This window comes from Sporosarcina pasteurii (assembly GCF_041295575.1).
Classification (GTDB): Bacteria; Bacillota; Bacilli; order Bacillales_A; family Planococcaceae; genus Sporosarcina; species Sporosarcina pasteurii.
The window spans coordinates 1,557,130-2,018,502 of record NZ_CP160452.1 but is presented as its reverse complement, the minus strand read 5'-3'; the positions used below and the strand labels follow the sequence as shown (position 1 = coordinate 2,018,502).

Annotated in this window: 463 protein-coding genes, 1 other RNA gene, 6 pseudogenes and 2 riboswitches (2 of these 472 cut by a window edge); of the genes and pseudogenes, 385 read left to right on the top strand and 85 right to left on the bottom strand. The window is 38.2% G+C overall.

Annotation, left to right across the window (positions count from 1 at the left end; genetic code table 11):
* The 7 genes from cotE to hfq form a co-directional block, all read left to right on the top strand.
* Positions 1–76 carry the final stretch of an outer spore coat protein CotE gene (gene cotE, locus AB1H92_RS09500; RefSeq protein ID WP_243835597.1) on the top strand. 503 nt of this gene lie to the left of the window's left edge, so the window shows 76 of its 579 coding nt (coding positions 504–579); its start codon lies off the left edge, out of view; the stop codon is at positions 74–76.
* Positions 77–233: 157 nt separating this feature from the next.
* Positions 234–2,795, top strand: coding sequence for a DNA mismatch repair protein MutS (mutS, locus tag AB1H92_RS09495; protein ID WP_115360527.1), 2,562 nt, complete (start codon positions 234–236; stop codon positions 2,793–2,795).
* Between the two features lie 6 nt (positions 2,796–2,801).
* A complete protein-coding gene (gene mutL / locus AB1H92_RS09490) occupies positions 2,802–4,697 on the top strand; it encodes a DNA mismatch repair endonuclease MutL (protein ID WP_115360528.1) in 1,896 nt (631 codons plus the stop codon).
* A 24-nt stretch (positions 4,698–4,721) separates the two neighbouring features.
* On the top strand, positions 4,722–6,380 hold the full coding sequence (locus AB1H92_RS09485) for a glycerol-3-phosphate dehydrogenase/oxidase (RefSeq protein ID WP_115360529.1): 1,659 nt from the start codon (positions 4,722–4,724) through the stop codon (positions 6,378–6,380).
* Complete coding sequence (locus tag AB1H92_RS09480; protein ID WP_166739523.1) at positions 6,361–7,275, top strand: alpha/beta fold hydrolase; 915 nt, start codon at positions 6,361–6,363, stop codon at positions 7,273–7,275. Before AB1H92_RS09485 ends, AB1H92_RS09480 begins: the two co-directional genes overlap by 20 nt.
* Positions 7,272–8,219 carry a tRNA (adenosine(37)-N6)-dimethylallyltransferase MiaA gene (gene miaA / locus AB1H92_RS09475; RefSeq protein ID WP_115360531.1) on the top strand — a complete coding sequence of 316 codons (948 nt, stop codon included), beginning with the start codon at positions 7,272–7,274 and terminating at the stop codon, positions 8,217–8,219. Before AB1H92_RS09480 ends, miaA begins: the two co-directional genes overlap by 4 nt.
* A gap of 42 nt (positions 8,220–8,261) precedes the next feature.
* Positions 8,262–8,486 carry an RNA chaperone Hfq gene (gene hfq, locus AB1H92_RS09470; RefSeq protein WP_115360532.1) on the top strand — a complete coding sequence of 75 codons (225 nt, stop codon included), beginning with the start codon at positions 8,262–8,264 and terminating at the stop codon, positions 8,484–8,486.
* A 41-nt stretch (positions 8,487–8,527) separates the two neighbouring features.
* Here the strand turns inward: hfq and AB1H92_RS09465 are convergent, their stop codons facing one another.
* Positions 8,528–9,133, bottom strand: a complete 606-nt coding sequence (locus tag AB1H92_RS09465) for a trimeric intracellular cation channel family protein (protein ID WP_115360533.1) — start codon at positions 9,131–9,133, stop codon at positions 8,528–8,530.
* Positions 9,134–9,335: 202 nt separating this feature from the next.
* Here AB1H92_RS09465 and AB1H92_RS09460 point away from each other — a divergent pair, with 202 nt between their 5' ends.
* Positions 9,336–10,601, top strand: a complete 1,266-nt coding sequence (locus AB1H92_RS09460) for a methionine gamma-lyase family protein (RefSeq protein WP_115360534.1) — start codon at positions 9,336–9,338, stop codon at positions 10,599–10,601.
* Positions 10,602–10,974: 373 nt separating this feature from the next.
* Here AB1H92_RS09460 and lexA read toward each other — a convergent pair whose 3' ends face one another.
* Positions 10,975–11,595: a transcriptional repressor LexA gene (lexA, locus tag AB1H92_RS09455; RefSeq protein WP_115360535.1), complete on the bottom strand. Its 621-nt coding sequence runs from the start codon at positions 11,593–11,595 to the stop codon at positions 10,975–10,977.
* Positions 11,596–11,807: 212 nt separating this feature from the next.
* On the opposite strand from lexA, the gene AB1H92_RS09450 reads away from it, so the two are divergent.
* The 6 genes from AB1H92_RS09450 to AB1H92_RS09425 all read left to right on the top strand — a co-directional run bounded on the left by AB1H92_RS09450 (position 11,808) and on the right by AB1H92_RS09425 (position 16,254).
* On the top strand, positions 11,808–12,125 hold the full coding sequence (locus tag AB1H92_RS09450) for a LysM peptidoglycan-binding domain-containing protein (protein ID WP_115360536.1): 318 nt from the start codon (positions 11,808–11,810) through the stop codon (positions 12,123–12,125).
* The gene (locus AB1H92_RS09445; RefSeq protein WP_115360537.1) at positions 12,122–12,778 is read left to right on the top strand and encodes a recombinase family protein; all 657 of its coding nucleotides are present in this window, start codon (positions 12,122–12,124) and stop codon (positions 12,776–12,778) included. The genes AB1H92_RS09450 and AB1H92_RS09445 overlap by 4 nt, the downstream gene beginning before the upstream one ends.
* A gap of 145 nt (positions 12,779–12,923) precedes the next feature.
* Positions 12,924–13,157, top strand: coding sequence for a DUF896 domain-containing protein (locus AB1H92_RS09440; RefSeq protein WP_115360538.1), 234 nt, complete (start codon positions 12,924–12,926; stop codon positions 13,155–13,157).
* 102 nt (positions 13,158–13,259) lie between these two features.
* Positions 13,260–15,266 carry a transketolase gene (gene tkt, locus AB1H92_RS09435; RefSeq protein WP_115360539.1) on the top strand — a complete coding sequence of 669 codons (2,007 nt, stop codon included), beginning with the start codon at positions 13,260–13,262 and terminating at the stop codon, positions 15,264–15,266.
* 208 nt (positions 15,267–15,474) lie between these two features.
* On the top strand, positions 15,475–15,924 hold the full coding sequence (gene sirA / locus AB1H92_RS09430) for a sporulation inhibitor of replication protein SirA (protein ID WP_115360540.1): 450 nt from the start codon (positions 15,475–15,477) through the stop codon (positions 15,922–15,924).
* A gap of 84 nt (positions 15,925–16,008) precedes the next feature.
* Positions 16,009–16,254, top strand: coding sequence for a YneF family protein (locus AB1H92_RS09425; protein ID WP_115360541.1), 246 nt, complete (start codon positions 16,009–16,011; stop codon positions 16,252–16,254).
* 120 nt (positions 16,255–16,374) lie between these two features.
* Here the strand turns inward: AB1H92_RS09425 and AB1H92_RS09420 are convergent, their stop codons facing one another.
* Both AB1H92_RS09420 and AB1H92_RS09415 read right to left on the bottom strand, forming a co-directional pair.
* Complete coding sequence (locus tag AB1H92_RS09420) at positions 16,375–17,295, bottom strand: alpha/beta hydrolase (protein WP_115360542.1); 921 nt, start codon at positions 17,293–17,295, stop codon at positions 16,375–16,377.
* Between the two features lie 17 nt (positions 17,296–17,312).
* Positions 17,313–18,221, bottom strand: coding sequence for a hydroxymethylglutaryl-CoA lyase (locus AB1H92_RS09415; protein WP_115360543.1), 909 nt, complete (start codon positions 18,219–18,221; stop codon positions 17,313–17,315).
* A gap of 95 nt (positions 18,222–18,316) precedes the next feature.
* Here AB1H92_RS09415 and AB1H92_RS09410 point away from each other — a divergent pair, with 95 nt between their 5' ends.
* The 11 genes from AB1H92_RS09410 to AB1H92_RS09360 all read left to right on the top strand — a co-directional run bounded on the left by AB1H92_RS09410 (position 18,317) and on the right by AB1H92_RS09360 (position 28,614).
* Entirely contained in the window at positions 18,317–19,501 is a 1,185-nt protein-coding gene (locus tag AB1H92_RS09410) for an acetyl-CoA C-acetyltransferase (protein WP_115360544.1), read from the top strand.
* A 17-nt stretch (positions 19,502–19,518) separates the two neighbouring features.
* Entirely contained in the window at positions 19,519–19,761 is a 243-nt protein-coding gene (locus AB1H92_RS09405) for a YqkE family protein (protein WP_115360545.1), read from the top strand.
* A 138-nt stretch (positions 19,762–19,899) separates the two neighbouring features.
* On the top strand, positions 19,900–20,892 hold the full coding sequence (locus tag AB1H92_RS09400; RefSeq protein WP_243835596.1) for a M23 family metallopeptidase: 993 nt from the start codon (positions 19,900–19,902) through the stop codon (positions 20,890–20,892).
* A 255-nt stretch (positions 20,893–21,147) separates the two neighbouring features.
* Complete coding sequence (locus AB1H92_RS09395) at positions 21,148–22,137, top strand: ABC transporter ATP-binding protein (RefSeq protein WP_115360546.1); 990 nt, start codon at positions 21,148–21,150, stop codon at positions 22,135–22,137.
* On the top strand, positions 22,134–23,174 hold the full coding sequence (locus tag AB1H92_RS09390; RefSeq protein WP_115360547.1) for an ABC transporter ATP-binding protein: 1,041 nt from the start codon (positions 22,134–22,136) through the stop codon (positions 23,172–23,174). Before AB1H92_RS09395 ends, AB1H92_RS09390 begins: the two co-directional genes overlap by 4 nt.
* Before the next feature lie 91 nt (positions 23,175–23,265).
* A complete protein-coding gene (locus AB1H92_RS09385) occupies positions 23,266–25,068 on the top strand; it encodes a peptide-binding protein (protein WP_311157222.1) in 1,803 nt (600 codons plus the stop codon).
* Positions 25,069–25,134: 66 nt separating this feature from the next.
* A complete protein-coding gene (locus AB1H92_RS09380) occupies positions 25,135–26,100 on the top strand; it encodes an ABC transporter permease (RefSeq protein WP_115360548.1) in 966 nt (321 codons plus the stop codon).
* An 11-nt stretch (positions 26,101–26,111) separates the two neighbouring features.
* Positions 26,112–27,044 carry an oligopeptide ABC transporter permease gene (gene opp4C, locus AB1H92_RS09375; RefSeq protein ID WP_115360549.1) on the top strand — a complete coding sequence of 311 codons (933 nt, stop codon included), beginning with the start codon at positions 26,112–26,114 and terminating at the stop codon, positions 27,042–27,044.
* 108 nt (positions 27,045–27,152) lie between these two features.
* Positions 27,153–27,593 (top strand): branched-chain amino acid transport system II carrier protein, encoded by a 441-nt coding sequence (locus tag AB1H92_RS09370; RefSeq protein ID WP_243835595.1) that lies wholly within the window; start codon positions 27,153–27,155, stop codon positions 27,591–27,593.
* Positions 27,577–27,813 carry a cysteine-rich CWC family protein gene (locus AB1H92_RS09365; RefSeq protein ID WP_115360551.1) on the top strand — a complete coding sequence of 79 codons (237 nt, stop codon included), beginning with the start codon at positions 27,577–27,579 and terminating at the stop codon, positions 27,811–27,813. The genes AB1H92_RS09370 and AB1H92_RS09365 overlap by 17 nt, the downstream gene beginning before the upstream one ends.
* A gap of 183 nt (positions 27,814–27,996) precedes the next feature.
* Positions 27,997–28,614, top strand: a complete 618-nt coding sequence (locus tag AB1H92_RS09360) for a cupin domain-containing protein (RefSeq protein ID WP_115360552.1) — start codon at positions 27,997–27,999, stop codon at positions 28,612–28,614.
* Positions 28,615–28,649: 35 nt separating this feature from the next.
* Here AB1H92_RS09360 and AB1H92_RS09355 read toward each other — a convergent pair whose 3' ends face one another.
* From AB1H92_RS09355 to AB1H92_RS09335, 5 genes are all read right to left on the bottom strand, one after another.
* Positions 28,650–29,285: an ATP-binding cassette domain-containing protein gene (locus AB1H92_RS09355; RefSeq protein ID WP_115360553.1), complete on the bottom strand. Its 636-nt coding sequence runs from the start codon at positions 29,283–29,285 to the stop codon at positions 28,650–28,652.
* A gap of 16 nt (positions 29,286–29,301) precedes the next feature.
* A complete protein-coding gene (gene modB / locus AB1H92_RS09350) occupies positions 29,302–29,988 on the bottom strand; it encodes a molybdate ABC transporter permease subunit (RefSeq protein WP_115360554.1) in 687 nt (228 codons plus the stop codon).
* 16 nt (positions 29,989–30,004) lie between these two features.
* On the bottom strand, positions 30,005–30,787 hold the full coding sequence (gene modA, locus AB1H92_RS09345; protein ID WP_243835594.1) for a molybdate ABC transporter substrate-binding protein: 783 nt from the start codon (positions 30,785–30,787) through the stop codon (positions 30,005–30,007).
* 133 nt (positions 30,788–30,920) lie between these two features.
* On the bottom strand, positions 30,921–31,217 hold the full coding sequence (locus AB1H92_RS09340; RefSeq protein WP_115360555.1) for a DUF2653 family protein: 297 nt from the start codon (positions 31,215–31,217) through the stop codon (positions 30,921–30,923).
* The gene (locus AB1H92_RS09335; protein ID WP_115360556.1) at positions 31,205–31,645 is read right to left on the bottom strand and encodes a hypothetical protein; all 441 of its coding nucleotides are present in this window, start codon (positions 31,643–31,645) and stop codon (positions 31,205–31,207) included. Before AB1H92_RS09335 ends, AB1H92_RS09340 begins: the two co-directional genes overlap by 13 nt.
* Before the next feature lie 445 nt (positions 31,646–32,090).
* On the opposite strand from AB1H92_RS09335, the gene AB1H92_RS09330 reads away from it, so the two are divergent.
* The gene (locus AB1H92_RS09330; protein ID WP_115360557.1) at positions 32,091–33,857 is read left to right on the top strand and encodes a choline/carnitine O-acyltransferase; all 1,767 of its coding nucleotides are present in this window, start codon (positions 32,091–32,093) and stop codon (positions 33,855–33,857) included.
* Between the two features lie 308 nt (positions 33,858–34,165).
* On the opposite strand, the gene AB1H92_RS09325 is transcribed toward AB1H92_RS09330, so the two are convergent.
* Positions 34,166–34,834 carry a TetR/AcrR family transcriptional regulator gene (locus tag AB1H92_RS09325; RefSeq protein WP_115360559.1) on the bottom strand — a complete coding sequence of 223 codons (669 nt, stop codon included), beginning with the start codon at positions 34,832–34,834 and terminating at the stop codon, positions 34,166–34,168.
* A gap of 279 nt (positions 34,835–35,113) precedes the next feature.
* Between AB1H92_RS09325 and AB1H92_RS09320 the strand changes: the two genes are divergently transcribed.
* Both AB1H92_RS09320 and AB1H92_RS09315 read left to right on the top strand, forming a co-directional pair.
* Positions 35,114–36,619: a BCCT family transporter gene (locus AB1H92_RS09320; RefSeq protein ID WP_115360560.1), complete on the top strand. Its 1,506-nt coding sequence runs from the start codon at positions 35,114–35,116 to the stop codon at positions 36,617–36,619.
* A 67-nt stretch (positions 36,620–36,686) separates the two neighbouring features.
* Complete coding sequence (locus AB1H92_RS09315) at positions 36,687–38,735, top strand: CocE/NonD family hydrolase (RefSeq protein WP_115360561.1); 2,049 nt, start codon at positions 36,687–36,689, stop codon at positions 38,733–38,735.
* A gap of 117 nt (positions 38,736–38,852) precedes the next feature.
* On the opposite strand, the gene AB1H92_RS09310 is transcribed toward AB1H92_RS09315, so the two are convergent.
* A complete protein-coding gene (locus AB1H92_RS09310) occupies positions 38,853–39,719 on the bottom strand; it encodes an MBL fold metallo-hydrolase (protein ID WP_115360562.1) in 867 nt (288 codons plus the stop codon).
* Positions 39,716–41,137, bottom strand: a complete 1,422-nt coding sequence (nhaC, locus tag AB1H92_RS09305; RefSeq protein ID WP_243835593.1) for a Na+/H+ antiporter NhaC — start codon at positions 41,135–41,137, stop codon at positions 39,716–39,718. Before nhaC ends, AB1H92_RS09310 begins: the two co-directional genes overlap by 4 nt.
* Positions 41,138–41,716: 579 nt before the next feature.
* On the opposite strand from nhaC, the gene AB1H92_RS09300 reads away from it, so the two are divergent.
* From AB1H92_RS09300 to AB1H92_RS09280, 5 genes are all read left to right on the top strand, one after another.
* Positions 41,717–42,967, top strand: a complete 1,251-nt coding sequence (locus tag AB1H92_RS09300) for a hypothetical protein (RefSeq protein WP_115360563.1) — start codon at positions 41,717–41,719, stop codon at positions 42,965–42,967.
* A 727-nt stretch (positions 42,968–43,694) separates the two neighbouring features.
* A complete protein-coding gene (locus tag AB1H92_RS09295; protein WP_166739521.1) occupies positions 43,695–44,645 on the top strand; it encodes a reverse transcriptase family protein in 951 nt (316 codons plus the stop codon).
* 135 nt (positions 44,646–44,780) lie between these two features.
* Positions 44,781–45,725, top strand: coding sequence for an alpha/beta hydrolase (locus AB1H92_RS09290; RefSeq protein WP_115360565.1), 945 nt, complete (start codon positions 44,781–44,783; stop codon positions 45,723–45,725).
* Positions 45,726–46,371: 646 nt separating this feature from the next.
* The gene (locus AB1H92_RS09285; RefSeq protein WP_115360566.1) at positions 46,372–47,562 is read left to right on the top strand and encodes a M14 family zinc carboxypeptidase; all 1,191 of its coding nucleotides are present in this window, start codon (positions 46,372–46,374) and stop codon (positions 47,560–47,562) included.
* 45 nt (positions 47,563–47,607) lie between these two features.
* Positions 47,608–48,636, top strand: coding sequence for a M14 family zinc carboxypeptidase (locus AB1H92_RS09280; protein WP_115360567.1), 1,029 nt, complete (start codon positions 47,608–47,610; stop codon positions 48,634–48,636).
* Positions 48,637–48,714: 78 nt separating this feature from the next.
* Here the strand turns inward: AB1H92_RS09280 and AB1H92_RS09275 are convergent, their stop codons facing one another.
* The gene (locus AB1H92_RS09275) at positions 48,715–48,852 is read right to left on the bottom strand and encodes a YfhE family protein (RefSeq protein ID WP_082295062.1); all 138 of its coding nucleotides are present in this window, start codon (positions 48,850–48,852) and stop codon (positions 48,715–48,717) included.
* A gap of 459 nt (positions 48,853–49,311) precedes the next feature.
* Entirely contained in the window at positions 49,312–50,760 is a 1,449-nt protein-coding gene (gene nagE / locus AB1H92_RS09270) for an N-acetylglucosamine-specific PTS transporter subunit IIBC (protein WP_115360568.1), read from the bottom strand.
* 507 nt (positions 50,761–51,267) lie between these two features.
* Here nagE and AB1H92_RS09265 point away from each other — a divergent pair.
* The 8 genes and pseudogenes from AB1H92_RS09265 to AB1H92_RS09230 all read left to right on the top strand — a co-directional run bounded on the left by AB1H92_RS09265 (position 51,268) and on the right by AB1H92_RS09230 (position 58,544).
* Positions 51,268–52,239 (top strand): LacI family DNA-binding transcriptional regulator, encoded by a 972-nt coding sequence (locus AB1H92_RS09265; protein WP_115360569.1) that lies wholly within the window; start codon positions 51,268–51,270, stop codon positions 52,237–52,239.
* 17 nt (positions 52,240–52,256) lie between these two features.
* A complete protein-coding gene (gene rbsK, locus AB1H92_RS09260) occupies positions 52,257–53,147 on the top strand; it encodes a ribokinase (RefSeq protein ID WP_115360570.1) in 891 nt (296 codons plus the stop codon).
* 50 nt (positions 53,148–53,197) lie between these two features.
* Complete coding sequence (locus AB1H92_RS09255) at positions 53,198–54,433, top strand: NupC/NupG family nucleoside CNT transporter (RefSeq protein ID WP_115360571.1); 1,236 nt, start codon at positions 53,198–53,200, stop codon at positions 54,431–54,433.
* Between the two features lie 61 nt (positions 54,434–54,494).
* On the top strand, positions 54,495–55,427 hold the full coding sequence (locus tag AB1H92_RS09250) for a nucleoside hydrolase (protein WP_115360572.1): 933 nt from the start codon (positions 54,495–54,497) through the stop codon (positions 55,425–55,427).
* 136 nt (positions 55,428–55,563) lie between these two features.
* A complete protein-coding gene (locus tag AB1H92_RS09245) occupies positions 55,564–56,154 on the top strand; it encodes a YdeI family protein (RefSeq protein ID WP_115360573.1) in 591 nt (196 codons plus the stop codon).
* 97 nt (positions 56,155–56,251) lie between these two features.
* A pseudogene (locus AB1H92_RS09240) lies at positions 56,252–56,723 on the top strand (EamA family transporter); the annotation flags it as partial.
* Positions 56,724–56,975: 252 nt separating this feature from the next.
* Complete coding sequence (gene tnpB / locus AB1H92_RS09235; RefSeq protein WP_115360574.1) at positions 56,976–58,121, top strand: IS200/IS605 family element RNA-guided endonuclease TnpB; 1,146 nt, start codon at positions 56,976–56,978, stop codon at positions 58,119–58,121.
* Positions 58,122–58,250: 129 nt separating this feature from the next.
* On the top strand, positions 58,251–58,544 hold the full coding sequence (locus AB1H92_RS09230; RefSeq protein ID WP_243835592.1) for an EamA family transporter: 294 nt from the start codon (positions 58,251–58,253) through the stop codon (positions 58,542–58,544).
* Between the two features lie 291 nt (positions 58,545–58,835).
* Here the strand turns inward: AB1H92_RS09230 and AB1H92_RS09225 are convergent, their stop codons facing one another.
* Both AB1H92_RS09225 and rihC read right to left on the bottom strand, forming a co-directional pair.
* On the bottom strand, positions 58,836–60,032 hold the full coding sequence (locus AB1H92_RS09225) for a NupC/NupG family nucleoside CNT transporter (RefSeq protein ID WP_115360576.1): 1,197 nt from the start codon (positions 60,030–60,032) through the stop codon (positions 58,836–58,838).
* Between the two features lie 96 nt (positions 60,033–60,128).
* Positions 60,129–61,025, bottom strand: coding sequence for a ribonucleoside hydrolase RihC (gene rihC, locus AB1H92_RS09220; protein WP_115360577.1), 897 nt, complete (start codon positions 61,023–61,025; stop codon positions 60,129–60,131).
* Between the two features lie 667 nt (positions 61,026–61,692).
* Here rihC and nagA point away from each other — a divergent pair.
* The 4 genes from nagA to AB1H92_RS09200 all read left to right on the top strand — a co-directional run bounded on the left by nagA (position 61,693) and on the right by AB1H92_RS09200 (position 63,948).
* Complete coding sequence (gene nagA, locus AB1H92_RS09215; protein WP_115360578.1) at positions 61,693–62,850, top strand: N-acetylglucosamine-6-phosphate deacetylase; 1,158 nt, start codon at positions 61,693–61,695, stop codon at positions 62,848–62,850.
* A gap of 103 nt (positions 62,851–62,953) precedes the next feature.
* Entirely contained in the window at positions 62,954–63,043 is a 90-nt protein-coding gene (locus tag AB1H92_RS09210; RefSeq protein WP_243835768.1) for a putative holin-like toxin, read from the top strand.
* A 315-nt stretch (positions 63,044–63,358) separates the two neighbouring features.
* A complete protein-coding gene (locus AB1H92_RS09205; protein ID WP_166739520.1) occupies positions 63,359–63,529 on the top strand; it encodes a zinc ribbon domain-containing protein in 171 nt (56 codons plus the stop codon).
* 11 nt (positions 63,530–63,540) lie between these two features.
* On the top strand, positions 63,541–63,948 hold the full coding sequence (locus AB1H92_RS09200) for a hypothetical protein (RefSeq protein ID WP_115360579.1): 408 nt from the start codon (positions 63,541–63,543) through the stop codon (positions 63,946–63,948).
* 42 nt (positions 63,949–63,990) lie between these two features.
* On the opposite strand, the gene AB1H92_RS09195 is transcribed toward AB1H92_RS09200, so the two are convergent.
* Entirely contained in the window at positions 63,991–64,782 is a 792-nt protein-coding gene (locus AB1H92_RS09195; protein ID WP_115360580.1) for a VLRF1 family aeRF1-type release factor, read from the bottom strand.
* 271 nt (positions 64,783–65,053) lie between these two features.
* On the opposite strand from AB1H92_RS09195, the gene AB1H92_RS09190 reads away from it, so the two are divergent.
* From AB1H92_RS09190 to AB1H92_RS09095, 20 genes are all read left to right on the top strand, one after another.
* A complete protein-coding gene (locus tag AB1H92_RS09190; protein ID WP_115360581.1) occupies positions 65,054–66,421 on the top strand; it encodes a sigma-54-dependent Fis family transcriptional regulator in 1,368 nt (455 codons plus the stop codon).
* A gap of 275 nt (positions 66,422–66,696) precedes the next feature.
* Positions 66,697–68,274 carry a class I adenylate-forming enzyme family protein gene (locus tag AB1H92_RS09185; RefSeq protein WP_115360582.1) on the top strand — a complete coding sequence of 526 codons (1,578 nt, stop codon included), beginning with the start codon at positions 66,697–66,699 and terminating at the stop codon, positions 68,272–68,274.
* A gap of 16 nt (positions 68,275–68,290) precedes the next feature.
* A complete protein-coding gene (locus tag AB1H92_RS09180) occupies positions 68,291–69,082 on the top strand; it encodes an enoyl-CoA hydratase (protein WP_115364059.1) in 792 nt (263 codons plus the stop codon).
* 68 nt (positions 69,083–69,150) lie between these two features.
* Positions 69,151–69,363, top strand: a complete 213-nt coding sequence (locus tag AB1H92_RS09175; RefSeq protein WP_115360583.1) for an acetyl-CoA carboxylase biotin carboxyl carrier protein subunit — start codon at positions 69,151–69,153, stop codon at positions 69,361–69,363.
* Between the two features lie 43 nt (positions 69,364–69,406).
* A complete protein-coding gene (locus tag AB1H92_RS09170; RefSeq protein WP_115360584.1) occupies positions 69,407–70,852 on the top strand; it encodes a GntP family permease in 1,446 nt (481 codons plus the stop codon).
* 220 nt (positions 70,853–71,072) lie between these two features.
* Positions 71,073–72,890 (top strand): LysM peptidoglycan-binding domain-containing protein, encoded by a 1,818-nt coding sequence (locus AB1H92_RS09165; RefSeq protein ID WP_115360585.1) that lies wholly within the window; start codon positions 71,073–71,075, stop codon positions 72,888–72,890.
* A gap of 337 nt (positions 72,891–73,227) precedes the next feature.
* Positions 73,228–73,869 carry an HD domain-containing protein gene (locus AB1H92_RS09160; RefSeq protein WP_115360586.1) on the top strand — a complete coding sequence of 214 codons (642 nt, stop codon included), beginning with the start codon at positions 73,228–73,230 and terminating at the stop codon, positions 73,867–73,869.
* Between the two features lie 205 nt (positions 73,870–74,074).
* Complete coding sequence (locus tag AB1H92_RS09155; protein ID WP_115360587.1) at positions 74,075–74,431, top strand: hypothetical protein; 357 nt, start codon at positions 74,075–74,077, stop codon at positions 74,429–74,431.
* Between the two features lie 315 nt (positions 74,432–74,746).
* Positions 74,747–74,914, top strand: coding sequence for a hypothetical protein (locus AB1H92_RS09150; protein ID WP_166739519.1), 168 nt, complete (start codon positions 74,747–74,749; stop codon positions 74,912–74,914).
* A gap of 86 nt (positions 74,915–75,000) precedes the next feature.
* Entirely contained in the window at positions 75,001–75,225 is a 225-nt protein-coding gene (locus AB1H92_RS09145; protein WP_243835766.1) for a hypothetical protein, read from the top strand.
* A gap of 770 nt (positions 75,226–75,995) precedes the next feature.
* Positions 75,996–76,235 (top strand): ATP-dependent Lon protease, encoded by a 240-nt coding sequence (locus AB1H92_RS09140; RefSeq protein ID WP_115360589.1) that lies wholly within the window; start codon positions 75,996–75,998, stop codon positions 76,233–76,235.
* Positions 76,236–76,434: 199 nt separating this feature from the next.
* Positions 76,435–76,593 (top strand): hypothetical protein, encoded by a 159-nt coding sequence (locus tag AB1H92_RS09135; RefSeq protein ID WP_166739518.1) that lies wholly within the window; start codon positions 76,435–76,437, stop codon positions 76,591–76,593.
* A 155-nt stretch (positions 76,594–76,748) separates the two neighbouring features.
* Positions 76,749–77,282 (top strand): tetratricopeptide repeat protein, encoded by a 534-nt coding sequence (locus AB1H92_RS09130; RefSeq protein ID WP_115360590.1) that lies wholly within the window; start codon positions 76,749–76,751, stop codon positions 77,280–77,282.
* Between the two features lie 99 nt (positions 77,283–77,381).
* Positions 77,382–77,981 carry an HAAS domain-containing protein gene (locus AB1H92_RS09125; protein ID WP_115360591.1) on the top strand — a complete coding sequence of 200 codons (600 nt, stop codon included), beginning with the start codon at positions 77,382–77,384 and terminating at the stop codon, positions 77,979–77,981.
* 216 nt (positions 77,982–78,197) lie between these two features.
* Positions 78,198–78,398, top strand: a complete 201-nt coding sequence (locus AB1H92_RS09120; protein ID WP_075528296.1) for a cold-shock protein — start codon at positions 78,198–78,200, stop codon at positions 78,396–78,398.
* A gap of 171 nt (positions 78,399–78,569) precedes the next feature.
* Positions 78,570–79,019, top strand: a complete 450-nt coding sequence (locus AB1H92_RS09115; protein WP_115360592.1) for a GNAT family N-acetyltransferase — start codon at positions 78,570–78,572, stop codon at positions 79,017–79,019.
* A 56-nt stretch (positions 79,020–79,075) separates the two neighbouring features.
* A complete protein-coding gene (locus AB1H92_RS09110; protein WP_115360593.1) occupies positions 79,076–79,831 on the top strand; it encodes an exodeoxyribonuclease III in 756 nt (251 codons plus the stop codon).
* Positions 79,832–80,083: 252 nt separating this feature from the next.
* On the top strand, positions 80,084–81,184 hold the full coding sequence (locus AB1H92_RS09105; protein ID WP_115360594.1) for a tetraprenyl-beta-curcumene synthase family protein: 1,101 nt from the start codon (positions 80,084–80,086) through the stop codon (positions 81,182–81,184).
* 235 nt (positions 81,185–81,419) lie between these two features.
* Positions 81,420–81,650, top strand: coding sequence for a hypothetical protein (locus AB1H92_RS09100; RefSeq protein ID WP_115360595.1), 231 nt, complete (start codon positions 81,420–81,422; stop codon positions 81,648–81,650).
* Between the two features lie 264 nt (positions 81,651–81,914).
* Entirely contained in the window at positions 81,915–82,361 is a 447-nt protein-coding gene (locus AB1H92_RS09095; protein WP_166739517.1) for a YusW family protein, read from the top strand.
* A 48-nt stretch (positions 82,362–82,409) separates the two neighbouring features.
* On the opposite strand, the gene AB1H92_RS09090 is transcribed toward AB1H92_RS09095, so the two are convergent.
* Positions 82,410–83,375, bottom strand: coding sequence for a polysaccharide deacetylase family protein (locus tag AB1H92_RS09090; RefSeq protein ID WP_115360597.1), 966 nt, complete (start codon positions 83,373–83,375; stop codon positions 82,410–82,412).
* A 37-nt stretch (positions 83,376–83,412) separates the two neighbouring features.
* Positions 83,413–83,583 (bottom strand): hypothetical protein, encoded by a 171-nt coding sequence (locus AB1H92_RS09085; RefSeq protein WP_155767526.1) that lies wholly within the window; start codon positions 83,581–83,583, stop codon positions 83,413–83,415.
* A 343-nt stretch (positions 83,584–83,926) separates the two neighbouring features.
* Here AB1H92_RS09085 and AB1H92_RS09080 point away from each other — a divergent pair, with 343 nt between their 5' ends.
* From AB1H92_RS09080 to AB1H92_RS09065, 4 genes are all read left to right on the top strand, one after another.
* On the top strand, positions 83,927–84,484 hold the full coding sequence (locus AB1H92_RS09080) for a DUF420 domain-containing protein (protein ID WP_115360598.1): 558 nt from the start codon (positions 83,927–83,929) through the stop codon (positions 84,482–84,484).
* Between the two features lie 137 nt (positions 84,485–84,621).
* Positions 84,622–85,101 carry a metal-dependent hydrolase gene (locus AB1H92_RS09075; RefSeq protein WP_115360599.1) on the top strand — a complete coding sequence of 160 codons (480 nt, stop codon included), beginning with the start codon at positions 84,622–84,624 and terminating at the stop codon, positions 85,099–85,101.
* A 118-nt stretch (positions 85,102–85,219) separates the two neighbouring features.
* Complete coding sequence (locus tag AB1H92_RS09070; RefSeq protein WP_115360600.1) at positions 85,220–85,732, top strand: GNAT family N-acetyltransferase; 513 nt, start codon at positions 85,220–85,222, stop codon at positions 85,730–85,732.
* A 56-nt stretch (positions 85,733–85,788) separates the two neighbouring features.
* The gene (locus AB1H92_RS09065) at positions 85,789–86,448 is read left to right on the top strand and encodes an SIMPL domain-containing protein (RefSeq protein ID WP_115360601.1); all 660 of its coding nucleotides are present in this window, start codon (positions 85,789–85,791) and stop codon (positions 86,446–86,448) included.
* Between the two features lie 61 nt (positions 86,449–86,509).
* On the opposite strand, the gene AB1H92_RS09060 is transcribed toward AB1H92_RS09065, so the two are convergent.
* Positions 86,510–87,226: a 3-ketoacyl-ACP reductase gene (locus AB1H92_RS09060; protein WP_115360602.1), complete on the bottom strand. Its 717-nt coding sequence runs from the start codon at positions 87,224–87,226 to the stop codon at positions 86,510–86,512.
* Positions 87,227–87,417: 191 nt separating this feature from the next.
* On the opposite strand from AB1H92_RS09060, the gene AB1H92_RS09055 reads away from it, so the two are divergent.
* The 4 genes from AB1H92_RS09055 (at position 87,418) to AB1H92_RS09040 (ending at position 89,138) form a co-directional block, all read left to right on the top strand.
* Complete coding sequence (locus AB1H92_RS09055) at positions 87,418–87,894, top strand: DUF2975 domain-containing protein (protein ID WP_115360603.1); 477 nt, start codon at positions 87,418–87,420, stop codon at positions 87,892–87,894.
* Between the two features lie 12 nt (positions 87,895–87,906).
* Positions 87,907–88,122 (top strand): helix-turn-helix transcriptional regulator, encoded by a 216-nt coding sequence (locus tag AB1H92_RS09050; RefSeq protein WP_075528284.1) that lies wholly within the window; start codon positions 87,907–87,909, stop codon positions 88,120–88,122.
* 170 nt (positions 88,123–88,292) lie between these two features.
* On the top strand, positions 88,293–88,433 hold the full coding sequence (locus AB1H92_RS09045) for a hypothetical protein (protein WP_166739516.1): 141 nt from the start codon (positions 88,293–88,295) through the stop codon (positions 88,431–88,433).
* 294 nt (positions 88,434–88,727) lie between these two features.
* Complete coding sequence (locus AB1H92_RS09040; RefSeq protein ID WP_115360604.1) at positions 88,728–89,138, top strand: GNAT family N-acetyltransferase; 411 nt, start codon at positions 88,728–88,730, stop codon at positions 89,136–89,138.
* Between the two features lie 349 nt (positions 89,139–89,487).
* Here AB1H92_RS09040 and AB1H92_RS09035 read toward each other — a convergent pair whose 3' ends face one another.
* A complete protein-coding gene (locus tag AB1H92_RS09035; protein ID WP_115360605.1) occupies positions 89,488–90,870 on the bottom strand; it encodes a PLP-dependent aminotransferase family protein in 1,383 nt (460 codons plus the stop codon).
* Between the two features lie 121 nt (positions 90,871–90,991).
* Between AB1H92_RS09035 and AB1H92_RS09030 the strand changes: the two genes are divergently transcribed.
* Positions 90,992–91,606 (top strand): FMN-binding negative transcriptional regulator, encoded by a 615-nt coding sequence (locus tag AB1H92_RS09030; RefSeq protein ID WP_115360606.1) that lies wholly within the window; start codon positions 90,992–90,994, stop codon positions 91,604–91,606.
* Positions 91,607–91,654: 48 nt separating this feature from the next.
* On the opposite strand, the gene AB1H92_RS09025 is transcribed toward AB1H92_RS09030, so the two are convergent.
* A complete protein-coding gene (locus AB1H92_RS09025) occupies positions 91,655–91,828 on the bottom strand; it encodes a hypothetical protein (RefSeq protein WP_166739515.1) in 174 nt (57 codons plus the stop codon).
* Positions 91,829–92,057: 229 nt separating this feature from the next.
* Here AB1H92_RS09025 and AB1H92_RS09020 point away from each other — a divergent pair, with 229 nt between their 5' ends.
* The gene (locus AB1H92_RS09020) at positions 92,058–93,275 is read left to right on the top strand and encodes a CynX/NimT family MFS transporter (protein WP_115360607.1); all 1,218 of its coding nucleotides are present in this window, start codon (positions 92,058–92,060) and stop codon (positions 93,273–93,275) included.
* A gap of 351 nt (positions 93,276–93,626) precedes the next feature.
* On the opposite strand, the gene AB1H92_RS09015 is transcribed toward AB1H92_RS09020, so the two are convergent.
* Both AB1H92_RS09015 and AB1H92_RS09010 read right to left on the bottom strand, forming a co-directional pair.
* Positions 93,627–94,616, bottom strand: a complete 990-nt coding sequence (locus AB1H92_RS09015; RefSeq protein ID WP_115360608.1) for an ornithine cyclodeaminase family protein — start codon at positions 94,614–94,616, stop codon at positions 93,627–93,629.
* A 19-nt stretch (positions 94,617–94,635) separates the two neighbouring features.
* Positions 94,636–95,913, bottom strand: a complete 1,278-nt coding sequence (locus tag AB1H92_RS09010) for an MFS transporter (RefSeq protein ID WP_115360609.1) — start codon at positions 95,911–95,913, stop codon at positions 94,636–94,638.
* 117 nt (positions 95,914–96,030) lie between these two features.
* Here AB1H92_RS09010 and AB1H92_RS09005 point away from each other — a divergent pair, with 117 nt between their 5' ends.
* The 4 genes from AB1H92_RS09005 to AB1H92_RS08990 all read left to right on the top strand — a co-directional run bounded on the left by AB1H92_RS09005 (position 96,031) and on the right by AB1H92_RS08990 (position 99,516).
* A complete protein-coding gene (locus AB1H92_RS09005) occupies positions 96,031–96,573 on the top strand; it encodes a helix-turn-helix domain-containing protein (RefSeq protein ID WP_115360610.1) in 543 nt (180 codons plus the stop codon).
* Between the two features lie 264 nt (positions 96,574–96,837).
* On the top strand, positions 96,838–97,974 hold the full coding sequence (locus AB1H92_RS09000) for a betaine/proline/choline family ABC transporter ATP-binding protein (protein WP_115360611.1): 1,137 nt from the start codon (positions 96,838–96,840) through the stop codon (positions 97,972–97,974).
* Between the two features lies 1 nt (position 97,975).
* On the top strand, positions 97,976–98,620 hold the full coding sequence (locus tag AB1H92_RS08995; protein WP_311157233.1) for an ABC transporter permease: 645 nt from the start codon (positions 97,976–97,978) through the stop codon (positions 98,618–98,620).
* 2 nt (positions 98,621–98,622) lie between these two features.
* Complete coding sequence (locus AB1H92_RS08990; RefSeq protein ID WP_115360613.1) at positions 98,623–99,516, top strand: glycine betaine ABC transporter substrate-binding protein; 894 nt, start codon at positions 98,623–98,625, stop codon at positions 99,514–99,516.
* Positions 99,517–99,663: 147 nt separating this feature from the next.
* On the opposite strand, the gene AB1H92_RS08985 is transcribed toward AB1H92_RS08990, so the two are convergent.
* On the bottom strand, positions 99,664–100,329 hold the full coding sequence (locus AB1H92_RS08985) for a helical backbone metal receptor (protein WP_243835763.1): 666 nt from the start codon (positions 100,327–100,329) through the stop codon (positions 99,664–99,666).
* A 26-nt stretch (positions 100,330–100,355) separates the two neighbouring features.
* Positions 100,356–101,261, bottom strand: a complete 906-nt coding sequence (locus AB1H92_RS08980; protein WP_115360614.1) for an AEC family transporter — start codon at positions 101,259–101,261, stop codon at positions 100,356–100,358.
* A 1,018-nt stretch (positions 101,262–102,279) separates the two neighbouring features.
* On the opposite strand from AB1H92_RS08980, the gene AB1H92_RS08975 reads away from it, so the two are divergent.
* Together AB1H92_RS08975 and AB1H92_RS08970 are read left to right on the top strand one after the other, a co-directional pair.
* Positions 102,280–102,720, top strand: coding sequence for a DinB family protein (locus tag AB1H92_RS08975; RefSeq protein ID WP_256594301.1), 441 nt, complete (start codon positions 102,280–102,282; stop codon positions 102,718–102,720).
* A gap of 24 nt (positions 102,721–102,744) precedes the next feature.
* A complete protein-coding gene (locus AB1H92_RS08970; protein WP_115360616.1) occupies positions 102,745–103,062 on the top strand; it encodes a thioredoxin family protein in 318 nt (105 codons plus the stop codon).
* A gap of 113 nt (positions 103,063–103,175) precedes the next feature.
* Here AB1H92_RS08970 and AB1H92_RS08965 read toward each other — a convergent pair whose 3' ends face one another.
* Together AB1H92_RS08965 and AB1H92_RS08960 are read right to left on the bottom strand one after the other, a co-directional pair.
* Positions 103,176–103,799: a DUF2935 domain-containing protein gene (locus AB1H92_RS08965; RefSeq protein ID WP_311157223.1), complete on the bottom strand. Its 624-nt coding sequence runs from the start codon at positions 103,797–103,799 to the stop codon at positions 103,176–103,178.
* A complete protein-coding gene (locus tag AB1H92_RS08960; RefSeq protein WP_311157224.1) occupies positions 103,771–103,980 on the bottom strand; it encodes a DUF2935 domain-containing protein in 210 nt (69 codons plus the stop codon). The genes AB1H92_RS08965 and AB1H92_RS08960 overlap by 29 nt, the downstream gene beginning before the upstream one ends.
* Positions 103,981–104,187: 207 nt before the next feature.
* Between AB1H92_RS08960 and thiD the strand changes: the two genes are divergently transcribed.
* Both thiD and AB1H92_RS08950 read left to right on the top strand, forming a co-directional pair.
* Positions 104,188–105,015 carry a bifunctional hydroxymethylpyrimidine kinase/phosphomethylpyrimidine kinase gene (thiD, locus tag AB1H92_RS08955; RefSeq protein ID WP_115360617.1) on the top strand — a complete coding sequence of 276 codons (828 nt, stop codon included), beginning with the start codon at positions 104,188–104,190 and terminating at the stop codon, positions 105,013–105,015.
* A gap of 21 nt (positions 105,016–105,036) precedes the next feature.
* Positions 105,037–106,173 carry an FAD-binding oxidoreductase gene (locus AB1H92_RS08950; protein WP_115360618.1) on the top strand — a complete coding sequence of 379 codons (1,137 nt, stop codon included), beginning with the start codon at positions 105,037–105,039 and terminating at the stop codon, positions 106,171–106,173.
* A gap of 29 nt (positions 106,174–106,202) precedes the next feature.
* On the opposite strand, the gene AB1H92_RS08945 is transcribed toward AB1H92_RS08950, so the two are convergent.
* The gene (locus AB1H92_RS08945; RefSeq protein WP_115360619.1) at positions 106,203–106,757 is read right to left on the bottom strand and encodes a thioredoxin family protein; all 555 of its coding nucleotides are present in this window, start codon (positions 106,755–106,757) and stop codon (positions 106,203–106,205) included.
* Between the two features lie 125 nt (positions 106,758–106,882).
* Here AB1H92_RS08945 and AB1H92_RS08940 point away from each other — a divergent pair, with 125 nt between their 5' ends.
* The 5 genes from AB1H92_RS08940 to AB1H92_RS08920 all read left to right on the top strand — a co-directional run bounded on the left by AB1H92_RS08940 (position 106,883) and on the right by AB1H92_RS08920 (position 111,170).
* Complete coding sequence (locus tag AB1H92_RS08940) at positions 106,883–107,005, top strand: hypothetical protein (RefSeq protein ID WP_256594302.1); 123 nt, start codon at positions 106,883–106,885, stop codon at positions 107,003–107,005.
* A 391-nt stretch (positions 107,006–107,396) separates the two neighbouring features.
* Entirely contained in the window at positions 107,397–107,831 is a 435-nt protein-coding gene (locus AB1H92_RS08935; protein WP_115360620.1) for a hypothetical protein, read from the top strand.
* Between the two features lie 339 nt (positions 107,832–108,170).
* Positions 108,171–109,244 (top strand): branched-chain amino acid aminotransferase, encoded by a 1,074-nt coding sequence (locus AB1H92_RS08930; RefSeq protein ID WP_115360621.1) that lies wholly within the window; start codon positions 108,171–108,173, stop codon positions 109,242–109,244.
* A 118-nt stretch (positions 109,245–109,362) separates the two neighbouring features.
* Positions 109,363–110,514, top strand: coding sequence for a YeiH family protein (locus AB1H92_RS08925; RefSeq protein ID WP_243835761.1), 1,152 nt, complete (start codon positions 109,363–109,365; stop codon positions 110,512–110,514).
* Between the two features lie 95 nt (positions 110,515–110,609).
* Positions 110,610–111,170 carry a YhcN/YlaJ family sporulation lipoprotein gene (locus AB1H92_RS08920; protein WP_115360622.1) on the top strand — a complete coding sequence of 187 codons (561 nt, stop codon included), beginning with the start codon at positions 110,610–110,612 and terminating at the stop codon, positions 111,168–111,170.
* Between the two features lie 29 nt (positions 111,171–111,199).
* On the opposite strand, the gene AB1H92_RS08915 is transcribed toward AB1H92_RS08920, so the two are convergent.
* Entirely contained in the window at positions 111,200–112,111 is a 912-nt protein-coding gene (locus AB1H92_RS08915; protein ID WP_115360623.1) for an aldo/keto reductase, read from the bottom strand.
* Between the two features lie 82 nt (positions 112,112–112,193).
* Here AB1H92_RS08915 and AB1H92_RS08910 point away from each other — a divergent pair, with 82 nt between their 5' ends.
* The 12 genes from AB1H92_RS08910 (at position 112,194) to AB1H92_RS08855 (ending at position 123,160) form a co-directional block, all read left to right on the top strand.
* Entirely contained in the window at positions 112,194–112,739 is a 546-nt protein-coding gene (locus tag AB1H92_RS08910) for an NUDIX hydrolase (RefSeq protein ID WP_115360624.1), read from the top strand.
* Between the two features lie 53 nt (positions 112,740–112,792).
* Complete coding sequence (locus tag AB1H92_RS08905; RefSeq protein ID WP_115360625.1) at positions 112,793–113,308, top strand: hypothetical protein; 516 nt, start codon at positions 112,793–112,795, stop codon at positions 113,306–113,308.
* Positions 113,309–113,399: 91 nt separating this feature from the next.
* Positions 113,400–113,852 carry a Fur family transcriptional regulator gene (locus AB1H92_RS08900; protein ID WP_115360626.1) on the top strand — a complete coding sequence of 151 codons (453 nt, stop codon included), beginning with the start codon at positions 113,400–113,402 and terminating at the stop codon, positions 113,850–113,852.
* 96 nt (positions 113,853–113,948) lie between these two features.
* Positions 113,949–114,851 (top strand): site-specific tyrosine recombinase XerD, encoded by a 903-nt coding sequence (xerD, locus tag AB1H92_RS08895; protein ID WP_115360627.1) that lies wholly within the window; start codon positions 113,949–113,951, stop codon positions 114,849–114,851.
* Positions 114,852–114,869: 18 nt separating this feature from the next.
* A complete protein-coding gene (gene deoB, locus AB1H92_RS08890) occupies positions 114,870–116,066 on the top strand; it encodes a phosphopentomutase (protein ID WP_115360628.1) in 1,197 nt (398 codons plus the stop codon).
* Between the two features lie 5 nt (positions 116,067–116,071).
* Positions 116,072–117,376: a pyrimidine-nucleoside phosphorylase gene (locus tag AB1H92_RS08885; RefSeq protein ID WP_115364063.1), complete on the top strand. Its 1,305-nt coding sequence runs from the start codon at positions 116,072–116,074 to the stop codon at positions 117,374–117,376.
* Positions 117,377–118,054: 678 nt separating this feature from the next.
* The gene (locus AB1H92_RS08880) at positions 118,055–118,408 is read left to right on the top strand and encodes an anti-sigma factor antagonist (RefSeq protein WP_115360629.1); all 354 of its coding nucleotides are present in this window, start codon (positions 118,055–118,057) and stop codon (positions 118,406–118,408) included.
* A complete protein-coding gene (gene spoIIAB / locus AB1H92_RS08875; protein WP_115360630.1) occupies positions 118,398–118,844 on the top strand; it encodes an anti-sigma F factor in 447 nt (148 codons plus the stop codon). Before AB1H92_RS08880 ends, spoIIAB begins: the two co-directional genes overlap by 11 nt.
* Positions 118,845–118,847: 3 nt before the next feature.
* Positions 118,848–119,636 carry a SigF/SigG family RNA polymerase sporulation sigma factor gene (locus tag AB1H92_RS08870; protein ID WP_115360631.1) on the top strand — a complete coding sequence of 263 codons (789 nt, stop codon included), beginning with the start codon at positions 118,848–118,850 and terminating at the stop codon, positions 119,634–119,636.
* Between the two features lie 4 nt (positions 119,637–119,640).
* Positions 119,641–121,089: a spore germination protein gene (locus tag AB1H92_RS08865; RefSeq protein ID WP_115360632.1), complete on the top strand. Its 1,449-nt coding sequence runs from the start codon at positions 119,641–119,643 to the stop codon at positions 121,087–121,089.
* A gap of 73 nt (positions 121,090–121,162) precedes the next feature.
* The gene (lysA, locus tag AB1H92_RS08860) at positions 121,163–122,491 is read left to right on the top strand and encodes a diaminopimelate decarboxylase (protein ID WP_115360633.1); all 1,329 of its coding nucleotides are present in this window, start codon (positions 121,163–121,165) and stop codon (positions 122,489–122,491) included.
* A gap of 300 nt (positions 122,492–122,791) precedes the next feature.
* On the top strand, positions 122,792–123,160 hold the full coding sequence (locus AB1H92_RS08855) for a GNAT family N-acetyltransferase (protein ID WP_115360634.1): 369 nt from the start codon (positions 122,792–122,794) through the stop codon (positions 123,158–123,160).
* Here the strand turns inward: AB1H92_RS08855 and AB1H92_RS08850 are convergent.
* The gene (locus tag AB1H92_RS08850) at positions 123,157–123,669 is read right to left on the bottom strand and encodes a DUF309 domain-containing protein (RefSeq protein WP_115360635.1); all 513 of its coding nucleotides are present in this window, start codon (positions 123,667–123,669) and stop codon (positions 123,157–123,159) included. The genes AB1H92_RS08855 and AB1H92_RS08850 overlap by 4 nt on opposite strands.
* Before the next feature lie 42 nt (positions 123,670–123,711).
* On the opposite strand from AB1H92_RS08850, the gene AB1H92_RS08845 reads away from it, so the two are divergent.
* The 12 genes from AB1H92_RS08845 to AB1H92_RS08790 all read left to right on the top strand — a co-directional run bounded on the left by AB1H92_RS08845 (position 123,712) and on the right by AB1H92_RS08790 (position 136,048).
* Positions 123,712–124,476: a segregation/condensation protein A gene (locus AB1H92_RS08845; protein WP_115360636.1), complete on the top strand. Its 765-nt coding sequence runs from the start codon at positions 123,712–123,714 to the stop codon at positions 124,474–124,476.
* Positions 124,469–125,074: an SMC-Scp complex subunit ScpB gene (gene scpB, locus AB1H92_RS08840; protein WP_115360637.1), complete on the top strand. Its 606-nt coding sequence runs from the start codon at positions 124,469–124,471 to the stop codon at positions 125,072–125,074. Before AB1H92_RS08845 ends, scpB begins: the two co-directional genes overlap by 8 nt.
* Positions 125,071–126,069 (top strand): D-alanyl-D-alanine carboxypeptidase family protein, encoded by a 999-nt coding sequence (locus AB1H92_RS08835; protein ID WP_115360638.1) that lies wholly within the window; start codon positions 125,071–125,073, stop codon positions 126,067–126,069. The genes scpB and AB1H92_RS08835 overlap by 4 nt, the downstream gene beginning before the upstream one ends.
* 163 nt (positions 126,070–126,232) lie before the next feature.
* Entirely contained in the window at positions 126,233–126,964 is a 732-nt protein-coding gene (locus AB1H92_RS08830; protein WP_115360639.1) for a pseudouridine synthase, read from the top strand.
* 216 nt (positions 126,965–127,180) lie between these two features.
* Positions 127,181–127,726 (top strand): thiol-disulfide oxidoreductase ResA, encoded by a 546-nt coding sequence (gene resA / locus AB1H92_RS08825; RefSeq protein WP_115360640.1) that lies wholly within the window; start codon positions 127,181–127,183, stop codon positions 127,724–127,726.
* 13 nt (positions 127,727–127,739) lie between these two features.
* Positions 127,740–129,389 (top strand): cytochrome c biogenesis protein ResB, encoded by a 1,650-nt coding sequence (locus tag AB1H92_RS08820; protein ID WP_115360641.1) that lies wholly within the window; start codon positions 127,740–127,742, stop codon positions 129,387–129,389.
* Positions 129,389–130,573, top strand: coding sequence for a c-type cytochrome biogenesis protein CcsB (ccsB, locus tag AB1H92_RS08815; RefSeq protein WP_115360642.1), 1,185 nt, complete (start codon positions 129,389–129,391; stop codon positions 130,571–130,573). Before AB1H92_RS08820 ends, ccsB (AB1H92_RS08815) begins: the two co-directional genes overlap by 1 nt.
* A gap of 110 nt (positions 130,574–130,683) precedes the next feature.
* Positions 130,684–131,397 carry a response regulator transcription factor gene (locus AB1H92_RS08810; protein ID WP_075528237.1) on the top strand — a complete coding sequence of 238 codons (714 nt, stop codon included), beginning with the start codon at positions 130,684–130,686 and terminating at the stop codon, positions 131,395–131,397.
* Entirely contained in the window at positions 131,394–133,175 is a 1,782-nt protein-coding gene (locus AB1H92_RS08805; RefSeq protein WP_115360643.1) for an ATP-binding protein, read from the top strand. Before AB1H92_RS08810 ends, AB1H92_RS08805 begins: the two co-directional genes overlap by 4 nt.
* A 38-nt stretch (positions 133,176–133,213) precedes the next feature.
* Positions 133,214–133,750, top strand: a complete 537-nt coding sequence (sigX, locus tag AB1H92_RS08800) for an RNA polymerase sigma factor SigX (protein WP_115360644.1) — start codon at positions 133,214–133,216, stop codon at positions 133,748–133,750.
* The gene (locus tag AB1H92_RS08795) at positions 133,743–134,924 is read left to right on the top strand and encodes a hypothetical protein (protein WP_115360645.1); all 1,182 of its coding nucleotides are present in this window, start codon (positions 133,743–133,745) and stop codon (positions 134,922–134,924) included. The genes sigX and AB1H92_RS08795 overlap by 8 nt, the downstream gene beginning before the upstream one ends.
* Before the next feature lie 77 nt (positions 134,925–135,001).
* Positions 135,002–135,141: riboswitch (FMN riboswitch) on the top strand.
* A gap of 322 nt (positions 135,142–135,463) precedes the next feature.
* Positions 135,464–136,048: an ECF transporter S component gene (locus AB1H92_RS08790; protein ID WP_115360646.1), complete on the top strand. Its 585-nt coding sequence runs from the start codon at positions 135,464–135,466 to the stop codon at positions 136,046–136,048.
* Positions 136,049–136,095: 47 nt separating this feature from the next.
* Here the strand turns inward: AB1H92_RS08790 and AB1H92_RS08785 are convergent, their stop codons facing one another.
* On the bottom strand, positions 136,096–136,347 hold the full coding sequence (locus AB1H92_RS08785) for a ferredoxin (RefSeq protein ID WP_075529354.1): 252 nt from the start codon (positions 136,345–136,347) through the stop codon (positions 136,096–136,098).
* A gap of 113 nt (positions 136,348–136,460) precedes the next feature.
* On the opposite strand from AB1H92_RS08785, the gene AB1H92_RS08780 reads away from it, so the two are divergent.
* The 54 genes from AB1H92_RS08780 (at position 136,461) to AB1H92_RS08515 (ending at position 188,150) form a co-directional block, all read left to right on the top strand.
* Positions 136,461–137,522: a helix-turn-helix domain-containing protein gene (locus AB1H92_RS08780; RefSeq protein WP_166739514.1), complete on the top strand. Its 1,062-nt coding sequence runs from the start codon at positions 136,461–136,463 to the stop codon at positions 137,520–137,522.
* The gene (locus tag AB1H92_RS08775) at positions 137,501–138,937 is read left to right on the top strand and encodes an ATP-dependent DNA helicase RecQ (protein WP_115360648.1); all 1,437 of its coding nucleotides are present in this window, start codon (positions 137,501–137,503) and stop codon (positions 138,935–138,937) included. Before AB1H92_RS08780 ends, AB1H92_RS08775 begins: the two co-directional genes overlap by 22 nt.
* Positions 138,938–139,017: 80 nt before the next feature.
* Positions 139,018–139,707 carry a LysM peptidoglycan-binding domain-containing protein gene (locus AB1H92_RS08770; protein WP_166739513.1) on the top strand — a complete coding sequence of 230 codons (690 nt, stop codon included), beginning with the start codon at positions 139,018–139,020 and terminating at the stop codon, positions 139,705–139,707.
* 161 nt (positions 139,708–139,868) lie between these two features.
* A complete protein-coding gene (locus AB1H92_RS08765; protein ID WP_166739512.1) occupies positions 139,869–140,549 on the top strand; it encodes a metallophosphoesterase in 681 nt (226 codons plus the stop codon).
* 23 nt (positions 140,550–140,572) lie between these two features.
* Complete coding sequence (locus AB1H92_RS08760) at positions 140,573–141,547, top strand: YpdA family putative bacillithiol disulfide reductase (RefSeq protein ID WP_115360651.1); 975 nt, start codon at positions 140,573–140,575, stop codon at positions 141,545–141,547.
* A gap of 142 nt (positions 141,548–141,689) precedes the next feature.
* Positions 141,690–142,364: a glutamic-type intramembrane protease PrsW gene (prsW, locus tag AB1H92_RS08755; RefSeq protein ID WP_115360652.1), complete on the top strand. Its 675-nt coding sequence runs from the start codon at positions 141,690–141,692 to the stop codon at positions 142,362–142,364.
* A gap of 276 nt (positions 142,365–142,640) precedes the next feature.
* On the top strand, positions 142,641–143,426 hold the full coding sequence (gene sleB / locus AB1H92_RS08750; RefSeq protein ID WP_370474900.1) for a spore cortex-lytic enzyme: 786 nt from the start codon (positions 142,641–142,643) through the stop codon (positions 143,424–143,426).
* An 85-nt stretch (positions 143,427–143,511) separates the two neighbouring features.
* Positions 143,512–144,798 carry a PepSY1/2 domain-containing protein gene (locus tag AB1H92_RS08745; protein ID WP_115360654.1) on the top strand — a complete coding sequence of 429 codons (1,287 nt, stop codon included), beginning with the start codon at positions 143,512–143,514 and terminating at the stop codon, positions 144,796–144,798.
* 121 nt (positions 144,799–144,919) lie between these two features.
* Positions 144,920–145,558, top strand: coding sequence for a flagellar brake protein (locus tag AB1H92_RS08740; protein WP_166739511.1), 639 nt, complete (start codon positions 144,920–144,922; stop codon positions 145,556–145,558).
* A gap of 80 nt (positions 145,559–145,638) precedes the next feature.
* On the top strand, positions 145,639–146,316 hold the full coding sequence (gene cmk, locus AB1H92_RS08735) for a (d)CMP kinase (RefSeq protein WP_115360656.1): 678 nt from the start codon (positions 145,639–145,641) through the stop codon (positions 146,314–146,316).
* Positions 146,313–146,894, top strand: coding sequence for a 1-acyl-sn-glycerol-3-phosphate acyltransferase (locus tag AB1H92_RS08730; protein ID WP_115360657.1), 582 nt, complete (start codon positions 146,313–146,315; stop codon positions 146,892–146,894). Before cmk ends, AB1H92_RS08730 begins: the two co-directional genes overlap by 4 nt.
* An 80-nt stretch (positions 146,895–146,974) precedes the next feature.
* Positions 146,975–148,117, top strand: coding sequence for a 30S ribosomal protein S1 (rpsA, locus tag AB1H92_RS08725; protein WP_115360658.1), 1,143 nt, complete (start codon positions 146,975–146,977; stop codon positions 148,115–148,117).
* 111 nt (positions 148,118–148,228) lie between these two features.
* On the top strand, positions 148,229–149,539 hold the full coding sequence (der, locus tag AB1H92_RS08720; protein WP_115360659.1) for a ribosome biogenesis GTPase Der: 1,311 nt from the start codon (positions 148,229–148,231) through the stop codon (positions 149,537–149,539).
* A 29-nt stretch (positions 149,540–149,568) separates the two neighbouring features.
* Positions 149,569–150,603, top strand: coding sequence for an NAD(P)H-dependent glycerol-3-phosphate dehydrogenase (locus AB1H92_RS08715; RefSeq protein WP_115360660.1), 1,035 nt, complete (start codon positions 149,569–149,571; stop codon positions 150,601–150,603).
* Positions 150,604–150,618: 15 nt separating this feature from the next.
* Positions 150,619–150,822, top strand: coding sequence for a DUF2768 domain-containing protein (locus tag AB1H92_RS08710; RefSeq protein ID WP_115360661.1), 204 nt, complete (start codon positions 150,619–150,621; stop codon positions 150,820–150,822).
* Positions 150,822–151,538 (top strand): hypothetical protein, encoded by a 717-nt coding sequence (locus tag AB1H92_RS08705; protein WP_115360662.1) that lies wholly within the window; start codon positions 150,822–150,824, stop codon positions 151,536–151,538. The genes AB1H92_RS08710 and AB1H92_RS08705 overlap by 1 nt, the downstream gene beginning before the upstream one ends.
* Positions 151,539–151,613: 75 nt before the next feature.
* The gene (spoIVA, locus tag AB1H92_RS08700) at positions 151,614–153,092 is read left to right on the top strand and encodes a stage IV sporulation protein A (RefSeq protein ID WP_115360663.1); all 1,479 of its coding nucleotides are present in this window, start codon (positions 151,614–151,616) and stop codon (positions 153,090–153,092) included.
* A 333-nt stretch (positions 153,093–153,425) separates the two neighbouring features.
* Positions 153,426–153,698 carry an HU family DNA-binding protein gene (locus tag AB1H92_RS08695; protein WP_075528215.1) on the top strand — a complete coding sequence of 91 codons (273 nt, stop codon included), beginning with the start codon at positions 153,426–153,428 and terminating at the stop codon, positions 153,696–153,698.
* 167 nt (positions 153,699–153,865) lie between these two features.
* A complete protein-coding gene (folE, locus tag AB1H92_RS08690; protein ID WP_115360664.1) occupies positions 153,866–154,432 on the top strand; it encodes a GTP cyclohydrolase I FolE in 567 nt (188 codons plus the stop codon).
* 94 nt (positions 154,433–154,526) lie between these two features.
* Positions 154,527–154,748 (top strand): trp RNA-binding attenuation protein MtrB, encoded by a 222-nt coding sequence (gene mtrB / locus AB1H92_RS08685; RefSeq protein ID WP_115360665.1) that lies wholly within the window; start codon positions 154,527–154,529, stop codon positions 154,746–154,748.
* Between the two features lie 52 nt (positions 154,749–154,800).
* Positions 154,801–155,523, top strand: coding sequence for a heptaprenyl diphosphate synthase component 1 (locus AB1H92_RS08680; protein WP_115360666.1), 723 nt, complete (start codon positions 154,801–154,803; stop codon positions 155,521–155,523).
* 18 nt (positions 155,524–155,541) lie between these two features.
* Positions 155,542–156,237 carry a demethylmenaquinone methyltransferase gene (locus AB1H92_RS08675; RefSeq protein WP_115360667.1) on the top strand — a complete coding sequence of 232 codons (696 nt, stop codon included), beginning with the start codon at positions 155,542–155,544 and terminating at the stop codon, positions 156,235–156,237.
* A gap of 26 nt (positions 156,238–156,263) precedes the next feature.
* Positions 156,264–157,238: a polyprenyl synthetase family protein gene (locus AB1H92_RS08670; protein WP_115360668.1), complete on the top strand. Its 975-nt coding sequence runs from the start codon at positions 156,264–156,266 to the stop codon at positions 157,236–157,238.
* Positions 157,239–157,333: 95 nt separating this feature from the next.
* On the top strand, positions 157,334–157,780 hold the full coding sequence (ndk, locus tag AB1H92_RS08665; protein WP_115360669.1) for a nucleoside-diphosphate kinase: 447 nt from the start codon (positions 157,334–157,336) through the stop codon (positions 157,778–157,780).
* Between the two features lie 293 nt (positions 157,781–158,073).
* On the top strand, positions 158,074–158,844 hold the full coding sequence (locus AB1H92_RS08660; protein ID WP_115364064.1) for a protein-glutamate O-methyltransferase CheR: 771 nt from the start codon (positions 158,074–158,076) through the stop codon (positions 158,842–158,844).
* A 172-nt stretch (positions 158,845–159,016) separates the two neighbouring features.
* A complete protein-coding gene (gene aroC / locus AB1H92_RS08655; protein ID WP_115364065.1) occupies positions 159,017–160,198 on the top strand; it encodes a chorismate synthase in 1,182 nt (393 codons plus the stop codon).
* 1 nt (position 160,199) lies between these two features.
* A complete protein-coding gene (gene aroB, locus AB1H92_RS08650) occupies positions 160,200–161,300 on the top strand; it encodes a 3-dehydroquinate synthase (protein WP_115360670.1) in 1,101 nt (366 codons plus the stop codon).
* Positions 161,297–161,662 (top strand): chorismate mutase, encoded by a 366-nt coding sequence (aroH, locus tag AB1H92_RS08645; protein WP_243835759.1) that lies wholly within the window; start codon positions 161,297–161,299, stop codon positions 161,660–161,662. Before aroB ends, aroH begins: the two co-directional genes overlap by 4 nt.
* 23 nt (positions 161,663–161,685) lie before the next feature.
* Complete coding sequence (hisC, locus tag AB1H92_RS08640; protein WP_115360672.1) at positions 161,686–162,786, top strand: histidinol-phosphate transaminase; 1,101 nt, start codon at positions 161,686–161,688, stop codon at positions 162,784–162,786.
* Positions 162,783–163,880 carry a prephenate dehydrogenase gene (locus AB1H92_RS08635; protein WP_115360673.1) on the top strand — a complete coding sequence of 366 codons (1,098 nt, stop codon included), beginning with the start codon at positions 162,783–162,785 and terminating at the stop codon, positions 163,878–163,880. The genes hisC and AB1H92_RS08635 overlap by 4 nt, the downstream gene beginning before the upstream one ends.
* Before the next feature lie 50 nt (positions 163,881–163,930).
* Positions 163,931–165,229, top strand: a complete 1,299-nt coding sequence (aroA, locus tag AB1H92_RS08630; RefSeq protein WP_115360674.1) for a 3-phosphoshikimate 1-carboxyvinyltransferase — start codon at positions 163,931–163,933, stop codon at positions 165,227–165,229.
* A gap of 53 nt (positions 165,230–165,282) precedes the next feature.
* A complete protein-coding gene (locus AB1H92_RS08625; protein WP_115360675.1) occupies positions 165,283–166,539 on the top strand; it encodes a lipopolysaccharide assembly protein LapB in 1,257 nt (418 codons plus the stop codon).
* 10 nt (positions 166,540–166,549) lie between these two features.
* Positions 166,550–167,104, top strand: a complete 555-nt coding sequence (locus AB1H92_RS08620) for a ReoY family proteolytic degradation factor (RefSeq protein WP_115360676.1) — start codon at positions 166,550–166,552, stop codon at positions 167,102–167,104.
* Between the two features lie 1,271 nt (positions 167,105–168,375).
* Positions 168,376–168,822 (top strand): DUF2487 family protein, encoded by a 447-nt coding sequence (locus AB1H92_RS08615; protein ID WP_115360678.1) that lies wholly within the window; start codon positions 168,376–168,378, stop codon positions 168,820–168,822.
* Positions 168,823–169,007: 185 nt separating this feature from the next.
* Positions 169,008–169,514 (top strand): ubiquinol-cytochrome c reductase iron-sulfur subunit, encoded by a 507-nt coding sequence (locus AB1H92_RS08610; RefSeq protein ID WP_115360679.1) that lies wholly within the window; start codon positions 169,008–169,010, stop codon positions 169,512–169,514.
* A 23-nt stretch (positions 169,515–169,537) separates the two neighbouring features.
* Positions 169,538–170,212 (top strand): menaquinol-cytochrome c reductase cytochrome b subunit, encoded by a 675-nt coding sequence (gene qcrB / locus AB1H92_RS08605; RefSeq protein WP_075528198.1) that lies wholly within the window; start codon positions 169,538–169,540, stop codon positions 170,210–170,212.
* Between the two features lie 44 nt (positions 170,213–170,256).
* Positions 170,257–171,024, top strand: coding sequence for a menaquinol-cytochrome c reductase cytochrome b/c subunit (locus AB1H92_RS08600; protein WP_115360680.1), 768 nt, complete (start codon positions 170,257–170,259; stop codon positions 171,022–171,024).
* A 145-nt stretch (positions 171,025–171,169) separates the two neighbouring features.
* On the top strand, positions 171,170–171,766 hold the full coding sequence (locus AB1H92_RS08595) for a DUF1405 domain-containing protein (RefSeq protein ID WP_115360681.1): 597 nt from the start codon (positions 171,170–171,172) through the stop codon (positions 171,764–171,766).
* 69 nt (positions 171,767–171,835) lie between these two features.
* Positions 171,836–172,501: a zinc metallopeptidase gene (locus AB1H92_RS08590; protein ID WP_115360682.1), complete on the top strand. Its 666-nt coding sequence runs from the start codon at positions 171,836–171,838 to the stop codon at positions 172,499–172,501.
* 225 nt (positions 172,502–172,726) lie between these two features.
* Positions 172,727–173,065 carry a nucleotide pyrophosphohydrolase gene (locus AB1H92_RS08585; protein WP_115360683.1) on the top strand — a complete coding sequence of 113 codons (339 nt, stop codon included), beginning with the start codon at positions 172,727–172,729 and terminating at the stop codon, positions 173,063–173,065.
* The gene (dapB, locus tag AB1H92_RS08580; RefSeq protein ID WP_115360684.1) at positions 173,062–173,862 is read left to right on the top strand and encodes a 4-hydroxy-tetrahydrodipicolinate reductase; all 801 of its coding nucleotides are present in this window, start codon (positions 173,062–173,064) and stop codon (positions 173,860–173,862) included. Before AB1H92_RS08585 ends, dapB begins: the two co-directional genes overlap by 4 nt.
* A gap of 32 nt (positions 173,863–173,894) precedes the next feature.
* Entirely contained in the window at positions 173,895–175,031 is a 1,137-nt protein-coding gene (gene bshA / locus AB1H92_RS08575) for an N-acetyl-alpha-D-glucosaminyl L-malate synthase BshA (RefSeq protein ID WP_115360685.1), read from the top strand.
* On the top strand, positions 175,028–176,218 hold the full coding sequence (locus AB1H92_RS08570) for a CCA tRNA nucleotidyltransferase (RefSeq protein WP_115360686.1): 1,191 nt from the start codon (positions 175,028–175,030) through the stop codon (positions 176,216–176,218). Before bshA ends, AB1H92_RS08570 begins: the two co-directional genes overlap by 4 nt.
* The gene (locus tag AB1H92_RS08565; protein WP_115360687.1) at positions 176,196–177,179 is read left to right on the top strand and encodes a biotin--[acetyl-CoA-carboxylase] ligase; all 984 of its coding nucleotides are present in this window, start codon (positions 176,196–176,198) and stop codon (positions 177,177–177,179) included. The genes AB1H92_RS08570 and AB1H92_RS08565 overlap by 23 nt, the downstream gene beginning before the upstream one ends.
* 262 nt (positions 177,180–177,441) lie before the next feature.
* Positions 177,442–178,284: a 3-methyl-2-oxobutanoate hydroxymethyltransferase gene (gene panB / locus AB1H92_RS08560; protein ID WP_115360688.1), complete on the top strand. Its 843-nt coding sequence runs from the start codon at positions 177,442–177,444 to the stop codon at positions 178,282–178,284.
* 6 nt (positions 178,285–178,290) lie between these two features.
* Positions 178,291–179,157: a pantoate--beta-alanine ligase gene (gene panC, locus AB1H92_RS08555; RefSeq protein WP_115360689.1), complete on the top strand. Its 867-nt coding sequence runs from the start codon at positions 178,291–178,293 to the stop codon at positions 179,155–179,157.
* On the top strand, positions 179,145–179,525 hold the full coding sequence (panD, locus tag AB1H92_RS08550; RefSeq protein ID WP_115360690.1) for an aspartate 1-decarboxylase: 381 nt from the start codon (positions 179,145–179,147) through the stop codon (positions 179,523–179,525). The genes panC and panD overlap by 13 nt, the downstream gene beginning before the upstream one ends.
* 1,003 nt (positions 179,526–180,528) lie before the next feature.
* Positions 180,529–183,309, top strand: a complete 2,781-nt coding sequence (gene dinG, locus AB1H92_RS08545; RefSeq protein WP_115360691.1) for an ATP-dependent DNA helicase DinG — start codon at positions 180,529–180,531, stop codon at positions 183,307–183,309.
* A gap of 35 nt (positions 183,310–183,344) precedes the next feature.
* Positions 183,345–183,824, top strand: a complete 480-nt coding sequence (locus AB1H92_RS08540; protein ID WP_115360692.1) for a DUF5590 domain-containing protein — start codon at positions 183,345–183,347, stop codon at positions 183,822–183,824.
* A 14-nt stretch (positions 183,825–183,838) separates the two neighbouring features.
* Complete coding sequence (locus AB1H92_RS08535; protein ID WP_279587536.1) at positions 183,839–185,032, top strand: pyridoxal phosphate-dependent aminotransferase; 1,194 nt, start codon at positions 183,839–183,841, stop codon at positions 185,030–185,032.
* Between the two features lie 33 nt (positions 185,033–185,065).
* Positions 185,066–186,361, top strand: coding sequence for an asparagine--tRNA ligase (gene asnS / locus AB1H92_RS08530; RefSeq protein WP_115360694.1), 1,296 nt, complete (start codon positions 185,066–185,068; stop codon positions 186,359–186,361).
* 81 nt (positions 186,362–186,442) lie between these two features.
* The gene (locus AB1H92_RS08525) at positions 186,443–187,153 is read left to right on the top strand and encodes a DnaD domain-containing protein (protein ID WP_115360695.1); all 711 of its coding nucleotides are present in this window, start codon (positions 186,443–186,445) and stop codon (positions 187,151–187,153) included.
* Between the two features lie 9 nt (positions 187,154–187,162).
* Entirely contained in the window at positions 187,163–187,813 is a 651-nt protein-coding gene (gene nth, locus AB1H92_RS08520) for an endonuclease III (RefSeq protein WP_115360696.1), read from the top strand.
* A 4-nt stretch (positions 187,814–187,817) separates the two neighbouring features.
* Positions 187,818–188,150, top strand: coding sequence for a YpoC family protein (locus AB1H92_RS08515; protein ID WP_115360697.1), 333 nt, complete (start codon positions 187,818–187,820; stop codon positions 188,148–188,150).
* Between the two features lie 81 nt (positions 188,151–188,231).
* Here AB1H92_RS08515 and AB1H92_RS08510 read toward each other — a convergent pair whose 3' ends face one another.
* Positions 188,232–190,835 carry a PBP1A family penicillin-binding protein gene (locus AB1H92_RS08510; RefSeq protein WP_115360698.1) on the bottom strand — a complete coding sequence of 868 codons (2,604 nt, stop codon included), beginning with the start codon at positions 190,833–190,835 and terminating at the stop codon, positions 188,232–188,234.
* Positions 190,836–190,858: 23 nt separating this feature from the next.
* A complete protein-coding gene (recU, locus tag AB1H92_RS08505) occupies positions 190,859–191,470 on the bottom strand; it encodes a Holliday junction resolvase RecU (protein WP_115360699.1) in 612 nt (203 codons plus the stop codon).
* Between the two features lie 174 nt (positions 191,471–191,644).
* Between recU and AB1H92_RS08500 the strand changes: the two genes are divergently transcribed.
* The 9 genes from AB1H92_RS08500 to rlmD all read left to right on the top strand — a co-directional run bounded on the left by AB1H92_RS08500 (position 191,645) and on the right by rlmD (position 202,255).
* Complete coding sequence (locus tag AB1H92_RS08500) at positions 191,645–192,010, top strand: YppE family protein (protein ID WP_115360700.1); 366 nt, start codon at positions 191,645–191,647, stop codon at positions 192,008–192,010.
* Positions 192,007–194,280 carry a DEAD/DEAH box helicase gene (locus tag AB1H92_RS08495; RefSeq protein ID WP_115360701.1) on the top strand — a complete coding sequence of 758 codons (2,274 nt, stop codon included), beginning with the start codon at positions 192,007–192,009 and terminating at the stop codon, positions 194,278–194,280. The genes AB1H92_RS08500 and AB1H92_RS08495 overlap by 4 nt, the downstream gene beginning before the upstream one ends.
* A complete protein-coding gene (locus tag AB1H92_RS08490) occupies positions 194,270–195,547 on the top strand; it encodes a ribonuclease H-like domain-containing protein (protein ID WP_115360702.1) in 1,278 nt (425 codons plus the stop codon). Before AB1H92_RS08495 ends, AB1H92_RS08490 begins: the two co-directional genes overlap by 11 nt.
* Before the next feature lie 204 nt (positions 195,548–195,751).
* Positions 195,752–196,042: a cell division regulator GpsB gene (gene gpsB / locus AB1H92_RS08485; RefSeq protein WP_115360703.1), complete on the top strand. Its 291-nt coding sequence runs from the start codon at positions 195,752–195,754 to the stop codon at positions 196,040–196,042.
* A 64-nt stretch (positions 196,043–196,106) separates the two neighbouring features.
* An RNA gene (rnpB, locus tag AB1H92_RS08480) (RNase P RNA component class B) lies at positions 196,107–196,496 on the top strand.
* A gap of 192 nt (positions 196,497–196,688) precedes the next feature.
* Positions 196,689–197,816: a class I SAM-dependent RNA methyltransferase gene (locus AB1H92_RS08475; RefSeq protein WP_115360704.1), complete on the top strand. Its 1,128-nt coding sequence runs from the start codon at positions 196,689–196,691 to the stop codon at positions 197,814–197,816.
* 97 nt (positions 197,817–197,913) lie between these two features.
* On the top strand, positions 197,914–199,815 hold the full coding sequence (locus AB1H92_RS08470) for an ATP-dependent DNA helicase (RefSeq protein ID WP_115360705.1): 1,902 nt from the start codon (positions 197,914–197,916) through the stop codon (positions 199,813–199,815).
* A gap of 163 nt (positions 199,816–199,978) precedes the next feature.
* Positions 199,979–200,698 (top strand): DUF2161 family putative PD-(D/E)XK-type phosphodiesterase, encoded by a 720-nt coding sequence (locus tag AB1H92_RS08465; RefSeq protein WP_115360706.1) that lies wholly within the window; start codon positions 199,979–199,981, stop codon positions 200,696–200,698.
* Positions 200,699–200,881: 183 nt separating this feature from the next.
* Positions 200,882–202,255 carry a 23S rRNA (uracil(1939)-C(5))-methyltransferase RlmD gene (gene rlmD / locus AB1H92_RS08460; RefSeq protein ID WP_115360707.1) on the top strand — a complete coding sequence of 458 codons (1,374 nt, stop codon included), beginning with the start codon at positions 200,882–200,884 and terminating at the stop codon, positions 202,253–202,255.
* Positions 202,256–202,311: 56 nt separating this feature from the next.
* Here rlmD and AB1H92_RS08455 read toward each other — a convergent pair whose 3' ends face one another.
* Together AB1H92_RS08455 and AB1H92_RS08450 are read right to left on the bottom strand one after the other, a co-directional pair.
* A complete protein-coding gene (locus AB1H92_RS08455) occupies positions 202,312–203,868 on the bottom strand; it encodes a recombinase family protein (protein ID WP_115360708.1) in 1,557 nt (518 codons plus the stop codon).
* A complete protein-coding gene (locus AB1H92_RS08450; RefSeq protein ID WP_166739510.1) occupies positions 203,865–204,014 on the bottom strand; it encodes a hypothetical protein in 150 nt (49 codons plus the stop codon). The genes AB1H92_RS08455 and AB1H92_RS08450 overlap by 4 nt, the downstream gene beginning before the upstream one ends.
* A gap of 408 nt (positions 204,015–204,422) precedes the next feature.
* On the opposite strand from AB1H92_RS08450, the gene AB1H92_RS08445 reads away from it, so the two are divergent.
* Both AB1H92_RS08445 and AB1H92_RS08440 read left to right on the top strand, forming a co-directional pair.
* The gene (locus AB1H92_RS08445) at positions 204,423–204,638 is read left to right on the top strand and encodes a hypothetical protein (protein WP_115360709.1); all 216 of its coding nucleotides are present in this window, start codon (positions 204,423–204,425) and stop codon (positions 204,636–204,638) included.
* Between the two features lie 82 nt (positions 204,639–204,720).
* Positions 204,721–207,255: an AAA family ATPase gene (locus AB1H92_RS08440; protein WP_115360710.1), complete on the top strand. Its 2,535-nt coding sequence runs from the start codon at positions 204,721–204,723 to the stop codon at positions 207,253–207,255.
* Between the two features lie 324 nt (positions 207,256–207,579).
* On the opposite strand, the pseudogene AB1H92_RS08435 reads toward AB1H92_RS08440, so the two are convergent.
* Positions 207,580–208,032 (bottom strand): annotated as a pseudogene (locus AB1H92_RS08435) (DUF1541 domain-containing protein); the annotation flags it as partial.
* A 554-nt stretch (positions 208,033–208,586) separates the two neighbouring features.
* Here AB1H92_RS08435 and AB1H92_RS08430 point away from each other — a divergent pair.
* The 4 genes from AB1H92_RS08430 to AB1H92_RS08415 all read left to right on the top strand — a co-directional run bounded on the left by AB1H92_RS08430 (position 208,587) and on the right by AB1H92_RS08415 (position 211,499).
* On the top strand, positions 208,587–208,970 hold the full coding sequence (locus AB1H92_RS08430; RefSeq protein WP_115360712.1) for a hypothetical protein: 384 nt from the start codon (positions 208,587–208,589) through the stop codon (positions 208,968–208,970).
* A gap of 187 nt (positions 208,971–209,157) precedes the next feature.
* Positions 209,158–210,060, top strand: coding sequence for a helix-turn-helix transcriptional regulator (locus tag AB1H92_RS08425; protein WP_115360713.1), 903 nt, complete (start codon positions 209,158–209,160; stop codon positions 210,058–210,060).
* A 329-nt stretch (positions 210,061–210,389) separates the two neighbouring features.
* The gene (locus tag AB1H92_RS08420) at positions 210,390–210,785 is read left to right on the top strand and encodes a topoisomerase (protein WP_243835755.1); all 396 of its coding nucleotides are present in this window, start codon (positions 210,390–210,392) and stop codon (positions 210,783–210,785) included.
* A 132-nt stretch (positions 210,786–210,917) separates the two neighbouring features.
* On the top strand, positions 210,918–211,499 hold the full coding sequence (locus AB1H92_RS08415) for a hypothetical protein (protein ID WP_115360714.1): 582 nt from the start codon (positions 210,918–210,920) through the stop codon (positions 211,497–211,499).
* Positions 211,500–211,845: 346 nt separating this feature from the next.
* On the opposite strand, the gene resA (AB1H92_RS08410) is transcribed toward AB1H92_RS08415, so the two are convergent.
* On the bottom strand, positions 211,846–212,382 hold the full coding sequence (resA, locus tag AB1H92_RS08410; protein ID WP_166739509.1) for a thiol-disulfide oxidoreductase ResA: 537 nt from the start codon (positions 212,380–212,382) through the stop codon (positions 211,846–211,848).
* 220 nt (positions 212,383–212,602) lie between these two features.
* Between resA (AB1H92_RS08410) and AB1H92_RS08405 the strand changes: the two genes are divergently transcribed.
* The 8 genes from AB1H92_RS08405 (at position 212,603) to lgt (ending at position 221,057) form a co-directional block, all read left to right on the top strand.
* Positions 212,603–213,964, top strand: a complete 1,362-nt coding sequence (locus tag AB1H92_RS08405; RefSeq protein ID WP_166739508.1) for a sensor histidine kinase — start codon at positions 212,603–212,605, stop codon at positions 213,962–213,964.
* A 19-nt stretch (positions 213,965–213,983) separates the two neighbouring features.
* Entirely contained in the window at positions 213,984–214,661 is a 678-nt protein-coding gene (locus AB1H92_RS08400; protein WP_115360716.1) for a response regulator transcription factor, read from the top strand.
* Positions 214,662–214,672: 11 nt separating this feature from the next.
* Positions 214,673–215,593 carry a F510_1955 family glycosylhydrolase gene (locus AB1H92_RS08395; RefSeq protein WP_115360717.1) on the top strand — a complete coding sequence of 307 codons (921 nt, stop codon included), beginning with the start codon at positions 214,673–214,675 and terminating at the stop codon, positions 215,591–215,593.
* 15 nt (positions 215,594–215,608) lie between these two features.
* Complete coding sequence (locus AB1H92_RS08390) at positions 215,609–216,343, top strand: sulfite exporter TauE/SafE family protein (protein ID WP_115360718.1); 735 nt, start codon at positions 215,609–215,611, stop codon at positions 216,341–216,343.
* 54 nt (positions 216,344–216,397) lie between these two features.
* Positions 216,398–217,108: a cytochrome c biogenesis CcdA family protein gene (locus AB1H92_RS08385; protein WP_115360719.1), complete on the top strand. Its 711-nt coding sequence runs from the start codon at positions 216,398–216,400 to the stop codon at positions 217,106–217,108.
* Positions 217,109–217,361: 253 nt separating this feature from the next.
* A complete protein-coding gene (locus AB1H92_RS08380; protein ID WP_115360720.1) occupies positions 217,362–219,008 on the top strand; it encodes a cytochrome c biogenesis protein ResB in 1,647 nt (548 codons plus the stop codon).
* Complete coding sequence (gene ccsB, locus AB1H92_RS08375) at positions 219,008–220,198, top strand: c-type cytochrome biogenesis protein CcsB (protein ID WP_115360721.1); 1,191 nt, start codon at positions 219,008–219,010, stop codon at positions 220,196–220,198. Before AB1H92_RS08380 ends, ccsB (AB1H92_RS08375) begins: the two co-directional genes overlap by 1 nt.
* A 49-nt stretch (positions 220,199–220,247) precedes the next feature.
* Complete coding sequence (lgt, locus tag AB1H92_RS08370) at positions 220,248–221,057, top strand: prolipoprotein diacylglyceryl transferase (protein ID WP_115360722.1); 810 nt, start codon at positions 220,248–220,250, stop codon at positions 221,055–221,057.
* A gap of 434 nt (positions 221,058–221,491) precedes the next feature.
* On the opposite strand, the gene AB1H92_RS08365 is transcribed toward lgt, so the two are convergent.
* Both AB1H92_RS08365 and AB1H92_RS08360 read right to left on the bottom strand, forming a co-directional pair.
* The gene (locus AB1H92_RS08365; protein WP_115360723.1) at positions 221,492–222,442 is read right to left on the bottom strand and encodes an endonuclease I family protein; all 951 of its coding nucleotides are present in this window, start codon (positions 222,440–222,442) and stop codon (positions 221,492–221,494) included.
* Between the two features lie 241 nt (positions 222,443–222,683).
* Positions 222,684–224,723, bottom strand: a complete 2,040-nt coding sequence (locus tag AB1H92_RS08360; protein ID WP_115360724.1) for a copper-translocating P-type ATPase — start codon at positions 224,721–224,723, stop codon at positions 222,684–222,686.
* 230 nt (positions 224,724–224,953) lie between these two features.
* On the opposite strand from AB1H92_RS08360, the gene AB1H92_RS08355 reads away from it, so the two are divergent.
* The 4 genes from AB1H92_RS08355 to AB1H92_RS08340 all read left to right on the top strand — a co-directional run bounded on the left by AB1H92_RS08355 (position 224,954) and on the right by AB1H92_RS08340 (position 228,753).
* Positions 224,954–225,472 carry a hypothetical protein gene (locus AB1H92_RS08355; RefSeq protein ID WP_174904611.1) on the top strand — a complete coding sequence of 173 codons (519 nt, stop codon included), beginning with the start codon at positions 224,954–224,956 and terminating at the stop codon, positions 225,470–225,472.
* Positions 225,473–225,602: 130 nt separating this feature from the next.
* A complete protein-coding gene (locus AB1H92_RS08350) occupies positions 225,603–225,890 on the top strand; it encodes a metal-sensitive transcriptional regulator (protein WP_115360725.1) in 288 nt (95 codons plus the stop codon).
* An 89-nt stretch (positions 225,891–225,979) separates the two neighbouring features.
* On the top strand, positions 225,980–226,183 hold the full coding sequence (copZ, locus tag AB1H92_RS08345) for a copper chaperone CopZ (protein ID WP_115360726.1): 204 nt from the start codon (positions 225,980–225,982) through the stop codon (positions 226,181–226,183).
* Between the two features lie 152 nt (positions 226,184–226,335).
* On the top strand, positions 226,336–228,753 hold the full coding sequence (locus tag AB1H92_RS08340) for a heavy metal translocating P-type ATPase (protein ID WP_115360727.1): 2,418 nt from the start codon (positions 226,336–226,338) through the stop codon (positions 228,751–228,753).
* A gap of 113 nt (positions 228,754–228,866) precedes the next feature.
* Here the strand turns inward: AB1H92_RS08340 and AB1H92_RS08335 are convergent, their stop codons facing one another.
* On the bottom strand, positions 228,867–229,256 hold the full coding sequence (locus tag AB1H92_RS08335) for a hypothetical protein (RefSeq protein ID WP_115360728.1): 390 nt from the start codon (positions 229,254–229,256) through the stop codon (positions 228,867–228,869).
* Between the two features lie 214 nt (positions 229,257–229,470).
* Between AB1H92_RS08335 and AB1H92_RS08330 the strand changes: the two genes are divergently transcribed.
* The 3 genes and pseudogenes from AB1H92_RS08330 (at position 229,471) to AB1H92_RS08320 (ending at position 232,157) form a co-directional block, all read left to right on the top strand.
* Positions 229,471–230,961 (top strand): multicopper oxidase domain-containing protein, encoded by a 1,491-nt coding sequence (locus tag AB1H92_RS08330; protein ID WP_115360729.1) that lies wholly within the window; start codon positions 229,471–229,473, stop codon positions 230,959–230,961.
* 218 nt (positions 230,962–231,179) lie between these two features.
* Positions 231,180–231,506 (top strand): four-helix bundle copper-binding protein, encoded by a 327-nt coding sequence (locus AB1H92_RS08325; protein WP_115360730.1) that lies wholly within the window; start codon positions 231,180–231,182, stop codon positions 231,504–231,506.
* A 94-nt stretch (positions 231,507–231,600) separates the two neighbouring features.
* A pseudogene (locus tag AB1H92_RS08320) lies at positions 231,601–232,157 on the top strand (YdhK family protein).
* Between the two features lie 89 nt (positions 232,158–232,246).
* On the opposite strand, the gene AB1H92_RS08315 reads toward AB1H92_RS08320, so the two are convergent.
* The gene (locus tag AB1H92_RS08315) at positions 232,247–232,372 is read right to left on the bottom strand and encodes a hypothetical protein (protein ID WP_256594303.1); all 126 of its coding nucleotides are present in this window, start codon (positions 232,370–232,372) and stop codon (positions 232,247–232,249) included.
* Between the two features lie 23 nt (positions 232,373–232,395).
* Positions 232,396–232,629, bottom strand: coding sequence for a hypothetical protein (locus tag AB1H92_RS08310; protein WP_134268497.1), 234 nt, complete (start codon positions 232,627–232,629; stop codon positions 232,396–232,398).
* 138 nt (positions 232,630–232,767) lie between these two features.
* Here AB1H92_RS08310 and AB1H92_RS08305 point away from each other — a divergent pair, with 138 nt between their 5' ends.
* Complete coding sequence (locus AB1H92_RS08305; RefSeq protein WP_115360732.1) at positions 232,768–233,481, top strand: response regulator transcription factor; 714 nt, start codon at positions 232,768–232,770, stop codon at positions 233,479–233,481.
* Complete coding sequence (locus tag AB1H92_RS08300) at positions 233,459–234,829, top strand: cell wall metabolism sensor histidine kinase WalK (RefSeq protein ID WP_115360733.1); 1,371 nt, start codon at positions 233,459–233,461, stop codon at positions 234,827–234,829. The genes AB1H92_RS08305 and AB1H92_RS08300 overlap by 23 nt, the downstream gene beginning before the upstream one ends.
* A gap of 894 nt (positions 234,830–235,723) precedes the next feature.
* Here AB1H92_RS08300 and AB1H92_RS08295 read toward each other — a convergent pair.
* Positions 235,724–236,086 (bottom strand): helix-turn-helix domain-containing protein, encoded by a 363-nt coding sequence (locus tag AB1H92_RS08295; RefSeq protein ID WP_115360734.1) that lies wholly within the window; start codon positions 236,084–236,086, stop codon positions 235,724–235,726.
* A 120-nt stretch (positions 236,087–236,206) separates the two neighbouring features.
* Between AB1H92_RS08295 and AB1H92_RS08290 the strand changes: the two genes are divergently transcribed.
* From AB1H92_RS08290 to AB1H92_RS08265, 6 genes are all read left to right on the top strand, one after another.
* Positions 236,207–236,494, top strand: coding sequence for a hypothetical protein (locus AB1H92_RS08290; RefSeq protein WP_115360735.1), 288 nt, complete (start codon positions 236,207–236,209; stop codon positions 236,492–236,494).
* Positions 236,495–236,589: 95 nt separating this feature from the next.
* Complete coding sequence (locus AB1H92_RS08285) at positions 236,590–236,910, top strand: hypothetical protein (protein ID WP_115360736.1); 321 nt, start codon at positions 236,590–236,592, stop codon at positions 236,908–236,910.
* A gap of 1,982 nt (positions 236,911–238,892) precedes the next feature.
* On the top strand, positions 238,893–239,339 hold the full coding sequence (locus tag AB1H92_RS08280) for a ribbon-helix-helix domain-containing protein (protein ID WP_115360739.1): 447 nt from the start codon (positions 238,893–238,895) through the stop codon (positions 239,337–239,339).
* A gap of 747 nt (positions 239,340–240,086) precedes the next feature.
* On the top strand, positions 240,087–241,028 hold the full coding sequence (locus AB1H92_RS08275; RefSeq protein ID WP_115360741.1) for a winged helix-turn-helix domain-containing protein: 942 nt from the start codon (positions 240,087–240,089) through the stop codon (positions 241,026–241,028).
* A complete protein-coding gene (locus AB1H92_RS08270) occupies positions 240,961–241,812 on the top strand; it encodes an ATP-binding protein (protein WP_115360742.1) in 852 nt (283 codons plus the stop codon). The genes AB1H92_RS08275 and AB1H92_RS08270 overlap by 68 nt, the downstream gene beginning before the upstream one ends.
* 207 nt (positions 241,813–242,019) lie before the next feature.
* On the top strand, positions 242,020–242,235 hold the full coding sequence (locus AB1H92_RS08265; RefSeq protein WP_166739507.1) for a helix-turn-helix transcriptional regulator: 216 nt from the start codon (positions 242,020–242,022) through the stop codon (positions 242,233–242,235).
* 234 nt (positions 242,236–242,469) lie between these two features.
* Here the strand turns inward: AB1H92_RS08265 and AB1H92_RS08260 are convergent, their stop codons facing one another.
* A complete protein-coding gene (locus tag AB1H92_RS08260) occupies positions 242,470–242,718 on the bottom strand; it encodes a hypothetical protein (RefSeq protein ID WP_115360744.1) in 249 nt (82 codons plus the stop codon).
* A 102-nt stretch (positions 242,719–242,820) separates the two neighbouring features.
* Positions 242,821–243,396 (bottom strand): hypothetical protein, encoded by a 576-nt coding sequence (locus tag AB1H92_RS08255; protein WP_115360745.1) that lies wholly within the window; start codon positions 243,394–243,396, stop codon positions 242,821–242,823.
* Between the two features lie 606 nt (positions 243,397–244,002).
* On the opposite strand from AB1H92_RS08255, the gene AB1H92_RS08250 reads away from it, so the two are divergent.
* The 4 genes from AB1H92_RS08250 to AB1H92_RS08235 all read left to right on the top strand — a co-directional run bounded on the left by AB1H92_RS08250 (position 244,003) and on the right by AB1H92_RS08235 (position 251,977).
* Positions 244,003–246,564 carry a type I restriction-modification system subunit M gene (locus AB1H92_RS08250; RefSeq protein ID WP_115360746.1) on the top strand — a complete coding sequence of 854 codons (2,562 nt, stop codon included), beginning with the start codon at positions 244,003–244,005 and terminating at the stop codon, positions 246,562–246,564.
* Positions 246,564–247,667, top strand: a complete 1,104-nt coding sequence (locus AB1H92_RS08245; protein WP_115360747.1) for a restriction endonuclease subunit S — start codon at positions 246,564–246,566, stop codon at positions 247,665–247,667. The genes AB1H92_RS08250 and AB1H92_RS08245 overlap by 1 nt, the downstream gene beginning before the upstream one ends.
* 15 nt (positions 247,668–247,682) lie before the next feature.
* Positions 247,683–250,769 carry a type I restriction endonuclease subunit R gene (locus tag AB1H92_RS08240; protein WP_115360748.1) on the top strand — a complete coding sequence of 1,029 codons (3,087 nt, stop codon included), beginning with the start codon at positions 247,683–247,685 and terminating at the stop codon, positions 250,767–250,769.
* Between the two features lie 338 nt (positions 250,770–251,107).
* Positions 251,108–251,977, top strand: coding sequence for a hypothetical protein (locus tag AB1H92_RS08235; RefSeq protein ID WP_115360749.1), 870 nt, complete (start codon positions 251,108–251,110; stop codon positions 251,975–251,977).
* Between the two features lie 407 nt (positions 251,978–252,384).
* Here the strand turns inward: AB1H92_RS08235 and AB1H92_RS08230 are convergent, their stop codons facing one another.
* Positions 252,385–252,558 carry a hypothetical protein gene (locus AB1H92_RS08230; protein WP_166739506.1) on the bottom strand — a complete coding sequence of 58 codons (174 nt, stop codon included), beginning with the start codon at positions 252,556–252,558 and terminating at the stop codon, positions 252,385–252,387.
* A gap of 65 nt (positions 252,559–252,623) precedes the next feature.
* A complete protein-coding gene (locus AB1H92_RS08225) occupies positions 252,624–253,232 on the bottom strand; it encodes a hypothetical protein (RefSeq protein ID WP_115360751.1) in 609 nt (202 codons plus the stop codon).
* Positions 253,233–253,530: 298 nt separating this feature from the next.
* Between AB1H92_RS08225 and AB1H92_RS08220 the strand changes: the two genes are divergently transcribed.
* The 3 genes from AB1H92_RS08220 to AB1H92_RS08210 all read left to right on the top strand — a co-directional run bounded on the left by AB1H92_RS08220 (position 253,531) and on the right by AB1H92_RS08210 (position 256,547).
* On the top strand, positions 253,531–253,767 hold the full coding sequence (locus AB1H92_RS08220; protein WP_115360752.1) for a hypothetical protein: 237 nt from the start codon (positions 253,531–253,533) through the stop codon (positions 253,765–253,767).
* Positions 253,768–253,954: 187 nt separating this feature from the next.
* Positions 253,955–254,674, top strand: coding sequence for a Cthe_2314 family HEPN domain-containing protein (locus AB1H92_RS08215; RefSeq protein WP_134268495.1), 720 nt, complete (start codon positions 253,955–253,957; stop codon positions 254,672–254,674).
* Between the two features lie 100 nt (positions 254,675–254,774).
* The gene (locus AB1H92_RS08210) at positions 254,775–256,547 is read left to right on the top strand and encodes an ATP-dependent endonuclease (RefSeq protein WP_115360754.1); all 1,773 of its coding nucleotides are present in this window, start codon (positions 254,775–254,777) and stop codon (positions 256,545–256,547) included.
* A gap of 437 nt (positions 256,548–256,984) precedes the next feature.
* On the opposite strand, the gene AB1H92_RS08205 is transcribed toward AB1H92_RS08210, so the two are convergent.
* The gene (locus AB1H92_RS08205; RefSeq protein WP_115360755.1) at positions 256,985–257,350 is read right to left on the bottom strand and encodes a recombinase family protein; all 366 of its coding nucleotides are present in this window, start codon (positions 257,348–257,350) and stop codon (positions 256,985–256,987) included.
* Positions 257,351–258,157: 807 nt separating this feature from the next.
* Positions 258,158–258,856 (bottom strand): pseudouridine synthase, encoded by a 699-nt coding sequence (locus AB1H92_RS08200; protein ID WP_115360756.1) that lies wholly within the window; start codon positions 258,854–258,856, stop codon positions 258,158–258,160.
* A gap of 288 nt (positions 258,857–259,144) precedes the next feature.
* Between AB1H92_RS08200 and AB1H92_RS08195 the strand changes: the two genes are divergently transcribed.
* From AB1H92_RS08195 to AB1H92_RS08175, 5 genes are all read left to right on the top strand, one after another.
* Positions 259,145–260,131, top strand: coding sequence for an ABC transporter substrate-binding protein (locus AB1H92_RS08195; protein WP_115360757.1), 987 nt, complete (start codon positions 259,145–259,147; stop codon positions 260,129–260,131).
* A 100-nt stretch (positions 260,132–260,231) separates the two neighbouring features.
* On the top strand, positions 260,232–261,224 hold the full coding sequence (locus AB1H92_RS08190) for an ABC transporter permease (RefSeq protein WP_115364069.1): 993 nt from the start codon (positions 260,232–260,234) through the stop codon (positions 261,222–261,224).
* Positions 261,211–262,005, top strand: a complete 795-nt coding sequence (locus AB1H92_RS08185) for an ABC transporter ATP-binding protein (RefSeq protein ID WP_115364070.1) — start codon at positions 261,211–261,213, stop codon at positions 262,003–262,005. Before AB1H92_RS08190 ends, AB1H92_RS08185 begins: the two co-directional genes overlap by 14 nt.
* Before the next feature lie 512 nt (positions 262,006–262,517).
* Positions 262,518–263,471 (top strand): 2-hydroxyacid dehydrogenase, encoded by a 954-nt coding sequence (locus AB1H92_RS08180; RefSeq protein WP_115360758.1) that lies wholly within the window; start codon positions 262,518–262,520, stop codon positions 263,469–263,471.
* Between the two features lie 1,155 nt (positions 263,472–264,626).
* Positions 264,627–265,187, top strand: a complete 561-nt coding sequence (locus AB1H92_RS08175; RefSeq protein WP_134268494.1) for a PIN domain-containing protein — start codon at positions 264,627–264,629, stop codon at positions 265,185–265,187.
* Positions 265,188–265,516: 329 nt separating this feature from the next.
* Here the strand turns inward: AB1H92_RS08175 and AB1H92_RS08170 are convergent, their stop codons facing one another.
* On the bottom strand, positions 265,517–266,734 hold the full coding sequence (locus tag AB1H92_RS08170) for a CaiB/BaiF CoA-transferase family protein (RefSeq protein WP_115360761.1): 1,218 nt from the start codon (positions 266,732–266,734) through the stop codon (positions 265,517–265,519).
* Positions 266,735–266,796: 62 nt separating this feature from the next.
* Positions 266,797–267,594: an enoyl-CoA hydratase-related protein gene (locus tag AB1H92_RS08165; RefSeq protein WP_166739505.1), complete on the bottom strand. Its 798-nt coding sequence runs from the start codon at positions 267,592–267,594 to the stop codon at positions 266,797–266,799.
* Positions 267,595–267,896: 302 nt separating this feature from the next.
* Between AB1H92_RS08165 and AB1H92_RS08160 the strand changes: the two genes are divergently transcribed.
* The 11 genes from AB1H92_RS08160 to AB1H92_RS08110 all read left to right on the top strand — a co-directional run bounded on the left by AB1H92_RS08160 (position 267,897) and on the right by AB1H92_RS08110 (position 277,405).
* Positions 267,897–269,771 carry a sigma 54-interacting transcriptional regulator gene (locus AB1H92_RS08160; RefSeq protein WP_115360763.1) on the top strand — a complete coding sequence of 625 codons (1,875 nt, stop codon included), beginning with the start codon at positions 267,897–267,899 and terminating at the stop codon, positions 269,769–269,771.
* A 428-nt stretch (positions 269,772–270,199) separates the two neighbouring features.
* Positions 270,200–271,201 (top strand): tripartite tricarboxylate transporter substrate binding protein, encoded by a 1,002-nt coding sequence (locus AB1H92_RS08155; RefSeq protein ID WP_166739504.1) that lies wholly within the window; start codon positions 270,200–270,202, stop codon positions 271,199–271,201.
* A gap of 81 nt (positions 271,202–271,282) precedes the next feature.
* Positions 271,283–271,741: a tripartite tricarboxylate transporter TctB family protein gene (locus AB1H92_RS08150; RefSeq protein WP_115360765.1), complete on the top strand. Its 459-nt coding sequence runs from the start codon at positions 271,283–271,285 to the stop codon at positions 271,739–271,741.
* Positions 271,742–271,793: 52 nt separating this feature from the next.
* Positions 271,794–273,296, top strand: coding sequence for a tripartite tricarboxylate transporter permease (locus tag AB1H92_RS08145; protein ID WP_166739503.1), 1,503 nt, complete (start codon positions 271,794–271,796; stop codon positions 273,294–273,296).
* Positions 273,297–274,258: 962 nt separating this feature from the next.
* Positions 274,259–274,942 (top strand): hypothetical protein, encoded by a 684-nt coding sequence (locus AB1H92_RS08140; RefSeq protein ID WP_166739502.1) that lies wholly within the window; start codon positions 274,259–274,261, stop codon positions 274,940–274,942.
* 184 nt (positions 274,943–275,126) lie between these two features.
* Positions 275,127–275,408: a hypothetical protein gene (locus AB1H92_RS08135; protein WP_115360767.1), complete on the top strand. Its 282-nt coding sequence runs from the start codon at positions 275,127–275,129 to the stop codon at positions 275,406–275,408.
* Positions 275,409–275,605: 197 nt separating this feature from the next.
* Complete coding sequence (locus AB1H92_RS08130) at positions 275,606–276,172, top strand: 2-phosphoglycerate kinase (protein WP_115360768.1); 567 nt, start codon at positions 275,606–275,608, stop codon at positions 276,170–276,172.
* Positions 276,173–276,281: 109 nt separating this feature from the next.
* On the top strand, positions 276,282–276,569 hold the full coding sequence (locus AB1H92_RS08125) for a hypothetical protein (protein WP_115360769.1): 288 nt from the start codon (positions 276,282–276,284) through the stop codon (positions 276,567–276,569).
* Positions 276,570–276,648: 79 nt separating this feature from the next.
* Positions 276,649–276,888, top strand: coding sequence for an ATP-dependent Lon protease (locus tag AB1H92_RS08120; RefSeq protein WP_115360770.1), 240 nt, complete (start codon positions 276,649–276,651; stop codon positions 276,886–276,888).
* A gap of 158 nt (positions 276,889–277,046) precedes the next feature.
* Positions 277,047–277,229: a hypothetical protein gene (locus AB1H92_RS08115; RefSeq protein WP_115360771.1), complete on the top strand. Its 183-nt coding sequence runs from the start codon at positions 277,047–277,049 to the stop codon at positions 277,227–277,229.
* A 44-nt stretch (positions 277,230–277,273) separates the two neighbouring features.
* Positions 277,274–277,405 (top strand): hypothetical protein, encoded by a 132-nt coding sequence (locus tag AB1H92_RS08110; RefSeq protein WP_256594304.1) that lies wholly within the window; start codon positions 277,274–277,276, stop codon positions 277,403–277,405.
* A gap of 334 nt (positions 277,406–277,739) precedes the next feature.
* On the opposite strand, the pseudogene AB1H92_RS08105 reads toward AB1H92_RS08110, so the two are convergent.
* Positions 277,740–278,439 (bottom strand): annotated as a pseudogene (locus AB1H92_RS08105) (pseudouridine synthase).
* A 162-nt stretch (positions 278,440–278,601) separates the two neighbouring features.
* Between AB1H92_RS08105 and AB1H92_RS08100 the strand changes: the two are divergent.
* A complete protein-coding gene (locus tag AB1H92_RS08100; protein WP_115360772.1) occupies positions 278,602–280,206 on the top strand; it encodes a hypothetical protein in 1,605 nt (534 codons plus the stop codon).
* Between the two features lie 4 nt (positions 280,207–280,210).
* Positions 280,211–281,497 carry a hypothetical protein gene (locus AB1H92_RS08095; RefSeq protein WP_115360773.1) on the top strand — a complete coding sequence of 429 codons (1,287 nt, stop codon included), beginning with the start codon at positions 280,211–280,213 and terminating at the stop codon, positions 281,495–281,497.
* Positions 281,498–282,216: 719 nt separating this feature from the next.
* Here the strand turns inward: AB1H92_RS08095 and AB1H92_RS08090 are convergent.
* The 3 genes from AB1H92_RS08090 to AB1H92_RS08080 form a co-directional block, all read right to left on the bottom strand.
* The gene (locus AB1H92_RS08090; protein WP_166739501.1) at positions 282,217–282,423 is read right to left on the bottom strand and encodes a 4-oxalocrotonate tautomerase family protein; all 207 of its coding nucleotides are present in this window, start codon (positions 282,421–282,423) and stop codon (positions 282,217–282,219) included.
* A 204-nt stretch (positions 282,424–282,627) separates the two neighbouring features.
* Positions 282,628–283,929: a hypothetical protein gene (locus AB1H92_RS08085; RefSeq protein ID WP_115360775.1), complete on the bottom strand. Its 1,302-nt coding sequence runs from the start codon at positions 283,927–283,929 to the stop codon at positions 282,628–282,630.
* A gap of 2 nt (positions 283,930–283,931) precedes the next feature.
* Entirely contained in the window at positions 283,932–285,257 is a 1,326-nt protein-coding gene (locus tag AB1H92_RS08080; RefSeq protein ID WP_115360776.1) for an amidohydrolase, read from the bottom strand.
* 697 nt (positions 285,258–285,954) lie between these two features.
* On the opposite strand from AB1H92_RS08080, the gene AB1H92_RS08075 reads away from it, so the two are divergent.
* The 9 genes from AB1H92_RS08075 (at position 285,955) to AB1H92_RS08035 (ending at position 295,282) form a co-directional block, all read left to right on the top strand.
* Positions 285,955–287,130, top strand: coding sequence for a flavin reductase (locus AB1H92_RS08075; RefSeq protein WP_115360777.1), 1,176 nt, complete (start codon positions 285,955–285,957; stop codon positions 287,128–287,130).
* A 37-nt stretch (positions 287,131–287,167) separates the two neighbouring features.
* Positions 287,168–288,628, top strand: coding sequence for a 4-hydroxyphenylacetate 3-hydroxylase family protein (locus AB1H92_RS08070; protein WP_115360778.1), 1,461 nt, complete (start codon positions 287,168–287,170; stop codon positions 288,626–288,628).
* A gap of 71 nt (positions 288,629–288,699) precedes the next feature.
* Positions 288,700–289,275, top strand: a complete 576-nt coding sequence (locus AB1H92_RS08065; RefSeq protein WP_115360779.1) for an FAD synthetase — start codon at positions 288,700–288,702, stop codon at positions 289,273–289,275.
* A gap of 24 nt (positions 289,276–289,299) precedes the next feature.
* Positions 289,300–289,752 carry a RidA family protein gene (locus tag AB1H92_RS08060; protein ID WP_115360780.1) on the top strand — a complete coding sequence of 151 codons (453 nt, stop codon included), beginning with the start codon at positions 289,300–289,302 and terminating at the stop codon, positions 289,750–289,752.
* A gap of 45 nt (positions 289,753–289,797) precedes the next feature.
* The gene (locus AB1H92_RS08055; RefSeq protein ID WP_115360781.1) at positions 289,798–290,481 is read left to right on the top strand and encodes a DUF1028 domain-containing protein; all 684 of its coding nucleotides are present in this window, start codon (positions 289,798–289,800) and stop codon (positions 290,479–290,481) included.
* 195 nt (positions 290,482–290,676) lie between these two features.
* The gene (locus AB1H92_RS08050; protein ID WP_115360782.1) at positions 290,677–290,889 is read left to right on the top strand and encodes a hypothetical protein; all 213 of its coding nucleotides are present in this window, start codon (positions 290,677–290,679) and stop codon (positions 290,887–290,889) included.
* Positions 290,890–290,893: 4 nt separating this feature from the next.
* The gene (locus tag AB1H92_RS08045; RefSeq protein WP_243835753.1) at positions 290,894–292,426 is read left to right on the top strand and encodes a sodium:solute symporter; all 1,533 of its coding nucleotides are present in this window, start codon (positions 290,894–290,896) and stop codon (positions 292,424–292,426) included.
* A 12-nt stretch (positions 292,427–292,438) separates the two neighbouring features.
* On the top strand, positions 292,439–293,683 hold the full coding sequence (locus AB1H92_RS08040; protein ID WP_243835752.1) for a Zn-dependent hydrolase: 1,245 nt from the start codon (positions 292,439–292,441) through the stop codon (positions 293,681–293,683).
* A 180-nt stretch (positions 293,684–293,863) separates the two neighbouring features.
* On the top strand, positions 293,864–295,282 hold the full coding sequence (locus tag AB1H92_RS08035) for an aspartate ammonia-lyase (RefSeq protein ID WP_115360784.1): 1,419 nt from the start codon (positions 293,864–293,866) through the stop codon (positions 295,280–295,282).
* Between the two features lie 598 nt (positions 295,283–295,880).
* On the opposite strand, the gene AB1H92_RS08030 is transcribed toward AB1H92_RS08035, so the two are convergent.
* From AB1H92_RS08030 to AB1H92_RS08020, 3 genes are all read right to left on the bottom strand, one after another.
* On the bottom strand, positions 295,881–297,077 hold the full coding sequence (locus AB1H92_RS08030; RefSeq protein ID WP_243835751.1) for a thermonuclease family protein: 1,197 nt from the start codon (positions 297,075–297,077) through the stop codon (positions 295,881–295,883).
* Positions 297,078–297,237: 160 nt separating this feature from the next.
* Entirely contained in the window at positions 297,238–297,978 is a 741-nt protein-coding gene (locus tag AB1H92_RS08025) for a helix-turn-helix domain-containing protein (RefSeq protein WP_115360785.1), read from the bottom strand.
* Positions 297,979–298,402: 424 nt separating this feature from the next.
* Positions 298,403–298,624: a hypothetical protein gene (locus AB1H92_RS08020; protein ID WP_115360786.1), complete on the bottom strand. Its 222-nt coding sequence runs from the start codon at positions 298,622–298,624 to the stop codon at positions 298,403–298,405.
* 276 nt (positions 298,625–298,900) lie between these two features.
* On the opposite strand from AB1H92_RS08020, the gene sspO reads away from it, so the two are divergent.
* Complete coding sequence (gene sspO / locus AB1H92_RS08015; protein ID WP_370475575.1) at positions 298,901–299,059, top strand: small acid-soluble spore protein O; 159 nt, start codon at positions 298,901–298,903, stop codon at positions 299,057–299,059.
* Positions 299,060–299,268: 209 nt separating this feature from the next.
* Here sspO and AB1H92_RS08010 read toward each other — a convergent pair whose 3' ends face one another.
* Positions 299,269–299,649, bottom strand: a complete 381-nt coding sequence (locus tag AB1H92_RS08010) for a tyrosine-type recombinase/integrase (protein WP_115360788.1) — start codon at positions 299,647–299,649, stop codon at positions 299,269–299,271.
* Between the two features lie 628 nt (positions 299,650–300,277).
* Here AB1H92_RS08010 and AB1H92_RS08005 point away from each other — a divergent pair.
* The 16 genes from AB1H92_RS08005 to AB1H92_RS07930 all read left to right on the top strand — a co-directional run bounded on the left by AB1H92_RS08005 (position 300,278) and on the right by AB1H92_RS07930 (position 314,599).
* Entirely contained in the window at positions 300,278–301,222 is a 945-nt protein-coding gene (locus AB1H92_RS08005) for a DMT family transporter (RefSeq protein ID WP_115360789.1), read from the top strand.
* 142 nt (positions 301,223–301,364) lie between these two features.
* Complete coding sequence (locus AB1H92_RS08000) at positions 301,365–301,409, top strand: erythromycin resistance leader peptide (protein ID WP_115364072.1); 45 nt, start codon at positions 301,365–301,367, stop codon at positions 301,407–301,409.
* 428 nt (positions 301,410–301,837) lie between these two features.
* Positions 301,838–303,295 carry an Msr family ABC-F type ribosomal protection protein gene (locus tag AB1H92_RS07995; RefSeq protein WP_115360790.1) on the top strand — a complete coding sequence of 486 codons (1,458 nt, stop codon included), beginning with the start codon at positions 301,838–301,840 and terminating at the stop codon, positions 303,293–303,295.
* Between the two features lie 164 nt (positions 303,296–303,459).
* A complete protein-coding gene (locus AB1H92_RS07990; protein ID WP_115360792.1) occupies positions 303,460–304,332 on the top strand; it encodes an AraC family transcriptional regulator in 873 nt (290 codons plus the stop codon).
* A gap of 151 nt (positions 304,333–304,483) precedes the next feature.
* Positions 304,484–305,140 carry a hypothetical protein gene (locus tag AB1H92_RS07985; RefSeq protein ID WP_115360794.1) on the top strand — a complete coding sequence of 219 codons (657 nt, stop codon included), beginning with the start codon at positions 304,484–304,486 and terminating at the stop codon, positions 305,138–305,140.
* Positions 305,141–305,377: 237 nt separating this feature from the next.
* Positions 305,378–305,683 (top strand): iron-sulfur cluster repair di-iron protein, ric, encoded by a 306-nt coding sequence (locus AB1H92_RS07980; RefSeq protein WP_115360796.1) that lies wholly within the window; start codon positions 305,378–305,380, stop codon positions 305,681–305,683.
* A gap of 165 nt (positions 305,684–305,848) precedes the next feature.
* Entirely contained in the window at positions 305,849–306,208 is a 360-nt protein-coding gene (locus tag AB1H92_RS07975) for a hydrogenase maturation nickel metallochaperone HypA (protein ID WP_115360798.1), read from the top strand.
* A complete protein-coding gene (gene hypB / locus AB1H92_RS07970) occupies positions 306,205–306,876 on the top strand; it encodes a hydrogenase nickel incorporation protein HypB (RefSeq protein ID WP_115360800.1) in 672 nt (223 codons plus the stop codon). Before AB1H92_RS07975 ends, hypB begins: the two co-directional genes overlap by 4 nt.
* The gene (hypF, locus tag AB1H92_RS07965) at positions 306,849–308,912 is read left to right on the top strand and encodes a carbamoyltransferase HypF (protein ID WP_243835750.1); all 2,064 of its coding nucleotides are present in this window, start codon (positions 306,849–306,851) and stop codon (positions 308,910–308,912) included. Before hypB ends, hypF begins: the two co-directional genes overlap by 28 nt.
* 15 nt (positions 308,913–308,927) lie before the next feature.
* Positions 308,928–309,161 (top strand): HypC/HybG/HupF family hydrogenase formation chaperone, encoded by a 234-nt coding sequence (locus tag AB1H92_RS07960; protein ID WP_115360803.1) that lies wholly within the window; start codon positions 308,928–308,930, stop codon positions 309,159–309,161.
* The gene (hypD, locus tag AB1H92_RS07955) at positions 309,136–310,248 is read left to right on the top strand and encodes a hydrogenase formation protein HypD (protein ID WP_115360805.1); all 1,113 of its coding nucleotides are present in this window, start codon (positions 309,136–309,138) and stop codon (positions 310,246–310,248) included. The genes AB1H92_RS07960 and hypD overlap by 26 nt, the downstream gene beginning before the upstream one ends.
* Complete coding sequence (hypE, locus tag AB1H92_RS07950) at positions 310,248–311,255, top strand: hydrogenase expression/formation protein HypE (protein WP_115360807.1); 1,008 nt, start codon at positions 310,248–310,250, stop codon at positions 311,253–311,255. Before hypD ends, hypE begins: the two co-directional genes overlap by 1 nt.
* Before the next feature lie 54 nt (positions 311,256–311,309).
* Complete coding sequence (locus tag AB1H92_RS07945; protein ID WP_208407984.1) at positions 311,310–311,825, top strand: cytochrome b5 domain-containing protein; 516 nt, start codon at positions 311,310–311,312, stop codon at positions 311,823–311,825.
* A complete protein-coding gene (locus AB1H92_RS07940; protein WP_115360809.1) occupies positions 311,825–312,730 on the top strand; it encodes a hydrogenase small subunit in 906 nt (301 codons plus the stop codon). The genes AB1H92_RS07945 and AB1H92_RS07940 overlap by 1 nt, the downstream gene beginning before the upstream one ends.
* Positions 312,723–314,129 carry a nickel-dependent hydrogenase large subunit gene (locus AB1H92_RS07935; RefSeq protein ID WP_134268493.1) on the top strand — a complete coding sequence of 469 codons (1,407 nt, stop codon included), beginning with the start codon at positions 312,723–312,725 and terminating at the stop codon, positions 314,127–314,129. The genes AB1H92_RS07940 and AB1H92_RS07935 overlap by 8 nt, the downstream gene beginning before the upstream one ends.
* On the top strand, positions 314,129–314,599 hold the full coding sequence (locus tag AB1H92_RS07930; RefSeq protein ID WP_115360811.1) for a hydrogenase maturation protease: 471 nt from the start codon (positions 314,129–314,131) through the stop codon (positions 314,597–314,599). Before AB1H92_RS07935 ends, AB1H92_RS07930 begins: the two co-directional genes overlap by 1 nt.
* Before the next feature lie 454 nt (positions 314,600–315,053).
* Here AB1H92_RS07930 and AB1H92_RS07925 read toward each other — a convergent pair whose 3' ends face one another.
* Positions 315,054–315,359, bottom strand: coding sequence for a UPF0236 family transposase-like protein (locus AB1H92_RS07925; RefSeq protein ID WP_115360813.1), 306 nt, complete (start codon positions 315,357–315,359; stop codon positions 315,054–315,056).
* A 42-nt stretch (positions 315,360–315,401) separates the two neighbouring features.
* Here AB1H92_RS07925 and AB1H92_RS07920 point away from each other — a divergent pair, with 42 nt between their 5' ends.
* From AB1H92_RS07920 to AB1H92_RS07895, 6 genes are all read left to right on the top strand, one after another.
* On the top strand, positions 315,402–315,659 hold the full coding sequence (locus AB1H92_RS07920; protein ID WP_115360815.1) for a hypothetical protein: 258 nt from the start codon (positions 315,402–315,404) through the stop codon (positions 315,657–315,659).
* Between the two features lie 151 nt (positions 315,660–315,810).
* Positions 315,811–316,209: a VOC family protein gene (locus AB1H92_RS07915; protein ID WP_115360817.1), complete on the top strand. Its 399-nt coding sequence runs from the start codon at positions 315,811–315,813 to the stop codon at positions 316,207–316,209.
* Positions 316,210–316,283: 74 nt separating this feature from the next.
* The gene (locus AB1H92_RS07910) at positions 316,284–317,813 is read left to right on the top strand and encodes a carboxypeptidase M32 (protein WP_115364074.1); all 1,530 of its coding nucleotides are present in this window, start codon (positions 316,284–316,286) and stop codon (positions 317,811–317,813) included.
* A gap of 164 nt (positions 317,814–317,977) precedes the next feature.
* Positions 317,978–321,589: a dynamin family protein gene (locus AB1H92_RS07905; protein ID WP_115360819.1), complete on the top strand. Its 3,612-nt coding sequence runs from the start codon at positions 317,978–317,980 to the stop codon at positions 321,587–321,589.
* A gap of 1 nt (position 321,590) precedes the next feature.
* Positions 321,591–322,421 carry a sulfurtransferase gene (locus AB1H92_RS07900; protein ID WP_115360822.1) on the top strand — a complete coding sequence of 277 codons (831 nt, stop codon included), beginning with the start codon at positions 321,591–321,593 and terminating at the stop codon, positions 322,419–322,421.
* Positions 322,422–322,441: 20 nt separating this feature from the next.
* Complete coding sequence (locus AB1H92_RS07895) at positions 322,442–323,032, top strand: metallophosphoesterase (protein ID WP_166739500.1); 591 nt, start codon at positions 322,442–322,444, stop codon at positions 323,030–323,032.
* Between the two features lie 74 nt (positions 323,033–323,106).
* On the opposite strand, the gene AB1H92_RS07890 is transcribed toward AB1H92_RS07895, so the two are convergent.
* Positions 323,107–323,493 (bottom strand): reverse transcriptase-like protein, encoded by a 387-nt coding sequence (locus tag AB1H92_RS07890; protein WP_115360826.1) that lies wholly within the window; start codon positions 323,491–323,493, stop codon positions 323,107–323,109.
* A gap of 107 nt (positions 323,494–323,600) precedes the next feature.
* Here AB1H92_RS07890 and AB1H92_RS07885 point away from each other — a divergent pair, with 107 nt between their 5' ends.
* Complete coding sequence (locus AB1H92_RS07885; protein ID WP_115360828.1) at positions 323,601–323,789, top strand: zinc-finger domain-containing protein; 189 nt, start codon at positions 323,601–323,603, stop codon at positions 323,787–323,789.
* Between the two features lie 38 nt (positions 323,790–323,827).
* Here the strand turns inward: AB1H92_RS07885 and AB1H92_RS07880 are convergent, their stop codons facing one another.
* Positions 323,828–324,040, bottom strand: coding sequence for a cold-shock protein (locus AB1H92_RS07880; protein WP_115360830.1), 213 nt, complete (start codon positions 324,038–324,040; stop codon positions 323,828–323,830).
* A 184-nt stretch (positions 324,041–324,224) separates the two neighbouring features.
* On the opposite strand from AB1H92_RS07880, the gene AB1H92_RS07875 reads away from it, so the two are divergent.
* Complete coding sequence (locus tag AB1H92_RS07875) at positions 324,225–324,851, top strand: HD domain-containing protein (protein WP_115360831.1); 627 nt, start codon at positions 324,225–324,227, stop codon at positions 324,849–324,851.
* Positions 324,852–324,905: 54 nt separating this feature from the next.
* Here AB1H92_RS07875 and AB1H92_RS07870 read toward each other — a convergent pair whose 3' ends face one another.
* Positions 324,906–326,294 (bottom strand): amidase, encoded by a 1,389-nt coding sequence (locus AB1H92_RS07870; RefSeq protein WP_115360834.1) that lies wholly within the window; start codon positions 326,292–326,294, stop codon positions 324,906–324,908.
* A gap of 92 nt (positions 326,295–326,386) precedes the next feature.
* Between AB1H92_RS07870 and AB1H92_RS07865 the strand changes: the two genes are divergently transcribed.
* A complete protein-coding gene (locus AB1H92_RS07865; RefSeq protein ID WP_115364075.1) occupies positions 326,387–326,938 on the top strand; it encodes a GNAT family N-acetyltransferase in 552 nt (183 codons plus the stop codon).
* A gap of 41 nt (positions 326,939–326,979) precedes the next feature.
* Here the strand turns inward: AB1H92_RS07865 and AB1H92_RS07860 are convergent, their stop codons facing one another.
* Together AB1H92_RS07860 and AB1H92_RS07855 are read right to left on the bottom strand one after the other, a co-directional pair.
* Positions 326,980–327,516 carry a transcription repressor NadR gene (locus AB1H92_RS07860; protein WP_115360836.1) on the bottom strand — a complete coding sequence of 179 codons (537 nt, stop codon included), beginning with the start codon at positions 327,514–327,516 and terminating at the stop codon, positions 326,980–326,982.
* A gap of 924 nt (positions 327,517–328,440) precedes the next feature.
* Positions 328,441–329,730, bottom strand: a complete 1,290-nt coding sequence (locus AB1H92_RS07855) for a replication-associated recombination protein A (protein WP_115360840.1) — start codon at positions 329,728–329,730, stop codon at positions 328,441–328,443.
* A 128-nt stretch (positions 329,731–329,858) separates the two neighbouring features.
* Between AB1H92_RS07855 and cymR the strand changes: the two genes are divergently transcribed.
* The 15 genes from cymR (at position 329,859) to mtnN (ending at position 344,471) form a co-directional block, all read left to right on the top strand.
* The gene (gene cymR, locus AB1H92_RS07850) at positions 329,859–330,278 is read left to right on the top strand and encodes a cysteine metabolism transcriptional regulator CymR (protein WP_115360842.1); all 420 of its coding nucleotides are present in this window, start codon (positions 329,859–329,861) and stop codon (positions 330,276–330,278) included.
* 13 nt (positions 330,279–330,291) lie between these two features.
* Positions 330,292–331,434, top strand: a complete 1,143-nt coding sequence (locus tag AB1H92_RS07845; protein WP_115360844.1) for a cysteine desulfurase family protein — start codon at positions 330,292–330,294, stop codon at positions 331,432–331,434.
* A 28-nt stretch (positions 331,435–331,462) separates the two neighbouring features.
* Positions 331,463–332,578 (top strand): tRNA 2-thiouridine(34) synthase MnmA, encoded by a 1,116-nt coding sequence (gene mnmA, locus AB1H92_RS07840; protein ID WP_134268521.1) that lies wholly within the window; start codon positions 331,463–331,465, stop codon positions 332,576–332,578.
* A 12-nt stretch (positions 332,579–332,590) separates the two neighbouring features.
* Positions 332,591–333,250 carry a lipopolysaccharide assembly protein LapB gene (locus AB1H92_RS07835; protein ID WP_115360848.1) on the top strand — a complete coding sequence of 220 codons (660 nt, stop codon included), beginning with the start codon at positions 332,591–332,593 and terminating at the stop codon, positions 333,248–333,250.
* A 13-nt stretch (positions 333,251–333,263) separates the two neighbouring features.
* On the top strand, positions 333,264–335,678 hold the full coding sequence (locus tag AB1H92_RS07830) for an ATP-dependent RecD-like DNA helicase (protein WP_115360850.1): 2,415 nt from the start codon (positions 333,264–333,266) through the stop codon (positions 335,676–335,678).
* A gap of 344 nt (positions 335,679–336,022) precedes the next feature.
* The gene (alaS, locus tag AB1H92_RS07825) at positions 336,023–338,656 is read left to right on the top strand and encodes an alanine--tRNA ligase (protein ID WP_115360852.1); all 2,634 of its coding nucleotides are present in this window, start codon (positions 336,023–336,025) and stop codon (positions 338,654–338,656) included.
* Positions 338,657–338,719: 63 nt separating this feature from the next.
* Positions 338,720–338,992, top strand: a complete 273-nt coding sequence (locus tag AB1H92_RS07820) for an IreB family regulatory phosphoprotein (protein WP_115360854.1) — start codon at positions 338,720–338,722, stop codon at positions 338,990–338,992.
* The gene (gene ruvX, locus AB1H92_RS07815; RefSeq protein ID WP_115360856.1) at positions 338,989–339,408 is read left to right on the top strand and encodes a Holliday junction resolvase RuvX; all 420 of its coding nucleotides are present in this window, start codon (positions 338,989–338,991) and stop codon (positions 339,406–339,408) included. The genes AB1H92_RS07820 and ruvX overlap by 4 nt, the downstream gene beginning before the upstream one ends.
* A 12-nt stretch (positions 339,409–339,420) precedes the next feature.
* Positions 339,421–339,714, top strand: coding sequence for a DUF1292 domain-containing protein (locus tag AB1H92_RS07810; RefSeq protein WP_115360858.1), 294 nt, complete (start codon positions 339,421–339,423; stop codon positions 339,712–339,714).
* A gap of 168 nt (positions 339,715–339,882) precedes the next feature.
* Positions 339,883–341,013, top strand: coding sequence for an endolytic transglycosylase MltG (gene mltG, locus AB1H92_RS07805; RefSeq protein WP_115360860.1), 1,131 nt, complete (start codon positions 339,883–339,885; stop codon positions 341,011–341,013).
* Positions 341,010–341,672 (top strand): O-methyltransferase, encoded by a 663-nt coding sequence (locus tag AB1H92_RS07800; RefSeq protein ID WP_115360862.1) that lies wholly within the window; start codon positions 341,010–341,012, stop codon positions 341,670–341,672. Before mltG ends, AB1H92_RS07800 begins: the two co-directional genes overlap by 4 nt.
* A gap of 55 nt (positions 341,673–341,727) precedes the next feature.
* On the top strand, positions 341,728–342,390 hold the full coding sequence (udk, locus tag AB1H92_RS07795) for a uridine kinase (protein WP_115360864.1): 663 nt from the start codon (positions 341,728–341,730) through the stop codon (positions 342,388–342,390).
* Between the two features lie 78 nt (positions 342,391–342,468).
* Positions 342,469–342,945, top strand: a complete 477-nt coding sequence (greA, locus tag AB1H92_RS07790; RefSeq protein WP_115360865.1) for a transcription elongation factor GreA — start codon at positions 342,469–342,471, stop codon at positions 342,943–342,945.
* Between the two features lie 139 nt (positions 342,946–343,084).
* Entirely contained in the window at positions 343,085–343,753 is a 669-nt protein-coding gene (locus AB1H92_RS07785) for a YrrS family protein (RefSeq protein ID WP_115360867.1), read from the top strand.
* A 25-nt stretch (positions 343,754–343,778) separates the two neighbouring features.
* A complete protein-coding gene (gene mtnN, locus AB1H92_RS07780) occupies positions 343,779–344,471 on the top strand; it encodes a 5'-methylthioadenosine/S-adenosylhomocysteine nucleosidase (RefSeq protein WP_115360869.1) in 693 nt (230 codons plus the stop codon).
* 302 nt (positions 344,472–344,773) lie between these two features.
* Here mtnN and sigK read toward each other — a convergent pair whose 3' ends face one another.
* Positions 344,774–345,475, bottom strand: coding sequence for an RNA polymerase sporulation sigma factor SigK (gene sigK, locus AB1H92_RS07775; protein ID WP_115360871.1), 702 nt, complete (start codon positions 345,473–345,475; stop codon positions 344,774–344,776).
* Between the two features lie 178 nt (positions 345,476–345,653).
* Between sigK and AB1H92_RS07770 the strand changes: the two genes are divergently transcribed.
* The 11 genes from AB1H92_RS07770 (at position 345,654) to AB1H92_RS07720 (ending at position 354,291) form a co-directional block, all read left to right on the top strand.
* Positions 345,654–346,178 (top strand): YqeG family HAD IIIA-type phosphatase, encoded by a 525-nt coding sequence (locus AB1H92_RS07770; RefSeq protein WP_341850042.1) that lies wholly within the window; start codon positions 345,654–345,656, stop codon positions 346,176–346,178.
* Positions 346,178–347,278: a ribosome biogenesis GTPase YqeH gene (gene yqeH, locus AB1H92_RS07765; protein ID WP_115364076.1), complete on the top strand. Its 1,101-nt coding sequence runs from the start codon at positions 346,178–346,180 to the stop codon at positions 347,276–347,278. The genes AB1H92_RS07770 and yqeH overlap by 1 nt, the downstream gene beginning before the upstream one ends.
* A 31-nt stretch (positions 347,279–347,309) precedes the next feature.
* On the top strand, positions 347,310–348,152 hold the full coding sequence (gene aroE / locus AB1H92_RS07760) for a shikimate dehydrogenase (protein WP_115360875.1): 843 nt from the start codon (positions 347,310–347,312) through the stop codon (positions 348,150–348,152).
* The gene (yhbY, locus tag AB1H92_RS07755) at positions 348,139–348,429 is read left to right on the top strand and encodes a ribosome assembly RNA-binding protein YhbY (RefSeq protein ID WP_115360877.1); all 291 of its coding nucleotides are present in this window, start codon (positions 348,139–348,141) and stop codon (positions 348,427–348,429) included. The genes aroE and yhbY overlap by 14 nt, the downstream gene beginning before the upstream one ends.
* 12 nt (positions 348,430–348,441) lie before the next feature.
* The gene (locus tag AB1H92_RS07750) at positions 348,442–349,026 is read left to right on the top strand and encodes a nicotinate-nucleotide adenylyltransferase (RefSeq protein ID WP_115360879.1); all 585 of its coding nucleotides are present in this window, start codon (positions 348,442–348,444) and stop codon (positions 349,024–349,026) included.
* Positions 349,001–349,570: a bis(5'-nucleosyl)-tetraphosphatase (symmetrical) YqeK gene (yqeK, locus tag AB1H92_RS07745; RefSeq protein WP_115360881.1), complete on the top strand. Its 570-nt coding sequence runs from the start codon at positions 349,001–349,003 to the stop codon at positions 349,568–349,570. Before AB1H92_RS07750 ends, yqeK begins: the two co-directional genes overlap by 26 nt.
* A complete protein-coding gene (gene rsfS / locus AB1H92_RS07740; protein WP_115360883.1) occupies positions 349,571–349,921 on the top strand; it encodes a ribosome silencing factor in 351 nt (116 codons plus the stop codon).
* Positions 349,918–350,658 (top strand): class I SAM-dependent methyltransferase, encoded by a 741-nt coding sequence (locus AB1H92_RS07735; protein WP_115360885.1) that lies wholly within the window; start codon positions 349,918–349,920, stop codon positions 350,656–350,658. The genes rsfS and AB1H92_RS07735 overlap by 4 nt, the downstream gene beginning before the upstream one ends.
* A gap of 55 nt (positions 350,659–350,713) precedes the next feature.
* Positions 350,714–351,373 carry a helix-hairpin-helix domain-containing protein gene (locus AB1H92_RS07730; protein WP_115360887.1) on the top strand — a complete coding sequence of 220 codons (660 nt, stop codon included), beginning with the start codon at positions 350,714–350,716 and terminating at the stop codon, positions 351,371–351,373.
* Between the two features lie 39 nt (positions 351,374–351,412).
* On the top strand, positions 351,413–351,976 hold the full coding sequence (locus AB1H92_RS07725; RefSeq protein ID WP_115360889.1) for a ComE operon protein 2: 564 nt from the start codon (positions 351,413–351,415) through the stop codon (positions 351,974–351,976).
* Positions 351,977–352,125: 149 nt separating this feature from the next.
* Positions 352,126–354,291: a DNA internalization-related competence protein ComEC/Rec2 gene (locus AB1H92_RS07720; protein WP_115360891.1), complete on the top strand. Its 2,166-nt coding sequence runs from the start codon at positions 352,126–352,128 to the stop codon at positions 354,289–354,291.
* Between the two features lie 78 nt (positions 354,292–354,369).
* On the opposite strand, the gene AB1H92_RS07715 is transcribed toward AB1H92_RS07720, so the two are convergent.
* A complete protein-coding gene (locus AB1H92_RS07715) occupies positions 354,370–354,504 on the bottom strand; it encodes a YqzM family protein (protein WP_075528066.1) in 135 nt (44 codons plus the stop codon).
* Between the two features lie 173 nt (positions 354,505–354,677).
* Here AB1H92_RS07715 and holA point away from each other — a divergent pair, with 173 nt between their 5' ends.
* Positions 354,678–355,700, top strand: a complete 1,023-nt coding sequence (gene holA / locus AB1H92_RS07710; RefSeq protein ID WP_115360893.1) for a DNA polymerase III subunit delta — start codon at positions 354,678–354,680, stop codon at positions 355,698–355,700.
* Positions 355,701–355,953: 253 nt separating this feature from the next.
* On the opposite strand, the gene rpsT is transcribed toward holA, so the two are convergent.
* Entirely contained in the window at positions 355,954–356,205 is a 252-nt protein-coding gene (gene rpsT, locus AB1H92_RS07705; RefSeq protein ID WP_115360895.1) for a 30S ribosomal protein S20, read from the bottom strand.
* Between the two features lie 197 nt (positions 356,206–356,402).
* Here rpsT and gpr point away from each other — a divergent pair, with 197 nt between their 5' ends.
* The 27 genes from gpr (at position 356,403) to recO (ending at position 386,086) form a co-directional block, all read left to right on the top strand.
* The gene (gene gpr, locus AB1H92_RS07700) at positions 356,403–357,440 is read left to right on the top strand and encodes a GPR endopeptidase (RefSeq protein ID WP_115360897.1); all 1,038 of its coding nucleotides are present in this window, start codon (positions 356,403–356,405) and stop codon (positions 357,438–357,440) included.
* A 50-nt stretch (positions 357,441–357,490) separates the two neighbouring features.
* Positions 357,491–358,303 carry a stage II sporulation protein P gene (gene spoIIP, locus AB1H92_RS07695; protein WP_115360899.1) on the top strand — a complete coding sequence of 271 codons (813 nt, stop codon included), beginning with the start codon at positions 357,491–357,493 and terminating at the stop codon, positions 358,301–358,303.
* Positions 358,304–358,356: 53 nt separating this feature from the next.
* Positions 358,357–360,180 (top strand): translation elongation factor 4, encoded by a 1,824-nt coding sequence (gene lepA / locus AB1H92_RS07690; RefSeq protein ID WP_115360901.1) that lies wholly within the window; start codon positions 358,357–358,359, stop codon positions 360,178–360,180.
* A gap of 67 nt (positions 360,181–360,247) precedes the next feature.
* Entirely contained in the window at positions 360,248–361,381 is a 1,134-nt protein-coding gene (gene hemW / locus AB1H92_RS07685) for a radical SAM family heme chaperone HemW (protein ID WP_115360903.1), read from the top strand.
* Between the two features lie 95 nt (positions 361,382–361,476).
* Entirely contained in the window at positions 361,477–362,541 is a 1,065-nt protein-coding gene (gene hrcA / locus AB1H92_RS07680) for a heat-inducible transcriptional repressor HrcA (protein ID WP_115360905.1), read from the top strand.
* The gene (gene grpE, locus AB1H92_RS07675; RefSeq protein WP_115360907.1) at positions 362,531–363,112 is read left to right on the top strand and encodes a nucleotide exchange factor GrpE; all 582 of its coding nucleotides are present in this window, start codon (positions 362,531–362,533) and stop codon (positions 363,110–363,112) included. The genes hrcA and grpE overlap by 11 nt, the downstream gene beginning before the upstream one ends.
* Positions 363,113–363,224: 112 nt before the next feature.
* The gene (gene dnaK, locus AB1H92_RS07670) at positions 363,225–365,066 is read left to right on the top strand and encodes a molecular chaperone DnaK (protein ID WP_115360909.1); all 1,842 of its coding nucleotides are present in this window, start codon (positions 363,225–363,227) and stop codon (positions 365,064–365,066) included.
* Between the two features lie 158 nt (positions 365,067–365,224).
* Positions 365,225–366,343 (top strand): molecular chaperone DnaJ, encoded by a 1,119-nt coding sequence (dnaJ, locus tag AB1H92_RS07665; protein ID WP_115360911.1) that lies wholly within the window; start codon positions 365,225–365,227, stop codon positions 366,341–366,343.
* 15 nt (positions 366,344–366,358) lie between these two features.
* Entirely contained in the window at positions 366,359–367,303 is a 945-nt protein-coding gene (gene prmA / locus AB1H92_RS07660; RefSeq protein WP_115360913.1) for a 50S ribosomal protein L11 methyltransferase, read from the top strand.
* 5 nt (positions 367,304–367,308) lie between these two features.
* On the top strand, positions 367,309–368,049 hold the full coding sequence (locus AB1H92_RS07655; RefSeq protein ID WP_115360915.1) for a 16S rRNA (uracil(1498)-N(3))-methyltransferase: 741 nt from the start codon (positions 367,309–367,311) through the stop codon (positions 368,047–368,049).
* Between the two features lie 1,306 nt (positions 368,050–369,355).
* Positions 369,356–370,798 carry a glycosyltransferase gene (locus AB1H92_RS07650; protein WP_115360919.1) on the top strand — a complete coding sequence of 481 codons (1,443 nt, stop codon included), beginning with the start codon at positions 369,356–369,358 and terminating at the stop codon, positions 370,796–370,798.
* A gap of 152 nt (positions 370,799–370,950) precedes the next feature.
* Positions 370,951–371,928, top strand: a complete 978-nt coding sequence (locus AB1H92_RS07645; RefSeq protein WP_115360921.1) for a phosphotransferase — start codon at positions 370,951–370,953, stop codon at positions 371,926–371,928.
* Positions 371,929–372,952: 1,024 nt separating this feature from the next.
* A complete protein-coding gene (gene mtaB / locus AB1H92_RS07640) occupies positions 372,953–374,311 on the top strand; it encodes a tRNA (N(6)-L-threonylcarbamoyladenosine(37)-C(2))-methylthiotransferase MtaB (RefSeq protein ID WP_115360926.1) in 1,359 nt (452 codons plus the stop codon).
* 73 nt (positions 374,312–374,384) lie between these two features.
* Complete coding sequence (gene deoC / locus AB1H92_RS07635; protein ID WP_115360928.1) at positions 374,385–375,056, top strand: deoxyribose-phosphate aldolase; 672 nt, start codon at positions 374,385–374,387, stop codon at positions 375,054–375,056.
* Between the two features lie 104 nt (positions 375,057–375,160).
* Positions 375,161–375,331 (top strand): 30S ribosomal protein S21, encoded by a 171-nt coding sequence (gene rpsU / locus AB1H92_RS07630; RefSeq protein ID WP_075528040.1) that lies wholly within the window; start codon positions 375,161–375,163, stop codon positions 375,329–375,331.
* Positions 375,332–375,593: 262 nt separating this feature from the next.
* A complete protein-coding gene (locus AB1H92_RS07625; protein WP_243835747.1) occupies positions 375,594–376,931 on the top strand; it encodes a nodulation protein NfeD in 1,338 nt (445 codons plus the stop codon).
* The gene (floA, locus tag AB1H92_RS07620) at positions 376,928–377,926 is read left to right on the top strand and encodes a flotillin-like protein FloA (RefSeq protein ID WP_115360930.1); all 999 of its coding nucleotides are present in this window, start codon (positions 376,928–376,930) and stop codon (positions 377,924–377,926) included. Before AB1H92_RS07625 ends, floA begins: the two co-directional genes overlap by 4 nt.
* A 45-nt stretch (positions 377,927–377,971) precedes the next feature.
* Positions 377,972–378,433, top strand: coding sequence for a hypothetical protein (locus AB1H92_RS07615; protein ID WP_115360932.1), 462 nt, complete (start codon positions 377,972–377,974; stop codon positions 378,431–378,433).
* Between the two features lie 49 nt (positions 378,434–378,482).
* Positions 378,483–378,740 (top strand): hypothetical protein, encoded by a 258-nt coding sequence (locus tag AB1H92_RS07610; RefSeq protein WP_115360935.1) that lies wholly within the window; start codon positions 378,483–378,485, stop codon positions 378,738–378,740.
* Entirely contained in the window at positions 378,730–379,818 is a 1,089-nt protein-coding gene (locus AB1H92_RS07605; RefSeq protein ID WP_166739499.1) for a sporulation protein YqfD, read from the top strand. Before AB1H92_RS07610 ends, AB1H92_RS07605 begins: the two co-directional genes overlap by 11 nt.
* 5 nt (positions 379,819–379,823) lie before the next feature.
* The gene (locus AB1H92_RS07600) at positions 379,824–380,783 is read left to right on the top strand and encodes a PhoH family protein (RefSeq protein ID WP_172481041.1); all 960 of its coding nucleotides are present in this window, start codon (positions 379,824–379,826) and stop codon (positions 380,781–380,783) included.
* A 251-nt stretch (positions 380,784–381,034) separates the two neighbouring features.
* Complete coding sequence (locus AB1H92_RS07595) at positions 381,035–383,092, top strand: HD family phosphohydrolase (RefSeq protein WP_115360939.1); 2,058 nt, start codon at positions 381,035–381,037, stop codon at positions 383,090–383,092.
* Between the two features lie 17 nt (positions 383,093–383,109).
* Positions 383,110–383,580, top strand: coding sequence for an rRNA maturation RNase YbeY (gene ybeY, locus AB1H92_RS07590; RefSeq protein WP_115360942.1), 471 nt, complete (start codon positions 383,110–383,112; stop codon positions 383,578–383,580).
* Between the two features lie 5 nt (positions 383,581–383,585).
* Positions 383,586–383,945, top strand: coding sequence for a diacylglycerol kinase family protein (locus AB1H92_RS07585; RefSeq protein ID WP_115360944.1), 360 nt, complete (start codon positions 383,586–383,588; stop codon positions 383,943–383,945).
* 15 nt (positions 383,946–383,960) lie between these two features.
* Positions 383,961–384,365 carry a cytidine deaminase gene (locus tag AB1H92_RS07580; protein WP_115360946.1) on the top strand — a complete coding sequence of 135 codons (405 nt, stop codon included), beginning with the start codon at positions 383,961–383,963 and terminating at the stop codon, positions 384,363–384,365.
* Complete coding sequence (gene era / locus AB1H92_RS07575) at positions 384,352–385,266, top strand: GTPase Era (protein WP_115360948.1); 915 nt, start codon at positions 384,352–384,354, stop codon at positions 385,264–385,266. The genes AB1H92_RS07580 and era overlap by 14 nt, the downstream gene beginning before the upstream one ends.
* Positions 385,267–385,303: 37 nt before the next feature.
* Positions 385,304–386,086, top strand: a complete 783-nt coding sequence (gene recO, locus AB1H92_RS07570) for a DNA repair protein RecO (protein WP_115360950.1) — start codon at positions 385,304–385,306, stop codon at positions 386,084–386,086.
* A gap of 221 nt (positions 386,087–386,307) precedes the next feature.
* On the opposite strand, the gene AB1H92_RS07565 is transcribed toward recO, so the two are convergent.
* Positions 386,308–387,678: a glycine--tRNA ligase gene (locus tag AB1H92_RS07565; protein WP_115360952.1), complete on the bottom strand. Its 1,371-nt coding sequence runs from the start codon at positions 387,676–387,678 to the stop codon at positions 386,308–386,310.
* 434 nt (positions 387,679–388,112) lie between these two features.
* On the opposite strand from AB1H92_RS07565, the gene AB1H92_RS07560 reads away from it, so the two are divergent.
* From AB1H92_RS07560 to AB1H92_RS07520, 9 genes are all read left to right on the top strand, one after another.
* The gene (locus AB1H92_RS07560) at positions 388,113–388,742 is read left to right on the top strand and encodes a helix-turn-helix transcriptional regulator (RefSeq protein ID WP_115360954.1); all 630 of its coding nucleotides are present in this window, start codon (positions 388,113–388,115) and stop codon (positions 388,740–388,742) included.
* Positions 388,743–388,751: 9 nt separating this feature from the next.
* Positions 388,752–389,567 carry a pyruvate, water dikinase regulatory protein gene (locus tag AB1H92_RS07555; RefSeq protein ID WP_115360956.1) on the top strand — a complete coding sequence of 272 codons (816 nt, stop codon included), beginning with the start codon at positions 388,752–388,754 and terminating at the stop codon, positions 389,565–389,567.
* A gap of 520 nt (positions 389,568–390,087) precedes the next feature.
* Positions 390,088–391,911 (top strand): DNA primase, encoded by a 1,824-nt coding sequence (gene dnaG / locus AB1H92_RS07550; protein ID WP_115360958.1) that lies wholly within the window; start codon positions 390,088–390,090, stop codon positions 391,909–391,911.
* A gap of 34 nt (positions 391,912–391,945) precedes the next feature.
* Entirely contained in the window at positions 391,946–393,076 is a 1,131-nt protein-coding gene (gene rpoD / locus AB1H92_RS07545; protein ID WP_115360960.1) for an RNA polymerase sigma factor RpoD, read from the top strand.
* 154 nt (positions 393,077–393,230) lie between these two features.
* A complete protein-coding gene (locus AB1H92_RS07540; RefSeq protein ID WP_115360962.1) occupies positions 393,231–393,776 on the top strand; it encodes a hypothetical protein in 546 nt (181 codons plus the stop codon).
* A 98-nt stretch (positions 393,777–393,874) separates the two neighbouring features.
* Positions 393,875–395,014: an acyl-CoA dehydrogenase family protein gene (locus AB1H92_RS07535; RefSeq protein ID WP_115360964.1), complete on the top strand. Its 1,140-nt coding sequence runs from the start codon at positions 393,875–393,877 to the stop codon at positions 395,012–395,014.
* A gap of 139 nt (positions 395,015–395,153) precedes the next feature.
* On the top strand, positions 395,154–395,507 hold the full coding sequence (cccA, locus tag AB1H92_RS07530; RefSeq protein ID WP_115360966.1) for a cytochrome c550: 354 nt from the start codon (positions 395,154–395,156) through the stop codon (positions 395,505–395,507).
* Positions 395,508–395,594: 87 nt separating this feature from the next.
* Positions 395,595–396,287, top strand: a complete 693-nt coding sequence (locus AB1H92_RS07525) for a tRNA (adenine(22)-N(1))-methyltransferase TrmK (protein ID WP_115360968.1) — start codon at positions 395,595–395,597, stop codon at positions 396,285–396,287.
* Entirely contained in the window at positions 396,284–397,402 is a 1,119-nt protein-coding gene (locus AB1H92_RS07520; RefSeq protein ID WP_115360970.1) for a Nif3-like dinuclear metal center hexameric protein, read from the top strand. The genes AB1H92_RS07525 and AB1H92_RS07520 overlap by 4 nt, the downstream gene beginning before the upstream one ends.
* 95 nt (positions 397,403–397,497) lie before the next feature.
* On the opposite strand, the gene AB1H92_RS07515 is transcribed toward AB1H92_RS07520, so the two are convergent.
* Both AB1H92_RS07515 and vrrA read right to left on the bottom strand, forming a co-directional pair.
* On the bottom strand, positions 397,498–398,469 hold the full coding sequence (locus AB1H92_RS07515) for a 4-hydroxy-3-methylbut-2-enyl diphosphate reductase (RefSeq protein ID WP_115360972.1): 972 nt from the start codon (positions 398,467–398,469) through the stop codon (positions 397,498–397,500).
* Positions 398,470–398,534: 65 nt separating this feature from the next.
* A complete protein-coding gene (gene vrrA, locus AB1H92_RS07510) occupies positions 398,535–398,990 on the bottom strand; it encodes a VrrA/YqfQ family protein (RefSeq protein WP_166739498.1) in 456 nt (151 codons plus the stop codon).
* 114 nt (positions 398,991–399,104) lie between these two features.
* Between vrrA and AB1H92_RS07505 the strand changes: the two genes are divergently transcribed.
* Both AB1H92_RS07505 and AB1H92_RS07500 read left to right on the top strand, forming a co-directional pair.
* Positions 399,105–400,400 carry a DEAD/DEAH box helicase gene (locus AB1H92_RS07505; protein ID WP_115360976.1) on the top strand — a complete coding sequence of 432 codons (1,296 nt, stop codon included), beginning with the start codon at positions 399,105–399,107 and terminating at the stop codon, positions 400,398–400,400.
* Between the two features lie 14 nt (positions 400,401–400,414).
* Positions 400,415–401,305 carry a deoxyribonuclease IV gene (locus AB1H92_RS07500; RefSeq protein ID WP_115364079.1) on the top strand — a complete coding sequence of 297 codons (891 nt, stop codon included), beginning with the start codon at positions 400,415–400,417 and terminating at the stop codon, positions 401,303–401,305.
* Between the two features lie 92 nt (positions 401,306–401,397).
* On the opposite strand, the gene AB1H92_RS07495 is transcribed toward AB1H92_RS07500, so the two are convergent.
* Positions 401,398–401,649, bottom strand: a complete 252-nt coding sequence (locus AB1H92_RS07495; RefSeq protein WP_174904613.1) for a hypothetical protein — start codon at positions 401,647–401,649, stop codon at positions 401,398–401,400.
* A gap of 102 nt (positions 401,650–401,751) precedes the next feature.
* Here AB1H92_RS07495 and AB1H92_RS07490 point away from each other — a divergent pair, with 102 nt between their 5' ends.
* Genes AB1H92_RS07490 through AB1H92_RS07480 form a run of 3 tightly spaced genes read left to right on the top strand, consistent with a single transcriptional unit; the run spans position 401,752 to position 403,794 of the window.
* A complete protein-coding gene (locus tag AB1H92_RS07490) occupies positions 401,752–402,522 on the top strand; it encodes a metal ABC transporter ATP-binding protein (RefSeq protein ID WP_115360978.1) in 771 nt (256 codons plus the stop codon).
* On the top strand, positions 402,515–403,381 hold the full coding sequence (locus AB1H92_RS07485) for a metal ABC transporter permease (protein WP_115360980.1): 867 nt from the start codon (positions 402,515–402,517) through the stop codon (positions 403,379–403,381). The genes AB1H92_RS07490 and AB1H92_RS07485 overlap by 8 nt, the downstream gene beginning before the upstream one ends.
* Complete coding sequence (locus AB1H92_RS07480; protein WP_115360982.1) at positions 403,378–403,794, top strand: Fur family transcriptional regulator; 417 nt, start codon at positions 403,378–403,380, stop codon at positions 403,792–403,794. The genes AB1H92_RS07485 and AB1H92_RS07480 overlap by 4 nt, the downstream gene beginning before the upstream one ends.
* A 61-nt stretch (positions 403,795–403,855) precedes the next feature.
* Here the strand turns inward: AB1H92_RS07480 and AB1H92_RS07475 are convergent, their stop codons facing one another.
* From AB1H92_RS07475 to AB1H92_RS07460, 4 genes are all read right to left on the bottom strand, one after another.
* The gene (locus tag AB1H92_RS07475; protein WP_115360984.1) at positions 403,856–404,440 is read right to left on the bottom strand and encodes a 5' nucleotidase, NT5C type; all 585 of its coding nucleotides are present in this window, start codon (positions 404,438–404,440) and stop codon (positions 403,856–403,858) included.
* Positions 404,437–405,561, bottom strand: coding sequence for a flavodoxin-dependent (E)-4-hydroxy-3-methylbut-2-enyl-diphosphate synthase (gene ispG / locus AB1H92_RS07470; RefSeq protein WP_115360985.1), 1,125 nt, complete (start codon positions 405,559–405,561; stop codon positions 404,437–404,439). The genes AB1H92_RS07475 and ispG overlap by 4 nt, the downstream gene beginning before the upstream one ends.
* 220 nt (positions 405,562–405,781) lie before the next feature.
* A complete protein-coding gene (locus tag AB1H92_RS07465) occupies positions 405,782–406,105 on the bottom strand; it encodes a hypothetical protein (RefSeq protein ID WP_115360987.1) in 324 nt (107 codons plus the stop codon).
* 82 nt (positions 406,106–406,187) lie between these two features.
* Positions 406,188–406,706 (bottom strand): DUF1189 family protein, encoded by a 519-nt coding sequence (locus AB1H92_RS07460; RefSeq protein ID WP_166739497.1) that lies wholly within the window; start codon positions 406,704–406,706, stop codon positions 406,188–406,190.
* A gap of 204 nt (positions 406,707–406,910) precedes the next feature.
* Here AB1H92_RS07460 and AB1H92_RS07455 point away from each other — a divergent pair, with 204 nt between their 5' ends.
* Both AB1H92_RS07455 and AB1H92_RS07450 read left to right on the top strand, forming a co-directional pair.
* Positions 406,911–408,542 carry a Na/Pi cotransporter family protein gene (locus AB1H92_RS07455; RefSeq protein ID WP_115360991.1) on the top strand — a complete coding sequence of 544 codons (1,632 nt, stop codon included), beginning with the start codon at positions 406,911–406,913 and terminating at the stop codon, positions 408,540–408,542.
* 25 nt (positions 408,543–408,567) lie between these two features.
* Positions 408,568–409,050, top strand: a complete 483-nt coding sequence (locus AB1H92_RS07450) for a DUF456 domain-containing protein (protein ID WP_115360993.1) — start codon at positions 408,568–408,570, stop codon at positions 409,048–409,050.
* A 78-nt stretch (positions 409,051–409,128) separates the two neighbouring features.
* Here AB1H92_RS07450 and AB1H92_RS07445 read toward each other — a convergent pair whose 3' ends face one another.
* Entirely contained in the window at positions 409,129–409,467 is a 339-nt protein-coding gene (locus tag AB1H92_RS07445) for a DUF1360 domain-containing protein (RefSeq protein WP_115360994.1), read from the bottom strand.
* 382 nt (positions 409,468–409,849) lie between these two features.
* On the opposite strand from AB1H92_RS07445, the gene AB1H92_RS07440 reads away from it, so the two are divergent.
* The 3 genes from AB1H92_RS07440 to AB1H92_RS07430 all read left to right on the top strand — a co-directional run bounded on the left by AB1H92_RS07440 (position 409,850) and on the right by AB1H92_RS07430 (position 413,241).
* Entirely contained in the window at positions 409,850–410,029 is a 180-nt protein-coding gene (locus AB1H92_RS07440) for a hypothetical protein (protein WP_115360998.1), read from the top strand.
* Positions 410,030–410,353: 324 nt separating this feature from the next.
* Positions 410,354–410,956 carry a superoxide dismutase gene (locus tag AB1H92_RS07435; RefSeq protein WP_115361000.1) on the top strand — a complete coding sequence of 201 codons (603 nt, stop codon included), beginning with the start codon at positions 410,354–410,356 and terminating at the stop codon, positions 410,954–410,956.
* A 182-nt stretch (positions 410,957–411,138) separates the two neighbouring features.
* On the top strand, positions 411,139–413,241 hold the full coding sequence (locus AB1H92_RS07430) for a penicillin-binding protein 2 (protein WP_115364080.1): 2,103 nt from the start codon (positions 411,139–411,141) through the stop codon (positions 413,239–413,241).
* Positions 413,242–413,283: 42 nt separating this feature from the next.
* On the opposite strand, the gene AB1H92_RS07425 is transcribed toward AB1H92_RS07430, so the two are convergent.
* The gene (locus AB1H92_RS07425) at positions 413,284–413,754 is read right to left on the bottom strand and encodes an endolytic transglycosylase MltG (RefSeq protein WP_166739496.1); all 471 of its coding nucleotides are present in this window, start codon (positions 413,752–413,754) and stop codon (positions 413,284–413,286) included.
* A 7-nt stretch (positions 413,755–413,761) separates the two neighbouring features.
* Positions 413,762–414,118 (bottom strand): hypothetical protein, encoded by a 357-nt coding sequence (locus tag AB1H92_RS07420; RefSeq protein ID WP_115361004.1) that lies wholly within the window; start codon positions 414,116–414,118, stop codon positions 413,762–413,764.
* A 350-nt stretch (positions 414,119–414,468) separates the two neighbouring features.
* Between AB1H92_RS07420 and rpmG the strand changes: the two genes are divergently transcribed.
* The 5 genes from rpmG to AB1H92_RS07395 all read left to right on the top strand — a co-directional run bounded on the left by rpmG (position 414,469) and on the right by AB1H92_RS07395 (position 418,738).
* Positions 414,469–414,618: a 50S ribosomal protein L33 gene (gene rpmG, locus AB1H92_RS07415; protein WP_075528000.1), complete on the top strand. Its 150-nt coding sequence runs from the start codon at positions 414,469–414,471 to the stop codon at positions 414,616–414,618.
* Between the two features lie 118 nt (positions 414,619–414,736).
* A complete protein-coding gene (locus AB1H92_RS07410; protein ID WP_115361006.1) occupies positions 414,737–415,318 on the top strand; it encodes a 5-formyltetrahydrofolate cyclo-ligase in 582 nt (193 codons plus the stop codon).
* Positions 415,315–415,503: a YqgQ family protein gene (locus AB1H92_RS07405; RefSeq protein ID WP_115361008.1), complete on the top strand. Its 189-nt coding sequence runs from the start codon at positions 415,315–415,317 to the stop codon at positions 415,501–415,503. The genes AB1H92_RS07410 and AB1H92_RS07405 overlap by 4 nt, the downstream gene beginning before the upstream one ends.
* A gap of 125 nt (positions 415,504–415,628) precedes the next feature.
* Positions 415,629–417,518 (top strand): LTA synthase family protein, encoded by a 1,890-nt coding sequence (locus AB1H92_RS07400; protein WP_115361010.1) that lies wholly within the window; start codon positions 415,629–415,631, stop codon positions 417,516–417,518.
* Positions 417,519–417,640: 122 nt separating this feature from the next.
* Positions 417,641–418,738 (top strand): hypothetical protein, encoded by a 1,098-nt coding sequence (locus AB1H92_RS07395; protein ID WP_115361012.1) that lies wholly within the window; start codon positions 417,641–417,643, stop codon positions 418,736–418,738.
* A gap of 97 nt (positions 418,739–418,835) precedes the next feature.
* Here AB1H92_RS07395 and AB1H92_RS07390 read toward each other — a convergent pair whose 3' ends face one another.
* Positions 418,836–419,012, bottom strand: a complete 177-nt coding sequence (locus tag AB1H92_RS07390; protein WP_115361014.1) for a DUF2759 domain-containing protein — start codon at positions 419,010–419,012, stop codon at positions 418,836–418,838.
* Positions 419,013–419,171: 159 nt separating this feature from the next.
* On the opposite strand from AB1H92_RS07390, the gene AB1H92_RS07385 reads away from it, so the two are divergent.
* Complete coding sequence (locus AB1H92_RS07385; protein ID WP_115361016.1) at positions 419,172–419,810, top strand: MBL fold metallo-hydrolase; 639 nt, start codon at positions 419,172–419,174, stop codon at positions 419,808–419,810.
* 111 nt (positions 419,811–419,921) lie between these two features.
* On the opposite strand, the gene AB1H92_RS07380 is transcribed toward AB1H92_RS07385, so the two are convergent.
* Positions 419,922–420,164, bottom strand: coding sequence for a DUF2626 domain-containing protein (locus AB1H92_RS07380; protein WP_115361018.1), 243 nt, complete (start codon positions 420,162–420,164; stop codon positions 419,922–419,924).
* A 335-nt stretch (positions 420,165–420,499) separates the two neighbouring features.
* Here AB1H92_RS07380 and comGA point away from each other — a divergent pair, with 335 nt between their 5' ends.
* The 15 genes from comGA (at position 420,500) to fabI (ending at position 435,111) form a co-directional block, all read left to right on the top strand.
* A complete protein-coding gene (gene comGA, locus AB1H92_RS07375) occupies positions 420,500–421,507 on the top strand; it encodes a competence type IV pilus ATPase ComGA (RefSeq protein ID WP_115361019.1) in 1,008 nt (335 codons plus the stop codon).
* Positions 421,497–422,546 (top strand): competence type IV pilus assembly protein ComGB, encoded by a 1,050-nt coding sequence (comGB, locus tag AB1H92_RS07370; RefSeq protein ID WP_115361021.1) that lies wholly within the window; start codon positions 421,497–421,499, stop codon positions 422,544–422,546. The genes comGA and comGB overlap by 11 nt, the downstream gene beginning before the upstream one ends.
* A 13-nt stretch (positions 422,547–422,559) precedes the next feature.
* Positions 422,560–422,874: a competence type IV pilus major pilin ComGC gene (comGC, locus tag AB1H92_RS07365; protein ID WP_115361023.1), complete on the top strand. Its 315-nt coding sequence runs from the start codon at positions 422,560–422,562 to the stop codon at positions 422,872–422,874.
* Positions 422,861–423,472, top strand: a complete 612-nt coding sequence (locus tag AB1H92_RS07360; RefSeq protein ID WP_115361025.1) for a type II secretion system protein — start codon at positions 422,861–422,863, stop codon at positions 423,470–423,472. The genes comGC and AB1H92_RS07360 overlap by 14 nt, the downstream gene beginning before the upstream one ends.
* Positions 423,473–423,616: 144 nt before the next feature.
* Positions 423,617–424,066 carry a competence type IV pilus minor pilin ComGF gene (gene comGF / locus AB1H92_RS07355; protein ID WP_115361027.1) on the top strand — a complete coding sequence of 150 codons (450 nt, stop codon included), beginning with the start codon at positions 423,617–423,619 and terminating at the stop codon, positions 424,064–424,066.
* A gap of 193 nt (positions 424,067–424,259) precedes the next feature.
* The gene (locus tag AB1H92_RS07350) at positions 424,260–424,775 is read left to right on the top strand and encodes a shikimate kinase (protein ID WP_115361029.1); all 516 of its coding nucleotides are present in this window, start codon (positions 424,260–424,262) and stop codon (positions 424,773–424,775) included.
* A 254-nt stretch (positions 424,776–425,029) separates the two neighbouring features.
* A riboswitch (glycine riboswitch) is annotated at positions 425,030–425,120 on the top strand.
* Positions 425,121–425,411: 291 nt separating this feature from the next.
* Complete coding sequence (gcvT, locus tag AB1H92_RS07345) at positions 425,412–426,509, top strand: glycine cleavage system aminomethyltransferase GcvT (RefSeq protein WP_172481042.1); 1,098 nt, start codon at positions 425,412–425,414, stop codon at positions 426,507–426,509.
* Between the two features lie 57 nt (positions 426,510–426,566).
* The gene (gene gcvPA, locus AB1H92_RS07340) at positions 426,567–427,934 is read left to right on the top strand and encodes an aminomethyl-transferring glycine dehydrogenase subunit GcvPA (RefSeq protein ID WP_115361032.1); all 1,368 of its coding nucleotides are present in this window, start codon (positions 426,567–426,569) and stop codon (positions 427,932–427,934) included.
* Complete coding sequence (gcvPB, locus tag AB1H92_RS07335; RefSeq protein WP_115361034.1) at positions 427,927–429,387, top strand: aminomethyl-transferring glycine dehydrogenase subunit GcvPB; 1,461 nt, start codon at positions 427,927–427,929, stop codon at positions 429,385–429,387. The genes gcvPA and gcvPB overlap by 8 nt, the downstream gene beginning before the upstream one ends.
* Positions 429,388–429,738: 351 nt before the next feature.
* A complete protein-coding gene (locus tag AB1H92_RS07330; RefSeq protein ID WP_115361035.1) occupies positions 429,739–430,911 on the top strand; it encodes an acyl-CoA dehydrogenase family protein in 1,173 nt (390 codons plus the stop codon).
* Positions 430,912–431,030: 119 nt separating this feature from the next.
* Complete coding sequence (locus AB1H92_RS07325; protein ID WP_115361037.1) at positions 431,031–431,894, top strand: transporter substrate-binding domain-containing protein; 864 nt, start codon at positions 431,031–431,033, stop codon at positions 431,892–431,894.
* A gap of 96 nt (positions 431,895–431,990) precedes the next feature.
* Positions 431,991–432,698, top strand: coding sequence for an amino acid ABC transporter permease (locus AB1H92_RS07320; protein ID WP_115361039.1), 708 nt, complete (start codon positions 431,991–431,993; stop codon positions 432,696–432,698).
* A gap of 11 nt (positions 432,699–432,709) precedes the next feature.
* Positions 432,710–433,423 carry an amino acid ABC transporter permease gene (locus tag AB1H92_RS07315; RefSeq protein WP_115361041.1) on the top strand — a complete coding sequence of 238 codons (714 nt, stop codon included), beginning with the start codon at positions 432,710–432,712 and terminating at the stop codon, positions 433,421–433,423.
* Between the two features lie 14 nt (positions 433,424–433,437).
* On the top strand, positions 433,438–434,193 hold the full coding sequence (locus AB1H92_RS07310; protein WP_115361043.1) for an amino acid ABC transporter ATP-binding protein: 756 nt from the start codon (positions 433,438–433,440) through the stop codon (positions 434,191–434,193).
* A gap of 138 nt (positions 434,194–434,331) precedes the next feature.
* Positions 434,332–435,111 carry an enoyl-ACP reductase FabI gene (gene fabI / locus AB1H92_RS07305; protein ID WP_115361045.1) on the top strand — a complete coding sequence of 260 codons (780 nt, stop codon included), beginning with the start codon at positions 434,332–434,334 and terminating at the stop codon, positions 435,109–435,111.
* A gap of 53 nt (positions 435,112–435,164) precedes the next feature.
* On the opposite strand, the gene AB1H92_RS07300 is transcribed toward fabI, so the two are convergent.
* The gene (locus AB1H92_RS07300; protein WP_115361047.1) at positions 435,165–435,545 is read right to left on the bottom strand and encodes a rhodanese-like domain-containing protein; all 381 of its coding nucleotides are present in this window, start codon (positions 435,543–435,545) and stop codon (positions 435,165–435,167) included.
* 101 nt (positions 435,546–435,646) lie between these two features.
* Here AB1H92_RS07300 and AB1H92_RS07295 point away from each other — a divergent pair, with 101 nt between their 5' ends.
* The 3 genes and pseudogenes from AB1H92_RS07295 to AB1H92_RS07285 all read left to right on the top strand — a co-directional run.
* On the top strand, positions 435,647–436,483 hold the full coding sequence (locus AB1H92_RS07295) for a biotin/lipoate A/B protein ligase family protein (protein ID WP_115361049.1): 837 nt from the start codon (positions 435,647–435,649) through the stop codon (positions 436,481–436,483).
* A 173-nt stretch (positions 436,484–436,656) separates the two neighbouring features.
* A pseudogene (locus AB1H92_RS07290) lies at positions 436,657–437,448 on the top strand (ribonucleotide reductase N-terminal alpha domain-containing protein); the annotation flags it as partial.
* Positions 437,449–437,826: 378 nt separating this feature from the next.
* A pseudogene (locus tag AB1H92_RS07285) lies at positions 437,827–439,605 on the top strand (vitamin B12-dependent ribonucleotide reductase); the annotation flags it as partial.
* Between the two features lie 61 nt (positions 439,606–439,666).
* Here the strand turns inward: AB1H92_RS07285 and AB1H92_RS07280 are convergent.
* On the bottom strand, positions 439,667–440,644 hold the full coding sequence (locus AB1H92_RS07280) for a DUF1385 domain-containing protein (protein ID WP_115361053.1): 978 nt from the start codon (positions 440,642–440,644) through the stop codon (positions 439,667–439,669).
* Between the two features lie 183 nt (positions 440,645–440,827).
* On the opposite strand from AB1H92_RS07280, the gene AB1H92_RS07275 reads away from it, so the two are divergent.
* The 23 genes from AB1H92_RS07275 to spo0A all read left to right on the top strand — a co-directional run bounded on the left by AB1H92_RS07275 (position 440,828) and on the right by spo0A (position 460,065).
* Complete coding sequence (locus AB1H92_RS07275) at positions 440,828–441,250, top strand: hypothetical protein (RefSeq protein WP_115361055.1); 423 nt, start codon at positions 440,828–440,830, stop codon at positions 441,248–441,250.
* Positions 441,251–441,319: 69 nt separating this feature from the next.
* Positions 441,320–441,760 carry a type II 3-dehydroquinate dehydratase gene (aroQ, locus tag AB1H92_RS07270; RefSeq protein ID WP_256594306.1) on the top strand — a complete coding sequence of 147 codons (441 nt, stop codon included), beginning with the start codon at positions 441,320–441,322 and terminating at the stop codon, positions 441,758–441,760.
* On the top strand, positions 441,757–442,824 hold the full coding sequence (locus AB1H92_RS07265) for a Xaa-Pro peptidase family protein (RefSeq protein ID WP_134268491.1): 1,068 nt from the start codon (positions 441,757–441,759) through the stop codon (positions 442,822–442,824). Before aroQ ends, AB1H92_RS07265 begins: the two co-directional genes overlap by 4 nt.
* A 25-nt stretch (positions 442,825–442,849) precedes the next feature.
* Positions 442,850–443,407 (top strand): elongation factor P, encoded by a 558-nt coding sequence (gene efp / locus AB1H92_RS07260; protein ID WP_115361059.1) that lies wholly within the window; start codon positions 442,850–442,852, stop codon positions 443,405–443,407.
* Between the two features lie 163 nt (positions 443,408–443,570).
* Positions 443,571–443,780 carry a SpoIIIAC/SpoIIIAD family protein gene (locus AB1H92_RS07255; RefSeq protein ID WP_115361061.1) on the top strand — a complete coding sequence of 70 codons (210 nt, stop codon included), beginning with the start codon at positions 443,571–443,573 and terminating at the stop codon, positions 443,778–443,780.
* Positions 443,780–444,157 carry a hypothetical protein gene (locus AB1H92_RS07250; RefSeq protein WP_115361062.1) on the top strand — a complete coding sequence of 126 codons (378 nt, stop codon included), beginning with the start codon at positions 443,780–443,782 and terminating at the stop codon, positions 444,155–444,157. Before AB1H92_RS07255 ends, AB1H92_RS07250 begins: the two co-directional genes overlap by 1 nt.
* A gap of 16 nt (positions 444,158–444,173) precedes the next feature.
* Positions 444,174–445,073, top strand: coding sequence for a stage III sporulation protein AE (locus AB1H92_RS07245; protein ID WP_115361065.1), 900 nt, complete (start codon positions 444,174–444,176; stop codon positions 445,071–445,073).
* Positions 445,074–445,271: 198 nt separating this feature from the next.
* On the top strand, positions 445,272–445,736 hold the full coding sequence (locus AB1H92_RS07240) for a hypothetical protein (RefSeq protein ID WP_115361068.1): 465 nt from the start codon (positions 445,272–445,274) through the stop codon (positions 445,734–445,736).
* Positions 445,733–446,272: a SpoIIIAH-like family protein gene (locus AB1H92_RS07235; protein ID WP_115361070.1), complete on the top strand. Its 540-nt coding sequence runs from the start codon at positions 445,733–445,735 to the stop codon at positions 446,270–446,272. The genes AB1H92_RS07240 and AB1H92_RS07235 overlap by 4 nt, the downstream gene beginning before the upstream one ends.
* Before the next feature lie 231 nt (positions 446,273–446,503).
* Positions 446,504–447,007 (top strand): acetyl-CoA carboxylase biotin carboxyl carrier protein, encoded by a 504-nt coding sequence (gene accB, locus AB1H92_RS07230; protein WP_115361073.1) that lies wholly within the window; start codon positions 446,504–446,506, stop codon positions 447,005–447,007.
* Positions 447,008–447,017: 10 nt separating this feature from the next.
* Positions 447,018–448,367, top strand: a complete 1,350-nt coding sequence (gene accC / locus AB1H92_RS07225) for an acetyl-CoA carboxylase biotin carboxylase subunit (RefSeq protein ID WP_115361074.1) — start codon at positions 447,018–447,020, stop codon at positions 448,365–448,367.
* Positions 448,368–448,384: 17 nt separating this feature from the next.
* Positions 448,385–448,774, top strand: a complete 390-nt coding sequence (locus tag AB1H92_RS07220) for an Asp23/Gls24 family envelope stress response protein (RefSeq protein WP_115361077.1) — start codon at positions 448,385–448,387, stop codon at positions 448,772–448,774.
* 184 nt (positions 448,775–448,958) lie between these two features.
* Positions 448,959–449,342, top strand: coding sequence for a transcription antitermination factor NusB (gene nusB / locus AB1H92_RS07215; protein ID WP_115361079.1), 384 nt, complete (start codon positions 448,959–448,961; stop codon positions 449,340–449,342).
* A gap of 20 nt (positions 449,343–449,362) precedes the next feature.
* Positions 449,363–450,235 (top strand): bifunctional methylenetetrahydrofolate dehydrogenase/methenyltetrahydrofolate cyclohydrolase FolD, encoded by an 873-nt coding sequence (folD, locus tag AB1H92_RS07210; protein WP_115361081.1) that lies wholly within the window; start codon positions 449,363–449,365, stop codon positions 450,233–450,235.
* Between the two features lie 74 nt (positions 450,236–450,309).
* Positions 450,310–451,665, top strand: coding sequence for an exodeoxyribonuclease VII large subunit (xseA, locus tag AB1H92_RS07205; protein WP_115361083.1), 1,356 nt, complete (start codon positions 450,310–450,312; stop codon positions 451,663–451,665).
* Positions 451,666–451,911, top strand: coding sequence for an exodeoxyribonuclease VII small subunit (locus AB1H92_RS07200; RefSeq protein ID WP_115361085.1), 246 nt, complete (start codon positions 451,666–451,668; stop codon positions 451,909–451,911).
* Complete coding sequence (locus AB1H92_RS07195) at positions 451,901–452,785, top strand: polyprenyl synthetase family protein (protein WP_115361087.1); 885 nt, start codon at positions 451,901–451,903, stop codon at positions 452,783–452,785. Before AB1H92_RS07200 ends, AB1H92_RS07195 begins: the two co-directional genes overlap by 11 nt.
* A 93-nt stretch (positions 452,786–452,878) precedes the next feature.
* The gene (gene dxs, locus AB1H92_RS07190; RefSeq protein WP_115364082.1) at positions 452,879–454,780 is read left to right on the top strand and encodes a 1-deoxy-D-xylulose-5-phosphate synthase; all 1,902 of its coding nucleotides are present in this window, start codon (positions 452,879–452,881) and stop codon (positions 454,778–454,780) included.
* On the top strand, positions 454,777–455,598 hold the full coding sequence (locus AB1H92_RS07185) for a TlyA family RNA methyltransferase (RefSeq protein ID WP_115361089.1): 822 nt from the start codon (positions 454,777–454,779) through the stop codon (positions 455,596–455,598). Before dxs ends, AB1H92_RS07185 begins: the two co-directional genes overlap by 4 nt.
* A gap of 105 nt (positions 455,599–455,703) precedes the next feature.
* A complete protein-coding gene (gene ahrC, locus AB1H92_RS07180; protein WP_115361092.1) occupies positions 455,704–456,153 on the top strand; it encodes a transcriptional regulator AhrC/ArgR in 450 nt (149 codons plus the stop codon).
* A gap of 15 nt (positions 456,154–456,168) precedes the next feature.
* On the top strand, positions 456,169–457,872 hold the full coding sequence (recN, locus tag AB1H92_RS07175) for a DNA repair protein RecN (protein ID WP_115361094.1): 1,704 nt from the start codon (positions 456,169–456,171) through the stop codon (positions 457,870–457,872).
* A gap of 190 nt (positions 457,873–458,062) precedes the next feature.
* On the top strand, positions 458,063–459,031 hold the full coding sequence (locus AB1H92_RS07170; RefSeq protein WP_115361096.1) for a SpoIVB peptidase S55 domain-containing protein: 969 nt from the start codon (positions 458,063–458,065) through the stop codon (positions 459,029–459,031).
* A 245-nt stretch (positions 459,032–459,276) separates the two neighbouring features.
* Entirely contained in the window at positions 459,277–460,065 is a 789-nt protein-coding gene (gene spo0A / locus AB1H92_RS07165; RefSeq protein WP_115361098.1) for a sporulation transcription factor Spo0A, read from the top strand.
* Between the two features lie 113 nt (positions 460,066–460,178).
* Here spo0A and AB1H92_RS07160 read toward each other — a convergent pair whose 3' ends face one another.
* On the bottom strand, positions 460,179–460,424 hold the full coding sequence (locus tag AB1H92_RS07160; RefSeq protein WP_115361100.1) for a DUF2627 domain-containing protein: 246 nt from the start codon (positions 460,422–460,424) through the stop codon (positions 460,179–460,181).
* A gap of 126 nt (positions 460,425–460,550) precedes the next feature.
* Here AB1H92_RS07160 and AB1H92_RS07155 point away from each other — a divergent pair, with 126 nt between their 5' ends.
* Positions 460,551–461,373, top strand: partial view of a sigma-54-dependent Fis family transcriptional regulator gene (locus AB1H92_RS07155; RefSeq protein WP_115361102.1) — the beginning only. Its footprint extends 1,217 nt past the window's final position; only the first 823 of its 2,040 coding nucleotides appear in the window; its start codon is at positions 460,551–460,553; its stop codon lies beyond the right edge, outside the window.

The following is a 461,373-nucleotide window of genomic DNA, read 5'->3' as shown; positions in this document are numbered from 1 at the left end:
ACATCAAGAGCATGGTAAAGGACACGGCCATGGACATAAAGAAGATCATCACCATGGACACGGTCGAAAAGATTAAGAGGGATTGCACTTTTCATACCATCATTGAGCCGGACTTTCCGGCTTTTTTCTATTTCAACGATAAATTGGATTATCTAGCCAATCCCCGGGTTTTCTTTAAATCCATTGGAATTTTGATATAATGAATAAAACATGACTTTATAGTGAGGTACATAATGACAACAGCTTATACACCAATGATTCAACAATATTTAAATATAAAAGAAAATCATAAGGACTCTTTTTTGTTTTTTAGACTGGGCGATTTTTATGAATTATTTTTTGATGATGCGATTCAGGCATCTCAAATTTTGGAAATCACATTAACAAGCCGGGATGCTAGAGAAGGTGACAGAATACCGATGTGTGGTGTGCCTTATCATTCTGCTGCCGGTTATATTGAAACATTAGTTCAAAAAGGTTATAAAGTAGCCATTTGTGAACAAACGGAAGATCCTCGTGCGACAAAAGGGATTGTTAGAAGAGAAGTGATGCGTATAGTCACACCAGGAACAATCACAGAAGGAAAAAGTATTGATACGAATACGAACCATTTTATTGGTGCGGCCAATATTGTTGATGATACGTACTATGGCCTTGCTTATCTTGATTTATCGACAGGAGAAGGGAAAGTTCAATATGTTGAGGGCGATGAACGTACGTTAATATCTGAAATTGAAGCGCTCGGTATGAAAGAAATAGTCGTTGATGAAAGTCTCCATATTGCACTTAGCGACAGTATGGCAAATCGAAATATTGCACTTTCCATTGAACATAATGAAGAAACAGTAGAACTATCAGAAAATATACCAGGGAATGTAGTGGAAGCGTGTAGCAGACTCATTTCTTATGTGAAGCGAACACAAAAAACATCCCTTGATCATATCAGGCCGTTTGAATTTATTCGAAAAAATGCGAAACTATCAATTGATGCGAACTCAATGCGAAATTTAGAACTTGTGCAATCCATCCGAACAGGCACAAAAGAAGGAACACTTTATTGGCTATTAGACGAAACCGTGACTGCGATGGGCGCAAGAAAATTAAAAATGTGGATTCATCAGCCTTTAGCAGACCGAAAAGAAATTGAAAAGCGTCTGGATATCGTTACGGAATTACTTGAAGAATTCTTTTTAAGTGATGATCTAAAAACGTCTTTAAAAGAAGTATATGATTTAGAACGATTAGCGGGTCGTATTTCGATGGGTTCTGTAAACGGTCGAGATTTAGCGCAACTTCGTAATTCACTTAGAAGAGTCCCTGAAATAAAAAACGCATTAGAACATTCGGGGAAACCTCTTCTTGAAGAGTTTGCAACAAGAATTAACCTTTGTGAAGACGCAACCGCATTACTAGAAAAATCAATTGCTGAAAATCCGCCGATAACAGTAAAAGAAGGCGGCGTAATTAAAGATGGATATGATAAAAAGCTAGATGAATATCGTGACGCCTCAAGAAATGGAAAACAATGGCTGGCGGAATTAGAGCAAGTTGAACGTGAGAAAACGGGCATTAAAAACTTGAAAATCGGGTATAATCGAGTATTCGGGTATTTTATTGAAATTACAAAGTCTAATATTCATTTAGTGGATCTCGAACGTTATGAACGTAAACAAACGCTTGCGAATGCGGAGCGTTATATCACTTCGGAATTGAAAGAGAAGGAAGATTTGATTTTAAATGCGGAAGCAGATGGCCTTGAGCTTGAGTATGACTTGTTTAGTCATGTACGTGAACAACTAAAACCATATATTCCGGAAGTTCAACAACTTGCCTCTGTATTAAGTGAATTAGATGTACTACTTTCATTTGCTGAGGTTGCTGAAAAAAGAAACTATGTGAAACCAGTATTCCACGATAGTAAGGCATTAGAAATAAAGAATGGGCGCCATCCAGTAGTAGAGAAAATGATGGACCATTCTCTATACGTCCCGAATAGTTGTGTATTAGCAGAAGATGCGAATATGCTGTTGATTACTGGACCGAATATGTCGGGTAAAAGTACGTATATGAGGCAAGTGGCTTTAACGGTTGTCATGGCACAAATTGGCTGTTATGTACCTTGCGACAGTGCTACCTTACCTGTGACAGACCAAATCTTCACGAGAATCGGTGCTGCAGATGACTTAGCTTCTGGTCAAAGTACTTTTATGATGGAAATGATGGAATCCCAACATGCAATTGTAAATGCGACTGAAAATAGTCTGCTGTTATTTGACGAAATCGGTAGGGGGACTTCTACATATGACGGCATGTCACTTGCACAAGCGATGATGGAATATATTCATAATGAAATTGGTGCGAATACATTATTTTCTACGCATTACCATGAATTAACAACACTCGATGAACAACTATCTCGTCTGGAAAATGTGCATGTCGCGGCGATGGAGCAGGACGGAAAAGTTGTTTTCCTTCATAAAGTGATGAAAGGCGCGGCAGATAAGAGTTATGGAATTTATGTAGCCGACTTAGCGGGCTTGCCGGCTTCACTATTAGACCGGGCAAAAGAATTGTTGGAGACATTTGAAAGTGCTGATGCAACCGTGATTCAAACTGTAGAGCCTGAACAACTTGCCTTCTTTGAGGAAGTTAGTGAAGAAAAACAGACGATTACAAATGAAGAAAAAGCAATTCTTGAGGATTTAAATACTAAAGATGTGATTAATATGACGCCCCTTCAAGCGATGCAATATATTGTGGAGTTACAGGAAAAGCTTCGAACCGAGAAAAGGTGATGGAACTTGAATATTATTAAAGTAATGGATGATATGTTATCCAATAAAATTGCGGCGGGTGAAGTGGTAGAACGCCCCGCCTCAATTGTAAAAGAACTAGTAGAAAATGCGATAGATGCGGATAGTACGGTGATTGAAATCGCGCTAGAAGAAGCGGGGCTTCAAAAAATTCGCGTGACCGATAATGGAAAAGGGATGTCAGAGCAAGATGCAGTTCGAGCATTTGAACGTCATGCAACGAGTAAAATATCAAATGAGCATGATTTATTTCGCATTCGAACGCTTGGATTCCGTGGGGAAGCACTTGCGAGTATTGCGTCCGTATCTAAAATCGACTTGTGGACATCTGACGGAGAAAGTACTGGAACAGAAGTACATATTGACGGCGGTCAACTCATTAAACATGAAAAAGCCGCTTTCCGAAAAGGGACTGACATGACGGTTTCACAATTGTTTTTCAACACACCTGCGCGATTAAAATATATGAAAACAATTCAAACAGAGTTGGGCCATACAATTGGGCTTGTAAACCGATTGGCTTTAAGTCACCCGAATATCGCTTTTAAATTGACCCATCATAGCCAAACGTTATTACAAACGACTGGAAGCGGCGATCAGCTACGCGTCATTTCTGATATTTATGGAATGGCAGTTGCGCGAAAGATGGTTCCATTTAAAGGAGAAAACGCAGATTATGCAATCCACGGATTCGTAACATTACCAGAGATGACGCGTGCTTCAAGAAATTATATGACAACGGTTGTCAATGGAAGATGGATACAAAGCCATGCCATTAATCGAGTGATTCTAGATGCCTTCCACACATTTTTACCAATCGGCAGATTTCCGATTGCCGTGATCAATATCGATGGCGATCCGTTTTTAACTGATGTAAACGTTCATCCGTCTAAGCAGCAAATCAGGATGAGTAAAGAAAGTGAATTACTGACGTTAATTCAGGAGACCATTCAACAGGCCGTTCGAGGAAAAGTCACAATTCCTGGAGCCGTTAAAAAAGAAGTACCTAAACAAAACTCAGAACAGACAAGTTTATGGGCCCAAAATGAAAAACAAGAGATAGAAAAGAATACAGAGCCCGTACCAACTAGTACAATAGAGCGTAAAGCCTATCAACCACCTAGTGTACCTTCTATTCCATCTTCTACAGCTACAACGCCTCTACCAAAGCAAGAGCCGATTTATAACAAGACAGAAAAGGTCGAGCATGCAGAAGATGAGTGGGTTGTGCAGGAGTCTGAAGAACCAGTAGTCTCTGAAAACGAACAATATGAAGAACCCGTTATTTCATCTACTAAACAGTTTCCGATGCTATTCCCGGTCGGTCAAGTGCATGGCACGTATATTATTGCCCAAAACGAAGATGGGTTTTATATGATTGATCAACATGCAGCCCAAGAACGTATTAAGTATGAGTTTTTTAGAGATAAATTAAAGCAAGCTGAAAATGAAGAACGCCAACTATTATTGCTACCCTTACAATTCCATTATTCAACAGATGAAAAAGTGAAGATTGAAGAAAACAAACAAGTTCTAGAAGACGTAGGTATATATTTGGAAGAATTTGGACCTACTTCTTATATCGTTCGTGAATTTCCAACATGGTTTCCTACAGGAGAGGAAACAGCGATTATTGAAGAAATCATCGAACAAGTTTTACACACACGAAAAGTTGATATTGGTAAATTAAGAGAAGAAGCAGCGATTATGATGAGCTGTAAACGTTCCATCAAAGCGAACCATCATTTAACGTTACGAGATATGGAAATCTTATTAAAAGATTTAGGAGAAGCAGAAAATCCTTTCACTTGTCCGCACGGTAGACCTGTCTTAATTCATTTTACGACGTATGAAATTGAAAAAATGTTTAAAAGAGTTATGTAAGAGATTTTGGAAAGGGTGAATGACATGTTCTCATCACTACAACGTCCGAAAATTAAACAAATACTCAATAAATATACATTCGATTTACTCGTGATTGGTGGAGGTATTACAGGAGCCGGCATTGCACTTGACGCAGTGACACGAGGATTATCTGTAGCGCTGATTGACATGCAAGATTTTGCAGCCGGGACTTCCAGCCGCTCTACCAAGCTCGTGCATGGTGGGTTACGTTACTTAAAGCAATTAGACGTGAAAGTGGTCGCTGAAACTGGTCGAGAACGAGAGATTGTTTATCAAAATGCTCGCCATATTACAGAACCTATGCAGATGCTGTTGCCGATTTATAAAGATGGTACATTTGGCAAACGCTCCACTTCTATAGGACTCTATGTTTATGATTTATTGGCAAAAGTGCATAAGAATGAGCGTAGAGAAATGTTGACCGCTGAAGAGGCGCTTGAGAAGGAACCTTTCTTAAAAAGTGAAGGCCTTCAAGGTGCAGGTTGTTACGTAGAATACCAAACAGATGATGCTAGGTTGACGATTGAAACATTAAAAAAGGCTGCTGAACGTGGTGTCATTTGTTTAAATTACGTGAAAGCTGAACAGTTTCAGTATGAACAAGGGAAAATTACAGGTGTGTATGCAACAGATATCCTTACAGGAGATAGACTTAACATTCAAGCGGCCAAAATTGTGAATGCAACAGGCCCTTGGGTAGATGAATTACGAGAACAAGACGACCTATTAGACAATAAAAAAATTATTCATACAAAAGGCATTCATATCGTCATTGACCAAGTACATTTTCCTTTAAGGCAGGGGCTCTATTTTGATGCGCCTGATGGCCGTATGATATTTGCCATCCCACGGGGAGAAAAGGTGTACGTAGGGACGACAGATACTTTTTACGATGGGGATAAGCTAGAGCCGAAAGCAAACGAGGAAGAAATTGCCTACCTGATTGACTGTGTACAATGTGCTTTTTCGACAATCCAATTAAAACGTTGGCATATTGAATCGACGTGGGCCGGCATTCGTCCGTTAATTAGCGCGGAAGGGAAAGAGCCATCGGAAATCTCTAGGAAGGATGAGATTTGGGTCTCAGATACCGGTCTGATTACCATAGCGGGTGGTAAATTAACGGGCTATCGTAAAATGGCTGAAACAGTTGTCGATAAAGTTGTTCATTACTTAGATAAAAAGCCATTCATTCCTGCTGTTACTGAACAATTGCGATTGTCGGGTGGAGAATTTAATGATGCCGAACATTTCCATTCATTCCTACGCAGTAAAATGCATGAAGCAACTTTATATGGCTTAACCTTAGCGGAAGGTAACTATCTTGCAAGTTTTTATGGAACTAATGTAGATCAGCTATTGGTTTTTGCGAACGTATTAAAAAATGTAGAAAATCCCCTTCCACTCCTTATGCGGGTTGAAGTGTTATATGCAATCCATTATGAGATGGCAATAACACCGTCCGATTATTTGATTCGCAGGAAAGGGAGTCTCTACTTTGAGATTGATAAAGTTGAACAATATAAATTGGCACTTGTGAACTATATGGCAGAATTGTTGTCATATACGGAACTTGAAAAAAGTACTTTTTTAGATGAACTTGAAGGACAGATTCAATTTGCGAAAGGGGGGCATTCTCCTTATGAAAGAATGGTCACTTGAAATGTCGGATGGCGTAGTGGTGTATGCCTATAGCCGGCAACCAGAAGGAACGCCAGTCGGCCATATCCATATCCTTCACGGAATGGAAGAGCATAGTGGGCGTTATGAGTCATCAGCTGATTTTTTTGTCAAACAAGGTTATATCGTAACTGGGCATGACCACCGAGGACATGGAAGAACAGCTGAAATGAACGGTAAACGGGGCCATTTTGCTGATAAAAACGGTTTTAATCGAGTTGTCGAAGATGCCTATGAAGTAATCAGTTTTATGAAAGATGAGTACCCGACAAGAAAGTTTATACTGTTAGGACATAGTATGGGGTCTTTTATTGCTAGACGTTTTATTCAATTATATGGCTATCTTGTCGATTTAGTTGTCCTTTCGGCTACTGGCGATGATGGTGGAGTCGCTCGTTATGCCGGCCAAGCAATTGGTCATATTATGGGTAGAAAAGCCGGTTATGCACAGCAGAATAAATTACTAGACGCGCTCGTGTTTGGCAGTTTCAACCGTGGGATTAAAAAACCGTCAACTAAATTTGATTGGATATCAAAAAATAATACGCTTGTATTTACTTATATAAATGATGAGTTTTGTGGATTCATTCCGACGACGCAATTTTTCCTTGATTTATTTTCAGGACTAGGCCTTATCCATAATACAAAGGAAATTGCACGCACACCGAAAAGGCTACCTATTTTATTATTTGGTGGGACAGAAGATCCAGTGGGCAATAACGGAAAAGCATTATGGAAAGTTGCAAAGCAATATGAGAAAGCGAAAATTGAAGATGTCACTGTATTATTATTCGAGGGCGGAAGACATGAACTCCTTGGGGACTCAACTCGGAAAGAAGTCATTCAGGCTGTGTTGGAGTGGATAGAAAAAAGATGAAAAATAAATTAGATGTACTGGCAATTGTAGGACCAACTGCCTCAGGTAAAACTGCGCTGAGTGTTGAATTAGCTAAATTGCTTGACGGGGAAATTATTAATGGCGATTCAACACAAGTGTATAAAGGGTTTGATATTGGTACCGCAAAAATTACGAAAGACGAAATGGACGGCGTGCCGCATCACTTGTTTGATACGAAAGAACCGACAGAAAGTTTTTCGGTAGCAGAATACCAAGCAGAAGTAAGAGGTTGGATTAAAGATATTCAAGCCCGGGGAAAATTGCCAATTATTGTTGGAGGAACAGGATTATATATTCAATCTGTCCTCTATGATTTTCGATTTACAGAAGAAGCATCCGATCCTGAAGTTCGAAGTCGATTAGAAAACGAGTTAGAAGAACTAGGGCCAGACTATTTATATGAAAAATTGGTCAGAATAGATCCGGTAGGTGCAGAGAAAATTCATCCGAATAATCATCGACGCATCATTCGAGCGCTTGAAATTATCGAAGTCACTGGAAGAACGAAAAATGAACATGAACAAAATGCTGGCAATCAAGCGCTCTTTAATCATTTAATCGTTGGCTTAGACATGAATCGTGAAGTTCTTTACGACCGAATTAATATGCGTTCAGAAATGATGATGGAACAAGGTTTTCTAGATGAAGTGGACAACCTTTTACAAAAAGGCATTCAAGATACCCAATCAATGCGGGCGATCGGGTATCGTGAACTTCAAGGGTATTTGGAAGGAAAAATGTCATATGAAGATGCAGTAGAAGCCATTAAAAAAAGTACGCGTAACTATGCAAAACGTCAAATGACTTACTTTAGAAATAAACTTGATATTATTTGGTTTGATGCTGAACGAGGGACAGAGGAAATTTTGAAAGAAATTTCAATTATTTTGAAGGATTTTCAAATTTTGCAGCGAAATAGATAGAGGAGAACTCAAGTAGTACATTGGAATGGGAGGAATATATCAATGACACAAGGGAATATGCAAGATGTCTTTTTAAACACATTACGCAAAAACAATGTTTTTGTGACCGTATTTTTGATGAATGGTTTTCAGTTAAAAGGATTGATAAAATCTTATGATAATTACACGATCCTGCTAGAAACGGAAGGCAAACAGCAACTCATTTATAAGCATGCTATTTCGACTTATGTACCGACAAAAACAATTACGATGGACTTAGAAGAATAACTAAAAGTGGAACTAGGCTTAAAAAACCAAGTTCCGCTTTTTTATTTATTAACAATTGATTTGACAGGAAGTGTCCAGTGATAAATTAAAGACAAAATTCGAAGAGAAGTGATCACTACGAGTAAAAGATATAAGGCAATATCATTGTTAAATAAGCCGAGACCGACGAATAATCCCCCAACAGCCGCCCAGACAGCATAAATTTCTCTTTTAAAGACTAATGGCCGTCTGCCTGCAAGTAAATCTCGAATGATGCCCCCACCCGAACCAGTTAAAATGGCGGCAACAATGACCGCGCTAATTGGAAGTTCCAATTCTACAGCGAACATAGCACCTTGTATAGCAAATGCTGAAAGGCCAACTGCATCAAAATAGGTGCCCCATCGTTCCCAATGGGTGATTAAATGATTTGGAAATAAAAAGATAATTGTAATGGAAATTATGGCAACTTGAAATAAAAATCCTTGACTCCATAAGGCTGTAGGTGGGAGGCCTATCAGCAGATTTCTAAGGGCCCCTCCACCAAATGCGGTGACCGTCCCTAATATATAAACACCTAACAAATCATATTCTTCTTCCATCGCAATAATCGCACCAGAAATTGCAAATGCAACTGTACCGATAAAACTGAAGACATCCCAAGCCAACACATATCCCCCATTTCGAACGGATTTCCATTGTTGTTTGATTAATCATAACATACGCTAATTGACTATAAAGAATATCGTATTTAGAAAATCGAAAGAATTACGCGATTGAAAAGTGAATGAAAAGCAGGAAACGTTGACCTACTGCTACAAACTGATAAAATGATTAGATGAATATACAACAGAGAGAGGCAAAATCATTATGGATCTAAATGAAGAATTAAATTTAACTAATAAAGTAGAGGGAATTGAAGAAAAACTCACGCCTTATTTCAAACAGATTGAACGAATTTCATATGCAAATCAAAAAAAGGTCCTGGCAGCATTTCGCAATAACCGTGTTAGTGATTTCCATTTAACTGGATCAACAGGGTATGGCTATGATGATGAAGGACGTGACGTATTAGAGCGAGTGTATGCGGAAACTTTTGGTGCAGAAAGCTGTCTCGTACGTAACCAAATCATCTCTGGAACGCATGCCATTTCCATCAGTTTATTTGGCGTATTACGCCCAGGTGATGAGTTATTATATATTACTGGAAAACCTTACGATACGCTTGACTCTATTGTGAGTGGTAATGGCAAAGATACTGGGTCACTTGCTGACTACGGCATTACATACAAACATATCGACTTATTAGAAGATGGTTCTGTGGATTTTGAAGAAGTTGAAAAAAACATTCACGACAAAACGAAAGTAATTGGGATTCAACGTTCTAAAGGTTATTCGGATCGGCCATCTTTTATGGTCCGCGAAATTAAGGAAATGGTCGAGAAAGTAAAAGCGATAGCGCCTGACGTGATTGTATTCGTCGACAATTGCTACGGAGAATTTGTTGAAGAACTAGAACCTACTGAAGTTGGCGTTGATTTAATGGCGGGCTCTTTAATTAAAAATCCGGGCGGCGGACTTGTAAGAACAGGCGGATATATTGCAGGGAAAGAAGCGCTTGTTGAGTTATGTGCGAATCGAATGACTTCTCCTGGATTAGGAGCAGAGGCGGGTGCTTCATTAGATACATTGCTTGAAATGTACCAAGGCTTTTTCCTAGCACCACATATCGTCAGTCAAGCAGTCAAAGGTGCAATTTTCACGGCTGCGCTATTAGATAGCTATGGACTTGTGACAACACCACATTATACGACCGAACGAACAGATTTGATTCAATCGGTGTCCTTTGCGAATGCTGAACAAATGATTGCTTTTTGCCAGACGATTCAAGAAAACTCCCCAATCAATGCTCATTTTGCACCGGTTCCATCGGAAATGCCGGGCTACACAGATGATGTCATTATGGCAGCAGGAACATTCATCCAAGGTTCAAGCATTGAACTAACAGCAGACGGCCCAATTAGACCGCCATACACTGCATACGTACAAGGTGGCCTAACATACGAACACGTAAAAGCAGCCGTTCTTTCCTCAACAGAAAAACTAATCAAAGAAGGATTGATCATGAAAAGCTGAAGGTGCCGGTTAGCCCTGACAAGCGCTGGAGACCCGCCAGCCAAAGTCGCTTTTTGACTTTGACTGGCGGGTTGAAGCGACTCGAAGGGCTGGCACCTGAAGCTGGATCACAAGAAAAGCTGAAGGCGTCGATTAGATGCGACAGGCATAAGCTAAACTGACGACGTGGCGATCTTTGCCACATAGTCAGTTTACTTATGACCCGAGCATCTGACGCCTGAAGCTGGATCACAAGAAAAGCTGAAACCGCCGGGTAGATGCGACACGAGATCATGAAAAAGTTAGCGATTAAAAAAAGAGTTTAGGGTGAATATCCTAAACTCTTTTTTGTGGTGCTATTTAATTGAGACGGCACATACACTATTTTAGGTGATTAATGAATCGTTCTGTAAACGCCGACTACTTTACCTAAAATGGACACGTTGTCGACGATAATTGGGTCCATCGAAGCGTTTTCTGGTTGAAGTCTGAAGTAATTTTTCTCTTTGAAAAATCTTTTAACAGTTGCTTCTTCTTCTTCGGTCATGGCAACAACGATTTCACCGTTATCCGCCGTACTCTTTTGTTTTACAACAACGTAATCGCCATTTAAAATACCCGCTTCAATCATACTATCGCCAACAATTTCTAACATGAACAGATTATCTTCGTTTGTTCCGAATGACTCAGGTAAAGGAAAGTATTCTTCAATATTTTCAATTGCTGTAATCGGTTGTCCAGCTGTAACTTTTCCGATAAGTGGAACATGCAAAACGCCCGGCTTAATCGCTTCTAGACCTTCAGGATCTAAAACTTCAATTGCACGTGGTTTTGTTGGATCACGTCTAATATAGCCTTTGCTTTCTAAGCGTGCTAAATGCCCGTGAACAGTTGAGCTAGAAGCTAATCCAACTGCAGCGCCAATTTCTCTTACAGAAGGTGGATACCCTTTTTGATTTACTTCGGATTTAATGAAATCCATGATGGCTTCTTGTCTTTTTGAAATCTTTGTCATCTCATTCACCTCTTTAAATTATTTCATCTATTCAGAGCATTAATCTACTCGAACATGAATTCTATCGTTGAATTTAGTATAACAGCGTTCGTATAAAAAAACAAACGCTAGTTCGAACGAAAGTATTGACAAATGAAAAAAACTATCCTAATATGAGAACAGGTATTCCGAACAAGTATTCTGAGTAAGTATTCTTAGTAGGGGGAGTTACATTGAATTTCATAAAGAAATATAATTATATACTATTTGTTATGGTGCTATTTATAATATTTACGATGGCGGGTATCAAGAAGTTAGAACAAGATGTAACTTATGAATATTTAACAGTTGCAGAGGGTGATACGTTATGGGGGTATTCTGAAAAGTATGCGGAAAATATCCCTACAGATAAATGGATAAATGAAATTGTGAAGATAAACAATCTGTCATCCACAACGATAAAGGTAGGGGAAAAAATACGTGTTCCTGCGACGCCACAAGAATTTAAATTGAATGATATTGCAACAAACACATTGGAGGACGGAAAGTGAAGAGTAAAAGCTGTGTAATCTATTGTCGAGTGAGTACTGAAAAAGAAACACAAGAACAATCACTAGACAGACAACAGGAAGAATTACAAAATATGGCAGAGCAATTTAATTTTGATGTACAAGCATCGTTTTCAGATCAGCATAGTGGTTTTGATATTGAACGTGAAGGTTTGTTAGATTTACTAGATTATGTACAAAAAAATGAGGTTGATGCAGTCCTTATTCAAGATGAAACGCGTATAGGACGTGGAAATGCTAGAATGGCGGTGTACCATTTATTAGCTAAAACGAATACTGACATTTTTACGTATCATAATAGTGGTCCCATTTCATTAAATGAGATGGATACAATGCTGTTAGAAATCCTTGCGCTTGTTGAAGAATATCAAAGGAAAATACATAATGCCAAAATAAAACGCGGGATGCGCCGCGCAGTAAGAGAAGGGTATCGTCCCGAGAAGAACCTCAAAAATAGAGGGAATCTCGAGGGCCGTGAACGGATTGAGGTTCCAGTGAGTGAAATTGTTTCACTACGCAATAAAGGTCTTACATTTGAAGAAATTACGAGTGTATTGAACGGATTAGGGCATGATTTAAGTAAAGCAACTGTTCATAGACGTTATAGAGAATATATAGAGGAGCAGGAAGGCTGAAACATTGCACTTCTTGCTTTTTTTGTATATCTTTTAACTATGTTATTCATTTTATTTTCCTGAATGAATAAACTGCTGAAATGTGAGATAATTAAGTGAGATTTATGAAATTAACTCGTTATGTTAAATTTATGGAGGAACGTATATGTTATCAAAAGAAAAAATAAACCGTATTAATGAACTATCGAAGAAATCCAAAACGTCGGGGCTTTCGATGGAAGAAGCGAAAGAGCAGAGCAAACTGCGACAAGAATATCTTGCATCTTTCCGTTCTAACATGCGGGAAACGATTGAAAATGTTCAAGTCATCGATCCCGAAGGTAATGATGTAACACCGGAGAAAGTGAAGCAAGCAAAAAATCGACAATCCAAACAGTAATAAAATCTATGATTTACTTCATTAAAATTGTTTTTACACAGAAATTTGTCTAAACTGTAAGAGTAAGTAAATGATTGAAAAGCGAAAGGAAGTACATTCATTATGACTCAACAAATTGATCAACTTGCAATTAATACAATCCGAACACTCTCAATTGATGCAATAGAAAAGGCGAAATCCGGTCATCCAGGACTGCCGATGGGGGCTGCGCCAATGGCCTATACACTTTGGGCAAAGCACATGCATCACAATCCTTCTAACCCACAGTGGTTTAACCGCGACCGTTTTATTTTATCAGCTGGACATGGCTCTATGTTGTTATACAGCCTACTTCACCTATCTGGCTACGATTTGCCTATGGAAGAAATTAAGAATTTCAGACAATGGGACTCCAAAACACCTGGTCACCCTGAATACAGATACACAGATGGCGTAGAAGCAACAACTGGACCGCTTGGCCAAGGGATTGGTATGGCTGTTGGTATGGCAATGGCAGAAAAACATTTAGCGGCCAAATATAACAAACCTGGTTTCGATGTCGTTGACCACTATACATATGCACTATGTGGAGATGGGGACTTAATGGAAGGTGTCGCTGCAGAGGCAATTTCACTTGCAGGACACCTACAACTAAATAAACTTATCGTTCTTTACGATAGTAATGACATTTCATTAGATGGCGACTTGGATATGTCATTCACTGAAAATATTCAAAAACGTTTTGAGTCATATGGTTGGAATTACATCCGTGTTGAAGATGGAAATAACGTTGGACTTATTTCAAATGCAATTGAAGAAGCGAAAGAGAATGTTGGCGGCCCGACAATGATTGAAATTAAAACAGTGATTGGTTACGGTTCTCCAAATAAATCCGGCAGTTCTGCTTCACACGGTGCGCCGCTCGGTGAAGATGAAATGAAGTTAACAAAAGACTATTACAAGTGGACATTTGAAGAAGATTTCCATGTTCCAGAAGAGGTTTATGAAAGTTTCCGAGAAGCGACAACTAAGTTAGGCCTAGAGAAAGAACAACAATGGAACGAGTTATTCGAAAGTTATCAAGCTGAACATGCTGAGCTTGCGACGGAATTGCAAGATGCGATCGCAGGTAAACTTCCAGAAAACTTTGATGACATTTTACCAAAGTATGAGGAAGGCACATCCCTCGCAACGCGTGCAGCTTCTGGAGATGCAATAAACGCAATTGCAGAAGTTGTCCCGGCATTATTTGGAGGAAGTGCAGACCTTGCAGGTTCAAATAATACAATGATTAAAGGTTCAGATGCATTCCTACCAGCAAACTACGCGGGACGTAATATTTGGTTCGGTGTTAGAGAGTTTGCAATGGGTACTGCATTAAACGGTATGGCACTGCATGGCGGTCTACACGTATACGGCGGGACGTTCTTCGTATTCAGTGACTACGTACGTCCAGCAGTTCGACTTTCAGCATTAATGGAAGTTCCTGTAACTTACGTATTTACGCATGACAGCGTAGCAGTAGGGGAAGACGGTCCAACTCATGAGCCTGTCGAGCACTTAGCAGCACTTCGCGCAATGCCAGGATTATCTGTTATCCGTCCAGCTGATGCGAATGAAACAGCTGCTGCATGGAAAATGGCAGTAAGTTCGGAAAGAACGCCAACTGCACTTGTGTTATCACGTCAAAACCTTGATGTTTTACCAAAATCAGCTGAGCTTGCAATGGAAGGCGTTTCTAAGGGTGCTTACGTTGTATCTCCTGCATCAAAAGATCAAGCGGATGCGATTTTATTAGCAACTGGTTCAGAAGTAAACTTAGCAGTTTCAGCACAAAAAGCGCTTAAGGAAGAAGGTATTGATGCATCAGTCGTATCTATGCCGTCTTGGGATCTGTTTGAGAAACAAGATCAAGCATATAAAGACAGCGTCCTACCGAAAAACGTTAAAAAGCGTCTAGGTATCGAAATGGGTGCGTCACTAGGCTGGCATAAATATACAGGTGACGAAGGTGATGTTCTTGCAATCGATACATTCGGAGCAAGCGCACCAGGAAATATTGTCATTGAAAAATATGGCTTCACAGTAGAAAATGTTGTCTCTAAAGTAAAGGCTTTACTAGAAGCGTAAAATAAAAGGTTTCAATGTCGTTCAGGCGGCATTGAAACTTTTTTTGTATGAAATGAATTAGATTATACCTTTTTCAGTACCTGAATTCAGATAAGACTGATTATTGTAATTACCGACAAAATTCGACGATAATAGTGAAGGAATCCATCACAGTGTGACAGCCTTTTTAAAGAAGAGTATGTATCATCTGTAGTAGGGGGTGGGGGATATGCGATCATACGGTATTTATAAAATTAAGGAAATGTATGAACAATTTATTCTTGGACGTGAGCAACTCTTATATGACTTATTGAAAGAAAATGTAAATCGTAGTGATGATTTACAGGAAGTCCGTTATCTATGTGATATTGTAGATCAGGAATCAGTTGATCATGCGATTGTTGCAAGGCTCGGTGAGATATACACGACAGTAAGACTAGAAAATGGACAATATAAATTAACACATCCAGTGAAAGGAACGATTCTAATCACATTTTCTCCCTACTCATTAACGGTGAAATGTGATGGTTCTAGGATGCTAGATCTTGATTTATTCGTCGCGTTATCTGAAGCGGATAGACGTTTTTTCGCAATCATGAATGGTCAAGGTGAGTGGGGATGGTTGAAACCTGTTAAGCATACACAAGAAAAATATAAAAGTGCAGTAGTTTTTCGATGAAATGGTAGTATATCCGCGCGTAGTGTTGTATAATCCTTCATGGAACCGTATTTTTGAACAACAGAAGTGAAGGAGGTATAGCGAATGGCAACGATTTGGTGGATAATAATCATCATCGTCGCGCTATTAGCTGGTGTGGCCCTTGGATTTTTCATTGCACGTCAATATATGATGAAATACTTGGAAGAGAACCCGCCGATTAATGAGGATATGCTACGAATGATGATGATGCAAATGGGGCAAAAACCTTCACAAAAGCGCATCAATCAGATGATGAATCAGATGAATAAAATGAGCGATAAGAAGGACAAAAAGTCAAAAAAGAAATAAGCAATAAATGGACCCGTTGAGAAAATCAACGGGTTGTTTATTTTTCTAGTATAATTTGTTCAAGCATCTTTGTCTGCGGGCATTCCAGTGCTTCCCATGGCATGATGCTCTTGAATTTCATTAGAGCACAAACTTTTGAAGGAATTCTTGTACCGTTTTTTCATATTCTTCAGGGTTGTCATTAAACGATTTTGCATGTGCACCTTTATCAAAAAGCTTTAACATTTTAGAACCGATTTTCTTTTCGTACAATTCCTCTGTCATGTAGGGAAGAATAAAATCATCTTCTAGACTATGGATAAAAAGCATAGGTTTTTGGACATTTGCAATGACTTCTTTTGGCGAAATAAGCTTTAATGTATAACCATCACGCATTTTCAAAAACAAGTTAGCAATTCGCAACACCATTGTCGTACGAAAAGGTGTTTCTCTTCGCAATACATGCAAGGCTTGCTCCGTAAAATCAGAGAATGGACAATCAACAACGTGAAAGTCTGCTTCATCTTCATATGTACCCGCATATAAAATAGTTGTAGCCGCGCCCATCGACTCACCGTGAATGCCAAGTAATGCATGTTCGCCAATTCTATTCCGGATATATTGAACGATTGCTTTTAAATCAGACTTTTCATAAAAGCCAAAGCTCGTCGTTTTCCCACCAGACTCCCCATGTCTTCGATGGTCATAAATAACTGAATTGAATCCAAGCCTTTCGAATAAACGTGCATATTTAAATGAATTAATTTTACTTTCAGTGACACCATGACAAATAATAACCGTACGATTTGTCTCTAAAGGTTTTAAGAAAATCGCATGCAATAAGTAATCGTTTGGAGATTGTATCCAAAGTTCTTCTTTATTAACGGCTTCATACCATTTTTCATCAAAGCGTTTTGCCAATACTTCTCGTTGTACAATCATGTCATGGTCTTTCAATTTTAAATACATTAGGCGGTTTGTCGAGAAGATGCCGAATATCGTTACGATCGCTGCGATTGCACTCGAGAAAATACTTGTCATATAAAGCGTTCGCCGTTTCAAAACAAATGTCCTCCTAATTATTGTGTTTTTGACCTTGACTTGTACAGTCTATACATACCAGTTTCAATGGGCCTTGAAACATGCGGTTCAATAAGAGAAATAGCTTCACATACCTTTTCGATATCAATCCCCGTCTGGATGCCAAGTGAATCGAGTAGATGTACGACGTCTTCAGTCGCAACATTTCCCGTTGCACCAGGCGCAAACGGACATCCACCAAGCCCACCAGCCGACGTATCAAATCGTTGGATACCAGCTTGCAGGGAAGCAAAAATATTTGCAAGCGCCATTTTACGCGTATCATGAAAGTGTGCTGTTATTAGTATATTCGGAAGCTCATTTAGTAGTGCGGAGAATAAATTGTAACTTTCAACTGGATTTGCTTGCCCAATCGTGTCTGCGACGCTTAGCTCATCTACCCCTAATTCGACGAACTGTTTACACAATTGAATAACGTCCTCTAGTTGGATTTTTCCTTCGTATGGACAATAAAAAGCGGTCGAAATACATGCGCGAACAAAAATGTCTTTACTTTTTAAATCTTGAATAAGAGGTGTAATCGCTCTCATGCTATCCGCAGTTGTACGATTAATATTCTTTTGATTAAAAGAATTACTGACCCCTACAAAAAATGCAACACTTTTTGCGCCGGCATCAATTGCAAGCTCTACTCCTTTAGCATTTGGTGTTAATACAATTTGTCTTCCAATGTGCTCACTTTGTTCAACAATTTCTTTTGCATCAGCCATTTGCGGCACCCATTTTGGTGAAACGAATGAAGTAAGCTCCATTTCCTCAATACCAGCATGTTGAAGTGCTTGAATAAACGCAAGCTTATCTTGAGTTTGAACAAGATTTCGTTCGTTTTGTAATCCATCGCGTGGACCTACCTCGATTATTGTCACGTTTTTTGGTAAAATAAACATATCATCCCCTCCTCCTTATTCTCTATTATAAGGAATGGGTGTATGTACAAGCAACTGAATATTTTAAATAGAGAATTTCTTAGGAGGAACAAAAAGTGTCAAATGAAGTTGTCATCGTAAGTGCCGTGCGAACTGCAATCGGCTCATTTTTAGGTTCATTAAAAGATATATCCGCAGTTGAGTTAGGTGCTACGGTAATTCAAGAAGCCTTAAATAGGGCAGGTGTTGAAGCAGACAAAGTGGACGAGGTTATTATGGGAAATGTTTTACAGGCGGGCATTGGACAAAATCCATCTAGACAAGCATCTATTCAAGCAGGGCTCCCTGAAACGGTCCCAGCTATGACTATAAATAAAGTTTGCGGTTCTGGTTTGAAAGCCGTTCATTTAGCACGTCAAGCAATTGTAGCCGGCGATGCGGATATCATTGTTGCAGGTGGTATGGAAAATATGAGTCAAGCGCCATATTTAATCCAAAATGGGCGTGAAGGCTTTAAAATGGGCAATCAAAAAATGATTGATAGTATGATTTCTGATGGTTTATGGTGTGCATTCAATGATTATCATATGGGAACAACTGCAGAAAATCTATGCGACCGTTATGCAATTTCCCGAGAAGAACAGGATGAATTTGCTGCACGTTCACAAGAAAAAGCAGCGAAAGCAATTGAAGCGGGAAAATTTAAAGATGAAATTGTAGAAGTTGAAATTCCGCAACGTAAAGGAGAACCTAAAATATTCAATACGGACGAGCATGTTCGTCAAGGAGCAACAGCCGAACAATTAGGCAAGTTGCGTCCAGCGTTTAAACGAGACGGCAGCGTCACTGCAGGGAATGCATCTGGGATTAATGACGGTGCAGCGGCATTTGTTATTATGTCAAAAAAGAAAGCAGATGAGCTAGGGATCACACCACTCGCAACCATTGCCGCAAATGCTGGAGCCGGCGTTGATCCATCTGTCATGGGGATTGGTCCTGTCCAAGCGGTGAAAAATGTATTGGAACGTTCGAACATGACACTCGGTGAGATTGACTTAGTCGAAGCAAATGAAGCATTTGCTGCACAGTCGATAGCTGTTGATAAAGAACTTGGATTTGATCAAGAAAAATTAAATGTAAACGGCGGCGCAATTGCACTTGGTCATCCAATCGGTGCTAGTGGTGCAAGAATACTTGTCACTTTACTTCATGAAATGAAGCGTCGTGATGTGAAATCAGGTCTTGCGACACTTTGTATTGGTGGAGGTCAAGGGGTCGCAACAATTGTCACTAGACCATAGATGAAAGAGGGATAAAGATGAGGAAAAACAAGCATCATCAGCGCAAATCGAATCAAGATTCGTCATTAAGTATATCCGATGCGCTAAATGAAGACGTCTTGTCCAAATTAAAAGAAGCGAAAAAAGAATTGGCACAGGTTGAAAAGAAAAAAGAAGAACAAAGACAAGAGCAAATTCGACTTGAGCGAAAAGAAAGAGAAAAAAATAAAACGTTTGAAGAATTGCTCAATGAATACGGCGATATCGGTTCAAAATTTTAACTGATTTTTCCATTTCAACACTTCGTCCTAAAAAAAGGATGAAGTGTTTTTTTATTTGAACAAGTTCTTTTACAAACAGGATTATAAAAAAAGTCGAACAGGGGAAACTATTTGACGTATCGAGAAGGAGGTATTGTTTTGCGTACATGGATACGCTCATTTATAGTTGCTTTTTGCTTCAGTTTTGTTTTCTTGATCACGGTTCATGCTGAAAACGAAAAGACAAGAGAAGAAATCTTGGCAGATCGAATGGATTATTACATGAAATATTCAAGCATTGAGGTCCCTTGGTTTTATTTAGCAGCAATTGATCAGTTCGAGCGAAATATTCAGGAAGTGAGATCTGATCTTGAACAAAGGGAAGAACCTATCGCTATGAATTTTTCTCCGCATATTTGGGCCGGGTTGCATAATCCTTCTTATGAAGACCAATCTCCATTTTCAATTGCTTATTTTGATGGTCTTGGAAAAGATGGAGATGGGGACGGCTTTGCAAGTACTAATAGCCCTGATGATATTATGTACACTTTGTCCGAGTATTTACATGCTTATTCGCATACAGAAAAAGGATTTAAAAAAGCGCTAATGGATTACTACGACAAAAAAGAAACTGTACAGCAAATTATAACGATTGCGAAAATATACGAACATTTTCAGACGAATGCGCTTGATAAGAGAGCCTTTCCACTACCAGTTAGGTCTCATTATAGTTATCGAGGGACATGGGGGGCTAGTCGCGGATGGGGAGGACGAAGGATTCATGAGGGTACCGATTTATTTGCAAGTTACGGAGTTCCCGTTCGTTCGGTCTCTTATGGAATGATTGAAATCATGGGATGGAATGATTACGGTGGATGGCGTGTTGGGATTCGAGATATGCATAATACCTACCATTATTATGCTCACTTATCATCGTTTAATAAAGAGTTTAAAGAAGGAAGCATTGTCGAACCGGGTGATGTTATAGGGTATGTTGGCAGTTCGGGATATGGGAAAGAAGGTACATCGGGACGTTTCCCACCTCATCTGCATTACGGAATGTATAAATACAATGGCAGAGTAGAGTGGGCGTTCGACCCGTATCCTTACTTAAGAATATGGGAACGTCAGGATAGAGAAAGTACTCAATAGGAGTAAGGACCGAATTCGAGAGGTGCTCGAATTCGGTATTTTTTTAGGGTTTTTGTCGGTTGAAAAGATAATTTGCAATGTTCAGTCGAATCACTGAAATAGTATTGACAACTAGGGAGGGACCACATACAATGTACCTAATTATCGGAATTATTTAACATTGTTTGTTGTAATATTCTATCCTACAAGAACGCAAACATAATTGACTGAAAATTCTCTAGGGATGAGCTGGGATATTGTCGATTGGGGGGCATTATGAGCAAATTACCAGTATTAGATGTTGAACAGTTAAAAACCTATTTTTATTTATCAGAAAAGCAAGTGGCTAAAGCTGTGGATGACGTTTCTTTTTCGGTCTATCCTGGCGAAACGGTTGCTTTAGTGGGTGAATCTGGAAGCGGTAAAAGTATGACTGCACTTTCAATTATGCAACTTATCAATAAGCCAGGACGTATTGTTGATGGGAAGATTACAGTGAGTGATAAAGATTTAACTCGTTTAAAACAAAAACAAATGACAAGTATTCGGGGCAATGAGATAGCGATGATATTTCAAGAACCGATGACCGCATTAAATCCTGTTTATACAATCGGTAATCAGATTATCGAAGTCATTCGGAAACATAAAAAGGTCAGTAAAAAGGAAGCGGAATCTCGTGCAATTGAACTATTAAAAATTGTAGGGATACCGAGGGCTGAAGAGTTGATTAAAGAATATCCCCATCAGCTTTCTGGTGGAATGAGACAGCGGGTCATGATTGCGATTGCAATCTCATGTGAACCAAAACTTCTAATTGCAGATGAACCGACAACGGCATTAGATGTAACAATACAAGCGCAAATATTAGATTTACTAGCAGATATGCAAAAAACTTTTGGAATGTCTATTTTGCTAATTACGCATGACCTCGGCGTTGTATCAGAATATGCAGATCGCGTCATGGTGATGTATGGGGGACAAATTGTTGAACAGGCCGCTACAAAAATTCTATTAAAATCAACAAAACATCCTTATACAAAAGGGTTATTGGCAAGTTTACCCAATATAGACCAAGATGTTGATCGGCTTGGAACGATAAAGGGAACTGTGCCGCCTGCATTTAATTTTCCAAAAGGATGTCGTTTCTCTACGCGATGTCCTTACGTCATGGAAAAGTGTATACAATCCCATCCAGAATTAACCGAAGTTTTGCCGGGATATTTTGTTCGTTGTTATCTTCAAGAGGAAGTAGGGGAATCCAGATGACGATTATCCAACAAAATATCGAGAGTTCCAATGAACAACATACTTTGGAAAAAGACTCACTTGTAGAAGTTCGAAATATAAAAAAGTACTTCCCGATAAAAGGGGGTATTTTTAAGCGAACGATTGGTCATTTAAAAGCAGTAGATGGGATATCTTTTACGATAAAACAAGGTGAAACGCTTGGCGTCGTTGGCGAATCTGGTTCTGGGAAATCAACCTTAGGACGTGTTTTACTTCGGCTTTTAGATCCTACCGAAGGAAAGGTTATTTTCAATGGTGTCGATATTTCCAATTTAAGTCAGCGTCAAATTAGGCCTCTTCGTGAAGATATGCAAATTATATTTCAAGATCCCTTTGCATCGTTAAATTCTAAAATGAGTGTTGGCCAATTAATTGAAGAACCGTTAATTGTTCAAGGGAAATTATCGGCAGAAGATAGAAAAAAACGCGTCCTGGACATTATTCAAAGAGTAGGGCTACGTCCCGATGATAGACAAAAGTATCCGCATGAGTTTTCGGGTGGGCAACGTCAACGTATTAGCATTGCTCGTGCCCTTGTCGTGCGTCCGAAGTTCGTCATTTGTGATGAGCCTGTTTCCGCACTCGATGTGTCTATTCAAGCCCAAGTGTTAAATTTAATGAAAGATTTACAAGAAGAGTTAGGGCTTACTTACTTGTTTATTGCGCATGACTTAAGTGTTGTCAAACATATTAGTGATCGAGTGGCCGTAATGTATTTAGGTAGAATCGTAGAGTTGACTTCCAAGAAAAAACTTTATAAAAATGCATTGCATCCTTATACAGAAGCCTTACTTTCATCAATTCCAATCATAGATTTGGATCAAGCCGCACCTAACGTAAGAAGAGAGAAAATTAAACTTGAGGGTGATTTACCGAGTCCAGCAAATCCACCTTCGGGCTGTGCATTTAGGACGCGGTGTCCAAAGGTTCATGACCGTTGTGTATCAGTATCGCCTGAGTTAATAGAATTAGAAGACAATCATTATGTGGCTTGCCACTTATATACAGATTCATAGTTTCTGAGTCTTTTAGGGGGTGATGTGATCGATAAACATTGTAAGGGGATGGCTGATTTATCTAATGAACATTTAAAAAGGGGGTATTTTCTTGTTAAAACGTAATCATTTGTTGCTCATGATTATATTATTTATGTTTGGACTTGTGCTTGCAGCATGTAGTGCGGATGAGCCAGACGGTGAGAAAGGCGACGGAAAAGCTACCGAAACAACTGAAGAGGAAAAAGCGGCATCAGATGGTCCAAAAGATGGGGGGACGATCACTGGTGCGATGCATACAGCGCCGGCAGGTATGTTTAACCCGATTTTTTATGAAGAAGCATACGAGGCGAACATTCTTGACTTTACGCATGAGGGGCTTACATCTCAAAATGAATCTTTAGAGTTTATCCCTAAACTAGCGAAAAGTTGGGAGACGAACGAAGACCAGACAGAAATCACTTTCCAATTAGAGGAAGGGGTCAAATGGCATGACGGTGAAGAATTTACAGCGGATGATGTTGTATTCACGTATAAAGCGATTTCTGACCCTGACTATGTATCAGCAGGCGGTGTACGTACAAACTATGTGGAGCCATTGCTAGGTTATGAGGAATATGCAAGTGGTGAGACGGATGAATTTGTTGGGGTTGTGGCGGATAGCGACTATCAAGTGACATTTAAATTTGAAGAGCCAAATATTATGCCGCTTTATTATACTAGTTTCCCGATTATTCCTGAACATGTTTTTAAAGACATTCCAGTAGCTGAAATTCCAGAGGCAGCGGAATCGTTGGATGCTGGAAAAGTAATTGGTACAGGTCCATTCAAGTTTACTGAAATGATTGAACGTGAACAATACATTCTTGAACGTCATGAAGATTACTGGCAAGGTAAGCCACATTTAGATAAACTAGTGTGGAAGATTGTTCAACAATCTGTCATGACAGGATTACTAGAAAAAGGCGAAATTGACTTTATCGCACTTCCAGGTGGAATTGACCCTGCTGACTTCGATATGGTCAACGAATATGAGAATGTAACGATGATTGAACAACCTGATTTTGGATACCAAATTCTAGGCTTTAAACATAATCATCGTACAGCTGAAGATGTTGAAAATGGCGTCATCAATCCTGATAATTGGGTGCCAAACGAAAAGATTGCCGATCCAAAAGTTCGACAAGCAATTGCTTGGGCGATTGATCGACAAGGTTTAATCGGTGAAGGTCATGGTCAAGGGCTACTACACGGTCATGGTGAGTTAATTAATTCACCAATTGCTGTACAGTTCTGGGCTTATGATGAAAATGCAGGAATGAACTATTCATATGATCCTGAAAAAGCGATGGAAATGTTAGATGAATTAGGCTATGTGGATGTGGATGGGGATGGATACCGTGAAGACCCAGATGGAAACGAATGGGTCCTGAACATGGAATATCCTACAGGAAACCAATTACGTGAGAAATCTGCACCGATTATTGCAGATAATTTGGATAAAGTAGGCATTAAAGTTGATTTACGTCAACCGAAAGAAATGTCTGTTTACGTAGAAGGATTAACGAATGATAACTCGGATTGGGATTTATATTTAATCGGTTGGAATCTAGGCAGTGGAGACCCAGATCCATTAGGTCTTTGGGGCATTAAAGATGCTTATAACTTCTCCCGTTGGAACAATCCAGAGTCTGATGAATTACTTTACGATGCAGTAAAGGCACCAAATGCATTTGAACAAGATTACCGGGTTGAAAAGTATCGAGAGTGGCAAGATCTTTATTCAGAAGACTTACCAGCGCTCATTCTGTATGCGCAAAATAGTATTTGGGCATACAATGATCGACTACAAGGTGTAGAAGTGTTGCCATACACGATGTACAAAGATGCTCATACTTGGTGGGTGAATGATTAACGATTAACGAGAAGAGAGTATATGAGCTTATCATATACTCTCCTCCTTTCTAGGGGGCGTTTACTAATGATTCAATACATTATCAGAAGAATTTTAGTGTTTATCCCAATGTTAATTGCACTGTCAATGATCGTATTTGGATTAGCGAAGGCAGCACCAGGAGATCCTTTTACAGGTAAAATTCTAGATCCAAATATTAACCCGGAAGTTTATGAACAACAACGTGAAGCGCTTGGTTTAAATAAGTCAATACCAGAACAATATTTGATGTGGGCAAGTCGGGTTTCGCGAGGAGATTTTGGCGAATCCATTACATATAATGGTCGTTCCGTCCAAAGTCTAATTAAGGAACGTATAGTTAATACGGTTTATTTAGGTTTATTTGCGCTTATTATAACGCTGGTTGTAGCCATTCCCATTGGTATTTATTCTGCTAAAAAACCTTATTCATTATTGGATTATGCGGGCACTACATTTGGCTTTGCGGGACTAGCCATTCCGAACTTTTTTTTCGGACTCGTTGTGATTTATTTTTTATCGATTAAATTAGGATGGTTTCCTGCACAAGGTACGTTATCTTCAACAGATCTGTCTGGATTTGCAGAATTTAAAGATCGAATTCATCATATGTTTCTTCCAGGAATTACATTAGGACTCGCGAGTACGGCGGCATATATGCGTTATATGCGTTCTGAAGTGTTAGATGTGCTCAGCAGTGATTATATTCGAACGGCCAAGGCAAAAGGGATGAGTGAACGTAATGTCCTTTATAAACACACATTACGTAACGCATTAATTCCAATCATCACATTAATGGGATTTGAATTTGGCGCGATTTTAAGTGGCGCGATTATTACAGAACAAGTATTTAATTTTCCGGGGTTAGGCACATTATTTATTGGTTCAATCACAAATCGTGATTACCCAATTGTGATGGCGATCGCACTGCTGTTAGGTGTAGCCATTCTGGTCGGAAACCTACTCGCAGATATTTTCTATAGCATTGTCGATCCGAGAATTCGTTATGATTGAGGTGATAAAGAATGACGCAATCTAACCAGGAAAATACATTTCCAATTGAACCACAATTTACCTCCGAGGACTTGGAGGCCAATCGTAAGTATAGAAGCCCATTACAACTATCAATCCGACGCTTTTTAAAAAATAAACTAGCAATCTTTGGGATTTTTGTTTTATTAATTGTCATTAGTATGGCTGTTTTTGCACCGTTTTTAACAGAGTATGATCCGCGGCAAGCTGATTTATTGAAAGTAGAGCAAAGTCCATCAAGCGAACATATTTTGGGGACTGATGGTTCTGGTCGAGATAACTTTGCTAGGTTATTGTACGGGGCTAGAATATCGTTAATTGTTGGATTTAGCGCAATGATATTCACACTTCTGATTGGACTGATTACGGGTGCTGTTGCAGGCTATTATGGTGGTGTGATTGATAACTTAATTATGAGACTTGCAGACTTAGTATTGGCATTGCCTTTCCTTGTCCTGGCGTTAACGATCATTGCTTTATTGGAGAAAGTGACCATTGGTATATTTGTGACAGTTATCGCCATCACCTCATGGCCAACGTTAACGAGAATTGTCAGGGGGACCTTTCTGTCATTAAGAGAGCAAGAGTTTGTGCTGGGGGCTCGGGCAATCGGTGCAAGCGATTCAAGGATTATTTTTAGGCACTTTATTCCGAATGCGATAGGGCCTATTATTGTGAACGCTACGTTAATGATGGCGACGATGATTATTATTGAATCTGCATTAAGTTTTATTGGGTTTGGGATTCCTCAACCGACACCAACATGGGGGAATATGATTTCGGAAGCACAAAGTATTCGGATCCTGCGTTATCACCCTGAAGCATGGATACCTCCGGGACTATGTATATTAATTACAGTTCTGGCGATTAACTTTATTGGAGATGGTCTTCGAGATGCGTTTGATCCGAAGAGTGATGGCCGATAAACTTCAAAAGACAGCCCTCTAACTTGTAGAAGGCTGTCTTTATTATTTTTATTTTAGTAAGCTGCTTGGAAAATTTTAATGATATCTTCTTCTTTTCCTTGAATTGGATTGCTTTTCGAGCGTATTGTTCCATCTGTTTCCTACAAGGGTTGGTTAATTGTATTTGCTTTGTTAAGTTTAATCATTACCAATTTTGGATTAAACGCCATTTTGACGATGGCATCCCCTATTTTATTACTTTTATATCCAATTGCCATCGCGTTAATCGCATTGGTATTGTTTAACAACTTATTCAATGGTTATCAATCTGTTTATGTTAGTACAATCATTGGTGTAGGGCTGATTGCGATTTTAGATGCATTGAAAGAAGCGAATATTTTTCCAGATACAATCGATGCAGTTTTTGGTTTCATTCCGCTTTTTGAAAATGGGGCAGGGTGGATTGTTACTGGAATAGTAGGCGCAGTGATTGGTTTTATTATAAGTAAGATGAAAAATGAACGTGTAGCTTTAATTCAAGAATCAGTGACAAATGTGCGTGTTGAGTGAATTGAATCGAGTAGAGAAGGAACTAGAAAACTGTCCGCTTTGTCATCGTCATAATAATTGCTGCAATGGCAAAGGAAAGTCATTAGGAGATTGTTGGTGTACGAAAGCGTTCTTTCCAAGTGAACTCTTTGACCTTCTACCGCCGGAAGCAGTAAGAAAGACTTGTATTTGCGAAAGTTGTTTAAATCGATTTAAGTCAACGTTTTATGATGAAAATTAAATGAGGAGTAGCTGTTTGATAGATTTATTATCAAACAGCTTTTTTCGTTCGAAAATAACTATAAACGTCATGGCCTGTTAAATCTATATTCATTAGTACCAACAAAACTGTTTGTGACCAGAATCCGATGATATACATACGTTAAGAATGGGTTCCGATTAAGGGTAAGGGGGGATTTGAAGGGTGAAAAAATTTGATGTTAGTTCACCAAGTGCAGAATATACATTCGATGTTAATCAAAACACTCTTTTTAAAAGGGATAATAAAAACTTCATTAATGAACTGAGTATTGATCAATTAAATACATTAGACAACACATCGGTGCTCGATATTTATTTAAGTGAAGGCAAGATTGTTGAACCGCATTACCATCAAAATGCGTCGGAATTGGTTTATTGTATTAGCGGGCGAGTTACAGTCTCACTCGTCAATCCGCGCACAAAAAAGCTTCTTAGTTATCCCATCACTTCAGGTCAAGTCGTCAATGTTCCACAAGGGTGGTGGCATTATATTGTTTCAAATGCCGACGACACACATTTTTTAGGGATTTTCAATGCACCGAAACCTGAAGTGATTTTAGGTTCGGATCTTTTAAATGTAACGCCAGCCAATATTGTAGCGGATACGTATTGTGTTGATGAAGAAAAATGGAAGAAAGTAACGAAGCCGATACCGCCATCAGTATTTATCGGACCTCCAAAAAATTGTCATCGTGATCAACACGAGCATGTCGATATTAACTCGACATTCACGGATCCTATTTATCAATGGAGTCCCTATACCTTTTGTAAACCGTTATAGGAAACTAAAAAGCTGCTATCCTGGTAGCAGCTTTTTCACATGGAAGGTGTTGGTTCTATCAGTTGACCTTCATTTACATATAAGATGCGATTACTAAGTTTTTCGGCTTCTGCTTTACTATGTGTGACGAGGAGAATGGGGATTTCCCACTGTTCATGTAGCCGTAATAGTTCACGATGGCCTTTTTCTTTTGTCTCATCGTCTAAAGCGGAAAAGGGTTCGTCTAATAATAACAATTCAGGTTCTGTCGCAAGGGCGCGCGCAATTGCGACACGTTGCTTTTCGCCGCCTGAAATTTCATGAGGATACTGTTCTTTCAGATGAACGATGCCCAGTTCCTCCATTAAATGTTCAGCGAATGGTTGTGATTTCATGCCGTATGCGATATTTTCCCATGCGGTTAAATGTGGGAAAAGGGCATAAGCTTGAAAGAGATACCCAATATTACGTTGCTGAATCGGTACATTGACTCGTTTATGATCAAATAACACTCGATTATGTAATGTAATTTGACCGGCAGTTGGTTTTGAAAGGCCTGCAATACAATTTAATATAGTCGTTTTACCAGAACCTGATGGACCAAAAAGCACAACAATTTCATCTTTCGCGACGGTAAATGAAGTTGTTAATTCAAAATGGGACAGTTGTTTTTGAATGTCTACGGTAAGCATCACTATTCTCCTATCTTTATTGTTTCACTTGAAAACGCATCATATGCCGTTTGCTCCACCAATTGAGCCAAAGGATTGCACTAAAACCAAATGCGATAATGATGAATACCCAAAATTTAGCCATATCCATATTTCCAGATTCAACGGCAAAGTAAATGGCTAACGGAATGGTATCTGTCACGTTTGGAATATAGCCCGCAAGCATGAGGGTCGCGCCAAATTCACCTAGTGCACGTGCAAAAGATAAGACTAATCCTGACAGCAAACCGGGCCATGCGAGTGGAAATGAAATGGTCCAAAATACTTTCCACTTCGAGGCGCCCATCGTATAGGCAGCATGTTCAATATTTCTATCGTATTGTTGGAAAGCAGCACTTGCGCTTTGATACATAAGCGGAAAAGAAACAACAACAGCTGCAATAATGACTGCATACCAAGTGAAAACAATTTGTATGTCAAAATAATGACTGAGCCACTGACCAATAAAACCATTTTTCCCAAAAAGATATAATAACCCAAAGCCGACGACGGTTGGGGGTAAGACAAGAGGCAATAAGATAATTGCCTCTAGTATACTTTTTCCGGGAAAATGATTTCTTGCAATCATACGGGCGAGTATCACGCCCAAAATAAAAACAATAACAGTTGCAAACGAGGCTGTCTTAATCGACAGCCATAACGGAGAAAGATTTAGTTCATTCACAATAAATCACCTAGTCTTAATGACGAAAGCCGTATTTTTCAAACACTTGTTGCGATTGTTCTGAAGTAAGGAATGTTAAGAAATCCTTCGCTTCATGTGCATGTTTAGAAGACGCTAAAATTGCACCTGGATATGTAATTTTGTCATGTGAATTTTCTGGAACAGTTGCTAAGATGGAGATTTGCTCTGCAGAAAGTGCATCACTTTCATAAACAAAGCCGATATCGACATTCCCAGTTTCAACATAAGTCACTACTTGACGCACGTCTTTCCCTAAAATGAGTTTTTCTTCTAAGTCATTCCATAGGTTTGCTGTTTGCAAAGCCTCCTGTGTATATTTTCCAGCCGGAACACTCTCAGGATTGCCAATTGCGATTTGATTCACTTTTTCAGGAATGATTTGATCGACTGATGGAAAGTGTAGCTTTGAGCCCTTTTGAGCGATCAGAACTAATCTATTTCCTGTAATCGTCACAAGTGATTGTTCATCAATGAGGTCATTATGTACCAATGTGTCCATCCAATTTTCATTAGCCGAAATAAAAATATCAACGGGCGCGCCTTGTTGAATTTGTTGGGCGAGACTGCCAGAGCCACCTAAGTTAAAAGTAAGTCGAACTGAATGATCTCTCTCGTATATTGTTTTAATTTCTTCGAGTGCATCTGATAAGCTTACTGCTGAGGAAATTGTAAGAACAACCTTTTCTTCAGAGTCACCTGTTTTTTCAGCGGTAGTTGAACAAGCAGTGAGCGAAAATAACAGTAGCGCCGTAAAGAATATATAAAATGATTTTTTCAATTGTCCAATTCTCCTTTATGTCTGAATTATACATCAGAATTAAATTGAATTCGAACTTTTATCATAATAAAATCATATAAAAAGAGGCTTTCAACAGCCTAAGCGTAGACTGATTGAAAAGCCTTTAAAAAGATTACCATACGGATGCATAAATTCCGTCGTTTTCATTAAAATGAAGTTTAATCCCTGCCGAGATTCCTTCTGATTCTGTGTAAAGATCAATCCATAAACGAAGAGCGGCAATTATTTTAGCAGTTGGAATTAATTCAGTTTTGTTATGGATACTCGTTTCTGCTGTAAAGGCCATTTCCTCTTCATCATCATAAATGAGTTCGACTTCTACTTCGTCAGGCTCGATATCTTTTTCATGAGACATGAAAAGACAAATCGCATTGATAATATCTTGTTCGGAAATAATTAATTGTCCCATCGTCTAGCTTCCTCTTTTTTCTTCTTTTTAAATAAGTCGAATACTTTTTTAATAAGTACAACTAATGCAACAATCGCAAGTGCATTTATTAAAAATCCTAGAACCGAACCTAACATGCCCATATTAGCAAATAATCCGCCAAATAATAAACCTGCTAAACCACCCATAAGTAAGCCTTTCATTAAGCCGCTTCCCATGGATGGTTTTTTATTGTTTTGAGCAGTACTGTTTTTGTTTACATTCTCATTTTCTTTTTTCTTTTGAATATTGGACTGACTCGGTTGCTGTTTTTGCTTATCGATATTAAAGTTTTTCTTACCAGATTTATAACGCTTTGCTTCAGCAACTGGGGAGTCGTTAAAAACGAAATTTCCAATAGGCGAGAACAGTAGCGTAATCGCGAGTAAAGATGCGAATAATTTTTTCATTGTTTCTACCTCCAAGTGTGTACGAAAATTTTTTAGACTTTACTAGTATACTTGATTTTTATAAAAGTAGAAAGTGTTTTCCCTTTCAGTCAGGTAGGTTCATTATAGGACTGTCTATCTGTCTATATTCGTGCGTAATAGAAGGCGATGGAGCGGACTTGCGAAGACAAAAATGGATAATTAGGCGTTAATCCATTATAATAGAGAGTAAGATGGACATAATTAAGCTCGGAAACCCAACTGCGCAATGCTTCGTATCGTGAAGCATGCGTTTGTTTTTTTGAATTGATACGCATCCTACATAGGAAAAAGTAATTAAAAGGCGATGCATTCTCTTCAATTTCTGCATATTTTTAAATGATCACGAGTAAAAGATAATTGGATTTAGAGCAAATAAATGTTCGAATTACCATCATAATAATATTTAGGTTCATAGAAAGGAGTAATTATTATAAAAAAGACATTTGATAATCAACAAAAATTACCATCATTCCCAATCCCACCATTAACGAGTACACATACGAAACTCCTCGAATGGATTAAACCCCTCGTAGATGAAAAACAATTTAATAATACGGCCAACGCTCTACAACATTTTTTTGAGAGAAATGGAGACGCAGAAAAGCTCCAAGAAAAACTTTATCAGTTAAAAAATAATACAGAAGGTAGTTGGCTTACGCCTTTTTGGGAAGACAAATATTTAAAGTACCGTGGTTCATTACCAACAGGTATGCATTTCAACATTTTAGTTGACCGACCGAGACTAAAAAAAGCGCCTACTACTGCAGAACTTGCAGGGAAAGTGAGTTTCTCGGTTGCGGAATATTACCATAAGATTATTGATGGTGAAGTAAAACCAGTTACGATCAAAGGTGTTCCATTAGATATGGGGCAATATAAAAAATTCTTTCGCTCTGTTCGAATTCCAAAAGTAAACCGAGACCAGTTCAGGGTTGCTAGTTTTGATAAAAGAAATAATTTCGTCATCATTATCTACAAAAATCATATGTACCAAGTTAACGTGACGAATGAAAATGGCGAAATTTACCAAAGTAAAATGATAACTGAAGCGATTGAAAACATCTTTCAAACAGAACAGCAAGAAGGAATGAATGTCGGTCTTTTTACAACAGCTGAAAGAGATGAAGCTGCACAAATCTATAATGATTTGAAGATATCTAAAGTAAATGCCGATAATCTTCAAGCGATTGCGGATTCCCTTATCGTAATTTCGATAGATGAAGATAGCGATAATTCTCAAGAAGCAATTGAAAATTTAATGTTAAATAGTCAAAGTAAATATTACGATAAAACTATTCAACTCGTCATAACGAAAAAAGGGCGAATTGGTTATAGCATCGAACATACCGCAGTTGATGGCACAACAATATTTGCCGTGATTAGTTATGTAAATGAAGGGTTTGCTGAGGAAACAGAGGAAATCATTTATACGGATGAAAAACCAACAAGTACAAAGTTGGATTGGGAAGTATCCGAAGAAATCGAGCAATCGTTACGAAAACTAGCAGAGAAAAGTAAGCAACGGAAAAATGAGTATCATGTAAAAACTGCGACATTTGAAGAATTTGGCGCAGATAAGATAAAGAGAATGCGTCTAAGTCCGGATGCTTTCTTCCATATGGCATTGCAAATTGCCCAGTACCGTACATTCGGTACGTTAAAGAGTGTTTACGAACCCGTATCTATTCGCCATTTTAAAGAAGGCAGGACGGAATGTGCGAGGGCGACTAGCATGGAGAAGTGGGCGTTAGTACAAGCATTAGAAAACAAGGATCATCATGATAACGAATTGTATGCGTTAATGAGGACTGCAAGTGATGCCCATTCAAATAGAATTCATGATTGTCGAACGGGTTTTGGTGTTGAAAGGCATATGTTTGGTTTGGAACAAGTTTATTTACAATACGGGGAAAACCTCGGAGTGAAAGAACTGCCTGCAATTTTTAAAGATGAAGGATATAAAACTTTACGTGAAGATTTCCTTTCTACAAGTGGGATGGCTTACGACAATGTAAAATCTCGAATTTTTGGACCTGTCGTGCAAGGCGGATTTGGAATTGCTTATATTTTACTGGATCATTCTATCTCGATTAATATTTCTTGTCGTACCGCTGAGAAAGAACAAGCCGCAAAGTTAAAACAACATATCATAGATGCATTAAAGGAATTAAAACAAATTGCAGGGAAGTAAGCGTTAAATAACAAAGTAAAACACCTTTTGATGGGAAATGGGGGAGAACGATTTGACCTCGTTTTACATTCAAGAGGTGTTTTTTATTCATTGAACAAAATAGATTACTACTTGAGGAATATAGAGGTGACAGTGTTCATATGGGGGACGATTCCCCCAGTGTATCGCAAAGAGGAAGCCAAGATTAAAGGGAAAGCAGTTTATGTGGGGGCTTCTTTAGAAAAATGAGGTAAATCCGATAGCATAAAGAATGGAAAAGTAGAGGGAGAATGTGAAGATTCTATCTCTACTTTTTTTATTGGAAATTTTTAGCTGGGGAGCTTATTTTTAAGTGCACTGTGAACGGTTTTTTCAATATAATGCATTGTCCTACTTGCGGCAACTTGACTGTCGTATTCTGTTCGGTTGTTTAACATATTTGATAACATCCCTTGCCAAATCAGAATTGTCATTTCATTAATTTCTTCTACATCTTCTCGTTTGATGTGACCTTCTTCTGCGGCGTTGTCCAGCAAGGATAAGCCTCGCTTTGTTATATTGCGTTCAAATAAAATAGATTTTAATTCTGTCGGAACATTAATTAATTCAGCAGGATAGATAGAATAATATTCTTCAATCAGTTTATGTGGTTGATTGCCCAAGTCTTGAATAAAGACCGCGTGAAACAATTCTGGTTTTTCGAATGAATGTTTGCACATGCATTCCCAAGCAAGCATGTATTTTTCATAGGAGTTTTGGCCACGAGCCATATATGTAGTCACATCGTCCACGTAGGATTTTAACATTTTCAGTGACGCGAAAAAAACTAAATGAGAAAGTTCTTTAAAGTAATTGTAGATGGTGGCACTATTGTATCCTGCGCGGTCTGCAACTTTACGGATTGTGACATGATGAATGCCTTCTTGTTCAATGATTTCCTTAGTCGCTTCGATAAAATACTTCCACATACGACTTTTCTGGATAGCTCTATTTGTCATTTTATTCCTCCTAGCATCATTTGCCTTGATTTGAATGGAAAATGTCCTCTGTATCAGTTTAACAAATCCAAATGGCCATAGTATGTTTGGTTTTTTAAATTCAATAATCTCTCATTCTTATAATTAATTTAGAAAATTGAAGGTTGTTCCTATATTTATTATATGGTAAAGTAACCGTATACAAAAATGTAATCATGATTACATGCTTGACTCTATCACATACAACTAGATTGGTAAAGTCTGGAATTATGGCGTTTTTGTGGAACTAGGGGGGATACAATGAGAAATGGACGAATTGATCCGTTTGTGTTTTGGGCATCACTAGTCGTGATTTTGGTCGCAACGGTCCTACTCGTTATGAACCGTAAAGTGGCTGAACCTTTTTTGGATGATTTGATGAGCTCAATTACTTATCAAATGGATTGGGCATTCCAGTTTTTAACAGTCGGTTTGTTTATTATCCTATTGTGGCTAGCTTTTAGCCGATATGGAAAAATAAAACTTGGAGAAGGTACACCAGAATTCTCTTCATTTAGCTGGGGAGCGATGCTTTTCACAGCGGGTATGGGTACGAGTATTATGTTTTGGTCGATGATGGAACCAATCTACTACTATATGGGTCCACCATTTGGCATAAAAGAGAAATCAGTAGAAGCAGCTGAATGGGCGGTAACATACGGATTATTCCACTGGGGACTATCAGCGTGGGCATTGTATGCATTTCCGACCGTTGTCATTGCTTACTCGTATTATGTACGAAAAAGGCCATCATTAAAAATGAGTGTTGCGCTGAGTGGGGCACTCGGTAAATATGCAGATGGATGGCTTGCAAAAGTGATTGATGTTTTAGTCATTTGGAGTTTAGTAGGGGGCCTTGGGACTTCTTTAGGATTAGGCGTTCCAATGATGTCCGCTGTTATTGGTGATATTTTAAATATCCCTGAATCGCTTGGCTTAAATGTTGTCATTATCATTATGATTACAATTATTTACTCAGCGAGTGCATTTTTAGGTTTACAAAAAGGAATTGCAAAACTCGCAGATCTTAACATTTATCTTGCATTGGCGCTTGCCGCATTTGTTTTCTTAGTAGGACCAACACTCTTCTTACTTTCTTATTTTTCAAACAGCTTCGGTTTAATGCTGCAAAACTTTTTGTTTATGAGTTTTTATACAGACCCAATTCAAGGTGGCGGCTTTCCGCAAGGTTGGACAGTGTTTTACTGGGCTTGGTTTGCTGCAACTGCTCCGTTTATGGGACTGTTCGTTGCACGAATTTCTAAAGGGAGAACCATTCGTGAGCTAATTACGCATATTTTATTATGGGGTTCTGTTGGCGGTTGGCTGTACTTTGCGGTGTTCGGTGGGTATTCTATGAACTTAGAGTTGAATAATATTGTCCCTGTTGCAGATATTTTGAATGAACATGGTGGACCGGCTGCAGTTGTAGCAATTTTAAAATCACTACCGATTAGCTTTATTGTGTTACCTTTCTTTGTAGTTCTTGGCATCATCTTCTTGTCAACGTCAATGGACTCTGCTACATATATATTGGCCGCGATTGCGACGAAAGAATTAAGAGAAGGGGAAGATCCAGCTAGATGGCATCGAATGATATGGGGAGCAATGTTAGCGGTTATTTCCATTTCATTGTTGTTAATTGGCGGGCTTCGTGTGATTCAAACATCAGCTGTGATTGTGTCTGTACCGATTTTTATTATTTACTTGTTGCTCATCGTTTCTTTATTTAGATGGTTGAAGCAAGACTTTCCATCTGGAAGGTGACAGTCACCGAAACATTCATGGATTTCATGTTAGTGACTGGCACCAATTATTTTTTGGAGGGATTTACATGGTTTTCAACGTTAGAGAATCAAACAGGTCGATCAAAACAAAATTTCCGAGAGAAGTTCGGGAAATTGAACATGTTTGGATTCCGATGTCAGATGGAACAAAATTAGCGGCAAAAATTTGGCTGCCAGTTGATGCGGAGGAAAATCCAGTTCCAGCGATTTTGGAATATTTACCGTATCGGAAAAATGATTTTACAGCACTACGAGATTCAATTCGGCATCCGTACTTTGCCGGGCACGGCTATGCAAGTATCCGTGTAGATATGCGTGGATGTGGTGATTCAGACGGGATTTTATATGATGAATATTTAAAGCAAGAACAAGATGATGGACTAGAAGTGCTCACTTGGATAGCTAAACAGCCTTGGTTTACAGGCGGCATTGGTATGATTGGTAAGTCATGGGGCGGTTTTAATGGCCTTCAAATTGCAGCGAGACGTCATCCTGATTTAAAAGCGGTCATTACACTTTGTTCGACAGATGATCGTTATGCCGATGACGTTCATTACAAAGGCGGGGCAATGCTTGCATCGGATATGTTATGGTGGGCATCAACAATGCTTGCGTATAATGCTCGTCCAGCTGATCCGGAAGTGGTAGGCGATTCATGGCGTTCGAATTGGTTAGAGAGGTTGGAAAAAACGCCGCCATTTGTTGAAGAGTGGATGCGTCATCAAAGACGAGACGAATACTGGAAACATGGGTCTGTATGTGAAAACTATTCGGATATTGATATTCCTGTGTATGCAGTTGGCGGTTGGGCTGACGGTTATACGAATGCAATTCCAAGACTTTTAGAAGGATTAAAAGGACCGAAGAAAGGTTTAATTGGCCCTTGGGCACACGAATATCCTGAAGTGGCTGTACCTGGTCCGCAAATTGGATTTTTACAAGAGTGTTTACGTTGGTGGGATCAGTGGTTAAAAGGTGAAGAAACAGGCATTATGGACGAGCCGATGTTACGTGCTTGGGTTCAAGATAGCGTTACGCCTGAAACAGATTATGCAATGCGTCCAGGACATTGGGTGGCCGAAAATGAATGGCCGCCGAAAAATGCCCAAGAGAAAATGTATTATTTAAGCGGAGAACAGCTAAGTGATGTCGTTACTTCTGAAAAAGAAGTCATCGTATCAAGTGTACAAGAACACGGCTTATACGCAGGCGTGTTTTGCCCGTTTGGACAACCAGGAGATTTATCCTCCGATCAGCGTATTGAAAACGGTCTTTCCACTGTTTTCACTTCCGAACCCCTTGAAGAACCGATGGAAATTTTAGGGTTTCCTGAATTTGACGTGGAATTAACATCCGACCAGATGAATGCCTTATTAACAGCGCGACTTTGCGATGTGGCGCCAGATGGTTCATCGACGCGTGTAACATGGGGCATGCTCAATTTAACGCATCGAAACAGTCATGAACATCCGGAGCACCTTGTACCAGGTGAAAAATATACAGTGACACTTCGTTTAAATGCAGTCGGTCATACGTTACCGAAAGGCCACCGCTGGCAACTGGCAATTTCACCAACTTATTGGCCACACGCATGGCCATCGCCAAAACCAGTAACATTGACTGTTTTGGCGAATGAAAATACAAGACTTCGCTTACCAATTCGATCTGCAAAACCTGTGGATAATGAATTAAAACCATTCGAACATCCTGAAACTGCGGAAGTGATGGAGCGAGAAATATTGCGTGAGGCGAATCGAACACGCGAAGTTCGACATAACACAATTACCGATGAATGGGTGTTAGACGATTTTTCAGATGAAGGTGCACGTCGACTTATTCAAAATGGCATAGAATATGGCAGTACTAACCGCAATATTTATACGATTAAATCAGGAGATCCTTTATCTGCAAAAGTACAATGTGACTGGACATTAACAGTTGGTCGTGGGGAATGGCAAACTAGCTTAGCAACGACAAGTACGATGACAGCGGATGAAGATACATTTTACTTGATGAATCATATTACAGCCTTCGAAGGCGATAAAGAAGTATTTACGAAAACGTGGAAAACTGAAGTACCGAGAGATTTTATTTAAAATCATATAAGCCTGTGCGATAGGAAATGGATGCGATCATCCGTTTTTCGCACAGGCTTTTTTATTGTTCCTTTAGCATACTTTTATTGAATGATTGAATCTATTTTAGGATTTCTGTTACAAAATAAATTCTATCATCTCATCAGCAATATGAAATCCAACTTCTTCTATTTGTTTCCGTACTTGACGGTCCGAATCGAGCGCTGGATTCGAGTGGTTGAAATGGGTGAAATAGATTTCAGTTTGTGAAACTAAATCTTGTAATCTATCCATCGTTTCTGTCATGAGTGGATGTGGAATTTCACCGTAACTACGACCAATTTTTTCTAAGTCTGCTACGGAATAAAATGTGCTGTCGAGTAAGCAAATATCTGCTTCTTTACAAGCGTCATAAATATCTTGGTCCCACTCATGCCACTGGTCGATATCTGGAATGTACAAAACTTTTTTATTCGGGCCTTTAATCCAAAAGCCAAAAGTTTCTGTGAATTCATTGCGGTGTGGTACCTCAACCGGCTTGATAGAAACATTTGGCGAAATTGACACATCTCGTCCATCCTCAATTTGTTCCAACTTAATATTTTCAAGCTTTGTCAACAAGCTCCATGGTGCATGTTCTTCCAGTAGCTTTTTCATTTTATTCCCAGCGAATACAGGCACACCTTTTGCGCCGATTGCTTCACGCCCTAAAAATAAGAGCCCCGGATAATGCCCTAGATGGGCGTGCGTAAGGAAAATGCTCTCCATCAGTTGACCTTGCAAATTGTATTGAATTTGTACGTTTGCCATTTGTTCTTTTAGGTCGGGTGTCGCATCGATTAAATGCCAAGCGTTCTCTTCTGGTAACACAATAGCTAGTGAGGCTGCATGTCTCTGATACTTAGGATTTTGCATCGCTTCTGAACAATTTTTACAGAAACAATTCGGATGGGGGAGCCCCGCGTCTTGCGCAGTTCCTATAACCGTTAAAATCACCTTACTCACTGTGAAATGGCTCCTTTCTGCATCGCAGTACTAGGTTGATACTTTTTCTTTGTAATTGTCCACCCTGTGTAACCAAATAGAATATTGATGAGTGGGACTAGGAATGCAAAAAATGTATATGGAATAAATTCGTTAAAACTGACGCCGAGGATCCCTGCCGCAAAAACGACCGGTACACTCCATGGTACGAGGTTAATCCCAACCGTCCCAGCAGCTTCCACGCAGCGTGAAAGGTTTTTCGTATCGATATTCATCGATTTATATTTATTAACAAAAGTTCTTGCAGGTAAAATGATTGCTAAAAACTGTGCGCCACTTGCAAAAGCAATCACAAATGTTGCAAGAATAGTCGAGCTAATGAGTCTACCAGTTGTATGTACTTTTGCCATCATACGTCTCGTCAACACCGCGAAAGAACCGGTTTCCTCTAAAATCCCACCGAGTGCTGTCGCAATGACAAGTAAGCCAATTGTCCCAAGCATTGAAACGAGGCCGCCGTGATTTAATAATGAATCAAGTGCGGCTATGCCAGATTCAACAGAAAATCCGCTTTGCATCATTTGAACGACTGATGAAACCGATGCGCCTTGCACAAAAACAGCGAGTACAGCGCCTAACAAGCCAACGCCCATTAATGCTGGAATGGCAGGTATTCGACGGAGCATGAGAAAAATTGTTAATAACGGCATAAGCAAAAGGAGTGGGTGGATGGTAAATAAATCATTTAACCCTGCTCGAATCATATGGATGCCTTCAGTATCAATGAGATGAGTCGTTAAAAAGCGCGTCCCGATAATCCAATATAAAATAATTGATAGAAGAAATGCGGGAAGCGTGTCCCAAAGCATATGTTTAATATGACTGAATAAATCTGTTTCGGCCATAACAGGCGCAATATTTGTTGTATCAGATAATGGAGATAGTTTATCCCCAAAAAATGCCCCGGAAATAATCGCACCGGCAACGAGTCCTGGAGGGAAACCAAGACCTTCTCCAATGACCATAAAAGCAATCCCAATTGTCGCAATCGAAGTAAAAGAACTTCCGAGCGTGATAGATACAATACCCGTTACGAGTGCCACAATCGGCACAAATAAAGCTGGTGAAATAATCGAGAGTCCGAAGTAAATCATTGTTGGGATTACACCGCTACCAATCCAAGTGCCAACGATAATCCCAATCACGAGTAAGATGAAAATGGCAGGTAGCGCACGCGCGACACCATTCACCATCATTTTTTGGATCTCTTCCCAAGTCCATCCGCAAATCGCGGCCACGACAGCGGCAGCAATGACACCGATGAGAAGTGGAATGTGCATACCCGCCTTCCAATAAAAAATGGAAAGTGCTGCCGCTCCAATTAATGTAATGATTGGAATCACTGATAACGTAAATGACATTTCTTTATTCAATTGCATTGCGTACGAGAACCTTTTTGAACTCAGCTAAAAAAACTCGTACTTCCCCCTTTCGAAATGTTTTGTATTTATGTATTAGGTTAGATTATCACGCAATTAGGATAAGTGCAACAACATTTTATTGGTAAAGGATATAATCTTTACTATCATACTAGAGTATTGTTGGAACAAGGTTGATCTCCGTTCCGGGCGGACGCTTTCCGTGGGGCGGGCGGTAAGCCTCCTCTGTCGCTTGCGCTCCTTCGGGGGTCTTACCTGTCCCGCTAATTCCACAGGAGTCGCCGCCCTACACTACAATCAACGAAGTTGACTACATCTAAGTGATTACTATAATAATAAAACCTATTTTAAAATCCCCTACTTCTATGCCAGTCAACATGCATCTATACCCAAAGTTAAGGGTGTTTTTAATTGGTTATACTCACCATTTATCAGACAAATGACCTATGAATATGGTAGAATTGAAGTAAGAACTGTCGTTATTTCTACTGGGGGGTTACATATATAGCAGGTTATATCAAAGCGGTTAATAGTTATTAATATAAACGCGAATTATATATGGAAAGGTTGGTCTTGTTTGTGAAATTACATTTTGAAGAATGGATTAAAAATGAACCAGGAGTTTCGGAAAACACAAAAGAATTAATTGATGAAGCCATTATTTGCTACAGAGCACAGGCCTATAGAGCAGCCTATTTATTTTCATTTTTATCTTTTCAAAATCTCCTTAAAGAAAGAATGCTTGTTGCTAGTTGTCCTCCGGGATATGATGAGGAATACTGGAAGGGTATACAGAGTGAATTGAGAAATGACGACAAATGGGAAGCAAAAATTATAGAATGTGTTGAAAGAGAAAGACCAGCCCAAATATTTAATTTATCTGTTGACACAAAACGGCAATACTTGTATTGGAAGGACAGAAGAAACGATTGTGCCCATGCTAAAAGTAATAAAATTGGTGTTAGTCACGTTGAATCTTTTTGGCTCTTTTTTGAATCAAATCTGTCAAAGTTTGGGGTTGGCGGGGGGAAAGAAGCATTACTAGAAAAATTAAAAGTGTTTTTAAATCCGGCCTTTACGCCAGTTGATTCCGATCCAACAAGTATAATTAAAGAAATACCTTTAACTGTTGATTCAGCCGATTATTTAGAAGTCATTGAAAATGTTTATGAACTAACTACAGTAGACATTTTCGGCCCTATGAAAACGCGGGTCTGGGATGAAATGTTTAAATTGAGAGGTGAGTTTTTAGATCAATTGGTTGAATTTATTAAAACTAATCAATCACTGTACACTCAGTTACTTAAAGAAGACCCTTCAAAAGTGCGGTTCTTTGCAAATGACCCAGCATTTATTCGCTCCTTATGGTACGAAATGAAAATGGATTTCAGAACATATAAAGTTATTATAGGTCTATTAAGACACAATCTCATTCCACGAGAAGAACTAAATGAAATGATTAGTACAGTTTCAAGTAATAACAATGATACATTTTTTTTTCAGGTAGAAGAGCCTGATTTATTGGTATTAGAAGAATCAGGTTTCTTCTCGGAGTTTAAAACACTCGCTTTTGTTGATATGAAAATAAATGATTTTAATTGGGCTAGGGAAAACAGAAATATTATCTGGCATTTGATTATTAGAAATGGATTTGATGAAACTATAGTTGAGGCATTGAATAATACAATGAGTAACTCATTTATACCTTGGAGGTTGAGAGATTCAATACTAGAGTTGTTTGAGGAATTTCCAAAATTAAAAGAGGAATACATTGACGTCAATAGCAGGATAAATGGTTGTTTGCCAGACAAACTCTTTAACTCGAACTAAATATTAATTCAGGGTAAGATATCTAATGGTATATTGAAATGCATAATCATTCAAAACTTAATTATGACGACCAAACTATGAATGTATGTTTTTTGAATAGTTGTAAAACAAGAGGGCTAGTGGTATGCTAGTCATGAAGCTTTTAAACTGTATCTCCTGCACACCAAGTTAATTTGCTATTATTAGCGGTAATTGTTGGACCCGTTCGGGGAATCCCCTCATGCGTCGTGCCGATGGGACACGTGTGATGTGAATTCCTATGAGAAGGTATGCATCAGATTATTATGAAGTATATTTATTCACTAAATGTGCGGGGGGGCTTCTAACTATTAAGTTTAATAGTTAGGTTAAGAAGGATAGAATAGGTTTTTAGAAATGCTTTGATTCCTTTTACTTTTTATATACTCCTAATAATATAGTGCGGGGGGAGACAGTAGTCTCTAATAATATTAGGAGGTAGGTATATTATGGATAATAATGACAATAAAGAGGTAGCTTCATCAAAGCAGGAAGAGAAAAAAGGGTCTATTATACCGACATTTTTAATGGCAAAGGAGTTATATAGCGAAATCGTTGAGATGCTAGATTTTTTTAAGTTTATCATCTTAATATGTCTAAAACTTTGTCGATTTGGATTAGCTATTTTAATTCAGATCCTTCCCTCACTGAAGCAATATGTTGAGTTTCTAATTTCTATCCTTTCTTGTATATACAAGGAGGGATTTTTTTGTTTCGAGAAAGCTTTCTATATGAACTATCAAATAAGAAGTTTCTATCTGAAATTATACAAGTCGATTTATCAGTACTTAAAAACTTGGAAGATTTATTGGAAACAGAAAAATGGAAGCCTTATAAACTGGAAAACAAAAAAAGGGATTTGTACAATCCAACTGTTCAACATAAAAGAGCTTTGAAAAGATTAGTGAGGTCTCTATACTCAATTACATATCCTACTTATCTTTATGGTGGAATAAAAAATAAAAGTTACATAGATAATGCTGCTATTCACAAGAACAATAAATACTTTCTCATTGCAGACATTGAGAAATTCTTTCCTAGTACACACGAATCTTACGTATACGATTTTTTTAGGAATAAAATGCAGATGTCAATTGATATATCCAGAATATTAACGTTACTAGTAACTTATCAACATGAAGAAGATTCTTACCGATATTTACCCCAAGGATTTCCGACGAGCCCATTACTTAGTTTTTTGGCATATAGTGATATGTTCAAGGAATTAGAACAGTTTGCTGAAACAAATAACCTAGTTTTCAGTGCTTATTATGATGACCTTACTTTCTCTTCTGCTAGTTTTATATCTAAACATTTGAAAAGAGAATTAGCTTTAATTTTAAGGCGGTATGGTTTTAATCTAAGCACTGAAAAAACTAGGTTCCAAAAAAGAAAAGCTAATAATATAACGGGGGTTATAGTTACTAAGGACGGGCTCAAATCACCCTATAAGCTTACTAAAAAACTAATGAGGCTAAGTAGTGATCTAGATAACAATTTAAAGAACTCCTCTTTGACCAAAGAAGAAATAATAGTTCAGCTTAGGCGAATCAGAGGATGTATAATAGCCATACAATCTGTAGACCCATCACGAAATCTTCAGGTATATGAAAAACAGATTAATGAAGTAAAAAGAGTGCATGACGTTACCTTCAGTTGACTTTTCATTATATATTGAATCAAATCCGTCTAGCTTAATGCTTAGTTTTCGCGTTTCAGATAGATTATTTGTTTTGCATAAACAATAAGTTTTAGATGACCCATTTTGTAAGCGTAGACAAAAGGAGGAATACGAATGACGTTACATCCACAGGCTAAAATGTTTTTAGATCAATTAGCTGCGGTAAGCAAAGGGGCTCCTGCAATCGATCAGTTAACTGCTGAACAATATCGCATGATTTCTGCTCAAATGTTTTCGCAAACAGGCGGTCCGCCAGAGGAAGTTGCACATGTAGAAAATGTTATGATTCTGGTAGATGACGGTGAAATTAACGTTCGTATTTATACTCCAGAAGGTGAGGGACCATTTCCAGTTTTTGTTTATCTTCACGGAGGAGGATGGGTAATTGGTGACCTGGATGTAGTGGACAGTACTGTGAGAGCTTTGACAAATGCATCTGAGTCTATTGTTGTTTCTATTGGATACAGACGTGCACCAGAATTTAAGTTTCCAACTGCTCCAGAGGATTGTTATGCTGCACTGAAGTGGGTAGCTGAAAATATTTCTAGGTACAATGGCGATCCAAGCTTTATTGCCATAGGCGGAGATAGCGCAGGAGGGAATCTTTCTGCAGCTGTTACACTAATGGCAAAAGATCGGGGCGGTCCATCTATTGCTTATCAAGTATTGATTTATCCAGCTACCAACTTTGCGTGGAATACGCCATCTATGGAAGAAAATGGCGAAGGTTATCTGCTGGATAAAGCTACAATTGATTGGTTTACCAAACATTATCTAAGTGAAAAAGATAAAACTTCACCTTATGCATCACCTATATTAGCAAAAGATTTAAGTGGATTGCCGCCTGCATTAATCATCACAGCACAATATGATCCTCTTAGAGATGATGGCGTCTTATATGCTGACCGATTAAGGGAGGCTGGGGTTAATGTTGAACTATCAAACTACGAAGGAATGATCCACGCTTTCTTTTGGATGGCAGGCGTAATGGATGCGGGAAGAGAGGCAATCGAACAAATAGGGAAAGCCATTCAGAAGAATTACACATCTGAAAAATGATGGATACCTACGTGACGTTAACTTCTGATAATTCAATGCAGTGCTATAAGCGTAATAACTTTTCATGCATTAAATTAAACGGTCATCGATTTCATTCTGTCAAATAGAAGCAAAAAATAACCCATCCTTGATTTGACAGGCTCAGATGGGTTATTTCTCGTCTAGAAGCCGCCCCCTTGCAGGGACCTCCAATTGGAATTACCGTCGATTTCGCACATCGACGTTTTTTTAGTATATATATATCTATTAGATAATTATTTTGTATAATAGAAGCAAAAAATCACCTAAATTTACTTCACGTTCACGCTACATAGAATACTTAATAGGTACTTCTGAGAAGCCATTGAGGGGGAATTCGTCATAGTTATTGGGGGTTTATGGGAAATGTTTGTGAGATTCTATATTGTTGATTACGCAGACGGTATACGTTGAGCACGGGAAGAATAAACGCTTCATTACAAAAGATGTATTCGTTAGTGATAATTTAATATTAAAAAATTCCATATCCTACCTAGGGGCTGAATATTCGAAATCAATTAACTATTCGTTTTTTATTTGCTATGCTAGTAACAAATTGAGTGCTTGTCTACAAATATTCTAGACAAGTAGTCAACGGATAAAAGGCAAATAGAGAGGATGAATGATTATGAAGAAACTTGGAAGTATGATTGGTATTTTAGCGCTTAGCGCGAGTCTTGCTTTGCCCGTATATGCGGCGGAAAGTCCAGCTCAGGAAACCCATCACCATGAGTATTCGATTTCAGGGTTTACGAATTACAGTGAACTACAACATCAACTTCAACAGATTGAGCAGTCTAGCAAAGGGATTGTTGAAGTGGAAGTGGTCGGCCAGTCCAATCAAGGTCGAGATATTTATAAAGCGACGGTCGGGACTGGTGATAAAGTGATTCTTATTCAAAGTGAGATCCACGGGAATGAAAAGACCGGAACTGTTGCAATCCTTAACATGTTGGAAAACCTTTCTAGTAACTCAAAGCAAGCGAGAGAAATTCGCGAGGAAGTAACGTTGGTATTCATGCCGATGATGAATCCGGATGCTTCTGAAGGAGATAAAAGAAGAAATAGTATGACGTGGAATGAAGTGCTTGTGAACTTCCCGCAACTTGAAGGTGCATCACCAGCTTGGAACTACTTAGATCGCGGCATCAGTCAAAGTTTTGATTATGGTAAGAATCCAGGATTTGATGTAAACCGTGACTTTAATCCAGATCTCAATTATGTACCAGAGGCGAAAGACTTTCCAGGTCGCTCAAATGAGCCAGGGTGGTTCATCACGCCTGAAGCACAAACAGCAAGGGATGTATATAAATCATTGCAAGATGAACATGGCAAAGTAGATGCGTTCATCGATATTCACCATCAAGGAATGTACTATGTTGCGGGTACAGCTGACGAAGTGACACTTTCCTTATCTGCGCAGTTTGTACCGGACCCGAATACACCGGCAGGCGAGAAGTACGCCCAATATAAAGACAATTACAATTACGATTTTTCGAGGCAGTTAAACGTTGCCGCTTATAATGAGTTGCAGTCTTATGGAAACTCACCATTTACGAACGTCTCGCTTTATTCACAAGGGCTAGATCTTCCTGGGACGGCTCTTGGAACCTATGCATTGAATGGTAGTGGAACTGTCCTTTTCGAGGTGAGAGGTCAAACGCAAATGATGGGACAAAAAGAAAGCGGGCGACTTATTAAAGCTGTTGAACGTGGACTTACGGGGATCATCAGCGCGGTTGCCGACGGTTCTGTAGAAGAATTGAATCCGGAAGATTACGAGAAAATTCCTCGCACATCATCTAGAGCGACAAACTGATTAAGAAAGAACGACCAGATTATATAAAATCAAGGAGGAATTTAGATGAAGAAATCGTTACTCGCATTGTCAATGGCAGGAGCCATGATGCTAAGTGTCACTCCAGTAGTAGATGCTGTTGGAAATGGACCAAATTACGGCGGCAATGAAACAGTAAACACGTCGATTTTGCACACATATGATGAACTTTCGGACTTCCTGCAAAAGGAACATGCGAAACAACAGGATATGGAACTAGAAGTCATTGGTCAAACTGTGAAGGGAAGAGACTTGTACCTCGTCAAATATATGAAAAACCGTGACAATCCGACCATCCTTTTCTTAACACAACAGCACGGTAATGAGCAATTGACAACTGAAGGGGCACTTGAATTCGTCAAACATCTTGGTACTGGTAAAATGAAAGGCGTTACAGATGATGTTAATATTCTTATAGTACCGATGCTAAATGCGGACGGTGCGATGGGAGACGTTGATTTTTCTCTTGATGATTACGTAGCAAGCGGGGATCGGAACCTTACCCGTTATAATGCGCTTGGCATCGACTTAAACAGAGACCATATTACGAAGATTCAACCTGAAACAAAAGCTTTGCACGACAATGTGATGCGGAAGTATGACATTGACTATATGATTGATTTGCACCACCAAGGTACACAAAGTGCGATCGACAATGAATACGTTTCAGGTTCAATTCTTTACCCAACGACGCCAAATGTAGATGAAGACGTTGTACTGAAATCGAAACAGCTTGGTGCAGTCGTCTATGATGCGATTGAAGCAAAAGGTTGGGGACATTTAGGTAAATATAACGGCGGTTCTGCTGAAACAATTAGTCGAAACGGGATTGCGGTCGAATACGGAATCTCTACACTGCTTTTTGAGATGCGGGGTATGTCTGACCATTTCTACGAATCTTATGTATTAGGACAAAAGAGTAATGGCTATTTAATTAAACAAACAATTACAACACTTGACGCAACGGTACGTGCAATTGCAGATCGTTCCATCGAAACAAAAGACGTTTCTTTCTGGGATACGCTTCCGTTCCAAACAAATCGTACAACGGAATAGATTCATCAATTAAAATGCCTGTAGGGGAGAAAATTCCCCTACAGGCATTTTATATTTAGGGTTTAGTTAATCGACCCTTTATTTATTTTTATTCTCTCGATTTGCAGTGCGATTAGCTTTTTTAAATTCGTCTTGGTAGGTTACTTCTTGTGTGGAACTTAATCCGTTATCTTTATCGGTCATTGGATTTTTTGGTGCTTTCTTTTCATTCGTCAACAGATTCACCTCTTTGTATTACATCTTATAGAATTTAGCTTTACCATTTCCATAAAAGTTATTACAGTTTTTGTTCAGATTTTAATGTATATAAAAATAGAGGAATGTCATCTGCTTTCCACAAAGAAGTGATTTCTAACAGACGAATTAACAGAGCATCATCTGCTCATACAGATTGGTAACATTGGGTTTTCTCAAGGTGAAGTCGCTTGAGCAACAGACAAAGTAACAGACGCCTAACAAACGATCAACAGACGCTTAACAACTAACAAGAATGTAAAGAAGTAAAGAATGAAAGAAATTAATCATCGCAAATGTATCCTTTTTCTTTTGAATGGTCTATATAGAGGATGACAGGGGAGATTTGGTGCACCTTATCTAATTGCTCGATGATGTTAATTTGTATAAAAGAGGTTTTCTAGAAAGTATGATTGCTACTTCCCAGAAAACCTTATCTACTCATTTTTTTCGAATTTTGTTCATTTCATCGGCTACAAATTGTACGTTTGTTCCGACGATGACTTGGATGCTATTTGATCCAACAACATGAATGCCTGGTACACCTGAACTTTTAATTTTGTTTTGATTAACGACGCTCATATCTTTTACTTCAACACGTAATCGTGTCGCACAGTGGTCAACTGCAGTGACGTTTGCATCTCCGCCTAAGCCGTCGTAAATGATTGTCGCCATACTTGTAAATTTATTACCTGTAAAATTTTTATCTTCCGCTTCCTCCACGATGTCTTCATCATCTTCTCGACCGGGTGTTTTCAAGTCGAATTTCACAATGAGGAATCGGAATAAGAAATAGTAAACAACTGCAAATCCTAAACCTTGAACAACTAGCATGAGCGGTTGGTTCGCGATTGGAATTTTTAAACTTAAGAAATAGTCAACAAAACCAGCGCTAAACCCAAATCCTGCTGTCCATTGGAAAGATGCGGCGATAAATAAAGAGAGACCTGTTAAAGCTGCGTGTACAACATAAAGAGCCGGCGCCAAAAACATAAATGCGAACTCAAGCGGTTCTGTCACACCTGTAAAGAATGCCGCAAAACCCGCTGCTAACATTAAAGAAGCCGCTTGTTTTTTACGTTTTGTTTTCGCGGTATGATACATAGCCAGACCTGCAGCTGGTAATCCAAACATCATAATTGGAAAGAAACCAGCTTGGTACATGCCTGTAATCCCTTTTGTCCCCTGACTACCCCAGAAGTTTCCGATGTCATTGATGCCTGCAACATCAAACCAGAATACAGAGTTTAACGCATGATGTAATCCAGTAGGAATCAGAAGGCGGTTAAAGAATCCGTATAATCCTGCACCAGTCGCACCTAGTCCACTAATCACTTCACCAAAATTGACCAGTCCAGTATAAATCATAGGCCATATGAAAAATAATGCCGCTGAAGCAACAAGCATAGTAGCAGCTGTCACAATCGGAACTAAACGTTTTCCACTAAAGAAGGCGAGGGCATCAGGTAATTGTACATGACTAAATCGGTTATACATTGTTGCAGCAACAAGCCCTGAAACAATCCCAATAAATTGGTTTGCAATTTTCTCGAATGCAGGATTTACAGCTTCTGCATCAATCGACAATAGCATCGCGACTGTATCTGTTGACAATAAAGTTGTCACAACTAAAAAGGCAACAAGTCCACTTAATGCAGCTGATCCATCCTTATCCTTAGACATTCCAAGCGCTACCCCGACTGCAAAAAGAATCGACATATGGTCAATGATTGAACCTCCGGCTTTAATTAAGAAAGCGGCGAGTACGTTGCCTGATCCCCAACCAGAAGGGTCAATCCAATACCCAATTCCCATTAAAATCGCGGCCGCAGGTAATACTGCCACGGGTAACATTAACGAGCGACCTAGATTTTGGAGATACTTCATCATATAACTTCCACCTTTCCTTTGTACTGCAAAAAATATAATGGCAATTCATGACAACCTACTATTTTATAAATCTCTCACTAGTTAACGCTCAAATTAACAAGTGATGTTAGTGCTTACACTTGTTTGGAATTATGTTTTTATGATAATAATAAAAGACACTGCAATGGAGAATTTTAATTGTCACCTCCTTCTCGTTCCTAATAGAATGAAATGTTTATTTGGTAATAGTGACAACCACACTGTTTCACTCAGATTAATTCTTGGGCATCGCAAGTTCTCTAGTATATGCCTAGACCGCTTCAATTAGGGGTTGTCCAACAAAAACATAGGCGAATCTCACAATTAAATAGTTTCATTGTTTCTTTTTCAGTTTTACAAGGATATTTAGGTGCATGAGTGTATGAATAATTTAATAATATTTATTTTATAAAACGAATTGACATGGAGGTATTTATAAATTATATTTAAGTATGTAATCGGTTCCACATTTTGTAGAGGTGATTGTAATTGGCAACAATGAGAGACGTAGCAAATGAGGCGGGAGTTTCCGTTGCGACAGTTTCAAGGGTACTGAATAAAAATGGCTATGTAAGTCAAGAATCAGAACTAAAGGTAATCAAGGCAATTGAAAAATTGAATTATAAACCGAACGCTGTAGCAAGGGCTCTGTTCCATAAAACGTCAAAGATGATTGGTTTAATTGTGCCAGATATTACAAACCCGTTTTTTCCAGAGCTAGCAAGAGCTGTTGAAGACGTTTCCATGATTTATGGCTACAAAGTATTGCTCGGTAATTCAGATGGAAATGCAGAAAAGGAACAGACTTATCTAGATTTATTTAATCAAAAATATGTTGATGGTGTAATTATGACAGGGCATTCATCGGAAAAGCATATTTCTTTACATGCTAATACACCAGTTGTTGTATTGGACCGCGCAAGTTATTCAGAATTGCCAACGGTTACATCCGATAACTATGAAGGTGCGCGTCAGGCTACAAAATTGTTAATCGAAAAAGGAGCAAAAAACATTGCTCACATTCGAGGGCCACGCGAAATTACATCTGCAAATGATCGTTATCGAGGATTTATTGATGAAATAGAAGAAAATAATATGAGCTATATCATTGAGGAATCAGCTTTTAACCTTGCGGCTGCAGAAGAAGTTGCCCATGCATTTTTTGATAAATTTACACAGATAGATGGTATTTTTTGTAGCAATGATACGATTGCAGTTGGATTTCTCAAAGTAGCTTTAAAAAGAGGCATTCAAATTCCCGAAGAATTACAAATTGTCGGGTTTGATGGCGTTGCGTTTGGTAAAATGGTTTATCCCGAGTTAACAACCATTGCCCAACCAATTTATGATTTAGGGGCGGTGGCATCTCGATTATTAATAAAACTGATTGAAAATGAAGAACCAGAACAGACGATATATGAATTAAAAACAAGAGTAATTCAAAGAGGTACGACGAGATAGAAATAGGAGTGAATTTCTTGGGAAAGCCTGTTATTACGGTAGTTGGAAGTATTAATATGGACCTGGTCGTGGCGGCAGCAAAGCGACCAGAAGCGGGAGAAACAATTCTTGGTGAAGATTTTTATACAAGTCCCGGCGGAAAAGGATCAAATCAGGCCGTTGCAGCTGCTCGTTTAGGAGCGGAAGTCCATATGATTGGTAGGGTAGGAGATGATGAATTCGGATCTGAACTACTGAAGTTTATGGAAAAGGAAAACATCTTTTTAAATGGTGTGGAACCGGTTCCACATTCTGCATCAGGTGTTGCAATGATTACTTTAGCGGATGGCGACAATAGCATCATTGTTTATCAAGGAGCAAATAAAGAAGCGACTCCTGATTATATAAGGAAATATGAAAGCCTTATCGCGAAAAGCGATGTGGTCATTACACAATTAGAAATTCCGATTGAATCTGTAGAAGAGACTGCGCGACTGTGTCAAAAACATCAGACGAAATTCATCTTAAATCCAGCACCTGCTGCGGATTTATCAGTTGATGTGTTGATGAAGGCAGACTTTATTACGCCTAATCAGTCTGAACGTGAGACTTTATCTAAACAAGTAGATTTCAATCAGTTATTGGATAAGCTAATTGTCACAGAAGGAAAAGACGGCGTTGTTTATTTTGAAAATGAAGCGCCACGTAGAATTTCAAGTCATTCTGTTTCAACTGTTGATACGACAGGGGCAGGGGATACATTTAATGGAGCGTTTGCCTATGCAATTGGCATGAAAAAGGATGTTGAAACTGCATGTCATTTTGCGAATGCAGCCGCAGCCCTTTCTGTTCAAAAATTAGGTGCGCAAGCTGGAATGCCAACACAAGACGAAGTGAACGAATTTCTTCGCAATCATGGCAAAAAATAAAACTTAAAACAATCTAATCTGCTTCAATATATGAGGAGGAAAGCAAGCGCATGGTAAGTATACTATGGGGATTAATGGGCTGTACGGTTATCGTTTTAGCAGCTCTTCTATTATCTGAAAACAAGAAAGCAATTAATATATGGACAGTAAGTATGGGCTTTATCGCTCAAGTTATATTAGGGTTTATCGTATTAAAATGGGATATTGGTATGTCCATTATCCAGTGGCTATCTGATGGTGTATCGAAAGTTATGGCCTATGGAGTTGAAGGGTTAAAATTTGTATTTGGTTCTTTAGCAGATAAAGAAGGAGCAGCTGGTCCAATATTTGCGATTAATGCATTGGCCATTATGATTTATTTAACTGCGCTAATTGGTTTATTATATCGTTTTGGAATTATGCAAATGTTCGTTCGTATCGTCGGTGGAGGACTTTCTAAGATTATGAAAACCGGTCATATTGAATCGACGAATGCCGCGGCAAATATTTTCTTAGGGATGACACAATCTTTCCTATCGGTCAAGCCATATATAAGAACGATGTCACGTTCTCAACTCTTTGCCGTAATGGTTGGTGGTCTTGCTTCTGTATCTGGAGCTGTTTTACTCGGATTAGCGGCAATGGGAATTCCGATTAATTATCTATTATCAGCGGCAATAATGTCTGCACCCGCAGGCTTAATGTTAGCGAAATTGATTATACCTGAAACTGAAAAACTTGATCCAAATGAGTGGAAAGTAACAGACGATAATGTGAATGAATCTGGTGAAAAACCAAGTGTTATGGAAGTTATTGTAACCGAATCCAAAGATGGCTTGCATTTTGCCGTAAATGCTGTCGTGATTCTAGTTTCGATTATCGGATTAATTGCACTTCTGAACGGTATTTTAGGGGGAGTTGGTTCCCTCGTAGGTTTACCAGGCTTATCTTTTGAAACAATTTTAGGATATGTATTTGCGCCAGTTGCGTTTGTTTTAGGAATTCCTTGGTCTGAAGCAATCATGGCCGGAAACTTACTTGGACAAAAAATCATCATTAACGAATTTGTAGCATTTGCAGCGTTTCAAGATATAATTGGTTCATTTTCTGAGAAGTCCGTAGCAATTTTAACATTTGCATTATCTGGATTTGCAAATCTTGGTTCTATTGGAATCATTCTAGGTGTTATGCTAGGAATCGCACCTAATCGTAAAAAAGAAATTCAAGATATGGCATTCAAAGGGTTAATCGCTGCGACATTGGCCAACCTATTAAATGGTGCAATTGTAGGTATTTTCTTCTTTTAAGATTAACGATCGTGAAGTGTTATTAAAGTAATATTTTTTTGAAATTAAGGAGAGATTTAGAATGAAAAAAGTTATTTTAGACGTTGATACTGGGATAGATGACGCGTATGCAATCATTTACGCAATTGAGAGTAAGCAACTTGATCTTCTAGGGATTACAGGCGTAAATGGGAATGTCCCAATTGATTATGTTATGAAAAACACGAAGAAAATCCTGAAGTTAATCGGAAATGAAGAAGTTAAGGCTTATAGAGGGGCAAGTCTTCCGCTTTTAACAGAACCTAATCACGAATTTCGTGTTCATGGTAAAGATGGAATTGGCGATGCACTTGATCATATAACTGTAGATGATGAAGAATCGGATATTTTCGCACCAGATTTCATGATTGAACAAGCGAAAAAACATAAAGGTGATATCACATTCATCATGGTTGGTCCACTTACAAACTTGGCGTTAGCACTACGTAAAGAGCCAAGATTAGCGGAGTGGGTAAGTGAAGTGGTCATCATGGGTGGACTTGTTACAAAAGCGGGAATGGGTAATAAACTTCCAAATGCTGAATTCAATATTTTTGCCGATGCGGAAGCTGCTAAAATTGTATTCCATTCAGGTCTTTCATTGAAGCTTGTTGGCCTAGATGTTACGCATAAAACATTCTTAACACGCGAGCGCATGGAAGAATTAAAAGGAACGAAATACTATGACTTCATTGTAGAAAGTTCTGAAGTATTCAGAGGGTTTAGTAAACAAAAATACGGGATTGACGGTTGTGCACTTCATGATCCATTAACAATCGGAGTTGCGATTGATTCTTCTATCGTGCAAACGGAGAAGCATTTTGTTGAAGTTGAAACACAAAGTGAATTAAACTACGGACAAACAATCTGTGACTTCCGTAATATTTGGAAGCAAGAACCGAACATGGAAGTTTGTTTAGATGTTGAGAATGAGAAATTTGTAACGATGTTTATTGATACTTTAAAACAGGCATAAAATCTTCTAAACACCAACGAAAATCAATTCGTTGGTGTTTTTTTACATGAATCCATTATTCTGTGCTATGTTTAAATATAATAAAATATAACCCGCCTTAACGGGTAATTATATATAATTGAAGAAGGTGTGACGAATGACAAATCGTAAAATAAATCCTAAAGTTGACGAATATTTAAGGAAGGCAACCAACTGGAAAGAGGAGTTTGTGGCAATGAGGGATATCGCTCTTGACTGCGGACTGACTGAGGATTTTAAATGGAATCATCCATGTTATACATTAGATAACAAAAACATTGTGTTAATCCATGGCTTTAAGGAATATTGCGCATTCTTGTTTCATAAAGGTGCTTTGCTAGAAGATCCCCAAGGAATTCTTATTCAACAAACGAAAAATGTACAGGCCGCACGCCAAATTCGTTTTACCAAAGTTCAAGAAATCATTGAAAATGAATCTATATTGAAAGATTATATTTTTAATGCAATTGAAGTTGAGAAAGCCGGTTTGAAAGTTGAAAAGAAAACAGAAATTCAAATACCCGAAGAACTGCAACAGAAATTCGATGAAACCCCTGCTTTGAAAAAAGCTTTTGAAGCATTAACGCTTGGGAGACAAAGGGCGTATAGCCTATATTTTTCTCAAGCGAAACAGTCTAAAACACGAACGTCGAGAGTTGAGAAATATATACAACATATTCTTGACGGAAAAGGATTATATGATAAATGAGTTCTATATAAGGATCGTAAAGCCGTAATTTAAAGTTCGAGGAACAGTATGAAAAAGCACGAAGATAAATGGGATATTTGCGAAGGGGAATGCAATGATGAACAAATGGCTTACTGGATTCTTAGTTGTATTGACCACATCCTTAATGGGATCTGCATTTGCGATTGGAAAGATTGGGCTGATCTACGCCACACCGATTATGTTGGTTGCAATACGATTCCTCTTAGCAGGGGGCTTCATGGCAATTATCGTAAAAGTTTTAAGACTTGCTCATCCCAAAAAGGTTTCAGATTGGCTTAAAATAGCACTGATTGGTCTTTTTCAAACAAGCGGGTGTCATGGGATGTATCTTTGTCAGTTTACGTACCATCACATCGGGACAATCGTCTATCCTAACCTTTATGAATCCCCTTTTGGTTGTTATATTTGGAACACTTTTGGGGGGGCTTTCAGCCATTTCGTGGGCTATCGGAACACTACTAATCAAAATGTGGGGCCCTCCTATTAATACATGGGTTTTAACGGCCTATCAAATGTTGTTTGGTGGACTCATTCTGTTGGTGGGCAGTTTTTTATGGATAAGCCGAGAACACCCGTGACTTCAGTCGTGGGATGAATCGGCTTCGGTTGAGGCATAGCTTTAGCTATGTTAATCGACCGGCATGTATTAATTTGTATAAGTGTTTAAAGTCTACTACTAAAGGGTATTCAGCAATACAGATACAAATCAAATATTGAGGTGTTTTCTAAGCCTAAAATTACCGAAGAACAAATACGAAAGTATATACTGAATCAGAAAAAGGTTTAGGAGGTAAGTGTGAATGCTTCGACATAAAGCTTATCAGTTTCGTCTCTATCCGAATAAAGAACAAGAAATCCTAATTGCCAAAACAATAGGCTGTTCAAGATTTGTTTTCAATCATTTTCTGGATCTATGGAACAGATCCTACACCGAAACTGGTAAGGGATTATCGTATCACGCATGTTCCGCCATGCTTCCTCAAATGAAAATAGCAGAAGCTACTTGTTGGCTAAAAGAAGTCGATAGCATCGCACTTCAATCCTCACTCAAAAATCTTGCCGATGCTTTTTCTCGGTTTTTCAAAAAGCAAAATAACAAACCTCAATTCAAAAGTAAAATGAATCCCGTCCAAAGCTACATAACGAAAAATGTAAACAACAATATTGAGTTAAAAGGAAAAAGTATTCAGCTTCCAAAACTAGGATTGGTTAAGTTCGCCAAAAGCCAGGAACCGAAAGGCCGTATTCTCAATGCGACGATTCGCAAATATGCTAGCGGGAAATATTTTGTTTCCATTTTGTGTGAAGAGGAAATTTACGAACTGTCAAAAACGAATACCGCTATTGGCATTGATTTGGGAATCACTGACTTTGCGATCCTTTCTGATGGACGCAAAATAGACAACAATCGGTTCACGGCGAAAATGGAAAAGAAATTGAAGCGTGAACAACGCAAACTGTCAAGACGAGCATTCGTTGCCAAGCAAAATGGCGTCAAACTTTCGGATGCGAAGAACTATCAAAAACAAAAGCGTAAAACGGCAAAACTACATGAAAAAGTAACGAATCAGCGTGCCGATTTTCTAAATAAGCTCAGTACAGAAATCATCAAAAACCACGATGTCATCTGTATTGAAGACTTAAATATAAAAGGGATGCTGCGCAATAAAAAACTAGGCAAAAGTATTTCGGATGTATCCTGGTCCAGTTTTGTCACTAAATTAGTATATAAAGCAGACTGGTACGGCAGAAAAATTATCAAAGTTGATAGATGGTTTCCATCCAGTCAAATTTGTTCGGAGTGCGGCGTGCAAGATGGCAAGAAACCGCTGAATATTCGACAATGGATATGTTCAACATGCGGAACTGAACACGACCGGGATATCAATGCAAGTCGAAATATTTTGAACGAAGGGCTTAAAACGCTGATACAAGTGTGGGGTTAAAACCTACTAACCGTAGGAACTACGGAGATAGCTTGGTAAATAAGAGAAACCTCTGGTGATAGCATCACGGCTATCCATCAAGTATGCTCTCTTCCCAAGAATCTCGTGACTTTAGTCATGAGAGGTTCAATGGAAACTCCTTCGTTTCAAATTACTGCCTTATCGATTACCATATTGTCATGGCTAGTATTCATGGCTTCCATTGTACAGTTTTCCGTTTGGTTTTATCTTTTACAAGCAGGCGACCCCGGTAAGACAAGTGCATTCTTATTTTTAGCTCCATTTTTCGGTGTTCTTGCGGGTTGGTTATTATTGGATGAAATGATTGATTGGCATGTAATGTTCGGTGGCGTTTGCATATTTATTAGTATTTTTATGGTGAATTGGACGCCTAATTCCTCGTCAAAAATAGGCAAGAATTAGGTTTTTCCTACGCTATTTTAAATCTTCAATTGGTAAATTAAATACCGCTGGTGAAAAAGATGACAGAAGCTCTATATTTCCTTAGCTGTACTCAATAATACCCGCGAACCAAGTAACTTGGGGGAGCTTATGTGCGGGCAGTACCCTGCATTACGAGAGGACTTTAGAAGTTAACAAAGAAAATCACCCATCATCGATATATGTGGGTGATTTCATTCTAAGCTGATTCCTTTCAAGGCTTCTTTTTCTTGGTCAATTAATGTGACTTAGTCTCCTAGATATATCCTAAGCTTATAATACTAAACCAACAACTGCAGCTGATAAGAAACTTACTAAAGTTGCTCCGTATAATAGACGCATACTAAATCCAGCAACTACTTTACTTTGATCAGGGCATAAGCCTTTTAATGCGCCGATGATCATCCCTACTGATCCAAAGTTTGCAAACGATACTAGGAATACTGAGATAATACCAATAGATCTTTCCGAAAAACCTTCCATATCAATAAAGCTCATCATTGCAACAAACTCATTTGAAAGAAGCTTTGTGGCAATTAAGCCGCCGAATTGGACTGCTTCGTCCCATTGCACACCAAGAAGAAATGCAAGAGGAGCAAAGAGATAGCCGAGAATCGTTTGGAAATCCACGCCAAAAATAGCACCAAATATCCCATTTAGGAAAGCAATTAATGCTACAAAACCTAATAACATCGCTATGATTGCAAGGATAATATTAAACCCATCCATCATGTAGTCGGCTAACACTTCAAAAAATCCACGTTCATCTTTTTCCGCCGGATTATTTTGAATGGATAACGCACCGTTATCTTCATCCGGATTATATGGATTAATGATGGAAAGAATAACAAACACACTAAACAAATTTAATACGATTGCGATAATGACATATTTAGGGTCAATCATGTTCATATAAGCCCCAACGATACTTAAATCTACTGTTGAAATTGAACAGGCTGCAATTGAATACATCTGTCTATTATTTAGTTTTGGAAGCGTATCTTTAATTGATACAAACACTGCTGTCATACCAATTACGATTGCACTTACCGCACTATATGATTCTAATCTTCCAAGCCTACTAATTTTGTTAAGTAGATAGCCCATCACTTTAACAAACAAAGGGAGAATTTTTATATACTGTAAAATCCCAAGTAGTGCACAAATAAATACAATAGGGAGTAAGGCGAGTATTACGAAAGAAGCTAATCCGCTTTCAATCACGCCGCCGAATACGAATTCAATTCCAACATTCGCATAACCTAGCAGTTTCTCGAACATTTTCGATATTGCGCCAATGATTGTTACACCAAGGGTGGTATGAAGGAATATGTATGCTAGTATGATTTGAATACCAATAATTTTTGCAATTGTTATCAGTTTCTTTTTAACCATTTTTCGATCGAAACTCACCACATATGCTAATAAAAAGATTGCAATTAAACACAGGATGAAAATAATATATTTCAACTTAAACACCTTATTCTTGTTAGAGTATTTGCTGTAAAAAGTGGAGTAAAAGTATTATGTAAAAAGAACATAATTACTTTCACCCTTTATCCAAAATTAGATCATTTTATTTAATGTACCAAGAAACCAATCTTGAAAGGCTTCAGAATCAATTCCGACCGCGACACTTACGTTTGTCTCTTCTTTTCCAAACAATTCCATTGTCATCCCACCGGCAGGGCCATCTGTGACGACCTCGACAAGCCGACGCTCAATCGTGAACAGCTCAGGATTTGTTAAGTAAGCGATTGCACATGAATCATGCATGACTACACCGCTATCCATATCGCCGTCTATGTAATGGCGGAAAATCGCGTTAAACATGTCAGCTGATTTATTTGAGGATTTTGATAATATCTCTTCTCCAATACGCGCTTTCAATGTAACGTCTAAACCAATCATTACAATATCCAAGCCGGAGTCGAAAACCATTTTTGCAGCATGGGGATCCGCCCACATATTAAACTCAGCAGCTCCGTTCACGTTTCCACCAGATAAAGAACCACCCATTAATACAATACTTTCAATTTTACTTTTCAACTGGGGATACATTAAGAGCAATACTGCGATATTTGTTAATGGTCCAATAGGTACAATTGTAATTTTTTCTTCTGATTCCTCTAATAAAGAACGCATTGCCTCAACGGCATGTTTATTTGTAATTCTCCGTGTAGGTTGAGGGAAGTCATAGCCATCCATTCCTGTTACGCCGTGTACTTTATTTCCAAGTGCCGGTTTCAATAAGGGAGTATCCATCCCTCTAGCAACAGGAATGTCCTTATCGAAAAATGTGACAAGCTTTAAGGCGTTCGTTGTAATATTATCAATATCAACATTACCTGCTACTGTCGTAATTAATTTCACCTCTAAATCATCCCTGTACAAAGCTAAACCTATCGCGGCCGCATCATCAATGCCGGGATCTGTGTCGATAATAATTGGAATTCTCTTCATAATGTTGTTCCTCCTAATCATTTTTCATAAAAATAAGCGGTTATTTATTCAAAAGTAAATTTTGTAGTATCAATTTAACTTTCCTATGACAGTGAAAATTCGACTCGTTTGTCAACTTATCGAAGTCTATTAAAACCTATACTGCTTTTCTGTAACCGGTTACCTAAATTGCAATTGTTCGTTTGTATTTTTACTACAATAATCCCATAATCATTATTTCCTAAAAAGATGTGGGCAGTTCACTGTTCAATTACTGTAACCGGTTACACATTGTTCATAAAAAAATATACATCTATAATTTGCTCATGATAAATTCGCCGTAATTGTTATCCCCGACACAACCAATCATTAAAATGTTTTGCTAAGTAGGTAGTCGCATCGATCTGGTTGGATGATTGACCGCTTGGAAACATCATCGCCATATTGAGCACACTTCGAAAAAACATAAATGGGAGGTATCGGTTATAAATATCTATTCTAATAGGAATTTTAAAAATGTCAACTACCAATTGCAACCCAAAAGTAATAGTTTCTGTATTCACTTCATGGTAATATCCGTTATAAATATCCCCCCCATTTTTGAGGTAGTAGCACCGATGGATAATACCGCTTGCTATAATATGAATCGTTAACGTAAAGTAAAGATAAATTGATTGGGAGGCACAACATGCAACCAAAGGTGTATTACATAAAAGCAAATCGTTTTTTATTGGAAGACGAAGAGAGACAAGGTGGCTTTTTAAAAGTGGAGCATGGATTGTTTGGAGATTTTATTAATGAAGCCCCACCTAGTGCAACTATTATCGATTGGACAGGATATACGATTGCACCTGGTTTATTCGATACACATATTCATGGTGTGAACGGCTATGACATAATGGACGGGACTGCTGAGGCAGTTGACACAATATCAAAAGCCATTTTACCATTTGGCGTGACGCGTTTCTTACCGACGACATTGACTGCATCAGATGAGGGCATCGTAAAAGCAATTCATGCGATAACGGAAGCTGTAGATAAAGGATTATCCGGTGCAAAGTCAGAAGGAATCTTTTTGGAGGGCCCTTATTTTACGGAGAAATACAAAGGTGCGCAGAATCCAATTTATTTTAAAAATCCGAGCGTGACAGAATTTAATGAATGGCAGAAGCTTGCTAAAGGGACTATTGTGAAAATTGCGATTGCGCCAGAGCGAGAAAATGCAATTGAATTTATTCGAGAAATTGGTCGGGATGTAGTTGTCGGTATTGCACATACTGATGCGAGTTTTGAGTGCTGTAAAGAAGCTGTTGACGCAGGGGCACGGAAATTCATCCACTTATTTAATGGGATGTCAGGCTTACATCACCGAGAACCGGGGGTTGTAGGTGCCGCGTTGGTTGATTCGAGGGCATATGCGGAACTCATTTGCGATGGTTTCCATGTTCATCCGGAAGTTGCAACGATGGCCCTTAAATTAAAGAAAGATAAGCTCGTGTTAATTACGGATTGTATGCGGGCCGGCTTAATGCCAGATGGGAATTATTTGTTGGGTGAGTTTCCAGTTGTCATGAAAGACGGCATAGCTAAAACCGAATCTGGATCACTTGCTGGAAGTACCCTTACACTGATTGAGGGAGTTTTGAACTTACAAGCTTGGAGTCAAGAGCCATTATACAGAGTATGGCATCGCGGCTCACTATCACCCGCTGCGAGCATTGGAAAAGCAGATCAATTTGGTAGTATTGAAAAGGGAAAGGTAGCAGATTATGTAGTATTGGACAGTGAATTAACAGTGCGGGCGGTTGCGGTAGAGGGTGTTTTGAAATATGAAAGGGATCTGTAAAAGCATGAATAATTAATAGAGTATTCGAACGCATGTGTGGTATAATGGTAGGACAATAGAATAGGGGACTCAAGGGTGGTCGGCACACTCCTGAAAGGGGGTGATGCCAATGTCAGTATACGAAGCATTAATGTTTGCAGTAACTTTCGCAGCATTAGTTGTCGCAATACTGTCATTCAATCAAAAGAAATAACCCATCCTTGAGTTGAGCGCTCAGTTATGATGGGTTATCTTATCCTCTAACAGCCGCCCCCTTGATGGGACCTGCTATTGTATTGGCTGTTCGATACCCTATATCGGACAGCCTTCTTTAGTTTATTCAATTCTTAAATACATTATACGATTTTTTGATTTTTATTGCAAATTAAAATACATTAGGTTAGCTAGGATAAATGGATTTCAATTTCAGTTATGTATCCGAATTAAATACTTGAAAACAGTCCAATCTAGACGATATAGTATGGAGACGAAAGAGGCTAACATTCTTAAAGATATTGGAGGTTTTCATATGAGTTTAAGGCCATGTCCATCTTGTCAGAACAGTGTCTCGAGACAAGCTGAATTCTGTCCGAACTGTGGACATACGTTCAAAAGTAGCAAAAATGGCGGCGTTGGCATCACCTTTTGGGGGATCGTAGGTGCAATCATTCTTGCAGTTGTTATTTTATCATTTTGTTAATGGGGTTCGAAATGTTTAGAACATCCTATCGTGTAGGCAAACAAAGCAGAATTGTTCAGTTAAGTTTACTCGTTGGTAGCTTAGCGTTTGTATTGTACATAGTGAATAAGACTTTTTTTACGAAACGATATGATTGGACATTTGCGCATTATTATTTAAACGATGTGCTTGCGGGAATCCTGATTGTCGCAATCGTAAACGTTCTGGCCGTACTGAGCCATCAAAGACGACTCTTGCTCATCAGTTTAATTCGTATATTGGTTTTTACTTTAGCATGTGGGTTGTTTTGGGAATATGTTACGCCGTTGTATGTAACGTATAGTGTATGGGATCCGTTTGATGTACTAGCCTATATGTTTGGCGGATTTTGTAATTGGTGTATCATTCGATTCGAGCTTCGGTTTACGAGGCGTGAATAAAAACTAACTACTCAAATGAGAGCAGTTAGTTTTTCATATCATTTACTTCTCAAAAACTTGATGGATGACATCACTTGCTTTATTATTGTTAAGATTTTTATAAATACAACTTGCCGGTTTTTCTCGTAAAGTTTCTGCAAAAGCATTTGCGACATCTGCTTCACCGCTAATATGAATTTCTTTCCAGCCTCGCTCTTTCTTTAGTTTTTGAACGACTTGATCCATACCCTTGAAAAATTGTTTTATATTTGTTCTAGGTCGTGGTTCTAAACCAGGACTTGGAGACTTCTTTGATTTTTGTTCTTCATTGGCCTCTTCGATTTTGCTCAATCTCCAGCTTTCCACACCCGAATCGAATTCATAAACAAGTTCATCTTTCACATCGCCCATTGCAGTATCCAAAATACGTACTTCGCCATAACTTGGTAAAATCACACCTGCTTCAGGATAGGCCTTGTACATGTATTCCATTTCCTCAGTCATCGGTTTGTTTTCCCAGTGGAAGCTCGTTTTTACCGGCACTTGCACATAGTGAACTGACCATAATTCAGGCTCCACTGCCGCAAATATGACAACACTTTTCCTGAGTTTATTCATATTTTTGTCAATTTCTTCCGTCACTTTTTCCTTTAGCTGCCTAAAGGCCTTTATTTCTTTTTCATCTTCAGAAGCGGTTAAATATTCGTCAATTCTTTTGAATCCGTTTTTTAAATGAATTTTCCAACCACCATTCAGTTGTTGTGGATCTCCCGGATTCGTATTTAAATATACGCTTAAAACACACCTGTCTTCACAGCCAAATTCCTTTAAGGATTCAAGTTCTTTGCTTAGCATATTAAAAATGACCTCCTCAAGTAATCGTTCAAAGGTAGTATGTCCAGTTATCGAATAAGAATTATTTGCATCAATTGTTAGTGCCGATTTTTAAGAACGGTTTTTAGGAATCAGCCCTATAAAATGGTTGGAATAGAGCATGCTACTAATAAAGCCCAATGATTTTTTATCAATAAAATCAATGTTTTGGACTCCCACATAACGATTAACATTGTATTGTGAAAATTCTTTCAGTATTCTATAGATAGAGAGAAAATAATAGGGGGCCTAAATGATGGGAACGGGAGACATATTCAATCATAAATTATTAGATATAATTTTTGAAAGTGCAAGTTACGGGACCGTCATCGTAGATAACAATGGAAAAATACAATATATGAGTGAAAATTATTGTGCGTTTATTAATATAACGCGTGAACAGGTGATTGGCGAATATGTCGTGAATGTAATTGAAAATACAAGAATGCATCTCGTCGTTCAAACGGGAAAATCGGAAATTGGGGACTTACAATTTTTAAAAGGGAATTTTGTGATTGCCAATCGCATTCCGATTTTTGAGCAGAACAGAATTATTGGTGCGATTGGGACGATTATTTTTCGAGATGTCAATGAGTGGAAAAAAATGAATCGTCATATTCAAAATCGGTTAGCGGATAAAAATTTACTTACGTCAAATACAGAGAATAAAGGAAACGTTCAATATGCATTGCATCATTTAATCGGAGATTCACCGAAGTTAGTACAAGTAAGAGAGCTTGTGAAAAAAGTTGCAGGTGGTAAAATTTCAGTGTTAATTAGAGGGGAAAGTGGCACTGGAAAAGAAATTATCGCCCAAAGTATTCATCGGTTAAGTGAGCGAAGCGATCAGCCATTTATTAAAGTCAATTGTGCTTCTATTCCTGAACAGTTATTAGAATCAGAACTATTCGGTTATGAAGAAGGAACGTTTACAGGTGCTAAAAAGGGCGGTAGAAAAGGAAAATTTCAAATTGCTGATGGGGGTACAATTTTTCTGGATGAGATTGGTGATATGCCACAACAAATGCAAAGTAAATTATTACGTGTGCTACAAGAGCAAGAGATTGAACCCATCGGCGCTTCGTTTCCAAAGAAGATAGACGTTCGAATTATTGCCGCGACCAATCGTCCATTGGAAGAATTAATAAAAGAAGGACGATTTCGAGAGGATTTGTTCTATCGAATTAACGCTCTACAACTATTTTTACCGTCTTTACGGGAAAGAAGAGAAGACATTCCTTTACTGATCGATCATTTTATCGAGAAGTATTCAAGTGAAGTCGGCAAACGAATGACAATGATTGAGGAAGATGTCTATACAATATTGCGTCATTATCATTGGCCTGGGAATATAAGAGAACTTGAAAATGTCATTGAGGCGTGCGTCTACTTAGCGGAAAATGGGCATTTAACAATAAATTGTTTACCAGATTATATTCAATCACATGAGACAAGCAATCAACCTAAAAGTTTAAAAGAAATGATGGAAGACCATGAAAGAACTGTCATTAAAAAAACATTAATAAAGGTTAATTATGATAGGGAAGAAGCTGCAAAAGCGCTAGGCATCGGAAATTCAACGATTTACGATAAAATAAAAAAGTATAAATTATTTCATTGAATATAATAGAAGTCCGAAACTGCGGAAAGTATTCCGAAGTTTCGGATTTTTTATGTTGGAATAATTTATGTCAATGCAAATCTATTAGGGACATGCTTATGATTCAATGACAATAGTAAAAAGTGAATTAAAAGAGCGGAAATCTAAAATCAATTTCCGAATTTCCGGAGTGAAGCGTTACGCTGAAGGTTCTATTAGCGATAGGACCGCGTTTTTAGAATTGGCATGCTTCTTGCTTACTTACTCTAGCACAGTTGAAAAAGGGGGAATTCATAATGGATATTGGACTCATTACGAGGAAAATGGCGAATTCATTATCAACAGAACAGGGTGCAAAAATTGCGATTAAAGAGGAGAGAGGGAGGGCTTGGTCTTATTCTGAACTCCATTCAATCTCTAATGCATATGCAAATAAACTTCGGGATATGGGTGTACAAAAAGGCGATAGAGTCGGTATTTTACTCTATAATTGCCTTGAATATTTTGGCTTATACTTTGCGGTAGCGAAAATCGGTGCGATTGCAGTTCGACTTAACTTTCGTCTCACGAGTTCGGAATTAGAATATGCGATTAACGACTCGGAAACAAAAGTGTTATGTTTTCATTCAACATTAGCCAATGAATTAGAAGGCATTCATGATAAAACATCAGTCGAAAAGTATATTTGTTTATTAAATGACAATGAAGCTAAACCGCAATGGGCAGACTCTTGGCGTACGTTAGAAAGCGGTTCGACAGAAGAGGTAGAAGAAATCGATATTAAACTGAGTGATCCTGTCATGCTTATGTATACGTCTGGAACAACGGGACGACCGAAAGGGGCAATATGGACGCATGACACGACATTATGGTTTTCTACGATGCAATCATTGAAGTGGAATTTCACAGAACGACAAATCGGGATGACAACAGGACCGCTGTATCATGTAGGGGCAATGGAGGATATCGGTTTACCGGTTCTTTTAATGGGTGGCACGTTGATCATAACGAAGAGTCAAGGCTTTCAAATTGAAAGAATATTAGCCGTCATTGAAGAGGAGCGCGTGACCGATTGTTTTTTATTTCCCTTTATGATTTATGACATGTTAAACAGTAAAGATTTAAACACTTTTTCATTGCCTGATTTAAAGACGATTTATACAGGTGGCGACCCATTATTGCCATCAGCGCTTGAACAATTAAAAGAAAAATATCCGCATATTGGCGTTGTGCAAGTCTATGGATTAACGGAAGGTACCCCCATTGCTGCATCACTTGATCCGGAAGATGCCTTTTTGAAAGGGCATACAGTCGGAAAACCAATGCCGATAACAGAAATAAAAATTATTGATGATTACGGAGTCAACTTACCTGTTGGAGAAGTCGGAGAAATTGCGATTAAAAGCCCAGCAGTTTCAATCGGTTATTGGAGAAATACGGAAGAAACGATGGAGACATTTGTTAATGGCTGGTGTAAAACAGGCGATTTAGGCGTATTCGATGAAGAAGGTTATCTTTCAATCGCAGGTAGAAAAAAAGATATGATTCGGAGCGGCGGTGAAAATATTTACGCTGCGGAAATTGAAGATATCCTATACCGACACAAAGAGATTAAAGAAGTATCCATTATTGGTATACCGGATCAAAGGTTTATTGAAGCGGTGTGTGCTGTCATTGTGAAAAGAGAAGACGCACAGTTAACGGAAGAAGATGTCATTCAGTATTGTGTTGAACATTTAGCAAGCTTTAAAAAACCGAAAAAGGTTATTTTTGTCGATGAACTGCCACGCACACCATCTGGAAAAATCCAAAAGTATTTATTGCGTGAAACCTATAGCCAGTTACCGGAAGAAGTGACAATAAATGATTCGTAAAAATGGGGGGGATTCAATGCAAACTGTACAAGTGGTTTCATGGTCATTAAAAGAAAACATCGCAACCATCACAATCGATAACCCGCCTGTAAATGTGCTGAGTGAGGAAGTCGTTGAGCAGTTAACGCATAGTTTAGATGAAATTGAAAATGAACCAAATGTAAAAGTAGTGATTATTACCGGAAGCGGTGAAAAAGCTTTCATGGCAGGTGGGGATATTAAAGGATTTCCGAATTGGATAGGAAAAGGTGTTCCTCTAGCGAAAGAAAAGTCCTTATGGCTTCAAGGACCCCTTAATAAGATTGAGCAATTGCCCTATCCAACAATTGCTGCCATAAATGGACTGGCACTTGGCGGTGGATGCGAATTGGCGCTCAGTTGCGATATCCGAATTGCGGAAGAGCAAGTTGAAATCGGGCTTCCTGAAGTGAAGTTAGGGCTTTTTCCGGGGGCAGGTGGTACACAACGCTTATCGCGGTTAATTGGCCTGTCCAAAGCGAAAGAAATGATTTTTACAGGAGATGCTGTTTCCGCAAACAAAGCAAAAGAAATCGGACTTGTGAATCATGTCGTGCCAAAGGGGGAAGCATTGGCGGAATCGATTGCCCTTGGTAAAAAAATGACGCGCCACTCATCGGTGGCAATTACGTTAGCGAAGCAGGCGATGGATACGGGAATTGAACAAACGCTTGAAGAAGGGCTACACACAGAGGCGGAGCGGTTTGGGGAGGTCTTTCAAACTGTAGACGTACGGGAAGGCGTACAAGCATTTATTGAAAAGCGTCAACCAAATTTTTTAGATAAATGAAGAATGCTAGAAGTGTTAAGTTGCGGGGGAAAGAAGTTTAATGAACTTCTCAAAAAGGGGGATTTTGTATGTCAAAGATAACAGCCAATATGGCAGGCAGTGTTTGGAAAGTGTTGGTCGCGGTCGGTGAGGAAGTGAAGGAGGGGCAAGATGTCGTTATTTTGGAATCAATGAAAATGGAGATTCCGATTGCGGCTGAAAAAGATGGTGTCGTAAAAGCAGTAAATATTCACGAAGGTGATTTTGTAAATGAGCAAGACGTCCTCGTTGAACTTGATTGATAACGTTAAAGGAATTTAACAATAAAATTAAGGGAGCGCTTTTATGAATCTGATTATCATTCTATTAGCACTAGGCTTCTTAATGTTTTTTGCCTATCGCGGCTATTCTGTCATTATTGTTGCACCACTTTGTGCATTATTTGCGGTTTTCTTTACGGATCCTAGCTATGTGCTGCCTTTTTTCTCGAGTATATTTTTAGAGAAAATGGTTGGTTGTATTAAATTATACTTTCCTGTCTTTCTTCTCGGGGCAATATTTGGAAAGGTGATTGAAATGACTGGTATTGCGGAGCGAATTGCAAAGGTCATTATTCGCTTTATTGGGGAAAAGCAAGCAATATTAACCGTGGTACTAATGGGGGCAATTTTAACGTATAGCGGGGTAAGTTTATTTGTTGTGGTATTTGCGATTTATCCTTTTGCAGCTCAATTATTTCGTCAAGCAAATATACCAAAGCGATTAATCCCGGCAACGATTGCATTTAGTGCATTTACATTTTCAATGGATGCAATTCCAGGTTCACCGCAAATACAAAATGTGATTCCGACAACATTCTTTAATACAACTGTATATGCGGCACCGATATTAGGATCAATTGGCGCACTATTTATCTTTATGAGTGGAATGTTATATTTAGAGAGCCGTCGAAGAAAAGCAGTTAAAATTGGTGAAGGATATTACGGAATCGGTAAACACCGAATTATTGAACAAGAGCCTGCCAATGAGATTGCTGCTACGTTAGATACATCAATTCCAATGCCCGATGTAAGGATAGAGGTAAAAGATTGGTTAGCGTTTATTCCGTTAGTCCTGGTTGGTGTATTGAATAAAATTTTCACGACCTTTATTCCGAAATGGTATGCGGATGGATTTGACTTTGCTGCAATTGGACTGGAAGACTACGGGGTGCTTAACTTAGGGCAGCATTTATCGCTATGGTCGGTGGAGTTGGCATTACTTGTCGGGATTATTTCAGCAATTGCATTAAATTTCGAAGCGGCTAAAGAGAAGTTTAAAGTAGGATTAAATGAAGGTATAAGTGGTTCCATCCTTGCGACAATGAATACGGCATCTGAATTCGGGTTCGGGGGAATTATCGCAATTCTTCCGGGGTTTGCGATGATTCAACAAACACTTTCCACGACATTTACGAATCCTTTAGTCAACGGGGCTGTGTTAACGAATGTTCTTGCAGGCATTACGGGTTCAGGTTCGGGGGGAGTCAGTATCGTATTAGGGATTATGGCAGACAAATATGTGGAAGCGGCTGCTGCATTTGACATTCCACTCGAAGTTATGCACCGAGTTGTCTCCATGGCAGCGGGTGGAATGGATACATTGCCGCATAACGGGGCAGTCATTACATTATTAATGGTCTGCGGATTAACGCACCGACAGGCATATAAAGATATCTTTGCGATTACGATTTTGAAAACAGCCGCCTGTTTTGCAGTGATCGCAGTTTATTTATTGACTGGCATCGTGTAAATAAAAGATTAAAGGAAATATCATAGTATATCGAAAGAGTATTATAGAGAACAATGACTGCCTCGTATAAGTTTCGTGTAGGGCAGTTTTCTGTTTAGAAGGAGTCATAAAATAATACGTTCACATATTAACTAAATCCATCGTCATTGGAACACCTTTCATTTCATATAGTTACGATAGAGAAAAGAAACCGGTGTTCAAATGAGAGGATGTGGGAAATATGCAATATTTTTATACAGTACGAACCGGGGATAGTTTATCTAAAATTGCGGAACAACATAATGTTTTGTTGGCTAATTTAATTGCGGCGAATCGGATTCAAAACCCTGATCAATTGGCCGTAGGGGAACAGTTATCAATTCCTGCGAGCATGCATAATTATATAGTTCAATCAGGAGATTCTGTTTATCAACTTGCGGGGAAATTTGGGGTTTCCATTGCGACGATAGCAGAGGAAAATCAACTCCAATCCCCGTATCTACTGAAGGTTGGTCAAAGATTAAGAATTCCACCTGGGGTCCCTTATTATACAGTGCAAGAAGGGGATACATTAGAAGTGATTGCCCGGCGATTCAATGTTCGCACGAAAGGAATCACTAAAACTTCACTGATTCAAGAGTTGAATCAGTTGCCAACTACCGCGATAACAACAGGGATGCGACTGAAAATACCGTATGCACCTATTGGAGAAAGTGGATTTATTGCGTACACTTCTCGTCTTGAAGGAGGACCAGACATTTGGTTGTATGACGTGGAAAGTGGCGTGAATAAACGACTTACGACTGAACTAGGTGCGACTCATTCAAAACCGATTTGGTCGATGGATAGTAGTAAAATCGCTTTTGTTGGGAAGAATCAAATCATTTATATTATTTATCATGAATCCGGGCTGATTGGGGCGATAGATCAATTAGCAGAAGGCGGAGACTTTACATTAAATTGGTCACCTGATAATGAAACGCTTGCCTATACAGCTAGGGGGAAAATCATTCTATATAACACGCGCACACATGAGAGCGAACAATTGGATCAAGCAGGTGTTTCGAATGTAAATTGGTTTCCGAATGGTAAAGAATTATTGTTTCAGGCGGTTGATAATGAAGGCGTAAGTCAACTTTACCGCAGTTCATTGACCGGGACAGATAGAGAACAAATAACGAATAATACGGAAGGACCAATGCATGAGGTACAACTTTCTAAAGATGGGAAATATGTTTTATATACAACACCGGGAGTTAGTATTTCGTTGATATACGTTGTAGAGGTGGCTTCGGGGAAAACATTTGAGGTCAAGGGTGGACCTGAAGCGAAAAATTATTTTCCAACATGGGCATCCGATTCAAAGCAAATTGCCTACAGTAGTACCGAATTAAAAGGACAGCAATATCGTTCGCAAATACGAACGGTTCATTTTGATGGTAAAAATGATCAAATCCAAGCGCTATCGAATTGCTTTTCGACACCGGTAACATGGTCGCCAAAAAATGAACGCATTGCCTATTTATCTGGATGTGGTGAAGAATATGCGTCTGAAATGTGGGCAGTCGATATTGAAAAGAGGTTCCTTGTTAAACTGATAGATGATAATCAAATTGATGCGTTACAATGGTCTCCATCGGCCATAGCCGATTTCACGACAGCAGAATTTACGAGTGACGTCTACGAAGTCAACTTTCAATATCCGTTAGGTTGGCAGAAAGTGAATGAGGAAAGATATGAGGGTGACGATGGATTCTTTCAAGTATCAGCGATAAGTGGTTCAGATAATCTAGAGGAAGTTTGCCAAATAGAAGCAAATCAAGAACTACAACCTTATGGATCGAAGCCTACGATTCTAAAGTCCGAAAATCCTGAAGTGGAATCATGTCTCATTATGCCTTCAGATGATCAACCTGCCGAAATGAAAAATCAAGCTGCATTTATCGTTAAATATCCAACACCCATTATCATTAAAGGCACAACGTATAATTATTTTATTTTATGGGCGGATAAAGAGCATATTAAAGAAATTTCATCTACCGTTATGTTTTTACCGTGATTTTTTAGAAAGAACAGGTTAAGTTTGGGTATGAAAATAATCTTAAAGATTAATTGGGATACAAACATTCAGTTTGTATCCTTATTTTTTGAAGTAAGAATTAGGAGTTTATAGACGCAGAACAGTTCGAAAATAATGAAGTGTTTGTATAACGGTAAATGTGATGTACAATGAAATAAATATTGCTCCCTTTTTTGCATAATTTGATCAAAATAAGGGAAAGAAAGTATTGATAGCTATTGCATAAGGCGGACACAGCCTTGATCAAAAATGCATGAAGCATTTTCCGTTGTTGTATACGATAACCCTCAATGAATATAGAAAGGTGCTGAATAGGATGGGTGTACATCAATACTTTAAAAGCTTATCTGATTTAGAACAAATTATCCGCTGTCCAGGAAAATTTAAATATCAGGAGCACTCCGTTGCCAGCCATTCATTTAAGGTGACAAAAATTGCTCAGTTTCTGGGGACGGTCGAAGAGAAGTCTGGCCAGAAAGTGGATTGGAGAATCCTATATGAAAAGGCATTGAACCATGACTACGCAGAACTTTTTACAGGCGATATAAAGACACCTGTAAAGTATGCTTCAAAAGAATTGAAGCAACTATTCAATGAAGTAGAAGAGGAAATGACAAGAAAATTTGTAGAAAAGGAAATTCCATCTGAGTTTCAAGCCATTTATTTGGAGCGGTTTAAAGAAGGTAAGGATGAAACGTTGGAAGGGCGAATTTTATCTGTAGCTGATAAAATTGATTTGCTTTATGAAGCATTTGGTGAGATTCAAAAGGGGAATCCCGAGCCATTGTTTATAGAAATCTACGAAGAAGCATTAAGAACAATATTGTTATTTCAAGATATGAACTGTGTAAAATACTTCCTAGAACATATTCTTACGGATATGCTCAACGAACGTTTCACTGAACATGACGAGTTAACAGGCATTGCAATGCGGATAATTGAAGAACATAATGGTTAAAAGTCATACATAACGTCATATGTTTAAACAACTAATATAAAATCTTACCTACCAAAATGAGGCCGGATAGTTACTAAACCAACCGTATCCTAATCAGGTAAGGGGGGATATTGGCAGGTTTATTGACGATTTAGCTGGGACAATCTGTGAGTTCTGCAAGTCAGGTAATGACTTTTCAATTAACGAGTTCACAAGGAGGTTTAACGTGAGTGATTATTTTACTAGTTATTTAATCGTCCTTAAAAGAAATTTTATGTTAGTCATAATCGCATTAATGTTATTGATCCCAACATTTTTTATTTGGGCTGGTATTCCATTTTTTCTCGTTGGTAGTGTAGTAGGGACTCTAACAGCCAATCCAATTCTTATTTTCTTATGTATTTCACTTTCAGGAGGTCTAATCTTTTCTTTATACTTTTTGCCAATCAATTTAAAAGTTGCACAAGAGATAGCAGTTATAAAAAAAATAAGTACACTTAATTCATTTTTACGATTGGAAGCAGTATGGATAACTGTTGTTGCTATGATTTATGTAATAGTTTTAAATACTCTTGTTCAGTAATCAGGCGCAGTTACTGAATAATGGTTACGTTTAAATTGGGCTAGATTGTGAGCTGTTAACCTGGTTAACTTTGAGTAGGAGATGTGGTATATGAGTTTTCTTCTATTTTTCGTTTTTCACACGCTAATTGGAATAGCATTAATATATTATTACGGGAAGTTGCCAAAAGCTATCTCTACATTTTTTATGGTCTTTTTTGCTTTTAGTATACTTTATTGGGGTTCAGTTGTATTAAGCTTTATGCAACTATAGCACGTTATTTATCGGGCACAATAATTGCATAGAATGATATATTGAAAACAGAGGTGGGAAAGTATGGATGCTTTTGATGCTGGTATAAATATCATATTTTTTATCTTTATCATTTATTTAATCTCAAGAGTCGCCAATTTTATTAAGCACACGAAAGATAAATTAGACGAAATGGATAAAAAGATAGATGAGATAAGAGAGTACATAGACAACAAAGTTAGCAAGCATTAATATATCTTCCTGACCATTTACCAGAACATTAAATATGGCAGGGATTTAGAGTTGGAGTACTTACTTTTCAGTATAGGAGTGTTTGAATGGATCATTTCAATTTAATGGGAGTAGGAAATTGGATTGGGATATTTACGACGATTTTAATTGTGCTTTGTTTTTATTTCACTCTTACTTTTTTCCAATACTTAAAATCAGACGAAGAACGTCTCGTTAAACAGTCAAAATTAGCAGCAGTTATTTGCCTCGCTCTCGGCTTGTTGATTCCAGCGTTATACAGTTTTTATATTTATAATGAGATGATGAGATAAAATTTGTTAGCTGTGTAGTAAACAATCGGGCGTATGATTGTGGAATAACGAACCTTGAAACTTGCTTTAAAATAAGCGGTTTTTTCTTTTACATATAAAGTGCCATAACTTAGGAGTATAGGCATGACAAAATTGAATTAAAATATTTATGTTAAAATATGGGGGTTTTTTAAAAAAGGGGATTTGTATGAAATATCGTTTGAGTATTCATTTACTTATTTTTATTAGCATGACTCTAATAATTTTAGGACAAAGTTTGCAGGATTGGGGCGAGTTCTCTTTAATTAGGCGATGGACAACCGGAATATTTATCGCTGTATGGTTGGTAAACCTATTTGTGTTTTTCACTCTTTCATATAAGTCCACCAAAAAGAACATGTATAATTCATGAAGAAGATGAAGTGAACGAAAACGCTTATAGTGTCGTTGCTTTATGGAATTGGGAAAGAAGAAATTATTTTATTATAGACTAGGCAACAAACGGGCCATTTAATGTTGTTTATGAGGAGGAGAGAAAGATTAATTTAGGGGATATGTTAGTTACGTTGGTATCATTAGGTTTTTTAATATTTATTATTGTTTTGGTTGTATTGTTAGTCCGTGGTAGTAATAAGCGGAAGCAAAGACTAGACCGAATAGAAAAGAAAATCGATAATTTGTATGACTATATAAAAAGTGAAAAATAACGACACTTCAGTTATCGGGCGCTTTAACGGTATAAAAAAGTGTCTATTTGGTTTAAATGCTAGCGAGGAGAAAGGGGGATTTTAGTGAAGTTATTATTGTCTATTTTATTGGCTGGTCTTTTAGGAATCCTAGCTTTCCTCGGTCCTATTGGTATCTATATTTTATGTGCAATTATTGTAGGGATAATTTTTAGGTCGCTTATTTTACTAAATGAGATTCATAAACAAGTTGTGCCTGCTAACGCCAATGACAAAGTTAAAGATGCGTACGAAAGGTATATAAAAGAAAGAGATGAAAAAGAGCGGAAGGCTAGTGGCGAATGAGCCTAAATTTACAATACTTTTATTTGTATTATTCTATAATCTGGCGCGATTATTGCTTAGATCGTCTTTTGGCAATAGGGATGTCTTCTGGAGACTATATTAAAACAAACGGGTCAGTTACTGCAAGAAGGATAAATTCTCATTTATTTGGAGTTTATTGGTTAACGAAAGACAATAAACTTTACAAGGGGGATATGAAATGCAAAAATGCAAAAACTGTGGTGGAAATTCATTTGTAAAAGTACCGGAATTTGAAAAAGAACTAACTGTCTGTTTGGGTTGTGGAGAGGTAGCTTCAATAAGGTTCGTAAACCCAAGTAGATTAAAGAAATATATCGATCCAAGTAATTTAAAATAATATATCTTAGAGTCGTTTGTGGAGAATGAGGTAGAGTATGTGCAGTAGTGGAAGCATAAAATTAGAAGGAATACAGAGTATTTATTGTTTTAAAAGACGTATTTGGAGGGGAAGTAGACATAAATATAGCAGATTTTAGAATTAATTTATCCGCTGTGAACGAGGTTATTTACTTTGATAAAAGTGAATGCCTTCGTGAAAAGACCTTTAATCCCTTATTCTTAAACCAGCTCATTAGCCAGGCAGAGGGTTTACTAAAGGGCAGTAATGAAAACGATAAGTATTTCCTTTATGGGGCTTTAGGAAATTTATACAGAATCAATGGACAACCCAAAAAAGCTATTAACTGTTTAACATATTGTCTTAATCATGCAGTCGAAGAAAGAAATCCTACAAGGGAAATCATCTCATTAATTCGTCTTGGAGAAGCTCTTAAATACGACAGCAACCATAAAAAGGCATTGGATCATTTTGATAAAGCCTTGGAGATTTGTGATGCCAACAAGATTGACGAATACTTGGATTTTGTACTGCAACACAAAGGTAAATGTCTAATGGAATTAGCTATGCTAAATGAAGCTGAAGAATGCTTTCAACAAGCATTGAAACTAAGAAAATTAAAAGGAAATCGCTCCTTAATTGACTCAACTGAACAAGCAATTGAATTGGTAAGAGAAATGCAAAGTTAATTAGACGGAAGAGGCGTGTGTATTCAGCTAACGGGCGCAATTCTGGCACAAGGGATTAGCGTCAGATATTGACGGGGCTGAGGAGAGGAGACGATCTGAATGAATAGTAAGTTGGAGCTGTCCAATAAGAGCCGGAATTTTCTTGATAATTTACGTGTATACTTATTTTCCAGTAGAAAAAACTTGGGCGAAATTGAAGAGGTTATGAATGAGTTAGAAGCGCACCTATTTGAAGCTGAACAAAACGGAGAATCCATTGAAAAAGTTATAGGAAAATCTCCAAAAGAATATATGGAGAGGCTTTCCAACGAAATGGCAACGGATAATAAGAGTTGGTTTAAATATATTGTTTTAATAATTTCGGGTCTATTTTCCTTTACAATTTTTCCTGACATAATAAACTTAAATCAATCCTATTCTGTCATGGAAATTGTCGGGCATATTGTATTTGGTTTTACTTTTTTCTTTTTAGCTTTTGTAGGTTTAAAATATACATCTACAATGAATCAATCTATGGTAAAGCAGGCAATGGTGTTACTTGGAATAGTTTTGTTACTAACTGCCTTATTTTTCGGATTGTTTTCCTTGAATAAAGTAATTGACAGCCCAGTTATTCATTTAGGCACATTAGGCAGCATCGTTATTGCTGTATTCATCGTGTTATTTTTTATTGGTGTTTACTTTTGGGCAAAGAAATAACATTCTAGAATTAGGCTTAGTTACTCTAAACACACCGCATGAATATTGCCTTTAAAAAAGAAGTTTATTATTTGCTTGCTATTTGATCATATGTCTGTTATTCTATATAAGAGTTATTTTTGTTCGTTTTCAACTTGAGATTTTGTTTTTCGTCTAAGGTCTTGAACAAAGATAGTAACATATTGTGTGGAATATCCACACTAGGAGGCAACAACAATGGAACAAGGTACAGTTAAGTGGTTTAATGCAGAAAAAGGTTTTGGATTTATCGAGCGTGAAGCAGGAGAGGACGTATTCGTACATTTCTCAGCAATCCAAAGCGAAGGTTTCAAATCTTTAGACGAAGGTCAAAGTGTAACGTTTGAAATTGAAGAAGGACAACGTGGCCTACAAGCTGCAAACGTTCAAAAAGCTTAATAATAGCTAGAAAAAGACCCCATGAGGGTCTTTTTTTTATGCTTAAATTTGTTAGCATGATTCATAAATTCTTATAGAAGTTTACTTTCAGAAGGACGACAATTCTCCTATTATGATAAAGTAGAGTGGGTCAGAATATTTCAACAAAAATTAGATTTAGAGGTGTTTTTCATGAAAATTGAAGTGCGAGAAATTCAAGCAAAAGAAACATATGCCGTTCGACATCCTGTATTACGGCCGAATCAAGGCATTGAGACATGCGATTATCCAGGTGATCATGATGAGACGACTTTTCACTTAGGCGCATTTGTGGATAATAAATTAGTGGGCATTGCTTCATTTTACGAAGATGCATTTGAAGACTTTCAAGAGGAAAAACAGTATCGTCTGCGAGGCATGGCGACATTACCGGATTATCGAGGTATGCAGATTGGCGCACAACTTATTCACGCAGCGGAAGCACTTTTACGTGAACGAAGTACTTCGATTTGGTGGTGTAATGCTAGAAAAAATGCAATTGGTTTTTATAAAAAACTTGGACTCGCTGTTTACGGAGAAGAATTTGAGATTGAAGGGATCGGCCCGCACAAAGTAATGGTGCGGAAATTGAAATCGACATAGCTCCTTCGTTAATTTGATAAACTAGTGCTAGCGTAAGAGAAGGAGAGGTATTTAGATTGAAATTAGTATCGTGGAATGTAAACGGGTTACGGGCTTGTGTTCGTAAAGGTTTTTTAGATTATTTTAAAGCAGTCGGCGCAGATATATTTTCCGTTCAGGAAATTAAATTGCAAGAAGGACAAATCGACTTGGACCTAGAAGGGTATTATCAATATTGGAATTATGCAGTGAAGAAAGGATATTCTGGAACAGCCGTGTTTACGAAAGAAAAGCCTTTATCTGTGCATTATGGTGTAGGGGATGACGAAACTGAAGAAGAAGGCCGTATATTAACGCTTGAGTTTCCAGCATTTTATTTGATCAACGTGTATACACCGAATGCGCAGAGAAGTTTAGCCAGACTTCCTTATCGCCTTGAATGGGAAGAAAAAATGTTTACTTATTTGAATTCGCTAGATGAAAAGAAACCCGTCATTTATTGCGGGGACTTAAATGTAGCGCATGAAGAAATTGATATTCGAAATGTAAAGTCTAACATTGGGAATTCAGGATTTACTTATGAAGAACGAGGCCGAATGACAAAGCTGCTAGAGGCAGGGTTTACGGATACGTATCGTTACTTCTATCCAGAGCAAGAAGAGAATTATACATGGTGGTCGTACATGAATAAAGTCCGGGAGCGAAACATTGGATGGCGGATAGATTATTTTATCACGTCGAAACGATTAGAACCGAAGTTGAAAGATGCGGCAATCCATGCGGATATTATGGGAAGCGACCATTGTCCGATTATGCTTGAAATTAATTTTTGATAGTTCCCCACTACAAAAACTAGGTTGATTTCCGTTCCGGGCGGACGCTTTCCGTGGGGCCGGCGGTAAGCTTCCTCAGTCGCTTCGCTCCCTGCGGGGTCTTACCTGTCCGGCTAATCCCACAGGAGTCGCCGCCCTGCACTCCAATCAACAAATATCTGATTTATTATATCAAGGTTAGTTGTAAATATGTGTAAGAAATTTAAAATAAACGCAAGCCATTGGGAGTATTTGGGAAATGGGGTATAAGAAATGAAAATACCGAGTCATCCGATTACGTTAATGGATAAAGTGTATCGAAATATTATGCCGGCTGTCCACGAAGAGTTGCGCTACTGGAAAAAGCGTGCAGAAGAAATTCCAAATGATGAACTAAGACAACAAGCATTAGCCAGTATTGAACAGAAAACGATTCACTGTGAAGGCGGTTCAATTATGGCACTTACTGCACTCGGCAAAAAAAGAGAAGCAATCAAATTTATTGTCGCCTACCAAACAATTAGCGATTACTTAGACAATTTATGCGACCGGAGTACGTCTTTAGATCCGAATGATTTTGCTGCATTGCATGAATCAATGACAGATGCGTTAACTGTTGATGCGCCTTCTCGGAATTATTATCGTTTCAGGGAAGACCAAGACGATGCGGGTTATTTAGAAGAATTGATGAAAGCTTGTCAAAATGTACTAAAATCTGTGCCTCATTATGAAACCATTCGACCGTTTATGTTAGAGCTATGTGCGTATTATTGTGACTTGCAAATTCATAAGCATGTGCGGAAAGATGAACGTGAAGACCGTTTAATTGCTTTGTATGAGCAACAAAAAGAATTTCTACCGTCTATGACTTGGTATGAGTTTTCAGCTTGTTCTGGTTCTACTTTGGGGATTTTTTGTCTCGTCTCATATGCACTTCGCCCAGACTTTCAAGCAGTACATGCAGAGATGATTCGGGACGGCTATTTCCCATACATCCAAGGTTTACACATTTTATTAGATTATTTTATTGACCAAGATGAAGACCGTATAGGTGGCGATTTGAATTTTTGTTTTTATTATGAAAATGAAGAGCAACTAGCCATGCGTCTTATCCATTTTTTGCTCGAAGCAGATCGACGTACGAAAGATTTGCCGGACAATCAATTCCATCAATTAATTGTTCGAGGATTACTCGGCGTGTATTTATCAGATCGAAAAGTGAATGAACAAAAAGCGGTGAAAGCACTTGCGAAAAGAGTGATGAAGCAAGGTGGAATGATTAGCCGATTTTTCTATTGGAATGGCAGGGCATACAGGTGGGTTCAACAAAAGCTGCCTGCATTTGGAAAGAAGACGGAAGTAATAAATCGATAAATATTAGTATGAATCAAGGTGACCTGTCGGAGGAGTAACACCAAATTAGAACAGTAAAAAGCACTGCAATTGCAGTGCTTTTTACATTCTTTATAATTTTATATAGTATTATTAAAACGATTACACTGTATATTCTTAACATTCGTATTAAATTGAATGTAAAGTTTGTGAAAGATTATTCTCCGGCATAAGGATTTCAGGTTAGATTAACGAATCAAAGGGGGATTTAGATTTTATGAGCAAAAGAAAATATATTTCATATTCGTTATTGGGTTTTCTAGTTGGTTTATTTATTATACCTTCCATATTAGTTTGGTTAGGAGTTCCATTTTCATTTGCAACTGTATTACATTTGATATTTGGCGAACCAAACCTTGTAAAAGGAGTAATCGTATTTATTCTTACTGGTTTAATTGTCTTTTTTGTTGTTCGAAGTTCATACAAAGATTATAAAGAGTTAAATTAGTATAGTTCTTTCGCTAACGGGTGCGTTACTGAAATAGCTGTGAAAACTGTGTAGTGCTCAATAATGCTGCGTGTCTTGTGCGGCAATTGGAAAGTTCCAGGTTTAACATGCGATTTTGAGTTTGTTATTTAATGACTTGTGATTCTGAAGAGAACCCATCATTAGTCAGAGGAACCTCTTTTAATTCCACCAGTTTGATTTTGCGTATATACAGAGCCCCTTTCGGTTAAAGTAACAATAAGTAATGAAGAAGAGGGGATGAAATTGAATAAACGATTTTTCCGGCTGACCTTTCTTTTAATTGTAGCTAGTTTAATCCTTTTTGCTTGTACAAATAGAAATCTAGTGACAAAAGAAGTGGACGAAGATGAAACAGCTGAATCATTAGGTGAGGAATATGGTTTTACAATGTTTAACGTCACTTTTGATACAACTGAAATGAAAGAGGCACTCATTGGTAATTACGATGAAAAAGTGGATAAAACAGAAGCTGTTTATGAAAGCAAAATTGATAATGTCTATCTACACGGAGATAAAGCGATGGAGAAGCTTGACAAGATTTTCAAAGAGCTTGAGTTAGATGCTGAGATGGATGATGAGGATATGATTAAAGAAACAGCAAAAGCGTTTGAAGTGATGGACTATAAAAGTTTGAAATTGAAAGTAACGTTTAAAGGCCGCGATACGAAAGAATTAATGATGACCAAATAATATGAAAAACCGCCTAATAGCTACTATTGGCGGCTTTTTATTGTTCATTTATTGGTCAATTCGTTTTTCATCCATCATTTCAGAAACGGTTCCGAGTACATAGCCTTTATCTTTTATTTCTTGAATCATTTGCCCAAGCCCTTCAGCAACAGGCTGGGTTGGGTGCATTAAAATCATTGCTCCGTTATGCACTTTTGATACAACTCGTCTGACCATCCGTGATGTTTCTGGTTTTTTCCAGTCAACGGTATCCACTGTCCAAAGAATGGTGAACATGTCCAATTCCCGAGCGATTGTTACGGTTTCATCGTTAAAACTACCACTTGGTGGAGCGAACCATTGGGGTTTAATCGATAAAGTTTCTTCTATGATATCGTTTGTCTTTTTTAGTTCTTTCATCGTTTGGCTGCGGGAATAAAATTTAAGATCGGGATGACTATAAGCATGGTTGCCAATTTCGTGGCCTTTATCGTAAATGGCCTTAGCCAAATCTGGATTTTTTTTAACCCAACTTCCATCGAAGAAAAAGGTTGCACGGACATGATGTTGCTGTAATGTGTCCAAAATATCGGGAATAAATTCATTGCCCCAAGCCACGTTAATTAATAGGGTTACCATTGGTTTTTCAGGATTGCCTTTATAAATAGGGGAAGGCGATAAATCAGCCAAATGGACTTTAGGTGAAACTTCTTTATAGACAATCAGCTTTTCATCGAATGTTTCATTTGGCCACATCGCTAAATAACTTTCTTCAATGTCAACCTCAAGTCCATTATAACCTGGTATTGCTTTCCAGATAGGGTCCACTTTCGCGTCAATCGGCTCACGATTATTTTCGTTCGCGTAGGCGTGAATCTGTTCTAGTAAGTTCTCATTTTCAAAGTTGGTGGGGATTAAATTGGCTGACGTTTGAATGGTTGCCGTTTGTTCATTTGGGTTCGCTGTAATCACTTCAAGTACGAGAACAATTATAGCGATATAGATAATACTAACGAATAGATATGTTTTTTTCATCTTAAATCTCCTATATGAGATAGAAGTTCTACTCAAGCTATTTTTTACGTTTTGATTTGTTTTTCTGGCGTTTAGGTTTAGTTAATTCAGCAAATTCCTCTGCCATTTCCGCTTTCATATCACCAGGCTGTATCTTTTGGTTTTTCGGTGTTTGCGGTAAGGACTTTGAATTATTGCTCTTTCCTTTATGATCATCTCTTCCCATCATCAAAAACCTCCTTCTAGTTATTCCTTTTTAATATGGTCTATAAAATTAAATTTATGTATGAAAATAGAGCGTGAATTTTATGTGATTGAGCGGACAACCAATCGTATTCAGAGGACATTTGAAGATTGAGGGGACATCCTACATGATTGGTCGGACATCTTGCAGGATTGCTCGTAGAATCTAACGAATTCAGCCTACATTTCAAAAATGAACGCACATCCATAATTTTGCCACATCTTTTTGACAAGCATCAAAACTTTTACAATTAAATGGTTATGATAGAATCGTTATGTTAAAGTAATTAGAAAGAACTTCAGAAAAGTATAATGGAGTGAATGATTAAATGGCTAGTAGTAAAATAGAAAATATCAGTCCTAACTTTAAAAAACGTAATTACAAACCAGCAATTATTATCATTTCTATTATTTTAATAGGGGCAATTGGTGTGTTGGCTGGACTTCCGGGGTATGAAGATTTTGATGCGTTTGATGTGACAATTTTACCGCTCTTGAATGCAATTTTTAATACGTTTACTTTTATATTTTTGTTGTTTGCACTTCTTGCTATTATTAAGAAAAATGTTACACTCCATCGCCGTCTTATTTATGCGGCTTTTGTGACGACGTCGCTATTTTTAGTGTCATACGTGACATTTCACTTTTTAGCGCCATCGACCCCGTTTGGCGGAGAAGGTTTGATCGCAGGTTTTTATTACTTCATTTTAATTACCCATATTGTGCTTGCGGCGGCAATTGTTCCATTGGCGTTAACGAGTGTTGCGCGTGCTTGGAATATGGAAAATGAACGTCATCGTAAAATCGCGCGTTGGACAATGCCGATTTGGCTGTATGTCAGCCTTACAGGAGTACTCGTTTATATTTTGATTTCGCCATATTATTAATCAACGAAGATCATAGTGGGACGCTTTCGTCTACTATGATCTTTTTGTGTTGAAAATCAATGCCTCGATGAGTCGAACGTATGATTCACTCACTGGTTAAATTATGGTATTATGGAAAATGTTAAAGGAGGGGTAGCATGACAGGGAAAACTCACATCTTAGGCGGAATTGCAGCAAGTCTTGCTTATGCCCACATCGCAAATGAGGATCCAATGATTTTAGTAGGTGCCGGGATTGTAGGCGCACTTCTACCAGACATTTGCCATAGTGGTAGTAAATTAGGAAGAAAATTACCGCTACTATCGAAAATCATCAATACCTTATTTGGACATCGTACTTTTACACATAGTATATTATTTTTGGTCCTAATCGCTTCGTTAATGAATGCGTTCTTTCCGAACGATGTAGTAAAAACTGGAATCTTAGTTGGCATGGTCAGTCATTATATCTTAGACATGGCAACTAGAAATGGCATTAAATTATTTTTTCCGCTTAACTTAACGGTTCGGTTTCCAGTAACAACGAGAACCGGCAGCAAAGTAGAAGGCATTGTGTTTAGTTTATTGACACTGATTTCGTTTTATTATGGTTTCCAAGTACTTGGTTTTTATTTGTAAAAAGATGGAACATTTTAGATTCGCAGTTTGCGGGTCTTTTTTGTTTTCTAAAAATAAAGGTTTTCAAAGGAGTTTATTGAATAGGCATATAGAGTAGAGGGAAAGGGAGAGTTGCAGGATGTTCATTCGAAAAGCGACAGTAGAAGATGTAAAAGGCATTGCGAAAGTTCATGTTGACAGTTGGAGAACCACTTATCAGGGGATTGTCCCGGATTCTTATTTAAGTAGTCTTGCTTATAAAGAACGAGAAAAGATTTGGGTACGTGGGATAAAGGAAAATACGATTTATATTGTAGAAGATGAAAGCGATCAACTTGTCGGATTTGCAACAGGCGGAAAAGAGCGTACAGGCAAATATAAAGATTACCTAGGTGAGTTGTATGCGATTTATTTATTGGAGGCAACGCAAGGGAAGGGGCTTGGCCGGAAGCTTTTTAATCGGGTTGTGAAAGATTTACAGGGTAAGAATTTGAATTCAATGCTCATTTGGGCGTTGGCGGATAATCCTGCTTGCCATTTCTATGAAAAGCTAGGCGGAAAGAAAGTGGACACTGCTGAAATTGAAATTGCTGGGAAAAAGTTGAAGGAAGTTGCATATGGTTGGGATTGTTTATCCAATATAGAAAAGTGACTTGTGTTTTATTCCATACGAAATACATACAATTAAACAAGTGAATCGTAGAAGGGATGGAAGCCATTTATTATCCGTATGTCCTGCAAAATACTCGAAGAACAAAAGGCGTGATGACGGTGATTGGCACTGGTAGTATCACGTTGCCGCCGGATACTGTTCAAGTTCATGTAGAAGTACGAACTGAAAATGAAACATTAACCATTGCCCAACAAGAAAATGCAACTGCGATGAATCAAGTGATTGAGGCGTTATTGAATTTTGGAATTGATAATGAACATATACAAACCGCATCCTATAATATTACTCCTCAATATGATTATATCGATGGAGAACAAAGGTTTAGGGGATATGAAGTCTCTAATGTCATACAGGTAACGAGTGTAGTCATTGATAAAATTGGTGCCATTATTGATTTAGCTGTTGAAAACGGCGCGAACGGCATATCGAATATCCAATTTTTCGTTGCAGATGAACAAGCGGCGTACCAAAAAGCATTAAATGAAGCCTTGAACGATGCTACTGAGAAAGCGCAATCGATGGCAGAAACGATGCATCTTCAAATTGACCCGATTCCGATTAAGATTGTAGAGGAACGGAGAGAAGCGCCAATCATTCCTCGAATGTTTGTCGCTAAGGAGATGAGTGGTACAACACCGATTGAACCTGGACAATTAACAATTAACGCTTCTGTCACTGTACAATTTAACTATTAATAGAAGAAAAATTGAAGAAGAGTAGAAAAGCCTTCCCAATGTGAGGAAGGCTTTTTGCATATTAAGGATTTGTCGACCATAAACCAGCAGATTTGACGAAAACACGTGGGTGAAGCTTTAATTGTGCAACCATTAAATCAGCTAAATCTTCTGGCTGCATCACGTTGTCAGGATTGCCGTCAGTTAGATTTTCTGCAAATGCTAAATCAGTTGCAACTGTACTCGGTGTGAGTGCTGTTACGCGAATGTTATGCTTTCTAACTTCTTGCATAAGAGATTCTGTTAGTCCAATCAGGCCAAACTTAGATGCACTGTATGCAGCAGTTACAGGACCGCCTCTTTCTCCTGCAGTTGAAGAAATATTAATAATGTCTCCCGAACTTTGTTCAATCATGCTAGGAAGTACAGCTCTTGTGACGTTATAAACGCCCATTAGGTTAATATCGATAATATTTTTAAACTCATCTGGAGATAAATCTAGGAACTTACCGAATTTGGCAACCCCAGCATTGTTAATTAAAATATCAATGGTACCTAGTTCGGATTGGATATGCTCCACAGCTTTCTGAGCAGATTCAATATCTGAAACATCTGCAGTTGCCATGGTTACCTCAACGCCATATTCTGCAATTTCTTCTGCTACTTTTTCTAGGTTTGCACCTGTTCTTCCAACTAACCCTACATTAATCCCTTCTTTAGCAAATGCAATCGCTGTTGCACGTCCAATTCCTCTGCCTGCGCCTGTAATTAACGCCGTTTTTCCTTTTAAATTTTGCATGGTATGACTCCTTTATTCATTCATATTTATCACGGTAATTATAACAAAGAAAGTCTTGATATCCGAAAAATAAGGCTCGAGCGATTAGCGTTGAGGATCATATTAAAATCTATTAAAGAATAAATTTTTATTGATAAACGATAAAACTCCTGTTAATATAAAAAACATCAAAAATAATTGAGGTGCTTTTTATGAAACAAGGTTCAACACTCTTTTTAAAAATCGCTGTTTTTCTAATGGGAATTCCAGTCCTTGCGCTCGGTATATTTGGCGTGACTTGGTTAGCAAAGAATCCTTTTAATTCGAATTATGACCAAATCCTCTATCCGATTGTAATAGGCATGTATCTATCGGTAATCCCGTTTTTTATTGCATTGTCCCAGGCATTTAAACTCTTAAGCTTTATTGATAAAAACAAAGCTTTCTCTGAGCGTTCTGTTAACGCTTTAAAAAAGATTAAACGTTGCGCAATGGTCATTAGTGGTTTGTATGTGATTGTATTACCATTTGTATTTTTCGTCGCAGAGCTCGATGATGCACCAGGACTGATTATAGTTGGAATGGTTCCTATCTTTGCTTCAATGGTGATCGCAGTTTTTGCAGCTGTTCTTCATAGACTTTTGCAAGAAGCGATTCATATGAAAACAGAAAATGATTTGACGGTTTGAGGTGAAAACACAATGGCAATTATCATTAATATAGATGTGATGTTGGCGAAAAGGAAAATGAGTGTAACAGAGCTTTCCGAGAAGGTAGGCATCACAATGGCTAATATTTCAATATTGAAAAACGGAAAGGCAAAAGCAATTAGATTTTCAACTCTAGAGGCCATTTGTCAGGCATTAGACTGCCAACCGGGGGATATTATCGAATACAAACCTGATGAAGTGGATTGAAAAAGTTGCAAAACATAATTGTAAAAGAGCTTGGTAAAATATTAACGAGTTCGGTACATGGGGAGAAAACGATAAAACACATCGCAAATGGGATCACAATTCGCACATGAATTGTGTTTCCGCAATTACTTAATCCTTTTCTTCCATTTTCAAGTAAGAAGGTTAAAGAAATGTTAGGATTAAATGAATTGCGATGGCAAGAAATCGAACCAATTTCCATATCTCTTTCCGAAATTAAACCATTGTTTGATAGGATTGATTTGATGAAAATCGAAGAAGAATTAGAGCGCTTAAATAAAGGTGTTTTATAATAGTAACTAGGCTCCCACATTACTCCATAATCGGGCGCGATTGTATTATAAGCGATTGCATAAGACGGGCATGATTGCTGAAATACAGATTATTGCGCGAGCTCTAAAAGTTCGATATAGTTAATATTAAGACAATGAGCGGTAATAAGGTAATCTTTTTATTTTTCATATATTTAAACTTGAAATTATAGATGCGGAATTATACAACGATAAAGTAGGATGTAAAGGAGGTATAAGACAGTGGATAAACTATGGAATAACTCTTCAAAATAACATTTTTGAGGAGGATAATAAATGACGATATGTTTCAAGAATAGTAAAAACATTAATGTTGATCAGTTGGAAAAATTATATAATGACGTTGAATGGTTTGCATATACACAGGATTTGGCCATTCTACAACAGGCTCTATCGCAATCACTGGATGTTATATCAGCTTGGGACGGAGACGAGTTAGTTGGACTCATTCGAATTGTTGGTGATGGATTAACAATTATATACGTACAAGACATACTCGTCTTAAATGCTTATCAAAACCAAGGAATTGCTACCAAACTACTGCAACAAACCTTGAATAAATACAATAGCGTTCGGCAAAAGGTTCTCCTAACTGAGGAGGCTCCTGACGTCAGACACTTTTATGAAAAGAACGGCTTTCAATCTTGTGACAAAGGATTTTTAGTTGCATTTGCTAAGATGAATTAAAGGTTATTACCAGTAAAAGAATAGTTGTGAATGCATAAATAATCGGGAGAAGTTCTTTTGAATCTCCCGATTTATTTTATTCTAGAATCGGACGCACTTATTGAATAAGTAACTGCGCCTATTCAGCATAAGGGCCATATTGTTGAGTAAAGTAAACACATATTTATTTATAATGCAATCGAGATTGTGAAGGATTACACTTAAACTAACGGGGCAGGTTAGTTGAACAAGAAAAATAAAAAGCATTCTATATTGAATGCTTTTTATTTTTATCATAATTAGGTGATGTACTAAAGTTTGTTAATGTACGGTCCAATACCTTTTCGGTAAAAGGCATAAAGTAATCATATTAGTCCTCCCAAGCCTTATTTAAAAGCTTCACGCCTTTTTGAATTTCATCACGTGTAAGATTACTGAATCCCAGTTTAATAATTGCTTCTGCAGGATGATTTTTTATGAAATAGATTGAAGTAGGATAGACTTTTACCCCATAAATGGAAGCACGCTCGATTAACCATTCTTCTGAATGATTTAGATGTACTTTAACTAAAACGAACAAACCAGACTGTTCTCCAATGATGGATATACTTTGTTTGAAGTGTTTTTTTAATTCTGAAACTAAGCACTGCATTTTTCGCTTATAGACAAGCCGCATTCGTTTAATATGGCGATTCCATTCTCCTTCTTCCATAAATTTAGCCATTGTAAGCTGGCTCAAGAGCGATGAGGTACTCTCGAAATGAAGAAATTGTTTTTTATAACGATTTAATAATAACTCTGGTAGCACCATATAACTTAGGCGGATTCCTGGAAGAAAGGACTTTGAGAAATTCCCTAGGTAAATGACTCTTGTTGAATCAATGGATGCAAGTGCTGGAAATGGTCGTTGAGTATAGCGAAATTCACTGTCATAATCGTCTTCGATAATAAATCCATTTTTGTTGTTAGCCCAATGAATAAGCATTTGCCTTTGTTGAATGGACATACTTACACCTAGTGGACTTTGATGGGAGGGGGTTACATAGATTAACCTCGACTCCAGTTTTTCTAATACTGAAAAATTAGCCCCTGTCTCATAAACTGGTAAAGTCTCAATCCTGAAACGATGAAATCGAAAAGCCTCCATTGCTCCATCATAACCTGGATCCTCTATAATAATGCCAGCATTATCATCCTTTAGGATTTGTCCAAGATGAATTAACATTTGTTGGGTACTACTGCCGATAATAATCGCATTTGGCTCTGTTTTAACTCCACGGTATTGGAATAGATAAGTCGCGATTTGCTCACGCAAGCATACCTCACCAAAGGGTTCCCCGTATCGAAAGCTCTCCGGTAATGTTAAAACTTGATTTGATATCCTTCTCCAAATTTTTAAAGGGAAATTGGTTTGATCTACGGCCCCTGCTCTGAAATCAACTTCGACTGGCGTTACCGTCACTTTATGCTTTTTATGAGGTGGGTTGAAAGTATCTTGAACTAAAACTTGCTGTAATTCATTTACAAAATATCCTTTTCTCGCTTCTGAGCGGATATAGCCTTCCGCTAAAAGCTGCTCATATGCCATCAATGTGGTATTGCGACTGACTTGAAGAGACTCTGCAAGTTGGCGAATGGACGGCAAAGAATCATTAGGATGTATGTCGCCACGCTTAATAAAAGACTTGAACTGCTCGTATATTTGCTGGTATTTGGGGGAGTCATCGTTCAAAATAAAAATAGTGTTTTTCATATACGACCCTCCTGACATGTGTATTTGTTTATAATTGTACCTTTTTATATGTCAAAGTGTATAGTAGAATACTCATATGAAATAGTTATAATTATAAAACCAATAAAGGAGTTGTTCAAACATGTTTATTCCTAAATATTTTAAAGTCACGGACATGAATGAGGTCATAGAGTTTATTCAAAAAAACTCTTTTGGAACCATCGTCACAACAAAACAAGGGAAACCAATTGCCACTCATATACCTTTGGAGTTTGGAAAAAAAGGCGATGAATATTATATCACAGGACATATAGCCTATGGAAATCCTCAATGGAGAACATTTGAAACGTGTGAGAACGCACTTGTTATGTACCAGGGACCGGATGCGTATATTTCTTCTTCATGGTATGGTGATGAAAATGTTCCAACATGGAATTATCAAGCGGTCCATGTATATGGCAAACCGATTATTTTAGAGCAAGAAGAGTTAAAACAAGAACTGATTATGTTACTAGAAAAATATGAAAAACATCGGAAAAATCCAGTTTTTTGGGACAAGCTCTCGCCTCAGCTATTAGAAAGGGAACTTAAAGGTATTGTAGGATTTAAGATTAAAGTGGAAGAAGTTGAAGCCGCTTATAAATTAAGCCAGAATCGAAATAAGGAGGATTACCGCAACATCATTGATCAATTACAGGAGGAAGAAGATCTGAATTCTCATCAATTGGCAGAAGCGATGAAGAAAAATAAAAAATAGGGGGAATTGAGAGGTCGATTTGTGAAGATTTTCACTTAAACGGGTGCTTTAGTTAAACAATCGGCTGTCTTTACATAACAGCTTTTTTATATTGAGTGATGGTATGAATAGAGCAGAACGTAAAATGCCTTTGTTTCCTGATGCTGGTGTTGCTAGACGGTAAAGTTCTTTTAATTCTACTCGCTTTTGACCAATCAACTGATTTGCATAAAGTAACGCCATCGGACCAACCTAGCGTAAGCATACGAAACCCTTTATAAAATCGTATTTTTCAAGACGCATGATCAACAGCGAGCCAGTAATTCTATATTGTTTTAAAGTAATCGGAATTAGTATTTCTGTTCGAAATTTTTTTAAAAAAACGAGCTTCAATAAATATGCACAAGAGATGCCAAAACCCTTAACAATATACTCCTCAACTAGAGAATTAATACACAGGAAGGTTGATTAGATGAGAAAAAAGAATAACGAACAAAATTTAGTTAAAACTCAAGAAAATAACGGCGCATGGATTGCAATCGTCGCAATTATTCTTGTTTCCGTTAGTTTACGTCCTGGAATTATTTCTATTGGGCCTATTTCGACCCTTATTCAAGACGATTTTAATTTTTCATATTCAACACTTTCGATGTTAATCACGATACCTGATTTATTAATGGGGCTTTTAGCTTTGCCGACCCCATGGATTGCCCGTCGCTATGGTCGAGATACAGTAATCCTTTATGCTTTATTACTGCTTACTTTATCCACTCTAGTTCGCGCATTTTCTCCCAATACATTCACATTACTTTCAACAACAGTAGGTGTTGGTGCTGGTATCGCCATCGTCGGTACGTTGATGGGTGGTTTCATCAAATTGAAATTCCCTAATAAAGCAGCATTACTAATGGGGATTTATACTTTCTCCCTATCACTAGGTACTGCACTCGCGGCAGGTACAACAGGAATCATCGCTTCATATGCAGATAGTGGATGGCGCTTAGCGTCTGGTATTTGGGCTTTGCCCGGTGTTTTAGCTATCATTGCTTGGATTGTGATCACCCTTCAAGGGCGTAAAGATAGTCCTGTTTCACAAGAAGTTTCCGAAAGAAGCGTGCCAATTCCATATAAAAACCCAACAGCATGGATGATTGCTCTCTATTTCGGATGTACGAATCTCCTTTTCTATGCCATCATAGCTTGGGTTTCATCGATGTATCAAGAACAAGGATATTCGGTTTCCGTTGCAGGGTTTATACTTTTAACTTTCACCGTTGTATTTATGCTGGCTAACCCTGTATTTGGCGCACTTAGTAAATCACTTGACCGCCGTGGCTGGTTAGCTGTATCTTCCTTGCTTGCTGTAGTAGGTTTGATACTTATTGCCATTTGGCCAGATGCATCTCCATTTATATTTATATCTATTTTTGCTTTTGGCCTTGGTGGTGCCTTTACTCTAAGTATGACCTTGCCACTAGATAATACGAATACAGTAGAAGAATCGAACGTCTGGAACGGATTTGTTTTAACTGTAGGATATCTGATTGCAGCAACAGGACCGTTCTCGGTTGGATTTATGCGAGATCTCTCTGGAGACTTCAGTACTTCGATTTGGTTTCTTGTAGGTATAACAGTTCTTATGCTTATCTTGACACCTTTCCTTAAACCGAATGATCGTTCTTTACAATAGTTTTTTCTCGTTGAGTATGGATTTGAAAACTCCCGAATCTAACACGATAGAAATATGTTAGATTTACGAAAAGTCTCTCTTTCATTTAGAAAGGGAGACTTTTCTATCAATAATAGGTGTCATAACTTTAATAGTTCTGGCACAGATTCTTCTTCAACTAACGGGCGCGATTGTTTAGTAAGGCATATCCAAGTTGCAATAATAAAATATAACAATAAAAAACGCACAGAACTGTGCGTTTTTTATTATGCCTTTTATACTGTCAATGTGGGTACGAATCATACGATAATCAATATGATAATGGAGGTGCGTTTTATTTTACCAAGATCTCTAACATTTGACTCGTAATCGTCAAATCTCAGTCCGTAAGCCAATCTTTCGTTCATTCGCTATTTTATAAACCCCTTTAGCTACGGCCAAGTCGAAATAAGCAGCACCAACACATTTGAAAAATGTAATTTCTTCTTCGTTTGTCCGTCCGTCAATGTTATCGGTTACCAGTTCTTTTAATTCACCATGAAGCTTATCAAAACTCCAGTCAGGTTGTTCAGCTGCATGAATTAATTCTCCGGCTTCTTCTTTAATGCCATCTAAATCATCGACGACAATTTTACTTGCACGTTGAATAAATTCAAAATCGACTTCGCGCATATGCGGTAAATAAGAGCCTACTCCATTTACATGGGTTCCAGGTTTCACGTCTTTTCCATCAAATACAGGTTCTGAGGAGCGCGTACTACAGCAAATAATGTCAGCTTGACGAACCGCCACTGCAACGTCTCGAATAATTTCAATTTGAATCTCTTCCTTAATGCCAAATGAACGAAGCTTTTCGCCGAATTGAACAGCTTTCTCTTCAGTCGGATTCACGAGTAAAATTTGTTCAATATTGCGGACAGCTAAGACGCCTAATACTTGTTCAAACGCCATGCCGCCCGTACCAATGACTGTTAAAACTGCAGCATCCTCTCTTGCTAATCTCGCGGTCGCTAAACCACTTAATGCACCCGTTCGTAAACGTGTTAAGTAAGATGCATTCATCAACGCCAAATGTTCGCCATTTGTCGCATCTGTCACTAACAGGACCCCTTGAGTAGTCGGTTTTCCGAGTGCAGGGTTTTCCGGGAAGATAGTAACGGCTTTCATTGTTGCCATTTCATCTACAAGATCAGCACTCGGCATATACAACGATGATGCACTACGTTCAGGGAATTCTATCACTGTACGATTCGGATTGTCGATTTTTCCCTTTGCCATTGCTTGTAATACTTGTTCAACGTCTAGTAAAGCTTCGTTCATTGCATAAATCGATTGGATTTCTTTTTCATTAATAATTAACATACGTAAAGCCTCCTATAATCTAAGCGTCCAATTCTTGGCCACGACGATCTTTCACAGCCCAAATAGCGATTAGTGAAACGATTGCAGTGAAAATAATGTACATCGCAACTGGCACGTAAGAGTTATTAAATTTTGCAAGTAGTGCAGTTGCTACGAGTGGGGCGGTTCCACCGGCCACAGCAGCCCCGATTTGATAACCAAGTGAGATTCCCGTATATCGAACTTCAGCCGAGAAAATTTCAGAGAACATGGTTCCGAGCACGGCAGTAATTGGTGCCCAAATAATTCCTAATCCAATCACCGTCGCAATGCCTAACAGAATCACGGAACCTTGTTTCAATAACCAAAAATATGGAAATGCATAAAGCGCCATAATAATCGTTCCATACACATATAGAGGCTTTCTTCCAACACGGTCCGAAAGTTTGCCCATGAGAGGAATTAAGAGCGTTGTAATGATCGTAGCAACCATTACAGAATTTAAGACTGCCCGATTTGAAAATCCGAGATATGTTGTTGCATACGAAACGACAAACGTTCCGAAAATATAAAACGGTGCAGTTTCAACAACTTTCGCCCCAATGGCAATGAGTACTTCACGCCAATGTGTTTTTAAAGTTGTAAACAGTGGAATCTTTGGAATTTCTCCTCTTGCTTGTACTTCTTTAAATGAAGGTGTCTCATCAATTCCTTTACGAATCCAAAGGCCAAATACAACGAGAAGTGCACTCAAAATGAAAGGGACACGCCATCCCCAAGTCATAAAGGAACCTTCTGGAAGTAAAGTCATAATGGAAAGTGCAAGCGTACCAAGCATCATTCCAATCGTAATCCCCATTTGTGGAATACTTCCGAAAAACCCACGTTTTTCAGGCGGTGCATATTCAACAGCTAACAGTAAAGCGCCGCCCCATTCTCCGCCTATGCCTAGACCTTGTACTAATCTTAAAGTAATTAATAAAATCGGTGCCCAAATACCGATCGCTTGATATGTAGGTAATAAGCCCATGGCAAATGTTGCAATCCCCATAATGCTTAGTGTTAATACGAGTGTTTTCTTTCGTCCAATGCGATCCCCAATATGACTGAAAATAATTCCGCCAAATGGACGAATGAAGAAGGCAAGCGCAAACGATGCATACGCTAGTAAGAGTCCAATTGTCGGATCCTCTGTAACGAAGAACAACTGATTAAATACAAGCGCAGCAACAGTTCCATATAAAAAGTAGTCAAACCATTCAATGGAACTCCCTACTAAACTCGCAATCAGAACGCGATTCAAATTCTTTTTCTCCATTTTTCATCCCCCCTTTTTTTCAATCCAAAATTAAAGTAATACTTCAATTTGAATTATAGTTATCATAATGCTATTATAAAATTCTGTCAACTATGCAGTTGAGAGGGGGAGTAGGGATTGGAAGAAAATTTAGGGGTACTGATTAAACAAATACGAAAACAGAAGAAGATGACGTTGAAAAGTCTTTCTGAGCAAACTGAACTCTCGATCAGTTTTTTGTCGCAGTTAGAAAGAGGAAAATCTTCTGCGACATTAAATTCCTTAAAAAAGATATCTTTGGCACTCGATGTCAATCCGGGATATTTTTTTAATGAAGTTACAGAAGAGGGTGAAGTCACTTCGAGTGATGCTTTGAAAACCCGGCAAATTACAAGTCCACAATTTTCGTATAAAGACTTAAGTGGTCAATTAGAAAATCCGGCATTTGCACCAATGTTGATTACGCTGAAACCAGGACAAAATGAGGGAGAGTCATTTTCGCATGCAGGCCAAGAATTTTTATATGTATTAAAAGGAGAGCTCACTTTACAAATAGGAGATAGGACTCAAACGCTTAAACCGCATCAATCCATTATGTTTGACTCAAATCAGGTGCATTACTGGTATAACTATACAAACGACGAAGTCCAATTTTTATGCATTTCGTATGACGAAAAGTAATGAATGAAAACACTCACATTCTAGTGGGCAATGAGAATGTGAGTGTCTATAGATAGAGTGATACCCATAGCTGAATAATGGGGATTTAGAATAGCTACTTTATCGCTAGAAAAATCCGATTAGATACCTTTTTCAGAAAAATATGTGCAAAATTTATTTAAGTATGTTAAACTAGATGAATACCTGTTTTAAAAATTTATTAGGAGGTTGATAGAGAGTTTTAAAGATGACTATATTTGTTTCTAAATACTACAGGAGGTTCTTATGATTAAGTTTGAAAATGTAACAAAAACGTATGAAGGCGGATTTCAAGCCGTCAAGTCTGTCAATTTTGAAATTAAAGAAGGTGAATTACTCGTTCTGATAGGTCCGAGTGGTTCAGGAAAATCAACAACAATGAAAATGATTAATCGCATTATCCCTCACACAAGTGGAACGGTATCAATTGATGATAAAGACATTAAGTCGTATAAAGCTTCCGAGCTTCGACGTAATATTGGCTATGTCATCCAGCAAATTGGACTATTTCCGCACTATACAATTGAAAAGAATATTGCAATCGTTCCACAACTCAAAGGGTGGGATGAAAAAGATATTCAACCACGAGTCAAAGAACTGCTTGAATTGGTCGGTCTAGACCCCAAAATCCACGCGACCCGCTATCCTAAAGAACTTTCCGGTGGTCAACAACAACGAGTTGGAATTGCTCGAGCACTTGCATCAAATCCAGATATTATTTTAATGGATGAACCTTTCAGTGCACTAGATCCGATTACTCGCGAACAGCTACAAGCTGAACTTTTAACATTGCATAAAAAGTTAAAGAAAACGATTGTCTTCGTAACACATGACATGGATGAAGCTTTAAAAATGGGTGACCGTATTGCTATTATGAAAGACGGTAAATTACTTCAGTTAGATACTCCAGAGAAATTACTACATGAACCAGCCCATGGATTTGTGGAAGAGTTTATTGGCAAACACCGCATTATCCAAAATCCTGAACTTATGCCAGTTACTGAGATTATGTCAGAAACTATCGTTACTTCTCCCCCTCAGCGTTCTCCGGAAAGAGCACTTGCTCTGATCCGTCAACGTAAAATAACAAACCTTGTAATTTTAAGTGACGACAAGAAACTATTAGGTATCGTATCTGCCTATGATCTATTAAAACAATTTGATGTGATCGATACGATTGACGATATCATGGTTCCTGCAAAACTAGTTTTACTTGATACGGCAACTGCAAAAGATGCTATCGTGATGATTGACGAAGCACCTTTTGGAATGATTCCAGTTGTAGACAGCGACCAAAAAATTGTAGGGCTTGTTACACGCGGTTCCTTACTCTCCGCTATGTCCAGTCAATGGACGGAAACGGAGGAAGATACAATTGAATAATATGAATATATGGCAACAACTTGCTGAACAAACGCAGTTAAGATGGATTGAAGTACTTGAATCTACATTCATTCACATTCAACTCGTCTTCTTTTCGATGATTATCGCTACTGTTCTCGCAGTCACGCTTGGGATAGTCGCTACCCGAGTGCCTTGGTTAAAAACCTTATTACTTGGTGGGGCAGGTGTTCTGCAAACGATTCCAAGTTTAGCGTTACTCGGGTTTATGATTCCGATTTTTGGTATCGGTGTCAAAACAGCAATCGCTGCGCTCTTTTTGTACTCGTTATTGCCAATTATGCGGAATACGTATACGGGGATAAAAGATGTTGACGCGGCGACCGTTGAAGCTGCGAAAGGTGTCGGGATGACGAGTCTGCAAATTTTGTTTAAAGTCGAATTACCACTAGCCATTCCGATTATTATGGCAGGGATCCGTACAGCCGCTGTTATAAACGTTGGAAATGCAACGCTCGCTGCTTTCATCGGTGCTGGAGGACTTGGAGACTTTATTTTCCTTGGTATTACTAGAGGAATTGATGGGTTAATCCTACTTGGTGCAATTCCTGCGACACTTCTAGCGATCATGATTGAATCATTCTTTAGCGCCGTTGAACGTTGGACGACGCCGGAAGGATTGAAATAAGCATGAAGAAAAAACGATTCATTCGCGGTATAGTGCTCACGATTGTTGTGATGTTATTGTCAGGTTGTATTTTTATTGAAAAAGATACAATTCGTGTCGGTTCTCGGAATAATACGGAAAGTATTATTTTGTCTAACATTATGGGGCAATTAATTGAAGATAAATTGGGAATCGATGTACTCTATAAAGAAAATCTTGGTGGGTCTAACGTTGTTTGGAATGCAATGACAAATGGCCATATCGATGTTATTCCTGATTATACGGGAACGATTGTTGTCTCTTATTACCATGAAGAACCAGGTACAGCAGAAGAAACGTTAGCGGCCACAAAACGACTTGTTGACGGAGATGGCATTGTAGCATTTAACACATTTGGTTTTAACAATACGTACACCCTTGCTTTTGATGAAAAGAAAGCCGAAGAACTGGGGGTAGTGACATTTAGCGATTTCGCTGAATATGCACCCGACTTTGTGTTAGGGGCTGTCTTCGAATTCATCGATCGACCTGATGGACTCCCAGGTTTTCAAAAAGAATACAATCTATCGTTCAAAGACGTAAAAGGAATGGACCATGGGATGATGTACCGTTCGATCAACGCAGGTGAAGTGGATGTCATTAACTCTTATACCACAGACGGTCAGTTGCAAATATATGATTTACGTGTATTAGAAGATGATCAATCATTCTTCCCGCCGTACCATGCACTTCCGCTAGTTCGAAAAGAGACATTAGAAGAGTATCCTGAACTCGAAGAAGTACTTAGGCTTTTAGAAGGAAAGATTGATGAAGAAGCGATGCAAATTATGAATGGAAAAGTCGATAACGATGGCATAATGGTTGAACGAGTTGCAGAGGAATTTTTAATTGAAACAGGGCTAATTGAAAAGAAATGATTTGGAAAGCGCACCCACAGCAGGGTGCGCTTTTATTATGATTCTATAAAATTGTTTTTGAGGTAGTTTGCTGCTTCTAACATATTGGCTCCGTACCAAAGCATCTCGCCATCGATGAGTTTTGGGACAGTATTTTTGAGTGTCGTTCTAAATGCCATGACATGCTTCTGTGAAAGTATACGGTTCAGTTGCTAAGAACAAATAATCTAGTTTAGCGCGTTGTATGTCTTTAAATGAAACGATTGGATAGCGGCTCTCAAATTTTGTGAATGGGTTAACAGCATTCATTGCTTCTAATACGGACTGTATGTATGTTGAATGTCCAACAACCATATAAGGGTCTTTCCAAATGACATAGGCGACTCTCTTACCATGGAGGTTTGGTAAATTTGCAAACGCATCTTTAATTCTTTGAATAAGTGAAGTAGCCTCGTGTTGACTGTTTGTGATGCTTCCAATGTCTCGTATCATTCGATCATTCTCTTCAATCGATTGTACTTCACAAACGTAAACTGGAAATTCATGTTCTAATTGTTGAACGATTTCTTTCGTGTTTTCTTCTTTTTCAGCGATAATTAAATCCGGCTGAAGGTCACGTATTTTCTTTAAGTTTATTTCTTTTGTTCCACCAACGATTGCAGCCTTTTCCACCTTGTTTTTGGGGTGAATACAATAGCGTGTGCGTCCGACAATTTCATTTTCGAGTCCTAAAGAAAACAAGGTAGCTGTAATGGCGGGACATAGGGAAATAATTCTTTTCGGTGAACGAGCAATCTGTACTTTTCTACCTAGATGATCAATGACTTCCAACATAATCACAAATCCTTTCTATTTGTTCTTCACGCGCCTAAAAAGAATAAGACAATGGGAATTGTAATAATACTTATCATTGTTGTAATGAATGTCGTAAATGAAACTAAATCTGGTTCCGTACCAAATTGGAGCGCAAACATCGTTGTATTGGCCGCGGCGGGCATGGCAGATTGTAAAATAATAACTGAACGTAATAAGTCATTCACCGGCATAAAATACAAAATGACAGCAGTAATAACCGGAGATGCGACCATTCTAATCACGGTAACCGCCGTTACATAACGATAAGCGACTCTCTTTCTACTAATCGCAGCAAGTTGCATGCCCAGAACGAGCATCACTGTCGGAATGGAAGCATCTGCAACTAAACTAATGCCGTCCATCAACGGGGGTGGTAGCGTAATGGAAAATAATTGGCAGGCGACACCGAAGATTGCTGCATAAATTAATGGCATCCGTATGACGCGCTGAAAGGATTGCTTTAACGTTGCTTTTTCTTCACCACCAAGAGCTGCAAAAAAGATTCCAATTGTATTCATTAATAAAGATTGAAATACCATCATAATGACCGCATAATCAAATCCAACTGCGCCGAAAGCGAATAGCACAACAGGGGCCCCGTAATTGCCGCTATTCATAAAGACACCACCTAAAATCATGGCGGAAAGTTGCGGTCTCGTTGCTTTCATGAAATAACCTGTCACCCATACGATGATGAATAATACAAGTGTAAGCACTAGGCATGCTACGATAATGTATAAATAATCTGCCGTTAATGGGTTCGTGAAAAAAGTGCGAAACGCAAGAAATGGAGACATTAAATATAAGGCAACCGTAGAAATTGACTTAATATCAAAGCCGATTAAGCGCTGTCCAATATATCCAATTGAAAAAATAATGAGCACAGGAAGAATGATTAAATATAAATCCATAAACTTCAACTCCGTTATGTTCTATTATGAGTATCATAGCAGATGAGTAGTTTTATAACATTGATGTATTCTATTTGATTGAGTCAAGTTTTTGTGGGTAGATGTTTTCACTTCCTGGTTAGTTGGGTATTCCGTTTTTTTTAATACCAACTAAACCATGTTGATTTCCGTTCCGAGCGGACGCTTTCCGCGAGGCGTGCGGTGAGCCGCTTCCTTCGCTTCGCTCCGTCCAGGGTCTCACCTGTCACGCTTAATCTCGCAGGAGTCGCCGCTCTGCACTCCAATCAACAGAGATTCCTTATATATAAAATTCTATAAATACATATAACTTATCACGGTTCTCGGCTGACTAATCTAGCTCTTTAAAAGCTGGATAAACGCGTCTGAATAAGTTTGTTAAAGCATTCTAAATAAATCTGTTTCGATCTCATTCAATGTTGGTATTTCGTGTTATTTTAATCATGTGGGTTCTCTCTTGTAGTCTATGTGTGCAAACTTCACTAGACAAGAATAGGGCCTTTTCTCATGCCCTGGAATCCAAATTATTCCATGTGCACCCTAATTAATCGGAGTGGAAATCGGCGAGTGCTCTCAAACGCTTCGCTTTTTGGTCGCAAAAGCCGTTCTTCGTGACGGCTCTTCCAGCGGGAACAGCGCGAGCTAGCCGAACAACGAAGAGTTCGGTTTGTATAATTTTTCGATCTTTGAAAAATTATACAGAAAGTTCTTGCCCCGCAGGAGCAGAGCGACGAGGAGATTGAAGCCGTGCCCGCGGAAAGCGTCCGATTGGAACGGAGATTAATTGTGTTATGGATTTTATGTATATCCCTCACAAACATTTTACTCAGACATTCTACTTTCATTGATTGCAATTAAAAGTGTCCATTTGAAGCGAAAGAAAGATAAGCTTTCACTTTCAAGCCAGTAAATTTCAAAAATGGCACATAATCAGCTAAAGTAATAAGTAGACATTCAGTTAAAGGAGAGGATTTCAATCGAGACGATTCAACAATTAAGGTTGTCGCGTATGTATACTATTGGTCGGGTGAAAAGGGTGGAAGATTCGAAGTGGGATTACCAACCAGCTGGTTTTAATAATAATATTCGTTGGCATGCCGGCCATATATTTGTCATTGTAGAGACATTCCTCCAAAAAAGCGTAAAATCCTATGAGCCAAAATATCCGGAGTGGATTCCTATGTTTGATGATGGAACAAGTCCAAGCGATTGGGGAGAAGACGTTCCGTCAGGTGAAGAAATTTTGGCAGCGCTTCGGGAACAAATGGATTGGGTCATTCCGTTTATTGAAGATAAGCTTGACGGAAAAATGGACGAACCATTAGTAATCGGAGACGATATTATGACGTTTAGCACGATTGATGGAATCGTACAGTTTTTATCTTGGCATGAAGGAACGCATGCCGGCGTCATTCATGCATTAAATCTGTTAGAGAATTGATAGATTGCTTAGGGGGATTATGAAATGGAAAAATTACAATCACTAGAACAATTTGAGCAACTGAAAAATGAAGAGAGAACAATCTTTATGTTTACGGCAGATTGGTGCCCCGACTGCACGGTCATCGAACCAATTTTACCGCGCATTGAAGTAGATTATCCCGAATACACGTTTATTTCTGTAGATCGTGATGAATTTATCGACTTATGTAGTGAAATGAACATTTTCGGCATTCCGAGTTTTGTTGCGTTTCATTCAGGCGAGGAAGTCGGCCGTTTTGTGAGCAAAGCCCGTAAATCCCAGGCTGAAATTGAAGAATTCATTAATGGCTTAGCCGATTAATCAGTTAATTACTTATAAAAAATGCCCATCCATTTAAATTGGATGGGCATTCTTATTGAATTCTTATTTAGCTAATTAATGATGTTGGATAAAAAGTTAATCATTGTTAATACTTAATTGCTTATCTTTGTTGGGTCTCCTTTTGGAGGAGGGATATCTGTCGTTTCCGATAACTTTAGTAAATAATACGTTTCTTCCCGCATCATATGATCAGCCATTTGTGCAGTGAATGTTCCGAGCGCCTCTTTATTGAGTTCCATTTCTTTTAATTCATCAAGAAAAGCTTTGAAAATGGTCATTTCTAAATTAATGTCATTGTGAAATTTCTTTAAAGCGGGGAATTTCATGACATTTGTGCGTAAGTATCCAGCCATTTCTATAGCTTTAAGGTAAAATGCCTCCCATTCTTTTGTGAATTTATGACTTTTCTTTTTCAACTGTTTTTCGGCTCCATCCATCTCCGCATTGATTGCTCCAGCATGTCCTGCTGCATCAAGAAGCCATAATAAGTCATGATGAAGTGGATGGACAGGAGGTGCTTTTTCGCCTTTTTCAAAATATGAGAAAAGCCGAATCGCTTCTTCAACTTCATTCACCATATGATTTAGGAAAGATGGTGTTAACGAGATTTTGATATCTCCAATTAAATGGGCTTGTATTAAGGTTAATTTAAAAGCTCGAATTTCCTCACTCGCTTCTTTTGCTTCTTTAGTTAACAGCCAGTAAAGATTGCTCAACCATCACCTCTTTAGACGTTACAAGAAGGCCTGCAAATAGTTCTTTGAACGCATTGGCCTCTTCAATGTATGCTGTTTCACTAGGCGCCAATGAATCATGAATAAATGCGCTATGATCTTTCAATATTTCTAACCAAAAATGCAGTTCAAATAGCACCTCTTGTTCGAATGTTTTTTGCAAACAATCCCCTCCATATATCATCAGATTATTTATATGAAAACCAATTGAGTAACATTCGCTTATGGAATTATTGAAGAACCAGCATATATATTTGCTTTTTTATTTAAATCATGACATGTTCGTTTATAATATAAAATAGTGTTGTCAAAACCATTCCAAATCGGGATGTTTTTTCAAGGCAGATGAAGAAAATTGGGGGATATTTGAATGATACGTCGTGCATTATCAATTGCTGGATCTGCTGCGAGAGGCGGAGCTGGCATTCAAGCGGATTTAAAAACATTTCAAGAGTTAGGAGTTTTTGGGACGACTGCGGTCACGGCCATCGTCGCTCGAAACCCTAGAACGGGAGAAGGAATTTTCCCGCAGTCCATTGATGCAATTGAAGCGCAGGTCTATACCGTATTACGGGATATCGGAGCGGATGCGATCAAAACAGGGATGTTATTTACTGAAGAAATTATTACAAAGACGGCGGGATGGATTAAAGAATCCAGCGTGAAGCATGTTGTCGTAGACCCAGTTATGATTGGAAAAATAGGGTCGGTTTTATTAAAAGAAGACGCCATTGAAAGTATGAAAAAGGAATTACTACCTTTGGCAACAATTATTACGCCAAATATGCCCGAAGCTGCACAATTACTAGGGGCGTCCGAACTTCTGACGATTGAAGACCTGAAATTGGCTGCGAAAGAATTACATGGGCTCGGTCCAGCGTATGTCCTCGTAAAAGGGGGAAGACTAGATGGACCGGCTGTCGATGTTTTATACGATGGACAACAATTTTATATGTTTGAAGCGCCGCGTATCGATACAATTCATACGAATGGGGCCGGCTGTACGTATTCAGCGGCGATTACGGCGGAACTTGCAAAAGGAAGCACAGTTCCTGAAGCAGTAGAACATGCAAAAAAGTTTATTACAGCAGCTATTCGTCATTCATTTGGCTTTAAACAAGGCGTTGGGCCAACATTCCACGCAGCCTATGGAATGTATGACGAAACAGCATGTAAAACGTGGGTAGAAGAGAAGTAATCGGTAGTAGGAGTTGTATGTATGAATAAGTTTATCGTAATCGGTGCTGGGATTCTTGGGGCTTCCACAGCGTACCATTTGGCAAAATTAGGTGCTTCAGTGACTGTCATTGATAGAAAAGATCAAGGACAAGCAACAGATGCAGCTGCTGGAATTATTTGCCCGTGGCTATCCCAACGAAGAAATAAAGCATGGTATGCGCTCGCTAAAAATGGTGCGGCTTATTATGAAACGTTAATTGAAGCGTTAGAAGCCGATGGAGAAAAAGATACGGGTTACCGAAAAGTTGGGGCCATCAGTTTACATACTGAAAACGCAAAGCTTGAAGCGATGGAGGAACGGGCTACGACTAGAAGAATGGATGCACCCGAAATTGGGGAAGTTTATCGATTAAATGAAGACGATACAAACCAATTATTTCCTCCGCTAGATGAAGCATATGCATCTGTGTATGTGAGTGGTGCTGCGAGAGTGAATGGACGTGCAGTGCGTGACGCATTAATCAACGGCGCGAAAAAGCATGGCGCAACTTTTATAGAAGGTTCAGCAAGCTTGATCCATCAAGACACCGATATTGTAGGCGTGAAAGTCGGGGAGCAAGTGATTCATGCTGACCGTGTAATTGTTACCGCGGGCGCGTGGGCTTCGGATTTATTATCACCAATTGGGATTGACTTACAAGTAAGGGGCCAGAAAGCGCAAATTGCTCATTTACAACTTGAAGGTGTTGAGCGTGCTCATATGCCTGTAGTCATGCCGCCAACGAACCAATATATTCTCACGTTTGATGATGGAGAAGTGGTCGTAGGTGCGACGTATGAAGACGATAAAGAAGGCGATTTAAACGTGACTGCGGGTGGATTACATGAAATCTTAAACAAAGCGTTGCAAGTTGCACCGGGTTTAAATAGTGCAACTTACAAAGAAGCGCGTGTAGGCTTTCGCCCGGTGACACCTAATTTCATGCCAATTATCGGTGAAGTTCCTAACATGACAGGTCTATTTTTAGCAAATGGCCTAGGTTCCTCAGGATTAACAGTTGGCCCTTATTTGGGAGGTCAACTTGCGAAACTTGCGCTTGGACAACAAGTTGAGATTGACCTAGACCTTTACCGTGTTGATCTTGCGATGACACAAAACAAAAAACTCATGCAATGATTGATTTGCATGAGTTTTTATATGCATGATTAAATTTTGGATAGTGTTTCTTTTATACTTGCATAAGCGCCATGCCATAAGTTGGCGTTTTCTTTAAATTCTTTTCCTGTGATTGCAATTAATTCTTTAAATTTCGCATCATATTCTTCGGTCTCTTTCGGTGGTAAATCTTTTTTAAGTTCATCAACAAATTGTTTTGTTTTATCAGAAATTGGTCCCCATTTCGCAATTTCTTCGCCATTATCATTGATGAAAATCATAATTGGGATCGTCCTTGATTTGCCGTTTGTTAAATATTGATCCATGAGTTCTAAGTTTTCATCACGTAACAAAAATTTAACGGGCATGTTTGTTTTTTCCGAAAGTCGAAGTAATACTGGAATGTTTAACATACAATGACCGCACCAAGGTTCAGCTAATACGACAGCCCGCACATTTTTATCCTTTAACTGATTAAGAAAGGACTCATCATTTTCAATATTGAAATTTTCATAAATATGGTGGAACGCTTCTTTATGTTTATCTAGCGTTTCCATATACTGTTCAGGCGTCAAACCTTTGTTAAACCACTCGTTTAAACCCACATCATCATCTCCCATTTTTAATTCATACTTAAAGTGTACGGAATATTGCGTACTAGGTAAACTGATATGCTTTTATCATAAAAGCTCAAATATGGTTCAAGCTTATGATACGGAGGTGAATGAATGTGAGTAAGAAAAAACGTGGGAATGAAAAAGACCGTGAAGAATATGGCTATGGTTATGATAAAAGTGTAGACGATTTAAAAGTAACCGGACAAAATGAGGCGGCTAAAAAGAAAACTAAGTGAGTTTTTTTAATTTTTTATTTGAATGAATAGACAAATATTAAGGTGAACTTTAAATTAATCATTCATATTTGAAAGTAATTTTGTTGATTGGAATGAAGGATGGAAACTCCTGTGGGGCTAGCGGGACAGGTGGATCCCGCTAGCCCATTCCAGTAGCTGCGTGTATTTTCTCAATGTGGCATTACTGATTTTTAGCGCTTTTGTTATCTCTACCGTAGTGTGAAATGCCGTCATCGCATCGCTATGATAGATGATTTCTTCAAAATGAACAGAATTCTTGCAGACAATTGTCCATTCGGTTTTGGTTCTAATGAATAACAAAATTCCCTTTACAGATACTAATTTTGTAATTCTATAATGACAAAAAACTTAAAAAGGAGCTAATAAATTCATGGCTAGAAAGATGGTTGAAGTTAGATTAGATCATATTTTTTGCCCGACATCAGGTGATGATCCAGGGCCTAGTTTGGAGCTTTTTGGTAAGCTATGGGCAAAAGTGAATTTTACACACCCAAATGGATTTGTTACAGAAAAGGCACACGTACCTTTGTGGGATCAACAACCCTATGTAACCATCGCTACAAATACTTTTCTTGGGAATTTTCCAGTTCAGGAAGTTATTATGAGAGATAATGAGTGGTTACAAATTGGCGGTTATATAAAAGATGAAGATGATGGTTTTTGGGACCCGAATGATACATTAAATCCAGATCGCTTTATCCAGATAGGTGTTAATGAAATCAATAGCACGCCTAGAGTAGAAACAATATTCTGGCAAGAATCAGACCAAAAAATTGAAACTAAATTCACCATAACACAAATTTAATTTGTAAAATAAAACAATGCGCTTAAAGCACTTTAAAATTGCCTGTATTGCTTTTTTATCTGCTACGAAATAGTAAACAATACCTTTTTTCGACGTTAAAAAGGCGGCTTCCGTCAATTTTGGACGATTGCCGCCTAATTCTTTGTAATTCTATTTCTATGCGCTTTTTCAATACTTGCTATTTTATCGCTAGCTTGGTGCCTTGCTGAATTCTTCCATGTTCTATATTTAAACTTTAAATGATGCTATTATTTCTGACTTTTTCGTAGTATACTAATTATTAAATCATTTACTTTTGTTGGTTTTGTGAAATTAAAATGGTGAGGAGACACGGGTATCATGACAGTACAAACAATCGAAGTCAAACTGAGTGAGTCAAAAGGAGAAAAGCCGTTAGCAGAGGAATTGCAATTCGGTAGAGTATTCACGGATCATATGTTTATTGCGGATTACTGCGAGGAAAAAGGATGGACAGACCATCGGGTAGTTCCTTATGAACCACTCACACTTGATCCAGCAGCAATTGTTTTTCATTATGGACAAACGGTATTTGAAGGGTTGAAAGCCTATTTATCTAAAGAAGGGAAAATCCGTTTATTCCGTCCAGAGCAAAATATGCGCCGTATGAATCAATCGTGTGAACGTCTATGCATGCCGCAAATTGACGAAGAGTTTGCGCTCGAAGCGTTGAAGCAATTACTCATTGTAGATAAAGACTGGATTCCTAAAGCAGAGGGGACCTCTCTTTACATTAGACCTTTTATGATTGCGACGGAGCCTTATTTAGGGGTTGCGCCTTCAACTAAATATCGTTTTATGATTATTTTGTCGCCAGTTGGTTCTTATTACAAAGAAGGGATTCATCCGGTGAAAATTTTAGTCGAAAACGAATACGTTCGAGCCGTTGATGGAGGTACTGGAACCGCAAAAACAGCGGGTAACTACGCCGCAAGTTTAAAAGCGCAAGAAGTAGCGGATCAAAAAGGTTATTCACAAGTTCTTTGGTTAGATGGTGTGGAGAAAAAGTACATAGAAGAAGTAGGGAGTATGAACGTTTTCTTCAAAATTAATGGGGAAGTCATTACACCTGAACTAAATGGTAGTATTTTGGAAGGGATCACAAGAAAATCCATTATCCAATTACTAAAGCATTGGAATATCCCAGTGATTGAGCGCAAAATTTCAATGGAAGAACTGAAAGAAGCGCATGCTAATGGGGCGTTAGAAGAAGCGTTTGGAACGGGGACGGCAGCAGTTATTTCCCCAATTGGCGAGTTTAATTGGCAGGATGAAAAGTTTGTTGTGAATGAAGGGAAAACAGGCGAACTTTCAAAACAATTATATGATACATTAACGGGCATTCAAACAGGGACGGTTGAGGATCCATTTAATTGGGGCGTAGAAGTCAATTAATGTGTGCATCGTTTAGATAAAGATCAGAGTAGGAGAGGGGTTTGGTATCCTCTTCTACTTTTGTTCGTTTCAAGACTTATTTTAAAAGTAATTTACACCAAAGGAATTGAGGAACGATTTGATAAAAGAAAGTAGTGGAAAGAATAAATTTCTTATGTATGTACCAGGCGTAGCGCTTTGCCTTGCAGTAATATTAATTGGCATTTATTTTGCGGACTTAATAGGTTTGTTATTGAACGCTATGAATGTGTTGCCTGCAGGTAGTTCTAGTCCAATATCAGGTATATTCGTTGCCATTTTACTCGGTATTTTAATACGAAACACAATCGGGCTATCCGAGGTGTTTATGGATGGGATTAAGTTTTCCCTTAAATACTTATTGCGAGCTGGTATCATTTTACTTGGGTTACGCCTAAGTCTTGTTGAAGCTTTAAAGCTTGGTGCTTGGGGATTACCGTTAATTATCCTTTGTATTGCTTGCGGTTTAACGGTTACTTTATATTTCACGAAAAAAATGAACCAGTCTAAACGGCTTGGAACCTTAATTGCTTCCGGAACGGGAATTTGTGGAGTGACTGCGATTATGGCAACGGCACCTGTCGTCAAAGCGAAAGATAATGAAATCTCGTACGCAGTAGCAAACATTACAATGTTCGGGTTAGTCAGTATGTTATTTTACCCGTATTTGGCTCATTTCTTTTTTGCTGATCATCCTATAAAAGCAGGCTTATTTTTAGGAACTGCGATTCACGATACAGCACAAGTAACGGGTGCGGCACTTATTTATAATCAGATGTATGGAATAGAAAAGGTGATTGATGTTGCTACTGTCACCAAATTAACAAGAAATTTATTTATCATTGCAGTCATTCCATTGATTTCTTATCTATTTTTGAAAAATGGAGAACAAGATAATGGAGAAGAAATAAAAGAAGTACCGAAATGGTATAAGCTAATTCCATTATTTGTCATTGGATTCTTACTTCTAGCGTTGATTCGAACCGTTGGAGATATGACAAGTAGCCGTGGCGGCGAAGCGTTTGGCGTTTTAAATGTCGCGACATGGGAAAGTTTTTACACGACATTCAGTGCATTCGGTTCGACTTATTTACTTGGGGCTGCAATGGCAGGTGTTGGTTTATCGACTAATCTAAAAATGTTTAAAGGCCTTGGACTCAAGCCATTTATGATTGGACTCGTTGCCGCATTTTCCGTCAGTATCATGAGTTTAATTTTAATATCATTATTCGGTGATTTTGTAACGATTTAAATGATGAATGAAATATGGAAAAGATTAATTATGAATACATAAAAACTCCCAATTTAGGTCATGCTAGTACTGAAATTAAATTAGGGAGGAATTCGATGAAGAAATTAATGATGTTGATGATGGCTGCACTTGTCGCATTAGCGCTCGTAGGTTGTGGTACGAATAAAAATAATGATAACAACACGACTGAAAATAATACAGTAGAAGATGGGGGGAATAACGAAAATACTCAAGATAATGTCAACAATGGTGAGGCACGCCTGGATGTGGCCGAAGATGCTGCTGATAAAGTGGCAGAACTAGAAGAGGTAGATCGTGCGACGGTACTTGTCACAGACAACAATGCTTATGTTGCTGTTGTTTTGAATAACAATGACGGTACGGGTACAGATAATAACAATAACGATAACGATACGACCACGGATACCAACAACGCGACAGCTGAAGATGAACTATCCAAGGAACTAGAAGATAAAGTTGCGGAAAAAGTTCGTGAAGTGAATCAGGATATTGAAAATGTATATGTCTCTCTAAACCCTGAATTTGTTGAACGAATGAACGATTATCAAACGCGTATTAATGAAGGCGAACCAATCGAAGGATTCTTTGAAGAATTTGGAGAAGCCGTTCGAAATGTCTTCCCAGATGCACGATAATCAAGAATATCGCTGGTCAAAACACCGACTCATAAAGACTCGAGTCGGTGTTTTTCATATTTATGTTGTGTTGTCATATCCCGTAATTTCTTTAGTGATTCAAATGAACTTCCTTTTTCATAAGCAGCAATGGAGTCCAGGAGTTGCTCTTTAGATTTTGCACCAACCAATGCGGAAGCAACAGATCGTTCGTTTAGTGCGAAAGCAATTGCCGCAGCGTGTAAATCATCAATATTTTCGTGCAAGTTTTTAATTGTTTCAATTAATTCATTTTTATGATAGGATGCAAATCCTTTTATAGCTTTTGCGTTAGCCGTTCCATTTGCTGTTAGAAAGCCCTTTGCAATCGTTCCTCTCGTAATAATGGAAGCACCGAAGTTTTCGATCATAGGAATCCATTCTTCGGGCCTTCTATCAAGTACATTGTACTGCATCATGACAGAAACGGCGGAACTTCTTTCGAGAAACCGTTTGATCACAGTAGGCCGTATGGATGAAATGCCATATTGTAAAATGAGTCCTTCCTTTTTCAAACTTTCAAAAGCATCGATTGTCTCATCTACATGATCTTCCATCGTACCGCCATGTAATTGGTACAAATCGATATAATCGGTTCCCAGTCTTCGAAGGCTTTGTTTGACAGCTTCTGTAATATGTCTTTTAGTTGGGTTCCAAGACCAACTCTTTCCATCTGCATTCAGTTGGTTTCCTACTTTCGTCGCGAGCACGATCTCATTTCTTCTTCCTTTTAATAAAGAAGCGATGAACTCTTCATTTCTTCCACCACCATATAAATCAGCAGTATCGAAAAAATTGATTCCAGCATGGCGTGCTACATCGAAAATTTCATTTGCTTCTGATAAGTGATTAGGCAATGACATGGCACCGAATCCGAGTTCAGAAACGAATAGGCCACTTGTTCCTAGCTCTCTTCTTTTCATCCTTACCCCACCTTTTTTCCTTTCATGGTACAATGACTAGACAATAAATTCCACTAATAAAAAGTAGAAAGGAACGCAAACAATGAAAAGTTATGAGGAAAAAACCATTGCAACAAATTCTATTTATGAAGGGAAAATCATCTCTCTGCAAGTCGATGACGTGGAATTACCAGACGGCAATCACGCAAAACGAGAATTGGTAAAACATCCAGGTGCAGTCGCGTTAATCCCAATTACAGACGAGGGAAAAATCATCGTCGTGAAGCAGTACAGGAAAGCAATAGAAAGAGCAATCGTTGAGATTCCAGCCGGTCGCATTGAACCGAATGAAGATCCAAAGTTAACTGCAATTCGTGAACTCGAAGAAGAAACAGGATACGGGACGCATGACATTACATATTTACAATCCTTCGCAACTTCTCCAGGTTTTGCTGATGAAATCATTCATCTTTACGTCGCAAAGGATCTTTATAAAATCGAAGATCCTGCTGAAGGTGATGAAGACGAATTCATTGAGCGATTGGAAGTAAGCATCGAGGAAGCTGAAAAGATGGTGGCTACAGGTGAGATTTATGACGCCAAAACTGCTTTCGCAATTCTTTATGTAAAACATCAATTGAATATGTAAATATTTTTCGGGGGACGAGCATAGGTTGTACTAAATAGACGGAGGTGCAACCGATGACCCGTTCCTTATCTTTTACGTATTTATTTATCATTTTAGCTGTTAGTTATTTGGGGGGAACATTGTTATTTAGAGAGTTGCCTGAAGCATCAGTTGAAAAGATATTAATCTTGTTTGATGCTCGGGTTGTGAGTGGAAGTGATGCGAAGCTACTTTTACCGGTTACGGCAACGCTACTCTTTTTTGTTCTTGCCTTTGCATTTTCACGCTTCAAATATAGTCGTTTTTTAGTGATTTTTACGGGCGCTATTAAATGCGTGCTATTCGGCGTTTCTTCAGCCTATTTACTAGCAAAAGGGTTGAAAATCCTTGAGTATGCTATGTGGTGGTTTCCTTTTCAATTATTAATTTGTTTTGCATTGCTTTTATTTTGTGCAGTGTTAACACCGCCCTTTTTCTTGAAAACGACAGGTAGAAGAGAACGTAATAACCGTGGTTTAATCACAGTAGCCATTTGTGCGGTACTTTTAATTGTACTAGAATATACGATTTTCTTTTTATTTATTAAGTGATTCCTAATCCACTAGCTTCTCCATCTTCCCTTTCAGTTGTTTTCTATAAAGCATATTTGGTATAATGAATTCAGTTTGAGGGGGGCGTCTGATGAAAAGCCGAATCGATCGAATAAAGAAGCAGCTGCACGCGGCCAGCTATAAATTGACGCCGCAACGTGAAGCGACGGTTTTGGTCCTCCTTGAGCACGAGGCGGACCATTTAAGTGCCGAAGATGTCTTCTTACTTGTAAAAGAAAAATCGCCAGAAATTGGCCTAGCAACCGTATATCGCACGTTAGAGTTATTAACAGACTTGAAAATTGTCGATAAAATTAATTTCGGTGATGGGGTGTCACGATTTGACCTTCGAAAAGAAGGCGCTGATCACTTTCATCATCATCTTATTTGTATTGAATGTGGTAAGGTGGAAGAAATTCAAGAGGATTTGCTAGGAGATGTTGAAAAAATCGTAGAAAACCGTTGGGAATTTACGATTAAAGACCATTGGCTAACCTTTCATGGGATTTGTAAAACATGTAAATTGGATGAAAGCGAAAACTGACTAATGAAAAGGGGGGATAGCGACGCGCTGTCCCCTTTGTCGTATTTAAAATTTTTTTGACCAAATCATGATGACTTATTGATAGGGGGATGTTTCGTGAAGGAAGCTCGCTTAGCATTGGAAGATTATCTGCACTTTTTACAAGTAGAGCGCCAATTAGCGGCAAACACAATTACTTCTTATAACCGAGACTTAACAGATTATATTGATTTTCTAGTAGAAAATCAGGTAACAAGCGTCGATGCAATTACGCGTAGAGAGATTATTTTATACTTACAAAAGATGAAAGAAACGGGAAAATCGACGCGGACCGTATCGAGGTATATTTCTTCAATCCGTTCATTTCATCAATTTTTACTTCGGGAAAGAGTTGCAACAGAAGATCCAACAGTTCATTTAGAACTCCCTAAAATTGAACAAAAGTTGCCAGACGTTTTATCTTTGAGTGAAGTAGATAGATTAATAGAAGCGCCAGACCGAAGTAAAGCACAAGGCAAAAGAGATTACGCCTTATTAGAAATATTATATGGAACAGGCATGCGAGTCAGCGAATTAATTGCGCTCGATGTGAATGATGTACATTTGTCGATGGGGTTTGTTCGCGTCTTTGGTAAGGGTGGAAAGGAAAGAATTGTCCCCCTGGGTAATAAAGCGATTGAAGCTTGCACAGTTTATATAAATGAAGCAAGACGTAAAATGGTTTCGAAATCATCATCACCTGTCGATGCGCTATTTGTAAATATGCGCGGGGGTAGATTATCGAGGCAAGGGTGTTGGAAAATTATAAAAGGGTATGCATTAGAAGCAAATCTAACCAAAGATTTAACACCGCATATATTACGTCATTCATTTGCCACGCATTTAATAGAAAACGGTGCAGATTTGAGAGCTGTACAAGAAATGCTAGGTCATTCTGATATTTCGACTACGCAAATCTACACACACGTTAGTCGTTCGCGACTAAAAGAAGTTTATACAAAACATCACCCACGTGCCTAATTTAAAGGAGGAAATTATATGAAAAACGAAACATTTAAAAGAGTCCACTTAGTCGTATTGGACTCCGTAGGAATTGGAGAGGCGCCAGATGCGCATTTATTTGGAGATGAAGGTGCTGATACGCTCGGTCACATTGCAAGAGAAATGAATGGTTTACATATGCCGAATATGGCGAAGCTCGGACTTTCGAATATCCGACCAATCGAAGGCGTACCGGTCGCAGATAAACCGCTAGCGATGTATGGAAAAATGCAAGAAGCTTCCGTTGGAAAAGATACAATGACCGGCCATTGGGAAATTATGGGTCTCAACATTGACAAGCCGTTTAAAGTTTATCCGAATGGCTTTCCTGAAGAGTTAATTGCTGAATTAGAACAGCGAACTGGCAGAAAAGTGATTGGGAATAAACCGGCAAGTGGTACAGCGATTATCGATGAATTAGGCGAGGAGCATATGAAGACAGGCGCACTCATCGTGTATACTTCCGCGGATCCAGTGCTACAAATCGCGGCTCATGAAGATATCATTCCAATTGACGAACAATACAGAATTTGCGAAATTGCCCGGGAAATTACGTTGGCACCTGAATATCTAGTCGGACGAATTATTGCGAGACCGTTTGTAGGGACACCTGGAAACTTTACAAGAACATCAAACCGTCATGATTATGCATTAAAACCATTCGAACGTACAGTCATGAACGAATTACAAGATGCGGAATACGATGTGATTGCGATTGGGAAAATTTCCGATATATTCAATGAAGAGGGAATTACAGAATCTGTTCGAACGAAGAGCAATATGGATGGAGTAGATAAATTAATTGATGTGATGAAGCAAGATTTCCACGGGTTAAGTTTTGTAAATCTTGTTGACTTCGACGCGTTATTTGGTCATCGAAGAGATCCAATTGGGTATGGTAAAGCACTTGAAGAATTTGATAACAGACTTAACGAAATCATGAGTGTGCTAAGAGAAGATGATCTACTCATTATTACTGCCGATCACGGTAATGATCCAACGCATGCCGGAACAGATCATACACGTGAGTTTGTGCCGTTATTAGCCTATTCGCCGTCTTTTGAATCAGGTGGAGAAATGCCAGTGAATGAAACTTTTTCAGATATCGGTGCAACGATTGCAGATAATTTTAATGTGAAACTGCCGCAATTTGGCAAAAGCTTTTTACCATTATTAAAAGAACGGGTGAAATAATTATGGTGCGTATGGTTGATGTCATAGAGAAAAAGCGAAACGGAGAAGTGTTAACGAAAGCTGAAATTGAACTTTTTGTAAATGGCTATACAGATGGCACAATTCCTGATTATCAAGCAAGTGCTATTCTAATGGCAGTTTATTTCAAAGGCATGAATGCGGAAGAACAAGCACATTTGACGATGGCAATGGTTGAATCTGGAGAACAAATCGATTTATCGGCGATCGAAGGCGTTAAGGTTGATAAACATTCAACAGGCGGCGTAGGAGATACGACCACATTAATTCTTGTTCCTCTCGTTGCAGCTTGTGGTGTTCCAGTTGCGAAAATGAGTGGCAGAGGACTCGGTCATACTGGAGGCACGCTCGATAAACTTGAGGCAATGAAAGGCTTTCATATTGAATTAACAAAAGAGCAATTTGTACAACAAGTGAATGACTTAAAACTTGCGGTAATTGGACAAAGTGGAAATTTAACGCCAGCAGATCAGAAAATTTATGCATTACGTGATGTGACAGCGACAGTCGATAGCATTCCGCTCATTGCCAGTTCGATTATGAGTAAAAAAATTGCAGCAGGTGCTGATGCAATTGTGCTTGATGTAAAATCAGGTGATGGAGCATTTATGAAAACACTTGAAGATTCAAAAGCACTTGCACAAGCAATGGTCGCCATCGGGAATGAAGTGGGCCGTAATACGATGGCAATTATTTCTGATATGAGTCAGCCGCTTGGCAATGCAATCGGCAATGCGTTAGAAGTTCAGGAAGCGATTGAGACATTACAAGGAAAAGGCCCTGAAGATTTAACGGAGTTATGCCTCACACTAGGCAGTCAGATGGTTGTGCTTGGGGGGAAGGCCGAGTCACTTGAAGAAGCTAGAAAGATGTTAAAAGAAGTCATTCAAAATGGTAAGGCGCTTCAGTTATTCGGTGACTTGATTGAAGCACAAGGCGGAGATAGAACCGTAATTGAAGATCCTTCACTCCTACCAAGCGCACAATATCAAATCCCAGTCGTTGCCAGTCAATCTGGTTATGTAACGAAAATGGAAGCAGATGATATCGGTATAGCCGCGATGTTACTCGGTGCTGGTAGGGCTACAAAAGAAGATAAGATTGACCTAGCCGTGGGCATAGTATTAAATAAAAAAGTCGGTGACTACGTGGAAAAGGGAGAGACGCTGGCAATCTTACATGCAAACTCCGAGGAAGTTACCCAATCGACAGAATTGCTTCTACAACATATTCATATTGAAGATGAATTGGTTACGCCACCTCCATTAATAGGAGAAATCATAACAAAATAATGAATCACAAACTCTTCGCTAAGATGAAAAATCTTAGTCGAAGAGTTTTTTTGTTTGTTAAAAAATATTATTTGGAATAAATGACTATTTTCACGGACACTTAATTGGGATGGGGTTAATGTACTCAACTGTTTCTAAGTTAGTGTGAACTGTTGCGAAGTAGGCTGGATCTGTTTTCGAGCATGTTCGATCTGTTATGAGCTAGACAATCAACCTTATAATCAGAGTTAATTTTATTTAATGTAATGAATTAATTTCATAATTGGTTTTTTAAATAGTGAAAAATGAAAATTAGGTTTGATATCCTGTCAATCATTCATGTGTAAAGGTGTCTTCGTTGATTGGAGTGGAGGGCGGCGACTCCTGTGGGATTAGCTGGACAGGTGAGACCCCGCAGGGAGCAAAGCGACTGAGGAGGCTCACCGCCAGCCCCACGGAAAGCGTCCGCCCGGAACGGAAATCAACATCGATCGGGTTCCATCGTCAAATCAACTTACAAAGAAACATTATGAATTTTTCTATCTCGTATGTGTAATTTAGGTTACGGATGCACATACTTACAGGAGGACCAAACTTTGTCGAAACATAAGAAGTTTTTTCGTTCAATGACTAGTTTTGTCACCGAGAAGGATTCTCTTAATCCGATGTGGAAAGAAGGGCGTGAAGGAGGGGTTCACTGTGGCAAATATTGAAATTACAGAGAACGGAATATTAGTAGTGACATTGTATGGGGAACTAGATAATCATGAGGCAAATGGGATTAGGTCGAATATATCTTCCGCTATTTTCGCAGGCCAAGTAAAAGCTGTGATATGGGATTTAGAAAAACTTGGCTTTATGGATAGTGCGGGAATTGGGTTAATCCTAGGGAGAATGCGCGATTTAGCACCTTTTGGTGGAGAAACGCTTATTTTAAATCCCTCTGTCACAATGGAAAAGATTTTTAGTTTTTCAGGTCTTGAAAAGAATATTAGACATTGCACGGTCGATCAGGCGATCGGGGAAATAGGAGGGGTTTTACATGAACAATGAGATGATGTTATCTTTTGTTGCAATTGAAGAAAACGAGGCACTTGCGAGGATGGCAATGACTTGTTTTATCACCCCGCTCGATCCGACAATCGAAGAAATCTCTGAATTTAAAACGATTGTCTCAGAAGCGGTGACGAATGCAATTCTTCATGGATATGACTGCGATGGAAAAAGCATCGTTACCATCCATGCAACGATTGAGGATGATAAAGTGACAATGACAGTTCGTGATGAAGGCGCGGGAATTGCAAATATTGAACAAGCGATGGAGCCTATGTACACGACTCGTCCTCATATGGAACGTTCAGGAATGGGTTTTACAATTATGGAAAGCTTTTCGGATAGTTTATCAGTTGAATCGAATGTTGGCTCGGGTACAGTCGTGAAATTTGAAAAACGATTTTCTCCGGTAACGGAAACGAGCAGAATGAGGTGACGTATGGACGCATCCGTTGAAAAGAAACATGCTTTATTGTCGCAGGAGAAGATGAGGGAACTAATTAAACTTTCACAAGAAGGCGATAAAGAGGCGCGGAAAATGATGATTGAAGGAAATACGCGTCTTGTATGGTCTATCGTTCAGCGGTTCGCTTCCCGCGGTGCAGATCCGGAAGATTTATTTCAAATTGGTTGTATCGGATTGATGAAGTCAATTGATAAATTTGATTTATCGTATGATGTGAAGTTTTCCACTTATGCCGTACCGATGATTGTTGGAGAGATTCAACGATTTCTACGTGATGATGGCATGGTGAAAGTGAGTCGTTCGATTCGAGAGCTGAGTTTTAAAATACGCCATGCAACAGACAATTATGTGAAAGAAAGTGGACAGGCACCAACATTATCTGAAATTGCAGATATGCTAGATGTTAAATTAGAGGATGTCATTCTAGCGTCGGACGCTTTGCGAGATCCTGCATCACTTCATGAGCAACTTTATGAAAATGAAGGAGATAGTTTAACATTAATGGATCAACTTCGCGATGATCGCTCGGAAAAAGTCTTTAGTCATATCCCGTTAAGAGATGTCATTACTAGGCTTAATAAACGAGACCAAACAATCATTTATATGCGCTATTACTTAGATTATACACAAAGTGATATTGCTGAACGGATTGGCATATCACAAGTACAAGTTTCACGGCTAGAGAAAAAAATACTAGCTCAGTTAAAGATGTGGATGGGGGCAAATACGGAGGAGAGTTCGGAAAAAGTGAGGACGGATTAAAACGATGGAAAAACTATTTGCTTCTATGAAAGAAGGAGAAGACTGGTTTAATCAATGTTTTGGTAAAGGTGAAACATATGATGCGGTAGCAAGGAACGTCCACTTATGGGATATGCCTGCTTTACTTCTCTATATGAACGGCCTAGTGGATGACAAAGGATTGTTGACACTATTAACAAGATTGCAATGGAATCAGTTGGAGGATGATGAAGATATAGAGGAAAGTGAGAAGTTTCTATCTTACTTTCCTTATCAAGCTGTGACAGAAGTTAAAGATAGAGATGAGCTGCTAACGAACATTTTAACGGGTCAACCCGCATTTATTACACAAAATGGCTATGCATTTATCATCGACTTGCGCGCTTATCCTGGCAGGCAACCTGAAGAACCAGATACGGAGAAAGTGATTCGTGGTGCGAGAGATGGTTTTACTGAGTCAATCGTACAAAATACAGCACTCGTTAGAAGAAGGTTGCGAACTGAGGATTTACGATTTCAAATGCACCAGACGACGGTAAATGGGAAGACAGATGTCGCCATTGCGTTTATCCAAGGAGCAGCTAGCGAGGAGCATTTAGATTATATTCGACAGCGCTTAAAAGAAGTTGAACATGATGGATTAACGATGACGGATAAATCGCTCGAAGAATTTTTGTTTAAACAAAGATTTCATCCAATGCCGTTTTGCCGTTTCACGGAAAGGCCGGACATCTGTGCTGCACATTTATTGGAAGGACATATTGCTATTATCGTTGATACCTCTCCATCCGTAATGCTTGTGCCGGCAACACTTTTGCAACATTTACAACATGCGGAAGAATATAGGCAGGCGCCGCTAATCGGTACGTTTGTAAGGTTAACGCGTTTTATAGGGGCTGCTTTAAGTTTAATACTTTTACCATTTTGGTATTTAGTTGCAACTGAGCAACATTATTTGCCCGATTTTCTAAGTTATATAGGGCCAAAGGATATTGGTGAAGTGCCCTTGTTGGTTCAGCTGCTTACGGCGGATGTGGGGATAGAAATACTGAGAATGGCGGCAATACATACGCCATCACCGTTATCCACTGCGATGGGACTTGTGGCAGCCATTGTGATTGGACAAGTGGCAATAGATGTTGGTTTGTTTACGCCTGAAGTTGTGTTGTATGTTGCAGTGAGTGCCATTTTAACTTTTGCGATACCATCTTTTGAACTGAGTATTACGACAAAAGTATTTAGGATCATAATCCTTCTTTCAACTGCGTTACTTGGGGCACCAGGATTTTTCCTATCGCTGGCTGTTCTATTCTATTATTTATGTTCATTGAAACCAATGAACGTGCCGTATATGTGGCCTGTTGTACCATTTTTCCCAAATGCCATGTTGCGGGTGTTAATTCGATTCCCGATGACTGCAGATGTGCCGCGACCATTTATCACGCACTCGCCAAATCGAGATCGACTCAAATAGAACTTTGCAAGTTCTCCTCAGTTTGTGATAAAATTCGAATAAGTTCAGAATAAAAAAGAGGGGGAGAGCCGCGATGCTTCTCTATGGAACACAAGAGGTCAATGAAAAAGGACATTTGACAATAGGCGGAGTGGACAGTGTTGATTTAGTGAACACATATGGCACTCCGCTTATTGCATATGATATTGCACTGTTTCGTGAACGTGCCCGAGCTTTTAAAGAAACCTTTCGAGCAGAAGGGATTCAGGCACAAGTGGCGTATGCAAGTAAAGCATTTTCATCCATTGCAATTTATGAAGTTGCACAACAAGAGGGGCTTTCTCTTGATGTTGTATCGGGCGGAGAACTTTATACAGCTGTGCAAGCTGGTTTTCCACGTGAACGAATTCATTTTCACGGAAACAATAAAAGTGAAGCGGAATTAGAATATGCTTTTGCTGAAAAAGTAGGCTGTATCGTTGTCGATAACTTTTCAGAAATCGAGTTGATTAAAAGAATTTCGGCAATGCGTAAACAAGAAATGGATGTACTCATTCGAGTGACACCTGGCGTTGAGGCGCATACGCATAACTATATAACGACAGGGCAAGAAGATTCAAAGTTTGGATTTGATTTGAAAAATGGACAAGCAGATGAGGCATTTTATCGACTGCATAATGTTGAATACATTCGAGTGTTAGGGATGCATTGCCATATCGGCTCTCAAATTTTTGAAACAACTGCATTTCGTTTCGCGGCAGAAGCGCTTATGAACAAAATGATTATGTGGCGCGATGAATATAACTTCATTTGCCGTGTATTAAATTTGGGTGGCGGTTTCGGCATTCGCTACACAGAAGAAGATGCACCACTCGCACCTGCTAAGTATGTAGAAGAAATGGCTTCCGTTGTATTATCGATGACCCGTCAACATCAATATCCAATGCCAGAAATCTGGATTGAGCCAGGCCGATCTCTAGTAGGAGATGCTGGCACTACGCTATACAGATTGGGAAGTATGAAAGAAGTTCCTGAAATACGTACATATGTCGCGGTGGATGGTGGGATGTCAGATAATATTCGACCGGCATTATACGGGGCGGAATATACAGCAGTGACCGCAAATCGAATGGATGAACCTCAAACAACTGAAGTAACGATTGCTGGAAAGTGTTGTGAGTCCGGAGATAAACTCATTGAACAAGCATTAATTGCGCGGCCTCAAGAAGATGATATTATTGCAACATTTTGTACAGGAGCGTATAGTTACTCAATGGCGAGCAATTACAATCGTTTGCCTCGACCAGCTGTTGTTTTTGTCGAAGATGGAATGCATCAACTCGTTATTCGCAGAGAAACCTACGAAGATATTACGAGACTTGACATTCCATTACAGGCAGTAAAGCGAGGGGACACAATTTGAGGAAGCGAAACATATTTTTATTCCTTGGCATTCTTGTCATGGGTCTTATATGGGGTGCAGTGTATTGGTACTTTATCGCACCATCATTTGGTCCTGGCTCAGGATCGTGATTTAGAAAATATAATTTGATAAATTCTTTAGCCAAAGGGCGGTAAAATTCCTGTCTAAAACCTTTTGAGGAATTTAGTAATTTTTGGAAGGTCAACTGCCCGTAAAGGCCCGATTGGTTCAACTAACAATCAGCGAAAAATCGTCGCTGATTGAAGTTTCACTTTATTAGAAAAGAAGGGATCCATACAGATGCTTATACGTTACAAAAAGACTTATGAGAAGATTGCAATGGGTCTGCTTTCGTACATGCCAGAGGATCAAAGTGTGAAAGCATTGCAAGAGACAATTCAACAATATGAGACGGATGATTTGTGGGAATTGTATCTTTGGAAAGACGGAGAAGATTTTATAGGCCTACTAGGGATTGAAATGGGCATAGATACTTTTACTTTACAGCATTTATCTGTAAACCCGTCGTTTCGAGGAGAAGGATTTGGTAAGGAAATGGTTCAAGCAATACAAGATCGTTACCCAGATAAGAAATGTCAAAGCACTGAAGTTACAGAGTCATTTTTAAAAAAATGTACGCAAGAGGAAAGTGGAGGGGCAGATAACTAACGTCTGCCCTTCTTTTTTTCGTTCCGAAGACGAATAATTTCGGTCCGATCTCGTAAGATATGTTTATGGATGATGGCATCACTCTCTAAAGGTAAAAGTTTCATGAGCGGCTCTTCCGCCTCAACAAGCGCATGAAGTTTAGGTGAAGTAACTGAAATGGAAAAGCTAGCAAAAGGTTGCTCACGCTCAATCTCATCAATACTCTTCTTCACATGACTATAGAGGGATGGAAAATCAATACCTTCAGTATAATCAATATAGCGTTCAGATATTATATTAAATTTATCTTTCGCTTTTTTTAAGGTTCGTAGTGCTCCAATGCGATTACCTCTACGCCAATGATACAATCCAGTTGAAAGCAAAATATATCCTGTCAGTGGATGTTCTTTCGTTCTCCCCGGGAATGTATTCCAATATTCTTCGAGTACTTCATGACATTCAAAAAAATCTTGATTCTTATTAAAATAAACAATAAACTTTACAAAGTATGGATGATATAACGGTTTCAAATTATCATATCCTTTAACTGTGAGATGGGTAGGTGGTACGACATGTCCTATAAAGTTCGACTAGAAGTATTTGAAGGACCTTTAGATTTATTGCTCCATTTAATTAACCGATTGGAAATCGATATTTATGATATTCCAATGGCGGAGTTAACAGAACAGTATATCGAACATTTGCATGCAATGCGCGTATTACAGCTTGACGAATTAAGTGAGTATCTCGTATTGGCAGCAACTTTAATAGAAATTAAAAGTAAAATGCTCCTTCCTATACATGAAGATGAAGCGTTTGGTGATGAGGACAACTTTGAATTAGAGGAAGATCCACGTGATGAACTTGTCGCACGTTTAATTGAATACCGCAAGTATAAAGAAGCTGCCGAAAGCTTAAAAGATTCTGCGGACGACCGAGCTGAATATTTCACAAAGCCGCCAGAAGACATCGCGCAATATGGCGAGGTTGTTTCTGTCGGTCAAGAAGAAAGTTTAAATGTTTATGACCTCATCGGTGCATTTCAAAAAATGATGGACCGGAATCGACTTCGTGCGCCTCTTACCGCTAGTATAACAAAAACAGAGCAGTCTGTTGGTGAGAAGATGGATAACATCATGGAGAAGCTCGTCAAAAGCGGTGGTAGTTGTGATTTTTATGCGCTATTAGAAAGTAGAGATACGGGGGAGCTTGTGATTACATTCATGTCATTATTGGAATTAATGTTACGGGGGGATATTATTGTTATCCAAAACGATAATTTTGAAAATTTGACGGTATCGTATTTGAAAGAAGGCGAAAGTGTTGTGCATGAATAAAAGGTTATTAGGAATGATTGAAAGTTTTTTATTTATTGCAGGTGATGAGGGACTGACATTGAAACAACTCACCGCATTAACTGCTGAAGATGAAGCAACAGTGCTTCAAGCGCTTCAAGATTTACTAGATACTTACGAAGAAGAAATATATAGAGGAATCACATTAAAGCATTACGGTGGAGCGTATCGCCTCGTGACAAAGGCAGAGTTTGCTGAGGATATTAAAAGGTTACTGGAAAATCCTTCTCCCCAAACAATTACAAAGGCTTCGCTTGAGGTGCTGGCCATTATTGCGTATAAACAACCTGTGACGCGAGTAGAAATAGATGATCTTCGAGGTGTTAAAAGTGAGGGGCCATTACATACACTAATTTCAAGAGGATTTATTATGGAGAAAGGTCGATCGGAAGGAACTGGGCGTGCGATTTTATATGGCACAACAGATTTATTCCTTGATCGATTTGGTCTCAAATCTATTGCAGATTTACCTCCGCTTAAGTTAGAAGAAGATGACGAGGTAGAAAGTAATGATTTATTCATGACACAATTTCAAGAAGCATTTGAAATCGACAATGACGGAGGAGGAAATGATACTTGAAGCGGGCAAGTATTCTTGTCTTATTAGTTTCATTGTTTGTTCTATTCGGTGGTAAAACGGTGAAGGCAGGGTCTTCTTGGGCGGTAATTGACGCAGATACAGGGAGATTATTAATGGGTTCCAATGAAAATCTCCAACTGCCGATTGCAAGCTTAACTAAAGTTTGGACTGCTTTTACTTTGTTGGAAAGCGGTGTTCCACTTGGGGAAACGACAATTTCATCAGCCGCTGCATCTGCAGAAGGATCATCGATTTACTTGGAACACGGTACGAAAGTTGATGTTGAAAGTCTTTTATACGGACTCATGCTTCGTTCAGGAAATGACGCCGCGTATGCACTCGCGGAATATGGGGGCGGCTCATTAGAAGGTTTTGTCGATTTGATGAATGAAAAGGCATTGTATTACGGATTAAATGATACTTATTTTACAAATCCATCTGGCTTGCATGACGATAGGCATTTATCTACAGCTTATGAAACAGCATTAATGATGCGCTATGCCATGCAAAATGAAAAGTTTAAAGAAATTGCATCAACGCCTATGTATACGTTTAAAATTGGCGAGACGACATATAGTTGGGCAAATAAGCATCGACTCGTTCGGTCAACTGAGACTGCAATTGCGGGGAAAACGGGGTTTACAAAAGCAGCGGGTCGTACACTTGTCACTTATTTTGAGAAAGACAATAAGAGAGTCATCGTCGTAACATTAAATGATGGCAACGACTGGAATACGCATTTATCATTAGCTGAAAAAGCTTTTTCAACTTATCGTGTTGAAACGATCTCAAAAAAAGGGACTTACGCCATATTGCCTGGAATCGAGGGAGAATTAAAAAAGCCAATTCAAATGCTGTTGAAAAAAGGTGAGGCCAAAGAAATCTCGCATATTCTCCAAATTCCTCGTGGAGAAGAAAAACAAAGCATTGGCCAATGGACGGTTTACTTTGAACGAGAGCCAGTCCTAAGTACTGAAATTTTACTTTCACGTTAATTTAATGTAACGTTGTTTTGTTCGAATAAAGATCAAGTTAACGCATCAAATTAAGTAGAAAATGTGGCGATATTGAGAAGACTGTCTTAATATAGGACAGTCTTCTTTTAATTTGCTTCAAAATGTGACATAATTTTCACTAGTATATAGACGGGGTGACGACATGGAAAGATTACAAAAAGTGATGGCTCAAGCGGGGGTTGCTTCTAGAAGGAAATCAGAAGAACTCATTCTCGCAGGAAAAGTAAAAGTAAATGGTGTTATTGTAAAAGAACTTGGGACACGTGTATCGCAGACAGACAACGTAGAAGTAGAAGGTGTTCCAATTGTGAAAGAACCACATGTTTATTATCTTTTATATAAACCTAGGGGCGTCATATCTACTGCGAATGATGAGAAAGGCAGGAAGACTGTTGTCGACTTTTTCCCAGAAATTGAAGAACGTATTTTTCCCGTCGGCCGGCTTGACTATGATACATCCGGTGTCATTATTATGACGAATGACGGCGAATTTTCTTATTTAATGACACATCCGAAGTTTGAGATTAAGAAAACGTATATTGCAAAGGTAAAAGGTATTCCACGACGCGAGGATTTAAAAAAACTAGAACGAGGAATTGAGTTAGAAGACGGCTTAACTGCACCAGCACGCGTTAAAGTGCAATCGAATGATAGAAAGTCAAATACGGCGATTGTTGAAATTACAATTCATGAAGGTCGTAACCGTCAAGTGCGACGTATGTTCGATGCGATTGGCTGTCCTGTAGATAGTTTGAGACGTGAAGAGTTTGGAATCGTCACAGCACGCGGCTTAAACGCAGGCGATTCACGACCATTAACGATTCATGAAGTCAAACAATTACGTGTCTTAGCGGAAACTGGGAAAATTGGGTAAGGCACCGTAGTTCAGTAAAACAAGAGCTTTTAAGGGCGTTGCGGCCTACGGGGAAATCTATATCCTGTAGGTCCGCGCTTCTTTGTATTTAAGTCGAATTCGTTTTATGATTTGGCCTAAGTGGAACGAGTTCACAGTTATTTCATTTCTCGAAAGATAATCGCGGTTATCCTTTGTTATAATTAAATTGTATTAACTATGTTAGGGGGCATGAGAATGTCTAAAGCGGAACAGTTCGCAAAGAAGAGGAAGGTCCGTCTTGTAATTCGAACGGTTGTCCTATTCTTATTATTAGGAGCTGTCATTTTTGCAATCGTATCTAAGGATACCGAAAAAGTATTAGCGGTAGGTGACAAGGCACCTGACTTTGAATTAGTTGACCTTGAGGGAAATATACATAAACTTTCGGAATATGAAGGAGAAGGTGTTTTTCTGAATTTCTGGGGTTCTTGGTGCCCTCCATGTAAAGAGGAAATGCCTTTCATGGAGAATCAGTCAAAGGAATTTGAGGACAAAGGTGTTCACATACTTGCCATTAATATTAAAGATACAAGATTGAAAGCTGAAACGTTTAGAGACCAATATGGGTTGACGTTCCCCATCGCACAAGACAAAGATGAAAGTGTAAGACGTGCTTATAACGTTATTCCACTACCAACGACAATACTCATCAATAAAGACGGTGTTATTGAAGATATCATTACAACCGGTTTGGATGAAGAGGAAATTCGTCAAGCGATGGAAAGCATTCAACCAGAATAAGGAGCTATACAAAATGAGCAAAATCAAATGCCAGTGCGGTCATGAAAATCCTTTCGGCACGGTGCTTTGTGAGCAATGCGGTAGGCCACAAACGGAAGAAGCGAAAAATAGTAAGACAGTAGATATGCGTTACGAAGGATCCGCACGTAGATCGCAAACGTATAAAAGAACGATTGTTGATAAAATATGGAACTTCTTTTCAAGTGTAAAAATTGGGATTAGTATTATTATCGCTGTTTTAGTGACATCGGCAATTGGTACAATTTTCCCGCAAAAATTATATGTTCCAGCAAACACTGAAGCAGAGCTTGCTGCATATTATGAACGTTTATATGGCGTTTCTGGTGTTGTTTATTATAAACTAGGTTTCCATGATATGTATAATAGTTGGTGGTTTATTACGCTAGTTGGAATGCTCGGTACGTCTATTCTTATTGCGAGTATAGATAGAGTGATTCCATTGTATAAATCTTTAAAACAACAACGAACGAAACGACATACTTCTTTTTTGAAGCGCCAGCGTGTCTACGGGCATGGAACGGTGGAAAATGCAGATGAGTCTTTAACGAAAGCGGAAGAAAAACTAAAGCAATTACGCTATCAAGTTAAAGTTGAAAACGGTGCCATTCTAGCCGAGAAAAATCGATTTTCTAGATGGGGACCGTACGTCAACCATACAGGGCTCCTGATCTTTTTAGGGGCGGTCTTACTACGTGGGATTCCAGGGTTTTACGTGGATGAAACATTGTGGTTAAGAGAAGGAGAAAAGCTTGAAGTTCCTGGAGCTCCGGGGTACTTTATTGAAAATAAAGGGTTTACACTTGAAACTTATTCAGAAGAAGACAATGCAGTTTTTGAGACGGCATTAGAGCGTAACGGTACGATTGTGAAAGAATTCCAAACGGATATTGCCTTGTATAAGCAAGAGGAAGGCGGCCTCCCTGGACAATCTGACAATATATCTCTAGTAAAAGAGTATCCAATTGTCGTGAATAAACCATTAACTTTCGATGGCTATAGTATTTTCCAAATGGATTATCGGACAGATGAACTGAAATCGATGACATTCCAATTGACGGAAAAGTCGTCGGAAAAGTCACTCGGAGAGTTTACGGTAGATTTAGTGAATCCAGATCGAATATATGATTTAGGCAATGGCGCGTCTGTCGAACTTAGAGACTACTATCCTGATTATGATGGGTTCGTAGATGGTGAACCGACGTCTAAAACCCCATTACCGAACAACCCTGCATTCTTCTTTAAAATGATTACACCCGAAAAGCCAAAAGGAGAAATCAGTTTTGTTGCGATCCGTCAAACAGTAGAAGCGGAAGAAAATGATTATAAGGTGAACTTTTTAAGTGCTGAAACACGTAATATTTCAGGCCTTACAATACGTAAAGATAAAACCTTATATCTATTACTCCTCGGTGGAATTATTTTTATGATTGGTGTAGCGCAAGGTTCCTATTGGAATCACCGCCGAATTTGGATTCAAAAAGGAGAAAATAATGAGATGTTCATAGCCAGCCACACGAATAAAAACTGGTTCTCCTTAAAGAAAGAAATGGCTCAAGTGAAAGAATATGCGGACTTGCCAAAATATGAAGACCGTGAAGACACAGAGTCTGTTTTGGAAGATGAGGAAGGGGACTTTAAATAATGGAACTCGCATCTTTAAGTTCAAATTTATTATTGATTTCATTTTTTGCTTATCTGATTGCAACACTATTCTTCGGTGGTGCGGTACGAGGCGCTAAATCCCAAGCATCTTATGGGAACAGCCGATCTGGAACAATTGGCATAATTATTACGATTATCGGTTTTTTAACACATGTAGGTTACTTTATTACAAGATGGATGGCGTCAGGACATGCACCTGTCAGTAATATGTTTGAAGCTGTTACGGCATTAGGGATGATGCTCGTTGCAGCGTTCATTTTACTCTATTATCTTTATAAAACACCTTCATTAGGACTTTTTGCTTTACCAACTGCCATTATTATTATTGGCTACGCAACTATGTTCCCAACGGAAGTAACACCGTTAATCCCTGCATTAAAAAGTAAATGGTTAGCAGTACACGTGATTACAACGATTTTAGGAGAAGCAATTCTAGCTATCTCTGCAGTTGCAGGATTTGTATTACTTTTGAAAAAAGTAGATGTGAAAAAGCCTTCAAACGAAAGGTTTTGGTTAGAGGTTATCGTCTATACATTAGTGTTATGTGTAGGTTTTATCATTGCGACAACAGGATTTAGAGTCGCTGACTATGAAGCACAGTTCACGTTTGTTAATAAAAATGAACAAATTGAACAAGTTACCTATCACATGCCGCCTCTCTTTGGCATGCATCAGTACGAAGCGTTAACGGAAGGAACAATGCAACCTTGGGCTGAAACCCCTGCAATTATCGATGCAAAAAAGTTAACGACAACGACATGGTCATTTTTCGTAGGAACCGTGTTGTATATTCTATTAAGACTCATAGTTAGAAGACCTCTTGCTGCGGTGCTTCAACCATTGTCGAAGAAAGCCAATACGCAACTAATGGACGAGATTGGTTACCGGGCTGTTCTTATCGGTTTCCCAGTGTTTACATTAGGTGGCTTAATCTTTGCGATGATTTGGGCACATGAGGCATGGTCAAGGTTTTGGGGATGGGACCCGAAAGAAGTTTGGGCACTCATTACGTGGCTTTTCTATGCAGCATTCTTACATTTACGTCTATCGCGTGGATGGGAAGGGAAAAAGTCTGCTTGGCTTATGGTTATAGGATTCATTCTGATCATGTTTAACTTTATTGCAGTGAATATGATTCTCGCAGGACTTCATTCATACGCATAAAGAACAAGACTGTACGGGTTGAACCTTCAACCGTATAGTCTTTTTATTTCTTTTAAACAGAAACACTTGTACAATATAGAGTGAGAGTTTGTTGAAAGGGGCTATTCATAATGGAAGAAAAAGTATCAGTTTTGGTTGTAGATGACGAGGATCGCATTCGTCGTTTATTAAATATGTATTTAAACCGTGAGGGCTATGAAGTAGATGAAGCCGCAGACGGTGCTGAAGCATTAGAAAAAGCAACTACTAATGAATATAATTGTATTTTATTAGACCAGATGATGCCGGAGAAAGACGGACTTGAAGTGTTGTCTACATTAAGAGATCAAGGGAACATGACACCTGTCATTATGCTAACTGCAAAAGGTGAAGAGTCGGACCGAGTAACCGGATTTGAAACTGGTGCGGATGATTATATTGTGAAACCTTTTAGTCCACGTGAAGTAGTCTTGCGGATTAAAGCAATTTTAAGAAGGTCTGCAACCTTTCCTAGTAGTTCAGCTTCAACTTCGAAAGACCTTGTTGTGTTTCCTAATTTAACCATCGACCATGATGCACATCGCGTTACTGCAGAAGGACAAGAGGTTAATTTAACACCAAAGGAATACGAACTTCTATACTTTTTAGCGAAATCTCCAGATAAGGTTTTTGACAGAGAACAATTATTGAAAGAAGTATGGCATTATGAGTTTTTCGGTGATTTGCGTACAGTAGATACACACATAAAGCGCTTACGCGAAAAGTTAAGTCGCGTTTCCGAAAGTTCTGCTAAAATGATTGTCACAGTTTGGGGCGTCGGATATAAGTTCGAGGCTTTAGAATGAATAGAATATGGAATTCAATCGTCGGGAAGCTATGGGCAACCATATTGCTTCTCGTTACTTTTATATTGTTTATTGTAACTGCGTTATTACTTGAGTTTTTAGGGAATTTCCATCGGGAACAGGCCGAGGATTCACTACGACGGGAAGCAAAAATGATTGCAAATGTCGTGTTGGAGCATAAAGGTCAGCCGTTAATGCCGATCATTATTCATGACGTATTGGACGATGAAACAAATGCATTTATTACGGATGAAAAGGGATTGGTTACGCACTCTTATCATATTGGACTTAATAAAAGTAGAATCGAAAGAAAAATCCTTTCAACCCCCGCATTTTCCTCCGATAATAAGTTGAATAATGGTGTGACAAAAGAGATTATGATGCCTTCAATTACCGAAGAAGGGATGATGGAACAATATATCGTTTTGGCTGACCCATTTACTACAGAAGCTGGAGCAACTGGAACGGTCTATATTTATCAAAGTTTAGAAGCGATTCAAGCGACTACGAAGAAAACAACAAATATCGTATTTCTTTCTGCATTTATAGCATTCATTTTAACGACCATCTTCGCTTTTTTCTTATCTACCCGAATTACTTTGCCCTTAAGAAAAATGCGACAAGCAGCAAATGAATTATCTAAAGGGAACTTCGATACGCGATTACCATCGTTGCAAAGTGACGAAATTGGTCAATTAGCAACTGCCTTCAATCAAATGGGGAGACAATTAAAATATCATGTTGAGCTGATTAGCCAAGAAAAAGAACAACTTTATAGTATTTTAACTTCGATGGCAGATGCGGTCATAACTTTTAACAGTGATGGCACGATCTTATTAAGTAATCCAGAGGCAGAGAAGATTTTGCAAAATTGGTATTTCGCGAAAGGTTCATCGGATGACTCTTTACCACCAGAGTTGTTACATATGCTGGAACACTCTATAAATTTTTCAGAGGAAGTAGAAGATGAACTCCCTTTAAATGGAAAGTTTTATACGGTCTCTATTAGTCCGCTTTATAGTGGCCGCAGTATACGTGGAGCTGTAGCGGTGCTTCGAGATATGACTGCACAGCATCAATTAGATAAACTCCGTTCTGATTTTATCGCAAACGTATCTCACGAATTAAGGACACCTATATCGATGTTACAAGGGTATAGTGAAGCGATACTTGATGGTGTGACAGAAAGTGACGAGGAGAAAGATGAAATCATTCAAGTAATTCACGAAGAATCGCTTCGAATGGGACGTCTTGTAACTGATTTACTCGACCTTGCAAGAATGGAGTCAGGCCATATGACACTGTATAAAGAGGAAGTATCTGTTCTTCCATTTTTAGGTAGAATTGTCCATAAGTTTAGTCAAGTAGCACGTGAAGCAAATGTTAATCTTTCATTTCAACATCCCGATGAAAAAATAATTTTGGACATAGATGAAGACCGAATCGAACAAGTATTTACAAATTTAATTGATAATGCAATACGTCATACACCTGAAAATGGCGATGTACGATTGACGGTTAATATATACGGCGATACTTGTCAAATGACGGTTTCTGACACGGGGGATGGGATTCCAGAAGAGGACTTACAGTTTATTTTCGAAAGGTTTTACAAAGCTGATAAAGCAAGAACACGTGTGAAAGGCGGTACAGGATTAGGTCTTTCCATTGCGAAAAATATTATTGATGCACACCATGGAATGATTACAGCATCTAGGGGAGAAGTAAATGGGACGATTATGTCTGTTACCCTTCCAATAAAAAAATGTAACGAATGATGAGGTAGAACGACTAATACATTGAACGGGGGGATTTTATGGACGACTCCGTATTTCATCGGTTATATGAAGAATATCATCAGGATCTGTTCAAGTTTCTAATCTATTTAACGAGAAGCCGGGAGCAAGCAGAAGACCTTGTACATGAAGTTTATGTACGGGTCTTAAGGGCTTATCAAGGGTTCAAAGGAGAAAGCACGGAAAAGACTTGGTTATTTTCAATCGCAAAAAACGTAGCCATAGATCACTTTAGAAAACAAACAGTTAGAAAGAAACACGATTATGACCGTTTTGATTGGGAGAAGAGTGAACTTGCCAGTCCTCGACCTATACCAGATGATTTTGTCGTGATGAGTGAACAAATGCAAGAACTTTTCAATGCACTTGAAACTTGCACAGGCGATCAAAAGCTTGTCATTCATATGCGCTACTTACATGATTTATCGATTTCAGAAGCCGCAGAAATATTAGGGTGGTCTGAAGCAAAAGTAAAAACAACTCAGCACCGCGCCATTAAAGCACTGCAAAAGAAGTTAACGGCTCTTCCGCAAGAAGGGGGGAAAGAAGATGGATAAAGAGAAGTGGTCCGAAGAAAAGATTGAAAAGATGCTTAGTCAAGTGCCTAATCCTAAAGACAATCGTTCTATAGACGAAGTATATACACGTCTGAAAAATGACAAACGATTACAAGATCAACAGCCGATTGAGCGAAAGTCATGGAAATGGATGCCCATCGCAGTAACGATAGCAGCAGTTCTGCTTTTAGGCATATTAACTCCGTCAATGCTAAAGGATAGTCAACATCAGTCGGATCAGGTTTCAGAATCTACATTTATGCAAATGGACGAATCAGCAGATGAACTAGCGGAAGTAGAGAAGAGCATAGAAGAGGCTGCATTATTTCAGGCGGATAAAAGTAGTCATCTTTTATTAGCGGATGAGCTAGACGGATATATCCCTTTTCAAATAGGTCTCGTATCTCGTGCACACGTGATTCCTGTTACATTTCTTATCCCTTCGGAAACAATTCAAGTTGATTTTCAAAAAGAAAATCCAAACAGTGTAGAACTCTATCAAAAATACGCTGGACAACTACGTGAGGAAGCTTTGGGTTTTGACGCATATCACCCTTTTGAAGGAGAAATAATTGCTGAAGAAGGCATGGTCCGTCACAAACTTCCAAGTAACCATTCCTATGATAGGTCTTCCGCATCCATTCAAGTATACGAAGGGACTATTAGGTCGACATTCAACGATTTCTCGAAAGTTTTACCCGTTCAGGAAAATGGAGATGCAATCGAATTTAGTCAAGTAGGAACAATGGATGCGATTCAAATAAATCATGATCGACATGCAGCTTCCTATTACAAATACACGTTACCGTCTGGACAAACATATATCGTCCCCCAAGACGCCGGGGAGTTTGCAGAAACTGTAGAGGAAGCACTCTTAAATATGAAAAAGCAATTCAGTGATGACTTTGAAAGTTTAGTTCCTGAATCGGTTCATTATGATGTTCAGGTAGTAGAAGATACCGTATTTATCCAATTCAAAGACCTTCTTGATTTATCGCAAATGAATGATGACGAGGCTCGCTTAATGATTGAGGGATTCATGCTAACGGCTGAACAATTTCAATTAGCGATAAAACTAGAGAATGTCATGCAAGAAAATTTTGGGAAATACGATTTATCCGAAGCGCTACCACGACCAGTCGCTAGTAATCCAGTAGACTTCATAACGGAATAAACAGGACTTTGTAAACTATCTAGTTTACAAAGTCCTGTTTCTATTGTATTATAGAGATGTAAGAAAATTTAATATTGATTCATCTTCGGGGCAGGGTGTAATTCCCGACCGGCGGTAATAGAAGATTTTCTTCTGAGCCCGCGAGCTATAGTATAATATAGCTGATTCTAGTGAGATTCTAGAGCCGACAGTATAGTCTGGATGGGAGAAGGTGAAGGTGCAGCCGTCTATCATTATGTATAAAAAACATAATGTGAACGCTTATTTCATGCGGATAAAAATAACTTATCCTATGAAAGTTCCGATTAACGAAGTCATTGTACGAGTTTAATCGAACGTTTATTTGTGTACCTACAACTCCCTAAAGTCTATTTGCTTTAGGGGTTTTTTATGTAGAATTGGTATCTTTTGATGCTTGATAACAGATTACACTGAGTTATGTAAGTTCAAATAAGAATCAATGATGATGTTGTGGACATAAATAAACAAAGACGAATGCCCTTTCCTCTTGGAAGTGAATCGGACAAGGAGAGAGGAACATGAATAGTAAAAAGTTACGTAAGATGGTGCTTGTCGCCATGTTAGGAAGTATTGCTACAGTATTAATGCAATTTAATTTTCCGTTACCAGCGCTACCTGCATTTTTAAAGTTTGACTTTGGAGAAGTTCCGGCAGTTATTGCGATTATGACGATGGGACCTATTGCAGGCATCGCGGTTGAGTTAATTAAAAACATATTACATTGGTTTTTAAGTGGGAGCCCTACAGGCGTACCGGTTGGTGAGATTGCCAACTTCGCTACAGGATTACTATTTATCTTGCCAATCTATTACATCTTTACAAAGTTTAAAAGTACGAAAGGTTTACTAGGTGGATTTATTGCCGGAACTGTTTCGATGGCAATTGGGATGAGTTTATTAAACTACTTTATCTTCTTACCGATGTATACTTACTTCTTAAATATGACGCCTGTAACAGGCGATGCATTATATAAAATGATTGTCCTTGGCATCCTTCCATTTAATATATTGAAAGGTGTTATCCTGACAATTGTTTCGATTATGCTATATAGTCGAATGAAAAATTGGATTAGTCAACAACGTGCAAAGTTGCTGGCTGAATGAAACGAAATATAAAAATGCTGTGCTAGAAGATCTAGCGCAGCATTTTTTTAGTCTTCATATTTTAAAGCGTCCCCGTCAAACGGTGCATCTGCAACTTTAATAGAATCAGTTGGACAACCTTCAAAGCCGTCCTCCATGTCCTCTAGTAGTTCTTCTGGAACTTGTACGGTACCCGTGTTATCATCAAGAATAACAAAAGCAATTCCGTCATCATCGTAATCATATATGTCAGGAGCAGCAGCCCCACAAGCTCCACACGCGATGCACGTATCTTGGTCGACGATTGTATACTTAGGCATGTATGTCTTCCCTCTTTTCTTCGAACGTAGCATTTCAGTACATCCTCTATTCTAATGCTGTTTTTAACAGTTTTCAACATAATACTACAAATTTGGGTGAGGAGGACATAATAATGAATCTTTCAACGTTACTTTGTGTTCTATTTAGCAAATTAGATGGAGAGAAAACAGCGAATGCTGCTCTTCATTTATTGCGTGGAAAACGATCAGGACAAACAATTCAGGATGTAAAATATTATGACTTGAAAATGTTTTTCGGTTTATTGCCTAAACTCCCTCAACAATTATTTAATGAGACGATAAATGAACTAGTACAATTAAACTGTATTGAGATAGATGCTTCGTCAATTCTGCATGTAACAGAGAGTGGAAGAAAGTTAGTGGAATCCTCACGCGCCTTTCACTTTAACGGCTGGGATTACCGGGGCCGGGAAGAAATGTTTTTTGCTAGGCTATCTCTTGTCGTACAGACGTTGTCGCATTTTAGAGTGGGACAGAAACGATTTATGCCAGCACAACGAGAAATAGAAATCCAACAGTTCGTCAAGAAAGTATTGAGTGGGCACCCAATTGAAGAACCGAACTTTTCGCGTCAATTAAAAGCAGAGTTACAGACTGCTTTTGAGGAAAGTGGCATGGAAGAGATTCAAAAAGTGATTTTCACACACCGGCTAGTGGGCTATCAGCATACTGGATGGACGTGGGCACAATTAGAGAATCAGTTACGTATGCCTTCTTTATCAATCAAGCTCTATTACATTGAAAGTTTACATTTATTATTAAAGACGATTGAAAGAGAGAAGACGACGCCTTTTTTAAAGGAGCTTGCAAAGGATATTAAACTCGTTACACACTTAACAGAGTCCTCAGCTATCACGAAGAATCTATTTGATAAAGGATTGTCATTAGAAGAAATTGCAGCGACACGTCAATTAAAATTAAGTACGATTGAGGACCATATTGTCGAAATTGCAATTCATGATCATGATTTTCCGATAGAACAATTCGTATCGTTTGAAGATAGCTTAAAAGTGCAAAAGAAATCTATTGAACTTGAGACGAAAAGGCTCCGATTATTAAAGGAAGTCTTTCCGCAACTAACTTATTTTCAATTGCGTCTTATCTTAGGGGCAAGCATGAAAGGAGAGGCGGCGTGGACATCTATACAACCTTAAAAGAAAAGTTCGGCTTTGAACAGTTCAGACCTGGGCAAGAAGAAGTGATCCGCGATGTACTTGCTAAAAATGACCAAATCGCCATATTACCAACAGGAAGTGGAAAGTCACTTTGCTTTCAATTGCCCGCATATTTAATGGACGGAACTGTGGTTATTATTTCACCGCTCGTTGCCCTAATGGAGGATCAAGTCGCCATTTTGAAACAACAAGGTGAAAAGCGGGTTGTTGCGCTTAATTCATTCCACACCTATCAAGAACGCAGTCGGATGATCAATCAACTTGAATGGTATAAATTTATTTTTATATCTCCAGAGATGCTAACAGTTCCAGCTGTAGCAAATAAAATGAAAAAGTTAAAAATCGCATTTATCGTTGTCGATGAAGCACATTGTATTTCACAATGGGGATTTGATTTTAGGCCAGATTATTTAAGGGTTAGTGAGTTTTTGCATGCGGTAAAAAATCCAACCGTCCTTGCGTTAACAGCTACTGCAGATCGTAAAGTGATTCAAGATATACAGCACTATTTAAACTTAATAAACCCTGTACTCCATAAAAAGTCTCTAGATAGACCGAATATTTCTTATACAATACACGAACTAACATCAGAACAGGCGAAAACGGATTGGCTGATCGATCGTGTAGAACAAACGACTGGTCCGGGTATTATTTATGTAGGTTCAAGAAAAAGAGCAGATGAATTGGCTCAAGTATTAAATGAGTTGATAGGAGGAGTATCTTCTTATCATGCGGGTATGGAACAAGAGGATCGTGCTTTTGTCCAAGCGCAATTTATTAGTGGTGATTTGAATTGGATATGTGCTACGAATGCATTTGGGATGGGAATACATAAAAATGACGTCAGACAAGTGATTCATGAACATATCCCGTCTACCATCGCAAATTATATGCAAGAGGTTGGGCGAGCGGGAAGGGACGGGGAATGCTCAGCGGCATCTTTATTATATACAATAGAGGACATTCAGAAAACGAGGTTTATTATGTATGACGACTATCCGGATGAAGGGGAGATTCGTTATTTTGCTAATTGTCTAGCCGAAACAAAGTCCGTTCACGAGGCGGCTGAGTTGGCAAGGCTAAGTGAAACAGGTAGACGAATGTTGCTTTATTATTTTGAACGGATGTCGGTGGAGGAAACAATCATACAAATAAATAAACAAAGTCAGGAAAAGGAACGGCAGTTACAACAAATGGTTGACCTCATCCAGGCGCGGACATGTATCCGTGTTAAACTTCTTCAGAATTTTGGAGAAGATTTACAAAAGAAACCTAAAACTTGCTGTTCGATCTGTGATACAACTTCTGTTGATTGGCTTTACAGCAAGGATGCGCGACAGGACGAAAGAGGGTGGGGCGATTGGTCAACAAGACTAACGAATCTTCTTGGTTAGGTATTGGAAGTTCGTTTACTTTTACGACAAAATTCGTCATAATGGATAGGCAAGTATTCTTGTGATAGGAGAAGTTGAATGTGAAAAAAGATGACTATAGAACGGAATTTGAAGAACAACGAAAAGAAATCAAACTTGACGGGGAAACAGATAGTGGAAAACCACTATCGCGTGTTGATTTACATAGTAAAAAAAGAAAGCCCAAAAAACGTTCTCGCTATTCATTAATTAATGTGCTTCTCGTTTTATTTACACTCATTCCAATCGGAATTCTTGCTTTTGTCATAATTAGTTGGAACTCACCAAATGATAATATCGCGTCGAAATTGGAAGAATCTCAATTTCAATTCGAGAAGAGTAAAAAAACTGATGAAAATAGTGTCACTACGGTGAATAAAGAAAAAGAACCGGAAGATGATAAAAAAGATGAAAAAACGAATGAGCAAATAGAGGCCGAAGAAAAGGCAAAAGAAGAAGCTGAAAGGGCAAAAGCTGAGGCGGAAGCAGAGGAAAAAAGAAAAGAAGAGGCAGCCCGTCAGCAAGCCGAGAAAGAAAAGCAGCAAGCACAAGCGGAAGAAAGAGCGAAAGAAAACGATTCTACTGATGAACAGAAATCCCAAGCGCGCACACATGTCGTAGCACCAGGGGAAACATTGTATAGAATCTCAGTTAATTATTATAAGTCTGGCGACGGTGTGAATAAAATTATGCAAGCAAATAGTTTAACGACCAATGAAATTTCCGTCGGACAAAAGTTAATTATCCCGTAAACATAGAATGAATCATAATGTAGAGATAGGCAAAGAAAACCTTTGCCTATTTCTTATGAAAGGTGGCGAATATTACGTTCAAGAAAATTGTAGGGACTACATTCTTTCTATGCGCATCCATCTTCTTACGAATGGTTTTAAATGCGAAAGAAAGAAATGTCATGCGACATCATTTAATCGTTGAGGCGCTTTCGTCTACTAGGAGACAATTGAAAGTCTTTTTCATTTCAGATATTCATAGAAGGAAAATTGACGAGAAATTATTAAAGAAAATCGATAAAGATATCGACTTAGTGATCATCGGTGGGGATTTAGCTGAAAAAAATGTCCCTTTGTCACGGATTAATCGAAATGTGCAAAAACTGAGTCAGCTCGGTCAAGTTTTTTATGTCTGGGGAAACAATGATCGGGAAGTTGGAGAAGAGACAATCAGACAAATTATTGGACAACACGATGGTATTATTTTGGAAAATAAAAATATGCCCATTCACAGTCATTCTTCATGGGGAATTTGTGGAACAGACGATCCTTCCTGTTTGAAATTAGATGTGGAGCAAGCATTAGAAAATATAGAGCAATATAAAAATGTGTTATTTGTTAGTCATCAGCCTGTTGTCTGGGAAGAGGTGGAGCGTTACTATCATCCAACTTTAATGTTAGCAGGACATACACACGGCGGACAAATACGGCTAGGAAAATTTGGAATTAGTGAAAAAGGTTCTTTTGAATCGGTTGGAGGAAGAGGGAAACTGATTAGCAATGGATACGGGACAACGACCTTGCCATTACGATTAGGTGCACGACCAGAATGTCATATCATTACGATCAGTTATACGGAGTAGTTTTTAAAGGAGAGTATACCTAGATGCAAAGAAGAGAAGTGATTGTGGTTGGAGGAGGACCATGCGGTTTATCAGCAGCAATTGAATTAAAGAAAAAAGGGATAGATGTACTCGTTATTGAAAAAGGAAATATCGTGAATTCTATCTATCGTTATCCAACCCATCAAACATTTTTCAGTTCTAGTTTGAAATTATCTATCGGAGACATTCCTTTTATCACAGCAAAAGAAAAACCAAAGCGAAATGACGCACTTGTATACTACCGTGAAGTTGTGAAGATGACGGGAATAGAAGTGAATAGTTTTGAGCGGGTAAAAGAGGTTCGTAAGGTAGTGGGTCATTTCCAAGTGACGACTGATAAAGAGGTCTATTTGGCGAATTTCGTTGTCGTCGCAACAGGCTACTATGACAATCCGAATAGGATGAATGTGAAAGGTGAAAACTTACCGAATGTTTTTCATTACTTTAAAGAAGCGCACCCATATTTTCAAAAAGACGTTGTCGTCATTGGGGGTAAAAATTCATCCGTTGATGCGGCGCTTGAACTTGAAAGGGCTGGAGCGAATGTTACCGTCGTTTATCGTGGAGAAGACTATTCGCCGAGTGTTAAGCCATGGATTTTACCTGCATTCGACAGTTTAATTAGAAATGGTTCAATTACTATGCATTTTGAATCGAATGTGATTGAAATTACGGAATCGACAATTCTCATAGAGAAAAAAGGTGAGCATATTACCATTCCACATGATTATATTTTTGCAATGACCGGATATCATCCAGATTATTCGTTTTTAAAAGATATGGGCATTCAAATGGAAGCTGAAAGTGGTCGCCCTCGTTTTGATGAAAATACGATGGAAACGAATGTTCAGCATTTATATATTGCGGGAGTTATTGCTGCGGGAAACAATACTAACGAAATATTTATTGAAAATGGTAGGTTCCACGGGGAGTTAATCGCAAAAGCGATTGATGAGATAGTGAACAATAAGCGTTAAAAAGAGAATCTCAAAATGGCACAAAACGTACTACAATGATCCTTGTAAGTATGATCGCAATCCGCAGCGTTCTTGACTAATTAGCTATGATAGATGCTTAGGATGCTTGCATCTATTTGAGTTCTTCTTGAGGGGGGATTGAATGTTCATATTATTAACTTTGGCAATTGCACCCGGATTGGCTTTATTTAGTTATTTTTATTTACGTAAGCAAATTGCCAAAGAACCATCCCGTACATTGCTTCATACTTTTGTGTATGGGGCGGTTATGACTTTCCCTATACTATTTATCCAGCATGTGTTTGAGGAAGAAAATATATTCTCTCATGTTTTTTTTCGTAATGTTGTATTTACGAGTGGATTAGAAGAGTTTTTTAAATGGCTCTTATTATTGCTAACTATTTATCGTCATGTTGAATTTGAAGATGCTTATGATGGAATTTTATATGGAGCGAGCATTTCATTAGGATTTGCGACAGTTGAAAATATTTTATATTTACTTACATACGGTACAGACATTGCGTTCATGCGTGCACTTCTTCCTGTCTCAAGTCATGCGTTATTTGGCGTAGTGATGGGGTATTACATTGGAAAAGCTAAATTCGATGAATCTAATAAGACACTTCTGTTATTCTTAGCACTTCTTGCTCCCTACTTACTTCACTTTATCTATAACGGAATCTTTTTAGTTCGTAAATTTTCACTATACATGATGATTCCATTTATGCTATTTCTTTGGTGGTTTGGTCTCACAAGAGTAAAAAATGCGCATATCCATGCAATGCATCAGTTTCGGTCGAAAGCGAATATTGAATAAGCGAGATGTTCAATTGATCAATATGACGAAAAATTTAATGAATGTAGGTGGTTTTTAGCATTATCAGTGCTAGAAGCCTTTTTTTATTTCCAATTTGTATACTTCTGTCCAGCTTCAACCGCCAGATGCTCGAGTCACAAGTTGACTTGACTCTGTCGTTATGAACGCAGCTCCGTCAATACGTTTTATGTTTGTCGCATCAACTCTTCGGTTTCAGCATTTCTGCTCATATTTTTTAGAAAAGTGGACAAACTGTGAAGAAAAGGAGGAATGGATTTGAAGAAGATAGTGAATCGAACTGTACTTGTTGCGCTTCTGTTGAGTTGTCTGTATGTGATTTCGCCAACTCATTCGGGCGCCTTTAGTTCTCAGCAAATTCAGCGTGGTGCATTTGGTGACGATGTGATTGAGTTACAGGCAAGGCTACAATACATCGGCTATTACACCGGAACAATTGACGGTAAATTTGGGTATGGGACCTATTGGGCACTTAGGAATTTTCAAGACCAATATGGCCTTCCAGTTGATGGGATTGCTGGTGAAGCAACGAAGAAGAAGTTGGTTGATATAAGTAATTACGATGAAAAGTATGTGAAACAAAATATCGAGAAAGGGAATAAGTTTACCCATTATGGGGGCAAGCCGCTTGATGGTCAGGTCGGAAAAGGTACTGGTCAAAAACAGAATGCGCAAGTCCCTGCAAAATATTCAGATCAAGACATAAAACTCATGTCGAATGCAGTTTATGGTGAGGCGAGGGGAGAGCCATATGAAGGGCAAGTAGCTGTTGCCGCCGTTATTTTGAATCGTGTTGAACACCCAGATTTTCCTGATACAGTAGGCGGGGTTATTTTCCAACCAGGTGCATTTACTGCGGTTGCTGACGGACAGATTTGGTTAACGCCAAATGAAAGAGCAAAAGAAGCGGTGATAGATGCGATTAACGGTTGGGATCCATCAGAAAACGCGATTTATTATTTCAACCCAATTACGGCAACAAGTAAATGGATTTGGTCAAGACCGCAAATCAAAAAAATTGGGTTGCATGTGTTTTGTTATTGAAAAGCGAAAAGAACACGATTAAATTGACGATGGGAGGCTGTGCGGAAGTTCCGAAATCACCATTCGGCAATACTTTTGCTTAAATATGAAAAAAATAATATTTGTACTAGTCTATGCGATTGCGGCATTAGCTATATTTGCCTACGGAAAAAGTACAGAAAATCAGCAGTTAAGTTATTTACTGAGTGGTCAATATGCGAAGAAAATGACAGAGGCATCACAGAAATTAGAAGAATTAGATACTGCGGTGAAGAAAACTTTATTGTTTAATGAGAGTGATGGCTTTGATGATGCAAGGGAAGATATATGGAGACTTTCCTCAGATGTAAAAAATGCGGTTGGTTCATTACCGCTCGATAGAGGCTTTTCAAATTCTTGGATGAATTATTTAGGGAGACTCGGAAATTATGCAAAAGAAACCGAGCGACTAAACGATAAAGAAGAATACCATCAAGTAATGACGCAAGCTTCTGTTAATTTGCGTGAAATGGCGGATGAATGGCAATTGGCAACGGCCGATTTAATTCGAGGGGATGTATCAGTTGAAAGTTGGTCGAATCAACTAGACTCAGTTGATTCAGAGCATGATTGGGATGGCATGCGGGAAACAGTTAAACAGTATACTGAAAGTGATTTTCCGCTAACGGCTAGTGAGTCAGATTCATTAAAGAAAAAAGAATTGCAAACATTGACTGATAAAAAAGTGACGCGTGAAGAAGCAATCGAGCGATTTAAATTTCTGTTTCCTGAAGTTTCAAATTCTTCTATTGTCGTAGAAAATAGTAAGCCTGGTGCACCTTATCCTTTCTATCACATTCGATTTGCTGAGGATAGTTCAGTCGGTTATATTGATATCACTGAAAAAGGTGGCCATGTCTTATCATTTTTATCGGAAAGACCATTTGGACAGGAAACGCAGTCATATGAGTTTATTAAGGAAAAAGCTGAACAGTTTTTGTCTAGTTCTGGATACGGGGATACTGTTTTAGAAGAAGCAAGAGAAAATCATACATCTTGGCACTTTGTGTTTGTCCGTGTTGAGCCTGAGTATGAAGCAAAAGTATTTTCGGATGTTATCCATTTAAAAGTTGCGAAAGATACGGGTGGAATTATTGGGCTAAATGCGATGGAGTATATTCAAAAAGAAAATTTGAAGCCGCAAAAAATAGTGGAACAAAATTGGGAAGAATTTTTCCGTACAAACGTAACGGTAGTAGAAGAAGAGCTTGCCTATGTTGAAAACGACCGATTAGACCAACGTTTATCTTATTACTTAACTGTTACGATGGAAGTGGACGAGCAAATAGATACCTATGTCGTTGTTGTCGATACTGAAACAGCTGAAGTGATAAAAACTGAAAAACAGCCGTAATCTCTTTTAAATGTTGTTAGATGCCTTCAAATGAGTAGGTTCTTTATATGCTTAAATGTATATTGCATTTCTCTTTAGTCATGAGATAATAGTAGCATGACTAAAGGCGGAGGTGCGTCAGTTGACATTGAAGGTTGGAACAGTAGTTATCATTGAGAAGAAATTTTCGGATGATAACAGCAAGTACAGAAGTAAAATCATCGACTCAGGAGACGGCTTCGTCATGATTGACTATCCAACGCATATTGACACGGGCAAAACAGCTTTTTTTATGGATGGAACGGAGCTCGTGATTAATTTTACGGATGACTTACGCATGTCGTATGCTTTTCATACAGTGGTATGTGGAAGACAGATCGATGGTGTGCCGATGTTAAAGATAGCTTATGAAGGTGACGAAGGGCTTATTAGAATACAGCGACGTCAGTTTGTGAGAGTAAAGGTGGCGATTGATGTCGCGGTAGAAATAGAAGATCATGTCATGCAGCTTGTGACTGAAGATATTAGTGCGGGTGGTGTCGCAATTAATATTACAAATACGAGTGTCTTACAAAAGGAAGCAGTTGTTTCTTTACTACTTGTCCTACCTTTTGTCAAACGTGAAACTCAATACGTTCGGGCTAAGGGGAGGGTCATTAGAATATGGGAAGATGGACGAAGAAAAATTGCGTCTTTGGAGTTTGTAGAAATCTCGACAGTGGACCGGCAACAAATTGTTCAATTTTGTTTCGAACGTCAATTACAAATGAAAAATAAATAAGGGGAAAAGTCTCTTGAATGGGGACTTTTCTCTTTTGTTTGTGATACACTATTGTCGAATTGTTGCGGGAGGTAAAGACGATGTTAGATAGATTGAAAATAGCGATTGATGGGCCAGCTGCGGCTGGAAAAAGTACCATTGCGAAAATTACAGCTGAGAAATTAGGCTATACGTATATTGATACTGGTGCGATGTATCGTGCATTGACGTATAAAGCGTTAAAGGAAAGCATAGATATTAATGACGGAGAGGCACTTGGCGAGTTGCTTGAACAGACAGAGATTTTGCTCGTTCCGCTAGAAAATGGTCAAGCAGTAAAATTAGATGGTGTTGATGTATCAGAGGCAATTCGAACAGCAGAAGTGACTGCTGCAGTATCTCAAGTGTCAGCCCATAATCAAGTGAGAGAATTAATGGTAGAAAAACAACGTAACTTGGGGCGTCAGTCAGGGGTTGTGATGGATGGTAGAGACATAGGAACCCACGTGTTGCCAAATGCGGAATTAAAGGTGTTCATGACGGCATCGGTTGAAGAGCGGGCCCTTCGTAGATACGAAGAAAATAAAAAGCGGGGAATTCATTCTTCACTTGAAGCCCTCCAAGAAGAAATTAGAAAACGAGACGAAGCCGATTCAAATCGTGAAGTTTCACCTTTAAAGCGAGCGGATGATGCGATCCTTCTTGATACGACTTCGATGAATATTGAAGAAGTGGCCAGGGAAATTAGTCGATTGGCAAAAGAGAGGTTAGCGAAATGAATTTATACCCGCTAGGTAAAGCGCTATGTAGTGCGATTTTTTATCCGTTCTATCGGATAAAAGTAATAGGGAAAGAGAATTTTCCTAAAGATGGCGGCGTTTTACTATGTACAAATCATATCGATAATCTTGATCCACCAGTTGTGGGCATTACTTGTCCGCGAACGGTTCATTTTATGGCGAAAGAAGAGTTGTTTGAATTACCCATTTTGAAAAGTGTTTTACCAAATGTAAAGGCTTTTCCTGTTAAAAGAGGTATGAGTGACAGGCAAGCAATGCGTAAGGCGTTAACGCTTCTAAAAGAAGGAAAAGTAGTCGGATTATTTCCGGAAGGGACTCGAAGTAAAGACGGGCAACTTCAAAAAGGACTTGCGGGTGCTGGTTTCTTTGCGCTACGCGGGGATGCTGTTGTGATGCCTTGTGCAATTATTGGACCTTATAAACCATTTAAGCAATTAAAGGTGGTGTATGGTAAGCCAATTGATATGGCTCCATATCGTGAACGAAAAGCTTCAGCTGAAGAAGTGACAGCAGTCATTATGGCAGAAATCCAAAAGCTAATTGAAACAAATAACTGAAGAAATAAGTACAATATTTTGTTTTTATTAAGCAATTCGCCTATTATAGAAATAGGAGTTTTAATGGAGGAGGACTACATATGTCAGAGGATATCAATATTGAAATGCAAAAAGAGTTTAACGAAGGTGACCGTGTAACGGGAAAAGTTGTTAAAATCGAAGATAAATCTGTAACGGTCGAGATTCCAGGTGCACCATTTGATGGTGTGATTCCAATAAGTGAAATTTCAAGTTTGCATATTGAAAAAGCTTCGGATGTTGTTTCTGAAGGTGAAGAGCTTGAACTAGCGATTATTAAAGTCGAAGAAGCGAATTATGTGCTTTCAAAACGTCAAGTAGACGCTGATGAAGCATGGGATTCTTTGGAAGAAAAGTTTAATAACAATGAAATCGTTGAAACGGAAGTAAAAGACGTTGTAAAAGGCGGTCTAGTTGTCGACTTAGGCGTTCGTGGATTCATTCCTGCTTCCCTTGTAGAGGACTATTTCGTCGAATCATTCGATGAATACAAAGGCCGACAAATGAAATTCAAAATTATTGAAATGGATAAAGAGAAAAACCGTTTGATTTTATCCCATCGTGCTGTTCTCCAAGAGGAAAAGGCAGCAAAGAAAAACGAAGTACTAGACAACTTAAAAGAAGGTCAAGTATTAGAAGGTACCGTTCAACGTCTAGCATCATTCGGTGCATTTGTTGATATCGGTGGTGTAGATGGTCTTGTGCATATCTCACAACTATCACATGCGCACGTTGACAAAGTATCAGATGTTTTATCTGAAGGAGATACGGTATCAGTGAAAGTTCTTTCTGTTGACCGAGACGCTGAGCGTATTTCATTATCCATTAAAGAAACATTGCCTGGGCCTTGGGAAGGAATCGAAGAAAAAGCACCAAAAGGTTCTATCCTAGAAGGAACTGTTAGACGGTTAGTTTCTTATGGTGCGTTCGTTGAAGTTTTCCCTGGTGTCGAAGGTCTCGTGCATATCTCACGAATTTCACATGATCATATCGGTACGCCGAACGAGGTATTAACGGAAGGACAGAAAATTGAAGTGAAAGTCCTAGATGTGAATCCAAACGAGGAACGTTTATCGCTAAGCATTAAAGACTTGGTGGAAAAAGAAGATCAAACATCTTACGACGATTATGAGATGCCTGAAGAATCCCAAGGTTTCTCAATAAGTGATGTCATTGGAGACCAATTAAAGAAGCTTTCAGAGTAAATTTGAATGAGAAGATTTTGAAAAACTCATACGGTGATGGTGCTCTTTTAGGGCATCATCATCTTTTTTTGTGTATACTAACAGAAGATAATCTGGAAGGATGTTTTAAGTATGACAAAACCAACTGTCGCCATCGTTGGGCGACCAAACGTCGGTAAATCCACAATTTTTAATCGAATTGTGGGAGAAAGAATTTCAATAGTCGAAGACGTTTCAGGTGTTACGCGAGATCGAATTTACAGTTCTGCAGATTGGCTAACACATGATTTCAATATTATTGACACAGGTGGTATTGAAATTGGAGATGAACCGTTTCTAGAGCAAATTCGACTCCAAGCAGAAATTGCGATTGAAGAAGCAGATGTCATTATTTTCTTAGTGAATGGGCGCGAAAGTGTGACGGATGCAGACGAGCATGTAGCGAAAATATTATACCGGTCAAACAAACCGGTGATTTTAGCTGTCAATAAAATTGACAACCCTGAAATGAGAGAAATGATTTACGATTTCTATTCATTAGGATTTGGCGACCCTTATCCAATTTCAGGAGCACATGGCCTAGGATTAGGCGATTTATTAGATGCAGTTGCCAACGAATTTCCAAATGAGGAAAGTGAACCTGATGAAACAGATGTCATCCGTTTTTCTTTAATCGGTAGACCGAATGTCGGAAAATCATCACTTGTAAACGCACTTCTTGGCGAAGAGCGTGTTATCGTAAGTGATGTAGCAGGAACGACACGAGACGCAATAGACACGCCTTATGTGTATGAAGGGCAAAAGTATAAAATTATTGATACGGCCGGTATGCGGAAAAAAGGAAAAGTCTACGAAACGACGGAAAAATATAGTGTCTTACGTGCATTAAAAGCCATTGACCGCTCAGATGTCGTATTAATTGTGTTAAACGGCGAAGAGGGGATTCGCGAGCAAGATAAGCGAATTGCAGGCTATGCTGAGGAAGCTGGAAAAGGCGTAATGTTTGTGGTGAATAAATGGGATGCCATCGAAAAAGATAACCATACGATGAACAACTTTACTGCAAAAATTAGAGATAATTTTATGTTCCTTGATTATGCACCGATTGCCTTTGTATCCGCGAAAACAAAGCAACGTGTCAATGGACTTTTTGATAGTATAAAATTAATTAGTGAAAACCATGCGAAGCGGATTCAATCTAGCGTGTTAAATGAAGTGATTGAAGATGCGGTTGCTAGAAATGCGACGCCGACAGATAAAGGGAAGAGATTACGCATTTACTATGCTACACAAGTGGCAGTTAAACCACCGACATTCATTGTTTTTGTGAATGAGCCAGAATTGATGCATTTTTCTTATGAACGTTTTCTACAAAATCGATTGCGTGAAGCGTTCGGTTTTGAAGGGACGCCAATTCGTCTCATTACAAGAGCAAGAACGTAAAACGCTATTTACTTGGAAGGATGAACTTTATGAAGAAAGTATCTGTGATTGGCGCAGGAAGTTGGGGTACAGCACTCGCTTTTGTGCTAGCAGAAAATGGACATGACTGTTTGCTCTGGGCAAGACGCTCAGAGCAAGTTGAGGAGATTAATGAGCGTCACACAAATCATGCCTACTTACCCAATACAACTTTACCTGCGAATTTAAAAGCCACCGCTACGCTTGAAACAGCTGTTACACACGGTGATGTTATTGTTATCGCTGTTCCAACGAAAGCAATCAGACCGATTTGCCAAGAGATGAACGCGATCATGACAGAGGAAAAGTTATTTGTACATGTATCAAAAGGGATTGAGCCTGATTCACATAAAAGAATTTCTGAAATGATTGGTGAAGAGATTGCTTCGTCAAATCGAAAGGATATCGTCATTCTTTCAGGGCCAAGCCATGCTGAAGAAGTCGTAGAAAGACATCCGACAACGGTTACAGCTGCATGTCAGAATGTAGAATCGGCCAAAGAAGTACAAGATTTATTTATGAATCATTATTTCCGTGTTTACACAAATACGGATGTAATTGGTGTAGAAATTGGCGCTGCTTTAAAAAATGTAATTGCACTTGCCGCGGGGATTACCGATGGACTTGGGTACGGTGATAATGCAAAGGCGGCACTCATTACGCGTGGTCTAGCTGAGATATCAAGATTAGGTGTAAAAATGGGTGCAAACCCACTCACATTTGCTGGTCTTACAGGTTTAGGGGATTTAATTGTCACGTGTACAAGCGTGCATTCTCGCAACTGGAAGGCTGGAAATATGCTTGGTAAAGGAAAAAGCTTAGAAGAGGTTACAGCAGGGATGGGTATGGTCATAGAAGGTGTGCGAACGACAAAGGCAGCGTATCAATTGGCCAAAAAACATGATGTTACGATGCCGTTAACAGAAGCCTTATACTCCGTTCTCTTTGATGCTGTCTCACCTAAAAATGCGGTGGACCAGTTAATGAGTAGAATGAAAAAACAAGAAGTTGATGATCTGTTTGGTACGATGCATTTCAATGAATAGAGAGGTAGATGATTCATGTCACCGCTTGATAAAATGTGGTTATCTTTTTATGCTATGGGTTTTATGTTCGTTTCAATGGGCCTTATTTATTTTAGTAGACATAAGTTGAAAAATAGATTGTTAAAATTTTTATTCGCACTTGTTGCCTATGCATTATTATTATTTTGTTTTCTCGCTATGATTTATCTCGTATTTAGCGGACCATCAGGAGGAGCATAATGAGGGTGTCATTAAAGAAAATAGCAGGTGTATTTTTCTTCTCAGCCATCCTGTTATTAACAGGGTGTATGTACCCTGGGGAGGAAGAAGGTCAAGGGAAGATTCCGTATCCTGAACATGTTGAATCGATTCAACGAGCAGTAGATACGTACCAAAAAGAATCTGGCGGCTTATTGCCAATTAAAACGAAGGACGCGGAAACCGATAAATATATTAAATATCCAATTGATTTCTCGAAAATTGTACCGGATTATACAGAGAAGATACCTTCAAGTGCCTATGAAAAAGGTGGTATTTTTCAATACGTATTAATGGATGTCGAGGAAAATCCAACTGTGAAAGTTGTCGATTTACGAGCGGCAGAAATAATTAGAGATTTAAATCTACGTAAAAGTATGAATGGTCAAATCCCTTTTAAAGATAAAATAGGGGATGGTGTATATGAAATTGACTTTGAAGCACTAGGATTTAAAAGTCCATTAACGCTTGAAAGTCCTTATTCCGATGCGCATTTACCGGTTGTTGTTGGTGGAGATGGAAACTTTTATATCGATTATTCAATTGATTTAAATCGAATTCTATCAGAAGATAATCCAGAAGTTCGAGATGGAGAAGATATTCGATTTCTTCTCGAAGAGGGCTCTGTTGTCGTGCCTGCCTATTCTTTACCGTATACAGTAAATGAAAATAATGAACCTATTTTTATAGGAAAATAAAAAAACGTTTCATGCTTCTGCATGAAACGTTTTTCTATTACATAAAGTAATATGCGTAGAAAAGGAGGACGATGGATGAAAGAAGAACTATATGAAAATTTAGCGAGACGAACGGATGGAGATATTTACATCGGCGTCGTGGGCCCTGTCCGTGTTGGAAAGTCCACGTTCGTAAAAAGGGTCATGGAAGAAGTCGTAATTCCAAATATGACGGATGAGACGGACCAAATACGAGCACAAGACGAACTCCCGCAAAGTTCACCAGGGCCGGTGATTATGACAGCTGAACCGAAATTTGTGCCAGCACAAGGAACGTCAGTAGCAGTTGGTGATGGCGAACTACAATTTCAAATTCGGCTCGCTGATTGTGTTGGGTATGTCATTGACGGTGTTAAAGGATACGAAGATGAAGATGGACCGAAGTATGTTCATACTCCGTGGCATAATGAACCGGTACCATTCGAAGAAGCTGCACGTATCGGAACAGATAAAGTCATTAGAGATCATTCGACAATTGGAATACTTGTAACGACTGACGGTACAGTCAATAATATTCCACGCGCTTCTGCAGAAGTGGCTGAAGCGGAGATTGTAGAGAAATTACAAGATATCGGAAAACCATTTGTAATTGTGTTGAATTCAAAAATGCCTGCCCATGAAAAAACAGTTGCTTTAAAACAAGAGCTTCATGAAAGATATGCGGTGCCAGTCATTGCAATTAGTGCAGATCAATTAAATGCACAAGAAATTCAACTCATCTTAAAAGAGGCTCTATATGAATTTCCGATTTCTGAGATTGAGTTGCAAAAACCGGATTGGATGGATGTACTCGGAAGTGAGCATGAGCTAAACTCATCAATCGATACAGTCATAAGTGAAGGCTTTTTGGAGGCATCGAAAATCCGCAAAGTACAAGAACTAGCAGAAAAGTTGAAGCACGAAAAGTATGTACAACATGCCGAAGTTGTCGAAGTGGATGCTGGGCAAGGGAAGGCATCTATCAAGATAGAGATGGATGAGCAAGCTTTCCGTGAAGTGTGTGAGGGGATTATGGGTCAAGAAATCGGTACGAAAAAAGATTGGCTCTTATTTGTTCAAGAAGCTTCTAAAGCAAAGAGCGCGTACAATATGTATGCGGAAGCCATTGAAAAGGCTAAGAGCGATGGCTACGGCGTTGCGTTACCGGTTATCGGAGACTTTAATCCAACACCACCAGAACTCATTAAACAAAATGACTTTTTCGGTGTTCGGATGAAAGCAACTGCGCCATCCATTCATATGATTCGTGTAGATATGGAAGCTGAGTTCTCGCCGTTAATCGGTTCAGAGTTTCACAGTCATCATTTATTGAAAGATTTAAAAGACGCGTATTTGCATGACCGAGAAGCGCTTTGGGAAACGCAATTATTTGGTACACCATTACATGAAGTGATGAAAGAGAGTATCCGTTTCAAAACGGATTCAGTTCCGCCTCGCGCCAGAAAGCGTCTGCGTGAAACGATTGAGCAAATGGTGAATGATGGCAATAAAGGGATGATTACGTTTATTGTCTAGTCAATCAATATAGAACTGCATTTATAAAAATAAAGGAAAACCCGTAAACGTTTTTAGTTTACGGGTTTTATTATACTCAAATATAGCGTTTTTTCAGCGGAAGTAAAGGCGAAATTCACGCCTTTATTCCGAGCTCCGGGCGCTTGTCAAGGCTACCCGGTGCCCTCCTCGTTTGTTTTGAATATTTGTGTAAATAAGGGCTTTTTACGGGTTTTTATGTGAAAATGGCATTTTTAGGTGAAAAGTGGATAGATATTGTTGCATGGCGCTTTTTGATGTGATACTCTTTCTACAGTATTGTTAAAGACTTCTCTTTGAGAGGGGGTGAATAGTATGAACAAATCAGAATTAATTAACGCTGTAGCTGAGTCAGCAGGTCTTTCTAAGAAAGATGCAACTGCGGCTGTTGAGGCTGTTTTTGAAACAATCCAAGATACTTTAGCTGGTGGAGATAAAGTACAAGTAATTGGTTTCGGAACATTTGAAGTTCGTGAGCGTGCTGCACGTAAAGGACGTAACCCTCAAACAGGTAAAGAAATCGACATCGCTGCAAGTAAAGTTCCTGCTTTTAAAGCTGGAAAGGCACTTAAAGACGCGGTTAAATAAAGGTTACGCTACATAGGAGCTTGTCTGTTGAGTCTTGGTAAGAGATTCGGGGACAAGTTCCTTTTATTTTTCGCGAAAATAAGTGAGTACATGAACTGTACTGAGAAGGGCGAATATGCTACTATTTTTGAAGGAACATGTTTTGTTGATTGAGGAGGATTTGAAGAATGCACGAAGTTGATTATATGAAAATGGAACAAGCTGTAACGATGATCCTAGAAGCGATTGGCGAAGACCCAGCTCGTGAAGGGCTTATTGACACACCAAAGCGAGTTGCCAAAATGTACGCGGAAGTTTTCGAAGGCTTGCATGAGGATCCGAGACAGTATTTTGAAACGGTATTTCATGAGAATCATGATGAAGTTGTATTGGTGAAAGATATTCCCTTTCATTCGATGTGTGAACATCATTTAGTTCCATTCTTTGGGCATGCACATATTGCCTATATTCCACGCGATGGAGTAGTCGCAGGACTCAGTAAGTTAGCAAGAGCAGTAGAAACGACAGCAAGACGTCCACAATTACAGGAACGTATTACATCCACTGTTGCTAATGCGATCATGGACATGTTAAATCCTGTCGGCGTCTATGTAGTCGTTGAAGCAGAGCATATGTGTATGACAATGCGAGGAATTCGAAAACCTGGTGCAAAAACAATGACAACTGTAGCAAGGGGTATTTACGAGCACGACGACATTAAAAGGTCTGAAATCTTATCGCTTATAAAAATGTGATGATATAGGCATTGAAAGCGTCATATCCGCTTTGCTAACCCCTCCTTTTTTATGCTATGATTAAGTACACAGGAAGATAGGAGACTTGGATGATATGGTACAATCTGATTACATCGTAATAAAAGCGAAAGAAGATGGCGTGAACGTTATCGGATTAACTCGGGGAGACGATACGAAGTTTCATCATACTGAAAAGCTGGATGATGGAGAAGTGATGGTTGCACAATTTACTGAACATACGTCGGCTATGAAGATTCGCGGAGAAGCGGAAATACATACAGCGAATGGCATGATTACAAGTGAAGGCAAGAAATAAACGATAAATGGTAAGAGTATGTCCTTGAATGTATTTGAATGGAGATTAACTGATGGGAAGACAAATAATGAACGTTCAAATTGAAAGTTTTATTGATGAATTTAACCGTAGTGTTAATCATCCAATTTTAAATAGAGAGATTGGCAAACCAATACTAGATGAATCTACTTTATTTTTTCTCCTTCTACCGAAATTAAATGGAGAAGAATGGACGTCATCTACAAACACGGCTGCCATCGCCGTAGGAGCTGTATACGCTGCGTTTGATGCGCATGACACTGTTGACGTGGAAAATGTAACATCGACTTCACAACAGCTGTCAGTCCTTTCTGGAGACTATTTAAGCGGTGTCTATTATCAGTTACTTGCATCGCTTCCGAATTTCGAATTTATTCATGTATTGTCAAAAGCAATTGGTGAAATAAATGAGATTAAGACAGAGTTTCATACGAATTTAGAGATGAAAACAAGTGATAGTTTAGAGGCAATCCGAAGCATTCAAGCAGAATGTATCGTTCAGTTTTTACATACGTTTGGATTTTCACAATACATTCCACTTGCTGCTGCAGGACTTCCACTCATGTCGTTAATGGTAAATAGAAATCGTGATTCCGGTACTGTGCAGTGGACTTTACATAGTGATGACGCAACGGAAGCATTGAAAATACTAAGTGCCGAGATGGAAACGGCCATCTTAAACGCGACTTTTCTGACGCCGGAATTAGTGGAGAAGACTCGTGAAATGACTATGCCCTTGCTTGGAAAGATGATTTGAAGAAATGAGGTAAGCTCCTTGACGCTTTCAAAAGAACAAAAAGTTCATAAGGTATTCGAGAAAATTTCAGATGACTACGATAAAATGAATTCAGTAATTAGTTTTAATCAGCATAAAAAATGGCGAGATGATATTATGCGCCGTATGTCCGTTAAAAAAGGTGCAGTTGCGCTTGATGTATGTTGTGGTACGGCTGACTGGACGATTGCGCTTGCGAAGGCAACAGGCCCTGAAGGCAGTGTGACAGGACTTGATTTTAGCGAAAAGATGTTAGAAGCTGGCAGACCTAAAGTGGCACACTATGACAACATTGAGTTGATTCATGGAAATGCGATGGAATTGCCGTTTGCTGATCATACTTTTGATTATGTAACGATTGGTTTCGGTTTGCGTAATGTTCCTGATTACGCAACTGTTTTAAGCGAGTTACATCGTGTATTGAAGCCTGGTGGAATGGTGGCGTGTCTGGACACCTCGCATCCTGAAATGCCGATATATAAACAACTATTTCGTTTTTATTTTAAAGTCATTATGCCGATTCTTGGAAAAGTGTTTGCAAAGAGTTATCAAGAATATTCTTGGTTACAGGAGTCTGCCGATGATTTCCCAGGGATGAAAAAGCTTGCGCATATGTTTACTGAAGCTGGGTTTCACGAAGTATACTATAAATCTTATAGCGGTGGTGCGGCTGCTGGGCATATTGGATTTAAATAATAAATCTTGTAGGGGAAGGGTTTCATTTGGAAAAGTTACAAGTTTTATCACTTTACGCAAACTTTCGTAAAGATCTTAATTACATAGAAAAGGAACTTGAATGTTCCGTTGATTCGGCTTCCCCGATTATTCGGCAAGCTTCACTTCACCTATTACGCGCAGGAGGAAAACGAATCCGACCTATTTTTGTCTTGCTTGCTTCTGAATTCGGACAATTCTCTTTAGAGCGAGTTGCAAAGGTTGCGGTATCCCTTGAGCTTGTTCATATGGCTTCCCTCGTTCATGATGATGTCATCGATAATTCAGATATGAGAAGAGGGCATCCAACAGTTAAAGCGAAATGGAACAACCGGATTGCGATGTACACGGGTGACTATATATTTGCACAAGCACTTGTTTCAATTGCGGATATTAAAAATGCTGCAGTTCACCAATTACTTGCGAAAACGATGTTGGAGATTTGTGAAGGTGAAATTATACAAATAGAACATCAACGTGTTGTCAATCAAACGGTTCGCGATTATCTTCGCCGGATAAAGCGTAAAACTGCTTTACTATTATCATCGAGTTGTGAGCTAGGTGCTCTCGTATCGGGCGCAGAACCAGCTGTAGTAAACAAGCTAAGTCGATTTGGTTACTACGCGGGGATGTCGTTTCAAATAACTGATGATATTCTCGATCTCACTTCGACAGATGAAGAGCTTGGCAAGCCAGCTGGAAGTGATTTACTAAATGGTCATTTAACGTTGCCAATATTTTATCTGAAAGATGATCCAGCATTTCAACCCTATATGGAGCAAGCTTTCAGTGGCAACTTAACTGAACAAGCGAGAGAAGATATGTTAGCGTATGTCCGCAGTTCCGGGGCAATAGAAAAAGCTGCCGCGGTGAGTGACTTATATTTACAAAAAGCGAAACATGAAATTCGTGCACTCCCAGAAGGTAAAGCGAAGAAATCTTTTATTCAAATCGCTGAATTTATTGGTAAGCGTAATTATTAATAACCTAAATGCTTGAAAGAAGTATAAACCGATGATACGATTTACAAGGGGATTTCACCCTGTCAATGTACACATAATTAGAGGAGTGTTTTTAAATGGAAAGAACATTTTTAATGGTAAAACCAGACGGCGTTCAGCGCAACTTGATTGGCGACATTGTAAGCCGTTTTGAAAACAAAGGTTTCCAACTTGTTGGTGCGAAACTAATGCAAGTTACAGAAGAACTAGCACAACAACATTACGGAGAACATAAAGAACGTCCATTTTTCGGCGAACTAGTTGATTTCATCACATCTGGACCAGTTTTTGCAATGGTTTGGGAAGGTGAAAATGTTATTTCAACAGCACGTCTACTCGTTGGTGCAACAAATCCAACAGAATCAGCTCCAGGAACAATTCGCGGTGACTACGCAGTAACTGTAGGGAAAAATATCATCCACGGTTCTGACTCACCAGAATCTGCAGTTCGTGAAATTGGTCTTTTCTTCAAAGAAGAAGAACTTGTATCATACGACAAAACAATGTCTACTTGGATTATCTAATTCATTGAATAAAGCAGCCAAGCGGTTTCCGCACGGCTGTTTTTCTTATAATTAACGAAGACTTTTAGTGTAACGTTGCAACTAACGCTATTTCGAAGTCTTTTTTAATAAATTCATACTGGAACGTTGGCGATAATTGGAATGTGTCAAAGGGCCTATATGATGTGATGCAAGTAGAAGTTCCGTCTCATGATGACTCTTTTTACGATTTTAAACATCTTCATGAACATATTAAAAATTGCTCGGCAAACGCCGGGTTTTCTTTTATTCTTTCACAGAAAGAAGGGAGCATCATGCCGGATTATCAAACATTTATTGGAAATATTAAGCGTAAAACAGGGATTGATTTATCACTTTATAAAGAAGCGCAAATGAAAAGAAGGCTAACTTCGTTATATGAAAGAAAAGGGTATAAGGATTTTGCTACTTTTTATGATGCCATACATAATGATCGCGCGATATTAGATGAATTTTTAGATAGAATGACGATTAATGTCTCAGAGTTTTATCGAAACAAGGAACGTTGGGATACACTTGATCAAAAGATTTTCCCCCGACTGCTTACTAAAACGAAAAGACTGAAAATTTGGAGTGCGGCTTGTTCGACTGGGGAAGAGCCCTATTCGTTAGCGATGGTTCTCTCCTCACATATACCCCTTCGAGACATTTCTATCTTTGCGACAGATTTAGATGAAGGTGTTTTGGATCGTGCGGAGATTGCGCTTTATCCGGAGCGTGCTTTAAAAGATGTTCCGCGTAATGTTGTCAGCAATTATTTTGTCAATGAAGGCAATCATTATCAAGTAAAAGACGAGATAAAAAGAACCGTCACTTTTAAAAAACATAATTTATTAAAGGATCGGTATGACACTGGGTATGACTTAATCGTTTGCCGAAACGTCATGATTTATTTTACCGAAGGGGCAAAGGAAGAAATTTACATGAACTTTGCCAAAGCGTTAAAGCCTGGTGGCGTTTTATTTGTTGGAAGTACTGAACAAATTTTTAATCCAGCGAAATACGGATTTGAATCAATCGAAACATTTTTTTATAAAAAACTATAATTTACATATTGTTTTTGAATATTTTCAAAGATAAGTATAGTCGAAACTCAAACAATTTGGTATAGTGCTATGAAATAGGAATTAAAAAAGCGCAGTGCGTTGCCTAAATTGAGATAGGCATAAAACGAGCAAATCACGGACGCGCGATATACAAGAAAGTGAGGGAATGGGAATGAGATTTTTTACAGCAGGAGAATCACACGGACCTCAATTAACAGCTATTATTGAAGGTTTACCTGCCCAAATGGACTTAACGGTAGACATGATTAATAAAGAACTGACAAGAAGACAAGGTGGACACGGACGAGGTCGACGCATGCAAATCGAAACAGATGAAGTCGTCATTTCTTCAGGTGTTCGCCATGGGAAAACACTCGGGTCTCCAGTCACATTAACAGTTGTAAACGACGACTGGAAACATTGGACAAAAATAATGGGGATTGAACCATTAGGTGAAGATGTGGATCCGGCAACTATTAAACGTCAAATCTCACGTCCGCGTCCAGGACATGCTGATCTTGTAGGCGGTATGAAATATGGGCATCGTGATTTACGTAATGTGCTAGAACGTTCATCGGCTCGTGAAACAACGATGCGAGTTGCAATAGGGGCCGTTGCGAAAAAGTTTTTAGAAGAAATTGGGATTACAACAGTGGCGCATGTTCATGATATTGGTGGTGTCAAAATCGATTCATCTACTTATGAAAACTTAAGCATGGAAGAGTTACGAACAGTGATTGGACAAGACCCAGTTTACTGTGCAGATCCAGAGGCATCTAAGAAGATGGTCCAAGCGATAGATGATGCAAAAGAAAGAGGCGATACCATCGGCGGTGTTGTAGAAGTCATCATCGAAGGCTGCCCGCCTGGGATTGGCAGTTATGTACAATTCGACCGAAAACTTGACGCAAAGTTAGCGAGTGCAATGATGAGTATTAACGCATTCAAAGGGGTGGAAATTGGGCTTGGGTTTGAAATGGCCCAATTACCTGGAAGCGAAGTGCACGATGAGATTGCATGGGATGAAGAAAGAGGCTACTACCGAAAAACGAATCGCCTTGGTGGCTTAGAAGGTGGTATGTCCACGGGAATGCCAATCAAAGTAAAAGGTGTCATGAAACCAATTCCGACTCTGTATAAACCGCTTGAAAGTGTTGACATAGACACGAAAGAGCCATTTGTTGCAACGATTGAGCGTTCAGATCCTTGTGCAGTTCCAGCGGCATCGGTTGTAGCTGAACACGTAATTGCAACAGCGCTCGCACAAGCGATTATGGAGGAGTTTCGAGCCGATACGATAGATGGCATTCAAAAGGAAGTTGAAGCGTACAGAGCGTATGTAAAGGAGTTTTAACATGGGGAAATTGACAGTTGAAACGACAAATCATCGATATGATGTACTAATTGGACCTACTACGTATGCACTTTTTTCTACTGTTTATAAAGACTTACTCACAAGTGCTGATCGAATTGCGATTATTGCAGATGAAAAAGTAGCCGCGATTCATTTACCGTTACTTGAAGAGTCTTTAGCGATTGTGAAAGACAAATTAGTCGTAAAAACAATTCCAGCTGGTGAAGCATGTAAATCAATTGCCACTTATGCTGACTGTCAATCTTTTTTATTACAACAAGGTTTTACCCGCCAGTCGCTAATTATTGCATACGGCGGGGGGGCTTGTGGAGATTTAGCTGGGTATGTCGCGGCAACATTTATGAGGGGAATTCGTTACATCCATTGCCCGACAACGATCCTTGCCCATGACAGTGCAGTAGGGGGGAAAACTGCAATTAATATGCCTGAAGGGAAAAATATGGTAGGTGCATTTCATCAACCATCTGCTGTGTTATTTCAAACAGGATTATTCTCCTCCTTACCGTCTCAGGAAGTCAGGTCAGGTCTTGCTGAATTACTAAAGCATGCTTTTATTTCTAATGAAGAGTGGACGATGCAATTACTCGCAAATAAATCATTTACGAATCCATCTGAAAAATGGTTAACGGAAGAGTTATTAAAAGGCATTCAAGTGAAAGCAAAGATCGTTGCAGAAGATGAATTTGAGCAGTCTACCCGGAAATTTCTCAATTTTGGGCATACATTCGGTCATGCTGTTGAAGCGGCCTGTGGATTTGGTAAATTGAGCCACGGAGAATCTGTCATGATTGGAATGATTTACAGCTTACAGTTGAGTGAAATGATGGGGCTTACGGCAAAAACGTTAACAGAACAGTTAATTCAATTCGCAAATGAACATGAATATCCACTTCATTCAATTCATGATTTCTCTTTTGACGAATTTATGAACTATATGCAAAAGGATAAAAAAATGTCCCATGGAAAGTTAAATTTCGTTTTACTTAAGGGGATTGGACAACCATTTGTAACAGAAGTAACAAGGGAACAATGTTTACGAGCGTTTCAGGAGCTAACGACAAGGACGGAGGGAATGTCTTGACAGTGAGGGGTTTACGCGGGGCAACGACGATTAAAAGTGATGATGAACAAGATGTTTTACAAGCGACAGAGGCACTTGTTCAAGAAATGGCGCAGGCGAACAATGTATTGCCAGAAGATATTGTTTCTGTATTAATTTCGACAACGGCAGATATTCAGTCAGCTTTTCCAGCAAAAGCTGTACGTTCCATTGAAGGGTGGAAATATGTGCCTGTGATGTGTACACATGAGATGAATGTACCGGGAGGAATGCCGTTATGTATACGTGTTTTACTACATGCAAATTGTACAATCCCGCAAAAAAACATCATTCATATATATCAAAATGAGGCAGTGAAATTAAGACCCGATTTACAAAAATAAACAAACAATTGGAGGAGATCGTTATGCGTTGGAGAAAAGTATTGAAAGAAATGTCCCCTTATACACCTGGCAAATCAATTGAAGAAGTTAAAGCGATGTATGGCTTGGAAGATATTATCAAATTGGCGTCTAACGAAAATCCTTATGGCGCATCTGATGTCGTCAATGAACAATTATCTCCGCAAGCGGTTGATCTAGAAATTTATCCAGATGGGTATGCAGGAAAACTGCGTACGACAATCGCTTCTGAATTGGAGATTAATGAAAATCAATTACTATTTGGTAGTGGTTCTGATGAAATTATTGTCATTATCGCACGAGCACTTTTAGGAGAGGGCACGAATACAATTGTTGCAACGCCAACATTTCCTCAGTATAAACATCATGCGCTAATTGAAGGGGCAGAAGTCAAAGAAATTCCTTTAATCGATGGCGAACATGATTTAGATGGCTTTCTGGAAGCAATCGATCATAATACGTCTGTCATTTGGTTATGTAGTCCGAATAACCCAACCGGAAACTTAATTAAGCAAGATCAGTTAACAGCTTTTCTGGAGCAAGTACCGGAACGCATCCTTGTCGTGCTTGACGAAGCGTATTATGAATATGTTGTAGATGAACACTACATAGATACTGTAGAACTCATTCATAAATATAAAAATGTACTCATTTTACGAACGTTTTCAAAAGCATATGGATTAGCTGCTTTACGCGTTGGTTATGCAATTGGCGATCAATCCTTAATTACGCCTTTAAATACAACACGCAGTCCATTCAACGTGACAAGTTTAAGCTTGGCGCTAGCAGAAAAAGCATTTGCTGATAAAGCCTTTATTGAAAAATGTAGAACGTTAAATAGAGCGCAAATGGAACGCTTCTACGCATACGCGGAACAACATGGACTTCATATATTCGACTCTCAAGCCAATTTCGTTTTACTCCAAGTTCCCGTGAGTGCAACAGTAGCAACCGAAGAGCTATTAAAACAAGGATATATTGTAAGAAGCGGAGATGCGCTTGGAACACCTGGATATATACGAGTGACGGTCGGGACTGCCGAGCAAAATGATGGTTTTTTCAAAGCTTTTGATACTTTATTAGAAGGTGCGGGAAGTTTAAAATGAAGATAAACGTTTCGATAATTGGACTCGGCTTAATTGGCGGTTCGTTAGGACTGGCATTAAAAAGAAATCGAAATGTACATGTAACGGGCTTCGATAATTCGTATGGTACGATGCAAGAAGCATACCGCCGAGGGATTATAGATACGATTGCCGCGTCCATTCATAAAGTGAGTGAGGAAGCAGACGTCATCATCTTTGCGACGCCAGTGAATACGACAGTGCGTTTGCTACAAGAAGTACCGGCATGGAAGTTAAAAGATCATGTCATTATTTCTGATACAGGGAGCACAAAAGGCCCGATCATGAACGCAGCTACTACACTCCAAGAACATGGCATTACTTTTATAGGCGGCCATCCTATGACCGGTTCCCATAAAAGTGGTGTTTCTGCAGCACGAGAGTATCTTTTTGAAAATGCCTATTATATATTAACACCCTCTGAACAAGTTAAAAAAGAACAGATTCAAAAACTACAAGAATTGCTCGTCCCTACAAAAGGAAAAGTCGTCGTGATGAATGCAGAAGAACATGACCGAATGACGGCAATCGTAAGCCATTTTCCACATCTAATCGCATCATCCCTTGTAGGAAGACTGTCTGAACAACAAGAAAGTCAACCTTTTGTAAGAGAATTAGCCGCAGGAGGATTTAGAGACTTAACGAGAATCGCTTCAGCTGATCCGGTTATGTGGCGAGATATTACAATTCAAAATAAAGACGAGTTACTAAAGCAGTTGGATGGTTGGACAGATGAAATGGCGCGAATTCGAAAGATGCTCCTAGAAAATGATCCTGAACAAATCCAGAACTTTTTTAGTGAAGCTAAAAATTATCGAGATGAATTACCAATCTCTAAAGGTGCGCTCTTTACAACGTATGACTTGCATGTGGATATCCCGGACCATCCTGGGATTATATCCGAAATTACAAAAATCCTCGCAGACGAGCAGATTAGTATTACCAATATACGTATCGTCGAAACAAGAACTGATGTATTCGGCATTTTAGTCATCAGCTTTCAAACAATTGCTGACCGGAACAAAGCCCAACTCGCATTATCTGAGGAAACCGACTACAGCTCACATATTGTGTAGCTGTTTTTCAGCAACAATCCGTATTAGTTTTCATATTAGGAGTGATCATGATGAAGCATTTACAAACGATTCATTTTAAAAACAATACAGTACAAGGCGAGTTGAAGGTCCCTGGCGATAAATCGATTTCTCACCGAGCTGTTATGCTTGGTTCGATTGCCGAAGGAAAAACGACAATTACCGGTTTTCTTAATGGAGAAGATTGTTTACGGACAATAGAGAATTTTAAACAATTAGGTGTAAACATTGACAATAAGGGAAACACTGTAGAAATTCATAGTCCTGGGGTTCAGAACTGGACAACTCCTTCTGAAGAATTATATGCAGGTAATTCAGGGACAACTGCACGGCTTATGCTAGGTATTCTTGCGAGTTCTAACGTAGAAGCTGTAATTAGTGGTGATGAATCATTGTCAAGTCGACCAATGGACCGTGTCACCAATCCATTAAGAGAAATGGGCGCATCTATCCACTCTGAATCTGGTACAGATTTACTGCCATTAAAAATCACTGGAACATCTTTAAAGGCGATTGATTACGAAAACCCAGTGGCGAGCGCACAAGTGAAATCTGCAATTCTTTTTGCGGGATTACAAGCAGAAGGTACGACTTCTGTGCAAGAGGAAACAGTGTCGCGGGACCATACTGAACAGATGCTACGTTATTTTGGTGCAGATGTTCGCGTATCAAATGGAACGGCAAGCATACGAAAGGGACCAAAGCTTCAAGGGCAAACCGTTCACGTACCTGGAGATATATCTTCAGCGGCCTTTTTTATAGTGGCAGCCGGCATGACACCCGGAAGCTCATTAACCCTCACAAATGTCGGCTTAAATCCAACGAGAACAGGAATTATTGATGTAGTAAAAGCAATGGGTGTTGGGGTGACTATTTCAAATGAATCGAATGAAAACGGTGAACCAGTTGGTACGCTGGTAATTCATCATCAACCTTTACAAGGTATAGAAATTGGCGGTGACCTAATTCCACGTTTAATCGACGAGTTACCAATCATTGCTTTATTAGCGACACAAGCAGAAGGTACGACAATTATTAAAGACGCGGCTGAATTGCGCGTGAAGGAAACAGACAGAATTGCCGCTGTTACGAATGAATTGACGAAAATTGGTGCGAATATTGAAGCGACTCCTGATGGAATGATTATTCATGGACCAACACCGTTAAAAGGTGGTACGATGGATTCTTATGGAGATCATAGGCTCGGAATGATGGCAGGTATTGCATCGTTAATCGCATCGGAACCGATTACGATTCAAAATCCTGCATGTATAGATATTTCTTATCCATCATTTTTTGAAGACCTGGAAAGCGTTGCGCAAAAAAGCTAGAATCGAATGCGTGACGATTTAAATGTATACATTGGGAAAGAACAGGTGAAAATATGGAACAGTTACAAGAAATCGAAAGAATTATTCAAGAAGGTGATATGGAAGCGTTAGAAGCCTATTTGAATCAACTAAAGGCAACGACGGATCTTGATTTGATATATGAAGTTGCAAGTATATTAGCGGCATATGGGTTTATGAAAGAGGCGAATGATCTATATGAAACTTTACTCGTTCATTTACCAGACGAAGCACAATTAAAGATCGACCGTGCCAATACGCTCATTGAACTAGGCGAAGAAGACGAAGCATTATTGTTATTGAATGACATTAAAAAAGATGATGACGAATATGTTCAAGCTTTATTGGTCCTTGCTGATTATTACCAGTTGATTGGACTTGCAGAAACTGCAATCGATAAAATTAAAGAAGCGCATGAACTACTGCCAGAAGAACCGATTATTAAATTTGCATACGCCGAATTATTATTAGAATCAGGAAGATATGCTGAAGCGGCTCGCTATTATTTAGAAATTAAAGAACAAGTCAATGAAATCGGTGATGTAAGTATCACTTCAAGATTGGCTGAAACGTATAGTGCTGGTGGAGCTTATGAGGAAGCGATTCCTTATTATGAAGAGATGTTACAAGATACATCTCCACCTGATATCCTATTTGGAGCCGCTTTTGCCTATTATCAAGTGGGTAATCCAAAAAGAGCAATTCCACTACTCGATGAATTAATTGGCCAAGACCCTGATTATTATTCTGCTTATATGTTAGCGGGGCAGGCGCAAATCTTAGCAGGTGAGGACCAGAAAGCATATGATTTATTCAAAGCAGGTATAGTAAGAGACGAATTTGATAAAGAGTTGCAATTGTCTGCTGGGAAATGTGCATTAAAACTTGGCTATACTGTAGAAGCGGAGTCGTATTTAAAAGAAGCACTCGTGTTAGATCCGGAATATATCGAAGCGCTTGTAACGCTCGCTTCGTTATACCATACAACCGAACGTGATGAAGAATTAATAGAACTATTAACAGATGCTAACGAATATATTGAAGATATCCCTACTTTACATGCTTTCTTAGCATATGCTTATGAAAGAACAGAATTATATGACAATGCATATGAGTCGTTTAAGAAGGCATATAGTGGAATGAAAGAAGAACACGAATTTCTTGCTTCCTATGCCAGCTTTCTTGTTGAGGAAGGCAGACGTAGTGAAGCGATCAAAGTAGCGGACCAACTCGTAAAACTTTTCCCAGATGACCCAAATTGGAGAGCTTTTCTCGAATCGCAAAATGATTAGGAGGTATAACATGAAGGCTATGGTACCTGTCGACGCTAAGAAAGATTTTGTTAAATGGTTCCTTAAGCGTTATAAGTTAAAGCGACGCGAATGTGTGTGGATTTTGAATTATTTGCTTAGTCACGAGAAACTTTTAGAGAATGTGCACTTTACAGATGAAGCTCATTATTGCCCGCGAGCAATGGTGATATCTACGACAAAATCAGAAAGCATACCGTTTCGCTTCTACAAAGGAAATTTAATGACAGCCGATGCCGAAAAATCATTTCATGACTTGCGACTTTACGAAAATGAAAAAATGTATATCCAGCTTAATTTCCCAAATAATCATGCCTGTCCGCATTATGCAAGTGTTCGTGAGGAAAACCCTTTTTTACCTGCCTATTTGCAAGTAAGCGAAACGGATAAAAGAATCGCCCAACAGTTAGTGGAAGAAAGTATCGAAAATATGACAAGGGAAACGCTTAGAAAAGGAATTGACGAAGCACTCGATACCAACGATAAAGAGCGGTTTCTCGTACTATCAGCGATGTTGAATGATACGACAATGAACAAAAGGCAATAACTCCATCATACAGATGGAGTTATTGTTTTTTTATGGTCTGATTATAAATGATGGTATGAGTAAAATGTTTGTGGAGGATAAATAAAAATCCATAACACAATTAATTTCCGTTCCAATCGGACGCTTATCCAGCCTCAGGAGGCACCTGCGTGGCAAAAATCGCCACTCCGTTAATTCGTCTTATGCTTGTCGCATCTAATCGCCTCCTTCCGCATTTATTATTTCCGCGGGCACGGCTTCAATCTCCTCGTCGCTGCGCTCCTGCGGGGCAAAACTTTCTGTATAATTTTTGTAAAGACCACAAAAATTATACAAACCGAACACTTCGCCGTTCGGCTAGCTCGCGCTGTTCCCGCTGGAAGAGCCGTCACGAAGAACGGCTTTTGCGACCAAAAAGCGCAGCGTTTGAGAGCACTCGCCGATTTCCACTCCGATTAATTGGTATGCACATGGAATAATTTAGATTTAAAAACATGAAAAATAGGGCCCTCTTTTTGTATAGTGAGGTTTGCACACAAACACTACAGGAGAGAACCGACATGATTAAATATAACAAGAAATTACCAACATCGGAATGGATTGGAACAGATTAATTTAGAGCGCTTCAACTAACTTATTCGGATGCTTTCACCCAGCTCTAAACAGAGCTAAATCAAGTTTTAGCCTAACCGTGACAAATACCTTGAAAACCGAGTAGAAAGTAAAACACCCAAATATTACAGAGAAAAAATTAAAACTAGTGCTGGAGAGGCGATTAGAAAAAACATTTCTTACTTACACCAAGCAACTGGAAATCCTGTTTATTGAGCTTTAAAAGAATTACAGGTATTTTCAGATAGCAAAGTTATGTAAGTTATTTGCGTTTATAAAAACTTATGTAAAAGGAAACTCTGTTGATTGGAGTGCAGAGCGAAAGCCGTTACGTAGAACGGCTTTTTGCGAGTAAAAGCGAAGCGTTATGAGCATGGGTATACAAGAGGATGCCTTAATTTCTGCAAAAACCGCAGAAATACGGCAAATCGCAATCTACGTTTTGCGATTGGCTCACCGCACGCCCCTCGGAACGCGTCCGCTCGGAACGGAAATCAACATGGTTTATTTGGCGTTTTTAAAAATGGAATACTTAGATCCGAGAAGAGAAAATCTCTTCTTTAAAATAGTACCCACAAAAGCTTGACTCAATCTAAATATTGTTCCGCATAGCTAAGTATCGTTTCGTTTGATAAGATTAATATGACAATGCAATTGAATTACTTAGGAGGGAATTGCTAATGAATTGGAATAGTCAAGACATGGATACATATTTTCAACAAAAAGATTATATTGACACGTTACTTGTACCTTTATTGAAGTTGGAAACGGTACCAGAAGCTTTGAAAGGGAGTTCATCTGCAACGGAGTTCTTAATGCATCTATCGAACTTTATCGAAACGCAATTTAGGGGGCGGATGATGGTGTTACCACCATTTACATACACGCAATCTACTAATCTACAAGAAATGGGAAACGTGCTAAGTAAAGATTTACAGCTGATGGACTTTAAGCATATTTTTTATTTGACGACGGACAGAGCTTGGACAGATGTCGATATAGAAGGAGAGATGATTTGGTTACCTTCCATTCCGTTAGAGAGTATGGATCAGCAATTAAGAAAAACGGTCATTGAAGATCAACTCCGGCAAGTCTTACCTTTATTAACAAATAAGTGGACGGAATAATTAAGAAATTCAACCATTAGGTTAATGTGATGAAAGTTCATCGTTTGTTCACAAACTATGAGTATGATGGCGAGTTAGATTGAATTTCCTTTATAATTAGGATATTATAGAAGTGTCCTAGTATTTACATTTTGCAAAAAAGTATGTCCGTTGGACTGACCTTTTAAGTAAGAGGAGGGGAAATCATGAGTAAGAATCGAGTGTCAAGGCGTCAATTCCTTAGCTACACAATCATGGGCGTAGGCGGTTTTATGGCTTCAGGCACGATTATGCCGATGCTACGTTTTGCAGTTGATCCTGTTTTGCAAAAATCAGGAGAAGGAGATTTTACTGCAACACCTCAAAGAGTTGACGAGCTAACGGAAACACCGGTCCGAGTTGACTACACAATTGTGGACCGTCAGGATGGGTGGTATAAATCGGATGAATCTTATTCAGCGTGGGTGTATAAAAGCGGCGATAGAATAGTAGCGCTTTCACCAGTCTGTAAACACCTTGGTTGTACGGTAAACTGGGGTGGGGATAAAAATCATCCTGACCAATTCTTTTGCCCTTGCCACGCAGGACGCTATGAGAAAAATGGTAAACATGTACCAGGAACACCACCAATTGGACCACTTGATGAGTATTTGGTGATGGAAAAAGACGGCTATCTTTATTTAGGTGGAACAAGACCGAACACATTAGTTTAAAAATGTTAGGGGGTACGACCGAAGTGCTAAATAAAATTTATGATTGGGTTGACGAACGGTTGGATATCACCCCAATTTGGCGTGATATCGCTGACCATGAAGTACCTGAGCACGTAAACCCTGCACATCATTTTTCCGCATTTATCTATTGTTTTGGAGGGCTAACATTTTTTGTAACCGTTATCCAAATCTTATCTGGTATGTTCCTAACGATGTACTACACGCCAGATATTGAAAATGCTTGGAAATCCGTTTACTATCTTCAAAACGAAGTAGCATTCGGTGAAATTGTGCGTGGAATGCACCACTGGGGAGCTTCACTTGTTATCGTTATGATGTTCCTACATACTTTACGTGTATTTTTTACAGGTTCTTACAAGAAGCCTCGTGAGCTAAACTGGATTGTTGGGGTACTTATTTTCGTAACGATGCTTGGCTTAGGCTTTACAGGTTATTTATTACCATGGGATATGAAAGCATTGTTCGCTACGAAAGTAGGAATTGAGATTGCAGCATCTGTTCCATTTATTGGAGAACAGATTAAGATTCTTCTTGCAGGTGATTCTGAGATTCTTGGTGCACAAACATTAACACGCTTCTTTGCGATACATGTTTTCTTCCTACCTGCCGCATTGCTTGGGTTGCTTGGGGCACACTTTGTCTTTATTCGTAGACAAGGAATTTCTGGACCACTATAAGATATGTACTTACGTCCATTGAATTTTAAAAAGGAGGGGACATTATGGAACGCGGAAAAGGGATGAAATTTGTCGGTGATTCACGTGTTAAGGCAAACAATAAAATGCCTAACGTCCCGAAAGATTATTCGGAATACCCTGGGAAAACAGAAGCTTTCTATCCAAACTTCTTATTGAAAGAATGGTTGGTTGGTGCTGTTTTCTTAATTGGATATTTGGTATTAACTCTTGCGCATCCAGCACCGCTTGAGCGACAAGCGGATCCTACTGATACGATGTATACACCAGTTCCGGATTGGTATTTTCTATCCATGTATCAGCTATTAAAATACTCATTTGCTTCTGGACCTTGGAATATTGTCGGGGCAATCATTATGCCTGGACTCGCAATTGGTGCATTGATGCTCGTTCCATTTATGGATACAAGTAAAGAACGTCGCCCAATTAAGAGACCGCTTCCAACGGCATTCATGTTGCTTTCAGTAGCTGCTCTTGTTTATCTAACTTGGGAATCTGTTGCGAATCATGACTGGGAAGCACAGAAAATTCAAGGTGCAATCGTAGAAGAAGTTGAGTTTGATATGGAATCAGAAGGATATCAGATTTACGCTGAATCTTCATGTATTAGCTGTCACGGGAACTCTTTTGAAGGTGGTTTAGGACCTGCACTCGCTGGAACTGGACTTACAGCTGATGAAATTGAAGATATCGCAATCAATGGTACTGAATCAGGCGGAATGCCAGGTGGCACGTTTGAAGGTACTGATGAGGAGCTAAGAGTTTTATCTGAATATCTAGCAGAACTAGAATAAGAATAAAAGAAAAGAGTCAGGAAACTGACTCTTTTTTATATTTATATGTCTAGTTTAAGTGCTTTTTGGTAAAATTTATATATAAAGTAATTATTTAAGGTTCATGGTGATGAACTTAGATTAAATGGACTAGGAGGGTTGCCAAATGAATTCATTGATCATGAGAGTTTGGCTCATACTATCGCATAAATCTTTTCTTTGGATATTATTATTTGTAAATATCCTAGGAACTGTTTATGGATATGACTGGTATAAATGGCAACTAATCATTACTGAACCGAAATTTTGGTTATTCGTTCCCGATAGCCCGACCGCTAGTTTGTTTTTCTGTTTTGCGATTATCGGTTGGCTTATGAATCGAAACTTTAAGTTGATGGAAGCGTTGGCGTTAATTACGTTGGTGAAATATGGTTTATGGGCAGTGGTAATGAATATTTTAACGCTACTTGAGACCGGTTCAATTGGTTGGGTTGGTTGGATGCTGGTCATTTCACACTTTGCAATGGCAGTTCAAGCTGTGCTCTATATTCCTTTTTATCAATTTTCGATAGGACATATTATCCTAGCGGCTGTCTGGACATTACATAACGATGTCATCGATTATGTGTTTGGTCAAATGCCGATTTACGGAGAATTGATGAAATACATACATCAAATTGGTTATTTCACTTTTTGGCTATCACTATTTTGTGTTATGATTGCATATTTAGTTTGGAAAAAAGTCATAATAAAGCCTTCATAATTGTAAAAAGTTGCGAAACACCCTCTTGCAATATAAAATAGGGAAAGACAGAAAGAAGGGGGATTAAAGATGTATTGGCTATATTTAGGGTTAATTATTCTACTACCATTGTATGCCCAATTTAAAGTTAAAGGTACGTATAAAAAATATTCGAAAGTCCGTTCTACGTCTGGTATGACGGGGGCAGAAGTTGCCCGACTTATCTTGGATCAAAACGATTTACATGGTGTCAAAGTAGTAGAGTCGGATGGTTTTTTAAGTGACCATTACAATCCTTTGACGAAAACAGTTGCGCTATCACCGCATAATTATCGTGAAGCGTCCGTTGCGGGAACAGCTGTAGCAGCTCACGAAGTAGGACATGCAATTCAAGACAAAGAAGCGTATGCATTTTTACGTTTCCGCCACAGCCTTGTACCAGCAGCAAATTTAACATCTAATGCTTCTTGGGTATTCATTATGATTGGTTTGTTTTTCTCAAACACGTTCCTAGGAATTGGTATTTTATTACTAGCTGTCGGGGTTTTATTTCAACTTGTCACATTACCTGTAGAGTTTAACGCATCGAGTCGAGCAATGGATCAAGTTGTCTCACTTGGCGTTATTCAGAACGAAGAAGAGTCCCATGCGAAAAAAGTATTAAACGCTGCAGCGATGACTTATGTAGCAGCAGCAGCTGTCGCAGTACTAGAACTCGTTCGACTCCTGTTAATTTTCTTTAATAGAGAGGAATAAGGGTAAAAAAATAAGAGTAGAAGAAAATGTATCAATCATTTTCTTCTACTTTTTGTTTTATCATAGCGGCACCGTCAATTATGAACGATGTGTTTTTCATGTGACATCTTCTAATATAAGGAGTCGCTCTTTTGACAATTAACAATATTCTTACTGTCATCCATTTTTATATCTTTGACAACCGACATAGAAATTAATACGATTAGAAGGAAGGAGTTGGGTTTGGTGGAAACAGAACGCACATTATCAGAATTGCAAAAAGAAGTTGATTTGTACATAAATAGTTTTAAAGAAGGATATTTTCCTCCGATGGAACTGCTTGCAAGACTGACTGAGGAATTAGGCGAATTATCCCGCGAAGTCCAACACGTCTACGGGATGAAAAAGAAAAAAGAAGAAGAAGCGATACGTTCACTTGAAGAAGAAACGGGCGATTTATTATTTGTTCTCGTTTGTTTTGCAAACAGGGAAGGAATCAGTTTGGAAAATGCGCTCACGAATGTACTACAGAAATACAAAGTGCGTGATGCCGATCGTTGGACAAAAAAGGAGGAAGAAAAATGACGCTAAAAATTGTACTTGCAGGTGCTCGCGGCCGGATGGGAAGTGCCGCAATTGAAGCCATTCAAAAAATAGAAGATATGGAAATTGTAGCCGCATTGGATTATAAAAACGATGGATTATTTTTACATGAAGATAAAGTGCATGACACTGAGATTGGAATTCCAATTTTTACTTCGTTCGATCGTTTAGTGAAGGAAACACAACCTGACGTTTTACTCGACTTAACAACTCCTGACGTTGTTTATGAGAATATGTATAACGCGATAAAAAATGGGATTCGACCAGTAGTGGGTACATCTGGTTTAAGTTTTGAAGAGATTGAAAAGTTAACGGAATTTGCAAACGAACAGGGAATTGGTGGCATTATTGCGCCAAACTTTTCAATTGGTGCTGTTTTAATGATGAAATTCTCAGCAATGGCTGCACGCTATCTCGAAGATATTGAAATTATTGAATCACATCATAATCAAAAAGTAGATGCTCCGTCTGGAACAGCAATGAAAACTGCTGAAATGATTATGAATGTGAGGGAATCACATATTCAAGGTCATGAAGACGAGAAAGAACATCTAGCAGGTGCAAGAGGCGCAGACATAGAAGGTATGAAAATACATAGTATTCGATTACCTGGTCTCCTTGCACATCAGGAAGTATTGTTAGGTGCTGATGGAGAATTATTAACATTGCGCCATGATTCATTTAATAGAAGTTGTTTTATGCCAGGTATTTTGATGGCAATACGGAATGTGTTAGAACGAAAAGATCTTGTTTATGGACTTGAGAATATACTCGACTAACAATAGTAAGAATACTTATTAAGAGGGTGGTTATGTTGGAAAAATTGAAAATAGGTGTCATCTGCTACCCTTCATTAGGTGGGTCGGGTGTAGTTGCAACAGAATTAGGGTTAATGATGGCCAAAAGAGGTCATGAGTTACATTATATATCGTCGAGCGTACCTTTTCGTTTATTAGGGCGTCATGAAAATGTTCATTTTCATGAAGTGACACTTGAAGGGTATGCTGTTTTTAAATATCCTCCTTATGATATTGCGCTTGCAAATCGGATTGCGCAAGTGATTGAGTCTGAGCAGCTTGACTTGCTTCATGTACATTATGCAATGCCACATGCTGTAGCCGCAGCGCTTGGGAAAGATATGGCTGAATCAGATATCGGTGTGATCACAACCCTTCATGGGACAGACGTGACTGTATTAGGTCATGATGAAGGACTTCGTAATACAGTCCAGTACGGCATCAATAAATCTACTATTGTCACTGCCGTGTCCAACTCGTTAAAGCAAGACACAATTGAATTGATTAACCCGGATAAAGAAATTCGTACCATCTATAATTTTATCGATGAGGAAACGTATCGTCCAATTGAACCAGGAACGTTAAAAAAGGAACTAGGCATACAAGAAGATGAAAAGGTGCTCATCCATATTTCTAACTTTAGAAAAGTGAAAAATATACCAGATGTTGTAAAAAGCTTTCAACTTATTTTACAAAAAGTCAATGCGAAACTTCTTCTCATTGGAGAAGGTCCTGAAATGGATTCAATTAGAGCATTAGTAAGCGAACTTAATTTAGAAAATCATGTACTGTTTACAGGAAAAAGAAATGATATGGCAGAATTGCTAGCGATTAGTGATATGATGTTTCATTTATCGGAAAAAGAAGCTTTTGGCCTTGTGCTACTTGAAGCACTTGCTTGTGGCGTTCCCTCGGTTGCAACTAATATTGATGGGATCCCTGAAGTGATTACGGATGGCGTCAATGGTTTTCTTGTTAATCTTGGTGACATTTCAGAGGCGGCCAATAAAGCGGTCCAATTGTTACAAGATGAAGACTTGAGGCAACGTTTTATTGAAAATGGCTTCCAAACGGTGGAGGAGAAATTTGGTTCAGCTAAAATTTTGGAGCAATATGAACAGCTATACTATGAGGTGGCAGGAAAAGTATGATTCAGTCATTTGGGACACCGGCAAGTTATCTTGTACTCGAAAAGCTTGAACAACACGAGCATGAAGCTGTATTTGTAGGGGGAGCGGTGCGCGATTATATACTCGGAAAACGAGCAACAGATATCGACATTGCGACCTCAGCAGAACCGAATGAAGTAAAGAAGATTTTTTCAAATACGGTAGATGTAGGCATTGCACATGGGACTGTTTTAGTAGTGCTGGATCAAGAACCAATTGAAGTAACAACTTTTCGAACAGAAGGGACCTATTCTGACGCTAGGCGGCCCGATGAAGTTCAATTCGTAAAATCATTACGTGAAGATCTGCTGCGTAGGGATTTTACATTTAATGCACTGGCCATGACGAAAGACGGTAAATTAATTGATCTATTTGGCGGCCAAGAAGACTTGAAACATAAAATCATTCGTGCAGTTGGTGTGCCAGAAGAGCGATTCCATGAAGATGCACTACGTATGATGAGGGCGCTACGTTTTGCTGCTGTATTAGATTTCAACCTTGAATCTGCTACATTCGAGGCAATTTGTAACCAAGCAGAACGACTAGAAAATGTTTCTGTAGAACGAATAAAAATGGAGATGGACAAGTTGTTTTTAGGATCCAATCCCATGGCTGCATTTCAGTTGTTTAAAGAAACCGGACTTCATAAGGCGGTCCCATTATATCCAGAAAAAATGCTCGGGGTAGAATCTGCACTTCCGTTCGCTTCAGTTAAAGAAGGATGGGCATTTTTCCTCGTTGCTGGAGGGTATTCAGCTTCAGCACTAAGCCAAGCTTATAAATTATCCAATGAAGAGAAAAGATTTATTGCTGAGGTAGAGACCGCATACGCTATTCGAAAAGAGCGTCCATTTACGGTAGATGAGCTTTATATATATGACGTACCTGTATTGGAAGCTGCTGAAAAGTTTTACCGTGCCAGAGCTATGGATAGAAGTTTCGCATCTTTTCCGCAGTTTAAAGAAGAGAAAAATAAGCTCCCCATTCAGTCGCCAAGAGATTTACAAGTGAATGGGAAAGATTTATTGAAATGGGCGGATGTGAAAGGTGGCCGTTGGACTGGAGAATGGATGAAAAGAATTGAAGCTGCAGTCTTGCACGGTCGATGTGAAAATGATCCGAATAAAATAAGGGAATGGTTTATGAATGACTTCAACAGCAAAAAGTGAGTTGTTAAAAAGATTATTTGACGCAGACGGAGAACCAGTTTCTGGACAGAATCTTGCCGATGAATTCGGCGTTTCCCGTACTGCGATATGGAAATATGTGAAAGAGTTAGAACAAGAAGGATACGAAATTGGAACTGTCCGTAAAAAAGGATATTATCTCATTTCAACGCCTGACAGGGTAAATGAAGCAAATATAAAGAAGTATTTAACAACCGAAGCGTTTGGGCGAACGATTCGTTATTTTGAATCTTGTGATTCCACGCAGTTTATTGCGCATGAGTTAGCACAGGAAGGCGCACAGGATGGGACAGTTGTCGTTGCTGAAGAGCAGCTAACCGGAAAAGGAAGAATGGCGCGGCCTTGGGATTCAAAAGCTTATAAAGGCATTTGGATGAGTGTCATTACAAGACCACATTTAACCCCACAACAAGCTCCGCAAATGACTTTAGTAGCAGCTGTAGCGATTACAAGAGCGATTGAGGAAGTAACAGGCTTAACAGCGCAGATTAAATGGCCAAATGATTTGCTAATCAATCAAAAGAAAATAACGGGCATTTTAACGGAATTGCAAGCAGACCCAGATTTAATAAAGTCTATTATTCTAGGCATTGGCATTAATGTGAATCAAAGCATCGAGGAATTTCCAGATGAATTAACATCCATTGCTACTTCCTTGAAAATAGAACTTGGACAATCTGTCAATCGGGCAAAGCTCATTGCAACTACGTTAAAGTATTTAGAAGAATATACAAAACTATATGAAGCACATGGATTTAGTCCAATTAAGTTACTATGGGAAAGTTATTCAAATACAATAGGACGCAGAATACGTGCAACGATGGTGAATCAAACCGTTGAAGGGCTAGCAATTGGAATTACAGAGGAAGGTATGCTCGAATTAAAGCTAGATGATGGAACCATTTATGGGGTTTATTCTGGGGATATTGAATTCAGGAAATAATGTGTATACTTTTTGAGTAGGATTTGCTATAGTGAACTTGTAGGGCAGTATCATATTCGAACTGCACCAACAGAAAAATTGATAATTAAATAGTTCGTTCAAACATGATCTGCCTTGATCTTAAAATAAGACAGGGACGGAGGAAACCATTTTAAAGTGATGACGCAATCCTTCTGTCCATTTTTAGACAGAAGGTTTTTTATATGTCTAGCTTCAGGCGCCTAGCGCTTTTCTCATGGTTTTTTCCCGGAGAGGAGAAAATATGAAAACAACAGCAAATTTTTTAAACATGAAAAAAGACGGTGAAAAAATCGTTATGCTAACGGCTTACGATTACCCAACAGCTAAATTCGCAGAAGATTCTGGGGTTGATGTAATTTTAGTCGGCGATTCATTAGGAATGGTTGTACTTGGCTATGACTCAACAGTTCCGGTAACGATGAATGATATGATTCATCACGGTAAAGCTGTAAGGAGAGGGGCAAAAGACACATTCATCGTCGTCGATATGCCATTTGGTTCTTATCACGGTTCTTATGACAGAACATTGCAAGACGCAGTGCGAATTTTTCAAGAAACCGGTGCGAATGCATTAAAGTTAGAAGGTTCAGGAGAAGTGATCCACGTAATTGGCATGTTAACAGATACTGGGATTCCTGTCGTGGCACACTTAGGATTATTGCCGCAACATGCAGGTGTACTCGGCGGTTATAAAGTCCAAGGTAAAACAGCTGAGGCCGCGGAACAATTAATTAGCGATGCGCTGGCAGCAGAACAAGCGGGTGCTTGTATGGTTGTTGTTGAGTGTGTTCCGTATCAGTTGGCACAAAAAGTATCTGAAGCGCTGACGATACCAGTGATTGGCATTGGCGCAGGCGCGGAAACAGATGGTCAAGTACTTGTATTCCATGACACAGTTCAATTTGGAAATCACCATATCCCTAAATTTGTAAAGAAGTTTGCCGATGCGGGCAGAACGATACACGATGGGTTAACTGCTTACGTAGAAGAGGTAAAGAACGGTTCATTCCCAGCGGAAGAACATCGTTTTACAATGAAGGAAGAAGAACTAACGACCTTGTATGGCAGCGGAAAAGGTGAATAAATTAATATGAAAATCGTTAATTCTATTGAACAATTACGAAAGCTTTTAAATCGACAAGTGCGACAACGTCAAACAGTTGGGTTTGTGCCAACGATGGGCTTTTTACATGAGGGCCATTTAGCACTTGTTAAAAAAGCTAGGGAAGAGAACGAGATTGTAGTGATGAGTATTTTTGTTAATCCAACGCAATTCGGTCCTGGTGAAGATTATGCCACTTATCCGAGAAATGAACAACGAGATGCCGCATTAGCCGCAGAAGCTGGTGTTGATATTGTTTTTATGCCAGATAAAGACGAGATGTATCCAAGGGTAGGAGATATTCAAATTTTCCCAGGCAAACAAGCAGAAGTACTTTGCGGTGCATCAAGATCCGGTCATTTTGATGGCGTTTTGAAAGTCATATTGAAATTATTTAATATTGTCGACCCGGACCGTTCTTATTTCGGAATGAAAGATGCCCAGCAATTGGCAATCATAGAAACATTTGTCGAAGACTTTAATTTTAGGACGACAATTGAACGTGTGCCAACTGTGAGGGAAAAGGATGGCTTAGCAAAGAGTTCCAGAAATGTTCGACTCTCACCTAAAGAACGTTCGGAGGCACCTGTACTGTACGAAGCGTTGCAGCTTGGAAAAAAGCAATTAGAGCAAGGAAAAGAAGCAAGTGTCGTCGAACATGAAGTGGCACAGTTGATTGAAAATAAAACTTCAGGGGCTATCGACTATGTAGCATTGCTCGCTTATCCATCGCTCCAACCATTGACTGCCGATTCAGAAGAAGCCATCTTAGCTTGTGCAGTGAATTTTGAGAAAGCTAGATTAATAGATAACGTAATCGTGAAATTAAAGGATGAATTGCCATGTTCAGAATGATGATGAATAGTAAATTACACCGGGCAACGGTTACGGAAGCAGACTTGAATTATGTCGGCAGTATTACAATTGATGCTGATCTACTTGAAGCGGCAAATATGTATCCGAACGAAAAAGTACATGTCGTCAATAATCATAACGGTGCACGTTTTGAAACGTATATTATTGCAGGTGAACGGGGAAGCGGAGTCATTTGTGTGAACGGGGCAGCAGCTAGACTCGTTCAAAAAGGAGACATTGTGATTATTCTGTCCTACGTTTATGTGATGGAACAAGAGGCGGAAAGTCACGAACCGACTGTGTTGATTTTAGATGAGCAAAACCAAATTCAACAAATGATAAAAGAAGCCCCTAGTATGCGTATCTAGCATTTCAATCCCACCCGTATGAGATGTAACTCATCTTTTACGGGTTTTCTTGTTTTGAAATGATTAGTATGAGTAAAAGGATTATTGGTGATAAGCTATAGAACAATTAATCTCCGTTCCAATCGGACGCTTTCCGCGGGCACGGCTTCAATCTCCTCGTCGCTACGCTCCTGCGGGGCTTTCAGCTCGCGCTGTTCCCGCTGGAGTCGCCGATTTCCACTACGATTAATAGGAATGCACATTGAATAATTTGGATTTGAAGGCATGAATAAAGGGCTCTCTTCTTTCACGGTGAAGTTTGCACACGAACACTAAAGGAGAGAACCGACATGATGAAAAGTAATACGAAATTACTAACATTGATAGAGATTAAAACAGATTTATTTAGAAAGCTGAAAGTGCTCAAGTTTATTAGGTCAACATTTACAATTTTAAGTCGCTAAAGGATTAAGTCCGCTAGTTCAAGAGAAGGCAATGGAGCTAGCGGTAGAAGGACAATCTGCTCGAACAGCTTCTAGGGATATTGAGTTAGCGAAGATCAACGAAGTTATTTATAAACACAGTCTATGAAAGTTATATGCGTTTAAAAATTTATATATTAGGTATCTCTGTTGATTGGAGTGCAGAGCGGCGACTCGGGTGGGAGTAGCGAAAGCTGTAACGAAGAACGGCTTTTGCGAGTAAAAGCGAAGCGTTATGAGCATGAATATCTAATCGGATGCCTTAATTTCTGCAAAAACCGCAGAAATACGGCCGATCGCAATCTGCGTTTTGCGATTGGCTCACCGCACGCCCCACCGAACGCGTCCGCTCGGAACGGAAATCAACATATTTTATTTGACATTATTAAAAATGGAATACCTATCTATTCCAGAAGAGAAAATTACTGCTTAAAATAGCACCCACAAAAACTTGACTCAATCAAATGATTAAAATAACCGATTTATCGACTTCAATATGATATAATTTCGATTAGCATTGATTACAGGAAGTTGATGATTGAATGGACACAAAAACTTATGCGGTTGTCGATTTAGAAACAACGGGGCATTCTTCTGCTAAGGGAGATCGAATTATCCAAATCGCAATCGTTCTTATAAAAAACGGAAAAATTGAGCAAAGATATATGCGCTTTGTAGATCCTTGCCAAAAAATCCCGCCATTTATTCGAGAATTAACGAATATTAATGATGAGGATGTTGAAGGCGCGCCTACTTTTGAAGAAATTGCTGAGGAAGTAAGGCAGTTATTGGAAGGGACAGTTTTCGTTGCGCACAATACAGCATTCGATTTGCCTTTTTTACAAAGTGAATTTAAGCGTTGTCAAGTAGGTGAATGGTCAGGGAATCAAATTGACACTGTGGAACTGTCAAAAATTGTATTTCCGTCGCTCGCTAGTTATAGGCTGCAAGACATTGCAGAAGAACTAGGTATTCAGCTGCCGTCTGCACATCGAGCAGATGACGATGCAGAAGCGACGAGTGAGCTCCTACTTCAATGTTATGAAAAATTACATACGCTCCCGTTAGAAACATTGGAATTACTTCATAAAAGGTCGTTTAAGTTGAAATCCGATTTAGCGAGTCTGTTTTATACCGTATTAAAAAATGTCCGTGGCAAACGTCAACGCATTCAATATTCGAAGTTTCGTGGGATACCTTTTAAACCTGTAACACCAACATCAAGTATACAATATGGGGATGTTTCCTATCCCACACAAGAGGTACAGAAAACAAAGTTATTCAAAGAGGCTTTTCCAAACTTTGAAAAGAGATCTTCCCAATTTGCCTTTATGGATACCGTTTGGCGAACATTAACGGAGAAATCAGAAGTTGCAGCGGAGGTACCGACAGGAATTGGTAAAACAATTGCTTATTTATTACCAGCCGCATTTCGTTCGATTGAACAAGGCAAACCCGTCGTTATAAGCACATACACCAATTATTTAGTCGACAAAATTGTCGTAAGTGAATTAGAAAAAATCTCTAACATGCTGAACATAACACTAAAAGCGACTGTGCTTAAAGGGAGAGAGCATTATATTTCTCTCGGTAAGTTCGAGGAGTTGCATACGTTAACAGATCAATCTTACGATGAGACATTTTCGATCATGCAAATCCTCGTATGGTTAACAGAAACGACTACCGGCGATTTAGGTGAATTAACCGTTTCCGGTGGAGGCCAATTATTTATCGATCGAATTAGAAATCGTTCAGTTAGCGTGTCAAATGAAGAGCGTGAAGTTGATTATTATAGGCAGCATTTGCAGGCGTGCGAAAATTCAAATTTTATTATTACAAATCATGCGATGTTGCTGTCAGATATCAATCGAACGGAGCCGATTTTTGATAATATTGCTGGTTTAGTTGTAGATGAAGCGCATCAACTCGTTCATACTGCCGCAAGACTTAGTGAAACTGTGTTTTCTTATACAACGTGGAAATATATTATGGGGCAACTTACTTCTACTGCTGAGGGACAGTTGCTTTCAGAAATCATGACATTAGCCGACAGATTAGGCGTGTCCATTCCGAAAATAGAGACGATCATGAGTTCATTTGAGCAGTTTACAACTGTGTTTGATGAAGTGGCGAATCAATTGGCCTATTTCGTTCCATCAACGATAAAAAAGCAAGTAGGCCATCGAAAAACTTTCGCACTCAACGAATTACAAAATATGCGAAAGCAATATGAGAAAGTATCTACACTTATGTTCGAGTACCTTGATTTCGCTGAAAGTATCGAAAGGCGCTTTGCCATTCATACATCGAATATGACGAAAAGCGAATGTGCATTAATTGCAGAATGGTCCTACTGGGTAAGAGAACTTAAAATAAAAGCAGGTGAATGGGTTGAACTCTTTTTAGAACATGACCCACAAAAATACGCCATTTGGATTGAAAGGGATCAACGGAGTTTACCTAGTAGTTTAATGGCGATCCGACATCCGCTTGATAGCTCAGCCACCATTCAAAAGTTTACCGAGCGTTTAAAAGTAAATCGAACAGGGATTATCTGGACATCTGGGACGCTAGCGATAGGCCAAAGAACGAGATACATTCCAACGCAATTAGGTTTGGATGAAACCGTACCGCTTGAAGTATTTGAAGCACCAACGGATTTTTACAATGGGGCAGAAATGTATATTGTGAACAATATGCCTGATATTCAACAAGTTTCTCAATCAGATTATATTGAAGAAGTTGCGAATGCGGTGATTCAGACAACAATGGCAACCGGCGGAAGATTATTTGTGCTCTTTACGTCAAGAGATATGATGAAGAAAACATATGAGTTAATTATCGATAGTGAACAATTGGAAGAATATGCGCTCTTTGCACAAGGTATTTCGGGCGGCAGCCGGATGAAATTATTAAAATCATTTCATCAGTTTAATCAGTCCGTTTTATTTGGAACTAGTAGTTTCTGGGAAGGCGTGGACGTTCCGGGAGACGCACTGTCAGCAGTTATTGTTGTTCGGTTGCCTTTCACTTCACCAGAAGATCCAATCTTTAAAGCAAATGCGGAGAAATTAACAGCGGAAGGAAAAAATCCTTTTACCGAGTATGCGTTGCCAGAAGCAGTCATGCGTATGCGCCAAGGGTTTGGAAGGCTTATTCGTTCATCGTCTGACAAAGGTGCGTTTATTATTTTGGATAGAAGAATTGAGGCAAAATCATACGGGAAACACTTTATTGATGCTTTGCCAAATGTCCATGTGAAAAAAGTACCGCTTGAAGTAATGGTGTATGAACTCGAAAATTGCTATAATAAACGTAGGTGAAAAAGTGTTAGAAGATTCCTGGGACGTGAGTAAACATGTTAAATTGGGTTAAATTTATTTCGGCCTTCCTATTCGCATTGGTCACGGTTATTGTCATTACTGTTTTTTACAATGCGAATAAACCGATAGCTACTGTAAAAGATACAGCGGCAGAAGCGGCCGTCCGTTCAGGGCAAATCATGACAGTTGACGCCATCCAACCCTATAATGGGACAGAATCAATGGTCACTGTATTCGGGGTAAATCAAGATGGTGAAAAAGTCGCGGTGTTTGTGAATGAACAAGATGAAAAAAATTTTCAAGAAGTTAAGCTAGCGGATGGCGTCTCCAAAGAACAAGCACTCCAAACAGTTTTTAAAGAGCATCAGGTAGATAAAGTTTTACATGTCCAATTAGGGATTGAGGAGAACGAACCGATTTGGGAAGTTGCCTTTAAAAATGATAGTGGTAAATTGAATTATGTATACATTCTCTTTAAGGATGGAGAATGGACTAAAAGAATTTTAAATTTATAGGGGGAGAGATGGAATTGAACAATCGCTTAGCATCTAGAGTAAATACTTTAACGCCTTCAACAACTTTAGCTATTACGGCAAAAGCAAAGGAAATGAGAGAGTCAGGAATTGACGTCATTGGTCTTGGCGCGGGTGAACCTGACTTTAACACACCAGAGAATATATTGTCTGCTGCAATCGATTCAATGAAAGATGGTAAAACGAAATATACGCCTTCTGGTGGTTTACTCGAATTGAAAGATGCGGTCATTGCCAAATTAGAAAGAGACCAGGGGCTTACATATGAGCGTGGTGAAGTGATGATTGGCGTTGGGGCAAAACATGTATTATATACACTTTTCCAAGTGACATTAAACCCAGGCGATGAAGTTATTATTCCAACACCTTATTGGGTAAGCTACCCTGAACAAGTGAAATTAGCAGGTGGCGTACCCGTACATATCGAAGGAACGACAGCAGCGAATTTCAAAGTAACAGCAGAGCAAATTGAAAATGCTGTGACAGATAAAACGAAAGCGATTATCATCAATTCACCAGGTAATCCAACTGGAATGATCTATACGAGAGAAGAACTTGAAAGCATCGTTCAAGTGTGTAAAGAGAAAGATATTTTAATCGTATCAGATGAAATTTATGAAAAACTAATTTACGATGGAAATGAACATATTTCACCTGCACAATTATCTGAGGATGCGAAAAAACGTACATTAATTATTAACGGTGTCTCAAAATCGCATTCTATGACAGGTTGGAGAATTGGGTACGTTGCTGGAGATGCTGAAATTGTAAAAGCGATGACGAACCTTGCAAGTCATTCAACATCAAATCCAACGACAACTGCACAATACGCTGCGCTTGAAGCGTATAATGGACCACAAGATACAGTTGAAGAGATGCGTAAAGATTTCGAAGCGAGATTAGACAAAGTTCATCCACAGCTGGCAGAAATTCCAGGTTTCCATGTATTAAAACCACAAGGCGCGTTTTACTTGTTACCAGATGTTACTGAAGCACTGGAGAAGACGGGCTTTGCAAATGTAGATGATTTTGCTGCAGCACTATTAACTGAAGCGAATGTTGCGATTATTCCGGGCTCAGGCTTCGGAGCACCAAATACAATTCGTTTATCCTACGCAACATCTATTGAGTTAATTGAAGAAGCAATTCGCCGCATCCATCAATTTGTTAAAGATAATTGGAAAGAGTAAAAAGTTCTAGTAGTATCAATTTCGGAGGTTATTATGAAAACAATTATGATTCATGAAATGGCAGACCATGTCGGAGAAACAGTGCGTATCGGCGCATGGCTTGCGAATAAACGTTCAAGCGGTAAAATCGCATTTTTACAATTACGAGACGGTTCTGGTTTCGTACAGGGCGTCGTTGTAAAAGAAGTAGTAGGAGAAGAAATTTTCAAAACAGCAAGAGGGATTTCACAGGAAACCTCACTATATATCACTGGAGAAGTCGTAGTCGATGAAAGATCATCATTTGGCTATGAATTACAAGTGAGCGACGTCAAAATCATTAAAGAAGCAGTAGATTATCCAATTACGCCAAAAAACCATGGAACAGAATTTTTAATGGACAATCGTCATCTTTGGTTACGTTCACGTAAGCAACATGCAGTTATGAAAGTTCGCGATGAAATTATCCGCGCGACATATGAGTTTTTCCATATGAATGGCTTCGTCAAAGTTGACCCGCCAATTTTAACAGGTTCTTCACCTGAAGGTACATCAGATTTATTTGAAACAAATTACTTTGATGAAAAAGCTTATTTATCACAATCCGGTCAGTTGTATATGGAAGCTGCGGCGATGGCACTAGGAAAAGTATTTTCATTTGGACCCACTTTCCGTGCAGAGAAATCAAGCACACGTCGTCACTTAATCGAGTTTTGGATGATTGAGCCTGAAATGGCTTTTGTTGAACACGCGGAAAGCTTAGAAGTACAAGAACAATATGTGTCACATATCGTTCAATCTGTCCTTCAAAACTGTCCATTAGAACTTGAGAGACTTGGCCGTGATGTATCGAAACTTGAAAAAATTCAAGCGCCATTCCCACGTATTTCATATGACGATGCAATTGAATTTTTACATGAAAAAGGTTTTGATGATATTCAGTGGGGCGATGATTTCGGTGCACCTCATGAAACTGCAATTGCAGAAAGTTATGATATGCCTGTATTTATTACACATTATCCAATCGGCATTAAACCATTCTACATGCAGCCACATCCAGACCGAGATGATGTCGTATTATGTGCAGATTTAATTGCACCTGAAGGATACGGCGAAATTATCGGCGGTTCAGAACGAATTTATGATTATGAGCTGATGAAACAACGTATTAAAGAACATAATCTAGATGAAGAGGCGTACAAATGGTATCTTGATCTATCTAAATACGGAGCAGTCCCACACTCAGGCTTCGGGCTTGGACTTGAACGAACAGTTGCCTGGATTTCAGGTGTAGAACACGTTCGCGAAACAAACCCATTCCCACGTTTATTAAATAGATTGTATCCATAATTTAAATAGAAACTCTTGTAAAATCGGTGGAAATTTTTTTCACCGATTTTATTGACGATTTATATAAAAAGGAGTATAGCTATGCAACCAGACGAAAGACTCCATCTGTGGATTGAACAGGGAAGTGTCAATATTTCACAGCTCTTTTTTCACAATTATAAACAGCTTCAAATTGAAGACCTAGATGCGATGCTGATTATGCAAATGACAGCTTTTCGAGCAGAAGGAAACCTATTCCCGACGCCTAAAGACTTTGCAAATCGAATGCATTTAACAGAAAATGAAGTAACGGTTATTTTACAAAGACTAATGCAGCGCGGTTTTCTTCAAATTGTGCAAAGTCGCGATGAACAAGGCGTGCTACATGAAGTGTTTTCACTCTCGCCGTTATGGAATCGTTTAACCGATAAGAAAATTCTTGTGAAAGAAGAAGAGGAAGAACAGGAAGATAAAATTGAGGAAGGCGAGTTATTCAAGTTATTTGAGCAAGAATTCGGACGCTTTTTATCTCCAATGGAAACAGAATCAATTTCGATGTGGCTCGATGAAGACGGACACTCTACTGATATCATTCGGGCGGCACTTAGGGAAGCTGTAATTGCACAAAAAGTGAGTCTTCGATACATTGACCGTATTTTATTTGAGTGGAAAAAGAAAAATGTAAAATCAATGGCAGATGTTGAACGTCAGGCTAAAAAATTCAGAACGACTGGTGTTCGACCATCAGAACAAGAGAAAACTGTGAGGGTGAAAAGAGTACCCTTTTATAATTGGTTGGAAGAGCGAGAGTAGGGGGATAACATGTTAACGAAGAAGAACTGGGAATTTTGCCTTGAACAATTTGCGGAAATGTTTCCTGATGCGCATTGTGAATTAGTCCATGATAACGCTTTTGAATTATTAGTTGCAACGCTTCTTTCTGCACAATGTACAGATGTACTCGTGAACCGTGTTACCGCAGAGTTGTTTAAAAAATATAAAACTCCGGAAGATTACGTAGCCGTAGAAATTGAAGAATTACAAAACGATATCCGGTCGATTGGATTATATCGCAACAAATCTAAAAATATTCAAGCGCTTAGCCAATTGCTGATTGATGAATACGGCGGAGAGGTGCCTGCAGATCGGGATTTATTAATGACTTTTCCAGGGGTAGGTAGGAAGACAGCGAATGTCGTTGTCTCCAATGCATTCGGTATTCCGGCATTAGCTGTTGACACACATGTCGAGAGGGTAGCGAAAAGATTAGGGATGAATCGCTGGAAAGATTCACCGCTAGCTGTTGAAGAGAAAATAATGCGTTGGACACCAAAAGACAATTGGACAGACACACATCATCAAATTATTTTCTTTGGAAGATATCATTGTAAAGCGCAAAATCCTGGCTGTGACGTTTGTCCATTGTTATCGATTTGTAGAGAAGGAAAAAAACGGATGAAGGCGAGGGCATAAGGAGATGAATCGCTTTTCTAAAGACTTACTAAAACCTTATTTTGAGCCGTGGGACAATGTGAAAGAAGCAATTGAACAAATGTATGAGGAAAACAATCCAGGAAAAATCGAGCAAATGGAACAATCAATTCAACAGTATATCCAATTATTGGAGTATGGTGGAACCGAAATAAATGACCTGACTGGAAAAAATGAGTATATTTTACTACCGTTAAACGGTAGTGAGCGACTTGAATTTATTAAAAAACAAATACATAGCCGGTATGCCTTTGTTCAATTATCTGCTTTATTTGATGAAACAAGAAAGAAAGCAGCTCGACTATCCGTGACTCATTGATCAACCATTTACGAATAATTTTAAATTAAAAGCTGCAATCACATATAGATTGCAGCTTTTTTAATGGATACTTATTTTAAATTAAGGTTGTTCATCCTCGTTCTCATCATTGATTTCATCATCCGGGGGAGTGCCTGTGTCGGCGCCCTGCTCCTCATCTTCCCGGTTTCCTTCATTATTATTTCCGGAATTTCCTTGACTTCCATTATTTCCGTTGTTGCCATTGTCGCCATTATTCCCGTTATTCCCTTGATTTCCATCTTCACCTGGCGACTTTCCATTGTTATCTTCTTCAGGTGGTGTATTCTCTTCATCAGGATTTGTTTCAGGTTCTTCTTCGGGCTCTTCTTCAGGAATTACTTCCTCTTCACCATCAACTTTGAGCGTCGTAGAAATGGCATCACTCTTCAGTTCACCGACTGAAGCGACAACGCTAAAGGTGTAGGTTGACCCACGATTGACATCGGTGAATGCTAAGGCAAATTCTTTTGTTCTAGCCACTTCTATTGTTTCGCCGCCGTCAATATTCGCACTTACTATAAATTCAACATCGCCTTCAATCAGTTCTGAATCAGGGCTTTCATGTTCCCATGTTAACGTGATGGACTCATTTTCTTCATTGAATGTAGCGCTTAAATTAGACGGTGCATTTAATACAACTTCTGGTTTAGCTACTTCTTGTGGCACAGAGCCTTTTACGAATAATTCTGTTCGTTTCATACTTGCAGGAATTGCTGGACTTGCTTTCATTAATGGGTTAGAAAGGTACACAACTTCGACTTCTTCTACAGAAGATGGCTTTTGGAAACGTGGTGTTTCGATATTAGCTGAAATATCTTTCATAACTCCTTTAAATAAATCTCTTGGTATCATCCTTTGTCCTTGCCAACTAGTCATCGGTGTTCGGTCTTTATATCCGCCCCATGCAGCGACTGTATAGCGTGTAGAATAGCCTACAAACCAAGAATCTCTTGCTTCGTTCGTTGTACCTGTTTTACCTGCGATATCGAGACCAGGTACATTTGCATTCTGTCCTGTTGCCCCTGGTTTTGTAAAGACATCCCTTAGCATATCCGTTATCATATATGCGGTGGAATCTTTCATCGCCACAACCGATTTAGGTTTCAAGTTTTTTTCTGTTTTACCGTCACGCATGACAATTTTATTAATAGAATACGGTTTTGTATAAACACCGTTATTTCCGAATGCTGCATATGCGCCTGCAAGATCAACTGTTGAAAATTCCTCTGTGGTTCCGCCAAGTGCTGATGCTTCATGGGCATCTCCTAGTTTGATACCTAACTTGGCTGCAAAGCTCATTGCGTCATTTTTATCTACTTCTTTGAATGTTTTAACTGCAGTTACGTTACTAGATTGATAAAGTCCTTCGCGTATTGTCATGGGACCTTTAAAACCAGGATAAGCATTGCCTAGAGATTTTCCGTTTGGATACTTATAAGGCTCATCTACAACAACCTGACCAGTTGACCAATTTAAATATTCAATCGCCGGTCCATAAGATAAAATCGGTTTCATCGTTGAGCCGAGTTGCCGTTTTTCTTGGCGGGCAAAGTTTGTACCATATGAATAGTCGCGCGAACCAATTGCAACAATCCCACCTGTTTGTGTATCCAGTACTGTCATTCCTGATTGAATTTTATCGTCGACATAAATACTTGGATTATTAATACTTTCCTCAACAATTCGTTGCGCTGATGGATTGAATGTCGTATGAATTTGTACACCATCATTAATAATGTCACCGTACCCAGCTTGTTCCAACTCATTCAGAACAACATCAAGTAAGATAGGGTACTTAAAGTTGTTTGCAACTCTTTCTTCTTCTGGACGCAAGGTAGACGTTACATCGGTTGCTTGTGCTGCTTCCATTTCTTCTTTTGTAATTTTTTTATGCTGATGCATTAAAGATAAAACAATATTTCTTCGTTTTTCTGCACGTTCAGGATTATTGTAAGGGTTATATCCATTTGGACTTTGAGGAAGTCCAGCTAGCATAGCAACTTCATGTAATTCTAGTTCATCTAATTTTTTGCCGTAAAAATAATCGGCAGCCGTGCCAAAACCGTATTGGTTACCTGACATTAAAATTTTATTGAAATACATTTCAAAGATTTCTTCTTTTTCGTAGTTTCTTTCCAATTGAAAAGCCAGCCATGCTTCCTGTGCTTTTCTTTTTAGTGTTTTATCATGTGTTAGAAAAGAGTTTTTAATGACCTGCTGTGTTAACGTACTTGCGCCTTCTGAACCGAATCCTCTTTTAAAGTTTGCAATTACTGCACCGCCTAATCGGTAAAAATCCATTCCATGGTGCTTATAAAAACGTACGTCCTCAGTTGCGAGAATAGCATCTTCCATTAATTTGGGGATATCTTCGTAATTCACATATTCCCGTTTTTCTGAGCCGGTTGTATACATCAGTTCGCCATTCGCATATAAAATTTCGGATGATAATGGATCTCGAAGTAATTCTTCGTCTAGTTTAGGTGCTGAACTTGCGTAAAATGCAAATAAACCTAAACCACTAATCAGTCCGATAAACCCAATTGCAACGAGTGCTAAAAAGATTTTTTTAATTAGACCTTTATTGTTTCTGGGTTTTTGATTTTTGTTGTTTTGTTGTTGAGCCCTTCGTCGTTCTGTTCTTGAATTTATTTGATCGCTCATATTGTTTCCTGCCTTTCAATCATTTACTCTTCATTGTTCATTAATGTAGTGATACCTTTCAAATAGTCTATCGTTGGCATTAAACCGATTTTAATTTCAATGGCTTCTTGTTCGAACTCTTTGAGTGGAATCGATTTTCTTCCGCCATCTTTCATTCTAGTCCACTTTTGCATCATCATTTCATAGGGAACGATGAAGTATCGATCTAGTGATGAAAAACGAATAATTAAAAATGTAATGCCATGTTGTTCCTGTACACGTTTCATATGTTCCACTTGATGAGCATGTATATTTTGAAGTGGAAAAGAGGTTTTACTTTTCGTTTCTTTCGCCTCAAAGTCAATATATTTTCCATTCCATACGCCGTTATAATCTGTTGTTGACGGTGTCCGATAATAAGCTTCGGTAATTACTGCCGCACTGCGAGATGGATAATTTACATTGACTACTTGTATCGGTATTGGTTTTTTATGGATGACAGCAATGTTTCTACTTAGATAGTATTCATTGGAATCGTTCAGTTCATCCTCTAAGGTTTTCCCTCGATTACTATACGTATCATTGTGCACAATTTGACGCTCCGTCGCCGCTCTAACTGGCCTATATCGTTTCCCATTCGGATAACGTATCGTCATCTCCATCACCTCACATCTACTAATCATACCATAAGCATAAGACGGACGAATAACAACAAAGTTTCAAAATGATAAAGAAAAATTTAAAGTTGGAGGAATGCACGTTCGTTAACTGTTGGTGAACCACCCTAGAATCTGTTAAAATGACAGTAGGACTCAGAAAGGTGATGTGTGATGAGTTTAATAGAAAAGTGTGAAATACTACTTGCTGTCTGCGCAGAATGTCGCCAACGGCATACAGACATGAGAGAACAAGATAGAGAACCAGATTTTTTTAATGAAGTAAAACCTTATGCAGATAAATATCATGCTTTATTAGATGAATGGGCAGAAGAATCCTACGAATGGATAAAAGTAGCAAAGCCTAAATATACCCATCCTGTACAAATTGAAACACTTACTGATGGGATGAAACAATTTATCGTTCAATCTTTTTACAAAAAAACGGGATTGAAGCGATTTGTGCAATCTATCCAGTCTGCAGAATATACGCTGAAAACTTTTATTGATGCATTGGAAAGGGAAGGAGAAGGAAAATGACATCGATTCATACAGTGTTAGAAACATTGCGAACGGACCCGGACTTTTCCAGAAACGTCATGCATCATAGAACGATTGAGGAGAAGCCGGCTTCATACAGCGAGTTTCCAAATGTATTACATCGATCTATTCGTAAAGCCTTAGCCACTAAAGGAATTGAGCAGCTTTACAGTCATCAACGCGAAGCATTCGATGCAACCTATAATGGACAATCGATTACTGCTGTTACCCCAACAGCGTCAGGAAAATCACTTTGTTATCATTTACCGGTTTTACAAAGTATTTTGGAAGATTCCTCCTCGAGAGCGATTTATCTTTTTCCTACAAAAGCTCTTGCACAAGATCAGTTAGCAGATTTGCATGGATTCATTGAAGCGAGTGAAGAAACCATTTTAAGCTATACGTATGATGGAGACACTGCACCAGGACTCCGTACGAAAGTGAGAAAGTCGGGGCATATCGTATTAACAAATCCAGATATGCTCCATTCTGGGATATTGCCACATCATACAAAATGGGTATCTTTATTTGAAAATTTAAAGTATATCGTCGTCGATGAACTACATACCTATAAAGGTGTTTTCGGCAGTCATGTGGCACATGTATTACGCAGATTAAAGCGGATATGTAACTATTACGGGAGTGATCCTGTCTTTATTTGTACGTCAGCAACCATCGCGAATCCCGCAGAACTAGCCAAGTCATTGACGAATACAGAGATGCGCTTAATTTCAAATAACGGGGCACCGGCTGGAAGAAAACATTTCATCTTTTATAATCCACCGATTATCCATCCGACATTTGGTGTTCGTAGAAGCGCGGCGCTCGAAGTTCGCGATCTTGCTTCATTGCTCTACAGAGAAGGCGTCCAAACGATTGTCTTTGCGAAAAGTCGCGTCAGAGTAGAAATGCTCGTCACGTATATGAAAGAGTTAACGAAGAAAAAATTGTTTGACGAGACCGTAATGGGGTATAGAGGCGGGTATCTGCCTTCAGAACGAAGAAAGATTGAAAAAGGTTTACGAGAAGGCAACATTAAAACGGTTGTCAGTACGAATGCACTTGAACTTGGCATCGATATCGGACAGCTGCAAGCTTGTATTATGACGGGATATCCAGGAAATATTGCAAGTGCACTCCAACAAGCAGGACGGGCAGGGAGAAGACAAGATGAAGCTTTAATTATTTATGTCGCTCAGTCTACCGCGCTCGATCAATATATTATCGAACATCCTGATTACCTTCTTGGTCAAGCACCAGAAGAAGCAAGAATTCATCCCGATAATATGTTTATCCTCATGGACCATTTGAAATGCGCTTCATTTGAATTACCATTTACGATGGATGAGGCATACGGGGAATTTGAAGTGCAACAATTACTAGCATTCTTAGAAAGTGAAGGGGTTTTAATTCAAACATCAGAGAAGTGGCATTGGATGACGGACCAGTTTCCTGCAAACAATATAAGCCTTCGCTCTGCGGCGCAAGAAAATGTCGTCATTATTGATAGAACAACACCAAAAGAAACAACTGTTATTGGTGAAATGGACCGCTTTAGCGCGCTTACCTTACTTCATGAAGAAGCCATTTATATTCACCAAGGAACTCAATACCAAGTAGAAGAATTAGATTGGGAAGAAAAGAAAGCATATGTCACGGAAGTCGATGTAGATTACTTCACTGACGCAAATTTAGCAGTAGAAGTAAAAGTAATGAATGAAGATGAATCGACGCAGTTCGAGCAGCATACGACTGCTTACGGTGATTTAGCAGTTCTTGCGATGACCACGATTTTCAAGAAAATTCGATTCGGCACCCATGATAATATCGGGTCAGGACCTATATCGCTCCCTGCTGTAGAATTACATACGACAGGAACCTGGTATGCTTTTGATGTTCCGGAAGGGTGGTCTGAAGCAAAGTTAACAGATGCGATGACCGGAACAGCTTATGCAATTCAATCTTTTATTCCATTATTTGTAAGATGTGACCGATCGGATATTCATGTAATGCCACAAGTTAAAGCTGTGCATACAAAAAAACCGACCTTTTTTATTTATGATAGTTATCCAGGCGGTATCGGCTTAAGTGAAAAAATTTATAAACGCTGGTATGAATTACTAGAACAAGCAGCTGAGCATATAGAAAGTTGTCTATGTGATCACGGGTGTCCGGTTTGTATCGGTGCGCAGGAAAGTGAAATTAGCGTAAAAAATGATGTCATTTCACTTCTTTATGCAGTAACAGGGGGCGAAAGGCGTGTCCTATGAACAAAAGTTAATGGCAATGAAAAAAATGCTCACTAAAAAGCCAAAGCCAACAAAGAAAACAAAACGTGATCCGGTAATTCCTCCTGCGCCACCTTACGAAAAGAATTGGTTGAAGACAGGATTAATCAAGGAAGAGAATCAGTTTGGGGTTGTTTATAAACGGATTGTGGAATATGACGAAACTTATTACCACGGAAATAAAAAAATAGGTGATCTGCAGTCAACACTAGAAAAGTGGAAACGTTTTGATCGTGAACATCCGTTAGCCCCAAAAGGCACAAATAAGCTTGTTTTTTTTGATACAGAAACAACAGGGCTAAAGGGAGCGGGAACGCTTATTTTTTTGCTTGGATTCATGGAGCAAGTGGAGAATGGATTTCGGATGACCCAATACGTTCTACCAGGACCTGATCATGAAGCGGCTTTTTTATATGCCTCAAAGTTATGGAAAGAGGAAATGACGCTTATTACGTATAACGGAAAAAGTTTTGATTTACCTCAAGTAGAAACTAGATGGACGATGAATCGCCAAAAGCTCCCGAAGCTGTTAACCCATCATCAAATTGATTTACTTCACGGGGCAAGACGTGTATGGAAAGCTGAGTTAGATACATTTAAACTTACGTCCATAGAAGAAAAACAGCTGCACTTTTACCGCGAAGGAGATATCCCGGGCCATTTAGCCCCGATTATTTATCAAGATGCGGTGAAAAGTGGGCAGGCAGAAACATTAATGAAAGTGCTTAAACATAATGAATGGGATATCCTTTCCCTTGTAACACTTTATATTCGTGCGACGAATCTAATCTTGGAGACAACAATTCCCGAAACGGCAATTACACATACAAATATCGGCAAATGGTTTGCTGATTTGAAACATTATGACGATAGCGCGTACTTCTTTAAAGAGGTCATTGAAAAATACGGTTCAGACCATGCGATGTCGCATTATCATTATGGGTTCATTTTAAAAAGGAATGAAGCATACGATAAAGCTGTACAATCGTTCAATATTGCAGCAAAACAGTTAGGCGGGAGAGAAAGAATCATTGCGTTAGAGGAAGTGGCGAAGTTACAGGAGCATAAATTGAAAAATTTAGCTGCGGCATTAGAAGTAACAAGAAATGCGATGAGTTTTATTGATAAGGATTCAGAACTGACAAAACGATTTCGTACTCGAGCAGAAAGAGATTTCCTAAAGCGGGAAATGAGGTTAATAAGAAAAATATTTCCCGGGGAAGCGCAGAAAACGACAAAAGCAGACTGAGTTGCTTAGTCAATTTCATAATCCAATCTATTCGCTGCGCAGATACGATATATAGTTGAGTTAAACCGTTTTCAACTATATATTGTATCAGCTTAGCGGTTTTAGGTAATTATGAAATTGACTCCGCTGTTTAAAAAGGACAAAATAGGTTAGATTATGCTATAATATCGCATAAGTTTACCAATGATGGAAGGGCGATTTTTTATGGAAATAAAACTGGACACGAAAACGATACTCGAAAAAGAGTTTAAATCGGGTTTACGTGGCTATAACCAAGAAGAAGTTGATCTTTTTCTTGACGACATTATTCAAGATTACCAAACTTTTACTAAAAAAATTGAGACGTTAGAAAAAGAAATCGAACAAATGAAAAGCCAAGTTGAAAAAGCGAATAGGCGTCCTGCAACGGCGAATACAGGTTCAACCAATTTCGATATTTTAAAGCGAATTTCCAATCTGGAAAAACATGTTTTTGGCGATAAATTAAGTGAATAATCCTTTTTCCTCAAGATGATTGAAAAAAAGTGTCGAGTATTGTATAATAAAAAAACCGTAGCGCAAATTTAGGTAATCGCTGCAAAGCTTGTCTTTGTAGAGGAAAGTCCATGCTCACACGGATCTGAGATGACCGTAGTGTTTATGCTCAGCAAAAAAATAAGCTGGGGCATCGCAAATATGCGATGACGGCGGGAATACGTCCTAAGTTAAGCTTGCTTAATATGGGCTAGGTTCCCTGAACAGTGCCACAGAAACGTAGCTGCTTCGGAAACGAATCAGGTGGAACGCGGTAAACCCCATAAGTGAGAAACCCAAACTATGGTAGGGGCACTCTTCGAAAGGAAATGAACGGACGAAGGGACAGGAAAACATTCCTGTAGATAGATGATTACCACCCTAGTACGAGGCATTCGCCGTTTGAGTACACGGGAACAAAACATGGCTTATCGAATTTCCTATGGTATATTCAATTAAAGTTGAAGCTCTCCTGTTAATGGAGAGCTTTTATTTTGGCAATGAACAATACGAACAGTGAATGATTTTGGATACTTTATTGGTTTAGGTCCATGATAAGTAAGTGTTACTTTATACATAAAATAATTAAATGAACATTGCATATAGAATAGAACGGGAGTTGGAATATATGAGTAAATTTAATTTAGTTGCCACATCAGCTATGGGCGTAGAAGCGCTAGTCGCTGATGAAGTGAAAGCGCTCGGATATGAGACAAGGACGGAAAATGGAAAGGTGTATTTTCAAGGAGACGAGACTGCCATTGCAAGAACTAATATGTGGCTGCGCGTCGCTGATCGAGTCAGAATTATTGTCGGAGAATTTCATGCGAAAACATTTGATGATTTATTTGAACAGACGAAGGCACTTGCTTGGGAAAAGTTTTTACCAGTAGATGCTGCTTTTCCAGTAGCGGGTAAATCTGTAAAATCTACTTTATACAGTGTGCCAGATTGTCAAGCAATTGTTAAAAAAGCGATTGTTGAACGGTTAAATCGTGCTTATAAAAGAAGTGGGTTTTTATCCGAATCAGGTCCGTTATTTAAACTGGAAGTATCGATTTTAAAAGATAAAGTTACCTTAACGATTGATACGAGTGGAACTGGGTTGCATAGACGTGGCTACCGAGTTGGACAAGGGGATGCACCGATTAAAGAAACGCTTGCAGCAGCACTTGTCACGTTAACGCGCTGGAATCCAGACCGTCCTTTTATGGACCCGCTATGTGGTTCAGGAACGATTCCAATTGAAGCAGCGATGATTGGTCAAAACATCGCACCTGGAACGAATCGAGACTTTCTAAGTGAAGAATGGCCATGGATGGGACAAACTGTATGGGACCGCGTGCGTGAAGAAGCGGAAGACTTGGCAAAATATGACCAACCTCTCATGATAACAGGGTCAGATGTAGATGGTCGTATGGTCAAAGTAGCTGAAGAAAATGCCATTGAAGCAGGATTCGCAGATTTGATTCAATGGAAACAACAAGATTTGAAGGATCTTTCAATCGAAGGTGTAAATGGTGTCATGGTTGGAAACCCTCCTTATGGAGAAAGACTAGGAGAGATTGCAGAGGCTGAAGACATTACACGAGCGCTTGGAAAGGTCATGGAAAACCATCCGTCTTGGTCTGTTTATATGATTTCTCCTTTGGAAAATTTCGAAGAGCTTTACGGTAAAAAAGCGACAAGAAAGAGAAAACTATTTAACGGCTTTATCCGAACAGATTATTATCAGTTTTGGGGCAAGCGTGTTTAGCATATAGTAAAAAGTGTATTAAAAAATAGGTTGGCAAAAGGGAAGAGAGCTGCATCTCTCTTCCTTTTGTATGTATAGTTTGGAAGGAGTTCGCTGTATGAAAAGAAAGTTACCATTCCCTTTATCGAGAGAGAAATCGTTTTATGATTCATTAAATGACTGGATTGGCGATACGTTATATGACGATTTAACCGAAAAAGGGTATGAGTGTCGTGATGAACAAATTTTCATGGCATTTCAAATTGAGCAAGCGTTAAAAGAGAAAAAAGTATTATTTGCAGAGGCTGGAGTTGGGACTGGGAAAACGATAGCGTATTTATTACCTGCAATCGCTTATGCGCGTTATACCGGTAAGCCGGCGATTATTTCCTGTGCGGATGAAACCCTTATTGAACAGCTCGTAAAAGAAGATGGCGATATTTATAAAATGAGCAAAGCGCTTAACTTGAATATTGACGTTCGTCTTGCAAAAGCGAGAGACCAGTATTTATGTTTAAAACGTCTAGATGATGCTTCTAATAGGATGGCGGAAACATATATAGAAGATGTAGAAGATAGTTTACCAGACTTTGTTTATGGGTCCGGTTCCTTACAATCTGTTCATCCGTACGGCCAGCGTTCTGACTATCCTGAATTAAGTGATGCACAGTGGAAGACGATTAATTACCATCCGATTCAACAATGTGAAGCTTGCGATTTGAGAAACCGTTGCGGTCAAACCTTGCACCGTAATCATTATAGAGCGGCTCCTGAGATTATTATTTGTTCACACGACTTTTATATGGAGCATATTTGGACGAAAGCGTCTAGAGAGCGACAAGGACAATTACCGTTACTGCCTGAAGCATCGATGGTAATTTTCGATGAAGGACATTTATTAGAATATGCTGCACAACGCGCTTTGACCTATGAAGTTCAAGACCATACTTTGCTCAATTTACTAGAACGTGTAATGGTGGATGGGGTACGTGAACAATCACTGCAACTCATGGAGCAACTGATTGACGTCCATGCCTCGTTTTTCGCATTATTACACGAACATGCTGAAGAAACGATGAATGAACGAAAAGCAATTGAAAAGGTACCTGAACTATTTGAAGTAGGACGTCTTGCTGTGAATATTTCAACGGCGCTTCTTGAAGAGTTTGTCTTTGAAGGCGAGCTATATATTATTCCAGAATACGAATTGAAAATGGTTGAAGAATACCTGGAACAATACATCTACTCGATGGAGTTATTCATTTCAGGGCAAGATGCAGTTGATTGGCTCCAAGATACGGAAGAAGAAATGTCGCTTGTCATTATGCCAAGACTTGTAACGGACATTTTAAAAGAAAGCTTATTCTCTTCGAATATGCCAATTGTCTTCTCATCTGCAACATTGTCATTGCAAAAAGACTTTACTTATATTGCAGAAGGATTAGGCATTGAAAAATATTTATCTTTCTCAGTCGAATCTCCTTTCGATTATGAAAATGTTATGAAAATCTATGCACATAAAACGCCTAACGAACAAAAAGTCGAGCAAGTTGAAGCATTATTACGTGAAGAAGAACAGACGCTTATTTTATTCAAGTCTGAAACAGCGATGCTTCAATTTAAAAAGGAACTATCGGCTGAAGTACAAGGCGATATCGGCTTTGAAGGTGAGCGAGAGTTATCATCCATCGTTCGAGATTTTCAAAATAAACAATTGAAAGTGTTATGCTCATTTAATTTATGGGAAGGGTTGGATATTCCAAAAGATGCACTAACACGTGTCATCATTTATGACTTACCATATCCGCCTGCTGACCCGCTATTTGAAGCGAAACGAAATCATGCGGAGGATGCGTTCCAAGAAGTTGACCTACCGTTTATGCTGTTAAGATACCGTCAAGGAATCGGCCGACTGATCCGAACGTCAGAGGACGCAGGGGAAATTCATGTATTAGTAAACGAAACAGAAGAGAAGATGTTAGAGAAGCTTGAGCAAGTATCTCCTGTGAAACTAATATAGGAAAAATTAAATTACACACGAAAAAGTCCGATTCGCTTATGAATTGGACTTTTTTCGTTTCAAATTTGTACTTACCGTAAGCATTTGGATGTTAAAAAGATAAAAGGAGAAAATTGTGCTTAACTGAAAGTGTTTGAGATACTATCAATGGGGGTTGATTCAAATGAAAGGCAAAGATAAAAAATTATATGAAGTTGATTTGTATGATCCCGTTAAAAATTACTTTACTGAACAAGGATATGATGTTTACGGGGAGGTTCATGATTGTGACGTAGTGGTCGTGAAAGATGACGAATTGATTATCATAGAATTAAAACTGCGGTTAAATTTAGACTTAGTCATGCAAGCGACGAAAAGGCAACGATTGTCGGATCAGGTATATGTCGCCATTCCCAGACCTACCTATAGTTTTCGTTCACAAAAGTGGCGAGATATTTGTTATTTGATGAGGAGATTAGAGGTCGGGTTAATCGTGATTTCATTTCAAAAAAACAAGGAACAGTTGCAAGTAATCCATCATCCGGTTTCATTTGATAGAGTGAAAAGTATGCAACTTAGTAAGAAACGAAGGACTCGTTTATTAGCAGAGATTGAAGGCAGGACTGGGGATTTTAATATAGGCGGAAGCAGCCAAATGAAAATCATGACTGCTTATAAAGAGACTTGCATCCACATCGCTTGTTGTTTGATCCATCATGGTCCTTTATCGGCTAAAGTGCTACGAGAAATTGGTACTGGAGATAAAACATCGCGAATACTCATTAGAAACTACGACGAATGGTTCGAAAGAATAGAAAGAGGCGTCTATGCAATTAGTGAAAAAGGCAAAAAAGACTTAAAAGACTATCCCGAATTTGTTGAGCATTATATGAAATTAGTTTAAAAGAAAATGAGATTTCTGAAACGTTTTTGTATGTATCGTTCTATTTAATTTAGGGGTACTTTTCATAGTAAGCAATCACCGTTGTTCAGATCTGTTCCTTCGTGTAAAATGAATATTATTGGATTCATTTCTGCGATGAACGATTTATGAACTGTTGAAGATAGATAGAAGGGTGTTTTATAGATGATAGGGAAGCGTTTTAAAGTAAAAGTTGACCATTTTGATAATCGCGGGGTCGGCGAATCAGTGACGATGCGGAAAACGAAACGGGGGAACGAGAGTCGATTGCATTTGATGATTCCTTATGCGATTCCGGGTGAAGAAGTAGAAGTAACGGTTGAGCATGCGATACGTAGAAAATGGCAAACAAGTGTTGACCAATTTGTTCAGACGCACCCGGATCGCGTCGAAGCACGTTGTCCGCATTTTGAAAAATGTGGCGGTTGTTCGTGGCAACATCTTTCTTATGAGGGACAATTGCGTCAGAAAACGACTGCGGTAAAAGGGTATTTAGAAAAAGAAGGTTTCGATGCTGCGCTAGTAGAAGAGACGATTGGCATGGAAAATCCTTGGACGTACCGTAATAAAATGGAGTTTACTTTTGCGCCAGATGGTTCACTTGGTTTACATGAGAAAGGTAATTATTTAAATGTCATTCCGCTAGAAACTTGTTACATCATGAAGCCAGAAATGAAAGAGGCTGTACTTGAGGTGGCGGATTGGGTAAAAGCGCATGAGTTAACGGGGTATAATAAAGAAACGGTTGAAGGATTACTTCGATTCGTGATGGTAAGGCAATCATTTGTAACAGGCGAAATTATGCTGGCGATTTTTGCGACGGCAGGGCCTGATGAAGTGGCAGGCATTCAAGATCTCGTATCTAGAATCGAAACGAAATTCCCGAATGTAAAAAGCTTATTATGGCTGGAAAACCGTGATTTAGCGGATCGTTCGCAGGCGGAAGAAACGCATCTGCTACACGGAAGAGATTTTATTTACGATGAAATTATGGGCTATCAATTCCGCCTATGGTTCGATACGTTTTTCCAACCAAATCCTGTACAAGCTGAGCAGTTAATAGAACTAGCGATTGAAATGGGCGAGCCGAAAGAAACAGAATATATGATTGATCTATTTTGTGGTGTCGGTACGTTCTCACTGCCTTTTGCGAGCCGTGTAAAAGAGCTGGCAGGTATTGAGCTTGTGGAAGCATCTATCGCATCAGCAAAAAGAAATGCAAGTGATAATAACGTTGACAATACGAGCTTTTTAGCAAAAGACGCGCGGCACGGAATTGACGAAGTGCTGCAGGAATTTGGCAATCCTGAATTATTACTATTAGACCCACCACGCTCAGGAGCGGGCGGAAAGGTGATGCGTCGAATCGGACGTGCACAACCAGAACGCATCGTTTATGTGTCTTGTAATCCGGAAACATTTGCGGAAGATATTGTGCATTTAAAAGAGTTTGGCTATGAGTTGAAGAAAGTCCAACCGGTAGATATGTTTCCGCAGACTTATCATGTCGAGTGCTGTGCGTTGCTAAAAAAAATATAGTAAATAGAAAAGCTCGTCGTTTGATTTTTTGAAGGCGAGCTTTTCTAATTACATAGTTAACGCAACTCATTTGAAAATCGATAAAAGATTTTAGGGGATCCGTCTTCTTTAATTTCGATTCGATCTACAAGGCGGTTTAACATTTCTCTTGTCAGTTCATTGAATTGAAGGAAATGATTTAGCATCTTTTTTACTTGTGCGATATCAGCTGGCGTTGTATCCTCAGACTTGGAGTTGGATTTTTTTAACTCGTACTTTTCAGAAAGCAGCGTATTTAATTGCTGATCAATACTATCAATCGTTAAGCGATAATCTTCTATTGTTATATTGGATTGGGCTAGAAGTTTAGTAAGTCGCACTTTATCACTATTTAAATCAGCGATGTCTTTTTCAACTTTAACTAAGCGCGTTTTTGTACTATTACTTACTTTTCTTACTTTCCTAGCAATAGAATCTTTTACATCTTTTAAATTCAGTTTGTTTGCTATGCCTCTAATATCTTCAAGTATTATTTTTTCAAGTTCTTTTTCCTTTATAAAATGCTCTGAACAGGCCTTACTTCCATGCTTATTATAATTACCACACACATAGCCTTTTCTGTTCTTCTTAAAGTGTAGTCCTCTACCACAATCAACACAGAAGGCTATATTCGTGAATAAATTAATATTTTGTTGTGGTCTAATTCGTTTCCTGGAAATAATTAGGTCTTGGACAGCATTAAATGTCTCAAGAGAAATGATGGCGTCGTGTGTCTCTTTTACGATGACAAACTCTGAAGATGGAACAAGTTGTCTAGAATCTGTCACTGATGGTCTTGTGTCACGACATTGAACCAAGGCTCCAACGTAATGAGGATTTGTTAAAATCCCCCTTACTGTAGAGCCGTGCCACTTATCACTTGCATTAGATTTGTTACTAATTTGTGCAGGTGTAGGTATTCCTTCGTTATACAACCCTCTGGCAACGGCATCAAAGCCCTTACCCTCAAGATATTCCCGAAATATTCGTCTAACAATATCAGGGGTAAAATCATCTTTAATAAATAGCTTTTTATCTTTGACATAATACCCAAGAGGCGGTATAGAACCGTTGAATTGACCTTCTTTTGCTTTAGTTCGATAGGTATGTTTAATCCTATTGCTGGTTTTTTGTGATTCTTGCTCATAAATCCACGCATATAAACCGAACTTATCTAAGTCCCCATTCAAAGTATCAATTGCACCATCAAGCGTTTTTAGGTGAATCTTATGCTTGGTTAAAATCTCTTTCAATTGATAAGCAAGAGGGACATTTCGCGCAAGGCGAGACAACTCCTTCGCCAAAATCAAATCGAACTTTTGTTCTTTGGCATCGTTAATCAGTTGATCAAGTCCTTTTCGATTAGATCGTGTTCCCGATTCAACCTCTTGATAAAATTCATATATTTCCCATCCATTCTCCGCGCACACTTGTGTGAATAATTTTCTTTGGTTTTCAAGAGAGGATTTTTGCTCCTCTCTACTAGTGGATACACGAACTAGAATGGCAGCTTTTAATGACTTGTGCCTATGGGTATCATTGTTCTCATACTGTCCAGTTTTTGTATATGAATCATTGGCTAATGCTAATCTCATGATTGATCACTACTTTCATCATGAGATGTAGTGGTGTTATCTTTAGCATATAGGTTTTTCACTATTTGGTCAATTTGACTATCGATTAGATCAATTATAATTTCTTCTAATTTACTTTCATTTGTATAAACACGTTCAATGTTCATTGTTAGCCTCCATTAATATTGGTGGCTAGATATTTCAGCCGGCTTTTGATCTAGCTGAAATATAATACTTTGTAATTTTGGATATTCTAATAGCAAAATCATATAAAATTAAAGTTTTTCCTTTCATCCTGAATATGAGGCATGTAATTTCAATCGTTAAAATGGTAGAGAGTATCGGATCTACCGTTAACATAGCAACTGCCACAGAATTAGTGTTAAGCACTCCAACCCTTAACAATGTATGGAGAGAAATCAAGCCATATTTTAAAAGCGGAATACACAATGCTTTCTAGTATTACTAAAAATGATTGCGCTACGTCTAGACCCTACAGTATTAAAATAATATTAGTTTTGAATCGCGTGAAAATTCAATGCTCGGAAATGGTACAATGAAGAGGGGGTGGTCTTATGAAAAGAGTATTGATAAACAAGGTTCGCTGCAAAAAGTGCGACGATGTCATTGAATCAACACATAGCCATGATTTTAAGAGATGTAAGTGCGGCGCGATATTTATTGATGGAGGAACGGATTATCAGCGCTATGGTTGGGGGATGAATCAGGGGGAAGGCGAAGAGCTTGGAGATTATATTGATTTTAGTTATTCCATTTATGAGGACGATTAGAATTGTTTTATAAAGAATATGGCTATTTAAAAATAAAATAAAGTGGAATTTTCATACTGAAAATTGAGAGTGAGGGGCGAAAGTGATAACTAATGATATTATTGAATGGGTAAAAAAACAGCCTTATTGGCAAAAGGTAATAGCAAAAAAGATATTAAGCAACGATCGAATTACTGATCAACGATTGGACGAAATTTTTCAGATCTTTAAAAGGGAAAATAAATTATGTACTGGAGAATTTGAAAAAGAAGAGCTGAATTTTTCCGTTAACAAAACTGCCAGCAATATACCAAATATAAGATGGAAGGGCTTGGCAAGTGTACATGGAGTAAATGCAATAAGAAATGGGGAGAATTTGCCGATAGGTGATAAAGTCACTCTGGTTTATGGGAAAAATGGAAGTGGAAAATCAAGTTATACTAGGTTGTTAAACAACATATTTATCTCCAGAGGCGATAAAAATATAATGCCGAATCTATACAGTGACACTACTGAAATGCCTAAAACGAAAATTGTTTTTGAGAATGAAAGTGGGGATATAGAGGAACTAAAATACCCAGACGATAAAGGGCATGCTTATAACAAGAGAATTACGGTGTTCGATTCCTATAGTGCTATACATGATTTAACAAAGGAAACTGAATTATCATTTTCACCAACTGAATTTAAGTTTTTTGACGACTTTCTATTATACATTGAAAAAATCAATAGTAAATTTGAAGAGGAAATTTCCACAAAAAATTTACGAAATGATTTTATCAAGTCTTTTGATAAGGAAACTTCTATAAAGCAAGCAGTATCTAACCTTGGTAGTAGGTCAGATATTGACCAATTTAAAGAGATTATTAAAGTTTCCAAAGAAGATATAACGACAAATGAACAGAATACAGTGCGTAAAGCCGAGTTACAATCAATGAATATAGATGTTAAGAAAGGTGAGTACAATCAATTAATATCTAATCTAGAGAAATGCAAAGATACTATTATTATGCTTAATCATAAATTTAGTTCATTGAGATTATCGAATACTAAATTATTGATTGAAAAAAGAAACGAATATAAACTTATTTCTTCAGAGGAAGGACTTTCTCAATTTAAAAATGATAATATATATAATTTGGGTTCTCCGGAATGGAAACAATTCATTAGGGCTGCTCAAAACTATTATCAAACCGTCGAACGAAAAATTGATTATTGCATTTTTTGTAAGCAGAATATAGATGGAATTATGTTGGTCGAAAAGTATTGGAAGTACTTAAAAAGTGATGCAGAAACGAATCTTATTACTAAGGAAAGTGAAATCGAAAAAATAAAAAAAGATTTCTCTAGCATAGAATGTACTATTTTTACTAAGGAGTCCAAACTAGATGAGTGGCTTAAAGAATATCAACCTAAACTTTACGAAAATCTTGTTGATGGGGAAACCGGATTTAAGAACTTACGCCAAAAACTAGTGCAATCACTTGAATCCTGTGAATGGGATGACTGCATCAATACGTATGAATTCAATTTAGAAAAAATAGATTCAGCAATCAAATATATTTCCACAAAAATATTAGAATTGAACTCTGAAAGTATACAAGATGAGATTGAAAAACTTCAGGCAGTGGAAAATGAATATTTTGATAAACTAAAAGCCGAGAAGTTATTATCAGATATCGAAAAGTTTGTGTTGGATAGTAAATGGCTTGAATTAGCTAAAAATTGTAAAATCATGACCCGCCCAATAACTCTTATTCAAAATCAATTATTTTCAAAATATGTAACGGGTGAATATGTAAAGGTATTTAATGAAGAGTGTAAAAAACTGAAAGCAGAATTTTCGGCAGAAATTAAACAAAGGGGAAGTAAAGGAGCTACTTTAAATAAGTTAACAGTCAAAGGAAAGAGGCCCTCGGATATATTGAGCGAAGGTGAGCAAAGATCCATAGCTATAGCAAACTTTTTAGCGGAAACATCTATACATAACAATAACATTTGTATAATATTTGATGATCCAGTCTCTTCTTTAGATTATAAACGAAGAGAAGTTATTGCTAATCGATTAATAGAAGAAGCTCATCAAAAACAGGTAGTAATCCTTACGCATGATCTAACATTCTTATTGGCTCTTCAAAACAAATGTGAAGAACAGGGGATAGAACATCTAACCACAACTATAAGGAAAATTCAAACAACAACTGGTATAGTTGAAGATTCTATACCATGGATAGGTATGCCTGTGAGAAGCAGAATAGCTCATTTGAAAAATAAGTTACAAAAACTTACATCTAATTACAACAAGATCACACCAGATCAGCCTGGAAGTATAAAAGAATATGAAGAAGGGGCTAAATTTTGGTGCGAACAATTAAGAGAGACCTGGGAGAGATGTATTGAAGAGATTCTATTTAACGACTCTGTTCAGAGATTTAGCCCTGCTATACACACTCAAAGATTGAAAAAGGCACCTTTTACTACGGAGCTTTATACGGAAATTGAAAAGGGGATGGCGGAATCTTCTAACTGGGTCCATGATAGGGCCTCTGGATTAGGTGAAGAAACACCTGAGCCAGAAGTGTTGAAAAAATATCTTGACGACTGTGAGGCATTTATTAAGAAAAACAGACCAAAATAATAATTTTTGGGTTGCTATATTAAGAGTGCGAAAATAGTCATTATCGCACTCTTTATTCTTAATCATTTCGAGATGGAGTTACTCCACTATATGGCCCGATTGTTGAAGACAGTTCTCACCGGAAATCATTCTAACCAGTAAAACAATTATAACATTTATTATTGTATAAGTGACCAAAGTACCTTGCTTTTTCATGTTCGTCAGAAGAATGATTTCAAAAGTACAATTTAACGCTACGACAAAAATAGAGTTTTTGAGAAGGGTTTTTATCAATTATTAAGCCTTCTACGCAATCAGTAGAATATTACCGAATTATTCTGGTGATAGTTCACTTTCTACTAACCACTTATGATTTTTAACTTTTTCTCCTGCAGTAGAAATATAATCTACCATATACACGGTTGTATCATAAGCACCTACAATTGTAGCTTCAGCACCCTTCATATTAGGCTTATGGTCAGCAAGTATAATAGCCTTACTTCCTACCTGAAAAGCGGGATTTTCAGCTATTTTTAAACCTTTGGGAACTTCTCTTGAACTCGAATGATTCATATTCATATTGTCCATCATCAATATATTTTGCAACCAAGCCGCATGTCGTTGTTCATCATGCGAGGCATGCATGAAGTGCATTTGAACATGATGAGTTGTTGCTCTTGACGAAATATCCTGATAAAAAGAAGAAGCTTCTAATTCATTTTGAATTGCTTTTTGTACACCTTCTTTAAAATCTCTTGGTAATTCCCCAGGAGGAATTTGTGGTTGTTGTCCACCCATCATACTTAAAATCATTGTAAACCAATGATAATGCCTCATTTCATCGTGCTGTATTCTTAAAATAATCTGTCTGAACTGTTCATTGGTAGTTAATTGAATTAATCTTTGATAAAAATTATAAGCATGAACTTCTAAAATAATTGCTTTTGAAACGTCTTCCATTAGATGTGCGTCACTAGTTAAATTCATCCCCAGTCCCATACCCATAGGACTGGTACCAAAACCATTTTGCATATTAGAAGTCAAAAAAATCTCCTCCAATCCAATATCTAAGCTAGTATATGGTTAAATAATCAATATGTTTCTTTAGCCTACACTTTTTACAAGCATTCCTACATAAATGGGGCTGAAGGAAAAGGATATACCCCTGAAAAAGCATATGAGACAGTAGAGGAATGGGGAAGAACAGAGTGTTCTAAATCTCTTCAACAAAATTGATTTTATAATTGAAATCATATTTTAGTTATTCAATTATAAGGCGCGATTGCGTAGAGAGCAATTTGCGTCCATTCTGCAATAGGAGCCTTTAGCCGTAGACACAGGAGGATGTAAAGATGAAGAAAATTATTGTTGTTATGTTGATGCTTATTTCAGTTTTGGCTGCATGCTCCTCAACAGTAACCGACCTAACAGCGGTTGAGGATATACCGAAATTTGTACAGGATTCTACACAGCCAAATGTTCAATTGCAGCTAAAAGAAGAAAACAAAAATAGTTACTATATCACTCTTCAATCAGAGGGGGATGCGGATTTTCATTATAATGTAAAAGGTAACATAGTGGTGATTCAATTTGATGTATCTAACTCCGACACAGGCACAAAAAAACAAAATGTATATCACCTAACAACAGATAAAGATATTGATACTATTGAAGTATATATCAATGGAGAACGCGGCGGTTTTGACATAATCTCATTCTCATTAGATATACGCTAAATATTTCAAACAAACGGGCGCTTTAACGGAAAAACAAGGCGCCCTGTTTTTTCATTATCGGGCCAGATTGTAGAGGTAGGCGCAAATCTTAACTTTAGGTTTGCGCCTTTATAACATTAGCACAAAAAATCAAGTTACCTGAAAAATACTTAGTTATACTGGGTTTGTAAGGTTAAGAGGTGACCAAATGTCTTATAAATACCATGAAAATGCTATTCAAAGATCATTAAATTTTATTGAACAACATCTGACTGATGAATTGCAGATCAACCTTTTGGCTGAACATGTTGGTTATTCGAGATTTCATTTTCAACGTATTTTCCAAAAGATTATTGGAAAATCAATTGCTGAATATATAAGAGAACGGCGAATGACCCAAAGTGCGAGAGAGTTAATTACTACGGATCAAAGAGTGATTGACATAGCTATAACCTATCAATTTAATTCGCAGGAATCTTTTACAAGAGCCTTTAAGAAAGTTTACGACATGACACCAGGAGATTATCGGAAACTGCTTAGAAAATTAGTTAGCAAAGGAGAGTTAATTTTGAGTACAAAGGATAACGCACCTAACGGTTGGATTATGACGGGGGAATCGCCATTTGATTATGAAACTGGTTTAGACAACAGTGTTGTACATAGTGGTAATTACTCGGCATATTTGAAATCAAAGGATGAAAAAGCAAGAAGTTTTGCGACATTGATGCAACAAATTAAGTCAGATAAATATCGGGGAGAACGAGTTCGATTTTCCGCATTTGTGAAGAGTACAGATATTAAAGAAAGTGCCGGTTTGTGGATGCGTGTCGATCATTCTTCTGGTGAAGTCCTTGCCTTTGATAATATGATGAATCGTCCAATCAAAGGAACAAACGAATGGAATCATTTCAGTGTTGTATTGGATATACCAATAAAAAGTGAAGTAATAGCATTTGGTGTGTTGTTAAATGGATCTGGTCAAATTTGGATGGACAAACTTGGTTTTGAAGTTGTAGACGATAGTGTCCCAGTGACAGAACAAAGCCCCACAGAAGGTTTATCTAATGAACCTGTAAATTTAAATTTTGAAGATAATACTACTGCCAGGTGATGGAAAACCGGTTCGGAAAAAGGAGGAATTAATTAGCCGTGAGGAAGTTTTTATCAGTTTTATTACTAATTGTTAATTCACTCACTTTTCTTATTGGACTTGGGTTTTTATTTGGAGAAGATAAGGAAAAAGATAATGATTTAAAACAGGAATAGTGCAACAATCGGGCGCAATTCTCTAATAAGGATTAGCGCCTATTCAGTAATAGGGACATTTAGTGAAATAAGGTTATTGTTTAATCTGGAACTTTTACCAATACGTACCGTCAAATTCACGTATGGAAAATTGTTGTGGAATGTGCAATTGATTTTTGAAAGGGGAATTTAGAAGTGATAAAAAAAGCTGTAATTTCAGGAATTATATTTTGTTCAATCTTGTTAGTTGGGTGTAATGGAGAGAAAGAAGAAGCATCAGAATTAGTATTGACCGATAGCGAGCAGGAAGTAGTAGTTGGTGATCAGGGAGATGCTGAATTATTAACAGAATTACAAAATGAAATAATAGTAGCTATTACAGAACGAACAGAAATTGATAGTGAATCAATAGCAATAACATTAGGTGGTAATATTAAAGAAATGTCTGTATCAGTAGGTTTCCCAAAGAATGTAAAAGTTGATGATACGATGATCCAACAAATAGTTGAGGATTCTATAAAGAAAGTATCTGAAGCAGAAAACGTAACAATTAGCGAAGAAAATATAACAATAAAAATCGAGAAATACTAACGGGGAACTTCAGCTAACGGGCGCAATTCTTTAATTAGGATTAGCGCTTATTCAGTAATAGGACCATTTTGTTGTAGACATGTTACCTTAATAGATTTAATTTCGTCCTAATTTAAAAATGACTTTGAAAGGATGAAATATGATGTTAAAAAGAAGGTGGAAGCAATAGGACTTACTGTGATAATTGCTTTGCTCTTGCTGATCTTGTTTGTTGTTGTCATAGTGTTTAGGAAATGGAAGGCCTTTATTATTTCTGTCTTTAGTTTTTCGATAGTTATTGTATTAGTATTCAAATTTCCAGTGTTACTCCAAAAGAGTACTGAATTATTAGGTGAGGGTTTAGACCAAATACAGGTTGGCTCCTTGATCGATAAGGACGATACATCCCAAATAGAAAATAATGTGATTTATCTTGCTTTGAAGCGAAATCCTAAAATATTAATGCGAGTTGAAAAAGATATAGTTAAGGAGTTAACCCTGGTTACTGAGCCTATAGATACATCGATATCTACAATGAAAGGAATAAATTTGAATAGTACATTTGCTGATGTTGTTCATAATTATGGTGAATCTTATAGATACCTAAAATTTGTGGAGATGTATGGTGTAGGAATTGAGTACAGAGATAAGAAAAATGGAATCATTGTTCAATTCTTTTTTGATAACGATAAACCAAACAGTCAGGTACGCAATATAGAAGTTATAAAAAAGTAAAGGGCATTTAAAGTTGCAATATTTTTTAGGCGTTTACAAACGTTACCAATACAGCCTTGCAATTATAATAGTCAAGTAACTATAAGAACGGGTTAGGCAAGTCTTGCCATTCATCTTCCGTAATCGGGCGCGATTGTTTAATATCAAAAGCCTAAATTAAAATCAACCTATATGATTTGACAATACTTCAATTTTTGTTATCTTAAATAGGTATTTTTAGTCACCATTTCTCAGGTGAAAGTCATTACACCTTCATTTTTTAAAAAGGTGAATGATATTCACGCTTATAGACTAATATTTACATTGAAAAAGAGCGGGAAACCACAACGGTATACCGCTCTTTATTTCAACCGGGCATTATTTGCTCCATGTATCCTTGAATATCTTCTTCTGACATTTCCCCAGTTATTATCTTAATAATTTTGCCTTCTGGATCAATAAGAAGAGTGGTGGGCAGTGGTTTAATGTTATATGCCTGCATTACACCTTTATTTTTGTCAATGAGGGTGGGGAAGTTCATTCCATATTGTTCGGCAAATCTTCGAACTTTTAGGTCGGACTCTGCGATATTAACAGCTAATATTTGGACGCCTTTATCTTTGTAAACTGTGTATTGCCTTCCCATCGCAGGCATTTCCCTTTTACACGGCGCACACCAAGTCCCCCAAAAGTTTAAGAAGACGCCCTGACCCCTATAATCGGAGAGGCGATGACTTTCACCATCTAAATCCACCAACGCGAAATCTGGAGCATTATCTCCAACCTGTAATATTCCATGCTTTTCTTTTGTTACGCTGTTGTATATTGTAAATATTATAGCACTTGTCAGTAACAGCAAGACAACTAACCGCATAATGAAGCGGCCCTTCCTTTTATTATTCAACTTACGCTTACTCCCTTCAAGAACATGCAGGATACGAAGGTATCCCTGGACTATCTTTATTTACGTTTATACTACTAAAAAATTATCAAAAAATTATGCAGTCACGAATCCGTCATAATTGTGGAAGGTGTCGTTTCTTTTTATCTTACTCAACTCTTTCTGCATAATTAATTCATATTTGTTCTTTATACTAAAATTCAAGAGAGGGGCGAATGTTCAAGTGAACAGAATCTCTACTAAGCTAACATCTTACTTTTTCATTGCTGTACTCATCATGGAGATTTCCCTTATTTCATATCTCCATCACAATATCGTACATGCGAGGATTGACGAAGAGTTCTCGAGATTATTGGCAACCGGTTCAAATCATCGGGATGTTCTTATCGAATATTATTCAGATACAACGATGAAACACATTGTGTTGATGGAAAAAGACGAAGAGCGGGAAGTCATTATTACAGACAAACAAGGAAATATTATCCAAAGTTCAGTTGAAAATATAGAAAGCGTTGAAAAATATATTCCAAAAGGAACAGCTAACAATCTTGAGTCCGACACAATTTTAGCGTCAGATTGGGAAGGGCTTCCATATATCATTAGCGGACATCCATATAAAGTAGATTCGGGACATTCAGGTTATATCATCATGTTTCAAAGTACTAGGCCGATCGAACAGTTAGTTGGGAAGTTGAACATGTATTTTGGTTTGGCAGGTGTGACAAGTATCGTTGCATTATTTATTATTTACGTGGCACTATCTAAATTCCTTACGCGTCCATTAATCCGGATGAAGGAAGCAACAGAGAAATTGAGTGAAGGAGATTTCAATGTGAGCCTTCCATTCATTGGAAATGACGAACTTGGTGAATTGTCAGGTTCTATTCAAAAGCTATCGAACGATTTGGAGAGATTAAAAACGGAACGAAACGAGTTCTTAGCTTCGATTGCACATGAATTAGGTACGCCGTTGACATACCTTATTGGCTATTCGAAAGTGGCTATGAGACCTGGAGTAGATGAGAAGGATCGTAAGCATTATCTTGCAATTATTGCGGAAGAGTCAGAGCGGATGAAAGAACTTGTTAAAAACTTATTGGATTTGGCGAAAATGGATGAAAATACATTCACCGTTTCAAAGGAATATTTTATGGCTCGACCATTCTTAGAGGAAATCCTTAGGCTCGTTGGACCTTCTTTTAAACTGAAGAAACTTAGATTGGAATTAATTTGTGATGATGAAATCAAAATTTATGCAGATCCATTGAGATTGGAACAAATCATATTGAATTTACTTGATAATGCTTTGAAATATTCAGTAGAGGAATCGGTTGTGACAATAAAGATTCTTAATAAAGGAGAGAAAACAGCTATTTCCGTTCAGGATTTTGGGATTGGTATCCCAACTAGAGAAATAGAGTTCATTTTTGAAAAACTTTATCGGGTAGAAAAGTCACGCTCGCGTACATCCGGGGGATCTGGCATTGGTTTAGCTATCGTAAAAGAATTAGTAGAAGCACACGACGGGAGTATTGAAGTGGAAAGCAACTTGGGAAATGGAAGCACGTTTACCATTTTTATTTGAGAGGAGGTTACCAGCCTACATGAGAACAGTCTTACTCATTGACGATGAGCAAAGGATGCTAGACCTCATCGAGCTATTTCTAATTCCCCATGGTTTCAGATGTATTAAAGAAACAAACGGGAAAGAAGCGTTGGATACATTAAAGAATGAGAATGTTAGTCTTGTGCTTTTAGATATTATGATGCCCGAAATGGATGGTTGGGAAGTATGTGAAAAAATCCGTGAGTTTTCCGATGTCCCAGTCATTATGTTAACAGCGAGAAGTGACAAGCTTGACCTAGTGAAAGGGCTAGATAGTGGTGCTGATGATTACATTACGAAACCTTTTGATGAGCGAGAGTTGTTGGCAAGGGTAAATGCAATGTTACGTCGTTTCCCTGATGAAGAGGAAAAGACAGAAATGGTTATGCATGGTGACTTTAAGCTAGATAAAGAAACATATTCATTACATTTTAGAGAATTGAAAGTACCACTAACACTAAAAGAATTTTATATTATTGAAGCTCTACTTTCTCGGCCAACAAAGACTTATACACGAGAACAGTTATTAAATGCTGCATGGGACTATAACACCTATACAGACATCAGAACTGTGGACTCGCATATTCGGAATTTGAGAGATAAATTAAAAACGGCTGGATTTCCTATTGATGAATTTTTAAAAACAGTATGGGGAATCGGATATAAATGGGGCTAAGGAGAAATATTATGATGAAAATAACGAAATTTGTTGCTGGATTGTTAGTTTTGCTCGTCATTCTGTCGGCTTGTAGTAAAGATAATAAACCGTATGCGTTCGAAAAAGTAAAAAACAGTAAATTTGAACACATACATGGCTTGGGATATATAAACGGAGGACCGGAATTTGTACTTTCTACTCATCATGGACTTTACGAATATGGTGAAGCAGGTTGGAAAGAAGCAAATAGTGAAAAGCATGATTATATGGGTTTCCAAGCTGTACGTGAAGGTTTTTTCACTAGCGGGCATCCTGAACAAGGATCTGACTATAAAAATCCGCTGGGTCTTGTTAAAAGTACAGATCGGGGTGCTAGTTTTGAAAAACTAGTGTTCTATGGAGAAATTGATTTTCATTATCTCGCGGCGGGCTATGATTCGAACGCTATCTATGTACTAAATGAAATGCCAACAAAAGAATTGGCTGGTGGCCTACATTATACTTTAGATGAAGGAACCACTTGGCATGAGGCTTCTATGAATAATTTCAACTCGGAATTCATTTCAAATCTGGCTGCTCATCCATCACAAGAAGAGCTGATTGCCATTGGAAGCAAAGACGGCCTATTTATTTCGAGGGACTATGGAGAGAACTTTGAACTTTTGAATGATGATGAAATGGTGCTTTCTGTAACTGTAACTGAAAATGGAATGTACTATTCTAGCTATGAAAATGAAACGACAGAACTCAAGTTGTTTACATTTGAGAACAATCAAGAAATGAAAATTAAACTTCCAAATGAAAAAGTGAGCCCAATTGTTATGATTGCGGTTAATCCGGAAAATGAGAAAGAGATTGTCATCGCTACGTTTAACAATGATATTTATTTAACAAAAGATGAAGGGGCTAATTGGAAGGTACTTGCAGAAAACAGCGAGTTGAAGAAATAAGATGGTGATGACCAAATGTATGGATTTATGTCAAAAATCAGTCAAACAATAACTGAACCTGTAACCCTTCTTATAAATTCATTTGAACAATATCCACTTGTGGTTGCACTTCTTTTGGGCTTGATTGGTGCAGTTGCTCCTTGCCAGCTTACAGGAAATATGAGTGCAATTACTTTATATGGAAACCGTACAATTCAGATGAAAGATAATATGGATGAAATCTTCGCTTTTATGCTTGGTAAAGTAGTGGTGTTTAGTTCACTTGGACTATTCGTTTGGTTTTTTGGAGAATCATTCGAAACTTCGCTAACAGCCTACTTTCCATTACTACGTAAAGTGATTGGCCCACTTATAATCATTACAGGACTTGTTTTGATTGGAATTCTGAAGCTGAAATTCCTGCAAAAATTAACGATGCGTATTCCGATGCGCTTACAGAATGGAAAATTAGGTTCATTTATGTTGGGCGCAAGTTTTTCTCTAGCTTTTTGTCCAACAATGTTTGTACTTTTCTTTATCTGGCTAATGCCGATGGTAGTAACGACTTCATATGGCTTTGTATTGCCAGCTGTTTTTGGGATGGGAACATCACTTCCACTCATTGTCCTATTTTTATTAATATGGCTCTTTGATGCGAAACGACTTGTTATGAAGAGAAGTATGAAGACTGGTAGAATCGTACAACGTTTGGCAGGTATTATTCTTATCTTTATAGGGATTGTTGATACCATCACTTATTGGGGAATTTGAATTAAAAGAGTGAAATTAATTGTTGGGATATTGGGGAGAGGAGATTTACAATAAATGTTTGCAGATTTGAATTTGTTTCTTGCCTTTGGTGCTGGTTTTTTAAACTTCATATCCCCATGCACACTGCCGTTATACCCAGCCTTTATATCTTACATAACGGGAATGTCACTTGATGAAATTAATTCGGATAAAAGAAAAATTAGGAAAAGCGGAATGATACATACCCTTGTTTTCTTAATTGGTTTTTCAGTTATCTTTATTTTTCTTGGGTATAGTTCGTCACTTGTTGGTACATTTTTTTATCAATACCAAGATCTTCTACGTCAAGTAGGCGCTATTTTCATTGTTGTTTTTGGTCTGATGATTTTGGGTTTCTTTACGCCTGAATTTCTAATGAAAGAGAGAAAATTACAGTTTAAGAACCGTCCCACGGGCTATTTCGGTACATTCCTTATCGGGCTTGCGTTTGCAGCAGGTTGGACACCTTGTACAGGGCCAATCACAGGAGCAGTTTTTATGATGGCCGCACAAAATCCGGGGGCGGGGGTATGGTATATGCTTGCCTACGTTTTAGGGTTCGCAATTCCATTTTTCATCCTCTCAATTTTCATTAGCCGTGTTAAATGGATTCAAAAACATAACCGTAAAATAACAAAGTTTGGAGGCTATCTAATGATTGGTCTGGGTATTCTCCTGTTCTTCGATGGGTTAAGATTAATAATTACTTGGATTAGTCCATTCTTTGGCGGATTTATGGGGTTCTAGGTTCAAAATTATGTCCTAAAGAGTGCATTCAATAAAATATTAGTTTCACATTTAAAGTCCGTCGCATTGTACGGACTTTTTTTATGGATCTAAATGAACTTACATATGCCGGCCTCTTAAAGTCGTTCACACACTTGTCTAACGCTTTGCACTAATACTGCATAATTGTTCTGTACCATTAATCTCAGGAGAATAATGGAGTTCTGTGTACGACTAGATACTCTTTACGAAAAAGTTGAAGGAGTCAATAAAAATGAGCAAAATTACATGCCAATGCGGCCACGACAACCCATTTGGCACAGTACTTTGTGAACGTTGCGGAAGACCTCAAACAGAAGAAGCGAAAAAAAGTAAGCTTATCGATATGAGATACGAAGGTTCGGCAAGAAGATCGCAAACCTATAAAAGAACGGTTATCGATAAAATTTGGAATTTCTTTTCAAGCGTTAAAATAGGTGTAGCGATTATTATTGCGGTTCTTGCGACTTCAGCAATTGGAACACTTTTTCCGCAAAAACTATTTGTTCCGGCAACTACTGAGGCAGATATTTTTGCTTATTACGAGAAGCATTATGGTATTGCAGGAACACTATATTACAAGCTAGGATTTTATGATATGTACAATAGCTGGTGGTTTATTACGCTAATAGGAATGCTTGGTATTTCCATTATCATCGCCAGCGTTGATAGGGTTGTTCCTTTATACAAATCATTGAAAAAACAACGGACGAAACGTCACGTCTCATTTATGAGAAGACAACGGATTTACGGGCTAGGCACTGTTGAAGATTCAGATATGTCAATGGCTAAAGCAGAAGAAAAGCTAAAAGCACTACGTTACAAGGTGAAGACGGAAGACGGGGCAATTTTAGCAGAAAAAGGACGATTTTCAAGATGGGGTCCATATGTTAATCATACAGGATTAATTATTTTTCTCTTCGCCGTTCTTCTGCGAGGCATTCCAGGATTTTACGTGGATGAAGCACTGTGGCTTCGTGAAGGAGAGACGCGTGCTATCCCAGGTGCGCCGGGATACTATTTAAAGAACAATGAGTTCATTCTGGATACTTATTCAAAGGAAAATGATGCGGTGTTCAGTCAGGCAATTGACCGCGTGGGAACAATCGTGAGTAATTACCAATCAGATGTTACGTTATATAAAGATGCAGAAGGCGAACTACCAGGACAGTCCGAATTAGAATTAGTCAAAGATTATTCAATCGTTGTCAATAAACCTCTTAACTTTGACGGATTCAGCGTTTTTCAAATGGATTATCGTCTCGGTGAACTTAAATCAATGACTTTCCAATTAATTGAAAAAGCATCTGATGCTTCTCTTGGAGAATTCACAGTTGACCTTATCAATCCAGAGACAGTCTATCAACTTGGTGAAGGTACATATGTGGAATTGAAAGATTTTTATCCAGATTACGATGGTTTTGAAGATGGTAAACCGAAAACAAAGTCACCGCTACCGAACAATCCTGCATTTATCTTCAAGATGGTAACACCGGAAAAGCCAGATGGTGAAATGAGTTTTGTTGCAATACGTGAAACCGTTGAGACTGAAAAAAATGATTACAAAGCAACGTTTCTAAGTGCCGAAACACGTGATGTTACTGGCCTTGTCATCCGGAAGGACAAGACATTGTATATTTTGCTTCTTGGAGGAATTATTTTCATGATCGGAGTCGCTCAAGGATCCTATTGGAACCATAGAAGAATATGGATTCAAAAAGGTGAAGGCGATGAAATAGTCCTCGCCGGACACACAAATAAAAACTGGTTTAGCTTGAAAAAGGAGCTTGATAAAGTGAAAGATTATGCAAGCTTGCCACTTTACGAAGATAGGCAGGATGCTGAATCAAATTCGAATGCAGCGAAAGGGGACAACTCATAATGGAACTTGCATCTTTAAGTGCTAATTTGCTTCTTGTCTCTTTTATCGCTTATCTTATTGCAACGATGTTTTTTGGTGGGGCGGTAAGGGGGTCAAATTCGGAAGCCACCTATCAAAATAACCGTTGGGGAAAGATAGCGATTGTAATTACAATCATTGGATTTATAGCGCATTTGGGATACTTTGTTTTACGTTGGATAGCTACCGGACATGGACAAGCACCGGTTAGTAATATGTTTGAGTTTACGACTGCATTTGGAATGATGATAGTAGGCGCATTCATCTTATTGTATTTCCTCTACAGAACACCGTCGCTAGGCTTGTTTGCCTTGCCACTAGCAGTCATTATCATAGGCTATGCAAGCATGTTTCCAAGGGAACTTTCACCGCTTATCCCGGCATTACAAAGTTACTGGTTGACGGTTCACGTCATTACTGCTGCGATTGGAGAAGCAATTCTTGCAATCAGTGCGGTTGCAGGCCTAGTGTTACTGTTAAAAAATGTTGACCTAACGAAAAAGTCGAAACAGCGCTTTTGGTTGGAATCAGTTATATTCACAGTTGTTCTTTTTGTCGGTTTCATCCTGTCTTCTTCGACATTTGCCCTTATCGGATATGAAGCAAAATTTACTTATATTAATAAAAATGAACAACAGGCTCAAATTGTATATAATTATCCCCCGTTATTCGGTATGAATGAGTACGAATCGCTTACACCAGATAAAATGACACCACTTGTTGAAATGCCGGCAATCGTCAATGGAAAGACATTAACGACGCTTGTCTGGTCAGTTGCAACAGGAATTGTTCTTTATTTGTTACTTAGACTGATTTTGCGCCGTCCAGTCGCAACGTTGTTCCAGCCATTAGCGAAAAAGGCAAATTCCCAAGTCATGGACGAAATCGGATACCGTTCAGTCTTAATCGGTTTTCCAGTATTCACACTTGGTGCGCTTATTTTTGCGATGATTTGGGCACATGAAGCATGGTCCAGGTTTTGGGGATGGGATCCGAAAGAGGTATGGGCGCTTATTACATGGCTATTCTATGCAGCCTATCTTCACCTACGACTCTCCCGTGGATGGGAAGGTAATAAATCAGCATGGCTTGCGGTCATAGGGTTTATCATCATCATGTTTAACCTCATTGCGGTTAACTTGATTATTGCAGGGTTGCATTCGTATGCATGACAAGACAAGCTTTAGGAAAGACAATTAGAAGGAAGAGAGAGGTTGATATATGGTGAGTCTGCTCTCGATAAATCCCGTCGCATTTTCGCTTGGTGCGCTCGAAATTCGTTGGTACGGGATTATAATTGCACTTGGTATCGTCCTGGCATTTGTCGTTGTTCAGAAAGAAATGGTGAAACGCGGTATGCATTCAGACTTTCTAACAGATTTACTTGTTTGGGCGGTTCCAATTTCAATCATAAGTGCGCGTATCTATTACGTCATTTTTTCATGGGATTATTATAAAGAACACCCCGGGCAGATTATTCAAATTTGGGAGGGTGGCATCGCAATTCACGGCGCGCTGATTGGTGCTTTTGTTACGACATATATTTACACGAAGCGACATGGTGTTTCGTTTTGGAAAACAGTTGACATTGCTGCTGCCGGACTTCTAATTGGGCAAATAATCGGACGTTGGGGAAATTTTATGAATCAAGAAGCGCATGGCGGTCCTGTTTCGGAGAAGTTTCTAGAAACAACTATTATTCCCAATTGGATTATGACTCAAATGACAATTGATGGTGTGACATATCACCCGACGTTCCTCTATGAATCATTATGGAATATCATCGGTTTAATCATTATTATCATATTGCGAAGAGGCAAATTGAAACGAGGCGAAACGTTCTTATTCTACCTCATATGGTACTCCGTTGGGCGCTTCTTTATTGAAGGGATGCGTACAGATAGTTTATATGTAGTTGGTGAACTTCGGGCGGCGCAGCTGGTTTCCTTCGCCACAATTGTTTTTGCGATTATCGTTTTCATCGTAAGGCGATATATTAAAAAAATCGAAATCACATATCAAGATATATAAAGAGGGGTTCGGAGAAAGGAAACGGTCCAAAATAAATTATAGGAAGGAATTAAGGCAACATAGAAACCTGATCAACATTTGCCGAGTGGTGTGACTTAAAATATCAGTATTAATAGTAGCCTTAATAGTAGATTTGGAATAAAGAAAGATACGCATCGGGATAAAGAGAAACTATCCCAATGCGTATCCTTTTATTTTAATTAAATTTTCACATGCATGCCCAAGATTTCGGAGTTTTAGCATTTAGCATTGATTGCAATAATTAACGTACCTAGAGACATATCGCCTCAATATCTGGACCTAGAACATCGCCTATAGAATATGGAGCGCTGACAGCCTAGGCAATTGCAACGATGTTGTAACCAATAGCCTTTGTAGCTATACCTTATGAAAAATCGGGTTTATATACTAATTTATTTATTATATCCAAGGCTTTATTGTTTCATTTGTTCTAGAAAACCAATTTTTTTCGTCAAATCAGGAATATCGATGAACGGATTCCGGTTTCCTTGAATTTCAAAAATAGCTTGATTTCTATGCTTTTCATAATTAGTCACGGGATATTGCCCATGCCATCGAAATAGTAATGGAATATTGATTCTCTTTCTATATCTTTTTATTATTTTTCTAGGGTAACGTAATAAAAAATAAAGAGTTGCACGAGCGGCGGTGCCTTTTCCATGCTCTGGTTCAAAACGCCCCATTTCATACAATCCACAGTGATTGCGGGTCCTTCTTGAGTCTTTTTTTGATTCGAATTCGTAATACGGGAAGTTTGATCGAATACTATTACATTTGGGTTCACAAGTAAATAAATTATGCAAATCCCCTTTCATTGGTTCTCTTGCTTTGAACCAAGATTGGGGAACAACGTGTTCAGCATTAAATTTATGTTGATTTGAAATTTTTTGAACTTGCCTTTTAAAATTTTTACTGGTGTCCATTTGATTAATCATGAGTTTTCGATAATGTTCAGACCGTCTTTGTATGGTTGCGAATTCTTCTTCGATAACTTTTTGAGGATTTTTCTGAATTCCGGAGTAAATGCTTTTAAGTTGTCCATTTGGTTGAAGATCTACCCATGTATATAGGTATTGATCTTTGCTTATATAATAAGGATGCTTATACCTATGAGTTTTTTTAACTAAACATTGTAATTCTTTGAGTAGTTGAGTAGATGTTGCAGAATTAGGAGAAATATCACAGTAATAATGTTCAATCCAAAAGTTATCAAGTTTTTCATTATAGTATAATTCGGCACTTGTATTAATTTTTCGTTGGTTTCTTGTTAATTCTGCTAACAGTTCCTCTGAATCACAATTCTCCATACACTCCAATTCATGCAATTGTCTTTGGATTAGTCCATTATTCTCCACTATGATCATCCTTTCTTACGTAATAATATCGTTCCAATAATACAGGTGATTTTAATTCACGGGTACTTTCTATGTATGAGTCGTATAAGTGCCTCGTTTCACTTAATAAGTAAATACTAATAACATTTACAATTAAGAGGATATTAGTATTTACCTAATTGCGGAAAGTCTTTTAATAATTTAATGTCGGGAGGCTGTGATAACGCCATTGGCTCCCGACATTAAGCTGTATCAAAACAACAGTGAGTTATTATAGTTTTAGAAGTTTGGCATTGATTGCTACAATTACCGTACTTAAAGACATTAATATCGCCCCAACCGCTGGACTTAGAACAATGCCGATAGAATATAAAGCACCGGCAGCTAAAGGAATTGCGGCGATATTATAACCAGCTGCCCACCATAGGTTTTGGGTCATTTTACGATAAGTTGCCTTTGAGAGCTTGATAATGTTAACAACATCAAGCGGATTGCTCCTGACAAGAATGACATCTGCCGTTTCGATGGCGACATCCGTCCCTGCTCCTACGGCAATTCCAAGATCCGCTTTTGCAAGGGCAGGGGCATCGTTAACCCCGTCACCTGTCATGGCGGCTCTTAGCCCTTCAACGGTTTGAATATGGTCGATTTTTTCTGATTTCTCATGCGGAAGAACTTCTGCAATAATTTCTTCCATATCAAGTTTCTTGCCTACATAATGTGCTACTTTCTCATTATCACCAGTAAGCATGATAGATTTGATTTTCATTTTTTTTAGTTGGGCGATTGCATCCATTGCAGTTTCGCGAACTATATCTGCAAGGGCAATCATTCCAGCGAGTTTTCCTTCAATTAATGTGAAAACGACTGTTTTTCCTTCCGCAGACCACTCATTGAATTGGACATGGTCATAATTAAGGTTTAGTCCATTTACATATCCCGGGCTGACGACCATAATTTGTTTTCCATTGACAGTTCCCTGTAACCCCTTACCAGTCAATGATTGGAATTCTTGCACAGGGTGAATAGCGATTTCCATTTCTTCAGCCTTTTTCGTAACTCCTTTTGCAAGTGGGTGCTGAGATTGGGATTCAACAGCCGCTGCGTTCAAAATGACATCTGTTTCCGTGAAGCCATTGTAAGTGTAAATATTTGTGACACCAAATTCTCCCTTTGTCAAAGTCCCGGTCTTATCAAAAACAACTGCCTCAATATTACGAGCGCCCTCAAATGCTGCTCGATCTCTTATTAGCAATCCATTTTTTGCAGCAAGTGACGTAGAAACTGCCACGACTAATGGGGCGGCTAGACCTAGTGCGTGTGGACAGGCGATGATGAGTACAGTTACCATTCTTTCCATCGCGAATGAAACAGGGTATCCAAGTGAAATCCATATGGTAAACGTGATAATTCCAGCGGCAAGTGCGCCGTAAAACAACCATTTTGCAGCTCGGTTCGCAAGATCTTGAGCTTTAGACTGGGATTCTTGCGCCTCTTTTACTAGAGTAATGACTTGTGAAAGATAAGATTCACTTCCTATTTTCTTAACTGTGATTACAATAGAGCCTTCACCGTTAATGGAACCTCCGATTGCCTCTAGTCCGGCCTCTTTTTCGACAGGCACTGACTCGCCCGTCAGCATTGATTCATCTATAGTCGATTTTCCTTCGAGAATTTCACCATCTACTGGTACTTTTTCTCCGGGTTTTACAAGAACCTGATCTCCATGTTTCAATTCAGTTACATCGACTTCCGTTACAGTCCCATCTTCCCCGATAAGATGTGCTTCAGATGGCATGAGTTTGGCAAGTTCCTCCAATGCTTTTGAGGCTCCCATGACAGAACGCATTTCAATCCAATGACCGAGTAGCATAATAACAACAAGCGTTGCTAGCTCCCAGAAAAACTCATTTTCTGCATAACCGAAAACAGCAGCCGTGCTATAAACATATGCCACGATAATGGCTAGGGAAATTAAGGTCATCATTCCAGGGATTTTGTCTTGAAGTTCATCTATGGCTCCAGTCAGAAAAGGCCATCCCCCATAAAAGAATAAGAATGTTGATAATGCAAATAAAATGTACAAGTCCCCAGTGAAGCGCCAATCAACATTAATAAACATTTGAATCATCGGTGAAAGAATCAAAATAGGGACGGTCACAATTAAAGAAATATAAAAACGCTTTTTAAAATCCTCTACCATATGTGCGTGGTGATCATGATGACTGTGATGCCCTCCTTGGGATTCCAACTCCGCTCCGTGATGATGGTTCCCATCAGTTTCATGGTGTTGGTGTGAATGATTTGACATACCATCAACTCCTTTCGTAATTCATTGAATTATAAGTATGAAGTGATTTTATCAGTTAACTATGCAAAAAATATGCAAGTTCTACTTTATCACCATTTAAAAGAGCATTCCATTGCACCTGAATGTCAGTCATTTAAGCTGTTTATATTACATACCCTTATAAGGTATATACCCTTTCATTGCAAACGGGAAACATAAATACTTTATAGCTTAAAAGAGGTGGGGGATTGATGGGGAACTATGAATTGTATATATTAGGTTCGCTTGGTTTGTTAACATGTATAGTCGCTATATTAGCGATAATTTGGAAAAATAAATTTCGCAAAATGCAGGGAATGGTAATTTCAATGTTCTTTGGTATGAATGTAGGTTTGACTGCTGGTGTTTTATTAGGTGTAACCTTTCAAGGGAATTTATATTATTCAACAATATTATCAATGGTTATAGGCATACTTGCGGGCGCTTTTAGCGGCTTTACTTTCGGAATTCTTCCAGTATTAGAAGGAATAATGGCCGGTTTGATGGGTGGCATGATGGGGGCAATGTTAGGCGAAATGATTAATATGGATGAGTCAATCAATTTAATACAAATATTTTTACTTCTATCCACTAGTACAATTTTTTTGATGGTCATATTAAAAACTCCTTCCAAAAGTAAATTGAAAACTAAAAGATGGTTATTAAAGCCCCTCTTGCTTGCATTCTTTATCGCGATGTATTTGATCACGGGACATTCATTGGCGAAATAGGAATGAACAAAATTCATCGTGAAGGTGTGTTCTATTTCTTTTTGGGTTATTTAATAAATTGACCTTATACGATAAAGATATTAATATAGGGTTACGGGGTATGTATAAACGATTATTAGGAGTGATAATCATGCAGAAGACCAATAAAGTAACGGTACAACCAAATAAACAACAGCTTCTCAATCGGTTAAGACGAATTGAAGGACAAGTGAGAGGTATTCATCAAATGGTCGATAACGACCGCTATTGTGTTGATATTTTACACCAGATTAGTGCTATTCAATCTGCATTGAACAAGGTTTCATTGGCATTGCTAGAAGATCATACGCATCACTGTGTAGCAAATGCGATTAAAGGGCAAGATGGTGAAGAGGCTATTAAGGAATTGATGGATGTTATGAAAACGTTGACGAAATAGAAAATTCCAGGATTGTTTATTTGTCATTTGACATACCGTCCAGGGGTATGGTAAGTTGAAATTAACAATTAATATAGGAGGCTGTCAAAATGAAAGAGATAGTAAAAGTACAAGGAATGTCTTGTAATCATTGTGTTAATTCAATTGAAGGAAGCGTTGGCAATCTTACAGGTGTATCTGCTGTAATGGTGAATCTGGGCAGTGGCGAAGTTTCGGTTGAGTTTGACAATGAAAAAATAACTTTAGAGCAGATCAAAGAGACAATAGAAGAACAAGGGTATGACATTGTCTAATTTCGGACCTTATTAATTAGGGGATTTAGTAAATAATAGTCTTTCGCCTATACTATATGAGGGGGAAAAGGCGACGGATTAGATCGTGCCTTTAGGTATGGTCTTTCTTTTCCAATGAAATATACCCCCACCATGTATTGGAGGGATAATAAATGGCAACTGAAGAAAAAACATTGCAAATTAGCGGCATGACTTGTGCAGCTTGTGCAAACCGAATTGAAAAAGGGCTGTCAAAAATAGAAGGCGTTGAAAAAGCAATTGTCAATTTTGCAATGGAAAGCTCTACGATTGTTTACAATCCAGAAAAAACGAATGTGACCGAATTTAAAGATAGAGTTGAAAAACTCGGATATCAAGTTGTCCAAGAAAAAGTAGATTTTGATATCTCCGGCATGACCTGTGCGGCATGTGCGACAAGAATTGAGAAAAGAATTAAAAAGATGGATGGCGTATCTAACGCCAACGTTAACTTTGCACTAGAAACAATTGCTGTTGAATATGATGATAAACAAGTTGCAACGGCTGATATGATTGCGGCTGTTAAAAAAATGGGGTATGAATTAATTCCTAAGCAAGACGGGAAAGACAAAATTGACCACAAAGAACAAGAAATTAAGAAACAGCAAAGAAGATTCATCTTTTCAGCCATATTAACTTTTCCGTTGTTATGGACGATGGTTGCGCATTTTGAATTTCTATCGTTCATTTATATGCCTGCCATTTTGATGAATCCATGGCTCCAGCTTGCGCTTGCAACACCGGTTCAATTTATTGTGGGTGCTGGATTTTATAAAGGGGCTTTTAATGCATTAAAAAATAAAAGTGCAAATATGGATGTGTTGGTTGCCCTTGGTACAAGTGCAGCATATTTCTATAGTCTCTATTTATCATTTGAGTGGATGAATGCTGGAAGTATTGGAGAACCCGAATTGTATTTTGAAGCTGCGGCAGTTATTATTACATTGATTGTGCTTGGTAAGCTGTTCGAGGTTCGTGCCAAAGGGAAGACGAGTCAGGCGATTCAAAAACTACTTGGTTTACAGGCTAAAACAGCTCGAGTCCTGAGAGATGGGCTTGAGAAAGAAATACCTATTGAGGAAGTTGTATCAGGGGATACAATCCTAGTAAGACCAGGGGAAAAAATCCCGGTGGATGGAGAAATTATTGAAGGACGCTCTGCAATCGACGAATCGATGATTACAGGCGAAAGTATTCCAATTGATAAAGTTGCGGGTGACGCGGTAATTGGTGCAACAATTAATAAGAATGGCTCATTGCAAATCAAAGCGACTAGAGTTGGAAAAGATACAGCGTTAGCGCAAATTGTAAAAGTGGTTGAAGAAGCACAAGGTTCCAAGGCTGATATCCAGCGTTTGGCGGATCGAATTTCTGGGGTATTTGTACCGATAGTTGTTGTTATCGCAATTACGACATTCCTAATTTGGTATTTTGCTGTGACACCGGGTGATTTGCGTTCTGCATTAATCCCAACTATCTCAATCTTAGTTATTGCCTGTCCATGTGCGCTCGGTTTGGCGACCCCGACATCGATTATGGCAGGTTCGGGTAGGGCTGCAGAAATGGGACTGCTCTTCAAGGGTGGAGAACATTTGGAAAACACGCAGTCAATCGATACTGTAGTCTTAGACAAAACCGGCACAATTACAAAAGGCGAACCTGCCTTAACAGATTTTACAGTAACCTCGGACTTTACGGAAGAAGAAGTTTTGCAGTTGATTGCAACTGCTGAAAATCAATCTGAGCATCCTTTGGCTCAGGCAATTGTTAATGGCGTAAAAGAAAAAGGAATTGAACTTCTTGAAGCAACTGAATTCGAAGCTTTGCCGGGTTTTGGAATTCGGGCCGAAGTAAGTGACAGGGAAGTGTTAGTTGGAACGAGAAAACTGATGAGGAAGAATAACATCTCAACCGCGGATTCGGAAGTATCCATGGAAAAATTAGAGAGTGAAGGGAAAACAGCGATGCTAATTGCGGTAGATCATAAACTTGCAGGCATTGTTGCAGTAGCTGATACATTAAAGGACACATCCAAAGAAGCGATTGCTAAGATGCAGGAATTAGGTTTAGAAGTAATCATGCTGACGGGAGATAACCAACGTACCGCCGAGACGATTGCCCGTCAAATTAACGTGTCTAACGTTATTGCGGAAGTATTGCCAGAACAGAAAAGTGATGAGATTAAAAAGCTTCAAGATCAAGGAAAAAAGGTAGCAATGGTTGGGGATGGGATTAATGATGCCCCAGCACTTGCGATGGCCGATGTTGGGATGGCAGTCGGAACGGGTACTGATATCGCTATTGAAGCCGCTGATATTACGCTAATGCGGGGAGATTTAAATAGTGTTGCGGATGCATTCATTATGAGTCGAAAAACAATGCGAAATATTAAGGAAAACTTATTCTTCGCATTCATTTACAATACAATTGGAATTCCTATTGCAGCAATCGGCTTATTAGCACCATGGGTTGCTGGTGCGGCAATGGCCTTCAGTTCGGTATCCGTAGTGTTGAACGCATTGAGATTACAGAAAGTAAATTTGAATAAATAATCTTTGTATGATAGAAGCATAGAAAATGTAAGCATAAAAATGAGTAGGATAGGAAAAACCTCCAATCCTACTCATTTTTTTACCTACTTTGAAATAGGCAAGTGCTAATCAGATTATGTGACAATTAGTGTCGACTTCATATCATCATGACCTGCCCCACATGGAATGTTGCAGTAAATCGTATATTCGCCTGGCTCTGTAGGTGTAAAAGTAGCCTCTCCATCGCCTTTTATATCCACGTCGAGGCCGTCAATAGCAATTCCGTGCATGCCTTCCTCGTTTTGATAAGTTATTTTAACCTCTTCGCCAGCTTTAACTGTGTACTCAGCCTGATCGAATTCAAAGTTAATCCCTGTAATATTGATTTCATTACCAGAAGATGTATCTTCCGAAGCGCCAGTATTATCTACCTGTCCGGTTGTTTCAGTTGTATCTTTTCCGCTACAAGCAGCAAGAACAACCAAAACACTTAACAGTAGTGTTAACATTAACCACTTTCTCAAAATGAATACCTCCTATATGTTTGGGGATTTATTTCATTTTATCCCTCTTATATATAATAATATCTATCACATATCCATTATCTATGGAGAAAATAAGACAAAGTTATGACGATTATCGGTAGGCGGAAATAGACTCTCCTAATTTTGCATAGTTATTTGATATTCTCTTGTTAAACTAGAGAAGGAAAAATACAAAGGGGAGGCGGAGTAATTGATGGGGATTAAAATCAGGATTACCGCATTGGCGATAAGTATATTGATTATCAGCGGTTGCAGTAATAATAGTTCACAACCTGACGTGGAAATGGAACATTCGGATATGAATCAACATATGGAAGAAATGCATGACATGATGGAAGGTCATATGAGCCATGATGAGGTGGTGCCTTTAAACGACTCAACAGGAGAAAATGAATTGAAAATCCCAGCGATGCTTGAACCGGATAATGAAGAGGGAATTGTATATACAGTTAAAGCACAAAAAGGGCAAACTGAAATATTCAATGGTATTGAAACAAATACATATGGATACAATGGTTCGTTTTTAGGACCGATGCTTCATTTTGAAAAAGGCGACAAAGTTAAAATTAGAACGATAAATGAATTGGATGAGGAGACAACCTTTCATTGGCATGGACTAGAAGTATCAGGGGAGGCAGATGGTGGACCGCATGATGCCCTTCAGCCTGGAGAAGAAAAAGTGATTGAATTTGAAGTGACGCAAGAGGCATCAACATTGTGGTTCCATCCACATCCTCACGGCAAAACTGCCGAGCAAGTATATAATGGACTTGCAGGGTTAATTTATATTGAGGACGATAATTCCAAAAGCCTAGGATTGCCAAATGATTACGGAAAGAATGACATTCCTTTGATTTTTCAGGATAGAATCTTTGATGATAAGCATGAGTTGAATTACAATGCCGCAATGAATGATGACGGGACAGTCGGTGAGACATTATTGATTAATGGAACGCTCAATCCTAAGTTGACTGTAAACCAAGAGAAAGTACGTCTTCGTTTATTAAATGGATCGAATGCGAGAAATTATACATTTAAATTGAATACGGGGGATTCTTTTGTTCAAATCGCCACGGATGGAGGCTTCTTGAATGCACCAGTTACTTTGAATGAAGTTACACTGACGCCTTCAGAAAGAGCAGAAATCATCATTGATTTTTCACAGTTTAATGCGGAAAATGACTTGGCGTTAATTAATGAAGATGGGTATGTCCTTTTACCATTTGAGATTTCTGATCAAAACGGAGTAAATAGTGAGATTCCTGGAGAATTGAATGATTTTACATTGACAGAAGAAGAGAAGAATTTGCCAGTTACAAAGAAAGTCGAACTCTTTGGAATGATGGATATGGTAGAGATAAATGGGAAGAAATTTGATCCGGAAAGAATTGACTTTACACAACAACAAGGCGTTACCGAAGTATGGGAAATTTACAATAAACCGGATATGATGGGCGGCATGATTCATCCATTCCACGTTCATGGGGCACAATTTAAAATCATTTCAAGGGATGGAGAAGCACCACCGCAAAATGAACGTGGATGGAAGGACAGTTTCTCCATAAAGCCAGACGAAACAGTTAAAATAGCGATACAATTTAAGCATAAGGGCGTGTATATGTTCCACTGTCATATTCTTGAACATGAGGACAATGGCATGATGGGGCAGGTGAAAGTGGAATAAAATCAATTTAATCGTGTAGAAGTCTGCTTTGTTAGCATAAATAATGAAATTCACTAAAGAAGGAGTCAGTGTGTATTTGTACATACTGGCTTCTTTAAATTTATACGCAATAATTCTAATGGAAATAAGGGTTTTTTGAGGAGTTTCTTCTTTTCAGTTTGAAAACGCTTTTGAAGGGAAAAATATTTCCGACAACAACTATATTCGGAGGCGATTTCATGAATACTAAATACGAAGAATGTCTAAAGGCATTGTTAGAATGTTTGGAGGCATGTAATGTCTGTTTTGATGCGTGCTTGAAAGAGGAAGATATGGAGATGATGGCTGATAGTATCCGTTTGGACCGCGAATGTGCAGATATATGTGCGTTTACTGCACAAGCCATTACACGAAATAGCACTTTTACCAAGCAAATTTTAGAACTTTGTGCAGAAGTTTGTGAACGCTGCGCGGGGGAGTGCGAAAAGCATAATCACGACCATTGCCAAAGCTGTGCTGAAGCGTGCCGAAAGTGTGCAGGGGTGTGCAGGAAAATGGCAGCTTAAAAAAGGGAAGGAAGTTTAATTTTAAGCTATCTCAAGAAAGAATAGTTCTTGGATAGCTTTTTTATGCTTATCTCAGAAAAGGAGTGTTAATTTAATGAAAAAGCAATTACTTTTTTAGTATCGCAGTGGTCATTGGTTTAAGCGGATGCGGGAACAATACGAGCAATGAAAAACACACAAATGTCAATAATGAACCGAAGCAAGAAGACATGGAAATGGAAATGAAAATGAATCATTCCAGCTCAGGTGAAGTCCCTGAAAGCTTGAAAGTCGCTGAAAACCCGACATTTAAAGTTGAAGTGAAGCAATTGTTACAGCAGATCATATGAAAGGCTGTAACAACAATTGTTGGCGCTTACGACACAACAGCTTACGCCATCTCTTATACACCGGTAACTGGTGGAGAAAGAGTTGAAAATCATAAATGGGTTATCCAAGAAAGGATAAAAGATGCCAATGATAAAGAATTGGAGTCAGGAACTGAGGTCACTATAGAAGCAAATCATATGAAGGGGATGAAAGGTGCAATAGCTGAAATTGATTCGGCCGAAAAAAACTACTGTCTATATGATTGATTCCACTCCGACTACTGACGGGGAAGAAGTTACAAATCATAAGTGGGTAACGGAAAGCGAACTATCGGCTAAATAATTTTCTTACACACGAGAATACTTGATGAAAAGAGAAAAAGAGAAAGCTGTCCACTAATATTGATGGACAGCTTATTTCTATCACAGTTTTTATTTATCGTAATTTTTCATTGCCAATTTGGCGGCATAATAAACGACGATGCTGATCACGAGAAGGTTAAATGCCCATCCGATAAATCCATATCCCATCATCCCAAATCCATAGCCACCCATCATTGAAATCTTCTCCTACAAAGAAATTATTCATTAAAATGCCGGCTTCTCATGTGAGGATGCATAAAGCCGTTTTCACCATGACAATCCTTATACATTTGCTCATATTGCTGTGGAGAGAAGTTTGGATGCATTTCTTCCATGTGTGGTTTCATATCCTCAAAATCAAAGAATTCATTACCTGTTGAATGTGCAAAACCGAAAGTTGCACCTCCAAATAGAACCGCACCGGCAATAAACCCGACTAATAATTTTTTCATCGTCAACATCTCCTTCCTCTTCTTACTTACATCATATATGTGCGATATGTAGATTTTATGGGGAACTTATGTGGAAGTCGTGAAGATTTTCATTTGCACATGAATAGGTGGTACTATAAGGAAAAAGGGGGTTTTTAAATGACTAAAATCCTTCTCGTTGATGATGAAGATATGATTCTTGAAGTGTTAGAAGCATACTTTGAAAAGGAAGGCTGGGAAATTTTTCTGGCATCTAACGGGATAGAAGCATTAAAAAAAATAAAAGAAAATGATCCAGATATCATTATATTAGATCTCATGCTTCCAGACATATCGGGGGAAGAAGTTTGCAGATTAACTAGAAAAGACAATGATGTACCTATTATTATGTTAACAGCAAAATCAGCGGAAGAAGATTTAATTAATGGAATAGTCATCGGGGCAGATGATTATGTTACCAAACCATTTAGCCCAAGGGAAGTAGTAATTAGAGCAAAAGCGATATTACGAAGAGTTAATAAAACGGAAAATGAAAAACTTTTATCATTTAATCATGGGAAATTGAAAATAGATCTTTTTAAAAAGAAGGTTGAATTGAATCATCAAATTGTCTCTTTAACGCCAATTGAATATAAATTATTGGTTGCGATGGCAAGTTATCCAGGCCGTGTATACAGTCGCGCTGAATTATTGGAAAAAGTACAGGAAGACGGCGCTTATTATGAAGGATATGAACGAAGTATTGATACCCATGTTAAGAATTTAAGGAGAAAAATAGAAGCTGACTCCAGGCAACCAATCTATATTCAGACTGTATTTGGAATGGGGTATAAGTTTGGAGGCACCTCAAATGCGTTGGACACTTCGTTCTAAAATTTTGCTCTATCTATTAATTGTTTCTTTTTCTGGCATTCTTCTAACAAGTTTTTCTGTTTTATGGGGATTTGAAAATCAATTTAATCAATATTTGCAGAAAAATCGTGAGGACAGCAGTTCGATAATTGAAAAACAAGCAATAGAAACTTATCAAGGAACAGGGATTCTTGTGAATCAACAACTGGCTAATTTAATGCACCAGCAAGCAATGACTGATCATTTATATTATAGACTCATTGATGAAAACGGACAAATCGTAGGAGATACTACGATGATGCTTGGAATGATGGGCCATATGGGAATGCATGGCAGGGCAATAGAGACCGAATATCAAATGATAGCATATGACCTAATCGTTGATGATCATGCCATTGGCGAAATGGAAGTTTATTTTCCGAAGAAAATGGTAGGCGAGGAAGTTGTATTTATAAGATCTATAAAAACAAATATTTTTGTTGCCGTCATTGTAACGGTAATATTAGCCATTTTGTTCAGCCTATTGTTTGCAAAACGATTAACAGCCGGATTCGAAAAATTAACAAAAGCAATTCGGGACCTACAAGAACATAAATTGCATCCGCAAGTACCTGTTCAAGAATTAACAGACGAAATGAAACCGCTCGCTGAATCATTTAATAAACTTGCTGAGTCGCTTTCAAAAGAAGAAGCGCTACGAAAACAATTTACAGCCGACTTTGCTCATGAAATACGAACACCGCTTGCAACGTTAAGAAGTCAAATAGAAGCGTATCAAGACGGTGTATTTGAACCAACCCCTAAACGATTACAACAAAGTCATGACGAGTTAATGCGGCTAGTTCGTCTTGTGAATGAAATGGAGAAGTTACTTGCTGCAGAAAATCCACAAATAAAGCTTCAAAAAACTAGGATAGAAGTAAGAAGTTTATTGGGGCTAATAGAAGAACATTTTACACCGTCATACTTGGAAAAAGGCGTACACTTAAATATTGAAAAGCCGACAAAGGAATGTTGGTTCATAGCAGATCCAGATCGTGTCATTCAGATATTAACCAATATAATCAACAACGCACTTCAGTATACACCGGCGGGCAACGTTGTTTCAGTTGAAATCGAGGAGTCTGATGATTATCTTGGATTTATTATTTGCGATGAAGGCACAGGCATTGCTGCGGAGGATTTGCCGTATCTATTTGAAAGATTTTATCGTGGCGATAAATCAAGGGATAGAAAAACTGGCGGGATGGGAATTGGGTTATCCATCGTAAAGGCGTTAGTAGATGCGCACCAAGGGAAGATTGAGATAGAAGGTAAACTAAATGTAGGAACAAGAGTAATGATACGCCTTCCGAAAATTGGCGGGTGACACTCGACTATTGATTGATAAATACCAAAAGTTTGTTGTTTAATTAGCATCCCTGTCCCTCAAGCTATTCCAAACGTTTTGAATTGTTTTAGTGGCAGGGGGGGCTTTAATTACTTTAATGGTAGTCATTGACGGTGGAGTAATGAGAGTTAGCATTTACTCTTTGGATTCAACAAAGAAAAGCAGTATTTGTTAAACAATCAGGCGCGGTTGTTGGGTAAGGAATATAGAAGTTACAAAAAAAATACGGCTAGTAAAAACGCACAGATTGTGCGTTTTTAATGCTGTTTATACTGTTGATTTATGGTGCGAAACATATGCTGATTAGGATGACAATTGAAGAGCGTTTCAGCGTTTTCTCCCCATCAACCGAACCCGTTATTATGTTAACACTTCCTTTTGTAAGATATAGACCACATACAATTACATTCCGCACTGCTTGCAATGCAACAATGTTTTTCAGAATTAAAGTTCACTTTTTTATTTCCGTATGGATATTCTTAGTTGCTCTAATATGGATGGCTTATAAGTTGGAATTAGGCCGGTTGCATATTCATATGCATCCTTATTTAGATATTCCTTTAGCGGAACATAGTGAATCCCGATATCTTTTAATTCCTCGATGTTTTTCTCGTATTGTTGGTGAAGTGCTTGTTGCTTTATTTCTTACCCCATGTCATTTGTTATCCTTCCCCCGACATTATTTTACTTATTACACTTTTTTCCCGTATGCATTTATTGGTTACAGCCCTTTCAATGTACGTTTATGTTCTTTATTGGCATTGTCACTTGATATATCCGGCGAATGAGATAGAACTAAAAAGAAAAACTTGAAAAGAGATTCCTTTGACCAAGCGAATTATGATACCCTAATAATCAAAACGGATGTTCGTCCTAGTCTTTTATATAAGGTAATAACAACGCATAGAATCCTTTTTTCTGATCGAATGATAACGTTGCAAATACTTCAGATAAAATTATATCAAGCTCCTCTTCGGTCGCCACTTTATCATCTTCACTAAACTCAATTCTTTGTAGCCTACTATTATCCTCTAACATGTGAATAAATTCGCTCAATGATATATTAAAAACTGTACATACTTTTTCCAATAGGGATAAAGTGATTTCTTGGTTACCGCTTTCTATACGTGATAGGGAAGGCTGGGAAAGTCCAAGTTCCCTTGCGAAATTAACCATTGTTAAGTTATTTTCTTTCCTCAGTTTTCTGATCAAATTACCAGCTTGAAAATCGTTCATGATAAATTTCCTCCCGTTGTGTTTATATCATCGTATTATTTTCTCGTTTTACAATCAATATATTACATGGTATATTCGATAATGTGATATATTCATTTGATGAATGAGGGGAGTGTATAGATGATTGATGGTTATTCAAAAGTGGTTAATGAGTTAATTCAAAATCGGCTAGATAGTATATTGACTAGCAAAGAATTTGCAACGGCTATGGAGGGCGTTTATCAGGGTTTAGAACAAAGGCTTTCCTCAAGTATTAAAGACCTCGGTGAAAGAGAAACACATGAATTAATTGAAGATCTTCGAAACCATGTATACGAACATGTGGAAGAGCAAAGCAAGATAATTTATCGTACAGCATTTAAAGATGGTTTTTCATTTTTTGTTGATAAATTATTACCAAACAAATAAAGGGGGTGTCAGTTACGGGTTAATTTTGGAATAACGGCAAGAGTAGCAAGTGGTAGAATCCTATTGCTAGCATATAGAAACGGAGGAATATTCGAATGGACACATTATCCATAGGGAAAGAGATCACCTATCATTTTTCGATAAACTATAATATGAATAATTCAGGTACAGAGGTTGTAGAAACGCGTACGATTAAAAGAGAATATAAGCACGATGCATCCAATTCATTACAATATCTTAAATCGGATATGAAAACATATTCCGTAAATGAGGCGGGTGATCGAATTGTAGGTATGCTGGTTACTGAGTCATTACTGGGATTATCAAGTGAAATTACAGCTGATCAATTTGAGATGCTCATGGACAAGTCATGTGATCTATTCACGGTTGATATGGCCGGATTGAATTTACGTTAATAAATTAACGGTAAGGTAGTTTGCAAAAAAAATGAAGACAATAAATAGATAGTGTAGCCACGGCTACTGTGGACAAATATAATGGTGTCCTGTAGCAATATCTCCTTCCTATTGGTAGTAGGAAGGGGATTTTTTCAATTATGTACTATTTAAGTGCCATAACAACTCCACTTTTAATTCATAATGTCCCCATATATACTTGACTACTATTTTATCCCGGTCCTTTAATATCTGGATTTCTTCTTAATTAAGTCATAAATTCAAACACAACTGCACTAGTAAGTAATGTTCCAATTTACGTAAATTTGCTGCAGAACAAAACTTTATTAGGGAGAGTTTACAAGAAGATAATGAGCTACACTTCCTACATATTCACATTAATCCACAGATATTATTAATCCACAGATATTAAAATATGAGAAAATGCTATTTACGACAAAATTTAATGTAACGTTGCAAGACATGGCTGATATCGCTTTGGACAACGGCACGGGTATTTGGTGTTTTTCTGAAGATGAATCAAGAACTTTATAGATTAAAATATGAGATTTATAGTATTCATGGGAACCACGGCATGAAAATTTTCCGTGACTCAATAATAGCTTTTTTCGATAGCATGGAATATTCATGGAGACTCGAATATCTGGTAGAAAGGAAATGGTTTTTCCATGTTTTTAGAGAACAATTTTTTGAGCCGCGTATAGACTCCGAAGAATTAAAGTAAATCTTTATATACCAATCAATTTTAGCATTTCGGAAAGGGGTTAATAATCCTTTACTAGTAACTAGTTCCCCCTTTGCTACTCCGCGATACTACCCTCAAAACGGGGTCTCATAAGGATTGAAAAGTTGGAGCGTGTTGAGGGCTACCAGAGGGTATTAGTCGGCTTGGAAGACGTAAAAGCAATCATAGAAACCCATTTATATCAAGCGGTAACGGGGTTTAGGCCTATGAATCCGTTCATACCCTTAATTGGGTACACTATACTATACCCAATTGGGGGTATGAACCCGAGGGAAAAAATCGTTGTGTGACAAAAACAATATGCATATATAGAATGTTCATTGAAAAAATTACAAGGGTTAATTTAGTTGATCCGGCAGCCAAGCGAAATAACCGATGAATACCCATTCTGAAGGGAAAATGGAAGATTGTATAGGTGATTGTGGTAACTTGCCCCCAAAAACTATTTTATGATCCTTGGGTTGCCTTTGCGATGTTGAAACAGATCATTGTGTTGACTGGGTGGCGAGATATTGTGGTTGATAGGATAAAGTGATTTGAGAAGGAGATGTTTTGCAAAAGTATTGAAATCAACGAACATTTGCCGGTTCGGGCATATACGCTTACGTAACAGCCTTCTACATCAAATAGCTTGGGCTTTTAAGGTTAATAAAACGGAAAATATTATATGGTAACGATAGAAGGTGACCGATGATAGAGGCTGGATGATTGAAAAGGCATATCTAGGTTATCGAAACTGAATAATATCAACTTTGCGTCATGGTCTCTATTAATAGTAACTACTCCCGCGAAATTGATAAATCCACTTAGATTAATTGCGATATAAGTGTATTACTTACTATCTTGGTGGTGTATATTGGTATCCATTAATCGTATCTAATGGGAAATATGGTTTTAAAAATGATTGGGAAACTGTGGGAAGTATTGAAATGAATGCGTTTGTACATGGCCTCTATCATTGGTAACGGATAATGGTAACCTCTTGATTTTGTTATGTATCCAGCCATTCATGGTGAATGACTAGCCTGTTACTCAAACAAGTAGGGCTTTGTATCAATTTGCAGCCTTCTACAATTACATATCTTCGTATTGTTTCGTTGCCATACATAAAAGCATCCCTTTGATTAAAAAGGTCATCAGGTCTTCGAATATAGAAGTTATTCAGGTACATTGCTTATGAAAGGCTACGTGATTAGTTTCAATCACTGATGACTATTTGATGAAAGGTAGATGACGAATGAAAACGGCAGAGGAAATTATTAATCATTTGAATGCGACAGGTGCAAATGTTTATGATTTAAGTGAGCAGCTGGGATTCGGAAGATCAACTTTGCAGGGAAGATTGAAAAGATTGATGTATAAAGTGAATCAGGAAGGACGATGGGTGTATACTGGTGATCCCGATGAGGAGCCAAAAGATGTGGACGTCGTTTCCAAAAAGCGTATGACGACAGCGAAAACAACCCAAACAGTGTCTGGGGTGTTGAATGTTTCTAGGGACCTTTCAATTCATGAAGCATTAATGCAGTTAAAATTAGTGGATAAAGGTGTAAGAACAACTATTACGATACAACCTGAATATATGGAAGAGATGAAAATGCTTGCCACCAAAACCCGTTTACGACTGTCGGATTTGTATACATTGGCTATATATGAGTTGTTGGAAAAATATCATTCAAATTAATTTAAGAAAGGGTATGGATGTTTTAGGACATTCATACCCTTTTTGCGTTTGTATAACTTATTACATTTTACTATTTAACGGGTTACATAATTAGTCTCTTAAATGGGCTGCAGCCAAAGTTTATATAGCTGTACACGGAAAAGGTAAATGGAAGCTTGATACAATAGCCAACCCATTCATTGCGTTCATAAATAATGTTATTTAAGGACATAGGACAAAGTGGTTCTCCTTTCAGTTTTAATTATAAATATTTATTAACACTGGGACATTGTTTATCATTTTGTTTTTCAATGCTGATGTCGGCTATACAAAAGCCTGCTTACTGCAACCATTACTTTTGGGTAATACACTTTCCCTGAATGGTGAAAGGTCGGGTTCTTTTTCAATCTTTAGTATTTCCAGCCTTATTAATGTGATCTAATTTAATAAATAGTGGTCAATAATAAAAAGAATGTAAAAGGACTTGCAAAATAAAGAGAGCGATGTATAATGATTTACAAATAAATATATTATTCGACTTTCTCAACAACAAGGGAAAAACCCAAGAGGAAGTAGTGAAATACACATCTTCATGTGTGTCTATTTTGCTGCGTCTATCTTTGGTTTTTCTCTTTTTTTATTGCCAAAAATTCGTAGGCGCCGAAATAAAGAAAGGATTGATAAAAAAAGGTTTAGGTAGAACGACTGTTCAAGGCCATATACTGCAAATAACTAAAGTTGAGTTAAAACAGCAAAAGTGACAAGGAGTTGATTTCTATTAAATTAAAAAAGTTAAAAAGGGTCGTTATAAAAGAAGAGCTATTCAAATTGACCGGTAGCATGGAAGAGGCCGTCATATTGAACCAGTTCATCTATTGGTCAAAAAGGACGAAAGATGCAGATCAATATATTGCCGAGGAGAAGAAACGGGTAGGGGAAAATGATAAGTCAATAAATTCGACATTATCCAAAGGCTGGATTTACAAGACGGCCGAAGAACTTGCCGATGAAGTAATGCTTGGTATATCCATCACTACGCTTCGTAAGCATTTAAAAAAATTAGTAGATCAAGGTTATTTAAGTAGGCGAAATAACCCGAAATACAAGTGGGATAAAACTTTTCAATACCGTGTAAATTCAACGAAGTTAATGTTTGATTTGCAAAAAATGGGATATGAATTGGAGGATTATCCCGAACTGTCACGAAACTACAAAATTGATGTTTCGAATAAGAAGAATAATGACTTGAATGGTCAAAATTGTGATTCGAAGCGCGAAAATTGTGCTGCAATACCAGAGATTACTTCAAAGATTACTTCAGAGAATATCCCAAAGACTTCATCATCCAAAGAAGTCGATGAAGATGGCGAGAAAAATAATCATTTAAATCAATTTGATTTAATCTGTGAAACCTATTTGAGGTTAAGTAAGAAAACACGGTCACGGTTATCTGATTACGATCAAAAGACAATGTGGAAGGTAGTTCGAAAAAATTGGGACACTTATCAGGTGATTGATTGGATTAAAGAATGTTTCAAGCAATTCAAACCACAGCATGAACGTGATGCCATTCAATCATTTCAGTATGTAGCAAATTATATTTTTGACCAAGCTTATAAAAATACTCAGGAGGTCTTGCAAGATGAAGAAAGTACAGGATATTTTGCCGGAGATGAATATTTCCAAAGATATGAATCCAAAATCATATGAAAAACCAAGAATATTAACAAAGGCATCTGATAAATGTATCTTTAGGATTTGTGATGGCAGGGGACAAATTCATCAGGAAAATAAACCAGGGGATGACTATATGGTAATATGTCAATGCCGGAAATATAAACAGCAACTACGTAAAATTAAGTCTGCAGGAATTCCAACTGACTATACAGACAAAACAATGAATGATTTCAAAATTGATATGTATGAAACAGACTACAGTGTGAGGCTGGCAAAATATGCTAAGCAGGCTGTCACAGGTTATCTTGACCGGTATCAGGAATTTGAGGACATGGGTAAAGGTTTCTATTTTTATAGCCAGACAAAGGGTTCAGGTAAGTCACTATTATCTATGATTATTGCAAACGAGTTAATTAAGAGGTACGAATTGAATGCCCTTTATATCTCGGTCGTTAATATGCTGACCGAACTTAAAAACAAAATGAATCAAAGCAACTCCAAGGTAGGGGTGTATGATCTAATCGAATCTTTCAAGAAAGCAGATTTGTTAATCCTAGATGATTTAGGAGTGGAGAAAGCAACCGAGTGGTCGGAGGAAATATTAACACAAATATTGGATGACCGTATGAATTATCGTAGACCTACAATTATTACATCCAATGTTTCTGTAGAGGGATTAGAAAGAAAGTACCCTGCCGGTAGGATTAAAAGCCGAATTGAAAAATTGACATTTCCGCTACGTCTGCCTGAAGAAAGTGTGAGGGAAACGTTATCAAAACAAGACAATGAAAAAATGGCTCAGATGCTATTTAATTAAAATAAAGAAATGTGTTTAATCTATTAAAATATTGGTAATCGTTGTTAAAATATTTATGTAAGGTTTTAGTACCAAAATAGGTTTAGCATAAAAAGGGAAAACCCATTGCTTAGGGTTGGCAGCAAAACAAGTGTATGTTGCTACCTCTGCATGGCGTTTTCTCTTTTTAATTATCTAACAATAACTAAAAATAAGAGGGGTGCATTAATGATGAAAATAAACGTTAAGGATTCAGATAAACTACGGGCTATGTTAATTGAAAAAGGATATTCCCAACGTAAATTCTCAAGACTGATTGGCATGAGTGAAAACTACTTTAACCAAATTATTAATCATAAGAAAAATCCTAGTCCTGCGGTTGCAAAAAAAATAACAAACCAATTAGGCGTTGAATTCTATGAGGTGTTTTTAATCACAAAGTAAAACGCGCAGGAACTTCTATTCGTAGTAAATTGCAAAGCTACATTATTACGAGGTGATTAATTTCATTGTTATTAAAGTTAGAAAATCGTCGAAGCGCATAAACCTTTCGACGATTTTTGTTCTATATTTTTTCTATCCCGAATCGCTCTACAAAATTTAAGATACCTTTCAATCTCTACATTGTGTAAAGGACCTTGAAGTGCGATGGTGAATAAAACGTATTTCGGTAAACGTTTAGGCCCCTTCTTCGGTAAGCAAGAGATAACGTTCATTATAACCAAGGTAACGAACATAGAGCGATTTTCCTTTAAACAGCTGATTTATATTTGTTAATAAATTGCAATAAGGAATGAAACCTAATTTATCTCCCCTGGCATGGATGATTACTTCAATTCCTTCTTCAGTTAATTTTTGAACCCGAACCTTTGTGTTTTGATTGATAAATAGACCGGTCATATCCGGTTGATCCGATAATAAGTACATCGATAAAATTCTCCTTTCTAATTGCCAATAATTATTTGAAAAATAAATTTACCTATCTACGGGGGGCGAGACAGGTTATATCACGTTTTATATACTCAGGGATTATATGGGCTTGTTTAATAGCCTTCTTGCCGCATTATGAGCGCTTTTTGCAAAAGGGTTATAGTACTTAAAGTCAATTGGTAAGTATTCTATAGATATTTTAAGATTTGGATTTTGAGTCTGCTTCAAATTTAAAAATTGTATTAATGTCTGTTGCTGTTTTATTAAGGATAGCCCTTTTTTAAATGTCACTTTAGAGCTAAGAATCTGATTGATATGATTGACATCGGAATAAATAATTACATGTGTGTTGAATCCATCTATATGATTTTCAAAATCTAATAGACCCGAAACTATCGCCTGTAATTCCCCGTATATATTTTTACCCCTACAATCACTTGGTGTATAAATAATGTTACTATTGACAGTTACAGATCCCTTTTGTACATAGGAGCAAGCGATAGACATCATATTACCTTTTCCATTCATGGAGCAGTCACAATAAATATACAATGTCTCTTGGCTATTGTATTGACTGTAGATCATATCTTTAAATTCCTGAGTAAGTTTGATACTGGATCGTCCCCAAAAATTTGGTTTTTTCCCACCTCCGTTTACTGAGTTTTTCACATTCATATCGCCGCCCCCTTTTTTAAACATTAGTACTACTATAGATGGTACTTGATTAAAAATATATACTATTTCCTTATCATGTCAGTTAGGAGTCATAAACGATCGTTTTGCAGTCATGAATAGTAAGTAGATATAATAGCATCTAGGCAATTGTTAATAGGGTGGAGGTGTTTGGCAGACACTTGCCCCCTTTAATTTGGCGTTCATTTTTATGTTTTTTGTTCATTATAAGTACACCTCAACGAGACAATATTAAACATGGATATATTGAGCTTTTAATTGTTTGATTAGGCTTGTATTGGATGCATTTGCTAAACAAAAGGTAAGATATCCTAGAAATGACTACCGCTTATCAAGGGGTGAGTTTAACAGCTTTCTAGACTAGTTCAGGAAGCAGATATAGCGATAGATCAATTCGTTGATTATAGTAAAATACGTTTTGTCTTTGTAACCTTGTACCAAGTCCTTAAACAGCAAGGGTTTCTTGTTTGAAAGGTACTTTCGTATGGTACAATTTAAAGGAAGAATCGAATTGTATGATATACAGGCAAACATTCAAAAGTAGAGCTTTAACTAATAAATAAACGATTAGATACAGGAGACAAAATTATGATTACATCAGAAGATATTAAAAGAAGATTATGGGACGGTGCGAATGACCTTCGTGGGTCGATGGATGCCAGTCGTTATAAAGACTATATGCTCGGGTTAATGTTCTATAAGTTTTTAAGTGACAAAACGTTAGAAGCATATAAAACAGCAAGTGGTGAAAGTGGAACAGAAGCGGAGATTGTAGGGGCATATGAACAAGCATATGACAGCTACGGTGACGGTTTAATTGATATGATCCAAGGAATTCTTGGGTATTACGTTTTACCACAACATTTATATCAAAGATGGCTGAAAGATATTCGTGAAGGGTCGTTTGAACTTGAAAAAGTAACGGAGAGTCTTCAAAGCTTTGAACGTACAGTTGCGACAACAGGTGATGTTGACGACTTTAAAGGCTTATTCTCTAGTTCGACAATTGACTTAACTGATACTGCTTTAGGCAGTAACTTAAACGCGCGTAGTAGAAACGTTCGACAATTGATTGAGTTATTTGCGGATTTAAACATGGTTGCATTACAAAAAGGTGACGTACTAGGGGATGCGTACGAATATTTAATCGGTCAATTTGCAATGGAATCTGGAAAAAAAGCCGGGGAATTCTATACGCCTCAACAAGTAAGTGAGGTCATGGCACAAATCGTTGCCAAATCAACAGACATCAGCTCAATCTATGACCCGACAGTTGGTTCGGGATCATTACTATTAACCGTGAGCAAACATTTAACTGCAGATGAACGTAAAAATCTTCACTATTACGGACAAGAGAAAAATACAGCGACGTATAACTTAACCCGTATGAACCTATTGTTACATGGTGTTCGACCAGAAAAAATGACGGTGAAAAACGGTGATACATTGGGACAAGACTGGCCTGAAGATCCAGAACGTCCAAGTGAAGGCGTTCAATTTGACGCGGTTGTGATGAACCCACCGTATTCGGTCAAAAATTGGAATCAGGAAGACTTGAAAGTAACGGACCCACGTTTTGAAATTGCAGGTGTACTCCCACCAGCTTCGAAAGGGGATTTTGCCTTTTTATTACACGGCTTATTCCACTTAGGACAAACAGGAACGATGGCAATTGTGCTGCCGCATGGTGTGTTATTCCGTGGAGGTACAGAAGGGGAAATTCGTAAACGTTTGCTTGGCAGAAACCTCATCGACGCGGTGATTGGTTTACCAGACAAATTATTTACGAATACGGGGATTCCAGTAACAGTGATGATTTTGAAAAAGAATCGTTCACTAAGTGATCCTGTGCTGATGATTGATGCATCAAAAGCGTTTATAAAAGAAGGTAGACAAAACGTTTTACAAGAAAAAGATATCGCGAAAATTGTCGATACGTATGTGACACGTAATGAAGAAATCGGCTATAGCCATAACGCGACATTAAAAGAAATTCAAGAAAATGAGTATAACTTAAACATTCCACGTTATATTGAAGCGATTGAACAAGACATTGCACATGATGTTGAAGCACATTTATACGGCGGCATTCCAACGCGTCAACTCGAAAAGTTAACCGTCCTTCACGATTTCACGAAAGATGTGCTATATGCAGCTTGTGAAGAAGTTCGTCCAGGATATGTGGAACTAACGAAATCTGTTGATGTGTTAACAGAAGATGTGTTAGCACATGAGCAGGTGACAGAAAAAATTGCAACACTCACAACAGCAGTTGAAACGTATACGGCGGCCTACTGGGAACGTTTAAAACAAGTCGCAGACGTCGATGAAATCGGGCCGTTAAAAGAAGAAATGCTAACAGAGATTAAAGACGTCTTGGCACAATTTAAACATGTCGATGTGTACGCAGGCTACCAAATCATTGCGGAATTGTGGGAAGAGAGGCTCGCAGAAGATACGGAGAAAATTGTGCTTAGCGATTTTTATGAAGTTGGAAAAACACGTGAACCAAATATGGTTGTAAAAGGTTCTGGTAGCACAAAACGTACAGAACAAGACGGTTGGGTAGGCGCCATTGTCTCGAATGAATTGATCTTACAAGAACTGTACACAACGGAAGTAGAAGAAATGGATGCGAAAAAAGAAGAAGTCGGGGTGATCAACGAAGAAATCAATGAACTCGTTGAAGCGGCGAAAGTAGAAGAAAGTGAAGAAGCGGATGCATTAGGGGATGCCTTAAACGCTAGAGAAGACGACTTCACGATTGGAAATATTCGTGCGGAACTAAGAGAAGTGGAAGAAGAGTCGGAAGCCCATCGACTCCTTACGAAAGTGAGAAAACTCGTAGAACAACGTACAAAGTTCAATCGTGCCATTCGAGACGAAGAAAAAGCACTGAACGACGCAGTGGAAGAACGAATCGAACAATTAACAGACGCTGAAATCGATCAACTCATGTACAAAAAATGGTTCGGAAATGTCACTCAATCCATGACAACATTAATCGAGCAACCACTCAAAGACGAACTCGACATATTAAAACAACTCAAAGAACGTTACCGTGACACATTAGAAACAATCGATGCAGAAAGCAAACAACTTGAAAAAGCATTTGAAGCAATGCTACAAGAGCTGGTGGTGACAGAGTGATGGAAGAAAAGAAGTTGGTGCCGAAGAGGCGGTTTGAGGGGTTTGATGGGGAGTGGGAAAAAGAATATCTTGGAAACATTAGTGATATTAAAACAGGTCCTTTTGGTAGTAGTTTACATGCAAAAGATTATGTGAAATCTGGTGTACCTATTATTACTACAGAACATTTTAAAGAAGGTTTCTTACCAGTAGAAGCACATGGATTACCACAGGTATCTTCTGAAGATTATTCAAGATTAAGTGCTTATAGATTGCTAAAAGATGATATTGTCTTTTCAAGGGTAGGATCTGTAGATATCAACGCATTAACAACACAAAATCAAAACTTATTAGATACTAAAAAAGTGAAAAATGACGTTGTAACGAGAGCAGTAGGTCAAACTATGCCTTCCATCAATACTGAGATTTTAAAAAGAACAGAGTTAACTATGATTAATGCTATAAATGAACAACAAAAAATCGGCAAGTTTTTCAAGGTGTTAGACGAGCGGATTGCAAATCAAGAACGAAAAATCGACAAAGTGAAAGCCTTAAAAGAAGCGTACTTAACCGAAATGTTCCCACAAGAAGACGAAACCGTACCGAAAAGACGGTTTGGAGAATTTGAGGGGGAATGGGTAGAATCAACCATTAAAGACACGACGGAAATAAACTCAGGAATGGATTATAAACATTTGAAATTCGGGAATATTCCAGTTTATGGAACGGGTGGATATATGCTATCTGTAAATGATCAACTTTCAACCAGCGACGGTATAGGGATTGGTCGGAAAGGAACTATCGATAAGCCCCAGTTTTTAAAGGCTCCATTTTGGACAGTTGATACATTATTTTATATGATACCAAAAAAAGATTACGATATTTATTATTTATATTACTTATGTAACACAATTAAATGGAGAAAGTACGATGAATCAACCGGAGTACCAAGTCTATCAAAGGATACTATTGGAAACATAAGCATCATGACACCAATAATAGAAGAACAACAAAAAATCGGTAAATTCTTCAAAAACCTCGACAATCAAATTGCTACTGAAGAAGCGAAGCTGGAGAAATTGAAGAAGATGAAAGCGGCGTATTTAGAAGAAATGTTTGTGTAGAGAGGAGGATAATCATTGGATACGGGACGTAAAAATGCATCGGAAAAGGCATTTCAGGAGAAGTTTGTGCAGAAGCTTGAGCAATATAAATGGCGCGCGCCAGATGTATTAGATGGCAATAAACAACGAGTAACGGTACAAGATTTGGTGAATAATTGGCGGAAAGAATTGAATCGGTTGAACGCGGATGTATTAGAAGGTGTTGCACTAACAGACAGTGAGTTCCAGCAAGTGATGATGAAAGTTTCGCAGCTCGACAACAGTTATGAAGCTGCGAAACTCCTCGCGATGGAACAATCGACGGGGAAAATTGATGGCATTTACCGAGATTCAAACCCGAATATTATGCGAGAACAAGTAACCTTAACAATCTTCAAAAAAGCACAAGTGAGTGGCGGCGATTCGAGTTATCAAATTGCACGAGAAGTCGAAACGCCGAATGGCCACCGTTTTGATATCGTTTTACTCATTAACGGTTTACCTCTTATTAATATCGAACAAAAGCGTACAGATAAATCATTGGAAGAAGCATTTAACCAGTTCAAAGGTTATTACGAAGCGGGAGAGTATGCGAATAACTTTATGGCATTTTCGCAAATGATGGTCATGACGTCAGAAGTAGCGACGCGTTATTTTGCGACACCGAAGTCGATCAAAGATTTCAATCCTAGTTTCGTTTTCCATTGGGCAAATAAAAACAATAAGCCAATCAATCATTGGGAAGAAGTTGTCGAGCAATTTCTCATGATTCCGATGGCACATCAAATGGTTGGGGATTATTTAGTCATTGATGAGGCGAAGGAAGAAGAAAATCGCCGTCATATGTTATTACGCTCTTATCAAGTTCATGCCCTGCAAGCAATTGAAGGCGCTGCACTGGGTTGGGATAACGAAGACAAAATCCCACATGGTGGATTTGTATGGCATACGACGGGTTCAGGAAAGACGATTACAAGTTTTAAAACGGCGCTGTTTTTATCGACAAGAGCTGGGTTCGATAAAGTCATTTTCTTAGTGGACCGGAAAGAATTAGATAGTCGTACGAGCGAAAATTTTAAAGCGTATGCGCAGTATGAAGCAGTTACCGTTGACGATACAGCACATACATATCAGCTTCGTAAACAGCTGACATCTCCTAGTAATGGGATTGTTGTTACGACCACATTTAAGCTGAATAATCTTGTGAAAGACTTAATGGATGCGAAGGGTGATCAGTTAGCAGACAAGAAATTTGTATTTATTATCGATGAAGCACACCGCACAACGATGGGTGACATGATGGTGACGATTCGAGAGTATTTCCGTAAAAATGGCTTGTTTTATGGGTTTACCGGTACGCCTTTATTTGATGAAAATAGAGCTGCGGGAATGATTAACAAGAATAGCGAGCTTGTGAATACGACGGAAAAGCTATTCGGTCCTTTATTACACCAATATACGATTGATGAAGCGATTGCAGATAAAAACGTTCTCGGTTTCCATATTGATTACATCAACACCGGTGAATTTGAAAGTTATGACGCCTTGCGCAGACAAATTGTAGATGCCTTGCAGGAAGAGCAACCTGAAGTGCCAAGAAGAGAAGTAGAGCGTGATGTGTATGAATGGTCGGAGCTTGATGTTGAAAAGGAAGCACGGAAGCGGAAGTTGCTTTATTATCATGATGAAACCCATATCCCAAAGGTTGTAGAAGAAATACTTGACCACTGGATGGATCAGTCGCAAAATAAAAAGTTTAATGCGATTCTAACAGTTGCATTTAAACAGCGTGTGATTGCTTATTATGAAGAGTTCCAAAGGCAATTGGCAGCGCGAGATGACTTGTCCGTGAACGTTGCGATGACCTTTAGTTTTGGTTCGGATGCAGATCAGGAACCGACAGACCCAGAACTCATTAAGAAAATGTTCCAAGACTACGCTGCATTTACAGGAATTGAGTATGCTTATGGTGATTCAAGGCGCGGAGAACAAGCCTATTATGAAGATTTAGTCGAACGTGCAACGCGTGGTGGAAGTGGACGAAATCCGAGGAATATCGACTTAGTGATTGTTGCTGACCAATTATTAACAGGCTATGATTCGAAGTTCATTAATACATTGTATGTAGACCGGACACTCGCACTTCAAGGGCTAATTCAAGCGTATTCGAGAACGAACCGAATTTACGGGAAAGAGAAGGAATTTGGTTCAATTGTCAATTTCCAATATCCACGTTTAACAGAGCAAATGGTGAATGAGGCACTTATTTTATATGGAAGTGGCGGAACGAGCAGTAGTGCAATTGTTGAACCGTATCCAGAAGCGGTCGATTCATTCGTTCAGTATTCGCAAGATGTGAAGCAATTATTGACCGATCCGACAGCTTGGCAACAGTTAGAAACGAATGAAGAAGCGAAAGAAATGTTCGTCAAAGCATTTAAACAAGCGAATGCACAACTCAATACAATCCAGCAATATTATGAATTTGCGTGGGTCGATGAAGCATTTGGCTTGACCGAACATGAATGGATGCAATATGTCGGGGCATACCGTAACTTAACGCGAGATGATGAAGACGATGGAGGAGAAGACTTACCAGTATTACCGTTAGGCGAGACGAAATTAGCACATGCACAGCGGATTGATGCAAACTATATTATCCAACTCATCGGAAGTGAAGCGACAACATCAAATGGTAAACAAACAGTCGATGCGGAAACCTTACGATTAATTTATCAACATATTGAAGAAGTGAGCAATATGGGAGAGTACGATCAGGCGGAGTTATTGAAAAAGTTCGTCCAAGAAGAAATCGAACCAGGAAATGTCCCAAGTAATGTTAATTTCGACGATGCATACGAAAACTGGAAAAATGCAAAATTAAAAAAGGAAATTTATAAGATTTCGAAAGAGTGGGGCGTGAATGAGGTCATCTTTGAAAAAGCAGTGAATGCCTACTCGGTGACGAAGCCAGATGAAATTCCATACATCGAAGATATCACAAAAAGCGTTGACTACCATTCGATAGAAAATCCAAAAACACCTAACCAGCTCGTTCACAACATGGAGTTGCATAAGACATTGCCAGAAATTGTGCCGAAATTGAAGAGGAAGTTTAAGTGAATAATTTATACAGCGTGTTGGATATCATTCGACATGCTGTTTTTTTATACTCAAATCTATTAGAAGGAAATTAGAATAGTTGGTAAGCCACATGTTGTATGGTAGAGTTTATGTTACCGCTACATGTTGTGTTTGAAGTTTTATTTCTGCGAAGAATTTATTGGTTATTAAAAATACAAAACAATCATTTATACAAGGTAAAAATTATATTTTAAGAAAATGGAATATTTAGGTTTATTAATATATGAAAGATAATGTATATGATAAAAAAGTGTTAAGAGTATACGCTTTTTATGTTTAGCGTGTTTTCACTAATTTAAAGAATCAAGGAGGATTTTATGCGTATTTTGAGTGCTATCTATTCGACAGGGGATGAAACTGAAAGAGAGATTTACCTCGATGAAGTAACGCCGAGTCTTTATGAAAGAGAATTGAAGGGAAAGTTGCATTGTGTAACAAAAGGTTGTCCAGCTAGAATTAGTTTTAGCAGTGGTAGAAAATCGCATTTTAAAACCTGGAGATTTGATGAACATTCGATCGACTGCATTTTTCATTTTGATAGAATACCTATAAGTCTAGGTACTAATACAACTCAAATAATTAGTGTAGAAATTCCTTTTAATAGAAGACAAAATGCTTTAAGAGAAGCGTTTATCCTTATGAATTTAACTGATGAAGAAAAAGGAGCTATACAGAAAAAAAGAACTAGCTCTGGAAATCAAAAACCTAGAGCCATTACTACGAATACAAAGAAGAGTGCAAGTTCCATGCAGATGGTATTGTTTGATGGTGACCTTTATGAAGATGAACTCGTGCATCGTAGGAAAAATATCTCTAAACGATATGTTGATGAAATAACGGAAACAGATATTGGTGAAATTAGATTGATAATGGGGAAAGTAAAAAGCATTAAAAAAGTAGAAGAAGTGGCGGAAATAGTCGTTGAGTATAATAACGAGATAATCACAGTGGTTTTTGAAGAAGCTTTTATCGCCGAACGATTAAACAATAGCTATCTAAATAAATTTTGGTCAATCGAACGTTTACTCAGTCGTGGAAATCAAGTTCTCTTTACCGGGATTGGGGACGTTCGAAAGAATAGTAGAACAAATAGATTGGAATTAGTAGTTTATATAGGATCAGACTTTAAAGTAAATAATATTGATATGTCTAGATTGGCGGTGCAGTTTGCACAAGAAGATTTATAACCTAATGTTTTAGTGGTTGATATTAGATAATACAGCAATGCAAAAAGACGATGCTAAACAATCGGACCAGCGCAACAAGTTCTGTGATAAACGTATCAGAGTGAAAACACTTTTTACAGTAGGTAACGGATGGACTATATGAATGAGGAATTTATAGCAAGTTCAAAACTAGTTACAGAAATGAATCTACCGTATGAATATATAGGCTAAAATTGGAACAAAAATATGCCAACAGTATTCAAGCAATTGCCGAACTTACTTATGATTGCACTGAAGTAGCAAGAGAGGCTGCCAAGAGTGTTCACACTCTTTATTCTTAATCATTTCTCTATTCTTGTCGCAGCGTTAAATTGTACTTTTGAAATCATTCTTCTGACGAACATGAAAAAGCAAGGTACTTCGGTCAATTATAAAATAATAAGTGTTATAATTGTTTTACTAGTTCGAATGACTTTCGGTGAGAACACTATCTTCGGTTGATAAAAATGACGGTGAATTGCTAAAGTACGCAACGGTTCAGCAAGTAATATTGCGTACATGCCCGATTGCTGCTTCATTATCAATGATGACGTAACGCACATGAAAATACCACCAAAGTTAGATTATTGGTGGTATTGGGATATGGCACTAGAGCAATAGATGGCATTTATTGGGGAGAGATAGAGTCTAACATATAAATTATCTCAATACAGTTATTTCGGTATCTATAAGCATCTTCATATGTTATAGACCCAAAGTTACTATGTACCACATCATTTCGTAATGACATTATTGCCCTTATGTAATGAAATTGTTGTTGAGAGATCATATTCATACTTACCATAGTCTTCAAAATACTCATTGGTGTTTTGTATTCGACATTATCATCTTCACTTTGTCTGATTTTGGACAAGCGCTTTTCAACTGATTGCCATGAATCTAAAATAGCAAAATCAGGACGGAGTATGGCTAATTTTTCGAATTCGTCTAACGGAGTGAATTCCCACTCAGGTTTTGTTTCTGGAATGCTTTCACGTTGACCTGAATCTTCATTTTCATTATCAATATTAGCAAGTATTTCACTAAAAGTAATAGATTTATCTCCAGCTTTGAAAGACTTTAATCTTGTTAACAAATCAAATATTTTGGTAATGTTATCACCTATTTCTTTATGAAAAAAAATCACTATGACAAAAATAATAAATGGCCACGATGTCACAAGATTGGCGATAAAATCCAAAATCATTTTAGTAATTTCGATTATCAACACATCCATTCATTTTACTTTTACCACTATTTTACCATGAGAGTAGGCTATTACAATGACTGAGCAATAAAAAAGATGATTATCGATTATAAAAATATTGTCGAACAAGTGGATGGCCTTTGCGATTTTGGTTATACGAATATAATGAAAAACTTTGAGTTTGTCGAAGTGACAGTGAGCGAGCAGGAAGGTTCTCCATTTTGACATGTACCGAAGAGAAAGGAAGCTGAAAATGGGGGCGGAGAACTAAAACGTTCAGAAGAATTTAACGCAATCGTAAAGCCAGTAGAAGAGAGAAACCCGTTAGATGAAATCATTCACAGAAGAACGTGATGCGAAAATTGTAAACATGGCAAAAAACAATAGCCAGGAAATGTTCGAAAACAGCCACTTTAAAGATATATTTGTGGATCGGGTAATGGACGAATACACAAAGAATACAGAGGCTTATCAAAGACTAATTGGGGCGGACGATACATTTTTTAATGCTGTTTATTCATTGATTGCAGCGGATGTATATAAGACGCTGAGGTCAGAAGTCTAGTTATTTAAATAACTATAACATTTAAGTCGAAGTTGACCATAAATCCTTGTCATTAGGAAATTGTACCATGTAATAGAAGTGAAAAGTAAATGGAAATGTGCCTGTATCATAAACATAATAGTTTAGTGTACAGGCATGTTTTACTATTGGAAGTAAATGGATATAAGAAGATTGGGTGGTGCTTTTAATGGTAGATTTGTTAAAAGAAAAAGATGAGTTAAAAGAGATTTTAACAGCAAATGATTTTATAGAAGTATTCAATAATTTTAAAGTGGAAGGTATGGAAGGAAAAGAAGTTGTTGGTTTTATGTCTTCTCACAATGATGTTTCTTTTATAAATAAACATTTTAATCTTCAGGCAATTCATCGAAGTATTAGACATACAAATTTTTTTATTAAAAAATCATTAGACAAAGCATTAGAAAATATTTATATACAAGACTATAAAAAAGTGGAATTGTTCCAACCGGCGAATGAATTTGAGATGGAAGCCATTTTTTATGTGGAAAATGCAATATTTAGAACTGTAGTGTTATGGGATTTGCTAGGTCAGTTATATAACGAGTATTTCAATATAGGAGTCTCACCTCGTTCTTTGTATTATAAAGGATTTTTCAAAAAACAAAAGCAAGAGGAATTAGCAAATAATATATTCATGTATTTAGAAAAGAAGGATCTGGAGGTTGATGGTGAAATGAAAGGCCATCATAAGTTTATATCTGATTATAGAAACAAAATGACACATAGGAACTCTCCAAGTGTGACAACGCTTTCATCCTTTGATCACAATATAAGATTGCCGATGAGATTTGTTAATTATCGAGTGATAAAAGACTATGAAAAAGTAACTTTATTTATTCAAGAGTTGTTAACTATTATAGAAACTGATTATAAACGGCAAATATAATAAAATGTGCCACTAATATTATTTATCTTCTTGTTTATTACTAAGGATTATGTTTTTATCATTTAAATAGTCAAGAGTAAAATTTTATGGGGGTCTTTACATGAGTAGTATCAAAGTCAGAGGGATACAAATAGAAAATTATCGCTCCTTTGGTGAGATGAAATCCATTACTTTTCCAACTCAAGATTATAAAAAGCCAATTGCAATTGTAGGCTATAACAATGCTGGTAAGACTAATTTGCTTAATGCCATTTTATATGGCATCCGCGAAAAATACGTAAATATAAACACTTTTACAAGAGACGACTTTCATAATAGAAGTTTTAAGAATATTCCACAGATACTTACAGGAGTAACAAGTAGTTCAGAAAAGAGAGTAGATGGAAAGATTGTCGATTTGACAGGGTATCATTATCTAGATATTAATTTAGATGGTGAGGAAATTGAAGATGTAAAGGTTAATTCATATGTAGATTGGGAAAGAAAAGTTCCTAACTACAGAGTATTTGGGGCATCCAAGTATTATAAAGTTTTTTATATCAACTTTCATGAAATTAAAAAAGAGATTTCGACTAAAAAAACGAGTTGGGGGAACCTAACCTCATTTCTTGCAAAACATATTCAAAGCTTAGTAGAGACTGATCAAAAAATGCAAAGAAACAAAGATAACTTTAAAACTGAAATAAATGAGGCGACTAAAAAGATACTTTTTGGTTCGCAGTTAAATGACTTTGTAGAAAAAATACAACTAAATTACTCCAAAAATCTTCGAGATAATAATTGTAATATAGAATTTGGGTTGCCTGATTACGAAGATATATTTTTAGAAATGATGTTCAAAATAGGGCTTAATGGTGATGCAGGAAATTTGATACCACTTGAACACTTTGGTGATGGTTACATTTCAATGTTCGTAATGGCTGTAATACAAGCAATAGCAGAATCAAATACTGAAGATGAGTGTCTCTTTTTATTTGAAGAACCGGAAAGTTTTTTACACGAAAATCATCAAGAGTATTTTTACAAAACTGTATTATGTGGTTTGGCGGAAAATAACCATCAGGTGATATATACTACGCATTCAGATAAAATGATAGATATATTTGATACCAAAAGCATAGTAAGGTTAGAGTTCGATGAAAAGAAGAAGCAAACAGAAGTAAAATATAATGAATCAACACTAGAGTTTTCACCGGCCGTTAAAATTACAGAAGCTGATAATAATGAGGTTATAGACAAAGTTGAAGATTATAATAATTATATCAAGATTATTGAACCTAATTTAAATAAGATAATCTTTAGTAGGAAAGTTCTTCTTGTGGAAGGACCGAATGACATGATGGTGTATAAAGAAATAATAAGAAGAAAGGTATTAGAAAGAACAAATGATCATAAGTACTCTGACACTTATCTAAATTTCAAGAACATAGCTATTATTCCTCACCATGGTAAGATCACGGCACTAGTACTTATCAATTTATGTAAACACCTTGGATTAGATTACTTTGTTATAAATGATTTTGATTTTGATTATGATCTTGTTAGTAAAATGAACTTTGCAAGTGAGGAAGATTACAAAAATAGTGACTTTTATAATATAGAGATTGAGGAAATAAAAGCCTATAACGTAAAAGGAGAAGAGTTAAGTCTAGGGACTAAAAAAGCGATGATGACCACCAATTGGCGATTGATAAATGAAGCCAAGTTGAATCAGCTACATTTTAATATACCTAAATTGGAGAAGTTGATTAATTATGAGAAGGGGGATAAAGATAGTATTGGGATTTGGAATGCAATAAATAGAATGGACAATTTTAACGAAGACTTATTCCCGAATGAGTTAGTTGAGTTTTTAGAAATAGATGAATTGTAGCCCGCAATATATCAGAAATATTATGAAGTAAAGAGCATTAACATTAACTCTCGTCTCCATAAGCAATTTTTATTAACATAGTCAAAACCATGGGCAAAGATTTTTAAAAGAAAAAATACCTATAAAACCTTGATGCGAAAGCATTCCTACAAGACGTAGGTTGAAATCCCACCGTAACCGGCACCCCAAATGTTTGGCTGAACTGCCCAAGGCCATGGAAAGAATGAGGGTAGTGATTTAAGCAAATTGTTTTTATGTCAATCACTGCATAAACCGCGGGGGCAGTTGTTAAGGTCGATGGTTTGCCATTTTTAATAATATCATTAAACGTCGGCGCTCTATCTACCCATTGAATGTGTTCGGGGATGGTTATAAAAAAAAAGCGGACCTCCTTTAAAAGAAAGTCTGCTTTGAATGATTAATTTGGTAATGAATAACTAATTTGAAAGTGTCCATTGAATTGTTTGTCTGATGTTTTGATGAACAACCTCGTTTGGCATCTCAGTAGAAATGATCTTTACATTGTATTTTTTAAATTCATCCAAAATCGCTGTAAGTTCATTTTTATCCCGTGAAAGTCGTGTATATGACCTTATAATAATTGTATTAATTTCCTTACTGCGAATCAATTTTAATAACAAGTTTAAAGATGGTCGATATCCTACTCCGCTAGCTAAATCAGTTAAGATGATTGGATTTAAACCATTTACTTTAGCATAGGCTACCAGATTTTGTAGCTGCTTCATATTTTCCAAAGAATTAGTACGACAATAAATTGCCGCATCAGATTGTAAGTTTTTCAAAGATTTCAATATCCTTTCAATTGTTTATTTGTTGTTCAGGTAATGTTATTGTTCGTTAATGAACATTTGGATTAGGTTTTATTGGTTTGTCGTCTGTTTTCCTCCTAGATAAAAGACTTTTAAAGTGGCTACATACCCGCCGCGGTTTTCGCTAAGTGTGTGTAGTACTATTTGTTTAATCTTACAAAGTACATTGTATCTTCGTATTTATATATTCGAAGAGTTTTCATGAAAAATAATAATTTCTTTTTATTTATATTTTTAGATTTGATTAAAATAGAAATAAACCATGCTTTCAAAAGATGGGGAATCCTTTATTTACGTTAAAAATGATTTGTTGTAAGCACCACTACATCTCATTTTAAATTTTAATAATCTACCGTCAGTACTCTACACATGTGGAAGTAGTGGGGTTGTTGGTGAAAGAATTGTCTAACTAAAATAAAGTCTTCCGACAGATAATAAACATTTCCGATTTTTTATTGCCAAGTGAGTCAATTTCATAATTACTTAAATCCGCTAAGTTGATACAATATATAGTTGAGAACGGTTTAACTCAACTTTATATTGAATCGGCGCAGCGAATGGATTGGATTATGAAATTGATTAAAGTACCTATGTCAAAAAATATTCTGGTAATACGCTATAAATGTATAGATAACCATCGAAGCTGATATCTACCGAATGCAGGATGTATGATTGTGCATGTGTGTGAATTAACGTGAATGTTTGTAACACAGGTACCTAAAATTAATGTGAAATAGCCTGACAGCGCATTAGCGTTGTCAGGATTTTTTTAAAAAAGTATCACGATTTTAACTTCGCTATCTCTTCTTCAGTCAAGTAACGCCACTGGCCACGCTCTAATGATCCAAGCTCAATATGCTTGATTCGAACCCTTCGCAAGTGCGTGACAGTATATTGAAATCGTCTGCACATTCTACGGATCTGTCGATTCAATCCTTGAGTTAACGTTATGCGAAACGTAAAATTGTCCAACTGTGTAACGGTACAAGGGTTAGTCGTCGTATAGCCTTTTGTTCTCGGATTGTAAATGTCTACACCGTTTGATAAATCTTTTATAAACGTATCCGTTATTTTTTTGTTGACGGTTACAACATATTCTTTTTCCTGTTGATTCTCGTCTTTCATTAAGTCGTTTACAATACTCCCGTCATTGGTTAATAAAATGAGACCTTCTGTTTCTTTATCCAGGCGTCCAACGGGAAATATCCGTTCAGGATAGGAAATAAAGTCGATAATATTACCGGCAATAGCAGGGGAGGCAGTACAAGTGATCCCACTCGGTTTATTAAGTATCATATAAATGTCTTGTGCCGTATGTGTGATGGTGTGACTGTCTACTTCAACATGATCATCCTCTTCAACAAAATAAACATGTGACGCAATCTCACCATTCACTAGAACCTTTTTAGCCGTAATATAGCGTTCCGCCTGTCTTCTGGAACAAAATCCCGAAGAACTAATATATTGATTCAACCTCAACGTGTCCGCTCCTTGTCAATCTACGTGTTTTTTCCATTATAACATGTTTGCTATTTCGCATAATGACTTGATTCGCTCTTAGGTGGTAATGTAATGAAGTATCATATCTAAAGGGATCGGAAAGCTCGCATATGTCGCTCAAAGGAAGCTTGGCGACTTGCCTTCTTTTTGTTTTCCATAAAATGTGATAATACAGAATCATCTTGATTCTAGGGGGTCTTCCTAGTATAATATATAAATCGACAAGTTTAGAAGTTTCTGATAATTATACATAGGGGGAATAGGCAGATGAAAAAGTCTTTACAGCTAACGATTCTTGCGGTAATCAGTATGTTTGTTTTGGTTGCTTGTGGAAGTGACGGTGAGAAGGAAAGTGGAAGCGATAGCGGCGGTGAGAAATACATAATTGGTGCGACACAAATATTAGAACATCCATCGCTTGATGCTGCGACTGAAGGATTTAAGAAAGCCATTGAAGATGCAGGCATCAATGCGGAAATTGATTATCAAAGTGCACAAAATGATATGAATAATGTTGCAGTTATTGCAGATAAGTTTGTTGCGGATGGTGTCGATTTAATCTTTGCAAACTCAACGCCAAGTGCTTTGGGTGCTCAAAATGCAACGAGTGATATCCCGATTTTGTTTACTTCTGTGACAGATGCAGTAGATGCTGATCTTATTGAATCGATGGAGAGTCCAGGCGGAAATATTACAGGTGTTGTTGATTTACATCCAGATGCAATTGGAAAAACGATTGAATTTATTGATCAATATTTTAAAGATGCAAAAGTTGGAATTATTTATAATGCAGGCGAGCAAAACTCTGTTGCGCAAATGAAAGCCATTGAAGAGATTGCAGACGGAACAAGTTTAACGTTAATTGAAAGAACTGTTGCGACGTCAGCGGATGTTCAACAAGCGGCCATGTCACTAGTCGGAGATATTGATGTGTTTTATGTTTTCACAGATAATACAGTCGTTTCTGCATTAGATAGCGTTGTAGATATTGCCAACGAACAACAAATCCCATTAATTGTAGGGGAACCAGATTCTGTGGAATTAGGTGGATTTGCATCCTATGGATTCGATTATTACTCAATTGGTTATCGCACGGGAGAAATGGCAGCGGAAATTTTAAAAGATGGTAAAAAACCAAGTGAAATTAGTGCTGAATATCCGCCAGAGTTAAAGTTGTTTATTAATAAAGAAGCGGCAGAAGCACAAGGAATTGAATGGGATACAGACTGGGACGATGCAGAGATTATAGAATAACAAGTCGGAGGTAGTGAATCACTACCTCTTTAATTTACAATCTATTCAAAGATGTAGTTTTTTCTATCGATAAAAAGAGAGTAATGAGGTGAAAATGGCGATGTTTTTAGCTTTATTTGGTGCTGTTGAATCAGGTTTGATTTATGCGATTATGGCGATTGGTGTCTATTTGACTTTCAGAATATTGAATTTTCCTGACTTAACAGTAGATGGAAGTTTCGTCACGGGTGGTGCAGTTACTGCAATTTCAATTATAAATGGGGTACCACCCATTTTTGCGACAATCCTTGGGGCATTCGCTGGGTTTCTCGCGGGCTGTGTAACGGGCTTACTACATACAAAGGGAAAAATTAATGCGTTACTCTCTGGAATTTTAATGATGATTGCGCTTTATTCTATTAATTTAAGAATCATGGGGAAACCCAATTTATCTTTATCAAGGGAGTCTACTTTAAAAAATCAGTTCATCGAAGTGTGGGAGAAAACGGGAATTGATGGTGTCATTAATAATTTATTGGGCTCTATGGGAATCGAACGATTACCGGCGACGTGGGGCATTGTGTTTTTGATGATTATCATTATGATCCTAATGAAAGTAATCATTGATTATTTCTTGAAAACTGAAATTGGATTAGGGCTAAGAGCCACAGGAAATAACCAAGTGATGAGTCGTAGTTTTTCAGCAAATACGGATACATTAATTATCATCGGTTTAGGAATTTCGAATGGGCTTGTTGCATTGTCAGGTTCTTTAATTGCACAATATGGTGGGTTTACGGATGTTGGTATGGGAATAGGGATGATTATTATTGGGCTTGCTTCGGTCATTATCGGCGAAGCATTGTTTGGTGCAAAAACAGTTGCAAGGGCAACATTGGCTATAATTCTTGGTGCAGTGATTTACCGGATAGTCGTTGCATTGGCGCTTCGAGTTGAATTTTTAGATACAGGGGATATGAAGCTCATTACGGCCATTCTTGTCATTGTAGCATTGGTGACACCAAAAATTGTACAAGTGCAAAGAGAGAAAAAGCGCCGACTCGCAAAACGTGCCGCATTGAAGGTAGGTCATGTTAAAAATGTTGAAGCTTAACAATATAGAAATTACTTTTAACGAAGGAACGTTGGATGAAAAACAAGCTTTAAAAAACACAAATTTAACATTAAAAAAGGGGGAATTTATTACGGTCATTGGTGGAAATGGTGCTGGAAAATCCACTTTAATGAATATTATCTCTGGTAATCTCATTGCCGATATTGGGGATATTTTGATTGATGGGAAACAAGTCACGCATTTGCCAGAATATAGGCGCGCAAAATATATTGGACGTGTTTTCCAAGACCCTATGGCAGGAACTGCACCAGAAATGACGATAGAAGAAAATCTAGCGATTGCTTATTCACGCAATAAAAAACGAACATTGTGGCTTGGCGTGACGAAAAAACGTCGAGAATTTTTCAAGAAAGCGTTACGAACGTTGAACTTAGGATTGGAGAATAGATTAAATGCAAAAGTAGGTTTATTGTCTGGTGGAGAAAGACAGGCACTATCATTATTAATGGCAACATTTACAGAGCCTGATATTTTATTATTGGATGAACATACTGCAGCACTCGATCCTGCACGTGCAGAACTCATTGCTAATTTAACGTCTGAAATTGTTGAAAACTACCAATTAACGACGTTGATGGTGACGCATAATATGCAACAAGCACTCGATATGGGGAATCGTTTAATTATGATGGATGCAGGGAAAATTATTTTTGATGTGAGCGGGGAAGAGAAAAGAAAGCTAACGATTAAAAACTTAATGGACGAATTCCAACGTATACGGGGAAAACAACTGGAAAGCGATCAAGCTGTGTTAGGGTAAAATAAGGGTTGTTGCATTTGATGGAAACCAAAGGAAGAGTAAATATATAGTTCGAAGATGAAGTTAAATCGAATAAGTAGCTAATTTAGGAAAAGAGCTATATGCGACAACTATCTTGACAAAACCGTTATTTCCATATGTACTTCAGTAAAACTCCGGGTATGATCCAAAACTCGGGGTTTTTTCTGTCTGGAAAGTCGAAAGACCCCCGTAGTGACGGGGCCTGTGCTAAAAAAAGATTCACTTTCAAGTACCTGTGCTAAAGGTTATTCTGAAAATTCACTACAAATGTATGGATATTCATGATATAATAGGAGTTGTAGAGTATGATGAATAATAACCTAAGATCTCCTGCCCACCCAAATCAAATGGTGAAAAATTGATTTGCAGAAACAACCCGAAAAATTATTCCTTAAATTTTTAAAAGATGTCTGAATAATCATATGCTGCTTAGATATCAAGTTAACAATATTATTAAGTGTAACTATAGAAAAATGGAGGAAAGATAAAGAATGAATATTGTAATCTTAGAATCTCTAGGAATTAGTGATGAAGAGTTCAATAGAATATCAAAACCTTTAACTGATAATGGCCATGAGTTAGTTGTATATGATGATGGAAAAACAGATGATGAGACCCTTAAAACGAGAATCAAAGATGCAGAGATTTTAGTACTCGCTAATATGCCACTAAGTGGTGAAGTAATCGATGCTGCAGATAAATTAAAATATATTTCAGTAGCCTTCACGGGTTATGATCATATCGACTTAGAAAAGTGTAAAGAGAAAAAGATTCAAGTCTCAAATGCCGCAGGTTATAGCACACATTCTGTAGCAGAACTTACTTTTGGACTTATCACTGCGTTGTTACGCAGTATTGTACCTTTAGATGGTGTCACTAGAGAGGGAGGTACAAAGAATGGCTACAGACAGACTGAATTAAATGGCAAAACATTAGGCGTCTTAGGTACTGGAGACATAGGTGGCTCAGTAGCTAAATTAGGTTTAGCTTATGGTTGTCGCGTCGTTGCTTATAATAGAAGCGAAAAGCAAGAACTGATAGATCAAGGTGTAGAATATAAGTCATTAGATGAAGTCCTAGAGACGAGTGATATTGTCACGATACATACGCCGCTTACAGATGAAACCAAAAACTTAATTGATAAAGACAAGCTAGAATTGATGAAAGAGAGTTCGTTCTTGATCAACACAGCAGTTGGACCGATTGTTGATAATGATGCATTGGCAGAAGCACTGCACAATGGAACAATCGCTGGTGCCGGTTTAGATAGAGTGGATATGGAGCCACCAGTTCCTGCAGATTACCCTATTCTAGATGCTCCGAATACTGTTCTGGTGCCGCATGTCGGATATGCAACAGATGAGGCGATGGTAAGAAGAGCCGAAATTACATTTAACAATATTGTTAAATGGGAAAAAGGCGAACAAGAAAATATCGTTCTATAAAATAGCCTAGAACAAACCTATCGTTACGGTAGGTTTGTTTTATTTATGTGAGAGGTATTATCAGATATAGTATATATAAATGTAAATTTAACGCTAATTAATTGCCAAAAACTAGTGGAGAGTTTGTTTTTAAAAAATGCATATGATTTTTAGAAATAAGATAGGGTAAAAGAGCGGGTTGGGGGTGGGAGGTTCGGAGGAGTTTAAAACACCGACACAATAATAAATAGAAAAGCTCGTCGTTTGATTTTTTTGAAGGCGAGCTTTTTAATGTCTCAAGAGAAATGATGGCGTCGTGTGTCTCTTTTAAGATGTATGAATCATTCGCTAATGCTAATCTCATGATTGGTCACTTCTTTCATCATGACATGTAGTAGCGTCATCTTTATAGATCTTCCACGAAGGAGGAGCGGTCTTATGAAAAAATATTGGTAAACAAAGTTCGTTGCAAAAAGTGCGACGATATCATTGAATTAACACATAGCTATGATTTTAAGAGATGTAAGTATGGTGCGATATTCATAGATGGGGGAACAGATTACCAGCGCTGTGGCTAGGAGATGAATCTGGGGAAGGGGCAGTGCTTGAAGATTATATTGACTTTTGGTTATTCAATTTATTAGGAAAGTTAAAGATGGTTTTCAAAACAATCGAGTTTTTAATCAACTAAGACAGTTATTTTTAGCTCTTTGCTTATCAGCTCAACTGATGTGATAGTTCCGAAAAAAAGAAACCCCTTTAAGGGTTTCTTTTTTGGAACTATCGATAATATTACAGAGGGTCTATTTTATTATTTTAGTTAATTTATTGATAGTCTTTTCTTTTTTAGGTTTAGTCAATAGGTGTGGAAGCATAAATAAAACACAAAATATCCATGCACTAAACGAACTAAACATTAGTTCAACTATTCGGTTCCACCAAAGGCCGAGAGGATCGTAACTAGGTACGGTTAACAATTCAAATGTGTAAATAACAACCAGAAAGCAACTAAATATTATACATAGCCAAAGTAAAATCGTACCTATGTAGTATAGAATCTTTTTCATGTTTATCCCTCAACAGTATTATAATTCAGTTAAAATATTGCATAGTTTAGTAGGATATTCGCTTCTAAACACATATTATATTTATTTTGACCAAAAGTGTTATTTGGATTTGTATAAAGAACACACAGATATATTGCTTACTGGGGATGAAGGAATTAAAACCATTTCATACCAAGACGGGAGGATTTATTCACAAGAGGCAACATCTAAAGTAGTTCAAAAGGAGATTGAAACACTAGGGGAAATAATTCAATGGATTGACCAAAATTGTAAAAAGATAGGTATGGCAGTATTTGACGGCAACAACTCAAAAGAAAAGAACTTTATTCAAAGTATTGAAAACCCGATTTTGATATGTCGACAAGGTTCGGCATCATTAATGATTGATAATTTTTTATTTGATAAATATGCAGCAGAACACAATATAGAAACATTTAACGTCATGGATTTTGTACGTTATTTATTTATTGAAAAAAAGATAACCCAAAGTCAGTATTACGAATACACTTCTAAATTAATAATGATGGGTTATAGCTATATTCGTACTGAACCTGGTTTGTATATTTATTTGTTAAACAAAAATAATTGCCAGATCAACGAGAAAGTAGAGCGCCTTTTTAACAATCTTAAACGAGATGATTTAAATCAGAACATCTTTTATCAAATGTGAAAGGTGTATTAATGTGGCTTGTATAAATGCTAGAAATGAAGTAGACCAGGTTATCCATAAGCTTTGTGAGATTATTTTATATCATCAATACAAAATTAAGGATGGATTAAATAAGTTTATTACTGATTGCGAAAAAATAACATCTGAAAAGATTGGTTTCGATTGATGCGGCGTTAAGGCATTGGGGGGAATTAGGAAAGATTTGATAAGTGGTAGCCATCACAATCACATAGAAGCATTAGATTCCATATTCAAAAACGCTTGGATCTGTATGAACCAGGCGTTTTTGAATTCTTTGTCTTAGGTATTGGAAGAACCTACAGCCCTAATCAGGTCATTTGTTTAGTAGCAGACTTGATATTATCACAAGCGATAGCAATCCCATCATCTAGAAATTCCTGTATATCTTCTTCAGAGTATTTGAGGTCTTCTAAAATGCTTTTTGTGTGTTCCCCTAGTTTAGGTGGAAAGGACCGAATCTTTCCTGATTTTCTAGAAAAATGAAGCGGTACACCGATTGTTTTAAGTTTGCCAATCTCAGGATGATACTCTTCAAATACCATACCCCGTTCCTCAACGTAAGAATCATTCAAGATATCTGATAACTGATTGACAGGTCCAACCGGGATTTCAATTTCCAGGAAGAACTCTTCCCAATCCTTTATTGTTTTTTGCTTGAATATATCTTCTAGAATTGGGATGAGCTCTTCCCGATGAATGACTCTTCCTTCATTTTTATTGAATCGTGCATCTTTTAAAGCTGAAACGTTAATTTTATGAGTAAAAGTAGTCCACATATGATCAGTTGCAATAGCAACAACGAAGTGGCCATCTGACGCTTGAAAGGTTTGGTAAGGAACAATGTTAGGATGTTCGGTTCCAACGGCTTCCGGATTTTCTCCTGTTGCAAAATAACTGCTTGCAAGATAGGTTTGCCAGGAAATAATAGTGTCCAATAGAGAAGCATCAATCCACTGTCCCTTTCCTGATTTGTTGCGTTCCCAAAGAGCTACCATTATGCCAAATGCTGCCCACATGCCTGTGCCTAAATCTGCAAATGAGTATCCAGCCTTCAATGGTGAACCGTCTTTTTCGCCGGTGACAGACATTAGGCCGCCCATTGCTTGTGCCAATACATCGTAGCCCGGTCTTTGGGAGTACTTTCCCTTTTGACCAAATCCGGAAATCGATGCCAATATAATTTTCGGGTTTTTTTCCTTAAGAACCTCGTAAGACAACCCAAGGCGTTCCAGTGTTCCAGGTCTGAAGTTTTCAATTACAACATCTGCCTTTTCAATAAGTTTTAGTAAAATTTCCTTTCCTTTACTAGTCTTAAGGTTTAAACTGATGCTTTTTTTATTTCGGTTAACACTCAGGAAGTAGGTGCTCCAGTCATGTATAAATGGTGGACCAAGATGGCGTGTATCATCACCAGTAGGCGTTTCAACTTTTATGACTTCAGCACCCAGGTCAGACATCATCATCGTTGCGTATGGCCCGCTTAGTAGGCGGGTAAGGTCAATGATTTTAATGTTACTTAATGGCATAGTAAACAGCTCCCGTCTGTAATTTAATGAGATTTATCATGTCCAATAAACAATGTGCTAGATTATTGCCCTACTTTAGAACGATTAAAGTTAGGAGTTCGTTTCTCGATAAATGCGGCGATACCCTCTTGAATGTCTGGAGCGCTATAAGAGTTCAGGATAATCTGTTCATTTTCGTACTTGCTTTCATCCATACCGTCAAGAATGGAGTTAGTGATTTTTTTTGCACCGCGAATTGTTTCTTGCGATCTGTTCACAAGTAGTTTTGCATAGTTATAGGTTTCTTCAACGATTTCAGTCTCTTTATAAACACGGTCAACAAATCCAATTTGGTATGCCTCTTTAGCATCAAAAAATCTGCCTGAAAATAGGATGTCTTTTGCTCGCGAAGGGCCAACCGTGTGAACCAATCGTTTTGTTTGTGGAACACCATAGACCAGCCCGATTTTCGCAGGGGTAATGCCAAATACTCCCGTCACAGAGCTAAACCTTAAATCACATGCAAGTGCAAGCTCACCACCCCCGCCGATGCAAGGTCCTTCAATCATCGCTATCACTGGCTTACTGAAGTTCTCTATAGCATCTCCTGCATTCGTAACATGTGTGTCGTAATTCAACGCATTTACCGCATTAGTACGTTCAATGGCAAACTCTTCTATATCAGCCCCGGAAGAAAATGCGCTCGCATCTATTCCACGAATAATAACGACATTGATATCTTGATCATTTTCCAAGTCTAATAGAAGAACTGGTATTTTCTTCCACATATTAAGTGTCATGGCATTCTTCTTTTCTAAATTATTGATATAGATTGTTGCAATGTTATTGGACTTAGTTACAACTAATGAATCTTTTTTCATGAACATCTCCCTTTCTTTTTTGGACCTATTATTATTCAAGGTTAGTAAACCAAGCCAAGCCTAACTATTCCAATGTTCCAATAGCTTGGCTTCCCTGTACAGTAATATCTATGCAAGTTCCATGCCACTTGCAAAACACTTTTTTTGGTTAAATAAATAATATGTAAACATTGCTAGGTTGCATTTGAATCAATAATCAATCATCTCCGAGTGAGATTGTCATTATTTTCGGAATAGTGTAAAGTATTTCATAATGATACAAAGGGATTTCAATATGTTACTTAAAAGGGGAGGAATGTATTATGTATCCAAGAATAGCCATTTCTGGTTCTGGTCAATTTTCTCTGTTAGCTGCTAATGTTCTGAAGAAACTAAGCTTGCCAGATTGGATAGAAGTAGAGATTGTTGAAAGTCCAATGGAACATTTGTTAAATAGTGATGAAACTGTCTCAAAAGAAATGTTCGATCAATCAACCATTATTATTAGCGGAGGGCAAAGTGCTGAGTTTTTGGAACAAAAGCTTGATAACATGGTTATTCCAGTGAAAGTGTCCTATGTTGAATCACTTATACAACTAGCTAAGGAAAAACAACATGACGAGATCGCTATTATTAATTATAAAGCGAAGTTGGAAGACATCGATGTCTTAAGTAAATATTTTAACTTCAAGATATCTCAATTTAGCTTTGACACATTGGAAGAACTTATTAAAATATTTAAGGATCTTCGCCAAAAAGGCATTAGTAAAATTATTGGAGGTAGTTTTGCTAGTAAAGTTGCAGAAGAATATGATGTGGAAAGTTTATTTTTCTACAAAGAGGCTGCTTTGCGGGAATCAATTGAGATGGCGGTTAAATATCTAACTATTTATCGTAACGAGATGGAACAATCTGCCCTTTTTAGAACAGTTGTTAGGATTAGTAAAAGTGGCGTCATTAGTGTGGATCAAGACTATCGAATTACCAGTGTTAGTACTTCAGCGGAGAAACTTCTAGGTATAAATAAAGATCAATTTTTGAATCATTTTATTGGTGACTGTATAGAAGAGCTTCATTTACCCTCCGAAGAGATTGACGAAAAGTCTGTAGTGTTTAATTGGAAGGGAATTAAATTAGTTGCAAATCGATCGCCTGTGTATATAGAAAAAGAAAAAGTCGGAGAAATATTTGTCATTGATGATGTGAATAAAATTCAAGAGCAGGAATTAGACATTCGCAGGATGATTAATAAAAAATCTTTGCAGTCGCAATATGAATTTATTGATATTATTGGCTCTAGTGAAAGATTAAAACAGGCTAAAGAAATTGCGAAAAAGTTTAGTAAGGTAAATAGCCCTGTCCTAATTCAAGGGGAATCCGGAACTGGAAAAGAGCTATTTGCACAAAGTATTCATCATTCAAGCAAGCGTAGTCAAGCACCATTCGTCGCGGTTAACTGTGCAGCCCTTCCGGAAAGTTTATTGGACAGTGAGTTGTTTGGATATGAAGAAGGGGCATTTACAGGAGCTAATAAAGGAGGAAAAAAGGGTTTATTTGAAATTGCTGATAAGGGAACTATATTTCTTGATGAAATTAGTGAACTTCCTATTCATCTCCAATCTAGGCTTTTAAGGGTGCTTCAGGAAAAAGAGGTGATGAGGATTGGTGGCAATAAAGTGATATCTGTTGATATTCGTGTCATTGTTGCCACGAATAAAGATCTTATGAGATTAATACAAGAACAAAAGTTTCGGGAGGATTTATACTATAGAATTAGTGTTCTTCAGCTTTCTGTACCACCCCTCCGGGAACGGCGAGAAGATATTGAGGAAATTGCAAGGGACTATTTCAGGCAATTAAATATTAATGAAGAACGCTTGCTCACGTCATCATCGTTAAGACTTCTTAATGATTATTCATTTCCGGGGAATATACGAGAACTGAAAAATATATTAGAAAGGTTTCAAGTTTACTCTACAGGAGAGGAGCTGAATGAGGAAACCTTAAAGAAATTGATGCAACAAGCGATAGCCCCGACATCGATTTTCGAACAACCGCGTCCCGAGACGTTGAATTTAGAAGAGAATGAGAAAAATCTCATCAAGGCTGCACTTATTAAACATTCAAACAATAAGGGGAAGGCAGCAGAAGAATTGGGGATTAGCCGGGCAACACTTTGGAGAAAGTTAAAGGAGTGAAACTACGTTTACTAGATTAGACTGGAACCGTTCTTATAATCCTGAATAAAAGATAACTTAGTTGTTTGTTTCAAAACGAATCACCAGCCATTCTAAATTGAAACAAATATTAGCGCTGCATTTCATTGAAAGCTATCTTGCGGGGGGTTAGCAATGTTGGCATGATAATTGCAATACTAGTGGGTAGAGGGTAAAAGAATCGAAAAGGAGGGATTTATGTGTAGCTAATATAGGTCTCTTATAAACTATTTATTCAAATCAATTAATCTTCATGGATTATCGGTAAAGAACGGGTCGTGTTAAATTTCCTTGCTGAATATCCCAAATTTAAAACTTTTGTAGTAGCAAAGTTTGGATTGGAATTACTCGTCACAATAATATTGATAATCGGACTAACTTGTAGCTATTAAATAGAAATGGGGGATTTTATGTTTGCCTATAATCAAAGATTTTTAATGTATTTACTGATAGCCGGTTTGTTGTTGGTGTCAGCGTGTAGTGCGGAGAGTGCTAGTTCAGATGATGGAACATTACCCGAAGGGTATCCAAATCAAACAGTTGAAGTTCTTGTTGGTTATGGAGCTGGCGGAGGGACAGATCTTTCAGCTCGATACATGGTTGAAGCGTTAAATGTTGAAGGTATAGTAGAGCAATCTTTTATTGTGGAAAATATGACAGGTGCAGACGGGGCTATTGCATTGCGGGAGCTTAAAGCAAGACAAGGCAATAAGTATACCCTCGAAGCAATTCCTGAATATGGCTTGGGCTTATGGAATAATGATGGAGATTTAACAATTGAAGACTTTACCCCAATTGCTTCGGTTGCAACAGATTACCAAACTATTGCCGTACCAGGAGACTCCCCGTTTGAAACAATTGAGGATTTCCTTGCTGCGATGAAGAAGGATCCCAAATCTATTGTAATTAGCTCGGCAACATCTTTATCTGGAGGAGTCGGTTGGAAATGGAGTAAAATTGCTAATGCAATTGGAGCACCAGACAGCCCGACTATCGTCCCGATGGAAGGTGAGAATGCTGCACTAACAGCTTTACTAGGAGGAGATGCCGACGCAACATTCGTTGTGCCTCAATTGGCAACAGATCATCTAAAAAAAGGAAATATCAAACTTTTGGCTGTCATGACAGATGAAAGAGTAGAGCGATTTTCCGATGTTCCAACCCTTGTAGAAAAGGAGGTAGATGTAACATACTACAGGCCAAGAGGTTTTTGGATGAATGGAACTGTTTCAGATAGTGTAAGGGAATATTGGGAGGCTGCATTCGAAAAGATGGTGGAAACCGATAAATGGAATGAATATATTGATCAAGCGGGACTGTTGAATGAATTTATGGGAAGCGAAGAATATACAAATTATATTAAAGAAGAAGGTTCATTGTACAAGGAATATTCAGATACCTTCAAAAAATGAGATTGGTTTTTTGGATATAAAGGGGGTTAGAATGGAAGCTCTATTCTAACCTCTATAAAAAATGAGGTAGGAGTGAATAACATGGCATATGCAGAGCGTTCCTTTTCATTTCTTTTATTAATTATTGTTGCTGTTTTTCTTATCGCCTCGTTCCAATATGAAATGTTTTCTACTGTCGGTGGTGTAGGAGGTGCATTTTTACCGCGTAGCCTGGCTGTAATTCTGCTAATTCTAGTCGGATATTACGTCTGGAGCGTTTCACGTAATAAATCAACAGCTGCTAGTGCCGAAGACTTGCCTATAAAAAAAGTAGTTATAAAGCAATTTCTACTGGCACTAACTTTCTATTTAACTTTGTTTTTAATCAATAAACTTGGAATGCTAACCACATTAGGATTATTCCTAATAGGATCGCTCTACTATTTTGAGAATAATTCCTGGAGAAAATCAATACTTATCGGAACAGTGACGATAATATGCGTGTATTTTATCTTTGTACACTGGCTAAACATAATTCTGCCAAGTGGGTTATTCATATAACATAATTCTAATAATGAATTATTATTTGGAGTCACCAGAGGGGGACCAGGCAATGATACAGGAATTAATATCAGGTTTTGCAACAATTATGCAACCAGAACATTTATTTTGGTGTGTTGTCGGAATCACATTAGGAACATTGGTAGGTGCACTTCCCGGAGTGGGGCCTGTTACAGGAATCGCAATCCTTTTACCAATTACATTTGGAATGAATCCAATAAGCGCGCTATTGCTCCTGATGGGCATTTATCAAGGGTCAATGTATGGTGGACGTATTAGCTCGGTACTGCTTAATGTACCGGGAGATTCAGCTGCTGTTGTAACCACTTTTGACGGTTATCCCTTAACTCAGCAAGGTAGGGCAGGTTATGCACTAACCCTTAGTGCGGTTGCTTCTTTTATTGGTGGAGTAATCGGTTTTATAGGATTAGTATTTCTGGCCGGACCTATTACGGGTGTGGCGTTAAAGTTTGGTGCACCAGAGTATTTTGCACTAATGGTGTTTGCTTTAATTGCGACTAGTGGTTTAACAGAGAAAAAGCCATTTAAACCTATAGTCGTTATGCTGCTTGGGTTATTAATTGCATCAGTAGGTGTTGACCCCGTGGCAGGAACGGAACGCTTTACTTTCGGAGTTTTGGCATTATGGAAAGGCATAAATTTTGTAGTTGTTGCAGTAGGACTCTTTGGATTGTCAGAAGTATTTGTTCGGATGGAAGAAAGGATTGATTTACAAGAAGTAAGAAAAAAAATACCTTTTTCAGATCTTTTCCCGAAAGTCAGCGAATTGATTAAAGACTCCTGGGCTATGATACGTGGTTCGATTTTGGGCTTTTTTATAGGGGTATTACCTGGAGCTGGAGCAACAATAGCGACATTTTTAACATACGATATGGAGAAAAAACTTTCGAAAGAGCCAGAGAAGTTCGGTAAAGGGGCTTCGAAAGGACTCAGCGGTCCTGAAGCAGCTAACAACGCGACAGTAGGTGGTGCTTTAATCCCTTTATTTAGTCTTGGTATTCCGGGATCTGGAACTACCGCTATTCTTCTTGGTGCGCTAATGATGCTTGGATTACAGCCTGGTCCGCTTATGTTTGAGACCTCCGGAAATATTATTTGGGCAGCTATTGCCGGCTTGTTTTTAGCCAATGTTCTACTGCTCATACTAAATACAGCCTTTGTTCCACTTTTTGCAATTGCTGTACAAAAAGCGGAGCCTTACCTAGGCCCAATCATTGCAGCATTTTGTATTATCGGCGCATATATGTTGAATAATAGTCTGTTTGATGTTGGATTGATGATTACTTTTGGTATTTTGGGTTACATTTTACGTAAATTCGGATTCCCTTTAGCTCCATTAGTTTTAGCGGTCATTCTAGGCCCAATACTAGAAGATAACTTTAGACAGTCGTTAATGATGTCAGGTAATGAAATCAGCATTTTCTACACAAGACCTATAACTTTAACCATATTCATTATTACTCTTATTATAGTTATGCTACCAATAGTTAGAAAACTTCTAAAGATGAGGCGTAGGGGCATTAGTGGTGTGTGAACAGATTGGAATCTTCACCATAACCGATTCACAAAAAATGTTTACTTTAGAACAAATTTACACAGATATCATGTAGGCACTAGAGGGGAAACCATCGTCGAGGTATTTCGAAAGCGCTTTCAGGGGGCGGTCTCATACCGCCAATAATAACGAGTACCTGTGCAAATACATTACAATTGTATAAATTAAACGAAGGAATCCTGCCATATTAATATTCGGCAGGATTCCGTTTTGCTATTTATTCAAAATCATGAATTGTCCTAAATGTATCTTTCGTAGTGCTCAGCCCCCTCATAATGGACAAAGGATAACAAAGGATATGTTACAATTGGTGATAAATAAGGGTTTAAGGGGAATTTAAGTGCATAATTAGTGTCAGGTACCTGTGTCAAAAACTATTCTGATAATGCACTACAAATGTATGGATATTCGCCTAAGATGATATCTACCGAATGCAGGGTGTATAATTGTGCATGTGTGTGAATTAACGTGAATGTTTGTAACACAGGTACCTAAAATAATTAATAGTCTTCTACTGTCATTGAATCAAAAATAACACCATCTGTTGTTTGAACTTTTAAAGGTTCTTTAATTTCATCCAAACCTATCCGAAATTTAACAAAAGTTCAAAATGGGCACGTTATTTTTGGGGGGTTAAGTTTATATTCATTATTAGGTTTACTTTTTGGTGTTGTTATTTTAAGTGTATTTTACAAAAGTATCTTTCTAAAAGACGTTATTCCACTTCCAATAGGCTGTTTTATAGCGTCTAATATTTACTATCATTTATTATTGGCGGTTTCTAAAATGAGTAGAATATTCAATCGACGGGTGCACTTCTTGAATAAGTATTTGCACCCTGTATGCAGAATTGGGCCAGATTGTTGAGAAAAACAGAAGTGAATTCACATACCTCAACAAATCGATATATATTATGGAACTTTTAAGGGGGCATATTTTCTATGGAAATAAAGTTACTGACATTACAAACAAATAAATTAGAAGTAATGAAAGAGTTTTATACACAACAATTAGGTTTTTCTCTTTGCGGTGAAGGCCCAAATCATTTTCGAATTCAGGTAGGAAAAAGTATTTTAGAATTTACTAATGATAAAGTGGCTGGGGAACTCTATTATCATTTTGCATTTAATATTCCTTCCAATCAATTTCAAGAAGCAAAGGAATGGTTGAAAGGGAAAACAACGCTTTTATTAGAAGACGGAGAGGATGAGGCGGATTTTTCATTTTGGCATGCGCATGCTTGCTATTTTGAAGATCCGGCAGGGAATATTGTCGAACTCATTGCGCGATATAAGCAGAATCCAAATAGTGAATCGTCATTTTCAGTAAAAAGCATTTTGAACATCAGTGAAATAGGTTTAATTGTAAAAGATGCACCAATGGTTGGTGAGCAATTAAAAGAAATAAATATTTTTGATAGTGATAATGATCCAGTTACTAATTCTTCTTTAAACTTCATGCAAGATAACAATGATGGTGTTTTTATTATTTTAACGAGTGTCGATAGAAGATGGTTGTTCTCAGAAAAGAAGTCGAAAATTTTTCCATTGAAGATAATGCTTGATAAACAATTACTTGTAGGTGTAAATGATAAACATGAATTTTTCATCAAAAGAGTTGACTAATAAAATTATTACTTTTCAAAGTGATGATATAGTCTAAAGAATTTCTTCCATAAACGGGCGCACTTATTGAATAAGGAACTGCGCCAATTCAGCATAAGGGCCATTTTGTTACTATTATGAAACTATTCACTATCTCATTCTGCCTTAATTAGTAAGAGTTTTTAGTGTAAGTGGAGGTGTAATTATGTGGTTAATATTTGGACTAATAGCTATAGTAGCAACATCTATAAATCTTTATAGGTATAGTAGAGGCAAAGATTATATATTGGCAATGGCAATGGGGTTATCATTTACAACACTGACACTTGTTGCAGAATACAGTATGGTGTCTTGGGTAAAGGTGGAAGATTGGGCAGCTCTATTAGATGTAGTGCCTAGTATGGAAAGGGCATTATGGTTTTTGACAATAGTTTCTATCTTACTAAATATAGCACCTATACTTTTAGAATTAAAAGGTAAGAAATAATGACTTATTGTCACGCCAGTAATATAATATGCAATTATTTTGTAAGTCTTTATATATAACTAACGGTTGCGATTATTGAAAAGATCGTCTTAACGAAATGGGGATGACTTAAAGGCAACTATATAATAAAACAAACGGGCCATCATTAGTGTAATAATTAATGATTAAATTATAAAAAAAGTTGAATGGAGTAATATATGATTATTTTAATAAGTGCTGTCGGTAGCACTGGTAAAACTTTGATGGCACAAAAGTTGCTTGAAAGGTACCATATACCTTATCTCTCTATAGATCATTTGAAAATGGGGTTGTACAGAGGGGACCAGCATTGTGGTTTTACACCATTAGATGATACAGAGGTTATTGGCGATAAACTCTGGCCAATATTAAAGGGAATAATTATGACGAATATTGAGAATGGACAACATATTATTATTGAAGGATGTTACATACTACCTCACTATTTAAAAGAGCTTGACGTCAATTATTCGGAGAAAATCATTCCAGTATTTCTTGGTTTTTCGAAGAATTATATTCAAAAAAACTTCGAAGCGAAAATAGTGAAACATAGGAATGCTGTTGAACTCCGTAATTCTCCGGAAGAAAGAACGATAAAAGAACTGATCAAGGAACATAAAGAATTTAAAGCACACTGCTTGCAATCAGATGTTAGATATTTTGAAATTGAGAACGACTATTGCAAAGAAATATTGGAAGTCTATGACTATATAGATGCTGAAAAACGGAGAATGGATTTAATTTAAATTGATATCAAAATTTATATTGTTCAACTAACGGGCGCATTTCTAGAACAAAAATCTGTATCCCGGATTGCAGAATAGGGTCATTTTCCAGAAGAAGGAGGTTAAGTCTATGGCTGAAAAGATAAAGGAATTTCATTTTTGGATACCTCTTTTTTTATTAGGTATAAACATTGTTTTCTTAGCCTTTATGATTGAAGAATTGATAGATGCATCTCCTCCAAACTACGGCTCGCTAGGATTTCTAATGCCTATAATTGGACTGATTTCTTTTTTATACATTAGAAAATTCAAAGGAAAAAAATTCGCTGGTTTGAAGCGAGGCTTACAAGTGTTAAACTGGCTTTTTATTATATTTCCAGTAATCATCCTCTGTATTTTCATTTTGGCTTTTATATAGGCAATTGTTCAACAATCGGGCGCTTTAACGGTATAAAAAAAGTGTCCATTTGATTTAAATGCTAATGAGGGGGATGTTTGTGAAGTTATTCTTGTCTATTTTATTGGCTGGTCTTTTAGGAATCTTAGCTTTCCTCGGTCCTATTGGTATCTATATTTTATGTGCAATTATTGTTGGGATAATTTTTAGGTCGTTTATTTTACTAAATGAGATTCATAAACAAGTTGTGCCTGCTAACGCCAATGACAAAGTTAAAGATGTGTACGAAAGGTATATAAAAGAAAGAGATGAAAAAGAGCGGAAGGCTATTGGCGAATGAGCCTAAATATACAATGTTTTTATTTGTATATTATTCTGTAATCGGGCGCGATAATTGAATAATGTTGTGCCAGAAGAGGACCATGACGTAGTTTTCGGACCATTTTGCGGAACCAGGATAGTCTAGTTAAATAAAGAAAGTATAGTGGGGGTTGAAATATGAAAACAAGAAGAATACTATTTTTTGTCGGTTTAGTGTTGCTTATGGCAGGCATATACCTATCTACTCTTTTATCTACTGTATGGATAATAATTGGAACTTTAATGGCAGTCATTGGTGGTGGAGTAATGGGAGTTAGCACTTACTTTTTAGGTTCAATAAAGAAAAACAGTATTTGTTAAACAATCGGGCCATTTAACGGAACAATTTTAAAGGGGGGATAACTATGAGGGGGAGTAAGGATAATAAAAAGAAAAGTGAAACCATTCGTGGAATCCTAGGTTGGTTACCGGAATTAATATACGTCCTTGTGTATATTCCAAGGTTAACAATGAAATTAATTAGAGGTTTATTTTAAATATTTCTCTTTAACAATCGGGCGCAGTTATTTGATTTCTAAGCACCACTACATCATTTAAATTTTTACAATCTACGGTCGGCACTCGACACAAGTGGAGGTAGTGGGGTTGTTGGTGAAAGAATTGTCTAACTAAAATAAACTTCTCTCACACATAATATAGTAATACGCTACAAATGTATAGATATCCATCGAAACTGATATCTACTGAAGGCGGGCTGTATGATTGTGCATGTGTGTGAATTAACGTGAATGTTTGTAACATAGGTACCTAAAATTAATGTGAAATAGCCTGACAGCGCATTAGCGTTGTCAGGCTATCTTTTAAAAAATATCACGATTTTAACTTCGCTATCTCTTCTTCAGTCAAGTAACGCCACTGGCCACGCTCTAATGATCCAAGCTGAATATGCTTGATTCGAACCCTTTGCAAGTGCGTGACAGTATATTGAAATCGTCTGCACATTCTACGGATCTGTCGATTCAATCCTTGAGTTAATGTTATGCGAAACGTAAAATTGTCCAACTGAGTAACTGTACAAGGGTTAGTCGTTGTATAGTCTTTTGTTCTCGGATTGTAAATGTCTACACCGTTTGATAAATCTTTTATAAATGTAACCGTCATTTTTTTTGTTGACGGTTACAACATATTCTTTTTCTTGTTGATTTTCATCTTTCATTAAGTCGTTTACAATACTCCCGTCATTGGTTAATAAAATGAGACCTTCTGTTTCTTTATCCAGGCGTCCAACGGGAAATATACGTTCAGGATAGGAAATAAAGTCGATAATATTACCGGCAATAGCAGGAGAGGCTGTACAAGTGACCCCACTCGGTTTATTAAACACCAAATAAATGTCTTGTGCCGTATGGGTGATGGTGTGACCGTCTACTTTGACATGATCATCCTCTTCAACAAAATAAACATGTGACGCAATCTCACCATTCACTAGAACCTTTTTAGCCGTAATATAGCGTTCCGCCTGTCTTCTGGAACAAAATCCCGAAGAACTAATATATTGATTCAACCTCAACGTGTCCGCTCCTTGTCTATCTATGTGTTTCTACCATTGTAACATGTTTGCTATTTCGTAGAATGACTTCATTTGGATTACTACTATTTTTTTATAATATTAAATTCCTAATCATATGTAGTATAATTATACTATATGTGAATTGTAGGAGGAGTGTTTCTATTGGATGGACAGATATTAGCTAACAGTTTAGTTACATTAAAAGGTACAGACCTTAGAATGGTCTATGCATTATTAATAAGAACCAATATTGGTCATCTATTATCGTCAAAAACAAAAGATGTTATATCTAAGTTATCTAAAGAAGAAAGTGATAACTTTACGTATCATTTAGAGCAAGAAGTAAATAAGCTGAAAAATGTAGAAGATCAAGTTCTTCAGGTCGACTTGTTTCTTGAAATGACAAGATTATTGAATTTAAGAGGAACAAAATACACATTAGAGCAAGAAATCGTGGACCAATCTACAATAATTGTAAACGACGTTTATCAGCAATTATTAAAACAGGATAAACAGTTTAAGAGTTTTGCAGTAAATGAATTGAATTCAACAAAGTTACAACAAATGGTTCAATTCCAAATGAGTAAGCTATTTAATGAACTTGATAATAGTTTCAAGGATTTTACTATAGATGATCAAACGAAATTTGCTTCACAAGTTAATGAATACATACAAAGTTTACCAAAAGAAAAGCAAAAACAAATTAAGGACAAGTTAGGTATTGATGAACTAACGGATGAAATGATTCGTAAGGCAATAGCAACAAGTGGGTCAAGTATTGTATTTGCTATAATTGTTGAAGTTAGTGGGTTTGCCTTCTACACCACCGCAACATCTTTACTTGCTTCATTTGCTGGTCTATTTGGTATCACTCTACCATTTGGTGTTTATACAGGATTAACATCTACAATAGCTGTTTTGGCTAATCCATTATTCATAGTTCCAGTACTTCTAGGTGGTGGTGTTTTACTTGTGAACCATCAAAATAAATCATTAAAGAAAAAGCTTTTGCCTATTATTGTCATGCAAATGACACTGCCTTTTATGAGTCAGGAATCTGAGGAGGTTTCTTACGAATTATTTATTTCAGTATGGAACCGACGTTTCAATGAGTATTGCAAGTTACAAGTAGAATTTAAAAATGAAAATGCGGAAGAACTAAACTTACAAAGCAATATCAAGAAAACAAAAGATCGAATAAGTAATATAAATTCATCAATCTATAATGAGGAGTTACAAATACGTGCAGAGAAGCAAAAGATTTATTTTGCCTTGAAATCTAGTAATCTAGAGGATTTAGAGATCAACGTAGCTTTTCAAATGAATAGAAGGGAATACTGGGATATTAATAATAAGATACAATCTTTCCGGCAGGCAAAAAAAGTAGATGCTGTGAATGATAGTTTTCTCAGGAGAATAGGAAATAAATTTTCAAATTTGACTACAATCCTCGATATTAAAAGTGAAGAGAAAAAACTGGATAAGTATCTTTATTTAATGGTTGAAGATGTAATAAAGTCAACTAGTTCTTTCAAGCAAATAGAACGTGCAACGATTAAAGCTATTAATATTAACCTTAAAGAATTACACCAATCTAAGCATGAGGAAATATCATACAAAAATAGTCTAGAATCTTCATTAAAGCAAGTTAAACAAAGTCAGAGCAGTATTTGGCAGGATATTAAGATGATGGAAAAACAGAATTATGGACTCGAACATTTAAGTGCCTCTACACACCAACTACTACCTATGAGTAAAGAGGGGTAACTGCATGAGTATATCGAATAAACGTTTTTGGGATTATTGGGAAAAAGGAATGTATGAGGATGCTCTACAATGCGCAGTCGAGGAAGAGGATCGAAAGCAAAATAGACTGCAAACAATGTTATTTGGCACGCCGGAACAACTAAAACAGACAGTTGCAATTTCAGCAGTGAGTGCTGGAGAGTTTATTTACGACTTTATTATGATTAATCCAACAGTAGTGAAAGGTCTTGATTTTGCTAGAACAGAGGATTTGACGTCTCTATTTACATTAAGTCAGTTTTCTAGTCACATTGATACAACGGTATTAACTGGAGATATGGCCCAGCTGCAAGGTTATGTTGCAGAACAAATGATAGCTGTTGAATTACAAGCCAAGGGGCATGATGTAGAGTTTCCAGAAGAATCGAATAACCCGGGCTGGGATATTTTAGTTGACGGTCAGCCCTTTCAAGTCAAGAATTTAGCTAATCCAGGCGGTGTAAGAGATCATCTGGAAACATATCCGGATATACCAGTTTATGTGAATGAAGAACTTGCACCATACTTTGAAGGAAATCCGAGTGTCTACGTATCGAATATTTCTAGGGATGAAGTAATAGATGCTACGTCCACGACAATAACACATGCGGATGACTTACTAGATTTTGAGATTCCGTGGATTGCAGCAGGGATTAGTTCCATATATAACATTAAAAGGGTTTGGAAAGATGATGTAGCAATTAACCAAGCTGTATTTAATGTAGTGAGCGATACATCTTCAAAAGTAGTATTAGGAGCATTAGGTCAAAAAGCCGGAACTGTTGTAGGGATGATGTTTTTTGGTCCTGCTGGTGGTATTACTGGTGCTATGTTTGGAACATTTGCTGGAGTAAGTCAAGGGGGAAGATTATCTACTGGAATCAAACGAGTATTCTCTAAAAAACAAGAAAAAGAAATGATAGAAGCTATGAATGATTTGATAAGAAAAGTGAAGTCTCAAATCGATCAAAAAGTTGAAATTAAAAAACGTAAATTAGATAAATTAAGAATAGAAATGGTGGATTCTAAAGCCAATAGTGTGGTATGGAAAGATATTGAAAGGCGTTATAAAGAAGAAGTAACATATCTTATTAATAGAAAAGAAGAATTAAATACTATGAATGAATCGATTAAAATTGGGTCAACGATGGTTATGGATATACTTCCGAATGTTATGGCAATAATAACTAAATGTGGTGTTCATTCTTATCATCTGCAGAATGAGATTAAGATAGTGCAACAAAAAACGAATCAGTATATGAAGAAGGGTTAATAATAAGTAACTCAACATTTTAATTTACTATATACACTGACTTTTACAATATAAAATTAGTGTCAAGTGCCTGTGTTAGAAACTAGGATAACTAACTGTAAATGCATGGATATTCATAGAAGTTAATACCTATCGAATACAAGATGTATGTTTGTGCATTTGTGTGAATTAATGTGAACGTTTGTAACACAGGCACCTAAAAAACTATTAGAGAAAGTAATGTTTAACAGTAATTAATACTTATGATAGCTAAATTCGAGAACCTATGCTAAAAATTGCTTGCGTTATGTATTTGAAAGACAAAGAGAATATACTATAATGATCTTAAGTGATTAGACCCAGAATCCTTACGAGGACTGGGCTATTTTTATTGGGGAGGAATATATGAAACCGTTTAAGACGCATAGGAAACAGCTAGCTGTTTTATGTAATCGTGTACTCACTCTCATCGCTTTGGAACCATCGAAAATAGCCTCTTCAATAAGAAAAGTGAGTGGATTTTATATTGATGGGGTTTAAGGGAGGTTGCCCGCGCGAAAAAAACGTGATTCATAGAGGTTTAAACAATCACGATGTTTCACGCGGAGGTACCATCCATCAAATTCAATTAATTAGAACTAATTATCGATAAAATCGAACCTATATATGAAGAACCAACAGGTATAATTTGTAATTGGATATTTTCCTTTAATATACCGAAATTAAATATAAAAAATTATTTATGTCAGGCTTTTTTCAGTTCGTTTTTTAACAGATTCTCCGGCAATACCCCAATCTTCAGGCCTCATTTCTTCAAGTTGAACACGCACCGTTTCTACATCTTGCTCCAAAATACCAGCGATTAAATCGGTGACCTCTTTAATCATTATTTCTTTCTTTTCGGGAGAACAACGCTCCTCAATCATTTTAATGTGGACGAATGGCATACTAAACAGCTCCTTATCTTTTTGGTAAATACTTCATTACTTTAGTCTTTGTAATACAATTATCAAGGTACATGAAAAATTTCGACTTGTCAAACTGTTCTATGGTTAAATGGATTGTTTGTAACAAAAGAAAAGTATGTGCAATGATCCTAAACAATTTGCACATACTCTTGTTACATTGTTCTATTTGGGTGCATTAGATAACTAATCTAATCCTACCTGATAAACGTTGCGGGGGCGTCCTCTCGTTGCGGGTGCTTCCTGTCCAATGATTTTTGCGATACCAGCATTCGTAAGGTTATTTAAAAGCCGGCGAGCATTACGTTCGGTCATTTTCAACCATTCAGCAATATCTGCTGCAGTGATTGCTTGCTTTTCCAAGTTTCGTTGAACAGACATAATTTTATTGAAGGAAGTAATAGATACACCGCATTCCTTTAGCTTATTTCCGATTTCTTCATCTACATTCCTAAACTCAAAAGAGATACTTTTAGATTTATTAAGTGGTCCTTTTACCATGCCGTTATTTTCGACTAAAAAGGCACTATTCGAATTATAGTTTTGTGCATGCAATAACGCTAATCTTGCGTTTTCTTCTGCAGCTAAAGCGGAGTCACCATAGCCTATTCCAATGTTCGCTGGAAAATCTGTAGTTAAGGATAAACTATCCAATAAACGAACACTTTGATCGCCCGCGTTTCGTAGTGAACCCCTAGTAGAAAATATAATAAACGTCCCTGTACCAATGGATAAAAATGAGCCGGATATAGATTCAGTGAATGTTAAAATCGCCGATTGCAATTCTAAATTCAAACGATGTATATCATAAGAAAATGAATGGGGCTTTTCAATTTTATTAATATTATCAATAGATATTAACATAACTGTTAACTGAGATTGTTTAAAATTGAGGGCTTCCCATTGCTGTAATGCAGATTTATATGTTGATCGAATGTTTGCCATAGTAGGTGTAACTCTGTATACAGGTATCCCCTGAGAAGTCAATGCTTCATAGACATCACTCAAACTAGTTACACAAACGGATACTTTTCCCTCGTTGTATAGCGTTGAATGAAATTCAATGATTTGATCGATAGGTGTAACTCCGTGGTATTCATAAAGATGGCAATGTTCATATGAAATATTTAAGGAACGGTATGTCTCGAATATATCACGTTCCTCCATCATATCAAAACTAACGTTACGTAAATCATTTTTACTGTTATAAACAATATTTAAAAGTGTTTTTGTTAAACTAGAACCATTCAAAGATAAATAGAAAAAGAGCTGATTAGAAGAACTTCTTTTTGCAAGTGTATAGGGTGTTTGTCCAGAAAAAATCCAGATATCAATAATATGTTGGTTTTTTTCTACGATTTCTGTTGTTTCAATCGAATTTTTATATTCAAAACAAACAGGGGTCATCTGATCCTCAAATTCCTTCGCGATGTCATTCATAATTTCTACACTGTCTTTTGGTCCGACAATTCCTACTCTAGTTTTCATAGTTATTCTCCTCTGTTTGACGGCACTAATGGAGTATCAAATTGTGTGATACAATGTACTAATGTTTTTACTGCTAATGGTATGACTTCTTCATCGATATCAAACTTTTCATTATGATGAACTGCACTAAGTGTCGTCCCAAACACTACATAAGCAGCTTGCCCGCCGTTTTCTTTAACGCGCGACATCATATAGGTAGCATCTTCAGAACCGCCAGATGTAAAAGTATTTGTGATTTTTTGGATGCCTTTTACTGATTTAGCTTTCTTCCGTAAGACTGCTACTAAATGTTCACTAGGAGTACATGTTGGGGCTGCCCCGACTTCTTCTATATGTGTTTCCACCTCATACATATCCCCAGCAGCCTGCACGATTTTTCTCATACGTTCATACATGTATTCATTTATTTCTGTTGTAGCGCCACGCGTTTCTACTTGGAGTTCTGCCTTATTTGGAATTATATTGCGTCCGGTGCCTGCGTGTAAAACCCCAACATTGATTCGCGATTCTCCTGAACTGTGGGGAGAGATAGCATGCATATTTAAGGTCGCCGTTGCTGCGGCTAATAAAGCATTTTTGCCTTCTTCAGGATTTGCTCCAGCATGTGCGGCTTTGCCTTGAAAACTAACATTCAATTTTGTAGTAGCTAGAAATCCTAAATCACTGCAAACGAATTCACCTAGTTCCGCACCTAGACCAATATGTTGAGAAATGAAAATATCTACGTCGTCAACAACTCCGGCCTCCACCATAGACTTTGCACCACGAACGCCTTCTTCGGCAGGTTGAAAAATAAGTTTAAATTTGCCGTTTAAACTGTCCTTTAATTCAGCTAAAAGGGAAGCGATGCCAAGTCCTATTGCCATATGTGCATCATGACCGCAAGCATGCATCATTCGGTCGTTGACGGAGGTGAACCTTTCTTTTACTGGAAAATGACTGTCATCAGAGGACTCTTGCAGGTCCAAGGCATCCATATCAAAACGTAATCCAATGGTCGGGCCTGGCCTACCTGTATCTAAAGTGCCGACAACGCCAGTAAAGCCAAAGCGTAATTGTGAAACCCATTCTGTGTCAGCCCCTTGCTGGAGGGCACGATCAAATTGTTCTTCCAAATACGCCTGGCCGGGAACGCCCATTCGAGTGCTTTCATCCATTACCTCGCGTCCTGCACGTACTTCATATCCCCAAGTAGATAGTCGTGAGGCAATAAGGGAGGCTGTCCGAAATTCAACCCATCCTGCTTCCGCGTATGTATGGAAATCTCGACGCCATTCAATCAATAGATCCTTTATGTTCTCTACCATTTCCGAAATTCGGTTATTCATTGATACCCTCCATTCATCATTTTCAAGCGATTTGTATCGATCTTTTTACTATTGACCAAAGTAAATTTTCCTTAATAGTTGTAAAAAGCATATTCGCATTATTACAAGAATACACATAAGTTACTGTAAGAATCAAATGAAATTCATTGTTTCAATTAATCGGCCAAAGATAAAGAGATTATGAGTAACTGTATATCTGCGTATTTATAAAATTTTCTAAATTATACAAAAAGTTATTGACATTAAAAATTAGTGCTGTATATTAATAGCAAGGGAATTCAGTGACTGGTATGAATTCACTTAGCCAGTATAAAAAATTCTCTATTTTTACGGTCTACTTAAGGACATTGGCTTTTAAGGGGGAGGATATGTAGTAGTCAGAACTACTTTATCATATGATTTTATATACTATTGTTAAATGAAATTATTTGGATTGCCCAAATGATTGTCAGAATAAATGTAATCGCTTTCAAAGTAATTCGCTATTATTGAAGTCTAAAAAAAAAGAAATAGTAAAAAGTGTTGACATTATTTTAAATAATCCGTATATTCTAATTAAAAGGTTATACAGTAATTGCTACAAAATAAGTAAATCCGATTCGCTTTACTTTTATAGAGAGATGCTGATTTTATATTTTTTGTTGAATAAGGGACTCATTTAGGATTATTTCCGTAAATTAGTTTAGGAGGGATTCAGATGGGAACAGAAATTAGTGAAAAAGGAAAGCTAGAAAGGGTGGATAACTTAGTCTTTCGGGATGTAATCGGACATTTTACTAGCGGTGTTACGGTTATTACAACAAAGCATGAAGGTGTCAATTATGGGGTGACGGCAAGTGCGGTTTCCTCACTATCAGTTGAACCTCCAATGTTGCTAGTATGTATCAACCAAGCGACCGGGACTTGTAATGCAATTTCCCAAGCAAAGGTTTTTGGTGTGAACATACTGCATGAAGACCAAGGGGACATAGCTTTACAGTTTGCTAGACCTTCATCTGATAAATTCAAAGGTATTGAAACGGTTGAAGGGAAATTAGGTGAGCCGATCTTAAAAGATACACTTGCTCATCTGGAGTGCAGGGTCGTACAAGAAGTGACGGGCGGTACGCATTCTGTGTTCCTTGCAGAAGTTATACATGCGGATTCTGAAGAACGTAATCCATTGACTTACTACCGTGGAAAATTCGGACGCTTCATTTCACACAATGATGAAATGGTTTATCTAGATTTACGAAGTAAAGTGTTGAAAAGAGATTTTCAACTAATGGAGCCATTCAATGTTGCCAATTTGACAGAAACACTAGAAGTTCCAAGGCAAGTAATCTACTATGCTCTTACCAAATTAGAAGGCGAAGGTTTAATCAAACGTAGTGAAAATGGTGATTTCTCTGTTACTCCGCTAAGTATTGAGATGCTAACGGAAGCTTTGGAAACACGTTGTGCACTAGAAGTTGCGGCTATTGAAAAGACAGTTGGCAATCTATCTAATGAAGAACTATCTGATTTCAGGAGTCGTGTAGAAGAAACGTTGGCAGATAAAGAAAAAGGTATTACAGATATCGATAAATATATTGAGGCGAATATTTCACTCCATGATTATACGATTGCTTTAACGAATAATGCTACTTTACTAGACTCCTATCGCCGCCTGACGGCTGAAGCAGTTATGAGCAGTGCTTTGCGAGAAGCATTTAAAGAAAATAGTAGTACTGCACGCGAAGAGTTGAATAAACTGGCTGATGATCATTTAGCTTTATTGAAAGCGTATGAAGCGGGAGATAAGGAAGCTGCTAAGTCTATTGTCAAACAGCATACAGAAGAAGCAAAAAACCTAGGTAAATACATTATTAGTCACGCAGGTGGCAGTATTTAATTTTAATATAAAATCAGATACCCAGGGAGGAATTTAAATGGCTTTATTAACAGGAGACGATTACCGCAGATCACTGAATGATGGAAGAGAAGTATATATTGACGGAGAAAGAGTATATGACATTGTAAATCATCCAGCATTCAAGCCAATCATCGATGTAAAAGCACGTATGTATGATATGAATCATGAAGCGAAGTACAAAGACAAATTGACTGTTAAGCTTTCGGATGGCGATGAAATTTGCCGTGCATTTAAACTTCCAAAAACAAAGGATGACCTAAAAGGTATTCGTACGTATGTAGAAACCGTTTTAGATGATCTAGGTGGAGTTGTCTATCGTGTAGGGGATGAAACAATCGGAGAAATGTGGTCATTATATGACGCGCAAGACCGTTTGAATGAAATTGACCCGACCTATGCAGAAAATATTAAACATCATGTTGCGCGTGTGGCAAAAGAGGATTTATTCCACGTTTCAGCCAACACCGATCCAAAAGGAGACCGCAGTAAGTTAATCAACGGTGAAGATGGTGGAACACTCCTTCATATCGTTGCTGAAAATGATAAAGGAATTGTAGTGCGTGGTGCAAAGTTTGAAACTGCCGCTGCTTATGCACATCAAGCATTCGTAAAACCGACGATTTCTAACTGGTCAAATTCCAGTGTCAATATGGAAAACTATGCAGTTGGATTCATTTGTGATATGGGCTCCCCAGGGTTAAAACATATTTGTCGATCTCCTGTTGGAGCTGGAAAAGATCCAGTAAACTACCCACTGTCTAGTAAATTTGAAGAGATTGATACATTGTTGATTTTTGATGACGTGCTAATACCTTGGGAGAATGTGCTATTCCACCGTAATTTAGAGTCAGCGAAATATATTCGTGAAACGGTACACCGTTATTCTTCATACAACTATGTACTACGAATTTTAAGAAGAGCGGATTATCTAATCGGTGCTGCATTATTAAATGTTGAGCAAACAGGTTTGACAAAGATCCCTGCAGTTCAGCAAAAACTATCTGAGCTAATCAACTATCGTGAAACGATTAATGCCCATCTGACAGCTGCAGTTTCGGAAGCGCAATTGTCATCAGGTGGATTAATGATGCCTAACCAGTCTCTTCTATATACAGGTCGTGTGTTTGCGCTAAAACATTTCCCTGAAATGGCACATTTGGCACGTGAGTTAGTAGGTGGACAATTAGCTGTGACACCTGACATGGAAACTATGACGGATCCACAAATCAAGGAATATATTGATAGATTTTATTCTGTTGGTGAGTGGAGTGCAGAAGAACGTGCGAAATTGCTTTACTTTGCACGTGACATGGTGAACTCTTCCTATGCAGGTCACCAAATTACATTTGAATTGTTTGCACAAAGTCCGCCATTCGCGCAACATGCAGCCGTCTTTAATAATTATGATTTGACTCCAAATCGTGAAATGGTGATGAAAGCTGCGAATCTATCGTCTTCGCTAGCATTCCAATCATAATGTTTAGCTGTCCCACTATTGTGAGAGAGCGCAACTTTTGTAAGGAAAACTAGAGGGAAGAGGTGTCATGCATGCAAGTTCATAAATCCAAAACATTAAAGCTTCCGGAGTGTGTTCTAACTATCGGTGCGTTAGATGGACTTCATATTGGTCACCAAACATTAGTGAGGCAAGCTCGTGAGCAGGCTGTGGAATTGGGTGTGCCACTTGTTGTGTATACATTCGACCCGCCACCAAAAGTTTTTTTCCAGCATGTGAAATTACTAACTTCGCTATCTGAGAAATTAGCGATGCTTGAAAAGCTAGGTGTAGATCACGTGGTTGTTGCGCAATTCAATGCGGATTATATATCACAGGGCGTGGAGCGATTTCTGCAGGAATTGATGGATTTGAATCCAGTGGAGATTTTCGAAGGTCATGATTTTCGCTTTGGAAGAGGACGAGAAGGCGATGTGAATACATTACGTAAGTATTTTGATGTGTTCATTTTGGATCCGGTACTGTGTGGTGCAGGAAAAACCATTTCATCCACACGCATACGTGAGTTATTCTTAAAAGGAGAAGTAGATGAAGCCAATCAGTTACTAGGTTGGAATTATCTCAAGCCAGTTGTTCAACAGAACGAGAAAAGATTAGTAAAAAAATAACTTGAAAAGTGGAGGAATATACAGATGACAATCTATGAAGACACAAAAAAAGTGGAGATCCAACGTTTCAGAAAGTTTAAGACGGATGAATATTACCCTTCAGATTTAGGAAAGCCGGAGCACCATATTGTGAATGAGCTAAGTATGGCTGTCCGCGCTGGTAATCGCATTTTTCTTCGTGGTCAAACAGGTTTCGATTTAGAAGGTAACTTCCACGGCATTGGTGATGTAGCTGCACAGACAGATATGGCTTGCCGTTGTGTAAAACAGTTAATTGAAGAGGCTGGCGGATCAGTTAACGATATTTGTAAGATGACAGTTTATCTTTTGAAGCGTGAGGACCGAAGTAAAGTATATCCAGTAATTGCTGAGCATTTTAAAGGTGTCTATCCATGCAGTACGGGATTAATTGTAAGCGGATTTGCAATGCCTGAAATGTTGATGGAAATTGATGTTGAAGCAGTAATTAGCGAATGAATACAAGATAAGAAAACTATCAAATAGAAGTAATGGAGGGTAATCATGAAATTTACAAATACTTTTTCAGTCGCAGGAAGATGTGAAGAAACGGGTGCACTAGGGGTTATTGTTACATCAAGCAGTCCCTCAGTAGGAGCAAGATGTCCGTGGGCGAAGCACGGCGTTGGGGCGATTTTAACGCAAAACGTTACGGACCCAAGACTTGCCAATATCGGTTTGAATGTCTTAGAAAATGGTTTTGACGCGGAATCGGCAATCAATGCAATGAAGGAAGCGACACCCTTCAGAGAATATCGTCAATTAGCCGTCGTTGATGCAAGCGGTAACTCAGCCGTCTTTACAGGTAATAAAGCTCTAGGAGTCCATGGAGAATTTACCGCTAAAAACGTTGCAAGTATCGGGAATTTATTAAGTGATCCTAACATTCCGGAACAGATGGGAAAAATCTTTTTGGATGCAAAAGGCACGTTGGCTGATCGGTTAATTGCTGCTATTTCTAAAGGATTTGAGATGGGTGGAGAGCTGGATCAAGAACATTCCATCGGATTATTAGTTTATCAAGAGGATGCTTTCCCATATGTAGATTTACGAGTGGATTACAGTGACCAACCACTTGAAGATTTGAAAAGGGCGTGGGAAGTTTATGGCCCACAAGCTGAAGAGTATCGAATAAGAGCAATTACACCCGAAATTGCTCCGTCATATGGAGTTCTAGGCGACGAATAATTTGCAATACTCATAGTAAATAACATATGTAGTCATAGACATAACAATCTAGGGCTACATATTTTTTAAACAGATGTCCGTAATAGCGTAGAAAGAATAATACGTAGCATAGGATCAGCGACAATTCATGTTGTATTAGGATTAAGTTAAAAGACTCTAATGTAACAATCAATACGACACAAAGAGGTGGCCTATATGAGTGTTGGAAGTTTTCGTACGTACTACATCATTATTAGCACATTGTTGTTTTCAACGGTTCTATTTCCGATATTTACCTTTGGTAATAAAACCTATCCATTCATACTGGGACTTCCATACAGTTTATTCTGGATCATATTATGGATTGTCATTACTTTTATAGCAGTCCTTATTCTATATTTCATTGACCCAGATAAAGAGGAGGTATAAGTAGATGGAAGATTGGAAAATATCGATGTTAATTATGGTGTTGTATTTAGTTATTGCACTTATTGTTGGTGTAATGGCCGGTAGAGGTACGAACAAAGCGTCATTAGAAGAATTTACTACCGCAGGTAGAGGTTTAGGATTATTCTTAACTTGGTTTTTAATGGGTGGAGCCATTTTTAGCGCCTTTTCATTTTTAGGTGCACCAGGATGGGCATTTACACGCGGCGCTCCTTCGTTTTACATTCTGGCTTATTTAGCATTTTCACTTTTGCCTTGGTATATTCTCGGTCCAAAAATCGGAAGAATTGGACGTAAATTCAATCTTTATTCATTGGTCGGTTTTCTACAGACGCGCTTTCGAAGTAAAGCACTTGGGATCCTTGTTGGGTTCATTGCCTTCTTTGCTTGTATTCAATATTTAGCTACTCAATTACGTGGAATGGCTATTATTTTTAATATCATGACGGAAGGAAGAATTGCTTTTTGGTTTGGCGCTTTGGTTGCTTATGCTATTGTCGTAACTTATGTGGCAACAGGCGGATTACGCGCAGCAGCTTGGTCTGACGTGTTCCAAGGAGCATTAATGATTTCGGTATCTTGGGTTGTAGGAATCATGATAGTAAAGAAAATGCACGGGACGACAAACGAAATGTTTTCAAAAATTGCAGCAGCTGATCCTGATTTCCTTCGAATTGGAGTAGAGGGTTCAACAATGTCCACTACTGCCTTTACTTCGGTCATATTAGTTTCCGTCATAGGGTTTCTTATGTGGCCGCATATGTTTGCAAGATCCTATTCATCAAATGCTGTGACGATAAAAAAGACGGTCATCGCTTATCCGTTATTTGCATTATTAATTATCCCTTTATTACTTGCAGGATTCGCTGCGGTTGGGGTTGTTGATGTTGGTGCTGTCGGCGAATCCGATCAAATATTACCTTATCTCATTACGACATTTTTATCCTTGCCAGGCTGGTTATATGGCCTAGTAGGTGCAGCAGCATTAGCCGCAGCAATGTCGAGTGCTGATGTCATTACACATAGTGCGTCAATGGAATTTACAGATGGCGTTATTAAAAATATGTTTCCGAATTTATCAGATAAAGTGACCCTATTGATTATGCGAAGTGCTGTAGTACTGATTGGAGCTCTTGCATATTGTATCGCGGTATTCGGCGGACAAGGCGTAGTAGCTTTATTATTAGGGGCTTATGGTTCAATCATTCAGTTTACGCCAGGTGTGCTAAGTGCACTGTATTGGAAACGCGTGACAACTAAAGGTGTATTTATAGGAATAGTGGTGGGCTTTGCGGTCAACTTCTACTTCCAAATATTTGCATCGACAACACCTTTTGAAATACATCCTGGTCTTATTGGTTTAATTGCCAATACGATTGTAATGGTCGGGATCAGCTATATGACTAAACCAGATACAAGTTCTGTAGTTGACAGTTATGTAAATGATCCAAAAAAGACAAAACAAATTAAAGATCTCAGTACGACACCTGAAACGTCGATAGATACTTATCAGTCATAGGGAGGACAAATAATGTTGCAGATTCAGTTGCCGCGATTACTTGCCGCTCTTGATAGCTATGCGGAATATGGTCGTGATGAACGTGGGGGGATTACACGACCGAGTTTCTCACCGGCGGATTTGGAAGTTCGGAGACGCTTCATTAAAGAGTTACAAGATCTAGGTTTAGACATAACAATTGATGGCATTGCGAATATATGGGGGAAGCTAAAAGGCAATGGAAAGAAAAAAGGGAGTATAGTCATCGGATCCCATTTGGACACAGTTCCAAACGGGGGGAAATATGATGGGGCCCTAGGGACACTTGTTGCAAAAGAGATTATTCGAACCGTAATCGAAAACAATATTACCTTTGATCACGACTTGGAAATCGTCTCTTTCACTGCAGAAGAGTCAAATGACTTTGGTTTGTCCACGCTAGGAAGCCGTGCTTTTGTTGGTAAACTGACGGAAGATGAACTACGAATGGCCACTGACTCCACAGGTCTTCTATTAAGTGATGCTTTGCAGAAAGTAAATGGAGATATCGAACGGATACATGAAATGGCGTCGATGCATGAAGAGAAGAGAATCTTTGTGGAGATGCATATAGAACAAGGAAAGCGCTTAGAGTCAAATGATAAATCAGTGGCGATTATTAACAGTCTAGTTGGCGTATACAGAAGTAAGGTAACGGTAATTGGTGAAGCAAACCATTCGGGAACGACGATGATGTCACATCGCCACGATGCACTCACTGCTGTTAGTGAGATGATTCTTGCAGTGGAACAAATTTGCGGGGAAGATGAAACGGATTTGGTTGGTACGGTAGGGAAATTGGAAGTATTGCCGAATGCCGTAAATATCGTTCCCGGGCAAGTAGAGTTCGTGCTGGAGATTAGGGGAGAATGCCAAGAGCGTATGGACCAAGTAGTAGACAAGATTGAAACGAAGTGGAATGAAGTGACGCAACGTCGTAAAGTGCAAATAAGTCAATCCATTTTACAGCAACAAAAACCTACTATGTTGGATGAAGAAATTGTCTCCATTTTACAAAATTCCGCAGAACGAATATCTGTTCCTTATATGACGTTGCCGAGCATGGCAGTACATGATGCTGCTCATATGTCCCTTATTTCAAAATCTGCGATGATTTTTGTAAAAAGTATCGATGGCAAGAGTCATTGTCCCGAAGAATACAGTACACCTGAAGATATTAAAATTGCGAGTGATGTCATGTTGAATGGTATTCTTGCAATTGATCAGCAGATGGATTAAATGATCTGATTTCGCTTGGAATGTTTAGAGTCTCAATTTAGTATGCTAGCTTCTTCATCATCTTTTAAACTACAAATAAGGTTTAGCTAGGTGACGAAACCGTCTTAGAAGGTGAATGTATGCTTCAATTCACCGTAGATTATCAATTGTTGATGTCAATCTAGAAAGGGATGGGTAGATGTGAAATATCGTATAGAAAGTGACTCTTTAGGAGAGAAGCAGATTCCTGCAAATGCTTATTATGGTATACAAACAGCTAGAGCACTTGATAACTTTCCGATTACGGGGGAGAAACCACATCCAGAATTGATTAGATCTATAGCAATCATTAAAAAAGTTGCTGCTAAAGCCAATGCCGAGATAGGACTGTTGGATAAATCCATCTCATTAGCAATCAGAAAGTCCGCTCGGGAAATGGAACAGGGTTTGTGGAATAATCAGATTGTAGTGGATACGATTCAGGGAGGTGCTGGCACTTCATTAAATATGAATGTTAATGAAGTAGTTGCCAATCGCGCAATTGAGATATTGAAAAGTTCCAATGTCACTGTTAGCCCAAACTCTCATGTCAATATGTCCCAGTCAACAAATGATGTAATCCCGACAGCAGTCCATCTTACCTTGCTTAAATTAGCAAAAGACTTAGGCACAGGTTTGAACACCTTGCATAAACAGTTAGTCATTAAAGAAGAGGAATTTGAAAGCGTTATCAAAATGGGGCGCACACATTTGCAAGATGCCATCCCAATACGACTTGGTCAAGAGTTTGGTGCTTATGCCTGTGTCATTCGACGGGATATAGAACGGATTGAACAATCTGTACGGCAGTTAAATAAAATTAGTATTGGAGCAACTGCGATAGGAACGGGTCTGAATGCTAGAATTGATTATCGCGAAAAGATGATGGAGTATTTAATAGAAGAAACAAACTATCCATTGGAAACAGCAGAGAACTTAGTGGATATAACACAAAATACAGATCGTTATACAGAAATCTCTTCAGCGTTGAAAATCTTAGCTATCAACCTATCCAAAATTGCAAATGATTTACGGTTACTATCATCTGGCCCGTTAACCGGATTCAATGAAATTAACTTACCTGCCAGACAATCAGGTTCATCCATCATGCCAGGAAAAGTGAACCCTGTTATTCCGGAAGTTATTAATCAGATATCATTCCAGGTTATCGGAAATGACCATACCATTTCGCTTGCTTCTGAAGCAGGTCAATTAGAACTTAATGTGATGGGGCCAGTGATTGTATCAAATTTATTAAAATCCCTCACGATGCTAACAAATGGTGTAGATGTACTGTCGGAGTTTGCAATTAAAGGAATTACGGCAAATGTTGAACGTTGTAGAGAGTTAGTGGAATCAAGTGTTGGAATCGTAACTGCGATCAATCCGCACGTCAGTTATGAAATTGCATCTAAAGTTGCAAAGGAAGCACTTGTCACTGGACAGTCAGTGCGGTCAATTTGTATACGTCATGGATATCTGACCTCAGAAGAACTCGACATCATTTTGGATGCGAAGGAAATGACTGAACCTGGTATTGCCGGTTCAGCGCTTCTAAAAAAAGCAGTAGGAATATCATAAAATAATTATACCCGCAAAAATAAGATGTGCAAAAAATTTTGCAAAATGATTCAGGTATATTTAAAGATTTATGTAATGATATAAATTTGTTCATGTCGGTTGAATTAGAGCAAGTAGCGGGAACCATTCGGTAGGGTAACGGTGTAGACTTCGAGACTAATCTTTTGTATGAGGAAAGCCAAGATTTAGATAAGGTAACGAATGGAAACAGAAGTTTTCCAAGTTCACAAGAAATCACAAGATTAAATGACAACTTTTAATCAGAATTGTCAAAGGAAAATCAGTGGTTAATAAAGCTACCTAGAGGCTACTGAGTATAATTTATCATCAAAAAGATCTTCCCACTAATCAGGAAGATCTTTTTCTTCATAAACGAATATCAAAATACAACACCTAAATGTTCACTGGCACAAGATTTCTTCTGTTAATAATTCGGGAAACTTTGCTACAAGCTATTCAGTCAATTAGCTACAATTGCATAAGGAAAGTTGAGAGTCCAATCAATATAAAGTAATTGGACTCCGTATGTACTATTATTCATATCCTAGAATTGTTATAGTTTTATTTTACACAGGCAACAAAAAGGAACCCTACACCATCACCGTTTTGGCGCTCTAAATCCAGCGTTATGTGCTTCCTCAACCGAACAGAACATCCTAGCGGGGTTTGTTGTTCGTTCATAATAAGTACTCCCGGGAACATGGTAAATGCCGCTGCTACTTCCTTTAATGTTACATTCGCCTGATTCATCTGGTTCAGTTTTTTGTACTTGTTGTGTTTCTACGTTTGGTTTACTTGTGGTTACAACTGAATGATTTTGTTGTTGATCGTTAAATCCTTTAGCTGAAACGTAATTTTCAATCGACCAAATACCGACTGCTTTTTTCTTTGCATTATTTTGTGCGGCTTTAAACTCATCCAAATACTTTGTATTAGGTGGGTAGACCGCAACTCGTGCAAGGCCTTTTTCTAGTAACGTTTGGTTAAAAAGCTTGTCACCAATCCACACATAGGCTAGTACTCTCCCATATCTATCCCGCTCTTGGACTCCGACTTCTAATGTGATAACTTTACCTTCAAGTTGTTCAGTCGTGAATGCAGATGCCTCTGGTCCGAAAGGTTGGACCCCCATTTGAGGATGCTTTGTTTCCGGGGTATCAACTAAAATAAGTCTTACCCTTTCTTCTTTACCATCCATTTTCACAATGATCGTATCGCCATCGATAACTCTCTTAACTTTCGTTTTGATACCTTGTACATCACTTGGCAGAGCGCGTTCGCTTGGTACATCAATCTTGACAGTAGTCGTTAATTGTTTGTTTATATCAACATGATCACTGATTAATAAATCACTAGAATCCCCGATAATCGCTACGACTGCATCTGGTTGATCATCAGCCAACGATACCTTGATCGATTGCTTGCCTGATTTTAACTCTTCAATTGGTATTGCATCCGTAGAAAACTGACCGTTTTTTACTGTGAGTGTTTTTTCTAATTCTACAGATTTATGATTTGAAAGTGTTACGAATAAAATTGTTTCGTCAGGCAAATTCGTTTTTCCTGAAATTTGTAATGCATTGTTTTCAATCGTGTTACTCATTGTTAATTCGGGTGAGAGTTTTTCTTTAAGTGGCTGTACTTCTTTTTGTGACAGCGTTTCATTCTCCATCGCAAGCTCATTGTTGATGCTGTCGTTTATATCACCAGAGCATCCTGTTAATAGTAAACTTGTAATTAGAAATAGTGTTAGAAAAGGACGAATGAAAGGGGAGTCCTTTGTAGTTGTATTCATGATTGTCTTACCTACTCCTTTTAAATAATTTTACTGGTATATCAATTTCACACGTAAACGGAGCAGGGCCCTACTACTATTCCGAAATTTGATACGTCTAAAAAAACATGTTATTTCACTATACTATATTTGGATGATAATATCATTTGATGCAAGTAATCTACGGTATTTTAACTTCCACTGGTGCATCATAATCCATAAAAGCCTCCGCAAATAAAGCTTTGTCGGTTAATTCACGGAAGATGCCGTCGTAATAACCGATAAGGTTGCGGATGTTTTTTCTTTTTGTTGCTTGAAACAAGACACGAATTGCTTGGATCGCAATTGTTTTTAAAAGTTCACCTTTGTCTGCGTGAACATCAAATTTCATAAGTCTTGTCGTGTGTACGCGATAAATGCCGTAAAGTTTGCTGGCAAGAATTTCATTATTATCTCCTGAGTAAGACTTAATTAGATCCTTGAAACGTGTGTAAAGTGTGATTGGAATGATTGGCTCTTCGACGTAAGTATGAATTGGTTGATGACTTTGTTCAGTTTTCGCCACTTGCTCTACCTTCGTTTCAGTAAGGTCTGGTTGTTTGTAAGGTAAAAAAATATAAAGGTTGGCACCTTGTCCACCTGTTTTCTCGCGTGAAAATGCCTGTCTTTTAACTATATGTAATCGCTCCAATTTCTCGACTGAGCGGCGAACAGTGCGGTCTGATTTATGTAAAGCCTTTGCAATCGTGCCTACTTTTAAGTGCGCAACGCCTGGGTATTTCACTGCATATCGGCTTAACATCGTAAGTACGTTTAGATCCGTATCGTTCAATTGATGCCTGTGGTCATTTAAATGCGAAGCAATTGCCTCATTGAGTTCATATTTATTTGCGAATGATTGGTATTGAGTTAAATAGTTCATGGATGATCGGCCCCTTTATGTTCCTGTCACCCTCTATATAGATTGAAATTAGGAAAAGGGATACATTTTTTAAAAAATAAATTAAAAAACTTTTAATAGCAGCTGAATACGTATTATAAATACAAAGATAGTAGTTTAATAAAAAGATAGGTTCGGGATTGGATTTGGTGCCTTTAAGCCTTGGGGGAGTAGGGAGATTGAGAGGGGGCGGGTGGACATGTCCGGGCGGTCATTGTGGGGAGTTGGCTGGATTGATACTAGTGGGGGAATCGTGCGTACCTGTGGAAGAGGACTAACAGATAGTTTAAAAAACAAGATTGATTGCCACTTACACAGGTGGAATGGTAATCGGCTAGGATAAGAGAATCAGGGTTTACCTGATTCCCTTTTATAAATTCTGACAATGCAAGATATCAATAGAAAGTCATTTTCTTTTCATACCAGGTTTCCTAAAGTTTGTGTTGCTTTTTTTAACTTTCTTTTCAAACTCGACAAACACAAAGTATTTAGTTTCTGTCATCTTCTCAACACTGATCACTTTTCCGTTACGCCCTTTTATCCTTACCCTATCATCCACGGCCGGTATTATTCGTGAGGCTATATTCAGTACTTCAATTTTGTTATCAAAATAATGAATGGCATACATTTTCTAATCCCCTTTATTAAAATGAGTGTTGTTATACATTCATTTTATGAAGGGGAATATGATATAGAACGTGGGCAAGTGATTTTACGAAGCGAATAAGAGTTTACTGAAGTAGTATTTTTCGGTACTTATGTGTGAAGCACAAGAAACGATTCGGAATTGTGTGGCACACCCCTAAATTTAACAAAAGCTGATTTGAGAGAAGTATTAATTAAGATTATGTAGCAATGCATAGTAAAAACACTGCGTGGCAAACTAAGGGCCACGGAGGTGTGTATAGTGAGCAACGGTCCAAAGAATAATGCAAGCAGTAACGTCAGCGATGAACAAGCGGTACGCAAAAATTTGTCACGGGAATTTGATCATGAACTTGCGAATGAACCGTTAACAGCAGCTGAAAGGTATAATAATAAGAAAACAAAGAAGCGGCAATAGCCTAAAAATGATTCCTCGTTAACGCTGTTAATGAGGAATCATTTATTTGGCAGATATAGTGGCGGCCAAGTTAAAATTAACCAACTTCCAACTTTATCCAAAATTCTTGGTCCAACTAAACAAATTTATTGTTTCCCGACAAGTGGATGTAATGTTTCATTTCTTTGTGATCTGAAGCGGTGTTATTTTCCTACTATCACACTCATCAACTAAGAGGTATGGTGAAGGATTCCTATATACCTTTTCGTTTGATTGATATTATTGTGTCCAAGAATGCTACAAAGATCTTCCAAGCTTAGACCAGCTTGATAAAGGTGGTTAGCCCTGCTTATTCTGTATCCACGTATGGAATCAAAATCTGGAATTAGGTCGGGATTATGAATCCTGGCCCTTTTTATATAAACGCGAAGGTATCTACATAAGTCTGAACATGAAACATTTAAAGTCGGGAAGAAAAGCTTTTGATGATCTGATAGATAATTTTCTTTTAAATGTTGCTGAATTAGCTTAGTGACTTGGTTTGATAATGGAACCCTTCTAGTTGTATTTAATGATTTTAATTTAATATGGGGATTGCCGGAGAAATCAATATCTTCTACTCAAACGTTAGTAATTTCGTTCACTCTGGCTCCGGTTTCATATAATAAACTTAAAATCACGTAGTGCTTCCTCTCAATACTGTCTGCTAGGTTAATTGTCTTTAGGACTGCCTCAATGGCTTCAATTGAAAAGTAGTTATTTGTTTTACCGAATCTCATTGTATTTTCTCACTCCATGCTCATATTGATTACAAATAGCATGGGAGATATTGTGGGTGCTTAAACATTTATGAATGAAAAAGCTACATCCGATGCCAGTCACTCATTTTTCGGTGCCTATGTAAGAAACAAATTAAAAACGATTCGAAATTTTGTCGCGATTAAGCACCTAAAATAAACCATAATTTTCAAAACGTTAATCAATTCCTTATTTTATAAACGTTTACAAAGGTTTTTGGTTCAAGTTGGTTCTAATTTCCTTATCAATCCGAAAAGCGAAGTCATCAAACGGTATGGCGGCCTATCGAAACGTATAAACTTTTCCAAGATAGACAAGTTAATAATGAATTGTTCCGAAAAAATACGATAACTGATTAATAAACTGTTAAAAAAATATACAAATTGGCGTGATTCATTTAGCCGCATTCCGAAAACGGATTTTCGAGAAGAGGTAAAGTTGATGACTAAAAGAAATGCTAAAGATGTCAGAAAGGGTATAGGTTTAGGCGCAACATCTGCTATTGCATGGGGTGTTGATACAGTAATTATTGGTGTGATTATTGCAAGTTCACCATTTAAAGAAGCTACGCTGTTGGCACCAATTATCGCTGCATTCATGCATGACTTTTTCTCTTCGATTTGGATTTCTTTGCTTATGATTATTAGAGGGCAATTTATAAACGTTTTAAAGTTATTGAAAACAAAAAGCGGTGCGATCTTAATGTTAGGCGCATTATCAGGCGGCCCTTTAGCCATGAGCTTTTATTTTCTCGGCATTCAATACGCAGGCGTTACGTATGCCGCAAGTATTGCATCCATATTCCCTGGAATTGGTGCCGTACTGGCATTCTTTTTTCTAAAAGAGAAAATGAATAAAAGAACATGGTCCGGCGTTGTTTTAAGCATTATCGGAGTCATTATATTGGCCTATGTGCCGACAAAAATGGATGCAGCAAGCAATTTCTTCATAGGTATACTGTTCTCATTGGGCGCTGCAATATTCTGGGGACTTGAAGGTGTCATTAGCGCCTGGGGGATGAGGGGAAAAGATGTTGAACCCTTATATGCCATTAATATTAGGCAAATCACTTCAGCGTTCAGTTATGGCATAGTAATTGTACCGTTTCTTCACGGCTACCCTTTAGTATTTGAAGCAACTACCACTAGCATCGTTTGGGTAATCGCCATTGCTGGTTTTTTAGGAACCGCAAATTACTCATTATACTATTCGTCAATTAATTTAATCGGTGCAGCAAGGGGGCAATCTTTGAATAATACGTATGTATTTTGGGCGATTGTGACCGAAATTTTATTTATCGGTACGCCGATTAATTTACAATTTATCATCGGTGCCATCATCGTATTATTCGGTTCAATCCTTGTTTCGGGGAATATTAAAAAATAAACCGTATTTTGGGAAATAAACATCACTGCATAGGCATTTCTATGTAGTGATGTTTTTACGTTTGGTATTAGTTATCTTGACTATTAACCAAAGAAAACTTATAATGAACACTGAATTTTAAATAGTAGGAGGATATTAAAAAATGACACATGCAATGAGACTACGCTTCCCAATTTTGAACCAGTAATTGAATATGTTCAAAGACTCTGGTTTGTGTAAACAGAGTAAACGGGATTAGTCTGTCCTTTTTTAATAATTCTCATTTCATATAAAGGTACTTACTCCATATTTGCGGCCATTTACTTTATTTATATTTGAAGTGGATTTATACTGCTGAATTTATTGGGAGTAATATGTCATGTTGAGAAAGGCGGATTGTTCTGCCTTTCTTTATTTTTGTCTAAACTACTTATTTGCTGAAGATTGTTGTAGACAATAACTATTAGGATGGAATTTTATCCCTTCACTCCAGGAACATAAGCGGCCAGTGTTTTTAATTTGGAGGAGATTGCCATGCAAGTTTTATTATTCTTTTGATACGGGCTTTTGTAAATATAAGCTCGTATCGATCCTAGCTATCGATACGAAATGAAATTATTTCGGGAGGTAGCCAAGATGGAAAAAGTATGTTTTGAATTGGAAAATATAGAGGTAACTTATTTAGATAGAACTGTCTTAGAGATTGAACGTTTAGCGGTCCACCAGTTTGACCGAATCGGCGTTGTTGGCAAAAATGGAGCAGGTAAAAGTACATTATTAAAATTATTAGCAGGTTTGATTCAGCCGTCAAGAGGAAGCGTGCATAGTCTTATAGATTTTGCTTATTTTGATCAATTAACAACACCAGAAATAGGGGAGATAGACTATGAGTTAATCGGAAAGTTGTCTATCCCAGAAACAGAAGTTAAAAATTATAGCGGCGGAGAGCAGACGAGACTTAAATTAGCTAAAATGTTGTCAAACTATCATGAAGGGTTGCTTATTGATGAACCGACCACTCATCTTGATGCAGAGGGGACTCAATTCTTCGTTGATGAATTAACTTATTATTATGGTGCACTTGTGCTAATTAGTCATGACCGCTATGTGCTGGACCAGCTAGTGACGAAAATTTGGGAAGTGGAAGATGGCGTTGTTACGGAGTATACAGGCAACTACTCTGATTATGTTAATCAAAAAGTAGTTGAGAAGAAAAGGCAACAGGAACAGCATGAAAGTTACGTGAAAGAAAAGATACGTCTGACGAAGGCTGCGGAAGAGAAAATGAAAAGAGCTGCTAAAATCACTCAGGCGAGCGGACGTATCCAGGATACAAAAGTAAAAGGGAATAGAATGTTTGAGACGAAATCAAAAGGAACGAGTCAAAAGTCTGTACAACGGGCAGCAAAGGCCCTTGAGAAAAGAGTGGAGCAACTTGAAGAAGTGAAAGCGCCGGAAGAGCATCAAATCATTTGTTTTCATCAGTCAGAAGCATTTCAATTGCATAATCCTTTTCCAATAATGGCAGACCGTATTAATTTAAAAGCTGGGGATAAACCATTATTTGAAGAAGCAAGTTTTCAATTCCCATTAGGTAAAACCATTGCAATTACCGGCAAGAATGGTGCAGGCAAAACAACTTTTCTCCAACACATTTTACAACATGGTGAAGGACTGACAATCTCACCTAAAGCTGTCATAGGCTCATATGAACAAATGGATTATCAATTCACGAAGGATGAAACAGTTTTAGCGTATATGAAGGATAAAAGTGACCATCCTGAAAGTCGAATTCGTGCTGTCCTACACGCTATGAATATTAAAGGAAATGATCTGAAAAAGAATGTCCGTGATCTTAGCGGCGGCCAGGCTATTCGACTCGTATTGTGTCAGCTATTTTTAGGAAGATATAATATATTAATATTGGATGAGCCAACAAACTTTTTGGATATTTATAGCATTGAAGCGTTAGAACGCTTTTTAGAAGGATATGAAGGCACAGTCATACTTGTATCTCATGATTGGACTTTTATCGAGAAGGTTGCAGATTGTGTATATAGCATTGAAAATCGAAAACTCGTTTTAAGAAGTTAACGAACTAAGAGGCAGTGGGAAACCCTGCTTCTTTTTTTAGTTAGTTATCAAAAAGCAAAGAAGCGGGGAAGATTTTCCTGATACATCCGACAATAACCGTTTCTTTTTTATCGGGTTTTGTTTTTTGATCGTTATTATAATTAAACATGAAGGAGGATCCAGGCATGCTAAAAAGTTTAAACGAGGCGCTAGATTATATTGAATCACATTTGAATGGTGAGATTGATTATAACGAATTAGAGCGAATTACAGGAACTTCTGATTATCATTTTAGAAGAATGTTTTCATTTCTTTCGGGCATTTCATTAGGGGAGTATGTCCGCAATAGGAAATTATCTAACGCTACTTTTGACTTACTACATGAAGGAATGAGTGTTACAGAAACGGCATTCAAATATGGTTATGAGTCTGTTGATGGATTCTCACGTGCCTTTCGAGATTGGTCGGGAATCAGCCCTTCAGAAGTCAAAAAGAATAATACACTCAAAGCATTTCCTAAGCTCTCCTTCCAACTAACGATTCAAGGAGGAATAAATATGGATTACAAAATTGAGAAAAAAGAATCATTTAAGATTGTCGGTGTAAAAAAGAGAGTTCCTATTCAATTTGAAGGTGAAAACCAAGAGATTATCGAGTTAGCCAAAAGCATTACACCAGAACAAAGAAAAAAGCTACATGATTATGCAAATATGGAGCCAAATCAAGTTGTGAATGCCTCATATAATTTTGAAGATGGCTGTATGGAGGAAAAAGGCAGTCTTGATCATATGATAGGCTTATTAACTACAAAAGAATCAGATTTTGATGCATTTGAAGTAGTAGAAGTCCCATCGCTAACTTGGGCAATATTCTCATCTAAAGGTGAATTCCCAAAGGTGATGCAAGAGACTTGGGCGAAAATAGCTTCAGAATGGCTTCCTTCTTCAGATTATGAATTAGTAGAAGCTCCTAATATTTCTTTTACAGGAGATTTGTCCGACAGAAATAATGTTTACAGTGAAATTTGGTTCGCTGTGAAGAAGAAAAGGGAAATTTAGCATATTATTTATCTTTGTTCTTTAAGGGGAAAAACGGGAAAAGTTAAAGCTTTTTCTCGTTTTTTTTAAGTTGAATAGTTATTTTGAAACTTTATTCATATGTAATCGTAATATAAGAAATGAGTCAAATTGGATATTAGGAGGTAATTTTTTGATACAAAGTAAACCGAATTTTTACCTTGCTCTTATTTTACTTGTAACATTCATGATATTAAATTTCCCTTATCCGCATGAAGATCCGTATGGAGAGGTAATTGCAACGGTGTTTAATATTCCTATCCGTTCAAGCAATGGATTTCATTTTGTGGGAATTACGTCTTTACTGTTATTGATCATAGGTTTATTTTTACTCGCCAATTCAGTTGAGAAATATCGGAGCCGTTTTGTGTTAATTGCTATTATTATCGCATTCGTTGGTCCATCATTAGTTGCAAGCTCATTTCAAAAAACATTTGCAACGGGCATATACGCTGTTTCCTATGATCGTGATTCCAGTCGCTGTCAATTTGAAATGATTGATCAAACAACATTGCGTGGGGAATGTGAACTTCCATTTGAAAATTACAGTAAAGATGAAGTTCGTTTTAGCGTGGAGTTTGAAAAGAATTACTTCGAAGATGATTTCCCGATGCTGTCACTTCTGAACAACGATGCACCTTATGAAGTGAAGTTAGAAGGACATGAAAGAAAAATTGTGAATATTTTCACGAATATTGATGTGTCAAATATGGAAAACCATATAGACAGTGGTGAGGCTTCTCTAGTGACGATTATTATTAAATCTGGAGAAAAAGCTAGAAGGTTATGAATTGAAGTCGAAGGAAACTTAGACAATTAATGAAACGAAAGAATATATGCACGTGACATTTCCAGAACAAATTTTAAAACCAAGTCTATTTCGCTAGTAGCAAATCATCGACAAGTCACCACGGAATTAATTAGTTTAAAGAGTACTAGCTGCAATACTTGATGTAAATCAATTTCTTTTAGATAACCCCGTGATAATATGAAAGCGACAAAAATAATTTGTAAGGATGGGGAAAATATGTTAAAGCAACTAGCATTTGGAGAAGTGTGGAAAAGTCATTTTAAAACATTAGCTCAATATGTCCCGATAGTAGCAAGGGTTCATGGCGGCAGTCATCCAGAATTTCATAAAGTTCATAAATTATTTGAGGCAATCAGTAGTAAAATAAAGGAAACAGATTCGAAAAGCCTTGACCTGAGCAAGGAATTCGAAGGATTGCGTGAAGTTACAGATAATTACACAGTCCCTGAAGATGTATGTGGAAGTTATCAAGAAGTTTACAGAATGTTGTCTGAAGCAGATCAAGCATATCAAGCTATTTAGAAATAGTAAAAATGAAAAAGGCTGTCCAGCTAAATCAATGGACAGCCTTTTTCGTTATGAATAAATAAATGTTGGTTACCAACCAATATATATAAGCTATCAAAGTTCTATTTAATAAAGACAAGCATAAACCTTTAAGAGAGAACAATAAAAGGTGTGTTAAGAATGCATGAGATGTCACTCATGACGGAGATTATTAAAATCGTGTCTCATGATGCTCAATCACATGGTTTTAGCAAAGTAGATAAAATTGATGTGATTGTTGGAGACTTATCAAATGTATTGCCTGATGCGCTGGAGTTAGCATTTTTTCACTTTCAACGACAAGGGTTAGGCATTCTTGATGAAAATACGCAATTAAATCTTGTACGCGAAGAGGCAAAAGCAAAATGTCAAACATGTCTGTTTGAATTTGTTCCGGACTATAGGATTGCACTGTGTCCTAAGTGCGGATTAGCAAATTGTTTACTCGTTTCGGGTGAAACATTCAGGGTTGAATCATACGAAGGAAGTGATGAACTGTGAAAGTTAATCTTCAAGAAGATGTGTTAAAAGACTTAGACTTGACCGCTGCTTTTAATAGAGAAATATTCAAGGAAAATAATATTCTCGTGATTAACATTATGAGCTCCCCAGGGGCAGGGAAAACAACTTTACTTGAAGAGACAATTAAAGCGTTAAGAAACGATTTTCAGATGGCTGTAATAGAAGGTGATTTGGCAACGGATTTGGATGCTGAAAGGATACGTTCATTAGGAGTTGAATCGGTTCAAATAAATACAGTAGGCGGATGTCACCTTGATGCAAGGATGATTACGAAGACATTAAACGAATTTGAACTAGACAAGATTGATATTCTCTTTATCGAAAACATTGGAAATTTAGTTTGCCCATCAGGCTATGACTTAGGACAAGAATATAAAGTTGTGGTTTTAAGTGTCCCTGAAGGAAATGATAAAATTCCGAAGTATCCTGTGATGTTTAGACGGACAGATGTAACGATTGTGAATAAAATTGATCTCCTTCCTTATGTTTCTTTCAATTTAGAAGAAGCAGGAAAAAACCTAAAAGAAATTAATCCACAAGCGCAATTGAAGGCTTTATCCGCGCAAACGGGGGAAGGAATGGATGCATGGATTCATTGGATAAAGGACGCTTATCATCAATGTATAAAGACAAAGCCATTCAAATAATCGTGAAGGAAAAGGTAGAGTCTACTAATTGGATACCTGCCGACGCTGCGATTTGTGATCATTGTTTTGAAGAAATGGAAGATCCCGACAATCGTCGTTTTCAATATCCATTTATTAGTTGTCGTCAATGCGGACCGCGCTATACGGTGATTGATCGTCTACCATATCATCGATTAAATACGACGATGAAGGAATTACCTACGTGTCTCGAATGTAAAGTGGAGTATGAGACTCCCTCGAATCGGCGGCACCATGCTCAGTCGATTTGTTGTCCAAACTGTGGGCCAACCATTACGCTATTCGATCAAAGCGGGGAATCACTAGCTGAAAATCATTCAGCCATCACCCAAACAATTAATCTAATTAAACGAGGAAAGATTATTGCCATTAAAGGAATCGGTGGTTTCCATTTAGCTTGCGATGCTTACCAAAAAAAGGCAGTTGACCAATTAAGGCTTAGAAAGAAACGGCCACAAAAGCCGTTAGCAATCATGGTTAAGTCTTTAGAAGTGGCAAGAAAACTTAGTTATATTTCTAGCCAAGAGGAAGAACTGTTGACGAGTCCCGAAAAGCCGATTGTTCTATTAAGAAAAAAAGAAGGCGTCTTGCCATCAAATCTTGCTCCGGGTTTATCGACAATTGGCGTGATGCTTCCTTATACTCCACTACATCATCTTTTATTTAAGAGTAATACATTGGACTGCATCGTAATGACGAGTGCAAACTCATCTGGATTGCCCATTTTATATCGTGATGATCACTTAAAATACTTACAAAACATAGCTGACTATATCATGACCCATAACCGTGAAATTAACATTCCCATTGATGATTCAGTTGTACAATATGATGGAATTCAGAAAAGATATGTACGACGTGCGAGAGGATTTGTTCCAAAATCATTCCACACAACATCTAATGTCGACCAAATTATTGCCTTGGGAGGCAATCAAAAAAATACATTCTCCATCGGCAAACAGGATAAAATCTTCATGAGTGCTCACGTAGGTGATTTAGAAAACGAGGAAATGATTAATTTTTTTGAAAACCATGTCCATCGGTCCAAAAAATGGCTTGGAATAAAGGGACAATATGTGGCAGTCGACAAACATCCGCGATATGTATCTAATACGATTGCGCCAAAAATCAATCATAATATCCTATCCGTTCAACATCATCATGCACATCATGTGTCTTGCATGGAAGATAACGGTCTTAAAGAGCCGTGTTTAGGCATTATATTGGATGGCACTGGATATGGTAATGACGGTAACATCTGGGGATTTGAATTTCTATATGGAGATGCAAAGTCTTTTAAACGTTTGGCTCATCTTCAATATACGCCTCTGCCGGGCGGGGAAAAGGCTGTGCAAGAACCTTGGAGAAATGCAGTAGGGATGCTGCTTTATTACTGGCCAGAAAAGGGTAAAGAGTTATGTATGAAACTTTTTCCTGAGAGAGTCAAAGAAATAAATATTATAGAAAAAATGATAGCCCATCAGATAAATACACCTTTGGCTGGCACGTGCGGCCGCTTATTCGATGCTGTAAGCGCCATCTTAGGGATTTGCTCGACTTCAACGTATGAAGGGGAAGCAGCAATAAAATTATCCGAATACATGAATGAAACAGAACTTGAAAGTATCCATGATATTTACCCATTTCATTTACAAACAAACATTGCAAATGAACTTCAACTAGATTTATCTCCTATGATTGATCAAATCATTCAAGACAAAATTCAGCAACAATCTATTCCAACCATTATAAAGAAATTTCATAACACATTAGTTACCAGCTGTGTACAAATCATTTTAAAATTGGTGGAAAATAAACCGGAACTAAATCGAACGGTTGTACTGTCAGGAGGCTCTTTTCAAAATCTATATCTTGTTAAAGAGATTCAGAAAGGTCTTCAAAAAGAAGGGTTTAACGTTTATCCACATAAAAATGTCCCATGTCATGACGGGGGCTTATCTTTAGGGCAAATCATCATTGCCGCTCATAAGGCAGAAAACTTGCGAAAAGACTTGTGAAGGGGAGGAGAGTATTTGTGTATAGCAGTACCTGCAAGAGTAATTGAAATTGAAGAGCAAAGTGCTTTAGTAGATGTGATGGGTTCACGCATGCATATCGGTATCTTTTTTGTTCCAGAGGTTAACGTTGATGACTATGTCTTACTCCATGCCGGACAAGCGATGACGATAGTAGATGAAAATTTCGCCAAAGAAAGTATTGAAGAGTGGAGGAATATTATAGATGCCGAAAATGGAACCATTTACTGAAACGGATTTAATTTATGAATTAGTTGAAGCGGTGATCGATTTAGCGAAGAGATTTAAAGAAGAAAAAGGGAGAATCCCGGTATTCATGGAGGTATGTGGCTCCCATACGATGGCATTAACCAAAACAGGCATAAAGGCTAGGTTGCGTGATTATATTCATCTAATTTCCGGTCCAGGATGTCCAGTTTGCGTCACCGATCAAAAATCCATCGATGCGATGATTCAGTTGTCAGAGGAGCCTAACACGATACTTTGTACATTTGGCGACATGATGCGTGTACCAGGTTCTAAGTCCACCTTGATGGAGGAAAAGACATCCGGTAAGGATATAAGAGTGATTTATTCTCCATTAGATAGTATAAAAATAGCAGAAGAAAATCCGGAAAAGGAAGTTGTCTTTTTAGGGATTGGATTCGAAACGACAATTCCAATTCTTGCTCTTACGATTCGCCAAGCCGAGAGAAAAAACATAAAAAACTACTCGATTTGGATGACAACAAAATTAATTGAACCTGTATTAAGTACGATGCTTCAATCGGGAGAAGTAAAAGTTGATGGCTTTCTTTTGCCTGGCCATGTTGCTGTCGTTACAGGAAAGCAAAGTTATCATTTTTTAGTTGAAAAGTTCGCTATTTCAGGAGTCATTACCGGTTTTGAACCGATTGAATTGCTTAGTGGAATTTACAAGCTTATTCAACTTCACTTGGAAAAAAAGGTTGATGTCCTTAATGAATATACGCATGTTGTAAGCGATAAAGGAAACATCGTGGCTCAAAAATTAATAGAGGAATATTTAGAAACCGATGACGTAGAGTGGAGAGGTATAGGTGTCATTCATGAAAGTGGATTAGTTCTTAAAGGGCAATATGCGCAATACGATGCAAAAAGGAAGTTTAATATTCCGTTAGGAGAACCAACACAAACAAATTGTCGCTGTGGTGAAGTGGTTCAGGGATTAATTGCTCCAGAAGCGTGTAGGTTCTTCAATAATGGCTGTACACCCACTCAGCCTCTTGGTCCTTGTATGGTCTCAAGCGAAGGAACTTGTGCAGCGCATTATCAATTCATGAAGGAAGTGTCACCTTGATGCAACAAATAAGTTTAGCACATGGAGAAGGTGGAGAATTAACACATCAACTTATCCGGGACATCTTTATTCAATCATTTGGCCATATAGAGCAAACTAAGTTTGACTCGGCTATTCTTCCTATTCCTACGCAAACGATCGCTGTAACAACTGATAGTTACGTAGTGAAACCAATTTTCTTTCCAGGCGGAAATATAGGGAATTTAGCAATAACTGGAACTGTAAACGATTTAGCAGTAAGTGGTGCTACGCCTCATGTAATCACTGCGGGCTTTATAATCGAAGAAGGTTTTCCGATAGAAAGTCTAAAAGAGATTGTTAATACGATGGCAGGAGAAGCAGAAAAGGCTAAGGTGAACATCGTTGCCGGTGATACAAAAGTAGTCGAAAAGGGTAGTGTTGATGGTCTTTTTATTAATACGACAGGGATTGGTTTTCTGCAGGAACAGCATCGACTGACGCCCGAAATGATTCAAGAAGGTGATGCTGTGATTGTTAGCGGTACAGTAGGTGATCACGGGGTGGCTATATTGAGTGCGCGCCAGGAACTCGGGTTACTGACAGATGTTAAAAGCGACTGTGCATCACTGAACGATATGATTCATGGGCTCACGGAGGAAATTAAAGGTGTTCGGATAATGAGAGATCCGACAAGGGGAGGGTTAGCGACAACACTAGTGGAATTATGCGAAGACTTTCATTTTACAATTGAGGTAAATGAAAAATTTATTCCAATTCGCGGAGATGTTCAAGGTGCATGCGATATTTTAGGTTATGATCCTCTATATTTAGCAAATGAAGGAAAAGTTGTGATGATTGTTGATTCTAATGATAAACAAAAGGCACTTGAAATCTTGAGAAGTCATGAGATTGGAAAAGATGCAAGCGTAATTGGTCAAATTACTGCCCGCCACAATCATCCTGGAAGACTATTATTAAAAACACCGGTTGGTACAACAAGAGGACTTGATCGTCTATCAGGTCAACTTTTACCTAGAATTTGCTAATCATTTTGATAACTAAACATAGGATAGAGGGATCAGCCTAAAGGGGAGAACAATTTGCAAAATATCGAAATGATTAGAATGCAATTAAATCATCTTGTTACACAGGCACGTTATGACATTTATATGCTTTCCACGTTGAATGACCCATCTATGAAACAACAAATTTTGCAGCGACTATGGGAGACATTATCAGCCATTCATTTCCTCAGTGAATCGCTGGCGAGTCAAGCAATGACTAATAATCATTTATCACCTTCACAACAAGCTATTCCTGCGGGGATGATGAATCAGACACAAATCCCGCCGATTACACCTGCTCCAAATACAGCACAGTCTAACCAGCGTCCGTTTACACTTGGAGAATTAGCCACTTTTACTGGGAAAAATGGAAGACCGGCTTATGTTGCAGTTAATGGCATTGTTTATGATGTGACAAACAATCGAGCTTGGGCAGCAGCTACTCACTTTGGCTTAATTGCAGGGAAAGATTATACGCAGGAATTTGCTTCTTGTCATACCGGGCAACAATCAATCTTAGCAACACTACCTGTTGTAGGGAGGTTGGTGTAATGGAAGGACAAATTTTACCGCCGGAGAATTTAACGAACGAGGCCATTGCAGAAAGGTTAACAACTACAGCACGAAAGAATCTTGAAACGGGGAGTATTCAGAAGAAAAATCTCATTTACTTAGAGTTAAATGGATGTTCCGGTAATATTATTTCTCTGTTAAACGGACAGAATCCCGACTTCGAGTATACATTAAATTCAATGGTCCATCTTCGTTATTCTAATAGTTTAATGGCTGCTGAAGGAGAGCAGGCCATTGAGCAACTGCTAACAGCAATGGATGAAGAGTATATTTTAGCAGTCGAAGGCGCTGTAGCGTTAAAAAACAATGGGTTATACAATATTATCGGGAGCTGGAAAGGAGAGCCTTTAACAGGTCTTCAAGCAGCTAAAATGCTCGGAGAAAAAGCTTCTCATATTCTAGCAGTAGGGGCTTGTGCAACACATGGGGGTGTCTCAGCAGCAAAACCAAATCCAACACAATCTGTAGGACTGCAGGAAGTTTTGCCGGACAAAAGTATCATTAAACTTCCGGGATGTCCTGTTCATCCAGACTGGTTTTTAGGGACCTTAGCGCATTTGTTATTATATGGGGAACCGGAAACAGACAACTTAAATCGGCCTTTAATGTTTTATAGCACACTTATCCATGACCGTTGTCCAAGAAGACCGTTTTTTGACCGGGGGATTTTTGCCGAAAAATTAAGTGATAAAACTTGTTTATTTAAGCTTGGATGTCGAGGACCTGTTACGAGAGTGGATTGTCCAACAAGGCAATGGAACGGCCATGTAAATTGGCCGATAGGGGCTAATACACCATGCATTGGTTGTGCTTCCTTTGGTTTTCCGGATGCCATGGCACCGTTCATTAGTTATGATACGACTAGGGTGGTAAAAGATGAGTAAGAGAATTGTAATAAATCCGTTGACAAGAATTAGCGGTTTTATGGAAATTGATGTGATGGTTGACCAGAATCGGGTTGTTGATGTCAAAACAAAAGGAAATTTATTTCGCGGATTTGAACAGATGCTAATTGGTCGAAGTCCTTTTGATGCCGTTTATTTTACCCAGCGAATATGCGGAATTTGCTCTGCTGCCCACTCAATGGCTTCCTCCCTTGCTTTAGAAGATGCTTTAAATATTGAGCCTATGGAACAAGGAAGATATTTACGAGATATCATCCATTGTTGTGAGTTTCTACAAAATCATATTCGTCATTTTTATCAATACACTGTTCCTGATTTTGTAAAGATTGAGCAGAATACACTTTTCCAGTCCGATCATAATGATTTTCGATTACCTAAAAACATTAATGACCGGATTGCTAAGCATTATTTTGATTCTCTGACGTTCAGTCGGTTAGCTCACGAGATGTTAGCGGTGTTAGGCGGTAAAGCCCCTCATAACCACGGTGTTTTTATTGGAGGCGTGACAACACAAGCAACAGCGGAAAAAATTGTTCATATTGACTCTATTTTAACGAAAATTATTAGATTTATTGATGATAAAATGATTCCGGATGTCTATGATATTGCGAATTTCTATAAGGATTACTTCCACTTAGGCGGAGGATACGGAAATCTTTTAACTTACGGTGCATTTAACGATTATAAGGAATTAGGCACACTATACGTAGATCCGCTCGTGTTCACAAAAGGAACTGTTGAAGCATTTGATGAAAATAACATTCAAGAAAAAATAGATTACGCCTATTTCAAGTCAGTGAATAACAGCAATGAGCCAAGTGAAGAAGTGACAGAACCAGATATGGATAAAGAAAATGCTTATTCATGGGTAAAGGCACCAAGATATAATGGACTTCCTTTTGAGGTTGGCCCGTTGGCACGGTTAATATTAAGCGGGGCGTATGAAAATCGCATCTCTGCTATGGATAGAACAATTGCTCGTGCATTAGAAACAAAGAAAATCGCAGAGATTATGAAAATTTTAATTCAGCAAGTCGTACCGGATGTAGATGTACAAAAAAAATATGACCTTCCAGAGTCGGCAGCTGGAAGGGGGTTAATAGATACAACGCGAGGCGGACTCGGCCACTGGTTAAAAATTCAAGATCAGAAAATTTCCTTTTATCAAATCATCACACCTTCTACATGGGATTTTTCAACTAAGGATGATAATGGTTATAGGGGTACTGCAGAAGAAGCCTTAATGGGCACTTACATCGAAAATCCAGATAACCCTGCAGAAATCGGAAGAATTCTCCGTTCTTTCGATCCGTGTATGTCATGCGCGACTCATGTATATAGACCTGGGAAACAAGTAAAGACAATTAAGGTGTTTTGATGGGGAAAATAATTGTATTAGGCATTGGGAATCGATTAATGATGGATGATGGAATTGGCATTTATCTAGTAGAGCATCTTGCTCAGCTGAATCGTACATCTGATGTTTCTTTTTTGATAGGAGAATCAGATATCGATTACTGCATGGATCAAATTATGAAAGCTTCAGTTGTGATCATTGTAGATGCTGTTTTTTCAAACAGTCAACCAGGTGAACTAACTGTTTACCCACTTGCCCAATTGCATGAGTATCATGCGTTAGACATATCTGCGCATAACTTTCATTTGTTTCAAGCGTTGTATCAATATACAGAGTCAATAAAAGGTTACCTCATTGGGGTGGAGCCTTTTGAGATCGGGTTCCATATTGGATTAAGCGAAACGTTAAGTGAAAAATGGAAAACAATCTTACAAGATGTATCACAGTCTATTGATAAGCTGCTTGAAATGGAATCTGGCATATCCCGTTAAAATAGTTTGTGTTGGATAAATAAAATCCATAACACAATTAATCTCCGTTCCAATCGGACGCTTATCCAGCATTAGGAGGCAGATGCTCGAGTCATAAGCCAAATTAACTGCGTGGCAAAAGACGCCACTCCGTTAATTCGTCTTATGCTTGTCGCATCTAAGCGCCTCCTTCCGCATTTATTATTTCCGCGGGCACGGCTTCAATCTCCTCGTCGCTACGCTCCTGCGGGGCAAGAGCTTTCTGTATAATTTTTGTAAAGACCACAAAAATTATACAAACCGAACTCTCCGTTGTTCGGCTAGCTCGCGCTGTTCCCGCTGGAAGAGCCGTCACGAAGAACGGCTTTTGCGACCAAAAAGCGAAGCGTTTGAGAGCACTCGCCGATTTCCACTCCGATTAATTGGTGTGCACATGGAATAATTTGGATATTCTCATCTGTACGACAGATGAATTTCATATAACTTCAGTTTGTAAAAGATATTGGCGTATTGATTCATTGCTGATAACCGAATAACCAAGTAACTTTTCTAATGTGTGAGAAGCACTTCTATAAGATTGTCCTTCAACCGCTAGTTCCATTGTCATCTCTTGAACTAGCGGGTTTAATCCTTTCGCGTCTTCAAATTGCAAGTGTTTATCTGATAATACAACTACCAACTGAATAAATGCTTGAATACCTCGTTCACTCCAGCTTTTACCATTCTTTAATCGTTTCGCAAATACGCGCATAGTCGTCTCCGATGCACCCATTGGAAGCATATTGCTCGTATCTTGTAAAAATTTATATATAAGGAATCTCTGTTGATTGGAGTGCAGAGCGGCGACTCGGGTGGGATTAGCGAAAGCCGTAACGAAGAACGGCTTTTGCGAGTAAAAGCGAAGCGTTATGAGCATGAATATTTACCAGGATGCCTTAATTTCCGCAAAAACCGCAGAAATACGGCAAATCGCAAGCTGCGTTTTGCGATTGGCTCACCGCACGCCCCACCGAAAGCGTCCGCTCGGAACGGAAATCAACATAGTTTATTTGCCATTTTAAAAAACGAAATACTATCCTAGAAGAGAAAATCTCTCCTAAAATTATTACCCACAAAAACTTGGCTCAATCCTGGGATTTTTCTAAGCGAAAATGATAGGGTGAAGTGTTAGACTTATGTAGATAGGCTAATGCTATTGATAATTAAAAATTATTTAGAGGAGTCGGTTTTCTATGAACAAAGTACTGCCATTTTTAATGTTCCAAGACGGTAAGGCGGAAGAGGCGATGAATTATTACACATCGCTAATCGAGGATTCGGAAATTACAAGTATTGTAAGATATGGTGCAAATGAATCTGGTGACGAGGGAACTGTTATGCAAGCGACATTTTCCTTGAAAGGACAAGCATTCATGTGCATTGATAGTAATATTAAGCACGAATTTGATTTCACACCGTCATTTTCAATCTATATCACATGCGAAACCGAAGAGGAAATTGACGAGCTTTACAATAAACTTGCTGATGGTGGACAAGCACTTATGCCTTTAGGTGATTATGGATTTAGTAAGAAGTTTGGCTGGATAAATGATAAATTCGGCGTTTCTTGGCAGCTTAATCTACCATTGTGATGTGCACTAGCTGAACAAGAAATCTAGCGGGAAATACATGTGAGAATAGTAAGATTTATATGAATTATGGTACGATGTTACGAGAAAAGGGGAGGCGAATCAATTTGACAACAGTTGAGAAATTTGAAAGTTTATTAAAAAAAATGAGCGCCTATGAAGAAGCGGTTTCCATTATGTATTGGGATATGCGTACAGGGGCTCCCAAAAAGGGAATCCCAATGCGTTCAGAAGCGGTAGGGGTATTATCCACTGAATTATTTAAAATGAGCACGTCAGATGAAATGAAAAACTATTTGACAGAACTTCAAAATGAAAAAGACGGTTTAAATCCAATTGTATTAAAAACTGTAGAAGAAGTGCAAAAAGAGTACGACCTTAGCAAGAAAATACCAGCTGATGAATACCAAGAATATGTCGTTCTTTGTTCAGAATCGGAAGCAATTTGGGAAGAAGCGAAGGAAAAATCTGATTTTGACCTGTTTTTACCGTACCTTGAAAAAGTTGTTGCAATGACAAAGAAGTTTATCGGATACTGGGGCGAAAAAGACGGGAATGCTTATAATCGTTTACTTGATCAATACGAGCCTGGACTTACGACAGAAATTATCGATGAAGTGTTTGGTCAATTGAAAGAAACGATTGTTCCACTTGTCAAAAAGATTGGTGCACAAAATAATCAACCGAATACGTCATTTTTATTCGAAAAGTTTCCAAAAGAACAGCAAAAGGCATTCAACTATAAAATCTTAGAACAACTCGGTTATGATTTTGACGCGGGCCGGTTGGACGAGACAGTGCATCCTTTTGCCATGGGCATTAATACTGGAGATGTGCGAATTACAACGCGTTATGATGAACATGATTTCCGTTCAGGCATATTTGGCACCATTCATGAATGCGGTCATGCACTGTATGAGCAAAACTTCGATAAAAAATTAGAAGGTTATCCGGTAGCTGACGGGACTTCTATGGGGATTCATGAATCGCAATCCCTATTTTATGAGCATTTTATTGGGCATCATGAAGGGTTTTGGAAATATAATTTTGAGAGCCTACAAGCACACTCACCAGAACAGTTTGGAAACGTGTCGCTTGAAGAATTTTTAAGCGCAATTAACGTTGCGCAGCCTTCATTAATTCGCATTGAGGCGGATGAATTAACGTATCCACTTCATGTCATGATTCGTTATGAAATTGAAAAGGAATTATTTAACGGTGACTTGAAAGTGAAGGATTTACCGCAAGTATGGAATGATAAGTACGAAGAATATCTAGGTATCCGACCTGAAAATGACGCGGAAGGTGTATTACAAGACGTCCATTGGTCTGGCGGGATGTTCGGCTATTTCCCATCCTATGCACTTGGGTATATGTACGCGGCACAATTAAAAAATGCGATGGTAAAAGATCTACCACAGTTCGGTGAACTTTGCGAAAAAGGAGAGTTTGAGCCGATTTTAGCATGGTTGACGGAACACGTTCATCAATACGGAAAAATGAAAAAGCCACTTGAAATTATTCAAGATACAACTGGTGAAGGACTAAACGCCAAGCATTTGGCGGATTATTTAGAAGAGAAATATTCAGCGTTATATCAATTGTAATAAATGTTAAAGAGCCTCGATACCTAATTGCATAGGTATTTGAGGCTTATTTTTTTATCAGGCGCTATGCCGTTAACAATAGTGATTAAAAAATGATAATTATTAAAATCTAATTAAAAGATGGTATGATAGAGAAAGTATGATAGGGAAGGGATAGAATTGTCATGTCGAATTTTGACGTTAAACTTCAAGAGCTTGTAGAACAGGCCGCCACTTGTGGGAAATTATTCGAAATGAATCATGATGAAACACGTTTTGAGAAGTTAATGTACTTTGGGGAGAAGTTATGTAAAAAAGAATATATGATTGGTTTCGCTGGACACTTTTCAGCTGGAAAATCGTCTATGATCAATGCGTTAACAGGTGGGGATTTATTACCATCCAGTCCGATTCCGACAAGCGCCAATATCGTAAAGGTCCGTAAAGCTGCGGAAGATTATGCCATTCTTCATTTACTGGATGGCAAAGCTGCCAAATATGCAGGACATCGTTTTTCTGAAGCTGTTAAATCATTTAGTAAAAATGGGGACGCTGTATCTCTTATTGAAATTGGCCATCAACAGTCAATGCTACCGGATGACATCACGGTAATGGATACACCGGGTGTCGATTCAACGGATGATCGCCACCGACTCGCAACTGAATCAGCGCTTCACCTAGCAGATCTTGTCTTTTATACGATGGATTACAACCATGTGCAATCTGAGTTGAATTTTACTTTTACTAAAGAATTAATGCGTTATAATCCAAATGTTTATTTAATCATTAACCAAATTGATAAACATCGCGAAAGTGAATTACCTTTTGAACAGTTTAAGCAATCTGTTCAGGAGTCATTTAACATGTGGGGCGTTGAACCAAAAGGCATTTTTTATACATCACTAATGGAACACGACCATCCACATAATGACTTTTTGAAAGTGAAAGCAATCGTCGATGGGGCAATGAGAAATTGGCAAACACATTTTATTGAAAATGCTACGCAAACTTTAGAGAAATTAAAAGACGAGCATCGAACCTATTTGCAAGAAAAAATAGAAGAAACAAAAGAACAGTTCTCCGAGGTTGTTTTGGAGGATGAATGGGAAAAACGTGCTGAGCTTATCGACGAGGCGGATGCAATGGAAAAGACGATGTCAGTCGTTCAAAATCATTCATTTGCGCAAGATTTTGATCGCGCGAGAAATGAATTAATTCAAAACGCGGCGATTACTCCATATGAAACGAGAGAATTGCTAAAAAGTTATTTAGAGTCATTGTCTAGTCGATTTAAAGTAGGCTTCTTATTTGGGGCTAAGAAAACAGAAGAAGCACGAATTGAACGTAAAAAAGCGTTTGAAGAAAATATTATGAACTTGTTACATACGCAAGTTGAAGTTCATTTACGGTTGTTAATGAAAAAAATGTTGAAAGAAGCAAACATATTGACCGACGAACGTTCATTGGCAATCGATGGAATGGATTTAACCATTCCTTTAACAGCCATTGAAAACCAATTTCAACCTGCAGATGTCATAACAGGGGATACGATTTTAAATTATGCGAGCCAGATGAAGACCAACATTCAATTGGCATACCGCCGCTTAACAGAAGATTGGAAATCAGAAATGGCAGAGATTGTGGAAAACACGGGCAGCCATACATCTGAAAAGTTTACACATCAACTCCAAATCTTAAATGAAAAAGTTGAAGCGATTACAATCGTCGACCAGTACTTAACGAAATTGGAGAATATGGATGGCACGATTAGCAATCCTCCATTTGCAATAATGGAAGCGCGTGAAAAATTTATTCAACAGTGGGAAGAAGAACTGGAACTTCATCTTACAGAAGAAATAGAAGAAGAAGTTGAAGAGCATACGGTGCCTGTTGAGGAAGCTACTTCAACAAGCGTTCCTACAGAAGAAACTATGTACATTCCCGCTGAAAATGCGATTGAACAGGCGTTTCATGTTGCAGATGTATTGCAAGGCGAGGATAGCTTTTCGTCAGTGGCCAATTATTTACATGACAAAGCAAGCCGTTTACAAGATCAATCGTTTACAGTCGCGTTGTTTGGTGCTTTCAGTGCTGGGAAATCCTCATTTTCGAATGCGTTAATTGGAGAGAAAATTCTGCCTGTATCACCCAACCCAACGACGGCGACAATTAATCGGATTCGACCTATTATGGAAGATAAAGCACACGGGATGGCGGATGTTATTCTGAAAACGGCTGATCGTATGACTGAAGATATTATCCGTTCATTCGAAGCTTTGGATATTCATATTACGACACTTGAAGAAGCTTTTGAAAAAGTTGAGTTAGCTATCAATGCACAGTTGACCGATGAAAAACAACAAATCCATAAAGCATTCATTACTGCGTTTAGTAAAGGGTATGAAACGTTTTATCCGCAACTAGGTGAAATACTACATGTGGACCGACAAGAATTTGTTCGTTTTGTTGCGGAGGAAGAGCGCAGTTGTTTTGTAGAATCCATCGATTTTTACTACGACTGTCCGCTAACAAGACAAGGTATTACGCTCGTTGATACACCTGGGGCTGACTCAATTAACGCTAGGCATACAGATGTTGCGTTTGATTATATTCGAAATGCAGATGCCATTCTTTTCGTTACGTATTATAACCATGCTTTTGCACGGGCGGACCAAGAGTTTTTAATACAACTTGGCCGCGTGAAAGATGCATTTGAGTTAGATAAAATGTTTTTTATTGTGAATGCGATTGATTTAGCGAAAGACGAAGAAGAAGCAAATGCGGTGAAATCGTATGTTACGCAGGAACTCCAACAGTTCGGCATACGCCACCCGCGTGTCCATGGATTGTCGAGTATTGATGCCCTAGAGGCTAAAATAGAAAATCGTCCAGAACCATTTATGGAAGATTTTGAAGAGGAGTTTCACGATTTTCTTGCGCATGATTTAACAGGGCTTGCTGTACAAGGATTACAAGAGGAAACTGAGAAAACGATTGAACGTCTCGCCTTGTTAATTAAACAAACAGAAGTAAACCGGTCACGAAAATCCGAGCGTCTTCAAGAGTTGGCAGTCATTGAAAAGGATATACAAACGAGATATGAAAGAGGATTTGGAGATGTCCTGATTCAAAATGCGCTCAATGAATCGAGCGAGTTACTCCACTATGTATTACAACGTGTATTTCTTCGATTTCATGATTTCTTTAGAGAAGCGTACAATCCGTCCATCTTTATGCATAAGTCGGCTGAACAAGCGTTGACAGTTGCATTAGATGACCTTGTTGGAATGGTAGGATTTGATGTGACGCAAGAAATGAAAGTAACCAATTTAAGGTTATTAAAGTTTATGACGAAACAATTAGCGGAACGTCAAAGAGTAGAAGCGAGAGCACTTAAAGAATTGGACGAAACACTTTCTCCAATTGTCTATGAACCAGTGGAAGGTGAATTGCTATCGTTTGAAATACCTTTTCCAGATGCAATGGTTTATAGAAGTGCAAATAAATTTTATAAGAATGAACGTTCTTTCTTTGAAAAAGGAGACCGTGAAAAGTTAAAAGTCCATCTCGAAGAATTACTGAAAAATGATACGGTGATTTATTTAGATAAAATGAAAGAAAAATTTGAGCACTGGCAACGCGAGTGGATGCAAAGGGAAGCGGAAAACTTGCAACGTCATTTACTTACAGAATGTATGAATCAAATGCATTCGGAAAAAGAATTGCTTGAAGAAGATGAAAAACTTGAAGCATGGCGTGCTCTTTATGAAAAAATTCAAGTGAAGGAGCTGGTGTAATATGTCATATGTATTTATTTCCTTGGAAAATATTGATCATGCTTCATATAAATGGATAGATGCACGATTCTCCTTAAAAGATCCGGTAGAAGGTAAGAGGAAATATGAGGAAGCACATGTGAAAAATGCGGTGCACTGGGATTTGAACGATGATCTATCAAATCTTCATGACTCAGGGGGACGTCAACCACTTCCACAAAAAGAAGCGCTTGTTGAATTATTTGAAAGAAGTGGCTTGGCACTGGATGACCAGATTATTGTGTATGATGACGGCGGTAGTCCATTTGCGACCCGCGCTTGGTGGATACTCCAATATGCGGGTTTCAAACAGGCCTATATTTTATTGGAAGGTTTTGAGGAATTAAAGGCGGCAGGTATTCCGATTGATAGCGAGAAGCCTCAAATTAAAAGGACGATTGTTACACCGAACTGGAATGAGTCAATTTATGCATCTAGGCAGTATGTCGAAGAAACAGTTGACGGAAAACGAGATAATACCCTTATCGATGCACGTGCTGCGATAAGGTATCGTGGTGAAACGGAGCCACTTGACCGGATTGCAGGCCATATTCCCGGCGCGCTGAACTTTGACTGGGAACAATTAAAGGAAAACGGCGTCTATCGCTTAGACAATCAATTGCAAGAACAACTTGGACAATTAGTCGGTGACAAACAAGAAGTAACCGTTTATTGTGGAAGTGGCGTGACTGCAACGCCGCTATATGCTATGCTAGCCCATCATGGTTATGAAAATATACGCCTGTACGTTGGTAGTTATAGTGATTGGGTATCAAAAGTAGATGCACCTGTTGGCGTAATAAAACCGCAATAAAAGGTATAGGAAGTGAAGAGTTGAAATACGCTATATTTGGGGATATTCATTCTTCGATAGAAGATTTAGATCAAGTGCTCGAACATATAGAGCACATCTCACCAGAGGCAAAGTTAATTGGTACAGGTGATCTATTTGAATGTACAATTAGTAAAAAAGATATAACGGATAAAAAATTCACCGAATTGAATCAAGTCATGCTGAACCCGGACGGATTTGAAACAAGATTGACTTTTCCCTCAGTGAAAGGAAATCAAGAGGAACGGATTATCCAAATTACAGAAACAAACAATCCATTACGTGAAAAATTGGTTGAACTCCCTGGGACGATCATGATTGAAAATGCTCAAGTGATTCATGGACATCAGTGGAAATGGGGCGGGGAACCTTGGTCGCTCATTGCTGCGGAAGTGAATGATCCACTTGTGTTTTATGGTCATAGCCATACTTCAATCTTAACAATCGATGGTAACCAGCAAAAAATAGTGTGGGATCATCCGTATGACGTGAATGGTGAACAGGTTATGGTCAATGTTGGTGCAGTTGTTGGGGAACGAGAATGGGTACTATATGAGGCGGACAAAAAAACCGTCACTTTTTATAAAGCATAGTGAGAATGAGGGGTGAATATAGTCACAGAAGAGGGGGAAGTGAACCTTCCTAACTCTTCCGTGACAAATATCGATCACGGCATATGTAAAGCTTTTTTCGCCAATGCATCGGCTGCCCGATTTTCCGCAGTAGGAATCCATTTAATAAAAAAGTAGTCAAACTGCTCTGCAATCGTTAAAATTTCGGCTAAATACTTTTTATATGTAGCGTTTTTTACGAATTCATTGTCAACTGCCGATACAACAATTTGTGAGTCGGAACGAACGGAAACAATTCCCGTCGTCAGCTTTGCCGTTTCTTCTAAACCGCGAATGAGTGCTTGAAATTCAGCGGAATGATTATCAGTTGGGGCAATTTTTTCAGAAAGCTGAATATGATGTCCTTCTCCTTTAATAAAAATGCCGATTCCACTTTTACCGGGATTTCCTGCACTTGCACCATCAACATACAGTTCAATCAAATCGATCACCTCAAAATAAGTTTATATTTTAACATATCGAGTATTCTACTACTATAATTGGTTGTTCAGTGTTAATCAAAAAAGCTGTTAGCAAGGGGGCCATGTTTTTGGAACGATTAAATGTCATGAATGAAATCGATACCATTATGGATACATATTGTATGGATTGTTTATTGAAAAAAGCATTGGCAAAAGATAAGGGCAAGAGAGCCGCGCACAGGTTTTGCATAAAAGAATGTACTGTAGGTGAGCAAATTCGGTTATTAGGTGAAGAAATGAATAAGCGCTCACATTAAAATCCCGCGGACGATGAGTATGTCAGCGGGATTGAAGTTTAAATTTCTTGATTTAATTTTGTGACATTGGCCGCCTGAGGTCCTCGGTTTCCATCAGTGATTTCAAATGATACTGATTCGCCTTCATCTAGCGTTTTAAAACCTTCCCCAACTATGCCAGTAAAATGGACAAATACATCTTCTCCGTCTTCCGCTTCAATGAAGCCATAGCCTTTTTCATTACTGAACCATTTCACTTTACCTTGGTGCATATACGCTCCTCCTCAGTCTTTCAATGTCTTACCAATATGTTACCTAGATGGTTTAACTATACACGAATCGACAAAGTGCGTCAATGAAATGAGAAACTTCAGACTTGTGCGCAATGAAAATTGTGAATTATTACTAGATGTGTTTTTAACTGTTAGGTGAAAAATAATAGAAAAGAGGGGTCGCATGGAAAAGGTCATACAGTCCTGTCGAGAAATGGCTTATCAAGTATACAGTAAATTTGATGCAAGCCATGATATGCAACATATCGATAGGGTTTTAAGTAATGCTAAAAAAATTAGTGCAACAGAGCCACAGGCCGATGAGTTTATCATCGAATTAGGGGTATTACTGCACGACATCGATGATCCAAAGTACTTATCGGAGGAGAATCCTACAGCGAAGGATATTTTAGAAGCCCATGAACTCGATGCGGCTGTCATAAGCGATATTTTAACTTGTATTGCTGCTGTGTCTTTTAGTGGAGGCAATGAAGAAGAAATTCCGTCAATAGAAGGAGCGATTATGAGAGATGCCGACCGATTAGATGCCATTGGGGCGATTGGTATTGCAAGAGCTTTTGCGTTTGGCGGTGCAAAGGGGAGGAAGTTATATGATTTATCCGAAGTACCAAGGGATGAAATGACGGAAAAAGAATATCGGAAAAAAGAAGTTGCCACAGTAACACACTTTTATGAAAAGTTGTTAAAGATAAAAGGGTTAATGGTAACTGCGGAAGGAATACGACTGGCGCAAGAAAGACATGACTTTATGGAAAGTTTTTTAAGACAACTTTATCACGAAGTCGACTAAATAACGCCTTCCATTGAAAACAAAACCCGAGACTCGTTGTCTCGGGTTTTTTGCTTACTGATTTACTGTTTGAAGCGAGGCTAATGTACGTTCTCGCTCGTCGTAAAATGAAGATAAATAAGCTTGTTCATAAGCATAGCCTGTTTTCAGCAAAATTCTTTCATTGTAAGCTGCCGCCGCGAATTGAAGTCCTAACGGAAGTCCGTTCGGGGCAATCCCGCAAGGAATCGATAATGCTGGCTGTCCTGTAAAGTTAAAGACTGCAGGCAAACGAACCATGGCGTGGAACGTACTATCCATCACACCGTTAATCTCAAACTTTCGCACACCAATTTTTTGTGCCGTGTCGGGGATAGTTGGGGTGGCGATAATATCGACATCTTTAAAGAGCTTTTCAAATTTCAAAAACAGCTCTTCTTTTCGCCTCAAAGCCTTTATATAATCAATGGCTAATATTTGGTGGCTATTTTCTAAGGACATTTTTACATCAGGTCCGAGTAAATGAAGCGATTCTTTGATTGTTTTTTCATGAACAAGACTTGATTCAGTAATGCCGATGCTCATTGAGCAAGATAAATCAGATTCAGAAAAGGGTACATCAATTTCAATTAAGACTGCTCCAAGCTTTTCTAAACGGTGAAGTGCTTCGGTATAAGATTTTGTCATATGATCCGCAATTTGCTCATTAAAATAGTTTTTAGGTACACCGATTCGAACACCTCGTATATCTTCCGAAAATGCGTCTGAATACTGCTTGCCACTCATCGCCTCTAACATAAATCCTAAGTCAGTCATATGATTTGTAATCGGTCCGATATGGTCAAGCGTCCAAGAAATCTGTCTCACATGATCGTTATCAAGTAAGCCGAATGTAGGTTTAAGCCCGACTGTTCCCGTAGATGCAGCCGGAATTCGAATAGAACCTGCCGTATCAGTTCCAATAGATGCCATACAAAGCGAAGCAGCTACCGCAGCTGCAGAACCACCGCTTGATCCACCCGCCGTATATTCCTGGTTCCAAGGATTTCGGACAGTGCCATAAAAAGGGTTTTCAGAAGTGATGCCAAAAGCATATTCATGTAAATTCACTTTACCTAAATTGATAGCCCCTTCTTTTTGCAAACGGGTGACAATAGGTGCATTTTCAGTCGGAATAAACGCTTCCTCGACTTGCGAACCGCTAGTCGTTCGAATGTTTTTCGTATAAATATTATCTTTATACGTAATTGGAATGCCTTCAAGCACCCCGTATGCTTCGCCCGCTAAATACTTCTGTTCAGCAATTTTCGCTTGTTTGAGTGCTTGTTCTGCGGTCACAGTGATAAAAGCATTTAACTCTTTTGTTGCTTCAATGCGCTCTAGAAAAATTTTCGTAATTTCAACTGGTGAAAACTCTTTTTTGATAAAACCTTGTTTCAGTTGTTCAATTGATTTTATTTTCATTAGAAATCCCCCATTCACCGTGATATTTGGTAGACTCTACTTCAGAGTAGCATATTCATAGAAAAGTGGGGAGAAATTGATTGAGAAATCTAATGATTGAAACAGAAAGGCTAATCATTCGTCCTTATGAAGTAACAGATTATAAAGAATGGACAAGAGGGTACAGTGAACGTTTGCCTTCAACGTATAAATATGATGAAGGCAATGACGGAGATGCTCATTTATTTACGAAGAAATGGTTCGCTGAATGGGTAGAAGACTTTCAAAAAGCCGCGGAACAAGATGAGACTTATTTATTCGGGATTTTTCGCAAAGAAGACGGCGCATACATAGGAGAAATTGAATTGGTTACCATTTTAAGATTGGACTATGAGTGGGGGATGATGGGGTACAACATACACAACCAATTCCATAGGCAAGGTTATGGAAAAGAAAGTGTAGAAGCAGCAACGAACATGTTTTTCGAAGATTTACGGTTTCACCGAATCGAATTACAAATTCACGTCGACAATGAACCGTCTAAAAAATTAGCAGAAAGTGCTGGATTTGATTTTGAGTGCATTCGAAAGAAACATTACTATGAAGGAGGAAAATGGACAGATCAACTGATTTATGTAAAATATCGTCAAAGTTTGATGGGGTAATTTAGCATGGAGTGTATCCTCAACCAAAAAGCAGGCATTCGTCATTCGACGAGAAAGCCTGCTTTTCTTAAAGCTGTTTCAGCATTTTCAATTTCTTGTTCATTGTCTGCAATAATCGTATGTAAATGAATCCCTTCGGTTAATTCTAATAAAAGGGAGGCGTTTGTTTGTTGAATGTTTTGGATAAAGTTTTGAACTTCACTACGATTAGACACCATGACAGATGCGGTTAAATCTCCATAGATGGGATGTTCGATTTTTACATCTTTTACTGTGACACCATTGTCTACTAGAATATTTAATTCTTCTTCCGTTTGCTCTGCTGTATGAGAACAAACGATTACCTTTTCTATTTTTTTCGGCTCCACTTGTGGATGCATATAGATATATCCACGATTTGTCGCCATGATGGGTTCACCCATCGCTTTTAATAAAGTAACATCGCCGACAATGACTTGCCGACTGACATTGGTCATTTCGCCAAGTTTTCGACCTGAAATGGGGGCAGTTGCCTGTTTAAGTGTTTTAACAAGTAAATCACGCCGCTGATCTCCTAATATTTTATCTGAGGATGTCATATCTTAACCTCCTTTGTAGCCTTATTAAAACAGTTTAGCATATCGTAAGAGACCATGCTAAATATGAGGTGCTTATGATTGAGTCAAGTTTTTGTGGGTACTATTTTAAGCAGAGGCATTCTCTTCTTGAATAGTTAGGTATTCCATTTTTAACAATTAATCTCCGTTCCAATCGGACGCTTTCCGCGGGCACGGCTTCAATCTCCTCGTCGCTGCGCTCCTGCGGGGCTTTCAGCTCGCGCTGTTCCCGCTGGAGTCGCCGATTTCCACTCCGATTAATTGGTATCCACATGGAATAATTTGGTTTTTGAGGCATGAAAAAAGGGCCCTCTTCTTGAGTAGTGGAGTTTATAGACAAACACTACAGGAGAGAACCCACATGATTAAAAATAACAGGAAATCACCAACATTGAAAGAGATTGAAAAACGTCACTATGTCCATCAAGAAACCCCCCCCTTTTGGTAGGGTTAAAAGTTTTTTAATTGATACATATGGCTATAATATGAAGTTATTTGCATGTATAGAAACTTATATATAAGGAGTCTCTGTTGATTGGAGTGCAGAGCGGCGACTCGGGTGGGATTAGCGAAAGCCGTCACGAAGAACGGCTTTTGCGGATAAAAGCGAAGCGTTATGAGCATGAATATCCAACAGGATGCCTTAATTTCTGCAAAAACCCGCAGAAATACGGCAAATCGCAACCTACGTTTTGCGATTGGCTCACCGCACGCCCCACCGAAAGCGTCCGCTCGGAACGGAAATCAACATAGTTTATTTAGTGTTATGTTATGGTTTTTATTTATCCCCCATAAACATTTTACTCATACAGGTGCTTATTAAAATGAATAGAGAAGTTAGTTGTAGTAGATTGTAGTTTTATTATGTAAACCTAAACGGTAAAGGTAAGCTGTAAAAGCTTACCTTTACCGTTTGTTTTTCTTCATCTCTTTCATTCGCTCGTAAATCGCAGCTAATTTGACTTCGTCTCCTGCTTGTACAGGTCTATAAAACTCAGTTCCTTCAACTTTGTCAGGTAAATATTGTTGATCAATCCATCCGCCAAATGACCCGATTGGCGTATTGTGTGGATACTGATAACCGACATGTCCGAGTTCCGCCGCACCCGCGTAATGTGTATCTCTTAAATGAGGGGGAATGTCGCCAGTATTTCCGCTGTTAATTGCTCGAACTGCCGCATCGAATGCTTTATAGGCTGAATTGGATTTTGAAGCGAGACACATTTCAATCACTGCATTTGCAAGTGGAATGCGCGCTTCTGGCATTCCTAAACGGACGGCTGCTTCAGTGGCGGCAAGTACGTGGGCACCGATATGTGGAGCAGCAAGTCCGATATCTTCATAGGCGATCACGAGTAACCTTCGATTCACGGCAACTAGGTCTCCAGTTTCTAATAAATGCGCTAAATAATAAATCGCTGCATTTACATCACTTCCACGAATCGATTTTTGAAGTGCGGACAATAAATTGTAAAAATGGGAACCTTTTTTATCGCTAAATAAACCAATTCTACCAATTAGGTTATCTACTAGCCAATCTTCTACAATCGTTTCACCATTTTCTTCATCACTTGCGATGACGACAGATTCTAAAACATTTAATGCTTTTCTCGCATCGCCATTTACGCCTTCTGCTATTTTCAATAGTTGTGCTTCTGTAATGCGAATGGACTGTTTTCCAAGGCCACGTTCCTGATCTGTTAATGCTCTATGTAATACGCCGAGTAAATCAGATGCTTCTAATCTTTTTAGTTGCTTGATTTCCCCGCATCTAGAACGAATCGCAGGGTTTACATCATGAAACGGATTTTCCGTCGTAGCTCCGATCAGAACAATTGATCCTTTTTCAACATGTGGTAATAAAGTATCTTGCTGTAACTTATTAAATCGATGGATCTCATCAAGAAACAGTAAAACTTTTCCTGTAACACGGGCTTCAGCAACGACATCTTCAACTTCTTTTTTTCCCGATACCGTTGCATTCAATGATATAAACGGTAAATCGCTTGTTCCTGCAATTGCATGTGCCAGGGAAGTTTTTCCAATACCTGGTTCTCCGTAAAGTAACATAGAAGGAACATGTCCTTTTTTAATCAGGTGATAAAGTGCTGTATTTTTGCCGATAATTTCTTCTTGACCGGCAATTTCATCTATATTTTTTGGACGCATGCGATAGGCTAATGGTTCATTGTGCAAAGTATCACTCCTCGTACAATTGTTTCTCCATTATACACATCATTTACTTCGATATCATTTCGTACAAGCAAATCGTGAGTTATGCTATACTATTTTGAAGCAATATGTAAAGGACGGGGTACCGAACCATGAAAATTTCCACAAAAGGACGATATGGCCTCACAGTAGTTGTCGTGTTAGGCGCTAAATACGGAGAAGGGCCAGTTCCATTGCGTCAAATTGCAGAGGAACAATCATTATCTGAAGCTTATTTAGAGCAGTTAATTCCACCATTACGCAATCACGGCATTGTGAAAAGTGTGCGCGGAGCTTATGGAGGCTATATGCTCGCCAAACCGCCCGAAGAAATTACTTCCGGGGATGTTATTCGCGTATTAGAAGGACCCATCCAGCCAATTGAAGGGTTGGATGATACAGATATTCCACAATATAAACTTTGGAAAAGCATTGCGGATGCTGTAAGGGAAGTACTTGATACAACAACAATAGCGGATCTTGTAAAATCAAATAAAGAATCTACTATGGATAGTTATATGTTCTATATTTAAAAGGAGTTTTTTTATGAAAGCAATTTATCTAGACCATGCAGCAACGACACCTGTTCATCCGCTCGTCACAGAGAAATATGCAGAGCTACTGAATTCCGTGTATGGGAATCCTTCTAGCATCCACCAATACGGTAGGGAAGCGAGAAAATGGTTAGCTGATGCAAGAAAAGTAATGGCACAATCTATTCATGCAAAACCAACTGAAATTATTTTTACTTCAGGTGGGACAGAAGCTGATAATATGGCGATATTTGGTGCCGTGAATGCCATGAAATCTAAGGGGAACCATATTATTACGACAAATATTGAGCATCACGCGGTGTTAAATACGTGTAAACAACTCCAAATAGACGGTTTTGACGTGACAATTTTAGAGGCAGATATAAATGGTCAAGTTCATGTAGAACAAGTTGCAGAAGCATTAAGGGATGAAACGATCCTTGTCACGATTATGCTTGGAAATAATGAGGTTGGTACAATTCAACCGATTGATGAAATTGGAAAACTGCTAACAAGCCATCAAGCATTATTTCATACGGACGCAGTACAAGCTTATGGAATAGTACCAATTAACGTTGATACACTTGGGGTTGACTTACTATCTGTCTCTTCCCATAAATTAAATGGTCCAAAAGGTGTCGGCTTTTTGTATGAACGAACCGGCACACCTTCAGCACCTCTCGTTTACGGTGGAGAACAAGAAAGAAAACGTCGTGCAGGTACAGAAAATGTGCCAGCAATTGTTGCTTTTTCAGAAGCGGTAAAAATTGCAGAACAAACATCTGAGGAAAATAGTTTAAAGTATCATGCGTTTGAAAAGAAACTAACAACAATCTTAGCGGAACAAGCGATTCAGTTTACTGTAAATGCCGTGGAATCGGATCGTTTGCCGCATATTACAAATATAAGTTTTCCAGGCACAGATATTGAATCACTTCTCGTTAACTTAGATATGGCAGGGGTTTGTGTGTCGAGTGGTTCAGCTTGTACAGCAGGTTCACTTGACCCGTCACACGTTCTAACGGCTATGTATGGTAAAGGTGCGACCGAACTTCGAAACTCTGTCCGATTTAGCTATGGATACGGCTTAACGATAGAGCAAATAGAAAAGGTAGCCTATAAAACAGCAGAAATTGTAGCAAGGCTAGTAAAATGATAGGTAAAGGATTGAATAAGTTATGACAATAAAAAAAGCACCATCTGAAACGCGTGTCGTCATTGGCATGTCTGGTGGCGTCGATTCGTCTGTCGCTGCGCTTTTATTAAAAGAGCAAGGCTATGACGTTATCGGAATTTTTATGAAGAATTGGGATGACACGGACGAGTTCGGTGTTTGTACAGCAACAGAAGATTATGAAGACGTCATTGCTGTTTGTAATGAAATTGGCATTCCATATTATGCCGTTAATTTCGAACAACAATATTGGGATAAAGTGTTTACGTACTTCTTAGATGAATATAAAGCGGGACGTACACCAAACCCAGACGTCATGTGTAATAAAGAAATTAAATTCAACGCATTTTTAGACCATGCGATGAGTCTTGGTGCCGATTATTTAGCAACTGGACACTATGCACAAGTTGTCGACACAGAAGATGGCGTAGCGATGTTGCGCGGTAAAGATGAAAGCAAAGACCAAACTTATTTCTTAAATCAATTAACGCAAGAAATGCTTGAGAAAGTGATGTTCCCACTCGGGCATTTAGATAAAAGTGAAGTTCGGAAAATAGCGATTGAAGCTGGCCTTACTACAGCAAAGAAAAAAGATTCAACGGGCATTTGCTTTATCGGCGAAAGAAATTTTAAGGAATTCTTAGGTCAATATTTACCAGCGCAACCAGGAGCAATGGAAACGATGACGGGTGAAACAGTCGGTCAACATGATGGACTTATGTATTATACAATTGGTCAACGTCATGGGCTTGGCATTGGTGGAGCAGGTGATCCTTGGTTTGTGTTAGGGAAAGATTTGAAAAACAATGTACTGCTTGTTGGGCAAGGTTTTCATCATGATGCATTATACTCAGATAGTTTAACAGCGGTTGATGTGAATCTCGCAACACCGAGAAAATTACCAACACGTTTTACATGTACAGCGAAGTTTAGATATCGCCAACCGGATACGAAAGTAACAGTTGAAATAACTGGAGAACATACAGCGAATGTCATATTTGAAGAACCAGTTCGTGCGATTACACCAGGACAAGCGGTTGTTTTATATGACGGCGAAGAATGTCTAGGTGGCGGAACGATTGATACGGTCATTAAAAATGGCATCAAATTGGACTATGTAGGGTAAGGGGTAAACAATATGGATCATAACGAAAAAGGCATTATCGCCTTACAAAATGAACAATATGAAAAAGCAATTGAATCTTTTTTAAAAGCAATTGAAGAAAAGCCAGAAGAAGCAGTCGGCTATATAAATGTTGGCAACGTATTTGCTTCGATCGGTGATACGGAAAAAGCGGAGCCTTTTTTCCAAAAAGCCATCACATTAGATGAAGAGGCGGGTACGGCCATTTACGGTCTTGCGAATTTATATTATAACGAAGAACGTTATGAGGAAGCTTCTAAGCTATATGAACAAGCGATTCGTAAAGGTATAGAAGAAGCGGATGCTTATTTTATGCTTGGGAAAAGTTTAGAACGTGCAGGAAAAGTGAAGTTAGCACTGCCTTATTTACAAAGAGCTGCTGAACTTGCCCCTACCGATATGGAAGTACGGTTATCTTATGGGATTTTACTTGCGAACTTAGAATTGTTTGACCAAGCAGGCGAAGAATTCCGTTATGTCGTGGAGCATGATGAGGAAAACGCAGATGCCCATTATAATTTAGGCTTTTTATACGCTGTATCGACGGATCGAAAAGAAGATGCACTTAAACATTTAAAGCAAGCATTTACGCTCAACCCAGAGTATGAACAAGCACGTTATATTTACGATATGATTCAACTTGACGAAAGTTAAGGAGGGGTAAGATGTGGAAAGTCAAACCGAAGAACTGTATATAATTGGGAGACCGTTCGTTACAATATTTCATAATGCTGATAATCTCTTTACGATTTGTAAATGTAGTATTACAAAAACGAACTGTGATTATGATGAAAAAGAAATTGTTGTAAAAGGAAACTTTCCGCAACTAGCTCCTGAAGAAGATTATAAATTTATTGGTAGACTTGTGAATCATCCAACGTACGGTGCCCAGTTTGATGTCCATACTTTTACGAAAGAAATGCCTGGAACAGAAACGGGACTTGTTCAGTATTTATCGGGTGACTTGTTTCCAGGAATTGGGGCGAAAACTGCTTCCACCATCGTTGAAACACTTGGGACAGATGCCATTAATAAAATATTAAATGATGCAACTGTTTTGGATAAAGTTCCCCGTTTAACAGAAGAACGGAAGGCTACCCTTGTCTCTGTTTTGCAACAAAACATGGGATTAGAACGAACGATTATTCAGTTGAATGAATGGGGCTTCGGACCGAAAGTAGCCATGCGAATCTATCAAGCGTACCGTGAAGAAACAATTGAACTATTAACTGAAAATCCATACCGGTTGACAGAGGAAATTGAGGGCGTCGGTTTTCAACGGGCCGATGAACTCGGTCGACACTTAGGGATAACAGGCAATCACCCTTCTAGAATTAAAGCTGCCATTTTATATACGATTAATGAAGTTGTGCAATCGGAAGGACATGTGTATGTAGAAGGGGAAGTCGCTTTACCTGAAGTAAAGCGCATGCTTGAAATGAGTCAATCTATGGAAATTCCCTATAGTAGTATTTCACAAGCGATCATTGAACTCGTAGAAGAGGGAAAGTTATCTGCCGAAAAACAAAGGCTATACACCCCGTCATTATATTTTTCGGAAATAGGCTTTGCGTCAAAAATACAAGAAATTATGAGTAATGGGTCTGAAGATCAATTTCCAGTTTCAGAAATCCGTTCAGCAATCGGTGAAGTGGAAGAGCGTCTTGGCGTCAATTATGCGGAAACACAAGTAGCTGCTATTGAAAAAGCGCTCCATTCACCCGCGATGATTTTAACAGGTGGTCCAGGTACAGGGAAGACAACGGTAATTCGAGGGTTTGTGGAAGTTTTTGCGGAACTTCATGGTTTGTCTTTAGATCCAGCAGAATATGCAAAAAAGAAAGAAGCCTTCCCGATTATTTTAGCCGCTCCGACTGGAAGAGCAGCGAAACGGATGTCCGAATCGACGGAACTACCTGCGATGACAATCCATCGTCTACTCGGTTTCACAGGCCAGCAAAAAGAAGAAGAAACCGACCGAGAAATCGAAGGGAAACTCGTCATTATCGATGAAATGTCTATGGTCGATACATGGCTAGGCCACCAGCTTTTAAAAGCACTCCCAAAAGACGTACAAATTTTATTTGTCGGTGACCAAGATCAATTGCCTTCCGTCGGACCAGGTCAAGTGCTAAAGGATATGTTGGAATCTAACGTGATTCCAGTAGTCGAACTAACAGAAATTTATCGTCAAAGTGCAGGCTCCACAATTATTGAAATGGCCCATATGATAAAACGTTCAGAGTGGTCTACTAACATCGTTGGTAAAACATCTGACCGTTCTTTTATAGCAGCAAGTGCGGACCGGATTTTGGATGCCGTACATCAAATTATCGATAATGCAATTTCGAAAGGGCATAGCATAAAAGATATCCAAGTGTTGGCGCCGATGTATAAAGGTCCTGCAGGCATTGACGGCTTAAATAAAATGATTCAAAAAATGGTGAATCCCCCGAGCTCTAAACGAAAGGAAGTAACATTTGGAGACGTTGTTTACCGGATAGGCGACAAAGTGCTTCAACTTGTCAATCAACCGGAAAGCAACGTGTTTAACGGCGATATGGGGGAAGTTATTAGCATTATTAAAGCAAATGAAACGGTCGATAAAAAAGAACTACTTGTCGTCTCTTATGATGGCATCGAAGTGACCTATGAAAGAAAAGACTTAAATCAAATTACACTTTCTTATTGTTGCTCCATTCATAAGTCACAAGGAAGCGAATTTCCGATTGTCATTATGCCAATCGTGCGTGCTCACCGGAAAATGTTAAAACGTAATCTTCTTTATACAGGAATTACACGTGCTCAAAAGTTTTTAATTCTTTGCGGTGAACCAGAAGAGTTTAAAGCAGGTATTTTAAGGGCAGATGAACTCGCCCGCCAAACGACCTTACAAGAGCGTTTAAACGCATATGGTGAACCTCATACTGCTACAGATGAAGATAGTGAAGAAACGCTTGAAGTTGAGCAGGAAGAAGTAGAAAAAAATTATGAACTAACGACCGACAATATCCTTGCGATTGACCCGATGATCGGAATGGCTGGTATTACGCCATATGCATACGTACAGGATGTCGATTGACAGTCGAGCGGAAGTTTTCTATACTAAAAGCAATATAAGGAATACGATGACAGAGACAGTAAGTATTTTTACTCGTACAGAAAGGAACCTCTTAGGCTGAAAAGGTGACCGAGCCCGAAAATATTGAACGCTACTCTTGAGTGCAGCTAAACCCTGCCGTCTGCCGCGTTAAGGCAACCAAAGATACTAATTGTTCATTCGACAAATTTAGTAATTAGGGTGGTACCGCGAGATAATATCTTCGTCCCTTTCTAGGGGCGGAGTTTTTTTGTTTTTAAAAACAAAAAACATTATTTAACACATTCCTTATGCAGTCTTTTATTATTTACTCGAGGAGGATTATTATGAAAAAATTAACAGCGTCAGAAATACGTTCTATGTTTTTAGATTACTTTAAAGAGCATGGTCATAGTATCGAGCCATCTGCACCGCTTGTTCCTATTGATGATGCTTCATTGTTATGGATTAACAGTGGGGTAGCAACATTAAAGAAATACTTTGATGGGCGAATCGTTCCTGACAATCCAAGAATTGTGAATGCGCAAAAATCGATTCGAACAAACGATATCGAAAACGTAGGAAAAACTGCACGTCATCATACTTTCTTTGAAATGCTTGGGAACTTTTCGATTGGAGACTATTTTAAAGAAGAAGCGATTATACGTGCTTGGGAGTTTCTAACATCTAAAGATTGGATTGGTTTTGATCCATCGTTACTATATGTGACCGTACATCCTGAAGATGATGAGGCGTATAACATTTGGCGTGAGCATATTGGTTTATCTGAAGAACGCATTATCCGATTGGAAGGAAACTTCTGGGATATTGGTGAAGGTCCAAGTGGTCCAAACACTGAAATTTTCTACGACCGTGGGCCGAAATATGGCGATGATTTTTCTGACCCTGAACTATATCCAGGCGGAGAAAACGAACGTTATTTAGAGATTTGGAACCTTGTATTCTCGGAGTTTAACCATAACCCAGACCATACGTACACCCCACTTCCAAACAAAAACATTGATACTGGGCTTGGATTAGAGCGTATGGCATCCGTTCTTCAAGATGTTCCAACGAACTACGATACGGATTTATTTATCCCGATTATTCAAGAAGTCGAAAAAATTTCCGGTAAAAAATATGGCGTAGATGAAAAACAGGATGTTGCATTTAAAGTCATTGCTGACCATATTCGTACAGTTGCTTTTGCAATTGGTGACGGCGCATTACCGTCCAATGAAGGGCGCGGCTATGTATTAAGAAGGTTATTAAGAAGAGCGGTTCGTTTTGCAATGCAACTTGGCATCAACCGACCATTTATGTTTGAACTTGTACCAGTCACTGGTTCAATTATGAAAGACTTTTACCCTGAAGTAGATGAGAAAAAAGAATTTATCATGAAAGTAATTCAAAACGAAGAAGAGCGCTTCCATGAGACGTTAAATGACGGAATGTCTATCTTGTCAACAGTCATTGAAAAAGCAAAGCAAGATGAGTTGCCAACTGTAAGTGGTGCTTCAGCGTTTCAATTGTATGACACATACGGTTTTCCATTTGAGTTGACTGAAGAGTTAGCGGAAGAAGCAGGCGTTCAAGTCGATGAAGTTGGTTTTAAAAATGAAATGGAAAAACAACGTGAGCGCGCACGTGCTGCACGTCAAGATGTAGATTCAATGAAAGTGCAATCGGGCGTTTTAGGAGACATTCATGATCCAAGTGAATTTATCGGTTACGATAATTTAACTACAGAAGCGATAGTATCCAATTTATTACAAGATGGAACAATTATTGAACAAGCTGCTGAGGGGGATGAAATTCAATTTATCTTGAACGTAACACCGTTTTACGCGGAAAGTGGTGGACAAATTGCAGATAAAGGAACGATTGCAACAGATTCATTTATTGCAGACGTTCAAAACGTTCAAAAAGCACCGAACGGTCAGCATTTACATACCGCAACTGTTCGTACTGGATCTATCGCTTCAGGAACTACAGTTATTGCAACAGTAGATGCAGATAAAAGAACGAAAACGATAAAAAATCATACGGCAACGCATCTTCTTCATAAAGCGTTAAAAGAAGTGTTGGGTGACCATGTCGCACAAGCGGGATCATATGTTGGTCCAGATCGTCTACGTTTTGACTTCTCTCATTTTGGTCAAGTGACAGATGAAGAACTTGAGCAAATTGAAAAGCTAGTCAATGATAAAATTTGGGATGATATCGAAGTCGCGATTTCAAAAAAGCCAATTGAGGAAGCAAAACGTCAAGGTGCGATGGCTTTATTTGGCGAGAAATATGGTGATATCGTTCGTGTCGTAGCAATTGACGATTATTCAATTGAACTGTGCGGAGGATGTCATGTTGAATCAACTGCTAAAATTGGTCTCTTTAAACTTGTTTCCGAAAGTGGAATAGGTGCTGGAACAAGGCGTATTGAAGCATTAACAGGTAAAGAAGCATATGAAGCATTAAAAGAAGAAGAAGAGATTCTTAAATCTGCGGCAATGCTGATGAAAGCGAAACCGAAAGAAATGGTTGCGAAAGTGGAATCTGTCCTTTTAAGTATAAAAGAGCTTGAACGTGTGAATCATTCACTTTCAGCGCAACTCGCTAATAGTCAGTTATCTGGTGTATTAGATGGATCTGAAACAATTGGTGGTGTTACGGTTGTATCAGCACGTGTCGATGTGAAAGATAATCAGGCACTCAGACAAATGATGGACGAATTAAAACAAAAAGTTTCTAAAGGCGTCATTGTCCTAGGTACTGTTGTAAATGAAAAAGTCATGCTTGTTGCAGGCGTAACGGATGACCTCAAATCAAGCGATTATCATGCTGGAAAGCTTGTAAACCATGTAGCTTCCCAATGCGATGGTAAGGGTGGCGGCAGGCCGGATATGGCAATGGCGGGTGCAAAAGATGCTTCCAAGCTTGATGATGCGCTTCAATCGGTGTATGATTATGTGAAAACAGTATAGTATGCTGTTTGCATCGTATACATTTTGAAACGAAAAGGAAAATCTGAAAGCGGGGTTGCATAAATGGATTCATACGACAAAACGATGAAGTTCAACTTTCCTGAAGAATCGATGGAAGAAGAAGTAAAGCAAGTCATGCTTCACGTCCATAAAGCATTAGACGAAAAAGGGTACAATCCGATTAATCAAATCGTAGGGTATCTTCTATCAGGTGACCCTGCCTATATCCCACGTCACGAAGATGCTCGTAATATGATTCGAAAACTAGAGCGCGATGAAATTATCGAAGAGCTTGTGAAGTTTTATATTCGTGAAAACGGGGGACAATTAAAGTGAGGATTATGGGGCTAGACGTCGGCTCAAAAACAATTGGCATTGCAATTAGCGATGCCTTAGGGTGGACAGCCCAAGGTATTGAAACAATTCCGATTGACGAGACTGAAGGAGAGTTTGGTTTAGAACGAATTCGTGAACTTATCTCAACATATGAGGTAAGTGAGTTCGTCATTGGCTACCCGAAAAATATGAATAATACGGTTGGTCCAAGAGGGGAAGCATCTGAACATTATGCAAACCTCTTGAAAGAAAATTTCAATCTTCCTGTTACTTTATGGGATGAAAGATTGACGACAATGGCTGCGGAGCGTACACTAATTGAGGCGGATGTAAGTCGAAAAAAACGCAAGCAAGTAATTGATAAAATGGCAGCCATTATGATATTACAAGGTTTTTTAGACAAAAAAAATAGATGAGGTGAGCAGAAAATGGAACACGGACAAGAAACAATGACAATTGTAGACGAACAAGGAAACGAGCATGTATGTGAGGTAATTCTTACATTTGAATCAAAGGATTACGGAAAATCTTATGTACTTTACCATGTTTTAGGGAAAGATAATGACGAGACAGAGGAAATTGAAATTCATGCCTCTTCATTCATCCCTAATGAAGACGGTGAAGAAGACGGAGAACTTATGCCGATTGAAGATGATAAAGAGTGGGAAATGGTTGAAGAAACATTAAATGCATTTTTAGGTGAAGAAGAGGAAGAGGACTAATCTTTATATGCACGTTAGCGGGACGGTGCAATACCGTTCCGTCTTTTTCGTTATGTGTAATTAAATCTTTAAGATATAAAAATAGATATGTCGTCAACTTCAATACATAAATTTTCGTATTTAAACTGTTTGGTCGGATCGTTTCCGAATGAAAGAGGTGGATGACGCATGGAAAAAGGTTCGAAAAAAGAAATCATGTTCGACCGGATGCGTGAAAAGAAAAAAGAAGTGAAAATCGTTAGGAAAATCGTCTTCTGGATTGCGATAAGTATACTTGGCATTGGATTAATAGGTGGGTTAATTACTTATAATTATATTTCAAAAGGGTTAAAAGCATACGATCCAAATTCTGAGGAAATCATTGAAGTTGAAATCCCAATTGGTTCAGGTTTAAATAATATTTCAAAAATCCTCGAGGAAAAAGGCGTTATTAAAAGCGCAAGTTTATTCAAATACTATGCAAAATTTAATAACGAATCTAAATTTCAAGCGGGTACCTACGATTTATCAAAATCAATGACCCCAGATGAATTAATAAAAAGCTTAAAAACAGGAAAAGTATACCACGAACCGGTATTTACATTAACGGTACCAGAAGGTCTGACGCTGAAAGAAATCGCTAATATTGTAGAAAAGCGTACAGATGTAAGTGCGGAAGATTTTTTAGCTTATGTGAATGATAAAGAGAATATCGAATTATTAATGGGGAAATATCCGCATTTACTTAAGGAAGAGATTTTTGGTGAGCAGATTAAATTTCCGTTAGAAGGATATTTATTCCCTGCGACTTATCCATTTTATGAAGAGCAGCCGTCTGTTGAAACCATTGTAGAGAGTATGTTGGAAGCGACGGAAGCGAATATTCTACCGTATTTAGATTATCTAGAGAAAAACGATAAAACCGTTCATTGGTTATTAACCTTCGCTTCATTGTTAGAGAAAGAGGCTACAGCACAGTCAGATCGTGAGACGATTGCGAGTGTGTTCTATAACCGTCTAGCAATCGATATGCCGTTACAAACAGACCCAACTGTTGCCTATGCGCATGGCGAACATTTAAGTAGAACGTATTACAAGGACCTTGAAATCGATGATCCATATAATACGTATAAATACGCCGGCATTCCTCCAGGACCGATTGCAGGCGCGGGAAAATCGTCTATAGAAGCTGTCGTTGATCCAGCTCAAACAAAATATTTATACTTTTTAGCAGATAGTAAAGGTGTAAACTATTTCGCAGATAGCTATAAAGAACATTTAAGTAATCGTGCGAAATATATTGATAAAAAGGCTGAATGATTGAGGAGTTGGCTACGATTTATAATTATGAAAATTACTTAGCTGACCTTGGAAAAGAAAAGAATTCACTATTGTTAGAAATGGAAAGCTATGCAAAGAAAAACCATGTCCCAATTATGGGGAGTCAAGCAATTGAAACTTTTATCGGGTTGCTTTCGTTACAAAAACCTAGATGTATTCTTGAAATTGGAAGTGCTATCGGCTATTCTGCAATAAGAATGGCCCATGCATTCCCGAATGCATCAATCACAACGATTGAGCGTGATTCGGAACGCTTTCATAAAGCTGTTGAGTATATTGAAGCTTCCGAGATGAGTCAGCGTATCGAGATTATTGAAGCTGACGCATTAGAATTATCGATCGATACACATTTAAAGAAGCCCTATGACGCTCTGTTTATTGATGCGGCCAAAGGGCAGTACAAGCGTTTCTTTGAAAAATATTCACCCTTAGTGATACCAGGTGGAGTTATTTATTGCGATAATATGTTCATGCATGGTATGGTTTTGCAGGAAGATAAAGACGTGCCGAGACGAAAGCGTACAATGATCCGTAACTTGAAGGAATTTACTTCATGGGTAATGGCGCATCCTAGTTTTGATACATTCTTACTTCCAGTAGGTGACGGAATATTAATTGCAATTAAAAAAGAAGCATAGTAAAATGGCGTTTCATTGAAAGTGAAACACCTTTGCAACTGAAAGGATGCCAGAAATGAAAGTAGATAAACCACTCGTCATTGGAATTGCTGGAGGTTCGGGATCGGGAAAAACGAGCGTTACGAATGCAATTTACGATGTGTTTAAAGATAACTCGGTTGCTGTGATTGGCCAAGATTTTTATTATAAAGACCAGTCGCATCTTCGCTTTGAGGAACGGTTAGAAACGAATTATGACCATCCGCTTGCATTCGATACGGACTTATTAGTAGAGCATATTCAAATGTTGCTTAACCGACAACCGATCGAAAAGCCGACATATGATTATACACAACATACACGTTCTAATGAAACGGTTATGATAGAACCGAAAGATGTGATAATCGTTGAAGGAATTCTTGTATTAGAAGACGTTGCACTTCGAAACTTAATGGATATCAAATTGTTCGTCGATACAGATGCAGATTTGCGGATTATTAGAAGGATACTACGCGACATTCATGAAAGAGGTCGTTCTATCGATTCCGTTGTAGAACAATACCTGTCCGTTGTTCGACCAATGCACAACCAATTTATCGAACCAACGAAGAAATATGCGGATATTATTGTCCCAGAAGGCGGGAAAAATAAAGTAGCAATTGACCTGATGGTGACAAAAATAAAAACAATTCTTGATAAAGGAACAGAATTATACTATGATGATGACATAAAATCATAGGCGTTACTTGCTATGTCGCATACTAAAATACAAAGCGGCATAGTATTTTTATGAATAGTAATTTGAGGAGTGATGGGAATGATTACGGAAAAGAAGTTTCCGATGACTGCTGCGGGAAAAGCAAAGCTAGAAGAAGAGTTAGAACACTTAATAACGGTTAAACGTAAAGAAGTTGTAGAACGTATTAAAATTGCAAGAGACTTTGGTGACCTCTCGGAAAACTCAGAGTATGACTCTGCGAAAGAAGAGCAAGCATTTATCGAAGGAAGAATTTCTTCAATTGAAGGAATGATTCGTAACGCATTGATTATTGACGAGTCTGAATTTAATACAGACGAAGTACAACTTGGAAATACAGTAACGTTTAAGGAATTACCAGACGGTGATGAAGAAACGTATACCATTGTTGGTTCAGCTGAAGCGAATCCAATTGAAGGATTAATATCCAATGATTCACCAATTGCAAAAGGTTTAATTGGCTGCAAAAAAGGCGATGAAGTGAAAATTAATACGCCTGGTGGAGAAATGTCGGTTACAATCTTAGAAATAAAATAACCGTATGAAACCGCCTTCATTTGAGGGCGGTTTTTATCAATGTAATTAATCTCTTATGATGAATCTAAATAGGAAACAAATTTCTACTTAAAACGTCTCATCAGTAAGCGTCTAAACTATACTGGGAGCTGAATGAAGCATGAACAATCCTGAAAATAACTTCTCCAGATTGCATAGAAAGAAAAAACGAAAAGATAAAATATTGAATGTGCTAATTGCAGTGGTCGTAGTTGCAATTGTCATAACGGCATCTATTATTTTTCTTGGCGGCGCGAAAGAACAATCTGAGAAAGAAGATATAATAAACAATGAGGAAATCGTAGAGCAAAATACAGATGACGAGGTTTTGGAAGAAGAGGAAACTTCGCTAAATGACGAAGAAGTAGAAAATGTAGAAACAATCGATGAAGATGCTGCATCAGATGAAGTTGAAGATGTAGAAATAGACGAAGTTGAAGATGTAGAAATCACAGTTAACCCAAATGATCCAATCGTCTCCCAATCAATCGTGAACCCGGCTTGGGAGCCAATCGGAACAGAACAGTCCGGTGAGCACGTTTCTGTATACAAACGAAATTCAGTGGACTGGAAAGAAAAAGAGCAGGCACTTATTTATGCTACGGGAATCTCTGCAGAAAATATGATCATTTGGAAGCTTAAAAATGGCGGAAGTCCTCAAAAGTCAATTGGAATTATTTCTACTAAAGACAAAACTGAAAAATATCGAGTTTTCTTAGAATGGGTGGACAATGAAGGTTGGAAACCTGTGAAAATGGATGTACTCACAACTTTAGACTTTAATTATTAATATGGATGAAAATGGAGGGATACTTTTGAAGGTTGGAGTAATCGGTGCAATGGAGGAAGAAGTAAACCTCTTACGTGAAGAAATTGAATCACCCAAAACAAAAATCATCGCAAATTGTGAGTTTGTTGAAGGCGTACTTGGAAAGCATGAGGTAGTTCTTGTGAAAAGTGGCATTGGGAAAGTGAATGCAGCCATTGCAACTACTTTATTGCTTGAAACTTACAAGCCGGATGTTGTGATCAACACAGGCTCAGCAGGTGGATTTTTAGAAACACTAGAAATAGGATCGATTGTCATCTCAGATGAGGTATGCCATCATGATGTAGATGTTACGGCATTCGGCTATGCGCATGGGCAAGTTCCTAATTTACCTGAAACATTTAAGGCAGAATCAACACTCATCCAATCAGCGAAGGAAGCTGTAGATGAAATTGGTCAACATACATCTGCTGTCGGCCTAGTTGCTTCAAGTGACTCATTTATGAGCGATACAAACCGGGTAGAACAGGTGAGACAAATCTTTCCATCAATGATTGCAGCTGAAATGGAAGCTGCTGCAGTTGCCCAAGTTTGTCATCAGTTCGGCACGCCTTTCGTTGTCATCCGTGCGTTGTCAGATATTGCAGGAAAAGAATCTTCAATTAGTTTTGATGAGTTTCTTCCAGTAGCAGCACGTCATTCTACAGATATTGTTTTACGTGTCATCTCGAAACTTTAATGGTTTCATGTTAAGATAAGGATAGTGTAATCATATTTATTATCTTGCGATGTAGGAGGGGTTTATCAATGGATGGAATTATGTTTGCGATGATGTCAGGCGTTTTTATTTTTGCGATTGCTGTTTCAGCTGTTATTTTACGTGAGGTAAATGAAGAGTAAGATGATTGAAGAGGCGCTTCCGCTGGGGTTGACTCCCAAGTGGAAACGCCTTTTCCTTTGGGTTCGATAAATGGAAAATGATGTATTGTACTAGTAATATTTCCGGTTTAACAGGCGATGTGTTGGTTGGACAATATACGATTAATCATTATATTCATGTTTGAAAAGCTGGTATAATTTTACAATGGCGCGTTTTTCGATTCTTGAAACATAACTTCTCGAAATATTGAGTTGTTCTGCAATTGCTTTTTGTGTCATCGGTTTGTCATCTAATAGACCAAAGCGTCTTTGAATAATTTCAAGTTCTCTTCCATCTAGTTTACCGAGATGTTTATACAATCTTTCTTTCTCTTCGTTTTGTTCGACTGCGACAATCGGGGATTCATCGTCCGTTTGGAGCAAGTCTGCAATTTGCAGTGATTGACCATCGCTTTCACCGCCGATCGGTTCAAACAAGGACACATCTTTTTGTACTTTTTTTTGAGTACGGAGATACATTAATATTTCATTTTCTATACAGCGTGCCGCATATGTTGCCAGTTTCGTTTTTCGGTCGGCCGTATACGTGTTTACTGCTTTCATAAGACCGATTGTTCCGATAGAAATATAATCGTCTAGAAACTCATGTTTTGGATGGAATTTTTTTACGATATGTGCAACAAGTCGCATGTTCCGTTCGATTAGTTCATCACGTGCGTCTTCATCTCCGGCTGCGAGTCGCGCAAGACAGTCTGCCTCTTCTTCTTTAGAGAGTGGACGCTTGAATGCCTGCCCTCGTATATAACCGATAACTGCAGGTATCTCGAGCCAAAGTTGAATCACCGACATGACAAATCCGCTCATCAGGCCACCTCCTTGTCGTTGTATGACAGCATATGCGGTCATCATATGTGTAATGAGTAAATATTTTCACTTTTTATAGCGGACAAGCACGAATAGTTGTCCAACAAAAAAAGGACAGACATTATAAAGAAAAGTGCCTTATATGTTATAATACTTGAGTACTAAGTTGATAATCGGAGTGAATGGAATGCTAAAGAAGTTTTTGCCGGATGAGTTTGTGAAAGACATCTTTCACATCAAAGCTGAACAGTTAAAAGAGCGCGGCATTAAAGGAATCATAACAGATTTGGATAATACGCTCGTCGCATGGGACCGCCCAGATGCAACACCTGAAGTGATTGAATGGTTAGAAGGCATGCAACAGGCGGGAATCCGGGTGACGATTGTTTCTAATAATAATGAGTTACGTGTAAAAGCATTTTCTGAGCCGATTCAAATGCCATTTATTTCGAAAGCGAATAAACCTTTAGGAACAGCTTTTAGGCGCGCAGTAAAATTAATGGGAACAAAAAAGGAAGAAACAGTCGTTATAGGAGATCAATTATTAACAGATATTTTTGGTGGAAATCGTCAAGGACTTCACACAATTTTAGTCATTCCTGTTGCGACATCTGATGCGAAAGTTACAACTTTTAATCGGAACTTAGAAAGTTTTATTATGGAGCGTTTAAGACGACGCGGCCTTATTTATTGGGAGGAATAATATTGGAAGAATTAAAATGTATTGGTTGCGGCATTACGATTCAAACGGAGAATCCTAAGCTGGAAGGATATGCTCCACCCGCATCTTTGACAAATGAGGACCTTGTTTGTCGACGTTGCTTCCGTCTTCGTAATTATAATGAGTTACAGCCTGTATCATTAACAGGTGATGACTTTTTAAATATATTGAATGGAATTGGAAACAAAGAAGGGATTGTCGTTAAAATCGTGGATATTTTTGATTTTAACGGTAGTTGGATTTCAGGGTTGCATCGTTTCGTAGGTAATAAGGATATTTTATTAATCGGAAATAAATCTGACTTACTGCCAAAATCAATTAATCCAAACAGAGTAATTAATTGGATGAAAAAAGAAGCCAATAAGCTGGGCTTAAAACCGGCAGAAGTGTTACTTGTTTCAGCCTATAAAGGGCACGGCATGGAAGAAACATTACAAAAAATTGATAGGCTTCGAAAAGGCAAAGATGTCTACGTCGTAGGTTGTACAAATACTGGTAAATCGACTTTTATTAATCATATTATTAAAAGTGCAACCGGTGCGAATGAAGTGATTACAACGTCTCATTTCCCCGGTACAACATTAGATATTGTAGAAATCCCGTTGGACGATGGAAAGGCAATTTATGATACGCCGGGTATCATTAACGACCATCAAATTGCCCACTATTTAGACGAAAAAGATCTGAAGTTAATTACACCTAAATCTGAGCTGAAGCCGAAAGTTTTTCAGTTAAATGCTGAGCAATCTTTATTTGTCGGAGGGTTAGCACGTTTTGACTTTATCTCCGGTGAACGTTCTTCGTTTTTAGTGTATGTCTCAAATCGCCTCCAAATTCATCGTACAAAATTAGCGAATGCGGATGCTTTGTATGAAAACCATAAAGGGGCTATGCTGTCGCCACCATCAGGAGAATCGGTAGAGAAAATGCCTGAACTTGTACGTCATGAATTTTCGATTAAAGAGAAAAAAACAGACATTGTCATATCAGGGTTGGGTTGGATTACTGTTCAGGAACCAAGTGTCGTTGCTGTTCATGCACCTCGCGGGGTGAATGTAATCCTTCGACCATCATTAATTTAAGTTGCTTGTACGAAGGGGGAATGGGAATCAAATGAAAAAATGGTATGCTGTTATCGGCGATCCGATTAGTCAATCCATGTCGCCAAATATGCATGATGAATGGTTTAAAGATAATAATATGAATGCATCTTATAGTCCACATCATATATATCCAGAACATCTTGGCGAGGCCGTTGAAAGCTTGAAGCTACTTGGATGCAGTGGTTGGAATGTCACTGTTCCACATAAAAGTGCGATCATTCCTTTTTTAGATGACATAGACGAGTCGGCCGAAGTGATGAACGCAGTCAATACTGTAGAAGTGCTGCCGGATGGTTCGCTTCGCGGATCGAATACGGACGGTGCGGGATTTGTCCAATCTTTAGAAGAAATGTTCGGCCAGCAATGTTTGGAGAAAAAAGTACTCGTCATTGGGGCTGGCGGGGCCGCACGTGGAATTTGTTATGGCTTACAAGATAAGGGATATGGTCCCATTTATATTGCAAATCGAACGATTGAAAAAGCGCAGCAATTAGCAGAAGATTTACCGAATGCAAAAGCTTTGACAATTACAAAGGCAGAAAATATACTTGAAGACTTTGGATTAATCATTCAAACGACTTCAGTTGGGATGAACTATGCAACTACAGGAATGCCGCTCAATCCATCTAAAGTTTTAGCGGGAACAGTTGTTGCAGATATCATTTATAATCCATTGGAAACCGAGTTTTTGAAGGCGGCACGTGAGAACGGGGCGCAGACAATGAACGGGGTAGGGATGTTTGTCCATCAAGGTGCGTTAGCATTTGAGAAATGGACAGGTATTCAACCGAATACTGCGAGTATGATTGAGAAAATAACAGAAAAACTAGGAGGAAATTATGTTAACAGGTAAACAAAAAAGATTTTTACGAAGCGAGGCACATCATCTGCAACCTTTATTTCAAATTGGAAAACAAGGTTTAACAGAATCTGTCATTGTACAAATAGAGGAAGCTTTAGAAGCGAAAGAACTCATTAAAGTTAATATTTTACAAAATTGTAGTGAGGATAGACAAACAATCTCTGAGAAATTATCTGAACGTGTAGGACTTCATGTCGTTCAAGTAATTGGGAATGTGCTTATTTTATATAAAGAATCTGTAGACAATAAGCAAATAGAATTGCCATAAGGAGGTCTTTCCTTGAAGAGAGTGGGCATACTTGGGGGGACTTATAATCCACCACATATTGGACATCTCATTATTGCTAACGAAGTGAAGCATGCCTTTGCACTTGACGAAGTTCGATTTATGCCAAATGCTTTACCACCGCATAAAGCAGCCGATAAACAAGTGACGAAAGAACAGCGTCTCGAAATGGTGAACTTAGCCATTCAAGGAATAGAAGGTTTTACCGCCTCTTCTTATGAGATAGAACGTGGAGGCGTCTCTTATTCATTCGATACAATGTCTGCACTGATGACACAAGATCCGGATGTTGAATACTTTTTAATCATCGGTGGGGATATGATTGATTCGCTACATACTTGGCATCGAATTGATGAACTCGTTGAGCTCGTAACAATTGTTGGCGTCGGTCGGCCAGGGTGGAAAAGTGAAACGGACTATCCAGTAGAGATTATTGCGATTCCTGAGATAGATATTTCCTCGACGTTACTCCGTAAAAGATTTCATGAAAATGGGACCGTTACATTTTTAACTCCTCCCGCAGTTGAATCATTTATTCGCGAGGAGGGCTTATATGGAACTGGCGCCTATAAAAAGTGAACTGGCAAAACGTTTAACGTCTTCACGGTATGAGCATGTTTTACGTGTTGCTCAGTTATCGAAAGAGATGGCGAAACAACATGGTGTCTCGGAAATAGCCGCCGAACAAGCAGCTCTATTCCATGATATTGCCAAGTGCATGAAGAAAGAGGAGTTACTGCAACGTTTACAAGAAGCAGATGAAGATAAACGGTTAGTGGATTTTCATCATGAACTATGGCACGGACCAGTTGGCGCAATCATCGCTCAGGAGACATTTGGAATAATTGACGAGGATATTTTAAATGCAGTACGTTTTCATACGACAGGTAGAGCGAATATGTCGAGATTAGAAAAAATAGTATTTATCGCTGACTTGATAGAGCCTGGAAGACAATTTCCAGGAGTCAATGAACTGAGAGAAAGATCAAAAGGATCTATTGATGAAGCGATGTATGCTTGTATTAGCCATTCAATTGAATACTTAGTATCTAAGAGAGTGGCAATTTTTCCAGACTCATTTGATTGTTATAATGAATATATGTTAAAGGAAGGAATAATTTAAATGACGACTTCAACTTTACTATCAACAGCATATCAAGCTGTTGACGATAAAAAAGCATCAGATATTGTAGTGTTAAATATGGAAGGCATCTCTGTGATGGCGGACCAATTTATAATTTGTCATGCCAATTCAGAAAGGCAAGTTCAAGCAATTGCACGTGAAGTAATCGATCAAGCGAGTGAGTTTGGCGTGCATGTAAAGCGTGTGGAAGGATTGGAGTCAGGTCGCTGGGTATTAGCTGACTTAGGCGATGTAGTCGTGCACGTATTCCATAAAGATGAGCGTGGCCATTACAACTTGGAGAAGTTATGGGGAGATGCACCAAGACTTCAAATGGTAGAAGAGGAATGAAAGAAAGCTATTCCCGATTTGCGCTCGTTTACGATGAATTAATGGAAGACATTCCATATGATACGTATGTTGAGTTAATTGCCCTTGCTGCAAATGGCATTGCGGGCAAGAAGATATTAGATATCGGATGTGGGACGGGATTATTAGCTGCAAAGTTAGCAAAGTCAGGGGGAAATGTCACAGGAGTTGACCTTTCTCCTGACATGCTTCAAATTGCGACTGAAAGGGCAAAATCTTTAAATTTATCGATCTCATTCATGCTTCAGCCGATGCAAAAACTTGAAGGACATAGTGGATTTGATGTCGCTGTTATTCCGATTGATTCATTGAATTATGTAACGGACCGAATGGAAGTGCTTCAAACATTTCGTAATATTTACCAGGCATTATCAATCGGTGGCGTTTTGTTATTTGATGTACATTCAACATTTAAAACGGACGTAATATTTTTAGAAAGTCCTTTTACTTATGATAGTGAACGAATTTCATACATATGGCAAACAGAGCCAGGAGAAGAGTTACACTCGGTTTATTCTGAATTGGCCTTTTTTGTAAAAGCTGAAAATGATTTGTATGAACGGTTTGATGAAGTGCATTTTCAAAGAACGTTTCCAGTACAAGAATATGTGAATATGTTACTTGAAGTTGGATTTAAAATTGAGAGAGTTTTTGCTGATTGGGAAGATGAAGCACCCGCAGAAGAAAGTGAGAGAATATTTTTTCAAGTCCGTAAATAAGTATTGATATTTATCTAGATTTGTTTATAATTGAGATACTCCATATGGATACTCAATGAGAGAAGGGGTGAATCACCTGTTTCAATCTTTTGTATCCAATAATTGGCGTAAACTTATATTCCCACTCGCAGCATTCGCTGTCATTCTTGCTTATTTGTTCATTCCCCGTGGACAAGCAGACGATTCTCCAATCGACTTCAGCGAGCAAATTCCATTTTCAGAAGTAAATGAAAAAGAAATTGAAGAACCAGAAACTATGATTGAAAGTGTTCCATCCATCTTAGTGGTCGATGTGAAAGGAGCAGTCCTTCGTCCAGGCGTTTACACATTAGAAGAAGGTGATCGTCTTATCGATGCGATTAATGCTGCTGGCGGATATTTACCGGAAGCGGATGCACGACTAGTGAATCTAGCGTTAAAATTAACGGATGAACTGCTCATATACATTCCGACTGAAGGTGAGGAATTGCAAGAAACTGAAGCGATTGTTAGCTTAACAGATTCTTCAGCGGTGGATGATGACACGATCAACATTAATACGGCTACTGAAAGTGAACTGATGACGATTAGTGGCATTGGACCGGCCAAAGCACAATCCATCATTCAGTATCGAGAAGAGAATGGACCATTTCAGTCACCGGAAGAGTTGATGAACATTTCTGGTATCGGGCAAAAGACATTCGAAAAACTTCAACATCAAATTAAAGTAAAATAATAATAGATGAACAATTTTGGACACGATGGAGGCATTCATATGGAGCGAATTACATGGGACCAATTTTTCATGGCGCAATGTCATCTATTAGCATTGCGAAGTACATGTACAAGACTTGCAGTTGGGGCGATTATTGTACGTGATAATCGAATTATTGCAGGCGGTTATAACGGCTCAATTTCCGGCGGTGACCATTGTATTGATCACGGTTGCTATGTCGTTGATAACCATTGTGTACGAACGATTCATGCAGAAATGAATGCATTGTTACAATGTGCAAAATATGGAACAACGACAGCGGACTCAACGATTTATGTGACTCATTTTCCTTGCTTGCAATGTGCAAAAGCAATTATTCAAGCAGGAGTAAAAAGAATCATATACGCCACAGACTATCGAAATAATGAGTATGCGGCAACTTTATTTGCTCAATCAGGGATTTCTGTTCAACATATTCCTTTCGATGAAAGAAAAGTAGATTTCTTAGGCGATAAAAAGTTGAGCCTCGTCAATGACATGTTAGCGTCTATGCGTGAATTAGGTGCAGATGAAGAACAATTGGACCCTCTACTGAGAAGGGTGGAAGAATTATTCGGAATATAATTGTTCAAATTCGCTTTATTTACGTAGCTATACCGGTTGCCGTCTCTGCGTTTGCCGCATACGGCACGGTATACTTATTATTATTAAATCTTTTACTTCTCCCTCTCTTTTTAAAGCAAAAAGATGATTTCCTCACGCCTTTCTTCGCGGTGACAGCCGCTATTCTTTCCTTTTTTTATTTCGAAATAACAATCCCAGATACAATTGATGATGGCGTAGAAAATAATACGCTTATTTGGACAGATAACGCCAAAATAGACGGTGGAACAATTAAAGGTTTTGCTGTAACTGGATCTGGACAGACGGTTTATGCGATATACCAATTTGCGAATGCAGATGAAAAACAAAAATTTACTGAAATGGACCTATCAACAATAGAGTTTCGTGTAACAGGTTCTTTTCAATCTGTTGAAATACCCTCACATCCGTATGCATTTAATATGGAACAGTATTTAAGAATGTACGGTGCGTCAGGTATTTATCAAGTTGAAAAGATATTTTCATATAACATAAACAAGTCCTTTATTTCACGCCTATTAACACAGCGGAAAAATGTTCAACAGCATATACGGGAGACTTTTCCAGCATCACTCATTCCTGAAGCTGAAGCTTTATTAATAGGGGATAGAAGCGGCATGAGCGAAGAAGATGCTGCAAATTATAAAAAATTAGGGATCACGCATTTATTTGCGATATCTGGCCTTCATGTAGGTTTATTAGTTTTTATCGTACGAGAATGTTTGCTCCGTTTAAAATTGCGGCGAGAAAACGTAGATCTGTTGCTAATAATCTTACTACCGCTCTATGCAATCATTGCAGGTGGCGCTCCTTCGGTATGGCGTGCTGTCATTGTTACCATTCTAGTCCTACTCACTATTTACGGACGGCTGCCAATAAAATTGGATAGCGCTCTTGCGATAAGTGCAATTGGTTTTATACTCTATAAACCGTATGTTATTTTCCAACCAGGCTTCCAATTGTCCTATTTAGCAGCATTGTCATTAATTTTATCTTCTAAAATATTATCGAGACAAACATCTAAGTTAAAGTTATCTTTTTTAGTGACGATGATTAGTCAATTGTCGTTGTATCCTATTTTATTACTTCACTTTTATGAACTATCTTTGTCTTCATTTTTGGTCAATTTACTGTACGTACCTTTGTATTCTATTGTCATCTTACCGATGAATCTTCTTTTGCTTCTGTTTACATCAGTAGCGATGCCAATTGCACAATGTCTCTTTTTCTTGTATGTTCCTTTTCGAGCACTCATTGACCAGGGGACAGCTTGGTTATCTGCAATTCCTTATCAATTGTGGAATCCGGGAAAGCCCGCATCTTTTGCGCTTGTTTTGGCGGTAATAGGCGTTGTATGTTTTTTTATATTTTACGAAGAACAGCAAAAGGTAATACGATACTTACCATATGTGCTAATTCCGGCGTTCATTATCCAAATTCTACCTTATACAGAAAATCAATTACGCGTTACTTATTTGGATGTAGGGCAAGGTGATAGCATTGTAATTGAACTACCTTATAAACGTGGTGTTTATATGGTCGACACAGGTGGAACGGTTTCATTTGGCGAAAAAACATGGCGTTCACCGACAAAAGATTTTGAAGTGGGGCGAAAAATTGTCGTGCCTTACTTAAAGGGAAGAGGGATTACAAAGGTTGAGAAGCTGATTATTTCTCATGCCCATATTGATCATATGGGTGGAGCGCATGAAGTTGTAGAAGATATTCGTGTACAGGAAATTCATATACCCCCAAATAGCGGGAATGTACCGGAAATGGAAAAGCTTGTTCGTGTGGCGCATGAAAGAAAGGTACCTATAATAGAAGTGAAAGACGGAGATGGCTTTCATAAAAAAGATTTTGGGTTTTATTATGTAGGCCCGCAAACTGAAGAATATGTGGGCAATGATAGTTCTCTTGTCTTGTACTTAACGACTACGGGGCCATCATTTTTATTTACAGGGGACATGGAGGAAGCTGCGGAAAGAACTTTTTTAGCAAAATATAAACACACTGATTTTAGGAATCCAATCCTAAAAGTAGGACATCACGGCAGTAAAACATCAAGTACAGACCCCTTTATTAACGCGTTACAACCTAAAATGGCTGTTATTTCTGCTGGGAGAAACAATCGGTTCGGACATCCGAGCAAAGAAGTGCTAGAGACATTTCAAAAGTATCAAGTTCCAGTATTCCTTACTGCGGATAACGGCTCGATTACTGTTCTTGTAGAAGGTGAAAAGTTCACAGTATCCGTGATGCAGCACAAAACGAAAAAACGGACGAGCGCTCCTTGAGGGGAATCTTGTCCGTTTTTAACCCGATATAACAATGGGTTATGTAGTCATCGCCTTAGGAGATGACAAACGATTTGGTTAGCTTGCAATGAAGTCAATTACTGTAGCAATAATAAAGATACTGGAGAAAAATCCAAATGCTACAACAAACCCTACACCAGAGTCTACAAAATCATTGCGTTTTGATTGTACATCATGTTCAAACTCGTTCATTGCTACACCTCCTATATATCCAATTTAAGTATAAGCGATTGAATTGTAAAAATCTATAGAAATCGTCTATATCTCGTTAGTTCACTCGTTCGTTCAATAGAAATGACACAAATTGTTCATACAGTCCTATCATTTTAAGGTATAATAAAGAAGTAAAGATTTGAGGTGAAAGAATGCCAAATGCTATATGGAAAAAAATCGCTTCTGGTCAAGTGGATGCTGTCTATTTACTAACGGGTGTTGAACATCACATATTCGATGCTACAATTGAACGTTTAAAAAAGGCATTACCTGAAATTGATGATGCCTCTATCGTTCGATTTGATTTGGAAGAAACGCCCGTAGAAGCGGTTATTGAAGAAGCAGATACGTTGCCGTTTTTACAAGATCATAAATTAATTATCGCGAACCACGCTATGTTTTTAAGTGGACAAGATAAAAAAAGGGCAGAAGTAGAACATAATTTAGCTGTGTTAGAACAATGGTTAGAAAATCCGTCTCCAACAGCGACAGTTGTGTTTATTGCGCCTTATGAAAAATTGGATGGTCGTAAACGGATTACTAAAAAAATGAGAGACATGTCAACGGTCATTGAAGCAAATCGCCTGGAAGGGAAAGATCTTTTAACGTGGATTCAGCGCGAAGCAAAAACAAATGGGGCTCATATTTCATCGGTTGTTGCACAAACGTTAATGAATACAGTCGGAGATAATTTGTTATCTCTCGCTACAGAGATACGTAAAATGGCAACTTACCTTGGTGAAAACGGCGAAATTACGAATGATTTAATTGAGATGCTCGTACCGAGAACTCCTGAAATGGATGTGTTTCGACTAACGGACGCTTATGTAGCAAGTAATATTCCGAAGACGGTTTCTATCTATCATGATTTATTGAGAAGTGGAGAAGAACCGATTATGTTAACTTCGCTCATTGCAGGACAAATTCGTTTAATGATTCATGTACAATCATTACGTAAAAAAGGCTATCAACAACAACAAATCGCTAAGGCGCTACATGTCCATCCGTATCGTGTGAAATTAATGTTGGAAAATAGACGAATTCCGAATGAAAGTCGACTGTTACATATATTGAAACAACTTGCAGACATTGATTATAAATTAAAAACAACCAGTGGGAAGCGTGAACGTTTGCTAGAATTATTTTTTATGGATTCGCTTCAGCAACGTCGTTGAATGTTAAATTAAAAAAAGACCGTCACATGAATTTTCATTATCGCTATGTGCGATAGGTGCATTTCAATGTGACGGTCTTTTTCTTTTTACTTGCTTTAGGGCATCTAAACGACGCCTTCAGCATTTCTTAGATCCAGCTTCAGGTGTCAGATGCTCGGGTCATAAGCAAACTGGCGGTGTGGCAAAGAACGCCACGCCGCCAGTTCGACTTATGCCTGTCGCATCTAACCGACGCCTTCAGCATTTCGTTAGATTACAGCGCTTTTTTTGTAAGACGTGCTTTTTGACGGGAAGCATTATTTTTATGAATAAGGCCTTTTCCAGCGGCAGTATCGATTAATTTAACTGCTTGTGACAAAAGTTCTTTTGCATTTTCGTCTTTATTTTCAAGTGCTACTTCTGCTTTACGAACCGCAGTACGCATTGTTGCTTTAGCGTGTGCATTACGTTCGTTGCGTTCAGCGCCTTGTTTTACGCGTTTAATAGCTGATTTAATGTTTGGCAAATCGTTCACCTCCAATTTCAGGTAGGGAAAATGTTTCATCATTATAAAGAAATCACTTTCATAACATGCATAATTTTAACAAAGGAATCATAGAAATGCAACAAAAAATATATGGGATTACAGTAGAACGTTTCAATTAGCCAATCTAGAGAATATTTCATAGTCACAACGCACAGACTGAAGGTCGAGGTGATTCTATGGAAAAATTTGATTTTTACCGGACAGACCTCCTGGTTGAAAGTGAGGAAATGGTCCGTCATCAAACTGAAAGTGAAAAAGAAACATTAGAAGAATCGAAAGGCATAATATTTAACGAATCAACGCACGGAAGAATTAAGTTGACGGAAGTCGTCGTGGATGAATTAGGTGAAAAACGAATTGGAAAGAAAACGGGGAACTACGTTACATTAACTGTTCCTTCGTTAACACCAAATGATTATGAGGATATTACACAGTTATCTCAATTGTTAATAGACAAGCTAGACGGAATTGTAAAAAATAAAGAAGCGATTGCCAATGGGAAGATTTTGTTTATCGGATTAGGGAATAGGGAAGTTACGCCGGATGCTGTTGGTCCGTTGGCGATGGATAGTTTAAGGGAGATTGTGCCGGAATATTATACTGAAGACGGCGGAGAAGTGTTTGTCTATGCACCTGGCGTAACGATACAAACAGGTTTGGAAACAGCTGACTTCATTAAAGCTGTCGTTTCAGAAGTTGAGCCGGATTTGTTGATTGTTGTCGATGCATTAGCTGCTCGTGATTCATCCAGGTTATGCCGAACGATTCAATTGACAGATACGGGGATCCATCCTGGTTCGGGTGTCGGCAATAGTCGAAAAGAAGTTTCTGAGGAAACATTAGGTTTACCTGTAATCGCAATTGGCATACCGACAGTTGTGGATGGCCCTGTGATGATTGCGGATGCCATCGATACAATGTTCAGTTATATTGCGTCCAAGATTGACGAAGAAAAAAGTCCATCTTCAAGTTTGTCAGTTACCCCTTGGTTACGTTCGGAGAATAAAGATGTGGATCGTTCTGTCTTAAAACCAATTTTTGGCGATTGGGCAGAATGGCCACATGAAGAACGTGTTCAACTTTTTGAAGAAGTGTTAACAAATCACGAACTACGGACATTCGTTTCACCAAAGGAAATTGATGCTTGGGTTACACTGTATGCTAAGAGTTTATCTAGCTCATTATCGAAGTGGGTTCGTAGTGTGAAAAAGTAATCATGTATCCGTTCCTGACTGCATATAGTTGAGGAACGGAGGGATCTAACATGAAGAAAACATTGCAAACATGGAGTGCTTTTATTCTCATTCTATTTCTATTCCCAATAATAATGAATCTCCTTCCAAACGGTACTACATCAGCAACATCAAAACTTATGAAAGAGCCACTTAAAATTGTCTATGCTTCGAATGTGTTTCAAGAGGATGTGCAGGAAAAACAGAAGAAAGCACTTCTTTATTTTACGCATAATCACGAAGCATTTGAACCCGTAACGAAAGAAAAAAGTGGAAAAGTAACCGTTTCACACCGAACTGAAAACATTACAAAGTTTGGCGAAAAACTTCAAGCACAACTTGCAGTAAATGGGATAGAAACGGATATATTACCTGTGAACAACATGCAAGAACTTGAAAAGAAGGGGATGCCTTTTTCCAAGGCTTATCACACGGTTCGTCCTTTTGTGCAAAAACAGATCGAGGAATCAGAATATGACTTAATTCTCGATATGCATCGCGATTCAATTGGTCGGGATAAAACAACCGTCAGTTATAAAGGAGAGAACTATGCAAAAGTGGCTTTTGTGATTGGGTTAGAACATCCAAATTATAAACATAACGAAGAAATGGCGGTTAAACTAAAAGCGGAAATGGAGAAACAAGTTCCTGGAATTACTCGTGGACTAATTAGAAAAAGTGGAGCAGGCGTCGATGGGAAATATAATCAAGATTTACATCCTAATGTACTACTCATTGAATTAGGCGGCATTGAAAACAAAGAAGATGAATTAAATCGTACAATTGCGGTCGTGGCAGAAGCGGCCACTTCAATTTTATCGAATAAAAAAGACGCAGAAAATTGAACATAAGCGCGTTCACTGGTATACTTCTAATAGCAGAAATAGGAGTGAACAGTATGAATTCAGAACAGAAATTAGCGCGTCAAAAAAATATTCGAAACTTTTCTATCATCGCCCATATTGATCATGGGAAATCTACGCTCGCAGACAGAATCTTAGAGCAAACGAATACGTTAACAGCAAGAGAAATGACTACACAAACGTTGGACTCAATGGATCTAGAAAAAGAGCGCGGCATTACGATTAAGTTAAATGCAGTTCAGTTGACGTATACGGCAAAAGATGGGGAAGAATATACATTTCACCTCATCGATACGCCAGGACACGTCGACTTTACATACGAAGTGTCAAGAAGTTTGGCAGCTTGTGAAGGCGCTATTCTGGTCGTCGACGCAGCGCAAGGAATTGAAGCACAGACCCTTGCGAATGTTTATTTAGCAATCGACAACGATCTTGAGATTTTACCGGTTATTAACAAAATCGACTTACCCGCTGCAGATCCTGAGCGAGTAAAGGCGGAAGTAGAGGATGTAATCGGTCTAGATGCATCTGAAGCTGTCCATGCCTCTGCAAAAGCGGGGATTGGAATCGAAGATATTTTAGAGCAAGTAGTAGAGAAAGTGCCTGCACCGACAGGAAATCCTGATGCCCCATTAAAGGCATTGATTTTTGACTCTCACTACGATCAGTATAGAGGGGTTATTGCTTATATTCGAATCATTGACGGCTCTGTAAAGCCTGGAGATAAAATTCGAATGATGGCAACAGGGAAAGAATTTGAAGTGCTTGAAACAGGTGTCTTTACACCGCGTGAAACGCCAATGAAAGAATTGAATATTGGTGATGTTGGGTACTTATCAGCATCGATTAAAAACGTTGGTGATACACAAGTCGGAGATACGATTACAAAGGTTGATAATCCTGCAGAAGAAGCGCTACCGGGATATAGAAGAATGAACCCAATGGTTTTCTGTGGACTATATCCAATTGATACGTCCAAATACAATGACTTACGTGAAGCATTGGAAAAGCTAGAGTTGAATGACTCAGCGCTTGAATATGAACCTGAAACATCACAGGCTCTTGGTTTCGGTTACCGTTGTGGTTTCTTAGGCTTGCTTCATATGGAAATTATTCAAGAACGTATCGAACGTGAATTTAATATTGAATTAATTACAACAGCACCGAGCGTTATATATAATGTTGTGACAACCGATGGCGAGCATCACAAAGTGGACAACCCATACATGATGCCAGATGCACCACTCATTGATTATGTAGAAGAACCATATGTAAAAGCATCCATTATGGTACCTGAAGATTTTGTTGGACCAGTTATGGAACTGTGTCAAAGAAAACGCGGAAACTTCATTACGATGGATTATTTGGCCTCTTCACGGGTCAACGTTGTGTATGAACTACCGCTTGCTGAAATTGTCTTTGACTTCTTTGACCAATTAAAATCCAACACAAAAGGCTATGCTTCGTTAGATTATGAAATGATTGGTTATAAAAAGTCTAAGCTAGTGAAGATGGATATCTTATTAAATGGTGAACAAATTGATGCGCTCAGCTTCATTGTCCATAATGACTTTTCTTATGAACGTGGTAAAGCGATTGTTGAAAAGCTACGTGAGCTTATTCCAAGACAACAGTTTGAAGTACCTGTCCAAGCAGCGATTGGGCATAAAATTGTTGCCCGTTCTACGATTAAATCGATTGGGAAAAACGTTCTTGCAAAATGTTACGGTGGAGACATTTCCCGTAAGCGTAAATTACTTGAAAAGCAAAAAGAAGGTAAAAAGCGCATGAAACAAGTAGGATCTGTTGAAGTACCTCAAGAAGCGTTTATGGCTGTATTGAAAATGGACGAGGATTAATCAGTTTAGAAAACATAGAAAAGGGGGCTAACATGCCTCCTTTTTCCTGTTACGAAAGGAGCAACATATGAAAGGTATTTATATCCACATTCCGTTTTGTCATCAAATTTGTCATTACTGTGATTTCAATAAAGTATTTTTTAAAAATCAACCAGTTGATGAATATATTGAAGCTATCGGAAAAGAGTTTGCGATCATGAGTAGCGAAGGGGTATCATTTGAAACGGTTGAAACGGTGTTTCTAGGTGGCGGAACGCCTACTTCACTCTCAGAAAGACAGCTTCATCGATTGCTTGAAATTATTAATAAGTACGTCGATGTTGATGCGCTACGAGAATTCACGACAGAAGCCAATCCAGACGAATTGACATATGAAAAGTTAATTGTTTTGAAAAATGGTGGCGTTAAACGGCTAAGTATTGGCGTACAATCTTTTGATAACGAGTTATTGGAAAAGATCGGAAGAACGCATAGCGCGGATGATGCAGCGCGTGTTATTCAAGATGCACGTAAAGCTGGTTTTGATAATATTAGTATTGACCTCATTTACGGTTTGCCTGGACAAACCATTGAACAATGGCAAGATACGTTGGACAAAGCAACGAACTTAGGGTTAGAACATTATTCAGGTTATTCTTTAATTGTTGAACCGAAAACCGTATTTTACAATTTAATGAACAAAGGGAAATTGCCTTTACCAGGTGAAGATGCAGAAGCGGAAATGTTGGAAATGCTCATTGCACATATGGAAGAGAATGGTCGTCAACAATATGAGATTAGCAATTTTGCTATGCCAGGTTATGAATCTGTCCACAATCTTCTTTATTGGGAAAATGAATCGTATGCGGGGATTGGAGCAGGTGCGCATGGATTTATAAATGGACAGCGCTATTCAAATATAGGCCCGATTAGACAATACATGGCTACGCTAGAAGAAGAGAAACGCCCAATTTTACACACACATGAAGTAACAGAAGTTGAAGCGATGGAAGAGCAAATGTTCCTAGGGTTAAGAAAAATAGAAGGTGTTTCAGCAAAGCATTTTGAAGAGAAGTTTGGTCGTGCTCTTAATGATGTTTATGGGGATACGTTGCAGACGCTCATAAATCAAGGATTAATTGAACAAGCTAATCACAGGTTTAAACTAACGCAAACTGGTCTATTTAGAGGGAATGAAGTGTTTCAACAATTTCTTACGTAAGATGAAGTCTATTAATTGACAGTACCGATTGCATTTGTTAAATTATGATTAGTATTAGCACTCGACCTGAAAGAGTGCTAACAGGAGTGATGGTTATGTTGACAAACAGACAATTGCTCATTTTACAATTAACGGTCGACGATTACATCCAATCAGCGCAACCTGTTGGGTCTCGGCAACTATCTAAAAAACCGGAGGCGCCATTTAGTCCAGCGACGATTCGGAATGAAATGGCTGACCTAGAAGAAATGGGCTTTTTAGAGAAAACACATACATCTTCAGGCAGAGTACCTTCCGAACAAGGATACAGGTTTTATGTTGATCATTTATTAACGGAAAGTAAGCTAGACCGAGAAGATAGTCAGCAACTGAGTTCTATATTTCAGCAAAAGATTATGGAAACAGAAGAGTTGATTCGAAAATCAGCGACAATAATATCAGATTTAACAAACTACACATCGATTTTACTTGGTCCTGATTCGTCGATGAATACGGTACGACGCTTTTCAATTGTACCGCTAGATCAAAATACTGCTGTAGCCATTATTGTGATGGATAATGGGCAAGTTGAAAATCGGTTATTTAATGTTCCGAAAGGATTTTCCGCTTCGGACATTGAGAAAATGGTGAATATCTTAAACGAACGACTAGTCGGAACTCCGTTAGTTCATCTTCATAAAAAGCTTATACAAGAAACGAAAGCTATTTTAGAAAAACATATCGACCGTGCCGGAGACTTGTATGCTTCTTTTAAAGAAGCGATTGCGATTACGCCGGAGGAACGTTTGTATTTTGGCGGGAAATTAAATATGATTAATCAGCCAGAGTTCCACGATATAGAAAAGATGAAAACCTTTATTGATTTAATTGAGAAGGGAACGCATGCGACATCGATTTTCGAGAATATTCATCCTGGTATCGCTGTGAAAATTGGTTCCGAGAACAACCATAATGCAATGACAGATTTTAGTGTAATTACAGCAACATATTCTGCTGACGAAATGACAAACGGTTCCATAGCCATCATTGGTCCAAAACGAATGGATTATGGAAGGGTAATAACTTTGCTAAATCTGTTGAGCCATGACTTATCTCGTGAATTAGCAAGATTAACGATTGGCAACGGAACGGCAGGGAGGGAAAATAACGATGAAACATAATGAAGAAATTGAAGTAGAAACTGTTGCTGAAAATGAAGAAGTAACGGAAGTTGAAGAAACTGAAGCGAAAGATGCTGAAGTAGAAGATACGGTGGACACAGATGAAGAAATGCACGCTGAAGAAACCGAACTGACTCAACTGAAGAAGCAACTTCAAGAAGAAGAAAATAAATACTTTAGAGTGCTGGCGGATTATGATAACTTTAAACGTCGTTCAACACAGGAAAAAGAAGCGATTCAAAAGTATCAATCCCAACGTGTTTTAACGAGTATCTTGCCAGTCTTGGATAATTTTGAGCGTGCTTTATCAGTAGAAGCAAAGACAGACGAAGCCAAGTCAATGATGGAAGGAATGGACATGATTTATCGTTCACTCGTTGATACGCTAAAGTCTGAGGGACTTATTGAGATTGAGTCTTTAGATAAAGAATTCGATCCGAATTTCCATCAAGCAGTTATGACTGATAAAGATGAGGAAAAACCATCAGGCGTCGTGCTTGAAGAAATGCAAAAAGGTTATATACTAAAAGATCGAGTGCTACGACCAGCTATGGTTAAAGTGAATGAGTAATTTTTATTTAACCAACTAGTTAATTAAATAAAATTTTCAAGGGCGTACATTCCCTGTAAAAGGAAATTGTGCACAAATTTAAGTGTGTATTAAGTTTAGGAGGAATTTATTAATGAGTAAGATTATTGGAATTGACTTGGGAACAACAAACTCTGTCGTGGCGGTTTATGAAGGCGGAGAACCGAAAGTAATTGCAAACCCAGAAGGTAACCGTACTACGCCATCAGTTGTTGCATTTAAAAACGGTGAGCGTCAAGTTGGTGAAGTTGCGAAGCGTCAAGCAATTACGAATCCAAACACAATTATGTCTGTAAAACGTCATATGGGTTCGGATTTTAAAGTTAAAGTTGAAGATACAGAATATACACCGCAAGAAGTTTCTGCAATGATCCTACAATATATGAAAGGCTATGCAGAAGATTACCTTGGTGAAAAAGTAACGAAAGCAGTTATTACAGTACCAGCTTACTTTAGTGATGCACAGCGTCAAGCTACAGCGGACGCAGGTAAAATTGCAGGTCTTGAAGTAGAGCGTATTATTAACGAGCCAACTGCAGCAGCACTAGCATACGGTCTTGATAAAACAGATGAAGATCAAACGATTCTCGTATACGACCTTGGAGGCGGAACATTTGACGTTTCTATCCTTGAGTTAGGCGACGGCGTTTTCCAAGTTCTTGCAACAGCAGGAGATAACGAACTAGGTGGAGACGATTTTGATGATGCTATTATCGAACACCTTGTTGAAGAGTTCCGCAAAGAGAACGGAATTGATTTATCACAAGACAAAATGGCAATGCAACGTTTGAAAGACGGAGCTGAAAAAGCGAAGAAAGACCTATCTGGTGTAACTTCAGCACAAATTTCACTACCATTCATCACAGCCGGCGAAGCAGGACCTTTACACTTAGAAATGAATCTCACGCGTGCGAAATTTGACGAATTAACGCATCACTTAGTTGAGCGTTCAATGGTTCCAACGCGTCAAGCAATTCAAGATGCAGGTCTATCTTCTTCAGAAATTGACCGTGTCATTCTTGTAGGTGGTTCAACACGTATTCCAGCTGTTCAAGAAGCTGTAGAAAAAGAAACAAATAAAGAAGCTTATAGAGGTGTAAACCCTGACGAAGTTGTCGCAATGGGTGCAGCAGTTCAAGGTTCAATCTTAAGCGGAGACGTAAAAGATGTTGTATTACTTGACGTAACACCACTTTCATTAGGAATTGAGACGATGGGGAACGTATTTACGAAACTCATCGACCGTAACACAACAATTCCAACGAGCAAATCTGAAGTGTTCTCAACAGCAGCAGACAATCAGCCGGCAGTAGACATTCACGTTCTACAAGGTGAGCGTCCAATGGCAGCAGACAACAAAACACTTGGTCGTTTCCAATTAACGGATATTCCACCAGCACCACGTGGTGTACCACAAATCGAAGTCACATTCGACATTGATAAAAACGGTATTGTAAACGTTAAAGCGAAAGACCTTGGCACACAAAAAGAACAAAACATTACAATCCAAGCGAGCTCATCATTATCTGACGAAGATATTGAGCGCATGGTAAAAGAAGCTGAAGAGCATGCTGAAGAAGACAAGAAGCGTAAAGAGCAAGCTGACCTACGTAACGAAGCTGACCAACTCGTATTCCAAGCTGAAAAAACAGTGGAAGATCTTGGCGAGCAAGTATCTGAAGATGAGAAGAAAGAAATTGAAGATGCATCAGCTGAACTAAAAACAGCACTTGAGTCCGACGATTTCGAAGATATTAAAGCGAAAAAAGATGCACTACAAGAAATCGTTCAGAAGTTAACGACAAAACTATATGAACAAGCAGCAGCGGCAGCGCAAGCGGCACAAGGAGCAGAAGGTGCTGAAAATGCTGGCGGAGCAAACGATGATGTTGTTGATGCAGAATTTGAAGAAGTTAAAGATGACGATAAGAAATAATTGACCAACTTGTTGGCGGAAAAGTCAAAGTCCGATATTCCGGCTTTGACTTTTTTTCCGTTCTTTAGTTTGTATTAACCACTGTTCAACAGCAAAAGGACATGTGAGTTATGTTACAATGAGCAACAGGTAAATGTTTTGGGAGAGTGAATGAATTAATGAGTAAACGTGATTATTATGAGGTTCTCGGCATTTCGAAATCCGCTACAAAGGATGAAATAAGAAGAGCTTATCGTAAATTATCCAAGAAATATCATCCTGACTTAAACAAAGCGGATGACGCAGAAGAAAAATTCAAAGAAGTTACTGAAGCCTATGAAGTGCTAAGTGATGAAACGAAAAAAGCAAATTACGATCAATTTGGCCATGCAGGACCTAACCAAGGTTTCGGTGGGGGTGGATTTGGCGGAGACGGTTTTGGATTTGAAGATATTTTTAGTAGCTTTTTTGGCGGCGGTGGACGTAGGCAAGATCCAAATGCGCCTAGAAAAGGAAATGACCTGCAATATACAATGACGATTGACTTTATGGAGGCTGTTTTTGGAAAAGAAACAGAAATTGAAATCCCTAGAGACGAAAATTGCGGTACATGCGATGGCTCAGGTGCCAAAAAAGGAACTTCTGCGAAAACATGTTCGCATTGTAACGGGTCTGGTGAAATTAGCATAACGCAAGATACGCCACTTGGAAGAATGGTGAATAGAAGAGCTTGTCATCACTGTGGAGGGACAGGTAAATTTATTCCTGAAAAATGTACGACATGTAGAGGGGCAGGAACTGTTAAAAAATCAGTGAAAATTAAAGTGACGATTCCTGAAGGCGTTGATGATGGTCAACAATTACGAGTTTCCGGTCAAGGAGAACCAGGTGTAAACGGTGGACCTACAGGAGATTTATATATTGTTTTCCGCGTCAGACCGCATGAGAAATTTATCCGTGAAGACGATGATATCTATTTAGAATTGGCACTCACATTCCCGCAAGCAGCTTTAGGTGACGAAATTGAAGTACCTACAGTGCAAGGTAATGTAAACTTAAAAATTCCAGCAGGGACCCAAACAGGAACAAGATTCCGCTTAAGAGGAAAAGGTGTGAAGAATGTTCATGGTCGGGGAATCGGTGATCAACATGTCATTGTTAAAGTCATCACTCCTAAGAAAATGACAGAAAAACAAAAGGAACTAATGCGTCAATTTGCAGCTATTGGTGGAGATAGCCCAGAAGAATACTCAAGTTCTCTATTTGATAAAATTAAACGCACTATTAAAGGCGACTGAAAGGATTGAATCAGTTTGAAATGGTCGGAAATAGCTATCCATACGACACATGCAGCGACAGAAGCGGTTGCGAATATATTTCATGAAGCAGGCGCAAGCGGAGTAATTATTGAGGATTCTAAAGAGCCACATTTGCCCCGTGAAAATGTTTTTGGGGAAATTTATGAGCTAGATAAAAATGATTTTCCGACTGAAGGCGTTATCGTGAAAGCTTATTTACCGGTAAATAGTTTTCTTATTGAAACGATGAAAGATATTGAACAGGCAATTGCCGACCTTCCACGTTATGGATTAGATGTAGGGTTGAATAAAATAAAAACATCTGAAGTAGATGAGGAAGACTGGGCAACTGCTTGGAAACAATATTACCATCCCGTTAAAATTTCTGGCCGCTTTACAATTGTCCCTACATGGGAAAACTACACGCCAGTCGAATCAGACGAACTCATTGTCGAGTTAGACCCGGGAATGGCATTCGGTACAGGAACTCATCCAACAACAGTCATGTGCATGCAAGCACTTGAAAAGTACGTTCATAATGGTGATACCGTTGTAGATGTAGGAACTGGTTCTGGTGTTCTTTCTATTGGGGCAGCAATGCTTGGCGCAAAAAGTGTTTATGCACTTGACTTAGATGAAGTAGCAGTAGCCGCCGCTAAAGAAAATATTCGTTTGAACCATGTGGACGGTACTGTCCATGTTACTCAAGGCAATTTACTTGAGTCTATCGATTTTAAACCAAACATCATTATCGCCAATATTTTAGCGGATGTCATTATGTCTTTCTCTCAAGATGCTGCAAATCTCTTACCAGAGGACGGCCTTTTTATCGTATCAGGCATTATTGAAGAAAAGCGTGATGAAGTAAAAGCGGATCTTACTGAAAAAGGATTTGAAATCATTGAATCTGTTTTGATGGAAGATTGGGTAGCGCTAATTGCAAAGAAAAAAGGCGAGTGATCAGTTTGCAACGATATTTCTTAGAAACAAGCTTCAATCCTAATGGAGAAGCTGTTTTATTTGGCGAGGACTACAAACATATTGTTCAAGTGATGCGGATGGCAATTGATGAAAAAATTATTGTTGTCGCCGAGGCGGAGGCTTTCATTACGACAATAAAAGACATCACCGAGGATAAAGTAATTGTTCAAAAAGAAGGCGAGTCACTTCCGGAAAATGAACTACCCGTGCACATTACAATTGCGTGTGGGTTAGCCAAAGGTGACAAGCATGATTTGATTGTCCAAAAAGGAACGGAACTGGGCGTTTCAGAAGTGGTTCTTTTTAAGGCAGAACGCTCGATTGTGAAATGGGACGATAAAAAGGGAACTAAAAGGATTGAACGATTACAAAAAATTGCACATCAAGCAGCTGAGCAATGTCATCGTACAATCATTCCAAGAATTGAAAGTCCTCTTACCATTAAACAATTAATTGCCAAAGGACAGGAGTTTGATGTTTGCTTATTTGCTGATGAAGAAGCAGCAAAACGAGAAGAACGACCACGTTTGGCAGATAGGGTGAAAAATCTATCACCAAATCAAAACGTTCTCATTGTATTCGGTCCAGAAGGCGGATTATCAAGAAATGAAGCAGAGGCATTGCAAGAAGCTAAGTTTCTACCAGTCGCACTTGGGCCGCGTATATTAAGAACTGAAACTGCGCCGTTATACTTTTTATCTGCTGTTTCTTATGAATTTGAATAATAGATGAAAAAACATGATCAGCTCATAACTGGGTTAATCAGTGCTGGACTACATGATAATGGCGTACGGATTTGGCAGCATTGCCAAGTGAAATCACGATTGGATAGAGTAAGACCTTTCTATATTAAAATAGAAAGGTCTTATTTTTGCACAAAATAGATAAGTCATGCGAACTATACAGTTAATTACCCCTCTTCTGTTACTGGTTTAACATACATGACTAAAAGCTTTCGTGAGATGGGGCCGACGATTAGTAACTGGGAGGGAAGGGCAATGATTGATCTATAAGGATTGACTTGAAATGCTATTTCAGCAGTTCAATCACTTTTATTACTCATTCATGTGAAAGGTATTTATGTTAGCATATAACATTATGCTCATTACAGCGATTTATGCTATTATAGGACAAGTTGAGATTTTACTGATCGGAACGAAAAGATGAAAAGTTTTATGGGCAATGAGCTACCAAAAACCGTGAGCTTCCATACTCTTGGTTGTGCGGTAGTAAACTTAAATATGATTGCGTCTGAAATCTGTAGCAACGAGGGTTAAGGCGCTTAGAAAAAACCACTTCAAACCACCATTTTAAGTGGTTTTTTCATTGTAATGATAGAGCGTCATTGTAGATTGACCTGTTTTCACGACAAGCCTAAGCTCCATTAATTCGGCCTATAGGCTATAAACTCCATCGACAGAAGTGTTTGTAGCCTTTTGCAAATTGGCTCGAGAAGTAGGTCCGTTTTCCTTCTAGTGTTGCAGTATAGCTCCCTCGTAATCCCTGTACTGCATCCTGACTGGTGCAGTAGATTGACTTTGCAAAGAGGCCTATACGCAAATGTGTACGTGAAACCGTTTTTAAAAGTAATGGATTGCACACGCTTATCCAAAACAGTCATATTATCAATTATCGTGTGAACAAAATCAGATAATGCCTCGCGGCCAACTATATCCGATAGGGCTGGATGATTATCCTCTACAAACACGACAACAGATCTTCGCATATCACACACCTAATTTATATTAATTTGTAGAAGGAAATGATGGCGTGAAAAAATTAGAGAGAAAACCAATGAAAAGTCGCCGGTCAAATTTGCAAATGAGATGAATTCATCATACTCGATGATCCCTGATGGCTATCATTCTGCATGTTGGAGATTTCAAGTTCAAACATTGAGTACGGTTTAATTTATAGTGCAGATATTTCAATATAGTAACATTAGCCTTTACATAACCAGTTATACACTCATACTATACTGGAAAAGATCGAACTTTAAAGAAATGGATCTTAAAAAAGGAAGGAATCCTAATGGAACAAACAAGTTTATCAATAATAATAATTGGGCAAAATAATGTAGGTAATTTAGAAGCACTGTTAAAAGAAGTGAAAAAGTTAAATTGTTTAGAAATACTAATGTTCTTAAGTGATTATAATGAGGGAACTCAAGAAGTAGCTAACCGATGGGGTGCTCAAGTACTTTGGGGTAGTCCAGAAGTAATGAGCTATAAAATGCGAGCATTCGGCGCAAAGCGGGCAAAGGGTGACGTTTTATTATTCTTAGATACTTCGTTGGCGATTAAAGCTGTTGATTTGAAGCGCCTAGTATCCATTGTACAAACTAAAAAGGTAGACTTGGCAATAAGCACTCATTCATATTCCCCACAACCCGGCTATTTTAATTATGAGACAGCGGAATTTATGCTTAATATGATAGCTAATCGTAGAGATCTAACATGTGGTTCACTTTATCATGTTCCATTTGTAATTAGTCGGGAAGCACTTATGCTTATTGGACCTAGTAGTTTAGCGGTACCCCCTTTAGCGAAATTAATAGCAATTAGAAAGGGTTTAATTATTCAAGCACTCCATGTCTCCACCAAGATTAATAGTAAATTGTATAAAGTTTCCATTGGAAGTGATCTTCTTTTAGAAGAATGTCTGCAATCACTATCATACTGGCTGAGAAGAAATGGAGAAAGAAGTGGTTACACCAATTTGAGACGAAGGTTAGATATTTTAAAAAGTCAAAATAACGGAAATCGACCCTTTCATTATGGAGTAACTGCTATAATTCCAGCTTCAAATGAAGAGGACACTATTGGCCCTGTAATTAAAAGTGCCCTTAATGCTGGGGCGAGTCAAGTTGTTGTTGTTGAGAATGGTTCGATTGATAATACTGCTAAAATTGCAAAGGAGGCAGGAGCGCAAGTTGTGTCTTTTCCATATCGAATAGGGCACGACGTCGGTAGATCTGTAGGTGCTATAAATTATCCATCTAGTTATTATTTATTCCTGGATGGAGACATGGTTATTTCTTCTAGGGAGCTAAAACAATTTATCACTGCTGTTACAAAGAATGATGTAGATGTAGCCTTAAATGATTTGAGCTTAATGCTTAAAGGGAAGCGAAGTTGGGATGAGGTGACATGGTCGAAATACTTTCTGAATACTTCTTTGAAACGAGAAGATCTTAATGTGAATACATTAACGGCAGTTCCTCATGCATTGAGCAATAGAGCCCTAGAAATAATAGGACCTGAAAACTTAGCTGTACCAACAGTCGGAATGGTCCGAGCTGTATTGTCTGGACTAAATGTTCAAGCGATTAGAGAAGTTGATGTAATTAGCAAAAATAAGGTTCGGAGTGACCATCGCTCAGATAAAGGGAATCTAACGGAACAACTTATTGTTGGAGATATGTGTCAAGGATTATATGAAATAATACTTCATAAGTATGGAAGGATTCAATAATTATATTTCACACCAGCTAGGCTGCTTTGAAATCCCAATGAATCAATGCCAAGCGATTATCGTTTGGCATCATTTCTCCGCTTTTTATCATAACATTGGACATCATAACAGCAAGTTGGCTCATTTAGACTTATTATAAGGAGGTACTAGGGATGGATATTAGTAAACTGCTTCTAAAAAAGTATGGATTAAGAACATCGTTTATTAAAAAGCTAGGACATCGTAAAGTATACATGGTTGGCACTGCAGATAAAACCTATGCGTTTAAGGTTTATGATTGGCCGGTTGCTATCGATTTTCATATTTCTCTATTGAATCAAATTGATAAAAATGGTTTCCGTCAATTTCCCAAAATGATTTCGACACTGGATGGTTCGAGTTACGTTGAAATGCAAGGATTGACCTATGTTTTAAGTGAATGGATTGAAGGTATTCAGCCTTCTTTTTCAAATTTAGAACATTTGAAAACTGCTTCGGCGTTTTTAGCTTTTTTTCACTGTGCTGCAAAAGCACCGAATCAAGAGCCTATGAAAAATGTTCCAAATACCTTTTTATATCCTACTACGTTTAATGATATAAAAGTGGGTGGGTATAAAATGAAAGTTGTTAAAAATAGATTAAAAGAATGGGGGCAGCAATTTGGAACGGATCCACTTAAAATTGCGCTTGAAAGAATGGAATACGCTGAACGCTTATTTCCTATAGATAGCTATAAGGAACTCGTAAAAACAGAGAGAAAAGAAAATACATTCATTCATGGGGATTATAATTACTCTAATTTAGTTTTTTCGCCCGAAGGTAAAGTGTATTTACTAGATTTTGATGGCAGTCATTATTGTGTTCGAATTATTGACTTACTCTTTCTATGCCATCTACACATGGGTAAAAATGCGGAAATGCTTTTAGAAATATTAAAGTCATATCATCAAGTAAGACCCTTGAGTCTAATAGAATTTGAAGTTGTTAAATCACTACTCTTCGTACCAGGGAAAATCTATCGGGATATTAATATAAGAACGCATTTAAATATTCCTATTCATAGGGATTGGCTAATTCGAAATCTTACTGGATATTCTTCGACAGAATCCTTTGATACGATTAAACGGTTATCTTACTCCGATTTAGTGTAAATGGTTATATAAGAAACTCAAATTTCGTACTAGAATTATAACATTAAGCCCAAGTATTCATATGGCCTCCACTTATACAGGTACCGTGAAAAAGAGTCCTAAGACCGTTTAATCAGTCACAAAACAATGGTATTATTTTGCGCGCAAGATTGTCCTCTCTTGGCAAAAACCATGTAATATTGATAACCCTAATAGGTAGTGACCCCCTAATATTAGATTTTTGGTCTAACATTAGGGGTGCATATCAAAAGAGTAAGCGGACAAAAGTATAGACTTAAACAATTTCACACTAATAAGTAATCAAGTTTTTGAACGTGATCCATACCACCCCAGAATTATTAGAGTTATATAACGTTATTATCGTCAGCAGTGGGACTGGTAATAGTGTCTGACTTATTAAAAATTCTAAATATATATTATCTTGAAAAAGAAGAATAAAGATAGCATTAAATAATGATAATAACAACATTAATCTTTTTGATTGGATAACGCACACTAATACTAATGAAGTGTTTTTGTATAAAGTTTTGGAAAATAGAAGTGGAGAACAATATAGCTTAATTAATAACTTAAATGAGTTAAAACAAGAAATCCTTGAAATATGTAATCATGAATTAGAAAAATTAAAATTGCTTAGAGTATATATTGAGAACCAGGTGAAGAGCGATTTTAGTGATAAAGTATTTACGGTTCCAATTATGCTAATAATTACTATAATCGCACCGAAAATACTGACTTCTGAGAAAGCATTAGCTCTCTCCTCTTTTTATTTTAAATGAGAGGGATGAAAAAGTGAGGATACTTCAAACTTAATTTATTTGAAATAAGTTTGCACAACCTCGTAGAAGGGGCCGAGAAAGATAGGATACTATAAGGGAAAAGGTCAGACAAATGAACCGTTCACACGTAGAGCCAATTGAATCATTAATGCAGGGCATTAAAACATTATGCTCATTACAGCGATATATGCTATTATAGGACAAGTTGAGATTTTACTGATCGGAACGAAAGGATGAAAAGTTTTATGGGCAATGTGCTACCAAAAACTGTGAGTTTCCATACTCTCGGTTGTAAAGTAAACCACTATGAAACGGAAGCGATTTGGCAACTATTTAAAGACGCAGGTTACGAGCGTGAAGAATTTGAAAATGATGCGGATGTATATGTCATTAATACATGTACCGTTACAAATACAGGGGATAGAAAGAGCCGCCAAGTAATTCGTCGAGCAATCCGTAGAAATCCAGATGCTGTTGTATGTGTAACTGGATGTTATGCGCAAACATCTTCAGCGGAAATTATGGCGATACCTGGTGTAGATATTGTTGTTGGTACACAAGACCGTTCGAAATTACTTGGTCTTATTGAAGAATATCGTGCGGAGCGTCAACCCATTAACGCAGTGCGTAATATTATGAAAAACCGTGTGTATGAAGAGTTGGATGTACCGGCTTTTACAGATCGTACTCGTGCTTCGCTTAAAATCCAAGAAGGTTGTAATAATTTCTGTACATTTTGTATTATTCCATGGGCTCGCGGCCTTATGCGTTCTCGCGATCCTAAAGAAGTGATTCATCAAGCGCAGCAACTTGTTGATGCAGGGTACCTTGAAATTGTACTAACGGGTATTCATACAGGTGGGTACGGTGAGGATTTAAAAGATTATAACTTAGCAGCCTTACTTCGCGATCTTGAAGCGGAAGTGAAAGGGCTGAAGCGTCTTCGTATTAGTTCTATCGAAGCGAGTCAGCTAACAGATGAAGTGATTGAAGTATTGAATGATTCGAAAGTGATTGTCCGTCATTTGCATATTCCTATTCAATCTGGGTCAAACACAGTTTTGAAACGTATGCGTAGAAAGTATACGATGGAATTTTTTGCAGAGCGACTGGATCGTTTACGTGAAGCGCTACCGAACCTTGCCATTACTTCAGACGTTATCGTAGGCTTCCCGGGAGAAACGGAAGAGGAGTTTATGGAAACGTATCGTTTCATTCGTGACCAAAGTTTTTCCGAATTACACGTATTTCCTTACTCCATGCGAACGGGCACACCGGCAGCACGTATGACTGACCAAATTGATGAAGCAGTGAAAAATGAAAGAGTTCATAAACTAATTGAGTTAAATGATCAGCTTGCAAAGGAATATGCGTCTTCATTTGAAAATGAAGTGCTTGAAGTCATTCCGGAAGACAGATACAAACTCGACCCTGAAAGTGGACTTTACGAAGGCTATACAGATAATTACTTAAAAGTGTTCTTTGAAGCTGACGAATCTATGGTTGGTAAAGTTGTTCGTGTAAAGCTAATAAAAGCTGGTTACCCTTATAACGAAGCAAAATATGTTCGTGTAATGGAAGAAGAGGAATCGGTTCAAGTTTGATCTGCTAATTGTTGGTTAAACATTTCACTAACTAAACTTGTAATAATACGGAACATTTATAGGAGGTATTCAGTTGAATACAGATTTTGCAAAATATATTGATCATACATTATTAAAAGCAGATGCTAAAAAAGACGCAATCATCGACCTTTGCAATGAAGCGAAAATGTATTCCTTTGCATCGGTTTGTGTCAACCCGACTTGGGTTAAAACCGCAGCGGAGTTATTAGAAGGAACACCTGTTAAAGTATGTACAGTCATCGGGTTTCCTTTAGGGACTTCAACGACAGAAACAAAAGCATTTGAAACAAAAAATGCGATACAAAATGGTGCGACTGAAATCGATATGGTTGTGAATATCGGAGCACTTCGCGGTGGAGATGACGAGCTTGTCAAACGAGATATTCAAGCAGTCGTTGAAGCAGCTGCTGACAATGCCATCGTTAAAGTAATTATAGAAACATCTTTATTAACTGATGCTGAGAAGCGAACAGCTTGTGAATTGGCGGTTGTTGCAGGGGTAGATTTTGTGAAAACCTCTACAGGCTTCTCAACTGGCGGTGCAACGGTAGAAGATGTAAAATTAATGAGAGGCGTCGTAGGTCCTGAATTAGGTGTGAAAGCTTCAGGTGGTGTCCGTAGTTTTGAAGATATGGAACAAATGATTGAAGCTGGCGCGACAAGAATTGGTGCGAGTTCTGGGGTACAAATTATGAATGGATTAAAATCAAAAGAAGATTATTAATTCACCAGATTAATATTGACCCACTTTTAATAATAAGGTATAATACTGAAGTACATGGCACTAGACCGTGTGTTCCAAGGTGTTCGGAGGGAGGGACAAGAGGTATGTCGAAAACTGTCGTTCGTAAAAACGAATCGCTTGAAGACGCTCTTCGACGCTTCAAACGTGACGTTTCCAAAAGCGGAAAAATCCGTGAGGTTAGAAAGCGTGAGTATTATGAGAAGCCGAGTGTAAGACGAAAATTGAAGTCTGAGGCTGCAAGGAAACGTAGATAATTTACTCAATTATCTTCGTCATTAACTTTGTATATGCTAATTACATCAAATTTCAATTATTGTAAGACCGGGAAGCCGTTATATAGGTTTTCCGGTTTATTTGTCTATCATGTGAAATAGAAGTATCACGTTATAAGAATTATTTGAATGTAAAACAGTTAGATATCAAAAAGATATCTTTTTTTTAGGTGAAATGAAACTTTTACCCTTTTTACGCGTATTAAAGATATAATTGGAGTATACAGAAGAGAGGAGGGTTGGGATGAGACATCATATGAAAAAGTTGTTTTTCCTCATGCTGTTAATTGCCACACTTTCTGTACCGTTTGTAAATGCAGATGCAAATGCGGATAATGAAGTTGTCTATAAGATACCAATTTCTAAAGAAGTAGAGAAGGGATTGTTTGCTTTTTTAGAAAGATCTTTTGAAGAAGCAATAGAAGCGGATGCCAAAGCGATTATTTTAGATATTCATACGCCAGGCGGCTTTGTTGATGCAGCAGGACAAATTGCTAAATTGCTAGATACGTCTGAAATACCCATCATCGCTTATATTAATGATGATGCATTATCAGCCGGTGCATTTTTGGCATTACATGCGGACGAAATCTACATGTCGCCGAGAGGTAGAATCGGAGCGGCACAAGTCATTGAGTCCTCTGGGAATGCAGCTGACGAAAAGGCGCACAGTGCATGGTTATCAGCGATGGAAAATGCTGCAGAATCTTCCGGGCGAGAGATTATTTATGCGAGGGCGATGGCGGATCCCTCTATCGACTTACCTGAGTATGGGGCTGGTGTTGATAAGCTTCTTACATTAACGGCCAGTGAAGCGCAAGCAGTCGGTTATAGTGAAGGTACAGTTGCTTCATTTGAGGAATTGCTAGAAAAAGCAGGTTATCAAAATGCTGAGGTTATTTCTACAAAGGAAACATTTTCTGAAAGTATTGCACGTTTCGTAACAAATCCGATTGTCGTGCCGATCTTATTATCAATTGCTGGGCTTGGGCTAGTCGTGGAGTTATACTCGCCTGGATTTGGCGTCGCTGGAACGATGGGAATCATCTCGTTATTACTGTTTTTCTACGGTCATATGATTGCTGGACTTGCTGGATATGAATCGCTGATTTTATTTGTCGCCGGTGTTGCGCTTATTGTTGCAGAGATTTTTATAGCTGGCGGAATTGCTGGTGTCATTGGTGCGGTAGCGATAGTAGGTAGTATTATTATGGCAGGAGGCAACCCGATGTATATGGCAATGTCTGTATTAATCGCAATTGCCATCGCTGCAATAGGGGCGGTGATTATCATTAAAATTTTTGGTAAAAAACTACACCTGTTTAATAAAGTAGTCTTGATGGATGCAACAGACACGGAGTCAGGGTATGTGTCGAATGTGAATCGTACCGAGTTAATTGGGCAAAAAGCAGTGACGACTACTCCGCTGAGACCATCCGGTACAGTTGACCTTGAAGGCGAAAGAATTGATGTCGTTTCAGAAGGAAGTTACATTGATAGAGGAAAAGATGTTATCATTGTAAAGGTAGAAGGTTCTCGTATTGTCGTTCGAGAATCGATAGAGAAAGGGGAAGTTGAATGATGATTGATGCTGCGTTTATTACAACAACTGCCATAGTTGTCGCCGCAATAATAGTTTTAGCCATATTTTTCACACTCGTTCCAGTAACACTGTGGATATCTGCATTAGCAGCTGGCGTAAGAGTAAGTATTTTAACACTGATTGGGATGAGGCTCCGTCGAGTAATTCCAAATCGTATTGTCATTCCATTGATTAAAGCCCATAAAGCAGGGCTAAACGTGGAAATTAGTCAATTGGAAAGTCATTACCTTGCAGGAGGTAACGTTGACAGAGTAGTTAATGCGCTCATTGCAGCACACCGAGCGAATATTGATTTGTCGTTTGAGCGTGCAGCGGCTATTGACTTAGCGGGCCGTGACGTATTAGAAGCGGTTCAAATGTCCGTAAACCCAAAAGTAATTGAAACACCATTTATTGCGGGTGTGGCTGTGAACGGAATTGAAGTTAAGGCAAAAGCTCGTATTACAGTACGTGCTAACATCGACCGCCTTGTTGGTGGTGCGGGGGAAGATACAGTTATTGCCCGTGTAGGTGAAGGGATTATTTCTACAATTGGTGCATCAGTAAGTCACGCAGATGTACTAGAATACCCTGACCGAATTTCCCAAACAGTATTATCTAAAGGACTTGATTCAGGTACTGCATTTGAAATTTTATCGATTGACATTGCAGATGTAGATGTTGGCGAAAACATCGGTGCAAACCTTCAAACTGAACAAGCTGAAGCAGATAAAAACATTGCGCAAGCTAAAGCTGAAGAGCGTCGTGCAATGGCTGTTGCGAATGAACAAGAAATGAAGGCAAGAGTTGAAGAGATGCGCGCGAAAGTAGTTGAAGCTGAAGCTGAAGTACCAATGGCAATGGCAGATGCACTACGTTCGGGAAATATTGGCATTATGGACTATGTCAACTATAGAAACGTGCAAGCTGACACAGGCATGCGTGAATCAATAAGTAAATATAGCCAAGGTGACCAATCGCCTGATCAAGAATAAATCAAATGTAATTGGAAGTTAATTCCCGGAAAGGGGATGAAATAAATGGAAAGTCTTATTCCATTCATTATTATGCTTCTACTCGGCTCTCTTTTCAGTGGGAAAAAGAAATCTTCGGAAGAAGATAGACGGTCAAAACCTTTTACTCCAGAGTCAAAAGAACAAGACAATCCTATTAAAAAGCTAAAGGAAATGTCTAAAGATATATATAAGGAAATTCAGCAAGAGATGGAGCAAGAAACTAAAAAAGTTGAGCATCGTCCAGTTGCTATTCCGGGAGAGTCACTTCGGAAAGTCGAAGAACAGAGAGCAGAAGTTCAAAAGCAAAAGACGATTTCTTCAGATAGTGGAAGGCGTAGAGAAGCAAGAAGAGATAAAGTAAAACGCCAATCAAAAAATAAACAAACTAATGTAGAAAATCGTGATTTAGTACCAAGTAGTTCAGATGATATCATGAAAGGTATCATTTTTTCCGAAATAATTGGACCACCAAAATCTAGACGTTAATCATTGATCCCCTATACATTTCATACGATATGTATAGGGGGTTTATTATTTGAAAAAGCTATTTAATATTGGTTCTCAAATTGTTGTTGATGAGTTTTCTTCTTTACGAATCACAGGCCCATACGAACTTGTGACACTTGGCCCCGATTTTGCAATTATTAAATGTGATGATTATGTAATTGAGGTTTCAGGCGATCAACTCACTGTAGAAAAGTTGGCGGAGGAATTGGCTGTGTTTACATTCGATTCGATTGAACGATTCTCTCTAGTTGAATCGAATGGCGAGGAGGGCAGCTATGGCGCGTAATCGGTACGAAATTAAAGTATCTGGACCAAGAAACATATCAACTTTTTTAACAAAACTGAAAAAGACTGGAACAAAAGTTACGTCACTGACAATGAGCGAAAATGCTGCTTACTTTATCACCGATAAAAAAGGCTTAAAACAAGCGCGGAAATATCGTCGCCGTTATGGTTTGAAGCTAAATCTATATTCTACAGTGGAAGATCGTGGGTTGGAAATGTTATTCAGTTCCTATCGATTTTTTATTTTACTAGCCATCCCTTTTATATGTTCCTTTTTTATATGGTCTGTAAAAGTCGAATCTGAAATGCCGGAAGTGTCAGAACGAATTGAAAAGAAATTAAAAAAAGCCTCTATCGTTCCTTATCGTTTACTCAGGTCCATTCCAGATGAAGGCGAGATTAGACGAGACCTGATGCAAGACGAACCTACGTTATCATGGGTGCACTTTAAACGCTCTGGAACGACCTTAACAGTCATTCCAATGCTCTCACCGCAGTCGGACAGCCAACCTGAACGAAAGGAAGAGCCTGCTGATCTGGTGGCTCGTACAGGAGGGGTTATTACACGTTTTGCACTAACGAAAGGTGAAAGAGTTGGACGTGTTTATATGACCGTAAAAAAAGGAGATACGTTGGCAAAAGGAACTTTGGAACAAGGAGAAAATACTGTGATTGTAGGGGCAGATGGGGCCGTATTTGCTGATTACTGGGTTGAATACAGTTTTAAGATACCGAAAAAAATTCAATATAAAGTTCAAGGAGATGAACGACTCGATTTTACCTTTCATCCGCCGTGGAAAGAAAAGGACTTGTTTAATAAATCAAGCTGGAATATTATTGAAACAGAGCGTATTATTGAAGAAAAAGATGCCCAGTTAGAGATTGAGAAAGGAATGGAAAAGTCTGTTATTATTCCATTATTGAAAATGAAATTATTGGCGGAATTAGGACCTGATGCAATGGTGAAAGAGGAGAAAATTTTGCACGTCACAATCGATGATGATAAAGTGATAGGGACTATATTATTTCTTATTAACGATAATATTGCTATTAAAAGACCTATACCTCAAGGAGACTGAAGCTATTGGATGAACAATTAATTCAATTACATTTAGAAGACCCAAATGAGGCAGTCATGCTTCTTGGTATTTCTGATCAAAATATAAAGCTGATCGAAGAGCAATTAGAAATATCGATAATTACGCGTGGAGACACCATTACTGTTTATGGTTCTGAAGAAAAGCAACAAATTGTACTTATGCTGATTGAACAATTGCTGAAAGTGATCCGAAAAGGAATAAATATTAACCAACGTGATGTTGCAACTGCGTTGGAAATGGTTAAAAATGAAACCATTGAATATTTCTCGGAACTTTATGACGAAGAGATTGCGCGCGATATGAGAGGAAAAGCAATCCGTGCAAAAACAATTGGACAAAGAGAATATGTGCAAGCGATTCGAGCGCATGATTTAGTATTTGGCCTAGGTCCAGCTGGAACAGGAAAAACATTTTTAGCAGTCGTACTTGCAGTTCAAGCGTTGAAATCTGGTTCGGTGAAAAAAATTATTTTAGCAAGGCCAGCTGTTGAAGCTGGGGAGAGCCTTGGTTTCTTACCGGGAGACTTAAAAGAAAAAGTAGACCCGTATCTACGCCCGCTCTATGATGCACTTCACCATGTTCTAGGAGCTGAGCAAACAGAACGGCTCATTGAACGCGGTGCCATTGAAATTGCACCACTTGCTTATATGCGTGGTAGAACATTGGATGATGCTTTTGTAATATTAGACGAAGCACAAAATACGACAAAAGCCCAAATGAAAATGTTACTGACTCGTCTAGGTTTTGGCTCTAAAATGGTGATTACGGGTGATAAAACACAGGTGGATTTACCACGTGGCATCCAATCGGGCTTAATTGCATCGGAATCTGTTCTAAAATCTGTAGCTGATATCCAATTTCAATATTTAGAACAAGGAGATGTAGTGCGTCATCCGCTTGTGGCTAAAATAATTGATGCGTATGAACAGGAAGAATTATCATAATGCTTGTATTACACAACTGACGAAGACTATTTAGTACAATCATCGTTTATTAGGATTTTAACGTATACAGCATTGGTTGTTAAGGAAGATGACTAAAGGTAAAGTAACCTTTAGTCATCTTTCTTGAAGGGCACGTTGGCTGAAGCGAGTGCTTTTTGATTCCTGGAAGCAAGGCTGTCATGTATACATGCAGATGATTGGAATGGGTTTGCCGAGGGGATGGTTATTCGGGAGAACCAAAGGGGGATCTAATGATGCGGTCTGTAAAAAAGTTTTTGAATGCGTTAAAGTTTACCTATTTTTCATTATTTACGATTACGTTATCAGCAATCATACTTTTTACATTCATGCTTGATATCGTCCAAAAAGAAACATACGAATTAAAAGAGTTTCAAATTGCACATGAAGCTATTCGTTCTCTGAAGACTGTTGAGGATACTGTGAAGACTGAACAGGAGAGGGATAGAGCAGCAAACGAAGTTGCTCCGGTTTACCAATTTACTGAGGATGTTGCGAAGAATAGGCAAGCTATTGCGACTTCAATTTTTGACTTTCTTTTAGATGTTAAAAAAGAACTGGTTGCTGATAGTGCAGAAGAAGTAGAGGAAGTAAAGATAGCTGAGAAATCGGTTGAAGCGATGCGCGAGAAGTTAGCAGCATTAGAAGCAGAAGAGCCAGAGCTTCAACTAAGTAACAAAGCAATCGCGGATTTGCTTGCCCAAGACATAGAGACACTTGAAGGCATTAAAACGAGTGTTGTAAGTGTATTAGGAGAGGAATTATCAAAACCTTTACGAACATCCGATTTGACGTTTGCGAAGTATGAAGTTGAACGACAATTAAGATTGTCAAATACAATACCTGTAGAAATTGAAGAACCTGTCATATCAATCGCAAGATCACTACTTGTTGAAACAGAAATTTTTAATGAAACATTAACAGCGTCTAGGGTTCAAGAAGCGAGAGAGGCAGTTGAACCAATTCGCATTTTACAAGGACAAGTGATTGTTCGAGAAGGTCAAGTGATTGATAGAGAAGTATATCGGCAACTAGAATTGGCAGGACTATTAACAAATCAAACTCAAGTTAAACCGTTAGCAGGCATTGCTTTATTTGTGTCTGTAATGATGTCAATCTTCTTTTTACATTTTCAAACTTGGCGGGAAAGCTCGATCGTTAAGAAAAAATCATTGGTCATTGCGTTGGTCGTTTTTTTATTTCCGACAGCTTTAGCGTCCATGCTGATAAAACTATTGGTTAATGAACGGTTAGCATTAACGACTTCCATCATCATTGCTGCAACAGCAGGGATTATGCTACAAGATGGTTATGCTGCAATCGTTCAAATGGAAATTGCGTTATACATATTATTTGGAAGTATTACGAGTTTATATTTACTTGGAAATATTTCTAGGCGCTCAACAATTTTAAGGGCGAGCTTAGGCGTTTCCATTTGTAATTTGGGGTTTATTGCTTTTTATTTACTTATGACACAGACGACTTATGCATTAACAGAGTTAATTTTCTATGCTATCGCTGCAATTACTTCAGGTGTTCTATCAGGCGCCTTAACAATCGGGCTTTTACCGTTTTTTGAAACGTCTTTCGGACTATTGTCAGATATGAAATTAATTGAGTTGTCGAATCCAAATCATCCGTTGCTAAAAAAGATTTTGACAGAGGCACCTGGTACTTACCATCATAGTGTAATGGTTGCAAATCTAGCGGATGCAGCATGCGAAACAATCGGGGCGAATGGTTTGCTTGCACGTGTTGGATCTTATTATCACGATTTGGGTAAAACGGTGCGTCCACGATTTTTTATAGAGAATCAACATGCGGAACAGAATCCACATGACGCCTTACCACCTAAGAAGAGTAAAGATATTATTATTGCCCATGCAGCGGATGGCGCACAGCTTTTAGAGAAACATAAAATGCCACGTGAAATTGTAGATATTGCGAGACAACATCATGGAACAAGTTTGTTGAAATTCTTTGTTTTTAAAGCGAAAGAATTAGGTGAAGATGTGATAGAGGATGAGTATCGTTATCCTGGACCAAAACCGCAAACAAAGGAAATAGCGATTATTTCTATTGCCGATAGTGTTGAAGCAGCAGTTCGCTCGATGAAAGAACCAACCTCTGAAAAGATTAATGCGCTCGTTTGTTCAATCGTTAGCGATAAATTAAGAGATGGGCAGTTCGATGAGTGTGATTTGTCGATGAAAGAGTTGAAAAGGGTAGAGCGCGCAATATGCGAAACATTAAACGGTATGTTCCATAACCGAATAGAGTATCCAGATTAAGAGAGGTGATCAGTGAAATGTTACAGCTTGATATTAACGATGAAACGAATAAAATATCCGATACGATTGAAGAACTTGTTACTAACTTACTGAACCATGCTGCAAGCGCAGAAGGTATACTAGAGGAAGCCGAAGTGTCTGTAACTTTTATGACTGATGAAGAAATACAAGAAGTCAATGCAAATTATCGAGGCATTGATGCACCGACTGATGTTATTTCTTTCGCGTTGGAAGAAATGACGGAAGGTGAAGTCGAAATTAAAGTTGAAGCGGATATGCCTACTGTATTAGGGGATATATTAATATCCACTGATACAGCTGAACGACAAGCAGAAGAGTATGGACATTCATTTAAACGAGAGATTGGCTTTTTAGCCTTACATGGTTTTCTGCATTTACTTGGCTATGATCATATGACAGAAAAAGATGAAAAGAAAATGTTTGGAAGGCAAAAAGAGATACTCGATACATTTGGACTTGAGAGGTAAAGCTTATGCGAAAATTCTTCAAGTCGTTTAAATTTGCGATGGCAGGAATTATTCACTGTTTTACAACAGAACGAAATTTTAAAATTCATGTAAGTGTTGCGATAACCGTGATTTGTGCTGGGCTATTGACGGGATTATCCTTGTTTGAATGGTTTGTGATTATTGTTTTTATTGGTGGCGTGTTAGCGCTCGAGCTGATGAATTCGGCGGTAGAAAGAATGGTTGATTTGTTTACAAATGAGTGGCATCCACTGGCTAAGCAGGCGAAAGATTTAGCTGCAGGTGCAGTACTTGTATTTGCTCTGACAAGTGCAATTGTGGGATTATTAATCTTCATCCCTAAATGGTTTAGTTTGACGAATTGAAAGTGAGGAATCTATATGAAAGAAAAGTTAATTGAAGAATCTTTAAAGGCAAGGGAATTTGCTTATGTTCCTTACTCTAATTTTGCAGTAGGCGCTGCATTATTAGGTGAGGATGGAAAAATATATCGAGGCTGTAATGTCGAAAACTCATCATATGGCTTATCGAACTGTGCTGAGCGTACAGCGATTTTTAAAGCAGTATCTGAAGGTGTCCGAAACATGCAGGCCTTAGCGATCACAGGTGATACAGATAGCCCCATTTCGCCCTGTGGAGCTTGTCGACAAGTGATTGCGGAGTTTTGTGATAGCACGATGCCTGTTTATTTAACGAATCTTAAAGGCGACCTGCAGGAAACAACAGTTGGCGCATTGCTACCTGGCGCCTTTTCAAAGGAGGACTTTGCGGATGCAAGAAAATAATAAAGTATTTAAATCTGGATTTATTTCCATTATTGGACGACCGAATGTCGGGAAATCAACATTTTTAAATCGTGTCGTCGGACAAAAAATTGCCATTATGAGTGATAAACCGCAAACAACACGGAATAAAGTGCAAGGTGTTGTTACGACAGATGACGCACAAATGATTTATATTGATACACCAGGGATTCACAAACCGAAACATAGACTTGGCGACTTCATGGTAAAGGTAGCTCGTAATACGTTGTCAGAAGTTGATGTTATCATGTTTATGGTAAACGCAGAACAAAAAATCGGACCTGGAGATCGTTTTATTATGGAGATGTTAAAAAATACGGAGACACCCGTGTTTTTAATCATTAATAAAATTGATTTAGTGCACCCGGATGATTTGTTAGAAACGATTGTATCTTATACATCAGAATATGAATTTGTGGAAATCGTACCTATTTCTGCATTGAATGGAAATAACACAGATAAATTACTAGAAACGTTAAAAGCATATTTGCCTGAAGGACCAAAATATTATCCAGATGAGCAAATTACTGACCATCCAGAACGTTTTATCATTTCCGAGTTTATTCGAGAAAAGGTGTTGCACTTAACACGTGAAGAAATCCCGCATTCCGTTGCCGTTGTCATTGAGCAAATAGAGCGTGAGAAAGACCGAGATATCGTGAATGTTATGGCAACGATTGTCGTTGATCGAGATTCACAAAAAGGAATTGTCATTGGTAAAAAAGGTGCCCTGCTGAAAGAAATTGGAACGAAAGCTAGAAAAGATATTGAAATGCTATTAGGTTCGAGAGTGTTTCTTGAATTATGGGTGAAAGTGCAAAAAGATTGGCGTAATCGTCCGACCCGTTTAAAAGAATTCGGATTTAATGATGAGGACTATTAATTGGATGAGGTTAATTAAATAGAGGAGGGGCCGGTCCTTGCTGAGCAAATGGGAAGGGATTGTGATTCGGACGATTCCGTATGGCGAATCCAATAAAATTGTAACATTACTTACGCAAGAAGCAGGTAAAATCACTGTGATGGCCCGAGGTGCGAAAAAGCCTAGAAGTAAACTTGCTGCGGTTACACAACCTTTTACCCTCGGTTCTTTTCTAATTAGGAAAGGGCGGGGGATGGGAACGTTATCCCAAGGTGAGCAAATTGAATCGATGCGTTTCATTCGTGAAGACCTTGAAGCAACTTCGTATGCAAGTTATATCGTAGAAATAATTGATCGATTTACTGAGGAAAATAATCGAGTCGCAGGTGTGTACGAGTTGTTGTCTGATGCTTTACATGCCATTAATGAAGAATATGATGCCGAGGCAATTACGCTATTTGTTGAATGGAAAATGATTCGAGTTGGTGGAATTCATCCTGTATTACATGCATGTGCAAATTGCGGTGCAACGGATGGGGAATTTGGTTTTTCATTTAAAGAAATCGGGTTTTTGTGTCACCGTTGTTTTCATTTAGATACTTACGTTGTGAGGTTGACGCCTACACAAATAAAGCTGATTCGTACTTTTTATACCGTGCCTATCCATCGGGTTGGTAATTTATCATTAAAAAAAGATACAAAACAGTTGATGAAAAAAATTGTTAGAACGATTTATGATGAACAGCTTGGCGTATGGTTTAAATCGAGGAGATTTTTAGATAAACTCGAGGCGATGCCAGAATTATTACCTAAACAAGAAAATCCGGAAAGCGAAGGATAATTCCTAAGCTTTCCGGATTTTTATATGATTCATAGTGTCTAACTTCAACCGCCAGCCGCTCGGGTCATAAGCAAACTGACGCAGTGGCAAAGACCGCGGGCCTACACGAAGTAGGTTATGCATCCGTTGCCGCAGGACGCGGCGTTTTTAGGATACCTTCCTTCTTACTAAATCGGCTTATGCCTGTCGCGTCTACCCGGGCGTTTTCAGCTTTTCTTGATTTAAAATTCAAGGTGTTTTTGGATGTATGGAACAACTTCTTCAATAGGCATTCTTACTTGTTCCATTGAGTCACGGTGACGAACAGTCACTTGCTTATCCTCTTCTGAATCGAAGTCATAAGTGATACAGAATGGTGTCCCAATTTCATCTTGACGGCGGTAGCGTCTACCGATTGATTGTGAATCGTCATATTGAGTCGGGAAGTGTTTACGTAATTCTGCATATACTTTATCTGCGCTCTCCGATAGTTTTTTAGACAGTGGAAGAACTGCAGCTTTAATTGGTGCTAGTGCTGGGTGGAAACGTAGTACTGTACGTTTATCATCATTCTCAAGCTCTTCTTCTGTATAAGCATCTGTTAAGTATGCAAGCGTGACACGATCAGCCCCAAGTGATGGTTCGATACAGTATGGGATAAACTTCTCATTCGTTACAGGGTCTTGATAATGGAAGTCCTCACCGGAAAATTCCATATGACGTTTTAAGTCAAAGTCTGTTCTGTTCGCAATACCCCATAGTTCTCCCCAACCAAATGGGAACTTGTATTCAATATCTACTGTTCCTTTTGAGTAGTGGGAAAGTTCATCTTCAGTGTGATCACGAAGACGGATATTTTCTTCAGTCATCCCGAGACTTAGTAACCAGTTTTTAGAGAATTCGCGCCAGTATTCATACCACTCGCCATCTTCACCTGGTTTACAGAAAAACTCCAATTCCATTTGTTCAAATTCACGTGTACGGAATGTGAAGTTTCCTGGTGTAATTTCGTTTCGGAAACTTTTACCGATTTGTGCAATTCCAAAAGGCATTCTTTTACGCATAGAACGTTGAACGTTTTTAAAGTTCACGAAAATACCTTGTGCAGTTTCAGGACGCATATAAATATCGTTTGCCGAAGAATCGGTTACACCTTGTGAAGTTTTAAACATTAAGTTAAACTGACGAATTTCAGTGTAATCTAACTCACCACATGAAGGACATGTAATTTCATGTTCTTGTAGTAGTGTATTCATTTCTTCAAAAGGAAGTCCATCAACAACAATTTCCATTCCTTTTGCTTCTAAAGCATCTTCAATCAACTTATCTACACGATGACGTGATTTACATTTCTTACAGTCAATCATTGGGTCGTTGAAGTTACTTGTGTGACCAGATGCTTCCCAAACCTTTGGGTTCATTAAAATTGCGGCGTCTAGTCCTACGTTATGTGGGGATTCTTGAACGAATTTTTGCCACCATGCTTTTTTAATATTATTTTTCAATTCAATCCCTAGTGGACCATAATCCCACGTATTTGCCAGGCCTCCGTAAACTTCAGAGCCTGGAAAAACAAACCCTCTCGCCTTTGCTAAGTTAACGATTTTTTCCATGTGATCAACATTCCTCTCAAATAAAATATGCACTCATCCCTGGACATCATGTCCGAGGACGAGTGCATTATGACCCGCGGTTCCACCCCGATTGGCTAGATAATAGCCCTCTTTAAAAAAGTGAATAGCTCCAGGATGCCTTTTCTTATCTCGTGTAGGCTTTCACTGTCCCTACTCGCTAGTTTTAGATAATACTTTTATTCCCTTCAACGCTTATAATTTTTATATCTGACATATGAATGATCAATTCGCAATAATTTATTACGAAAGATTGTCCAAAAGGATGTTGCTAATTTCAAAACTTATTGTAGCATGGTTCCGCTTTCTTAGCAATTAGGAGCATTTTCATATATAATAATTAAGTAAAGGAAAACCGAAAAAATAGTGCAAAGCATCATTTAATTTAATGTAATGAACACTGAAGGCGGTGACATATGGAACTGAACAAGCGCCAAATGGACATTCTTGCTATTGTCAAAGAAAATGGCCCGATAACGGGAGAGCAAATTGCAGTACGTTTAAATCTCGTACGTGCAACCATCCGTCCGGATCTTGCGATTTTAACAATGGCTGGCTATTTAGATGCTCGACCACGTGTTGGCTATTTTTATGCAGGTAAAAAACCTACACAGTCAATATCTGATAGCATGAATGCCATGAAGGTCGGTGATTTCCAATCAATGCCAGTTGTTGTATCGGAAAGTTTATCGGTATATGATGCAATCTGTCATATGTTTTTGGAAGATGTCGGAACATTATTTGTTGTGGATAAATCATCCTTTCTTACAGGCGTGTTATCCCGTAAAGATTTATTAAGAGCAACAATTGGAAACAAAGAAACCGAAAAAGTTCCCGTACACATCATCATGACACGAATGCCTAATATCACTTATTGTACAAAGCAAGATACATTATTAATGGCTTCTAAATTAATGATTGATAAACAGATAGACTCGTTGCCAGTCATCCAAGATAGAGGCGATGGGTTAGAAGTAGTGGGTCGAATCACGAAAACAAATATTACCGCAGCCTTTTTATCTCTTGCGGATGACCACGAATTGTAGGAGGAAAATATGAAGAAGTTAACGATGTTCATCGTTTCTGATTCCGTTGGTGAAACTGCTGAGCTCGTTGCTAAAGCGGCAGCTAGTCAATTTAGAGAAGGACTTGAAACAGTCTCACTAAAGCGATTTTCACACATTGAAGATGAAACGCAGATAAATGAAATTGTATATCTGGCAAAAGCGCAACAGGCGGTAATTGTTTACACGCTCGTCAAAAGCTGTATGCGAACAAAAATAAAAAAAGAATGCCAAAACGCTGGGATTAAATGTATTGATTTACTCGGGCCAATTGTAGAGCAACTAGGTATTGAATTAGGTGAGAAACCTTTAGAAGAGCCTGGACTTGTTAGAAAACTAGATGAAGATTATTTCAAAAAAATTGATGCCATTGAATTTGCAGTGAAATACGATGACGGTAGGGATCCACGCGGAATATTAAAAGCTGATATAGTCCTCATTGGTGTTTCAAGAACATCTAAAACGCCGTTGTCACAGTATTTAGCGCATCAGCGATATAAAGTTGCAAATGTACCCCTTGTTCCAGAGGTTGAGCCACCTGAAGAATTATTCAATATTGACCCTAAGAAATGTTTCGCACTCGTAATTTCACCGCAAAAGTTAAATTCAATTCGTAAAGAACGACTTAAAGCACTTGGTTTAAAAGACGATGCCAATTACGCTCGTTTTGAAAGAATTGAAGAGGAAATTGCTCATTTTAATGATGTAATTGATAAAATTGGTTGTACGATTATCGATGTAACGAATCGTGCAGTTGAAGAAACGGCGAACGTCATTATTACTGAATTGCAAGCAAATAGTAAATGATAAGAAGGACCTTCCATGATTGGCAATGGACAGGTTCTTCTTTTCGGGAATTTGGCAATTCATTAAGCAAAATGTATACCATTAGAATTATTTTGTGCTATCATGTAGAATGGTAGTTTCGAAGGTGAATAGAATATACCTATAAATCCTTCCTTTATTTTATATAGAAGCTAGTATTTTAGTTGGACTAAAGAGACAGTTCTGTATATACATACTTTTTGCCAGTTCAAAGACCAAAAAAAGTTTTAGAATCCGTTCATGATTAATCGGCGTAAATTTGGAGTTACATACGAGCAAAGTATCCATCTTTAAGTAAAGATTAAGCAGACGCAAATGAATGTGATTCGGTATCATGAAGGATTAATAATATTTTACTAGTATTAAAATGAAAATAAGTAGCAATATAAGCGTAAAACATTATTGTGATTTTTTAAAAGAAAATGTCGAAAAAAGAAGGGTTTTTGAATATAATCTCGAAATTAGGTAATATGGCGAGAAATGAGTAGGAAATGGTGATTGAATGGCAAGAATTCCGGAAGAAACGATTGAAGAAATACGCAAGAAAACGGATATTGTCGATTTGATAGGTGAATATATTCAATTAACGAAGAGAGGGAAGAACTGGTTCGGTCTTTGTCCTTTCCACGGCGAAAACACTCCGTCTTTTTCGGTTTCAGAAGATAAACAACTCTTCCACTGTTTTGGCTGTGGTGCAAGCGGAAATGCAATTACTTTTGTCATGGATCTTGAAAGTCGAACTTTTTCTGAGACAATCATTAAGTTAGCTGAACGAGTCGGTGTCGGGATAGATGTTATACCGGTTAGCGGCTCGGGGCATACTAACCAACAAGAGTTCAAACAGATGATGGACGCCCACGCACTTGCGACAAATTTTTATAGCCACATACTCTTAAATACTGTTGAAGGTGAAAAAGCACTAGAATATCTAGAAAAAAGAGGGTTTACGAGGGCTAGTATAGAAAAATATGGTATTGGGTGGGCATTAGATGATTTTGAGGCATTATCTGGCTTATTAAAAAGAAAAGGTTTTAATATGCAAGAAATGGAACGTTCAGGTCTTTGTATTATGAAAGACGATGGGACAGGTTATTTTGACAGATTCCGAGGACGTATTATGTTTCCGCTTTGGGATGATACTGGGAATGTCATTGCTTTTTCCGGTCGCTCCCTTTATGAGGATAAAGAAGTTGCAAAATACTTGAATAGTCCTGAGACGCCGATATTTGAAAAAAGTAAAATATTATATAATTTGCACAATGCACGTCTTAACATAAGAAAAACGGGTAAAGTAATACTGTTTGAAGGTTTTATGGATACAATTTCCGCCGACCATGTTGATGTCGGAAATTCTGTAGCAATTATGGGAACGTCTCTATCCGAAACACATCTGTTGAAATTAAAAAGAATTGCGAAAGAATTAATCATTTGTTGTGACGGTGATCATGCTGGTTGGGAAGCTGCGAAGCGGTTTGCTTCGATTGCAAACGCAAACGGGATGAATATTCGTATCGCACTCTTGCCAAATGATATGGATCCAGATGAATTTATTCAAAAGTATGGCGGCGAAGCTTTCCGCGACCAAATTATTGGAAATCCACACTCATACATGTCATTTATCATGGCGTATGCAAAACGGTCTAAAAACCTATCCTATGAAAACGATGTATTGCAATTCATTCATGAAGTACTTGAAGAATTAGCTTTACGCTCGTCTCCAGTAGAAAGGGATTTATATATCCGACAATTATCTGAGGAGACTAATGTGTCAGTTGAAGCGATTAACCAACAGTTTATCAAAATGGCGGGAAATCGGGCAAGGCAAGCGAAAGCTGATTCTATGTCTCCTGCTGTAGTAGAGAACAAAAGCACGACGCCAGTTCCTAAAGCTCGACAAAAAACGGGGACTGAACGCGCAGAGAGATTGTTATTGCACCATTTATTAAATGACGGCTCTCTTTTTGATCGCTTTAAAGAAGAAAAAAGAGAGGTGTTTTTTCATGAAGATTACGCAACGATATTCGTACGTCTTGCCGGATTTTACGAGCAGTATAAAAAACCAGATTTTCACCGTTTCGCTGAATCCATAGATGATCGCGAGTTAAGGAAGTTAGTCCTTGAAGCAGCTATGTTGGAATCTGACTCTGACAATGCTGAAAAGGAAATTGAAGATTGTATCATACATCTTGAAAAAAAGCGTATAGAAATATCTATCCAAGAAAAAATGCACGAATCAAAAGAAGCAGAAAGAGTTAATAATCATACCCGGGCGCTGGAGCTGGCCAGGGAAATTATTCAGCTTCGAAATTCATTAGCGGCTTTGTAGCCATAATCCGGTGTTAGGAGGAGGAACGGGTAAGATGAGTAAAAAAGATATTACATCAGAAGTAAAAGAAGAGTTAACTTTAAAAGAAGTGCAACAGCAGTTAGTAGAAGCAGGGAAGAAAACAGGTGAACTTACACTTGATGAAGTAACAGAAAAATTATCAAAGTTCGAAATGGAACCAGAACAATTTGAGGAGTTCCTCGATTTGCTTGAGGCTGAAGGTGTAGAGATGGACCGTGAATCAGATGATGAAGAAGAGGAAAGCACTTCAAATAAAGCTAAAGATGATGACGACTCTAAAATAGATTTAAATGACTTAAGCGTTCCTCCTGGCGTCAAAATTAATGACCCGGTTCGCATGTACTTAAAAGAAATCGGCCGTGTTGAACTATTGACTGGTGATGAGGAAGTAGCGCTTGCGAAGCGAATCATTGAAGGCGACGAAGAAGCCAGCAAGGAATTAGCAGAAGCTAACTTACGTCTTGTTGTTAGTATTGCGAAACGTTATGTAGGACGTGGCATGCTTTTCCTTGACCTCATTCAAGAAGGAAACATGGGACTTATTAAAGCAGTTGAAAAGTTTGACCATACAAAAGGATTTAAATTTAGTACGTATGCGACATGGTGGATTCGTCAAGCAATTACACGTGCGATTGCAGACCAAGCAAGAACAATTCGTATTCCAGTTCACATGGTTGAAACCATTAATAAATTAATTCGCGTTCAACGCCAATTGCTACAAGATTTAGGACGCGAACCTACGCCTGAAGAAATTGGTGAAGAAATGGAATTGACGGCTGATAGAGTCCGTGAAATTTTAAAAATATCACAAGAACCTGTCTCACTCGAAACACCAATTGGTGAAGAAGATGATTCTCATTTAGGTGATTTTATCGAAGACAATGAAGCGCAGTCTCCTTCAGATCATGCTGCTTACGAGCTATTAAAAGAGCAACTTGAAGATGTTCTTGATACATTAACGGATCGAGAAGAAAATGTCCTTCGTCTTCGATTTGGTCTTGACGATGGACGTACAAGAACACTCGAAGAAGTGGGGCGTGTATTTGGCGTAACGCGTGAACGAATTCGTCAAATTGAAGCGAAAGCATTACGTAAATTAAGACACCCATCAAGAAGTAAACGTCTAAAAGATTTCTTAGAATAAAAATTAACATATCAAAAGCATCGGCGTTAGTAGCCGGTGCTTTTTTAAAGCTTGAGAATGTCAGCTTTTTCTATATTCTTCCTTTAACACGGCTTAACTGATACTATTCAGAGCTAAGTCCTCGGCTTTTGTAATAACACAGAGGTGATGATGTATGAATGAACAAAGGAAAAAAATTATTCTTTCCGAAATTAAATATTGGAAGCAAAACAATTTATTGCCAGGGCATTATTGTGATTTCCTTACAGCGTTATACGCACAAGGAAATGAACAGCATAAAGAAGCTGGGAACCTTACTTCTTCAATCTTACATAAAGAAAAAAAGAAACAAAAATATTTGGTGATATTTAACTTATTCATCGGTATATTTTTGGCCATGGTAATGCTATTTATCGATAATGGGATTGCATTATTATTTGGCGCTATTGGCATGATTATTTTATTTAGTTATGCAATTTTTAAATCTAACAAACAATCGATTATATTATCCACCATTTATATCGTGAGCGCATTGTTATTATTACTCATGTCACTGAAATTATGGTCATTGTTTTTTTCTCAACAACCAATGATTTTGATAGGTTTGCTCGTTTTAAATTGTGTGATTTGGCTGTTGGTAGGACGTTTTTTAAAGTTGTTATACTTTACGCTTTCAGGTTTGATAGGGCTCATTTGTATTATAGCATATTCAATCTTTTAATTCAGAATAAAAAAAATCATCACGCTAGGTTGTTAAACAGTTCAACTATTCGTTATAATGGTAATTGTAAGTTTTGACAGAAAAGGGGAGTGGGATAGTTGAACTTTGATTTAACTGAAGAACAACAGATGATTAAGAAAATGATGCATGAATTTTCGACTGAAGAAGTTGCACCGGGGGCAGTCGATCGTGATCGAACGAAAGAGTTTCCAGCCGATATTTTTAAAAAGCTTTCGGAAATGGGCATGATGGGGTTGCCATTTCCAGAAAAATATGGGGGCGGCGGAGCAGATACGATAAGTTTTGCGATTGTAACAGAAGAATTGAGTAGAGCATGTGCTTCAACTGGAATTACTTATTCTGCACATATTTCTTTAGGGGGCGCTCCACTTAATTTATTTGGTACCGAAGAGCAAAAAGAAAAGTTTTTAACGCCGATTTGTACAGGGGAGTCTTTTGGTGCATTTGGATTAACGGAACCAAATGCAGGGTCGGATGCGGGGGGGACGCAAACGACTGCGAAAGAAGATGGCGATGATTTTATCATTAACGGTTCAAAAGTTTATATAACGAACGCGAGCTATGCAAATCATTTAGCGCTTACAGCAATTACAGATGTGAAAGACGGGAAGAAAGAAATTAGCGCCATTATCGTTCCGACAAGTGCGGAAGGTTTTACGATCATAGACAATTATGAAAAAATGGGTTTGAATGCATCTAATACGACAGAGCTTGTCTTAGACAACGTCCGAGTCCCTAAAGATAATCTACTAGGAAAGCGTGGTAATGGCTTTAAGCAATTCTTAGTGACATTAGATGGAGGAAGGATAGGGATTGGTGCAATGGCTGTAGGAATTGCACAGGCGGCTTATGACAGAGCTCTTCAATATGCGAAAGAACGTAAGCAATTCGGTAAGGCGTTATCTGAATTTCAAGTTACCCAGTTTAAATTGGCTGATATGGCCATGAAGATAGAATTAGCACGTAACATGGTCTATAAAGCTGCATGGTTAAAAGATGAGGGACGTCCATTCACGAAAGAGGCGGCAATGTGTAAATTGTACGCATCTGAGATTGCAATGGAAATTGCAAACGAATCAGTTCAAATTCATGGCGGCTATGGGTATATGAAAGAATATGAAGTTGAGCGATATATGCGAGATGCAAAACTATTAGAAATCGGAGAAGGTACTTCTGAAGTCCAACGAATGGTGATTGCACGGCTGATTGGTTGCTAAATTGTGAACTTTTTGTCGAAAACTTCACAAACAATGAATAATTTCTGGAAATCGCTTTCAGTTTAGTAGTATTTACAGTACAATAATAGTTGTGTACTATATTTATTACAGAATTGATGTTGATAAGGAGGGTTATTCGATGGGTAAGAATCCGATAGTACCTTTTCTTCTAATCATGGCATTAGGAATTGGACTTATCTTCTTCATGTCCTTATACGGACTTGATCAAAAAGATGAAATCGCAAATGAAGATACCGAAAACACTGAAGTAGCAGCAGACTTTGATGCGGCATCCTTTTCAGATGCGAAGTGTGTTTCTTGTCACGGTGGAAACCTAGAAGGTGGAGGAGCACCGGGATTAGTGGGCACTGCTTTATCTAAAGAAGAACTTAAAGACATTATGAAAAACGGTACAGATGGTGGAATGCCAGGTGGCTTAGTTCCAGATGCTGATCTAGAAGCAATGGCGGACTATATTTTATCACTTGAATAATCACACCAATTAGTAAAGCCATCTATCAGTAGGACATACTACTGATAGATGCTTTTTTATTTCAAAGATAGAGAAGGAGTTGGTTGAATGATACAATTATCAGAAAGATTACAGGTTGTAGCTTCTTACGTTGAGCAAGATGCGATTCTAGCAGATATCGGTAGTGATCACGCATACTTACCGACTTATCTTGTTCAAAAAGGCGTTATAAAAAAAGCAGTTGCTGGGGAGGTTGTAAAAGGACCTTATGAATCTGCATTAAAAAATGTTCAGCGTGAAGATGTGTCGGATGCTGTTACAGTCAGGTTAGCAAATGGTCTATTTGCCATCCAAGAGCAGGATGGTGTAGATACAGTGAGTATTGCTGGAATGGGTGGTCCTTTAATCGCTAAGATTTTAGATGAAGGGAACTCGCATTTAACATCGGTTAAGCGCATCATTACACAACCAAATATTCATGCAAAAGCAATCCGTGAATGGGCAGTAAACAACGATTGGGTAATCATCGATGAAAGAATTCTAAAAGAAGATGGTAAGATTTATGAAGTCGTTGTCTTAGAGAAAGGTAAGGCATCCTACAGCGAGGCAGACCTTTTGTTAGGACCGATTCTTTCAATAGAAAAGAACCATGTGTTTAATGAGAAGTGGCTACACGAGATAGATCAATGGAATCATATCGTACACTCTTTGGGCGAGGCAAAAAATAATCCCATAGCTGAAGAGAAACGAGGGCAATTAAATAAACAGATTCAATTAGTAGAAGAGGTGTTGCAAAAGTGAAAAGAGTAAATGGCCATGAAGTCATTAACTTATTCGAACAGTGGTCACCAAAATCCTATGCACTTGAAGGAGATCCTGTCGGGGTTCATGTTGGTCAATTAAATCGGCCTGTCGAAAAGGTACTTGTAACACTCGATGTGAATGAAGAAGTTGTGGATGAAGCTATTGAAAAAGGAGCAAATCTAATTATCGCTCATCATCCGCCAATCTTCAGACCGTTAAAAAACATTGCGACCGACACAGTACAAGGCCGGATGTTTGAAAAATGTATTAAACATGATATTACCATTTACGCTGCGCATACGAATTTAGATGTTGCTAAAGGCGGCGTAAATGATATGCTTGCAGAAAAAATTGGACTCGTAAATACAAAGGTGATGGAACAAACCTACTCAGAAGCGCTTTATAAAATGATTGTATTTTGTCCCGCAACACATGCAGAAGAAATGCGTATAGCGTTAGGTCAAGCAGGTGCTGGTGCAATCGGTGAGTATACAGCATGTAGCTTTACATCTGAAGGGGCTGGTCGTTTTACACCTGCAGACAATGCAAATCCTTATATTGGTCAAGTAGGCAAGGAAGAGGTTGTTGCTGAGGAAAAAATTGAAGTGATTGTGCCTGCTCCAAATCGTAACCGCGTATTAAAAGCGATGTTAAATGCCCATCCTTACGAAGAACCGGCTTACGATATTCTAAAACTAGAACAGAGAGGGAATACGCTCGGTTTAGGAAGAGTTGGAGAACTAGAAGAACCCCTTACGTTGGACTTATTTGCGTCTAAAGTGAAAGACGTCTTTCAAGTGCCTGCGCTACGCTACGTCGGCGATCCGAATAAAATGATTCGTAAAGTCGCTGTTTTAGGCGGCGATGGCAATAAATACATCCATGCTGCCAAAAGAAATGGGGCTGACGTACTAGTCACTGGAGACTTATATTATCATGTTGCTCATGATGCTGAATCGATTAATCTCGCTGTTGTAGATCCTGGACATAATATTGAAAAAGTAATGATTGAAGGGGTTGCAGTTTATATGCAACAAGCATGCAACGATGCTAAGTTTGCCGTCAACTTCCTCAAATCTGAAGTGAATACAGAACCATTCCAGTTTAAATAAGGTGAAACTGTTTATGTGTCTGCGAGGGGTATCGCTTAAAATAGATAATAAAAAACGGTCTCTATTTGATCTAGAGACCGTTTTTTTTTGACTATTTAAACGTATGGTTCAATACGCTCTACTGGTTGTGGGTTTTTTATCCTAGGTAGAATTTTATTTAGTTCGAATTTTTTCTCTGGTACGTGAGTAGAAGGATCTTCTGGATCGAACTTCTCTAAAAATTGCATGACTTCACGCACGATAATTGTAGGCGTCGATGCGCCTGCAGTCACTGCAACAGTTTCAATCCCTTTGAGCCAACTAATATCAATTTCAGATACGTCAGAAATTCGATATGACGGTGTGTTTGCAATTTCTACAGATACTTGGGTTAAGCGATTTGAGTTGTTGCTTGAAGGGTCTCCAACAACAATAAGTAAATCTGCTTCTCCAGCTTGTTCTGCAACCGCTTCTTGTCTAACTTGGGTCGCTAAACAAATTTCTTTATGTTGCTCGATATGTGGATACTTTTCTTTTAGTGCCTCCATTAAATGAGCGACATCCCACTGACTCATCGTCGTTTGGTTTGTAACGAGTAACTTGTCATTATCGACATTTAAACTTTCGATGTCTTCTGGTGTTTCAATTAAGTGTACTTTATCTGGTGCCACGCCCATAGCACCTTCTGGCTCAGGATGGTAACGTTTTCCAATATAAATAATATCATAGCCTTCAGCAGTTTTTTCTGCTATTAAATCATGCGTTACAGTTACATCTGGGCAAGTTGCATCAATTGAAACAAGACCTTTTCTTTTTGCCAATTCCCTAACAGCCGGTGAAACCCCGTGAGCCGTGAAAATGACTGTTCCTTTGTCAGCTTTCTCTAGAATCTCTAAACGATTTTTTCCGTCTAATGTAATAATCCCATCTTCTTCAAATGCGTCCGTAACATGTTTGTTATGGACAATCATCCCTAATATATAAATGGGTCTCGGTAATGTTTTGTCGAGCGCCGCATTTCGTGCGATAATCATTGCATCGACAACCCCATAACAATAACCTCTTGGGGTAATCTTTAATACTTTCATTCAATTCACTCCTCTAAATAGGATACTATATTCTATTATAGCGGAGTTAGAATCGTTGTTCAAAGTTAAGGATTAGGTGGTTGGAATATTCTGGGTACGGAAGAAGCCGATCTTGCTGCTTGCGCTGTCGACTGAGCTGCAGATTGGGCAGTTGTAGCTTGACTAGCTAGATTTGATGCTCCTGCATTAGGCATAGATTGAAATCCTTTGTATAATCTCCACATTGCAGGTAAATTACTAATCATTGGGGCAACCTGTTGAACAATGGGCGCAAATTGTTGGGCAGTATTTAAAAATCGATCTGCCGTTTGCATGTAAGCATCTAGTTTTGACGGTCCTTGCCCTCCCGCTTGACCTGGTATATGATTGTTTGATGGTTGAGGCTGGGGTTGAGGTGCACCCATGACCGGTGGCTGTCCCTGATTTCGTACAGGGGGCCAATACATATTCGGATTAGAATATTGTTGTCTCATATGAGGTGGCTGGTTGTGTGCGAACGGATAAAACGATTCGTATCTCACTGTAAAACTCCTTTCATTAAATCTGAATAAACTTTCATATCTTATCGTATGCGAAAAACACTTACGATGGGACAGAATCATGTTACAATAGAGAATAAGTAAGGAGGCATCATTATGTCTAAATTCACTGATTATAATTTTCAACCATTCCTTCGAGAAGCGATTCGAAAACTTGGTTTTGAAAATCCAACGCCAATTCAAAAAGAGATGATCCCGCTTATATTAAGAGGTACATCTGCGATTGGACAAGCACATACTGGAACTGGAAAATCACATAGTTTTCTTATTCCAATTGTGGAGCGTATAGAAGAAAGTTCTGATGATTTACAAGCGATTATTACTGCGCCAACTCGAGAACTTGCAACGCAATTATATGATGAACTATTAAAGCTAACAGAAGAAACTGGAATTCGTTCTGCTTTATTAATTGGTGGAACAGATAAAGAGCGAGCTGCAAACCGCTTAAAATCTAATCCACAAATAGTAGTGGGAACGCCAGGAAGAATCAATGATATGGCACAAAGTAATGCACTTTTAGTCCATACAGCAAATATGCTTGTGATTGATGAAGCAGATCTGGCTTTTGATATGGGCTTTATTGAAGACATTGATAAATTTGCATCTAGAATGCCTGAGCATCTTGAAATGTTTGTTTTTTCGGCGACAATTCCGGAAAAACTCAAACCATTTCTCAACAAGTATATGGAGTCGCCAGCACATATTAAAATAGGTGAGCGTCAATCGTTCACGGAAGGCATCCATTATTCGCTTGTTCCAGTAAGAAGTATGAAAAAAGAGAAAAAGTTATTGCAAGTACTTGAAAGTATTACACCCTATTTGGCGATTATTTTTACCAATACACGTAAAAACGCGGAAGAACTTGCAAGCTTTTTGGAACAGGAAGGCATTAAAACGGGAAGAATTCATGGGGATTTATCTCCACGTGAACGGACACGCATGATGAGAAGGGTTCGTGATCTAGAATTTGAATACATCGTTGCGACAGATTTGGCTGCTAGAGGGATTGATATTCCAGGTGTCAGCCATGTGATTAATTTCGAAATTCCCGACGATCTAGAATTTTTTATCCACCGTGTAGGCCGTACAGCAAGAGCAGGGCTTGAAGGACACGCAATTACGCTTTACGAACCGACGGATGAGGATAAAATAACGAATATCGAAAAGCTAGGTATTCCATTCGTTCATGAAGATGTCAAAAATGGCGAATGGAGAGAAGTGAAAGAGCGTCATGCCCGGAAAAAGCGTACGAAACAATTTGATGAAATTGATCGTCAAGCAGTGGCATTTGTTCGTAAACCTAAAAAAGTAAAACCAGGATATAAAAAGAAAATGGCGAAACAAATTGAAAACTTTAAGAGACAAGAAAGGAGAAAGCAACGAAAAAAATGACGAAAAAACAATCATTGCTCCTTGGCTCACACGTATCAATGAGTGGCAAGAAAATGTTGCTCGGATCAAGTGAGGATGCTGTTAAATACGGAGCAACTACTTTTATGATTTATACAGGCGCTCCTCAAAATACACGGAGAAAGCCTGTTGAGGAACTAAATATTGAAGCCGGTCTAGCACATATGGAAGAACATGGTATCTCTAATGTTGTCGTGCATGCACCGTACATTATTAATATTGCAAATACGACTAAACCGGCAACATTTCAACTTGGTGTTGATTTCTTACAATCAGAAATCGAGCGTACTGCTGCACTCGGCGTGAATCAAATTGTGTTACATCCGGGTGCGCATGTAGGCGCTGGGGTCGACAAAGGAATTGCGAAAATCATTGAAGGCTTGAATGAAGTCCTTTCACAAGATTATCCTGTTAAAATAGCATTAGAAACAATGGCAGGGAAAGGAACAGAGATTGGTAGAAGCTTTGATGAAATTGCGAGAATTATAGATGGCGTTACCCATAACGAAAGACTGTCGGTTTGTTTTGATACATGTCACGTTCATGATGCTGGTTATGACATTGTGAACCAATTTGATCATGTACTTCATGAGTTTGATAGTCTCATTGGAAAAGAACGTATTTCAGTTATTCATATTAATGATAGTAAAAATGAACGTGGAGCAGGCAAAGACCGTCACGAAAATCTTGGATTTGGATATATCGGTTTTGATGCACTCCATAATATCGTGCATCATTCTGACTTTGTAGACATTCCGAAGATTTTAGAAACACCGTTCGTAGGTAATGATCCTAAAAAGAAACACGCACCTTATCAAGTGGAAATTGAAATGTTACGAGAAGGTATTTATCGACCTGAAATGATTGAACAACTGAAACAGTCTTAACATGTAAAAGCCCATCGCTTGGATGGGCTTTTCACTTGTAAAATGACCAAGAGAGAAGTAATGACGGCCTTATTCAGAATAAAGTGTAGTACCTATCGACGTGTAGCATTTTGATACATTTTAAGTAAATCGTCTGTTTTCGATGTCCCGATTGCTTGTTGAACTTTATAGACAAAGCTATCGGGAATACCTGTGAAAATCCAATGAATAGAAATATCGTCTAACAACGGGCGCAGAGCTTTAATTTCTGAAATTGAAAAGTCTACCCCATAGGAAGACGCAATTGATTGAACTTCACGATCACTGCTCATTTTCACTTCATTTAGAAACTGAACAAAATCCATTTCTCAATCCCTCTTTCTTAATTGGTTGAATCCAAAGCCATTTTCAGTTATAATTTTTTTATTAATCGTAATGATTTCGATTACGTGGAAGGGAATTACTTTATGAACACACTTATTGAACTGGAGGACGTTAACTTTAGTTATGAACAACGAGTCGTCCTTGAACATATTGATTTTAAACTTAAAGAAGGTGAGTTTTGGGCATTAATCGGGCCGAATGGGTCAGGAAAATCAACGCTTATTAATATTATTTTAGGTTTACTAAAACCTGACTCGGGGTCTGTTAAGCTATTTGGTGCTGATATCGAGCGTTTTCAGCATCGAGAATTGATAGGTTATGTTTCGCAGAAATCCAATTCTTTTAATAGTGGTTTTCCAGCAACTGTTTTGGAAGTTGTACGTAGTGGACTTACGCGTAAAAAAGGACTATTCAAGCGATTTTCAAAACACGATCATGAGAAAGCTATGGATGCACTTAAGGTTGTTGGTATGGAAAATTTTGCACGTAACAATATTGGAGAATTATCCGGGGGACAACAACAACGTGTTTTTATCGCAAGGGCACTTGCAGGTGAGCCTAAACTTTTAGTAATGGATGAACCGACAGTTGGCATAGACCAACAAAATGTCGCATCGTTTTATTCTATGCTGAACAAGTTAAACGGTGAACACGGGATTGCAATTTTACTTGTTACGCATGAAATTGATATTGTTACTGAACTGGCTACACATGTTGCTTGCTTAAATCGTTCTATCCATTTCCATGGAATGCAGTCTGACTTTCATAAGATGGAAACTGAAGAAATTTCGAAGTGGTATGGTCATCCTGTTAGACGTGTCCACCAATATGAAGGGGGACGAATGAATGATTGATGCTATTTTTTCTTATGAGTTTTTACAAAATGCTTTCCTGTCTGGAATCATCATCGGCCTAATTGCTCCGTTATTGGGGTTATTTATTGTCGTGAGGCGACTTGCACTTATCGCAGATGCGTTGAGTCACGTAGCACTTGCTGGAATTGCAGGTAGTCTTTTTTTAAGTCAACAAGTACTATTTTTCAGCGCATTAAATCCGGTCTATTTTGGAATAGGCACAGCGGTTGGTGGTTCGCTTCTGATCGAAAAGTTGAGAGGGATGTATAAACATTATGAAGAACTAGCCATTCCTGTAATCTTATCGGCGGGAATCGGCCTCGGTGCGATATTCATTTCGCTTTCTAAAGGGTTTAGTGCTGATTTAATCGGTTATTTATTTGGCTCCGTCTCTGCAGTAAGTCGTCAGGATTTACTGATTGTCATTGTGATTGCAATCATTGTTATCGCATTTATTTATTTCTTATATAAAGAGCTTTTCGTGTTATCATTCGATGCAGAGTACTCTAAGGTTTCGGGAATTAATGCCCGCTATATTCAGTTGTTTTTCATGGTCATTACAGCACTTGTTATTGGGGCGTCTATGAGAATTGTTGGGATTTTACTCGTATCTTCTTTAATGACTGTTCCAGTAGCAGCGGCTATGCAATTGGCGAAAAGTTTTAAAGGTGCAATGATCTATTCCATTGTACTCGGGGAGATGTCAGTTTTGATAGGCCTTGTGAGTGCTTTCTATTTGGACATAGCACCAGGCGGAACGATTGTTGTGACATCGATTCTATTACTGCTACTTGTTATTGGTTGGAAAAAAATCCGTGGTGAACGAAATATACTTCTAGAGAAGGAGGAAGTCGCATGAATTTAGATGAGGCATGGAATATCCTTCAGAAAAACGAATTCAAACGAACGAAGAATCGAGATGTAATTCTTCAGTTTTTTGCTGCACATAATCGATATTTAACCGCCGGTGATGTAAAACTTCATATGGAAAAAGATAATCCTGGCATAAGCTTTGATACAATCTATAGAAATTTAGCGACGTTTACAGAGCTTGGGATTTTAGAGGAAACTGAATTAACTGGAGAGCGCCATTTCAGAATGCATTGTGAACCCGGCGTACACCATCATCATTTTATTTGTACGTTATGTGGTGTGACACGCAACATTCCTGAGTGTCCCATGGACATCCTTTCCATCGATCTTTCAAATTATGAGATAGAATCACATAAATTTGAAGTATACGGCAAATGTCCACAATGTATTGCGAGTTAATGAACTGTATAAAATAAAAAACGGTGTTCAAACATAAAATTGTTTGAACACCGTTTTGTTTTTATTCGTTTGATGAAGTGATTGGAAAAAGCTTTCCAATCCAGTCGTTCGCTTCTTGCCAATTTGTAACACGTATGACACCATCTGGAATCGGTTTTCGATTATATGGCGTGTCAAACAATAGTACCGGGATATCCAGCTCCTCATGGATATCAACAGCATTATCATGTTTATCTTCGAAAAAAGCATGAACACTATGTTTCTTTGCGGCTTCTATTTTATAATGACTACCAATGAGTTCTATATGGTCATAGGGAATAGCTTCTCGTTCAAACCAGTTCGTCGTAGTATCAAAAACGTTTTCTCCACGTGCAGAAATGTAAAACAATTCATAGTGATTATTCCAAGCATCTAATACTTTTTTTGCATACTCTTGAGGAGGGGAAGTGTCATAAATCTTACTCTCAACGGTTTTATACCATGTATAAAACTGTTTTTCATCGACTGAGAATGCTTTTGTTAAGTCATATTCCTTAATATCATCGAGCACTAAGTTAACATTGTAGGCTTTATTAATATAGGGAAGGAGAGAGGTCGGACAAGTTACTGTACCGTCAATATCAATCCCGAAACGGAAAGGTTTCAATTTTGAACCTCCGCTTGTAAAGCTAATTCTTCTTGACGTTTCTTTTCAAAATACTCTTCTGCTAGCTTGTCGATTTCAATCTTCAACTCTTCCACCATTGTTTCTTCAGGTACTTTACGAACAGTTTTACCTTTCATGAAGAGTAATCCTTCCCCACGGGCACCTGCAATTCCGATATCGGCTTCACGTGCTTCTCCAGGCCCGTTTACGGCGCAACCAAGCACAGCAACTTTCAGAGGTGCTTTAATATTTGAGATGTATTCTTCTACTTCGTTCGCAATGCTAATTAAATCAATTTCAATTCTTCCGCATGTCGGGCATGAAATTAAGGTAGCTGCATCTGAAGAAAGTCCGAATACTTTTAGTAATTCTCTTCCCACTTTTACTTCTTCAACTGGATCAGCACTTAGAGATACACGCAGTGTGTTTCCAATCCCAGCGGACAATAATGTTCCGAGACCCGCTGAACTTTTAACAGTTCCTGCAAATTGCGTTCCGGATTCCGTAATCCCTAAATGAAGTGGGTAGTCGAAAGCAGCTGCCGCCTTCATATAAGCTTCAACAGCTAAGTTTACATCTGAAGCTTTTAGGGAAACAATAATATCATGGAAATCAAGATCTTCTAAAATTTTAATATGATGGAGCGCACTTTCTACCATTCCATCTGCCGTTGGATAGCCATATTTTTCTAGGATTTTTCGCTCAAGAGACCCAGCGTTAACACCGATACGAATAGGGATTCCTTTCGCTTTTGCAGCATTCACAACTGCTTCAACTTTTTCCCTTCTTCCAATATTACCTGGGTTGATACGGATTTTGTCTACGCCTTGTTCAATCGCAATAAGAGCCAGTTTATAATCAAAATGGATGTCTACTACGAGAGGTATGTTAATTTGTTTTTTTATTTCACCTAAAGCGTTCGCAGCTCTTTCATCTGGGCAGGCAACTCGAATAATTTGCACCCCAGCTTCTTCTAGGCGCAAAATTTCTTTAACTGTTGCTTCTACATCATGTGTTTTAGTCGTTGTCATACTTTGGACGAAAAGTTCGTCGTTACCACCGATTGTTAAATTGCCCACACGAACAGGGCGTGTTTTCGTACGGTGAATAATTTTACTCATTCATGTTCACTCCTTAAAAAAAGCTAAAACGATAGTACTCAGTTCATTTTATCAATCAATCAGACTAAAAGACAAGGAACAACCCTTATTGTAGTGTGCAGTTTAGATACGGCAGACAAAAGGTAAAGGGAGGGCAACCTATTACGGCGTGTCCTTTGATGATAGATGCAGGCCTTGCTCGCTTAGTCCTTATGTATCCCAATACCATTCCTTCTTTCATTTATTCACATTTATTCTGTTCTGAATTTGAAAGAGGGATTAAAATTGTTTCTCCACCAACAATTCCTTGTAATTTAAGGTGAGGATTTAAAGTGTAAAATTGTTCTAATCTATCTATAAAACCAATTTCGGCATCAGGATAAAGTGCAAATAAAGATTCAATCGTATCTCCATGAATAGACGTTACAGGAATCGAACGGGTTTCATCTTCACATAGTACCTGATCATCCTCTGTTGGTTTTTGAGGGATTGTCCCTTCAACGAAATCAATACGAACAAAATGTATGGTTAAAAAAATTGCTGCGGCTAGAAGTAATATTCTCATTTAAATTCCCCCTTGTTGAACATTATGTTCTAGGTGAGGAATTATGCTTATTTTAGAAAAGATTCATTACAGATAAAAAGTATTAATGATTACGTTGTAACTCCGGTTGTTTCGGGTAATACTTGATAGCAAGAACGATATAAGTGAAATGTATAATTGATGAAATTATTAATCCACTACTTTTTAGCTCAGGGAAAAAGTCGAATACAATGGTGATTAAGATAGGTAGTGTCATGGCAATCGCAGAAGTTCTCCATACATGAAGGTACTGGCCTCGCCTTTTCATCAATTTTATCATTAGAGAACCAATATAAGCAAAAGCGCTTACCCGAATGAAAATATAAAATGTACTAATGACTAATTGTAAAATAAAAGCTATCGGAAAAATAAGTGCTCCAATTTTTTCACTATGTTCTTGTAAGTCGGGAGAAGCGTCAAATAATACATCATCTCCAATAATAAACCGGGAAAAGGAAATTACGGTAAAGAAAAAAACAAATATAAAAACATAAGTAAAAACTTTACCGATAGGCAACAATCGAAACGCCGCCAGTTTTTTAAATTCATAAAGACTCGCTTTGAATATTTGATGATAGTTCAATTTGGAAACCTCCTTACTCCATTCTAGTCTATCATCAATAGAAGAAAATAGGATCGTTCAAACATTTGACAGATTGATGACATTTTCATATTCAATTGTAAAGGGAATGTAAATTTTATCACTTAGCTATTTACAATGAGTCAATAAGACAAGCATAATGAATAACGGTATATTGATAAATGAATGAATGGGGTTGACTACTAAATGGAAGTGAACTGGCAAGAAATGATTTTCCAATTTCTTGGTGGACTTGGAATCTTTTTATTTTCAATAAAATATATGGGGGACGGTTTACAAAGGGCTGCAGGCGATAGACTGCGGGATATATTAGACAAATTTACAACGAATCCTTTTATGGGTGTGTTAGTCGGAATTGTTGTGACGGTGTTAATTCAATCAAGTTCAGGGACGACTGTAATCACAGTTGGACTTGTAAGTGCTGGTTTTATGAAGTTGCGTCAAGCCATTGGTGTAATTATGGGTGCCAATATTGGAACTACGATAACAGCTTTTGTTATTGGATTTGACGTTGGGGCGTATGCCTTGCCTATAATGGCTGTTGGTGCATTTTTACTTTTCTTTTTCAAGAAAAATGCTTATAAAAACTTTGGTGACGTTGTCTTTGGCTTTGGTGGATTATTCCTCGGGCTTGAACTGATGAGTGGCGGAATGAAACCACTTCGTGAATTACAGGCATTTAGTGATTTGACGGTCTCTATGAGTGAAAATCCAATATTAGGAGTAGTTGTTGGTACTGTTTTCACCTTGATTGTCCAAAGTTCAAGTGCAACGGTAGGTATCTTGCAAGGTCTATATGCAGAAAATCTAGTCGATTTACAAGCAGCACTGCCAATTTTATTCGGTGATAATATTGGTACAACAATTACCGCTATATTAGCTTCAATAGGTGTATCAGTAGCTGCGAGGCGTGCGGCGGCCACGCATGTTTTGTTTAATGTTGTTGGGTCCATTGTCTTTTTAATTTTCCTAGTCCCATTCACTGCATACGTTGAATGGATTGCTTCTGTTTTGGAACTCGAAAATAAAATGCAAATCGCATTTGCACACGGTTCATTTAACGTGGCCAATACGATTATTCAATTTCCGTTAATTGGTTTTTGGGCTTATTTAGTCACAAAGTTTATCCCAGGTGAGGAAGTTACGATTGAATATAAGCCAAAGCATTTGGATTATCACTTCATCCAACAATCCCCGTCGGTTGCGATTGGACAAGCGAAAGAAGAGATTATTCGCATGGGCGATTTTAGTGTCCAGGGATTAGAGGAAACATACAAGTATTTAAAAACTGGAAATAAAAAACATGCAGAAACTGCATATCAGTTAGAAGATGCAATAAACAATTTAGATCGTCGAATTACAGATTATTTAGTTGAAATTTCTTCGGTCAATATTTCACCACTTGAATCCGCAAGACATATGACATTAATGGAAACGGTCAGAGATTTCGAAAGAATTGGAGACCATTTTGAAAATATTATTGAGTTATTGGATTACCGAGATGTCAATCGTGTTGAATTAACTGAAGATGCAATTGAAGATTTATCTAATATGTTTACATTAACAACTGAAACAGTTCAAAAAGCAATTGATTCACTAGATAAAAATGATATGGCACTTGCAAGAGCAGTAACGAAACAAGAAGATTTAATCGATAAAATGGAACGGACATTTAGAAAGAAACATATTATTCGATTAAATGAAGGAAGCTGTACAGCTCAAGGCGGAATGGTTTTCGTGGACATTGTTTCAAACTTAGAACGAATCGGTGACCATGCGGTAAACATTGCTGAAGCTGTGCTTGGAAAGCGTGGATAATTAAGTAAGGAAAGAAGGGCTTTAGATGGAGATAGTTGGTTGGATTGTTGCGATAATTTGTTTTATCATAGCTTTTTTAGGGCTCGTCTATCCAATTATTCCATCAGCTCTATTTATGGTAGGCGGTTATCTACTTTACGGGGTATTCGTATCTTTTGAAGAGTTAACTTGGCTTTTTTGGCTCATACAAATTTTATTTCTCATTTTATTGTTTGTGGCAGATACGCTTTCTAACCTTGTAGGTGTTAAGAAATTCGGTGGGTCAAAGGCGGGGATGTGGGGAAGTACGATTGGCTTATTAGTCGGCCCATTTGCAATCCCGGTTGCCGGTATTATTCTCGGACCTTTTTTAGGTGCAATTCTTGCAGAGTTGATTGTTAATCGTACTGCATTTAAGCTCGCCGTTAAAATAGGAATCGGTTCTTTAGTCGGTTTCTTAACCTCTATTGTTACAAAAGGATTTTTGATGATTGTTATGATTATAGTATTTATTTTGTTTGTTAAATAATCCAAATACAAGCCAGCCAATGTTTTAAGGCACCCTTTTCTTACTCGATTCAACATGTGTAAGAAACGGGTGCCTTTTTTATATTATGGATTCTAGGATAGCAGCTGCTCCTGCGACTGCAAAAACCAAAAGGATTGGGAAAGCAATAGGGAAATAAATAAAAATGAGTACAACACCTAAAGCACTCCAAAATCCAGTACACCAATAGCAACTTAAAAGCTTGCCGATCCAAGCGCGTAACCCCGCTCCTTTGATTTCAATGTATTTCTCCATGTTACCTGAAGAATCCTCTTTAAAAACTTCAGATATAAAAGGCATTCGAATAAAAGCTGTAATTTCATCAAAAACAATGAAGTGCGTAATTCTAAAAGATGCAAATATAAGAATGAAAAAATCAAGCCAGTTGATGGAGGTCATGCTTCACGTCCTTTTTATCCAAGTATCACTATCATATGCGGGCAAAAGCTTCATGTGCTATAAGCGTGACGCCAGAGTAGCTATATTTTTGTTTTAAGGTTTTGGGATTTTTAGCTAGGTTTACTTTAGGGGATATGGCATTCGCGATTATGAACTTGCTCAAACCATCCATCTTCAAATTACTGCCATTCTGTCGCATCCTCATCGGAAGTTTGAACACCCAGCCCCTTCATCTAATACAATAATTTAACCTTGAAATTTCACGTCTATGGATGGGCTGATTTTTTTATGCAGACAACTGTGATGAAAATCGGCAATTAGACAATACTTCTGCCGTTCACTTATCCCGTTGCGATGAATATATTTGAAAAGAAGGGAGGCGATGAATGAAATGACATTCGACGATGAAAAAAAGAGTCGTGAGCAAATTTCAGGTATGACGACTAAATGGCAACAATCAAGCATAAAACGTTCGAAGCAGGGTGACCATCATTCAAAGAGTGTGAATCAAAAAAAAGCTCATCGAAAATCAAAAAAATGCTGTGGTCAGCGAAAACGTTGAGAGAGAATGTAAACCAAATAATCCGATTGAGATCAGATGATACATCATTGTCTATAATAGGTTCTCCGACTATAATGACAGGAGCGCCATGTAGAAATGTTTCTGCAAGGCACTCCTATTCGTATTCCTATGTGTAGGATGCTAGTTCTTTTGTGAAAAATAAAATACATGTACCATCGCATTTTCATATTAATTCCTCAATTATTATGAGGATAATGAAATAAGGAACAGCATAATAGTCCATTTTATTTGAACGTTTTTCATAGTTTTGCTAATGTAATAGATGTAGGAAATATATACATCTTTTGAGGAGGAATGGAAGAAATGGCTTACAAATTACCAGAACTACCTTATGCATACGATGCACTCGAACCACATTTTGACAAAGAGACGATGAATATTCATCACACGAAACATCACAACGCGTATGTAACTAACTTAAATAATGCACTTGAAGGACATGCTGACCTAGCAGACAAATCCATCGAAGAACTGATTTCTGATATGGATGCAATTCCAGAAGATATCAGAACTGCAGTACGAAACAATGGTGGCGGACACGCAAACCATGCACTATTCTGGGAGCTACTATCTCCAAACGGTGGTGGACAACCATCAGGTGCGCTAGCTGAAGCAATTGATAAGAAATTCGGTAGCTTTGACCAGTTTAAAGAAGAGTTTGCGAAAGCAGGTGCAACTCGCTTCGGTTCTGGATGGGCATGGCTTGTTCTAGATAATGGAGAACTTGAAGTGATGTCAACACCTAACCAAGACTCACCATTAATGGAAGGCAAGACACCACTTCTAGGACTTGACGTATGGGAGCATGCATACTATCTTAACTACCAAAACCGTCGTCCAGACTACATCTCAGCATTCTGGAATGTTGTCAACTGGGATGAAGTTGCGAACCGTTACGGAAAATAAAATAAAAGTTCATGAAAATGAAACAAAGCACATACCTAATTCGTCTAGGTATGTGCTTTTCTTTTATAGGGTGGTATAATTCAAAAGGGATGAATTGAAAAGGAGGCTAGGAATGATTGAAAAAACAAACAAGAAGAACGGAACGACCTAAAGTTCGGTTAAGGAAAAACATTTCTTTCCGAATGAATTTCCTATTCTTTTCGATATTCATACTTTTTTCATTGCTTATATTTCGATTAGGTTATTTACAAATTGTGAAAAGTGAAGATTATGTACGAGCTTTGGAACGAACTGAAGAGATTGCTGTCAATACGAGTGTGCCACGCGGCCGAATATTTGATCGTGAAGGCAGAATATTAGTTGATAATCTCCCTAAAAATGCCATTACATATACGAAAATGTCTACAACTACCTCAAATGAGATGTTGGAGATTGCGGAAGAACTTGCACAACTTATCGAAAAGAATACAAATCGAATCACTTTAGGGGATAAAAGAGATTTTTGGATATTGAAAAATAGTGAAGAGGCATTTAATAAAGTAACAGCCGAAGAAAGAAGAGCAATATTAAATGATCGTTCATTATCAAAAAGAGAACAACAAAGAGCAGTGACACGGCTAACGCGAGAAAGGATTACTGAAGAAGAGTTGAATTCTTTCACTAAGGAAGACCTCGAAGTTTTAGCCATTTATCGTGAAATGATGTCCGGCTATGCATTTTCACCACAAGTGATAAAAAGTGGCGATGTGACGCCAGAAGAATTTGCGATGGTTTCTGAACGGCTAAGTGACTTTCCAGGTGTGAACACGACGACTGATTGGGAAAGAGTTCGAAAATCATCAAATACGATATTAGGGACCACCACAAATCCAAATGAAGGGATTCCTAAGTCGCATTTGAATTATTACTTGGCTCGAGATTATTCGCGAAATGATAGAGTAGGTAGAAGCTTTTTTGAGTATTATTATGAAGAGTTATTACAAGGTCAAAAGACAGTTGTTAAAAACATAAAAGATCGGACAGGAAAAGTCATAGAGATTAAAACGGTACAAGAAGGCATGCCTGGAAAAGATCTTGTTTTAACAATAGATACGGAACTACAAGTTGCATTGGAAAAGATTGTGAGCGATAAATTATTACAGCTTAAAAGCGGACCAAATAGTCGTTATTTAGACCGCGCATTTCTCGTCATGCTAGATCCAAATAATGGAGAAGTCCTATCACTTGTGGGGAAGCAAGTCGTCCGCAACAGAGAAACCGGGCGTTTTGAAATTAGAGATTACTCGTTTGGTACATTTACAACGAGGTACGAAATGGGTTCTACCGTCAAGATGGCTACTTTGCTCGCGGGCTATGAACATGGTGCTGCAACTGTTGGCGAAACGAAAATCGATGAAGCATTGAAGTTTAGGGGGGATGGAATAAAAGGGTCCATTTTTAACCGGTCGGCTTTCACTCGTATTCCGATGAACGATATTGAAGCAATTGGTCGTTCGTCAAACGTCTATATGTTTAAAATCGCTATGGGTATTGGCGGTTCCAGTTACGGAGGGTATAATAGCGTACTGCGGGTTAATCTTGATGCATTTGAAAAGCTGCGCTCTTCCTATAGTGCTCTTGGCCTCGGTACAACTACTGGTATCGATTTACCTGGAGAAGTTGGCGGGAAACCAGGGAAGAATGTTAGCTACAGTTTATTAGACTTATCGATTGGGCAATATGATACATATAGCCCACTTCAACTTGCACAATATGTGGCGACCATAGCGAATGGCGGATACCGAATTGCACCACATGTACTAAAAGAAATTCGAGAGCCTTCGCCGGATGGTAAGACGTTAGGTCCACTCGTTCAAGAGGCTGAGCCACGTGTGCTTAATCGAATTCCAAATACTGATCGTGAAATTGAACAAGTGAAGCGTGGTATGTATTATACGTATTACGGTGCGAGGGGAACTGCTCGAGGCTTATTCGATGGTAAACCTTATGACGCGGCAGGTAAAACTGGTACATCAGAAACCTATGGTTATGATGTAGAAACGAAGACAGGTCAATCCACAGTAAGCCTTGCGCATGTCGGTTTCGCACCTTATGATAAACCTGAAATAGCCTATGCGGTATTAATTCCACATATTTCAACAGGAAGATATACGTATGCAAACAATGAAATTGCGTATGATGCTGTTGATAAATACTTCGAATTAAAAGCAAAAAAAGCTGAACTTGAAGATGCGCAGGATGTGCTGCAAGAAATTAAACCAACATTAAAAGATGATGAAGAATAATAAATGCACCTATCTCATTCAATTCAAGAGATAGGTGCATTTTCAATGTGTATTCGTAATAAGTTTCGAGATTTTTTCAATGGACATTGATGAATCCAATCGATATTCTCCAATTTGAATTTTCTTTGCTAAATCATATGTTTTTAAATACGTATTTAAGGCGTCTGGGTCCTCGATAATTGAAGCGTTTGCTAATTCATTGGCAACGTCTTTAGAAGAAGTACCAGATTCAATATGTAAAATGGTTTCAACTAATGTTGAATCGTTGCTAGCTTCATCTATTTCTTGCTGCTGGCTATCACTAGATTGATTTGCTTCGGATGTTAATGTTTGTAAATTTGCCAATTCTGCTTTGGTCTGTTGAAGTTTTGTTTCGAGAGCGGAAATTTCATATTTCAATTCGTTATTTTCAGCTAGTATTTCAGATTCTTGCTCTGTTGAATTTGTTATAAAATAAAGAAACGTGCCTGAAAGAATACAAGCAACGCCAATAATACGTAGAATATCTTTCAAGAACAATTTACCTCACACCTCTCGATTGTAATACGCGGATAACTTCCTCACTCGTTAAAGAGGAACGTTTGGCGATATCTTCAATTGAAAAGCCTTGAGAGTTTAATGAGAGAATTTGATTGACAATAATTTCATGAACTGGTTGTGCTCTTGTATTATGTTGACTCGTCTCTATTGGTTCCATACTCATCATAAGTTCTTCTTCTAGTGCTTTTAATCTCTTTTTTAAACCATTTGTTTCTTGATGTAAACTAATTGAGATTTTTTCTAATTCATCCGAGTCAATTCGATTTGAATGTCCTACAAAGAAAGAAAGAATTACAATAATAATACCAAATGCGATTAAAAGTAAATGTAGATCCATGTCATCACACCTCATTTAATAATAAAATTTATTCTAATTGTTTTAGGGACTAGTGTCTATCGCAAGCTTTTAATCTGGCTAGCTCTGTGCGTCAGCCCCTCGGGTCATAAGCAATCCAACTATGTGGCACAAACGCGGGCCTACAGGATGCCTTCCTTGTAGTTTGCTCGACTTATGCCTGTCGGGGCTGGACGACACCCAGAGCTTTTAATCTAATCTTAGCATATTGTTTTAAATAAATATATTTCATACTTTCTACTGGACATTGGGTATATACATGATATAATTAAAAAGTCGTATTAATCATGCTCATAATTAATTTTACAGCCTGATGAGTGGGAGGGACAAAAATGCGCGTAAATATTACACTTGCTTGCACAGAATGCGGTGAGCGCAATTATATTTCAAAGAAAAACAGACGTAACAATCCTGAACGTCTTGAAATGAAAAAATACTGCTCACGTGAGAGAAAACAAACGTTGCACCGCGAAACAAAATGATTGCTCAGGCCAAAACCTTTATTGGTTTTGGTTTTTTCGTCTAATTGCAGGCACCAAAGGGATGTCACATCTAAATTGGTGCCTTGCACTTTTGTCCTTTGAATTGGGGGTATGAAAGTTGGATAAGAAAAACAGTAGGCATCAAATGCTTCAGAAGTTAAATACAATGAACGTAGATGAACACGCCCAGTTATCACTGGGAATTATACAACATGTCATGCAACTAGATGTATATAAAAATGCGAAAACGATTGGTGTGACAATTTCTCGATATCCTGAAGTTGATACGCGCCCGTTTATTGAAGCAGCATGGGAAGCAGGCAAGAACGTTGCTGTTCCAAAATGCATTCGAAAAACGCGAGCAATGGATTTTCGTCTCATTACTTCGTTTAAACAATTAGAAACAGTGTATATAGATTTATTAGAACCCATTGTGAATGAAACCAACTCTGTTCGAAAGGAAGAGATTGATTTACAAATCGTACCAGGAGTTGTTTTTTCCAATGAGGGATTCCGGATTGGATTTGGCGGCGGGTACTATGACAGATACTTGGCTGATTATAAAGGAGATACAATTTCTCTTGCGTTTAATTGTCAAACTAACCAAGTGGTTCCAACCGAAAATCATGATATCCCTGTAAATACGATCATTACTGAGAGAAATATGATAGACTGTCAAAGGAATAGGAAATTACCATGAAAGACTTTTTAAGTGTTATTCAATTGTTGAAGCGTTTTGGTATTTATATTTATACTGGGAATAAGTTAGATGATATTGAGCTCATTATGGAAGAAGTAGCTGAGCTTTATGAAAATGGCCTCATTATGAAAGAAGATTATTTGAAAGCTATTCTAATTTTGAGAGAAGAACGAAAGAAATTTTGATAGGTAGATAGAATTATTTAATATGAATATGAAACTTTACGAGAACTCGTCCGTCTTATATATATGTGATTGCACTAAAATGGATATTATTTTATGAGATTAAATTGAAAGGAAGAGAGAGTGGAATGAAGAAATTTAGTTGGCCGAAGCACTCCGTACTCATCATAGCAATTGTTGCTACGTGGCTTACCACATACATTGGGTATCAAACGAGCTTCAGCATGACGATTGATAATATGATGCAAGAATTCATTCTATTAATGAATCCTTTAAGCTTTTTATTATTTATTTACGGTATTGCTTTATTTATAAAAACACCAAAAAGAAGAAATAAATTTATATTTTCGGTAAGTTTAATTACCTCGATTATTATGTTTGCGAATGCTGTATTTTATAGATTTTTCAATGACTTTATTACATTGCCAGTATTATTTCAAACAAGTAACTTTGGAGATTTGTCTTCATCTATCACTGCCAATATGTCACTACTTGACATCTTCTTCTTTACGGATGTATTGATTGTTTCTTTAGCAATTCGCTATATTCCGCAAGCAGAAGATAGAGTATCAGGCAAAAATGTTGGACCTAAACTCTATTTTATCATGGCAGCTTCACTGACAATGTTCAATTTAGGACTTGCAGAAACACAGAGACCACAACTATTAACGAGAACATTTGATAGAGAATTACTTGTGAAAAATATTGGTACGTATAATTACCATATTTATGATATTGTGATGCAATCAAAATCACATGCACAACGTGTACTTGCGGATGGAAGTGAAATGGTTGAAGTAGGTAACTATATTAACGCAAATTACGCTGAGCCGAATCCGGAGATGTTAGGCATCGCTGAAGGCCGTAATATTATTGCCGTATCATTAGAGTCACTACAATCATTTGTTATAAATGAGGAAATGAACGGGCACGTTATTACACCATTTTTAAATGAATTAACGAATGATCCAGACACATTTTACTTTTCTAATTTTTATCACCAAACTGGTCTTGGAAAAACATCGGATTCCGAATTTATTCTAGAGAACTCACTTTACCCTAGAAATGGTGCAGCCGTCTTCTTTACGCATAGTGGAAACACTTACGACTCACTTTCTAATAAGTTGGGAGAAAATGGGTATCACACAAGTGTTATGCATGCGAACAATAAGAGTTTCTGGAACCGAGACATTATGTATGACGCATTAAATATTGAAAAGTTTTATGACGTAGCAAGCTATGAAATTGGCGAAGGAGACGCAGTTAACTGGGGAATGAAAGATATTCCTTTCGTTAAGCAATCAGCTGATTTAATGCTCGATATTCCTCAACCGTTTTATACAAGATTAATTACACTAACAAACCATTATCCTTTTGATCTTGATGAAGAAGATATGCTAATCCCGCAATATGATTCTAATTCAAGAACATTGAATAAGTATTTCCAATCTGTTCGTTATATGGATGAAGCGATTAAAGTATTATTTGAGGACTTAAAAGAAAAAGGTCTTTACGATAACTCAATTATTGTTATGTATGGTGACCATTACGGTATTTCGGAAAATCATAACAAAGCAATGGGTATGTATTTGGATAAAGAAATTACACCGTTTGATAATGCGAAACTACAACGAGTTCCATTGTTCATTCATATACCAGGTTATGGTAAAGGCGAAAAGATTGATACTGTCTCAGGTCAATTAGATATTAGACCAACGCTACTTCATTTGATGGGAATTGAAACGAAGGGCGATATGCAACTTGGAAAAGATATCTTCTCTCCAGATTACGAACCGTTTGTGATCTTTAGGGATGGCCGTTTTGTAACAGAAAACTATATATATACAACTGATGTTTGTTACGATACAAACACTGGAGAACCCGCAGAAGAACAAGCGGAGTGTGATCAGTATTTAAAACGTGCGATGGATGAACTTGATTATTCGGATATGATTATTAATGGAGACTTACTCCGTTTTATGACGGAACCCGAAAATCTAGAGAATGAAATGAAATGATGACTTTAGGAACTGCACGGAAATTTCCGTGCAGCCTTTTTTTACCCTAATCTGAATAAAATCCTTTTAATTATTACGAGTTAAGTAGCTTGAAAAATAAAAAATGGGAAAGAGGGGGAGCGTTGAAGAGAAATGTTCTTATCATAGGTGTTGTTTTACTATTATTAGCAGGTTGTTTTGGCAAGGAAGAAGAAAAGCAAAAGGAAGTTCGAGAAGAACCAAAACAAATGGAAATAAAGGAATCTATCAAAAAACTAACCGTGGACCGCGCTAGCTTTCATTTTATTGTTGATTGGTTAACGAATACGGAGATTTTATATGTAGAGAAAAAAGAAGGTTTTTATCTTTTAAAATCATTTGATGTACTCACAGGTGAAACGAAAATTATTTATGAAGAACCAACCATTATTGCGGACGTTTTCATTCATCCAACAAGAGAACTTGTATTATTACATACGACGGATCATCCTTCCTCTGCAACAGTGAAAATCATTTCATTAGCGGGTGTGTTACAAAATGAAGTCACGATTCAGTCGAACGAGCTTGAAATTGAGTGGAATGACATAAATCCTGAATACCTCCTATTAACTGCTTTTCATCAGGACTGGTCTTTTGATGTGTTTTTATTTGATGGCTTGAAAAATAATCTTCAACTTATATCAAATGAGGATCCTTTTCCAAAATGGCTAGGTAGCGAACATTTTATTTTAACTGAATTAGACACTCATCCATTAGATGGCGGAAAGTTGTTTTTGTACGACCGTCAAACGGGAGAGAAAATTGACACCGTTGAAGATCAAGTTGTTTTATATGATACATTTAAAGAATCATTATTACACATGCGCATCAACGATAGTGGACAGGCTGAATATACAATTGTTGATATATTAGGAGTTGAGTTGGCTCGTTGGACCATGCCGGCGATCAGTAATTACTCAGAATGGGTTATGCCTTTTATTCAGTGGCTTGCATCCGATAGCGTCATTGTCAATAGACCGCTTGAAAGTGGTCTATTAGATGAAATAGAAGAGGCCTATGATATAGTGAAAATTGAAGGAAACGAGGAAAAGGTCCTTCTGAATGAAACATTAAATAGTTCAATAAAGTGTACGCCGGATACGAAGAAATGCATCACTGGTCCGATGCTCGAAACAATTATTGACGTGGAAACTGATAAAGGAAAAAAGTGGTTATTATACGAGTATGAATCAAATATATAAAAAAGTAGAGAGTTGGAAACGATACTTCCATCTCTCTACTTTTATTGTGGACCTTTAATAAAGCCCTTTTTAATTCTCGTGTCACCCCCACTCATCGTTACAATGTTGGTGGGTAACCTTGAGTAATTATCGTCGCAATTGTAAAGCCCCCGAAAACAACGCAAGCTCCAAAATTGAAAACGATACTCAAAATATTACGTTCTTTAAATGCTTGTACTGTACCAATTGCTGCAAAAATACCAACTAGACCAAAAATGACCATTAGTAAGTTCATTGTGTAGACACTCCTTTCACTTTAGAAAAATGAATGCCAATATAGCAATATCCACTATCTATTGTAATCGTTTTCGCGATAATTGTCGAGTGTATTTGTGAGGAATGTTTGAATTCACGATTTGAATTGCGTAGACTATTTGAAGAGGAGGCAATGCGAATGTTAAAGATAACTAATTTTCCACTCGGTCCAGTTCAAACAAATTGCTACATTATTCAAGATGAGGATAGTAATTGTTTGATTATTGACCCAGGTGAAGAGGGCAAAAAAATAATTACACATATTGAGGGTGCAAATTTAAAACCGATAGCAATTTTATTAACACATGGTCATTTCGATCATATTGGCGCAGTTGATGCTGTACGGGACCATTTTGAGATTCCTGTTTATATCCATGAAATTGAGCAACATACGTTAACAGACCCAGAGCAAAATGGTTCTACTAGATATCCAGGACTTCCGCTTGTCCGAAACCGGGCTGCAGACCATTTAATGAGAGACGAAGGAAGGATGAAAGTAGGTCCTTTTACATTTGAAGCACGTTTTACTCCAGGCCATTCTCCGGGCAGCGTGTCATTTGTATTTCTAGAAGACGGTTTTGCAGTAGTAGGAGATACGTTATTTCAAGGAAGCATCGGAAGAACAGATTTACCAGGAGGCGATACTGAAACGCTGCTAAGTTCTATCCATGACAAGCTATTGACATTAGGTGAAGACGTTGTGATTTACCCAGGGCACGGCCCATCAACAACCCCAGCCTACGAAATGAACAGCAATCCTTTTTTAAACGGATTTTAAGAGTTCTCAAAAGCGTAGTCGCATGAATGAAGCAAGTATACTAAAATCGAGAATATAATTTTTATGAAATAAAAAAACAGCCATAAAAGGCTGTTTTTTGTATGTACAGTATTAATGTCCGGTCCCTGGTACGTGAATAAAAGTTGCATAATAACTAAAGCCGACCATAAACACCATCAAATAAGCTCCGAACATGTACATGTACATACGCTCCGTTAGGTTTAAATAGCCAAGTAGTAAAAAGAAAACAGTGTTTGCAACGAATAAAAGCGATGCAGGTATCATATCACCAGCATAGAACAAAACCGCAAATATACCTGTCCACCAGCCTAATAGCTTGAACATGTTATCCATATGCGCGTCCCTCCTTAATAACAATACAATAAGCTCGCTCTTATCTATTATAATGGATGATAACGGTAAAAGTAAACTCAAATCTGAATATTATTGTGTCGAAGCGGTGTATTGTTATTTTTTTGTGAAAATTCATCGATAAACTAATATTATCCCTTTATTAGTGATGATAATTTAAAAAGAAGTGATTTTTAACTATAAAAATATCACTTTAACCAATTGTATTCCCAATTTTTGAAAAACATTGTATGCTAAGTGTAGTGATGAAGAGCAGTCCTTCGTTATTTTAGTAAAAACTCAGGAATGACAATTCTTTTAAAAAGAGAGGGGAGTTTATGGCTAAAAATGAAAATGTGATTGAAAGAAAGTGCAACAATCTTCTTGAACAAGCTGTGTATGAAAATGCAACAGATATTCACCTGATCCCATCAAGTAAAGGATATGATGTAAATTTTAATCGTGGTTCAAAGTTAACGAAAATCGGCTCGCTACCTCCCCAACTAGCGGAACGAATGATTTCTTTTTATAAATTTCTTTCTTCTTTAGATATAAGCGATAAGCGTAAACCTCAAAGCGGTTCCTTTCACAAAAAGATGCATGAAGAAAATTTTTCTTTTAGAGTATCGACAATCCCTGCTATTCATTATCAAGAAAGTGTTGTAATTCGGGTACAAAAACATAATCGTATTGTACCTATCGATCAATTATGCCTAGAAAAAGAATGGGCGGACACGTTGCGTACAGCTACTGCTATGCCACAAGGGCTTATTTTACTCAGTGGCCCAACCGGTAGTGGAAAGACGACTACGATGTATTCTTTAACATCGCATTGTGCGAACAATTTAAATAGACATGTGATCACACTAGAAGACCCTGTAGAAAATAAACATGCACACTTACTGCAAATTCAAGTGAATGAAAGTGCTGGTATGACTTATTCTACGGGATTAAAGGCGATATTGAGACACTCGCCTGATGTAATTATGCTCGGTGAGATTAGAGATGCTGAGACAGCTAAAATTGCGGTAAGTGCTGCTTTGACAGGTCATTTAGTATTCTCCACCGTGCATTCAAAAGATCCGGTTGGAACGATTTATAGAATGTTAGACTTTGGTGTTTCATTGGAAGAGTTACGACAAACGATGATTTGCATTTCAACGCAGCGTCTAATCGTCAAGAACAATGGTGAAATGGGTGCGGTATTTGAAATGATTGCAAATGAAGCAATTGAAGCTGTATTAGATTCAATCAAGAAAGGAGAGCGATTCACGTATTCAACCGAGAATAAAATGACTCTACTCCTTCAGAAATATAGTCAATCGCAATCAAAATATGAAAAATAGCCATGTTGTTAAACAGAAAATCATACCAATTTCAGATAAACCCGTTTTCTTAGCCCGAATTGCCGAGTTATTGGATGAAGGCTATATATTTTCGGATGCCATTAATTTGATACTACCGCATCATACATTGGCTTATGAAGCTGTCATTGGACAGATTGAAGAGGCTTTTAGAAAAGGGTTAGGGGTATCTGCAATTTTAGGGAAGTTTGGTTTTTCAGACACGCTATTATTATCGGTGATTATAGCCGAGAAGAATGGTCAATTAGCGGGGGTGTTACTAGCGCTTTCTAAACAACTGGATAAAGTTGAAGAAGCAAAAAAGAGACTAAGAAATCTACTAGCGTATCCCTTAACGCTATTTGTTTTTATAGCTGCACTGCTAATGGGTTTTCGTAATTTCTTTTTGCCGAATATGGAAGCGTTGTCACGTTCACGGCAAGGAGACATCTCTACAGTGAGCGCCTTGCTTCCTAAAATAGTATCCCTACTACCTGATATGATTTTCGGCATGATGATGATTATGGCTGCCTCACTAATGGGGGCATTATTTTATTATCGTAAACAATTACCCAAAAATAAAATAAAGTTCATCCAGAAGATTCCCATTATACGTCATTGGATTTTTCAGTGGAAATCTAAACAATTTGCGAGGGAACTAGGAAGCTTATTGGAGTCTGGCGTTTCAATACAAGATGCATTGGACGTACTGATCCAACAAAACGTAGATCCAGTATTGGGGGAAATTGCTAGAAATGTGAAAGGGTATTTGATATTTGGGGAACCGTTTCATGCAGCGATTGCATTAGTTGATGGATTAACCAAAGAATTTTCGTCGTTTGCAAAACATGGCGAAGCGAGTGGTCACTTAGCAAAGGAATTGCTCATTTATAGTGCACATCTAGAAGAATCCTTACATCGAAAAATGTCAAAAGGACTAGCGCTTCTTCAACCTGTGTTGTTTAGTCTGATAGCGGTTTGCATATTAGCTGCTTACGTTGCTTTGTTATTACCTATCTATAATATGTTAGATACATTTTGAAAGGATGAAGTTTATGAGAAAAATATTGAATCAAAGGGGTTTCTCTTTAATCGAGATGATGATTGTTTTATTAATTATTTCGGTATTGATCCTAATTGCGATTCCAAACGTTACGAAGCACTCGCAAAAAATTGATGAGAAAGGTTGCGACGCATATATATCTATGGTTCAAGGTCAAGTTGAGGCTTATAAAATGGACACACACCAATATCCAACCGATTTAGCAGTTTTAGCTGATACTGAGTATTTTGAGGGAATACCCGAGTGTCCAGATGGAACAGATTTAAAGATTACGAATGGAAAAGTAAGTAAAAATGGTGGGAGTTAAATGTCAAGCACAACTATACGTAAAAAGAACGAAGACAGAAAGGGGATTTACATTAATTGAAATGACTTTTGTGTTATCCATAGTTATTTTGTTGACAGTAATGATTTTGCCGATGGGCAATAAATGGTTCCGAATGGCATCAGAAGAAGATGCAATCGATTCAATTATAGCGACGATTTACAGCTTGCAAAGTTACTCGATGGCATATAACGAATATACGCGATTAAGTTTCCAAAGTTCAGGAACGCAAACAATGTATGTGGCTGCCGTCCCTGGTAAAAAAGAGTTGTCAAGAAAATTATTACCTGAAGGGATGCACGTATCAAGTTCAAGTGCATTAAAAACCGTGGAATTTCATGGAAATGGCAATATTGTGTATTCCGGCGTGTTAACAATTGTAGGCAAAACTGGTAGAACGGCAATCACATTTCAATTTCAACGGGGAAGGATGATTATTAGTGAATCAGAAGGGATACTCTTGGCCAGAAGCAATTCTCACGATCACAATACTTTCCATCATATTTGGAACACTTTTGCCAGTCGCCACACAGATGACAATCACTATGCAAAAAAAGAAATTATCTATGCACGCTGCTGAAACAGCTTACCAAGGCGCAATTGCATATCAGGCGTATCGTCAAGTAGAAGGATCCCGAACAGTGGATGAGATAAACTACAATTGGCAAGTAACTAGTAATGCGATATGTGTATCGTATCGACTCGATCATGAGGTGTTAACAAAATGCATCGAATTCGACGCTTAGCGAGTCAAGAAGGTTATACGCTTCTGGAATGTATTCTTCAAGTAATGATTTTCGCTTTGTTTGCACAATTGTTTCTATTGTTTTTTTATTGGAAAGGTCCAATTGAACGCCAGTATACAGAGCATTCCGCTACCGCTTGGGAAATGTTTGCTGCTGATTTTCAAGCTGAATTAACGCACCTTCATTCATTTGAGGTTTATCATAATGGCGAAGGGGTTCGTTTTCGGACGGATAGGGGACTAATTGCAATCGAACAAAGAAACCATGTCATTCGGAAATCCATTGACGGACTTGGACATGTTCCTTTTTTAACCCATGTTTCATCAGCCCAATTTTCTTTACAACATCCCACGCTAGTAGTCAATGTGACGATGCAAGATGGAACTCGAAAGGAGCGCAATTTTACAATTGGGGATTATTCACAATGAGCGGGGAATCACATTCGCTGCAACACTTATTTTATTATTTTTTGTAAGTCTCTTTCTTTTTTCTATAGTTATGTGGCATGATAGTTTATATAGCAATCTTAATTCGTTAGAAGTGTATTATGAAAAAAGAACGATAGAATTAATGAGACGTTCGGGCGAATAAAATAAATGTGTTGAATTGTAGGTGATGAGTGTGAAAAGGGTATATTTAGTTGGATATATGGGGTCTGGAAAAAGTGCAATTGGTAAAAGGTTAAGCTTTGCTACTAAATTACCGTTTTATGATATGGATACAGAAATTGAGCGAAAGATGGGTATGTCAATTCCGCGAATATTCGAACTATACGGAGAGGCGTATTTCCGAGAGTTGGAGACGGAGTTTTTAAGAAACTTTCGAGATGAATATTGTATTATAGCAACCGGTGGTGGCGTCGCAATGCGTAAAGAAAATCGGGAAATTATGAGGAGAACAGGTCTTGTGTTTTTCTTGAATGCTCCTTTTCGAGATATTTGGCGAAGAATCGCAACCGATAAAAATCGACCGATTGTACAACGGTCCTCTAAGACGGAACTTGAGAAATTATATTATGATCGTAAACCATATTATTTAAGAGCGGGTCATTTTAAAGTAGAGACTGAACGCCGATCGTTGCTTGACATAACAACATATATCGTCTTCCAAATGAATCGTTTGCGAGGCGATGACTAAAACAACCATATATGACTATAAGACAAAAGTAGGGGCGGATTAAACATTCGTTCCTATTTTTTGTAACATTATCCAGATTTAATGAAAAAATTAAACAATGAACATAAACACGAACTATGTCTGTGATTAATTTAACAATGTTCGTGAAAGTGTTTGTTTCTATAAAACTATTGCGCTTTCATAAAACAAATGTTAAGATGTGACATGAAAGGTTGCTATTTTTTCATTATTAGAAAACAACAGAATAATTGCGAGTGATTGTATGAGGAGAGAACGCAGCTGCGTCGCCGAAGGAGCAAGTGAATTTATCATGAATCTCTCAGGCAAAAAGACTCTTACATGACGCATCTCTGGAGAGTGTTGGATAAACCAACCACCAACGAGGAAAGCCGCAAGGTCAAACTTTCAGGTAAAAAGACAGAGGTTCCTTAACGCTTTTTCGAATAGGGAATCTTTGTCTATTTTTTATGCTCCTGAATTTTAGTGAATGCATTCTAATCGCTTGGTGATGCTCTTGAATTATTCAGTTTTCATTTGGATTTAATGAGTAAAAATCATGTGAAAAGTTAATGAGAATTTGTAACAGACGAAAACGAAATTGTGGTAAGTAGTTATATGATAGGAGGAAGAGAAATATTGACGAAAACGTTAAAGCGGACAGTTTTATTTGAACAATACGCAAAACACGGTGGAAAAACAATTGACTTCGGCGGTTGGGATTTGCCTGTTCAGTTTACTAGTATTAAAGCTGAGCACGAGGCGGTTAGAACAAGAGCTGGATTGTTTGATGTATCACATATGGGGGAGATTCTTGTCACTGGAAAAGGTTCTTTGCCTTATTTACAGAAAATGATGACAAATGATGTGTCAAAACTGAATATCGGTCAAGCCCAATATACAGCAATGTGTTATGAAAATGGTGGGACGGTTGATGATCTTTTAATCTATAAACGAGATGAAGATAATTACTTACTCGTCGTCAATGCTTCCAACCTTGAAAAAGATCTTGACTGGATGAATGATCACATAACTGAGGATGTTGTAATCGAAGATCAATCATCCGATTATGCATTACTCGCTTTACAAGGGCCACGTGCTGAAGCGATTCTCCAATCATTAACAACTGAGCCACTTAATGAAATTAAGTTCTTTAGATTTAAAGAAGATGTTGAAATTTGTGGTCAAAAAGTACTGATTTCTCGTACAGGCTATACGGGCGAAGATGGTTTTGAACTATATGCTTCACCAACATCTATCGTCGTACTATGGGAAGCAATCTTAATGGCAGGTGAAAATGAAGGGCTTGTGCCTGCAGGACTTGGGGCACGTGATACACTTCGTTTTGAGGCGGGACTACCTTTATACGGGCAAGAACTTTCAGAGGAAATCACACCGCTTGAAGCTGGACTTGGTTTTGTTGTGAAATTAAATAAAAAAGAAGATTTCATTGGAAAAGAAGCGCTTCGCGAACAAAAAGAAAATGGCGTACTTCGTAAACTTGTCGGGATTGAAATGATCGACAAAGGCATTCCACGTACTGGCTATCAAGTGTTCTTGAATAACGAAGCAATTGGAGAAGTGACAACAGGTACACAGTCGCCTACTTTAAATAAAAATATTGGTTTTGCACTTTTGAAATCGGAGTATGCGACAGAAGGTACAGAAGTGATCGTTCAAGTGCGAAAAAGACAACTGAAAGCTGTCATTGTTAAAACGCCATTCTATAAACGTTAAAAAGATTTAGCAGATATCTTGTTTTGATAATTAATCATATAAAGGGGATTAGAAAACATGAAGCATCGTTATATACCAATGACGGAAACAGATCGTCAAGAAATGATGGACGTCATCGGAATTTCTTCGGTGGAAGAATTATTCGAAGCGATTCCAGAAGAAGTCCGCTTTAAAGGCGAATACAACATAAAAAAAGCGAAGTCTGAATCTTCATTAACAAAAGAATTGGCGAAACTTGCAGCTCAAAACGCAGATGCCGGTCGTTATGCATCCTTTTTAGGCGCTGGCGTTTACGACCATTATAAACCGATTATCGTTGACCATGTCATTTCTCGTTCGGAGTTTTATACAGCGTATACACCGTATCAACCTGAAATTTCTCAAGGAGAATTACAAGCAATCTTTGAATATCAAACAATGATTTGTGAATTAACTGGCATGGAGATCGCAAACTCTTCCATGTATGACGGAGGAACAGCGTTAGCTGAAGCAGGTACGTTAGCAGCTGGTCACACGCGTAGAAAGAAAATCCTAGTTTCTGAAACAGTTCATCCTGAATCGCGTGACGTCGTTTTATCTTATGCGACTGGTCAATCAGTAGAAGTGGTGACAATTCCACAAAGAGACGGGGTTACGGATCTTGAAAAGTTAGAGGAACTAATGGATGATTCAACAGCGGCGGTTCTCGTTCAATATCCTAACTTCTTTGGACAAATTGAAGACATTCAAAAAATTGGTGAGATTGCTCATGGATCTAAAGGCTTGTTAGTTGTCTCATCAAATCCACTTGCACTGGGCGTACTCACACCTCCAGGAAAACTAGGGGCGGATATTACCGTAGGGGACGCACAACCTTTCGGAATACCGGAATCATTTGGTGGACCTCACTGTGGATATTTTGCTGTAACGAAAAAGCTAATGCGTAAATTACCGGGACGTCTAGTTGGTGAAACTGTAGACGAAGAAGGTAAACGCGGTTATGTACTGACGCTACAAGCACGTGAGCAACATATTCGTCGAGATAAAGCTACATCTAACATTTGTTCAAACCAAGCATTAAATGCACTTGCTGCTTCCGTTGCGATGACAGCGCTAGGTAAAGTAGGTACCCAAGAAATTGCTTACCAGAACATCGTAAAAACAAGATATGCGAAAGATGCATTTGAAACGGCTGGCTTCAAAGTGGTTTTTAATCAAGCGCACTTTAACGAAATTGTGGTTGATTTGGAAGTACCAGTGAAACAAGTGAATGATTATTTATTTAACCAAGATATTATCGGTGGTTATGATCTTGGGTTAAAATTTGAGGAATTAAAAAACCATGCACTGATCGCAGTTACGGAACAACGTACAAAAGAAGAAATCGATGCACTTGTTCAACATACGGTTGCTTGTGTGCGAGAAACGGAGGCCCTCAATGCTTAAGGAAGAACAATCATTAATTTTCGAAGTGACCAAAGAAGGTCGTGTCGGCTACAGCTTGCCAGAACTTGATGTACCAGAACTTGATCTTGATGACTTATTGCCAGCGGGTTTCAAACGTGAAGAACCAGCGGAACTGCCGGAAGTGTCCGAGCTAGATATTATGCGTCACTATACTGCATTATCGAAACGTAACCACGGTATCGACTCTGGGTTTTATCCACTTGGCTCTTGTACGATGAAGTATAACCCTAAAATAAATGAAGCAGTTGCACGTTTCCCAGGATTTGCAAATATTCATCCACTTCAAGACGAGTCAACAGTACAAGGTGCAATGGCACTTATGTATGACTTGCAAGAACATTTAGTCGAAATTACAGGCATGGATGAAATCACACTTCAACCGGCTGCAGGTGCGCACGGAGAATGGACTGCATTGATGATGATTCGCGCATTTCACGAATCAAATGGTGACCACCATCGTACAAAAGTAATTGTACCTGACTCCGCGCACGGAACTAACCCAGCTTCCGCAACAGTTGCAGGTTACGATACAGTGACGGTTAAAACAAATGAAAAAGGTCTCGTTGACTTAGAGGACTTAAAAAGTGTTGTAGGAGATGATACAGCTGCACTGATGCTGACAAATCCAAACACGTTAGGTTTATTCGAAGAAGACATCGTTGAAATGGCAAAAATTGTGCACGGCGTTGGCGGTAAGTTGTACTATGACGGTGCTAACTTAAACGCGGTTATGTCGAAAGCACGTCCTGGCGATATGGGCTTTGACGCGGTTCACTTAAACTTGCACAAGACATTCACAGGTCCACATGGTGGTGGGGGGCCAGGTTCAGGTCCAGTAGGCGTGCATAAGGATTTAGCACCATTCTTACCGAAACCAGTCTTAGTGAAAAAAGACGATGTGTATACATTTGAATACAATCGTCCTCAATCAATTGGACGAGTGAAGCCATTTTACGGGAATTTTGGCATCAACGTACGTGCATATACGTATATTCGTTCAATGGGTCCAGATGGCTTAAAAGCAGTAACAGAAAATGCTGTTCTAAACGCAAACTATATGATGCGTAAATTAGAACCTTATTTCGATTTACCGTATACACAGCATTGTAAACATGAGTTTGTTCTTTCAGGTCGCCGTCAAAAGCAATTAGGCGTTCGTACGTTGGATATGGCAAAACGACTGCTCGATTTTGGATATCATCCCCCAACAATCTACTTCCCACTTAATGTTGAGGAAGGTATGATGATTGAGCCAACGGAAACAGAATCAAAAGAAACGTTAGATGCATTTATCGATGCGATGATTCAAATTGCAAAGGAAGTTGAAGAGAACCCAGAAATCGTTCAAACAGCGCCGCATACAACAGTTGTTAGTCGCCTCGATGAAACGAGAGCGGCTAGAAATCCAGTGCTCCGTTATACGAAAGCTTAAATAAAGAATTCCAATTATGGAGAGGCAACAATATAAAAAACAGCGAAGGAAAGCGTATCATTTCCTTCGCTTTTTTCTGTTTTTAATTACTTTAACCATCTTCATGTTTAATGCAAATCTCCTATGAAAACCAGTAAACTTCACATCGGTTACGTGTTTTTTACAAATAGTTGTCAAACGAATAACCACATCACTCATTTGAACCATCAGTGACAAAGTTACTAAATTCTGAAAATGTCTTGACAGATTAATTAAAGATGGATACGATTACTTTAATTCTTAGTAAACTTATAGGGATTCAATACATACTATAAGGATAATGTTAATTCAACATAATATGGAGGGATGGTCATGATTAGTCTATTTGTAAAAAACGAGCGTCAAAAGGATTGGTTGCAAAAAGTGTCTAAACTAGAAACAAAATTTAAGGAAAATGCAGCAAGGACAGATGAGTTGGCAATCTTTCCAAAGAATAATATACAAGCGCTTGTGGACTTGGGCTATCAGCGTATTACGTTGCCAGAAGTATATGGTGGGGCAGGTTTAAAAGTATATGATATGGTCCTTTTGCAAGAGACAATTGCCAGTTTTGATGGAAACACAGGTCTTTCAATTGGTTGGAATTTAGGGGTGATTGGAGATGTGTTTGAGAAGAAGTTATGGAAGGAAGAAGCGCTCAATTGTTTTGCTAAAGAAGTAGTGAATGGTGCATTAGTTAATCGATCTGTAAGTGAAGCAATTACAGGAAGCCCAGCAAGAGGAGGACGTCCTGGAACGAGTGCAGTGAAAAAAGATGGTTCATGGGTCATTAATGGACGCAAATCGTTCACAACAGCATCGCCAGTATTGACCTATTTTCTAACGTCAGCATGGATCGAAGAAAAACAAAGAATCGGTTTTTTTCTTCTACATAAAGACTTAGATGGTTTATCGATTGATGAAACATGGGATGTGATAGCAATGAGAGGAACAGGTAGTCATGATTTGGTGCTTGAAAATGTCGTTGTTGAAGACGCTCAACTTGTTGAACTTCCCGACAATCCGAGTGGAAAATTTAGTGGATGGATGCTTCATATCCCAGCGTGTTACTTAGGAATTGCGCAAGCTGCGCGTGATTATGCAGTCCGTTTTGCAAATCAGCATACTCCGAACAGTTTAACTGGACCGATTAGTCAGCTACCGAATGTCCAACAACATTTAGGAGAAATTGACTTGAAATTAACCCAAGCGAGACATCTGATTTACAGCGTGGCAGAAGCTTATGATGATGAGACACGCAGAGATTTAATTATAAATGATATCGAAGTAGCAAAGTATACCGTAACAAATACTGCAATTGACGTTGTCGACAAAGCGATGAGAGTTGTTGGTGCGAAAAGTCTTGCAAGGGGAAATCCGTTACAACGCTATTATCGCGATGTTCGCGCTGGTTTGCATAATCCGCCAATGGACGATATGACGATTAGTAGATTAGCAAATTCTGCGATTGAAAACATGAAAAGCGATCACATTGTCCAAGTATAAAATCCGATTTTGAGGTGTGAGAAAGAAATTGAGAAATAAAAATCAGTATAGTGAGCGATGTTGTTGAGCGCGTTATTACAAAAATAGGACTTCAATATATTAAAAAGGGGATCACGAGCATGAAGTTGACAAAAGTTTTAAAAGCGGCGGCATTTAGTGCGGGAATTGCAGCTTTATTAGTTGGTTGTAGTTCAAGTGATAATGGAAGCGTGAAAGCGGACGGGGACAATGATATAAGAAAAGTGAAAGTCGCCTATGTGCAATCATCAAAACCAGTTACTTATACAGATGAAAATGGGAATGCCGCTGGTTATGATGTAGAGGTTCTGAAGGCAGTCGATGAGTTACTTCCGCAATATGAATTCGAATTTGTTGGCACATCAGATGATGATTTATTAGTTGGTGTGGAACAAGGGAAATATCAAGTAGGCGTGAAAAATGCTTTCTGGACAGAGGAACGAACAGCGAAATTTATTTATCCTAAAGAGTTTGTTGGGTTAAGTAGTACTGGGTTGGTTCTAAAAAAAGAAAATGCAGCTGTAAAAACATTAGATGATTTTGCATCGGCAGGCTTTTCGTTGGCGCCCATTGCCGCAAATAACGCACAATACACAGTTATTGCTGAACATAATGAAAAAAATCCTGATAATCCAATAAATTTAAAAGCAGGAGATACTTTTTCGGTGGATGTCGTTCAATGGGTCAATGAAGGTCGTGTAGATGGCGCAGTAATTATTGAAGCTTCGTTTAATAGACAAGTAACGGCTGGTGACGGTCCCTATCATCACTTAAAAGACGATGTTGTTTACAATGAGTTCGCCGTCATTAAAACTTGGCCATTATTCAATAAAAAAGAACAAGAATTTGCAGATGCTTTTGATGAAGCGCTAAAAGAAGTGAAAGAGCAAAAAATTCCAAATGACTTAAGTATAGAATTTTATGGTAGAGACTTGTTTGAATTACTAGATACTGTCGAAAGGTAAGGGGTATAAGAAGGCTGTTGGGGAAAATAGTGCTCAACAGCTTTTCATCGGTATAGTTTGTATTGTGCTTTAACCGGTCAAGACGGAGGGGTTCTTGTGGAAAAATATTTTGATTCATCTTATATATGGGGAGCATTTCCAACGCTTCTTCCTTTTTTAAAAGTGACTTTTATGGTTGCTGGATTTTCGGTCCTGTTTGGAACGTTATTTGGCTTAGTGTTAGCTGTCGCAAAAATAGGCGGCAATCTATTTTTCAAGAAACTAGCGAATGGGTATACAACGATATTAAGATGTACACCCTCCATCGTATTACTCTTCTTGGTTTATTATGGGATTCCTGCCATTGGAAATAATTTAGGAATCGATTTGAACCATATCGATAAAGCGATTTTCGTTGTTGTCGCATTTTCGCTTCAATTCGCTGCCATTATGTCGGAAGTCATTCGATCAGCTTATGAATCGATTGATAAAGGGCAATACGAGGCGGGGGTAAGTGTTGGGTTAAGTCCTTTTCATGTGTATCGCAGAATTATTTTTCCACAAGCATTGGTCGTTGCGCTTCCGAATTTTGGGAATGGGTTAATTTCTTTACTTCAGGAGGGGGCCTTGGCCTATACGATAGGGTTAATCGATGTTGTCGGAAAAGCAGAGCTTATTATTGCTTCAAATTATAATACGCATGCGCTAGAAATTTATCTTGCACTAGCAGTGATTTATTGGGTTCTATCCATTCTAATTGAACAATTATTCTTGAAACTAGAGAAAGTGTTTGGAAGAGGAAAGCGATCGTTAAGTGCGCCGTAAGGAGGGTTATCATGTCGGAAGGTTTAAACTATAAGTTTTTATGGGAAACATTCTTCGTTGCTTTGTCAGGGGTTCCGATTACCTTACTTGTGACAGCTGTTGCATTAGTGATTGCTTTACCTGCAGGATTTTTGCTAGCTTTATCTAGAATTAATAAAATCCCTATCTTATATCGACTTGCACAAGTGTATGTCTCTTTTGTAAGAGGAACGCCAATCATAATTCAAATCTTTATTGTGTATAGCAGTGTTCCTTTGTTACTAGATATGTTTTTTGAAAAATATAGTATGGGGATACATGTTTATGATGTCAACCCGATCTGGTATGCGTTTATTGTTTTTACATTCAATACAACAGCGATATTAATTGAAGTATTTCGCTCTGCCATCAATACGGTGGATAAAGGGCAATTAGAAGCAGCACAGTCAGTTGGTTTAACAAATTTTCAAGCATACCGACGAATTATTATTCCACAAACGCTCGTTGTTTCGATGCCAAATATTTGTACAGCAACAGTAAACCTGATTAAAGCAACTTCTCTTGGTTATGCGATGTCCTTACAAGAAATAACACTAAAAGCGAAAGTCGCCGCGAATGTTGGCTACAATTACGTGGAAGCGTACCTTGACATATTCCTAGTCTATTTAATCTTATGTAGTGTCGTAGAATATGGCTTTAAATGGTATGAAAAACGATTATCACGATATAAATTAACGGTTGCTTGAAAGGAGTTTAAGGTATGTTAGAAATTACCGGGATACACAAATCATTTGGAAACAACAAAGTATTAAAAGGCGTTGATATTCAAATAGATAAAGGTGACGTTGTTGTGATACTGGGTCCGAGTGGTTCAGGGAAGACGACACTACTTAGGTGTATCAATTTTTTAGAAACTGCTGATCAAGGAAAAGTGACATTAGGTGATACAGAACTTAGTTTAAATTCAGCTTCTAAAAAGCAAATTCACGAAGTAAGACAAAAAATCGCTTTCGTATTTCAAAATTATAATTTATTTAATAATAAGACCGCGTTAGAAAATGTCACAGAAGGTTTGATTATTGGTAGAAAGATTCCCAAAGGAGAAGCGAACGAAATTGGGAGAAAGGCTTTGGATAAAGTTGGATTATCCGATAAGTACGATGCCTATCCAAAAGAACTGTCAGGAGGGCAACAGCAAAGAGTTGGCATTGCTAGAGCTGTTTCTTTAAATCCAGCAATAATTTTATTTGATGAACCTACGTCTGCGCTTGATCCAGAATGGGTTGGGGAAGTGCTTGCTGTTATGAAGAACATTGCTGAAGAGGGAACAACGATGCTCGTTGTTACACACGAAATGTCATTTGCAAAAGATGTTGCAAACAAAGTCATCTTTATGGATGGCGGCGTAGTTGTTGAAGAAGGGACATCTGAGGAGATATTTAGTAGACCTAAAGAAGAGAGGACACAACAATTTTTAAGAAGAGTATTACCAGAAGATTATACTTATTATATATAAGACGGCATAATAAATTCAATTATCGTTTAGATAATGCTACTATTCTTCATTACTAGTCACTTTGAAAGTATGATATACTTGATTTAGTATCAGGTACTAATAATAGGTATAATATTTAAATGTTAATTGGAGGTTGCTATGGAAGATTTATTAAAACTAAAAGGAAAAAATATCGTAATCATGGGTGTTGCGAATCAAAGAAGTCTAGCATGGGGCGTAGCGAAATCGTTACAAAAGGTAGGGGCAAATTTAATTTTTACTTACCGAAAAGAACGCTCGGTGGATCGCATACAAAAACTATTAGCAGATCATGAATTTGAAGCAAAAGTTATGGTGGAATGTGATGTCAATGAGGATGAAAGTATAAAGCAAGCGTTCAAGAAAATCGGTGAAGAAGTCGGCACAATTCACGGCATTGTCCATTCATTGGCATTTGCACATCCAGAAGATTTACGCGCTGATTTTGTAGATACTTCTAGAGACGGGTATGCATTTGCTCAAGATACTAGTGCTTATTCCCTCGTTGCAGTTGCAAAGCAAGCTCGTCCTTATATGACAGAAGGTGGCTGCATAGTTACAATGAGTTATTTAGGGGCGGACCGCGTGTTAGATGGCTACAACGTTATGGGAGTGGCGAAAGCAGCCTTAGAAGCATCTGTTCGTTATTTGGCGAATGATTTGGGGAAAGATGGCATTCGTGTTAATGCAATTTCTGCAGGAGCAGTTCGTACAATCTCAGCAAAAGGTGTACCATCGTTTAATAAGATTCTTAATAAAATTGAAGAAACTGCACCACTTAGACGTAACATTACGCAAGAGGAAGTTGGAAATATGACCCTTGCTGTTTTAAGTGACTTATCTAGCGGCGTAACAGGCGAAACGATTTATGTCGACGCAGGCTATCATATTATGGGATGAAAAAAGATAGAGAGTGTAAATTGTTACACTTTCTATCTTTTTTGCTTGAAATGTTATTTACTTTTAATACGACCTGTCCACTTTCGGAATCCACCTGTTAAATGATACAAGTGCTCGTAGTTCTTTTTCTTTAAAAATAAAGCGGCACGTGCACTTTTTCCACCGTTTTGGTCGTATAAATAGACAGGTAAATCGGGTCTCAATTCTTTATAACGCTGTCTTAATTGAGAGTATGGCAAGTTACGAGCACCGAGAATATGTCCAGCTTCGAAATCTTTCGGTTCACGAACGTCAATTAATTGTGCTTTTCGATACCCTTCAATAAATTCTTCTTGTGTTAGATTAACGACTGCTTTTCCAAGTCGTAACATCGAAACAACCACATATACGATGATAAGTACAAGAATTCCTAAAATAATATAAAGTGTGTCCAATAAAGCTTTCCCCTTTCTTCGTTCTTATCTATTATAAATGGAGGGTGGCACTTGTTCAATAGGGATGCTAAAATGAAATTCGGGATGAAAGGGGATTGATGATGGAAATGAGAACTTGGCATTATATAAATTCGGGAAAATGTAGTGGGCCGTTTAATATGGCCTTAGATGAAGCACTCTTAGAATGGCATAGTAAAGGTGAAATGGGTCCAGTACTTCGATTTTATGAATGGGAACCCGCGACTTTATCGATTGGCTACTTTCAAAGTGTGTCAAAAGAAGTCGATATGGAGCAAGTACGTCATCATCAATTAGGTTTTGTGAGAAGGCCTACAGGGGGGAGGGGCGTCTTGCATGAACACGAACTTACATATAGCGTGATTGTAAATGAAGATTATCCAAATATGCCCGATACTGTGACTGAAGCCTACCGTGTAATTTCTGGAGGTCTACTTGAAGGATTTCGTAATCTTGGACTAGATGCTAGTTTTTCGGTTCCAAAGAGCAAAGAGGAACGTCAAAACTTAAAAAATCCAGGTAGTGCTGTTTGTTTTGATGCGCCAAGTTGGTATGAACTTGTTGTAGAGGGTAAAAAAGTTGCCGGAAGCGCACAAACAAGACAAAAAGGTGTTATTTTACAGCACGGGGCTATTTTATTAAGTTTGGATGAAGAAAAGTTAATTTCTCTCTTTAAATTTAAATCTGAGGCAGTACGAGAAAGAATGAGAATTGGCTTACGAGAAAAAGCTGTAGCAATTGACCAATTGGCAGGCCGGGCTGTATCCCCAAAAGAGGCTGAAGCGGCTTTTTCCAAAGGATTTGAAAAATCATTGAATATTAAATTGGAACCATATGAACTTTCGGATGCTCAACTACAATATGTAAAAGAGATTGAGCAAAAGAAATATGGAAATGACGATTGGACATTCAAAAAATAATCGTTACAATGTCCTGTTTTTTTATTTTTTTTACATTTAAATAGCGACATTATCACCTTCCTGTAAAAATGTAATTTTGTATCCATTGCAGAGGGTTTCAATATGTAGTAGATTAGGGTATATGAATAACACAACATGTTGTGTTTTATAAGATTTAAAAGGAGGATGTGTTAATGGTCGTCGTTTCGAATAACCAAACACCCGTATTAAACAAAGCTCAATTAAATGAAGATATTGCTGAATTTCCACAAGTACATCCGATTACAGAAGATATGTATATTGAACATGGTGGCGTTTCAAGACTCGTTATGATTGATAGATATTCATTTAAGGACACGGAGAAGAAAACGTTAAAAGTTGGAGATTTTGTCGTTTTAACAGTAAAAGAAGATCCAAAGTTTCCAGCTCGCGGACTTGGATTCATTACAGCACTAGACAAATCTAATGGACAAGCTGATATTTGGATTGAGGAAGAATATCGTTCGGCAATCGATAACCCAATAGAACAGGAAAAAGGGATTGTTACTAGACCTATTGAAGTTCTTGAAAAGCCTTTAGAAGTTTTCTATGAACAAATCGCAAAACGAAATGCAACAGGGCTTTCTTCAGTAGAAACAACGGAAGAAAAAAGAAAAGAATCGTTCGAACGGTTTTATGAGCAACTCTCAACTTTAAACTTTATTCCTGCTGGACGAGTCTTGTATGGTGCAGGCGCAGAAACAGATGTTACGTATTTCAACTGTTATGTGATGCCGTTCGTTGCAGACTCCCGTGAAGGCATTTCAGACCACCGTAAGCAAGTTATGGAAATTATGAGTCGTGGCGGCGGTGTTGGATCGAATGGTTCAACATTACGACCAAGAAACACATTAGCACGCGGTGTCAATGGTAAGTCATCTGGTTCAGTATCATGGTTAGATGACATTGCGAAACTAACGCATCTTGTGGAACAAGGTGGATCCCGTTAACCGATACACGGCGGGATTAAAATCCTGTGAATTGCTGGAACACCCTTAGAGCCTTATTTACCACAACGTGACTGGTGACGGTGAGCGTGAAGGTTTGAAAAAAATAAGGATTGGGCAATCAGCAGCGAAGGGTCTTTGGAAACGAAGATCAACGTTCAACGACTATTGAAACTTCCTAAAGTTTCCAGTAAAAATTTATCATGCATGGTGGTGGATAGGATGGATGCAAAGGAAGAAGTAAACCGTAATAAGCGGTAACGCCGTTACGGGGCGCAGGACAAAGAGAAAACGACTCTTTGATGAGATAGTCTGAACTCATGTGAAAGCATGAGAGTTGGGCAGAAATGACCCACCCCTCTCAAAGTAGAGAGCGTAACAAATAAGCGTGGAGCACAAATGATTATGTTAGCGGATTGGCATCCTGATATTCTTGAGTTCATCATTTCAAAAATGCAAAACCCAAGAATTCTTCGCTATCTGCTAGAAAATACAGAAGAAGAAATGATTAAAAAGTTAGCGAATGAAAAATTAAAGTTCAAACCGTTAACGAACCAAGAAGAAGCAATGTATCAAAGCATTTTAAATTATCGTCATATCCCTGGCTTCGGTGGATTTAATGAAGCCATTATGAGGGATGCTGAAACGAAGCTACGTGATGGCGGAACGTATTCAGTGCACAATCCAGAGTTCTTAACTGGTGCCAATATTTCAGTGACGTTGACAGATGATTTTATGAAAGCTGTTGAAAATGACGAAGAATTTGAATTGAAATTCCCAGCAGTTGAAAAGTATTCGCCAGAAGAAATGGCCATTTACAATGAGAAATGGCATGAAATTGGCGATGTTCGTGAATGGGAGAAAATGGGCCATGAAGTTCGTGTGTACAGAACAATTAAAGCACGTGCACTATGGGATTTAATTAATATTTGTGCAACGTACTCTGCAGAACCTGGTATTTTCTTTATCGACAATGCAAATAGTGAAACAAATGCAAAAGCATACGGCCAGCAAGTTGTTGCTACAAACCCATGTGGCGAGCAGCCGTTAGCACCATATTCTGTCTGCAACCTTGCTGCTGTCAATCTTGCTGAAGTTGCAGATAGAGAAAGTAAAACAGTTGATATTGATAAGCTAAAAGAAATTGTGCGAGTCGGTGTACGTATGCAAGACAATGTTATTGACGCAACGCCTTATTTCTTAGAAGAAAATGAGCTGCAAGCGCTTGGCGAACGTCGTGTAGGACTTGGCGTTATGGGACTCGCGGATCTTCTAATTTACTGCGAGAAAGAATACGGTTCAGAAGAGGGCAATGAGCTCGTTGAACAAGTATTTGAAACGATTGCTACAACTGCTTATCGTGAATCTGTTGAATTAGCAAAAGAAAAGGGTAGCTTCCCATTCCTTATTGGTAAAACTGATGAAGAAACGAAAGCGCTTCGTGAAGCATTTATTAATACTGGCTTCATGAAGAAAATGCCGGAAGATATTCGGGAATCCATTTTAGAACATGGTATCCGAAATTCCCATTTACTGACAGTTGCTCCAACTGGATCCACTGGAACAATGGTTGGCGTTTCAACCGGCTTAGAGCCTTATTTCTCCTTCACGTATTACCGAAGCGGACGTCTTGGTAAGTTTATCGAGGTAAAAGCGGACATTGTTGAAGAATACTTACAAAATAATTCGGAGGCGGATCCGAATAACCTACCTAGTTGGTTTGTTTCATCCATGAGCCTTGCACCAGAAGCGCATGCTGATGTTCAATGTATTATTCAACGTTGGATCGATAGTTCGATTTCTAAAACAGTGAACGCGCCTCGTGGTTACACTGTTGAACAAGTTGAAAGTGTGTACGAGCGTCTATACAAAGGCGGAGCGAAAGGTGGCACGGTATATGTGGATGGAAGCCGTGACTCCCAAGTATTGACGCTGAAAGCTGAAGAAAATGAGATGGATTCTGACTATGTAGAAGAAGTAATTGACGAGCAACCAGTCATGCTTGTTGATACGATTCAAGAATTAACATCTACGAATGTAACAATCGGTTCTGAAATCGGAAATACTTGCCCAGTCTGCCGTCAAGGAACGGTACAAGAAGCGGGCGGATGTAACACATGTACTAATTGTAATGCACAGTTAAAATGCGGACTATAATCGCATAAGAAAACCGGCACTCACTTTTCAAGAAGTGATGTGCCGGTTTTTTAGTGAAAAATTATTGTGCAGGAATGGCAGTGGTCTCGGGCTCATCATCGTTTGGAGATGCTAATGCAATGACACCATGCTCTTCGACTTCTAATAGCTTTTCAAAAGATAGAATAGCGACTTCGACTTGCTCATCATCTGGTTCTTTCGTCGTTAATAATTGTAACCATAATCCTGGATAACCTAGAAATTTTAAAACAGGAATATTACGTACGGCATTTGTTACTTGTAATACTTCAAAAGAGATCCCTAAGACGACAGGGATGAGTAAGATTCGATTGACGACTCGGAGCCATAAAGGATCTGTTGGAACGAGAAAGTAAATAAACATCCCAACAATCACCGTGAAAAGGATAAAACTACTTCCACAACGATAATGAAGTCTGGATTGTGCTTGAATGTTTTCAACAGTTAATGGTACTCCGCGTTCATAGGCGTTAATGACTTTATGTTCTGCGCCGTGATATTGAAAAACTCTTCTAATGAACGGGGTCATCGAAATCAGTGCCAGATAGCCAAGTAAAAGGATTAGTTTAAAAAAGCTTTCTAAAAAAATCTGGGCAGCTTTTCCAGGTGCTACTGCACTAAAAAGTTCAGCAATAAAAACTGGTACGAGTGTAAAAATAAATTTACTAAAAAGAAAAGAAAGTACGCCGACTGCTGCAACCCCAATCACCATGGCTAATTTTGAGCTCTCTTCTTCAGTTTGTTCTTGTTCCTCGCCTGGCATTACATCGAAACGATCGCTTGAAAAGTTTAAATGTTTGGAACCAACTCCAGCAGACTCAACTAAAGCGACAATTCCTCTTAGGAAAGGAATCTTTTTTAGCTTTGATGCAAGTGGAGCTTGTTTTTTAGGCAAGTGGAAATACTCAATAGAGTCGTCTTTCCGACGAATTGCAGTTACGGTATGTTCTTTCCCACCGAACATTACGCCTTCGATGAGTGCTTGCCCACCGTATGTTGGAGTTTGCTTTTCTTTTGCCATATGAATTACCCACACTTCCTTTTAGGTCAAAATGTATTACGCAATTAATTTATCAGATTTCCATTATAAGCGGAAATTGTAAAATAAAAACTACATTCATTGTACTAAAATATACGTATCATAACCACAATGATGTTTAAAATCGATGAATTCACCAAACACTTCTGTTAGGAGGGATTTGACGTGATTGATCGAACATTCTTTTTAACTTCATTTTTTTCAGCAATCTTTATGGTCATTTCATTAAAGATTATGGAACTATTCGACTTTATTAAATGGTCGCCAATTGGTTGGGCGAAAAACTGGTCAGCATTTTCAGCTATCCATTATACTATCAAATGGAGTATGCTTTTCATTGCCTTATTTATTGTTTTTGCTGTTCTTTATATTTTGATATCTTTTTTAGACTCTATACCGCCGTCTATTCCGGCTATTATTATTAGTATTATAGGGATTATTGTGCTTGAGTGGTTTATTAATCATTCAACAACACCATGGGATACGATTCAGTCGATTTCTATTCCATTGTTATCGGTTACGGCAATCGTTCTACGTTTTATTGCGGGGACTGCTGTATTTCATAAAGAACTATCAAGAAAAGTGTGATATTAGTTTCCGCCCATCACCACATTATGGTAATATGAAATAGAAAAAGGTGAGGGGAGTGGTGGCGCGGTGAAACTATTAGTCATGAATGGACCGAATTTAAATCGTCTTGGCAAAAGAGAACCAACGATTTATGGACGAGAATCGCTTCAAGATATAGAAAATAGCTTACTCGAAATAGCAAAGGAACATGCGATTCAGCTATCATTTTTTCAGTCTAATACGGAAGGTTTTTTAATTGATCGAATTCATGAAGCTGCAGATGAAGGGATAGATGGCATTATTTTCAATCCAGGCGCTTACACACATTATAGCATTGCTTTACGAGACGCCATTGCATCGGTTGGAATTGATGTCATTGAAGTTCATATATCTAATATACATAACCGTGAATCGTTCAGACAAGAGTCGGTTATTGCGCCAGTCTGTATTGGTCAATTAACCGGTTTTGGGACTGATGGATACTCATTGGCACTTCATGCATTCCTCCTCCGACAAAAGGGAGAATGAGAAATTTGAAACTAACAAATTTACGTAAACAATTGGAAAAAGAACATATTGATGCCTTGCTCATTACGAATCCTTATAACCGCCGCTATATGACCGAATTTACGGGGACAGCTGGCGTTGCGCTTGTTTCAGCAAAAGATGCGGTATTTATTACAGATTTCAGGTATACTGAACAAGCGGAAAAAGAAATCGAAGGATATCGTATCGTTCAACATACGAAAACAATCATTGAAGAAGTAGCAGCGCAAGTAAAAAATATGAATGTCAAAACAGTTGGATTCGAGAAAGATGACTTATCATTTGGTCTCTACGAATTATACAATAAAGAAATTGAGGCAGAATTAAAACCTGTTTCAGGAATTGTTGAAAAGCTTCGCATGGTCAAAACTACCGAGGAACTTGAGATTTTACAACAAGCAGCTAAAATTGCGGATGACGCATTCCAACATATTATTGACTATATTCGACCAGGAATTACAGAGCTTGACGTTTCAAATGAGTTAGAGTTTTTCATGAGAAAACAAGGGGCGACTTCTTCATCATTTTCAATTATTGTGGCGTCGGGATTAAGAAGTGCACTTCCTCATGGTGTTGCGACAGATAAAGTGATTGAGTCGGGAGACTTCGTCACATTGGATTACGGCGCGCTTTACAACGGGTATATCTCTGATATTACAAGAACCGTTGCTGTCGGTGAGCCATCTGAAAAGCTGAAAGAAATTTATGCTGTAACACTTGAGGCGCAGGAACGTGCATTACAAAGTATTAAACCGGGTATGACAGGTATTGAAGCGGATCGAATTGCTAGAGAGTATATTGCTTCTAAAGGATATGGTGAAGCATTTGGGCATTCTACTGGGCATGGCATCGGACTCGAAGTACATGAAGGACCAGCATTGTCATTCAGATCCGAAACTGTTTTAGAACCAAATATGGTTGTGACAGTAGAGCCTGGTATTTACTTGCCAGAAATTGGCGGCGTTCGTATTGAAGATGATATCGTGATTACGGAGGACGGCAATAAACGATTAACATTCGCAACGAAAGAATTACTCATACTATAATTTTATTTTTATTGGAGGAATTACAATGATTTCAGTGAACGATTTTAGAACAGGTGCAACTATTGAAGTGGACGGAGACATTTGGCGTGTAATCGAATTCCAACACGTTAAACCTGGTAAAGGTGCTGCCTTCGTTCGTTCGAAGCTTCGTAACTTACGTAATGGCAACATTAACGAGAAAACATTCCGTGGCGGCGAGCGAGTAAAAAGAGCCCAAATTGATAATGTTAAAATGCAATACTTATATGCGAATGGTTCTGACCATGTCTTCATGAATAATGAAACGTACGACCAACTTGAACTATCTGAAACTCAACTCGAGTATGAATTGAAATTCCTAAAAGAAGGAATGGAAGTACATGTCATTCAATTTCAAGGAGAAGTACTTGGGGTTCAATTACCAATTACAGTAGAACTTGAAGTCACTGAAACTGAGCCTGGCATCAAAGGTGACACGGCAAGCGGTGGTTCGAAGCCAGCTACATTAGAAACGGGCTTAACAGTTCAAGTACCATTTTTCGTAAACCAAGGTGATGTACTAGTGGTCAATACAGAAGAAGGCGAATATGTTTCACGCGCTTGATTAATTTTATAATAAAAATTAATAAATAAAGTGAAAAGCAACCTAGCGTATAGGTTGCTTTTTTTGTTGCCCAAATTTTTTCAATCAATACCATAAAGCCTTTTATTTTCTGTTCTAAGACTTGAAAAAACGACATAGTCTTGTTGTATGGAGGGAGTAGCGGATGGAGCTAAATGATTTACTTAGGATTGCCGGTATCGGTTTAGTCATTGGAATATTGCATGTGTTTTTTGAGCAGACAGGAAAGAAAGACTTTTCTTTTTTTCTATTTATCTTTGCGTATATTTATATTACAGCAGAGCTCCTACGCTTTCTGAGAGTTTTCTTCATTGAAATATCCGAATTTTTCCAGTGGTTGGCGATGTCGTTCTAATGGTGACATTATTTCAAGTGATTGTCGTTTTTTTGTTGCTGCTAACAATTTCGTTCGTGGTGCCAAAGTTACAACCTTTGTTGTATACAGCAGTATTCTTTCTTGTGCTAACCATTATTTTAACAACCGTTGTTTTTCCGTTTGGAAGGACTTTGTTGCAACAGTTTGAAGCACTTCCAAATCCGTATGTCTCTTTGCTAGTTGGAAGTGCCATTTTATTTTATCTTTCAGAATTAATTTCGTCGCATATTGCGGATGCTGGGTATGCATCTCTTGCGAAAATTTCCCACTTTGCAGTCAAAATTACCATCCTATTATTGTGGATGAATCAAGCAGCTGAAGTCATCGATATATTATCAGCACTTATTACAAAATGAACGGACAGGTATATGTATGATTACCTTTTTAGACTCGATACTCGGATCTATTATTTCAAGTTTTGCCATCATTATTCTATCGACATTTATGGCGCTTTTCATTGATTTTCTTTTTCCGTCATTTAAAAAGTGGACGAGAATCATTTTATTTTTCATCGTGATCTCAGTGGCATTGCAACCTGCCTTTCAACATTTTATCTTAATTCGAAATGTCGCTTATTCGTTGTCGTCCATGTTCATAGGAATTTATCCGATCATTACAGCATCTATTTTAGCGGCAGGTGGGACGTTCAACTTTTTAAACTTTCAACCGGCAATGCTCTTATTTGCAAATGGATCTATTTTGTTGGCAGATAAATTACTTATTCCGCTATTAGCAACGGCATTATTATTAGATGTTGCAACTAGACTTCTACCTGATGTACCGTTCACACGTTTAGCTGAATTAATACGTACAACATTATTTGGAACGGTAACGGCCGTGGTGACTGCTTATTCAATATTTATTACTGTAGGGGGGACAATGTCATGGGCGCTTTCTGGTATCGCGAGTGAGCCTGTTAAAGAACTAATCCAGCAAAACATACCGATTATTGGTTCGTTTATGACCGAAAGTATTGGCTCGATTGGTCGTTATTCTTCGGGGGTCACTGTTTTTGTAGGAGGGTGGATTATTTCTGCGGTATGGACAGTTGCACTGGTCCCTTCTTTAAAAACGTTAGTAACAGCATTGTTTTACAGATGGATTGCGGCGCTTGTAGAACCATTTACAAATGAAGATATTACAGGGTTACTCGATGATATCGGAAAAACACTACTTGTTTTATGTGCGATTTCATTTCTGCTTGCGTTTGCATTCATCTACACTGCAATTTTCGTTATTATACTTGTCAAATTATTAACCGTCGCAAAGTGAGGTGGACAAGTGGAAAATTTTTAATTGGCATTCTTTCGATTTCGTTATTAACGTCCATTTTATTGCTTCTACTTCCTGAAGAATCCGAAGAGAAGTTTTTGCCAATTGTGAAGTTGGCAATTGGTTTATGGATTATCCGATCAGTATTCTCTTTGTTTGGTCATAGCAATCTATGAGCTAGCATAAAATGAATTATTGATGACGAAGAAAGATGCCTTAACGAATGAAAATGGGGATATTATGCAAAAACCAACAAAAAAAATCCAAACCGTTTTTTTCGGAACCTTATTAGTTCTCGTTATCATGATTATAAATACCAACGTATGGGGAATCGGAGGAGGGAAGTCAACGATTGAGGGGGATAGAAGAGAAGAAGTTGCGCTAGAACAAGCACTAATGAAGATTGAAGGCGTTGGAAAAGTGGCTATTTACTATCATAATAATGACTCCGACAAAGAAGATCCGCTCTCCAATTATTTCTCTCTTTCCCAGACAAAGACGGAGAAAATTTCAAAACCTATCCAAGGCATTCTTGTCGTCGCAGAAGGTGGGGGAGATCCAGTCATTCAAAATTTATTATCTAAAACATTAGCAACTGTTCTGCAATTACCAGAACATCAAATTGTCATCGTCGAAATGAAAAATGGGGAGGAAACAGAATGAAAACAAATAAGCGTACAGTATGGTTCTTAACTTTATTAAGCCTTGTAGCGGTTATCTCAATCTACTACTTGAACAAGAAATCGCCAATGCCATTTGATGGAATTACTATTTTTGGAGATTCCGATAATCCAGCGACGATCACGGAAACAACTGGCAATGCTGATAAACAACCGGTTTTTGCAGAAAGTTACTTATTTGAAACGATGCGAATGGAAGTTCGTGATGAGCGCAGTCAAATACAAGAACAATTGACTTCAAAATTAAATGCAACTGAAGATTCGGCAGAAAAGAATGCAGTATTTGATGAGATGGCTCAACTTGTCAAACAAGAATCAGCGGAATCCTTACTAGAAATGCAAATTATCGCATTAGGGTATGCGGATGCATTCGTTCGTGCTGAAGGGAATAATGTTACAGTTACAGTTTTATCCGAAGATGGACACTCTAATAAACAAGCGAGTGAAATTACACATCTTGTTATGAGTAACTGGGAAGATGCTAAAAAAGTAAAGGTGGATTTTAAAGGAGATTCATGAAGGAAACGAAAAAAATTAAAATGATACCATGAAAATAAAAAACTAAATTGTAAACATAGCAATTGAACGTGTTGAAGAAGACGGAAAAAGGTCCGATTCGACAAAAGTTGCTATGTTTTTTTGGTTTTTTCTTATGATTTTACAACATTTCTATGATATGTATTCCAAATTTGAAAGAAAACAGCTAAAATAGAGGGGAGCATCAAATATTTTTAGTCAGGAGAATGGGACATGTTAAAAATCCAAGAAATTCGAGAAATAATTAAGTTAATTGATAAGTCTTCGATCGAAAAGTTCTCATACGAAGCAGACAATACAAAAGTTGTCTTGAAAAAAGGAAGCAATGGGCAGACTGTCGTACCTGTTCAAGTTGAACAAGTAGAAGCACAGCCGGTTGTTACACCAGTACCGGAAGTTAAAGTAGAGGCAAAACCACAACCGGTTCAACAGGAAATACAAGCAGCACCAGAAGTAGAAGTTGTACATGATGAGTCTATGCATGAAGTTACGTCTCCAATGGTTGGAACGTTCTATGCAGCATCCTCACCTGAAGCTGATGCATACGTGAAAATTGGAGATAAAGTTTCGGACGAGTCTGTCGTTTGTATTGTTGAAGCTATGAAGCTATTCAATGAAATTGAAGCGGAAGTTTCAGGGGAAATTGTAGAAATTCTTGTGAAGGACGGCCAGCTTGTCGAATATGGACAACCCCTCTTCCTTGTAAAAACAAACTAAGGAGGAATGGATTGTGAAGAAAATATTAATTGCAAACCGTGGAGAGATTGCAGTACGCATCATCCGCGCATGTAAAGAATTAGGGATTGAAACAGTTGCGGTTTATTCAGAAGCTGATGAAGAGGCCTTACATGTAGAGTTAGCAGATGAAGCGTATTGTATCGGCCCAAGGTTATCGACGGATAGCTATTTAAATTTCTCAAATATCATTAGTACAGCAAAGTTAACCGACTGTGATGGCATTCATCCTGGATACGGGTTTCTTGCAGAAAATGCAAGTTTCGCTGAACTATGTGAAGAAGTCAATATTAAATTTATCGGACCTACTTCCGATGCCATTTCAAGAATGGGGACGAAAGACGTTGCGCGTGAAACTATGCGTGAAGCGGGTGTTCCAATCGTTCCAGGTTCAACAGGTATCGTAGCTGATGAACATGAAGCGCTTGAGATTGCTGAAAAGATTGGTTTCCCAGTCATTATAAAAGCAACTGCTGGCGGCGGCGGTAAAGGGATACGTATCGCTAACAATAAAGAAGAGTTAATTACAGGTGTAAAGATTACACAAAAAGAAGCTGCGGCTGCATTTGGTAATCCAGGCGTTTACCTTGAAAAATATATTGAGATATTCCGCCACGTTGAAGTACAGGTGCTCGCAGATCAATTTGGTCATACGATTCACTTAGGTGAACGTGATTGTTCTATTCAGCGCCGTATGCAAAAGCTAGTGGAAGAAGCTCCATCACCAGCAATTACACCTGAACTTCGTCAAGAAATGGGGGAAGCAGCTGTCAAAGCTGCAAAAGCTGTTAATTATGAGGGCGCGGGAACCGTTGAGTTTATTTTCGACCACATTAATAACAAGTTCTATTTCATGGAAATGAATACACGTATTCAAGTAGAGCATACGATTACTGAAATGATTACAGGTGTTGACCTGATAAAAGAACAAATTAAAATTGCATCAGGCGAAAAGCTGGCATTACAACAAGATGATATTCAGTTAAACGGTTGGTCGATTGAATGTCGGATAAATGCAGAAAATCCAGCGCGCAACTTTATGCCTTCACCGGGTAAAGTAGAAATGTATATGCCGCCAGGTGGTTTTGGTGTGCGTGTTGATTCGGCAATGTATACCGGTTACACAATTCCACCATTTTATGATTCTATGGTTGCCAAGCTAATTGTTCACGCTGATACTCGTGAAGAAGCAGTTTTAAGAATGAAACGTGCACTGGATGAGTTTATTATTGAAGGTGTTGAAACAACAATTCCGTTTCATTTTAGATTGATGGGCGATGAAGTGTTTAAATCAGGGGACTTTGATACGAAGTTTCTTGAGAAATATGACATAATGAAGTAAAAGGAGGACAACTGAAAATGGCAGATAAAGAAATGCCTTCATTTGTCGGAATGGCACCATCCGAAGATGAAGCATTAGGGCGTGTTCAGCTTGCTCCAGAAGTACTTGAGGTCATTATCGGCATTGCGACGAATGAAGTAAAAGGTGTCGCGCATACTAGAGGAAATTTCGCCACTGGTGTTGCTGAAAAATTAGGACGCACACAACATGGTAAAGGCGTAAAAACAAGTTGGTCAGAAGATGGCCTAACGGTAGATGTTTATTGTGTCGTCCAATATGGTTTTTCAGTACGTGAAGTTGCATTTGAAATTCAAAAACAAGTACGCAATGCAATTTACAATATGACTTCACTTGAAACAAAAGAAGTAAATATTCATATTACTGGCATAGAATCCGAAACAGTATGAGGTCATCAGTCTGTCAAATGTACACAACAAAAGTAGAGGAGAATTTATTTATAAGTTCTCTCCCTCTACTTTTTCGTACTTATTGGACAAACTCTTTTTAGGAAGTATAAAAAGTCTACTGTATCCGGAAACTTATGGATATGATATGATAATGCCGGAAAGCAACAGTAGAGGAGAAATGAAGATGAACAGACGAGTTGCACGAGAAAAAGCGATTCAAACGCTTTTCCAATTAGATAATCTAGATTTATCAATAGAAGAGGCGATTGCTTTTATTGTAAAAGAAGAATCGAATCACTTCTATGAACACTTAGTGCGCGGTACTATGCAGCATAGAGAGGAAATAGATGCTGCCCTTACAGAAAACTTGGAAAACTGGTCGCTAGATCGTTTGCCCAAAATAGAAAGAACTATTTTACGACTTGCGGTATTTGAATTGCAGTATAGTGAAGAGGCTCCTGAACGTGTCATTATGAATGAGGCAATCGAGCTAAGTAAAACATTTGGTGATGAAAAATCGGGTCGTTTTGTTAACGGTGTACTATCAAAATTTACGACAAATAAGTAACTGATCTGGAGGACATACGAGTGGACGAAAAATTAATTGATGGAAGAGCAATAGGGAATATCATTCGTGAAGAAATTAAAGAGCGTGTACAAAATCTTAAAAATAAAGGATGTACTCCTGGACTAGCAGTAATCATTGTAGGAGATGACCCTGCTTCTCATACATATGTTAAAAACAAACAAAAATCAAGTGTTGAAGCAGGTATGAAATCCGAGTTGATTCAGTTGGCAGCTACGGTAAGTGAGCAAGAAATACTGGAACGTATTGCCCAATTAAATGACGATGATACGATTCATGGAATCCTTGTGCAATTACCTTTGCCAAAGCATATCGATGAAAATCGTGTGATTTTGGCCATTGATTCAGCGAAAGATGTGGACGGTTTTCATCCGGTGAATGTTGGAAAGATGATCATTGGTCAAAATGCTTATTTGTCTTGTACACCTTACGGAATCATTAAATTGCTTGAACGAACAAATACACAAATCAAAGGGAAGCATGCCGTTATCATTGGACGCAGTAATATTGTTGGTAAACCAATGGGCCAACTATTATTGCAGCGAGATGCAACAGTTACTTATTGTCATTCCCGAACAAAAGATTTAGCACACCATACAAAGCAAGCTGATATTTTGATTGTCGCAATTGGTATGGCGAAGTTTATTAAAGCGGATCATGTGAAAGAAGGCGCCGTTGTGATTGATGTCGGTATGAACCGAGATGAAAACGGAAAGTTATGTGGAGATGTAGATTTTGACGATGTGAAAGAAAAATCTTCACTGATAACGCCAGTACCTGGTGGAGTAGGACCGATGACGATTACGATGTTGCTCAAAAACACACTACTCAGTGCTGAACGGGTGTGCGTTTCGGGAAAACACGAAGATAAATAACATCAAGGTGTATGAAACGCTGTTCTTCATAAAGTAGAACAGCGTTTCTATCCGTTCAAGGAGGAGGCGTACAAGTGACAAAAAATCCATATTTAACTGTCCAAGCATTAACGAAATATGTGAAAAGAAAGTTCGATGCGGATCCACATTTACGGCAAGTGTACGTGAAAGGAGAGCTTTCAAACGTCACGCTTCATCCGAGTGGACATATTTATTTCACTTTAAAAGATGACAAAAGTCGTATTCGTGCAGTTATGTTTAAAATGAACGCACTCAAATTAAAATTCAGACCAGAAAATGGCATGAACGTACTCATTATAGGGGATGTTTCTGTCTATGAAGCGAGCGGACAATATCAACTCTATGTCCAAACGATGCAACCGGACGGAATTGGTGCACTATATCTTGCGTTTGAACAATTGAAAGAAAAGCTGGAACAAGAAGGATTGTTTAATGAAAAATGGAAAGTTCCGTTACCTACTTACCCCGCTACGGTCGGTGTTGTAACAGCTCAAACAGGTGCAGCGATACAAGATATTTGTTCGACAATCTCAAGGCGTTACCCATTAGCTGAAATACTCTTATTTCCAGCCGTTGTCCAAGGTTCGCAAGCAGCACCATCCATTGTCGAGGCAATTGAACAGGCGAATCGTTATAGTGGCATCGATGTCCTTATTGTTGGACGTGGTGGTGGGTCTATTGAAGATTTGTGGGCATTTAACGAAGAAATTGTCGCGCGGGCTATTTTTTCTAGTCGCATTCCGGTAATTAGTGCTGTCGGACACGAAACGGATACGACGATTGCAGATTTTGTTGCGGATAAAAGAGCACCGACGCCGACAGCTGCTGCAGAATTAGCCGTTCCATCACGAGAAGAATTGATAGATAGAACACTCGATAGAAAACGTGCATTGTATCGTGCCTTCTCTTATAAAATAAAACATGAACAAAAACGATTAACAACGCTTCAAACCTCATATCCACTCCAATTCCCTGAACGACTTTATCGACCATTTATCGAAAAGCACATTCATCTGGATGAGAGGTTAAGGAGAAGTCCCAAATCCATCATTGAGCGAGATGAAGTCCAATTAGAACGATTAACCAATCGATTAAAAACGATGTCCCCAATGTACCGCGTCAATGAGGCCGCCCGTGAGATAAGTGTGTTAACGAATCGGTTAATGACAACATCTACACATGACTTAAAACAACGCCAAAATCGTTTTTCGTCAACTGTACGAATGTTAACTTCATTAAATCCCTTACATGTCATAGAACGGGGTTATTCCATCGTTTATCAAGATGAAAAAGTTCAAAAATCAGTAGAAAAATTAGAGGTCGGTAGTACGGTCGACATAAAAATGCAAGATGGTACCGCAAAAGCTATGATAAAATCAATTCATAAAGATGACTTGGAGGAGAGTTAATTGAAAGAGGAGCCAATTCGCTTTGAAGAAGCAATGCTTAAATTAGAAGAAGTTGTAAAGAAACTTGAAGCCGGCGATGTCCCATTAGAAGACGCAATTACGCTCTACAAAGAAGGAATGGAATTGTCTGCGTTCTGTCAAGGGAAATTGCAAAATGCTGAAAAACAATTAATGTCTATTATTGATGTGAACGGTGAAAAAGAACCTTTCGAACCGACAAAAGGTGCAGACAATGATGAAGGGTAAACTAGAGCAATTTATTGAAGCGCACACACCGAGAATTAACGATACTTTACATACGCTTTTAATGAAAAAAGATATTCCAGAGAGTTTACAATCGTCTATGTTGTATTCAATTCATGCAGGTGGAAAACGAATTCGCCCATTACTAGTTTTAGCAACACTTGAAGACCTAGACGTTCATGCGGATCATGCATTGGAAGTCGCAGCAGCGATTGAACTAATTCATACATACTCTCTTATACACGATGATTTACCAAGCATGGACGATGACGATATGCGTCGAGGAAAACCGACGAATCATAAAGTGTACGGTGAAGCGATGGCGATACTTGCTGGAGATGCACTACAAACACTTGCTTTTGAAACATTAGCTAGTTTACCGAATATACGTCCAGAAAAAAGTATTGAATTGATTCGTTTATTAGCAATTGCATCTGGTGCAAAAGGGATGGTCGCTGGACAAGTTTTAGATCTTGAGGGCGAGAAAAAAAGTTTAACATTACAAGATTTAGAATTAATTCATTTAAATAAAACAGGTGCGCTACTTACCTATTGTATCGAGGCGGGTGGCATACTTGCAGATATAGAAGCCGAAAAAATGAAAGCGATTAAAGTCTATGCTGAAAATATAGGACTTGCCTTTCAAATTCAAGATGACATTTTAGATGTGACATCAACAACCGAAGAATTAGGTAAAAACGCTGGAAGTGACGAATCGAGTGAAAAGACAACTTATCCTATTGTTTTAGGGCTTGAAGGTGCTAAAAAACAATTGATGCACCATCATTCGCTAGCGAAACAATCATTAGCCTTTTTAGAAAAGGACGATTCTTTACTAGCGCTCTTTGCAGACTATATTGTAGAACGGAATTTTTAACTTGAAATTCTTGTACTGAGCGTTTCAGTTGTTATAATGAGATGAAGGATAACAATGAACGTCGTTATTAATTTGTGAAGGTGTGTGATAGTGGTGGATCTTACAAAAATTAACAATCCATCTTTTATTAAACAGCTCGATAATGAGCAATTGAAAGAACTTGCAACTAACATTCGCTCCTTCCTAATCGAGAAATTATCTGTTACTGGTGGTCATATTGGTCCAAACCTTGGCGTTGTAGAGTTAACATTAATTCTACACAAACTTTTTGATAGTCCGAATGATAAGTTTTTATGGGACGTCGGTCATCAAGCATACGTTCATAAAATTCTAACTGGACGGGCAAGTGAATTTGATACGTTAAGACAATATAAAGGGCTTTGCGGATTTCCTAAAATGGACGAAAGTGAACACGATGTCTGGGAAGCGGGCCATAGTTCGACTTCTTTATCGGCTGCAATGGGGATGGCAGTTGCACGTGATATTAAAGGAGAAGACAATTACGTATTACCGATTATCGGTGATGGTGCGTTAACGGGCGGTATGGCGCTAGAAGCGTTAAATCATATTGGACACGAGAAAACGAATATGATTGTGATTTTAAATGATAATGAAATGTCCATTGCCCCAAACGTAGGCGCTTTACACTCCATCTTAGGAAAACTTCGTACTGCTGGAAAATACAACTCAGCGAAAGATGAGTTAGAGTATATTTTGAAAAAGATTCCAGCAGTTGGTGGTAAAGTTGCTACGGCTGCTGAACGTGTAAAAGACAGCTTAAAATATTTACTGGTGTCAGGGGTCTTTTTCGAAGAACTAGGTTTCACTTATCTTGGTCCAGTTGATGGCCATGATTTTGTAGATTTAGAACGTAATTTAAATTATGCCAAAAAAATGGAAGGGCCAATTCTTTTTCATGTGATTACGAAAAAAGGGAAAGGGTATCGTCCTGCTGAAAACGATAAAATCGGTACTTGGCACGGGACAGGTCCGTATAAAATTGAAACGGGCGATTTTGTGAAGTCAACAGCATCTGCGCCGTCATGGAGCGGCTTGATTGCTGATACTGTTAGCGAAATTGCGCGGGATGATAAGCGAGTTGTAGCCATTACACCGGCAATGCCAGTCGGCTCGAAATTAGAGGCTTTTGCAGAAGAGTTCCCGGAACGCTTTTTTGACGTTGGAATTGCGGAGCAGCATGCAACAACAATGGCGGCAGGTCTTGCAACTCAAGGTATGAAGCCTTTTCTGTCGATTTATTCGACATTTTTACAAAGATCTTACGACCAAATGCTTCACGATATTTCTCGACAAAATTTAAATGTCGTTATCGGAATTGATCGAGCTGGTCTTGTAGGCGCAGATGGAGAAACACACCAGGGCGTTTATGACATTGCGTTTTTACGTCATATGCCGAATTTGGTCATTATGATGCCTAAAGATGAAAATGAAGGGCAGCATATGGTGAAAACTGCAATGGATTATAATGATGGACCGATAGCAATTCGATATCCGCGTGGAAATGGTTTAGGAGTTCATCTAGATGAAACTTTACAGCCAATTCCTATTGGAACTTGGGAAGTCTTGCGTCGTGGTGGAGATGCGGCTATTTTAACTTTTGGTACAAGTATACCAATGGCTTTAGATGCCGCAGATTTGTTGTCGGAAAGAGGAATAGAAGTCATGGTGGTGAATGCACGATTCATCAAACCACTCGATACCAAGATGCTTGACGAATTATTCAGTCAAGAAATACCAATTATAACAGTAGAAGAAGCTGTACTTGCCGGTGGTTTTGGGAGCGCGGTATTAGAATACGCGCATGATGTATCTTATAATGCTGCGCCGATTGAGAGAATGGGAATACCAGATCAATTTATTGAGCATGGAGATGTACCACAGTTATTAGCTGAAATCGGAATGACTTCTGAAAATTTAGCTATGAATGTACATGACTTAGTTAAAAAATATATATTGAAAAGAGAAAGTGTATGAGTCAGCGTGAACCGAAAGAACGCATAGACGTTCTATTAGTGAAAAGAGGCTTAGTTGATACGCGTGAACAAGCGAAACGTTCAATCATGGCAGGGATTGTTTATTCAGAAGAGACGCGAATTGATAAACCAGGGGAAAAAATAGCTGTCGATGCTCCGTTAACTGTAAAAGGAAATACGTTAAAATACGTGAGTCGAGGCGGTCTCAAGCTTGAAAAAGCATTGGAAGTCTTTGATGTGACAGTGGAAGATAAAATTGTCCTTGATATCGGTGCATCTACGGGTGGATTTACGGATTGTGCCTTACAAAATGGCGCGAAACATTGTTATGCATTAGATGTCGGTTATAACCAGTTAGCATGGAAAATTAGACAAGATGAGCGAGTTACTGTGATGGAGCGGACGAATTTTAGATATGCAACGACCGACATGTTCGAGAATGGATTGCCCTCATTTGCTACGATTGATGTATCATTTATTTCATTAAGCTTAATTTTACCTGCATTGAAGAACATTATCGTAAACGGAGGCGATGTAATCGCGCTCGTGAAACCTCAATTTGAAGCAGGTAAAGGAAAAGTTGGGAAGAAAGGCGTTGTGAGGGAACGATCAACTCATTTAGAAGTGTTGGAAAAAGTTGCAGAAGTTGCCTACGAAGAAGGCTATACATTACACGACGCTTCCTACTCACCTGTCACAGGGGGAGAAGGGAATATCGAATTTCTATTTCATTTAAGAGCCGAAGAAACAGCTGAAAGAAATTTTAATGCCGATATGTTTGATGCGCTCATTTCTAAGGCTTACAAAGAGTTAAATTAGCGCGCGCTTTTTGCGCGCTTTTCCTATATTATAAGCAAACTTTGTCATACCTAACGCAAATACTAAATAGAAATTATTTCCGATGCCGAACTAGGAGGAATTTATATGAATAAAGGACATAGACATATTCGTATTCGTGATATTATTTCGAAATACGAAATTGAAACGCAAGATCAACTTGTACAAAGTTTAAAAGATGCCGGTGTAGACGTCACGCAAGCGACAATTTCTCGTGATATTAAAGAAATGCATCTGATTAAAGTACCGACAGCATCTGGCGGATACAAATATAGCTTGCCTAGAATCCACGAATACAATACCGAGCAAAAACTTCACCGTGCGTTAACGGATGCTTTTGTTAGTATAGATGGTGCAGGGCACTTTTTAGTATTAAAAACGTTACCGGGCAATGCCCAGGCAATAGGCTCTTTACTCGATCATTTGAAGTGGGATGAAATGCTAGGGACAATTTGCGGAGACGATACTTGTTTAATTATTTGTAAAGATGAATCGTATATAGACAATGTAAGAGAAAAATTACTTGCGATGCTTTGAAAGTGGTGAGCAAACTTGTTAAATGAACTTACAATAAGAAACTTCGCAATCATTAAACATTTAGACGTATCTTTTAAAAAAGGTCTTACAGTGCTAACAGGAGAAACAGGGGCAGGGAAGTCTATTATTATAGATGCTGTTCAGCTTTTGGCAGGTGGTCGAGGATCCCAAGGCTTTATTCGACACGGGGCAGATAGGGCGGAACTAGAAGGTCTCTTTATGATAGAAGACCCTACACATCCTGTGCTACGTACGCTAGAAAATTTCGGTATACAAGCCGATGAAGAGACCATTATATTACGACGCGATATTAATGCGAACGGAAAAAGTGTTTGTCGTATTAACGGAAAGCTCGTTACAATCGCAATCATGCGTGAAGTTGGGGCGAGCTTAATTGATATCCATGGCCAGCATGAAAACCAGGAGTTAATGCATGAGCGTAGACATATTCATTTACTTGATCAATTTGCTGGAAAGAAAATGGAGAAAGCTTATCATAGTTATACAGAAACTTACTCAAACTATACTAAGTTAAAGAAAAAGCTTGAAACTGCAAATGAAAACGAGCAGCAAATTGCCCAGCGTATTGACTTATATTCTTTCCAACTGACCGAAATTAATAACGCAAACCTAACGATTGGTGAGGAAGAAGCACTTGAAGATGAACAGCGTAAACTGCAAAACTTCAGTAGACTATACGAACGTTTAAACACTGCGTACGAAGCAATAAGTGGAGACACACATGCGTTAGACTGGGTTGGAGCAGCGATGAGTGATTTGGAAGATGCTACTGGCGTTGATAAAAAATTATCCCCCCACTATGAGACTGTGGCCAATAGTTTTTACGCACTCCAGGAGACTGGGTACGAGTTGAAAAACATTATCGACGATTTAGAATTTGATCCTGCAAGACTTAATGAAGTGGAAGAACGGCTCGCATTGCTATTATCATTAAAACGAAAGTACGGGCAAACGATAGAGGACATTTTACTTTATCGGGATAAGATTGCAGATGAGTTAGATCAATTAATGAATCGAGATGAAAGACTCCATGCAGATCAAGTTAAACTTGCTCAAATTATGAAAGACTTGGAAGTTGAGGCAGAGGAATTATCGATAATTCGTATTGAAGCTGCTAAACGTTTAGAAGCAGCGATTATGGAACAACTTCAGCAATTACATATGGAAAAAGCATCCTTTAAAGTGATGATTACACAAAAAAAGGCAAATGAATTTGACGTCAATGGTTATGATGAAGTGGCTTTTCATATCGCAACGAATGTGGGCGAACCTTTAAAGCCACTGGTAGCCGTCGCATCAGGAGGAGAATTGTCACGTTTAATGTTGGCTTTAAAAACAATTTTCTCGAAGCATCAAGGCGTTACATCAATTATTTTCGATGAAGTGGATACAGGCGTTAGTGGAAGAGTAGCACAGGCAATTGCAGAAAAAATTGCAATGGTTGCCAGACACTCCCAAGTGCTATGTATTTCTCATTTACCTCAAGTAGCTGCAATGGCGGATCAACATTATCTCATAAAAAAAGAAGTGAAAAATGAGCGTACGATGACATCAATCGAAAATGTTCATGATAAAGAAAGAACTAATGAACTGTCTCGTATGTTATCTGGTGCTGAAACAACAGAGTTAACATTAAAACATGCCGAGGAGTTACTTTCATTAGCTGCTGAACGCAAAAAAACTTTACAAAAAATGTAACAAGAGACAACTTTATTGATGTTTGTATTATGTAATATATGGAAATAGCATTATTTGACTTAAAACTTAATGAATTTAATAAGGGTTTTTATGAAATCGCTAACACGTTCCTTAATTGCTTATTTTACCCTCTCATAAGATTTCGCCTAACGGACATACCAATAGTATCTTAATTCTTAGGAGGTGAAACATGGGATGGAGTAAGCAGTTTAAGTTGATGGTATCGTTTTCTGTCGTCTTAATGTTTTTGCCAGTCAATTCGGGTATCGCGTCCGCAAATGACAAATCACTGATTCCGATGGGGCATTCAATCGGTATTAAAATGGATTTGTCAGGTGTTTTTCTAACGAATGATGTTTTACTTGGCAAAGATGAATGGTTGAAAGCTGGAGATCTAATCGGACAAGTAGATGGTGCCATCATATCGAATGTTGAAAATTTTGAAGACGCATTAACAAGAGTTGGAAATAAAGAAGATATCTCAGTTCTACTGACTAGAAATGGGGAAACACTTACAGTCCGATCGGATAACGAAGCATTGAAACAATTACTTCCATTCCTAAAAGATAGCACAGAAGGCACAGGAACCTTAACGTATGTTGATCCTGAGAAGAAAACATACGGTGCACTCGGCCATCAAATTATTGATAGTTCATTCAAATCACCCCCATCATTCAAAGATGGAACCATTCATTTATCGGAAATTGAGCAAATTAGAAAGAGCTCACCAGGAAATCCTGGATATAAAATTTCCACGATTGTCAAAGATAAGGGAACACTCGGAAAGATTCATAAAAATGGTGTATATGGAATATTTGGTTCATGGAATAACTCCTACAAGGAAGTGTTATCCGAACCATTACAGATTATGCACCAACGAGACGTAAAGGTTGGCAAAGCAGAAATATTTACAACGGTTAAAGGGACAGAAGTTGAGTCTTTTTCAATTGAAATCACAAATGTTGAGCAGGATCAATTTCATTTTAAACTAACCGATTCTAAGCTTATTGAAACAACTGGCGGTATATTACAGGGAATGAGTGGAAGTCCCGTCATTCAAGATGGAAAATTTGCTGGCGCAGTGACTCATATGTTTATCGATGAACCTGAAAAAGGGGCAGCGCTTTTCTTAGAAACAATGCGGAAAGGGGAAAACTAAAAAAATGGTCAACCAACCGGTTGACCATTTTTCATGGCACAAAACAAATATCATTTAAATTCAGTTAAATTCTAGTTCTATTTTCAAAGAATTTCGTCGAATATTGCCGAAACCATACAACATTAGATTCATTTCCTTTATAATAAGAGGTGAAACTAAACATTTGTCGAATTCATCTTATGTGAGTATCGCGACTACTGTGTTAATTGTCGACATAAATAAAATTGATTTTGGGGGAATGGGACATGAATAAGATTAAATTAGCCATTGCTGACGATAACAAGGAATTGGTAAGAACTATGACGGCTTACTTCGACAAGAATTCAGAAATAGAAGTGATTTGGACAGCGCATAATGGGGAAGTGTGCTTGTCGAAGCTTAAGGAAGATAGTCCAGATATTTTATTATTGGATATTATCATGCCACATCTTGATGGTATCGCTGTTTTAGAAACGATTGGTAAAACGCCAGAGTATGGAGACTTACATGTAATTATGCTGACGGCATTTGGTCAGGAAGATGTCATGAGCCAAGCTGCAAATTTAGGGGCATCTTATTTTATGTTAAAACCATTTGAATTTGATCGATTGACAAATCAAATCTTCCAAGTTTCTGGAATGCAGAAATCGAGTATGCCATCATCACATGCTCCTGAAGAACAATCGGGCGTAGTTAGTCCGAAAATGCTTGATAAAACAATTACTTCGATTATAAAAGAAATTGGTGTACCAGCACATATTAAAGGGTATGCATTTTTAAGAGAAGCGATTCAGATGGTTTATTCGGATGTAGATTTACTTGGATCAGTGACGAAAATATTGTATCCAGATATTGCTAAAAAATATAATACGACCCCATCACGTGTTGAACGAGCGATTCGACATGCCATTGAAGTCGCTTGGAATAGAGGGAATTATGAAGTCATATCGAAAATGTTTGGGTATACTGTACATCATTTGAAAAGTAAACCAACAAACTCAGAATTTATTGCAATGATTGCAGACAAAATTAGATTAGAACATATGGCTAGCTAATTTGATAGATGATAGCGTTTTCAGTTGGGATATTAGTGAAATGCAAGTAATTGCAAATTACTTTCTGTGTCCGATTATAAAACGTCTTAAAAACACAAAAAAACCTTGAGCAATCAAGGTTTTTTGTGTTTTACAAATCTTTCTTGAACACGGCCTTTTTTTCGATCTCTATGTAATAAAAATCCTGCAAAAAAACCAAGGCCCAATGTAAACATAATTAAACCGACAATAAATTGAATCCAACTTTGTATAAATGGGAAAAATACAATTCCATATAAAGAATCTCTCATAAATTTTATTCCACCAGCTGCCAATAAACCAGGGATGAGAAGTACGATAAAAGCTGCTAGCCTCGCCATTTAAACAACTCCTTTAGCTAAATATCATTCTACCTTCTACAGAAATATTGTCAAGAAGTGGTTTATCATGTATGATGAAGTTGGAATGCAAAAGATTGCATATAAAATAAAGGAGTTTGAACATCCTTGCAAAACGTTCTTATTATTGGTGCAGGAACAGGTGGCTCAATAATACTAGATCTTCTCCAAAACGTAGAATTAATGAATGTTAGTGCAATAATTGACACTGATGAATATGCACCAGGCATTATTCGTGCAAAAGAACTTGGGATTTCATTTGGTAACGATTGGCGAAAGTTTTTACACGATAATGTACACATTATTTTTGATGTTACTGGTGACGAATTGGTGTTCAGTCAACTTTTAGAGGCAAAGCATTCTCAAACTGTGTTAATTCCGGGGTCAGTTGCAAATCTAATTGTTCAATTACTACAAGAAAATCATACATATACAAAACGGATACGTGCAGAAATGCACAAACAACGCCTCATTTTTGATTCAATTGATGAAGGAATGGTAGGAATTAATGCGAATTGTGAAGTTGACTTTTTTAACAAGCGGGCATCAGAAATGGTTGGGATTTCAATTGAAGACGCGATTGGAAAAAAAGTTACCGATGTAATTCCATTGACAAAGCTTAAAGATGTATTTAAATCTGGAAAGTCAGAAGTCAACCAGGAACTTGTCCTTGCAAATGGCCTCGAGATTATGACGTCGAGATTTCCGTTATACGATCAAAAAGGTGAAATCGTTGGGGCATTTGCAGTGTTTAAAGATATGACTGAAGCAATTGCACTAGCAAAGGAAATTACGGACCTTGAAAAGGTTCAAACAATGCTTGAAGCAATTATTTATTCTAGTGATGACGCCATTTCCGTTGTGGATGAAAACGGTTACGGTATTTTAGTAAATCCTGCTTATACACGCATTACAGGTTTAACAAAAGATG

Bases quoted from the DNA above. Each gene is read 5' to 3' on its own strand.
- mutS (WP_115360527.1), top strand. From the start codon at position 234: ATGACAACAGCTTATACACCAATGATTCAACAATATTTAAATATAAAA.
- AB1H92_RS09485 (WP_115360529.1), top strand. From the start codon at position 4,722: ATGTTCTCATCACTACAACGTCCGAAAATTAAACAAATACTCAATAAA.
- AB1H92_RS09480 (WP_166739523.1), top strand. From the start codon at position 6,361: ATGAAAGAATGGTCACTTGAAATGTCGGATGGCGTAGTGGTGTATGCC.
- miaA (WP_115360531.1), top strand. From the start codon at position 7,272: ATGAAAAATAAATTAGATGTACTGGCAATTGTAGGACCAACTGCCTCA.
- hfq (WP_115360532.1), top strand. From the start codon at position 8,262: ATGACACAAGGGAATATGCAAGATGTCTTTTTAAACACATTACGCAAA.
- AB1H92_RS09460 (WP_115360534.1), top strand. From the start codon at position 9,336: ATGGATCTAAATGAAGAATTAAATTTAACTAATAAAGTAGAGGGAATT.
- lexA (WP_115360535.1), bottom strand. From the start codon at position 11,595: ATGACAAAGATTTCAAAAAGACAAGAAGCCATCATGGATTTCATTAAA.
- AB1H92_RS09440 (WP_115360538.1), top strand. From the start codon at position 12,924: ATGTTATCAAAAGAAAAAATAAACCGTATTAATGAACTATCGAAGAAA.
- tkt (WP_115360539.1), top strand. From the start codon at position 13,260: ATGACTCAACAAATTGATCAACTTGCAATTAATACAATCCGAACACTC.
- sirA (WP_115360540.1), top strand. From the start codon at position 15,475: ATGCGATCATACGGTATTTATAAAATTAAGGAAATGTATGAACAATTT.
- AB1H92_RS09425 (WP_115360541.1), top strand. From the start codon at position 16,009: ATGGCAACGATTTGGTGGATAATAATCATCATCGTCGCGCTATTAGCT.
- AB1H92_RS09415 (WP_115360543.1), bottom strand. From the start codon at position 18,221: ATGTTTATTTTACCAAAAAACGTGACAATAATCGAGGTAGGTCCACGC.
- AB1H92_RS09405 (WP_115360545.1), top strand. From the start codon at position 19,519: ATGAGGAAAAACAAGCATCATCAGCGCAAATCGAATCAAGATTCGTCA.
- AB1H92_RS09395 (WP_115360546.1), top strand. From the start codon at position 21,148: ATGAGCAAATTACCAGTATTAGATGTTGAACAGTTAAAAACCTATTTT.
- AB1H92_RS09390 (WP_115360547.1), top strand. From the start codon at position 22,134: ATGACGATTATCCAACAAAATATCGAGAGTTCCAATGAACAACATACT.
- AB1H92_RS09380 (WP_115360548.1), top strand. From the start codon at position 25,135: ATGATTCAATACATTATCAGAAGAATTTTAGTGTTTATCCCAATGTTA.
- opp4C (WP_115360549.1), top strand. From the start codon at position 26,112: ATGACGCAATCTAACCAGGAAAATACATTTCCAATTGAACCACAATTT.
- AB1H92_RS09365 (WP_115360551.1), top strand. From the start codon at position 27,577: ATGTGCGTGTTGAGTGAATTGAATCGAGTAGAGAAGGAACTAGAAAAC.
- AB1H92_RS09355 (WP_115360553.1), bottom strand. From the start codon at position 29,285: ATGCTTACCGTAGACATTCAAAAACAACTGTCCCATTTTGAATTAACA.
- AB1H92_RS09340 (WP_115360555.1), bottom strand. From the start codon at position 31,217: ATGGGACAATTAATTATTTCCGAACAAGATATTATCAATGCGATTTGT.
- AB1H92_RS09335 (WP_115360556.1), bottom strand. From the start codon at position 31,645: ATGAAAAAATTATTCGCATCTTTACTCGCGATTACGCTACTGTTCTCG.
- AB1H92_RS09325 (WP_115360559.1), bottom strand. From the start codon at position 34,834: ATGACAAATAGAGCTATCCAGAAAAGTCGTATGTGGAAGTATTTTATC.
- AB1H92_RS09320 (WP_115360560.1), top strand. From the start codon at position 35,114: ATGAGAAATGGACGAATTGATCCGTTTGTGTTTTGGGCATCACTAGTC.
- AB1H92_RS09315 (WP_115360561.1), top strand. From the start codon at position 36,687: ATGGTTTTCAACGTTAGAGAATCAAACAGGTCGATCAAAACAAAATTT.
- nhaC (WP_243835593.1), bottom strand. From the start codon at position 41,137: ATGCAATTGAATAAAGAAATGTCATTTACGTTATCAGTGATTCCAATC.
- AB1H92_RS09290 (WP_115360565.1), top strand. From the start codon at position 44,781: ATGACGTTACATCCACAGGCTAAAATGTTTTTAGATCAATTAGCTGCG.
- AB1H92_RS09285 (WP_115360566.1), top strand. From the start codon at position 46,372: ATGAAGAAACTTGGAAGTATGATTGGTATTTTAGCGCTTAGCGCGAGT.
- AB1H92_RS09280 (WP_115360567.1), top strand. From the start codon at position 47,608: ATGAAGAAATCGTTACTCGCATTGTCAATGGCAGGAGCCATGATGCTA.
- nagE (WP_115360568.1), bottom strand. From the start codon at position 50,760: ATGATGAAGTATCTCCAAAATCTAGGTCGCTCGTTAATGTTACCCGTG.
- AB1H92_RS09255 (WP_115360571.1), top strand. From the start codon at position 53,198: ATGGTAAGTATACTATGGGGATTAATGGGCTGTACGGTTATCGTTTTA.
- AB1H92_RS09250 (WP_115360572.1), top strand. From the start codon at position 54,495: ATGAAAAAAGTTATTTTAGACGTTGATACTGGGATAGATGACGCGTAT.
- AB1H92_RS09245 (WP_115360573.1), top strand. From the start codon at position 55,564: ATGACAAATCGTAAAATAAATCCTAAAGTTGACGAATATTTAAGGAAG.
- tnpB (WP_115360574.1), top strand. From the start codon at position 56,976: ATGCTTCGACATAAAGCTTATCAGTTTCGTCTCTATCCGAATAAAGAA.
- AB1H92_RS09230 (WP_243835592.1), top strand. From the start codon at position 58,251: ATGGAAACTCCTTCGTTTCAAATTACTGCCTTATCGATTACCATATTG.
- rihC (WP_115360577.1), bottom strand. From the start codon at position 61,025: ATGAAGAGAATTCCAATTATTATCGACACAGATCCCGGCATTGATGAT.
- nagA (WP_115360578.1), top strand. From the start codon at position 61,693: ATGCAACCAAAGGTGTATTACATAAAAGCAAATCGTTTTTTATTGGAA.
- AB1H92_RS09210 (WP_243835768.1), top strand. From the start codon at position 62,954: ATGCCAATGTCAGTATACGAAGCATTAATGTTTGCAGTAACTTTCGCA.
- AB1H92_RS09205 (WP_166739520.1), top strand. From the start codon at position 63,359: ATGAGTTTAAGGCCATGTCCATCTTGTCAGAACAGTGTCTCGAGACAA.
- AB1H92_RS09200 (WP_115360579.1), top strand. From the start codon at position 63,541: ATGTTTAGAACATCCTATCGTGTAGGCAAACAAAGCAGAATTGTTCAG.
- AB1H92_RS09195 (WP_115360580.1), bottom strand. From the start codon at position 64,782: ATGCTAAGCAAAGAACTTGAATCCTTAAAGGAATTTGGCTGTGAAGAC.
- AB1H92_RS09190 (WP_115360581.1), top strand. From the start codon at position 65,054: ATGATGGGAACGGGAGACATATTCAATCATAAATTATTAGATATAATT.
- AB1H92_RS09185 (WP_115360582.1), top strand. From the start codon at position 66,697: ATGGATATTGGACTCATTACGAGGAAAATGGCGAATTCATTATCAACA.
- AB1H92_RS09180 (WP_115364059.1), top strand. From the start codon at position 68,291: ATGCAAACTGTACAAGTGGTTTCATGGTCATTAAAAGAAAACATCGCA.
- AB1H92_RS09175 (WP_115360583.1), top strand. From the start codon at position 69,151: ATGTCAAAGATAACAGCCAATATGGCAGGCAGTGTTTGGAAAGTGTTG.
- AB1H92_RS09170 (WP_115360584.1), top strand. From the start codon at position 69,407: ATGAATCTGATTATCATTCTATTAGCACTAGGCTTCTTAATGTTTTTT.
- AB1H92_RS09165 (WP_115360585.1), top strand. From the start codon at position 71,073: ATGCAATATTTTTATACAGTACGAACCGGGGATAGTTTATCTAAAATT.
- AB1H92_RS09160 (WP_115360586.1), top strand. From the start codon at position 73,228: ATGGGTGTACATCAATACTTTAAAAGCTTATCTGATTTAGAACAAATT.
- AB1H92_RS09150 (WP_166739519.1), top strand. From the start codon at position 74,747: ATGGATGCTTTTGATGCTGGTATAAATATCATATTTTTTATCTTTATC.
- AB1H92_RS09145 (WP_243835766.1), top strand. From the start codon at position 75,001: ATGGATCATTTCAATTTAATGGGAGTAGGAAATTGGATTGGGATATTT.
- AB1H92_RS09135 (WP_166739518.1), top strand. From the start codon at position 76,435: ATGCAAAAATGCAAAAACTGTGGTGGAAATTCATTTGTAAAAGTACCG.
- AB1H92_RS09125 (WP_115360591.1), top strand. From the start codon at position 77,382: ATGAATAGTAAGTTGGAGCTGTCCAATAAGAGCCGGAATTTTCTTGAT.
- AB1H92_RS09120 (WP_075528296.1), top strand. From the start codon at position 78,198: ATGGAACAAGGTACAGTTAAGTGGTTTAATGCAGAAAAAGGTTTTGGA.
- AB1H92_RS09115 (WP_115360592.1), top strand. From the start codon at position 78,570: ATGAAAATTGAAGTGCGAGAAATTCAAGCAAAAGAAACATATGCCGTT.
- AB1H92_RS09105 (WP_115360594.1), top strand. From the start codon at position 80,084: ATGAAAATACCGAGTCATCCGATTACGTTAATGGATAAAGTGTATCGA.
- AB1H92_RS09100 (WP_115360595.1), top strand. From the start codon at position 81,420: ATGAGCAAAAGAAAATATATTTCATATTCGTTATTGGGTTTTCTAGTT.
- AB1H92_RS09090 (WP_115360597.1), bottom strand. From the start codon at position 83,375: ATGAAAAAAACATATCTATTCGTTAGTATTATCTATATCGCTATAATT.
- AB1H92_RS09085 (WP_155767526.1), bottom strand. From the start codon at position 83,583: ATGATGGGAAGAGATGATCATAAAGGAAAGAGCAATAATTCAAAGTCC.
- AB1H92_RS09080 (WP_115360598.1), top strand. From the start codon at position 83,927: ATGGCTAGTAGTAAAATAGAAAATATCAGTCCTAACTTTAAAAAACGT.
- AB1H92_RS09075 (WP_115360599.1), top strand. From the start codon at position 84,622: ATGACAGGGAAAACTCACATCTTAGGCGGAATTGCAGCAAGTCTTGCT.
- AB1H92_RS09070 (WP_115360600.1), top strand. From the start codon at position 85,220: ATGTTCATTCGAAAAGCGACAGTAGAAGATGTAAAAGGCATTGCGAAA.
- AB1H92_RS09065 (WP_115360601.1), top strand. From the start codon at position 85,789: ATGGAAGCCATTTATTATCCGTATGTCCTGCAAAATACTCGAAGAACA.
- AB1H92_RS09060 (WP_115360602.1), bottom strand. From the start codon at position 87,226: ATGCAAAATTTAAAAGGAAAAACGGCGTTAATTACAGGCGCAGGCAGA.
- AB1H92_RS09055 (WP_115360603.1), top strand. From the start codon at position 87,418: ATGAAACAAGGTTCAACACTCTTTTTAAAAATCGCTGTTTTTCTAATG.
- AB1H92_RS09050 (WP_075528284.1), top strand. From the start codon at position 87,907: ATGGCAATTATCATTAATATAGATGTGATGTTGGCGAAAAGGAAAATG.
- AB1H92_RS09045 (WP_166739516.1), top strand. From the start codon at position 88,293: ATGTTAGGATTAAATGAATTGCGATGGCAAGAAATCGAACCAATTTCC.
- AB1H92_RS09040 (WP_115360604.1), top strand. From the start codon at position 88,728: ATGACGATATGTTTCAAGAATAGTAAAAACATTAATGTTGATCAGTTG.
- AB1H92_RS09035 (WP_115360605.1), bottom strand. From the start codon at position 90,870: ATGAAAAACACTATTTTTATTTTGAACGATGACTCCCCCAAATACCAG.
- AB1H92_RS09030 (WP_115360606.1), top strand. From the start codon at position 90,992: ATGTTTATTCCTAAATATTTTAAAGTCACGGACATGAATGAGGTCATA.
- AB1H92_RS09025 (WP_166739515.1), bottom strand. From the start codon at position 91,828: ATGGCGTTACTTTATGCAAATCAGTTGATTGGTCAAAAGCGAGTAGAA.
- AB1H92_RS09020 (WP_115360607.1), top strand. From the start codon at position 92,058: ATGAGAAAAAAGAATAACGAACAAAATTTAGTTAAAACTCAAGAAAAT.
- AB1H92_RS09015 (WP_115360608.1), bottom strand. From the start codon at position 94,616: ATGTTAATTATTAATGAAAAAGAAATCCAATCGATTTATGCAATGAAC.
- AB1H92_RS09010 (WP_115360609.1), bottom strand. From the start codon at position 95,913: ATGGAGAAAAAGAATTTGAATCGCGTTCTGATTGCGAGTTTAGTAGGG.
- AB1H92_RS09000 (WP_115360611.1), top strand. From the start codon at position 96,838: ATGATTAAGTTTGAAAATGTAACAAAAACGTATGAAGGCGGATTTCAA.
- AB1H92_RS08995 (WP_311157233.1), top strand. From the start codon at position 97,976: ATGAATATATGGCAACAACTTGCTGAACAAACGCAGTTAAGATGGATT.
- AB1H92_RS08990 (WP_115360613.1), top strand. From the start codon at position 98,623: ATGAAGAAAAAACGATTCATTCGCGGTATAGTGCTCACGATTGTTGTG.
- AB1H92_RS08985 (WP_243835763.1), bottom strand. From the start codon at position 100,329: ATGTTGGAAGTCATTGATCATCTAGGTAGAAAAGTACAGATTGCTCGT.
- AB1H92_RS08980 (WP_115360614.1), bottom strand. From the start codon at position 101,261: ATGGATTTATATTTAATCATTCTTCCTGTGCTCATTATTTTTTCAATT.
- AB1H92_RS08970 (WP_115360616.1), top strand. From the start codon at position 102,745: ATGGAAAAATTACAATCACTAGAACAATTTGAGCAACTGAAAAATGAA.
- thiD (WP_115360617.1), top strand. From the start codon at position 104,188: ATGATACGTCGTGCATTATCAATTGCTGGATCTGCTGCGAGAGGCGGA.
- AB1H92_RS08950 (WP_115360618.1), top strand. From the start codon at position 105,037: ATGAATAAGTTTATCGTAATCGGTGCTGGGATTCTTGGGGCTTCCACA.
- AB1H92_RS08935 (WP_115360620.1), top strand. From the start codon at position 107,397: ATGGCTAGAAAGATGGTTGAAGTTAGATTAGATCATATTTTTTGCCCG.
- AB1H92_RS08930 (WP_115360621.1), top strand. From the start codon at position 108,171: ATGACAGTACAAACAATCGAAGTCAAACTGAGTGAGTCAAAAGGAGAA.
- AB1H92_RS08920 (WP_115360622.1), top strand. From the start codon at position 110,610: ATGAAGAAATTAATGATGTTGATGATGGCTGCACTTGTCGCATTAGCG.
- AB1H92_RS08915 (WP_115360623.1), bottom strand. From the start codon at position 112,111: ATGAAAAGAAGAGAGCTAGGAACAAGTGGCCTATTCGTTTCTGAACTC.
- AB1H92_RS08910 (WP_115360624.1), top strand. From the start codon at position 112,194: ATGAAAAGTTATGAGGAAAAAACCATTGCAACAAATTCTATTTATGAA.
- AB1H92_RS08905 (WP_115360625.1), top strand. From the start codon at position 112,793: ATGACCCGTTCCTTATCTTTTACGTATTTATTTATCATTTTAGCTGTT.
- AB1H92_RS08900 (WP_115360626.1), top strand. From the start codon at position 113,400: ATGAAAAGCCGAATCGATCGAATAAAGAAGCAGCTGCACGCGGCCAGC.
- deoB (WP_115360628.1), top strand. From the start codon at position 114,870: ATGAAAAACGAAACATTTAAAAGAGTCCACTTAGTCGTATTGGACTCC.
- spoIIAB (WP_115360630.1), top strand. From the start codon at position 118,398: ATGAACAATGAGATGATGTTATCTTTTGTTGCAATTGAAGAAAACGAG.
- AB1H92_RS08870 (WP_115360631.1), top strand. From the start codon at position 118,848: ATGGACGCATCCGTTGAAAAGAAACATGCTTTATTGTCGCAGGAGAAG.
- AB1H92_RS08865 (WP_115360632.1), top strand. From the start codon at position 119,641: ATGGAAAAACTATTTGCTTCTATGAAAGAAGGAGAAGACTGGTTTAAT.
- lysA (WP_115360633.1), top strand. From the start codon at position 121,163: ATGCTTCTCTATGGAACACAAGAGGTCAATGAAAAAGGACATTTGACA.
- AB1H92_RS08855 (WP_115360634.1), top strand. From the start codon at position 122,792: ATGCTTATACGTTACAAAAAGACTTATGAGAAGATTGCAATGGGTCTG.
- AB1H92_RS08845 (WP_115360636.1), top strand. From the start codon at position 123,712: ATGTCCTATAAAGTTCGACTAGAAGTATTTGAAGGACCTTTAGATTTA.
- scpB (WP_115360637.1), top strand. From the start codon at position 124,469: ATGAATAAAAGGTTATTAGGAATGATTGAAAGTTTTTTATTTATTGCA.
- AB1H92_RS08830 (WP_115360639.1), top strand. From the start codon at position 126,233: ATGGAAAGATTACAAAAAGTGATGGCTCAAGCGGGGGTTGCTTCTAGA.
- resA (WP_115360640.1), top strand. From the start codon at position 127,181: ATGTCTAAAGCGGAACAGTTCGCAAAGAAGAGGAAGGTCCGTCTTGTA.
- AB1H92_RS08820 (WP_115360641.1), top strand. From the start codon at position 127,740: ATGAGCAAAATCAAATGCCAGTGCGGTCATGAAAATCCTTTCGGCACG.
- ccsB (WP_115360642.1), top strand. From the start codon at position 129,389: ATGGAACTCGCATCTTTAAGTTCAAATTTATTATTGATTTCATTTTTT.
- AB1H92_RS08810 (WP_075528237.1), top strand. From the start codon at position 130,684: ATGGAAGAAAAAGTATCAGTTTTGGTTGTAGATGACGAGGATCGCATT.
- AB1H92_RS08805 (WP_115360643.1), top strand. From the start codon at position 131,394: ATGAATAGAATATGGAATTCAATCGTCGGGAAGCTATGGGCAACCATA.
- sigX (WP_115360644.1), top strand. From the start codon at position 133,214: ATGGACGACTCCGTATTTCATCGGTTATATGAAGAATATCATCAGGAT.
- AB1H92_RS08795 (WP_115360645.1), top strand. From the start codon at position 133,743: ATGGATAAAGAGAAGTGGTCCGAAGAAAAGATTGAAAAGATGCTTAGT.
- AB1H92_RS08790 (WP_115360646.1), top strand. From the start codon at position 135,464: ATGAATAGTAAAAAGTTACGTAAGATGGTGCTTGTCGCCATGTTAGGA.
- AB1H92_RS08785 (WP_075529354.1), bottom strand. From the start codon at position 136,347: ATGCCTAAGTATACAATCGTCGACCAAGATACGTGCATCGCGTGTGGA.
- AB1H92_RS08780 (WP_166739514.1), top strand. From the start codon at position 136,461: ATGAATCTTTCAACGTTACTTTGTGTTCTATTTAGCAAATTAGATGGA.
- AB1H92_RS08765 (WP_166739512.1), top strand. From the start codon at position 139,869: ATGCGACATCATTTAATCGTTGAGGCGCTTTCGTCTACTAGGAGACAA.
- AB1H92_RS08760 (WP_115360651.1), top strand. From the start codon at position 140,573: ATGCAAAGAAGAGAAGTGATTGTGGTTGGAGGAGGACCATGCGGTTTA.
- prsW (WP_115360652.1), top strand. From the start codon at position 141,690: ATGTTCATATTATTAACTTTGGCAATTGCACCCGGATTGGCTTTATTT.
- AB1H92_RS08745 (WP_115360654.1), top strand. From the start codon at position 143,512: ATGAAAAAAATAATATTTGTACTAGTCTATGCGATTGCGGCATTAGCT.
- cmk (WP_115360656.1), top strand. From the start codon at position 145,639: ATGTTAGATAGATTGAAAATAGCGATTGATGGGCCAGCTGCGGCTGGA.
- AB1H92_RS08730 (WP_115360657.1), top strand. From the start codon at position 146,313: ATGAATTTATACCCGCTAGGTAAAGCGCTATGTAGTGCGATTTTTTAT.
- rpsA (WP_115360658.1), top strand. From the start codon at position 146,975: ATGTCAGAGGATATCAATATTGAAATGCAAAAAGAGTTTAACGAAGGT.
- der (WP_115360659.1), top strand. From the start codon at position 148,229: ATGACAAAACCAACTGTCGCCATCGTTGGGCGACCAAACGTCGGTAAA.
- AB1H92_RS08715 (WP_115360660.1), top strand. From the start codon at position 149,569: ATGAAGAAAGTATCTGTGATTGGCGCAGGAAGTTGGGGTACAGCACTC.
- AB1H92_RS08710 (WP_115360661.1), top strand. From the start codon at position 150,619: ATGTCACCGCTTGATAAAATGTGGTTATCTTTTTATGCTATGGGTTTT.
- AB1H92_RS08705 (WP_115360662.1), top strand. From the start codon at position 150,822: ATGAGGGTGTCATTAAAGAAAATAGCAGGTGTATTTTTCTTCTCAGCC.
- spoIVA (WP_115360663.1), top strand. From the start codon at position 151,614: ATGAAAGAAGAACTATATGAAAATTTAGCGAGACGAACGGATGGAGAT.
- AB1H92_RS08695 (WP_075528215.1), top strand. From the start codon at position 153,426: ATGAACAAATCAGAATTAATTAACGCTGTAGCTGAGTCAGCAGGTCTT.
- folE (WP_115360664.1), top strand. From the start codon at position 153,866: ATGCACGAAGTTGATTATATGAAAATGGAACAAGCTGTAACGATGATC.
- mtrB (WP_115360665.1), top strand. From the start codon at position 154,527: ATGGTACAATCTGATTACATCGTAATAAAAGCGAAAGAAGATGGCGTG.
- AB1H92_RS08680 (WP_115360666.1), top strand. From the start codon at position 154,801: ATGGGAAGACAAATAATGAACGTTCAAATTGAAAGTTTTATTGATGAA.
- ndk (WP_115360669.1), top strand. From the start codon at position 157,334: ATGGAAAGAACATTTTTAATGGTAAAACCAGACGGCGTTCAGCGCAAC.
- AB1H92_RS08660 (WP_115364064.1), top strand. From the start codon at position 158,074: ATGCCGGATTATCAAACATTTATTGGAAATATTAAGCGTAAAACAGGG.
- aroC (WP_115364065.1), top strand. From the start codon at position 159,017: ATGAGATTTTTTACAGCAGGAGAATCACACGGACCTCAATTAACAGCT.
- aroB (WP_115360670.1), top strand. From the start codon at position 160,200: ATGGGGAAATTGACAGTTGAAACGACAAATCATCGATATGATGTACTA.
- hisC (WP_115360672.1), top strand. From the start codon at position 161,686: ATGCGTTGGAGAAAAGTATTGAAAGAAATGTCCCCTTATACACCTGGC.
- AB1H92_RS08635 (WP_115360673.1), top strand. From the start codon at position 162,783: ATGAAGATAAACGTTTCGATAATTGGACTCGGCTTAATTGGCGGTTCG.
- aroA (WP_115360674.1), top strand. From the start codon at position 163,931: ATGAAGCATTTACAAACGATTCATTTTAAAAACAATACAGTACAAGGC.
- AB1H92_RS08625 (WP_115360675.1), top strand. From the start codon at position 165,283: ATGGAACAGTTACAAGAAATCGAAAGAATTATTCAAGAAGGTGATATG.
- AB1H92_RS08620 (WP_115360676.1), top strand. From the start codon at position 166,550: ATGAAGGCTATGGTACCTGTCGACGCTAAGAAAGATTTTGTTAAATGG.
- AB1H92_RS08615 (WP_115360678.1), top strand. From the start codon at position 168,376: ATGAATTGGAATAGTCAAGACATGGATACATATTTTCAACAAAAAGAT.
- AB1H92_RS08610 (WP_115360679.1), top strand. From the start codon at position 169,008: ATGAGTAAGAATCGAGTGTCAAGGCGTCAATTCCTTAGCTACACAATC.
- AB1H92_RS08600 (WP_115360680.1), top strand. From the start codon at position 170,257: ATGGAACGCGGAAAAGGGATGAAATTTGTCGGTGATTCACGTGTTAAG.
- AB1H92_RS08595 (WP_115360681.1), top strand. From the start codon at position 171,170: ATGAATTCATTGATCATGAGAGTTTGGCTCATACTATCGCATAAATCT.
- AB1H92_RS08590 (WP_115360682.1), top strand. From the start codon at position 171,836: ATGTATTGGCTATATTTAGGGTTAATTATTCTACTACCATTGTATGCC.
- dapB (WP_115360684.1), top strand. From the start codon at position 173,062: ATGACGCTAAAAATTGTACTTGCAGGTGCTCGCGGCCGGATGGGAAGT.
- bshA (WP_115360685.1), top strand. From the start codon at position 173,895: ATGTTGGAAAAATTGAAAATAGGTGTCATCTGCTACCCTTCATTAGGT.
- AB1H92_RS08570 (WP_115360686.1), top strand. From the start codon at position 175,028: ATGATTCAGTCATTTGGGACACCGGCAAGTTATCTTGTACTCGAAAAG.
- AB1H92_RS08565 (WP_115360687.1), top strand. From the start codon at position 176,196: ATGACTTCAACAGCAAAAAGTGAGTTGTTAAAAAGATTATTTGACGCA.
- panB (WP_115360688.1), top strand. From the start codon at position 177,442: ATGAAAACAACAGCAAATTTTTTAAACATGAAAAAAGACGGTGAAAAA.
- panC (WP_115360689.1), top strand. From the start codon at position 178,291: ATGAAAATCGTTAATTCTATTGAACAATTACGAAAGCTTTTAAATCGA.
- panD (WP_115360690.1), top strand. From the start codon at position 179,145: ATGTTCAGAATGATGATGAATAGTAAATTACACCGGGCAACGGTTACG.
- dinG (WP_115360691.1), top strand. From the start codon at position 180,529: ATGGACACAAAAACTTATGCGGTTGTCGATTTAGAAACAACGGGGCAT.
- AB1H92_RS08540 (WP_115360692.1), top strand. From the start codon at position 183,345: ATGTTAAATTGGGTTAAATTTATTTCGGCCTTCCTATTCGCATTGGTC.
- asnS (WP_115360694.1), top strand. From the start codon at position 185,066: ATGAAAACAATTATGATTCATGAAATGGCAGACCATGTCGGAGAAACA.
- AB1H92_RS08525 (WP_115360695.1), top strand. From the start codon at position 186,443: ATGCAACCAGACGAAAGACTCCATCTGTGGATTGAACAGGGAAGTGTC.
- nth (WP_115360696.1), top strand. From the start codon at position 187,163: ATGTTAACGAAGAAGAACTGGGAATTTTGCCTTGAACAATTTGCGGAA.
- AB1H92_RS08515 (WP_115360697.1), top strand. From the start codon at position 187,818: ATGAATCGCTTTTCTAAAGACTTACTAAAACCTTATTTTGAGCCGTGG.
- AB1H92_RS08510 (WP_115360698.1), bottom strand. From the start codon at position 190,835: ATGAGCGATCAAATAAATTCAAGAACAGAACGACGAAGGGCTCAACAA.
- recU (WP_115360699.1), bottom strand. From the start codon at position 191,470: ATGACGATACGTTATCCGAATGGGAAACGATATAGGCCAGTTAGAGCG.
- AB1H92_RS08500 (WP_115360700.1), top strand. From the start codon at position 191,645: ATGAGTTTAATAGAAAAGTGTGAAATACTACTTGCTGTCTGCGCAGAA.
- AB1H92_RS08495 (WP_115360701.1), top strand. From the start codon at position 192,007: ATGACATCGATTCATACAGTGTTAGAAACATTGCGAACGGACCCGGAC.
- gpsB (WP_115360703.1), top strand. From the start codon at position 195,752: ATGGAAATAAAACTGGACACGAAAACGATACTCGAAAAAGAGTTTAAA.
- AB1H92_RS08475 (WP_115360704.1), top strand. From the start codon at position 196,689: ATGAGTAAATTTAATTTAGTTGCCACATCAGCTATGGGCGTAGAAGCG.
- AB1H92_RS08470 (WP_115360705.1), top strand. From the start codon at position 197,914: ATGAAAAGAAAGTTACCATTCCCTTTATCGAGAGAGAAATCGTTTTAT.
- AB1H92_RS08465 (WP_115360706.1), top strand. From the start codon at position 199,979: ATGAAAGGCAAAGATAAAAAATTATATGAAGTTGATTTGTATGATCCC.
- rlmD (WP_115360707.1), top strand. From the start codon at position 200,882: ATGATAGGGAAGCGTTTTAAAGTAAAAGTTGACCATTTTGATAATCGC.
- AB1H92_RS08455 (WP_115360708.1), bottom strand. From the start codon at position 203,868: ATGAGATTAGCATTAGCCAATGATTCATATACAAAAACTGGACAGTAT.
- AB1H92_RS08450 (WP_166739510.1), bottom strand. From the start codon at position 204,014: ATGAACATTGAACGTGTTTATACAAATGAAAGTAAATTAGAAGAAATT.
- AB1H92_RS08445 (WP_115360709.1), top strand. From the start codon at position 204,423: ATGAAAAGAGTATTGATAAACAAGGTTCGCTGCAAAAAGTGCGACGAT.
- AB1H92_RS08430 (WP_115360712.1), top strand. From the start codon at position 208,587: ATGAAGAAAATTATTGTTGTTATGTTGATGCTTATTTCAGTTTTGGCT.
- AB1H92_RS08425 (WP_115360713.1), top strand. From the start codon at position 209,158: ATGTCTTATAAATACCATGAAAATGCTATTCAAAGATCATTAAATTTT.
- AB1H92_RS08415 (WP_115360714.1), top strand. From the start codon at position 210,918: ATGAAATATGATGTTAAAAAGAAGGTGGAAGCAATAGGACTTACTGTG.
- AB1H92_RS08400 (WP_115360716.1), top strand. From the start codon at position 213,984: ATGAGAACAGTCTTACTCATTGACGATGAGCAAAGGATGCTAGACCTC.
- AB1H92_RS08395 (WP_115360717.1), top strand. From the start codon at position 214,673: ATGATGAAAATAACGAAATTTGTTGCTGGATTGTTAGTTTTGCTCGTC.
- AB1H92_RS08390 (WP_115360718.1), top strand. From the start codon at position 215,609: ATGTATGGATTTATGTCAAAAATCAGTCAAACAATAACTGAACCTGTA.
- AB1H92_RS08385 (WP_115360719.1), top strand. From the start codon at position 216,398: ATGTTTGCAGATTTGAATTTGTTTCTTGCCTTTGGTGCTGGTTTTTTA.
- AB1H92_RS08380 (WP_115360720.1), top strand. From the start codon at position 217,362: ATGAGCAAAATTACATGCCAATGCGGCCACGACAACCCATTTGGCACA.
- ccsB (WP_115360721.1), top strand. From the start codon at position 219,008: ATGGAACTTGCATCTTTAAGTGCTAATTTGCTTCTTGTCTCTTTTATC.
- lgt (WP_115360722.1), top strand. From the start codon at position 220,248: ATGGTGAGTCTGCTCTCGATAAATCCCGTCGCATTTTCGCTTGGTGCG.
- AB1H92_RS08365 (WP_115360723.1), bottom strand. From the start codon at position 222,442: ATGATCATAGTGGAGAATAATGGACTAATCCAAAGACAATTGCATGAA.
- AB1H92_RS08360 (WP_115360724.1), bottom strand. From the start codon at position 224,723: ATGTCAAATCATTCACACCAACACCATGAAACTGATGGGAACCATCAT.
- AB1H92_RS08355 (WP_174904611.1), top strand. From the start codon at position 224,954: ATGGGGAACTATGAATTGTATATATTAGGTTCGCTTGGTTTGTTAACA.
- AB1H92_RS08350 (WP_115360725.1), top strand. From the start codon at position 225,603: ATGCAGAAGACCAATAAAGTAACGGTACAACCAAATAAACAACAGCTT.
- copZ (WP_115360726.1), top strand. From the start codon at position 225,980: ATGAAAGAGATAGTAAAAGTACAAGGAATGTCTTGTAATCATTGTGTT.
- AB1H92_RS08340 (WP_115360727.1), top strand. From the start codon at position 226,336: ATGGCAACTGAAGAAAAAACATTGCAAATTAGCGGCATGACTTGTGCA.
- AB1H92_RS08330 (WP_115360729.1), top strand. From the start codon at position 229,471: ATGGGGATTAAAATCAGGATTACCGCATTGGCGATAAGTATATTGATT.
- AB1H92_RS08325 (WP_115360730.1), top strand. From the start codon at position 231,180: ATGAATACTAAATACGAAGAATGTCTAAAGGCATTGTTAGAATGTTTG.
- AB1H92_RS08315 (WP_256594303.1), bottom strand. From the start codon at position 232,372: ATGATGGGTGGCTATGGATTTGGGATGATGGGATATGGATTTATCGGA.
- AB1H92_RS08310 (WP_134268497.1), bottom strand. From the start codon at position 232,629: ATGAAAAAATTATTAGTCGGGTTTATTGCCGGTGCGGTTCTATTTGGA.
- AB1H92_RS08305 (WP_115360732.1), top strand. From the start codon at position 232,768: ATGACTAAAATCCTTCTCGTTGATGATGAAGATATGATTCTTGAAGTG.
- AB1H92_RS08300 (WP_115360733.1), top strand. From the start codon at position 233,459: ATGCGTTGGACACTTCGTTCTAAAATTTTGCTCTATCTATTAATTGTT.
- AB1H92_RS08295 (WP_115360734.1), bottom strand. From the start codon at position 236,086: ATGAACGATTTTCAAGCTGGTAATTTGATCAGAAAACTGAGGAAAGAA.
- AB1H92_RS08290 (WP_115360735.1), top strand. From the start codon at position 236,207: ATGATTGATGGTTATTCAAAAGTGGTTAATGAGTTAATTCAAAATCGG.
- AB1H92_RS08285 (WP_115360736.1), top strand. From the start codon at position 236,590: ATGGACACATTATCCATAGGGAAAGAGATCACCTATCATTTTTCGATA.
- AB1H92_RS08280 (WP_115360739.1), top strand. From the start codon at position 238,893: ATGAAAACGGCAGAGGAAATTATTAATCATTTGAATGCGACAGGTGCA.
- AB1H92_RS08270 (WP_115360742.1), top strand. From the start codon at position 240,961: ATGAAGAAAGTACAGGATATTTTGCCGGAGATGAATATTTCCAAAGAT.
- AB1H92_RS08265 (WP_166739507.1), top strand. From the start codon at position 242,020: ATGATGAAAATAAACGTTAAGGATTCAGATAAACTACGGGCTATGTTA.
- AB1H92_RS08260 (WP_115360744.1), bottom strand. From the start codon at position 242,718: ATGTACTTATTATCGGATCAACCGGATATGACCGGTCTATTTATCAAT.
- AB1H92_RS08255 (WP_115360745.1), bottom strand. From the start codon at position 243,396: ATGAATGTGAAAAACTCAGTAAACGGAGGTGGGAAAAAACCAAATTTT.
- AB1H92_RS08250 (WP_115360746.1), top strand. From the start codon at position 244,003: ATGATTACATCAGAAGATATTAAAAGAAGATTATGGGACGGTGCGAAT.
- AB1H92_RS08245 (WP_115360747.1), top strand. From the start codon at position 246,564: ATGGAAGAAAAGAAGTTGGTGCCGAAGAGGCGGTTTGAGGGGTTTGAT.
- AB1H92_RS08235 (WP_115360749.1), top strand. From the start codon at position 251,108: ATGCGTATTTTGAGTGCTATCTATTCGACAGGGGATGAAACTGAAAGA.
- AB1H92_RS08230 (WP_166739506.1), bottom strand. From the start codon at position 252,558: ATGTGCGTTACGTCATCATTGATAATGAAGCAGCAATCGGGCATGTAC.
- AB1H92_RS08225 (WP_115360751.1), bottom strand. From the start codon at position 253,232: ATGGATGTGTTGATAATCGAAATTACTAAAATGATTTTGGATTTTATC.
- AB1H92_RS08220 (WP_115360752.1), top strand. From the start codon at position 253,531: ATGAAATCATTCACAGAAGAACGTGATGCGAAAATTGTAAACATGGCA.
- AB1H92_RS08215 (WP_134268495.1), top strand. From the start codon at position 253,955: ATGGTAGATTTGTTAAAAGAAAAAGATGAGTTAAAAGAGATTTTAACA.
- AB1H92_RS08210 (WP_115360754.1), top strand. From the start codon at position 254,775: ATGAGTAGTATCAAAGTCAGAGGGATACAAATAGAAAATTATCGCTCC.
- AB1H92_RS08195 (WP_115360757.1), top strand. From the start codon at position 259,145: ATGAAAAAGTCTTTACAGCTAACGATTCTTGCGGTAATCAGTATGTTT.
- AB1H92_RS08190 (WP_115364069.1), top strand. From the start codon at position 260,232: ATGTTTTTAGCTTTATTTGGTGCTGTTGAATCAGGTTTGATTTATGCG.
- AB1H92_RS08185 (WP_115364070.1), top strand. From the start codon at position 261,211: ATGTTGAAGCTTAACAATATAGAAATTACTTTTAACGAAGGAACGTTG.
- AB1H92_RS08180 (WP_115360758.1), top strand. From the start codon at position 262,518: ATGAATATTGTAATCTTAGAATCTCTAGGAATTAGTGATGAAGAGTTC.
- AB1H92_RS08170 (WP_115360761.1), bottom strand. From the start codon at position 266,734: ATGCCATTAAGTAACATTAAAATCATTGACCTTACCCGCCTACTAAGC.
- AB1H92_RS08165 (WP_166739505.1), bottom strand. From the start codon at position 267,594: ATGAAAAAAGATTCATTAGTTGTAACTAAGTCCAATAACATTGCAACA.
- AB1H92_RS08160 (WP_115360763.1), top strand. From the start codon at position 267,897: ATGTATCCAAGAATAGCCATTTCTGGTTCTGGTCAATTTTCTCTGTTA.
- AB1H92_RS08155 (WP_166739504.1), top strand. From the start codon at position 270,200: ATGTTTGCCTATAATCAAAGATTTTTAATGTATTTACTGATAGCCGGT.
- AB1H92_RS08150 (WP_115360765.1), top strand. From the start codon at position 271,283: ATGGCATATGCAGAGCGTTCCTTTTCATTTCTTTTATTAATTATTGTT.
- AB1H92_RS08145 (WP_166739503.1), top strand. From the start codon at position 271,794: ATGATACAGGAATTAATATCAGGTTTTGCAACAATTATGCAACCAGAA.
- AB1H92_RS08140 (WP_166739502.1), top strand. From the start codon at position 274,259: ATGGAAATAAAGTTACTGACATTACAAACAAATAAATTAGAAGTAATG.
- AB1H92_RS08135 (WP_115360767.1), top strand. From the start codon at position 275,127: ATGTGGTTAATATTTGGACTAATAGCTATAGTAGCAACATCTATAAAT.
- AB1H92_RS08130 (WP_115360768.1), top strand. From the start codon at position 275,606: ATGATTATTTTAATAAGTGCTGTCGGTAGCACTGGTAAAACTTTGATG.
- AB1H92_RS08125 (WP_115360769.1), top strand. From the start codon at position 276,282: ATGGCTGAAAAGATAAAGGAATTTCATTTTTGGATACCTCTTTTTTTA.
- AB1H92_RS08115 (WP_115360771.1), top strand. From the start codon at position 277,047: ATGAAAACAAGAAGAATACTATTTTTTGTCGGTTTAGTGTTGCTTATG.
- AB1H92_RS08110 (WP_256594304.1), top strand. From the start codon at position 277,274: ATGAGGGGGAGTAAGGATAATAAAAAGAAAAGTGAAACCATTCGTGGA.
- AB1H92_RS08095 (WP_115360773.1), top strand. From the start codon at position 280,211: ATGAGTATATCGAATAAACGTTTTTGGGATTATTGGGAAAAAGGAATG.
- AB1H92_RS08090 (WP_166739501.1), bottom strand. From the start codon at position 282,423: ATGCCATTCGTCCACATTAAAATGATTGAGGAGCGTTGTTCTCCCGAA.
- AB1H92_RS08085 (WP_115360775.1), bottom strand. From the start codon at position 283,929: ATGAAAACTAGAGTAGGAATTGTCGGACCAAAAGACAGTGTAGAAATT.
- AB1H92_RS08080 (WP_115360776.1), bottom strand. From the start codon at position 285,257: ATGAATAACCGAATTTCGGAAATGGTAGAGAACATAAAGGATCTATTG.
- AB1H92_RS08075 (WP_115360777.1), top strand. From the start codon at position 285,955: ATGGGAACAGAAATTAGTGAAAAAGGAAAGCTAGAAAGGGTGGATAAC.
- AB1H92_RS08070 (WP_115360778.1), top strand. From the start codon at position 287,168: ATGGCTTTATTAACAGGAGACGATTACCGCAGATCACTGAATGATGGA.
- AB1H92_RS08065 (WP_115360779.1), top strand. From the start codon at position 288,700: ATGCAAGTTCATAAATCCAAAACATTAAAGCTTCCGGAGTGTGTTCTA.
- AB1H92_RS08060 (WP_115360780.1), top strand. From the start codon at position 289,300: ATGACAATCTATGAAGACACAAAAAAAGTGGAGATCCAACGTTTCAGA.
- AB1H92_RS08055 (WP_115360781.1), top strand. From the start codon at position 289,798: ATGAAATTTACAAATACTTTTTCAGTCGCAGGAAGATGTGAAGAAACG.
- AB1H92_RS08050 (WP_115360782.1), top strand. From the start codon at position 290,677: ATGAGTGTTGGAAGTTTTCGTACGTACTACATCATTATTAGCACATTG.
- AB1H92_RS08045 (WP_243835753.1), top strand. From the start codon at position 290,894: ATGGAAGATTGGAAAATATCGATGTTAATTATGGTGTTGTATTTAGTT.
- AB1H92_RS08040 (WP_243835752.1), top strand. From the start codon at position 292,439: ATGTTGCAGATTCAGTTGCCGCGATTACTTGCCGCTCTTGATAGCTAT.
- AB1H92_RS08030 (WP_243835751.1), bottom strand. From the start codon at position 297,077: ATGAATACAACTACAAAGGACTCCCCTTTCATTCGTCCTTTTCTAACA.
- AB1H92_RS08025 (WP_115360785.1), bottom strand. From the start codon at position 297,978: ATGAACTATTTAACTCAATACCAATCATTCGCAAATAAATATGAACTC.
- AB1H92_RS08020 (WP_115360786.1), bottom strand. From the start codon at position 298,624: ATGTATGCCATTCATTATTTTGATAACAAAATTGAAGTACTGAATATA.
- AB1H92_RS08005 (WP_115360789.1), top strand. From the start codon at position 300,278: ATGACTAAAAGAAATGCTAAAGATGTCAGAAAGGGTATAGGTTTAGGC.
- AB1H92_RS07995 (WP_115360790.1), top strand. From the start codon at position 301,838: ATGGAAAAAGTATGTTTTGAATTGGAAAATATAGAGGTAACTTATTTA.
- AB1H92_RS07990 (WP_115360792.1), top strand. From the start codon at position 303,460: ATGCTAAAAAGTTTAAACGAGGCGCTAGATTATATTGAATCACATTTG.
- AB1H92_RS07980 (WP_115360796.1), top strand. From the start codon at position 305,378: ATGTTAAAGCAACTAGCATTTGGAGAAGTGTGGAAAAGTCATTTTAAA.
- AB1H92_RS07975 (WP_115360798.1), top strand. From the start codon at position 305,849: ATGCATGAGATGTCACTCATGACGGAGATTATTAAAATCGTGTCTCAT.
- hypF (WP_243835750.1), top strand. From the start codon at position 306,849: ATGTATAAAGACAAAGCCATTCAAATAATCGTGAAGGAAAAGGTAGAG.
- hypD (WP_115360805.1), top strand. From the start codon at position 309,136: ATGCCGAAAATGGAACCATTTACTGAAACGGATTTAATTTATGAATTA.
- hypE (WP_115360807.1), top strand. From the start codon at position 310,248: ATGCAACAAATAAGTTTAGCACATGGAGAAGGTGGAGAATTAACACAT.
- AB1H92_RS07940 (WP_115360809.1), top strand. From the start codon at position 311,825: ATGGAAGGACAAATTTTACCGCCGGAGAATTTAACGAACGAGGCCATT.
- AB1H92_RS07935 (WP_134268493.1), top strand. From the start codon at position 312,723: ATGAGTAAGAGAATTGTAATAAATCCGTTGACAAGAATTAGCGGTTTT.
- AB1H92_RS07930 (WP_115360811.1), top strand. From the start codon at position 314,129: ATGGGGAAAATAATTGTATTAGGCATTGGGAATCGATTAATGATGGAT.
- AB1H92_RS07925 (WP_115360813.1), bottom strand. From the start codon at position 315,359: ATGCTTCCAATGGGTGCATCGGAGACGACTATGCGCGTATTTGCGAAA.
- AB1H92_RS07915 (WP_115360817.1), top strand. From the start codon at position 315,811: ATGAACAAAGTACTGCCATTTTTAATGTTCCAAGACGGTAAGGCGGAA.
- AB1H92_RS07910 (WP_115364074.1), top strand. From the start codon at position 316,284: ATGTTACGAGAAAAGGGGAGGCGAATCAATTTGACAACAGTTGAGAAA.
- AB1H92_RS07905 (WP_115360819.1), top strand. From the start codon at position 317,978: ATGTCGAATTTTGACGTTAAACTTCAAGAGCTTGTAGAACAGGCCGCC.
- AB1H92_RS07900 (WP_115360822.1), top strand. From the start codon at position 321,591: ATGTCATATGTATTTATTTCCTTGGAAAATATTGATCATGCTTCATAT.
- AB1H92_RS07880 (WP_115360830.1), bottom strand. From the start codon at position 324,040: ATGCACCAAGGTAAAGTGAAATGGTTCAGTAATGAAAAAGGCTATGGC.
- AB1H92_RS07875 (WP_115360831.1), top strand. From the start codon at position 324,225: ATGGAAAAGGTCATACAGTCCTGTCGAGAAATGGCTTATCAAGTATAC.
- AB1H92_RS07870 (WP_115360834.1), bottom strand. From the start codon at position 326,294: ATGAAAATAAAATCAATTGAACAACTGAAACAAGGTTTTATCAAAAAA.
- AB1H92_RS07865 (WP_115364075.1), top strand. From the start codon at position 326,387: ATGATTGAAACAGAAAGGCTAATCATTCGTCCTTATGAAGTAACAGAT.
- AB1H92_RS07860 (WP_115360836.1), bottom strand. From the start codon at position 327,516: ATGACATCCTCAGATAAAATATTAGGAGATCAGCGGCGTGATTTACTT.
- cymR (WP_115360842.1), top strand. From the start codon at position 329,859: ATGAAAATTTCCACAAAAGGACGATATGGCCTCACAGTAGTTGTCGTG.
- AB1H92_RS07845 (WP_115360844.1), top strand. From the start codon at position 330,292: ATGAAAGCAATTTATCTAGACCATGCAGCAACGACACCTGTTCATCCG.
- AB1H92_RS07835 (WP_115360848.1), top strand. From the start codon at position 332,591: ATGGATCATAACGAAAAAGGCATTATCGCCTTACAAAATGAACAATAT.
- alaS (WP_115360852.1), top strand. From the start codon at position 336,023: ATGAAAAAATTAACAGCGTCAGAAATACGTTCTATGTTTTTAGATTAC.
- AB1H92_RS07820 (WP_115360854.1), top strand. From the start codon at position 338,720: ATGGATTCATACGACAAAACGATGAAGTTCAACTTTCCTGAAGAATCG.
- AB1H92_RS07810 (WP_115360858.1), top strand. From the start codon at position 339,421: ATGGAACACGGACAAGAAACAATGACAATTGTAGACGAACAAGGAAAC.
- mltG (WP_115360860.1), top strand. From the start codon at position 339,883: ATGGAAAAAGGTTCGAAAAAAGAAATCATGTTCGACCGGATGCGTGAA.
- AB1H92_RS07800 (WP_115360862.1), top strand. From the start codon at position 341,010: ATGATTGAGGAGTTGGCTACGATTTATAATTATGAAAATTACTTAGCT.
- udk (WP_115360864.1), top strand. From the start codon at position 341,728: ATGAAAGTAGATAAACCACTCGTCATTGGAATTGCTGGAGGTTCGGGA.
- greA (WP_115360865.1), top strand. From the start codon at position 342,469: ATGATTACGGAAAAGAAGTTTCCGATGACTGCTGCGGGAAAAGCAAAG.
- AB1H92_RS07785 (WP_115360867.1), top strand. From the start codon at position 343,085: ATGAACAATCCTGAAAATAACTTCTCCAGATTGCATAGAAAGAAAAAA.
- sigK (WP_115360871.1), bottom strand. From the start codon at position 345,475: ATGAGCGGATTTGTCATGTCGGTGATTCAACTTTGGCTCGAGATACCT.
- aroE (WP_115360875.1), top strand. From the start codon at position 347,310: ATGAAAAAATGGTATGCTGTTATCGGCGATCCGATTAGTCAATCCATG.
- yhbY (WP_115360877.1), top strand. From the start codon at position 348,139: ATGTTAACAGGTAAACAAAAAAGATTTTTACGAAGCGAGGCACATCAT.
- yqeK (WP_115360881.1), top strand. From the start codon at position 349,001: ATGGAACTGGCGCCTATAAAAAGTGAACTGGCAAAACGTTTAACGTCT.
- rsfS (WP_115360883.1), top strand. From the start codon at position 349,571: ATGACGACTTCAACTTTACTATCAACAGCATATCAAGCTGTTGACGAT.
- AB1H92_RS07735 (WP_115360885.1), top strand. From the start codon at position 349,918: ATGAAAGAAAGCTATTCCCGATTTGCGCTCGTTTACGATGAATTAATG.
- AB1H92_RS07730 (WP_115360887.1), top strand. From the start codon at position 350,714: ATGAGAGAAGGGGTGAATCACCTGTTTCAATCTTTTGTATCCAATAAT.
- AB1H92_RS07725 (WP_115360889.1), top strand. From the start codon at position 351,413: ATGGAGCGAATTACATGGGACCAATTTTTCATGGCGCAATGTCATCTA.
- AB1H92_RS07715 (WP_075528066.1), bottom strand. From the start codon at position 354,504: ATGAACGAGTTTGAACATGATGTACAATCAAAACGCAATGATTTTGTA.
- holA (WP_115360893.1), top strand. From the start codon at position 354,678: ATGCCAAATGCTATATGGAAAAAAATCGCTTCTGGTCAAGTGGATGCT.
- gpr (WP_115360897.1), top strand. From the start codon at position 356,403: ATGGAAAAATTTGATTTTTACCGGACAGACCTCCTGGTTGAAAGTGAG.
- spoIIP (WP_115360899.1), top strand. From the start codon at position 357,491: ATGAAGAAAACATTGCAAACATGGAGTGCTTTTATTCTCATTCTATTT.
- lepA (WP_115360901.1), top strand. From the start codon at position 358,357: ATGAATTCAGAACAGAAATTAGCGCGTCAAAAAAATATTCGAAACTTT.
- hemW (WP_115360903.1), top strand. From the start codon at position 360,248: ATGAAAGGTATTTATATCCACATTCCGTTTTGTCATCAAATTTGTCAT.
- hrcA (WP_115360905.1), top strand. From the start codon at position 361,477: ATGTTGACAAACAGACAATTGCTCATTTTACAATTAACGGTCGACGAT.
- grpE (WP_115360907.1), top strand. From the start codon at position 362,531: ATGAAACATAATGAAGAAATTGAAGTAGAAACTGTTGCTGAAAATGAA.
- dnaK (WP_115360909.1), top strand. From the start codon at position 363,225: ATGAGTAAGATTATTGGAATTGACTTGGGAACAACAAACTCTGTCGTG.
- dnaJ (WP_115360911.1), top strand. From the start codon at position 365,225: ATGAGTAAACGTGATTATTATGAGGTTCTCGGCATTTCGAAATCCGCT.
- AB1H92_RS07650 (WP_115360919.1), top strand. From the start codon at position 369,356: ATGGAACAAACAAGTTTATCAATAATAATAATTGGGCAAAATAATGTA.
- AB1H92_RS07645 (WP_115360921.1), top strand. From the start codon at position 370,951: ATGGATATTAGTAAACTGCTTCTAAAAAAGTATGGATTAAGAACATCG.
- mtaB (WP_115360926.1), top strand. From the start codon at position 372,953: ATGGGCAATGTGCTACCAAAAACTGTGAGTTTCCATACTCTCGGTTGT.
- rpsU (WP_075528040.1), top strand. From the start codon at position 375,161: ATGTCGAAAACTGTCGTTCGTAAAAACGAATCGCTTGAAGACGCTCTT.
- AB1H92_RS07625 (WP_243835747.1), top strand. From the start codon at position 375,594: ATGAGACATCATATGAAAAAGTTGTTTTTCCTCATGCTGTTAATTGCC.
- floA (WP_115360930.1), top strand. From the start codon at position 376,928: ATGATGATTGATGCTGCGTTTATTACAACAACTGCCATAGTTGTCGCC.
- AB1H92_RS07615 (WP_115360932.1), top strand. From the start codon at position 377,972: ATGGAAAGTCTTATTCCATTCATTATTATGCTTCTACTCGGCTCTCTT.
- AB1H92_RS07605 (WP_166739499.1), top strand. From the start codon at position 378,730: ATGGCGCGTAATCGGTACGAAATTAAAGTATCTGGACCAAGAAACATA.
- AB1H92_RS07595 (WP_115360939.1), top strand. From the start codon at position 381,035: ATGATGCGGTCTGTAAAAAAGTTTTTGAATGCGTTAAAGTTTACCTAT.
- ybeY (WP_115360942.1), top strand. From the start codon at position 383,110: ATGTTACAGCTTGATATTAACGATGAAACGAATAAAATATCCGATACG.
- AB1H92_RS07585 (WP_115360944.1), top strand. From the start codon at position 383,586: ATGCGAAAATTCTTCAAGTCGTTTAAATTTGCGATGGCAGGAATTATT.
- AB1H92_RS07580 (WP_115360946.1), top strand. From the start codon at position 383,961: ATGAAAGAAAAGTTAATTGAAGAATCTTTAAAGGCAAGGGAATTTGCT.
- era (WP_115360948.1), top strand. From the start codon at position 384,352: ATGCAAGAAAATAATAAAGTATTTAAATCTGGATTTATTTCCATTATT.
- AB1H92_RS07565 (WP_115360952.1), bottom strand. From the start codon at position 387,678: ATGGAAAAAATCGTTAACTTAGCAAAGGCGAGAGGGTTTGTTTTTCCA.
- AB1H92_RS07560 (WP_115360954.1), top strand. From the start codon at position 388,113: ATGGAACTGAACAAGCGCCAAATGGACATTCTTGCTATTGTCAAAGAA.
- AB1H92_RS07555 (WP_115360956.1), top strand. From the start codon at position 388,752: ATGAAGAAGTTAACGATGTTCATCGTTTCTGATTCCGTTGGTGAAACT.
- dnaG (WP_115360958.1), top strand. From the start codon at position 390,088: ATGGCAAGAATTCCGGAAGAAACGATTGAAGAAATACGCAAGAAAACG.
- rpoD (WP_115360960.1), top strand. From the start codon at position 391,946: ATGAGTAAAAAAGATATTACATCAGAAGTAAAAGAAGAGTTAACTTTA.
- AB1H92_RS07540 (WP_115360962.1), top strand. From the start codon at position 393,231: ATGAATGAACAAAGGAAAAAAATTATTCTTTCCGAAATTAAATATTGG.
- cccA (WP_115360966.1), top strand. From the start codon at position 395,154: ATGGGTAAGAATCCGATAGTACCTTTTCTTCTAATCATGGCATTAGGA.
- AB1H92_RS07525 (WP_115360968.1), top strand. From the start codon at position 395,595: ATGATACAATTATCAGAAAGATTACAGGTTGTAGCTTCTTACGTTGAG.
- AB1H92_RS07515 (WP_115360972.1), bottom strand. From the start codon at position 398,469: ATGAAAGTATTAAAGATTACCCCAAGAGGTTATTGTTATGGGGTTGTC.
- AB1H92_RS07505 (WP_115360976.1), top strand. From the start codon at position 399,105: ATGTCTAAATTCACTGATTATAATTTTCAACCATTCCTTCGAGAAGCG.
- AB1H92_RS07495 (WP_174904613.1), bottom strand. From the start codon at position 401,649: ATGGATTTTGTTCAGTTTCTAAATGAAGTGAAAATGAGCAGTGATCGT.
- AB1H92_RS07490 (WP_115360978.1), top strand. From the start codon at position 401,752: ATGAACACACTTATTGAACTGGAGGACGTTAACTTTAGTTATGAACAA.
- AB1H92_RS07485 (WP_115360980.1), top strand. From the start codon at position 402,515: ATGATTGATGCTATTTTTTCTTATGAGTTTTTACAAAATGCTTTCCTG.
- AB1H92_RS07480 (WP_115360982.1), top strand. From the start codon at position 403,378: ATGAATTTAGATGAGGCATGGAATATCCTTCAGAAAAACGAATTCAAA.
- ispG (WP_115360985.1), bottom strand. From the start codon at position 405,561: ATGAGTAAAATTATTCACCGTACGAAAACACGCCCTGTTCGTGTGGGC.
- AB1H92_RS07465 (WP_115360987.1), bottom strand. From the start codon at position 406,105: ATGAGAATATTACTTCTAGCCGCAGCAATTTTTTTAACCATACATTTT.
- AB1H92_RS07455 (WP_115360991.1), top strand. From the start codon at position 406,911: ATGGAAGTGAACTGGCAAGAAATGATTTTCCAATTTCTTGGTGGACTT.
- AB1H92_RS07450 (WP_115360993.1), top strand. From the start codon at position 408,568: ATGGAGATAGTTGGTTGGATTGTTGCGATAATTTGTTTTATCATAGCT.
- AB1H92_RS07445 (WP_115360994.1), bottom strand. From the start codon at position 409,467: ATGACCTCCATCAACTGGCTTGATTTTTTCATTCTTATATTTGCATCT.
- AB1H92_RS07440 (WP_115360998.1), top strand. From the start codon at position 409,850: ATGAATGAAATGACATTCGACGATGAAAAAAAGAGTCGTGAGCAAATT.
- AB1H92_RS07435 (WP_115361000.1), top strand. From the start codon at position 410,354: ATGGCTTACAAATTACCAGAACTACCTTATGCATACGATGCACTCGAA.
- AB1H92_RS07430 (WP_115364080.1), top strand. From the start codon at position 411,139: ATGAATTTCCTATTCTTTTCGATATTCATACTTTTTTCATTGCTTATA.
- AB1H92_RS07420 (WP_115361004.1), bottom strand. From the start codon at position 414,118: ATGGATCTACATTTACTTTTAATCGCATTTGGTATTATTATTGTAATT.
- rpmG (WP_075528000.1), top strand. From the start codon at position 414,469: ATGCGCGTAAATATTACACTTGCTTGCACAGAATGCGGTGAGCGCAAT.
- AB1H92_RS07405 (WP_115361008.1), top strand. From the start codon at position 415,315: ATGAAAGACTTTTTAAGTGTTATTCAATTGTTGAAGCGTTTTGGTATT.
- AB1H92_RS07400 (WP_115361010.1), top strand. From the start codon at position 415,629: ATGAAGAAATTTAGTTGGCCGAAGCACTCCGTACTCATCATAGCAATT.
- AB1H92_RS07390 (WP_115361014.1), bottom strand. From the start codon at position 419,012: ATGAACTTACTAATGGTCATTTTTGGTCTAGTTGGTATTTTTGCAGCA.
- AB1H92_RS07385 (WP_115361016.1), top strand. From the start codon at position 419,172: ATGTTAAAGATAACTAATTTTCCACTCGGTCCAGTTCAAACAAATTGC.
- AB1H92_RS07380 (WP_115361018.1), bottom strand. From the start codon at position 420,164: ATGGATAACATGTTCAAGCTATTAGGCTGGTGGACAGGTATATTTGCG.
- comGA (WP_115361019.1), top strand. From the start codon at position 420,500: ATGGCTAAAAATGAAAATGTGATTGAAAGAAAGTGCAACAATCTTCTT.
- comGB (WP_115361021.1), top strand. From the start codon at position 421,497: ATGAAAAATAGCCATGTTGTTAAACAGAAAATCATACCAATTTCAGAT.
- comGC (WP_115361023.1), top strand. From the start codon at position 422,560: ATGAGAAAAATATTGAATCAAAGGGGTTTCTCTTTAATCGAGATGATG.
- AB1H92_RS07360 (WP_115361025.1), top strand. From the start codon at position 422,861: ATGGTGGGAGTTAAATGTCAAGCACAACTATACGTAAAAAGAACGAAG.
- comGF (WP_115361027.1), top strand. From the start codon at position 423,617: ATGCATCGAATTCGACGCTTAGCGAGTCAAGAAGGTTATACGCTTCTG.
- gcvPA (WP_115361032.1), top strand. From the start codon at position 426,567: ATGAAGCATCGTTATATACCAATGACGGAAACAGATCGTCAAGAAATG.
- gcvPB (WP_115361034.1), top strand. From the start codon at position 427,927: ATGCTTAAGGAAGAACAATCATTAATTTTCGAAGTGACCAAAGAAGGT.
- AB1H92_RS07330 (WP_115361035.1), top strand. From the start codon at position 429,739: ATGATTAGTCTATTTGTAAAAAACGAGCGTCAAAAGGATTGGTTGCAA.
- AB1H92_RS07325 (WP_115361037.1), top strand. From the start codon at position 431,031: ATGAAGTTGACAAAAGTTTTAAAAGCGGCGGCATTTAGTGCGGGAATT.
- AB1H92_RS07315 (WP_115361041.1), top strand. From the start codon at position 432,710: ATGTCGGAAGGTTTAAACTATAAGTTTTTATGGGAAACATTCTTCGTT.
- AB1H92_RS07310 (WP_115361043.1), top strand. From the start codon at position 433,438: ATGTTAGAAATTACCGGGATACACAAATCATTTGGAAACAACAAAGTA.
- fabI (WP_115361045.1), top strand. From the start codon at position 434,332: ATGGAAGATTTATTAAAACTAAAAGGAAAAAATATCGTAATCATGGGT.
- AB1H92_RS07295 (WP_115361049.1), top strand. From the start codon at position 435,647: ATGGAAATGAGAACTTGGCATTATATAAATTCGGGAAAATGTAGTGGG.
- AB1H92_RS07280 (WP_115361053.1), bottom strand. From the start codon at position 440,644: ATGGCAAAAGAAAAGCAAACTCCAACATACGGTGGGCAAGCACTCATC.
- AB1H92_RS07265 (WP_134268491.1), top strand. From the start codon at position 441,757: ATGAGAAATTTGAAACTAACAAATTTACGTAAACAATTGGAAAAAGAA.
- efp (WP_115361059.1), top strand. From the start codon at position 442,850: ATGATTTCAGTGAACGATTTTAGAACAGGTGCAACTATTGAAGTGGAC.
- AB1H92_RS07255 (WP_115361061.1), top strand. From the start codon at position 443,571: ATGGAGCTAAATGATTTACTTAGGATTGCCGGTATCGGTTTAGTCATT.
- AB1H92_RS07250 (WP_115361062.1), top strand. From the start codon at position 443,780: ATGGTGACATTATTTCAAGTGATTGTCGTTTTTTTGTTGCTGCTAACA.
- AB1H92_RS07245 (WP_115361065.1), top strand. From the start codon at position 444,174: ATGATTACCTTTTTAGACTCGATACTCGGATCTATTATTTCAAGTTTT.
- AB1H92_RS07240 (WP_115361068.1), top strand. From the start codon at position 445,272: ATGACGAAGAAAGATGCCTTAACGAATGAAAATGGGGATATTATGCAA.
- AB1H92_RS07235 (WP_115361070.1), top strand. From the start codon at position 445,733: ATGAAAACAAATAAGCGTACAGTATGGTTCTTAACTTTATTAAGCCTT.
- accB (WP_115361073.1), top strand. From the start codon at position 446,504: ATGTTAAAAATCCAAGAAATTCGAGAAATAATTAAGTTAATTGATAAG.
- AB1H92_RS07220 (WP_115361077.1), top strand. From the start codon at position 448,385: ATGGCAGATAAAGAAATGCCTTCATTTGTCGGAATGGCACCATCCGAA.
- nusB (WP_115361079.1), top strand. From the start codon at position 448,959: ATGAACAGACGAGTTGCACGAGAAAAAGCGATTCAAACGCTTTTCCAA.
- AB1H92_RS07195 (WP_115361087.1), top strand. From the start codon at position 451,901: ATGAAGGGTAAACTAGAGCAATTTATTGAAGCGCACACACCGAGAATT.
- AB1H92_RS07185 (WP_115361089.1), top strand. From the start codon at position 454,777: ATGAGTCAGCGTGAACCGAAAGAACGCATAGACGTTCTATTAGTGAAA.
- ahrC (WP_115361092.1), top strand. From the start codon at position 455,704: ATGAATAAAGGACATAGACATATTCGTATTCGTGATATTATTTCGAAA.
- AB1H92_RS07170 (WP_115361096.1), top strand. From the start codon at position 458,063: ATGGGATGGAGTAAGCAGTTTAAGTTGATGGTATCGTTTTCTGTCGTC.
- spo0A (WP_115361098.1), top strand. From the start codon at position 459,277: ATGAATAAGATTAAATTAGCCATTGCTGACGATAACAAGGAATTGGTA.
- AB1H92_RS07160 (WP_115361100.1), bottom strand. From the start codon at position 460,424: ATGGCGAGGCTAGCAGCTTTTATCGTACTTCTCATCCCTGGTTTATTG.